The 461,373-nt window shown below is 45.6% G+C and carries 433 protein-coding genes, 2 tRNA genes, 1 other RNA gene, 10 pseudogenes, 1 CRISPR repeat array and 2 other annotated features (2 of these 449 only partly in view); of the genes and pseudogenes, 87 read left to right on the plus strand and 359 right to left on the minus strand.

The window, feature by feature from the left end; genetic code table 11:
- Positions 1-96 carry the final stretch of a LysR family transcriptional regulator gene (locus WA407_RS03650; protein ID WP_254329723.1) on the plus strand. 804 nt of this gene lie to the left of the window's left edge, so only the last 96 of its 900 coding nucleotides appear in the window; its start codon lies beyond the left edge, outside the window; its stop codon occupies positions 94-96.
- Positions 97-101: 5 nt separating this feature from the next.
- Here WA407_RS03650 and WA407_RS03655 read toward each other — a convergent pair whose 3' ends face one another.
- On the minus strand, positions 102-1,289 hold the full coding sequence (locus WA407_RS03655) for a GTP-binding protein (protein ID WP_336076813.1): 1,188 nt from the start codon (positions 1,287-1,289) through the stop codon (positions 102-104).
- Between the two features lie 134 nt (positions 1,290-1,423).
- On the opposite strand from WA407_RS03655, the pseudogene WA407_RS03660 reads away from it, so the two are divergent.
- Positions 1,424-1,843: pseudogene (locus WA407_RS03660) on the plus strand (multidrug resistance efflux transporter family protein); the annotation flags it as partial.
- Between the two features lie 419 nt (positions 1,844-2,262).
- Here the strand turns inward: WA407_RS03660 and mnhG are convergent.
- From mnhG to WA407_RS03695, 7 genes are read right to left on the minus strand one after another with little or no spacing between them, the layout of a single operon-like run.
- Entirely contained in the window at positions 2,263-2,631 is a 369-nt protein-coding gene (gene mnhG, locus WA407_RS03665) for a monovalent cation/H(+) antiporter subunit G (RefSeq protein WP_061830357.1), read from the minus strand.
- Positions 2,615-2,908, minus strand: coding sequence for a Na(+)/H(+) antiporter subunit F1 (locus WA407_RS03670; RefSeq protein ID WP_254329783.1), 294 nt, complete (start codon positions 2,906-2,908; stop codon positions 2,615-2,617). Before WA407_RS03670 ends, mnhG begins: the two co-directional genes overlap by 17 nt.
- Positions 2,908-3,384, minus strand: coding sequence for a Na+/H+ antiporter subunit E (locus tag WA407_RS03675; protein ID WP_061830356.1), 477 nt, complete (start codon positions 3,382-3,384; stop codon positions 2,908-2,910). Before WA407_RS03675 ends, WA407_RS03670 begins: the two co-directional genes overlap by 1 nt.
- A 6-nt stretch (positions 3,385-3,390) precedes the next feature.
- Positions 3,391-4,866, minus strand: coding sequence for a Na+/H+ antiporter subunit D (locus WA407_RS03680; RefSeq protein ID WP_336076814.1), 1,476 nt, complete (start codon positions 4,864-4,866; stop codon positions 3,391-3,393).
- Positions 4,863-5,198 (minus strand): Na(+)/H(+) antiporter subunit C, encoded by a 336-nt coding sequence (locus tag WA407_RS03685; protein ID WP_061830354.1) that lies wholly within the window; start codon positions 5,196-5,198, stop codon positions 4,863-4,865. Before WA407_RS03685 ends, WA407_RS03680 begins: the two co-directional genes overlap by 4 nt.
- 1 nt (position 5,199) lies before the next feature.
- Positions 5,200-8,058 carry a Na+/H+ antiporter subunit A gene (locus WA407_RS03690; RefSeq protein WP_336076815.1) on the minus strand — a complete coding sequence of 953 codons (2,859 nt, stop codon included), beginning with the start codon at positions 8,056-8,058 and terminating at the stop codon, positions 5,200-5,202.
- A 47-nt stretch (positions 8,059-8,105) separates the two neighbouring features.
- Complete coding sequence (locus WA407_RS03695) at positions 8,106-8,747, minus strand: universal stress protein (RefSeq protein ID WP_336076816.1); 642 nt, start codon at positions 8,745-8,747, stop codon at positions 8,106-8,108.
- Between the two features lie 189 nt (positions 8,748-8,936).
- On the opposite strand from WA407_RS03695, the gene WA407_RS03700 reads away from it, so the two are divergent.
- The gene (locus WA407_RS03700; protein ID WP_235308196.1) at positions 8,937-9,164 is read left to right on the plus strand and encodes a hypothetical protein; all 228 of its coding nucleotides are present in this window, start codon (positions 8,937-8,939) and stop codon (positions 9,162-9,164) included.
- Between the two features lie 178 nt (positions 9,165-9,342).
- Here the strand turns inward: WA407_RS03700 and WA407_RS03705 are convergent, their stop codons facing one another.
- The 7 genes from WA407_RS03705 to WA407_RS03735 all read right to left on the minus strand — a co-directional run bounded on the left by WA407_RS03705 (position 9,343) and on the right by WA407_RS03735 (position 19,444).
- On the minus strand, positions 9,343-10,317 hold the full coding sequence (locus tag WA407_RS03705; protein WP_254329718.1) for an aldo/keto reductase: 975 nt from the start codon (positions 10,315-10,317) through the stop codon (positions 9,343-9,345).
- Positions 10,318-10,715: 398 nt separating this feature from the next.
- Positions 10,716-13,391 carry a YhgE/Pip domain-containing protein gene (locus tag WA407_RS03710; RefSeq protein ID WP_336076817.1) on the minus strand — a complete coding sequence of 892 codons (2,676 nt, stop codon included), beginning with the start codon at positions 13,389-13,391 and terminating at the stop codon, positions 10,716-10,718.
- Between the two features lie 211 nt (positions 13,392-13,602).
- Positions 13,603-13,830, minus strand: a complete 228-nt coding sequence (locus WA407_RS03715; protein WP_336076818.1) for a hypothetical protein — start codon at positions 13,828-13,830, stop codon at positions 13,603-13,605.
- Between the two features lie 100 nt (positions 13,831-13,930).
- The gene (locus WA407_RS03720) at positions 13,931-14,482 is read right to left on the minus strand and encodes a DUF2062 domain-containing protein (protein ID WP_028542387.1); all 552 of its coding nucleotides are present in this window, start codon (positions 14,480-14,482) and stop codon (positions 13,931-13,933) included.
- 202 nt (positions 14,483-14,684) lie between these two features.
- A complete protein-coding gene (locus WA407_RS03725) occupies positions 14,685-17,126 on the minus strand; it encodes a glycogen/starch/alpha-glucan phosphorylase (RefSeq protein ID WP_336076819.1) in 2,442 nt (813 codons plus the stop codon).
- 45 nt (positions 17,127-17,171) lie between these two features.
- Entirely contained in the window at positions 17,172-18,275 is a 1,104-nt protein-coding gene (gene glgD / locus WA407_RS03730) for a glucose-1-phosphate adenylyltransferase subunit GlgD (protein WP_336076820.1), read from the minus strand.
- Between the two features lie 23 nt (positions 18,276-18,298).
- Positions 18,299-19,444, minus strand: coding sequence for a glucose-1-phosphate adenylyltransferase (locus WA407_RS03735; RefSeq protein WP_165175507.1), 1,146 nt, complete (start codon positions 19,442-19,444; stop codon positions 18,299-18,301).
- A gap of 257 nt (positions 19,445-19,701) precedes the next feature.
- Here WA407_RS03735 and WA407_RS03740 point away from each other — a divergent pair, with 257 nt between their 5' ends.
- Positions 19,702-19,839: a hypothetical protein gene (locus WA407_RS03740; RefSeq protein WP_023988334.1), complete on the plus strand. Its 138-nt coding sequence runs from the start codon at positions 19,702-19,704 to the stop codon at positions 19,837-19,839.
- A gap of 114 nt (positions 19,840-19,953) precedes the next feature.
- On the opposite strand, the gene WA407_RS03745 is transcribed toward WA407_RS03740, so the two are convergent.
- From WA407_RS03745 to WA407_RS03770, 6 genes are all read right to left on the minus strand, one after another.
- Positions 19,954-20,766 carry a DUF3891 family protein gene (locus WA407_RS03745; protein WP_235308192.1) on the minus strand — a complete coding sequence of 271 codons (813 nt, stop codon included), beginning with the start codon at positions 20,764-20,766 and terminating at the stop codon, positions 19,954-19,956.
- Between the two features lie 131 nt (positions 20,767-20,897).
- Positions 20,898-21,686, minus strand: a complete 789-nt coding sequence (locus WA407_RS03750; protein ID WP_336076821.1) for a response regulator transcription factor — start codon at positions 21,684-21,686, stop codon at positions 20,898-20,900.
- Positions 21,658-23,619: a sensor histidine kinase gene (locus WA407_RS03755; protein WP_336076822.1), complete on the minus strand. Its 1,962-nt coding sequence runs from the start codon at positions 23,617-23,619 to the stop codon at positions 21,658-21,660. The genes WA407_RS03750 and WA407_RS03755 overlap by 29 nt, the downstream gene beginning before the upstream one ends.
- Positions 23,620-23,665: 46 nt before the next feature.
- A complete protein-coding gene (locus tag WA407_RS03760; RefSeq protein ID WP_336076823.1) occupies positions 23,666-25,312 on the minus strand; it encodes an extracellular solute-binding protein in 1,647 nt (548 codons plus the stop codon).
- Positions 25,313-25,338: 26 nt separating this feature from the next.
- Positions 25,339-26,226 carry a carbohydrate ABC transporter permease gene (locus WA407_RS03765; RefSeq protein ID WP_254329708.1) on the minus strand — a complete coding sequence of 296 codons (888 nt, stop codon included), beginning with the start codon at positions 26,224-26,226 and terminating at the stop codon, positions 25,339-25,341.
- A 14-nt stretch (positions 26,227-26,240) separates the two neighbouring features.
- On the minus strand, positions 26,241-27,212 hold the full coding sequence (locus WA407_RS03770; protein ID WP_336076824.1) for an ABC transporter permease: 972 nt from the start codon (positions 27,210-27,212) through the stop codon (positions 26,241-26,243).
- A 254-nt stretch (positions 27,213-27,466) separates the two neighbouring features.
- On the opposite strand from WA407_RS03770, the gene WA407_RS03775 reads away from it, so the two are divergent.
- Positions 27,467-28,357: a hypothetical protein gene (locus WA407_RS03775; RefSeq protein ID WP_336076825.1), complete on the plus strand. Its 891-nt coding sequence runs from the start codon at positions 27,467-27,469 to the stop codon at positions 28,355-28,357.
- A 247-nt stretch (positions 28,358-28,604) separates the two neighbouring features.
- Here the strand turns inward: WA407_RS03775 and WA407_RS03780 are convergent, their stop codons facing one another.
- From WA407_RS03780 to WA407_RS03795, 4 genes are all read right to left on the minus strand, one after another.
- Positions 28,605-29,462, minus strand: a complete 858-nt coding sequence (locus tag WA407_RS03780) for a DNA-binding protein (protein ID WP_336076826.1) — start codon at positions 29,460-29,462, stop codon at positions 28,605-28,607.
- Positions 29,463-29,643: 181 nt separating this feature from the next.
- Positions 29,644-30,090 (minus strand): acetyltransferase, encoded by a 447-nt coding sequence (locus WA407_RS03785; RefSeq protein WP_336076827.1) that lies wholly within the window; start codon positions 30,088-30,090, stop codon positions 29,644-29,646.
- 127 nt (positions 30,091-30,217) lie between these two features.
- Positions 30,218-31,717, minus strand: a complete 1,500-nt coding sequence (locus WA407_RS03790; protein WP_336076828.1) for a UxaA family hydrolase — start codon at positions 31,715-31,717, stop codon at positions 30,218-30,220.
- A gap of 17 nt (positions 31,718-31,734) precedes the next feature.
- A complete protein-coding gene (locus tag WA407_RS03795; protein WP_336076829.1) occupies positions 31,735-33,228 on the minus strand; it encodes a tagaturonate reductase in 1,494 nt (497 codons plus the stop codon).
- Positions 33,229-33,542: 314 nt separating this feature from the next.
- On the opposite strand from WA407_RS03795, the gene poxB reads away from it, so the two are divergent.
- A complete protein-coding gene (gene poxB, locus WA407_RS03800; protein WP_336076830.1) occupies positions 33,543-35,267 on the plus strand; it encodes a ubiquinone-dependent pyruvate dehydrogenase in 1,725 nt (574 codons plus the stop codon).
- A 99-nt stretch (positions 35,268-35,366) separates the two neighbouring features.
- Here the strand turns inward: poxB and WA407_RS03805 are convergent, their stop codons facing one another.
- From WA407_RS03805 to uxaC, 3 genes are all read right to left on the minus strand, one after another.
- Positions 35,367-36,371, minus strand: a complete 1,005-nt coding sequence (locus WA407_RS03805; protein ID WP_069079639.1) for a LacI family DNA-binding transcriptional regulator — start codon at positions 36,369-36,371, stop codon at positions 35,367-35,369.
- Between the two features lie 87 nt (positions 36,372-36,458).
- Positions 36,459-37,859 (minus strand): MFS transporter, encoded by a 1,401-nt coding sequence (locus WA407_RS03810; protein WP_061830333.1) that lies wholly within the window; start codon positions 37,857-37,859, stop codon positions 36,459-36,461.
- A 271-nt stretch (positions 37,860-38,130) separates the two neighbouring features.
- Complete coding sequence (gene uxaC, locus WA407_RS03815) at positions 38,131-39,555, minus strand: glucuronate isomerase (protein WP_235308182.1); 1,425 nt, start codon at positions 39,553-39,555, stop codon at positions 38,131-38,133.
- Positions 39,556-40,073: 518 nt separating this feature from the next.
- On the opposite strand from uxaC, the gene alsS reads away from it, so the two are divergent.
- Together alsS and budA are read left to right on the plus strand one after the other, a co-directional pair.
- Complete coding sequence (gene alsS / locus WA407_RS03820; protein WP_336076831.1) at positions 40,074-41,777, plus strand: acetolactate synthase AlsS; 1,704 nt, start codon at positions 40,074-40,076, stop codon at positions 41,775-41,777.
- 162 nt (positions 41,778-41,939) lie between these two features.
- Positions 41,940-42,686: an acetolactate decarboxylase gene (gene budA, locus WA407_RS03825; RefSeq protein ID WP_025722973.1), complete on the plus strand. Its 747-nt coding sequence runs from the start codon at positions 41,940-41,942 to the stop codon at positions 42,684-42,686.
- 156 nt (positions 42,687-42,842) lie between these two features.
- On the opposite strand, the gene WA407_RS03830 is transcribed toward budA, so the two are convergent.
- The 6 genes from WA407_RS03830 to murI form a co-directional block, all read right to left on the minus strand.
- On the minus strand, positions 42,843-43,328 hold the full coding sequence (locus WA407_RS03830; protein WP_336076832.1) for a tetratricopeptide repeat protein: 486 nt from the start codon (positions 43,326-43,328) through the stop codon (positions 42,843-42,845).
- Between the two features lie 155 nt (positions 43,329-43,483).
- A complete protein-coding gene (locus tag WA407_RS03835; protein WP_069291765.1) occupies positions 43,484-44,464 on the minus strand; it encodes a S8 family peptidase in 981 nt (326 codons plus the stop codon).
- A gap of 201 nt (positions 44,465-44,665) precedes the next feature.
- Positions 44,666-46,060, minus strand: coding sequence for an MATE family efflux transporter (locus WA407_RS03840; protein ID WP_336076833.1), 1,395 nt, complete (start codon positions 46,058-46,060; stop codon positions 44,666-44,668).
- A gap of 59 nt (positions 46,061-46,119) precedes the next feature.
- A complete protein-coding gene (gene fosB, locus WA407_RS03845; protein ID WP_336076834.1) occupies positions 46,120-46,542 on the minus strand; it encodes a metallothiol transferase FosB in 423 nt (140 codons plus the stop codon).
- Between the two features lie 14 nt (positions 46,543-46,556).
- The gene (locus tag WA407_RS03850) at positions 46,557-47,405 is read right to left on the minus strand and encodes an aminoglycoside phosphotransferase family protein (RefSeq protein ID WP_069291763.1); all 849 of its coding nucleotides are present in this window, start codon (positions 47,403-47,405) and stop codon (positions 46,557-46,559) included.
- A 91-nt stretch (positions 47,406-47,496) separates the two neighbouring features.
- Positions 47,497-48,351 (minus strand): glutamate racemase, encoded by an 855-nt coding sequence (gene murI, locus WA407_RS03855; RefSeq protein ID WP_254326044.1) that lies wholly within the window; start codon positions 48,349-48,351, stop codon positions 47,497-47,499.
- Positions 48,352-48,591: 240 nt separating this feature from the next.
- Between murI and WA407_RS03860 the strand changes: the two genes are divergently transcribed.
- Complete coding sequence (locus WA407_RS03860) at positions 48,592-49,218, plus strand: FMN-dependent NADH-azoreductase (RefSeq protein ID WP_043882169.1); 627 nt, start codon at positions 48,592-48,594, stop codon at positions 49,216-49,218.
- Between the two features lie 143 nt (positions 49,219-49,361).
- On the opposite strand, the gene WA407_RS03865 is transcribed toward WA407_RS03860, so the two are convergent.
- From WA407_RS03865 to zwf, 10 genes are all read right to left on the minus strand, one after another.
- On the minus strand, positions 49,362-49,871 hold the full coding sequence (locus tag WA407_RS03865; protein WP_061830325.1) for a hypothetical protein: 510 nt from the start codon (positions 49,869-49,871) through the stop codon (positions 49,362-49,364).
- A gap of 173 nt (positions 49,872-50,044) precedes the next feature.
- Positions 50,045-50,200 (minus strand): hypothetical protein, encoded by a 156-nt coding sequence (locus WA407_RS03870; RefSeq protein ID WP_172828312.1) that lies wholly within the window; start codon positions 50,198-50,200, stop codon positions 50,045-50,047.
- A gap of 544 nt (positions 50,201-50,744) precedes the next feature.
- The gene (locus WA407_RS03875) at positions 50,745-51,311 is read right to left on the minus strand and encodes a VanZ family protein (RefSeq protein ID WP_250261553.1); all 567 of its coding nucleotides are present in this window, start codon (positions 51,309-51,311) and stop codon (positions 50,745-50,747) included.
- Between the two features lie 675 nt (positions 51,312-51,986).
- Positions 51,987-53,072 (minus strand): lactonase family protein, encoded by a 1,086-nt coding sequence (locus tag WA407_RS03880; protein WP_061830324.1) that lies wholly within the window; start codon positions 53,070-53,072, stop codon positions 51,987-51,989.
- Positions 53,073-53,141: 69 nt separating this feature from the next.
- The gene (locus tag WA407_RS03885) at positions 53,142-53,588 is read right to left on the minus strand and encodes an OsmC family protein (RefSeq protein ID WP_311082862.1); all 447 of its coding nucleotides are present in this window, start codon (positions 53,586-53,588) and stop codon (positions 53,142-53,144) included.
- Positions 53,589-53,643: 55 nt separating this feature from the next.
- Positions 53,644-54,852, minus strand: a complete 1,209-nt coding sequence (locus WA407_RS03890) for an MFS transporter (protein ID WP_336076835.1) — start codon at positions 54,850-54,852, stop codon at positions 53,644-53,646.
- A 233-nt stretch (positions 54,853-55,085) separates the two neighbouring features.
- Positions 55,086-55,211 (minus strand): hypothetical protein, encoded by a 126-nt coding sequence (locus WA407_RS03895; RefSeq protein WP_268819851.1) that lies wholly within the window; start codon positions 55,209-55,211, stop codon positions 55,086-55,088.
- 20 nt (positions 55,212-55,231) lie between these two features.
- Entirely contained in the window at positions 55,232-55,906 is a 675-nt protein-coding gene (locus WA407_RS03900; RefSeq protein ID WP_336076836.1) for an SOS response-associated peptidase, read from the minus strand.
- Positions 55,907-56,062: 156 nt separating this feature from the next.
- Entirely contained in the window at positions 56,063-56,956 is an 894-nt protein-coding gene (gene gnd / locus WA407_RS03905; protein WP_254329695.1) for a phosphogluconate dehydrogenase (NAD(+)-dependent, decarboxylating), read from the minus strand.
- A gap of 54 nt (positions 56,957-57,010) precedes the next feature.
- Positions 57,011-58,513 (minus strand): glucose-6-phosphate dehydrogenase, encoded by a 1,503-nt coding sequence (zwf, locus tag WA407_RS03910; RefSeq protein WP_336076837.1) that lies wholly within the window; start codon positions 58,511-58,513, stop codon positions 57,011-57,013.
- Between the two features lie 290 nt (positions 58,514-58,803).
- On the opposite strand from zwf, the gene WA407_RS03915 reads away from it, so the two are divergent.
- Entirely contained in the window at positions 58,804-59,124 is a 321-nt protein-coding gene (locus WA407_RS03915) for a winged helix-turn-helix transcriptional regulator (RefSeq protein WP_007430161.1), read from the plus strand.
- Between the two features lie 141 nt (positions 59,125-59,265).
- The gene (locus tag WA407_RS03920; RefSeq protein WP_336076839.1) at positions 59,266-59,595 is read left to right on the plus strand and encodes a hypothetical protein; all 330 of its coding nucleotides are present in this window, start codon (positions 59,266-59,268) and stop codon (positions 59,593-59,595) included.
- Between the two features lie 10 nt (positions 59,596-59,605).
- Here the strand turns inward: WA407_RS03920 and WA407_RS03925 are convergent, their stop codons facing one another.
- The 7 genes from WA407_RS03925 to WA407_RS03955 form a co-directional block, all read right to left on the minus strand.
- On the minus strand, positions 59,606-60,529 hold the full coding sequence (locus WA407_RS03925; RefSeq protein WP_336076840.1) for an NAD(P)/FAD-dependent oxidoreductase: 924 nt from the start codon (positions 60,527-60,529) through the stop codon (positions 59,606-59,608).
- 234 nt (positions 60,530-60,763) lie between these two features.
- Entirely contained in the window at positions 60,764-61,366 is a 603-nt protein-coding gene (locus WA407_RS03930) for a nitroreductase family protein (RefSeq protein ID WP_025722870.1), read from the minus strand.
- Between the two features lie 109 nt (positions 61,367-61,475).
- A complete protein-coding gene (locus tag WA407_RS03935) occupies positions 61,476-61,754 on the minus strand; it encodes a hypothetical protein (protein WP_254329693.1) in 279 nt (92 codons plus the stop codon).
- Positions 61,755-61,884: 130 nt separating this feature from the next.
- A complete protein-coding gene (locus WA407_RS03940) occupies positions 61,885-62,211 on the minus strand; it encodes a (2Fe-2S) ferredoxin domain-containing protein (RefSeq protein WP_061830316.1) in 327 nt (108 codons plus the stop codon).
- A 35-nt stretch (positions 62,212-62,246) separates the two neighbouring features.
- Positions 62,247-62,747: a metallophosphoesterase family protein gene (locus WA407_RS03945; protein ID WP_235308171.1), complete on the minus strand. Its 501-nt coding sequence runs from the start codon at positions 62,745-62,747 to the stop codon at positions 62,247-62,249.
- Between the two features lie 24 nt (positions 62,748-62,771).
- Positions 62,772-63,206 carry an Rrf2 family transcriptional regulator gene (locus WA407_RS03950; RefSeq protein WP_013310015.1) on the minus strand — a complete coding sequence of 145 codons (435 nt, stop codon included), beginning with the start codon at positions 63,204-63,206 and terminating at the stop codon, positions 62,772-62,774.
- A gap of 97 nt (positions 63,207-63,303) precedes the next feature.
- Positions 63,304-63,681 (minus strand): DivIVA domain-containing protein, encoded by a 378-nt coding sequence (locus WA407_RS03955; RefSeq protein ID WP_023988297.1) that lies wholly within the window; start codon positions 63,679-63,681, stop codon positions 63,304-63,306.
- 144 nt (positions 63,682-63,825) lie between these two features.
- Here WA407_RS03955 and WA407_RS03960 point away from each other — a divergent pair, with 144 nt between their 5' ends.
- Entirely contained in the window at positions 63,826-64,395 is a 570-nt protein-coding gene (locus tag WA407_RS03960; RefSeq protein ID WP_336076842.1) for a TraR/DksA C4-type zinc finger protein, read from the plus strand.
- A 93-nt stretch (positions 64,396-64,488) separates the two neighbouring features.
- Here the strand turns inward: WA407_RS03960 and WA407_RS03965 are convergent, their stop codons facing one another.
- The 6 genes from WA407_RS03965 to hrpB all read right to left on the minus strand — a co-directional run bounded on the left by WA407_RS03965 (position 64,489) and on the right by hrpB (position 71,618).
- Positions 64,489-65,493 carry a Gfo/Idh/MocA family protein gene (locus WA407_RS03965; protein ID WP_235308169.1) on the minus strand — a complete coding sequence of 335 codons (1,005 nt, stop codon included), beginning with the start codon at positions 65,491-65,493 and terminating at the stop codon, positions 64,489-64,491.
- A gap of 19 nt (positions 65,494-65,512) precedes the next feature.
- Complete coding sequence (locus tag WA407_RS03970; protein WP_013310011.1) at positions 65,513-65,875, minus strand: helix-turn-helix transcriptional regulator; 363 nt, start codon at positions 65,873-65,875, stop codon at positions 65,513-65,515.
- Positions 65,876-66,138: 263 nt separating this feature from the next.
- Positions 66,139-66,777: a CatB-related O-acetyltransferase gene (locus WA407_RS03975; RefSeq protein ID WP_235308168.1), complete on the minus strand. Its 639-nt coding sequence runs from the start codon at positions 66,775-66,777 to the stop codon at positions 66,139-66,141.
- Between the two features lie 163 nt (positions 66,778-66,940).
- Positions 66,941-68,113 carry an acyltransferase gene (locus WA407_RS03980; protein ID WP_235308167.1) on the minus strand — a complete coding sequence of 391 codons (1,173 nt, stop codon included), beginning with the start codon at positions 68,111-68,113 and terminating at the stop codon, positions 66,941-66,943.
- A 270-nt stretch (positions 68,114-68,383) separates the two neighbouring features.
- Complete coding sequence (locus WA407_RS03985) at positions 68,384-68,971, minus strand: general stress protein (protein WP_061830310.1); 588 nt, start codon at positions 68,969-68,971, stop codon at positions 68,384-68,386.
- Positions 68,972-69,089: 118 nt separating this feature from the next.
- Positions 69,090-71,618 (minus strand): ATP-dependent helicase HrpB, encoded by a 2,529-nt coding sequence (hrpB, locus tag WA407_RS03990; RefSeq protein ID WP_336076843.1) that lies wholly within the window; start codon positions 71,616-71,618, stop codon positions 69,090-69,092.
- A gap of 323 nt (positions 71,619-71,941) precedes the next feature.
- Here hrpB and gluQRS point away from each other — a divergent pair, with 323 nt between their 5' ends.
- Positions 71,942-72,937 carry a tRNA glutamyl-Q(34) synthetase GluQRS gene (gluQRS, locus tag WA407_RS03995; protein WP_336076844.1) on the plus strand — a complete coding sequence of 332 codons (996 nt, stop codon included), beginning with the start codon at positions 71,942-71,944 and terminating at the stop codon, positions 72,935-72,937.
- Positions 72,938-73,000: 63 nt separating this feature from the next.
- Here the strand turns inward: gluQRS and WA407_RS04000 are convergent, their stop codons facing one another.
- The 20 genes and pseudogenes from WA407_RS04000 to WA407_RS04095 form a co-directional block, all read right to left on the minus strand.
- Entirely contained in the window at positions 73,001-73,375 is a 375-nt protein-coding gene (locus WA407_RS04000) for a DnaJ family domain-containing protein (protein WP_069080479.1), read from the minus strand.
- A gap of 114 nt (positions 73,376-73,489) precedes the next feature.
- Entirely contained in the window at positions 73,490-73,684 is a 195-nt protein-coding gene (locus WA407_RS04005) for an XRE family transcriptional regulator (RefSeq protein ID WP_235308378.1), read from the minus strand.
- 108 nt (positions 73,685-73,792) lie between these two features.
- Positions 73,793-73,960: pseudogene (locus WA407_RS04010) on the minus strand (Spo0E family sporulation regulatory protein-aspartic acid phosphatase).
- A gap of 363 nt (positions 73,961-74,323) precedes the next feature.
- The gene (locus WA407_RS04015; protein ID WP_235308166.1) at positions 74,324-75,718 is read right to left on the minus strand and encodes a helix-turn-helix domain-containing protein; all 1,395 of its coding nucleotides are present in this window, start codon (positions 75,716-75,718) and stop codon (positions 74,324-74,326) included.
- A 337-nt stretch (positions 75,719-76,055) separates the two neighbouring features.
- Entirely contained in the window at positions 76,056-76,238 is a 183-nt protein-coding gene (locus WA407_RS04020; RefSeq protein ID WP_336076846.1) for a hypothetical protein, read from the minus strand.
- A gap of 840 nt (positions 76,239-77,078) precedes the next feature.
- A pseudogene (gene cas2, locus WA407_RS04025) lies at positions 77,079-77,368 on the minus strand (CRISPR-associated endonuclease Cas2).
- Positions 77,369-77,375: 7 nt separating this feature from the next.
- Positions 77,376-77,936: pseudogene (gene cas1 / locus WA407_RS04030) on the minus strand (CRISPR-associated endonuclease Cas1); the annotation flags it as partial.
- Between the two features lie 72 nt (positions 77,937-78,008).
- Positions 78,009-79,044: a CRISPR direct-repeat array (repeat unit 32 nt; unit sequence ATTTCAATCCACGCACTCATATAGAGTGCGAC).
- Between the two features lie 225 nt (positions 79,045-79,269).
- Positions 79,270-79,410 carry a LamG domain-containing protein gene (locus WA407_RS04035; RefSeq protein ID WP_235308164.1) on the minus strand — a complete coding sequence of 47 codons (141 nt, stop codon included), beginning with the start codon at positions 79,408-79,410 and terminating at the stop codon, positions 79,270-79,272.
- Between the two features lie 118 nt (positions 79,411-79,528).
- Positions 79,529-80,713 (minus strand): aminotransferase class I/II-fold pyridoxal phosphate-dependent enzyme, encoded by a 1,185-nt coding sequence (locus tag WA407_RS04040; RefSeq protein ID WP_336076847.1) that lies wholly within the window; start codon positions 80,711-80,713, stop codon positions 79,529-79,531.
- A gap of 1 nt (position 80,714) precedes the next feature.
- Positions 80,715-81,644, minus strand: a complete 930-nt coding sequence (locus WA407_RS04045) for a D-alanine--D-alanine ligase (protein ID WP_336076848.1) — start codon at positions 81,642-81,644, stop codon at positions 80,715-80,717.
- A 107-nt stretch (positions 81,645-81,751) separates the two neighbouring features.
- Positions 81,752-83,233: an aminotransferase-like domain-containing protein gene (locus WA407_RS04050; protein ID WP_336076849.1), complete on the minus strand. Its 1,482-nt coding sequence runs from the start codon at positions 83,231-83,233 to the stop codon at positions 81,752-81,754.
- A gap of 263 nt (positions 83,234-83,496) precedes the next feature.
- Entirely contained in the window at positions 83,497-84,306 is an 810-nt protein-coding gene (locus WA407_RS04055; RefSeq protein WP_235308163.1) for an SDR family oxidoreductase, read from the minus strand.
- Between the two features lie 263 nt (positions 84,307-84,569).
- Positions 84,570-85,406 (minus strand): hypothetical protein, encoded by an 837-nt coding sequence (locus WA407_RS04060; RefSeq protein ID WP_336076850.1) that lies wholly within the window; start codon positions 85,404-85,406, stop codon positions 84,570-84,572.
- A gap of 12 nt (positions 85,407-85,418) precedes the next feature.
- The gene (locus WA407_RS04065) at positions 85,419-86,171 is read right to left on the minus strand and encodes a vWA domain-containing protein (RefSeq protein WP_013309992.1); all 753 of its coding nucleotides are present in this window, start codon (positions 86,169-86,171) and stop codon (positions 85,419-85,421) included.
- 84 nt (positions 86,172-86,255) lie between these two features.
- Positions 86,256-88,301, minus strand: a complete 2,046-nt coding sequence (locus WA407_RS04070) for a hypothetical protein (protein ID WP_235308161.1) — start codon at positions 88,299-88,301, stop codon at positions 86,256-86,258.
- 201 nt (positions 88,302-88,502) lie between these two features.
- The gene (locus WA407_RS04075; RefSeq protein WP_013309990.1) at positions 88,503-88,778 is read right to left on the minus strand and encodes a WXG100 family type VII secretion target; all 276 of its coding nucleotides are present in this window, start codon (positions 88,776-88,778) and stop codon (positions 88,503-88,505) included.
- A gap of 249 nt (positions 88,779-89,027) precedes the next feature.
- A complete protein-coding gene (locus WA407_RS04080; RefSeq protein WP_061829458.1) occupies positions 89,028-89,564 on the minus strand; it encodes a WXG100 family type VII secretion target in 537 nt (178 codons plus the stop codon).
- Positions 89,565-89,569: 5 nt separating this feature from the next.
- The gene (locus WA407_RS04085; RefSeq protein ID WP_235308160.1) at positions 89,570-90,412 is read right to left on the minus strand and encodes a hypothetical protein; all 843 of its coding nucleotides are present in this window, start codon (positions 90,410-90,412) and stop codon (positions 89,570-89,572) included.
- Positions 90,413-90,428: 16 nt separating this feature from the next.
- Positions 90,429-94,424 carry a type VII secretion protein EssC gene (gene essC, locus WA407_RS04090; protein WP_235308159.1) on the minus strand — a complete coding sequence of 1,332 codons (3,996 nt, stop codon included), beginning with the start codon at positions 94,422-94,424 and terminating at the stop codon, positions 90,429-90,431.
- 67 nt (positions 94,425-94,491) lie between these two features.
- Positions 94,492-94,812: a hypothetical protein gene (locus tag WA407_RS04095; protein WP_023988263.1), complete on the minus strand. Its 321-nt coding sequence runs from the start codon at positions 94,810-94,812 to the stop codon at positions 94,492-94,494.
- 389 nt (positions 94,813-95,201) lie between these two features.
- Between WA407_RS04095 and WA407_RS04100 the strand changes: the two genes are divergently transcribed.
- The gene (locus WA407_RS04100) at positions 95,202-95,441 is read left to right on the plus strand and encodes a hypothetical protein (RefSeq protein WP_013370782.1); all 240 of its coding nucleotides are present in this window, start codon (positions 95,202-95,204) and stop codon (positions 95,439-95,441) included.
- Between the two features lie 128 nt (positions 95,442-95,569).
- On the opposite strand, the gene WA407_RS04105 is transcribed toward WA407_RS04100, so the two are convergent.
- Entirely contained in the window at positions 95,570-95,719 is a 150-nt protein-coding gene (locus WA407_RS04105) for a hypothetical protein (protein ID WP_023988262.1), read from the minus strand.
- A gap of 216 nt (positions 95,720-95,935) precedes the next feature.
- On the opposite strand from WA407_RS04105, the gene WA407_RS04110 reads away from it, so the two are divergent.
- On the plus strand, positions 95,936-96,955 hold the full coding sequence (locus tag WA407_RS04110) for a flagellar motor protein MotB (protein ID WP_336076851.1): 1,020 nt from the start codon (positions 95,936-95,938) through the stop codon (positions 96,953-96,955).
- Positions 96,956-97,072: 117 nt separating this feature from the next.
- On the opposite strand, the gene WA407_RS04115 is transcribed toward WA407_RS04110, so the two are convergent.
- The 3 genes from WA407_RS04115 to WA407_RS04125 all read right to left on the minus strand — a co-directional run bounded on the left by WA407_RS04115 (position 97,073) and on the right by WA407_RS04125 (position 99,669).
- Positions 97,073-97,411 carry a L,D-transpeptidase gene (locus tag WA407_RS04115; protein WP_235308157.1) on the minus strand — a complete coding sequence of 113 codons (339 nt, stop codon included), beginning with the start codon at positions 97,409-97,411 and terminating at the stop codon, positions 97,073-97,075.
- A gap of 82 nt (positions 97,412-97,493) precedes the next feature.
- Positions 97,494-98,591 carry a ribosome small subunit-dependent GTPase A gene (rsgA, locus tag WA407_RS04120; protein WP_336076852.1) on the minus strand — a complete coding sequence of 366 codons (1,098 nt, stop codon included), beginning with the start codon at positions 98,589-98,591 and terminating at the stop codon, positions 97,494-97,496.
- A gap of 481 nt (positions 98,592-99,072) precedes the next feature.
- A complete protein-coding gene (locus WA407_RS04125) occupies positions 99,073-99,669 on the minus strand; it encodes a DUF2087 domain-containing protein (RefSeq protein WP_235308155.1) in 597 nt (198 codons plus the stop codon).
- A 295-nt stretch (positions 99,670-99,964) separates the two neighbouring features.
- Here WA407_RS04125 and WA407_RS04130 point away from each other — a divergent pair, with 295 nt between their 5' ends.
- The 3 genes from WA407_RS04130 (at position 99,965) to WA407_RS04140 (ending at position 102,030) form a co-directional block, all read left to right on the plus strand.
- Positions 99,965-100,936 carry a YpdA family putative bacillithiol disulfide reductase gene (locus WA407_RS04130; protein WP_235308154.1) on the plus strand — a complete coding sequence of 324 codons (972 nt, stop codon included), beginning with the start codon at positions 99,965-99,967 and terminating at the stop codon, positions 100,934-100,936.
- A gap of 22 nt (positions 100,937-100,958) precedes the next feature.
- Positions 100,959-101,402 carry a DUF441 domain-containing protein gene (locus WA407_RS04135; RefSeq protein ID WP_029517055.1) on the plus strand — a complete coding sequence of 148 codons (444 nt, stop codon included), beginning with the start codon at positions 100,959-100,961 and terminating at the stop codon, positions 101,400-101,402.
- Between the two features lie 115 nt (positions 101,403-101,517).
- Complete coding sequence (locus WA407_RS04140; protein ID WP_023988256.1) at positions 101,518-102,030, plus strand: hypothetical protein; 513 nt, start codon at positions 101,518-101,520, stop codon at positions 102,028-102,030.
- Between the two features lie 128 nt (positions 102,031-102,158).
- On the opposite strand, the gene WA407_RS04145 is transcribed toward WA407_RS04140, so the two are convergent.
- On the minus strand, positions 102,159-102,461 hold the full coding sequence (locus WA407_RS04145; protein ID WP_061829410.1) for a HesB/YadR/YfhF family protein: 303 nt from the start codon (positions 102,459-102,461) through the stop codon (positions 102,159-102,161).
- A gap of 334 nt (positions 102,462-102,795) precedes the next feature.
- Positions 102,796-102,996, minus strand: a complete 201-nt coding sequence (locus tag WA407_RS04150) for a hypothetical protein (RefSeq protein ID WP_231109418.1) — start codon at positions 102,994-102,996, stop codon at positions 102,796-102,798.
- Positions 102,997-103,046: 50 nt separating this feature from the next.
- Here WA407_RS04150 and WA407_RS04155 point away from each other — a divergent pair, with 50 nt between their 5' ends.
- Both WA407_RS04155 and WA407_RS04160 read left to right on the plus strand, forming a co-directional pair.
- Entirely contained in the window at positions 103,047-104,804 is a 1,758-nt protein-coding gene (locus WA407_RS04155) for an ABC transporter ATP-binding protein (protein ID WP_336076855.1), read from the plus strand.
- A complete protein-coding gene (locus WA407_RS04160) occupies positions 104,804-106,888 on the plus strand; it encodes an ABC transporter ATP-binding protein (protein ID WP_336076856.1) in 2,085 nt (694 codons plus the stop codon). The genes WA407_RS04155 and WA407_RS04160 overlap by 1 nt, the downstream gene beginning before the upstream one ends.
- Before the next feature lie 123 nt (positions 106,889-107,011).
- Here WA407_RS04160 and WA407_RS04165 read toward each other — a convergent pair whose 3' ends face one another.
- The 3 genes from WA407_RS04165 to WA407_RS04175 form a co-directional block, all read right to left on the minus strand.
- Positions 107,012-107,980, minus strand: coding sequence for an S-layer homology domain-containing protein (locus tag WA407_RS04165; RefSeq protein ID WP_336076857.1), 969 nt, complete (start codon positions 107,978-107,980; stop codon positions 107,012-107,014).
- A gap of 260 nt (positions 107,981-108,240) precedes the next feature.
- Complete coding sequence (gene argS, locus WA407_RS04170) at positions 108,241-109,971, minus strand: arginine--tRNA ligase (protein WP_235308150.1); 1,731 nt, start codon at positions 109,969-109,971, stop codon at positions 108,241-108,243.
- Between the two features lie 59 nt (positions 109,972-110,030).
- Positions 110,031-110,289: a binding site (T-box leader), on the minus strand.
- 77 nt (positions 110,290-110,366) lie between these two features.
- Positions 110,367-110,696, minus strand: coding sequence for a four-helix bundle copper-binding protein (locus tag WA407_RS04175; protein WP_023988251.1), 330 nt, complete (start codon positions 110,694-110,696; stop codon positions 110,367-110,369).
- Positions 110,697-110,958: 262 nt separating this feature from the next.
- Here WA407_RS04175 and WA407_RS04180 point away from each other — a divergent pair, with 262 nt between their 5' ends.
- On the plus strand, positions 110,959-111,474 hold the full coding sequence (locus tag WA407_RS04180) for a MogA/MoaB family molybdenum cofactor biosynthesis protein (protein WP_039273566.1): 516 nt from the start codon (positions 110,959-110,961) through the stop codon (positions 111,472-111,474).
- A gap of 66 nt (positions 111,475-111,540) precedes the next feature.
- Here the strand turns inward: WA407_RS04180 and WA407_RS04185 are convergent, their stop codons facing one another.
- The 104 genes from WA407_RS04185 to WA407_RS04700 form a co-directional block, all read right to left on the minus strand.
- A complete protein-coding gene (locus WA407_RS04185; protein ID WP_023988249.1) occupies positions 111,541-113,004 on the minus strand; it encodes a nicotinate phosphoribosyltransferase in 1,464 nt (487 codons plus the stop codon).
- On the minus strand, positions 112,970-113,104 hold the full coding sequence (locus WA407_RS04190) for a hypothetical protein (RefSeq protein ID WP_268819850.1): 135 nt from the start codon (positions 113,102-113,104) through the stop codon (positions 112,970-112,972). Before WA407_RS04190 ends, WA407_RS04185 begins: the two co-directional genes overlap by 35 nt.
- Before the next feature lie 23 nt (positions 113,105-113,127).
- Positions 113,128-113,694, minus strand: coding sequence for a cysteine hydrolase family protein (locus tag WA407_RS04195; protein WP_235308149.1), 567 nt, complete (start codon positions 113,692-113,694; stop codon positions 113,128-113,130).
- A gap of 67 nt (positions 113,695-113,761) precedes the next feature.
- A complete protein-coding gene (locus tag WA407_RS04200; protein ID WP_023988247.1) occupies positions 113,762-114,550 on the minus strand; it encodes an NUDIX domain-containing protein in 789 nt (262 codons plus the stop codon).
- Between the two features lie 65 nt (positions 114,551-114,615).
- On the minus strand, positions 114,616-115,038 hold the full coding sequence (locus tag WA407_RS04205) for a PaaI family thioesterase (RefSeq protein WP_235308148.1): 423 nt from the start codon (positions 115,036-115,038) through the stop codon (positions 114,616-114,618).
- Positions 115,039-115,160: 122 nt separating this feature from the next.
- Entirely contained in the window at positions 115,161-115,613 is a 453-nt protein-coding gene (locus WA407_RS04210) for a RicAFT regulatory complex protein RicA family protein (protein WP_235308147.1), read from the minus strand.
- An 81-nt stretch (positions 115,614-115,694) separates the two neighbouring features.
- Positions 115,695-117,248: a tRNA (N6-isopentenyl adenosine(37)-C2)-methylthiotransferase MiaB gene (gene miaB / locus WA407_RS04215; RefSeq protein WP_013309963.1), complete on the minus strand. Its 1,554-nt coding sequence runs from the start codon at positions 117,246-117,248 to the stop codon at positions 115,695-115,697.
- 299 nt (positions 117,249-117,547) lie between these two features.
- Positions 117,548-118,120 carry a phosphate propanoyltransferase gene (pduL, locus tag WA407_RS04220; protein WP_013309962.1) on the minus strand — a complete coding sequence of 191 codons (573 nt, stop codon included), beginning with the start codon at positions 118,118-118,120 and terminating at the stop codon, positions 117,548-117,550.
- A gap of 143 nt (positions 118,121-118,263) precedes the next feature.
- Positions 118,264-119,352, minus strand: a complete 1,089-nt coding sequence (locus WA407_RS04225; protein WP_336076858.1) for a low temperature requirement protein A — start codon at positions 119,350-119,352, stop codon at positions 118,264-118,266.
- A 183-nt stretch (positions 119,353-119,535) separates the two neighbouring features.
- Complete coding sequence (locus WA407_RS04230) at positions 119,536-120,588, minus strand: dipeptidase (protein ID WP_235308145.1); 1,053 nt, start codon at positions 120,586-120,588, stop codon at positions 119,536-119,538.
- A 123-nt stretch (positions 120,589-120,711) separates the two neighbouring features.
- Positions 120,712-120,972 carry a stage V sporulation protein S gene (locus WA407_RS04235; RefSeq protein ID WP_007430104.1) on the minus strand — a complete coding sequence of 87 codons (261 nt, stop codon included), beginning with the start codon at positions 120,970-120,972 and terminating at the stop codon, positions 120,712-120,714.
- Between the two features lie 129 nt (positions 120,973-121,101).
- A complete protein-coding gene (locus WA407_RS04240; protein WP_336076990.1) occupies positions 121,102-121,896 on the minus strand; it encodes a TIGR00282 family metallophosphoesterase in 795 nt (264 codons plus the stop codon).
- Between the two features lie 76 nt (positions 121,897-121,972).
- Positions 121,973-123,517 (minus strand): ribonuclease Y, encoded by a 1,545-nt coding sequence (gene rny / locus WA407_RS04245; RefSeq protein WP_013309958.1) that lies wholly within the window; start codon positions 123,515-123,517, stop codon positions 121,973-121,975.
- Between the two features lie 374 nt (positions 123,518-123,891).
- A complete protein-coding gene (locus WA407_RS04250; RefSeq protein ID WP_061829419.1) occupies positions 123,892-124,641 on the minus strand; it encodes a regulatory protein RecX in 750 nt (249 codons plus the stop codon).
- A gap of 195 nt (positions 124,642-124,836) precedes the next feature.
- Complete coding sequence (recA, locus tag WA407_RS04255; protein ID WP_023988239.1) at positions 124,837-125,898, minus strand: recombinase RecA; 1,062 nt, start codon at positions 125,896-125,898, stop codon at positions 124,837-124,839.
- A gap of 242 nt (positions 125,899-126,140) precedes the next feature.
- Entirely contained in the window at positions 126,141-127,409 is a 1,269-nt protein-coding gene (locus WA407_RS04260; protein WP_069291741.1) for a competence/damage-inducible protein A, read from the minus strand.
- Between the two features lie 95 nt (positions 127,410-127,504).
- A complete protein-coding gene (gene pgsA, locus WA407_RS04265; protein WP_013309954.1) occupies positions 127,505-128,092 on the minus strand; it encodes a CDP-diacylglycerol--glycerol-3-phosphate 3-phosphatidyltransferase in 588 nt (195 codons plus the stop codon).
- A gap of 210 nt (positions 128,093-128,302) precedes the next feature.
- Positions 128,303-128,794 (minus strand): YajQ family cyclic di-GMP-binding protein, encoded by a 492-nt coding sequence (locus WA407_RS04270; RefSeq protein ID WP_013309953.1) that lies wholly within the window; start codon positions 128,792-128,794, stop codon positions 128,303-128,305.
- A 144-nt stretch (positions 128,795-128,938) separates the two neighbouring features.
- A complete protein-coding gene (locus tag WA407_RS04275; protein ID WP_023988236.1) occupies positions 128,939-129,103 on the minus strand; it encodes a hypothetical protein in 165 nt (54 codons plus the stop codon).
- 84 nt (positions 129,104-129,187) lie between these two features.
- Positions 129,188-130,252 (minus strand): helix-turn-helix domain-containing protein, encoded by a 1,065-nt coding sequence (locus tag WA407_RS04280; RefSeq protein ID WP_061829422.1) that lies wholly within the window; start codon positions 130,250-130,252, stop codon positions 129,188-129,190.
- A gap of 30 nt (positions 130,253-130,282) precedes the next feature.
- Complete coding sequence (locus tag WA407_RS04285; protein WP_013370747.1) at positions 130,283-131,056, minus strand: DUF3388 domain-containing protein; 774 nt, start codon at positions 131,054-131,056, stop codon at positions 130,283-130,285.
- A gap of 227 nt (positions 131,057-131,283) precedes the next feature.
- Positions 131,284-131,538 (minus strand): DUF3243 domain-containing protein, encoded by a 255-nt coding sequence (locus tag WA407_RS04290; protein WP_013309950.1) that lies wholly within the window; start codon positions 131,536-131,538, stop codon positions 131,284-131,286.
- Positions 131,539-131,638: 100 nt separating this feature from the next.
- Positions 131,639-132,406, minus strand: a complete 768-nt coding sequence (ymfI, locus tag WA407_RS04295; protein WP_061829423.1) for an elongation factor P 5-aminopentanone reductase — start codon at positions 132,404-132,406, stop codon at positions 131,639-131,641.
- Between the two features lie 20 nt (positions 132,407-132,426).
- Entirely contained in the window at positions 132,427-133,707 is a 1,281-nt protein-coding gene (gene yfmH / locus WA407_RS04300) for an EF-P 5-aminopentanol modification-associated protein YfmH (RefSeq protein ID WP_336076859.1), read from the minus strand.
- Positions 133,708-133,709: 2 nt separating this feature from the next.
- Positions 133,710-134,990, minus strand: coding sequence for an EF-P 5-aminopentanol modification-associated protein YfmF (gene yfmF, locus WA407_RS04305; protein ID WP_336076860.1), 1,281 nt, complete (start codon positions 134,988-134,990; stop codon positions 133,710-133,712).
- Positions 134,991-135,155: 165 nt separating this feature from the next.
- Entirely contained in the window at positions 135,156-136,007 is an 852-nt protein-coding gene (sleB, locus tag WA407_RS04310) for a spore cortex-lytic enzyme (protein ID WP_061829426.1), read from the minus strand.
- A gap of 225 nt (positions 136,008-136,232) precedes the next feature.
- A complete protein-coding gene (locus WA407_RS04315; RefSeq protein WP_336076861.1) occupies positions 136,233-138,911 on the minus strand; it encodes an FtsK/SpoIIIE family DNA translocase in 2,679 nt (892 codons plus the stop codon).
- 103 nt (positions 138,912-139,014) lie between these two features.
- Positions 139,015-139,227: a YlzJ-like family protein gene (locus WA407_RS04320; protein ID WP_061829428.1), complete on the minus strand. Its 213-nt coding sequence runs from the start codon at positions 139,225-139,227 to the stop codon at positions 139,015-139,017.
- On the minus strand, positions 139,224-140,072 hold the full coding sequence (locus tag WA407_RS04325; protein WP_336076862.1) for a ClpP family protease: 849 nt from the start codon (positions 140,070-140,072) through the stop codon (positions 139,224-139,226). Before WA407_RS04325 ends, WA407_RS04320 begins: the two co-directional genes overlap by 4 nt.
- Before the next feature lie 229 nt (positions 140,073-140,301).
- On the minus strand, positions 140,302-141,981 hold the full coding sequence (locus WA407_RS04330) for a ribonuclease J (protein WP_013309942.1): 1,680 nt from the start codon (positions 141,979-141,981) through the stop codon (positions 140,302-140,304).
- A gap of 349 nt (positions 141,982-142,330) precedes the next feature.
- The gene (dapA, locus tag WA407_RS04335) at positions 142,331-143,212 is read right to left on the minus strand and encodes a 4-hydroxy-tetrahydrodipicolinate synthase (protein ID WP_061829430.1); all 882 of its coding nucleotides are present in this window, start codon (positions 143,210-143,212) and stop codon (positions 142,331-142,333) included.
- Positions 143,213-143,251: 39 nt separating this feature from the next.
- Positions 143,252-144,469 carry an aspartate kinase gene (dapG, locus tag WA407_RS04340; RefSeq protein WP_013309940.1) on the minus strand — a complete coding sequence of 406 codons (1,218 nt, stop codon included), beginning with the start codon at positions 144,467-144,469 and terminating at the stop codon, positions 143,252-143,254.
- Positions 144,470-144,492: 23 nt separating this feature from the next.
- Complete coding sequence (locus WA407_RS04345; protein ID WP_165175626.1) at positions 144,493-145,530, minus strand: aspartate-semialdehyde dehydrogenase; 1,038 nt, start codon at positions 145,528-145,530, stop codon at positions 144,493-144,495.
- A 134-nt stretch (positions 145,531-145,664) separates the two neighbouring features.
- Positions 145,665-146,258: a dipicolinate synthase subunit B gene (locus tag WA407_RS04350; RefSeq protein WP_029517031.1), complete on the minus strand. Its 594-nt coding sequence runs from the start codon at positions 146,256-146,258 to the stop codon at positions 145,665-145,667.
- Positions 146,255-147,154: a dipicolinate synthase subunit DpsA gene (gene dpsA / locus WA407_RS04355; RefSeq protein ID WP_235308139.1), complete on the minus strand. Its 900-nt coding sequence runs from the start codon at positions 147,152-147,154 to the stop codon at positions 146,255-146,257. The genes WA407_RS04350 and dpsA overlap by 4 nt, the downstream gene beginning before the upstream one ends.
- Before the next feature lie 184 nt (positions 147,155-147,338).
- Positions 147,339-147,785, minus strand: a complete 447-nt coding sequence (gene dut, locus WA407_RS04360; RefSeq protein ID WP_013309936.1) for a dUTP diphosphatase — start codon at positions 147,783-147,785, stop codon at positions 147,339-147,341.
- On the minus strand, positions 147,763-149,028 hold the full coding sequence (locus tag WA407_RS04365; protein WP_061829434.1) for a M16 family metallopeptidase: 1,266 nt from the start codon (positions 149,026-149,028) through the stop codon (positions 147,763-147,765). The genes dut and WA407_RS04365 overlap by 23 nt, the downstream gene beginning before the upstream one ends.
- Before the next feature lie 66 nt (positions 149,029-149,094).
- A complete protein-coding gene (locus tag WA407_RS04370; protein ID WP_336076864.1) occupies positions 149,095-150,099 on the minus strand; it encodes a polysaccharide deacetylase family protein in 1,005 nt (334 codons plus the stop codon).
- A 230-nt stretch (positions 150,100-150,329) separates the two neighbouring features.
- A complete protein-coding gene (gene pnp / locus WA407_RS04375; protein ID WP_250261597.1) occupies positions 150,330-152,432 on the minus strand; it encodes a polyribonucleotide nucleotidyltransferase in 2,103 nt (700 codons plus the stop codon).
- A gap of 214 nt (positions 152,433-152,646) precedes the next feature.
- Entirely contained in the window at positions 152,647-152,916 is a 270-nt protein-coding gene (rpsO, locus tag WA407_RS04380; protein WP_007430074.1) for a 30S ribosomal protein S15, read from the minus strand.
- Between the two features lie 132 nt (positions 152,917-153,048).
- Positions 153,049-153,987, minus strand: a complete 939-nt coding sequence (locus WA407_RS04385; protein WP_235308138.1) for a bifunctional riboflavin kinase/FAD synthetase — start codon at positions 153,985-153,987, stop codon at positions 153,049-153,051.
- 58 nt (positions 153,988-154,045) lie between these two features.
- Complete coding sequence (truB, locus tag WA407_RS04390) at positions 154,046-154,981, minus strand: tRNA pseudouridine(55) synthase TruB (RefSeq protein ID WP_061829437.1); 936 nt, start codon at positions 154,979-154,981, stop codon at positions 154,046-154,048.
- A complete protein-coding gene (locus WA407_RS04395) occupies positions 154,978-155,955 on the minus strand; it encodes a DHH family phosphoesterase (RefSeq protein ID WP_336076865.1) in 978 nt (325 codons plus the stop codon). The genes truB and WA407_RS04395 overlap by 4 nt, the downstream gene beginning before the upstream one ends.
- A 51-nt stretch (positions 155,956-156,006) precedes the next feature.
- Complete coding sequence (gene rbfA, locus WA407_RS04400; RefSeq protein WP_010346342.1) at positions 156,007-156,357, minus strand: 30S ribosome-binding factor RbfA; 351 nt, start codon at positions 156,355-156,357, stop codon at positions 156,007-156,009.
- A gap of 20 nt (positions 156,358-156,377) precedes the next feature.
- Positions 156,378-158,933, minus strand: coding sequence for a translation initiation factor IF-2 (gene infB / locus WA407_RS04405; protein WP_061829439.1), 2,556 nt, complete (start codon positions 158,931-158,933; stop codon positions 156,378-156,380).
- Positions 158,926-159,249 (minus strand): L7Ae/L30e/S12e/Gadd45 family ribosomal protein, encoded by a 324-nt coding sequence (locus tag WA407_RS04410; protein WP_025720915.1) that lies wholly within the window; start codon positions 159,247-159,249, stop codon positions 158,926-158,928. The genes infB and WA407_RS04410 overlap by 8 nt, the downstream gene beginning before the upstream one ends.
- Positions 159,242-159,550 (minus strand): RNase P modulator RnpM, encoded by a 309-nt coding sequence (rnpM, locus tag WA407_RS04415; protein ID WP_007430067.1) that lies wholly within the window; start codon positions 159,548-159,550, stop codon positions 159,242-159,244. The genes WA407_RS04410 and rnpM overlap by 8 nt, the downstream gene beginning before the upstream one ends.
- A gap of 23 nt (positions 159,551-159,573) precedes the next feature.
- Positions 159,574-160,671 carry a transcription termination factor NusA gene (gene nusA / locus WA407_RS04420; protein WP_013309927.1) on the minus strand — a complete coding sequence of 366 codons (1,098 nt, stop codon included), beginning with the start codon at positions 160,669-160,671 and terminating at the stop codon, positions 159,574-159,576.
- 101 nt (positions 160,672-160,772) lie between these two features.
- On the minus strand, positions 160,773-161,234 hold the full coding sequence (gene rimP, locus WA407_RS04425; RefSeq protein ID WP_061829440.1) for a ribosome maturation factor RimP: 462 nt from the start codon (positions 161,232-161,234) through the stop codon (positions 160,773-160,775).
- 312 nt (positions 161,235-161,546) lie between these two features.
- Complete coding sequence (locus tag WA407_RS04430) at positions 161,547-165,863, minus strand: PolC-type DNA polymerase III (RefSeq protein ID WP_250244739.1); 4,317 nt, start codon at positions 165,861-165,863, stop codon at positions 161,547-161,549.
- 202 nt (positions 165,864-166,065) lie between these two features.
- Positions 166,066-167,514 carry a proline--tRNA ligase gene (gene proS, locus WA407_RS04435; protein WP_103047860.1) on the minus strand — a complete coding sequence of 483 codons (1,449 nt, stop codon included), beginning with the start codon at positions 167,512-167,514 and terminating at the stop codon, positions 166,066-166,068.
- Positions 167,515-167,565: 51 nt separating this feature from the next.
- Positions 167,566-168,837, minus strand: a complete 1,272-nt coding sequence (rseP, locus tag WA407_RS04440) for an RIP metalloprotease RseP (RefSeq protein WP_061829443.1) — start codon at positions 168,835-168,837, stop codon at positions 167,566-167,568.
- Positions 168,838-168,943: 106 nt separating this feature from the next.
- Positions 168,944-170,083 carry a 1-deoxy-D-xylulose-5-phosphate reductoisomerase gene (locus WA407_RS04445; RefSeq protein ID WP_235308137.1) on the minus strand — a complete coding sequence of 380 codons (1,140 nt, stop codon included), beginning with the start codon at positions 170,081-170,083 and terminating at the stop codon, positions 168,944-168,946.
- Between the two features lie 145 nt (positions 170,084-170,228).
- Positions 170,229-171,020 carry a phosphatidate cytidylyltransferase gene (locus WA407_RS04450; protein ID WP_235308136.1) on the minus strand — a complete coding sequence of 264 codons (792 nt, stop codon included), beginning with the start codon at positions 171,018-171,020 and terminating at the stop codon, positions 170,229-170,231.
- Between the two features lie 17 nt (positions 171,021-171,037).
- Positions 171,038-171,805, minus strand: a complete 768-nt coding sequence (locus WA407_RS04455; RefSeq protein ID WP_023988210.1) for an isoprenyl transferase — start codon at positions 171,803-171,805, stop codon at positions 171,038-171,040.
- 84 nt (positions 171,806-171,889) lie between these two features.
- Positions 171,890-172,444 carry a ribosome recycling factor gene (gene frr / locus WA407_RS04460; protein ID WP_235308135.1) on the minus strand — a complete coding sequence of 185 codons (555 nt, stop codon included), beginning with the start codon at positions 172,442-172,444 and terminating at the stop codon, positions 171,890-171,892.
- Positions 172,444-173,172: a UMP kinase gene (pyrH, locus tag WA407_RS04465; RefSeq protein WP_013309918.1), complete on the minus strand. Its 729-nt coding sequence runs from the start codon at positions 173,170-173,172 to the stop codon at positions 172,444-172,446. The genes frr and pyrH overlap by 1 nt, the downstream gene beginning before the upstream one ends.
- A 121-nt stretch (positions 173,173-173,293) precedes the next feature.
- Positions 173,294-173,944: a translation elongation factor Ts gene (tsf, locus tag WA407_RS04470; RefSeq protein ID WP_013309917.1), complete on the minus strand. Its 651-nt coding sequence runs from the start codon at positions 173,942-173,944 to the stop codon at positions 173,294-173,296.
- A gap of 131 nt (positions 173,945-174,075) precedes the next feature.
- Entirely contained in the window at positions 174,076-174,774 is a 699-nt protein-coding gene (gene rpsB / locus WA407_RS04475; RefSeq protein ID WP_013309916.1) for a 30S ribosomal protein S2, read from the minus strand.
- A gap of 253 nt (positions 174,775-175,027) precedes the next feature.
- Positions 175,028-175,675, minus strand: a complete 648-nt coding sequence (locus WA407_RS04480) for an endolytic transglycosylase MltG (RefSeq protein ID WP_235308134.1) — start codon at positions 175,673-175,675, stop codon at positions 175,028-175,030.
- A complete protein-coding gene (locus WA407_RS04485) occupies positions 175,672-176,304 on the minus strand; it encodes a hypothetical protein (RefSeq protein WP_235308133.1) in 633 nt (210 codons plus the stop codon). The genes WA407_RS04480 and WA407_RS04485 overlap by 4 nt, the downstream gene beginning before the upstream one ends.
- A 41-nt stretch (positions 176,305-176,345) precedes the next feature.
- Positions 176,346-176,666: a hypothetical protein gene (locus tag WA407_RS04490; protein WP_336076866.1), complete on the minus strand. Its 321-nt coding sequence runs from the start codon at positions 176,664-176,666 to the stop codon at positions 176,346-176,348.
- An 80-nt stretch (positions 176,667-176,746) separates the two neighbouring features.
- Positions 176,747-178,156, minus strand: coding sequence for a DUF342 domain-containing protein (locus WA407_RS04495; protein WP_235308131.1), 1,410 nt, complete (start codon positions 178,154-178,156; stop codon positions 176,747-176,749).
- Between the two features lie 44 nt (positions 178,157-178,200).
- Positions 178,201-178,989, minus strand: coding sequence for a FliA/WhiG family RNA polymerase sigma factor (locus WA407_RS04500; protein WP_016820968.1), 789 nt, complete (start codon positions 178,987-178,989; stop codon positions 178,201-178,203).
- 14 nt (positions 178,990-179,003) lie between these two features.
- Positions 179,004-179,417: a hypothetical protein gene (locus WA407_RS04505; RefSeq protein WP_336076867.1), complete on the minus strand. Its 414-nt coding sequence runs from the start codon at positions 179,415-179,417 to the stop codon at positions 179,004-179,006.
- Between the two features lie 2 nt (positions 179,418-179,419).
- Positions 179,420-179,917, minus strand: coding sequence for a chemotaxis protein CheD (locus WA407_RS04510; RefSeq protein ID WP_010346358.1), 498 nt, complete (start codon positions 179,915-179,917; stop codon positions 179,420-179,422).
- Positions 179,910-180,536: a chemotaxis protein CheC gene (locus WA407_RS04515; RefSeq protein WP_061829449.1), complete on the minus strand. Its 627-nt coding sequence runs from the start codon at positions 180,534-180,536 to the stop codon at positions 179,910-179,912. The genes WA407_RS04510 and WA407_RS04515 overlap by 8 nt, the downstream gene beginning before the upstream one ends.
- 3 nt (positions 180,537-180,539) lie before the next feature.
- Entirely contained in the window at positions 180,540-181,001 is a 462-nt protein-coding gene (locus WA407_RS04520; protein WP_235308130.1) for a chemotaxis protein CheW, read from the minus strand.
- Positions 181,002-181,063: 62 nt separating this feature from the next.
- Positions 181,064-183,160, minus strand: coding sequence for a chemotaxis protein CheA (locus tag WA407_RS04525; protein ID WP_235308129.1), 2,097 nt, complete (start codon positions 183,158-183,160; stop codon positions 181,064-181,066).
- 33 nt (positions 183,161-183,193) lie between these two features.
- A complete protein-coding gene (locus tag WA407_RS04530) occupies positions 183,194-184,738 on the minus strand; it encodes a chemotaxis protein CheB (protein ID WP_336076991.1) in 1,545 nt (514 codons plus the stop codon).
- 30 nt (positions 184,739-184,768) lie between these two features.
- Entirely contained in the window at positions 184,769-185,656 is an 888-nt protein-coding gene (locus tag WA407_RS04535) for a MinD/ParA family protein (protein ID WP_336076868.1), read from the minus strand.
- Positions 185,653-187,095: a flagellar biosynthesis protein FlhF gene (gene flhF, locus WA407_RS04540; protein WP_336076869.1), complete on the minus strand. Its 1,443-nt coding sequence runs from the start codon at positions 187,093-187,095 to the stop codon at positions 185,653-185,655. Before flhF ends, WA407_RS04535 begins: the two co-directional genes overlap by 4 nt.
- Positions 187,092-189,125: a flagellar biosynthesis protein FlhA gene (gene flhA / locus WA407_RS04545; RefSeq protein WP_235308127.1), complete on the minus strand. Its 2,034-nt coding sequence runs from the start codon at positions 189,123-189,125 to the stop codon at positions 187,092-187,094. Before flhA ends, flhF begins: the two co-directional genes overlap by 4 nt.
- A 23-nt stretch (positions 189,126-189,148) precedes the next feature.
- A complete protein-coding gene (gene flhB, locus WA407_RS04550; protein WP_235308126.1) occupies positions 189,149-190,261 on the minus strand; it encodes a flagellar biosynthesis protein FlhB in 1,113 nt (370 codons plus the stop codon).
- Positions 190,261-191,046, minus strand: a complete 786-nt coding sequence (gene fliR / locus WA407_RS04555; protein WP_061829455.1) for a flagellar biosynthetic protein FliR — start codon at positions 191,044-191,046, stop codon at positions 190,261-190,263. Before fliR ends, flhB begins: the two co-directional genes overlap by 1 nt.
- Positions 191,047-191,056: 10 nt before the next feature.
- Positions 191,057-191,326: a flagellar biosynthesis protein FliQ gene (gene fliQ / locus WA407_RS04560; protein WP_007430038.1), complete on the minus strand. Its 270-nt coding sequence runs from the start codon at positions 191,324-191,326 to the stop codon at positions 191,057-191,059.
- A 37-nt stretch (positions 191,327-191,363) separates the two neighbouring features.
- Positions 191,364-192,119, minus strand: coding sequence for a flagellar type III secretion system pore protein FliP (fliP, locus tag WA407_RS04565; RefSeq protein ID WP_061829456.1), 756 nt, complete (start codon positions 192,117-192,119; stop codon positions 191,364-191,366).
- Complete coding sequence (locus WA407_RS04570; RefSeq protein ID WP_336076870.1) at positions 192,116-192,649, minus strand: flagellar biosynthetic protein FliO; 534 nt, start codon at positions 192,647-192,649, stop codon at positions 192,116-192,118. Before WA407_RS04570 ends, fliP begins: the two co-directional genes overlap by 4 nt.
- Positions 192,650-192,661: 12 nt before the next feature.
- The gene (locus WA407_RS04575) at positions 192,662-193,027 is read right to left on the minus strand and encodes a response regulator (RefSeq protein WP_010346372.1); all 366 of its coding nucleotides are present in this window, start codon (positions 193,025-193,027) and stop codon (positions 192,662-192,664) included.
- Between the two features lie 29 nt (positions 193,028-193,056).
- Entirely contained in the window at positions 193,057-194,367 is a 1,311-nt protein-coding gene (gene fliY, locus WA407_RS04580) for a flagellar motor switch phosphatase FliY (RefSeq protein WP_069291729.1), read from the minus strand.
- Entirely contained in the window at positions 194,357-195,355 is a 999-nt protein-coding gene (fliM, locus tag WA407_RS04585) for a flagellar motor switch protein FliM (protein ID WP_235308125.1), read from the minus strand. The genes fliY and fliM overlap by 11 nt, the downstream gene beginning before the upstream one ends.
- A gap of 43 nt (positions 195,356-195,398) precedes the next feature.
- A complete protein-coding gene (locus WA407_RS04590) occupies positions 195,399-195,872 on the minus strand; it encodes a flagellar basal body-associated FliL family protein (protein WP_023988194.1) in 474 nt (157 codons plus the stop codon).
- Positions 195,869-196,093, minus strand: coding sequence for a flagellar FlbD family protein (locus tag WA407_RS04595; RefSeq protein WP_013309896.1), 225 nt, complete (start codon positions 196,091-196,093; stop codon positions 195,869-195,871). The genes WA407_RS04590 and WA407_RS04595 overlap by 4 nt, the downstream gene beginning before the upstream one ends.
- A gap of 60 nt (positions 196,094-196,153) precedes the next feature.
- Positions 196,154-196,963: a flagellar basal body rod protein FlgG gene (gene flgG, locus WA407_RS04600; RefSeq protein ID WP_235308124.1), complete on the minus strand. Its 810-nt coding sequence runs from the start codon at positions 196,961-196,963 to the stop codon at positions 196,154-196,156.
- A gap of 103 nt (positions 196,964-197,066) precedes the next feature.
- Positions 197,067-197,447, minus strand: a complete 381-nt coding sequence (locus tag WA407_RS04605) for a TIGR02530 family flagellar biosynthesis protein (RefSeq protein ID WP_336076872.1) — start codon at positions 197,445-197,447, stop codon at positions 197,067-197,069.
- A complete protein-coding gene (locus tag WA407_RS04610) occupies positions 197,444-197,977 on the minus strand; it encodes a flagellar hook capping FlgD N-terminal domain-containing protein (RefSeq protein WP_336076873.1) in 534 nt (177 codons plus the stop codon). Before WA407_RS04610 ends, WA407_RS04605 begins: the two co-directional genes overlap by 4 nt.
- Before the next feature lie 19 nt (positions 197,978-197,996).
- Entirely contained in the window at positions 197,997-199,454 is a 1,458-nt protein-coding gene (locus tag WA407_RS04615; protein ID WP_336076874.1) for a flagellar hook-length control protein FliK, read from the minus strand.
- Positions 199,455-199,480: 26 nt separating this feature from the next.
- Positions 199,481-200,464, minus strand: coding sequence for a magnesium transporter MgtE N-terminal domain-containing protein (locus tag WA407_RS04620; protein WP_069291726.1), 984 nt, complete (start codon positions 200,462-200,464; stop codon positions 199,481-199,483).
- Between the two features lie 47 nt (positions 200,465-200,511).
- Positions 200,512-200,955: a flagellar export protein FliJ gene (gene fliJ, locus WA407_RS04625; protein WP_013309890.1), complete on the minus strand. Its 444-nt coding sequence runs from the start codon at positions 200,953-200,955 to the stop codon at positions 200,512-200,514.
- 10 nt (positions 200,956-200,965) lie between these two features.
- Positions 200,966-202,285, minus strand: coding sequence for a flagellar protein export ATPase FliI (fliI, locus tag WA407_RS04630; protein WP_029516991.1), 1,320 nt, complete (start codon positions 202,283-202,285; stop codon positions 200,966-200,968).
- Positions 202,272-203,108, minus strand: a complete 837-nt coding sequence (locus WA407_RS04635) for a FliH/SctL family protein (protein ID WP_104495247.1) — start codon at positions 203,106-203,108, stop codon at positions 202,272-202,274. The genes fliI and WA407_RS04635 overlap by 14 nt, the downstream gene beginning before the upstream one ends.
- Positions 203,101-204,117 carry a flagellar motor switch protein FliG gene (fliG, locus tag WA407_RS04640; protein WP_235308121.1) on the minus strand — a complete coding sequence of 339 codons (1,017 nt, stop codon included), beginning with the start codon at positions 204,115-204,117 and terminating at the stop codon, positions 203,101-203,103. The genes WA407_RS04635 and fliG overlap by 8 nt, the downstream gene beginning before the upstream one ends.
- A gap of 11 nt (positions 204,118-204,128) precedes the next feature.
- Complete coding sequence (fliF, locus tag WA407_RS04645; protein WP_013309886.1) at positions 204,129-205,712, minus strand: flagellar basal-body MS-ring/collar protein FliF; 1,584 nt, start codon at positions 205,710-205,712, stop codon at positions 204,129-204,131.
- Between the two features lie 35 nt (positions 205,713-205,747).
- Positions 205,748-206,062 (minus strand): flagellar hook-basal body complex protein FliE, encoded by a 315-nt coding sequence (fliE, locus tag WA407_RS04650; RefSeq protein ID WP_061831861.1) that lies wholly within the window; start codon positions 206,060-206,062, stop codon positions 205,748-205,750.
- Between the two features lie 39 nt (positions 206,063-206,101).
- Positions 206,102-206,554 carry a flagellar basal body rod protein FlgC gene (gene flgC, locus WA407_RS04655; RefSeq protein ID WP_013309884.1) on the minus strand — a complete coding sequence of 151 codons (453 nt, stop codon included), beginning with the start codon at positions 206,552-206,554 and terminating at the stop codon, positions 206,102-206,104.
- Positions 206,555-206,560: 6 nt separating this feature from the next.
- A complete protein-coding gene (flgB, locus tag WA407_RS04660; RefSeq protein WP_336076875.1) occupies positions 206,561-206,968 on the minus strand; it encodes a flagellar basal body rod protein FlgB in 408 nt (135 codons plus the stop codon).
- A 408-nt stretch (positions 206,969-207,376) separates the two neighbouring features.
- On the minus strand, positions 207,377-208,777 hold the full coding sequence (hslU, locus tag WA407_RS04665) for an ATP-dependent protease ATPase subunit HslU (RefSeq protein ID WP_023988186.1): 1,401 nt from the start codon (positions 208,775-208,777) through the stop codon (positions 207,377-207,379).
- A gap of 36 nt (positions 208,778-208,813) precedes the next feature.
- Positions 208,814-209,356, minus strand: a complete 543-nt coding sequence (gene hslV / locus WA407_RS04670) for an ATP-dependent protease subunit HslV (protein WP_013309881.1) — start codon at positions 209,354-209,356, stop codon at positions 208,814-208,816.
- 26 nt (positions 209,357-209,382) lie between these two features.
- On the minus strand, positions 209,383-210,723 hold the full coding sequence (gene trmFO / locus WA407_RS04675) for an FADH(2)-oxidizing methylenetetrahydrofolate--tRNA-(uracil(54)-C(5))-methyltransferase TrmFO (protein ID WP_336076876.1): 1,341 nt from the start codon (positions 210,721-210,723) through the stop codon (positions 209,383-209,385).
- A 27-nt stretch (positions 210,724-210,750) separates the two neighbouring features.
- On the minus strand, positions 210,751-212,853 hold the full coding sequence (gene topA, locus WA407_RS04680; protein ID WP_336076877.1) for a type I DNA topoisomerase: 2,103 nt from the start codon (positions 212,851-212,853) through the stop codon (positions 210,751-210,753).
- Positions 212,854-213,138: 285 nt separating this feature from the next.
- The gene (gene dprA, locus WA407_RS04685) at positions 213,139-214,257 is read right to left on the minus strand and encodes a DNA-processing protein DprA (RefSeq protein ID WP_336076878.1); all 1,119 of its coding nucleotides are present in this window, start codon (positions 214,255-214,257) and stop codon (positions 213,139-213,141) included.
- Between the two features lie 227 nt (positions 214,258-214,484).
- Positions 214,485-215,414, minus strand: coding sequence for a succinate--CoA ligase subunit alpha (gene sucD / locus WA407_RS04690; RefSeq protein WP_336076879.1), 930 nt, complete (start codon positions 215,412-215,414; stop codon positions 214,485-214,487).
- 49 nt (positions 215,415-215,463) lie between these two features.
- The gene (gene sucC / locus WA407_RS04695; RefSeq protein WP_053325253.1) at positions 215,464-216,624 is read right to left on the minus strand and encodes an ADP-forming succinate--CoA ligase subunit beta; all 1,161 of its coding nucleotides are present in this window, start codon (positions 216,622-216,624) and stop codon (positions 215,464-215,466) included.
- A gap of 337 nt (positions 216,625-216,961) precedes the next feature.
- Positions 216,962-217,432: a MarR family winged helix-turn-helix transcriptional regulator gene (locus tag WA407_RS04700; RefSeq protein ID WP_069291720.1), complete on the minus strand. Its 471-nt coding sequence runs from the start codon at positions 217,430-217,432 to the stop codon at positions 216,962-216,964.
- 147 nt (positions 217,433-217,579) lie between these two features.
- On the opposite strand from WA407_RS04700, the gene WA407_RS04705 reads away from it, so the two are divergent.
- Positions 217,580-218,008, plus strand: coding sequence for an organic hydroperoxide resistance protein (locus WA407_RS04705; protein WP_069291719.1), 429 nt, complete (start codon positions 217,580-217,582; stop codon positions 218,006-218,008).
- Positions 218,009-218,377: 369 nt separating this feature from the next.
- On the opposite strand, the gene WA407_RS04710 is transcribed toward WA407_RS04705, so the two are convergent.
- The 28 genes from WA407_RS04710 to WA407_RS04845 all read right to left on the minus strand — a co-directional run bounded on the left by WA407_RS04710 (position 218,378) and on the right by WA407_RS04845 (position 244,612).
- A complete protein-coding gene (locus tag WA407_RS04710) occupies positions 218,378-219,997 on the minus strand; it encodes a YifB family Mg chelatase-like AAA ATPase (RefSeq protein ID WP_336076881.1) in 1,620 nt (539 codons plus the stop codon).
- A gap of 163 nt (positions 219,998-220,160) precedes the next feature.
- Positions 220,161-220,712, minus strand: coding sequence for a nitroreductase family protein (locus WA407_RS04715; protein ID WP_025723284.1), 552 nt, complete (start codon positions 220,710-220,712; stop codon positions 220,161-220,163).
- Between the two features lie 155 nt (positions 220,713-220,867).
- Positions 220,868-221,251: a YraN family protein gene (locus tag WA407_RS04720; protein WP_061831853.1), complete on the minus strand. Its 384-nt coding sequence runs from the start codon at positions 221,249-221,251 to the stop codon at positions 220,868-220,870.
- Positions 221,251-221,550, minus strand: a complete 300-nt coding sequence (locus WA407_RS04725; RefSeq protein WP_023988176.1) for an EscU/YscU/HrcU family type III secretion system export apparatus switch protein — start codon at positions 221,548-221,550, stop codon at positions 221,251-221,253. Before WA407_RS04725 ends, WA407_RS04720 begins: the two co-directional genes overlap by 1 nt.
- Positions 221,547-223,664: a DNA ligase gene (locus WA407_RS04730; protein ID WP_336076883.1), complete on the minus strand. Its 2,118-nt coding sequence runs from the start codon at positions 223,662-223,664 to the stop codon at positions 221,547-221,549. The genes WA407_RS04725 and WA407_RS04730 overlap by 4 nt, the downstream gene beginning before the upstream one ends.
- A gap of 90 nt (positions 223,665-223,754) precedes the next feature.
- Positions 223,755-224,402, minus strand: a complete 648-nt coding sequence (locus tag WA407_RS04735) for a ribonuclease HII (RefSeq protein WP_235308116.1) — start codon at positions 224,400-224,402, stop codon at positions 223,755-223,757.
- Positions 224,403-224,611: 209 nt separating this feature from the next.
- Complete coding sequence (gene ylqF / locus WA407_RS04740; protein ID WP_235308115.1) at positions 224,612-225,472, minus strand: ribosome biogenesis GTPase YlqF; 861 nt, start codon at positions 225,470-225,472, stop codon at positions 224,612-224,614.
- 86 nt (positions 225,473-225,558) lie between these two features.
- A complete protein-coding gene (lepB, locus tag WA407_RS04745; RefSeq protein WP_061832000.1) occupies positions 225,559-226,185 on the minus strand; it encodes a signal peptidase I in 627 nt (208 codons plus the stop codon).
- Positions 226,186-226,286: 101 nt separating this feature from the next.
- Positions 226,287-226,631 carry a 50S ribosomal protein L19 gene (gene rplS, locus WA407_RS04750; RefSeq protein WP_010346403.1) on the minus strand — a complete coding sequence of 115 codons (345 nt, stop codon included), beginning with the start codon at positions 226,629-226,631 and terminating at the stop codon, positions 226,287-226,289.
- A 224-nt stretch (positions 226,632-226,855) separates the two neighbouring features.
- Positions 226,856-227,674 (minus strand): tRNA (guanosine(37)-N1)-methyltransferase TrmD, encoded by an 819-nt coding sequence (gene trmD / locus WA407_RS04755; protein WP_061832001.1) that lies wholly within the window; start codon positions 227,672-227,674, stop codon positions 226,856-226,858.
- On the minus strand, positions 227,674-228,189 hold the full coding sequence (gene rimM / locus WA407_RS04760; protein WP_069291714.1) for a ribosome maturation factor RimM: 516 nt from the start codon (positions 228,187-228,189) through the stop codon (positions 227,674-227,676). The genes trmD and rimM overlap by 1 nt, the downstream gene beginning before the upstream one ends.
- Before the next feature lie 97 nt (positions 228,190-228,286).
- Complete coding sequence (locus tag WA407_RS04765; protein ID WP_013309863.1) at positions 228,287-228,517, minus strand: KH domain-containing protein; 231 nt, start codon at positions 228,515-228,517, stop codon at positions 228,287-228,289.
- A gap of 23 nt (positions 228,518-228,540) precedes the next feature.
- Complete coding sequence (gene rpsP, locus WA407_RS04770; protein ID WP_013309862.1) at positions 228,541-228,813, minus strand: 30S ribosomal protein S16; 273 nt, start codon at positions 228,811-228,813, stop codon at positions 228,541-228,543.
- Between the two features lie 67 nt (positions 228,814-228,880).
- Complete coding sequence (ffh, locus tag WA407_RS04775; protein WP_061832003.1) at positions 228,881-230,257, minus strand: signal recognition particle protein; 1,377 nt, start codon at positions 230,255-230,257, stop codon at positions 228,881-228,883.
- A gap of 51 nt (positions 230,258-230,308) precedes the next feature.
- Positions 230,309-230,677 (minus strand): putative DNA-binding protein, encoded by a 369-nt coding sequence (locus WA407_RS04780; protein ID WP_069291713.1) that lies wholly within the window; start codon positions 230,675-230,677, stop codon positions 230,309-230,311.
- Between the two features lie 166 nt (positions 230,678-230,843).
- On the minus strand, positions 230,844-231,494 hold the full coding sequence (trhA, locus tag WA407_RS04785) for a PAQR family membrane homeostasis protein TrhA (protein ID WP_013309859.1): 651 nt from the start codon (positions 231,492-231,494) through the stop codon (positions 230,844-230,846).
- 161 nt (positions 231,495-231,655) lie between these two features.
- A complete protein-coding gene (gene ftsY, locus WA407_RS04790) occupies positions 231,656-232,672 on the minus strand; it encodes a signal recognition particle-docking protein FtsY (RefSeq protein ID WP_336076884.1) in 1,017 nt (338 codons plus the stop codon).
- Positions 232,673-232,710: 38 nt separating this feature from the next.
- Positions 232,711-236,280, minus strand: a complete 3,570-nt coding sequence (smc, locus tag WA407_RS04795; protein ID WP_336076885.1) for a chromosome segregation protein SMC — start codon at positions 236,278-236,280, stop codon at positions 232,711-232,713.
- A 255-nt stretch (positions 236,281-236,535) separates the two neighbouring features.
- On the minus strand, positions 236,536-237,234 hold the full coding sequence (rnc, locus tag WA407_RS04800) for a ribonuclease III (protein ID WP_013309856.1): 699 nt from the start codon (positions 237,232-237,234) through the stop codon (positions 236,536-236,538).
- Between the two features lie 12 nt (positions 237,235-237,246).
- Positions 237,247-238,485: a beta-ketoacyl-ACP synthase II gene (fabF, locus tag WA407_RS04805; protein ID WP_061832008.1), complete on the minus strand. Its 1,239-nt coding sequence runs from the start codon at positions 238,483-238,485 to the stop codon at positions 237,247-237,249.
- Positions 238,486-238,713: 228 nt separating this feature from the next.
- The gene (locus tag WA407_RS04810) at positions 238,714-238,947 is read right to left on the minus strand and encodes an acyl carrier protein (protein ID WP_007429985.1); all 234 of its coding nucleotides are present in this window, start codon (positions 238,945-238,947) and stop codon (positions 238,714-238,716) included.
- 108 nt (positions 238,948-239,055) lie between these two features.
- A complete protein-coding gene (gene fabG, locus WA407_RS04815) occupies positions 239,056-239,805 on the minus strand; it encodes a 3-oxoacyl-[acyl-carrier-protein] reductase (protein WP_025721716.1) in 750 nt (249 codons plus the stop codon).
- Positions 239,806-239,855: 50 nt separating this feature from the next.
- Entirely contained in the window at positions 239,856-240,800 is a 945-nt protein-coding gene (gene fabD / locus WA407_RS04820) for an ACP S-malonyltransferase (protein ID WP_254327917.1), read from the minus strand.
- 81 nt (positions 240,801-240,881) lie between these two features.
- On the minus strand, positions 240,882-241,871 hold the full coding sequence (locus tag WA407_RS04825) for a beta-ketoacyl-ACP synthase III (RefSeq protein ID WP_069291709.1): 990 nt from the start codon (positions 241,869-241,871) through the stop codon (positions 240,882-240,884).
- Between the two features lie 8 nt (positions 241,872-241,879).
- The gene (plsX, locus tag WA407_RS04830; protein WP_061832012.1) at positions 241,880-242,872 is read right to left on the minus strand and encodes a phosphate acyltransferase PlsX; all 993 of its coding nucleotides are present in this window, start codon (positions 242,870-242,872) and stop codon (positions 241,880-241,882) included.
- Positions 242,856-243,452 carry a transcription factor FapR gene (fapR, locus tag WA407_RS04835; RefSeq protein ID WP_007429980.1) on the minus strand — a complete coding sequence of 199 codons (597 nt, stop codon included), beginning with the start codon at positions 243,450-243,452 and terminating at the stop codon, positions 242,856-242,858. The genes plsX and fapR overlap by 17 nt, the downstream gene beginning before the upstream one ends.
- Positions 243,453-243,732: 280 nt before the next feature.
- A complete protein-coding gene (gene rpmF, locus WA407_RS04840; protein ID WP_007429979.1) occupies positions 243,733-243,906 on the minus strand; it encodes a 50S ribosomal protein L32 in 174 nt (57 codons plus the stop codon).
- 187 nt (positions 243,907-244,093) lie between these two features.
- The gene (locus WA407_RS04845) at positions 244,094-244,612 is read right to left on the minus strand and encodes a YceD family protein (RefSeq protein WP_235308114.1); all 519 of its coding nucleotides are present in this window, start codon (positions 244,610-244,612) and stop codon (positions 244,094-244,096) included.
- A gap of 355 nt (positions 244,613-244,967) precedes the next feature.
- On the opposite strand from WA407_RS04845, the gene WA407_RS04850 reads away from it, so the two are divergent.
- Positions 244,968-246,203 (plus strand): nucleotidyltransferase, encoded by a 1,236-nt coding sequence (locus tag WA407_RS04850; RefSeq protein ID WP_235308113.1) that lies wholly within the window; start codon positions 244,968-244,970, stop codon positions 246,201-246,203.
- Here WA407_RS04850 and WA407_RS04855 read toward each other — a convergent pair.
- Positions 246,193-247,224, minus strand: a complete 1,032-nt coding sequence (locus WA407_RS04855) for a YlbL family protein (protein WP_336076888.1) — start codon at positions 247,222-247,224, stop codon at positions 246,193-246,195. The two genes, WA407_RS04850 and WA407_RS04855, sit on opposite strands and share 11 nt — an antisense overlap.
- A 199-nt stretch (positions 247,225-247,423) precedes the next feature.
- On the opposite strand from WA407_RS04855, the gene WA407_RS04860 reads away from it, so the two are divergent.
- Positions 247,424-248,707, plus strand: a complete 1,284-nt coding sequence (locus WA407_RS04860) for a nucleoside recognition protein (protein WP_336076889.1) — start codon at positions 247,424-247,426, stop codon at positions 248,705-248,707.
- Here the strand turns inward: WA407_RS04860 and coaD are convergent.
- The 8 genes and pseudogenes from coaD to WA407_RS04900 all read right to left on the minus strand — a co-directional run bounded on the left by coaD (position 248,670) and on the right by WA407_RS04900 (position 255,923).
- Positions 248,670-249,191: a pantetheine-phosphate adenylyltransferase gene (coaD, locus tag WA407_RS04865; protein ID WP_013309846.1), complete on the minus strand. Its 522-nt coding sequence runs from the start codon at positions 249,189-249,191 to the stop codon at positions 248,670-248,672. The two genes, WA407_RS04860 and coaD, sit on opposite strands and share 38 nt — an antisense overlap.
- On the minus strand, positions 249,184-249,825 hold the full coding sequence (gene rsmD, locus WA407_RS04870) for a 16S rRNA (guanine(966)-N(2))-methyltransferase RsmD (RefSeq protein ID WP_061831348.1): 642 nt from the start codon (positions 249,823-249,825) through the stop codon (positions 249,184-249,186). Before rsmD ends, coaD begins: the two co-directional genes overlap by 8 nt.
- A 504-nt stretch (positions 249,826-250,329) precedes the next feature.
- Positions 250,330-250,452 (minus strand): cyclic lactone autoinducer peptide, encoded by a 123-nt coding sequence (locus WA407_RS04875; protein ID WP_023988155.1) that lies wholly within the window; start codon positions 250,450-250,452, stop codon positions 250,330-250,332.
- Positions 250,453-250,457: 5 nt separating this feature from the next.
- Complete coding sequence (locus WA407_RS04880) at positions 250,458-250,973, minus strand: accessory gene regulator ArgB-like protein (protein WP_336076992.1); 516 nt, start codon at positions 250,971-250,973, stop codon at positions 250,458-250,460.
- On the minus strand, positions 250,966-251,598 hold the full coding sequence (locus WA407_RS04885; protein ID WP_061831346.1) for a hypothetical protein: 633 nt from the start codon (positions 251,596-251,598) through the stop codon (positions 250,966-250,968). Before WA407_RS04885 ends, WA407_RS04880 begins: the two co-directional genes overlap by 8 nt.
- Positions 251,599-251,769: 171 nt before the next feature.
- A pseudogene (locus WA407_RS04890) lies at positions 251,770-252,890 on the minus strand (acyltransferase family protein).
- Between the two features lie 179 nt (positions 252,891-253,069).
- Positions 253,070-254,887, minus strand: coding sequence for an APC family permease (locus tag WA407_RS04895; protein WP_061831344.1), 1,818 nt, complete (start codon positions 254,885-254,887; stop codon positions 253,070-253,072).
- 199 nt (positions 254,888-255,086) lie between these two features.
- Positions 255,087-255,923 (minus strand): helix-turn-helix domain-containing protein, encoded by an 837-nt coding sequence (locus WA407_RS04900; RefSeq protein WP_254327912.1) that lies wholly within the window; start codon positions 255,921-255,923, stop codon positions 255,087-255,089.
- Between the two features lie 138 nt (positions 255,924-256,061).
- Between WA407_RS04900 and WA407_RS04905 the strand changes: the two genes are divergently transcribed.
- The 3 genes from WA407_RS04905 (at position 256,062) to WA407_RS04915 (ending at position 260,231) form a co-directional block, all read left to right on the plus strand.
- Positions 256,062-258,089, plus strand: coding sequence for a beta-galactosidase (locus WA407_RS04905; protein ID WP_235308106.1), 2,028 nt, complete (start codon positions 256,062-256,064; stop codon positions 258,087-258,089).
- A 69-nt stretch (positions 258,090-258,158) separates the two neighbouring features.
- The gene (locus WA407_RS04910; protein WP_235308105.1) at positions 258,159-259,385 is read left to right on the plus strand and encodes an MFS transporter; all 1,227 of its coding nucleotides are present in this window, start codon (positions 258,159-258,161) and stop codon (positions 259,383-259,385) included.
- A 210-nt stretch (positions 259,386-259,595) separates the two neighbouring features.
- The gene (locus WA407_RS04915; protein WP_336076891.1) at positions 259,596-260,231 is read left to right on the plus strand and encodes a BclA C-terminal domain-containing protein; all 636 of its coding nucleotides are present in this window, start codon (positions 259,596-259,598) and stop codon (positions 260,229-260,231) included.
- Positions 260,232-260,304: 73 nt separating this feature from the next.
- Here the strand turns inward: WA407_RS04915 and WA407_RS04920 are convergent, their stop codons facing one another.
- The 5 genes from WA407_RS04920 to WA407_RS04940 form a co-directional block, all read right to left on the minus strand.
- Positions 260,305-261,135: a DegV family protein gene (locus WA407_RS04920; RefSeq protein WP_025718529.1), complete on the minus strand. Its 831-nt coding sequence runs from the start codon at positions 261,133-261,135 to the stop codon at positions 260,305-260,307.
- Positions 261,136-261,156: 21 nt separating this feature from the next.
- Complete coding sequence (locus WA407_RS04925; protein ID WP_235308103.1) at positions 261,157-261,594, minus strand: MarR family winged helix-turn-helix transcriptional regulator; 438 nt, start codon at positions 261,592-261,594, stop codon at positions 261,157-261,159.
- 422 nt (positions 261,595-262,016) lie between these two features.
- On the minus strand, positions 262,017-262,598 hold the full coding sequence (locus WA407_RS04930; protein ID WP_235308102.1) for an NAD(P)H-dependent oxidoreductase: 582 nt from the start codon (positions 262,596-262,598) through the stop codon (positions 262,017-262,019).
- 72 nt (positions 262,599-262,670) lie between these two features.
- Positions 262,671-263,093, minus strand: coding sequence for a MarR family winged helix-turn-helix transcriptional regulator (locus WA407_RS04935; RefSeq protein WP_235308101.1), 423 nt, complete (start codon positions 263,091-263,093; stop codon positions 262,671-262,673).
- A 294-nt stretch (positions 263,094-263,387) separates the two neighbouring features.
- Entirely contained in the window at positions 263,388-264,509 is a 1,122-nt protein-coding gene (locus WA407_RS04940; protein WP_336076893.1) for an NADH:flavin oxidoreductase, read from the minus strand.
- A 246-nt stretch (positions 264,510-264,755) separates the two neighbouring features.
- Here WA407_RS04940 and WA407_RS04945 point away from each other — a divergent pair, with 246 nt between their 5' ends.
- Complete coding sequence (locus tag WA407_RS04945) at positions 264,756-265,352, plus strand: TetR family transcriptional regulator (protein WP_336076894.1); 597 nt, start codon at positions 264,756-264,758, stop codon at positions 265,350-265,352.
- Positions 265,353-265,447: 95 nt separating this feature from the next.
- On the opposite strand, the gene WA407_RS04950 is transcribed toward WA407_RS04945, so the two are convergent.
- On the minus strand, positions 265,448-266,599 hold the full coding sequence (locus tag WA407_RS04950) for an iron-containing alcohol dehydrogenase (RefSeq protein ID WP_235308098.1): 1,152 nt from the start codon (positions 266,597-266,599) through the stop codon (positions 265,448-265,450).
- A gap of 251 nt (positions 266,600-266,850) precedes the next feature.
- Between WA407_RS04950 and WA407_RS04955 the strand changes: the two genes are divergently transcribed.
- The 7 genes from WA407_RS04955 (at position 266,851) to WA407_RS04985 (ending at position 275,708) form a co-directional block, all read left to right on the plus strand.
- A complete protein-coding gene (locus WA407_RS04955; RefSeq protein WP_235308097.1) occupies positions 266,851-267,885 on the plus strand; it encodes a C40 family peptidase in 1,035 nt (344 codons plus the stop codon).
- Positions 267,886-268,119: 234 nt separating this feature from the next.
- Entirely contained in the window at positions 268,120-268,650 is a 531-nt protein-coding gene (locus WA407_RS04960) for a GNAT family N-acetyltransferase (protein ID WP_235308096.1), read from the plus strand.
- Between the two features lie 243 nt (positions 268,651-268,893).
- A complete protein-coding gene (locus WA407_RS04965; RefSeq protein ID WP_025718556.1) occupies positions 268,894-269,265 on the plus strand; it encodes an iron chaperone in 372 nt (123 codons plus the stop codon).
- A 171-nt stretch (positions 269,266-269,436) separates the two neighbouring features.
- Positions 269,437-270,114 (plus strand): tetratricopeptide repeat protein, encoded by a 678-nt coding sequence (locus WA407_RS04970; RefSeq protein WP_235308095.1) that lies wholly within the window; start codon positions 269,437-269,439, stop codon positions 270,112-270,114.
- 226 nt (positions 270,115-270,340) lie between these two features.
- Positions 270,341-271,753, plus strand: a complete 1,413-nt coding sequence (locus WA407_RS04975; RefSeq protein WP_442952022.1) for an efflux RND transporter periplasmic adaptor subunit — start codon at positions 270,341-270,343, stop codon at positions 271,751-271,753.
- Positions 271,750-274,830, plus strand: a complete 3,081-nt coding sequence (locus WA407_RS04980; protein ID WP_336076895.1) for an efflux RND transporter permease subunit — start codon at positions 271,750-271,752, stop codon at positions 274,828-274,830. The genes WA407_RS04975 and WA407_RS04980 overlap by 4 nt, the downstream gene beginning before the upstream one ends.
- A complete protein-coding gene (locus WA407_RS04985) occupies positions 274,827-275,708 on the plus strand; it encodes a TetR/AcrR family transcriptional regulator (RefSeq protein WP_235308092.1) in 882 nt (293 codons plus the stop codon). The genes WA407_RS04980 and WA407_RS04985 overlap by 4 nt, the downstream gene beginning before the upstream one ends.
- 104 nt (positions 275,709-275,812) lie before the next feature.
- Here WA407_RS04985 and WA407_RS04990 read toward each other — a convergent pair whose 3' ends face one another.
- From WA407_RS04990 to WA407_RS05035, 10 genes are all read right to left on the minus strand, one after another.
- Entirely contained in the window at positions 275,813-276,451 is a 639-nt protein-coding gene (locus tag WA407_RS04990; protein WP_235308091.1) for a GDSL-type esterase/lipase family protein, read from the minus strand.
- A gap of 71 nt (positions 276,452-276,522) precedes the next feature.
- A complete protein-coding gene (locus WA407_RS04995; protein ID WP_069291686.1) occupies positions 276,523-276,945 on the minus strand; it encodes a GNAT family N-acetyltransferase in 423 nt (140 codons plus the stop codon).
- A gap of 43 nt (positions 276,946-276,988) precedes the next feature.
- Positions 276,989-277,543 carry a nucleotidyltransferase family protein gene (locus WA407_RS05000; RefSeq protein ID WP_061831324.1) on the minus strand — a complete coding sequence of 185 codons (555 nt, stop codon included), beginning with the start codon at positions 277,541-277,543 and terminating at the stop codon, positions 276,989-276,991.
- A 19-nt stretch (positions 277,544-277,562) separates the two neighbouring features.
- Complete coding sequence (locus tag WA407_RS05005) at positions 277,563-278,816, minus strand: MDR family MFS transporter (RefSeq protein ID WP_235308090.1); 1,254 nt, start codon at positions 278,814-278,816, stop codon at positions 277,563-277,565.
- A gap of 54 nt (positions 278,817-278,870) precedes the next feature.
- Positions 278,871-280,586: an ATP-binding protein gene (locus WA407_RS05010; RefSeq protein WP_235308089.1), complete on the minus strand. Its 1,716-nt coding sequence runs from the start codon at positions 280,584-280,586 to the stop codon at positions 278,871-278,873.
- A gap of 48 nt (positions 280,587-280,634) precedes the next feature.
- Positions 280,635-281,699 carry a cobalamin B12-binding domain-containing protein gene (locus WA407_RS05015; protein ID WP_235308088.1) on the minus strand — a complete coding sequence of 355 codons (1,065 nt, stop codon included), beginning with the start codon at positions 281,697-281,699 and terminating at the stop codon, positions 280,635-280,637.
- Positions 281,700-281,891: 192 nt separating this feature from the next.
- On the minus strand, positions 281,892-282,353 hold the full coding sequence (locus WA407_RS05020; RefSeq protein WP_013309820.1) for a MarR family winged helix-turn-helix transcriptional regulator: 462 nt from the start codon (positions 282,351-282,353) through the stop codon (positions 281,892-281,894).
- A 199-nt stretch (positions 282,354-282,552) separates the two neighbouring features.
- Positions 282,553-283,002: a VanZ family protein gene (locus WA407_RS05025; RefSeq protein ID WP_336076896.1), complete on the minus strand. Its 450-nt coding sequence runs from the start codon at positions 283,000-283,002 to the stop codon at positions 282,553-282,555.
- Positions 283,002-283,670 (minus strand): ribose-5-phosphate isomerase RpiA, encoded by a 669-nt coding sequence (rpiA, locus tag WA407_RS05030; RefSeq protein WP_235308087.1) that lies wholly within the window; start codon positions 283,668-283,670, stop codon positions 283,002-283,004. Before rpiA ends, WA407_RS05025 begins: the two co-directional genes overlap by 1 nt.
- 60 nt (positions 283,671-283,730) lie before the next feature.
- The gene (locus WA407_RS05035; protein ID WP_235308086.1) at positions 283,731-284,201 is read right to left on the minus strand and encodes a GNAT family N-acetyltransferase; all 471 of its coding nucleotides are present in this window, start codon (positions 284,199-284,201) and stop codon (positions 283,731-283,733) included.
- Between the two features lie 467 nt (positions 284,202-284,668).
- On the opposite strand from WA407_RS05035, the gene WA407_RS05040 reads away from it, so the two are divergent.
- The 3 genes from WA407_RS05040 (at position 284,669) to WA407_RS05050 (ending at position 291,391) form a co-directional block, all read left to right on the plus strand.
- Positions 284,669-286,438 (plus strand): methyl-accepting chemotaxis protein, encoded by a 1,770-nt coding sequence (locus WA407_RS05040; RefSeq protein WP_061831317.1) that lies wholly within the window; start codon positions 284,669-284,671, stop codon positions 286,436-286,438.
- Between the two features lie 139 nt (positions 286,439-286,577).
- Positions 286,578-290,273, plus strand: coding sequence for a non-ribosomal peptide synthetase family protein (locus WA407_RS05045; RefSeq protein WP_336076897.1), 3,696 nt, complete (start codon positions 286,578-286,580; stop codon positions 290,271-290,273).
- Between the two features lie 119 nt (positions 290,274-290,392).
- The gene (locus WA407_RS05050; protein ID WP_254327897.1) at positions 290,393-291,391 is read left to right on the plus strand and encodes a polysaccharide deacetylase family protein; all 999 of its coding nucleotides are present in this window, start codon (positions 290,393-290,395) and stop codon (positions 291,389-291,391) included.
- Positions 291,392-291,482: 91 nt separating this feature from the next.
- Here WA407_RS05050 and WA407_RS05055 read toward each other — a convergent pair whose 3' ends face one another.
- Positions 291,483-292,103 (minus strand): TraX family protein, encoded by a 621-nt coding sequence (locus WA407_RS05055; RefSeq protein ID WP_235308083.1) that lies wholly within the window; start codon positions 292,101-292,103, stop codon positions 291,483-291,485.
- Between the two features lie 23 nt (positions 292,104-292,126).
- Complete coding sequence (locus tag WA407_RS05060; RefSeq protein WP_336076898.1) at positions 292,127-292,804, minus strand: CBS domain-containing protein; 678 nt, start codon at positions 292,802-292,804, stop codon at positions 292,127-292,129.
- Between the two features lie 218 nt (positions 292,805-293,022).
- Here WA407_RS05060 and fsa point away from each other — a divergent pair, with 218 nt between their 5' ends.
- From fsa to WA407_RS05075, 3 genes are all read left to right on the plus strand, one after another.
- Positions 293,023-293,670, plus strand: a complete 648-nt coding sequence (gene fsa, locus WA407_RS05065) for a fructose-6-phosphate aldolase (protein WP_013309811.1) — start codon at positions 293,023-293,025, stop codon at positions 293,668-293,670.
- A gap of 202 nt (positions 293,671-293,872) precedes the next feature.
- Positions 293,873-294,328, plus strand: a complete 456-nt coding sequence (locus tag WA407_RS05070; RefSeq protein ID WP_336076899.1) for a MarR family winged helix-turn-helix transcriptional regulator — start codon at positions 293,873-293,875, stop codon at positions 294,326-294,328.
- A gap of 1 nt (position 294,329) precedes the next feature.
- Entirely contained in the window at positions 294,330-295,529 is a 1,200-nt protein-coding gene (locus tag WA407_RS05075; protein ID WP_336076900.1) for an MFS transporter, read from the plus strand.
- A gap of 91 nt (positions 295,530-295,620) precedes the next feature.
- Here the strand turns inward: WA407_RS05075 and WA407_RS05080 are convergent, their stop codons facing one another.
- Together WA407_RS05080 and WA407_RS05085 are read right to left on the minus strand one after the other, a co-directional pair.
- Complete coding sequence (locus WA407_RS05080; RefSeq protein WP_235308079.1) at positions 295,621-296,931, minus strand: MFS transporter; 1,311 nt, start codon at positions 296,929-296,931, stop codon at positions 295,621-295,623.
- A gap of 89 nt (positions 296,932-297,020) precedes the next feature.
- Entirely contained in the window at positions 297,021-298,739 is a 1,719-nt protein-coding gene (locus WA407_RS05085) for a methyl-accepting chemotaxis protein (RefSeq protein ID WP_336076901.1), read from the minus strand.
- A 271-nt stretch (positions 298,740-299,010) separates the two neighbouring features.
- Here WA407_RS05085 and WA407_RS05090 point away from each other — a divergent pair, with 271 nt between their 5' ends.
- Complete coding sequence (locus WA407_RS05090; RefSeq protein ID WP_336076902.1) at positions 299,011-299,955, plus strand: serine hydrolase domain-containing protein; 945 nt, start codon at positions 299,011-299,013, stop codon at positions 299,953-299,955.
- Positions 299,956-300,107: 152 nt separating this feature from the next.
- Here the strand turns inward: WA407_RS05090 and yicI are convergent, their stop codons facing one another.
- The gene (gene yicI / locus WA407_RS05095) at positions 300,108-302,432 is read right to left on the minus strand and encodes an alpha-xylosidase (RefSeq protein WP_336076903.1); all 2,325 of its coding nucleotides are present in this window, start codon (positions 302,430-302,432) and stop codon (positions 300,108-300,110) included.
- 180 nt (positions 302,433-302,612) lie between these two features.
- On the opposite strand from yicI, the gene WA407_RS05100 reads away from it, so the two are divergent.
- Entirely contained in the window at positions 302,613-303,533 is a 921-nt protein-coding gene (locus WA407_RS05100; protein ID WP_336076905.1) for an AraC family transcriptional regulator, read from the plus strand.
- A gap of 16 nt (positions 303,534-303,549) precedes the next feature.
- Here WA407_RS05100 and brnQ read toward each other — a convergent pair whose 3' ends face one another.
- The gene (brnQ, locus tag WA407_RS05105) at positions 303,550-304,908 is read right to left on the minus strand and encodes a branched-chain amino acid transport system II carrier protein (protein ID WP_336076906.1); all 1,359 of its coding nucleotides are present in this window, start codon (positions 304,906-304,908) and stop codon (positions 303,550-303,552) included.
- Positions 304,909-305,394: 486 nt separating this feature from the next.
- Here brnQ and WA407_RS05110 point away from each other — a divergent pair, with 486 nt between their 5' ends.
- Entirely contained in the window at positions 305,395-306,669 is a 1,275-nt protein-coding gene (locus WA407_RS05110; RefSeq protein ID WP_165175755.1) for an oligosaccharide MFS transporter, read from the plus strand.
- 94 nt (positions 306,670-306,763) lie between these two features.
- Here the strand turns inward: WA407_RS05110 and WA407_RS05115 are convergent, their stop codons facing one another.
- Together WA407_RS05115 and WA407_RS05120 are read right to left on the minus strand one after the other, a co-directional pair.
- Positions 306,764-308,467 (minus strand): methyl-accepting chemotaxis protein, encoded by a 1,704-nt coding sequence (locus tag WA407_RS05115; RefSeq protein ID WP_254327887.1) that lies wholly within the window; start codon positions 308,465-308,467, stop codon positions 306,764-306,766.
- Positions 308,468-308,500: 33 nt separating this feature from the next.
- Positions 308,501-309,772, minus strand: a complete 1,272-nt coding sequence (locus WA407_RS05120) for an ABC transporter substrate-binding protein (RefSeq protein WP_336076907.1) — start codon at positions 309,770-309,772, stop codon at positions 308,501-308,503.
- 244 nt (positions 309,773-310,016) lie between these two features.
- Here WA407_RS05120 and WA407_RS05125 point away from each other — a divergent pair, with 244 nt between their 5' ends.
- Positions 310,017-310,865, plus strand: coding sequence for a copper amine oxidase N-terminal domain-containing protein (locus WA407_RS05125; RefSeq protein ID WP_336076908.1), 849 nt, complete (start codon positions 310,017-310,019; stop codon positions 310,863-310,865).
- Positions 310,866-311,003: 138 nt separating this feature from the next.
- On the opposite strand, the gene WA407_RS05130 is transcribed toward WA407_RS05125, so the two are convergent.
- The 5 genes from WA407_RS05130 to WA407_RS05150 form a co-directional block, all read right to left on the minus strand.
- On the minus strand, positions 311,004-311,345 hold the full coding sequence (locus WA407_RS05130; RefSeq protein ID WP_336076909.1) for a darcynin family protein: 342 nt from the start codon (positions 311,343-311,345) through the stop codon (positions 311,004-311,006).
- Between the two features lie 83 nt (positions 311,346-311,428).
- Positions 311,429-312,010: a Crp/Fnr family transcriptional regulator gene (locus WA407_RS05135; RefSeq protein ID WP_336076910.1), complete on the minus strand. Its 582-nt coding sequence runs from the start codon at positions 312,008-312,010 to the stop codon at positions 311,429-311,431.
- Between the two features lie 125 nt (positions 312,011-312,135).
- Complete coding sequence (locus tag WA407_RS05140; RefSeq protein ID WP_336076911.1) at positions 312,136-313,977, minus strand: adenine deaminase; 1,842 nt, start codon at positions 313,975-313,977, stop codon at positions 312,136-312,138.
- A gap of 153 nt (positions 313,978-314,130) precedes the next feature.
- Positions 314,131-316,509, minus strand: coding sequence for an RNA polymerase recycling motor HelD (helD, locus tag WA407_RS05145; protein ID WP_336076912.1), 2,379 nt, complete (start codon positions 316,507-316,509; stop codon positions 314,131-314,133).
- A 354-nt stretch (positions 316,510-316,863) separates the two neighbouring features.
- Positions 316,864-317,895: an FUSC family protein gene (locus WA407_RS05150; RefSeq protein ID WP_172828310.1), complete on the minus strand. Its 1,032-nt coding sequence runs from the start codon at positions 317,893-317,895 to the stop codon at positions 316,864-316,866.
- 186 nt (positions 317,896-318,081) lie between these two features.
- On the opposite strand from WA407_RS05150, the gene WA407_RS05155 reads away from it, so the two are divergent.
- Complete coding sequence (locus WA407_RS05155) at positions 318,082-319,410, plus strand: MFS transporter (protein WP_442952023.1); 1,329 nt, start codon at positions 318,082-318,084, stop codon at positions 319,408-319,410.
- A gap of 93 nt (positions 319,411-319,503) precedes the next feature.
- On the plus strand, positions 319,504-320,673 hold the full coding sequence (locus tag WA407_RS05160) for a glycosyltransferase family 4 protein (protein ID WP_336076913.1): 1,170 nt from the start codon (positions 319,504-319,506) through the stop codon (positions 320,671-320,673).
- 56 nt (positions 320,674-320,729) lie between these two features.
- On the opposite strand, the gene WA407_RS05165 is transcribed toward WA407_RS05160, so the two are convergent.
- From WA407_RS05165 to WA407_RS05190, 6 genes and pseudogenes are all read right to left on the minus strand, one after another.
- A complete protein-coding gene (locus WA407_RS05165) occupies positions 320,730-321,362 on the minus strand; it encodes a DUF2238 domain-containing protein (protein WP_336076914.1) in 633 nt (210 codons plus the stop codon).
- 24 nt (positions 321,363-321,386) lie between these two features.
- Positions 321,387-321,590, minus strand: a complete 204-nt coding sequence (locus WA407_RS05170; RefSeq protein WP_254327879.1) for a YwbE family protein — start codon at positions 321,588-321,590, stop codon at positions 321,387-321,389.
- 64 nt (positions 321,591-321,654) lie between these two features.
- The gene (locus tag WA407_RS05175) at positions 321,655-322,395 is read right to left on the minus strand and encodes a DUF1361 domain-containing protein (protein WP_165175775.1); all 741 of its coding nucleotides are present in this window, start codon (positions 322,393-322,395) and stop codon (positions 321,655-321,657) included.
- 312 nt (positions 322,396-322,707) lie between these two features.
- Positions 322,708-323,046: pseudogene (locus WA407_RS05180) on the minus strand (sugar phosphate isomerase/epimerase); the annotation flags it as partial.
- 164 nt (positions 323,047-323,210) lie between these two features.
- Positions 323,211-325,763 (minus strand): beta-mannosidase, encoded by a 2,553-nt coding sequence (locus WA407_RS05185; RefSeq protein ID WP_336076915.1) that lies wholly within the window; start codon positions 325,761-325,763, stop codon positions 323,211-323,213.
- Between the two features lie 205 nt (positions 325,764-325,968).
- Positions 325,969-327,036, minus strand: a complete 1,068-nt coding sequence (locus WA407_RS05190; protein WP_254327877.1) for a LacI family DNA-binding transcriptional regulator — start codon at positions 327,034-327,036, stop codon at positions 325,969-325,971.
- A 280-nt stretch (positions 327,037-327,316) separates the two neighbouring features.
- Here WA407_RS05190 and WA407_RS05195 point away from each other — a divergent pair, with 280 nt between their 5' ends.
- Positions 327,317-329,008, plus strand: a complete 1,692-nt coding sequence (locus WA407_RS05195) for an ABC transporter substrate-binding protein (protein ID WP_336076916.1) — start codon at positions 327,317-327,319, stop codon at positions 329,006-329,008.
- A gap of 76 nt (positions 329,009-329,084) precedes the next feature.
- Here the strand turns inward: WA407_RS05195 and WA407_RS05200 are convergent, their stop codons facing one another.
- Genes WA407_RS05200 through WA407_RS05210 form a run of 3 tightly spaced genes read right to left on the minus strand, consistent with a single transcriptional unit; the run spans position 329,085 to position 331,294 of the window.
- The gene (locus WA407_RS05200) at positions 329,085-330,308 is read right to left on the minus strand and encodes an MFS transporter (protein ID WP_336076917.1); all 1,224 of its coding nucleotides are present in this window, start codon (positions 330,306-330,308) and stop codon (positions 329,085-329,087) included.
- 2 nt (positions 330,309-330,310) lie between these two features.
- A complete protein-coding gene (locus WA407_RS05205; protein WP_336076918.1) occupies positions 330,311-330,871 on the minus strand; it encodes a GNAT family N-acetyltransferase in 561 nt (186 codons plus the stop codon).
- 60 nt (positions 330,872-330,931) lie between these two features.
- Complete coding sequence (locus WA407_RS05210) at positions 330,932-331,294, minus strand: DUF2500 domain-containing protein (protein WP_336076919.1); 363 nt, start codon at positions 331,292-331,294, stop codon at positions 330,932-330,934.
- A 405-nt stretch (positions 331,295-331,699) separates the two neighbouring features.
- On the opposite strand from WA407_RS05210, the gene nrdI reads away from it, so the two are divergent.
- The 3 genes from nrdI to nrdF all read left to right on the plus strand — a co-directional run bounded on the left by nrdI (position 331,700) and on the right by nrdF (position 335,314).
- On the plus strand, positions 331,700-332,059 hold the full coding sequence (gene nrdI, locus WA407_RS05215) for a class Ib ribonucleoside-diphosphate reductase assembly flavoprotein NrdI (protein ID WP_016819181.1): 360 nt from the start codon (positions 331,700-331,702) through the stop codon (positions 332,057-332,059).
- Positions 332,046-334,130 (plus strand): class 1b ribonucleoside-diphosphate reductase subunit alpha, encoded by a 2,085-nt coding sequence (nrdE, locus tag WA407_RS05220; RefSeq protein WP_165175781.1) that lies wholly within the window; start codon positions 332,046-332,048, stop codon positions 334,128-334,130. Before nrdI ends, nrdE begins: the two co-directional genes overlap by 14 nt.
- Positions 334,131-334,348: 218 nt before the next feature.
- On the plus strand, positions 334,349-335,314 hold the full coding sequence (gene nrdF / locus WA407_RS05225; protein ID WP_029516760.1) for a class 1b ribonucleoside-diphosphate reductase subunit beta: 966 nt from the start codon (positions 334,349-334,351) through the stop codon (positions 335,312-335,314).
- 98 nt (positions 335,315-335,412) lie between these two features.
- On the opposite strand, the gene WA407_RS05230 is transcribed toward nrdF, so the two are convergent.
- The 11 genes from WA407_RS05230 to WA407_RS05280 form a co-directional block, all read right to left on the minus strand.
- Entirely contained in the window at positions 335,413-336,666 is a 1,254-nt protein-coding gene (locus WA407_RS05230; RefSeq protein ID WP_336076921.1) for an MFS transporter, read from the minus strand.
- 155 nt (positions 336,667-336,821) lie between these two features.
- Positions 336,822-337,295: a MarR family transcriptional regulator gene (locus WA407_RS05235; protein WP_235308061.1), complete on the minus strand. Its 474-nt coding sequence runs from the start codon at positions 337,293-337,295 to the stop codon at positions 336,822-336,824.
- A gap of 231 nt (positions 337,296-337,526) precedes the next feature.
- Positions 337,527-337,952, minus strand: coding sequence for a VOC family protein (locus WA407_RS05240; RefSeq protein ID WP_235308060.1), 426 nt, complete (start codon positions 337,950-337,952; stop codon positions 337,527-337,529).
- 91 nt (positions 337,953-338,043) lie between these two features.
- On the minus strand, positions 338,044-338,694 hold the full coding sequence (locus WA407_RS05245) for a hypothetical protein (RefSeq protein ID WP_235308059.1): 651 nt from the start codon (positions 338,692-338,694) through the stop codon (positions 338,044-338,046).
- A gap of 25 nt (positions 338,695-338,719) precedes the next feature.
- Positions 338,720-339,256, minus strand: a complete 537-nt coding sequence (locus WA407_RS05250) for a GrpB family protein (protein WP_336076922.1) — start codon at positions 339,254-339,256, stop codon at positions 338,720-338,722.
- A gap of 90 nt (positions 339,257-339,346) precedes the next feature.
- On the minus strand, positions 339,347-341,455 hold the full coding sequence (locus WA407_RS05255) for a class I SAM-dependent methyltransferase (RefSeq protein ID WP_235308058.1): 2,109 nt from the start codon (positions 341,453-341,455) through the stop codon (positions 339,347-339,349).
- Positions 341,456-341,812: 357 nt separating this feature from the next.
- Entirely contained in the window at positions 341,813-342,784 is a 972-nt protein-coding gene (locus tag WA407_RS05260) for a glycoside hydrolase family 43 protein (protein WP_235308057.1), read from the minus strand.
- Between the two features lie 41 nt (positions 342,785-342,825).
- Positions 342,826-344,211 carry an arabinan endo-1,5-alpha-L-arabinosidase gene (locus WA407_RS05265; RefSeq protein ID WP_336076994.1) on the minus strand — a complete coding sequence of 462 codons (1,386 nt, stop codon included), beginning with the start codon at positions 344,209-344,211 and terminating at the stop codon, positions 342,826-342,828.
- Positions 344,212-344,291: 80 nt separating this feature from the next.
- Positions 344,292-345,134 carry a carbohydrate ABC transporter permease gene (locus WA407_RS05270; RefSeq protein WP_025723511.1) on the minus strand — a complete coding sequence of 281 codons (843 nt, stop codon included), beginning with the start codon at positions 345,132-345,134 and terminating at the stop codon, positions 344,292-344,294.
- A 27-nt stretch (positions 345,135-345,161) separates the two neighbouring features.
- The gene (locus WA407_RS05275; protein WP_013309768.1) at positions 345,162-346,052 is read right to left on the minus strand and encodes a carbohydrate ABC transporter permease; all 891 of its coding nucleotides are present in this window, start codon (positions 346,050-346,052) and stop codon (positions 345,162-345,164) included.
- A gap of 93 nt (positions 346,053-346,145) precedes the next feature.
- A complete protein-coding gene (locus WA407_RS05280) occupies positions 346,146-347,489 on the minus strand; it encodes an ABC transporter substrate-binding protein (protein WP_235308056.1) in 1,344 nt (447 codons plus the stop codon).
- Positions 347,490-347,997: 508 nt separating this feature from the next.
- Between WA407_RS05280 and WA407_RS05285 the strand changes: the two genes are divergently transcribed.
- Entirely contained in the window at positions 347,998-348,927 is a 930-nt protein-coding gene (locus WA407_RS05285; RefSeq protein WP_235308055.1) for an ArsR/SmtB family transcription factor, read from the plus strand.
- Between the two features lie 56 nt (positions 348,928-348,983).
- Here WA407_RS05285 and WA407_RS05290 read toward each other — a convergent pair whose 3' ends face one another.
- Entirely contained in the window at positions 348,984-349,694 is a 711-nt protein-coding gene (locus WA407_RS05290) for a DUF1361 domain-containing protein (RefSeq protein ID WP_069291650.1), read from the minus strand.
- Between the two features lie 93 nt (positions 349,695-349,787).
- Positions 349,788-350,396, minus strand: a complete 609-nt coding sequence (locus WA407_RS05295) for a DUF1349 domain-containing protein (RefSeq protein WP_235308054.1) — start codon at positions 350,394-350,396, stop codon at positions 349,788-349,790.
- Between the two features lie 188 nt (positions 350,397-350,584).
- Positions 350,585-350,824, plus strand: a binding site (T-box leader).
- 42 nt (positions 350,825-350,866) lie between these two features.
- Here WA407_RS05295 and WA407_RS05300 point away from each other — a divergent pair.
- The gene (locus tag WA407_RS05300; protein ID WP_336076925.1) at positions 350,867-352,051 is read left to right on the plus strand and encodes an aminotransferase class I/II-fold pyridoxal phosphate-dependent enzyme; all 1,185 of its coding nucleotides are present in this window, start codon (positions 350,867-350,869) and stop codon (positions 352,049-352,051) included.
- Positions 352,052-352,226: 175 nt separating this feature from the next.
- Here the strand turns inward: WA407_RS05300 and WA407_RS05305 are convergent, their stop codons facing one another.
- From WA407_RS05305 to WA407_RS05325, 5 genes and pseudogenes are all read right to left on the minus strand, one after another.
- Complete coding sequence (locus WA407_RS05305; protein ID WP_235308052.1) at positions 352,227-352,787, minus strand: GrpB family protein; 561 nt, start codon at positions 352,785-352,787, stop codon at positions 352,227-352,229.
- Between the two features lie 35 nt (positions 352,788-352,822).
- The gene (locus tag WA407_RS05310; RefSeq protein WP_336076926.1) at positions 352,823-352,957 is read right to left on the minus strand and encodes a hypothetical protein; all 135 of its coding nucleotides are present in this window, start codon (positions 352,955-352,957) and stop codon (positions 352,823-352,825) included.
- Positions 352,958-352,978: 21 nt separating this feature from the next.
- Positions 352,979-353,074, minus strand: a pseudogene (locus tag WA407_RS05315) (macro domain-containing protein); the annotation flags it as partial.
- 36 nt (positions 353,075-353,110) lie between these two features.
- The gene (locus WA407_RS05320; protein ID WP_336076927.1) at positions 353,111-353,503 is read right to left on the minus strand and encodes a hypothetical protein; all 393 of its coding nucleotides are present in this window, start codon (positions 353,501-353,503) and stop codon (positions 353,111-353,113) included.
- A gap of 21 nt (positions 353,504-353,524) precedes the next feature.
- Positions 353,525-354,112 (minus strand): TetR/AcrR family transcriptional regulator, encoded by a 588-nt coding sequence (locus WA407_RS05325; RefSeq protein ID WP_235308050.1) that lies wholly within the window; start codon positions 354,110-354,112, stop codon positions 353,525-353,527.
- Between the two features lie 195 nt (positions 354,113-354,307).
- On the opposite strand from WA407_RS05325, the gene WA407_RS05330 reads away from it, so the two are divergent.
- The gene (locus tag WA407_RS05330; RefSeq protein WP_235308049.1) at positions 354,308-355,543 is read left to right on the plus strand and encodes an MFS transporter; all 1,236 of its coding nucleotides are present in this window, start codon (positions 354,308-354,310) and stop codon (positions 355,541-355,543) included.
- Positions 355,544-355,628: 85 nt separating this feature from the next.
- On the opposite strand, the gene WA407_RS05335 is transcribed toward WA407_RS05330, so the two are convergent.
- The 5 genes from WA407_RS05335 to fabF (WA407_RS05355) form a co-directional block, all read right to left on the minus strand.
- The gene (locus WA407_RS05335) at positions 355,629-356,369 is read right to left on the minus strand and encodes a zinc ribbon domain-containing protein (protein ID WP_336076928.1); all 741 of its coding nucleotides are present in this window, start codon (positions 356,367-356,369) and stop codon (positions 355,629-355,631) included.
- A 107-nt stretch (positions 356,370-356,476) separates the two neighbouring features.
- On the minus strand, positions 356,477-357,430 hold the full coding sequence (locus WA407_RS05340; RefSeq protein ID WP_235308370.1) for a helix-turn-helix transcriptional regulator: 954 nt from the start codon (positions 357,428-357,430) through the stop codon (positions 356,477-356,479).
- 20 nt (positions 357,431-357,450) lie between these two features.
- Positions 357,451-357,699, minus strand: a complete 249-nt coding sequence (locus WA407_RS05345) for a GNAT family N-acetyltransferase (RefSeq protein WP_336076995.1) — start codon at positions 357,697-357,699, stop codon at positions 357,451-357,453.
- A 12-nt stretch (positions 357,700-357,711) separates the two neighbouring features.
- Positions 357,712-357,957, minus strand: coding sequence for a histone acetyltransferase (locus tag WA407_RS05350; RefSeq protein WP_235308047.1), 246 nt, complete (start codon positions 357,955-357,957; stop codon positions 357,712-357,714).
- Positions 357,958-358,103: 146 nt separating this feature from the next.
- Positions 358,104-359,342, minus strand: coding sequence for a beta-ketoacyl-ACP synthase II (fabF, locus tag WA407_RS05355; protein WP_235308046.1), 1,239 nt, complete (start codon positions 359,340-359,342; stop codon positions 358,104-358,106).
- A 163-nt stretch (positions 359,343-359,505) separates the two neighbouring features.
- Here fabF (WA407_RS05355) and WA407_RS05360 point away from each other — a divergent pair, with 163 nt between their 5' ends.
- The 4 genes from WA407_RS05360 (at position 359,506) to WA407_RS05375 (ending at position 364,561) form a co-directional block, all read left to right on the plus strand.
- Positions 359,506-360,345: a helix-turn-helix transcriptional regulator gene (locus WA407_RS05360; RefSeq protein ID WP_103047982.1), complete on the plus strand. Its 840-nt coding sequence runs from the start codon at positions 359,506-359,508 to the stop codon at positions 360,343-360,345.
- A 135-nt stretch (positions 360,346-360,480) separates the two neighbouring features.
- Positions 360,481-362,295 carry a DEAD/DEAH box helicase gene (locus WA407_RS05365; RefSeq protein ID WP_069291644.1) on the plus strand — a complete coding sequence of 605 codons (1,815 nt, stop codon included), beginning with the start codon at positions 360,481-360,483 and terminating at the stop codon, positions 362,293-362,295.
- A gap of 1 nt (position 362,296) precedes the next feature.
- A complete protein-coding gene (locus tag WA407_RS05370; RefSeq protein WP_336076929.1) occupies positions 362,297-363,247 on the plus strand; it encodes a YqhG family protein in 951 nt (316 codons plus the stop codon).
- Positions 363,248-363,505: 258 nt separating this feature from the next.
- Positions 363,506-364,561, plus strand: a complete 1,056-nt coding sequence (locus tag WA407_RS05375) for a hypothetical protein (RefSeq protein WP_336076931.1) — start codon at positions 363,506-363,508, stop codon at positions 364,559-364,561.
- Between the two features lie 96 nt (positions 364,562-364,657).
- Here WA407_RS05375 and WA407_RS05380 read toward each other — a convergent pair whose 3' ends face one another.
- Positions 364,658-364,849: a YqzE family protein gene (locus WA407_RS05380; protein ID WP_322172119.1), complete on the minus strand. Its 192-nt coding sequence runs from the start codon at positions 364,847-364,849 to the stop codon at positions 364,658-364,660.
- Between the two features lie 290 nt (positions 364,850-365,139).
- Between WA407_RS05380 and WA407_RS05385 the strand changes: the two genes are divergently transcribed.
- Complete coding sequence (locus WA407_RS05385) at positions 365,140-365,901, plus strand: N-acetylmuramoyl-L-alanine amidase (RefSeq protein WP_336076932.1); 762 nt, start codon at positions 365,140-365,142, stop codon at positions 365,899-365,901.
- Here WA407_RS05385 and WA407_RS05390 read toward each other — a convergent pair.
- The 3 genes from WA407_RS05390 to WA407_RS05400 all read right to left on the minus strand — a co-directional run bounded on the left by WA407_RS05390 (position 365,876) and on the right by WA407_RS05400 (position 367,813).
- Positions 365,876-366,811 carry a divergent polysaccharide deacetylase family protein gene (locus tag WA407_RS05390; RefSeq protein WP_336076934.1) on the minus strand — a complete coding sequence of 312 codons (936 nt, stop codon included), beginning with the start codon at positions 366,809-366,811 and terminating at the stop codon, positions 365,876-365,878. The genes WA407_RS05385 and WA407_RS05390 overlap by 26 nt on opposite strands.
- A gap of 125 nt (positions 366,812-366,936) precedes the next feature.
- Positions 366,937-367,449 (minus strand): peptide-methionine (S)-S-oxide reductase MsrA, encoded by a 513-nt coding sequence (gene msrA, locus WA407_RS05395; protein ID WP_061828586.1) that lies wholly within the window; start codon positions 367,447-367,449, stop codon positions 366,937-366,939.
- Between the two features lie 279 nt (positions 367,450-367,728).
- A tRNA-Leu gene (locus WA407_RS05400) sits at positions 367,729-367,813 on the minus strand.
- A gap of 222 nt (positions 367,814-368,035) precedes the next feature.
- On the opposite strand from WA407_RS05400, the gene WA407_RS05405 reads away from it, so the two are divergent.
- On the plus strand, positions 368,036-368,572 hold the full coding sequence (locus WA407_RS05405; protein WP_336076935.1) for a hypothetical protein: 537 nt from the start codon (positions 368,036-368,038) through the stop codon (positions 368,570-368,572).
- Positions 368,573-368,714: 142 nt separating this feature from the next.
- Here WA407_RS05405 and WA407_RS05410 read toward each other — a convergent pair whose 3' ends face one another.
- From WA407_RS05410 to WA407_RS05430, 5 genes are all read right to left on the minus strand, one after another.
- The gene (locus WA407_RS05410; protein ID WP_013309744.1) at positions 368,715-369,044 is read right to left on the minus strand and encodes a carboxymuconolactone decarboxylase family protein; all 330 of its coding nucleotides are present in this window, start codon (positions 369,042-369,044) and stop codon (positions 368,715-368,717) included.
- A gap of 118 nt (positions 369,045-369,162) precedes the next feature.
- Positions 369,163-369,384: a hypothetical protein gene (locus WA407_RS05415; protein WP_061828588.1), complete on the minus strand. Its 222-nt coding sequence runs from the start codon at positions 369,382-369,384 to the stop codon at positions 369,163-369,165.
- A gap of 140 nt (positions 369,385-369,524) precedes the next feature.
- Complete coding sequence (locus tag WA407_RS05420; RefSeq protein WP_007429850.1) at positions 369,525-369,869, minus strand: hypothetical protein; 345 nt, start codon at positions 369,867-369,869, stop codon at positions 369,525-369,527.
- 101 nt (positions 369,870-369,970) lie between these two features.
- On the minus strand, positions 369,971-370,543 hold the full coding sequence (locus WA407_RS05425; protein ID WP_336076936.1) for a xanthine phosphoribosyltransferase: 573 nt from the start codon (positions 370,541-370,543) through the stop codon (positions 369,971-369,973).
- An 84-nt stretch (positions 370,544-370,627) separates the two neighbouring features.
- Complete coding sequence (locus tag WA407_RS05430) at positions 370,628-371,233, minus strand: DedA family protein (RefSeq protein WP_235308041.1); 606 nt, start codon at positions 371,231-371,233, stop codon at positions 370,628-370,630.
- Between the two features lie 140 nt (positions 371,234-371,373).
- Here WA407_RS05430 and WA407_RS05435 point away from each other — a divergent pair, with 140 nt between their 5' ends.
- Positions 371,374-372,480 carry a YkvI family membrane protein gene (locus WA407_RS05435; protein WP_028542811.1) on the plus strand — a complete coding sequence of 369 codons (1,107 nt, stop codon included), beginning with the start codon at positions 371,374-371,376 and terminating at the stop codon, positions 372,478-372,480.
- Here the strand turns inward: WA407_RS05435 and WA407_RS05440 are convergent.
- Positions 372,477-373,601: a glycosyltransferase family 4 protein gene (locus WA407_RS05440; RefSeq protein WP_235308040.1), complete on the minus strand. Its 1,125-nt coding sequence runs from the start codon at positions 373,599-373,601 to the stop codon at positions 372,477-372,479. The genes WA407_RS05435 and WA407_RS05440 overlap by 4 nt on opposite strands.
- Positions 373,602-373,808: 207 nt before the next feature.
- Between WA407_RS05440 and WA407_RS05445 the strand changes: the two genes are divergently transcribed.
- Complete coding sequence (locus WA407_RS05445) at positions 373,809-374,990, plus strand: GGDEF domain-containing protein (RefSeq protein WP_235308039.1); 1,182 nt, start codon at positions 373,809-373,811, stop codon at positions 374,988-374,990.
- A 124-nt stretch (positions 374,991-375,114) separates the two neighbouring features.
- Here the strand turns inward: WA407_RS05445 and WA407_RS05450 are convergent, their stop codons facing one another.
- Positions 375,115-375,897 (minus strand): pseudouridine synthase, encoded by a 783-nt coding sequence (locus tag WA407_RS05450; RefSeq protein WP_235308038.1) that lies wholly within the window; start codon positions 375,895-375,897, stop codon positions 375,115-375,117.
- Positions 375,894-377,558 carry an RsmB/NOP family class I SAM-dependent RNA methyltransferase gene (locus WA407_RS05455; RefSeq protein WP_336076996.1) on the minus strand — a complete coding sequence of 555 codons (1,665 nt, stop codon included), beginning with the start codon at positions 377,556-377,558 and terminating at the stop codon, positions 375,894-375,896. Before WA407_RS05455 ends, WA407_RS05450 begins: the two co-directional genes overlap by 4 nt.
- Before the next feature lie 163 nt (positions 377,559-377,721).
- Here WA407_RS05455 and WA407_RS05460 point away from each other — a divergent pair, with 163 nt between their 5' ends.
- Complete coding sequence (locus WA407_RS05460; RefSeq protein ID WP_013309735.1) at positions 377,722-378,249, plus strand: thioredoxin family protein; 528 nt, start codon at positions 377,722-377,724, stop codon at positions 378,247-378,249.
- Between the two features lie 84 nt (positions 378,250-378,333).
- On the opposite strand, the gene WA407_RS05465 is transcribed toward WA407_RS05460, so the two are convergent.
- The 3 genes from WA407_RS05465 to WA407_RS05475 are packed head-to-tail and all read right to left on the minus strand — an operon-like array spanning position 378,334 to position 380,845.
- Positions 378,334-378,903 carry a DUF309 domain-containing protein gene (locus tag WA407_RS05465; RefSeq protein WP_336076937.1) on the minus strand — a complete coding sequence of 190 codons (570 nt, stop codon included), beginning with the start codon at positions 378,901-378,903 and terminating at the stop codon, positions 378,334-378,336.
- Positions 378,904-379,716 (minus strand): GTP pyrophosphokinase, encoded by an 813-nt coding sequence (locus tag WA407_RS05470; protein WP_023988035.1) that lies wholly within the window; start codon positions 379,714-379,716, stop codon positions 378,904-378,906.
- A gap of 34 nt (positions 379,717-379,750) precedes the next feature.
- A complete protein-coding gene (locus WA407_RS05475) occupies positions 379,751-380,845 on the minus strand; it encodes a quinone-dependent dihydroorotate dehydrogenase (RefSeq protein WP_336076938.1) in 1,095 nt (364 codons plus the stop codon).
- A 218-nt stretch (positions 380,846-381,063) separates the two neighbouring features.
- On the opposite strand from WA407_RS05475, the gene WA407_RS05480 reads away from it, so the two are divergent.
- Positions 381,064-381,210, plus strand: a complete 147-nt coding sequence (locus WA407_RS05480; protein ID WP_023988033.1) for a hypothetical protein — start codon at positions 381,064-381,066, stop codon at positions 381,208-381,210.
- Positions 381,211-381,237: 27 nt separating this feature from the next.
- Here WA407_RS05480 and WA407_RS05485 read toward each other — a convergent pair whose 3' ends face one another.
- From WA407_RS05485 to WA407_RS05495, 3 genes are all read right to left on the minus strand, one after another.
- Positions 381,238-382,662, minus strand: coding sequence for a L,D-transpeptidase (locus tag WA407_RS05485; protein ID WP_235308036.1), 1,425 nt, complete (start codon positions 382,660-382,662; stop codon positions 381,238-381,240).
- A gap of 266 nt (positions 382,663-382,928) precedes the next feature.
- Complete coding sequence (locus tag WA407_RS05490) at positions 382,929-383,171, minus strand: ferredoxin (protein ID WP_013309730.1); 243 nt, start codon at positions 383,169-383,171, stop codon at positions 382,929-382,931.
- 160 nt (positions 383,172-383,331) lie between these two features.
- Complete coding sequence (locus tag WA407_RS05495) at positions 383,332-384,612, minus strand: DNA polymerase IV (protein ID WP_235308035.1); 1,281 nt, start codon at positions 384,610-384,612, stop codon at positions 383,332-383,334.
- Positions 384,613-384,906: 294 nt separating this feature from the next.
- Between WA407_RS05495 and cimA the strand changes: the two genes are divergently transcribed.
- Positions 384,907-386,523: a citramalate synthase gene (gene cimA, locus WA407_RS05500; protein ID WP_069291637.1), complete on the plus strand. Its 1,617-nt coding sequence runs from the start codon at positions 384,907-384,909 to the stop codon at positions 386,521-386,523.
- Between the two features lie 43 nt (positions 386,524-386,566).
- Here cimA and WA407_RS05505 read toward each other — a convergent pair whose 3' ends face one another.
- The 4 genes from WA407_RS05505 to WA407_RS05520 all read right to left on the minus strand — a co-directional run bounded on the left by WA407_RS05505 (position 386,567) and on the right by WA407_RS05520 (position 390,651).
- Positions 386,567-387,211, minus strand: coding sequence for a TlpA family protein disulfide reductase (locus WA407_RS05505; protein WP_336076940.1), 645 nt, complete (start codon positions 387,209-387,211; stop codon positions 386,567-386,569).
- Between the two features lie 171 nt (positions 387,212-387,382).
- Positions 387,383-388,120 (minus strand): exonuclease domain-containing protein, encoded by a 738-nt coding sequence (locus WA407_RS05510; protein ID WP_061828597.1) that lies wholly within the window; start codon positions 388,118-388,120, stop codon positions 387,383-387,385.
- Positions 388,117-389,199 carry a DUF294 nucleotidyltransferase-like domain-containing protein gene (locus WA407_RS05515; RefSeq protein ID WP_235308033.1) on the minus strand — a complete coding sequence of 361 codons (1,083 nt, stop codon included), beginning with the start codon at positions 389,197-389,199 and terminating at the stop codon, positions 388,117-388,119. Before WA407_RS05515 ends, WA407_RS05510 begins: the two co-directional genes overlap by 4 nt.
- Positions 389,200-389,247: 48 nt before the next feature.
- On the minus strand, positions 389,248-390,651 hold the full coding sequence (locus WA407_RS05520; protein ID WP_039270006.1) for an ammonium transporter: 1,404 nt from the start codon (positions 390,649-390,651) through the stop codon (positions 389,248-389,250).
- 294 nt (positions 390,652-390,945) lie between these two features.
- Between WA407_RS05520 and WA407_RS05525 the strand changes: the two genes are divergently transcribed.
- Positions 390,946-391,377: a MerR family transcriptional regulator gene (locus WA407_RS05525; protein WP_023988024.1), complete on the plus strand. Its 432-nt coding sequence runs from the start codon at positions 390,946-390,948 to the stop codon at positions 391,375-391,377.
- A gap of 39 nt (positions 391,378-391,416) precedes the next feature.
- The gene (locus WA407_RS05530) at positions 391,417-392,088 is read left to right on the plus strand and encodes a zinc metallopeptidase (protein WP_023988023.1); all 672 of its coding nucleotides are present in this window, start codon (positions 391,417-391,419) and stop codon (positions 392,086-392,088) included.
- Positions 392,089-392,178: 90 nt separating this feature from the next.
- On the opposite strand, the gene WA407_RS05535 is transcribed toward WA407_RS05530, so the two are convergent.
- Both WA407_RS05535 and WA407_RS05540 read right to left on the minus strand, forming a co-directional pair.
- Entirely contained in the window at positions 392,179-393,117 is a 939-nt protein-coding gene (locus WA407_RS05535; protein WP_235308032.1) for a LysR family transcriptional regulator, read from the minus strand.
- Between the two features lie 98 nt (positions 393,118-393,215).
- Positions 393,216-393,839 carry a rhomboid family intramembrane serine protease gene (locus tag WA407_RS05540; protein WP_061828599.1) on the minus strand — a complete coding sequence of 208 codons (624 nt, stop codon included), beginning with the start codon at positions 393,837-393,839 and terminating at the stop codon, positions 393,216-393,218.
- Between the two features lie 119 nt (positions 393,840-393,958).
- Here WA407_RS05540 and tpx point away from each other — a divergent pair, with 119 nt between their 5' ends.
- Positions 393,959-394,477 (plus strand): thiol peroxidase, encoded by a 519-nt coding sequence (gene tpx, locus WA407_RS05545; RefSeq protein WP_023988020.1) that lies wholly within the window; start codon positions 393,959-393,961, stop codon positions 394,475-394,477.
- Between the two features lie 91 nt (positions 394,478-394,568).
- On the opposite strand, the gene WA407_RS05550 is transcribed toward tpx, so the two are convergent.
- From WA407_RS05550 to WA407_RS05565, 4 genes are all read right to left on the minus strand, one after another.
- On the minus strand, positions 394,569-394,961 hold the full coding sequence (locus WA407_RS05550) for a DUF1499 domain-containing protein (RefSeq protein WP_103048007.1): 393 nt from the start codon (positions 394,959-394,961) through the stop codon (positions 394,569-394,571).
- Between the two features lie 211 nt (positions 394,962-395,172).
- A non-coding RNA gene (ssrS, locus tag WA407_RS05555) (6S RNA) lies at positions 395,173-395,367 on the minus strand.
- A 58-nt stretch (positions 395,368-395,425) separates the two neighbouring features.
- Positions 395,426-396,187 (minus strand): YesL family protein, encoded by a 762-nt coding sequence (locus WA407_RS05560; RefSeq protein WP_061828600.1) that lies wholly within the window; start codon positions 396,185-396,187, stop codon positions 395,426-395,428.
- A 222-nt stretch (positions 396,188-396,409) separates the two neighbouring features.
- Entirely contained in the window at positions 396,410-397,999 is a 1,590-nt protein-coding gene (locus tag WA407_RS05565; RefSeq protein ID WP_029516709.1) for a DEAD/DEAH box helicase, read from the minus strand.
- Positions 398,000-398,324: 325 nt separating this feature from the next.
- Here WA407_RS05565 and WA407_RS05570 point away from each other — a divergent pair, with 325 nt between their 5' ends.
- From WA407_RS05570 to WA407_RS05585, 4 genes are all read left to right on the plus strand, one after another.
- Positions 398,325-399,146 carry a YitT family protein gene (locus tag WA407_RS05570; protein ID WP_025722295.1) on the plus strand — a complete coding sequence of 274 codons (822 nt, stop codon included), beginning with the start codon at positions 398,325-398,327 and terminating at the stop codon, positions 399,144-399,146.
- 172 nt (positions 399,147-399,318) lie between these two features.
- The gene (locus WA407_RS05575; protein ID WP_080683009.1) at positions 399,319-399,507 is read left to right on the plus strand and encodes a hypothetical protein; all 189 of its coding nucleotides are present in this window, start codon (positions 399,319-399,321) and stop codon (positions 399,505-399,507) included.
- A 216-nt stretch (positions 399,508-399,723) separates the two neighbouring features.
- The gene (locus tag WA407_RS05580) at positions 399,724-400,902 is read left to right on the plus strand and encodes a putative glycoside hydrolase (protein ID WP_336076942.1); all 1,179 of its coding nucleotides are present in this window, start codon (positions 399,724-399,726) and stop codon (positions 400,900-400,902) included.
- 196 nt (positions 400,903-401,098) lie between these two features.
- The gene (locus WA407_RS05585) at positions 401,099-402,469 is read left to right on the plus strand and encodes an MATE family efflux transporter (protein WP_336076943.1); all 1,371 of its coding nucleotides are present in this window, start codon (positions 401,099-401,101) and stop codon (positions 402,467-402,469) included.
- Here WA407_RS05585 and WA407_RS05590 read toward each other — a convergent pair.
- The 5 genes from WA407_RS05590 to WA407_RS05610 form a co-directional block, all read right to left on the minus strand.
- Positions 402,466-402,675 (minus strand): DUF3906 family protein, encoded by a 210-nt coding sequence (locus WA407_RS05590; protein WP_013309710.1) that lies wholly within the window; start codon positions 402,673-402,675, stop codon positions 402,466-402,468. The two genes, WA407_RS05585 and WA407_RS05590, sit on opposite strands and share 4 nt — an antisense overlap.
- 117 nt (positions 402,676-402,792) lie before the next feature.
- Positions 402,793-403,764, minus strand: a complete 972-nt coding sequence (gene pfkA / locus WA407_RS05595) for a 6-phosphofructokinase (RefSeq protein WP_061828603.1) — start codon at positions 403,762-403,764, stop codon at positions 402,793-402,795.
- A gap of 23 nt (positions 403,765-403,787) precedes the next feature.
- Positions 403,788-404,867: a tetraprenyl-beta-curcumene synthase family protein gene (locus WA407_RS05600; protein WP_061828604.1), complete on the minus strand. Its 1,080-nt coding sequence runs from the start codon at positions 404,865-404,867 to the stop codon at positions 403,788-403,790.
- Positions 404,868-405,104: 237 nt separating this feature from the next.
- Positions 405,105-405,887, minus strand: a complete 783-nt coding sequence (locus tag WA407_RS05605; protein ID WP_336076944.1) for an MATE family efflux transporter — start codon at positions 405,885-405,887, stop codon at positions 405,105-405,107.
- Between the two features lie 207 nt (positions 405,888-406,094).
- Entirely contained in the window at positions 406,095-406,292 is a 198-nt protein-coding gene (locus WA407_RS05610; RefSeq protein WP_013309706.1) for a cold shock domain-containing protein, read from the minus strand.
- A 173-nt stretch (positions 406,293-406,465) separates the two neighbouring features.
- Between WA407_RS05610 and WA407_RS05615 the strand changes: the two genes are divergently transcribed.
- The 6 genes and pseudogenes from WA407_RS05615 (at position 406,466) to WA407_RS05640 (ending at position 411,392) form a co-directional block, all read left to right on the plus strand.
- Positions 406,466-406,699 carry a hypothetical protein gene (locus tag WA407_RS05615; RefSeq protein ID WP_013309704.1) on the plus strand — a complete coding sequence of 78 codons (234 nt, stop codon included), beginning with the start codon at positions 406,466-406,468 and terminating at the stop codon, positions 406,697-406,699.
- Positions 406,700-406,706: 7 nt separating this feature from the next.
- The gene (locus WA407_RS05620) at positions 406,707-406,895 is read left to right on the plus strand and encodes a hypothetical protein (protein ID WP_254327841.1); all 189 of its coding nucleotides are present in this window, start codon (positions 406,707-406,709) and stop codon (positions 406,893-406,895) included.
- 199 nt (positions 406,896-407,094) lie between these two features.
- Complete coding sequence (gene pepF, locus WA407_RS05625; protein ID WP_068940260.1) at positions 407,095-408,891, plus strand: oligoendopeptidase F; 1,797 nt, start codon at positions 407,095-407,097, stop codon at positions 408,889-408,891.
- 55 nt (positions 408,892-408,946) lie between these two features.
- A complete protein-coding gene (locus WA407_RS05630; protein WP_336076945.1) occupies positions 408,947-409,369 on the plus strand; it encodes a LapA family protein in 423 nt (140 codons plus the stop codon).
- Positions 409,370-409,382: 13 nt separating this feature from the next.
- Complete coding sequence (locus WA407_RS05635; protein ID WP_254327840.1) at positions 409,383-410,420, plus strand: M42 family metallopeptidase; 1,038 nt, start codon at positions 409,383-409,385, stop codon at positions 410,418-410,420.
- Between the two features lie 73 nt (positions 410,421-410,493).
- Positions 410,494-411,392: pseudogene (locus WA407_RS05640) on the plus strand (LysR substrate-binding domain-containing protein).
- A 19-nt stretch (positions 411,393-411,411) separates the two neighbouring features.
- Here the strand turns inward: WA407_RS05640 and WA407_RS05645 are convergent.
- From WA407_RS05645 to hemE, 10 genes are all read right to left on the minus strand, one after another.
- Positions 411,412-412,401: an aldo/keto reductase family protein gene (locus WA407_RS05645; protein WP_250261804.1), complete on the minus strand. Its 990-nt coding sequence runs from the start codon at positions 412,399-412,401 to the stop codon at positions 411,412-411,414.
- Positions 412,402-412,554: 153 nt separating this feature from the next.
- Positions 412,555-414,504 carry an ABC-F family ATP-binding cassette domain-containing protein gene (locus WA407_RS05650; protein WP_254327838.1) on the minus strand — a complete coding sequence of 650 codons (1,950 nt, stop codon included), beginning with the start codon at positions 414,502-414,504 and terminating at the stop codon, positions 412,555-412,557.
- Between the two features lie 121 nt (positions 414,505-414,625).
- The gene (locus tag WA407_RS05655; protein ID WP_336076946.1) at positions 414,626-415,204 is read right to left on the minus strand and encodes a TetR/AcrR family transcriptional regulator; all 579 of its coding nucleotides are present in this window, start codon (positions 415,202-415,204) and stop codon (positions 414,626-414,628) included.
- A gap of 82 nt (positions 415,205-415,286) precedes the next feature.
- On the minus strand, positions 415,287-416,093 hold the full coding sequence (locus WA407_RS05660; RefSeq protein WP_336076947.1) for a DUF92 domain-containing protein: 807 nt from the start codon (positions 416,091-416,093) through the stop codon (positions 415,287-415,289).
- A 210-nt stretch (positions 416,094-416,303) separates the two neighbouring features.
- A complete protein-coding gene (locus tag WA407_RS05665) occupies positions 416,304-416,927 on the minus strand; it encodes a fumarylacetoacetate hydrolase family protein (protein WP_235308366.1) in 624 nt (207 codons plus the stop codon).
- Between the two features lie 39 nt (positions 416,928-416,966).
- Positions 416,967-417,737 carry a glycerophosphodiester phosphodiesterase gene (locus WA407_RS05670; protein ID WP_235308021.1) on the minus strand — a complete coding sequence of 257 codons (771 nt, stop codon included), beginning with the start codon at positions 417,735-417,737 and terminating at the stop codon, positions 416,967-416,969.
- 82 nt (positions 417,738-417,819) lie between these two features.
- Complete coding sequence (locus tag WA407_RS05675; RefSeq protein WP_235308020.1) at positions 417,820-419,298, minus strand: CapA family protein; 1,479 nt, start codon at positions 419,296-419,298, stop codon at positions 417,820-417,822.
- Positions 419,299-419,435: 137 nt separating this feature from the next.
- The gene (gene hemY, locus WA407_RS05680; protein WP_336076948.1) at positions 419,436-420,881 is read right to left on the minus strand and encodes a protoporphyrinogen oxidase; all 1,446 of its coding nucleotides are present in this window, start codon (positions 420,879-420,881) and stop codon (positions 419,436-419,438) included.
- A 7-nt stretch (positions 420,882-420,888) separates the two neighbouring features.
- Positions 420,889-421,830 carry a ferrochelatase gene (gene hemH, locus WA407_RS05685; protein ID WP_254327832.1) on the minus strand — a complete coding sequence of 314 codons (942 nt, stop codon included), beginning with the start codon at positions 421,828-421,830 and terminating at the stop codon, positions 420,889-420,891.
- Between the two features lie 31 nt (positions 421,831-421,861).
- On the minus strand, positions 421,862-422,908 hold the full coding sequence (gene hemE, locus WA407_RS05690) for a uroporphyrinogen decarboxylase (protein WP_336076949.1): 1,047 nt from the start codon (positions 422,906-422,908) through the stop codon (positions 421,862-421,864).
- Positions 422,909-423,141: 233 nt separating this feature from the next.
- On the opposite strand from hemE, the gene WA407_RS05695 reads away from it, so the two are divergent.
- The gene (locus WA407_RS05695; protein ID WP_025722314.1) at positions 423,142-424,362 is read left to right on the plus strand and encodes an MFS transporter; all 1,221 of its coding nucleotides are present in this window, start codon (positions 423,142-423,144) and stop codon (positions 424,360-424,362) included.
- Positions 424,363-424,471: 109 nt separating this feature from the next.
- On the opposite strand, the gene WA407_RS05700 is transcribed toward WA407_RS05695, so the two are convergent.
- Positions 424,472-425,116: an O-methyltransferase gene (locus WA407_RS05700; protein ID WP_023987995.1), complete on the minus strand. Its 645-nt coding sequence runs from the start codon at positions 425,114-425,116 to the stop codon at positions 424,472-424,474.
- A gap of 157 nt (positions 425,117-425,273) precedes the next feature.
- Here WA407_RS05700 and WA407_RS05705 point away from each other — a divergent pair, with 157 nt between their 5' ends.
- Together WA407_RS05705 and WA407_RS05710 are read left to right on the plus strand one after the other, a co-directional pair.
- Positions 425,274-426,434, plus strand: coding sequence for a THUMP domain-containing class I SAM-dependent RNA methyltransferase (locus tag WA407_RS05705; RefSeq protein WP_023987994.1), 1,161 nt, complete (start codon positions 425,274-425,276; stop codon positions 426,432-426,434).
- 188 nt (positions 426,435-426,622) lie between these two features.
- Complete coding sequence (locus tag WA407_RS05710; RefSeq protein ID WP_235308017.1) at positions 426,623-428,605, plus strand: LTA synthase family protein; 1,983 nt, start codon at positions 426,623-426,625, stop codon at positions 428,603-428,605.
- Between the two features lie 192 nt (positions 428,606-428,797).
- Here WA407_RS05710 and WA407_RS05715 read toward each other — a convergent pair whose 3' ends face one another.
- The 16 genes from WA407_RS05715 to WA407_RS05790 form a co-directional block, all read right to left on the minus strand.
- On the minus strand, positions 428,798-429,067 hold the full coding sequence (locus tag WA407_RS05715) for a hypothetical protein (RefSeq protein ID WP_061828621.1): 270 nt from the start codon (positions 429,065-429,067) through the stop codon (positions 428,798-428,800).
- Positions 429,068-429,161: 94 nt separating this feature from the next.
- Positions 429,162-429,383: a DUF1450 domain-containing protein gene (locus tag WA407_RS05720; protein ID WP_007429791.1), complete on the minus strand. Its 222-nt coding sequence runs from the start codon at positions 429,381-429,383 to the stop codon at positions 429,162-429,164.
- A gap of 23 nt (positions 429,384-429,406) precedes the next feature.
- Positions 429,407-429,709: a heme biosynthesis protein HemY gene (locus WA407_RS05725; RefSeq protein ID WP_013309686.1), complete on the minus strand. Its 303-nt coding sequence runs from the start codon at positions 429,707-429,709 to the stop codon at positions 429,407-429,409.
- A gap of 261 nt (positions 429,710-429,970) precedes the next feature.
- The gene (locus WA407_RS05730) at positions 429,971-430,237 is read right to left on the minus strand and encodes a hypothetical protein (protein WP_165175868.1); all 267 of its coding nucleotides are present in this window, start codon (positions 430,235-430,237) and stop codon (positions 429,971-429,973) included.
- A gap of 136 nt (positions 430,238-430,373) precedes the next feature.
- A complete protein-coding gene (locus WA407_RS05735) occupies positions 430,374-431,594 on the minus strand; it encodes a M14 family zinc carboxypeptidase (RefSeq protein ID WP_235308016.1) in 1,221 nt (406 codons plus the stop codon).
- A 120-nt stretch (positions 431,595-431,714) separates the two neighbouring features.
- Positions 431,715-432,524, minus strand: coding sequence for a glutamate racemase (gene racE / locus WA407_RS05740; protein WP_023987989.1), 810 nt, complete (start codon positions 432,522-432,524; stop codon positions 431,715-431,717).
- A 208-nt stretch (positions 432,525-432,732) separates the two neighbouring features.
- On the minus strand, positions 432,733-433,056 hold the full coding sequence (locus WA407_RS05745; RefSeq protein WP_061828623.1) for a YtxH domain-containing protein: 324 nt from the start codon (positions 433,054-433,056) through the stop codon (positions 432,733-432,735).
- Between the two features lie 96 nt (positions 433,057-433,152).
- Entirely contained in the window at positions 433,153-433,800 is a 648-nt protein-coding gene (locus WA407_RS05750) for a helix-turn-helix transcriptional regulator (RefSeq protein ID WP_023987987.1), read from the minus strand.
- A gap of 8 nt (positions 433,801-433,808) precedes the next feature.
- Positions 433,809-434,249, minus strand: coding sequence for a DUF86 domain-containing protein (locus WA407_RS05755; RefSeq protein WP_023987986.1), 441 nt, complete (start codon positions 434,247-434,249; stop codon positions 433,809-433,811).
- A gap of 24 nt (positions 434,250-434,273) precedes the next feature.
- Positions 434,274-434,561 carry a Dabb family protein gene (locus WA407_RS05760; RefSeq protein WP_013309679.1) on the minus strand — a complete coding sequence of 96 codons (288 nt, stop codon included), beginning with the start codon at positions 434,559-434,561 and terminating at the stop codon, positions 434,274-434,276.
- An 81-nt stretch (positions 434,562-434,642) separates the two neighbouring features.
- Entirely contained in the window at positions 434,643-435,068 is a 426-nt protein-coding gene (locus tag WA407_RS05765; RefSeq protein WP_023987985.1) for a phage holin family protein, read from the minus strand.
- 207 nt (positions 435,069-435,275) lie between these two features.
- On the minus strand, positions 435,276-436,412 hold the full coding sequence (locus WA407_RS05770) for a polysaccharide deacetylase (protein ID WP_235308014.1): 1,137 nt from the start codon (positions 436,410-436,412) through the stop codon (positions 435,276-435,278).
- A 461-nt stretch (positions 436,413-436,873) separates the two neighbouring features.
- Positions 436,874-437,467, minus strand: a complete 594-nt coding sequence (locus WA407_RS05775) for a hypothetical protein (protein WP_235308013.1) — start codon at positions 437,465-437,467, stop codon at positions 436,874-436,876.
- 758 nt (positions 437,468-438,225) lie between these two features.
- Positions 438,226-438,876, minus strand: a complete 651-nt coding sequence (locus WA407_RS05780) for a hypothetical protein (protein ID WP_235308012.1) — start codon at positions 438,874-438,876, stop codon at positions 438,226-438,228.
- 113 nt (positions 438,877-438,989) lie between these two features.
- A complete protein-coding gene (locus tag WA407_RS05785) occupies positions 438,990-443,939 on the minus strand; it encodes an RHS repeat-associated core domain-containing protein (protein WP_336076950.1) in 4,950 nt (1,649 codons plus the stop codon).
- Positions 443,940-444,044: 105 nt separating this feature from the next.
- A complete protein-coding gene (locus WA407_RS05790; protein ID WP_336076951.1) occupies positions 444,045-447,287 on the minus strand; it encodes a hypothetical protein in 3,243 nt (1,080 codons plus the stop codon).
- A 297-nt stretch (positions 447,288-447,584) separates the two neighbouring features.
- Here WA407_RS05790 and WA407_RS05795 point away from each other — a divergent pair, with 297 nt between their 5' ends.
- Entirely contained in the window at positions 447,585-448,169 is a 585-nt protein-coding gene (locus WA407_RS05795) for a helix-turn-helix domain-containing protein (RefSeq protein ID WP_013370447.1), read from the plus strand.
- Between the two features lie 206 nt (positions 448,170-448,375).
- Here WA407_RS05795 and WA407_RS05800 read toward each other — a convergent pair.
- The 4 genes and pseudogenes from WA407_RS05800 to WA407_RS05815 form a co-directional block, all read right to left on the minus strand.
- A pseudogene (locus tag WA407_RS05800) lies at positions 448,376-449,675 on the minus strand (ribulokinase).
- 64 nt (positions 449,676-449,739) lie between these two features.
- A pseudogene (locus WA407_RS05805) lies at positions 449,740-449,920 on the minus strand (class II aldolase/adducin family protein); the annotation flags it as partial.
- A 348-nt stretch (positions 449,921-450,268) separates the two neighbouring features.
- Positions 450,269-451,375: a GntR family transcriptional regulator gene (locus WA407_RS05810; protein ID WP_061828631.1), complete on the minus strand. Its 1,107-nt coding sequence runs from the start codon at positions 451,373-451,375 to the stop codon at positions 450,269-450,271.
- A 198-nt stretch (positions 451,376-451,573) separates the two neighbouring features.
- Positions 451,574-452,725, minus strand: coding sequence for a sn-glycerol-1-phosphate dehydrogenase (locus tag WA407_RS05815; protein ID WP_336076952.1), 1,152 nt, complete (start codon positions 452,723-452,725; stop codon positions 451,574-451,576).
- Between the two features lie 168 nt (positions 452,726-452,893).
- Here WA407_RS05815 and WA407_RS05820 point away from each other — a divergent pair, with 168 nt between their 5' ends.
- Entirely contained in the window at positions 452,894-453,097 is a 204-nt protein-coding gene (locus WA407_RS05820; protein WP_061828633.1) for a hypothetical protein, read from the plus strand.
- 112 nt (positions 453,098-453,209) lie between these two features.
- On the opposite strand, the gene fabV is transcribed toward WA407_RS05820, so the two are convergent.
- Positions 453,210-454,391 (minus strand): enoyl-ACP reductase FabV, encoded by a 1,182-nt coding sequence (gene fabV, locus WA407_RS05825; RefSeq protein WP_336076953.1) that lies wholly within the window; start codon positions 454,389-454,391, stop codon positions 453,210-453,212.
- A gap of 168 nt (positions 454,392-454,559) precedes the next feature.
- On the minus strand, positions 454,560-454,916 hold the full coding sequence (locus tag WA407_RS05830; RefSeq protein WP_336076954.1) for a winged helix-turn-helix transcriptional regulator: 357 nt from the start codon (positions 454,914-454,916) through the stop codon (positions 454,560-454,562).
- Between the two features lie 199 nt (positions 454,917-455,115).
- Between WA407_RS05830 and WA407_RS05835 the strand changes: the two genes are divergently transcribed.
- Complete coding sequence (locus WA407_RS05835; RefSeq protein ID WP_235308005.1) at positions 455,116-455,646, plus strand: NAD(P)H-dependent oxidoreductase; 531 nt, start codon at positions 455,116-455,118, stop codon at positions 455,644-455,646.
- 93 nt (positions 455,647-455,739) lie between these two features.
- Here the strand turns inward: WA407_RS05835 and WA407_RS05840 are convergent.
- Positions 455,740-455,824 (minus strand) — tRNA-Leu (locus tag WA407_RS05840).
- A gap of 377 nt (positions 455,825-456,201) precedes the next feature.
- On the opposite strand from WA407_RS05840, the gene WA407_RS05845 reads away from it, so the two are divergent.
- Entirely contained in the window at positions 456,202-456,642 is a 441-nt protein-coding gene (locus WA407_RS05845; protein ID WP_235308004.1) for an N-acetyltransferase, read from the plus strand.
- Between the two features lie 14 nt (positions 456,643-456,656).
- Here WA407_RS05845 and WA407_RS05850 read toward each other — a convergent pair whose 3' ends face one another.
- Both WA407_RS05850 and WA407_RS05855 read right to left on the minus strand, forming a co-directional pair.
- On the minus strand, positions 456,657-457,175 hold the full coding sequence (locus WA407_RS05850) for a GNAT family N-acetyltransferase (protein WP_235308003.1): 519 nt from the start codon (positions 457,173-457,175) through the stop codon (positions 456,657-456,659).
- 73 nt (positions 457,176-457,248) lie between these two features.
- A complete protein-coding gene (locus WA407_RS05855) occupies positions 457,249-457,764 on the minus strand; it encodes a hypothetical protein (protein WP_235308364.1) in 516 nt (171 codons plus the stop codon).
- 300 nt (positions 457,765-458,064) lie between these two features.
- On the opposite strand from WA407_RS05855, the gene WA407_RS05860 reads away from it, so the two are divergent.
- Positions 458,065-458,577, plus strand: coding sequence for a hypothetical protein (locus WA407_RS05860; RefSeq protein ID WP_235308002.1), 513 nt, complete (start codon positions 458,065-458,067; stop codon positions 458,575-458,577).
- A 275-nt stretch (positions 458,578-458,852) separates the two neighbouring features.
- Positions 458,853-459,347: a hypothetical protein gene (locus tag WA407_RS05865; protein WP_235308001.1), complete on the plus strand. Its 495-nt coding sequence runs from the start codon at positions 458,853-458,855 to the stop codon at positions 459,345-459,347.
- Positions 459,348-459,549: 202 nt separating this feature from the next.
- Here the strand turns inward: WA407_RS05865 and nspC are convergent, their stop codons facing one another.
- The gene (gene nspC / locus WA407_RS05870; protein ID WP_013309650.1) at positions 459,550-460,689 is read right to left on the minus strand and encodes a carboxynorspermidine decarboxylase; all 1,140 of its coding nucleotides are present in this window, start codon (positions 460,687-460,689) and stop codon (positions 459,550-459,552) included.
- A gap of 8 nt (positions 460,690-460,697) precedes the next feature.
- On the minus strand, positions 460,698-461,373 hold the 3' portion of the coding sequence (locus WA407_RS05875) for a saccharopine dehydrogenase family protein (RefSeq protein ID WP_013309649.1). It continues 524 nt past the right edge of the window; the window shows 676 of its 1,200 coding nt (coding positions 525-1,200); its start codon lies off the right edge, out of view; the stop codon is at positions 460,698-460,700.

Below are 461,373 nucleotides of genomic sequence, written 5' to 3' on the forward strand. Positions count from 1 at the left end.
CATTCCCGTACTATCGGTATCGCTACCGCTTCCTTAAAAAATGTTTCTCCAGCCGCTAAAAAATGTATGGACTTTATTACTGAATGGATCAACTAGCTTCATCATGTCGGCCAAGGAAGCGGATTCTCAAAACTGGACCAATCCATATCCATTTCGTTATCGTTCAGTAGGCATTCATCTAGCTCTTCTTCCAAGTCCGGTCGATTCATTCCGATACCTATCATGACGATTTCGTTCATGCGGTCGCCCCATTGTTCATCCCAATGGTCCAGAGCCTCAGGATCGGCTGCCACGATCTCCTGCCGTTCTTCTTCAGATAACGCAGCAAGCCAGCTTCCCGCAGGGCCAAATTGAATAGATGGTCCTGCCTGGCTAATACTCGCTGCCCAATCCTGCGGGGTAGCAATCCAGGCCAAACCTTTGGCGCGAACGACCTCCTCCGGCCAGTAGCTCATAAATTCAGCCAATCTCGCAGGATGAAATGGCCTTCTACGGCGATATACAAAGGAATTGATCCCATATTCGTCTGTTTCCGGTGTATGGCTTTCAAGCTTCAGCTCCCGAATCCATCCAGCGGATTGACTAGCTTTGTCTAAATTGAACAGCCCTGTATTCAAAATGTCCGAAGGAGCGACCTTTCCCTTGGAAGTTCGAATGATTCGGGCTTCAGGCTGTAATCTCCGCAGCACACCCTCCAGCTTGTCTAGCTCCACAGGCTGAACCAGATCGCACTTATTTAAAATCAATACATCACAGGTTTCAATCTGGTCAATCAGCAAGTCCGAGATATCACGCGTGTCGTCTTCACCAGTAGCCTGCCTACGATCCAGTAGCGTTTCTCCTGATTCAAAATCATGCCAGAAACGGTTCGCATCAACAACGGTTACCATGCAATCCAGTTTTGCCAGCGAAGCCAAATCAATGCCAGTTCCTTCATCGGCGTACGTAAAGGTTTGAGCGATTGGCACGGGCTCACTGATACCTGTAGATTCGATTAAAATATAATCAAACTCGCCTTGTTCCGTCAGCTTCTTGACCTCCAGTAATAAATCTTCACGCAATGTGCAGCAAATACAACCATTAGACAACTGGACCAGTTTTTCTTCTGTTCTGGACAAGCCGCCCTCTTTTTTAACCAGCTCGGCATCTATATTCACTTCACTCATGTCATTGACGATAACTGCCACCTTCATTCCGTCCCGATTGTTTAATACATGATTCAAAATCGTTGTTTTTCCTGCACCCAAATATCCGCTCAACACGGTTACCGGTATTGGTTTCTTATTCATCGCTGGTACGCTCCCTTGAATATTAACTTTTCATTCTTTTAAATCGTAATAATTACTATTAACATTAACTTTCAGTAATATACAGCATCCCTTTTGCCTTGTCAACTGTGAAGAAACTCTTGAAATGAATAATCTATCCATTAGGTAATCGCAAAATGATGGAAGTCTGTGCGGGGCGGTTAGAAGCCTATCAGCGTGTGCACGGGATGACTTTAGCCAGTTTGCCCTTCTGGTTATTGCTTTCGTTATATGGAGTTTTCAGCGCGGGAATGCCAAGTAAGGATCAGACGATTCAGTCTGCTTTGGTAGCTGTGTTTTCAGGGGTGGTCGCTACGGTTTTATTTTTTAAAGCTACAAATCAGGTTCGTGGAAATATGCAAAAGCTGGTGACGGTAGAAGCGACACAATCTCTGGAAGTGCTTTTTGCATTAATGGGAGAATTAATCTTTCTGTCTATTCTAATTCCATCTCCTTTATCATGGATCTGTATGTTCATCGTCATCTTCGGCATGATTCTACACAGTTATGTTACAGATGCTAAAAGCTTTATGTAACTTCAGGCATTAAAAAAGACCGCAAAATAGATGCGGTCTTTTCAAATTTCTTGAATCGAACAATCTTACTTTTCTACATTTTTTTTGAATTCGCTTATAAAGTCTTTAGGATCTGATTCTACAGTATAAGGAAATACGCCTTGTTTCGTATGCAAATAAAGAACACCATGACCCTGCCCGATACTTTTAAACGATATATCATATACCTCATTGAGAGAAAACTCCCGGTACGCTGATACAATTTTAGTTGTATACAAGTGTAAAACTCGGCGATGAATGACTGTTTCCTGTTTTAACGGAGTTACGATCCTTTCCGCTTTGTAATACGGCTGGACTGAAATAATATTGTGCACATGATCCCTCCACATTTATTATCAATCCAGACGGATATGACGCAAATCCCGCACTATGGGTTGCTTTCATTTTGGTTGTTTTGAAGATGTATTTTGTTCCAATATCGGTGCCAGATCATCCTGAACACTGTTCCCCCATAAAGGGACTCCCGAACGGTAGGCAGCCCTTCCATTTAGATGTCCGGCTACGGGAGAAGTGATAAAGACAAACACAATGGCAAGCAGTAATTTGATGCTGACCACGTCTACATAAAACAAAAAATAAAGGAAGGCTCCTGTTAATACGCAAAGCACGCCAAGCGTTGCACTTTTGGTTGCGGCGTGAGAACGTAAATAAACATCTGGCAGCCGAATCAATCCAAACGCGCTCAATCCACAGAACAGAGCGCCGAATAAAACAAGGATCGCAATAAGCAACTCACCGATCAAGTTCATCCCCCCCAGTATCTATGACGGCGTCTCTTTCTATATATCTCGCCAACGCCGTTGTTCCTATAAACGTCAGGATTCCTATAACAAGAACAATCTCAATAAAATCCTGTGTCCTCAGCTGCATGCAGATCACAGCAATCATAGCTAGCAGATTTATACCTATCGTGTCCAGTGCGGCTACCCTATCTGGACGGGTCGGTCCTTTAATCAAACGGTACAAGCAACCTAATATGGCTAAGGAGAGAATAGCCAGTGATGCAGCCAAAAGTGCCGAAACTATCACTGTGTCACCTCCATGATCGCTTTTTCAAATGTCCCTCTAATTTGCTCAGAAAGCAGTGTCGCGTCCTGTATGTCCATGGCATGAATATACAGCATTTGACCTTCTTCGGATACTTCCAGAGTGAGCGTTCCTGGTGTTAGACAAATGAGGCACGATAAAATAGTGATCTCCCAATCTGACTTTAGGGCAGTCTCATAGACAAAAATGCCTGGGCGGATGGTCAGCTTCGGGCGGAGAATATGATGGATAACCGCAAAGCTGGAAACGATCAGCTCTCGCATAAACAGAAGTAGCAGCTTCAGGATGGCCCATATGCGCTTCAGGTAGAAAGGTTCTGGACGGAATTTACGCAAAACAAGCAATATGGCTATCCCTAGCAGAATGCCCATGGTGAACCGCGACCCTGACCAGTCGTTGTTAAGTAGCATCCACAGCAACGCAATCATCAGATTTAATAATATTTGAAAGACCATCTTCATCTACTCCTTTATTACAGCTTCGATGTATAGCGCGGGATGAGCCAGCACATCACCGGCTTGTGCAACATAGGAATAGACCCAATCCGCCCCGATGCCCATCAATATAACCAGGACGAGCAAACCGGCCGCCACAGCATTCACACTTTTTAGCCTTATCTTCGGCAGGTCGCCTTCGGGTTCATTCCCCCAAAATGCAAGCTTGAATACTTTGATCAGCGAATACAGCACAAGGAAGCTCGAGCCTAGCCCAATCAAGGATAATGTCAACATTCCGGCATCCAGTCCGCCCCGAGTGATCAACACTTTACCGGCAAACCCGCTAAGCGGTGGAATACCTACAAGTGCAAGGGCCAGTATAAAGAACATCCAGCCGATTAAGGGATAGCGTTTGATGAGGCCCCCCATATCTTTTAATTGGTCCGTTCCCGCTGCAGTGATAATGATGCCCCCAAGAATAAACATTAATCCTTTCGCCAACATATCGTGCAGCAAATAGAAAACCGCCCCATTCAATGCATCTGGTGTCGCTGCAGCCAGACCGAAGGCCACAAAACCTACACTGATAATGACGTTGTAATTAAAGATACGAGGAATATCGTTATAAGCTACCGCTCCCAGTCCTCCCAGAATCATCGTAGCCGCCGCCAGCCAGGCGATCCACGTATGCGTGAGTCCGGGATCATTCACAAAAATAAGAGTAAAGGTCCGAATGATTGCATACAGTCCCACTTTTGTCAGTAACGCACCGAACAAGGCCCTTATAGCAGACGGCGGCGCACTGTAAGAACCCGGCAGCCAGAAAAAGAGGAATAAACCCGCTTTCAATGCGAACACAATCAGGAATAGAACAGCGATCACATTGATTACGCCGCCCTGCCCCGCTTCAGCAACCCGCTGAGACAAATGAGCCATATTCAGGGTGCCTACAGCCGCATATAGATAAGCAACTGCCGCCACAAAAAGTGTGGAAGACACAATGTTAATGAGCAAATATTTGGACGTTTCCCGAAGTTGGAGCTTCGTTCCCCCCAGAGAAATCAAGGCATAGGAGGAAATCAACATAACCTCAAAGAAAACGAACAAATTGAACATATCTCCTGTAAGAAATGATCCATAGACACCTACAAGCAGGAAGTGAAAAAAGGTATAGTAATAAAAACGTTCCCGTTCTGCCCCAATACTGCGGAAGGAGTAGAGAAGAATACCCAAGCTTACCACTGAAGCGGTCAGCACAAGTAGAGCCGCAAACATGTCCCCCACGAACACAATGCCATACGGCGGCACCCATCCTCCCATTTGCAAAGTTTGTATACCCTCGCTATGAACGCGGTAAATCAGCACAAGAGCAATCATAATATTCAAAATGGCGCTAACTGTACTAATGAACCGCTGAAGCAGAATCTTCTCCTTCAGAAAAATCAATATAACGGCGGTACATAAGGGAATTAAAATCGGTAGTGCCAAGAGATTGCTCATTGTTCTTCCCCCTTGACACTGTCGATTTCATCGGTGCCCAACGTCTGGTATGAGCGGTAAGCAAGCACGAAGAAAAAGGCAGTGACTCCAAAACTGATAACGATAGAGGTCAGAATTAACGCCTGCGGTAAAGGGTCCACATAAGTTTCCGCTTTACCTCCTAATACTGGAGCAGCTCCTGTCTTTAGTCCGGCCATCGTCAGTAGCAGCAGATGGACGCCATGTGTTAACAAGGAAGTACCTAAAACAATACGCAAAAGACCCTTAGATAGAATCAGGTACACTCCAATTGTAAATAAAATACCGACTGCTACAGCCATAATCAGTTCCATTTCACTCATCCCCCCCTATGGTAAAAATAATACTCATGGTCACACCTACTACAGCCAGGTATACCCCCAGATCAAAGAGGACTGCTGTAGCCAGCTCGGTATCCCCCATAATAGGCAGATCAAAGTGGCCAAAGGCATGGCTGAGAAAAGGGGCTCCGAAAACAAACGAGCCAGCCGCAGTCAGAATTGCAATGAGCAGCCCCACCGCCGTGATCATGCGGTAATTCACCGGAAGGACTTTACGAACCGTGTCCATTCCGAAGGAGATCGCCATCAAAATAAGCGCAGCTGAAGTCATCAGCGCTCCGATGAAGCCACCTCCCGGATTATTGTGTCCGGCAAAGAACAAATACATTGAGAAGGTGAGAATCACAATTATGATAACCTTGGACAGGGTTCGCAGGATCACATCATTACTCTGGGACGGAAAGGCAATTCTTCCTCCCTTCTTATTTTTGTTGGCGGGTGAAATGCCGGGCTCCATTTTCAAGTTAATCAAGGCATAAATGCCGAGGGATGCAATAGCGAGAACCATAATTTCGAACAAAGTATCGAATCCCCGGAAGTCAACGAGAATGACATTGACTACGTTTTTCCCTCCGGCCAAGGAATAGCTTTCTTTAAGGAAAAACTCCGAAATGGGAGCGAATGGACTGCTGCCCATGGCTGCCAGCGCAATGAGTGTTATCGTAATTCCTACACCCACAGCGATAATCAAATTCGGCAATCTAAAGCTCGGACGCTCCTTCTCCTTCTTTAACTTTGGAAGATACTTAAAGCACAGAAGGAACAGAATGACGGATACTGTCTCCACGATCATTTGTGTTAACGCAAGATCCGGTGCGCGGAAGATAACAAACAGCAGGGTCACCATGTACCCGACTGCACCGGTGAACAAAATCGCGTTGACCCGCGACTTAGCAAAGGGTACGGCAAACGCTGCTAGAAGCATTACAACAACAATGACAGCCTCATAAAAGGTTAACGGAGCATAGTGGATCATACCCAGCGATATCCCTTGCGTCCCAAGCATCACACTTCCCAAGGCAATGACGAAAAAGCCAAATATATAAAGCAAATAGTGTCTGTTTGATCCCGTCATATAGAGATTTGTGAAGCGGTTCGATCCACGTTCCAGCACTTGAAGAGATCCATCATACATGAGATTAAGAAAATTGCTACCGTTCCATTCCCGATCCAGAATCCGCAGTCGGCTGTATCTTCTATAGAGAAGTGTCCCGGCAGCGATAACACCCAGTGTCATGAATATCTCAGGTGTCCAACCATGCCAGAAATGTATGGAGACACCAAAGGTTTCCACTGGCGACAATAGCTCGTTATAGATCGAGCCCATAGCCGGCTCAATCAGAGAATAAGACAAGAGATCAGGAAATAAGCCGAATACCACAGCGAGTGAAACCAGCAGGACTGGGGAAATCAACAGACCCAGCGGCGCTTCATGCGGTATTTTATCGAGCTTCTCCGGCTGAAGTTTACCGGTAAAAGTCTTAAATACCAGAATCATACTATAAACAAAAGTGAATACACTGGCAATCCATGCAATCACCGGAATTAGAATCATCCACGACTGTGTATTCAGAACATCCAACTCCCGAATATTTAACACAGCGGTAAAGAACATTTCTTTACTCAGAAAACCGCTGAATGGTGGTAACCCTGCCATGGAGAAAGCCCCCATCAACGCCACAGAAAAGGTGACTGGCATTAAGGACATTAAACCACCGAGCTTGCGCAGATCCCGAGTGTTCACCTCGTGGTCGACAATACCAACCACCATAAATAGAGAGCCTTTAAAGACGGCATGGTTGATCAGATGAAAGATGGCCGCCGCAGTAGCCGTCGTATAGAATAACGACTCCTCTGTACCAGAAAAAAAGGCAGAAGCCGATCCCAGCCCGAGCAAACACATAATCAGACCGAGCTGACTAATGGTGGAATAGGCAAGCAGAGCTTTAAGATCTGTTTGTTTAATCGCTTTAAACGATCCATAAAAAAGCGTGACCAGACCGGAAAGTGAGACCAACCAGAACCATTCGGACTGACCAGCGAATACGGGGCTAAGACGCGCCACAAGGTATAACCCCGCCTTAACCATTGTAGCTGAATGCAGATAAGCACTGACGGGTGTCGGTGCCTCCATGGCATCGGGCAGCCAGATATGAAAAGGAAATTGTGCGGACTTAGTAAATGCCCCCAGTAGAATCAGCAGCATCGCCGGAATAAACAACGGGGACTCGGTCAATAAGCCGACTTGGGCTATAATCTCCCGAATGCTGTACGTTCCACTCATTACGTAGAGCAGATTGAACCCCGCGAACATCGACAGCCCGCCAAAGACAGTGATTAGCATCGACTTCAGCGCGCCATAACGGGATCTTTCCCGCCGGTGCCAAAAGGCAATCAACAGGAATGACGTAATACTGGTTAACTCCCAGAATCCATATAGAACCATCAAATTGTCGGACAAAACGACACCAAGCATTGCTCCCATAAACATGAGCAAATAGATGTAGAAATGGCGAATCGCTTCCGTCCGCTTATTAAGATAATAAATGGAATACAAGATCACCAGCGCGCCCATTCCCGTAATCAGCAGAGCAAACAGCAGGCTGAGTCCATCCAGATACAACGTAATATTAATCCCAAGCGATGGCATCCAAGGTATAGTTGACATCGTATCATTTCCAGCCTGAATGTCCGATATCCTTGTCAGGAAATACAGGAAAAGAGCTGTGGGTAGGGGCAAGACTGTCCAACCTGTATGAAAGCGCGAAATGCCCTTGGTCAACGGGATTAGAACAGCCAGCAGAAATGGAATCAAAATTGCAGCATGCAACACAGTCGAGCACTCCCCCTATATAAACTTATTTTTTTGTATATGAACTTCTAGGAATGCGGCTTTATCCATTCACTTTGTAGAATTCTCAAATACTGGGCTTCGCCATTTCTAACGATTTTGAATAGACCGCTGTTGAAATCAGTATCCAGCTCACGGAAAAATATCCCTTTTATCGTATCTTCTCCACCAGGCTCTTCACTCAGTACATAACTTCCATCCTGCTTCACCAAATAAGCAGAAAATCCCTTCTCATGTGAGTGCTCTAAAAGCTCGGGATAACGCTGTACAGCCACAATATGAAGATCAATAGGACCCAGTTGTTCAATCAAATCGTTGACAAAATTACCACGGGTAATCTCTTGCCATAGCGTTTGACTGGACTGGCCGATGATGATTTGAGTAACCTTTTTTTCCCGGGCTGTCTCCACAATCACCTCAGCTGTCTTTTTCCCATTGCATTTACGAATCAGAAACGCTCCTCCAGCATTTTTAGTCTGCTCTTCCCATCCCGAGAGGTATTGTTCCTTGTTTTGGTTGTATTCATGATCTGTGGTTGCATCCACTGTAAGCACATATAAAGGAGCCCCGAGAAACCGGGACAACTCGCTGCCTCTTTGAATTAACCGCTGTCCGTGCGGACCATAATGGACACACACCATAATGCTCTCATTGTTCATCTCCGCCATCATTTTCTCTGCCTCCTGTTTCCAATTTACGAAAAAAACACAAAAAGAGCCCGCTGTTGGCAGGCTCCTCCGGGTAAACCAATATACAATTAGTTTTAATTATATAGTTTACCGGGGAGATTGTAAAGGTAAATCCTTTTGCGTATAGCACCTAGTATAAATGGAGAATCTTCATACAAAGGAGTGGTTAACATGTTGATGCGCAAAGTGATGATCTGCACCAGTCTCTTTAGCCTGTTGCTTGTCGTGGGTTGGAGACTTGAATATAATATCCATGCAAAAACAGTGAAGAGCAACCAAAAGTTATCAGCAAATGAAAGTTACAAATTCCGATCAGCCAATTTTGCTGAACCTGTTCTAATAAGCATTCCTTTTCTCCCCCGGGAGTATGTACGGATCGTACGAAAGATTAGCGAATAGTTGTTAGCTTTTCCAATTAGCTTTAATATGAGCCCTTGACATAGCCGTTTTACCAACCACGATTTAGGATGAGAGACTAGTACAAAAACAGCAGATCAAGGAGACTATTCCCGATCTGCTGCTTTTTGCCGATTATTTCTCACAAAGAATGATGCTTTATAACGAGTACGAAGTATGATTACCAAGCGTAGGCTTCTGGCGCAGGTTTTCCCGGACCGGGGAAAATCTCATTCAGCTTGGCAAGCACATCTTCGCTCAATTTGACCTCAGGTACCCGTAGAGCATCCTCTAACTGTTCTAAGGTCCGTGGTCCGATAATTGGAGCCGTTACGGCCGGATGGGACAGTACCCAAGCCAGTGCAATCACGTCTTCCTTTTCACCCAGCTCGCGGGACAATGCTGCAAATTGCTCCAGCTTCGCACGATTCTGCTCCACCTTTTCTTTGGCGCGTGCGCTGCGAGAACCAGTACCTGCTAACGCATTCCGTCCCAGCAGTCCGCCCGCCAGCGGGCTCCATGGAATCACACCCAGACCCAACTCCTGAGCTGCCGGTAACACTTCAAGCTCAGCGGAACGTTCGTTCAGGTTATACAAATGCTGCTCGGATACAAGCCCCAGAAAGCGTCGTGCCTTGGCTTCGGCCTGCGCCACCGCAATATGCCAGCCTGCAAAATTACTGGAACCGATATAATCAACCTGTCCCCGATCCACCACGGACTCGAATACGCCCCACAGTTCATCCCATGACACATTACGGTCAATGTGATGCATTTGATATAGCTCTACATGGTCGGTTTGAAGACGTTTCAGCGACGCGTCCAAATGACGGCGAATTTTGTAAGCAGACAAGCCTGATCCTGCATTGGGTCCGTCATGTTCATTTTTCATATCTCCGTATACCTTCGTTGCCAACACGACTTTCTCGCGTCTTCCGCTGCCCTGCTGGAACCAACGTCCGATAATTTCCTCTGTCCAACCTTTACGATCATGGCCATATACATTAGCTGTATCAAAAAAGTTAATGCCTGCATCCAGTGCGGCATCCATAATTTTAAACGCATCCTTTTCTTCGGTTTCCGGTCCGAAATTCATCGTGCCCAGACATAACCGACTAACCTTCAAGCCTGACTTTCCTAAGTATGAATACTCCATACTATCTCCCGCCTTTGCCTAAGGATTTTAAAATTCCGCAAAATGACATGCCAAAAAAGACCATACTCCGTTTATTCACCAGAACAAACCACATTGAAACACCTCAAAATCAATTTAAAGGGATAGCGCATGCAAAAAAGCCCCACGCACCGCCGAAGCAGCAAGCGCGAGGCCATCTCCCCTTATACTACCCGCCAAATATTAAAAGAAGTGACTTTACGGTGGTTACAGCGGAGCGGAGAATTTGAATCTGGAGAAGCGAAGCGTTCGCCTTTGCCACGGGATTCTTACCTTTTCATATCTATCTAATCCAAAGAATCCCGTGGCAACAGCGATCGTAAGATCAAATCCTTCGCGGAGCGGCTCACTTCAACCACCGTAACTCACTTTTTTTACAATCAAGGAATCAATTTCGTTTCTTTCGCTCGCTCGGCCATTTTTTTCGTATGCTTGCTGAGCGGCTTCTTAAACACCAATCCAAACAGGAAGCAAACACCGATAAATACAAACAGCATCACCACATCCCGTGTCACCGTTGAAGGCAACATCCCTCCTACTGTCTCTCGTAACAGACTAACCGCATAGGTGAATGGTACAAACGGATTCAGCGCCTGAAAGAACGGTGTACTCGTCGCAATCGGGAATGTCCCTCCTGAACTGGAGAATTGAAGCACCAGTAGGATGACTGCCAGTCCCTTGCCGATATTGCCGAACACAGAAACTAGTGTATAGGTCATCGCCGTAAACACCAGACTGATCAGCATAGAGGACAGTACAAAAGCTATTTTGGCATCCACATACGCCCCGAGCAGGAACAAGTCACCGAGAGATACGCTCAGCGCCTGAAAAATACCAATCGTGGAGAATGTCATAAGCCGTCCGAAATACACTTGGTAGCTTTTAAATTGTCCTTCCGGGTCATCCACATCTACCCTAAACATTGAGACCAGTAGCATCGCACCCACCCAAATCGACAATGTAGTGTAAAAAGGTGACATCGCCGAACCATAGTTGGGGATTGGGTATATCCGTTCCTGCTTCAACGATACCGGACTGCCGAGAAAATCACTTTCCTTTTTCACATCCCCCTTGAGCAATGCAATAGCGCGTCCGAGCGCATTTTCGCCCTTAAGCTTGCGAATTGTGTCTGCAGCCTGGCGTATGGAATCCTCGGCAGCTGGAAGATCGGTCCTTACAAAATTGGCTACTTGGTGTACCGCTTTTTCAGCTTCAGGAAATTTATTTTCAATTAAATCAGCCATTTTGACAAACTGTTGTTCCGCTTTGGGCAAATCATTACGCACAAAATCTGCTGCCTGATGAATTTTATTTTTAACCGCCGGCAAATCGTTATTTACGAAGTCTGCCGCTTTGTTCACAGCATTCGTAAACTCGCCCATACGTTCCTGAATCGTCGTCGCCGCTTCATGCAGTTTTTGACGGTATTGTGGCAGATCCTGCTGGAGCCGTGTTAGCTCTTGCTGACCGAATTCTGCTACAGCCTGTGCGTCATTCAATAGCTTTTCAATATTCGGTAGCTGCTCTTGAGCTGTAGTCAGCACATTGGCAGAATTGCGGGCAACGGATTTGATCTGATCCAGCGCCTTTTGAATGGCGGGTGCATACTCCGTATCATAATTGCCCAAAATGCTGTCAATTCCGCTACTGATTTCTCCTGCCAGGCGATCAGTGTCATCCAGCAGATTTTGCGCAGGCTTTTCGCCGCGCTGAATGGCATCCCCAATACTAGTTACTGTGCTATTCAGACGACGGAAACGATCCTCCACCCCGCTCACACGGGAAATAAGTGAATCCAGAGGTTGACTTGGCAAATATCCGTTCACACGGTTCAGCAATTGAGAAATATGATCCAGCACTCCCACGGCAGTTGTCAGCCTACCGCTGACACGTTTCACCGCAGCTTGTGCTGCTTTAGGATCAAAATCCACACCACGAATGATATCTGTAATCTGAGAAACTTCATTCGCGATTTGTTGTACCAGCTGTAAATCTTCTTTAACTACTGTACCAATCGAATCAAGCGCGCCCTCGTTTTTGTCCAAAAATTCAAGTAAACCGGTTGTAAAGTCCTTGCCTGTGTCCGCTATTTTCTGTACTTCTGGCAGTGCTTTCTGAGCAGCATTAATGACCTTAAGGGCCGTTTGCGTGTCCTCTAAAGCGGTAGCCAGTGCGCTTTCTACCTTGCTGAAATTTTGATCCAGTTCAACAATTCGATCACCGGCCTTTTGAATATCAGGTAGTCTTTTTTGGATATCCAAAATAACAGTGGCTACCTTGTCCAGCTCAGGCATGTTTTTGTCAATTTTGAGCACCAGGTCACCGGCACGGTTAATTTCAGGAATTTTCTCCTTCAATGCAATGATCTTTTGTCCCTGTGCCTTTATTTTCGGCAAATTTTGCTCCAGTTCCAATGCCTGTTTGCCCAACCTTTCGATATCCGGCAATCGATTATTCAGCTCCAACACCCGGTTCTCAATGTTACGAATCGTCGGGAGCTCCTCCTCCAACTTGACTCCGGCTTCCTTCAACTTCGTCAATACGGCCTGGCTGGCAGTTTCAATAAAGTTTTGGCTAATCTGGTTCGTCAGAGAGGTTGCCCCCGAAGATGTAATTTTCGGAGCTACTGCATTAATTTTTTCATTTACGGCGTAATCAATTTCCGGCTTTTGCGGATTTTCCGTCAGCACACTTGTAATTTTCTCTGAAAAATCTTTTGGGATCAGCAGGCTGGCATAATAATCACCATTCAACACACCTTTTCGTGCTTCCGCTTCATTGACAAAAGTCCAACCCAGCTTCTTGTTATTTTGAAGGTTATGCAAAACCTCATCGCCGATATTAATCTTTTTACCATTCACTTCTGCACCCTGATCTTGGCTGGTTACTGCAATTTTAATCCCAGATGTATTCGCATACGGATCCCACATCGCTTTCAAATTCACCCATGCATAGACGGAAGGCAAAAGAATGATGCCAATGACTAATAAAGTCCCGGTCGATACTTTGAATACATTTCTCCAGTCTGTTAAGTAGATTTGCCATATCTTCCGCAACTTCATCACTCCTCGTATGTACATTAACCTGTCGTCCATTGTTGTATGCACACGTATTGTAAACGATTCGAGCGAATGAAGCCAATCCTGTTACAAAATATGTAAAAACGTATGGCACTTATAGAGATCATACGCTTTTCAATAAAATCAATCTGCTTAATTTCGAACTCCATTCGCGAGCATAGCCATAGTACCGTTTACCGTCCAAGCGTCAAAAGAGGTGTCTGCACTTGTAAACTCTATCGTTTGTTTCCCCGCTAATTGTGTTCAGCACATCTGTTAAATGCTTAGTGGCGGTTGGGTCCAAGTTAACAGAAGTTTGTGCGTTTTGAGCTATGACAGCGGCGGGCTGCTGTGCCCTTGCAACTGGAACTGGAGCCGTTCCCAAAAGCATGGATATTGCCACAACTGTTGCAGTGACAGAGCTCCATTTATTCATGGGTCGATTCCTCCTGACATCTCAATTGGGATTTTTGTCCTAACTCAAAGAAGCCCCTCAAGCCTTATTTTTAGGCTCAAGGAGCTTCTCATTCACTACATTATCCATTCTTCAGCAGTCTGGCCGCCGAAAATGCTGCACCATGACGCAACTTCCGCTTTTCCAACCGTTTGTGCAGCGAACGATTATACAGAACCTGAATGACAAAATACGAGATAATGCCCAGCACCACACCGAAAATCGACATGCCGATCAGGATGTGCAAGCCTCCGTGGAGCAAGTCTCTGAATACAGACCAGTTGCCGTGAAACAGCTCCATAAAAGAATGCTCGTGGAGTCGTCCGCCCCTGACATGTACCGGATAATGAGATGGATAAATCCAAGCTCCCACTTGCTTGGCGAATGGCATCAGTACAATTGGTAAAAAGGTCAGCTTACCTACAACGTTACCCACAATGGCAGCAGGCAGCGAGCCACCAGAGAGACGAACAATCGGATAAAAAACAAGGTATACCAGAGAAGCCGTGGAAATCACGATCATCTCCAACGCAAAGCCAATGGCGAAGCCCAAAGAAATCTTTTTAACTCCACCAGGGGCGCGTAACAGCTTGATGAAATTCAGCCGAATCGCACGCCATATATTTTGAAACATATTATATTTCTTCTTCGATTTATGAGGTTTGAGCCTTTTCGGATTGAGCTTTATCAATAGGAGGACTCCTTCAACAGTACTATTCAAGTTCAGGAATGAGTCAATACAGCTCCCATCCTTACTTATGTCTATACTGTCATTATAACCCTCAGCGTTCGAAAAGCAATGTTATTCCGCCTGTTTCGCCGTTTTAGGACAGAATTCACTTGTTGACATCGTTTTGGAGAGGTACAATGTCCCAAATCTCAGCCGCGTACTGCTGAATCGTACAATCACTAGAAAATTTCCCGGAATGGGCCATATTCACAATAGCACGCCGAGTCCACTCCGAGGGATTCCGATACACTTGTTCAATGTGAACCTGTGTATCCACATAGGATGCGAAGTCCTTGAGCACAAAGTATTCATCATTATGATCAATCAGGGATTGATAAATGGCCTCAAATTCCCGTTCATGCCGAGTAAAAGGAGCATCGTTCACGAGTTGATCCAACACTTCACGCAGTCTTTCGTCACTGTTGGCTGTTTTGCGCGCCGAATACTGGCCGTCTCGGTAATATGCCTCAATTTGATCCACCTTTAATCCAAAAATGAACATGTTGGCATCGCTTACCATTTCATGCATTTCAACATTGGCTCCGTCCAATGTACCTATTGTGAGCGCACCGTTCATCATAAATTTCATGTTCCCTGTGCCTGAGGCTTCCTTGCCTGCCGTGGAAATCTGCTCACTGACATCCGCCGCAGGAATAATCAGCTCCGCTAGCGAGACCGAATAATTTTCAAGGAAAACGACTTTCAGCTTGTCCTTGACATCTACATCCCGATTGATCGTGTCCGCCACGTTGTTAATAAGCTTGATCGTCTGTTTGGCGAGAAAATAACCGGGGGCGGCTTTGGCTCCAAAAACAAACGTGCGTGGCGTCACATCCAGACCCGGATTACTTTTAAGCTGACTGTATAAATGCATCACATGCAAAATGTTGAGCAGCTGTCGCTTATAACCATGCAACCGTTTGACCTGTACATCAAAAATGGAGGACGTATCCAGCCGCACGCCCTGTTTTGCAAAAACATGCTCAGCGAGCCTGACTTTATTATTTCGCTTAATCGTCTGTATCCGTTCTTTGAACGACTCGTCCCCACTGTAACGAAGCAGGTCGATGAGCTCCCTTGGACGAGTCCTCCAACGTGTGCCGATGGTCTCATCGTACAAGCTTGCCAGCTCCGGGTTGGCATGTATTAGCCAGCGGCGATGGGCAATCCCGTTTGTTTTATTATTAAAACGGTCAGGGTACAGCTCGTGAAACGACTTCATCTCTCGTTCCTTTAATATTTGCGTATGCAGCGCAGCTACCCCATTAACGCTATAGCTGCCGACGATTGCCAAGTGAGCCATACGGATTTGTTCACCGTGAATAATCGCCATTTCACCAATTTTGATGTCCTGACCCGGGTAACGCTCCAGTAGCATAGCGCAATAACGTTTGTTTATTTCTTCAATGATCAAGAAAATACGAGGAAGTAGCTCCCGTACCATATTGACAGGCCATTGTTCCAGCGCCTCACTTAATATCGTATGATTTGTATATGAAACGGTTCGCGTCGTAATATCCCATGCATCGTCCCAGCCCAAGCCCTTCACGTCTATCAGAATACGCATCAGTTCCGGTATAACCAGCGTCGGATGTGTATCGTTAATGTGCAGTGCTATTTTATCGGGCAACTGGCTATAAGGTAAACGAAGCTTCTCGAACGTACGCAAAATACTTTGCAATCCGGCCGAGCACAGGAAATACTGCTGCTTCAAGCGAAGCAGCTTTCCCTCATAATTGGAGTCATCCGGATATAGAAATGCCGAGATGGATTCCACCGATCGATTGTAGTCGAGAAAGCGGTAATAACCGCCCTCGCCTCGAATCGGTCCTCGAACGGGATCAAGCGCTGATTCCGCACTCCAAATCCGCAGCGTATTCACCTGCGCATGACCATAGCCCACCAGCGGAATATCGTAAGGGACAGCCCAGACTGTTTCGGCATCCTGTGTCTCGAATACAAGACGTCCCTCCTGTTCACGGGTTTCCACTCTTCCCCAAAAATGAACCTCGACCTTTTTGTCAGGACGGCGTTCCTCCCAGACATTCCCTTTCTGTAGCCAGTAATCCGGCAGTTCAACCTGATTACCATCCACAATACGCTGTTCAAACAGACCATATTTATATCGGATGCCGCAGCCATGTCCTGCATAGCCAAGGGATGCCAGCGAGTCCATGAAGCAAGCCGCCAGACGGCCGAGACCACCATTACCTAGCCCCGCGTCCGCCTCCTGTTCTTCAATTTCCTCCAGATCCCAGCCCAGTTCACCCAATGCCTGCCGAACCATATCCAGTACGCCCAAATTCAGCAGATTACTGCCCAGTAGACGACCTATCAAAAATTCCAGTGAGAAATAATAAATCTGCTTCTCTTGTCCTTCTTTGTAGGCTTGGTTCGTTTCTGCCCAATTCTTGCCGACTTGTTCACGAATCATGCTACCCAAAACCTTATATACGTCTTCCGACTGAGCCTCCTGCATCGGTTTGCCCAGCCTTCCGACCAGTTGCTCTCGAAAAGCCTGCTTAAAAGCTTCTTTATTGCTGAACAAAGTTGTACCTCCTGTTATTTCCGTTTTAATGGCTAAGTATATCCTTTAAATTACGCTATTCTTGGCAATGACATAGGGAACTCTAATGTCTCCAATCAGAGTTCGATCTGGTGAAAGCTGTACATCTTTATCTAAAACCACATTCTCCACAACTGCCCCTTTACGGATGACACATTTTTGCATAATAATCGAGTTGCTTACCCGCGCGCCCTCCTCCACCTGCACTCCACGGAAAAGAATACTGTTCTCGACCTTGCCCCCAATGGTGCAGCCATTGGCAACAAGCGAATGATCCACCTCGGCGCTGTGCGTATAACGAGTCGGGGCTTCATACTTGATTTTGGTGTGCACCGGCTGATTCTGGAACAGTGCTTGATACTGCTGCTGATCCAGCAGCTTCATGCTATTTTTATAGTAGCTCTCGATAGAATTAATGACTGCATGATAACCTTCATAACGATACGCATAAATGCGCAGCCCACTTGGGTTTTTCTGGATGGCATCGCGAAAGAAATGATTATCCTGATGGGCTATGCAATGTTTCACCTGATCCAGATACAAGCCTTTGTCCATCACGAACATTTCCAGATAAATATTATGATGATCCTGCTCATGATGAATACCAGTCACCCGTCCGTTCTCATCAATCTCCAGTCGTGCACAAGGAGCATGCTCAGATTCGAGCTGGTCTATGGGTTTATATACGAGGGTAACATCTGCATTTTTCTCCCGATGATAACGGTATACATCCTCGATATCAACCTTATTGACATGCTGGGTTCCTGCGTGAACAAGGGTTTGCCCCGATGAGCGATGAAAAAAATCCAGATTGTTGTGCACATGCTGCAAATCTCCGCGTGATGCATCCGTCGGATCATTCCAGTCCGGTGGCAAAATAAACAACCCGCCCCGTCTGCGGTCTAAATCCCAAGGCCGACCTTCACCCAGATGATCCAGCAGCGAACGGTATTTGCGGCGGATAAACAGTGCAATATCATGCACCCCTGCATGCATCATGTTGGATAAGGTAAAATCAATGAGCCGATATCGACTGGCAAAGGGAACTGCGGCCCCGCACCGGAAATAGGTCAACTCCTTCAATTGATCCAGTTCGTGATCCAGGTTGATAACTCCAATGAGTCGGCTCATAGCAGACACCGTCCTTATCCGGGTTAAATTCGTGCATGAAGCTGGCTTTCCTGATCGAACAAAATAATCTCATCAGAACTATCTTCAGGTCCGATAAACGCGTTGTCTTCAATAACGATGTTCTCATTCACGATAGCCCGGTGGATACGTACATTGCGCCCAATTTTTACGTTCGGCATGATGACAGAATCGGTAATAACGCTCCCTTCACCTACTTCGACCCCATAAAATAGTACAGAATGCCTTACTTCTCCATCCACCATGCAGCCTTCATTTACAATACTGTTTTTGAGAATCGCCCGTTGGGTTATATACTGGGCCGGTTGATTGGGACTGCGGGTATAGATGCGCCAGGAAGGATCGTTCAGATCCAAAGGCGGATCCTGAACCAGAAGATCCATGTTGGACTCCCACAAGCTCTGAATGGTACCTACATCCTTCCAGTACCCGGCAAACGGGTACGCATACAGCGACCGGCCATGCTGAAGCAGTAATGGAATGATATCCTTGCCAAAATCATGTGAGGATTCAGAATCGCTTGCGCTTTCCAGTAAATAGCGACGTAACACCTCCCATTTGAACAAATAAATGCCCATGGAGGCCAATGTGCTTTTCGGCTGTTCAGGCTTCTCTTCAAAGTCGTATATTTTCAGATCATCATCGGCGTTCAGTATCCCAAATCGTTGGGCTTCCTGAATCGTGACATTGATGACAGAAATGGTGCAGTCTGCTTCCTTCTCCTTGTGATAGTGGAGCATTCGACTGTAGTCCATTTTATAAATGTGATCCCCTGACAGAATGAGTACATGCTCCGGGTCATACTGATCCAAGAAATGCAGGTTTCGATAAATTGCATCCGCCGTACCCCTGTACCAGTTGTTTCCATTTTCTTTCTCGTGCGGAGGTAAAACGAACACTCCTCCATCCAGGCGATCCAAATCCCAGTCGCTGCCTACGCCGATATAGGAATGAAGCACCAACGGCTCGTATTGGGTCAATACGCCTACGGTGTCTATACCAGAATGAGTGCAATTGCTGAGAGGGAAATCAATAATGCGGTAAGTCCCTCCAAAAAACACTGCCGGTTTGGCTAGTGTACGGGTAAGTCCTTTGAGTCTTTTGCCTTGTCCGCCGGCGAGCAGCATGGCAACCACTTCCTTCTTTCTCATAACAAAGACCTCCCTGTCATGTGCGTCTGAAGCAATTGTGGCGGGATATTTGATAATATCCATTAAACATGAAAAGACAGTCGTAATCGTTTCATTGGCGAAGGAACGGGTAAGATGTGATGGAGAAGGGTAAAATCATAGTTATGCGGAACGAGTGCAAGGAATCACTAAATCGTAAAATCCCGTTCATCTTTTCACATTTTGGATACTTTTAAAGTATTCGTGTATGACAACATGATCATAAGGAGGCGTTATTCATGAAGAATAAAAAATGGGTGGTAGCAGCATTGGGAATGGGTGTTACGTATCTGATGAAAAATAAAGGGGCACGCGATAAGGTATTGAATAAAGTACAGACCATTGTCAATCGTGCGAAAACATCTGCAAAATCGTAGAATGTTAAAGGTAGAAAAAGCGAGCCTCTCTGAATCATGGTTCAGGGAGGCTTTGCTCTGACTTTTTTTTGCGTCTACGAACAAAATATGGTTCGAGGCTGTATCCGTAGACGGTCAGGCATTCTCCTTATGTTCTTCTACTTCCATGATATGTTCAACGGTAAAGGTTCGATGCGTCCATTCGGAAGAACGGTAAGCCTCTAGGAGACCAAAGGTATGAATTTTCTCCTTGTCCACCTGCTTAAAGGTATGAGTAATCCCTACCTTACCCCTGAAAGGAAAAAAGGAAAGACCTACAGTCTGATCCGATAGCCACTCGGCCCAAACTCGCCCGCTTTCATGTCGAACAGCCGGGAAGCTTAAACCTTCAGCAAACCATTCATAATCTGCTGTAGGCGTACCCGGCTCTCGGCTGCATAAAAACAGACTCAATTCGTCGCAAAACAACATTCTCCGTACATCGGTCCGCACTTGATGGTCGAAGGTTACGCCACATGCCAGCTCCTGTTTGAGCCTCTGCCGACGCTGTTCCTCCGCCTCCTGATAAGCATGCGTAATCTGCTTGTCCTGAGCGTTTTGATGCTCGGTCCGTCCGACTAGCTCCTTGTACATCAAGCTACACAATAACGCCGCATACATACTTCCTTGTTCGACTTCATCAATCCCAAGACGATAGAAAACAAAACGTGGACTGAGCGGAAAATCAATAAATGTATAAGGTGCAGACACATGATCATTCCAGAAAGGAGCAGCGTCTAACTGTATCCAACCCCGATCATGCTCCCTTGCTGCATATACAAAATCCTGCTTATGACGTCTATTCTTGAAGGCACTCTCTTCCCATTGTGAAGCCAACTCACCCGAAATATGGGCATGGTCATGCTGCGTCGTCATGATATAAGCTTGGTCCGTTTCATAAATAACCATATGCTCTCCCCTTCCGTTCGGCGATTCGTGTGATTGTGTACAAACTCTCTGATCGAAGGCCATGGTTATGCTTACGTTTATTATATCAGGATAAGGGTAAAAAGGCAGGCAAGTTTTCCGCCTCTTTATATCTAATTACCCTTTTGATTCTGCACTCGAAACTGCTGTGGGGTCATCCCCTCCAGCTCACGAAACACTTTGTTAAAATGCTTTGCATTGTCAAAACCCACGTTAGCCGCAATTTCATAAATCTTGCCCCCTTGACACTTCAGCAGCTTTTTGGCTTCTGTAATGCGCAGCCTTTTTACATATTGAACAAAGCTAAGGCCTGTATAGGCTTTGAAAGCCTGACTAAAATACGTATAATTCAAGGATACTGAATTGGATACTACTGCCATATTTAAATCCTCGCTGTAATGAGCATGGATGTATTGGATAGCACGTGTCATGCTACCGTTTCTATCGGGGATGACACTCGCGCCAACCAGTCTATCTTTCTCTACGCTGACAACACTATCGTCTATGAGGTGGTTCCTCTCCTTCAATTCCTCATTCAAAACTGCCAGCGCACCAAACAGCTCCTCCCTTACAATCGGCTTGAGCAAATACTCCCGTGCCCCGCAGCGAATCGCTTCGCGCGCATACTGGAACTCGTCATATCCACTGAGAATGATCACCAAAGGTCTGCGTTCCGGCTCCAGCTCGCGAATATGCTGCATCAGCATAATGCCATCCATAACAGGCATACGGATATCCGTTATCACCAACTCGGGCAAAAACTGCTTCACATGCTGCCAGGCTTCCCTTCCGTCCTTGACCAGTACACATTCATAGAGACCGGAAAATTCCCGTTCGATCATAGCTTGAAGTCCCATTCGAATATTTTTTTCGTCATCCGCAATCAACAGCTTGGTCGGCATGGTCCGCCCCCCTCATCATGTAACGTCTAGGCAAAATTAGGGTCACTGTCGTCGATTGTCCGGGGATGCTGTCCAGTCTTATGCCATACTCTTCGCCATACTGCATACTTAAACGGCGGTGCACATTATACAAACCGATTCCCCCATTCATCTCAGGCTCGTGGGAATCCATATCCGTTCGCGCTAGACCAGCCATGATGGCGTTTCTTCTTTCTTCAGATATCCCCACTCCGTTATCCTGTATACGCAATTCTATGATATCCTGCTTAGAGTAGGCTTCAATCGTGATGCTGAATGAGCTTTGCAATGTACTCCAACCGTGCTTGATAGCATTTTCGACTACAGGCTGCAGCGACATTTTCAGCATCTCCAGTTCCATAAACGCCGACGATAGATGAATTTCCAATCCAATTTGGTTATCGTGGCGAATGTTCATGATGGCCACGTAATGCTGGATATGTCGGATTTCATCCCGCAACGCAACACATGACCCGGACCATTGGAGATTGTAACGCATCATCGACCCAAGGGAGGTAAGGGCATCCGACAGCGGATACTGCCGTTCTATCTCCGCCATCATTTTTAAATTTTCCAATGTATTATAGAGAAAATGGGAATCAATCTGATGCTTGAGCGCTAGCAGTTCAGCCTCCTGAGCAGCGGCCTGCTTGTGTACTGCCTCGGCAATGAGTCCGTTAATCCGACTTAGCAGACTGCGAAAATATAGAGCCAGCTCAGCCACTTCTCCCCGCCCATATACTGGAATTCTAAGCTGAAAGTCACCCTCCTGCTCTACTTTCTTCATGGATTCACGCAGTGTATGTAGCTGCTTGAGAATGAAGGCATGCAGGGTATAAGAAATGACGGACATAAACACAATCAGCATACTAATAATGAGCAGCATGGCATTGCGTTTCTGACGGAGATCACCCAGCGGACCGTCCAGCGCTACCACATTTAGCAAATAGGCGTCCAACCCTTCTATATAGCGATACATACCGAGATAAGGCTTATTCTCATAGGAAAAATCAAAAGCACCACCCGGTCCCTGAACCTGGGACTGAAACAGATGGTGCACATGGGACAGAGGGATGTAAATTGAATCTGATAGAGAGGAAGCTGTAGCTATATCGCTAGAAGACATTGGTTTGTCAGCGTTCCTTGCGCTGGAATCGCCGTCCAGAATGAACATTTGCCATGCACGATCACGTTGTGGGATTCCAAATACTCTAGGTGAAAATAGCTCCAGCCTCATGTTTGTTTCTACCAGACCTGCGTGTCTTCCTCCGGTAGACTGAATTTCACGCAGCAGTGCCATATACTGCACTGTCTCACTTTCCTGCCGGGATTGCCCCAGAAGTAAGCTTTTCGGCCCCTTGTACATTTCCCACCATATTTTCCCTTGTCGGAGTTGGGCCGTTTTCAGCCAGGAAGCCTTAGGCAATCGTGATTCTTTGAAAATCATCGGCCATATTTCATGCGTCTGGGGATTATTGGTATACAGTCGAATGTTCTCTACATTGGGATTACTGTACAGCAAGTGCTGTAAATTTGGAAACACATTCAAGTTGAATTGGACTAGCTCATCGCTGCTTATTTCACGTTCCTCGGTCAGATAACGAAGTACGTTGCGATCTGAGATCGCAAGCTGTGCGGTTCGCTCCATAATTTCCATATTGCTATGAATATGGGCCAGCTCTGTATCCAACACATACTGATTTTGTACGGTGATGTCGTGCATGGTATTCTCGTACAGTTGGTGAAAGGTATATAGCGAGAATAATACCACCGGGATTAAAATGACTCCGATATACGCAACAATAAGCTTAACTTGAAGGGAGCAACCGCCAAGCCGATCGGCCGTACCCTTCATCCACTGCCATATAGTACGGCGCAGCAGGCTCTTCATCTGTGAACGTGCACGGCCTGGCATGAAATCACATCCTTAGGGGTTCAATAGATTAAAGCATTAAATTAAATCATTTGGTGAACTGTTCAATTTTCTTAAGGTTTTCCTCATAGGCTTTTTGCTGATAGGCCATAACTTTGTCATATCCTGCTTTTCTGCGGTCTTCCAAAAAGCGAGCAAACAGCTGGTCGAATTCCTCATCTGAGGAAGCCAGCAGCAGCTTCGGCAATGTCTTACCCCATATTTTATCTATCTGGCCTGACGCAATGCCCTCTGCCGAAGTTCCGGTTGGTTTAATGTTGTCATATTGGGAGAATCCTTTCGTCTTGCCTTTCGTCCAATCCTCTGGCTGCTTATACGGCTCGACGCTGGGCGGCGCCCACTGCAAATTCATATTCGTATCCATCAGCATCCAGAAGGTGAAGGAGGCGCCATATTTTTTATCAAAAGCAGAACGATCCTTGTTCAGCAGCTCCTGTACCTCCGGCTTGAAGGCTGGCTTACCGTTAACCATGTCCCATAGCTTGCCCTGCTCCCCCAGATACAGGTCACGATTTCCTTCCTCGCTAATCAGATAAGTCAGAAATTCAATAGCTCGCTCCTTGTCCTTGACATCCTTCGAAATAAGCGTCACCGTCCAGCCGGAAATACCCGGCCCGGCCAGCGTCGGCGGGTCCAGCTTACTGTTCGAAGGTCCATCCACCGCGATATAGACGGAGTTCGGGTCCTTCGCATATAACAGTACCTGTTGAGTGGCAAAGTCAGAACGCTGATATAGCATGGCAAAATATCGGCCCTGTGCCACCTTTTCCTCCATTTGCGGACGTTTGTCGATAAATACGTCCTTGGCGATCAGGCCCTGCTCATTTGCTTGACGGAATGTTTTGAGCCAGCGAATATACTCTTCGTCCGAACGACGATCGTATAGCTTGCCGTCCTTTTCATGAGGAATGGCTAGGAAATTGAGTAAGTAGTCTTCAAAAGAATAATTTCCGTTATCTGTAAATTCGTGAAATCCTATCGGGATAAGAGGCTGACCGTTCACCTCCGGAAATTTCTCTTTCACTTTTTGAAGCGCTTTCAAAAATCCTTTTGGTGTCCTCATATCTGGTTTGCCGATCGCCTCGTACATATCCTTCCGAACCATAAACGTCTGGTTGGACACAAAATTTTGGCCGTATTTTTGATAATCCTGTGGCGAAGAAGAAGCGTTAGGATACCCGTATACATTCCCGTCCGTTTGGCGATACCAGGACATTTTCGCCGGATCAGCTATTTTAATCAGATACGGATCGTATTTCTCGGCCAGCTTGTTGAGCGGAAGCACCATCTTACCCTCGATCATTTTTTTGACCGCGTCCTCTCCCCAACCCAGCGTGACAAAATCAGGCAGCTTGCCGGAGGCCAGCATGGTATTGAGCTTTTCATTTTCATTCCCTGCGGGTACGATAAAATTGACGCTGACCCCAGTCTTTTGCGTAACATACTTTGAGGTCATATCCGTCCCCCACTTGTTCGGGAACCAGGAAAAGTTCAAATACCAGTCAAACGTAATCGGCTCCTTATCCGCCTTCCATCCTGGTACATCTGCCGTAGCCTTGGTCTTCTCGTCCTTCAATTCCGTGACAGTACCGCCTCCACCGGACGTACATGCCGCGAGCAAACCCACCAGCAGAACAGAGGCCAACAGCCCCTTCTGCCATTTGCGAATGTTCATCATAAATCTCCCCCTTGGATGATGTGCTATCCCTTGATCGAGCCGATCATCAGACCCTTGACGAAATATTTTTGCAGAAAAGGATATACCAGTACAATGGGCAGTGTCGTCACAACCATCGTCGCCAGCTTGATCGATTGCGAAGTGACGGACTGGGCAACGACCCCCGGTGCAGCAGCCATCATCTGATTAGAGCTGGATTGGGCAACAACCCGGTACAAATACGTTTGAATCGGCTGAAGATCCGTATTATTAATATAGATCATTCCAGTAAAATAATCGTTCCACTGGTATACCCCATGAAACAACGCAATCGTCGCTACTACCGGCATAGATACAGGAAGCACGATCCGGCAAAAGATACCGAAATCGTTCGCACCGTCTATTTTCGCCGCCTCTTCCAATGCATCCGGCAGTTCTCGGAAAAAAGCCATAAAAATAATAAGGTCAAAAAAGCTGAACATCGCAGGAATGATGTACACCCAAAAGTTGTCCAGCAGTCCGAGATCACGAATCAGCAAATACGTTGGAATCAATCCTCCACCAAAAAACAGGGTAATGGTGCCAATCAGCATATACAGCTTGCGACCGATCAGCTCCTTACGGGAATATGCATATGCAATCATAGCGGTAAAAAACACATGAACAATCGTGCCGATTAATGTCTTGGCAATAGTCACTCCCATCGCAGTCATAATACCGTTGTTGGCAAACACAGCCTGATAGCTGCCCAGACTGAAGACCCTCGGCCACCAGTAAATGCCGCCCCTCATTGCGTCTGCTCCTTCGTTAAAGGAGTTCACCAGCACATACCACACGGGATACAACGTCACAAAACAAATGATCAGCATGAAGACGTTGTTCACGAAATCGAATATCGCTTCGCCTGCTGTTCTGCGTTGCAATAGCTGCATGCAGCCGTCCTCCTTCAAAATAGGGATGTATTATTCACCCGCTTGGTCACCGAATTGGCAATTAGCAGCAAAATGAGAGCAAGAACCGATTTTAGCAAACCCACTGCGGTAGAATACGAGAAACGGCCCTGCTGAATGCCCACCTGATATACATAAATATCAACTACATTACTTGCACTTTCATTCAGCGAGTTACGCAGGACGAGAATTTGATCGAAGTTGGAGTTCAATATGCCGCTGACCGCCAAAATAAACAAAATGGATATTGTCCCCTTGAGAGCGGGAAGTGTGACGTACCACATTTTCTGAAAGCGTCCGGCCCCGTCAATGGTGGCCGCTTCGTACATGTCCGTAGATACCCCCGCCATTGCTGCCAAATAGATAATAGCTGACCATCCAAGCTCCTTCCAGATATCCGAGCTAACGACGATAGCCCAAAAATAGCTCGGCTCTGCCAAATAACTGATCGGCTGGTCAATCCACCCCCAGGATAGCAACAGTTGATTAATCATCCCGGTATCTGCCAGCCACGTCGTTAAGATCCCACCAAGAATGACCCAAGATAAAAAGTGAGGAAGGTACGAAATGGTCTGAATAGATTTTTTGAACCGAGTAGATCGTATTTCATTCAGGAAGAGAGCAAATACAATGGGCAACGGGAATCCGATCGCCAGCTTGAGCAGGCTAATGCCCAGTGTGTTTTTGACAATGTACCAAAAGTTATCATCCTCCAAAAAGGCCCGAAAATGCTCTAACCCCGCCCATGGTGCGCTTGATATGGTTCCAATGATGTCAAAATGTTTGAACGCAATTAAAATACCGTACATCGGAATGTAATGAAAAATAATCATCCAAACCACCCCAAGCAGCGCCATGGTCTGCAAATGTCTTTGTTGAACCCATTTGCGCGCTAGTGATGATGCCCCTCTACCCGATCGAACCGGCGGCTGTGGCTGTGGCTGCGGATTTTTCCATCCTGTACTCATACAGAAGACCTCCCTTCTCTTTAATGTAAGCACTTACATTTATTATTTTAGAGGCTTCTGCTTCGAATGAGTAGTACTGGATTTTTTGATTTTGGTATCTAAATTTCAGGTGGGGATCTAACTATACGCACAAGTTTTCTTCCATCCTTTGGATTTTTACATCTATTAATTTACGAAGAAGACTATCAGATGGTACGATAAGACTATATGTAATTCCAATCATTACCTATATACCTAGATCAGGAGGATTAAGAATGGAAGAATTGGTTCGTTCGATTCAGAAACAGGTTCGAATTAAAAAGGTTGCCTGCTGGGCGGGGCTCATCATGTTTGGCCTGTGTACTTTAGTTGGCATTGCAGCTCAGGAATGGCTTATGACGCTCTTGGCGCTCGCGATGACAATTTTATCCGTCTATGGATTAACCATGATGCGTGGTATGACAAAGTTTACTAAGGAGTATCAACCGGGAAAGGGCTACGGTTATTATCGTCGTACGGTACAACAAAAGCTGCGCTATCTAACTTGGGGACAGTGGTTAGTAGGCGGCCTTATTGTCCTGATGTTCTTTGTATTTAACGTCCGACTTAGCGCTTTTCTCATAGCTATTCTGGGTATCCTAACCATTCAGTTCAGTATCAAAAAACGAATTAAAAATCACCAGGAGCCCGATATCACTGAGCAGGATGAGTTTGTACGAATGGGGATTGTTTCTCCGCATGAGCAGACTATTGGGGTATATAAAGATTTTCTACACCTGAGCCATACGTTTCGGGGTAACCAAATTGTTATCGTTACAGACAAACGTCTGATTTCTGTATTTGTGGAGGAACAGGGGCGTGCGGTGAAAACGGAAATGCTGCTCTCGGGTATAAACAAAATACGCGCAATCGGTACGGGTTTTCAGGGTCAAGGTATATTGCTGTCTGTAAGTAACCGTGACCATAACGAGCTTCACATTCATATGGTCGGGAAAAGCATTTTCTTTTCTCCAGAGCAATTCATAGGCTCCTTGCTACGGACACTGGATGCAGTGTTAAAAAGCAGATCATACAGCACGGAAGAACCATTCCCGTGCTACCAACAGACAAGAATTTCATTGCACCCCTCAGAACAAGGTTTGCTGCATAAACCTACGACAGCTTAAATAATTTTGGGACATGTACCACGTTATATATATGCGTTATGATCGATCTTCATAATACGCCAAATAGCAAGTAAGCCCTGATCTTAATGAGCTTACTTGCTATTGGGTGTACTTCCACATCATATTTTCAAATGAACTGCCTACCTGCTAAAACAACTAATTCTCTACTTTACTTCTGCCTTCTTAATGATTAGCTCCATGATAGAATACCGTGATGAGGTCATGACTTGTAACAAACACTAGCAAGCTAAACAGACTGAGCGACAGAGGGCGTGAAATCAATTTTTTCATCCTTTAACACTCCTTTTAAAATAGTTATATATTGGTCTTGCTGTGTTGCTGTAGCTTGCGATCTGAAAATTTCAAATATAGCGGTACATTTCCTAAACTCATGCTCATGTTCCATACCCAGGGTATCGGACAGCATGAGAGATTGCAGGATATAGCCCAGCGCAACCGTAAACTGTTGTTGCTTGATATAATAAAGAGCCAGTTGATAGCAGAAGCGAAAATAATAAGATACATTCACGGGCTCTTCAAAATATTTAAAACCTTCAATTTGTTCGGCAAATGATTCAAGCACAGCCTCTAAAGGATAGTCATATCTCGACGCTCCCTCAACGATAGAAAGAAGCCCCGGCAACAGCTCTTCCGGATTATTACGAAGAAATTGCATGTATTCCTGCAACACTTCGGCATGGCCTGACAAAATATCAAGGGCATACAAATTAGCTCTGGCAGCATAGCGGTAATATTCAACCTCTGCTTCCCCATATTGATCGAGATCATTAAACCAGCCCAATTCTGCATATTTTTCGATGCAATCGCGAGCGGCCTCATACTTGCCCTGTTTTTGGAAGGCCATGCCTTTCATAAGATGACTGTAGCCGTAGTAGTAGACTAGCGGCCGTTTGGTATGTATGGGTTGTATAGGTTTCTTGCGCGCTTTGTAGAGCTGTAATTCCTGATACTTTTGGTTGACATGGCTATACAACCGGTCGCATAAAGCAATCATATTGGCACCATCCGCAAATGAAAAAGACAGCTTAATCATGTTAACAAGTGTGTCTAGATCTGTGATGTCGGAGTGAACAAGATCATCCACCGTTCCCGCCTCCTTATCCGACTTTTATATTCACCAAACAAAAGTAAGATCTAAATCCCAACTAAATATAACTTAATTACGTAGTTATTACGTAATTAAGTTATATCATAAATTCAAACATATGACAAGTGCATTATGATAATATATTCCAGTTTTTAAAATACCGATGTAAGTGGATCGTTCACTTGTTCATTTCCATGTGAAGCAAAGGAAATGCCCTACCTGATCCATCCAGTGCAGATCGCCCCGTGTGTACAAAGCCGTAATGTCTGTAGAAAGCATACGCTTTCTCGTTCTGCTCATTCACGTCCACTTTGAGATGCTTCCCTTTTATTTTTTCAGCATACTGGATGAGTCGGCTACCTATGCCCTGCCCATGCCGTTCAGGGTCCACAAACAGCATCTCTATTTTCAATCCGTCCAGCCCGATAAAACCTGTTGGTTCTTGACTTGTATTCCATTCCATCCAAACTTCAAGTTCTCTTAAAACACCATTGCGTACGATATGATGATAAAATTGAATGTCCTCTTCCGACAAAAATGTGTGTGTCCGGCGTACAGCCCGCTGCCAAATATCAACGAGTTGATCATGATTTTCTTCACGATAAGCAACAATTTCATTTTGCACTTGTACTTCCCCCTTCATTTAAAAATCGATATTGCATGTTTTGCAGTAAGTCTAACATGCTTATTTTGAAGCATACAAACACAAAAAAGGAAGCGGAATAATTCCGCCTCCCTTACATTACGGCCTTTTACAACGTAACACCGTTTTTAAAAATAGCGAGCTCCCTGAAATTGTTTTTCTCATTGTTCACCCAGGTTCCGCTGGCTACATCGACAATGTAATCGACAAAGTTGCGGAGCGCTTCTTCCATACTGACATCCTCCACCAGTGAACCAGCGTTATAGTCGATCCAATGAGGTTTAGCTTTATACAACGGCGAGTTGGTTGAGACCTTCATCGTCGGAACAAAGGAGCCAAACGGCGTACCGCGTCCGGTTGTGAAAATAACGAGCTGGCAGCCCGCCGCGGCGAGAGCTGAAGATGCCACTAGATCGTTGCCCGGTGCGCTGAGTAGGTTGAGTCCCTTGGTCTTAAGACGTTCCCCGTACTGAATGACATCAGTGACCGTGGAAGACCCGGATTTTTGCGTACAGCCCAGTGATTTATCCTCTAGTGTCGTGATGCCCCCTGCTTTATTGCCCGGCGACGGATTTTCGTATACTGGCTGCTTGTAATCCAGAAAATATTGTTTGAAATCGTTAATCAGATGTACGATCTTATTAAATACTTGCTCATCGGCAGCGCGCTCCATTAAAATCGTCTCCGCCCCGAACATTTCAGGTACTTCTGTCAATACCGTTGTTCCACCTTGCGCGGCCATATAATCCGACAATCGTCCGAGTAATGGGTTGGCAGTAATACCCGATAAGCCATCAGATCCACCGCATTTCAAACCGATGTTCAGCTCAGACAAAGGTACAGGTTCCCGTCGATCTTCTTGCACGGCCGCAAAAATTTCATGAAGCAGCCTTACCCCTTCCTCTACTTCATCCGACACATCCTGGGAAAGCAAAAACTTTACCCGCTCCGAATCATATTCCCCGATGGCTTCCTTAAATTCTTTCATCTCATTGTTCTCACAGCCCAAACCCAGTACAAGTACGCCACCTGCGTTCGCATGTTTCACAGCATCGATCAAAATCGTGCGCGTATGTGCGTGATCGTCACCCAACTGAGAACAACCATAGTTATGCTTAAGCACAAGTGCATTTTCAAAAGGTGAAATATCTCCTGCTTCCTGCTTGAAACGGTTTAAAATAAGTTCAGCAATCCCGTTCACACAGCCGACCGTCGGCACAATCCACAACTCATTGCGAATCCCCACACGACCGTCCTTTCGCCGAAAACCTTGAAACGTACGACTCTCCTGTTCATATAAATGAGGAGCTGGCTTAGGCTTATAAGTGTACTCCTCCACGCCTGTCAGGTTCGTCTTCGTATTATGCGTATGCACATGCTGTCCTGCCTGAATGGGCTGAATGGCATGACCGATGGGATATCCGTATTTCAGAACATGCCCACCTTCAGTTATATCCTGCAAGGCGATTTTATGCCCGCGTGCTACATCCTCGGCTAGCTCCACTCGTTGTTCTTTTTGTGCTCCCCACGCCAGTGTTTCTCCCTGCTTGTAATCACGCAAGGCGACAGCCACGTTATCTTTATCATGAATTTGAATGAATTCCAGCATTCCGGTCTCCTCCTTGCTTATGCTCTGGGCACGCTGTTCCCGGTTAGAGAATCGAGCGTCTCCTTCATTCCTCTGCTTGTAATTTCATACACATGCTGTGCCGTTTGTTCAGCCAGCCCTTCGATCTGGTTCAGGTCTTGACCCCACCATGTCTGCTGGCCAAGTACCAGCGCAGTCAATTGCTTCGCCCCGGCGAGAGTACCGTCATATCGACTCCACAGTTCACCAAACGTACCCAACACTTCAGCTTCGTCTGCCAACGCAATCGACTCACCATTTCTGTCTCCCCGATAAAATACGATCAGGGACGCCAGTGAAAATACGATTCTGACAGGCAGAGCCTTACGTTGTGCCACATACTGGAGCAAGGATGGCAAGTTCCGTGTCTTGAACTTGGACACCGAATTTAGTGCGATACTCATAACATAATGACTTACATATGGATTACGGAATCGTTCAATAACATCGTCGGCATATACATTCAATTCCGCTTCTGACGAGTCCAGCGTCGGAATAATTTCTTCTCGGATCAGCGACTGGATAAAGTTGCCCATAATCTCATGCTCGACCGCCTGCCCCACCGTGTCCAGGCCATATAAATAAGCTACAGGTGTAAGCGCCGTATGTGCTCCATTCAAAATGCGTACTTTCCGTGTACGGTAGGGTGCCATATCGTCGACAATCAGTACATTCAATCCGGCCAAATGAGCAGGTAATTCTTCTTTAAGCCATTGTGGCCCTTCAATAACCCATAAATGATACTGTTCGCCCACAACAACCAAATCGTCCTTGTAACCCAATTCTGCTTGAATTTCATGGATTCGGTCTTTGGGATAGCCAGGTACAATCCGATCGACCAAACTGTTGCAGAACGTATTCGATTCCTCCAACCATGCAATAAACTCGGCCCCAAGCTTCCATTGGTCTGCATATTTCAGTACGATTTCCTTGAGAGCGTCTCCATTACGGTCGATGAGCTCGCACGGAATGATCACCAGTCCCTTGCTCTGATCGCCCCCAAAAAATTGAAAGCGCTTGTACAGAAAGGCGGCCAATTTACCTGGAAAGCTCTTTTGCGGACGATCTTCCAATTGATCCTCTGGGGCATAAGCGATCCCCGCTTCCGTCGTGTTCGACACGACAAAACGCAGCTCCGGCTTTTGGGATAATGCTTCATACTCCACAAAGTCCGAACCGTACGGATTAATCCCACGAGTGACACACTCCACAACGGTATGCTCCTTCATGGCCTTCCCATCCTTAATCCCTTCAAGAATAACCGTATACAGGCCATCCTGCTCGTTAAGCTTCTCCACGAGGCCTCCTGGCTGCGGTTGTACAATCACAACTCCCGTATTCCATTCTGCTAGCTTATTCATTTTGTCAAATTGCCAGTCTACAAAAGCACGCAGGAAGTTCCCTTCCCCGAATTGCAGCACCCTCTCGGGAAGTGGTTCAGTAACGATAAAGCTTTTTCTGTTTAATTGGTCTAATTCATCTACTTGTTTCATCCGGAGTAACCTCCCACAATTACCATAATGATTTCATCGTTATTTTATCACAATGCACACGTTAACAAAATAGTTTTATCAACATTTTTAGTTTAAAAAAATAATAATGACAATAATATGAACACGTTAACATATACGTTTATATAAAAATCTGCAAGTATATCGTCCTTTTTCTGTTGTTTCGTACCTGATCTAAGACGGTTAAGGCTAACTATCACCCTATCCCGAAACCTTGTTCTTATATACATTTCAGGAGAATAGACGCAAGAAAGCGCGGGCAGGATAACACTACTTACTAGGCAGGAGGAACATCTATGAAGACAATCGCAGATACTATTGTACAAGTTTTGGTCAATGCAGGGGTCAAGCGGATTTATGGCATTGTTGGAGATTCTCTAAATAATATGGTTGATTCCATTCGCAGCAACGGTCAAATTGAATGGATTCATGTAAGGCACGAAGAAGTGGCTGCCTTTGCAGCCGGAGCGGATGCTGACCTTAGTGGCAGCATTGCTGTATGTGCTGGAAGCAGTGGTCCCGGAAATTTGCATCTGATTAATGGTTTATATGATTGCCACCGCAATCGGGTGCCTGTACTGGCTATTGCCGCTCATATTCCAAGCGACGAAATTGGAAGTGAATATTTTCAAGCTACGCATCCTGAGCATCTTTTCGGAGAATGCAGTCACTTCTGTGAGGTGATTACGACACCGCGTCAAATTCCCAGAACGGTGACCATGGCCATTCAACAGGCAATTTCACGTTCAGGTGTTTCCGTCATTGTTCTTCCCGGTGATGTAGCAGCTTTGGAGGCGGAAAAGGTACCCGTCCCTGAACATGTCTACCATCCCACTGCACCTGTAGTGCATCCGTCCGCTTCCGAAATTTCCCGACTGGCCGAATATTTGAATAAAGGCAAACGAATTACGTTACTATGCGGCGCTGGCTGTGCACAATCTCACGACTTGCTCATGCAGTTATGTGACAAGCTAAAGTCCCCCATGGTATCCGCTCTGCGAGGCAAGGAATATCTGGAGTATGACAACCCTTATTATGCTGGATTGACCGGACTGATCGGGTATTCTTCCGGGTACCATGCGATGATGGATTGTGACGTCCTGCTTATGCTCGGAACAGACTTCCCTTACAGACAATTTTACCCTGAAGATGCGATTGTCCTACAGGTAGATATAGAGCCAGCCCATCTCGGCAGACGTACTCCGTTGACGTATGGTTTGTGCGGGGATGTAAAAGCCACATTGGAAATGCTGCTACCGCATTTAACGTCAGAGCATGATTCCAAGCATCTAGTGAAAACCGTTTCCCACTATACCAAGGTACGCCAGGAGTTGGATGATCTTGCCGTCGGTAAACCAGGTCATACGCCGATCCATCCGCAATATCTCGCCAAGGTCATCAGTGACGCCGCGCAGGAAAATGCTATTTTCACTTGTGATGTCGGTACTCCCACTGTATGGGCGGCGCGTTATTTGCAGATGAACGGTCAGCGTCGGCTTCTCGGCTCGTTCAACCATGGCACGATGGCAAATGCCCTGCCGCAGGCGATCGGAGCGCAGGCCACTGAGCCTGACCGACAAGTGATTGCCCTCTCTGGCGATGGCGGACTCACGATGCTGATGGGCGACCTGCTCACCCTGAAGCAGCATCAGCTGCCTATTAAAGTCATTGTTTTCAATAATGGCGCTCTCGGTTTTGTCGAGCTGGAAATGAAAGCGGCCGGATTCCTGGAAAACGGCACTGAACTGGTGAATCCTGATTTTGGTGCTGTAGCGCAAGCCATGGGACTCAAGGGCATCCGGGTTGAAGATCCGACAATGCTGGAGGATGCCATTCAGCAAGCATTGGCTCATGATGGCCCTGTTGTGGTAGACGTGGTGGTGAACCGTCAAGAGCTATCCATGCCACCCAAAATTAATCTTAAACAAGCAGAAGGATTTACACTGTGGATGATGAAAGCGATGCTGAACGGACGCGGTGACGAGATTGTAGAACTAGCTAAAACCAATCTCTTTCGTTAAATACAGACGAAGCAGAGCACATTTCAACCTAAAAGAGGCAGAAACCATACATCTAGCATGGTTTCTGCCCCTTTGGCCTGCCTGTTAATCAAACGAGACTCAGCGTGGTCTGCCTGCCGTTGATTTCCGCTTCATGAGCGCGGTCTCCATAAATATAAGCTCACCCTCATTGGACGGTGACTGAATTCGTTCCAAAATGCAGGCGGCTCCGCGCTCGCTAATCTGCTCAATCGGTCTTTTGACCGTTGTTAACGGTGGAGTCGTATACATTGAGAACCCGATATCGTCAAAACCAATGACAGAGATATCCTCTGGTACCTTCAAGCCGTTTTCGAATACTGCATTCATTGCCCCAATAGCCATATCATCGTTAGAGCAAAATACCGCTGTCGGCGGCTCCTGCAAGGAAAGCAGTTGCTTCATTGCCTGGCTTCCGCTTTCAGTATCATAATGGCCTTGCACGATATATTCATGTCGAATCGGTTTACCACTATCAATCAACGCATTCATAAAACCCTCGCGGCGTTGCTGGGTAGACTTGAAGCCTTCTACCCCTTCAATGATCGCAATGCGTTCATGCCCACTCTCAACGAGAAAGGAAACCGCTTCATAGGACCCTTCCTTATCATTTGAAATCACATTTACAATCCCCGCCCCGGATACCTGCCGATTCAGTACAACAAGCGGAATGCCTTGACCGAGCACATGATAAATAAAAGGGTTGTCCGCCTCGCTCTGGCTCATCAGAATGATACCATCAAAACGCTTGCGGTGAATGGCCGAAAAATCGGCGTAATCGTCAATCCCTCGCACAAACAGATTGTAATCCACCCCGATGACATGATTAACTCCACGGATGGTATCCGCAAAAAAACTGGAGCTGGTGCCTTCTGAAATACTGGTGAAAAACAGGCCAATCGTATGCGAGCGCTGGAGAACCAGGCTTTTGGCATTAAAATTTGGAATGTAATTGAGTTGCTCTGCCAACTCCATAATTTTGCGTTTCGTATCTTCTTTAATCAGCGGGCTGTTATTGAGCGCCCGGGAGACGGTTGTATGGGAAACATTAGCCAATTTGGCAATGTCTTTAATGGTAGCTGCCATATACGTATCCTTTCCTTAGTGAGGCTCTAAAAAAATTATATACCCACCATACCACAGGAGCCGCCCGGAAAAGAAGACTTTCACAAATTATACGCGGTTATCCGCATGTCGACGTTGTAACTCTTGAACCATTTCTGCATGTCTGCTGTCAGTCAGCTTGTACATTTTACCGATGACCAGCATGGCCAAAGCCAGGGCAACAGCCGGATAGAGACAAAGCAATGCCTTGATCCCAAGCAGCGTTCCAGAGGACTGAACCACATTCGGAACATACCCGATGAGCGCTAGTCCAATACCCGATAGAAAACCAGACAAGGATTGAGCCAACTTACGTGAAAAGTTAAATAACGAGTAAGTAATCCCTTCCTTACGCTCCCCGGATGACCATTCGCCATAATCAATGATATCGGACACGAATGCCCAGGTCACCCCGTTAGGAATACTAATACCAATGAACGAAATACTGGCGAGGATTGTAAAAATATATACATTGGAAGGCATAAAAAAGTTAATGGAGTCGGCAATGACACTAACCAGCATCCCCAGTATGGCTGTTTTTCGTTTACCGAAGCGCCGTACCAGCTTGGGCAGGAATAACACACCCAGTAGCGACGAACCGATAATAATAAAATTCATATAAGCCATTAATTCTACATGCCCCAAGTTATATTCGGCAAAATAGATCAGTAGTGCGGACTTAATATTGTACGCGGATATGGTGAAAATCGTCATCAAAACGAGTACCAGCAAAGGCTTGTTATTCGTAAAGGTATGCACGATAACGCCTATAGATAGCTTCTCTTTTGGCCCGGACTGGCTAATAATACGTTCTTTCGTTCCTCGGTAACATATGATGAAAGCGATCACACCAATGAGTGACATAATTCCCATCACAACCGGATAGCCAACATGGTGGTTAGGAAACAGTAAAATTAGCGGCATGACAACGACACTGGTGACGAATAATGCGCCCAGAGATCCCGCCTGACGGAAAGATGACAATGAGGCACGCTGATGAGTATCCTGCGTAATAGCGGCACCCAGCGAGCCGTATGGAATGTTTACAATAGAGTAGCCAATTCCCCAGATCATATAGGACGCGTAAGCGTAAATGAGTTTTCCAGTGGGCGAAATATTCGGCGAAATAAAGGTAAGAATCGTAAGAATTGCAAGGATAACGCTTCCAACGATAAGAAAAGGTCTAAATTTTCCACGTGTACCGATATGTTTGCGATAATCAACAAAGGACCCGACAATGGGATCACAGACGGCGGCAAACAGCTTGCTGACCAGGAAAATGCCTGCGGCGGCTCCTGCAGAAACCCCAGCTACATCTGTAAAAAATTTCAGCAAATACAACTGCCCCAAATCAAACATGAATCCGTTTCCAAAGTCACCCATACCATACGAAATCTTTTCTTTCAGGCTAATATGCTCGCCTGTCTTGTTGTCAGTTTGGACGCTCTCCTGCACGATAGGCACTCCCATACCTACACACTCCTCTATATTTGTAATTATTTTCACATAATTAGTTCAGGATTTTGCAAAATTCGATTCCAGTCGCTCCGAAGTGCAAGATACAGACGAACTAAACCATTTCGATCTATATCTTGTTCATTGGAAGTCGCTTATGGGATTTTTGCAAAATCCTCAGTTGATAACTATTTTGTTTTCAATTGCTCTTACCGGGAGTTTTGAAACAAGCTCCTGGCAAGAGCTCTTTTTATGAAGTTAGTGAGTTCTCACCTAGGCAATAACTTCACTTACTATGAACAACCGTTGGGAAATTAAAATATTGCTCGGCGTTATTGTAGCAAATATTTTGTACCATTGCTCCGAGCAGCTCCAGATCCTCAGGCGCCTTACCCTCCTGAACCCACGTTCCGATTAAGTCACAAAGTATACGGCGGAAATATTCATGGCGTGTGTAGGATAGGAAGCTACGGGAATCCGTCAGCATACCAATAAAGCGGGACAGCACCCCGTAGTTAGCCAGCAACTTCATCTGCTCCTGCATACCTTCGATGTGGTCGTTATACCACCATGCCGTGCCAAACTGGATTTTCCCTACAGTTCCACCGGATTGGAAGCAGCCCGCGAGACTTGCCAGTACTGGATAATCAACCGAATTAAGCGAATACAAAATCGTTCTCGGTAATCCTCCTGCCAGCTCCTGTGCGTCCAGCAATGCCGCCAATGGACGGGCGATCGAGCCATCATTTACGGCATCGTACCCTGTATCCGGTCCCAAATGACTGAACATAGACGTGTTATTGTTACGCAGCGCGTGAATGTGGTATTGCATAGCCCAGCCATGTTCTGCATACTGTTTGCCAAGAAAAACCAAAACGTACGATTTATATTTCGCCTCCTCTAAAGGAGTCACATGGCCTTCCTCCAGCCCCTTGCTGAATATGGCTGCTGCTTCCTCCAGTGTCGTTTCTTCATAGACAACAGTATCGAGCGCATGATCAGATACCCGACCTCCGGCAGCATGGAAATGGCGCACCCGGCTTGCCAGCGCATTCAAAAACCCTTCCAGGCCAGAAACATCCAGTCCGCTGACTTCACCCAACCGAGCCACCCAAGGCTGGAAAGTTTCGCGATTAATTTCCAAAGCTTTGTCGGGGCGGAAGCTTGGCAGCACTGCCACTGGGAAATCGTTCAGTTTGCTGATTTGTTTGTGGTATTCGAGATGGTCCGTCGGATCATCCGTGGTGCACACCACTGTTACCTTCGAGTTCACAATCAGATCACGTGCGCCAAAGCCCTTTCCCTGCAGCTTTTGGTTTACCTTTTCCCAGATTACAGGTGCGCTCTGTTCATTCAGCAGCTCATAGACACCAAAAAAGCGTTGAAGCTCCAAATGCGTCCAATGGTACAGCGGATTGCCGATTAGTGTAGGTACGGTTTTGGCCCAAGCCAAAAACTTGTCATAATCCTCACCATCACCCGTAATCAGGCGTTCCTCAACCCCATTGGCCCGCATAAGTCTCCACTTGTAATGATCTCCGTACAACCAGGCTTCCGTAATATTTTTGAACTTTTTATTTTCATAAATTTCTTGTGGACTTAAATGGCAATGATAGTCAATAATCGGCATATCCTTGGCATACTGATGATATAAGGTTTCAGCCGTTGGATTGCTCAACAAAAAGTTTTCGTCTAAAAACGTTTTGGTCATTACTTTCTCATCCCTTCTATAATCGTGTTTCCTAGCAATTTGTTAACGTTAACAAAAACGTTCGAGATACTACTTGCCTTTTAACAATTACATTCCCCATAGCAGTAGGAAATCCATATGATTTGTACAGGACAATACAATTATAATATGATACCTGTACATCATGTCATACTGGTTTGCTTCACCTTAAATTTAATGTTTACGTTAACAACAATTACATTGTAACCGCTATCCTTTGTAGAGGAAAGTGATTTTTATCATGTGAGCGGATAAAAATGATCTGCCTCCATTTGGGACAGATCTGTTCTATATCTTCTCGGTGACCGACACCACAAGAAAATTCCACAATTTTAATTTTCCGTGATAGATCAAACTTTGAAAACGTTTTATATAGTTTTCTCTTTTTTTCTGAAAATTTCTTTCTTGAAAATACCAGTTATTGTATTATAATTGCAATATACATCCATTGATTTACATTAAAAGTATTTCATTAGTTATTTCACAGAGAAGAAGAAGAGGTGGTAGCATTGAGTACAAAAGTGCAAGCTGTTCAAACTAAAACTATATCCGATACAAAAGGAGCCGACCTTGTTGTCGATTGCTTGATCAAGCAAGGGGTTACCCATATTTTTGGCATTCCAGGTGCCAAGATCGATTCTGTTTTTGATGTTCTTCAAGATCGGGGGCCCGAATTGATCGTATGTCGTCATGAACAAAATGCCGCCTTTATGGCAGCGGCAGTCGGTCGATTAACCGGTAAACCGGGCGTATGTATTGTTACCTCAGGTCCAGGCGCATCTAACTTGGCGACAGGACTTGTCACCGCTAATGCGGAAAGTGATCCTGTCGTCGCCATTGCGGGTGCAGTCCCAAGATCCGAACGCTTGAAACGCACGCATCAATCCATGGATAACGCCGGACTATTCGAACCCATCACCAAATACAGTGTAGAAGTAGAACATCCTGATAATGTACCGGAAGCCATTGCTAATGCATTTCGAATTGCGACCTCAGCCCAGCCTGGAGCCACATTCGTCAGCCTGCCGCAGGACGTGTTGACTTCGTCATCTGAAGTAACAGTCATTGAGAAGGTTTCTCTTCCCCAACTCGGAACCGCACCCGCCGGACTCATCAAACAAGTCGCAGAGCAAATCAAAAAAGCCAAGCTGCCCGTACTTCTTCTCGGCATGAAAGCCAGCACGCCTGAAGCCACCGCAGCTGTCCGTGCTCTCATCCGAGATACAGATCTGCCTGTTGTCGAAACCTTCCAGGCCGCTGGAGCCATCTCCCGTGAACTAGAAGACCACTATTTTGGAAGAGTGGGTCTGTTCCACAATCAACCGGGTGATATGCTTCTTGGAGCCGCAGATTTGGTACTGACGATTGGCTATGATCCTATCGAATACGATCCAAAAAACTGGAACATTCCGGCAAACCGAACACTCATTCATCTGGATGACCATCAAGCCGATATTGATCATGATTATCAACCGGACTACGAGCTAATCGGAAATATAGCCCTGATTGTGGGTAGCCTTGCAGAAGAATTACCTACCTTAAAGCTACCTAAATCCTCCTGCGACCAATTGAATCGTCTGCGCCATGATCTAAACGAGCAAGCGGCTGTTCCCGCACACAAGCATGATTTTCTGATTCATCCATTGCAATTTATTCGTACACTGCGCAGCCTGATTGATGATAACGTCACAGTCACCTGTGATGTCGGTTCACACTATATTTGGATGGCACGATATTTCCGTTCGTATGAACCGCGGCGCCTTCTATTCAGCAACGGAATGCAGACGCTAGGCGTAGCGCTGCCTTGGGGGATTGCTGCCACACTCGTCAATCCCGGTCACAAAGTCGTTTCTATTTCTGGAGACGGAGGATTTCTTTTTTCATCCATGGAGCTCGAAACCGCCGTACGTCTTAACTCACCGTTGGTGCATATCGTATGGAGAGATGGTTCCTATGACATGGTCGCTTTTCAACAACAGATTAAATACGGAAGAACGTCTGGTGTAAAATTTGGAGATGTTGATGTAGTAAAATATGCTGAAAGCTTCGGCGCCACTGGATTACGCGTGCACTCTCCTGAAGAACTAGAAAGTGTATTACAGCAGGCACTTCATACCGACGGTCCTGTGGTCGTTGATATTCCGATTGATTATCAAGATAACATCCAGTTGGGACGTAAACTGCTGCCTAACCAATTAAACTAACCTTAACCATGCCTCAGTCGTGACGGCTTTATGACAATTATGGAGTATAACGTTTTTTTTATGATTTTTTTGAGTTATTCATGTTATTTACTGAAAGTTTACGTTTATTATTGAAAAAGAAAGAAAATAAATGCATACAATTATAAAAGGAAGTGTATTGCCATGACCGTTGCGCAATTGGAAACCAAGCAAGAAGCTGATCATGATATTTACCAAACATCCACTATGCTTGCTCTATTAGATGGTCTGTATGACGGAGTTGTTGCCTTTGAGGAGTTGCAAAAGCACGGGGATTTCGGAATTGGTACCTTTGATCAACTGAATGGCGAGATGATCGCGTTCGATGGTGAATTTTATCACTTGCTTCCAGACGGTACGGCCCATCGCGTAAAACCGGAAGAAACTACACCTTTTTCCACCGTCACCTTTTTCCAGGAAGATTTCACATATACTATTGACCGCCCTATGCATCGTGAAGAGCTGGAAGCTCTGCTGTTAACGTTGTTTCCAAGCCGTAATCTGTTCTATGCCTTCCGTATGGATGGCACTTTTCATGAAGTAAAGACACGGACAGTGCCTCACCAAGTTAAACCATACAAACCTTTTATCGAAGCGACCAAGTCACAGCCTACCTTCACTTTTAATGAGGCTTCCGGCGTGATTACAGGTTTTTGGACACCTGCCTATGCTCAAGGTATTGGGGTAGCCGGATTTCATCTGCATTTTATTAACGATGAACGCACTGGTGGCGGGCATGTCTTTGATTTTATCGTCGAAAAGTGTACCATCCGCATTTGTCAAAAATCCAATCTGCATCTGGTCCTGCCCGATACCCCGGATTACTTGAAGGCCAACCTGTCCAGAGAAAACCTGGAGAAAGAAATTGCCGTTACTGAAGGTGCGCAATAATCACAGTAATATAACTCATCAAGTTACGGACCCTATAGCTAAACAATAAACAGTAAAAGATCACAGTCAGGGAAGAGAATTACTGCTCTCTGACTGTGATCTTTTTATGTACGAGCATATATATACGTTACTGCTTATGCTCTCACTCCGGTTCACCTATTCCTCGATCTGATCCAGTTTATCTGCATAATATTGAATAGCACGTGAGTACTCCTGTGTAGATAAATCCGAGGTCGTCTCAGCCACCTCCATTAGCAGCTCCTGCATGGCTTTCCCGTATTCCCCCAGATTGTATAACACCATCGCGTAAAATACCCGAAACGGTCTGTAATCCGGAAATTCGTTCATTCCTGTGTCCAACCACGCTTTCGCCTTGGCGTAATCCCCCAATACACGATATGTACTGCTTAATCCCAGGATGGCTCCTTTCCTTGATTCTGCGGATAACGCCATACCTAGGCTTTTTTCATAATAGGCAACCGCTTCCCTCTCTAAGCCCAATGAATCATGTGTCCAAGCTGTCTGATACCACAATTCTGCATCATTTTGCTGCTGTTCTAATGCCTTTAAAAGAATCTTACGTGCTTTCTCTGCTTGCCCTGTTCGTCTAAGCTCTTCAGCTTGCGCCATGATATCGTTCATATTCATCCTCCACTTCTGACTCATGCCTATCTTTGAGGTATATGTTACCCGACATTTGAATGCAATGTAAATGGAGTTTTTCCTAAGATTTGAAATCCAAAAAAACGACCCTCCCTTTAGGAGAGCCGCTATATATCCGAAGCTGAAGTTACGGTTTATTTAACCTTCAATGATCCTACAGTTAGTATTCCCGCTACACGTTGTGCGTCGAAAATACGGGAGAGCTCCTCCACTGCCGTCAAGTACAGTAGACCGTTGCCCTCCAGCTTAGGAGAATTACCGAGTGGAATCGTGCGTTTGATGAGTTGTGCGTATAATTCCGGTTCGGTAAGATCACGCTCAAAGCTCGCATTCGCCAGCTGCTTAATCAACGCCAATGCACCTGCTACGTGCGGAGTAGCCATCGAAGTTCCGCTAAAGGTCGCATATTTGCCGCCCGGAACGGTGGACAAAATATCTTCTCCCGGTGCAACCAAATCCACCTCATTATTTGAATTACTGAATTCTGAGGCGTGCCTATCAAAGTTGATAGCACCTACGCTAATCACTTCATTATAGCAACCGGGGTAGCCGAGCTCGTCCGTTCTGTCGTCACCGTCTCCCTCATTTCCTGCTGCACAGATGACTAAGATTTGGCTAGCTACAGCCTTTTTTACTGCTTCATGAAGCTCTGGCACATCCTCAGGACCGCCAAGTGACATCGATATGATATCTGCCTTTTGCTCAATCGCATAATAGATGCCTTGAATAATCCAGTCATATTGACCGGAGCCCTGCTTGTTTAGAACTTTGATGATGAGCAGGTCTGCCTCTGGAGCAACACCCACGACACCATCCGCATTTTCTGCTGCCGCAATAGTTCCCGCCACATGCGTACCATGACCGTTGTAATCCTTGAAAATTTCCGGATTACCTTGATCATCATCCGTGAAATTCCGGCCGCCAATAATGCGCGCCTTCAAATCAGGATGGTCCGAATCACAGCCCGTGTCCAGCACCGCCACCTTCACGCCTCGGCCTCGAGTCTGGTTCCATACCGCAGGAGCCTGAATCAGCTCTACCCCTCGCGGTATTTCATTCACTTGTTGCTCCTGCTTGATCACTTGGTAAGGAATGATATGCACTTTACGTTCCATCCTATTCCCTCCTTCATGGATTCAATCGGAAACCATCCGTCTTTGAAACTTTGAAAAATTTGAAAACCTCTACTACGTTCGAGGTTACTATATTCTAGCAATTTTTGAAAAGTTTGAACATCCCCATTTTGCTTATTTTTGTAAAAAAAAGACATCCCCCAATTTGCTTGGAGAATGTCTGTTGTAGAATCTCTTTCAGCCTTAAACTGATTCCGCCTGAAGTTCAGCCTTAGATAACAGCGATTTGTGCTGCCATTTCCGACCCTTCCAGCGTAAATAGTGGAAAATGCCTCGTACCCACTCATCGCAGGCATGTGCAATCCACACACCCAGCACACCATATCCCATATGAATGCCCAGTACATATGCTAGCGGGATTTTAATCCCCCACATTGAAATAATGGCCATCATTAGCGGGAACTGAACATCTCCCGCTGCTCGCAAGGAGTTAATGACAACATGATTAAACACACGGCCCGGCTCCAGCAGTATACAGAACAGCAAAATCGCTGCCCCTAATTGAATGATCGCCGGCTCATCTGTAAAGATCGTCATCACTTCATATCGGAAAAAGGATACTACCACGATCACAGCAATCGTAATGACCAAAGACCATTTTAGGCTCCGTAAAAGTTGATGATAGGCTTTTTCCTTGTCTCCTGCTCCAATCAGGCGGGCAACAATAATTTCCGTCCCCTCACCTACAGCCATTCCAAATACCATAAAAAAGTATACAATTGTATTCGTATAAAAATGGGTTGCGATCGCTGTTGTACCCATAAAGCTGACAAACCGGGTCACCATCATTTGACTAAGTTGATAAGACAACCATTCCAGCCCGGCAGGAATACCAATCTTCAGGATGGCTACCAGCTTACTCCATTGAAGCTGTACATAATACCGGATGCGAATCGGCGCACTCACACGCTTGTACAACAGTAGAAAAATCCAGACACATGCTACAGCACGGCTAATAACCGTTGAAATCGCTGCACCCGCCACTCCCATCTGCGGCAGACCAAACCAGCCATAAATGAGCAGCGCATTCCCCACAATATGCAATATATTCATACCAATGCCCACGATCATCGTATCTTTAGTAAAACCATGCGATCGAATAACCGGACCTGCGGTTAGCATAAGCGCTTCCAGAAACAGCGAACCCCCTGCCAGCATCATATAAATCTCTGCATTTTCCTTGATCGTCGGGGTAATATGGTAAAAGGATAGCAAAAAATCCCGGCTCACAATAAACATCAAGCTCAGCGCCAGACCAAACACCAGATTAAAGGTTAGTGCCGAAGCTGTAACACGGCTTGCATCCACATGCTTTTGCGCCCCCAATAGCTGAGCAATGATCACACCTACACCAAGACCAAGCAGATTGAAAAGTATAATCGTAAATTCAATCAACTGTCTTGACACCCCCACAGCCGATACAACCTCATCAGAAACATGGCTTAGCATGAACGTATCCACGCTACCCATCAAAATGTGAAACAACATCTCTATAAAGATCGGCCAAGTGATTGCAAAAACCGTCATCGTTTTAACGACTTGCGCTTGCTTGGAACCGTTTTCCTGAGAAAGTGACATCCTTCCGTATTCCTCCTAAATGCGACCCAATTATTACTTAATAGCTACACGTCAATTAATCAATCATAAAAAGTCATATGCTTTTTATCTTTTTTATAATATTCCAAGCGGTCCTGCAATTGTCCTGTGTGGAATTCAAACTTATGTCCGTCTGGATCTGTAAAATAGACCGATCTTTTATCCTGTTCATTCCGCTCTCGTCCAGGCAAAATGGTAACATTAAAAGTTCTCAGCTTGTTGAGCATCCTCTCAAAATCAGCTTCCGCTATCGAAAATGCAATATGCGTATAAGAATGATGAATTTCATTTCTCGGGATATCCTCTTCCACATTGAGAGCCAACCACATTCCCAGACAGTCCAGATAAGCCAGCTTACGTCCTTTAACGAGCAGTTTTCCATCTAGTACATTCTGATAGAAATGTATAGACTTCTCCAAATCAGACACGGAAAAGCAAATATGATTCCACCCTTGTATGCTCATGTTCCCTATTCCTTTCAGCGTACCCTGTCTAGCCAGTAGGTCCACGCTTCTGTATATTTATCGAGGTCTTTAGGATGATGGCGAATGCAGGTAGCTATACGAAAGTATAACCCCAGTAACACTTCCCTGTTCAGCTCGTATTCCCCTGTCATCTCCGGCTCAAGCTTCTCTAAGGCAGGCAAAATAGTATCGACGGTCAGCCTATCCGGTGAAGAACAAAAGGCGTATATCAGATCATACAGAGGTTCTCCTACCACTGGATCAGGGTCAATAATACCCGTCAATGTGCCGTTTTCGGTAAACACAAAATTATGTACCCCACAGTCACCATGAAGCAAATATTTAATATTACGTTGCGGCAATCCAGCCACAAGGGTATGAACGAACCAATGATTCTCTCGGGGTAAAACGCCTTGTATGATCTTTCCAGATTCCTTCGTTCTGTGCAGCAGAAAATCTCTCCATTCCACAAACGGGTGATCCGGATAACCATAATGACGTTCCTCACCACAAGGCTTGTAGTGCGAGATCACCTCCGTTGCCAGACGAAGCAACAAATCGCTTTTGTTTCTTCCATGATACTGTGTGAACCCTGACCTGAACGTGTATACCAAATAACGGTGCAACGGATCTACATAAACCAAACGCGATAGTTTCTCAATCTGTACATAGGTATGTAAGAATTCTGCCTCGGCTTCTACGACAGCGGGATCATTTTGCTTAATCACGTATCGTGGCTTAGTTCCGTCCATGACAACTACCACTTTGCTCGAAGTTCCGCCAGTCAGCGGTTTGAGATTTCGCATATGGCTTTCAAGCACGCCCGTTTCGTGAAGCTCATTCAGGATCAGTTGAACATCCATCTCACGCCTCCCTCCATGCGTCTGATCCACAATGCGGCTGGCGATTTGGATATTTCATTTAGCTCCCATACGTTCGCCAGCCACTCTTCTTTTAAAAATAAATCTTTTCATGCTCCGCATAGATTTCAAGCGCCCGCTCCATCTTATGCACATAGGCCTCATCCTGACTAGAACATAGAAATGTAATGTGTCCCTCCTGCGATGGACCGGATTTTGGCGAAGGTTCCAGCAAATTACGCTCAGACAACACCTGTTTCAACCGCCTAACTGTTCCCTGGCTCCCGTCAATTAACTGAATATGAGAAGGTAGTAGTTCCCTTAGAATTTCCTTATAAAAAGGATAATGAGTACATCCCAATACCACCGTACCATATATGTCGAGATTGAACGAAGACAGCTCACGGTTAAAATATTCGAACATTTCTGCCCGGTCAAAATTCAACTGTTCGCAATAATGTACTAGCTCCGGCAGAGGTAGTGAGTCCACGCTCCCATGATCGTCAACTCTGGATACCAGCGCTGCATAACAGGATTGTTTCAACGTCAATGGTGTGGCTAACACCAGAACTCTTTTACCATTGGCTCGGTTCATCTCGACCGCTGGCTTCACAGCTGGCTCCATACCAATAATCGGAATAGGATATTCCTTTCTTAGCTCCGCAACTGCGATACTTGTAGCCGTATTGCAGGCAATGACCAATGCCTTAACATCTTCTTTAAGGATCGTTTCTACTGAAGCCTTGACATAACCAAGCACCTCTTGAGGAGTTTTCGTCCCGTAAGGCACATGAAGCGTATCCGCCATGTATACAAAATTTTCGTTTGGCAAACGTCTTAGTGCCTCGGACAATACTGTAATTCCACCCAATCCTGAATCAAAAAAACCTATCTTCAAGCTACTCACCTTTTTTCGTTCAACTATTGTGCCATATCTTACAGGCACCATGTTCATTTTCTTCTTCGCCTACTCAAACCATTCTCTTCATTAGACTTTACATTTAAATTTTACCGCAAAACTGATATTTTGCAAAAGAAACACGTAAAATTTACAGTGTAAAAAATAAAGTAGCTTTTCAAAGTAAATTTAATATAAAAGTGTTGACAGATATTATCTTTATATTGTAATATTACGTGGTAACTTACTAACTTAACTTACTTATTCAACTTACTTAGGGGGAAATAAATCATGTCTAAAGTATTATTTGTCAAAGCTAATGATCGTACAGCTGAAGAATCTGCAACAGTTAAATTGTATAACGCCTTCGTAGAAAGCTACAAGTCTTCCCACCCAACTGATGAAATCACTGAGCTGGACCTGTTCTCCGTCGAGCTTCCTTATTTGAACGCTAACATGATCAACGGCACGTTCAAATCCGCTAGAGGCATGGAGCTGAACGCAGAAGAAGCTCGCCTGGCAAACATCGCTAATGGCTACCTGGATCAATTTCTGGCAGCAGACAAAGTCGTATTTGCTTTCCCGCTCTGGAACATGACGATTCCAGCTGTACTGCATACGTACATTGACTACCTGAACCAAGCTGGTAAAACATTCAAATACACTGCTGAAGGTCCAGTTGGTCTCGTAACTGAAACTAAAGTAGCCCTGTTGAATGCAAGAGGCGGCGTTTATTCCGAAGGACCAGCTGCTGCAGCTGAAATGTCTTTGAACTACATGAACAACATCTTATCCTTCTTCGGAGTGAAAGACATCGTGAAAGTTGTTCTGGAAGGACATAACCAAGCTCCAGATCAAGCACAAGAAATCGTTGCTTCTGCCGTACAACGTGCAGTGGACACAGCAAAATCGTTCTAATCATATATTATGAAGAGAAGAGGATATCCGCGCCCTACATGGGCTGGATATCCTCTTTTTTGTTATAAAGTATAAAAAACACGTGCTCCCCTGATCTATAATCAAGTGAAAGCACGTGTTTGTGAAATGAGATTACTTCTATTTTAAGGAATGAATTGCTGCACGATTTTTACAACTTTACCCTCACGAAGCGTAACATGGTATGGAAATTGACTGAGGTCCAGAACGTCCTTTTTAGCAAAATCTTTCTCAAACTGTGCCAGAGGAATCGATTCATTCCATTGCACGTCTGTATCTTCTATGTTACCCGTGTGATCATAAATCTGCACCTCTACCGAAGCATCTGGTGCAACCTGATACACGTCATTTTGCACGGAATTATTTACGATGTAGTAGCCATCTGGAGCTCCATCCAATCCTGTATTTCCTTCATGCTCCAATAATGCTTTGTCAGCTGCCGCGCCTTCATACCATTCAATCGGGTCTGCCGACAAATAAATCTGTCCGTCACGAATCTCCATTTGGTTTATATATACGGTCTCCTGATTTTCAGCAGCTGCTACAGGCGTGTAGCCTTGCGCTGTTGCCCCTGCCGTCGTAATCAGCATCATCATTAAAGCCAATACGGTCCATTTCGAAGCTAGTTTCATCATGTCTGATCTCTCCTTGCCGTTTGGGTATGTACACGGTGTCTGTAAGCTTCATTACCCTTGTGTACTTATCATAAACGTTGCACGGTTAAAAAGTGTATCAGATACATAAAAAAGAAGTTACGATTTTTTAAGACTTGGTCTTAAAACTTGATAACATGTCTTATTTATCTTTGCTATCTTAATAACCCGACCTGACGTGCCTGTTCTTCGGTGAGAATAAACTCTTCATTTTGCCATACTTCGTCCTCTTTGGTTACAGCAAACATCCCCATGATCTCTGTCCATATTCCTTTGTCGACGGCTTCCTGTTGTGTAATGATAATTTTCATTTCGTTTCCTCCTCCTGTAAAATATGCGCAATCCAAGGCTGTCGATTTGTGTATCCCACTTCGCGTTCAGATGGTTTCTCCGATCGCTGTTGGAACCTGATTTTTTGAATTATATTTTAAATGGTTAAAATCAGGTTCCAAAGGCGAACGCTATCGCTTCTCCGAAATCCATCTGCCCGCTTCGTTACTCAGCTTATCTCTACCATTCTCATTTTGGGCCTCTAACACTTATATTGAATTTGCATTACGTATTGGAGATGCTCAGGGGGCTCTTGTCCCGTCCCGCTTATAACATATGTACCCTTTTCTTGCCAAGATTATTCGTATCTTATTTCATAATTTAAAGCTTATTATATCTGCATTGTCATGTCATGTTTTTCAATTCAAAGTGATTTTATTCTAACCTTTTTTTCATCTGTCTTGTTCTAGTTAAAGCCCGGCTAAAATGAAAAGAGACCCACATGAAGTGAGTCCCAACTTTCAAGCTTCTATTCATACCGTACCTTTTGTGTAGAGTATCATCTTGCATATGCAATAAAGATATTCAGAGGCGCAATCTGATCATAAATAATAAATATAATAAAAAAGGTAATCCTATTGCTGAAAGTATTGTGATTACAGTACGTACTTTTTTCTCAGCTCGTAATATAAACAATAAAAACTTATACCCTAAAATACCAACTAATCCACCCACACAATTTAAAATTATATCATCAATGTCTGATGCTCCAATGCCAAAAAGCCCCTGAATGATTTCAATAAATAAACTCACTATGAATATAAATAGCAGATTGGTTATTGCTCTTTTATCGTTTTTGAATAATGACAAATATGTGCCAAGAGGAATAAAGATAACTATATTGCCAACCACATTAGCAAAAGCGAAATTTTTTATAGTGCCAGAGTTGCTAAATATATATTCCTTTATACTATAAAAAGGAATGAGATTGATTGACCTATCTAAAGTCCTTTGACTATTTAACAAATCCAAAAGTGAAACTCTTGATAAGAAAAATAATTTAAATAAAAAAAGGATGTAACAAATGAAAACTCCATATAAAAAGACTGTTACAATTCTCTCTTGTTTATTCATAATTCTTCCATTTTTCATTTTTCCCGCCTATTCTCTGATGTTCAGTTTATAAATTCGTAACGGCTTTGACTATAGCCAACCTAATGTGTAAAACCATTCTAACAGCCCTGTAGATTAACCACTAAATGGTAGAACATGAGTCGTCAACTCGGTAAAATCGTTTGTACCCCTACAAACCAATCGAAAGGTGACGACACTCCATAAAAAAGTCTATCACGATTCTATCTCTCCTTCAATCCGTATTAACGTCTGAAGAAGTCGCGCTCGTTGTCCAAACGATTGGTTATGAGAATATATATAAAATATTATCGTATATTCATATATAATAAGACTTTTCTTAGAAACGACTGGGTAAAAAATAAAAACGGTCCGCAGATTAATCTACGAACCGTTTTCTAAAAATCCTCTATACTTAGTGAATCACTTGATACCATCACACATATACATAGTCCTTCATTTCTTTAGTCTGTATAAATAAAAGTGAAGAGTCGCCAAAAGCACTAAAGCAGCGGAGAGGACGGAATCGTTCTGAAGAAGCGGAGCGTTCGCCTTTGCCCCCGGATTTCTACCCTTGAACATACAAACAAGAAATCTGGGGGCAACAGCGATCGGAAGAATGATCCGTCCTCGTAGCGGTCACAAGCCGCATACCGTTACTTTGTCACTCTGCATGATATTAATGTAGAACGATTTTTACACGGAAAAGTAAAAAGGCTGTACGCATACTGGCTTGGATACGGTTACTTGTTGCCCGGTGTAGGTCAAGCGTCCACTTGCCTTGTCCACTTTGAACGTAACGATGTTGTTGGTGTCGCGGTTGGCCACAAGCATATGGTCACCATTTGGAGTCAAAGCAAAATGGCGTGGATGCTCTCCTTCAGCAGATACATGCTCGACTAGGCTCAGCTTGCCAGTTGCTCCGTCTACAGCGTATACGACAATGCTGTCATGCCCACGGTTGGAACCGTACAGATAAGCTCCATCCCCCGAAATCGCAATTTCAGCAGTTGTATTTTCACCTGTAAAGTCAGACGGTAATGTCGGTACGCTCTCAAGCTCAGTGAGCTTGCCAGCCTCTGCATCATATGCAAAAGAAGTAATGGAAGAATCCACTTCGTTAATGACAAAAGCAAATTTACCATTCGGGTGGAACGTCAAATGACGTGGACCTGCACCTGCATGGGTTTTCGTTTCACCATGAAACACCAGTTGTCCTTTGCTGTCATCAATAGTGTAAACGCGGATCAGATCCAGACCGAGATCTTGTACGAACAGGAAGCGGCCGTCCGGACTAAAGAAACTAGAATGTGGATGTGGACGATCCTGACGTTCAGGATGCGCTCCTTTGCCCTCATGCTGTTTAACATCCAGCAACTCACCGATACGTCCGTCCTCAGTCAGGGACACCAGTCCCACCATGCCACCGTGGTAGCTGACTACAATAAGGTAACGATCAGATGGATCACGCTGAATGTGGCAAGTTGTTGCACCCACGTTTTCCGCACGATTCAGCAATGTAAATGTTCCTTTAACTGGGTCAATTTCGAAAGCAGAGGCTTCGCCTACTTTCGCTCCTGCAGCAGAAGTCGTCTCTCCAATGGAATACAGCTTCCGATTTTTGACGTCAACATTCAGGAATGTAGGATTTTTCAAGCCGGAGAACTCATCCTGTAGTGTAAGTGCTCCTGTCTGTTCATTAAAAGTGTACGAATAAACTCCGTTACCTTCCAATTCGGCGTAAGAGCCTGCAAATACGAGCAATTTTTGTTGTGCTGTCATGGTTGTGTCCTCCTTGGATTAAAAAAATGATGGGCAATTGGAATGATTGCTCCTGTTACAAATATCGCTTTAAGAGGCGCGCTCCACCACGGGCTCTGTGGACAACGCCACATTTCCCGCTACGGCACGCGAGATCATGCATGAGGTTTCTGCCTGCTCTGCCAGTCGCAATGCTTGTTCGATCTGCGATTCTGTCGCATCGGCGGCCAATTGAACCTGCGGACGATGCACAATTCGGCGATATGTAAAAATATTATTCGTTACATCGACAATCCCTTCGGATTCCAGCGCCAGTGATGCCACCGGGAGACTCGCGCGCTCCATCATCGCCGCCAACGTAATCAAATAGCAGGTAGCAGCGGCACCGAGCAGCATTTCATCTGGATTGGTGCCCACACCAGGGCCTCCCATCTCAGCCGGGATCGAAATTGCAGTCCGCAACTGTCCAGCCTCAATATGGCCGTCGCTGTTGCGCCCCCCGTTCCAGTCTGCCTTGAGCAGAAAGGTATGCTCCATTTCAGGTCACTCCTCTCTCTTATATTATGAATCTTTACACAGGTGAATGTAAAGGTTAGTCAATCTCCTGATTTTTGGTTTCCGTACCCAGCAACCATACAGCCGCAGCTCCAATCAAGATAGCTACGAAGAAAATCACAAAGATAGATGGTAGCGCTACGCCCTGTCCTACGAGTATACCGACCGCAAAAGGCCCGATAACGCCTCCAATACGGCCAAACGCAGCCGCCATACCCACACCAGTTGAACGTACAGCTGTCGGGTACAATTCTGGAGTATAGGCGTACATGGCTCCCCATGCACCAAGATTAAAAAAGGACAAGCAGATACCAGCAGCCAACAGCATTCCCGCCGTTTCCGAGGTGCCAAACCAAATGGCGGACACTGCTGTAAGCAGCAAGTAGATGATCAGTACGAATTTGCGGCCTAGCTTTTCAATTAGATAAGCGGCGGTAAAGTAACCTGGTAGTTGCGCAAGCGTCATGATCAGCACATACTCAAAGCTTTTAACCAGTTCGAAACCTTTCATAAACATCATGCTCGGTAGCCACAGGAACATGCCGTAATATGAAAATACAACTGTGAACCATAAAATCCACAGCATCAGCGTAGACTTGCGATGGGGTCCCGACCAAATCAAAGCCAATCGTGCACGCAGCGGAAGTTTGATGCTTTGCTGCTTATAACGCGGTGAATCATCAATAGCTCTGCGCAGATAAAGAGCGTACAGCGCAGGTACTGCGCCGAGAATAAACGCCATTTGCCAACCATACTTTGGAATAACAAAATAAGCAATAAGAGCCGAAAGGATCCAGCCTGCCGCCCAGAAGCTTTCAAGCAGCACAACCGCTCTTCCTCGTTCTTTCACAGGCACTGATTCTGACACCAGCGTCGAAGCAACAGGCAATTCCCCACCCAAGCCTGCACCAGCAATAAAACGCAATACCAGCAGCATTCCGAGACCTGTCGCCAAAGCGGATAATCCACTGGCAATGGAAAAGATCAACAATGTCCACACTAATATGGCACGTCTGCCGTAACGATCAGCCAAAATTCCCGCCAAAGCGGCTCCGAACACCATTCCTATCGAATTCATTGCAGTTAGCAGTCCAATTTGCTCAGATCCCAGATGCCACTCCTTTGCCAACGCTGCGACTATAAATGAAAGCAGCCCCACATCCATAGCATCAAACAACCAGCTGAGCCCTGCGCTAAACAGCAATTTTCTTTTTTTGGCTGGTGGTAATGAAGTTAATTCACTCATGATTTGCTCTCCCTTAAAAATATATCGTATGTAGACGTATATTCAGGTGTCTTGTCACCTGTAGTCTAGCATCTATTGTACCGTAAGCTTCCTTAATCTGCGAGCTTTTTAACACAAAAAAAACGGAAGATTGCCTACGGCAATTCTCCCGCCTTCTGGAACCTGCCACTTACCGGTTTTGGACCAGACCGATGATCGTCACCATGAGCACCAGCAGCTGGATGAGTGTATCGTTACTCATTCCAATCGCCTCCATCCCATATGAGATACTCCTTCGGCCGTTTCCCCTCTCCCCGGATCATGACGCTTGTTCCCCAATACATACCTATGCAGGCGGCGGGAAGCTTATGATCAATCATGGATGAAAATCTCCATACGTTTAAGGTTTAATCCAGGACCACTGCAAATCCATTTCCTGAATGCATTCACGGTTATCATGTTCATCATTGGCCACCAGTGGGGTCACCGGATAGATGCTCATGTCTCCTTGCTCATACGTGCGTAGTAGAGGTAGCAGCTCATCTATGTCCTGTACAGACGGATTCAGCCATGAATCTATATGGTCAGCTTCCAAAATAGCCGGCATACGGGTATCGAATTCACGTATATCCGTATTGGCCTGAACTGTCATCATCGTACAGGTGCGTAAAGGCTCCTTACGACTATCCTGCCATACTTCATATAGCCCCGCGACCGCAAACATCTTCTGTTCCGGCAATACCACTCGTACAGCACACATGCGTTTACCCAATTTTCGCCAATAATAAAATCCATTGCATGGAATGATACAACGCCGGGTTTCCGCCATCTTGCGATAACTTGGATTTACCCGAACCGTATTCAAGTCTGCATTGACACAATCCTTGCCCCAGTAGGGAATAAATCCCCAGCGGAATTCATCAAGTACTCGTTCTCCATCCTGATGCAGCACAATTGGAACATGCTGGGTGGGACTCATGTTATAGCGTGTTTTGTAATAATACATCACCCGTTGTATACCAAAATGATCCCTAACCTCATCCAAATCAGCCGATAACGAAAACCTCTTGCACATTTGCTATTCATCCTTCCGCCTTTTTCACCTATTGTGCGGATATACAAGGAAAAATATGCATATGCAGGTTTTGCAAAAATCCAATAAACGACAAAACATATAGCAATATCCCCGCAGTTGTGAAGCTACGGGGATAGATACTAACTTATATTGTTATTACTTCTTTTCTACCGCGTGACCGCCAAATTCATTGCGCAACGCAGCAACCACTTTCCCGTTGAACGTGTCCGCATCAAGAGAACGATAGCGCATCAGCAGGGACAAGGCAATGACCGGAGTTGCGGCCTGAATGTCCAATGCTTCCTCAACCGTCCATTTTCCTTCACCAGAAGAGTGCATAACCCCACGAATTTCGTCCAGGTTTGCATCTTTGGAAAATGCACGTTCAGTCAAGCCCATCAGCCAAGAGCGAATAACAGAACCGTTGTTCCACACGCGCGCTACTTGTTCATAATCAAAGTCAAAGCTGCTTTTTTCTAGCACTTCAAATCCTTCACCGATGGAAGCCATCATGCCGTATTCCACACCGTTATGAACCATTTTCAGAAAATGTCCGCTTCCGGATTTACCTGCATACAGATATCCATTTTCCACTGCTGTGTCACGGAAAATAGGCTCAACAACCGCCCAAGCTTCCGGATCGCCACCGATCATGTAACAAGCGCCATTACGTGCGCCTTCCATCCCGCCTGAAGTTCCAGCATCCATGAAGCTGATACCATGTTCTTGAAGACGGGCATGACGAGCAATAGACTCTTTGTAATGAGAATTACCACCTTCAATAATGATGTCCCCTTTGGACAACATCGGTTGAAGCTGATCCAGCACAGAATCAACAATTTGGTGAGGAACCATAATCCATAATACTCTAGGGGATTGAGTTGCCTGTACAAGCTCTTCCAATGTAGAAGCACCTTTAGCTCCATAATCCTTCATTTCTTGAATTGCGGCCGCATTGACGTCGTAAGCGACAAGTTCATGCTTATGATCGATCAAATTTTTTCCGAGATTCAAGCCCATTTTTCCCAAACCAATTAATCCTACTTGCATAGTAAAGGCCTCCTGCCGTAGCAAACATATTTTGTATATACTTTCTTATTGGTGTTAAGAACGAACGACTGCTTTTTCAGTGCTTTCGGACTTTTCGTCCAGCCACCATGTAAAACCTTGTTCTTCCAACAATTGATCTGAAGCTTCTGGACCGTAAGAGCCTGCTGCATACGTATGCAGTGGAACCTCACCACGAGCAAAAGCTTCCAGTACAGGTTGAACCCACACCCATGAAAGCTCAACTTCGTTCCAATGAGCAAAAAAGGTGGAATCGCCGCGCAGCGCATCAAAGATGAGGCGCTCATAGGCTTCTGGTACATCCTTGGCCTCGGAATGATAATTCATCAGAACCGTTTCCAGTTGACCAGCGTTTAGCGGGTCTCTGCTATTTAGACGCAGCGTTACCTTTTCATCCGGGTTAACATGGATGATCAGCAAGTTCGGGTCAGTCGGTTGCCCTTGAGCGGCATAAGGATCTGTGCTGTCCTTTTTGAATTCCACAACGATACGAGTAGATTTTTCTTTCATACGTTTGCCGGTACGAATATAGAACGGCACACCCGACCATTGTTCGTTGTCAATCCATAGGCGAGCTGAAATGAAAGTATCATTTTGCGAATCAGGTCCGATATCCGGCTCTTCTTTATAGGAAGGAACTGCTTTTCCGTTGATCTCACCGTTGGTATATTGGCCTCTAACTACGTTGGAAGCAATATCGGAAGGATCAAGCGCACGAAGCGCGTCCATCACCTTGCTTTTTTCGTCACGTACCTGGTCAGCCGTGATATGTCCCGGCTTGTTCATCGCCGTCATCATCAACACCTGCAGCATGTGATTTTGTACCATATCACGAATAGCGCCGGAATGATCGTAGTATCCCGCTCGCTCCTCCACCCCTACAGTCTCGGAAGCGGTAATTTGCACATTGGCGATGTATTGATTGTTCCATATCCCTTGAAGCAATGGATTAGCAAATTTTAAGGCTTCCAAGTTTTGTACCATGGGTTTACCTAAGTAATGGTCAATACGATAAATCTCATCCTCAGCAAAGGTTCTGCTCAGGCGATCATTCAGCTCACGTGCGGATTCCAGATCGTGCCCAAATGGCTTTTCGATAATGAGCCGTTTCCAACCCTTTGTTTCAGCTAAACCACTTTCCCGAATATTGTGGGCAATCACATCAAAAAATTCCGGTGCCACCGATAAGTAAAACATGCGGTTCCCCGGAATTCCCAAGTCATTTTCACGTTGCTCAGCAAGCTGTAGCAGCTTTTTATAATCTTCCGGGTGGTTGACATTCAATGCGCTGTAACGGAAAGCACTTAAGAACTGATCCATCTGTGCACGGTCTTCATTCACGTGTCTGGAAAAATCCTTAATGGATTGCTCTACATTACTTTGAAATTGCTCGTCCGCCACTTCACGACGCCCCATCCCAATTACAGAAAAGGAAGCCGGAATTTTACCTTCTACAAACAAATTATACAAGGCAGGGTAAATTTTGCGTTTCGCCAAATCCCCTGTCGCTCCAAATAAGACAAATGTCATTGAATCCATGAATTATTCCTTCTTCCCATTATAAAGATGAGGTTATTAAAAGTTACCTGAGGAATTAACGTAACCCATAATACACCCAAAATAAGGGGCAAGTCAATCAAATTTTAGCGAAATCGTGAACATTCGATATATCCTGTAATGATAACGTTTTCTGTGGTATGATTGACGAAAGGAAAGAGAAAAAACTGTTAAATATGTCACAGTTGATACAAAGCGTTATAGTTACTATTGGTATACAGAGTTACTTTTAGTATACTGTTTAAAACAACAATGAAATTGAGGGGATTCAGATGAGCGACGACAGGCAGCCTAAGCTTTTGTGCGGTAAGGTGGAACAGTCCTTTCAGATCATCAGCAAAAAATGGACCGCTCTCATCATTCATACTTTGATGGAACATCCCAAACGATTTAGTGAAATTCACGTCTCCATACCTGATCTTAGCAAACGCATGCTGAACGAACGCATCAAGGAACTAGAGCTTTCCGGCCTGATCCTTCGCAATGTCATCACAGAGCGGCCTGTGCGTACTGAGTATTCGCTGACACGCAAGGGTAAAGAGCTAGGTGATGCATTGAATGGTGTGGAGAGCTGGGCCGAGAGATGGCTTTAACTGCTAACAGGAGGTCGCCACACATGGTCTCCTGTTATTGTGTTACCCCACGTGGATCATAATACAAACTATAGTACGAAAATAATGGGACAACCGTCAGCAGCTCATAATTTCAGAATGGGCCAAGGAAGGATGAGAACGATGGCATTTGGCATTACCCGCCAGGAGCTTATGGCCTGGAAAAGAAAGGTCAGTGGTGGTGAAATTGCTTTTCTGACACATTACTGGCTGGATGATCGCTTTCCAGGCATTACAACCGTTACCAAGGTAGGATGTTCTGATTTGGACAAGCTGCGCTTATGGTGCAACCAAAACGGATTAGACCCCCAATATATTCATCAGCGTCAGCCGTATCCGCATTTTGATCTCATCGGTAACAAACAAGCGGAAATTTTACGTAAGTATAGCATTAGCGATCAATTTAAACGCTTTGAACTTCAACTCCCAACGAGTACACGCCCATCGTTCTAAACCGCAGTTCTCAGTGCTGCGGTACTTTTGTTTTCATACCAGTTAATACCTTGTGTATCCAAATCGCTGACATAGCCCCTTCTCCCATCGCCACAGTTGCTTGCTCGGCATGAGCTCCTAAGTCCCCGGCTACCCATACATTTTCCACATTTGTCATTTTGCTGCGCGGATGAGTTTCAATATGCTTATTGTGCAGCAGATGTACACCCAGTTGCTCTGCCAGCTCTGAATGAACATGATTGCTGCCAAAAGCTAAAAAGCCTCGCTCTGCTCGAACCACTTGTCCATCAGCCAGCCGCACTCCTTCAAAACAGCCCGGTTCTCCGGTTATAATCTCAGAAATGGCTGCTTCCTTATAGCCAATTCCTTTTTCCCGCAGCTTCACAATCAGCTCGTCCGGCACCTCTGAACGCTCATGATTGACATAAACAAGTTGATCGGTGCGCGCTGATAAAATCAGTGCCATGGAAGCTCCTGCTTTGCCTGCTCCCATGACGACCGTGCTGCGATCCTGAACCTCATAACCGTCACAATCCGGGCACACATATACACTGTTGCCCAAGCAGGCTTGTAATCCATCCAGCTTTGGAAAACGGTCCGTTAGCCCTGTAGCTAACAACAGCGTCTTAGACGAATACACGGAGCCTTCCTCCACTTGAATGTCAAAAAGCTCATCCCTTTTGACAGCTTTTACCGCCTTCCCTTCAATAAACTCAGTACCTAGTTTCGTGGCTTCACTACGTCCAAGCCGTCGCAACTCTTCACCAGAAATTCCGTCAGGAAAGCCCAAAATATTATGATACTGGTGGCACAGCGTAGATCGACCATAGCCCGAATCTATTACTAGAACTCGATGACTGCTGTATCTCCCCAATTGAATCGCTCCTTGCAATCCGGCAATTCCCCCACCAACAATAATGCAATCATAGTTCATCACTTTTCCTCCTTTGAATCGCGTTATCCTAGACATCTGCATAAAACCGCAATAACACCAATGTAAACTTCTCATCCAATTTTAAACATAATATCACCCACTAACGGATGAATTAACCCCTGTGTCCGTACATATCAATAGCTTACATTCCTTAAAAATGGAATGACAAAAAGCACTGTGGATACCCACAGTGCTTTACCAGGCCGAACCTGAAACGTCAATCTATCGTGAAAATTATTTAAATGTTTTTACGCGTTCTTCAACAGGCTGGAATTCTTTTTCACCTGGTTGGAATGTCGGTTTACCAAATGGCATTTCAGCAATCAGTTTCCAATGCTCAGGAATGTTCCATTCGTTTTTCACTTTTTCATCAATCAATGGGTTGTAATGCTGAAGGGATGCCCCCAGTCCTTCTTGCTCCAGAGCCGTCCATACTACCAATTGCAGCATACCATTAGATTGGTTGGACCAGATTGGGAAATTGTCCGCATAGGCTTCAAATTGTTGTTGCAGACCAGCTACCACGTTATTGTCTTCAAAGAACAAGACTGTTCCGTATCCGCTGCGGAAACCGTTCATTTTCTCGGCAGTAGACTTGAATTGCTCCTCATTGCCTACAACCTCACGCAAAATATCTTCTGTAATATTCCATAGTTTATCATGATGCTCTCCGAGCAACACTACAGCACGTGAAGTTTGGGAGTTGAAAGAGGTAGGTGTGTACTTAACAGCTTCCTCTACAATCTCTTGAATCCGTTGGTCAGAAATAACCTGTTCTTTGCTAATACCATAATAGGAGCGTCTGTCTTTCAGAGCTGTGAAGAAGTCTTTAGCCATTTTTTTGTTACCTCCTGAGAAAAATTAATTACTTTTCGTAACTTAATATACATTACATATATCTTAAAGTCAAGAGATTTCTTTTTAAATATTACCAGTTAGTTGATGATTATACGCCACCATTATATTTTTTCTCACTGGAAGAGGTGTGCTTGGTTGCATCCTTGTCTCTCTCCTCCTGTCTTTCCATCTTCAAATCCTCTACAGGAATGGCGTCTACCGTCTGCTCGATCTCAAAACGGTCGAACAAGCTTTCCTGCTCTGTCGGATACTGCTCTGCATGATCTCGATTGATCGACTGTTTCTGATGTTGAGACTCCGTTGTTCCTTTCCCCGTCTGTCCTTTCTGCTGATTCTGATCGTGCAGGTTATCTTCAAATGGGGCCATTTTACTTCCCTCCCTATCGGATTGGTGTCCACAATATACTTTTACCTTTCACATCGGGGATTAAACGCAAAAAAGAGAAAATCTCTGCAAAGATTTTCTCTACTCATGTAGTTATAGATGGTTGATTGGATTATTCCGAGCTGGATTGACCTGTACACTCATGAAAAAGATGAGGTTCCAGCTTCTCTCCCGTTACGAGCTTCTGCACCAGTTGAGTCCCCGAGTCGGGGGTCATTTGACCATACCAGTCCCCTTGAGGATATACGATCACAACCGCAGCATCATGACAACGCCCATTACAGCGAGTTCTGGTCGTGTGAATATATGCTTCTGCATTTTGTTTACGAATTTCATCCCGAATTGCCTGTGTAACTTCTTCACCCTCATGTCGCATACATGTGCCTCCATTGCAGATCAACACATGATGCTTCATTGGTTCTAACTCAAAAATAGCCATAGCTTCCCCTTTAATCAACAGTTGTTGGTTTTAAATCAATGTTTATCTGGATAAAGAACAAGCTGTGCTTCCATCTGATCAGCTTCAATCGTCAGCACGATGAATGAATATTCGTCTTCGCCGCGTTTGTCCGTCGGAGACCCCGGATTAAGGACAAGCTGACCGTCAATCGTTTTGACCACCGGAATATGCGAATGTCCATAAATCAGGCAATCCAGCTTTTCTCCCTTAAACGTATTCAATGCGATATTTTCTGTCGTTCCTCGCCAGCCGTGACCGTGAACCATACCGATCCGCTTGCCTTGGGCTTCAACGATTCGTTGATAGCCTAAACGCTCCACGATGTCCATTCCATCATTGTTTCCGGCAATGCCTTGCACAGGCGCAAATTCAGCTAGACGTTCATATACGAACCAATCCGTCCAGTCTCCGGCATGGAGAATGAGGTCACTGCCTTTTAACTCCTGTACAAGCCGACTAGGCAGTGTTTTGCTTCTATAAGGCATATGAGTGTCTGAAAGTACGATGATTTTCATATCAATTTCTCCTTACCAGCGTCTTTACACAGATGAACTTTGTTGCCCTACGCGCTGCTGAAGTGCCTGCTCCAGATCTCGCAGCGTAACGGTCTCGAAAAATGCCTGTATTTTCTGCTCTGCCACGGTATATAAACCATCCAACAATGCGTCTATGTTCCTGCCTACCTCACAATTATGATTGCTATCGGTATGGATGGCGAACAACGGACCTTCATCCTTGGTCGCCTCATAGATCATTTTCAGATTGATGTTTGAACTGGACATGCTTAGACGAAAGCCGCGTGCTCCAGGCGACGAATCCACCAAACCCGCTTGCTTGAGTCGGCTCATAATCCTTCTCACAACTACCGGGTTTGTATTGATGCTGGAAGCAATAAGTGACGATGTCATTCGCTCCGGTGCCCCTTCAGCCAGAAGAAGCAGACAATGGATACTAACGGAAAAATGGGTACTCATGTTAACCACCTTTATGTGTGTGCCTCATTAAATGTTTGGTAAAATGCATGTTTCCATCATACCACAATAGAGGCAGCAACACAGTGCTTACTGCACCTTACTCCGGAAAATAGTCATTTTCAGGACGTACTCGCACTTTTAATTGGCGTACACTATATTCCAACTGCTTAACGATATCCTCCAGTTGACGACGGTCAAGTCCATTAAGGTCGGCGGCAGGCTTAGGTGCATTTTTCAAATCACGTATGGTTGCCTGCTGCTCCTGCCACTTGTCCATCAGGTCGGCTATATTCGCATAAAAGCGTTCGTAATCCTTGATCACTTCATCTAGAAAGGCATCCACCTCGTCCGGATCATAGCCGCGCATTTTATTCTTAAACTGTTTCTCATGAATGGAGAGCGCGTCCAGCTGAATGCCCAGTTGCTTAAACAACTGCTTTTGCTTATCCAGACGACGCTTCATATGTTCATCCATCGGTTATTCCCTCCTTAACACACTATTCTTTTTATATCACATTCTAGGCTGGGAATAAAAGTCTCTGCTGATTGCCCAGCCCTATGAACGGGTATAAAAGAGCATACGTGTCACTTATCCAGACCACGAAGGGGAGAGATGATCATGAACCACTTGAACGATTCGCAGCTTGCAGAGCTGAAACATATGTTGTTGGAGCAGAAAAAGGATTTAGAAAAGCATTTTGAACAAAACGGTCAGGAAAACGCTCCATTGGGAGAAACACTGACAGATTCTACAGGTGAGCTCTCGTCCTATGACAACCATCCCGCTGATATAGGGACAGAAACCTTTGAACGGTCCCGTGATCTGGCGATTAATGATTCGCTGCAAGACGAGCTGGAGCAGGTCAATGCAGCCCTTCAACAGATGAAGGATGGAACGTACGGGATATGTGTGGAGAGCGGTGAAGAAATTCCTTTTGAACGGTTGCAAGCCATTCCATATACAGCCTATACCGTCGAGCACACGCCAACTCGAGAATTATCGAATGACCGCCCGGTAGAGGAACAGGTCATGACTCCGCCACCCAAGGGTGCAGGTGAGATTCGCCAACGAAATGCAGGACGATTTGACGATGCGGGCGCATGGGATGCCGTAGAAAAATACGGTACATCGAACTCGCCTGCAACTGCCGCCAAGCGTGATGTCACCGATTATGATGAAAATATGTAATGCTATACGCTTATGTATTCGTTCATCTAAAAAAGCAGCTTGTCCTTTGGACAAGCTGCTTTTTTATGCCTTACGGGAATACGGTGATCCCGTTTATCCAATTTCTATCCGTTTCCGACTGCGAGCTGACTCAATACAAGCGTCGATCACCTTCATATTGCTCACCGCATCTTCTGGCTCATACGGCAACGGGACACCGTCAAGCACCGCTTTAGCAAAAGCATCCGCTTGCAGTTCAAAGGAATTAAAACCTTTCAGACGTTCCTCACGCGTAACCGAACCGACGTGGACGAAAATTTGCGGTACCACAGACGTTCTTTCCCAACCGAACATTTTGGGCATCGCAATCGTACCCTTGCTACCGAGAATTTCCATGTTGGAACGGTTGGCTGCCCACATGCCACAATCGAAAGTAAGGTTGACTCCACCCGGGAATTCCAGCAAGCCGGAAGCCATCATATCGACGTTGTCATGCTCCGGGGAAAATAAGGCATGTACCGTCACTGCCTCCGGCTCCCGGTCCAAATACATACGAGCGGCTGATATCGGATAGACGCCCACATCATATAGCGAGCCGCCGCCCATGTTTTTATTAAAGCGCACATTATCTGCCTGATCGGTATTGTTAAACGTAAACGTGCAATGGAGGCCGCGAATGTCACCAATTTCCCCACTATTGATAATTTCCTTAATTCTTCGATGTTTGGGATGATAGCGATACATAAAAGCCTCTGCAAAGATCACTCCTGCACGTTGACATGCTTCAATCATGCGGCTTGTCCCAGCCGAGCTAAGAGAAGATGGTTTTTCACACAAAACGTGCTTCCCAGCCTCCGCTGCCCGAATGGTCCACTCTTCATGCAGATGGTTTGGCAACGGAATGTACACCGCTCCGATTTCGGGATCAGCCAACAGTTCATCATAGCTTCCATAACTTTTTGGAATATCGAACTCCCGGGCGGCCTCAGCGGCTTTATCCGCATTACGACTAGCAATCCCAAGCACTTCTCCGCGTTCAGATTGCTGAATCGCAGGAATTACAGCGATTTGTGCGATCTCCGCAGTGCCTAAAATTCCCCATTTCAGCTTTCTACCCATCATTCTCATCCTTTCGTGGTTAGGAATAGTTGTCTTGTTCCGCTTTATGCAGCATACCTAAGCAACGGTCCAAATCAGCTTTGACCTGCTTCTTGTACAATCGTGCTTTCTCCTCCCCATCATCTGTAAAGTGATAGAGTACAATCTCCTGAAAATCCACGCGCGGGTCTGTTCCTTTCAATCGCTTGGTACGGTAAAAAACGCCTTCCTGTACCAGCTCATGCAGCGCCCGGTAAACCTCGCTCTGAGGCGGAACATATCCAAAGCCACTAAACTCATCCTTCATCGATTCGAGCATCTGATATCCATAACCGCGATGCCTCTCCACCATTGTGATCAGATAAATTTTGATAAAAGCCCGCTGGGATATCATAAACGCCATTTCACAGCCTCCTCCACACCTTATTCGTGCACCTTATCTTCCATTATAAACCACTCTGCGTCCATACACTATTTCCTTTGATGAGATAAGAGTTTATGAGAACTCTCCATCCCTTGTGACCTGTTTTAAGATGGTGAGAGATATAGAATGTGGCGATATAGAGTAGTGTGCGAAGCGCTGAGAAATGATTTTATTGTTCTTTCTATTATGAATTTTTCATATGTTGAAATAATGTAACTAAGCAAAAAAAATAAAGTTACACATTACGAAGACTGGATTAATTGTTTTAAGGCCTCCGTATCGTTACTTGTCAAAATAGGAATATATTCTGTTATTTTTTGGATGTCCCAGTCCCACCATTTCAGGGTTTGGAGCATAGCTATAGTTTCCTCATCAAACCGATAACGAATTAACTTCGCGGGGTTTCCTCCTACAATGGAATATGGCAGAACATCTTTAGTCACCACGGCATTTGACGCAATGATCGCGCCATCACCAATTTGAACTCCGGGCATAATGCTAGCATTGTAGCCAATCCAGACATCATTTCCAACCACAGTGTCCCCTTTGTAGCCCCCACTTAAATTGGGTACACCAACTTCCCAATCTCCGCCAAACGCTCCAAAAGGAAAAGTGGTAAACGCATTTGTATTATGATTAGCGCCATTCATAATAAATTTAGCTTTGGCTGCAATCGCGCAAAACTTACCAATCTTTAATTTGTCCCCTATAAAATCAAAATGGTAAAGGACATTTTTCTCAAAATCCAAAGGGTTATCATCATCGTCATAATAGGTATAATCCCCGATTTCGATATATGGATTAACCACTACATTGTTCAAAAAACACAGACTTCTAATATTTTTCATCGGAAAAACGCTTCTTGTATCTGGACCACTCATTTAGCGACCCTCCCCATATGGATGTGCCTTCACTTTACTGGTAAAGGAACATCCAGTCTATCAGCATGTATACTATTAAACAAATGTAGATAGAAAAGTATCCCTTGGCCTTATTTCTTGGCTTTGGGATACTCTTGTGAACATATGTGATTGGGTTATCAAATCAGGCTTGCTTTTGTAAGGCTGGCGGACCTCCAGTCGGGCGAGGACGAACCCGAAGCCCCACGATCCATTTACCCAGAGGCAAACGTGCCAGCAGCCATGTTCCAGCAACGGAAAAGATCATACATAGAACGAATGAAGCCAGCGTACGAAGAACGTGACTCCAGTCTGCAAACAACCTCTCGTCAAAATAATAGGTCACACGTAGCATAAAGGCATGCATGAGATACGCTCCATAGGACAACGTTCCGATGGCCGTCAGCATACTCGCCACACGTCCCCCCTTATGAGCAATCCACGTCGCTACCCGATAAGCTACAAAAATAGACGCAACGCAATATACAGCCATGACTGGACGCAGCAGAGACAAATAGTTAAAGGAAAGAACTGTACCTCGCGGCGTCTGGAACTGACCGATCATCTCATACAGTAAGTAGCCTGTAATCACGATAAACAACGGCCAGTATATCATCTGTGCTTTGGTTACCCAAGCATTCCAACGCTTGACGTTCATCCCGGCTGCCGCTCCTAGCACAAAATAAAAGAAAAAGTAGATCACATTCCGGTCAGCGTACTGGGTGAACCAAGAGGTAATGACCGGAAGCTGGAGCTTATCCATCACTTGGTATACGGGTCCAACGGCGAACATGAGCAAAATATATAGTACGCCGAATCCAGCCAATGCAGCGGGTCGCCATTTTGACGGCAGTAGCGCAGACAAACGGCGAACGGCATAACGAAACACCGGAAATAACACATAACATTGAATAATCATAACGATGTACCATAAATGATAGCTGCTTTTCCCGTTCAACAACTTCTGGAAAAAATCCAGCGGGTGAATATATCCACCACTTTGGGCAAGCTGATTTCCCAATTCGTATAAAAGAGACCATATGATATAAGGAACGATGATGTCCATGAATCTTTTACGTAAAAACGTTCCGTACTTTAAGGCTCCATCATAATTGTAAAATAACACCATTCCAGTGATAAATACAAACACAGGAACTGCAAATTTGGAACATAGCAGTAAAAGTGTCATCAATACCCCGTCCTGGATGCGCGCCCCCTGCGCAACCGCATAGTGTGCGACGGAATGCTGAAGAACAACGGCCGCAAAAGCCAGCCCTCTCAGCAAAGCGACTTCGGAAATTCTCTCTTTTTGACTCATGTCACTCTCCTGTTACATCTAGCAATTTATAAATCCAGGATTTTTGCAAAATCCTCAATCTATTATAACGACAATTCTGTAAAAATATATAGAAGGTTAAACGTGCCAACGGCATGCAAAGCATCGTTTATCTCAGGTTTATCAATGAGTAAAAATATGTAAAAGCAGCAGTCCTCCCTCTCAGGGAGACTGCTGCTGTAAAAACAACCTATATGCAAAGGAAATAGGAAAGCCTACTGTACATCACTTTCTTAACTAGCCGTAAGGTGTTTACAGGTTCCTTCTAGTATCTGTGTACACATCTGTACGCGGCGTGTCCGCCACCGTATCATCATACGTTCTGTAACGATCCGCATTCAGCGAACGGTTGGTGCGGAAAATATCATAAACATCCCTGTGATGGTCAGCGGAATCCACCAGCACTAAAATCTTGCCCTGATCGACGTATGTCTCGTATTGACGTGCATCATCCTCTGGAATGCCCAGCCCGACCAGTCCACCGACCAAGCCACCTGCTCCCGCTCCGACAGCTGCTCCGGTAAGAGTAGCCGCGATAGGTCCAGCGGCAAGGATAGGTCCGATACCCGGAATAGCCAAGGCCCCGATGCCTGCCAGCAAGCCAGCGACACCGCCTACAACTCCACCTGTAGCCGCACCTGTCGCTACACCCTCCGGTGCCTTCGTGCCTGTCTCTTCGCTAATCGCCCTTAGATCGTCACGGTCACGTGTGATCACAGAAATCTCACTGCTTGGAATTCCTTTGCTCTGCAATTGTCCAATCGCACGAGACGCTTCCTGTTCTGTATCAAAAACACCGACAATTTTCTTTTCGTTATAATCGTTTAAGTTATTAGCCATGATAGTTACCTCCCAAATATTTTAGTGTTGAGTGGTTCGTTTTTCATTACCCCACTATAATGACGTTTAAACGTTTTACAAAAATTCAAAAAGTCGATTAGCATAAAATAGCTTCTATTTAACGCTTTGGCTTTGCTCTATTGGTCGCCACAGCTTCCAGTGGATCATCCGGCCAATAATGCTTGGGATATCTGCCCTTTAGATCCTTTTTGACCTCAAAATAAGCCTCGCTCCAGAAGCTGGACAAGTCGGAAGTCACTTGGACAGGTCGCTGGGCAGGTGACAGTAAATGCAATACAATTGGCACACGTCCGCGTCCAATACGAGGCGTATCCCCCATACCGAACAACTCTTGTAGTCGTACGGCCAGCGCTGGTGCCTCAGGATTTGAATAATCGACAGGAATGCGGGAACCGCTGGGTACGCGGATATGCGTCGGCGCTTCCTGATCAAGCTGCTGCCGCTGTTCCCAATCCAGCCTGCCAAGCAGCAATGCAGCACTGTCAAGCCGTTGCAGATCGGATACATTTTTGGCTCCTAGAGCAAAAGGCAACAGCCACGATTCCAGTGAATCCAGCAATGCCGATTCCGTGCAGTCTGGCCAGTCCTCAGGCGCCGAGAAGTGCATAAAAATCAAACGCGCCTGCAACTGGAGGGTTTGCCGATTCCATGACAGCAGCTTCAGACCTCGTTCACGGACACCCTGCATCAAGGCGGCAGCAAACTCCTCTGCCGGAGGTCGCTCATAGGACGTTTCCTTTAAGACGAGTGAGCCCAGCCGCAGTATCTTGCGGGCTCTCACTGCTGAGGCGGAGCTATCCCAGTATACGTTAGCTTGTTCCAACAGCATTTCACTGCAATGCTCGACCAGCTCTTGCAGTTCAATTGGTGCCGCCAACTGAATAGCACCGTCTGCTCCCTCGTCGTCTACTTCAGCGGCGACGAGATAGGACGAACGCGACATCCACTCCACTTGTCGGAGTCGCGCCCCCCGACCGCCGCTAAGCAAAAAGCGGCCATCCCCCCGGCCCTGCGCGATCCGATCCGGATACGCAAAGACCAACAGCAGCCCGCAAGCCGCGGAGCCGTCAGGCTCGTCCTGCGCTGCGGTTGCTGTTGGCAGCGTGGCTAGCAGCTGCCGGCTCTCCTGCACGATACGGCGAATCACCGTATCGTCTGCTGCCCGCAGCAGGCTGTGCGTACTGCGGGCATGGGCCGCCTCGCGCAGGGCGTCCAGCCGCGGGCGCAAATCCGTCCCGCCATGAGCGCGGAACGGGTCACGCTCTTGCAGCAGCGCAGCCAGACGGCTGGCAGTTGGTGCCAGGCCGAGGGCCGCAGCACGCAACAGCATGTGCCCAAGGCGCGGGTGCGTGCCCAGGGCGGACACCTCGCGCCCATGCGCGGTAATGCCGCCTGTAGTGCCATCGGCTGCTTCATCCAGACAGCCGAGCTGGTGCAGCAAACCTGTGGCCTGGCGGTACGCGGCCTCAGGCGGGGCATCCAGCCAGGCCAGCTCGGCGGGCTCGCGCACGCCCCAGACCGCCAACTCCAGCGCGAGCGGGGCCAGATCCGCCGCGGCGATTTCCGGCCGGCTGGCATCGGGGAGCGCGGCTTGCTCCTGCGCGCTCCACAGCCGGTAGCATACGCCCGGCTGGAGGCGGCCCGCCCGTCCGCGCCGCTGATCGGCGGAGGCTTTGGACACCTTGACCGTGGTCAAACGGCTCATGCCGGTTCGCGCGGAAAATACCGATTCCCGCGACAGTCCGCTATCGATCACCACCGTGATTCCGGCGATGGTCAAGCTAGACTCGGCAATTGAAGTGGCCAATACCACTTTTCGACTGCCCGAAGCCGACGGGCGTATTGCCTCATCCTGCTGCTCCAGCTTCATGCTGCCGTACAGCGGAATGATCTTGACATGTGCTGGTAAATGCTTTGAAGCCAATTCTCGTTCCGTTCTGTGAATTTCTCTAGCCCCTGGTAAAAACACCAGCAGATCACCTTCATGAGCATGGAGTACCTTTTCTACCGTCTCAGCCGTAAAGGACTCTAATGAAGTTGACGAAGGTTTGGACATATGAAAGGTTTCTACCGGAAATACAGTGCCTGGACATTCCAGCAATGGCGCATCCCCTAATAATCTACATACAGGCTCTGCCTCCAGGGTGGCAGACATGATCAATATCTTCAAATCCGGTCGCAACAGCGCCTGGCTTTGCAGGGCAAGTGCCAATCCTAAATCTGCATGCAGGCTGCGTTCATGAAACTCATCAAAAATAATCAGCCCGACTCCCTCCAACGCCTGATCATGTTGTAGCATCCGGGTCAGTACGCCCTCCGTAACCACTTCAATCCGTGTGTTTGGCCCTACCTTTGTATCCATACGAACCCGGTAACCCACGGTCTTCCCGGTGGGCTCTCCGAGCGCTTTTGCCATTTGCGCTGCTGCTGCACGCGCTGCCAAACGCCTCGGCTCCAGCATAATCATCTTTTGCCCTGCCAGCCACGGCTCATGCAGTAGCTCCAGAGGTGTTACCGTCGTTTTCCCCGCTCCCGGCTGTGCAATCAGTACCACCGCCGAATGGGATTGCAGTGTATGTTTAAGCTCGGGGATCACTTGCATAATAGGCAGTTGTTTATCTGTCAATGAAATCTCTCCAATGATACGCTTGATGCGTAGAATCTAAGTTTTAATTCCTTTATTATTTTGAATTTTTCATTACCTGTAATTATCGAGCACTGAATAGAAAAGGTTAAGCTGCCCCTCTGGAACTTCTCTTCGGTCTGTCGTGCATAATTCTTCTAAATCTATTATACAGATATTTAAATTTCCCGTCTGGCCATCGCAGCTATGTAAGTTTTCTGTGTTAGCTCCTATACCTGTCGGGATGCACTCGCGGCAAGATCGTTTTATAATATAGTTGATATGGATTGCTGAAGGACGGAACACAGAATCGAGGTCACTTTCGTATGGAATTACAGGCCCAACCCATCAGAGGGCGATTTGCCCCAACACCATCGGGATGGATACACTTAGGAAACGCTCGTACTGCCTTATTATCCTGGCTGCACGTTCGTTCCCTGGGTGGAACCTATATTTTGCGCATGGAAGATATTGATATGACGCGAGCTCGCAGCCAGTTGGCGCAAGGGATTATGGAAGACTTGCGCTGGATCGGGCTGAATTGGGACGAAGGACCCGACGTAGGCGGTCCCTACGGCCCCTACACTCAAAGCCAACGGCTGGAACGCTACCAGTCTGCATTGGAGAAACTACAGAGGCCAGATTTACTGTATCCTTGTTTTTGCAGTCGGACCGACATTCTGGCCGCCGCCCATGCTCCACATGGACTGTCTGGTGAAGGGCCTGCGTATTCGGGGGCATGTCGTAACCTTAGCTCTCAAGATGTCGTAGCCAAAGCCCAGCATAAACTTCCTTCACTTCGCTTTAAAGTACCGCAACATCCAGATGCCGTTATTTCGTTTCATGATCAGGTAGCAGGTCATGTGGCCTTTGGTGCGGCTGAGGGGGGCGATTTTATCGTCAAACGAGCTGACGGCATGTTTTCCTATCAGCTGGCTGTCGTTGTCGATGATGCGGATATGTATATGACCGACGTACTACGCGGGTATGATCTTCTCGATTCAACGCCCCGTCAGCTATTGCTGTACCAAGCTTTGGGGTTGCAGCCGCCACATTTCGCACACGTCCCCCTTGTCCTAGGCCCTGATGGGCGAAGGCTGGCCAAACGACATGGTGGCGTAGCACTCCGAGCTATGCGCCGACAAGGGGTCACACCGGAAGCAGTCATTGGCTGGCTCGCCTATTTTTCCGGGCTGCTGGATTCACCTGAGCCTGTGAAGGCTGAGGATTTAATCGATGACTTTCATTTGGATAAGCTGCCCAAAGAACCTGTCATCCTGACGAAACAATGCCTCACAAGATTATCTGCACTGCAACGGTAATGAGGTAAAGCACGGAGATTAAAATGTACGGGCAGGGGCATCCGCCCTTTGCTCCTCTCGCTTCTATTCCTCCAATCGCTTACGCATAGCGGACTCATATTCATAAAATACAGACGACGTATTCAGCCCTCTTTCCTCCAGCAGCATACGGAGACGTAGTGATTTTTCAGTCAGCCTGCGACTGATCCGTTGTTGCTCTCCTGCCTCATGACAAGCGTGAAGCAAATCACGTAGCTGGACACATTCCTTTTGTAATTGAAGCTCTTCCGGTAAAATGCCTGCATTCTTCAACAGCTTGTACGACATCCGCAGCTCCTCTGGAACATGTGACAAATCCTCGATGACCAGTGGCTTGCCCGCTCCCGGTAAATGATCAAATTCACCTTTGGCCATCGCCTCGGCAATCTTCTGCTCTGCCATTCTGGAGAACATCCCCATCACTCCTTGTTTTAAGCTTCCTATGTACAATCTATATTAAAGAAACCTGGAGTCCTTTGCCACTGTAGCTTATATATCATTAGGATGCCCTGTTTCCATAAGGGAGAGAGGGGGTTATTCTTCGATCCCAAGCAATTGACATACTTGTACTCTATATTTTTTGGCCTTACGTGTTCCATGAATGAGATTGGACAAGCGGCTAGCAGGAATATGGTAGGTATCACAAAAAGTTCTCTGATCCATTTGAATTTCAACTAGATTTTGTTTGATTTTCCAGCCAAAAGGAGTTACAGGATTTCGTTTGTTCAACAACGTTATCACCTCTTCATAGTATAGATTTAGAATTTTGATTGGGGTTTGGAGATTGGAGATTGGATTTCACACTCTTCCTTTAGCAACATGTCATGAACTCATTTGTTAAGATTTCATTTTGTATATTTGGTATATATTCAATAGTTCATCCAGTTTCATGGATTGTTCAATCACTTTGGGATGTGTTAAAAATCCATATTTCTTCTGGACTTAGTACAGTCTTTTTCTGGCCCGTTCGACACGAAGTAAAGTCACACCTGGATTCATCAGCATGATTCCCCCTTCTGTGTCATATCCTAATACAAAACGTAAATTTTTGGATTTTTTGAAAATTTGCTCGACAAAAAAAGTGCTTCTGGAGCATTCCAGAGGCACTTTTTTGGCGTTTTATGTTTATTTAAAGTGCCACAGACTCCTACAAGATGAACTTAAGATTCAACTATTGCTTTGCTACGCAGCCCGATGTTGCTTCCCATCGTCACCGCCCCTGTATTTCATGAATAAAGTCAGATAGGGTTAAAATCCATGGCAAATGCGACCGCATCACTTGCACAGCAACATTCTGCCTTCTTCGTTTTCCATATACATTTTATTTTATTCGGCTTGGAATAAATACTGAGAAATGTTTAATAACTATTAATAATAAAATAATCTTTCTTTTCGCCCTTCTCTAACTAAACTTTCATACTTTGTACACAATCTAAAGTCTGCAAATTGTTTGAACTGCTCAAATAATCTTATACAGCTAATGAAAAAGGCTTCTTTGTTAATGACTAATGATTTAGATAAAACGTCTAGTAAGTATTTAAATCCATATGAGTAATTACCTTTATTTAAGTAGTATTTAGCCAGTTCATATTTAAAACGCGTTGATTGTTCTGGAACCACTTGATGAGTGTACATATCAGCAGATGGTTGCTGTTGGGTGATCGAATCTATCTCCGCTTCGAACTGCTTAAGTACTTCATCCACATCAACTTGAAATCGGTTAGCCGCCATCATAATATTCAATAGTTGAGTAACCATTTCTTTAGTGGTGTTTGATGATACACTAATATATTCAACATAATCCGGAAGCACACTTATATCTCCGGATAATAATTTATTAACGTAAGTATTACATAGCGCCCAATTTTGAAATAGTTTAATCCAATGCAGAGTATCCTCATCTGTCTCTTTGACCCAATCTAAATTAACGTAGGCGTATGTATATTGTAGAGCTTGTTGATAATCACCTTGGGCTTCACAGACACTTGCACACAATAAATCAGCATAGGTGATATACACAAACAATGGACGGCTCAGCCTCTTTTCAATTTCCGCAGACTTTCGCTTTTTCTGTTGATGCTCTAATGTATATTGGATTTCCGCTTTATCTCTCATTTTTCGAGCGGTCACATCAAGCCTGTCCCACAAGCGCAAAGATCGATACACATTCGCCAAATCTTTAAGCGCATCAAGCTGGTCTATTTCATCCAGACGTTCCACGAAGGGTTCAAAAAGCGTTGCTGCCTTGAGATTACGGCTCTGATCATCTCCAACTTGAATCGAGAATATACGATATTGACAGATGGCCAAGCGTTCAGAATGCTGATATTTCTCCACTTCTGCGACATTCTCATAGAGAGGCAGCGCAGCAGCATGTCGTCCCTGTTCAAATAATGCTTCTGCAACATCAAATAGCCTTGACGCATACAGCGGATTATCCATGATATGCCCAACCATTCGACGGATAGCATCCAGCTTGTCCAGCTCCGCACAACGATACAATAATGGCTCGATTCGCCTAAAATTCGGGGAAAGGTCAATGATGTAATTTTCTATGTATAGATTGTAAAAATAGCCTTCTGGCAAATCCATAGCCACAGTGATTCGGTCTAGCTGCTGTACGGAAACAGGACGATGCTGAGTAATCCAATTACTAAGCGTTCTTTGATGAACCCCTGAATATTCGGCAAATTGACTCAACGTCATATCATTTTGTTTTAGATAATCCTCAAACTCCGCTGAAATCGTAGGTGTATGCTTCAATTCATAACCACCCTTCACATAAAAATTCCATTATTTTAAAAATAATCCTCTATTCTTCTCCATAATTAACCATCTGTCAATATATTATGCAACTAATGTTTATAGCGAAAATTCAGCATAACTTACACATATTGAGACATGTTGAACGAGTGACTTCCTGAAATGATTGGATTGATCCAAGTAAAAGGTTTCACAGAGTTGACATGACTAATTCATTACCCCATGTGGATTCTCACCAGTAATAGTATAGAGGTGAGGTCCCATGCAGAAACTCTGTTGGACCTTTAAATTACATGAAAAATCCTCTGATGTTGATGCAATCAAGGGATACATAGGTTCATTTCTCTCGCTTTGATAATGTGAAGTTGATTATTTCTCCAGTCACCATTCCTGTCAAAATTGCATAGATTCCCATAGCGCTCATCTTATATCCCAAAGCGTAAAATAACCCTATACATATTGCGTAGCCCAACAAAATCGCTGCATAGCGCTTTAAAAACTTACTCATGGAAATTCTCATAAGCAGCAACTCCCACCTTAATTTATACTTCAACCATTGTAAATGTTAGTTAATTGTTGCATAAAAGTAAGGGGGAATTTGTCGAATAAGAAATCCGTTAAGAAGAAATTTGCACCTATTCACTGCTGGGCAGGCCACGAAACAAGCCTTCTTTTTCATACCATCCACGCACTCACATGGAGTGCGACTTTGTGCAAACACCACTAAAGGACAGATCGCAATAGGATTTCAATTCCACGCACTCATATGGAGTGCGACCAATTTTGAGGTGTACCCCTCAGTCATTTGGCGCAAATTTCAATCCACGCACTCACATGGAGTGCGACACCAATTTAGAAATGGCTCGGGAATATGACGAACTAATTTCAATCCACGCACTCACATGGAGTGCGACTCAAAGGAGGTACATATGGATCAAAAAGAGTATTTATTTCAATCCACGCACTCACATGGAGTGCGACGCCAAGTCGAGAGACAGCAGCAACACGATCGAAATTTCAATCCACGCACTCACATGGAGTGCGACAGCATTTCAGCAAGGCTAAGGGCGGCAAGCCAGTAATTTCAATCCACGCACTCACATGGAGTGCGACCAAACCAACCGCTTCAGCAGCCATCCGGATAGGGATTTCAATCCACGCACTCACATGGAGTGCGACAGCGAAAATGCAGTAATTGATACCCTAATGATATCAATTCTACACATTGTCGCAAAAATTGATGTCAAATAAGCTTGGATCAACTATTGACTTTTACGGTTAAATAGCAATTTTAATACTTTTCGACAAATTTCGAGGTGCGAAGGACCCGGGGTTTTTATGTGAGCTTCACATTCGCACCTTATAAAATCAGTGGGCTTTCCATATCGTAAGCTTCCTTAGCCCCTATTGCTCTACTTTCTTTTTATAGCTATCTCCAAAGTTGTAGAAACGCAGGCTGTCTTCTTTTTTGTCTATCAATTCTTCTAATTCATATTTTAAACGGCGGAACTGGGTCGAATCCAAAATGCACTCAAACACAGAATTTTACACCCTTTGTCCGTGGTCTACGCACCTTTTCACAACCTTTTCCAGTCTTTTTCTGCCTTCTCTATCTAATGTACTTACATCATACGTAATTAGTATTAACAAGATCAACCTACTTCCACAAAAATGGAGGGTACTCGTCCAGATCTCCACGAATATATCTAGCTAAGAGCAAAGCCTGTCAATAGGACACAAGCCCCCAAGACATTTTCTCATTCAAATAAGGATGAATCATTTTTTCCTGTTTCCGTTCTTGCCATGCCTTCAATACGATTTTCCTCGTATCATCGTCCATCATAGCAGCCTCGTTTTCTTTTTTGTAAAATCCTTTGCCATGAATCATTTTTTGTTAATAATGTAAGAACAAAACGGTCGGGATATACTCCTCTAAGCTCTTCCATCACATCCAGTGCCAAGGAGGCTCGCCCTGGACGATCTTCTATGCAGAAAACCTACATAAGCATAGACCGACAGCTTCTAGTGCGGATTTCATATCGTTGGACAACAGTGTATAGGCAAAAGATAATAGGTCATTCACGTTATCTAACGGCGGGCGCTTATGGCGTCCATGGAAATAAAAATCATCTTTTTGCTGCAAGATCAGATCATCCCACACGGAATTGTACTGAACTGCCGCCGTCCCCTCCAAACCGCGTAAAATCTCCAGCTCCTCACTTCACGGACCTCTTCATGATTTCGGATAAAGAGGCGCTCTCCACTCGTACGACCAAGTGGCGGCTGCTCCGTCATGATCCACGCACTCATATAGAGTGCGACTCTCTCTTATTTCTTTTCACGCAAGGAGGACAGGATTTCAATCCACGCACTCATATAGAGTGCGACTATACATATCATCTGATGATGGCTGTCCCTGAATATTTCAATCCACGCACTCATATAGAGTGCGACCTTGTTCACGTTGCGGAATAATTGGGCCTTGTCGATTTCAATCCACGCACTCATATAGAGTGCGACAAGACATACCGCGTACCCCTGTCACCGTCATCATAGATTTCAATCCACGCACTCATATAGAGTGCGACCTTACATTATCATAATTGCTCTTATTCTATTTAAGTGAGGTATTTCAATCCACGCACTCATATAGAGTGCGACGTGTTGAATTTAAAGAATCAACAGTAAGATCGGTAATTTCAATCCACGCACTCATATAGAGTGCGACTGAGCCTGTAACGTACGTTCGCGGAGATGCTGGAGATTTCAATCCGCGCACTCATATAGAGTGCGACGGGAAAGTACCATCATTCCGGCGTTTCTTCGCAAAATTTCAATCCACGCACTCATATAGAGTGCGACTAAAAACTCAGATTTGCCACAGATTGGTTCTCCAATTTCAATCCACGCACTCATATAGAGTGCGACATAATAAACATGAAAAAACATAAGGCGATTTTTGATTTCAATCCACGCACTCATATAGAGTGCGACCTTGTACAAACCTACGTTTGAGGTAGAAGATAAATTTCAATCCACGCACTCATATAGAGTGCGACCGGATGTTATAGAGTCTGTTGTCCGGCGAGAAGTAATTTCAATCCACGCACTCATATAGAGTGCGACCCCACATATCCATATAATAAACGTCCCTAGCAGATTTCAATCCACGCACTCATATAGAGTGCGACAAAGAGCCGCTGAAAATACAGCACAGAATGTTAAAATTTCAATCCACGCACTCATATAGAGTGCGACTTAATATCAGAAGGGAGGGAAAATGAATGGCAAAGAATTTCAATCCACGCACTCATATAGAGTGCGACAGCGAAAATGGGTCAAATGCCCCCTATTTAAGTAACATTCTAGCGTTATTTTGGCAAAAACGCATCTAATATTACCTCATCCTCTTGCGATCGTTTAAAATTTGTTCACATTCGATATAATTCGACAAAATCTGAGGTGCGAAACTCTCGGAGAATTCATGTGAGCTTCACATTCGCACCTGGACAGACTCGCTTTTTGGCTTAGCAACAAATTCCTGCCTGGACTTATTTCACCTCTGCCAGTTCTGCCACCTGTGAAGGAGGAAGCGCACAATCGAATATATTTAATTCATCGATAGCGCATTTAAAAGCAAGGTTCCACCAGTTAACTCCAAAGCTGAACGTTCTGGCTTCGGGTAAATACATCCGGAAATATCCACTATATTGATCAGAAAAATACCTTTATGTCTTCGAAAATCATAAAGGTATTTGTAAAATATTTTATGAAAACATTCGGCAAAAGTTGAGTTATTAACCCTGTTCATCATACCGGCTGCATTACCTGCATAAACCTTCCCATCCGTTCCAGCGCCTTCTCCAAATCGACGAGCGAGGCTGCATATGAGCAGCGAATAAAGCCCTCTCCGCCTGATCCGAATACATGTCCCGGTACAACCGCCACCTTCGCTTCCTTCAGCATACGAAGTGCAAACTGCTCAGATGACATGCCAGTAGAAGTAATTGAAGGGAAGGCATAGAAAGCCCCCTCAGGCTCATGACAAGCAAGCCCGATTGCATTCAAGCCGGCCACAAACAGCTTGCGACGTTCATTGTAGCTCGCCATCATCTCATCCTTGGCAGCCAAGCCATGGCGCAATGATTCCAGCGCGGCAATCTGTGCAATGGTGGGCGCACACATGGCTGTGTACTGGTGGATTTTCAGCATGCCGGCAATCAGCTCATGCGGACCGCACGCATAGCCTACCCGCCAGCCTGTCATCGCAAATGCTTTGGAAAAACCGCTGATGACAATCGTACGCTCCTTCATGCCCGGCAAAGAGGCGATACTGACATGCTTTGTCCCGTAAGTCAGTTCGGCATACACTTCATCGGAAATGACGACCAGATTATGTTTGATAATGAGCTCTGTAATCGGCAGCCAATCCTGCTCCGTCATAACTGTTCCAGTCGGATTACAGGGATAATTGATCATTAAAACCTTTGAATGAGGTGTAATTGCCGCTTGCAGCGCTTGCGGGGTCAGCTTGAATTGCTCCTCTGCCGTAGCCGCCACCTCTACAATTTTACCGCCATGCAGATGGGTAATGGGTTCATAGGCAATATAGCTTGGTGCCGGAATCAGCACCTCGTCACCCGGATCGATCACTGCTCGTAGCGCCAGGTCGACGGCTTCACTGCTCCCCACCGTCACGATCATTTCGTGCTTAGGATCATAGGAAAGCGCGAAGCTGCCGGAAAAATAAGCAGAGATCTCCTCCCGAAGCTCCATCAAGCCAGCATTCGAAGTATATTTCGTCTGCCCTTCACGCAATGCCTGAATGCAAGCTTCACGTACCTTTTCCGGTGTAACGAAATCAGGCTCTCCGACCCCAAGGGCGATTGTATCTCCTCCTGCTGCATTCAGATCAAAAAAAGCGCGAATTCCCGATGGCCGAATATCCCGTACACGCGAGGATACAAACCGCCCTGTCCCCTTTTCACTAAACATATTACGAAATCCCCCATTCCTTTTTCCGCTCATGGAGCGAGCTGGCAATAATATGGTCCAGCAGCTGTGTAAAAGTTATACCCGCAGCTGCCGCACTTTTCGGAAGCAGGCTGTTGGCGGTCATTCCCGGTAATGTGTTCACTTCCAGCACGTAAGGCCTATCCTGACACAAAATCATATCAACCCTTGCATAGACCTTGCATTGCAGCAGTCGGTAGCTGGCCAGTGCCGCCTCGCGCACACGCTGCTCAATAGCGGGAGGAAGCTCGATCACCTCCTCCTTAGCGCCATCGACCTCATATTTAGCTTTGTAGTCGAACCACTTCGAACGAGTGGAGCTAATACCAATAATCGGCAATACCTCGTCGTCTACGATCGAACAGGTAATCTCGGTTCCTTTATAATAGGGCTCAATCAAGATCGCTTGATCCAAGCTGCAAGCCTCCTGAACAGCCAGCAGCAGTTCCTTCTCATTCTGTACAAGCTGGATTCCGATGCTGGATCCCCCCGTATTCGGCTTCACAATAACCGGGTAGCCCAGACGCTCCACTACCTGCGGATCATAATCGTCCATCCCCTGCCAGCAAAAACCTGCAGGCGTATACACACCCGCGCCCTTCAGCAGCGTCTTGGACAACTGTTTATTCATGCATAAGCTGCTTGCCAGGACACCGCTACCTGTATACGGAATGCCCAGCGTCTCCAGCGCTCCCTGCACCGTGCCGTCCTCGCCATACTGACCATGTAGTGCCAGCAGCGCGATATCGATGCCTGCCTGCTGAACCTGCACGATTAAATCCGCTCGCTGCTCGATCACCATTGGAACCACTTCATAACGGCTGCGATCCAAATGATTGATCATCTCCTGACCTGTCTGCAGAGAAATCTCACGCTCAGAGGAAATACCGCCCATAATAACGCCAATTTTCATCATGACACCTCATTTTTCTTCAAAATTATTATGTGGCTACGGATGTTCATCCGATCGCTAGTGTTCTTCGAAACAATATTCCTTCTCTATAGCTCTTTTCTTAATCCTTATGCCTTAAGAAAGTTACGCGTCTGTTTACCGATTATTTGAATACCCCGTTCGATATTTTCATCTGTTACTCGTGAAAACCCAAGCCGCAATGTATTCGTCCCTTCGCCTTCTTGAATAAAAAACTTGTCTCCCGGTGTAAAAATGACACCCTGTTCTGTGCAAGCTTCTAGCAGCTGGCGTGTATTTACGCCTGTCGGGAAGGTAAGGAACAAATGCAAGCCCCCGTCACCAGACACCTGCGCCTCAGGAAGATGTGCTTCACAGCATGCCTTTGTCAGCTCATATTTGCGCTTATACTCTGTACGTGCTTTTTTTACATGTTTATCGAAATTTCCGTTAAGCATATATTGGTATAAAATCGATTGATCGATTGTTGAGGTATGAATGGTGCGCGCACGCTTAATGCTTTCCAGAGTGTCAATCAGTGCTCGGTCTCCAAGCACCCAGCCTACTCGCAAGCCAGGGAACAGCACCTTGGAGAAGCTGCCAATATAGATTACTCCGTTCCCTTGGCCTGCTGTCGCTATTAAGGGCGCAATATGCGCTCCCGAGTAACGCAGCTCCTCATTGAATCCATCCTCGATCACCGGAATCTGATGGCGCATCATTAATTTCATAACAGCGCGCTTTGCTGGCGACATGACGATGCCTGTCGGATTGTGATAGGAAGGAGTTAAATAAGCCAAATCGAAGTTATTGGTCTGCAGTACCTCCTCTAGCCGCTCCACATCAATACCGTCACACTCCATCGGAATGCCGGTAATCTCAAATCCTTGCAACTTCAAATTTTTGATCGCTGTGTGATGGGTCGGATTTTCACAAATTGCCGCTCCGCGGCGTGCAGAAGGGCGTAAAGCCGACAGCACAATGTCAAAGCCTTCTGTAAACCCACCTGTAATCAGCATATCCTTGCCAATTATATCCACGCCTTTGTTCTCCATATAATGCATCAGATAATCAATCAGCGGCTTGTAGCCCTTGGCATAGCCGTAGTTGAGCAGCACCTGCCCTTCGATTGCCATCCGATCCATAAAAGCTCGCCTTACATCCCCCAGATCAAACAGCTGCTCATCCGGAGCGATGCTTGTGAACGAGATAGTTCCCTTTTGGGCACGAATGCCCTGCTTCATCATATCCAGGTCAACAGCTGATATAGCATACTCGTTCATTCTTGCCTTCCAGTCGATCTCCCAGGTGGCAGAGCCGTCAGATCCTCCGTTATCTTTGGCCGACTGGCCCACCATGGCGGCCACATAACTACCCTTTCCGGGAATCGCATACGTAAATCCGTCATCCTCCAAGCCTTCATAGGCTGCAATGACTGTATTGCGGCTCACCTTAAGCAGAACGCTCATTTCTCGTGTGGAAGGCAGCTTCTGATCCGCCTGAAGCGCCCCTTTTATAATTAAACGATTGACGTATTCTTTTACTTGTATCGAGACCGGGCGGTCACTTACGAGCTTGAAATCCTGGAACATCCTTCATCGCCTCCCCCTATAATGATGGCATACAAGACGAGTGAAAAAAAAGAACCACCGCACTGGATTTTTCATCCTTCGGTGGTTCTTCCGTATTTTATCCCCTGTACGCCCTCATATTCTTGCCTCATTCCCCTGCATCATTGCCTCTCATCGCGCCCATTGCGAGCATTGTACATATCACCAAGCATCGTGAAGCTGATGAAAGTAATAGTCAACATATTTTTCATCCAGGCTGTCGATCAGCGTATGGACAGTATTTTCTAAAACAATAACGACTCTGCCCCATCAATGACAATTTGCGCGCCAGTAATGTGACGCGAGTAGTCTGAGGCCAAAAATGTCACCAAATCAGCTACCTGCTCGGGTTGACCCGGTCCATCAGCCAACGGTTGTCCTCCTTCGGGAAACTTGACGGGGATGGTAATTTGCTTTAACCCTTCCGATTTCTCCGTGGTTTCATCAATATTCGTCGAGATGGCACCCGGATAGATGACATTCACACGAATACGGAACTTAGCCAGCTCCAGCGCAGCCATTTTAGCAAAACCGGTTTGACCCGCCTTCGATGTGCTATAGGCTGACATCCCAAAGCTGGTAAAGCGCTGATTTCCATTAATGGAGCTGGTAATAATAATGCTGCCGCCACCGTTCTTTTTCAAATGTGGTATTGTATACTTCACCGTCAGGAAGGTACCATCCAGATTCGTGGACAATGTTTGCCGCCAATCCTCAATGCTCAGATCCTCAATCGGTCCGACGACCCCGTTAATCCCCGCATTGGCAAAAATGATATGCAGCCCGCCAAATAATTCAACCGCTTCCAGAACTGCTTTTTCCACACGCACCGGATCGGCAATGTCCACGTCAAAAGCCCGCGCTGATCCTTCACGTATAGCATTAATTTCTCTTTCTGTCTCCGAAATGCGCTCATTACTTACGTCAAAAAGAGCGACATTCGCTCCTTCTCTAGCCATCTGAATGGCCGTTGCCTTGCCAATCCCAGAACCAGCTCCCGTGATTAGAGCAGTTTTGCCTTCAAAGCGCGCGCCTCCTGCATATGTGTAGCTCATATGTATCGCTCCCTTTCTGTAATCTGTATAATCACAAGATTACCCAAAAGGATATACTTTATAATCACTATTTTTGCGCATTTTTTGCTATTCCTTTGCGATATTTAAGAAAAGAGCGAATATTACGCGTATTAGCGCCTCTTTCCTTATCTTCATCGTTACATTCTACAAATATCTTAAAGAATCGTTATGTTCTAAGTATTCATCAAAAAAGGACGTATACATCCATATCCATGGTTGTATAACGTCCTTTTCTTATTTATTTACCACTGCAACTCAATAAATGCAGCATCATCATCAAGTCCCCCGGTATGGGATGCATCCAGCAATACCTGTATCTGCTCATCAGGGATAGGCTCGCGAATGGGGTCTAAATCGGATAAACCGTCCGTATATACCTGTAATCTCATCGGCATATCCGTGGGTATGCTTCTTTCATACCAATGAGGCTTCCCTCCAATCGGCCCACGACTTGTAGACCAGCGCTCCGCTGTAGAGAAAGTATGATCGAACAGCTCGCTAATTTCTTCGGCACCGTTCCATAGTCGCAACCGTGAGTCTCCTTGCCAGGCAAGTCGGAGACGGCCACGACTACCACGCTTCGGCAGTTCGATTTTACCGCAAATATACATGGACTGGCTTCCCTGACGACGTTTATCTTCCAATACCGAACGCATTAAGCCTGATTCGTGATCCAAAGGCTGCCGACCCAGTTCCTCTGCCGCTGTACCTGCCAAACGTTCAAGGTACACTCTCAATTGATCAGCAGACAGATCTTGTCCCCGTTCCATCCAATCCAGTAAAGAAGAACCCAGATAGCGGGCTGCAAAATCTCCTCGGTAACTGAGCCCGACACCATCACACAAGACAAAACAACAGACGGATTTATGAATACGTACTGCGGCGAAATCCTGTCCGCTTTCCCCCATACTGGCAGATTCGGCAGACCTTCCATAGCCATAACGACACATAAAACGACTGTGATGAGATGATAAAGGCTGATCGCCTGTCTGAGAGCTTATGTAAGCAAATTGCTGAGTCAGCCTTGCATTCATTCCCTTTTTTTTGCTCGCCGGGAGCAGGGACAGCAGTGGATTCATGCTTTTACCTCCTTACCGTACAGGCGTTGCGGCCGACATTTGGAATCCAATGGACACCAGTTCCGCACAGGTTCCCGGCAGCATCATAATGGCTCCTTCACCTAACTGATAATCTGCCTCAAACAGCATTTCTCGATAGCTTTCAGGCAGTACAGAAGACATATCACGCAATTTCACAGCATGTTCATCCTGCAACGGCGTATTATGCGTCAGACCTTTCCAGCGACGGGGGTCCTGAATAGGCGTTTCCAGCAACCTGTCGGATAAAAATATATTTTCCACCAGTACATTACCGTCCGGTACACTCATGCTCATAATACGCTTCGCAATCGGTTCTGGATCATCGCCTGTAGAAACCCCATCTGTCATATGACAGACCAAAGGTGCAGGACAGTCCTGCATCCCTGGTAGTTCTGCCTGCAAAATACGTTCAGCTTGCAAGAAGGCTTTTGCTGAATCCGAGAATCGTTTGGGTGTCAAATCGGGCAACGAACCAATAGCTGCGATTTCATCAATTCCCTTGACACCATTCAGCAGGTCATACACGTCGTCACTATAAGCCAAAATCGCAATCCGATAACGCGCTGTCAGCCGATTTCCTTTGGTTGACCGAAAAACCATCTGCCGGATCGCCAACGATATAGCTTCATATACAACGTCAATACGCCGCCGCCCCTCCATCAGCATGTTCATCGACGCGCTGATGTCAATCAGGTAAATGATCAGGGCGGGAGTGCGTTGTGAAGCCTGTATTGTATAATTCATAGTTTGTACATGCTCCCCTCAGTTACCTTCTATCTCCATCTATTTTGTATCTATCATTCCGCCCATATATAAACATATGAAATATTAAATTTTAGGCAGTCTAAAATTCGTATCTCCTAAAAAGTTATAAATCGAGGAAGCTCGATATCCCACTTCACCTACCGAACGATAATAAGAAGGATTACTATCATATAGTGTTCTAAAACGCTTGGCAAAGCTCTTAGCCTTCGCAGCGCTTCCACCTTCCTGAGAGGCATACGCCTTGTTGTACAGGGAAATAAGCTGAAGAACGTTCTCCTTGTTTCGTGCATGCAAGGACTCTTTTTGCTTTTGTTCCGCCTCGGCTGCTGCCTTACGAGCTGCCTCTTCCTGGGCGGCACGAGCTTCCTGTTCTTTTTTCAAAGCCAAGTATTTTTCATACTTTGCCTGTTGATCATACGCTTTTTGCTTCGCCAACTTGGCAGCCGCCTGCTTGTTTTGTTCCTTTTGGGCGAGATAAGCTTCATATTTAACCTGTTGAGCGATAAGGGCTTGCTGTTTCTTCTGCTCCTCCTGTTGCTTTTGAGCAGCAAGTGCCTGTTGTTTGGTCTGCTGTTCCGCTTCCTGTCGTTGTTTCTCCGTCAGCAATTTTTGAGCCGCTTCCTGCTCGGCTGCCAGCTTTTCCTCGGCCGCCTTTGCAGCCTTCGCTGCCTCTTCCTGCTTGGCTGCCTCGATTTGCCGCTGATTGGACTGATCTGCAAGAATATTCACGGCTGGGATTCCAGCTGCCAATAGAACGACTGCGGCCGCAGTTGTCACGATAAATGCTTTGGATCGATACCAGGCTTTTGATTTTTCAGGTTGCTCTGGCGTCTTGGGATTCAACTGCTCCTCTAGCCCTGTGATCGCAGCCGACACCTCCACATGCAGAGGACTACCGTCTTCTACAAAATGATACAACGACCGGTATACTTCTAGCGCTGCAGCAGGTTTGTTTTGCTGCTCCAAATCACGTGCCTGTCGGAACAGCTTGTCCGTTACCCCACGCTCTCCCTGCTCCAGGGCAGCCTGATTTAGCAATGCAGCCTGTTCAGCTTTGAGCGGTGCAGGGGCTGACAAAGAGGGTGCAACTTCACTGGCAAGGCCGCCCACCGCTGCCGATTCTATTGTTTCTGTCGCAGCAGGCTCCGGTTCTATAGCCTCAACTGGAATTTCCTGCTCAGTAACCGCATTAAGTACAACCAGCCACTCGCCAAAAGTAGGGCAACTGCTTAAATCCTGACTATCCCAGGCACGGCTGAACAATTCTACCACTTTGCTGCCCCACCGGGATTCAAGTGATTTTCGTAAAATAAAATAACGTTCACAAGGCGTCTGCATTTCATGCTGATCAAAATAACTTTCGCCCCACGCTTTGTCCACTACTACACGGTCAGACCAGCCTAGCATTTCTCCTATAATAATTGCCCCTGCAAAACGGTCTGCATACGCACTCCATAACCCGCTGTGGACGGTACGATGGGCGGCATACCCTGGCGAACCTGCCAATAGAGCATCTGGACGATCCATTTTAGTACTATACATTTGTTCCACGTCCACCAATTCCACAGCTGACGTGCCTTGAGGCAGTTCCACTTCAGAAAAAAACGGAAGCATTACATTCGGCGCCGATAAATCACAATGCGCCAATCCTTTTTGCTCCATAGCTGAACCGATCCCTGCCAATGCTCTGGCTAAAGCCAGACTATCGGAAGCCTCAAGCTGACGCTGATCTGTGAGACAATCGAACCATGTCATACCGTGAACCCATGGCATCAGCACCGCATACAGCAAATCAGGCTGCTCGGCGATCAGACTTCCGTTTCTTTCTGGAGTGAGCACATCACGCTTGCATACCTGCAAACCGGGAATATCCCCGTATGCTTCCATATGCTCCGATTGATAAACCATAGCCGGGATGCGGAACTTCGGAAAAAACACCTTAAGGGCTTTGGCCTCATGCGGCGCTCCGTTTTTGGCATTTAGCTGGTATACAATTCCCTGTCGCCCTGCTTGAGCATAGGCTAAACCGGGTGCAGCGGGATGTCGCCCAACCACATAAGCTGTGCCGTTTATGATCAATTCGTCTCCCGGATTCGGTTGAAAAGACATGAAACATCCCTCTCCTTACATCATTCAGTATGCTAGTATTCCTCACCTTATTATATACATCTATGGATGGCAAGAAAACCGGGTATCCGAAGATCGCCCGGTTTTTCCTGAACATCCTGTGCCAAACCATGAGGAATGGCTCACATATTGCTTCTTTATAGAGTGGTGTATGATAAGTTGATCCCTATCAGGCAAGGCAACTTATTTCGTTTGGTCAACCGTACGGAATTTGTTAGCGATAGCTGTCAATTCTTGGCTGATGCTATTCAAAGTCGTTACGAAAGCTTGCATTTGTTTGCTAGCTTCCTGAAACTCTTGGAAGAAGCGTTGCTTAGTCATACCTTCCCATTGACCTTCCATACCTGAGATGGACTGTGTCAAACTGGAAACGATCTGCTGGCTTTGCTCACCACTTTGTTTAAATTGGTTAGCCACCTGATCAACCTGTTCTGGGGTAATTAAAATGCGTCCTGCCATTTTTTGCGTCCTCCTTGATGATAAATAATGTTTTTGTTTATCTGGTTCAAATTGTACTATGGCTATTTAATTCCCTACAAAAGGCAAAGGACCTAATTGTTATAATCCCACTTTTTAACTAGAAAACAGCACCTAACAGTATAATATTAACAAAACAACCACCTAATAAGTCCCATAAAGCCGGGAATTGCGAAACGAATTCAAGTAAATTTTGCAATCGATCCAGATTGTCCCGGAACGCGTTCCCAACTAAGCGACAGGCTGGTCTCTTGCTGTAGACGGATCAGTAAAATACCAATCCTGCGGACTGCTAGAAGACGCCTGCATCAGAATATCCTGGTGCAACGTTTCTATATCCGAAGACTGTACACCAGCAATGGCATGTACGACAGACTGCGGGTTCGAAATCAGACTGCCTCCTTCCGAAGCTTGCCCAGGCAGAATAGACGGTGATTGCTGATTCGACCAATCGAGCATCGTGACGGGTCGTCCCAATGGTTGGCTGGCAAATGACAGAATCGTTTGATAGTTGTGGTCAACAGACTGAAACTGCTCTGCCTTTCGGTTCAGTTGTGTACCTGATGTATGGAGGTAAGCATGGATCTGTTCTGACATCCGCTTGGCCTGCATCCAATGATTCAAGATCGCCTCGCGTGCAGATACATCCCAATCCAGCGATTGTAACGCCTGCTCCAAACCTGCTGTTAACTGTTGAATTTGCTCCGCCGCATGCTGTAGCTGCCCGCTAAGCCCCCGAAGCACATCCGGTTCAACTCGAATGCGCATATCCATCACCCTTCTTCTGTCACTTCTTCATTCACTGCCGACTGTTTCAACCAATTTAATAATAAATCCACAAACTGATCTCTTGAAGCCATAGCTGCAATCAGCCAGTCTCCGTTACCACTAGAGCTCATCCGAAATATCCAGTTCATTGCGGGACACAGGACAAAGGCTGCCCGTTGTGATTCCCACTCCCTACCGTTCCAGACCAGCAATTGCAATTCTCCCTCGGCTACACGGGAACTCAAAGACTGAGCCAGGCTTACAGACCCCTCTGCATCTCCGCTAGCCTCGGTCAGTTTACTGCTGATCAGAGATACACTTTCTCCTGCCGACTGCTCGTAAATTTTATTAAATGCCTGCTTGGAGAACATAAGTGCGGGGGATTCAGGCACAAGTCGATCTACCCAACCCATTTTATCAATCAATGTTTCGCAAGCCTTTTCCACATTACCCAGATCGTACAGTCGATACTCATCGGGTTCATCAGCGGATTTCGCGAGTTCCACTACACGTTCGTTCGTGCAATGGAGATAGCCTTCAAACTGCTTGCCTCCCCGCACATAGCGTATACGGCAAGCCCTGTTGGATAATCCCGCAATAGCGACTCTTGAAAAAACGGTAGGAGGCATTGCTAGCTCTTTGCCCTTATCTGCCCGCTTTAGATAACCCTTTTCCAAAAGAGTAGCTTTTACCTGCTCCCACTCTTCCGCCAACTCCTCTGCTAGATAGCCCTTAAACGGATCTTCCACCCCAAGCAGTCTGTCAGAACCCAATACGCCTGCTAGAAAAAACAGTTCCTTCGCCTTGAGGGTTATTAACTTCTGCTTGGAAGCTTGAAACGTTAACATTATGAGCCACCTCCCTTCAAACTACAACATGCCATCGGTCACGAATTTTCGTTATCCAATCCTCACAGCTCACTTGCTCTGAGAAGGGAATTGCCGCTTTTATCCTGGTAAATTTGCGCCGTACGTAGTATCCCTGCCCAGGTGGCAGGACTTTTAGGCCACCAGCAGCGGCGTTCGCCTCCGAATAAGGGATACGAAAGAACGATAGATCATTCGAATCTAGTGTTCCAAATAGCATACCACTTTGGCTTGCCTTGACATCATTAAACCAGTCCACACCAAAGGTAGGAAAATCAGATGGCACACCCGATAGCACGACATGCACATTGCGATCACGTCCCAACCGTACAATGGCGGAGAGCTGATCCTTTATCATAAAATCGTTCAGTTGCTTACTTAACATATCCGCATCATCAATGACCAGGAGCAATTCGGGATCATTCCCTTCCTTGTTCCGCTGTTGAACGATATCATACACTTTCTGTACCAGAGGCCCCATTTCTTCTTCGCTTTCGGCAGCAGCCTTAACATGAGGAAGATGCCGTAATCTAGATAGTCCTCCGCCTCCATAGCGTGTATCAATCGTATAGACTTCCAATTGATTAGGTGATGTGTAATAAGCGAGCGATATAATCCAACTCATTAGAAAAGAGGTTTTTCCACCCTCCATTGGACTACCCACGATAAAATTGGGCCCTTCTTTTAGATTCAGGAGAAAAGGCTCAAGATCGTCACTCTGTAGACCTACAGGTACCTCATAAGGAAGTGCGCCCGAGGGTCCAATTGTCCGATCCCACTGCTGAAGCAGTTCCGACAGTGGAATCCGCTCAGGTAATGGAAGAATGGCTGGTGCGTGCTTGCCTTTCCATTCCTGCGCAATGCCAGCGATATTGCGACGTAACCGTGCTGATCGTTCCGCCTCATCTTCACCTGGTGAAGGCAAAGCCGTTTGGAACTCCAGCGGAGGAACATGTCCTTTAACCAGGGCGCGGCCTGGAATTAACGGTCCTGGCGTTTTGGCTGGTCGTCCTACCGCATAATAATAGTCACTCGGGTCGGACATTTCAAAAGAAACAGCATTCGGTATGTTACTGCGGAATTTCTCAAACACATCGGTAATCCGGTTCGCCGTAATGATAAACGTGATACCTAGACTACCTCCTTCTCGCAAAAGAGATTCCAGCAGTTCATTTTCATCTGGATAAGCATTACGGAAATTAAGATATCCATCAATGACTATGACAATTTGCGGAATGTCCTCGACAGCAGAACGTCGATAAGAGCTTATTGTTTTGACACCAGCCTCGGAAAGCATTTCCTTGCGTACGGCCACCATCTTGAACAGATAACGGAACAATCGCTTGATCCGGTCATCTTCCTCAGCCATCATAACAGCTCCGATTTGGGGAAGTTCCCCAAAGTCGCGCATCGTTCGACCCATGTCAATGATATAACCATTCCAATGATTCGCAGTAAAACGCTGAGCCGTGGACATCAGCAACGTATGCAAAAAGGTCGTTTTACCCATGCCAGGCATACCGTACACAGCCCAATGACCATGATCCAGCGATGCATAAATCGGCTCCTGCCGCTGATTGGGCAAATCATCCACCAGACCCATAAGAGCCTTCAGCTCCAAAGATGATGATGTACTATCTATTTCGGTGCATGCAGGCAGATTTGTTAAATCCAGCAATTCAGGCAGCGGTGGAAGCCACGGTCCCTGAAGTCGTTCGATCCCTGCTTTAGCAGCCTCATTCGCAATATAATCAATAAATACTTGAAGTTGTTTAGGAGCTTCTTCACCTTTTAAGCCTGAGCTTGCCCGTTCTCCGCCCGTCAGTAGCGCTTCACGTTTCCCGTTCAGTCTCACTTCATGGACAGGTAGTGCAGAAGAAATATCGCTGTTGCCTATATACGGCGCACCGCTCCAAGCAAACTGCATCTCTTCAAACACCTCGTCGCTACCCACTTGAAAATATCCTCGTCCCGGCTTCGTAATCCACGCAGCATTCGGTATTTTCAACATGTCACGGCTATCACCTTCGCTTTGCACCCGTAAGCAGATGCGGAACCTGGAGTTACTCCAGATCTTATCATCCACGACACCTGCGGGCTTTTGCGTCGCCAAAATCAGATGGACACCTAATGTCCGCCCAATCGCGGCAATACTGATTAGCTCGTCCATGAACTCTGGCTGATCCCGCTTTAATTGTGCAAATTCATCAATAATAATAACCAGATGAGGCAGCGGTTGTTCCTGCCGCTGCCGGAGTAGTCTGTAATATTCATCAATATGCTGTAAATTGCCTGCATCGTTCAATATCTTCTGTCGACGAACCAGTTCTGCTTTAAGAGATATTTTGGCACGTTCAATCAAATTATTGTCCAAGTTCGTAATTGTACCCACCACATGCGGCAAGTTTACGAACGTGTTGGACATGCCTCCACCCTTGTAATCGATCAGCATAAAAGCCAGATCATGCGGATGAAACTCGGCAGCAAGCGAGGCTACGATGGATTGGATAACCTCACTCTTCCCTGAACCCGTTGTACCGGCGATCAAGCCATGGGGACCATGTCCTTGACGCTCTATCTTATCATGCAGGTTTATCATAATCTTCTTGCCGCCTGCTCGCACGCCCATCGGTACGGGTAAGGTATCAGGATGGCGGTTACGTCGCCACCGATCTGCCACGTCCAGTTCTTCTACACTCGCTACGCTCATCATATCAAACAGAGGCAGCACAGCGGGAATATCAGAAGCAGAGGAACGCTTCAAGCGAATAGGAGCCATGTATCGCGCCAATGCATCGGCTTCCTCTTTTGATAAACGATCCGGTTTAAAACTTTGCTGTTCAACCTCCGCCGATTCTGATTTGCGGGCATATACGCCCTGCTCTTTGGAAGCCTCCACAATCAGCTGACACTGCATCGGCAAAGCTTCTTTACGAGAAGCCAGCACAATCGTGCACGCATCAATGGCTCGGCCGTCCTCCAGTAACAACGGCAGCAGTGGTTCTTCCTCAATCAGCTGGGTGTCAGATAAAACAACGACATAACACGGGACTTCCATCCCTCTGCCCTGACGATCATTGCGATTATTTTTACGGCGGTTCAGTCTGGCAAACAGAAAATCAGCTAGTTGATGTGCACTGCTACTGCGGTCTGACATCATTCTCTGGATTCGGTCATCATCCCACACATGTGGGAGCCAGCGCATCCAAGTCCATTCACTTTCCTCTCGCTCGTCATAGAAGGAAGCAATTTTCACTTCATCTGGCGAGTGACGAACCGTCACTTGTGCCAAGATGACTCTTAACGCAGCAAGGGTATGTTCCCGTTCGCCGACCAATCCAACCACTTTAGATTGAAATAGCGGTAATGCAATGGAAGCGGCGTCTACCAGACGAAATTCTTCTTCCAGTTCATCCGCAGCTCCCAACAAAGGATCTCGATCATAACCGTCTGGGCGTGGAATTTGTAATTTAATATGGAAGGGAACTTGTCCAGTCCCAATACGCACCTGCAAAAAGTCCTCATCCTCAGGTGATCGTTCCCAGAGTGAACTGTTGCGGTTTTTGACAATTTGAGTACATATTTGCGGGTCACCGTGAATTTCATATAGTGTGCGAATTTGCTCCTCGCGTTTCATTTCAAGTTCTTCACGATGCTTTTGGAGCTGTTCCCGGTACATGCGGTCCCGTTCCTCAAGCTTACGCTTGTATTCCTTCTTATTATTTAGATAGACGAAAAAAGGAATCGTATAAGATGTAAGCATCATGACCACAGTAACCATCTGGAACATCAAATAGTTACTGTTGCCCATCTTACCTGTTTTGCTCATATATACGTAAAAGCCTATAGTCACCAACGTCATCATTAACGGAATAAGTATAGATATAATAGAAAAAGACGGCTTGCTCGGCTCAGCCGGAGGCCGTAAAATCTCCAGCTTCTCCTCTCGGAGCGCCGGCCTTAATCTCGGGGATCGCTGGTATAATGCATTCAAGACAAAAGTCCCCCTTTTCGCTTTCTATTTCATTTTACCAAGGTTTCATATAATTTCATGTGTGTATTTACCCATTTTTTTCACTTTGAAACAGAGAACGCCTTCCATACACAGGCGCTTCGTCCTGAGTTGTCGAAAAAGCGCGCTGAATACGCACAGTACAGCCTTCCCGCAAGCCTGATCCTGTGAGTAGCTGGTTATCCCCCACCCTGAACCAAAGCCCTTCCGGGAACTTTGCTTCCATAATATATTGCATGCCTTCCGCTGGAGGCTCGCCGAAAATGCGCACACCCAGCATCAACTTTAAATGTTCCACCGAGTATTCATCAGCTACCTCGATGTCAAACCACTCTGTTTCCTGTCGTCCTGAAAGCACGGTCAGGATCATCTGTCATCCCTCCCGATCCTTAATATATAGCAAAGTTCACGCAAAAAGCCTATTTCTACGGAAATATGGCTATCGTAACTGTAGCATCCGACTATTAGACTGTCAATTTGTTACAAAATACCCACTCCAAAAATAAAACAGCGACTTTAGTCATATTTTCTCAAGTTAGTAGAGCCATTAGCATCAATAATATGTATTTAATCGTTTTTAATATGGGGATATACGTCATTTTGTCGATTAGTTAGAACTAAATTCGATTGTTACCTAGATTGTTGTGAACACTTTGTAAATTTTTCAGACCTTTATGTTTTTATAAGGTGTTTTTAAGGTAATTTTAAGAAACGGGCACTACAATGAAGCCATGAAATAACTCAGGCGAGGTGATTTTTGTGAGAACATTAATTACATTTCAAAACAAACGTATTCCCGTATACTTCAATCAAGAAAATAAGCAACCGGTACAAAAAACATTAAAACTTCTAAGTAACACTTTGGAGAATAAAATCTCCAGCGGCAAGCGTGCCCTTCAAAAATGTCTTAACTCTTTGATCAGTATAGAGATTGTCGGTTGTGAAGCCATCTTGCATAGCGTAAGTGAAAATGATTCATTGGCATTGTCCCTCTATTAAGAGGGACTTTTTTTTGTCCACATTAGACACAAAAAAGAGAGGGGCATTTCAGCACCCTCTCCATATCAGCAGCTTTGAAACATGATACATGTGACTTACCGCAGCCTATGCATTTGATTAGACTCTATTTAAAGTATTCTGCGATAACCTTTTTTACCGCCTCGTTCCTTATTCTGCGCCTTCTCAATCCGTATTCTAAACAGTTCTAGTAAATTAGCGCGTGTATGCTCTTCCCGGCAGTTGTCCAGCTTTTTTAAGATAAAACGGTCAATGGACATATGACTCAGGCTCCTTTACAGCAAGCTGCCCCTGCTTTTCAAGGGGATGATCAGGCTATCCATTTTTAACCATTCTGTCTGTTGTTTAAACAGGTACGTTACTTATAGGATAAAGCAGACGGGATTACATACCCTTTAATTAGGGTAAATACATAAAGTTTCGAAAATTTTATCACGTTAAGCCTGGAAGCTATGGACAAGGAGCGAGCAAAAACCATGAGTAAACATATGATTACCAAAATAGGCTGGAACCTTTTATGTGCATTCTTAATCCTAACGATGCTGGCTGCATGCAGCAGGGAAAAAGCATCAACCCGGAGTATGGCCCAACATGAAGCTGAAGCACGTGCCTACACCGTAACGGGTAATCCCAACCAAGGCGCATCATCCCTTGATGAACGAGCTGCCAATCATACACCTGTCCATAAGCAAGGCAGCAGCTATGTCGAAATATCAGGTGGCGTTAGCATTGATAAAAATACCGTGAAGGTTACAGGACATTCCAACCTCCCGGCCGGAGCACGGATCAAAGGGAATCTTGCGGTCAAAAACTCCCTGTTAACTGGGTACACGGATGAGACAACCGTTCAAAAGGATGGAAGTTTTGTACTCCAGGTACAACGCCCCGGAATACAGGGCAGTATAGATCTGACTGTTCTGTTCCGTCCAGATGACCAAGACAATGAAATACGAAATCTGTATGGCAGCGGTGGCAACAAATTAGAAGGTCCTTATGTATATCAATACGAAGAAAACAAACAGCTTCTGCATGAAGTTCGGATTGGGGCTGAATTTGATCCTGAACAAGAACGCAATACCCCTTTAGTTAAGCCCGTCTGGAACAAACCTAAGGACTACGGTAGCCCTCAAGTGTGGATTAAGCCTGATGTGAAGCAAGAAGGTAACTATTATCATGTATATGCGCGCAGCAATTTGCTGGAAGGGTCGGACGTCAAACTCACGATTGATTTTCCGGGACGATGGCAGTTTGGCTACGATGATCAAACCAAAGTTATGCCTGACGGCTCCTTCAGCATGAGGGTCAAAAAGCCGAGCCTTGCCAACCACTACACCATAGTCATAAGTTTCGAACCGAACGAAGATATGTGGACCAACGCCAAACAGGCGTACGGTCCACAAGGGGAACGCCTTTCGGGACCCTTAGTCAAGTCCGCAGACGACAAAGAGGGCTCCAAACAGATTGAAGCCCGTATCCCTATCCAACCCAAATCGTAACTAAACGCAGCATCTAACTTAACGTTACGGCCGTTCACCATGAAATACGCTTCACAGATACAGCCTATGCGCGGTTTCCTCGTCTGAGTAGATACAGAATCTAGTGTCGTCTAGCCGCTACGGCTGTATCGTGACTGGCGTGCCTATACTTACCTTCTCCTGAAGCTCAAGCACATCCTTATTCTGCATTCGAATGCAGCCATGTGACACCATCTTGCCAATGGACCATGGCTCATTGGTACCATGAATGCCGTAATGCGGCTTGGACAGCCCCATCCAGAACACTCCGAAAGGGCCGCCAGGATTGGGCTGTTTGTTAATAATCGTAAATTGCCCATGCGGTGTCTGTGTAGCCAGCTTGCCAATACCGACTGGATAACTAAGAACAATCTGATCTCCATCTTTCAAATATAAACGACGATCCGATAAATCCACCACAATGCTGTAGTTCGGCATATATTCACCCCTTTATACCATATGCCGACTACAACTTAGATTTTCTTATATTTTTACATTTGATGCTTCACTGCAGTTCGGCTTACCACTCCACATCACGTCGCCAGCCGCTTCGCTGATCCCTACGACCCGGGGCTATGCTTGAACGGCTATCTTTCCTGCGTCGGTCTGCTTCCTTACGCGCCTGATATTCCAGTTCCCGCTGCATTTTTCGATAATTGTTCACTCTGGATTCCGACAATTCCCCTCTCTCTATAGCTTCCTCCACTGCACATCCAGCTTCGCCCTTATGCTTGCAATCTGCAAAACGGCACTGCTGCGCCGTTTCCATAATATCCGTGAAGGTATGAACGACACCCATGGAATCATCCCACAGATTAAGCTCGCGCATACCAGGTGTATCCAGCAGAACGGCTTGCTTTGCGATGGGAAAAAGCTGACGGTGAGTGGTTGTGTGCCTGCCCCGACTGTCTTCCTCCCTCACATCCTGTGTCAGTTGAACTACAGACCCGGAGAGCCAGTTTACTATCGTAGATTTTCCACTACCGGAAGAGCCTGTCAAAGCAACTGTACAGCCAGGTTGAAGAAACGCCTCCAGTTGCTCTCTGCCTTCGTTCTGCAAAGCAGAAATAACGATAACAGGTACACCAGGGGCAACTCCCTCCGCTTCAGCAACCCGTTGTTCGACATCTTCACAAAGATCACTTTTACTCAAAACGACAACCGGGTTTACCCCGCTGTTCCAAGCCATAATTAAATACCGTTCCAGTCTGCGCATATTAAAATCATGATTCAGCGCATTAACAAGGAACAACGTATCCACATTGGTAGCGATCAGCTGTTCCTTTGTCTCAAAGCCCGCAGCCTGTCTAGATATTCGACTTTTCCGCGGCAAGACGGCATGGATGACTGCATCTGACACTTCATCTGGCGTAGTGATTGCTAGCCAGTCCCCTACGGCAGGCATTTCCGCCGGATCGACCATAGCATGTCGTAGCTTACCTGAAGCCGCTCCCCAGCGTTCTCCATCCATTGTGATAAGCTTCACCTTTTGTCCATAATCGGCAATCAAGCGGGCAGGACGTACCTGTGTATTTCCTGCTCTTTCCTCATAGTTTTGCTTCCATTGGTCCCAAAAACCGTTCCAGTAATCAGACCAACCGTATTCATGTATACTCATTGTTTTCCTCCTGAAATCATCGTTTATTTTTGATCGTAGTGTTATTCGATAGGTGTACATTTTTTCTCCCCGCATGCAAACAACGCAAAAAATCCGCAGGGGTTTCCCTGCGGAGGGTATACGATTCAGGCCGATGTGATCCGTTCGTTCACTTAAGCAAGCGGTCTCTCACGGACCACTCCCCAGAATCAACAACTGGATAACAAGACGCCTAACCATAAAAAATCCGCAGGGAATCACTCCCTGCGGATTTCGTTGGTTCTACTGTCCAACCAACTGCTAAGCCAAGACTATAGATCTATACAGTCTTTAACCGTGCATCGTCCGTGCGGGAGACAAGTCATTCTGCTGCTGAACCCATCCATTCATGTTCGTACGCATATAACATCGCCTCCTCCTAAAATTTCCTTTATCATACAAGTCCATCAATTGTCTGTCAAGGCTGCTACGGAACTTTTTTGAAATCTTTGTCAAGTTTCGTTTAGCGTACCTGATCCCAGCGTGTCCACATCTCACGCGGGTTCAATTCGTACATTTCCCGTTCCCTATACATAAACTGATGCATAATCAGCTCACGCCGAATCGTTGCAAAATCCTCATGGTATTGCTTGATCCACTCGTTTAATTCACGTTCAGGATACTTACGGCCTGGCTCCAGCTTTTCTGCCAGCATCTGAAGTACAATCAATTTTTTCTTATACTGTGCAGGGATTTGGCGCAACTTGCCGTCCTTGGAAAAAAAATTGCGTAAGACCGACGCCTCCAGCGTTTCATTCAACTCTGACATCTCTTCCTCCCCCTCTCCTTTTTCGAAAATAAATTGCACCGTCGCCTCGGCATGCTGCCGGATCAGCTCTGGATTTAGTGTAAAATACACCGTGTTTTTATCACGTCGTTCCTTAATCAACCCAGCCTCACGGAGTTTGGAAGCATGATGTGTAACAGTCGGCTGTGATAAATTCAGCTTTTTCGCCAAAGCTTGCCCATGCATCTCCCCACGGGACAAAAGAAGTAATATCCGCATTCGCGTTGGATCAGCAAGTGCTTTATGATAATTGACCATTTTATCCAGTTGCATCGTTATTCCACCTCTTTTCACTAGTACATACTTGCTATGCAAGCGAATTCAATCATACAAAATAGATATATATCTAATTATATGTTTGCTAAAAGTGGCTGTCAATCTTCACTGTCCGTTATCTCTTTCTGAAAACGGCTGGATATTGTGTTCGCATTGCGGTAGGATTATTATTTGAAAACTTCTCACATACTGAGCTATTTGCTTCAATTCTGAGATCCGTTTTTAATCGTCAAAATAATGTTAACCCTACAAAATTGGCGGAATAAACCAATACAACTGGAGGTTCATCCAAATGCACGACGTAATCATTATCGGTGGCGGACCCTGCGGACTATCCGCTGCAATCGAATGCAGCCGCAGAGGTTTGCAAACTGTCATTATTGAAAAAAGCAACATCGTTCACTCCATTTTTCTGTATCCGACGAACATGCAGTTTTTTAGCACCGCCGAACTACTGGAAATCGGTGATGTTCCATTCAGCACCCCTAATGACAAACCTTTTCGTCATGAAGCACTGGCGTACTATCGTAAGGTAGCCACTCATTATAACTTGAACATTCAGCATTATGAGGAGGCCCAGTCCATTCATCGCCAGGAAGACGGTACATTTACCGTACATACCCTGAGCAAAGGAGAAATAACCAAAACGTATTCGTCACGTTATGTCGTAGTGGCTACAGGATATTTTGATCATCCGAACTATTTGGGCATTCCCGGGGAACAATTGGATAAAGTCACTCACTATTTCAGCGAAGCCCATCCCTATACAGGAACCCGGGTCGCAGTTATCGGTGGCAGTAACTCTGCGGTAGATGCTGCGATGGAATTGGTGCGGGTCGGAGCTACGATTGATATGGTATATCGTCGAAGTGAGTTGTCTCAATACATCAAGCCGTGGGTTCGTCCACTGTTTGACAGTATGGTACAAAAAGGGAAGATCACGCTGCACTTAGGCGCACGCATTACCGAAATCCATCCAGACCATGTCGTAGTCACTCCGCTGGACACTGAAGCATTCCGACTCGAAAATGATTTTGTACTGGCACTGACCGGATTTCACCCGGAGCGAAAACTGCTGGAGTCTGTCGGCGTTCACATGGCTGAGGATCTGGACAAACCAGAATTTAATCCTGCCACGATGGAAACGAACATCCCAGGTGTATATGTCGCCGGGGTCATCGCTTCAGGCAGCAATGCCAATGAAGTTTTTATTGAAACAGGCCGCTGGCACGGGCGACAAATCGCCGAACATATCCAAAGCTAAATAAACGAAGGAGAACATCTGTATGGATTACAGCTCACTTATCTTACTGGTATTGGCTGGTCTAGGGATTGTTAGTGGCAACTCTACCGTGACTATTGCCATGGTTGTATTACTGCTACTGCGGGTAACCAGCTTTCACACTGCTTTCCCCTGGCTTGAAAAGTATGGCCTGACGATCGGAATTATTATTTTGACGATCGGGGTCATGACCCCGCTAGCCAGCGGTAAAATCAGTATCAATCAGGTGATGGAGTCTTTCCTGCACTGGAAATCACTGCTCGCGATTGGTATCGGAATTCTGGTAGCCTATCTTGGCGGCCGCGGAGTAACTTTAATGTCTGGACAGCCCATTATTGTGACAGGTCTACTGATCGGGACCGTCATTGGCGTTGCCTTCTTTAAAGGAGTTCCTGTTGGACCTCTAATTGCTGCCGGATTGCTTTCCTTGTTAATTGGCCGCAGCTAAATTCGTACAACAAATATAGGAATACATGATAGCAATCTGCATGTCGGGCTGAATTCAGTCCCGCTTTGTGGTATACTCATATCGCATAATTTGGTAAATGCAGGAGGCTTGACCGATGTCTCGACAATTTGTAACGGAAGCTGTAATGGTGGCTATATACGGCCAACTACTTACATCTCCCGCCCCTGTGGAATATATAGTGCCTTACACATCACTGCTAGAACTATACGAATTCCAGGACAGCACAGAGCCGCTCATGGATAATCCTATGGACGATCAACATGTGAAGCGGAAGGTAAGCGAGTTGATCAGTTATTTTGAGGAACCGTTGAATCAGAAAAAAATTCGGCGTGCCCTTCAGATGCCTTGGGCCAAGAGCTTGCCTATTCTATTCGATGCCAATACATCACTCATCATCATTAATGCTGTTGATACAGCGCATTACGGAGAATATTTTGATCCAATTGAGACTGAACTGGTGTTGACAGCTCAGCGTGAATCATTACCCATTCTGACGGATCAATTGGACTGGATCCACCGCATTATCGAAGCTTCCGTACCTGTACATGTGTACGACATTGATGATTTTGATTTTGCACTCGATGGCCCGATACTTAACAACCCTTGACATACGACATACCCGCCTTGACCACAAAAAAGCGGCGGAGCATCATGTACAGGCTTATCTCCTGTAACACGATACTCCGCCGCTTTTCATGTCCAAACTATTTGCACGCTATGATTGACAGTGGAACACTAAGCTTGTTCATCCTCAACATAGGTGTAAATAATGTCATCATGTTCCTCCAAATACTTAACTTCCAGATGATGGCCCTTCAGATACCAGTAATCCTGGTCCTCCATATAAAACGTAATGCCAGCCGCTTCATGCTGTAATACGGGGTGCTGCGGCGGCTCTACGGCAATTCCCAGAGAAAAGCCTGGATGCAACCCACCGCCAGAGCTATAGCGAACAAAAAAACGGATCGAATCTCCACGATTCAAACTAAGCTCCTTAATGTACCACTGTGCCGCAGGTTCAGTTACCTGTATGCTCATACGTTATGCTCATCTCCTTGTACAATGACGTCTGCCAACTATATCATAGCATCTTTTAGAATGACCACCAACCGGTCTCAACCCAGCGAGCTTCTTGGACAAGTCATATACATTTTTTTGAAAAAGGTTTGACAATTCGCAAAAAAGGGTGTTAAGATTCAACCATACGAGATCCATTTTGAAATTTATTACCAATTTGAACGATTACTCATGTTAGAATGAACCCATTTTGAGGAAGAAAGGAGTGTTACCGGTGCTAAAATTTCCTATTGCATTTTACCCACATCTACAAACACAACAACTTCATACCGGAGCATCTCCCCTGTCGCATCCTTCAAAATTGGGCCATTCGCGTTGTATGGTTTAATACGAGTGGCTGCCTGCGTTTGAGCAGTTTTTCAGTGGTGAGTGTGCTGAAAATACCTGCGCGCCATATGATATTGAGATTTAAGGCATATCGTCTGCGGACGGTATGCCTTTTTTGCGCCTGTTGCCGGATCATATTTGTGGTAGCAAGCCGCTGTTGTTTCTTCAAAATGGTACACAACTCTCGAATGAACTTATCATGAAAGGATGGGATTCCTCTTGTTTTCGGTACTTAAAAATTTGAGCTGGTTTTTTAAAAGAGAACGAAGCCGATACTCCATTGGATTGTTTTTGCTGATAGCCGTTGGTGTGCTGGAGCTTGCTCCACCTCGGCTGCTTGGTAGTGCCATTGATGAAATTGTGCGTGGTTCAATTTCCTGGTCCTCACTTTGGCGTTATATTTTGTACATCATAGGCATTCTAGCCGTCATCTACTACATTACGTACATATGGATGCACAAGCTGTTTGGTGGTGCCAATCTGGTGGAACGCTTACTGCGCACACGTTTTATGAATCATCTGCTGCGAATGACCCCTCCATTTTTTGAACGCAATCGCACTGGGGATCTGATGGCTCGTGCCACGAACGACCTTCGCTCCGTAGCAAGTACAGCGGGCTTCGGTATGCTGACACTGACAGACTCTACGGTCTATCTGAGCGTGGTATTAGTTGCCATGGGCACTCTAATCAGTTGGAAGTTGACACTGGCAGCTATCCTGCCCCTACCTTTTATCGCACTGGCTATGAGCATTTACGGTAAAGCCGTTCACGAGCGTTACACACTGGCACAAGATGCATTTGGTGATATGAACGATCAGGTGTTGGAATCCGTGGCAGGTATCCGAGTCATTCGCGCCTATGTGCAAGAACGAATGGACGAAAAGCGTTTCGCTGATATTACCGACGATGTATTTCGTAAAAATCTGGCTGTCGCTCGGATGGATGCTCTCTTTGAACCAACAATTCGTTTATGTGTAGGACTTAGCTACGTCATTGGACTCGGGTATGGTATTTATCTGGTATTTCATAACGATATCACGCTAGGCGAACTGGTCTCCTTTAATATGTATCTAGGAATGATGATTTGGCCGATGTTTGCCATTGGAGAGCTGATTAACATTATGCAGCGCGGTAGCGCTTCCTTGGACCGGGTTAATGAAACTCTCGATGTCCAGCCAGATGTTCAAGATGCAGCTCAACCTGTTCCAGTGGATCGCCTCGAATCCATCAGGATGAAAGACGTTACCTTCCGTTACCCTATCTCTACTATTGACAATCTGTCACATGTGAGTCTGGAGCTCAAACGCGGAGAAACGCTAGGTGTCGTCGGTAGAACAGGCAGTGGGAAATCCACGCTGCTCAAACAGCTACTACATGAATATCCGACGGGTAGTGGTGATATTTTAATCTCCGGCATACGTCTAGAGGACATTGCAGTAGAACAACTACACAGCTGGATCGGCTACGTGCCGCAAGAGCAAATTTTGTTTTCCAAATCGGTGCGCGAGAACATTCAATTCGGAAAACCTCATGCAGATGACGACGACATTATGGAAGCTATCCGTACTGCTGCCTTCGACCAGGATTTAGGTACCCTGTCTGATGGGCTGGATACACTGGTCGGAGAAAAAGGTATCGCCCTGTCCGGCGGCCAGAAGCAGCGTGTTTCGCTGGCGCGCGCCTTTATCGGTGATCCGGATATTCTATTGCTCGACGATGCACTATCTGCAGTAGATGCCCGGACGGAAGCAAGGATTATTGACAATATCCGACGTAAGCGCTCGGGTAAAACAACCTTGATCTCCACCCACCGCCTTTCCGCTGTAGAACATGCAGACCGGATCGTCGTGCTGGAGCAAGGACGCATTATTGAGGAAGGGACCCACAGCGAGCTACTTCAGGCTGACGGATGGTACCGACAACAGTATGAACGGCAACAAGTGGAATCTGATCTGACCTCAGGGGAGGTATCCTAATGAAACCCAATATCGGCAAAAGGCTATTTCAGTACGCGCTGACGAGCAAAGCAGGCTTTATCGCCGCTCTCATCGCTTTGGCTATCGGAGTAGCCGCCGAGCTGGCTGGTCCCTTCATCGCTAAAACGATGATCGACGACCATATGCTCGCTATTGAAAAACCATTTTATGAAACGACTCGTGTGGACGGAACTGTAAGCTATGCTGGAACCCACTTTAAGCGTGAAGATCGCTTTGAGTCCGGGGAGACTAAAGGTCGCGAAGCGAGGATTTTACAAGTTGGGAAATCTTTCGTATTTGTCGATGGCTCGGTTCAAGTGGCTGACGGTAACCGCTCCTTTACGAACGGAACGCTGACTGTGACACGCGGCTCCGAAACCTTTCGCTATGAAGCTAAGGCTCTGACAGCTGATGAACTGTATAGCTTTTACAAACCGGAAATGCCCGGTATCTTTCAGCTGATTGGCTGGTATTGCTTCTTCCTGGTTATTTCCATTTTTGCTGAATTCGGCAAAACATACTGGCTGCAATCCTCGGCGAACAAGGTCATACAAAAGCTTCGGCTTGATCTCTACGCTCACATCCAGCGGCTGCCAGTTTACTTTTTTGATAACTTGCCTGCAGGCAAAGTCGTATCCCGTGTTACGAATGACACTGAGGCAGTCAAAGATTTGTTTGTGGCTGTGCTCTCCAATTTCACTTCAGGGATTGTAACGATGGCAGGAGTATATGTTGCACTCTTTTTGCTGGACTTCAGACTGGGTCTTATCTCTCTGTTTATTGTACCGTTACTGATCTCTTGGATTGTATTGTATCGCAAGGTCGCCACCCGCTATAATACGATCATTCGGTCCAGACTCAGTGAAATTAATGCGATTATCAATGAATCGATTCAAGGGATGTCCATTATTCGCGTGTTCCGCCACCAGAAACAAACGCAGCAAGAGTTTGAAGAACTGAATGATGACTATATGAAGCATCAGAATAAAATGCTGAATTTGAACGCTTTCACTTCGCACAATTTAGTCAACGTGTTGAGAAATCTCGCCTTTGCCGTCGTGTTGTGGTATTTCGGATCTGAGGCGCTCGGAACTACAGGTAGTGCTGTTTCACTAGGCGTATTGTATGCCTTCGTCGATGTGCTGGGTCGACTGTTCCAACCTATGACGGGTATGGTCAACCAACTCGCCGTACTGGATACTTCCATCGTATCCTCAGGACGCGTATTTGAGTTGATGGACGAAACTGGAGAGCCGGTGACGGACGGCACGATGCCGCGCTACAAAGGCCAGGTAGAGTTTAACGACGTTTCCTTTGCCTACAAAAAGGATGATGTACTTAAACATATTTCCTTTACAGCACAGCCCGGGCAAACAGTTGCCCTTGTCGGACATACCGGATCAGGCAAAAGTTCGATTATCAACCTGCTATTCCGGTTCTATGATCCGCAAAAAGGAACGATCACCATTGACGGAACGTCTGTCAAAGACATCCCTAAGCAATGGCTTCGCCATCATATGGGTATTGTTCTTCAAGATCCATATTTGTTTACAGGTACGGTAGCCTCTAATGTCAGTCTCGAAGACAGCCGAATCACGAGAGAACAGGTGAATAAAGCGCTGCATGACGTTGGAGCCGACAAATTGCTGGCCCATTTGCCGCAAGGATTCGATGAGCCTGTTATTGAAAAAGGCAGCACCTTATCAGCCGGGCAACGCCAGCTTATTTCCTTCGCTCGTGCACTAGCCTTTGATCCCGCAATTTTAATTCTGGATGAAGCTACTGCCAATATTGACACCGAAACGGAAGCGCTCATCCAATCCGCTCTTGAGGTGCTCAAGAAGGGACGTACGACCTTTATCATTGCTCACCGTTTGTCCACCATTCGCAGTGCGGACCAAATTTTGGTGCTGCATCGGGGTGAAATTGTTGAACGGGGTAGCCATGATGAACTTATGGCCCAAGGCGGGCGTTACTTCCAAATGTATCAGCTCCAGTCGGGAACAGTTGCAACAGAATCAGATCCAATCTCTGCTACGCCTCCTGCGCAAGATGACTTGCTTACTGGCAAAGTCAGCATTTAAAGCTTGAATAGCCCAATTGCTTAGGGCTAACGATGAACATTTGGCATGAAAAAACCAGCGAGCCTCTCCTACACATTGGAGGCTCGCTGGTTTATTTTTATATAGGACATATGGTTTGTAATTTTATTTAGCTACAGACGTGCCTGTTTCGGTGGGCGGAAGCACTGTTCCATCTACTGCTTTGAGCGTAACCTTATACTTGCTGTCTACCAACGTACTTGTGTGGGTATCCGTAATGACCTGAATATTCATTTCCCCTGGCTTTGGACTAGTCAGCTTGTAGTAAATTACTGCATTCGTATCATCTACGTAGTCGATGTGATCCACTTCAATGCCGTAACCTGGATTAGGTGCCTGCAGACGGGTGATTGTCACTTTGTTCTGCTGGTCATTTGTCTTCTCTATGCTCATACTAATATTATTTTGTTGAACCGGATCTACAGGCTCAGCCGGATTTTCAGGAGTAGCTTCAACCGTTTTATGACTTTGTACAAATTCGGATGCGTTATAAACCATTTCTGCTGCCTCCATCCGCGTTACTTTATGATCCGGGTTAAAGTTGCTCTGTTCGTCCAATTTTGCAATTTTGGTCAACAGCAGGAATTGAACTGCTGCGTTTGATTCCTGATCTAATTTTTTTCCATCCGCTACATTAATTAACATACGGACAGTTGGATATTCACCCGTTGCACTCACTGCTTTATACAGAATATTCGCAAATTGTTCTCTTGTCATACGGGTGCTTGGATCAATATCTGGTGACAAAGGGATTTGGTGTTGGGCCGCAATTCGATAGGACTGGGCATACCATGCGGAAGCCGGAATGTTTGCAAAGGAACCCGTTGTGAAATCAGGCATTACCTGAAGATCCATCGCACGAACAACCAAATGTACTCCTTGTGCATAGGTGAGCGTTTGATCCGGTGCAAATTTATCCTTGGTTATTCCTTGGATAATTCCTTTATCCTGAAGTGAGTTTACGATCTTCTCCTGTTCAGCTCCCTTTATATCACGAAAAGCAGAAGCCGACGTAGCCACAGCCAATGAGCAGACGACAAGCAGGGCAACTGCCACGCTTTTATTTTTTTTCATGAGATACACCTCCATGTTTACTTTGCTTCTATACTTACCGACGCAATAAAAACATCAAATGTTTCAAATATGCACAAATTGGTTGCAAAACAGTGCAACAGCTGCGTTTAGTGTAACCCATCTAACTCTTTTCTGCTCACTATCTTTATACATCCTCAAAAGTGCCTGGACAGATTACCTTTTACAGTGTCCCCTTGGAAGAACCGAATCTGGGTAGCGGTATCCCGCCGGCAAACCTCGTTCCCCTTTGTTCTCTTTGCTTACATCCGATTCGGTGCTTTCAGACCAAGAAGTTGCAGCGCGCATGCCAGAATATCCGCAGTTTGTTCCGCCAATTGAATACGCCAGCGTCCACCATCGACAATCCTTTCCTTGGCGTAAAAACGGTTGAACGCCTGGGCCGTATCCAGTGCAAATCTCGCAATAACCGAAGGCTCCAGTTGGCGAGCCGCACGTATCAGTTGTCCGTGATAACGATCCAACTGCTTAAGCAGCGCCCAACCTGCGTCACCAAACATTTCATCCGATATGTCATTCAAATCACGAGAATGGCTATCTTGGACAAGGGCGTTGTCGCTAGAATTAGTAGTAACATCAACATCGGCGCGAGCATGAGCTTTCTCCAGAAGGCTGCGTATGCGCGCATGAGTATACTGCACATAAGGCCCGGTCTCACCTTCAAAGGTCAGCGCCTCCTCCAACGAAAAATCCACTTCATTCAGCCGGTTGTTTTTTAAGTCACCAAAAATAATCGCTCCAATACCAACGTCCTCTGCTACTGCCCGTTGTTCCTGCAAATCGGGATTCTTCTGAGTAATGATGGCTTGAGCACGGGCTATAGCTTCATCCAGCACCTCTTCCAGTTTGACAACTTTTCCACGTCTTGTAGACATTTTCTTACCCGCAAACCGCATTAATCCAAACGGCACATGCTCACACTGCTCCGCCCATGCCTCTCCTGCATGTTTCAGCACCGCAAACACCTGCTGGAAATGCAGCTTCTGTTCCCCACCAACGACGTACAGAAGCCGATCAGCCTTCATCACTTCATGACGATAAATCGCTGTTGCCAGATCACGTGTCGGATAAATGGTAGTCCCATCCTTTTTTAGAATAAGACATGGCGGCAGTTCCTCGTCTTCCAGACGAACTACGAGCGCGCCATCACTTTCCTCCAGCAATCCCTTTGCTCTTAATTGAGCAACAACTGCCTGCATCTTATCATTGTAAAAACTTTCTCCCAGCACATGGTCAAATGTAATGTTCAGGCGCTGGTACATACGATCAAATTCACCCAGACTGACTTCAACAAAAAACTCCCATAGTTGTTGAGCCTCAGCATCCCCATGCTCCAAACGTCGGAACCACTCGCGGCCTTCATCTTCCAAAGTTGGATCATGCTCGGCCTCCTGATGAAAACGAACATATAGCTTCAGCGATTCACCAATCGGATCATGTTGTAGCTGCTCCTCATTTCCCCATCTTTTATAGGCCGCAATTTGCTTGCCAAACTGTGTTCCCCAATCTCCAAGATGATTCACACTAATTGGAACATATCCGGTTTCACCAAGAATACGATACAAGGCAGCACCAATAACAGTAGAGCGAAGATGACCAATACCAAACGGTTTGGCAATATTGGGCGAAGACATATCAATGACCACCCGCTGTCCGTGTCCGATATTGGGCCTGAGGAAATCAGCTTTACTCAATTCAGCAAGCATAAGCGGAATATGAACCGATCGATCCAATGTTATATTTACGTAGGCACCCGATGCTGAAGCAGTCAAACCTTCTTCATGGCTCACTAGCTCCGCTAATTCCATTGCAATGTGCTGCGGAGACTTTCGAAACTTTTTAGCCAGCACAAAACAGGGAAACGCTACATCTCCCCATTCAGGCTGCGGAGGCACCTCGAATAAAGATAAAATTTCTTTTTCCTCCAAGCCCGTATGGGCCAATATCGCTTGAGCAGCAACCCTCACTAACATGATCTCTCTCCTTCTTTTTATAGAATCTAACAAAAAAAGCTCCCGCCTCTTGATATAATTCAAGAGACGAGAACTTCAATATCCCCGCGGTACCACTCTTCGTAAATCGGTTGTGCAGCTAAAGCTAACTTACACAAATCGCGATTTCACTCCAATGACTAATAACGGTGTCTGCCGGGCTGATCTACTAGAAATTCTGCTCGTTGGATCAACCGTCTCCCGGGTGCGCTTCACATCGGACCTCATACCGGCTTCCACCTCTTCCGGCTCGCTGTAATGATACGGCTCCGCTGCTACTCTCCCGTTCCATGACGTTAATTCCAATTATTATACAAACCTATTCAGTAGAAAGCAATCTTTTATTTCCTCTTCAGGCACTAGTTCCATATATGTAATTACACTGCCACCAATTGGCGGCATGCCTGAACGCAACGACGGCAGGCTTCTGCACAATGTTTGCAATGATCATGGGAATGCTTGCTGCATTCAGCAGCACATACCTCACAGGCCTTGGCGCACAGCTCACAGATTTGCTCGGCAAAATCCGTTCCGCGCTGCAGCATTTGAGCAGCAAATCCGCATATTTCTGCACATTCCCTACTCACTCGAATACATTCACGCAGCATAGCTAAATCATATTCCTTCAAACTCGCTACGTAACATACATTGCAAGCGTTCATACATTCCAGGCAAGCATCCACGCATTGTTGGTATGAATGATTCATATTACATTACCTCCCAGTTGTTGACCCTGCTGTACTATTACCCGCTGATCCTTGAGTTTAATCATTTGATGTGCGCGCTTACAATAAAATAAAAACAAAACAATCCCGACTTATGTAAGGAAGTGTACTATATTCCAGTATGTAAGTGCAAGGATATTAATCACATGGATTTTTAGCCCTTGTTTCTGACTTGCATACACTCAGTCATTGCTCTATTGTAAAAAGTATATGTCTAACCATCGATCAAGGAGTGAACATTTTAATGAATATGTCTTCCGTAGAGGAGCATCGACAGGAATCCCCGCAACAGGTTAATTGCATGGTCGTGACTGTCTCGGACACACGTACCGTGGAAACAGATACCGGGGGACAATTGCTCATGGATCTACTAGAAACCAATGGCTATAAGGTTGTTCGATATGTCATCGTCAAGGATGACTACGAAGGTATTCAGCAGTTAGTATCCGAAGCAGCGGCACAGAATGACATCGAGGCTGTACTTTTGACAGGCGGTACCGGTATTTCTCCACGTGATACTACATATGAAGCCGTCTCCTCTCTACTGGATAAGGAACTACCTGGCTTTGGGGAAATCTTCCGTTATTTAAGCTTTGCTGAGGACATTGGTTCAGCAGCTATATTAAGCCGGGCTGTAGCTGGTACTGTGGGTCGGACAGCTGTATTTTCTATGCCTGGCTCACGGGGAGCCGTTCGTTTGGCAATGGAACGCATTATTGTCCCTGAGCTACGACATGTGATGAGAGAAATTTATAAATAAGCTCCTATTTCCTACATGCCGCGACACAAAAAGGCACCCCATACATTCATGAGGTGCCTCTTCCAACTATTCTTTTTCTTCAACTTCGGGCTGCATATAGCTGTCGATCAGCTTTTGCTTCAGCTCCCATACCTTCTCGCTCAGATTTACACGATAAATTTCAGGGTTCAGCTTCCGCAAATATTCTGGCCAAAACAGTTTCAACTGTGAAGTATGGTAAGCACGAATTTCATCCAGCTCAGGAAGCTCATATACCTTCTGTCCATTTATAAAAATAGGCTCAAGCATTGGCACGGCTTCATAATTTTCTACATACTTCTTCATATACGGATGTAAAGGGTTAAACAGCTTCAGGCGCTTACCATTACGCGGACGCTCTTCATCCGGGAAAGAAATATAATCGGCTACAGCTCTCCCTTTCTTCTTATCCACAATGCGATATACATCCTTCTTGCCTGGTGTGGATACTTTTTCTGGGTTACCTGAGATCTTAATCGTCGGCAACATTTCGCCATCCACTTCTCGTTCAACCAGCTTGTACACCCCACCGAGCGATGGTTGATCTGAAGCCGTAATAAGCTGTGTTCCTACACCCCATACATCAATACGTGCCCCTTGGGCTTTCAGGTTAAAAATCGTATTTTCGTCCAAATCATTGGAAGCTACAATTTGTACGTAATCCAAACCTTCAGCATCGAGCATTTCCCGCGCCTGAATGGATAGATAAGCCAAGTCACCGCTATCCAGACGGATTGCATTCATACGCTTGCCCTGACTCTCCAGCATTTTTGCTGTCCGAATCGCATGAGGAACACCGCTTTCCAGCGTGTCAAAGGTGTCTACCAGCAGTGTAACCTGGTCTGGCAAAACCTTCGCATATACGTCAAACGCCTCCTGCTCCGTCATAAAGGTCTGTACCCATGAATGGGCATGTGTCCCCTTCGTCGGGATTCCAAAGTGCTCGCCTGCCAGCATATTAGAAGTCGCGTCAAAACCTGCCACATAAGCTGCTCGTGCTCCCCAAATCGCCGCATCAGCTTCCTGCGCACGCCGTGTCCCAAATTCGAGCAGTGTATCGTCACTTGCCACCTGCTTGATGCGTGATGCCTTTGTCGCAATGAGTGTCTGATAGTTCATAAAATTCAACAATGCCGTCTCGACAAGCTGCGTTTCCATAATCGTTCCTTCAACACGTACCAGAGGCTCGTTCGGGAAAACAAGTGCCCCTTCTTTCATCGAATGGACCGTTCCACCAAACTTAAACTGGCGAAGCGCCTCCATGAACATGGGATCGTATTTCTCCTCCTGTTCAGACAGGTAGCGAATGTCCTCTTCTGTAAACCGCAAATTTGCAATATAATTCACAATGCGTTCCAGACCAGCGAACACGGCGTATCCATTACCAAAAGGAAGTTTACGGAAATACGCCTCGAACACAGCTTTACGCTGATGACTTCCGTTCACCCAATGGGCGTACATCATATTAATCTGATATTTATCTGTATGTAATGCGAGGCTCGTTGACTGCATCGTAATCATCCTCTCTGACTGTCCCCAGGTTTGTGGTGGCAGCGTACCGCCCCATCTGCCCAGATTCAGCAATATCCGGCTCCATTTTGTTATCGGACATTGGTGCACAATCGTTAAGTTATTTTACTTCTTCTGGCGTAAAACCGTATCCTCAGCCGACCGTACCGCGGCTCCAAGACTTCCTTCAAAATGACCCAAAGCCCAATCATGTCCAGCTTGATTAAAGCTCGCCACAGCGTCCTTGTATACGGTAATAGCAAAACCTTTGTTATAAGCATCTACAGCCGTATGCAGCACACATATATCTGTACACACACCAATCAGATGAACTTCCAGAATACCACGTTCACGCAGCCTGAGCTCCAGATCTGTGCCCGCAAAAGCACTATACCGTGTTTTATCCAACCAGTAGATAAGATCACTTTGTTGCTCATAGAGGCTACGAAGCTTGCCATACAAATGTCGTCCGTTGGTTCCACGTATATTATGTGGAGGAAACAGCTTGCTCTCCGGGTGATAAAGGTCGTTCTCCTCATGCAAATCCACAGCCATGACAACAAAGTTCCCTTGATCCACGTATGCCTGCGTAATTGCTGCGATCCGTTCATCCAACTCAATCGCAGGTTGTCCTACAGGCAAACTACCGTCCACAAAATCTTTCGTGTAATCAATAACAATTAGTGCCTGCATCGTACGGTCAGCTCCTTATCCTCAAAGTGAAATTGTACATTCTATGCGTAACCTATTACATTAGACGTTACGTGTAGATAGATAAACGCGGTACTCTGTCACTAAACCGGTACAACTGTGCAGGTCTTTGTGAATACTGGTTGGAACTGAGCGGTTTGCCGTTCTCATCACGCACCTCTTCCAGTATTCCCTGCCTGCTACGAGTCGATGTTATTTTGCGAATAAAGTTTGGCTCTTCGAAATCCGGTACGACACTCTGAATCACCTGATATAATTCACCCAGTGTAAAATGTAGCGGTAAAAACTGCTTGGCGATCGTCGTCTGAAGCATCTGCAACTGAATTTTGCGATAAGCATCTACTATGATATCCCGGTGATCGAATGCCAGCTCCAATTCCTCCAACGCTTCGCGGATCGTGAATAACCCGACCTCGGAAGCATCATCGGCCGCCTGACGCTGTTCCAACATCCATTCTTCTACCAGCGCAAAAAATGCATGTGATATGATCCACCCGCGCGGATCACGTCCCGGTCCACTATATACACCCAAATACTCCAGATGCCCGCCGTCCACACCCGTTTCCTCTAACAGCTCCCGCTTGGCAGCTCCATACATAGATTCATCTTCCTGACAAAACCCTCCAGGCAAAGCCCAACGTCCTGCAAACGGCCAACTGCGGCGCTTGATGAGCATCACTTTCAGCTCTCGAATAGGCAATGTCTTTGTTACCGTCTTGCGCTCCCGCTTCGTTAAGGTAAACATAACGATATCCGCTGGAGCTCCATCCGGGGTACGGTATTTCTTAATGTTGTAGGACGCCTTTTGCGCCTCTTCGTTTATACGATTGCTATCCATTGGCATCACCATATTATATCGTTTTGATAAATTCATTATGACATAATAAAAATTTTTGTCAAGTGTCAGGCCTTGCCTGAATCACTTGCTTGTGTACGTAATACTCGGAAGGTTGCTGTAGATGTAGAACCGAGTGTACCTTCACTATCTCTTACTTCCGCCTCAGTGGTTATAGTGCGACCTCCTTGATGAAGAATTCGCGCCCTAACCTCCAGTCGTCCTTGCCTCATGGCTGACAAGAAATGAACATTCAGGTTCGTTGTTACACATGGATCCATATTTCGTGAAGCCATACTGACCATCCCCATCGCCTGATCCATCAATGAAGTAAGTACACCCCCATGGACAATACCCATCACATTGGTATGCTCTTGTTTGGCCTCCAAAGCGATCTGTACCTCGTTTGCATCAGCTGCAATCAGCTCACACCCTAAATAATCCCAAAAAGTATTATTTTCTCCCTCTAGCATCTTACCCAACTTATCCATTCCCTTGCTTCCATCCCTTCGATGTTGTCCCATTTCTCTTGATGTCTTATAGACACATACGATAGTAAATTGCTTTCGAAAAAAAGGCGTGGAAGCTACGCCTCCACACCATAGATTTCATTCTAATCACTGCAATTCGACGAGGAAGTGCTTTTCCCCTCTTCTACGTTCACCTTCTCAGAAACGGTATCACGGATCGCCATGATTACCATTTGCAGTAGCTCATTAATTTCCACCTGACTCTGCTGAAACTCCGTGACAATTGGAATACCGTCAAGCTCTTCCTGTAGCTCCTGTAGCTCGGCCTCTATTTTGGCAATCATTTTTTGATTCTTCAAGGATTCAAATGCTACAATTTCCTTTTGCTTCTTTTTCATCGTTGCAATCAGTTGCTGGATGCGCCCATGATCCTGAATCTTTTCTTCTGCTTTCCGGAATACCTGCACTTCCTCACTGCTACCCAAAATACCTGCCAATTCTTTGGCTTTTGCCAATATCATTTCGCGATTGACCAAATGATCATGCTGGCGCGCCGCCGATTGAAGTTCTGTTTGTTGCAACCGCTCCTCTGTCATTGCCCATCGCTCCTTTTCTCACTTAGACGGCCTTGCACACAGCCCTTTACTCAGACCGCATGCAACCCGTTAGAAATTCTTTTATCCGTTAACCGCTACGGCCGTTTCAACCAGATCACCTTTGATGTAAAAGGTCATAGGTTCCGTAATTTTCACTTGAACAAAGGAACCAATCAGGTCCTTAGAACCCTCAAAATGTACAAGCTTATTGGAACGGGTCCGACCGGCAAGCACTTTGCTGTCATTTTTGCTCTCGCCTTCCACCAGCACTTCAACCACTTCGCCACGCAATCGACTATTAAAGCGAAGGCTGTTTTGGTTCACAGCAATGTTCAGACGCCGGAGACGCTCTTTTTTGACCGACATAGGCACATTATCTTCCATCGAAGCAGCTGGCGTACCTTCACGTGGTGAATAAATAAATGTGTAGGCAAAGTCATATCCTACCTCGCGCACCAGAGATAGAGTATCTTCAAACTGCTCGTCTGTTTCGCCAGGGAAACCTACGATGATATCTGTTGTCAGAGAAACATGCGGAACAGCTGCTTTTATCTTCGCGGCCAGTTCCAGAACACGCTCACGGGTATATTTTCGGTTCATTTTCTTCAATATATCCGTATTACCGGATTGAACAGGCAGATGGATATGCTCCACCAAATTGCCACCCTTACCAAGCACTTCAACCAAATGGTCATCAAAATCACGTGGATGTGATGTCGTAAAACGTACACGCGGGATATTGATTTTGCGCATATCATCCATCAGATCCCCGAATCTGTAATTCAAATCTTTCAAATCCTTGCCATAAGCGTTAACATTCTGCCCCAGTAAGGTAATTTCTTTAAAGCCTTGACGTGCCAAATCCCGTACCTCAGCGATTACATCCTCTGGACGACGGCTTCTTTCCTTACCACGTGTAAAGGGAACAATGCAATAGGTGCAAAATTTATCACAACCGTACATAATGTTCACCCAAGCCCGCATACCCTCACGCTTCTTCGGCAAGTTTTCGATAATGTCGCCTTCCTTAGACCACACTTCGACCACCATTTCTTTGCTAAAGAGTGCTTCCTTGACGAGCTGAGGCAGACGATGAATATTATGGGTACCAAAAATCATATCGACAAAACCGTGTTTTTGCATAATCCGGTTAACGACATTCTCTTCTTGTGACATGCAGCCACACACGCCAAGCAGCAGTCCTGGCTTTTCTGTTTTGAGATGCTTGAGGTGACCCAGCTCGCCAAACACTTTATCCTCCGCATTTTCACGGATAGCACAAGTGTTCAGTAAAATGATGTCTGCTTCCTTCCGATCCTCAGTTGCCTGGTAACCCATTTGCTCCAGCAAGCCTTTTATGGTTTCGGAATCATGCTCGTTCATTTGGCAACCAAATGTGTATACGATATAATGCTTCCCCTCACCGATATGCTTGAGCTCATCCGGGACTGCGTTATCATACAATACTTGTACGTCCTCTTTACCGCGTTGCTTTTCTTTTCTATGGTTCGGCTCCGCCATAATGTTGATTTCACGTCCGCGAATACGGATCTTTTTGCTATGCTCATCTTCAGAAATAATCTTCGCATCCGAGAAATCAAAATATTTGGAGTAATCTTTTGTTTTCTTTTCCATTCCTTAGTCACTCCTTACACCATCTATTTCACGAGCTAATTTGTAATTTTACTGTATTTTTAGGCATGGGTAAATTTATCTTAAGTTCTAAAAAACCTTTAAAAAAGGCATTACACTAAATTATAGCATGATTTATAGGCCATCGCCATAGATCAGCCGCAGATACCATGAAGTCAATGTGAACTCATGTTCTTTTTGTACATAAGTGAAGTATTTATGAATTATATAGTATGTAAAAAGCCCGATTCTTTTGCAAGAATCGGACTCTTTATGCCTTCCGGCATTTAAATACGTGTATATTAGTCTACGATTTCAGCGTTGTCACCGTTTTTCACACCGGCTCCGTTCGCTTCATCTGTATCAATGTGCATATCCAAAGCAAAAGAATCGGACACACGTGCAAGAACATTTTCAAATACAAGGCCACGTTCGCCGCCGACACGTACTTTCAGCAACTGCTTGTCCTTAATGTCCCATTTAGCTGCATCAGATGTATGGAAATGAATATGGCGGGCTGCTACAATCACGCCTTCTTGCAGTTCCACTTCACCAGCTGGTCCTTTTACCGTGATTCCTGGTGTACCATCAATGCTACCAGATTCGCGTACAGGTGCTTTTACACCAATAGCAAAGGAATCAGTGCGAGAGATTTCCAATTGGGAAGCGGGACGAGCAGGTCCCAAAATGCGAACCTTATCAAATTGGCCCTTAGAACCAATTACAGCTACCGTTTCATTTGCGGCAAATTGTCCTGGTTGGGACAAAGGTTTAAATTCAGTTAATTGATAGCCTGCTCCGAACAAAATTTCAATATGCTCTTGAGTCAGGTGAATATGACGGGCGGAAACGCCGACAGGTACGATTTTACTCATCGTGTGGTCACTCCTTTTTCTCTATACAATACTTTACACATCCATACTATTATACTCCTATTTTGCCAAGAAAGAAAAGGAGAGCGCATAAAGTTCCCTTTTTCGCCCCAATCAGCGTTAAATATCCTCCCTATAAAGTCGGATCAAACCGTCGTTTTAGCGAACAGGAGAAAGAAAAGCATGATTTCAGCTACGATGAGATGAGGGGGAACGACAATAAATATATTAAGGATAAACAGGACACAGAGTATTCCAGTCAAGAAAAAAATGACTCTGAGACGAGGTTTAAGATGACTTAATCTGTACTGATGAAATACCAGCAAAGCCGACAAAAAGTAAATAAAAACAGAAGCAAAGGTAAAGCAAAGCACAAAAATATAGTCTACTTGTCCCAAAAACAAGAGCTGAATCGAAGCAGCTAGCATGCTAAGCGAAAGATAAATAAACAAATGACCATAAATAATAGTCTGGCCTGCTGATTGTTTTGATTTATCTACGCGCTTCTCCATATTCTCAAAATATTGCCACCAGATTGCGATGACTAATACAAAAGCCAAAGCAGCAAATACAACAGAAGAAACCGTAAAATGATCGGATTGTAAAACAGAAAGCATACTTATCACAGATTCGCCAAGCAGAATTAAGGTGAACTGTGCAAAGCGTTCTAAAAGATGCTCCGTATGGATTGGCGTGATCACCAACTTTTTACGACCAATCAAAGGAACGAGGATATCAATAGCTATACCGGTATATAAAATCAAATATCGAACCCAAGAATCAAAGAAGAGGGAGAAACTAGAGATGACTATTCCAATCCAAAAATAGGTGCCAAAAAAACGAGCTGTTTCCTGTTTATGAGCCGTTTCTTTGGATGCCGAAAGTAAATATTGAACGACAGTTAAACCTCTTAACCCAATATAGCCAACAAAAAAAGATACATAATACGCATCAAAATCTATATTAAGGCTGGCGGTCATGATCAACACGAAAAACAATTGCAGGATCATAAAAATTCGATGCGTTATACTGTCTTGCCCAAAACGATTGTTGTAGACCGTTTGCCCCACCCAAGCCCACCATATTGGGATAAAAATCATAATAAACTTTTCCATATGTTCCCACGAAATACTACCATGCTCAACATGTAGTAAAACATGAGTGGCCTTAGAGACAGCAGCTACGAACAATAAGTCATAAAAGAGCTCAAGCCAAGTAACCTTCTTTATTAACATTGTGTAATGGAGCCCCCTCTGATATGGCGGTGCAGCATGGTGTCCCGTCAGTCTTGCTCCAACGTCTGCCGTATTTATGCTTATTTTAGCACCATGAAATTCTAAGATGCTCCAATTATTTCGTAATCGTTCTCACTTTGTCAAGGTATTCGCAGCCAATAATAACTCCTAGTAAATAGCTATTTAAGAAGACATTTTGGAAGGCAAATTCGTTTGCAGGTATTCCAGCGCATGTCCTCCCAGCCATCCCTTGACTAGCTCCTCAGGGTAATGCTTCAGCAGCAGTTCTGCAAAAACCGGGTATTTACCCGAGTGCTCCAGCCCTTGCACATGGTGCTCGATACCGTCAAAATCAGAGCCAAACATCAAATGCCTTTCCCCGCCTAATGAACAAATATGCTCAATGTGCGGTAGCAGATCGTCAGCGGTTACCGTACCCTGCTCTTTGAGAAACATCGTGACGAAGGTCAAACCAATCCGTCCGTTACGAGCGATCAGTGCACGAATCTGTTCATCCCGTAGATTACGAGGATGAGCACATCTCGCAAAGGCATTCGAATGCGAGGCGATGGGTGGTAGAGCAGCCTCCTCCAACACCTCCCAGAAGCCCTGTACGGACAAATGCGACACATCTAGCAGCAGTCCCAGGTCATTACAGCGATTGACCAAATCACGCCCCTTGCTAGTCAGCCCGCCTCCTCTATGTTCCATAATGCCGTCAGCCGCCCAATTCGCATAATTCCATGTCAGCCCAATCAATCGTATTCCCATGGCATAGCACAATTCTGCATAAAACGGGTTCCCTTCCAGCGCATCTACCCCCTCCAGTGAGAGCAAAGCCCAAGGTGCCCATGTATGATCCGTCCCCTTACCATCCACATACGTTAACTTTTCCGTGCGCTTCTCTTCTCCTACCTGTTTTACTTGCTCCATCTGATGCACCCACATTGCCAAGTCTTCCTTCCACAGCAATGGTCTCAACCCACCTGAGATAGAGGTAACATGCTGCCTGAACAGCTCAATTTGACGAACCACATGCTCAAATCTTGGCATGCCCAATACCTGTGAAATATATATAGCAAACGTTTGCAACCGCACGTTACCTTCTAGCATACGTTCTTTTGTGACATCAAGCGATGGATGACTGAAATCGATCTGCGCATCGAGCTGCATTTTACATAACACATCACAATGAAAGTCAACAACAGGCCAATTCACTTTTAGCTTATCATTCATGCATCTTACCTCCATTTATAGATTGAAGCACTACAAATTTATTTTAAAAAATCATAGTAACAGACTCACAATGCAAAAAAGCCCGTTTACAAATCGTAAACAGGCTCAGGCAACTTACATTTATTATCTTGGTTCTACAATCAATTTGATCGCAGTCCGATCTTCTCCATCAATAACAATGTCTGTAAAAGCAGGAATACAAATCAAATCCACTCCGCTTGGTGCGACAAATCCCCGGGCAATGGCTACCGCTTTAATGGCTTGGTTTAGTGCACCCGCTCCAATCGCCTGTAATTCTGCATTTCCGCGTTCACGCAGTACTCCAGCGAGTGCGCCTGCAACTGAATTGGGATTGGATTTTGCTGATACTTTTAATACATCCATAGTAAGTACCTCCCCTGGGAATGATGATGGTTTGATTCCACTATTAGATGTTATTCGAGGGTCAGCAAATAATTCCTGCTTTTTGGTGACAGTTTTCCTTATTCTTTCCTTAAGTAGCTCACAAAAAAGTTAATCCATCCGCCATTCATCTTCTTTAAGTCTGATTTTCTGAATTTTGCGGGCTTTTCCATCACTGTCATTCAGTTCTACGCTGATGGCATGAAAGTGCCATTTGCCCATGTCCACTTGAAAACGTACCGGAAGCTGGGTCTGGAATTTCTGTAACACAGCCTCTTTCTGCATCCCAAGCACTCCCTCATAAGGACCTACCATTCCCGCATCTGTCTGATACGCAGTTCCTTGTGGCAAAATCGTATCGTCGTTACTCTGTACATGTGTGTGCGTACCTACCACGATTGAAGCACGTCCATCCAAATGCCAACCCATAGCGATTTTTTCCGAGGTTGCTTCGGCGTGAAAATCAACTAGGATATGCTTATGTTTTTTCCGTAGTTCATCGACAATTTCATCTGCTGCACGGAATGGATCGTCAATAGCTGGCAAAAAGGTTCTACCTTGCAGATTAACAATAGCCAGCTCCTTACCTCCACCCTTTACAACGGTATAACCCCGGCCCGGTGTTCCTGGTGGAAAGTTAGCCGGGCGGATGATCCGTGGCTCATCATCTATAAAATCAAATATTTCCTTATTGTCCCAAGTATGATTTCCCATCGTAATCCCATGAACGCCCCAATCAAAAAATTCTCTGGCGATGGCTGGGGTAATTCCTCTTCCCGAAGCTGCATTTTCTCCGTTCACGATAATAACATGCGGGTTGTATTTTGATTTTAGCGAAGGGAGATTCTCCCTCAATGCCTTTCTGCCTACACTGCCGACGATGTCTCCAATAAATAATACGTTGATAGAAAGCCCTCCCTAGTCTGCCTTACATAATGAAAAGTGGCCCTACAAGCAGCGGCCACTTTTCATTGAAATGCTTTTATTTTGCGTATTCTACCGCACGGGTCTCGCGTATGACGGTAACCTTGATATGTCCCGGATAGTCCAGTTCATTCTCAATCGTTTTCGTAATATCGCGGGCCAGTCGGAATGCTTCCGCATCATCAATTTTCTCTGGCTGTACCATGACACGAACTTCGCGTCCGGCTTGAATCGCGTATGATTTTTCAACGCCTTCAAAAGATTCGGAGATGCGTTCCAGCTTCTCAAGACGACGGATGTACGTCTCTAGCGTTTCACGCCGCGCTCCCGGTCTTGCTGCTGACAGGGCATCTGCCGCCCCAACCAGCATGGCGATCACTGAAGTCGCTTCGCAGTCGCCGTGATGTGAAGCAATGCTGTTGATGACGACCGGGTGTTCCTTGTACTTCTTCGCCAGTTCCACGCCAATTTCAACGTGCGATCCTTCCACTTCGTGATCCAGCGCCTTCCCGATGTCATGCAGCAATCCTGCCCGTCTTGCCAGTACAACGTCTTCGCCCAGTTCCCCGGCCATCAGACCTGTCAAGTATGCAACTTCCATCGAGTGCTTCAATACGTTCTGTCCGTAACTCGTACGGAACTTGAGACGTCCCAAGATCTTGATCAAATCCGGATGCAAGCTATGCACGCCCACCTCAAAGGTGGCCTGCTCACCATACTCACGGATTCGTTCGTCCACCTCTTTACGGGATTTTTCCACCATCTCTTCAATACGAGCCGGATGTATCCGTCCGTCCGCTACGAGCTTTTCAAGCGCAGTACGCGCAATCTCTCTACGAATCGGATCAAATCCGGACAAAATAACAGCTTCCGGCGTATCATCAATAATGAGGTCGATTCCTGTAAGGGTTTCAAGTGCACGGATATTACGGCCTTCGCGCCCGATAATCCGGCCTTTCATTTCTTCGTTCGGCAATGTGACAACAGAAACCGTCGTTTCTGCTACATGATCTGCCGCACAGCGTTGGATGGCCAGTGTGATGATTTCACGAGACTTTTTGTCCGCTTCTTCTTTGGCCTGCTGTTCAATTTCTTTAATCATCTGAGCTGTTTCATGACGAACTTCCTGCTCTACGTTGGTCAGAATAATACTTCTTGCATCCTCCATCGTCAGATTGGAAATACGTTCCAACTCAGTTACCTGACTCTTGTAAATCAAATCAATTTGCTGCTGGGTTTCATCGATTCGTTTCTCTTTGTTGGCCACTTGTTCTTCTTTGCGTTCCAGCGATTCCAATTTTTTATCCAGCGATTCTTCTTTTTGCAGCAATCTTCGTTCCTGTCGTTGAATTTCATTGCGACGTTCACGAGTTTCTTTTTCAGCTTCGGCACGAATGCGGTGGATTTCATCTTTCGCTTCCAATACCGTTTCCTTCTTCAGCGCTTCTGCCTCTTTTTTCGCGTTCTCCACGATTTGCGCGGCAGCTTCTTCCGCACTGGAGATCTTAGCTTCTGCAATAGATTTGCGAATAAAATAACCAATCCCGAACCCAAAGAATAACGCGGCTACAGCAACGAGAACGAACCAGATCGCAGTCATCATACTGTTCACCTCCCCGTTGGTTCCTCCAAGGCATTCCTTGGGACTTTTTGCAATTGTCACATTTACTTTGATCGTCAAACTAAGACAACGACACAAGGTCGTTTCATTTCATATGCACATGCTTTCACATGTACAATTCCGCCTGGCATAGCGGCATCACTTGTTATTTGGCGATGAGAACTCACCCGTGGATTCCGCTTTTTTGGAAGGAAAAAGGGCGTTCCACAAGTATCGTTTCATATATATTTTATTATTTGACAAATGGCATTGTCAAGGGAATGCAAACATTAGTAGACTACCATACAGCTTTCCCTGTAATAACTAGCTCATCCTATCCGTTCATACTAGCCAAAGGTTCAGCAGCCGTTTAGCAACTATTCCTCCCACTGCAACAATTCCTCGTCATCTGAAGCAACGTCATGCTCGGCCGCAGTGAGATGATTGACCACTCGGCGTGTCATATCCCCCGAATATCCGCGTCTCATGAGAAAAGGGTAGGTTTTCCTTTTTTTCTCCATTATATCACCACGTATCTGATTCCATTTCTTACGTCCGACCGTCAAAGCGCTCTCCCACTCCTCATTATCGGTGATCTCACCTAACGCTTCGCCAATAGAGGCTTTAGAGATGCCCTTCTGACGAAGTTCTTGCCTAACCCACATCTTACCCTTACGTTGGCTAGTTATGCGCTGCCTTGCCCATTGGCGGGCGTATAAATCATCATCTACGAGTTGTTCCCTTTGCAGTCGAACCATTACTTCGTCAATAACAGACTGATCCAGTTCTTTTTGTAACAAACGTTGGGCAATTTCCTGACGTGTGCGAGGCTTTCGCCCCAAATAGCGAAGCGCAAGTACATAAGCCTGTTGCTTTTCATCTGCCAGAACGATATCTTCCAGTTCTTTTTTATCAAATGACGTTCCTTTGAACATATTGTACTTGATCATTACATCTTCTAATACAGACAGCGAATACGGACCAAAATGAATGATATACCTTCCACGTTTGCGTCCCTGTCCCTGCTCTACCCTAGTAATCATCAATTCCTCATGATCCGGAAAAAGAGAAATCCCTTGTTGCTTATTTGCTTCCGAAGTGTATTCATCTTCATCGTCCAACTGCAATATATTTCCCTCACTTTGAAATTCACGAAAGCAGCCTTTGAACACCTGCTACGCAAAGTTAGATTCCGCTGACAAAGCAGACTTTAGTTGATGCAAAAATGCCCTGCACAACTGTGCAGGGCATCAGAATCATGCTATTCAAACGGACGGTGCCATAACCCTGGCCCCAGTTCACAAACCAGGATTCACCAAGCTTTATTCAAGCTCCAACAATTCCTGTTCTTCCTTCGCTTGCTGTGCCAACTCTTCTTCTGTAGGCGGAGCAACCGTCGTAATCAAATTGCTGGCCACCCGAATTTTTTGTTCGATCGTACTAGCAATATTCGGATTTTCCTTCAAAAATTGTTTAGCATTCTCACGTCCCTGACCAAGGCGCTCACCTTCGTAGGAATACCAGGCTCCGCTCTTGTCGACAATGTCATGCTCCGTACCGATATCGATCAAGCTACCTTCTTTGGAAATACCCTCACCGTACATAATATCCACCTCAGCCTGACGGAAAGGAGGGGCAACTTTGTTCTTCACGACTTTAATACGTGTGCGGTTACCCACAATGTCGTTACCCATTTTCAAACTTTCAATACGACGAACATCCAAACGTACTGTAGAGTAAAACTTCAAGGCACGTCCACCTGGTGTTGTTTCAGGGTTACCGAACATAACACCTACTTTTTCACGTAGCTGGTTAATAAAAATAGCAATGGTTTTCGACTTATTAATGGCTCCAGAAAGCTTACGCAATGCCTGAGACATCAAACGTGCTTGAAGACCAACGTGGGAATCTCCCATTTCGCCTTCAATCTCTGCCTTGGGCACAAGTGCCGCTACGGAGTCAACAACTACAATGTCTACTGCTCCACTACGTACAAGGGCTTCGGCAATCTCAAGCGCCTGCTCTCCTGTATCTGGTTGCGATAGTAACAACTCATCAATATTGACACCCAGCTTGCTTGCATACGACGGATCAAGCGCATGCTCGGCGTCGATAAAGGCGGCTTGTCCGCCTGTTTTTTGCACCTCTGCGATAGCGTGAAGAGCTACTGTCGTTTTACCGGATGATTCCGGTCCGTATATTTCAATAACCCGGCCTCTTGGAAAGCCGCCCGTTCCTAACGCAATATCCAAAGCAATCGAACCACTGGGGATCGTTTCCACTTGCATATGGGTAGACTCACCCAACTTCATAATGGAACCTTTACCAAATTGCTTTTCTATTTGACGGAGCGCCATATCCAGCGCAGCACGACGATCTGACAATAAACTCACATCCTTCATTGTTTGTACTTTAATAATACCTTGTTTTGACACGCTTGCCAAGCATTTTTTCGAACATACATTCGTTTTTTTTATTCGCACAACTCTCTTCTATAATTACACCTGTCTCTTAAAACAAAAAAAGAACCGCTGGCAAAAGGCTTTGCAACGGTTCTTCCGATAAGATGATTATACCATGAATATCTATCTAAAACAACTCTACGAGTCACACTGTACATAGATGTTTAAGAGAGTTTCTCGTTCTCTACCAGCCTGCGCCACAATCTGTACAGGATTGCTTTAACTGATCGCAGTCGGATTGTTTCACGGTTGCCACTCAGTCTCAGTTCATGTACTTCCGTTTCCTTATCGCGTTCAGCAATGCCAATATATACTAGACCGACTGGCTTCCGTTCGGAATACCCAGGCCCAGCTACACCAGTAACTGAAAGTCCAAAATCGCTATCCATGATCATTCTCGCCTGCTCTGCAAGCACAAGGGCTACTTCCTTACTCACTGCGCCTGGCGCATGGTCCCCTTCCAAATAATCATAAGGCACGTTGAGTAACTTCATCTTCATTTCATTGGAATAGCACACGATGCCACCTTGAAACATAGCAGCACTGCCAGGTATAGAAGTAATCTGTTCCATCAGCATTCCACCTGTACAGCTTTCTGCCGCACTCACAGTGAGTTCGCGTTTGGCCATTAGATCTACGATAACCTTCTCCAGCGCAACATCCTCGCTTGCATACATATACTCCGAAAGACGCTGCTGAATTTCTACTTCCGTAGCTGTCAACTTAATTAATGCTTCACTTTCGCTGGCCGCCTTGGTGGATATACGGATCGTGACTTCCCCTTCCTTGGCATAAGGGGCAATCGTGGGATCTGTCTGGGATTGGATTAGATCTAACAAATGGGTTTCAAGAGCTGACTCACCGATCCCTGCAAATTTTAGCATTTTCGAATAAATTGGCATTTCCTCACCGCTCAATGCCTGCTGAAGCAACCAAGGTTTCGCCTGGTTTGCAAACATAGGTTTGAGTTCCTTAGGCGGTCCAGGCAAAACTACATAAAATTTACCGTCCTGTGCAATCGCGTCGCCCACAGCTAGCCCTGTCTCATTTTCAAGTGGAGTAGCACCTTCAATAGAAAGCGCCTGCCGGCGGTTATTCTCGGTCATTTCTACCCCACGGTTACGGAAAAATTGATCTAGCTTGTCCATTGCAAGACGATCTATGTGCAATTTCCGCCCCAATACAGCCGCTATCGCCTCTTTCGTCAAATCATCCTGAGTCGGCCCCAGACCGCCGGAAAACAAAATAATATCCGCACGCTTCTGAGCAATTCTTATCGCTTCCTGAAGCCGATTTATGTTATCGCCAACCACAGTCTGAAAATATACATCGATTCCAATTGTAGCCAGCTCTTGTGACAAATATTGAGCATTTGTATTCACTATTTGTCCGAGCAATAACTCTGTTCCTACTGCAATTATTTCAGCTTTCATCAATTCTTCCTCCTGTACTGCGAATATTATGGGAATTATATAAAGAAACAGCAATAAGTTTAGTCCCTATTGCTGTTTCCATAAAATTTATCCTGTTAAACTTTGGAGGAGCTCAGCAAATGGATATTTTTCACGAAATAATCAATACCCGAATAAATGGTGATCAACACTGCTGCCCATATCGCTATTAAATCAAACGGTATACCAAGAAAAACAAACGGGAAATTATTAATGAGCAGCGCTACAATAGCAACGATCTGGATGATCGTCTTTAATTTGCCCCAATTGCTTGCAGCAACCACAGACCCATCCAGTAAGGCAATCTGACGCAGCCCCGTAACCGCAAACTCACGGCTAACAATCACAACGACAATCCATGAATCAATTTTCCCCATTTCTACCAAGGAAACCAAAATAGCGGTTACCAAAAGCTTATCAGCAAGGGGGTCCAACAGCTTGCCCAAATTGGTGACCATATTATTTTTACGTGCCAAATATCCGTCAAGACCATCCGTGCTGGCTGCTACAAGGAAAATGATAGCCGCAATCAGCTGATTATACGGCAGCTTGAAAGCTCCGATCTCAATCGGCGGCGGATAAAAATCAAAGTCCACCAGCAAAGCCAGCATCATCACCGGGATAAGGCAAATCCGCGTTATTGTAATTCTGTTGGGTAAATTCACAACACACTCTCCCCTGATTATCGTACTTGCTTACAAATGGCAGTTTTCGGATTAAATTCAATCCTATGTAAATCGCTTTCGACGAGCGCTATACACCTGAATTGTCTGCATTTTCGTTACAAGTATAATATGGCGCAAAACGCATGTCAAAATAACCTGCCGCACATCAAGCAACGTTTTTTCCTACAAAATATATGAGGGAAAACGGCTTTATTTCATGTTTGTAAATTGAAGCTCCAATGGCAAATCAGCTTTACGTAGCAATTGAATGATCGCCTGTAAATCATCCCTGTTTTTTCCGGTCACTCGGATTTGATCACCTTGAATCTGACTTTTGACTTTTAGCTTGGAGTCCCGAATAAGAATATTAATTTTCTTGGCATTATCTTGATCAATTCCCTGCTTAAGCGAAAGACGCTGACGCACTGAACCTAGAGAAGCGGGTTCCAATTTGCCATACTCCACATTTTTAAGGGACAGACCTCGTTTGGCCATTTTAGATTGCAAAATATCAATCACCGCATTAAGCTTGTACTCGTCTTCCGATGCAATCGTAAGAGCTTCTTTCTCAAGCTTGAGGCTACTTTTGCTATCCTTGAAATCAAATCGTGTTTCAATTTCACGCTCCGTCTGATGAACCGCATTTGTTAACTCCTGCATATCCATTTTGGAGACGATATCAAATGAATTTTCTGAAGCCATCGTTTCACTTTCCTTTCCACAACAAAGTTCAATATCTAATTATAGGCTAGTCATTTACAAAAATCCAATAATCCGTTGACTAAAAAGGCGTTCTTGCCAGTTTTCCTGACAAAAACGCCTTTATTTTAATTACGGTCAAAATATCTAATTATGGCTTCGTGTTGGAGTTCGGAACATATCCAAAAGTCCAAGCACAATGTGAGCAAGACCAAAGCCCAGTATGCCATAGCCCCATGCATTCGGTGTCAGATAATAGCCCAGTAAACTGACAATGATACCGAGCCCAGTCACAATCCAGCTGACGGTCATAACGTATACACCTCACTTTGCGGAAAATGAAATGACTGCCTTTCCAGGAATTACAGTCATTAGTATTTCCTTGCACCAAGGCGTTTATTCACCATCAGTAGTTGTAGAATCTGTACCACTTTGTGTTGAATCCGTACTGCTACCTGTCGAAGAATCTGCAGGTGAACCCGTCACTCCTGCACTCGTTCCGGTCGTGGAAGCTTCTCCTTGCTGGATCAGTACACGAGTAGTCGATTTATTATCTGTTATCGGTTGACCTGCTACGGAAATATCTGTGGCAGAAGACCGTCCTGATTTGATATATAAACCTTCCGGACCAATATCGAAAGACATGGCATCTCCACTTTTAGTCATACCGTAGCTCAGCTTTTCTCCACGGGAATTTTGTCCCTTGTACACTTCAAGCCAGCTTTCACCCGTCGCTTTAATATCAACCTTGGCTGTGGCTCCCGTTGCACTGGATACTTTGAAAATCGTCGTCTTGCCTTGCTTGCCGTCCTGTGCCACAGTTACACCTTGTTGTGGCGTAGTCGTATCCGGCTGCTGTCCAGTATCTGGAGTAGTAGCACCCGTACTCCCCGTACCATCTGGCTGAGTTTGGCCGGTTTGCCCCGCATCAGGAGTCTGCCCACCTGCACCATTTGGAGCCGTCGTTTGACCATTGTTCGGCTGTGTCGTAGTGGTATCAGGAGTAGACGTGCTTGGCGTTGTACTTGGTGTTGTAATCGGCGTTGTGTTTTCTGCTGTTTTTGGAGTTGAATGGTTGTTGCTCACCCAATAAGCATAAATAACCCCAACAATGAGAACTAGAAAAAGCCACATTAACGCTGTAGGCAACCATTTAAGATTACCAATCGTGGCGGGACGGCTGGAGCGTTTCTGTGTAACAGGCTCCATCACTGCTTCCGGCTCAGGTTCAGGCACATTGCTTTGATGCCCTTCCAGAATCTCATCGGGGTTCAACCCGACCGTTTCAGCGTATGTTTTAATAAAAGCTCTGACATAAAAGCTTCCCGGCAGCACTTTGTAATCGCCCGTCTCAATGGCTTCCAGATAACGTTTGCGTATCTTCGTCATTTCCTGAACATCGTCAAGGCTCAATCCTTTTTGCAGCCGGGCCTCCTTTAATTGCTGACCCAGTTCTGACATGTCATCATCTCCTTGTGTAATTACGCTTATTTAAAGATCTTCTGTATAACTGGCTGTAAAGGTATCATAAATAATTTCCTCAGCCGGATTATTGCGAAGTTCAATAATGATATTGAAATCGTCAAAGCTGTATCCTGATTCACGTACAAATACATCAGGATGCTCAATCACTTTAGTACTTGGCATGCTCATGATTTCCTGAAGAAGGTGATAATGTCTTTCATTTGACCGAATTGTACTCACAATACCATCAATAATAAACACATTGTTTGGGTTCATTTCTTCTTCAGAAAGCTGACTGCGCACCGTCTGTCGTAGTAACGTTGAAGATACAAAAGTCCAACGCTTCATTGCGCATACACTACTGGCAATAATGGATTCCGTTTTGCCCACACGCGGCATCCCGCGAAGACCGATCACCTGATTGCCGTCCCTCTTTAATACTTCACCCAAAAAATCGACCAGCAACCCAAGCTCATCGCGTGTAAAGCGAAATGTTTTACGATCATCTGAATCCCGATCGATGTAACGACCGTGTCTTACTGCCAATATATCAACCAGTCTCGGAGCACGTAAGGCCGTGACTGTAATGTTGCTCGCTTTTTTTAACGTGTCTCCGAGAATGCGTATTTTCTCGTCATCATCCGTTTCAAGCAACATCCCCCGTCTTTCCCCTTCAACACCGTTGATTGTCAGTATATTAACCCCCAGAATACCAAGCATGGAAGCAATGTCTCCCAGCAGTCCGGGTCGATTTTTATGTATCTTGTACTCCATGTACCACTGTTTCGTTTCTTCCGTCACGTTAGCACCTCATTCACATTCAAACCGTCAACAACTCCAAATCAAAGCATTATTGTATCATAAAATAACATCTTTCGACAAAACCAATTATTGAAATTCGATAGGTTACATTGTGTTGTAAGCCTCAATCACGTTTATGATATATAAATTACAATGGAATTACAAGAACAGCTCTGTAACCATTACAGAAAAGCCCCCAAAAGGGAGCTTTTCATGTTGGTTCCTACTTATGCGTTGCTCTTAGCCAATTTAACCATTAGCCGGGCGATGGTGTGACGCTCGTCCTCATCGGCAACTCCCCACAGTTCTTTCAGTGCGCGGTTGGAGTGGTTCGCTGGGTCGACCTTCTCATCCAGAAAATCACCAATTTCATAAGCAAGCTCTGAAATGGTATCTTGGCTGATTCCCAGCTTCTCCGCTTGCTCTACACGCTGACCAAGGAACTTTTTCCAAACATCAAAATTCTGAACAACTGTTGACATACTTAAATCCTCCTTAGATGATTCAGATTTAAAATCAACAGTTATAATATGCTCTTCTCAAACGCTTACTATACTGGTGGATTCCTCCAAGCGCTATCCCTTAAGTCACCCATCCTCCATTAGGACTTATGACCTGGCCATTAATATAACCTGACTCAGGAAGCGCAAGAAAATAAACCAGGGACGATATTTCATCAGGTCGAGCCAACCGTCCGGCAGGAATTTCTTCTTCCAAACTGGTAATTTCGCCTTTATCCAAATGATCCAGCATCGACGTATCCACTGCACCTGGAGCTACAGCATTCACTGTCACCCCGGAAGGTGCTACCTCTTGAGCCAACGCTTTAGTGAAAGCGTTAATGCCTCCCTTGGTGGTGGAATACAACACCTCGCACGATGCGCCACATATCCCCCACACGGAGGAAACATTCACAATGCGGCCATAGCGTTGGGAAATCATATGTGGCATAAAAACCTGCGTGCACAGAAAGGTTCCCTTAACATTGACGGCCATCACTTCGTCCCATTCCTCTTCCGAAACATCTGTCAACAGCCCATAATGAGATAATCCGGCGTTGTTCACAAGAATATCCGGCTTCATCCCGTGATTATCCAGCTTTTCCCGCATGCGTTCGATCTGCTCCTTGCTCCGCAGATCCGCTGACACGGTCATTACCTTGCCTGAATAAGCCATGCAACGACGGGCAACTTCATTTGCTTTTTCATGTGACTTCATGTAGTGAATGACAACATTCATCCCTACAGCTGCAAAACGCTCAGCAATAGCCGCACCAATTCCGCCACTCGCTCCTGTAATCAGCACGGTTGTATCGCCAATTGCTTTTAATTCTCCGCCCTCGGTGGTCATTGTTTCCCTCTCCCTGGACATTACGGACTCACCACTAGTGATATTGCGAGTTGATCCCACTGGATATGGTCTTTTAGACGGCGATTTACATCCTCAAGCCTGATACTTTCATAAATAGGGAGCAGTTGGAAAAAATCGCTGCCCCGGAAGCGATGTCTTGTAAATTCATGTGCAATATTTTCTGGTGAATTGAGTGTACGCAGATAACCACCGATTTTCTTTTTGCGTGCCCGTTCAAAATGTTCTGCTGCAAAGCCCTGCTTCTGAATGGACTCCACCTCTTCACGTATTCTCGCCAACAGCCGATCCGGGTCTTTGGTATCCCCGCCGATTGCAGAGAATGCATATTGCTGCGTACTATTGTACTCATGACCAAAACTGTCCGAAATCAGATCCTCATCGTAGAGCTTTTGATATAGTTGTGTACTGGAACCAAACAGGAGATCAAGCATCAGCTTGGTTTCCAGATCATGACGAAGTAATTCTTCACCCGTTAGGCCTACTTCAGCCTCCTTGAATCCAAACAGTAGCTTTGGCAGAGAAACGGCCAGCTTCACCTCACGACGTGGTTCTGCAACTGTAGTGGGTTCATCGTCGAAAATCCGCTCAATCTCTCCCTGCGACTTATAGTCCTTTTTGGCCTGATTGTTACGTACCAGCTCTATTACTTCAGCTGGATCCACTCCGCCCACTACAAAAAGAATCATATTGCTTGGGTGGTAGAAAGCTTCATAGCAACTGTACAGCGTTTCTTTTGTAATCGTACTGATGGATTGAACAGTACCTGCGATATCAATATGCACCGGATGAACCTTGTACAACGCCTCGATCAGACCAAAGTAACTCCGCCAATCAGAGTTATCTTCATACATATTAATTTCCTGGCCAATAATGCCTTTTTCCTTTTCTACATTTTCATCTGTAAAGTAAGGATGCTGCACAAAATTGACCAGCGTGGTCAAATTTTCTTGAATACGCTCGGTTGCCGAAAACAGATATACTGTTTGATCAAAGCTGGTAAATGCGTTCGCCGATGCCCCATTAGAGGAGAAGGTAGCAAAAATATCGCCTTCAGGCTCTTCAAACATTTTATGCTCCAAAAAATGGGCTATGCCATCCGGCACCTTTACGGGCTGTTGACCTTCTACGCGGAAATGATTATCAACTGAGCCGTATTTAGTTGCAAATGTGGCGTATGTCTTCTGAAAACCCGGTTTGGGCAACACATAAACGTGTAAACCGTTATCCATTACTTCATAGTACAGCGTTTCCTGCAAATGCTCATAAGGTATATGCTTCACCGCTATTCCCCCTTCTGGTCTCTCAAGAAATAAATAGTGTCCAGTCGGAACGTCCGGGCGGCATCCTGAACATCCTGCACCTTGACTGCCTCCACCTGACTCAGCAGCTCATCTACTGTCCGTTCTTTACCGGAAAGCTGTCTGTTAAAATCATAGGCGATCATTTCAAAAGCGGAATCCTGCATCTCCTTTAGCAAGTTGCGAATCATCGCCTGCGTTTGGGTCATTTCCAGCTCAGTAATCGCTCCGTTTTGCGTATCTTCCAGTTGCATGCGGATAATAGTAACCGCTTTTTCATAATTAGGAATTTCAATACCAGATTGAATCGTACCAATACCTTTATGCCCGTCATACCGTGATGAAGCGTAATACGCCAAACTTTCCTTCTCCCTCACATTAACGAACAGCTTTGAATGCGGATACCCGCCCAGAATGCCATTGTACATCAGAGCGGAAGCATAGCGATCGTCTCCATACGTAATAGGGGTGCGCAACCCCATGTTGAGCTTGCCCTGGTTCACATCAAGACGCTCTACAACGGTTTGAACATCACGCTCTACCGACTTGGGCTGTTCAGGAACATACCCTGTTTCCGCTGAACGGTTCAATTGAAAATAGCGATCAACAAACTTCTCAACTTCTTCTAGCGTCGTATCTCCCACAACGTATAAATCCATGCTGGCATGATTCAGCCATTCTCCATAAGCCTTATACAAGCTCTGTGCATCTATACTGTCCAGATCAGATCGTTGACCAAGAGGGTGCAAACGATAAGGCTCATCCTTGCACATTTCCTCCATACAGCGCTCACCAGCATAACGTATTTTATCGTTAACTATAGATTCCAGCTTCTTACGCACATTTTCTCGTTCCTGCTGGACGTATCCCGTTTGAAATGCACCATTTTCCAATGCAGGCTTCGTTAGTACTTCTCCGAGAAAAGAAAACGAACGATCCAGTAAACTATCTGGACTATTTACAAAGCTGTCATTAATCGTATCCATGCGAAATTGCACGATCTGATAATCTCCACGTTTATACACATCGAAACCGAAACCCGCGCCATACAATTGCTCTAACTGTTCTCTGAATTGTGTAGTCTGCGGATACGATTCTGTACCCCGTCGCAGAACGAAAGGTGCCAGCCCCACTCGAGTTACGGTGTCCTCCCGTAGCGGAGTGCCTACATACAATGATATAGCAAACGTCTTAAAGCGCTTGGTCGGCAGTACATGAATCCTCAGTTGTCTGCGTGTGCCACGCTCGAAACCTGTTTTGTTCAAGTCCAAAACTCCTTTGTGACGTCAATTTGCGTCTAGCCTTTGATTAGCAAAGCATTAGCTGCTGTGAATCTTCCTCCTGTAAAGAGGTAAAGTGTACCAATCTTTATTCTAACCATGCAAAAGCCAAGAAGCAACCGGAGACAAGCTCCCGGCTGCTTCGGAGTTTTACATGCAAAAAATATGTTCCCCGATGGTTTTCACCTGCGGACGGGACCAAATCCATTTAGAGGTGGCTGTTTTTGGGTTAAAATAATAGAGACATCCTCCGCTTGGATCCCAGCCGTTCAGGGCTTGGCGTACCGCCTTTTGTGCATTCTCATTCGGTGTGAGCCAGATTTGACCGTCTGCTACTGCTGTGAAAGCTCCTGGTTGAAAAATCACTCCAGATGGTGAGTTGGGAAAGCTAGGTGACTTGACCCTGTTCAAAATAACAGCCGCGACGGCAACTTGTCCTTCAAACGGCTCGCCGCGGGATTCACCGTAGACCGCGTTGGCCATAATTTTAAGATCGTTTTCAGATAGTCCCATGGTGTTGGCCGATCCCATCGTTTCATCATTTTGATCCGCTTTATCGTTATTGTCTGCTGTCTGTCCCTGAGCGGAACCTTGATTGTTACGATGCATAGGAGTTTCCGTTGGCTTCCAGTTAGGAGTAGCATTCACCAGCTTTAATTTCGTCTTTGCTCCGACCACTCCATCAGGACGGATGCCAAATTCCTTTTGAAAACCCTTAACAGCTTTTAGTGTACTGCTGCCAAAATGGCTGTCCACTTTCCCGCCAAAAAAGCCCAGCAACTTCAAACGTGATTGCAACTCATATACATCCTGACCGTAAGATCCAAAATCAACCGCTCCCGAGCTGAATGTCGGCTGAGAAGGTTGCGCCGCTTGTACTTTCTGCTGTGTGCTCAGCGGCTCTGCTTGCTGCTGTGCAGAGTCACTTTTAAAAAGTCCTGTGTACGTAATAGCCGAGGCTGCGAGGATACCCGTGCAAATCCAGACCATTGTCTTTTTCATATGCTGCGCTCTACCTTTCTTTTGTGGGATTAACAGGATGGCTACGTTTATTATGACAAGGTCCGCTTAAAGCTATTCACCCTTTTAATCTTCTTTCAGCAGGTAGTCGCCACACCTCAAAAAACATCACAAAAAAACGCTGTTTGTGCACTCGGAGTTGTCATATTAGAACAACCACCATGCGAACAAACAGCGTTTTAATGTAGTGCTGGATAGAGATCATGCTTAGGAACTTACTTTATTTTGCTGATATTGCTCCATTGAGATAAGGACCTCACGGGGCTTGCTGCCCTCATAAGGGCCGATGACTCCGCGAGCTTCCATGGAGTCAATCAGTCGAGCAGCACGTGTATAACCGATCCGCATACGGCGCTGAAGGAGCGAAACGGAAGCTTGTTTAGCCTCTAAAATGATGTTGACCGCCTGATCGTACAGCTCATCCTGCATTTCATCTGCATCAGCCGATACCTCTTCCACCTCCGGCACTAGCGTTTCATCATACTGCGCCTCACCCTGTTCACGTACGTAGCTAACAATATTTTCGACTTCTTGATCGCTCATGAATGCTCCCTGAACGCGGACTGGTTTGGAAGCCCCCATTGGCATGAACAGCATATCACCACGTCCGAGTAGCTTCTCGGCTCCACCCATGTCCAATATGGTACGGGAGTCTACCTGCGAGGAAACGCCGAAGGCAATACGTGAAGGAATATTGGCTTTAATCACCCCGGTAATTACATCAACCGAAGGTCTTTGCGTTGCAATGATAAGGTGGATGCCTGCTGCACGCGCCATTTGGGCAAGTCGTGCAATCGCATCCTCCACATCTCCCGCAGCTACCATCATTAAATCTGCCAACTCGTCCACAATAACGACGATGTAAGGCAGAAATGCATCCGGGTTATCTTTCATCAGATTATTATATCCCTCAATATTACGGGTTCCTGATTTGGAAAATAACTCATATCTTTTTTCCATTTCAACTACAATTTTCTTCAATGCAAGTGAGGCTCGCTTTGGATCAGTCACGACCGGAGCCAACAAATGCGGGATTCCGTTGTACACGTTCAACTCCACCATTTTAGGATCGACCATCAAAAATTTGACCTCATCCGGCTTTGCTTTGTACAAAATACTCGTAATGATCCCATTGATACACACTGATTTACCCGAACCAGTTGCCCCAGCTACAAGCAGATGGGGCATCTTGGCCAAATTACCGACAATCGTCTGTCCTGCGATATCACGTCCGAATGCAATAGATAAATTGGAAGCTGACTCCTGGAAAACGGTTGTCTCCATTACCTCACGCATCGTTACAATGGAAACTTCATTATTCGGAACCTCAATTCCGATAGCAGATTTTCCAGGAATCGGAGCCTCCATACGGATATCTTTGGCAGCAAGCGCAAGCGCAATGTCATCCGTCAGACTCACAATGCGGCTGACCTTTACTCCAATGTCCGGCTGAATTTCATAACGCGTTACGGCAGGGCCACGGACAACCTCCAGCACCTTGGCCCGCACACCGAAGCTTTCCAGCGTTGCCTCCAGCTTGCGTGCCGTTTGCATGTAATCCTTTTGTCCCATACCTTTGCCTGCGTTTTGTGGTTTAGCAAGTAAACGAAATGATGGGAGCTTGTACGGTTTAGGCGGCGGCGGAGCCGGAATAGCTGTATGGTTACCTTCAGCCTCTTCGCCTGCCCCCCCAGTTGCAATCGTCTGAGCTTGTCCCTGAGCACCTTCTAATGTCCCCTGGATCGCTGTCGAATCATCCATATCCGTATTTGCATTGGCATCCACAAAGTCATCATCCAGGGATTCATCAATAATGGAAGTTGTCTGCTCTGCTCCTGTCAGGGACTCTCCAAATTCAGCTTCCGGTCTTCTTTCCTCATGCTTTACTTGTTCGAAGAAATCCCTAATAATCGGCGACCTTTTTACCAGAGTTGCAGCTTCCTGCTCAACGTGTTCGACTACGTCAGACATCTCTTCACTCTGGTTGCCGTTTCTCCACTGGGCCTGCGCGTCCTCAGCTTCATATGGAAGATCATGATCATCCTCATCCGTATGGACGGAATGCTCATCCTTGTCCGCTTTACCTGAATTTTTGAGGCCAAACAACTGAAAGAAAATCGGCTGTTTGCGTGCAGGAGGCTGCATTTCGTCAAAGTCATCATCCATGTCTTCCTCATAGGCAGGAATGGGCTCAGACTTGATTTTTCTATTTCCACTGCCTTTGCTTGATGCTGAAAGCGGAGTAGCTTTACCAGTCCATTTTTTGCGCACGCTTCCCCCGGCAGTCAGCAGCTTGGTCTTTACAATCCGTACCAAATCCACATAGGACAGTTGGGTCATCAGCATGAAACAAATGACGAACATAACAATCATGATCAGTTTAGCTCCTGTGAGACCAAACAGCCATAACAGAACAGTAAGCTGCAATGCGCCTACGTAACCCCCGCTGATATCCTTGTTCAGCATTGAGGTATGGCCCTGCTGGTCAGGCGACAGCAACTGCTCACGCATATCTATATGTATCTGGGTCATCACTCCGCCCGGCTGAAGCGAGTTGATCGGTCCCAAACGCTGCTCCATAGATGAAATAGAACTCATAAGTGTAAAGGCAAATACTAACAGGAGCAAACCCGTTTTACGGGAGTTCCACTGGTTCGGCCACTTGCGGTGAATCATCACCATCAGACCATAATAAATGCCAATCAGAGGGATAACAAAATAGAATTTCCCCAGTACGAGCCCAAACATCTTGGATAGCGACCGACCAACCGCCGCTTCACCCGACAACGCAATGACCGCTAATGTAATCAGCACAATGCCGTAAATTTCAAATTTTAGAACTCCGCCAAATGCGGCTTTCTTTTTTCTTTTTCTTCTTCTGGACATACAAGGTCACCCCCCAGAAGAATATTATACCACGTCACCCGGTATCCGCACATATGTTCTTTTTCAACAGTAAACGACCTATTTCTATACTACTCGACACCTTCTACGACCACTCGATGACTTGACCTGGTCCATAACGCGGATTCAGGTAGGCTTCCAACGGACAGTCCAACAACCGTACAATGATCCCCCGACGACTTTCAAGCGGCTGTACTTGCATAAGTAGACCGTCTACCCGAACTTCTGCAAACTCCTCAGCCTCTTTCCACATCCCTTGCCATACCATTTCCATTGGCATTACAGTATATAGTGTCATTGTGGTAGCTCCCCACTAGGCTCCCCTGACAGTGTCTCTGTAGGAGTTCCTGTGGCACTAGGAGAAAAAGGAGCATACGGAGCCTGTTGTTGAATCCCAGCGATCCCGTTTTGCTGACGCCGCGTTTCAATGATGGTGTTCAGCTGTTTTAAAGCCTCTCCGATGCCTCCAACCGCGTCCATCAATCCATACTTCACTGCATCGGCTCCCCCAACCGCTGTACCAATATCGCGGTTTAACTCACCGGTTTTAAACATCAGTTCCTTAAACTGCTCTTCTGTAATACGAGAATGAGAAACGACGAAGCGTACAACACGTTCCTGCATTTTTTCCATGTATTCAAAAGTTTGTGGTACTCCAATGACCAGACCGTTCATACGAATGGGATGAATGGTCATCGTCGCACTCTCCGCAATGTAGGAATAAGTGGAAGACACAGCAATCGGCACACCGATGCTATGCCCCCCACCTATGACAATGGTCACCGTTGGTTTACTCATCGATGCGATCATTTCAGCAATAGCTAGTCCTGCCTCTACATCACCACCAACTGTATTCAGCAAAATCATTAATCCTTCGATACGAGGATTTTGTTCTGCCGCTACCAACTGGGGAATAATGTGCTCATATTTTGTCGTTTTGTTTTGAGGCGGCAAAATGAGATGCCCTTCAATTTGACCGATAATCGTCATGCAAAAAATATTGGACTCGCCTCCAGGCATGGAGGTTTGACCCAGTTGCTGCAAAACCTCCATAGCAGGTAAAGCGGGTCTTTGCCCAATTTCTGGTTGATCTGGCGCTTCACTTTCCTCATTGCCAGATGTTAGATTGCTGTATTGTTCCATATGGGTGATCTTCCTTTCGCTTTACGCATCTATATGACCCGTATTCACCCTATAGTATGGGATAGAAATGGAATATTTTATACCCACCCCCATGCCTTTCCTTGTCCCAGGAAATCAAAAAAGCCTCTCCTCCCGCGGAAACCGTCCAATATTTCCTGCGGGAAGAGAGGCGACTGTGTGCCTGTGACTTAAGTTTTTAATTCAGGTTTTTGAACAAATTTCAATTGAATCACACTTCCATTATAATTGGCAGGATCATCGGTCTCCGACGAGTTTGCTCATACAAGAAGCGACCTAGTGCATCCTTGACATTTGTCTTGAGGGAAGCCCATTCATTTACATTTTCACTCATGAGCTTATGCAGTGTACTTGAGACAATACGATTCGCTTCATCCAGCAAACCTTCCGATTCACGGACATATACGAAACCTCGGGAAATGATATCTGGTCCCGATTTAATCGTTCCGTCTTGCTTGCTCAGCGTAACAACAACCACCAAAATACCGTCCTGTGACAGCAATTTGCGGTCGCGCAATACGATATTTCCTACATCCCCTACGCCTAGTCCATCGATCAGTACGTTACCTGCTGTAACTTTACCAGCTCTGCGTGCTCCACCATTCTGAATTTCAATGACTTCACCGATATCCGTGATAAAGATATTTTCAGGCTCAATACCTACGCCTTCAGCAAGAAGAGCGTGACGACGTTGCATTCTAAACTCACCATGAATTGGCAAGAAGAACTTTGGTTTCATCAGATTCAGCATCAGCTTGAGTTCTTCCTGGCTTCCATGTCCAGAAACGTGGATACCTGGATTAGCTGCGCTGTAATATACATTGGCACCCAGACGGAACAGCTCATCAATTGTGCGTCCAACGTATTTTTCATTACCTGGTACTGGAGTAGCTGCGATGATGACTGAATCTCCTGGAAGAATGTCAACCTTTCGATGTGTGGAACGAGCCATTCTTGTCAAAGCTGACATCGGTTCACCCTGACTGCCTGTGCAGAGAATAACTACACGATCCGCTGACATTTTGCCAACTTCTTCAGGCTCAATCAGCATTCCATCTGGAATTTCCAAATAGCCCAAGTCTGAAGCAATACCTACGACATTAACCATGCTTCGACCAATAACTGTTACTTTACGTCCCGTTGCTTCAGCAGCATTAATTACCTGTTGAATACGATGTACGTTAGAAGCAAAAGTAGCTACGACCACACGCTGTCTCGACTTGCGGAAAATGTCTTCCAGGACAATACCAACGCTCTTTTCCGAAGGTGTAAAGCCCGGTTTTTCGGCATTCGTACTGTCTGACAAAAGAGCCAGTACGCCACGTGTGCCAATTTCAGCCATACGCTGCAAATCTGCATATTGTCCGTTCACCGGAGTATGGTCAAATTTGAAGTCACCTGTATGAACAACAGCGCCTTCAGGAGTATCAATACATACACCTACAGAATCTGGAATACTATGGTTGGTTCTGAAGAATGTTGCTTTCAGTGTGGAACCCAGCTTGATTTCAGAATCAGCATTGATCAAAATACGTTTGGTTTCACCAAGCAGATTCGCTTCCTTCAGCTTGTTTTCCACCAATCCCAGCGTCAATTTGGTACCATATACTGGTACATTCAAATGTTTCAACACGTAAGGCAAACCGCCGATATGGTCCTCGTGACCATGAGTCAGCACAATGCCTCTTACTTTGTCGCGGTTCTCTGTAAGGTAGGAAATATCAGGAATAACGATATCAATGCCCAGCATGTCCTCTTCCGGGAATTTCAAACCGGAATCCACCACGACAATGTCATTGCCGTATTGAACGACATACATATTTTTCCCGATTTCACCGACGCCGCCCAAAGCGAAAATCATCAATTTATCGTTGTTTGTTTTTTTAGACAAATGAATCTAAACCTCCTATGGTAGTTGGACGTCGTACCTTGATTTGTTTATTTAATTTTCAAAAAAATACCGCACCCAGTCACTTGACCCCATTATACATGATTAAAATACGAAAAAACAAGTCATCCTGTTCGTTACGCTAGGTTTCCCATTGCCGTCTGAAACCATTAGTATCTGTCATTTTGTCTACATACATGGTTAAAAGCACAGCAAAAAGGGCGTCCTATAAGAACGCCCTTCACGCTGGGAACCTTGTCAGACAATAAACCCTATCGGTTTTGTACCTACCGACTGCCCTTAACAAGGATACTCCTTAGTATTAATTAACATCTTACATTCCTATTTCTCTTTAGCGGGTAAATAATTTTTTAATAAATTCCGCTTCATCCTCAGTTGGAGGAATGAGCGGCAACCGAACCGAACCTACCTTAACCCCCCGTAATTCCAATGCATATTTTACTGCCACCGGATTAGGCAGAGGATGAGGACAGCCAAACAAACCCTTGAAAATCGGGAACAACTGCTGATGCAACTTTGCTGCCTCCTGCGAGTGTCCTCCTACAAGTGAATCGATCATCTGCTTCATTTCAGCACCTACCACATGACTCGCTACGCTGATAATACCATAAGCACCTACAGCCATAGCAGGCAACCCAGAAGCATCATCCCCGGAATAAACCAGAAAACCTTCTGGCGCTGCCGCTGCAATCTGTGTGACCTGCGCAAGTGATGCACATTCTTTAGTTCCCACAATATTCGGAATTTGTGCAAGGCGCAGTGTTGTTTCAGCTGTTAGACTCGCTCCAGTACGACTTGGAACATTATACAGTATAGCTGGGAGGGATGTGGAGTTCGCAATACTTTCGAAATGCTGATACATCCCTTCCTGATTCGGTTTATTATAATATGGCACTACCAGTAGAACACCATCTGCTCCTGCCTGCTCCGCGGCACGGGTTAGATGAATGGAGTGACGCGTATTGTTGCTTCCAGTCCCGGCAATAATTTTACATCGTCCAGCTGCTTTTTCTACAACAAATGCAAACAACTTGATTTTTTCATCATCGCTCAGGGTAGGAGACTCCCCTGTTGTTCCAGATACAACAAGTGACTCTGAGTGCTGTTCTTCTATTAAGTAATCAATCAACGAGGACAATGCAGTCCAGTCAATCTCTCCTTGCTTATCAAAAGGTGTCACCATTGCGGTAATCAATCTGCCGAAGTTCACCATGCTGCCTCCTTTTTGCAAGTCCGAGCACGGACAATGCGCCTATTGATGGAGTTCAAATTTATTATGCAATGCGCGTACAGCCTGCACCATATCTTCTTTTTTAACAAGTACCCAGATCGTCGTGTTGGAATCTGCGGATTGAAGGATCTGTACGTCTGATTCTGCCAATGCCTCCACAATCGTCGCCATAATGCCTGGTACCCCGTTGATACCACCGCCAATGACAGAAACTTTAGCACACCCGGCCAGTATCTTAGGTTCTAGACCCAAACCGTTCAATACTTCAACCGCTTTGCTTCCATCATGATCGAACACAGTATAAACTGCCCCCGATGGCGTTACGTTAATAAAGTCAACGCTAATTCCATGTTCAGCCATAGATTTGAATACTTGCAATTGCAAGTGCTCCAAACCCGGCTTTAATTCAACATTAATCTGAGTGACATTGCCGACATACGCAATACCGGTCACGAAACGGTCTACGATGTCTGCCTGCACGTCTTTGAAGCCTTCCGGGTGGGTAACTAACGTACCTTCTCCTTCGGAGAAGGTAGAGCGAACACGGACCGGGATATTAGCCTGCATGGCGATTTCAACAGCACGAGGATGGATAACCTTTGCTCCCTGATGAGCCATATTACAAATCTCCGTATAGCTAACATGTGTGAGTGGCTTTGCGTTTTCCACAATGCGCGGATCGGCAGTCAATATACCATTCACATCCGTATAAATATCAACCATATCCGCATGTAGAGCAGCACCCAGAGCAGTAGCTGACGTATCGCTGCCTCCCCGACCCAAGGTAGTCATATCACCGTCTGCTGTTTGTCCCTGAAAACCTGTCACAATGACAACTCTACCTTGGTTCAACTCTTCAACAACACGGTCTGGCTTTATATCCAAAATACGAGCATTGCCGTATTGATCATCCGTAATAAAGCCCGCCTGTGCCCCAGTTAGCACCGTAGCAGGAATACCTTCCTTCTCCATCAGGCTGCATAATGTAGCAGCAGAAATGATTTCACCACAGCACAGCAGTAAATCCCGTTCGCGCTTCGGAAGACTGTCGCCGTTAGACGCCGCCCAATCCAGCAGCGTGTCGGTGGCATAAGGCTCTCCTTTTCTCCCCATGGCCGACACAACCACAACCAATTGAAGATTTTGTTCCAACTCCCGCTTCACATGTGCCAGCACAAGTTGACGTGCTTCAGGTGTGGACAGCGAGGTTCCCCCAAATTTTTGCACCAAAATACCCATTATTCTTCCCCCATATCGGAACGTTACTCCGCGTTTGCAGCAATAATTTCCGCGATTTGCACCGCGTTCCATGCTGCTCCTTTGAGCAGGTTGTCGGATACGACCCACAAATTCAATCCACGGCTATTGCCCAAATCACGGCGTACACGCCCCACAAATACGTCAGGTTTTCCTGCAGCATCAGATGCCAGTGGATAAAGCTGAGCAGCAGGATCGTCCACCAGCGTTACTCCCGGTGCCGAAGCCAGCAGATTGCGAATTTCTTCTAAATCATAATCTTTTTTAAGTTCTACATATACAGATTCCGAGTGACCATATACAACAGGAATACGCACACACGTTGCTGTTACGTCCACAGATTCGTCACCCAGTATTTTTTTCGTTTCACGTACCATTTTCATTTCTTCCAGTGTATAACCATTGTCCTGGAATTTATCGATTTGCGGGATAGCATTGAAAGCAATCTGATGCTTTACTGGCAACGAGCCTACTGGCAACAGATCAGGCTGAACTTCATCTCCGTTCAGAATCGCTGCGCTTTGACGATTCAATTCATCAATAGCTCGGCTTCCAGCGCCGGAAACGGCCTGGTATGTGGATACAATGATACGAGAAATGCCATACTGATCATATAATGGTTTCAAAGCAGCTACCATCTGAATGGTGGAGCAGTTCGGGTTCGCAATAATTCCTTGATGCTCGGCAATTTTGTCGCTGTTCACCTCAGGCACTACAAGAGGAGCTGTCGGATCCATTCGGAATGCGTTGGTGTTGTCAATGCAAACTGCCCCATGACGAACAGCATGCGGCGCCAATTCCTTACTTACGTCTCCACCTGCACTAAACAAAGCAATGTCGATTCCTTCAAAGCTGTCGGGGGTAGCAATCTCTACTGGAATTTGCTGACCTTTAAAGCTAATTAACGTGCCGGCAGAACGAGGCGAAGAAAGAAATTTGATTTTGTCCACAGGAAAATCCCGTTTTTCCAGCAGATTTACGATCTGTTCTCCTACAGCGCCTGTCGCTCCAACGACAGCTACATTAAACTTTCTATTGCTCATCTGGTGTATCTCCCCTTCTCGACTAAAAAACCATTTTTTATTCTGAAAGCATCCACCGCCAACAAGAAATTAGACCCGATACAATATCGAATCATCTTCTAGGCGAGGGATGCTCAGCAGTTAACTATAATACTTCATGGGGTCTTGCGTTCCACAATCATCGGCTGAAGCTGTTTGCCCTGCAATGCTTCATAAGCAGCCTCCGGAATCAACTCCATGTTAGCTACAAGCGAGTTCGGCTTTTTAACTGGATTGTCCTGTCCGAACGGCACAAAAAAGATATTTTTGGCTACGAGTAATTTGGCGATATTGGCAGCATTTAGACCCAGTCCATCATTAGTAGATATAGCTAAAAGAAGTGGACGACCGTTGCGCAATTGCGCCTTGGCAGCCATCAAAACTGGACTGTCTGTCATTGCATTCGCTAACTTACTCATCGAATTCCCCGTCAAAGGTGCAATCACCAGCACATCGAGTATTTGGGAGGGACCCAGTGGCTCAGCCTCCACAATTGTAGAAATGATATCATTCCCTGTTATATCTTTCAACTGTTTTTGCCAACTTTGCGAAGTACCAAAGCGCGTATCCGTTGTTAGTACTGTATTGGATATAATAGGAACGACCTTCGCACCCTCATCAACAAAGCGCTGTATAACAGGCATTACCTCTTCAAATGTGCAATGTGAGCCTGTAATTGCATAACCTACTGTTTTCCCTTGCCAACTCATTGTGCATCCCCCCGATCAGGATTATCTTCCATTAACAACTGCACCAGCGTATTCGCTATAATGGCGCCAGCAGTTTTGGGAGCAACAATACCGGGAAGACCAGGGGCAAGCATAGCCTTGATTCCACGCTTTTCCGCATAACGGAAATCACATCCGCCTGGTGCGGAAGCAAGATCTATAATCACGGTGCTCAATGGCAATTTAGACAGGATTTGCGCTGTGATAATCATAGAGGGTATCGTATTAAAAATCAAGTCAACTCCCTTTGTCTCATGCGCCAAATCCCTTGTCATAAAAGGCCTCCAACCCATTTCCACGGCTCTTGCTGCATCCTCTGCCCGCCGTACTCCAACCTTCACTCTGGCTCCCAACCCCTGTAGTGCCCTTGCCATGGTAAATCCAGTCCGTCCCATGCCTAGAACCATACAATCTGCACCGTGAATCGTAAAATCAGTATGCTGAATGGCCATCATCAGTGCGCCTTCGGCCGTAGGTATAGAGTTGTATATGGCCACATCATCTCTCTCCAGCAGCTCTACCAGCTTTAACTCATGTCTGGTACAAATCTCTTTTAAGTACGTCCGCGCCATCCCTGTATATACAACGCAATGCGGTGGAAGAGCAGCAGCATGTTCATTCAGAAACTGGAGCTTCTGTGCTCCGAAAAGTGCATTTACGTTGCCTTCCTCATCGCATCCCACCACCGGCAAAATCAGTGCGTCTGACGATTCCAGCAGCTTGACAGACATTGGTTCTAGTGTCACTCCTTTGAGTGGTACTTCAAGCTTGTCAAAACCGACCACACTGACGGTAGCATCCATGTCCACACATTTGCGGATTACCTCAAGCTGCCTCGCATCGCCACCCAAAACAACGACGCGTATTCCTGTTAGCATCCGGATCACTCCTTTCCGAGACACGATATGCTTTTAGTCTATGCGAGTGCCCGGAGAGGGGTGAAAAAACACAAAAAAAAGCCGCCCCTTAATGAGGCGACCTTTATATGCATACTTACTCTTAAGCAAGTAAATTTGAAGCTTTTACAAAATAGACATTCTTACATTGCAAACCAACCATAGCTCAGCGTCCTGTATGGCCAAAGCCTCCAGCACCACGCACTGTTTCAGATAATTGGTCTACTTGTTTCAGCTCTACCTCAGGTACAACCTGAAATACCATTTGTGCAATTCGCTCATTGCGCGTAATCGTGAACGATTCTTCGCCCAAATTAATAAGAAGTACCTTGATCTCCCCACGATAATCCGCATCAATCGTTCCCGGTGTATTGAGACAAGTAATACCATGCTTAAGAGCCAGTCCACTTCGCGGACGGATTTGTGCCTCCAATCCCGCTGGCATAGCTATTGCAAATCCAGTTGGAACGAGGCAACGTTTGCCGGGTTCCAGTACCAGATTTTCCTGTACTGCTGCATACAAGTCAAACCCTGATGCAAGCTCTGACATTTTGCGGGGGAGCTCAATATCTTCATTGCCCGCAAGTCTGTTAATTTCCACGTAAGTTAACAAAATAGTCCCTCCTCATATCCTTTACCGCTGAATCACTCGCTCCCACCATCGACAGGGCAAACGGCTCCGAGAACATCCGATCCAGCACTTTGTTCACATCATTTGCCGTCACTTGCTCGATATGTTCGATCATTTGATCCAGCGTATAATGCTGACCGAGCATTAATTCATTTTTTCCAAGCCGATTCATCCGGCTACCTGTACTTTCAAGGCTTAAAATCAAACTTCCTTTTAATTGTTCCTTACCTTTACGAAGCTCATTAGCGTCCAAACCGTTGACAGCCACATCTCGTAAAAGCTCCAGCGTCAAATCCAGCACGTCCTTTGTTTGCTTAGGAGCCGTACCTGCATAGATCGTGAACAACCCACTGTCCGCATGGGAGCTATGATAGGAATAAACCGAATAAGCCAGTCCACGCTTTTCCCGAATTTCTTGAAACAAACGTGAACTCATGCCGCCGCCGATCGCGTTATTCAGCAAAACCATAGCATACTGGAGCTCGTCACCCGCTGCAAATCCAGGCAGGGATAAACAAATATGATTTTGCTCCGTTGCTTTCTCATGATACAACAGCTCACCGTTAAACACAGGTACTGTCAGCGGCGAAACGGTTCCATGATTATCAAAATGTCCAAAATGTCGCTCCAACAATTCTACCAAGCGATCGTCAACATTACCAGCCACACTGATAACTGTATTGTCGATTGTATAATGCTCCTTCATATAATGACTGAGGTGTGAGCTATCCATAGCAAGCAGGTGATCTTCGGTTCCGAGAATCGGATAAGCCAGTGGATGTTCACCATAGGCCGCGCGAGATACAAGATCGTGCACCATATCATCCGGTGTATCCTCATACATGGAGATTTCCTCCAAAATCACATTCTTCTCTTTTGCCAATTCTTCCTGATCTAGTTTGGAATTAAAGAACATATCAGACAGCACATCAACTGCGATCGGTAGATGCTCATCCAATACTTTGGCATAATAGCATGTATATTCCTTCGAAGTGAAAGCATTAACATTTCCTCCGATGGCATCGAATTGCTCAGCGATTTCCTTAGCGTTAAAACGCTCTGTTCCTTTGAAAAGCATGTGTTCGATAAAATGAGAAATACCGCTATTGTCCGGCGTTTCATTCCGGGAGCCAGTTTTAACCCAGATACCGAAAGAAACTGAACGTACGGTTGGAATTTTTTCAATGACCACTCTTAGGCCGTTTTTAAGTTGAATTCTTTCCACGATTGGCCCTCCTAAACTGAATTGCATACTTAGCCATAATGTTCAATCCTAACAGAAAAAAGACGTTCACTCAACCGGAGCAGGTAGTTGCCGATCAGGGGAAAGTGTCTGACTGACAGTTCCGAGCACAAGTCCCTTACTACGAATAGCATGAATCATGCCTTTGAGAGCAGCCGATGAGGAATCTGTTGGGTGCATCAATATCAGGGAGCCTGATTCAACCTTACTACTGATTTTGTTAATCACCGATTCCGGTGACGGATGTCTCCAATCTACAGTGTCCAATGTCCACAACACTGTTTTGAGCCCAAGTTCTGCTGCTATATCCACCGTTTGCTGATTAAAATCACCCGATGGAGGGGCAAACCAGTTATTTTTGATACTCAAAGTTTCTCGAAGAAGCACTTGAGTCTTTTCAATTTCTTGTGTGGCTCTGGCCCGACTCAGACGGCTCATATTCGGATGAGAGTATGCATGGTTCGAAAGCTCATGCCCTCTTTTTTGAATCTCCTTGGCGAGATCAGGATTTTTTTTCAACCAACTTCCATCAAGAAAAAATGTAGCCTTGACCTTTTCCTGATCCAGCGTGTTCAGTATCGGCAGGATAAATTCATTCCCCCATGCTACATTGATCATGAAAGATACCATCGGCTTTTCGGGATTCCCCCTGTAAATTGGAACATTACCAAGCTGATTTAAATGTATTTTAGGTGCCAATTGTCGATATACATATTGAATGGGTCGATCCGGAGATGCAATCGCTTTGCGATAGGTAGCATCCAAATCCACCTCCAGTCCGTTATAGCCTGGAATAGCCTTCCATACCCTGTCGATCTTGGCATCAACTGGTTCCCGCCGCTGACGTGCTGCTTCTGTTCTTAGTCGCTGCATAAGCGCATTGTCGGGCAAAGCTGCTATCGCCATCGTGGTTACAGCTTCTGGCTCTTTAACCCCTGTAACGTCTCCATTGCGTAATTGACTAGCGTAGTCACGAACCCCACTAAACTGCCCGATTACAAGTGTGATGGCTAAACTGGCTACCACCCACACTGCTCGTTTTGCCCTACTCATAATTCCTTCATCCCCCCGCCCGTTTGTCCACATTGTATGCGGCGAGGACAAGAACTATGACGTAGCAAGCTCTAGAAGCTCACTTGGGTGCAGCTTGTGCATATGTATGAAAAAAGAGCCAGAAACGTAGCTCTGCCTCTTTCCAAAAGCTTAAACAATGCTATTCAAATCCCTTGTACTGTTAATACGAAAAGCTACTCCTGCCTTTCTAGTCTGCAACATGCAGATACCTAGGATTTTGCAGGTGCTTCTGCAGTCAGAACAGCCTTACGGGACAGATTGACACGACCTTGTTGATCAATTTCGGTTACTTTCACCGTAATTGTATCCCCAATAGCAATTACATCTTCAACTTTGGCTACACGCTCAGTAGACAGTTGAGAAATATGAACCAGACCATCTTTGCCCGGTAAAATTTCAACAAATGCACCGAATTTCTCAATCCGTTTTACTGTACCGATGTAAATCTCACCGACCACGACTTCCTTTACGATACCCTCAATAATGGAACGTGCTTTTTCATTCATCTCTTGATTTGTGGAAGCGATGAACACACGACCATCTTGTTCAATATCGATTTTCACGCCGGTTTCTTCGATGATTTTGTTGATGATTTTACCACCAGCCCCAATAACATCACGGATTTTGTCCGGGTTAATGTGCATCGTCATAATTTTTGGAGCATACGGAGACAACTGCTCACGCGGCTTCTGGATCGCTTCCATCATTTTGCTAAGAATGAACAAACGTCCTTCTTTAGCTTGCTTGAGCGCATCCTGTAAAATCTGGCGGTCAATACCGTTAATTTTAATATCCATTTGAATGGCAGTTACGCCTTCCGCGGTACCAGCAACTTTAAAGTCCATATCGCCCAGGTGGTCTTCCATACCTTGGATATCAGTCAATACGGAAACATGGTCTCCATCCTTGATCAATCCCATGGCTACACCTGCAACCGGAGCTTTAATCGGTACACCTGCATCCATCATAGCCAGTGTACTTGCACATATACTAGCTTGTGAAGTCGAACCATTCGATTCCAGTACCTCGGAAACCAGACGGATGGTGTATGGAAATTCAGTTTCGGAAGGAATTACTTTGGAAAGCGCACGCTCACCAAGAGCACCATGTCCGATTTCACGACGACCTGGCGCACGCAAAGGACGAGCCTCACCTACGCTGAATGGCGGGAAATTGTAATGATGCATGAAGCGTTTTGTTTCTTCCAGATCAATACCGTCCAAAATTTGTACATCACCCAATGCACCAAGTGTACAAATGCTAAGTGCTTGCGTTTGACCGCGTGTAAATAAGCCCGAACCATGAGTACGCGGCAAAATGCTAGTGTCGCTTTCAATCGGACGAATTTCGTCAAGCTTACGACCATCAGGACGCACTTTATCATGCGTGATCAGACGACGTACTTCTTCCTTAACGATATCATAGAGAACTTCGCTCACGTCACTCAAAAGCTCAGGTGTCTCTATGTATTGTGCTTCAAAATGAGCAACTGTCTCTTCGTTGACTGCATCAATTGCCTCTTGACGGGCATGTTTTTCTGCAATTTTAACAGCTTGCATTAAACGTTCAGCTGCATAAGCACGTACTTCACTGTTCACTTTTTCATCAACAGCATGCAGTTTAACCTGCATTTTCTCTTTACCTGCTACTTGCACCAATTGTTCAATAACTGCCACAATGTTCTTAATCTCATCATGACCGAACATAATAGCTTCCAGCATAACTTCCTCTGGAATCTCATTGCCTTCGGCTTCTACCATCATGATGGCATCTTTCGTTCCGGCTACAACCAGGTACAGATCGCTTGCATTCTGCTGTGCAATATCCGGGTTAATCACAAATTGCCCGTCTACACGTCCTACAGCGACTCCCCCGATTGGCCCATTAAAAGGCACATCCGAAATGCTAAGTGCTGCCGAGGTTCCGATCATTGCTGCAATTTCAGGTTCGCAATCCTGATCGACACTCATAACCAGATTCAACACCTGTACATCATTCCGGAAACCTTCCGGGAACAATGGGCGAATTGGACGGTCTGTCAAACGGCTGGACAAAATCGCTTTTTGACTCGGACGTCCTTCACGTTTAATAAATCCGCCAGGAATTTTCCCCACAGCATACAATCTTTCCTCATAGTTTACGGTCAGTGGAAAAAAGTCCAAATCTTTCGGTTCACGGGAAGCGGTCACGGTACAAAGCACAACTGTTTCTCCGTAGCTCACTTTAACTGCCGCATTGGCTTGTTTCGCAAGACGTCCTGTTTCCAACACCAGCTTTCTTCCGCCGAGCTGCATTTCTACGCGTTGCTCCATGGTATCCCTCCATTTCATTTCATTGTAAAAGTTCTATACATATCCAGTATTTCCTGCGCAGGTCTTATTCATAAGAAGCTAGCAGACAAATCAGGATATGTAATTCAAAAAAAGATTCCTCATTTCAAAAAAGAACCCGGCTGCTGTCCGCCGTCGCCTTAGCAGGGACAAGCGGTGAACAACCAGGCTTCTTTTCTCATTACATGTCTGAAAATTAACGACGCAGTCCGAGACGCTCGATCAACGCACTGTAACGTTTAACATCAGTCTTCTTCAGGTAAGCCAAAAGTTTACGACGCTGACCGACCATTTTCAACAACCCGCGGCGGGAGTGATGGTCTTTCTTGTGCGAACGAAAGTGACTTTGCAAGTTGACGATGTTTTCAGTAAGGATAGCGATTTGTACCTCTGGTGATCCTGTATCGGATTCATGAGTTTTGTACTCCTCGATCAATTGCTGTTTACGCTCTTGAGTCAATGCCATCCTGTTCACCTCCTTCATTATAATCGCCATTAGCCTCGTAGCCGCCGGTGAAAGCGGACAACCAAGCTAAGGTTCATCGTTGTTTACACAACATAAGTCAGTATAACACAGCGCCTGTCTTATGTAAATAAATTAGCCTAATAGCTTTTTAGCCGTTTGTGCGTCATTGCCAATTTGGTTGATCAGCTCATCCACCGAAGAGAATTTGCGTTCAGGGCGGATGTAGTGGTGAAGCTCCACAAGCACAGACTCTCCATAAATTTGCTGATTAAAATCAAATAAATGTACCTCAAACGACGGATTCAGCACACCTTCATGAAAAGTAGGCTTAACCCCTACATTCATTACACCGTTTATCCAACGATCGCTTACAAGCGCCCGTACAGCGTACACACCCTTAATCGGAATAACGTAAGTGTCATCCAGTTTGAGATTAGCGGTCGGAAAACCGATCGTACGTCCGCGCTTCTCTCCATCCATTACAGTACCCTGGATACGATAAGGACGTCCCAACCAGCGAGAGGCATGTGCTAGATCCCCGGTCTGTAGAGCACGGCGAATGCCAGAGCTGCTCACCTTGTCCCCATCCAGTTCGAACGGTGGTACGGTGTGCACCGACATCAGCTCTCCTCCCAGCTTTCGAAGTGTATCCTCATGCCCGGCTCCCCGGTGGCCAAACCGAAAATCAAAGCCTACTACCGCTGTTCGAATGTGCAATGGAAGCAGCACGTCGCTCATAAACGCCTCAGGGCTGACCTTGGAAAATTCTTCGTTAAAACTCAAAATATAAAGTACGTCCACACCCATATCAGCCAGAATAGTCTGCTTGTCCGCAAGCGGTGTTAAATAACCTTCATAATCGCCTTTTTTCATGACTTCCTTCGGGTGAGGATGAAATGTCATGACAGATACCGGCACCTGCTGTTCACGAGCCAGCGCAACGGCCTTACGTATCACGCTTGCGTGTCCCAGATGAAGACCATCAAACTGACCGATCGCCGTGACCTGTGGACGTCCCCATTGCTGCAAAAGCTCATCACTCAATGGATAAGATAACGATACGGTAATCATTATTAATTCACCTGCATTTCACATCATTTGACTAACTTCGTCAAAATTATAGCACAATTCAAGGTAAAAAAACTTTAATGGGAGCGATCGCGTCTGATTCATCCCGACCATATATACCTAAAAACGTTTTATCCTCTTTATACAAACGGAAGGGCTGATTGTCCGTCACAGGTGGTGAAATCATATTCAGCGATAGGCGTTGGCCTTGCAGAGCCGCAGTTACCTTGGCTTCAGCCACTATATGCTCAGGCATATAGTCAATCGCCTGATCTGTTGTAATAAGTCGCTCTCCAAGACTGCCATCCGCAACGAAACGCTCTATTTCTTCGAAAGTCAGACAACGTTCCGCAGGAATTCCCGCAGACATGGTTCGCTCCAGCTTGACCATCGTGGAAGGATATCCTAATTCACGGCCAATATCAACACATAGTGTACGGATATAAGTACCTTTGGAGCATAAGGCACGAAAAGAAATATCCACATACGCCCCCGTCTCCGCGAATCCCGTCATTTCCAACTCGTAAATACTCACTTCACGACTTTTGCGCTCCACGGTTTTGCCTTCTCGAGCCAGTTCATATAGACGTTTGCCGTCCACTTTTAGCGCGGAGTACATTGGAGGTACTTGGGAAATCGTACCAACAAAACGCTTCAGAACCGCTTTGACTTCCACTTCCGTCACCTCTACGGGACGTTCACTCTCTTCCGTGATTTTCCCAGTCAGGTCTTCGGTATCCGTGGCAATTCCTAATCGCAGTGTAGCCCGATATTCCTTGGGCCGCTCCTGCATGTATTCCACCACACGGGTAGCACGTCCCAGACACAAGGGCAAAACACCGGTTACCTGCGGATCAAGTGTTCCAGTGTGTCCGATTCGCTTCATACCTAATAAACGGCGAGCCTTGGCCACCACATCATGAGAGGTAAATCCAGCAGGTTTATAGACAGGTAGAATGCCTTCCCATGTTGCCTGTTCCTTCTTTATCGGGTTCATAGCTCAGATTTCACCCGCCCTACAACTGTCTCAATGATATCTCCCAGCTTACCCTCTAGCCGGCAGCCAGCTGCACGTACATGTCCACCGCCACCAAATGATTGAGCCAGCGCAGCTACATCAACATTCCCTGCCGATCTCAAGCTGGCCTTGACCGCTTGATCATTAATAACCTTAAAGAAAATGCCTACTTCAACTCCACGAATATTTCTTGGATAATTCACAATGCCTTCCAAGTCCTCATTTACAGCCCCACAATCCGTCATGTCGTCAGGGGTTACAACGACCCAAGCGACTTTCCCATCCTCCGACATCGTGAGCGTTTGCAATGCTTTTGTTAGCACCTTCATTTGTGAAAAGGTCATTTCCTCGAGCAATTTCTCGGATAAAGATGGACCATCTACACCGTAAGCAAGTAGCTGTGACACAGTAGACATCACTTTCGGTGAAGTGTTGGAGTAACGGAAACCTCCTGTATCCGTTAGCAACCCTGTATATAAAGCCGTTGCTATTTCGACATCCCAGGTTACTGCAAACTCTTTCAGTAGGTCAAAAAGAATTTCTGCTGTTGCCGCAGCATCCGGCTTAATCACATTAACTGTACCATAAGCATCATTCGTTGGATGATGATCAATATTCAGGATAATGGCATCTTCCGAAAAAAACTGCTCTGTCAAACCAACACGACGGTAATCCGCACAATCTACACAAATGATCCGGTTGTATTTCCGTTCTGGCGGTTGCTGGCTCATATCCATAATCTCATCGGCATGCCATAAAAAATCCATACGTTTGGGAATAGGCCCCTCATTCAGCATGGTAAATTTCTTCCCCAGACATGAGAGAAGCCAGCCCACCGTTACGGTGGAGCTGACTGCGTCTCCGTCCGGCTGTACATGCGATACGATCAGGTAATCATCATGCTCCAGAATAAATTCCTTCGCTTGTTGAAGCGCCTGTTCATAGGTATGCATTGCCTTCTCCTTTACATTCAGTTCATGGTTCCTTCAGACAAACTAAAAGTTTTATTTTTCATCCTTGTCGATATCACTCAGCAGTTTTTCAATTCGACTGCCGTAAGCAATAGATTCGTCAATTTTGAAAATCAACTCAGGAATATGGCGCAGCCGTATCCGTTTGCCGAGTTCAGAACGAAGATAACCGTTCGCTTTGTCCAATGCTTTCAGGGAAGAATTTTTTTGTTCTTCATCCCCGAGCACGCTCAAGTATATTTTCGCTTGGGACAAATCATTTGTAAGATCGACACCCGTTACGGTGATAAAACCGATGCGGGGGTCTTTTAATTCAGTTTGTATGAGTTGGCTTAGCTCCTTCTTGATCTGCTCGCCAACCCGACCTGTACGTATTTTAGCCATGGATGCTCACCTCTCTGCCGTTAGCGCTCCACTGTTTCCATGACGAACGCTTCAATAATGTCGAGTTCCTTAACATCATTATAGCCATCAAGGGTAATACCACATTCGTAACCTTGGGCAACTTCTTTTGCGTCGTCCTTAAAGCGTTTCAGTGAGTCGATTTTACCTTCAAAAATGACGATGCCATCACGAATCAGACGTGCTTCTGCTGAACGGGTAATTTTACCGGATGTCACCATACAACCAGCGATCGTACCGACTTTAGTAACTTTGAATACGTTACGTACTTCAGCATGCCCAATCACATTTTCTTTATATTCAGGATCCAGCATGCCCTTCATGGCTTGCTCTATTTCTTCAATGACATTGTAAATGACACGGTGTAGACGAATGTCCACTTTTTCAGCTTCCGCTGTAGATTTCGCCTGGTTATCCGGACGAACATTAAAACCAATGACAATAGCATTGGAAGCTGCTGCCAAAATAATATCAGATTCGGTGATTGCTCCTGCACCACTGTGAAGAATTTTAACGCGCACACCTTCGACTTCAATCTTGTTCAAGGAACCTTTCAACGCCTCGACGGAACCTTGTACGTCACCTTTAATAATGACGTTCAGATCCTTCATTTCGCCATCCTTGATGTGTTGGAACAGGTCATCCAGTGTTACACGGGTATTACTGCCCAGGTCAGATTGGCGTTGCGTGATCGCACGTCTGTCAGCAATAGCACGAGCTTTGCGCTCATCCTCAAACACCATGAATGGATCGCCAGCAAGTGGAACTTCTGTCAAACCAGTAATTTCAACTGGAGTGGAAGGACCCGCTTCCTTAAGACGACGACCTTTATCGTTGACCATAGCACGCACACGTCCGAAGCAGTTACCCGCTACGAAAGCATCGCCGACTTTCAGTGTACCGTTCTGAACGAGGATACGGGCTACAGAACCGCGGCCTTTATCCAGTTCTGCCTCGATGATGGTACCACGTGCCCGTTTGTTCGGGTTCGCTTTGTACTCATTCACTTCAGCTACGAGCAGAATCATTTCGAGCAGGTCTTCCAGACCCATTCTTTGTTTCGCGGAAACGTTGACGAAAATCGTATCGCCGCCCCACTCTTCAGGTACCAATTCATATTCAGTGAGTTCTTGCTTCACTTTATCCGGGTTGGCATCCGGTTTGTCGATCTTGTTCACAGCTACGATAATTGGCAGACCTGCTGCCTTCGCATGGTTAATAGCTTCGACCGTCTGTGGCATAACACCGTCGTCAGCTGCAACCACGATAATCGTCATATCTGTCACTTGAGCACCACGTGCACGCATAGCGGTAAAGGCTTCGTGACCCGGTGTATCCAGGAAAGTGATTTTTTTGCTATTAATTTCAACTTGGTATGCACCAATATGCTGTGTAATACCGCCAGCTTCGCCACCGGTTACATTAGTCGAGCGAATGGCATCCAGCAAAGTTGTTTTACCATGATCGACGTGACCCATAATCGTTACAACTGGTGGACGTGTTCTCAGATCTGCAGGATCATCATTCTCTTCCACGGTTTCAAAACGATCTTCTTCGACCGGAATTTTCACTTCTACCTCGACGCCAAAGTCTCCGGCAAGCAAGAGGATGGTATCCATATCCAGTTCCTGGTTAATGGTCGCCATCGTTCCGAGCATAATCAGCTTTTTGATGACTTCTGACGCATCCTTATGAAGAAGCTTGGCTGTTTCGCCTACGGTCATCTCACCACGCACAATAATTTTCTTAGGCGTGTTGTCGATTTTCTCGCGACGTTCCTGTTGTTGACCTTTACCACGATTGTTAAATTTCCCGCCACGATTACTGCCACCGCGATTATTGCCTCCACGACCACCGTTACCACCGCGTCCGCCGCCTTGACGGTTATCGTCAAAACGTCCTTGACCGGAACGGTTACCACCGTTGTTGGAGTTACTGCCTGTACGGTTGCCACCACTACGGTTCGCATTGTTGCTACCTGTAGAGGATGATGTTCTTACAGCCGTACCACCCTGACTACTTCCCTGAGGGCGTGAGTTAGTGCTTTGGTTACCTTGAGGACGCGAACCTGTGTTGCCACTAGGACGCTGTTGTCCTCCCTGTTGTTGACCATTACTGCGGTTTTGTGTACTTTGCTGACCAGTGGGTCTGCTAGTACTTTGTTGACTGCGGTTTTGACCGCCCTGCTGACTGCTTTGCGCTTTTGGAGCGCTGCTTCGGTTACTGTTTTGGTTGTTGTTTGTCCTATTCATACTTACCTGCTTTTCCTGTTGATTTTTGGTTTGCTCAGTTGAATGATTACTATTCTGGCTTGAACCGGCCTGATTCGAGCTTACTTGCGCCGTACCTGCTCCGCCTTGCTTGGCCGCAGCATTGGATTTAATATTCTTAAAAAAACTTTCCACTTTACCTACGGCATCATGTTCCATGACGCTCATATGGTTGTTCACGGGAATATCCAGCCGTTTAAGAATGGTGATAATTTCTTTGCTGCTCATGTTCAACGATTTGGCGTATTCGTATACCCGCACTTTGTCTTTGCTTTCTTGTTTACTCAATATACTCCACCTCCGACATTATCCCCGCATGTTTCTTGATCAATTTCGCGAATCCTTGATCCGTCACAGCCAGCACAACCCGTTCAGGTTTGCCGATACTGCTTCCCAAGCTTTCCCGGTCAAATCCTATCAATAAGGGGATTTTGTACGTCCCGCATTTGTCGCGGAATTTCTTTTGAGTATTCATTGAAGCATCTTTCGCAAGAATGACCAGCTTGGCTTCTGAAGACCTGATCGCTTTAAAAACGATCTCATCACCTGTTAGCAGCTTGCCAGCTCTCATGGCAAGACCCAATCCAGACAGCGCCTTATTCATCCTGCACGCTGCCTTGTGCCGCCAGGAATTCTTCCTCGACGGCAGCAAAATCACGACTTAGCTGCTCATAAATATCAGGATGAACCGAGTGCTTCAATGCTCGATCCAGTGCCTTGCTCTTTTGAGCCAGCTTGAAGCAGGCGGCTTTGCCGCACAAGTAAGCGCCGCGTCCCGACTTTTTGCCAGTCAAGTCAATCAACACTTCGTCTTCAGGGGTTTTGACGACACGGATCAACTGCTTCTTTGGCATCATTTCATGACAGGCCACACATTTGCGCAAAGGTATCTTTCTCTGTTTCATGCATTAACCCCCCTACACTCCGCTTAATCTACAGAAACGGAATCCTGATGCATTTCATCGGTGGATGTTCTCGGTCTGCCGAGTTCTTCCTCCGCCTGTGTTTCACTCTTAATATCAATTTTCCAGCCCGTAAGCTTAGCAGCAAGACGAGCATTTTGCCCTTTGATACCAATAGCAAGAGAAAGCTGATAATCAGGCACAATAACACGCGCCATTTTCTCTTCTTCAAATACTTGCACTTCGAGCACCTTGGATGGGCTCAGCGCATTAGCCACGTATTCATCAACATTATCGGAATAACGTACAATGTCGATTTTTTCGCCACGCAGCTCATTTACAATGGTCTGTACACGTGTTCCTCTAGGACCCACACAAGAGCCAACCGGGTCAACCTCGGCGTTACGGGAATGAACCGCGATTTTAGAACGGAAGCCTGCTTCACGCGCTACGGAACGAATCTCTACAACACCATCAAAAATTTCAGGCACTTCGAGTTCGAACAAACGCTTAAGCAGACCCGGATGTGATCGGGACAGCATAATTTGCGGTCCTTTGGTTGTGTTTTCTACTTTGGTAATATAAGCCTTGATTCGATCCAGATGGCTAAATTTCTCATTAGGCATCAATTCACCTAACGGGAGAACCGCTTCCACCTTACCAAGATCAATATAAATGTTACGCGGGTCTTGACGCTGTACAGTTCCTGTTACAATATCTTCTTCCTTGTCCACAAACTTGTTGTAGATCAGTCCCCGTTCCGCTTCGCGGATACGCTGGGTCACGACTTGCTTCGCAGTTTGTGCAGCAATCCGTCCAAAATCACGTGGTGTGACTTCGATTTCAGCGATATCTTCCAACTGAAAATGCGGGTTAATCTCACGGGCCGCAGGTAACGAAATCTCGGTGCGAGGATCCAATACCTCCTCAACGATCAGCTTGCGGGCATATACCTTAATGACTCCCGAGTTGCGGTTCATATCAACACGCACGTTTTGTGCGGTGTTGAAATTCCGTTTGTAACTGGAAATCAAGGCTGCTTCAATGGCCTCAAACAGCACATCCTTGCTGATCCCCTTTTCTCTTTCCAACTCGTTCATTGCTTCAATAAAATCCATACTCATGGATTACTGCTCCCCCTTTCAAATGATGCACCTGCGTACTGGTCGGCACACGAGGCAAAAAAACATGTAGTACATGTCAAACAGCAACAGTCAAATCTGAATTAAAATATGATCGCGAGCCTTGCACCAGCTACCTTGTCATAAGGTATGGCATGCTTCTTTTGTCCGCTTTGAACGGTAAGTTCCCCGTCTTCAAAAGAAAGCAAACGACCTTCGAATTCCTTCAGGCCGTTGATCGGCTCGTATGTAGTAACGAATACGTTTTTGCCTACCGCTTTAGTAACGTCCTCCGCTTTTTTCAGCGGTCTTTCGGCGCCTGGTGAAGACACTTCCAGAAAATATGCTGTAGAAACAGGGTCATTTTCATCCAACTTTTGACCCAGATATTCACTGATCATACTGCAGTCGTCCAGATCAATTCCTCCGTCTTTGTCCACAAAAACGCGAAGAAACCAATTGCTGCCCTCTTTGACATACTCGACATCGACCAGTTCAAAACCATGCTCATCGAGGAAAGGTTGGGCCATTTCTTCTACTACTGATTTGATCTTTGGTGTGCTCAAAGATTATAACCTCCAAAAGTGAACTTTCCTGTGGTGAAAAAAAGACGCCCTATTACCATGGACAATGCTTCTCCATCACCGGCTTTTTCATTTTCATTTGATGTAATGTTCATTTCGGGCTCACTGCAAATAAACCGGCGTACCGGTTTCTTGCCCAAAAATAACCTTTTCACGTTGTAACTGTATATCAAACAGTAAAGAGTGGGTTTCCCCACTCTTTTAGCAACGGTTTTATCTCCATGATTACCAAAAAAATTATAACATAACCATAGTTATGTGACAAGTGCCAGAGCTTGACTACTGTGGTTCGGATTAAAACAGAGACAGCTGATTACTCTCTGGCAAACCCCGAAAGCAACCCATCTGGGACAGCATTTCGACAATGGTTTTACTAGCTTTCGATTTTTGTTGAAAATCCTCGACAGACAAAAATTCACCATGTTCACGGGAGGCTGCGATGTTACGTGCTGCATTGTCTCCAATTCCCTGAAGAGCTCCGAATGGCGGAATAAGTGAATCTCCATCCACCTTGAAGCGTGTAGCTTCAGAACGGTACAAATCAATGGATTTAAAACTAAACCCGCGAGCTGTCATTTCCAGAGCCATTTCCAGGATCGGAAGCATCCCTTTTTCTTTGGGCGGTGCCTGAAAGCCGAGTTGCTCGATTTCGACAATCTTCCGTGCGATTGCATCATATCCCTGACAGCACAGCTCAATATCAAAATCGGCTGCACGTACTGAAAAGTAAGTCGCATAATATTCAATCGGATGATACAGCTTAAAGTACGCTGTGCGCACTGCTGAAATAACGTAGGCTGCAGCATGCGCCTTCGGAAACATGTACTGGATTTTCAGACAGGAATCAATGTACCACTGTGGCACCTTGCATTTTTTCATTTCCTCAATCCATTCAGCACTAAGCCCCTTACCTTTACGTACGCTCTCCGTAATTTTAAAGGCCAGACCTGCGTCCATCCCTGCCTTGTAAATCAAAAATAGCATGATGTCATCACGGCAACCAATTACAGTCTTGATGTTACAGGTATTATTTTTAATCAGTTCTTGTGCGTTCCCCAACCACACGCCCGTGCCGTGAGACAGTCCGGATATTTGCAGTAAGTCAGCAAAAGAACTCGGCTGCGACTCTACTAGCATTTGGCGTACAAACTTCGTCCCCATTTCTGGTACACCATAGGTAGCTACAGGTGTGCGGATTTGCTGGGGTGTTACACCGAGCGCCTCCGTGGAGTTGAACATGCTCATCACCTTAGGATCATTCATTGGAATGGTCGTAGGATCGACACCAGTCAAATCCTGAAGCATCCTCATCATAGTCGGATCATCATGACCCAGAATATCGAGTTTGAGTAGATTCGCATCAAAAGCATGATAATCAAAATGCGTTGTTTTCCATTCCGAGCTTGTATCATCGGCGGGGTACTGTACCGGCGTAATATCCTCGACCTCAATATAATCGGGAACAACGACAATTCCGCCTGGATGTTGCCCGGTACTGCGTTTGACCCCTGTACAACCCGAAGCCAGCCTGTTCAGCTCAGCCCCACGCCATTTTTTATGATGCGCCTCTTCATATTTCTTTGCAAAGCCAAAGGCTGTTTTCTCGGCAACTGTACCGATGGTTCCAGCACGGAATACACTTTTCTCACCAAACAGTACTTTCGTATAGTTATGTGCGACAGGTTGATATTCGCCAGAGAAGTTCAAATCAATATCGGGAACTTTATCTCCCTTAAACCCAAGAAACGTTTCAAACGGAATATCCTGTCCCTCACCCTTCAGTTTTCCACCGCATTTGGGACAGTTTTTGTCCGGCAAGTCAAATCCGCTCGGCACACTACCGTCCAAAATCCATTCGCTATGTCTGCATTCAGGATTACCGCAAATATAATGTGCAGGCAGTGGATTAACCTCCGAAATACCGAGAAAGGTAGCGACCACAGAAGATCCAACAGAACCCCGTGAACCTACCAGATATCCATCCTTATTAGACTTTTTAACCAAACGCTCGGAAATGAGATAGTTGGCAGAGAAACCATATTTAATAATCGGCTCTAGTTCTTTTTCAAGACGGGCTACAACCACTTCGGGCAATTCCTCACCATAGATGGATTTAGCTGTCTCGTAGCAAGTGTTGCGGATTTCCTCGTCCGCGCCATCCAGCAAAGGTGTAAACAGCTTGTCAGGGAACAGCTCCAGCTCCTCAAATCGATCCGCCAACTCACTGGTATTCTTCACAACGACTTCATAGGCTTTCTCCTCGCCCAAAAACTCGAATTCTGCCAGCATTTCGTCTGTGGTACGTAAATGCGCATCTGGCTTACGAATATCTTTTAGCGGGCTAAATCCCGTAATGCCGTGTATCGTAATATCACGGTACAACTTATCGCGAGTTTCCAAATAGTGAACATTGCCTGTGGCAATTACGGGTTTATCAAGTCGCCGTCCAATTTCGCATACTTTGCGTATTGCCGTTTTCAGAGCATCGGGCCCGCTTACCAGTTGTTTTTCTACTAAATGCATATACATCGTCAAAGGTTGAATCTCCAGCACATCATAAAACTGTGCAATTTCCTCGGCCTCTTCCTCGGACTTGTTTAACACAGCCTCGAAGAACTCTCCTTTTTCGCAACCAGAAATAATAAGCAATCCGTCTCTCATTTCTGACAATTTGGATTTAGGAATACAAGGCACACGCTTGAAATATTCGGTATGAGACATCGAAACCAGCTTGTACAGATTTTTTTTACCAATCGGATTGAGGGCATAAATACAGCAGTGAAAAGGACGAACGGTCGATAAATCCTTACCCACATAATCATTCAGACGATCGAGCATTTTTAAACCCTTAATTTGTTCCGCATCATTCAGCAAGCCATTCAGCACTTCAGTCAGTGCGACTGTATCGTCAATGGCTCGGTGATGACTTTCTAGCGCCACTTTATATTTGGTCGTCAGCGTATTCAGACGGTGGTTTTTCATTGTTGGAAACAGTAAACGAGCCAGTTCTAGCGTATCCAGTACCGGATTGGTCATTTCAGGCAAACCCATATTTCGAAGGGTCGCCTGGATAAAGCCGACATCAAATCGCGCATTATGGGCAACCAATACAGCATCGCCAGCAAAAGCTACAAACTCCTTCATAACAGGTTCTACATCCGGCGCGTCCTTGACCATTTCATCGTTAATGTTGGTCAGTTGCTGGATATTGTATGGTATGCGCTCATGCGGATTAACAAAGGTAGCATAACGATCAACTTCTTTGCCATCATGCATTTTTACAGCCGCAATCTCAATGATTTTATTCTGTGTAACCGATAAACCGGTGGTTTCAATATCAAAAACGACATAAGTCGCTGTTTTCAAATTTAATGGTTGTGCCTGCATTACAACCTCAACGGCATCATTAACCACGTTGGCCTCAACACCGTAGATCATTTTAATGCCGTTTTTCTTTGCAGCCTTAGCTGCATCAGGGTAGCACTGCACACCGCCATGATCAGTGACCGCAATCGCCTTGTGCCCCCATTTGGCAGCTGTTTTGACGTATTGATCAATCGAGGCAACAGCATCCATAGCACTCATCTTTGTGTGGAGATGGAACTCAACCCGTTTTTCCTCTGCATTATCCTTACGTGTGGGTGGAGCCTGTACTTCAACTAGATCGGAAGGAATCATAACCAGCTCGGGAATTTGCATAAAACGATCATATTCAACTCGCCCCCGCACTTTAACCCATTTCCCGTTAGCCAACAAACTGAGGATCTTCAGATCTTCTTTAGTTTTAGCAAACATTTTCATTTGCAGGGAATCACTAAAGTCGGTCAAATAATACGTAAACAACGTACTGCCATTGCGCAATTCTTTACTATCCAAACCGAAGATTGTTCCTTGTAAGGTGACTTTTTTCTCTTCGTCCTGAATATCTTGCATCGGAACAGCTGGTTCTTTGATGTCATAACCAAATTGAAGCCGTACGTCTCCTTCTTCTTCATCCAAAGGCGGCATTTCGGATTCCATACTTTCCATCATCTGCTGAATAACTTCGCGTTCTTCCTGCATCTTCTTTTCTTGGAATTGCTGTAATGCCTCCTGGTTACTTTCACCCACTTGGACTTTAATGCGCATAGAGAGTCCGAAATATTTATCGTAAAATTTGATGATAGCTTGATCTATCTGTTTTTTACGCGCCAGTTCCAATGACATACTGTCGCTCATCGTCAGCAATAATAGACCGTCTTCCCACTCATGCACAGCCCGATTCATCCAACCGTTAACAGATGGGATCTCACGATGCACCCACTCCAGAAAAAGTTTCCAGTATTCACTAATAATATCACCAGGCTGAATCTGCTCACTATACTGAAAACGGAACGTAATTTTTGCGATGTGATTCATTTTTTCCTGTACTTGAATACAGAACGTACGATACACCTGAGCGGGGACCAGTGTCTCCTTGGCAATGGTGATATTCCAATCCTTATTGGTACGGCTAATCTCCACTTGATCAATCCAACCGTCCAAAAAATAAGGTTCAACCACTCCAGCCGGCATCCCAACTTGCTTCATCAGCAGTTCCAGCCGCTTTCTCTTTTCTTCAGCTCCGCCCATGGCTCTCCCCCCAATTTTAAATCTACCATTCTGAAAACATGAAAAGCTTCTGCGTCAAAAACATCTCCGACCGCAAAAGCTTTTCGTAGCCCTCTTCAATCCTTCTCACAACGACATAGATCCTTCGGAACATTGTCCCGTAATAGCTACGATGTCAGCAAAAAGAATGAAGTGAGTATAGTGATATTGCCCTACATCTATATTAGTACGCTCGTGCAAACACTACTGTATGCTTGGCAGGTTTGCCACAACACAAACATGTGGACTTTTGCTCGGTTGTTTTAAACGGTATGTTACGGCTTGTAGCACCTGTTACTTCTTTAACTTTGTCTTCACATTCTTCAGATCCGCACCAGCCTGCCAAAGTAAAGCCGCGTTTTTCTTCCATGAGAGTCTTCATTTCATCCAGCGTATCGACGGAATAGAAGTTTTCTTCCATGAAATTTTTCGCACGATCAAACATCTCCTGCTGTACCTGTGCGAGCATCGCGTGTACTTCCTCAACCAGATTATCCTGCTGCACGATTTTTTTCTCACCGCTGATGCGGGATACGAGCACACAGACACCGTTTTCCATATCACGAGGTCCGATTTCCAGACGAACCGGCACACCGCGCATTTCATATTCATTAAATTTCCAGCCTGGACTTACATCGCTGCGGTCATCCATTTTAACACGCACTCCCGCTTGTTTCAACTCAGCAAATAGTTCATCTGCACGAGCGATAACGGCATCACGCTTCTTAGGTGGTCCAATTGGAACCATAATAACCTGCGTAGGCGCAACTTTAGGAGGCAATGCCAGACCACGGTCATCTCCATGGACCATAATCAGTGCACCGATCAAACGTGTACTTGTTCCCCATGAAGTCGTATGCGCGAATTCCAAGTTGTTTTCACGACTCAAATATTTAATGTCAAATGCAACGGCAAAATTAGTTCCCATATAGTGGGAGGTCCCAGCTTGTACCGCCCGTCCATCCTTCATCATCGCTTCCAGTGAAAATGTATCCTTCGCACCTGCAAACTTTTCAGAAGGTGTTTTCTGTCCAGTAATAACTGGAATAGCCAGAACTTCCTCAATAACCTCACGGTATACTTCCAGCATTTTCATCGTTTCTTCACGTGCTTCTTCTTCTGTTTCATGGGCCGTGTGACCTTCTTGCCACAAAAATTCACTTGTGCGCAAGAAAGGCAGCGTGCGTTTTTCCCAACGCACTACGTTAGCCCATTGGTTAATAAGCACAGGCAGATCACGATAGGATTGAATCCATTTGGAGTACATATGACCAATCATCGTTTCCGAAGTCGGACGAATAGCAAGACGCTCTTCCAGCTTTTCCCCGCCAGCCTCGGTTACCCAAGGCAGTTCAGGATTAAACCCTTCAACATGCTCTTTTTCCTTTTGAAAAAAGCTTTCTGGAATGAACATTGGAAAATAGGCATTACGGTGCCCTGTTTCTCTGAAGCGCACGTCCATGGCTTCCTTGATATGCTCCCAGATTTCAAAACCATCGGGGCGGAATACAATACATCCGCGAACAGGGGAATAATCCATCAGTTCTGCTTTTTTAATAACATCAATATACCATCGGGAAAAATCTTCGCTCTGCGGCGTAATTTCCTCGACAAACTGTTTATCGTTCGACATAGAAATGCATGTCCTCCCATACAGACCGTTTTTATATAAGTCCGTCTCTAATTAACCATTAATTAAGCGTAAAATATCGTTATACGTGACCGCAATCATAAGCAGGAATAGCATAGCAAAACCAACGAAATGGACCATTCCTTCCCTGCTCGGATCGACGGGACGCCCTCTTACCGCCTCCACACCAAGGAAAACAAGTCTGCTTCCATCCAGCGCCGGAATAGGCAATAAATTAAATATCCCCAGATAAAGACTCATTATAGCAGTCCAATACGTCAACTGCTCAATCCCCTGCTTGGCAATTTGCCCCGTCACTTCAAAAGTACGTACCGGTCCTCCCAGGTCATTGATAGAAAAACGTTGAATAAGCTGGCTAAATCCTTGAAAAATAATATCGGTCGTTCTGACCATGGATTGCCCGGCAAATTTGAACGTTTCACCCACACCTGCTTGGCGTTTTGGAAGTTCAGGCACAATGCCCACCTTGCCACCCTTTTGTCCTTCCATTGCACGAGGTGTAATAGTAAGATCAAAGGTCTTATTATCACGGCGAACCGTCCACTTCATTGGCTTGTCTTGAGAATCCGCAATCAGTTTGATCATGTTTTCAACATTCGCACCAATGGCTATTCCATTCACCGATTCGATGATATCTCCCTTATGCAAATCAGCTTCAGCAGCAGGCATACCTGCTGTAATTTCACTAATTTGGACATACGTCGGGTTGTCCACTTGTATGCCGACCATCTGAATATGCAGACCAAACAAAATAAAGGCAAGAATAAAATTCATCAGTGGTCCAGCAAAAATAGCCATCGCACGCTGTCCTACTGTTTTACTCCCATACTGCCGATCCTTGGGTGCAATCTGAATGGATTGACCTTTGGTTACCATCATCGCTTGCGGGTGTACAGTGTATTGCTGATCTTCGCCATCTACATCCAATTTTAAAGTTAACGACTGTTCCAGATCAATATCCAACACTTCGCCACGCACCACATTCTTGCGATTATCCAGTTGATCCAGATAGATGGTTTTCACGACGTCATCCGTTACGCGTACAGCAATCGTTTGTCCGGTCTCAATTTCATTGACCTCCGGATCCTCTCCCGCCATGCGGGCAAAGCCACCGAACGGCAACAAACGCAACGTAAATCGCGTCTCGTTTCTTTTATAAGAAAACAGTTTCGGACCGAAACCGATCGCAAACTCCCGTACCAGAATCCCGGCGCGCTTGGCAAAATAATAATGCCCCCATTCATGCACTGTCACTATGACGAAAAACATGAGCACCGTCATCAACACTATTTGAATCGTTTCCAATCGTTTCTGTTCCCCTTTCAATGAGATCGAGTTTGTCTTCCTAGATTATCATTATTCTCCGATCCCGCACAAGAGAATCACATTTCGTTTCTAACCCAACATTAGCCTACAATTCTGCAGCTATGCTACGAGTCTCTCCGTCACATGCTTCAATCGCAGACAGATCAGGATTAGCCACATTGACATGCCGCTCCAGCACACGTTCAATAATAGCTTCAATATGCAGAAAAGAAATTTCTCCACGCAGGAAACGGGCAACAGCAATCTCATTAGCTGCATTAAATGCGGTCGGTGCTGTACCACCCATTTTACCACATTCGAAGGCAAGCCTTAAACAAGGAAAACGATTATAATCCATTTCCTTAAAATGGAGTCTGCCCACTTCAGCCAGTGACAACGGCTTCGCCGGGGACTTTATACGCTCAGGATAAGTCAATGCATATTGAATGGGTACTCTCATGTCCGGATTCCCAAGTTGAGCAACAATGCTTGTATCCTGAAACTCAACATAGGAATGAATAATGCTTTCCGGATGAAGCAACACATGAATCTGCTCATAATCAAGTCCGAATAGCCAATGCGCCTCAATGACTTCCAGCCCCTTGTTTACCATCGTTGCTGAATCAATTGTAATTTTGGCCCCCATTGACCAATTGGGATGCTTGAGTGCATCTTCCACTGTAACTTCACGCAACTGTTCTCTTGTCAAATCTCGAAAAGAACCCCCTGATGCTGTGAGAGTAATATGTGCCACATCTTTCATACGCTCACCATTCAAGCATTGGAAAATAGCTGAATGCTCACTGTCAATCGGCAGCAACGGCACTCCTTTCGCCCGAGCCCGCGCTGTGACCAGATGACCAGCAGTAACCAGTGTTTCCTTATTGGCCAAACCGATCTGTTTTCCAGCCTCAATTGCGGCCAGCGTGGAGTGCAATCCGACACTGCCCATTACAGCCGTCACAACCATATCCGCCTCTGTGTTCGCAGCAAGCTCAACGAGTCCTTCATTTCCCCAATGCAGTTCCATTCCAGAAGGCAGTAAAGGACGAATTTCATCCGCCAACTGCCGAGTACCCACAGACACTTTTTTGGGTTTATAAAGATGAGCCTGCTCAGCAAGTAACTTTATATTAGAACCACCTGCTAAAGCCTCAACAGTAAACTGATCCGGGTGCATGGACACTACATCCAGCGTTTGAGTTCCAATAGATCCGGTTGAACCAAGTACCGTAATTCTTTTCATGATGCACCTTCCTATCCTGAAAATCACTTTTATCCAGGAGCTCATTGATTGTTATTCAGGCAGCTATGCTACTGGTTCCAACCTTCTAGTAGCGCAAAGTGAGCAGCATAGAGATTAGCCTGAGCATAAACTGTAATCAATAGACTCATGGAAGCAGCATCAGCATATGTACAAATGGAAAAACGACAATCCAGCTGTCGCAGCGGTCTAGTATACCACCGTGCCCTGGCAGCAGATTACCGGAATCTTTAATGCCGTACACTCGTTTGTATGCAGATTGTACCAAATCGCCCAGTTGTCCCACAACTGCACATGACAAACCGATGCCGATGGCTTTGCCCCATGGCAGCAGTCCACCCGATAATCCAGCGAATACAAGAGCTATAACCAACGCTAAAACGATGCCGCCAATGGATCCTTCAACCGTTTTGTTCGGACTGATCGCAGGCCATAATTTCGTCTTCCCTGCCATTTTGCCTACAAAATATGCCCCTGCATCACTTGCCCAAATACAAGCCAATAATAAGAATGTCCATAACAGTCCATGTTCCATATGACGTGATTCCGCAATATACGAAAATCCAAACCCTATATAAACGGTACCAAGAAATAATATAGCTACCGTTTGAATCGGGATTTTATTTTTTGTTCCTACCGTGATGATCATAAAAGCTATCATTACCAGCCAAAGCATACTGGCAAAGGGTAAGGGTGAGTGAAAACCAAAAGGTTCATACGGGAATACAAAAGCTAATATGCTTACGTATCCAAGTATTGCTGTACCTCCAAAAGGAGATACCTGCGTCATTCGTGCGAACTCATAAAATCCGATTAGGGCCATCGCCAATATAAGCAAATGGTAGGCCAAGCCGCCCCACAGGACCATCGCCAAAAAGAATATGCCTGCCAGAATACCGGTAATTAATCTCTGTCTCAACGGCTTTCATCCTCCATTTACTTCAGCCCGCCATACCGCCGTGTTCTTTGCTGATATTCGATCACTGCTTCGTATAAGTGTTCTTTCTTAAACTCAGGCCAATAAATATCAGTAAACCACAACTCACTGTAGGCAAGCTGCCAGAGCATAAAATTACTAAGTCTAAGCTCACCGCTTGTTCGAATCAGTAAATCAGGGTCTGGCATACCACTAGAAAGCAACGTATTACCGATCAGCTCAGATGTTATATCTTCTGTTTTAAGCTTCCCATCCGCAATTTGACGGCCCAATGTTTGCATGCATTCTGTGATTTCCAATCGACTTCCATAATTTAATGCAAAATTAAGAACAAGTCCGGTATTATTTTCAGTTCGTCGAGTCGCTTCAGTCAGCGCCTCAACGGTATGGGAAGGTAAATGTTCCTTATTGCCCATCATACGCACTTGCACATTTTTTTCAATCAGCTCATCTAGCTCAATAGCCAGAAATTCTTGCGGTAAGCGCATTAGAAAATCAACTTCGTCCTTTGGACGCGTCCAATTTTCAGTTGAAAATGCAAACAAAGTCAAATACTTAATACCCAGTTCATCCGCTGCAATTGCTGTGCGTTTCACTGCCTTCATTCCATTTTGGTGCCCTACAATCCGCGGCATTCCAATCCGTTTGGCCCATCTGCCGTTCCCATCCATGATGACAGCAACATGCTGCGGAATATTGTCTTTTGAAATGGCCGGTGTTTGCTGTTTTTGTTCCCCGTTCCACCAAGACCGAACCCGTTTGATCATTCCAGTTCCTCCAGCATTCTCTGAAAATGTGCCTCAGGCTTGAAAAGAGACAAACCCCACCGTAAGGGAGGGGCTGCCAATCTTTTAAACTTCCATAATTTCTTTTTCTTTTGCAGCTAAAACTTTATCCACTTCAGCGATAAACTTGTCAGTTGTTTTCTGGATATCTTCCTGGTGTTTACGAGATTCGTCCTCGGAAATATCACTTTTCTCCAATTTTTTGATGTCATCATTGGCATCACGACGAATGTTACGAATAGCGATCTTCGCTTCTTCACCGTTCTTCTTCGTCAACTTCACCAAGTCAGTTCTGCGTTCCTCCGTCAAAGCAGGAATGCTCAGACGAATGGTGTTACCATCATTCGAAGGTGTCAAACCTAAATCGGATTTTTGTATAGCGCGCTCGATATCGGCCAAGGAAGATTTGTCCCAAGGCTGAATCATCAAGGTCCGGGTGTCAGGTGTATTGATATTCGCCAGCTGGTTGACTGGAGTCATTGCACCATAATACTCTACCTGTACACGGTCCAGTAAAGCTGGTGTCGCTCGTCCTGCACGCAAAGATGCAAGATCACGTTGCAATGCTTGGATTGCTTTTTGCATGCGTTCCTCAGCACTCTTTTTCACAGATTGTGGCATTAATTTACACTCCCTTTGACGATCGTGCCAATTTTCTCACCCAGCACGACACGTTTAATGTTACCTTGCTCTGTAATAGCAAAGACAATCAACGGAATATTGTTATCCATGCACAACGAGGATGCGGTAGAATCCATGACACCGAGATTTTTGTTGAGCACATCCAAATACGTAAGCTGCTCATATTTCTCGGCTGTGCTATCTTTAAACGGATCAGCAGAATATACGCCATCCACTTTATTTTTAGCCATCAGAATTACTTCCGCTTCAATTTCAGCAGCACGTAGTGCAGCAGTAGTATCAGTCGAGAAGAACGGATTACCTGTACCTGCTGCAAAAATAACAACCCGACCTTTTTCCAAATGACGGATAGCTCTACGGCGGATATAAGGTTCAGCAATCTGTTGCATCGCAATAGATGTTTGTACACGAGTAGGTACTTCAATCTGTTCCAAAGCATCTTGTAAGGCCAGTGAGTTCATCACTGTTGCCAGCATACCCATGTAATCTGCCGTGGCCCGATCAATTCCGTTGGCACTTCCAGCAATACCACGCCAGATGTTACCGCCACCACACACGATAGCAACTTCTACTCCCAGTTCTACCACGTCTTTGACTTGTTCGGCAATGGACGCAATCGTATCCGCATCAATACCGTAACCGTTAGGACCTGACAGCGATTCACCACTAACTTTCAGGACAACACGCTTAAACACAGGTTTTTCCAAATGATCACCCTCCAATATCATTTATACTTTATGTAACAGGATAGGTGTCCTGTTGCAAGAAAAGGAACACTGATGTGTTCCATTTCCGTTTTTTCCATATGCAATTACCGTTCGTTGGTAATTATTGTTTCACTTGAGACATAACTTCTTCGTAGAAGTTGTCTTCTTTTTTCTCCAGACCTTCACCCAGTTCAAAACGAACAAAGCGACGCAGGGAGATGTTTTCGCCAATTGTACTGATTTTTTCGTTGATAAGCGTGGAGATTGTTTTGTCTGGATCCTTGATGAAAGATTGCTCCAACAAGCAGAACTCCTCATAGAACTTACCAATGCGGCCTTCAACCATTTTTTCAACGATTTTCTCTGGTTTACCTTCGTTCAGAGCTTGTGCTTTCAGGATTTCTTTTTCTTTTTCGATCTCTTCCTGTGGCACTTCTTCACGGCGAACATAACGAGGGTTCGATGCAGCGATATGCATTGCAATGTCGCGTACAAAATCTCTGAACTGGTCTGTTTTAGCTACGAAGTCTGTTTCGCAGTTTACTTCTACCAGTACGCCGATACGGCCGCCAGCATGGATGTAGGATTCAACAACACCTTCAGTAGCAATACGACCTGCTTTGTTGGCTGCAGCTGCAAGTCCTTTTTCGCGCAGAACTTCAACCGCTTTTGTCAAATCACCGTTTGCTTCTTCAAGCGCTTTTTTACAATCCAGCATTCCTGCGCCTGTTTTTTCACGAAGCTCTTTTACTGCGCTAGCATTAACTGCCATATTATTTCCCTCCAAATTTGATTTTCAGTGGTATACCGTGCTTTATTCCTTAAAAAAAGGGTAGTGAGAGGTTATACACCTGCCAACCACCCTTTTCATTTAATTCATATAGGTATTTCCTAATGGAAATATTATGCTGTAGTTTCTTCGCCTTGGTTTGCTTCCATAACTGCATCAGCCATTTTACCTGTCAGCAATTTAACAGCGCGGATTGCGTCGTCATTACCTGGGATAACATAGTCGATTTCGTCTGGATCGCAGTTTGTATCAACGATACCTACGATTGGGATACCCAATTTGCGAGCTTCAGCAACCGCGATACGTTCTTTGCGTGGATCAATGATGAACAGAGCACTCGGAAGGCCCTTCATGTTTTTGATACCGCCCAAGAATTTTTCAAGACGATCTTTTTCTTTGCGAAGAATAATAACTTCTTTTTTAGGAAGAACTGCGAATGTACCATCTTCTTCCCAAGCTTCCAGTTGTTTCAAACGGTCAATACGTTTTTGAATCGTTTGGAAGTTAGTCAGCGTACCACCCAACCAACGTTGGTTAATGTAGAATTGACCAGCGCGTGCTGCTTCTTCTTTAACGGAATCTTGTGCTTGTTTCTTCGTGCCTACGAACAGAATTGTACCATTCTCAGCTGCAATGCTTTTTACGAAGTTGTAAGCTTCCTCAACCTTTTTCACTGTCTTTTGCAAGTCAATGATGTAAATACCGTTTCTTTCAGTGAAGATATAACGATCCATTTTCGGGTTCCAGCGACGTGTTTGGTGACCAAAGTGAACCCCAGCTTCCAAAAGCTGTTTCATGGAGATTACTGCCATCTTCACGCACCTCCTAAGTTTGGTTTTTTGTGTGTCCTCCGCCGACATCATTTTTCATAAAGACTTTCCATTGGAAAGCACCCTCTATAAAATTAACCGACGTGCGTTTTTAACACCGTCAATTAATATACCATAACACTTGCATCGTTGCAACCAACTTTTCGACAATAGGTGGAACAACGCAAAATGTGACGTTTTACGCCTCTTATCGAACTTGTCAGCATGAATAAAAGCCGTCCACTTCCCGGTCTGGTCAGTTGGACGGCTTTTTCGTAATTTTAGTAATAATAGAACTGAAATCCTCACCTTTAGCAAACTGATAGGTACCCGTACGAATTTTGGTATTGATTTTTTGGGCCTTAGCTGCTGCCTCAAATGCACTAGCATCCGACACAACCCCTGCCCGTTGCAATCCTGATGCCACACTTCTCAAATTGCTTCCCGATGCAATGCTATACTGCACTTGTGGGGTGGCAGGCTGCTTGGGGATGTTGGGAGTCGTTGTAGTGCCAGACCTTTGAGTTTGCGGCTTATTCGGACTTTGTGGAACCGATGCGCTGGTCGAAGGTTTAGAAGCCGCCGAGGATGTGCTATTTGCAGGTACCTTTGGTGTTGACGGCGTTTGAGCTGGTTTAGCCTTTTCGGGTGCAGCCGGAGTTTTGTTGCCTTCCTTGATCACCTTATTACGCCATTCCTCTTCTGTCATTTTCGGATCAGAACTGTCACTGATCTGAAGATTTAATTCGGCTGCTGCCTTTTCTAGTTGCTCTCGCGTCATGTTTTTCGGGTCTGTGGAAGATTGCTGTGATTGTCCCTGACCGATCATTGCCAGTTGCAACAGCAATGCCCCCGTTATAAGGCCCGTACCCATGCCTAGCATAAATGAACGGTTTTTGATCACGTTACATCCTCCCGCTTCGCGAGTTGCAATATGAGCTGTACTTCCCCCCGCTGGATGCCTGATTGCTTGGCTATATAATCCAACGACTTGCCTTGCTCATGCAGCGCAAACAACTCTTTATAACGATCACGGATGGACTCTACTTCCTGCTCAGTTTCAGCGTCTTGCAATACTGTCTGCTCCTCCATAGTTACGAGAGGAGCTTCTGAATCAGGATAGCCTTCCTGTACAGACACTCCGGGTTGCGGACTTTGAAATTGACCGTAAGCAACCGCTGCCTGATGAGAAGTTACTGTATGTTGTATTTCCTTAGATACAGGCTCGGTTTGCATAGAAACAGTAGCAAACATAGCCTGGCGCTCAAGCTCCACGATACGGTTCCGAAGCTCAGCTACTTGTTCCTGTAATGCCGCCTGTTTAACTGTATGCTCCTGCTTCATACCAGATACGAGCTCAATCAGCTCGTCATTGTCGTTTTCAATATCGGCCATATACTGCTCCAATGTGGCCTCGACCTTTTGAACGACGGCCTCTTCTGTTCCCCGGCCTGGCTGACGCTTAGGCAGAAGCCAGGCGTAGACAACAGCTGCAGCGCCCAGCAGAACAATATAAATCCATGGTTGATCCACTGCCCATCGTCTCCTTTAATAACGCTTCTCCACCTGTCGGATCAGAGCGAAAAATCAATATGGTGTCCCTTGTACGGATGCTCTGCCGGATGCTCCTTAGCCACCTCAGTCTCATCTGATTGGGAACAGCTCTGCTGGGAAGAATCTCTGCTCTGTCCTCCCGTTTGCCGCTCACCGACGAATGTTTCTGCAGACTGATCTATGGCACTGCTTCGCTGACGCATGTTCTCTGTCTCCAGCGCGGCCTTTTGTCCAAGCAATGCTTGATCATTCATCGGCCGCTGCTGGGACTCACTTTGGTATTTTCCTGCTTCACTGGTGCGAGGTACGGCAATTTGCAATTCAACAGCCTTCAAGCTCATTGGACCACACCCTTTCCGATTGGGCATCCGTATCTGTCTTTCAAGGAATACAAATGTTGAATGATTAACAGTGTGCTGAATTACACGTAGGAGGACATGCTGATGTCTCCCTCATGATAATAAAACGCTATTCTTTCCACTGAATCTTTAATAAATTTTGTATATCTGCCGATAACTATTTTAGAGCCACCGTAAATCACATTTTTCACTTCTACCCGTGCCCGGCTCGTATCCTCTAATGTTCGTTCAATTTCAAGCATTCTGGACTTGGTTTCCAAAAGCTCCTGTTCATTAGATTTTTTAGTAGATGTCAGCTTGATTCGCATAGCCATTCTTTCAGGTGCAAGCTGTCCGGCGGCGGCAAGTTGATCCAATATGGTAAGGGCCTTATTCGTTTTATCCTGGCTGTCTGTCTGCTGCTTCAAACGTGCGCGGAGTTCTGTTAGTTCATCGCGCAGTTCAGGAAGCACACCCACTTCGATAACAGTAGCTGTGGACATTGTATTACCGATGGTACGAGCTACTACCTTTTTACCAGCTTGTACACTGCCACCTACGATAAGCCCTTTGGTCCCCTGGCAGAGTACATTTACACTCGCTTTAATCTGGGAATGCATGATGCTCTGGGATACAAGTATATCGCCTCCCGCAATCACGTTACCATCTTGTATGAATGAGCATTTGACATTTTGTGCAGCCTTCACGAACCCCTTATGGTATCCGATAATGCCGCCACTGATTTCCACTGAACCTTCCGCCTCAATTTCAGCGCCTTCCACACCACCGATGACACGAATGTCGCCAGCCGCCCGAACGCGAAACCCTGTCAAGACATTCCCACGAATGACGACGGTTCCAACAAAATCAATATTACCGACACTATAATCGACGTCCCCGTTCACTTCATATACGGGGAACACATTAAGTTTGCCCTTTTCAGTCGTAGTCACCAGTCCGTCAATAGCCGCATACATGGCAACACCTTCCGGATGGATCACTACATTTTTTCCAACTTTAAAACGCGCCTCTCTACCTGGAAGAAAAGGAATTTCCTCTCCGGTTACAGCAATCCCCGGTACACCCGGCAGAGGATCAACTCGTTCGGCAATCAATTGTCCACGTTTTACATTTCTTAAACGAGTTAGTTCTTTATAATCCACCCGTCCATCTACGGTTTCAAGTGGCTTATGTGCATCTTCGCCAGTCACAATATCAGCCAGATTAATTTTTCCGTCTTTGCCATGGACCGGCTGCTTTCCCTGAGCAATCAGTAATTTTCCGAAGAAATGATCTTCCGGATTTGCCGCAAATACACGAATCGCATCGGTCATTAAACCGTAGGATATTTTTTGGTTGCTTAGAAAACGCTCTAATTCTTCCACAGAACAGGCAAAACCTTCTTCACGTTTGGCAAACTCCAAGTAGGCTGTTTGTTTGTCAGGTGAGACAACCACTTTTAAATACTGGTCCAAAGCATATTGCTTCTCCACAAGGGTGCTCCTTCCGTCTAACTGTTACTGTAACCTCCCGTACGTTAATCTTTACGCATTAGCAAATCCCGTTGTTTGTCCAATGTCGCTCTTAGACGTAATATTGCTTTGGAATGCAACTGTGAAATTCGCGATGGAGATAGCGACATGACCTCAGCGATTTCGCTGAGTGACAAATCCTCGTAATACAATAAAGAAACAACGATACGTTCTTTTTCAGTCAATTTATCAATGCCTTGTGCAAGGGCATCACGAAGTGTAAATTCATTGACCTTATGATCCGGATTTTTCGCCTTCTCGTCCACCAAAAGGGAAAGCCGTGTTTCCGATTCCTCTTCACGGATGGGGTCCTCCAGTGAGACAATCGACATAACAGCGACTTCCTGGATCATACTTTGAAACTCTTTTTCAGAAACGTCCAAATAATGGCTCATCTCTTCGTCGCTTACCGTGCGTAAATATCTTTGTTCCAAATGCTGGTAGGCATCCTCGATTTTTTTTGCTTTTTCCCTAACTGAACGAGGAACCCAATCCCCTTGACGAAGACCATCCAAAATCGCTCCGCGAACACGCCAAGAAGCATAAGTCTCAAACTGCAAACCACGCTCATAGTCAAATTTCTCTAAAGCGTCAATCAAACCCATAACGCCGTTACTCGCCAGATCATCCTTGGATACATTTTTGGGCAAGCCTACTGCAAGGCGGCCCGACACATATTCCACAATATGGAGATACTTTTCAATTAACTGTTTCTTTGCTTCCTTGTCACCGTGTTCTTTCCATTGCTCCCATAGTTCGGAATGGTTTAAATGAGCGGCTTTACGCTCGTTCATCGGCTTCACCCTCCTTATTTGTCTGTCAGGTGACGAACGGCCTTGGCCAATTCTTCAGGGTCCTTGTTGGAAACCAGCTTAGGTGGGTTTAAAGGCGCGAAACCCTTGTTCCCTTCGTCCGTCTGCTCTGGTTTCGGTTTCAGCAATTCATTCAGGTTTTCATTCTCGTCTGGTGTCGTCAGGTCCAGATTCCCCCCTACGCCATCTACCTGAGAGCTTGCCCGGCTTTGGGCATTCCCCAGATCTGGCCGCGCTACAACACCTAGTGTCCAGCGCAGCACAAATGCAAGTAGGAACCAAAAAACGAAGGCGATCAAGCCACGAATTAAGCTCGTGGTCAGCAGATTGCTGCCAACGGACAACACAAAAGTCAGAATAAATCCGACTACTCCAGACCAAAGATTAATGCGTAAGCTGCCAAATAACATGTTTATAATTCCTTTACACCTTTTTGTACGCTTCGAATATTCAAAACGCCAGTTTCAGAGTCCAACTCAATCGTTCGTCCATAATTGCCGCCTGTGTCCTCCGCAATCAAGGGAATACCGAGATCTACGAGCATTTCTTTGCATGATTCTACATTGCGTGGACCAATGCGCATGGTATCTCCACTACCGGCAAAGGCGAACATCTGCGCTCCCCCTGCCATTTTGGCAATCAGTCTGCGTCGTTCAGCACCCAATTTCAGCATCCGCTCAAATAACTCGGGCAGCGCCGTATCGGCGTATTTAGCAATATTCAGTTGCCCTTCACGTGCAATATCCGAGGATGGTAGCATCACATGTGCCATACCTGCCAGTTTCAAGTGAGGATCGTAGAGAGTCAATCCGACGCAAGAACCAAGTCCTGTCGTGCGAATCGAGTTCGGGTTACTGGTAACATTTAAGTCAGCCATACCGACTTTAATGATGCTTTTATCCTCAATCATCGTTCATCGGGACTCCTAACGACCTAAAGATTTTCCCGAACGATTCTGGATCAGGAATCAGGAAAAATTGACCCTCTATCTGATTCTGCCCTTCCAGAAACGATGTGTCAATCAATAATGCAGCATCTCCCATCTGCCCAAACTGCAACAGTCCATAGCTGAGAATTGCTCCTGCCATGTCCAACGCCAGCGCAGGGACTGTTGGATACATAGATAAACGCGTAAAGTCTGCCAGCGAAGACAAGTATGAGCCTGCTAAAATGTTTCCGATCTCCGACAGGGCTGAGTGCTCCATTTCGTTAAAACTGTCCTCGTCATCTGAAGGAATATTCGCCAAACGGGAAAGTAAGCCTTTTGCCGCCTGAGGCTGCAATATGAAGAATAGATTCCCGGGGGCTTCCCCTTCTACCCTAAAAAATATGGCGACAACAAGTTGCTCATAGCCGCCGACTTTCTCGGCAATTTCCTCAAAGGGCAGCATTTGTACTTTGGGCACACCCATATCGACCGGTTTATTGAGAAGCCGGGAGAGCGCTGTAGCAGCGTTCCCCGAGCCAATGTTGCCGACTTCTTTCAACACATCCAACTTGAAGTCTTCAAGATTTCCAAGATTTTCCATATGTTAATCCTCTAAGCCTTCCAGTTGGTTCATCTCGCTACGATTCAGGACTTCGGACAAGTTCAGCATAATCAACAAGCGCTCTTCACCAATCTTAGCAACTCCGCGAAGGTATTTAGCCTTAACTCCACCAATCACTTCCGGTGGTGTCTCGATATTGTCAGAATTCAGGTCAATAACATCATTCGCTGAGTCAACAATAAAGCCGACTTGCATTTCACCCACTGCAACGATAATGATGCGAGTTTGATCGGTATATTCAGCTTCAGGTAATCCAAACCGGCCACGAAGATCAATAACCGGAATGACTACGCCTCTCATGTTGAATACGCCTTTAACAAAATCGTAGGTTCTTGGAACCCGTGTAATCGGCACCATGCGTTCAATAGATTGGACTTTTTCTACTTCAACACCGTATTCCTCTTCACCAAGCTTAAATACGATAACTTTAATTTCTTCTCCCATGTCTAAAAACCCTCCTTATTGATGTCAGCAACTTCACATTTCTTTCATTTTTGATGAAGACATTATTTAATGAAAACATTCGGGTCGATGATCAAAGCAACCTGACCGTCACCCAGAATCGTGGCGCCTGAAATTCCTTGGATGTTTGGAAGGTATTTGCCCAGATTTTTAAGGACAATTTCACTTTGTCCCAAAAAGTCCTGTACGGAAAGAGCTGCCAGACGGTCTCCCTTGCGGATGACCACGACCTCTGTCTCTTCTTCTTCATCTTCATTGAAGTCCGGTACCTCGAACAGCTGACTCAAGGAGATGAGCGGGATATGAGAATCGCGGAAAGCAATCATTTTATTGCCATGTACTGAACGAATTTGTGTTCGCTTGACGATCGCAGTCTCCACAATGGAGGACAATGGAATCGCATATTTTTCAGAACCGATCTGTATCATCATGGCTGCAATAATGGATAGGGTCAGCGGCAATTGCACAGAGAAATTAGTGCCTTGGCCCAGTGTAGAGTGAACCGTAACATTACCACCCAAAGCGGTGATTTTGGATTTAACAACGTCCAAACCGACACCACGTCCTGATACGTCTGAAATGACTGCAGCTGTACTGAAGCCCGGAGCAAACAATACCTGATAGGCTTCCTCGTCGGTCATGACCGCTGCTTGCTCTGCCGTCAAAATCCCTTTAGAAATAGCACTGTTTAGTACCTTATCGCGATTAATACCATTTCCGTCATCTTCAATCTCGATGAATACGTTATTTCCGCTATGGAAAGCACGCAAGTGAACCGTTCCTGTCTCAGGTTTACCAGCTGCAATCCGGTCGGCTACCGACTCAATGCCATGATCCACGGAGTTCCGAAGCAAATGCACCAGAGGATCGCCAATTTCGTCGATAACAGTGCGGTCCATTTCAGTCTCTGCTCCAGTAATAACCAAATCAAGTTTTTTATCCAGCGATTTGGCCAGATCGCGCACCATACGCGGGAAACGATTGAAAACAGTATCTACTGGTACCATCCGCAATTTAAGAACGACGTTTTGCAAATCGCTGCTCACACGACTCATGTGCTCTACCGTTTCTGTCAGTGCTGGATTGGAAGCTTCACTTGCCAACTGCTCTAACCGCACACGGTCAATGAGCAACTCGCTAAATAAGTTCATAAGTACATCCAGGCGTTCAATATCTACGCGAATCGTACGGTTATGCGTAGGCGCAGCTGCCTTAGCTGCTGGTGCTTTACCTGCTGCTGGCTTAGCCACAGAGGCCGCAGCTGGAGACTGCGGCTGGGATGGAGCAGGTGGTTGCACGGCAACAGGTGCTTCCTGCACCGCAGCAGCCTCAGCCAGTCCAGCAGTAACTTCGCTCATTTGTTTAAGCGATTCCTGATCTAGTTGTACCACTGAGACAGTGTCAATTTCAGAGATACCCGCGATTTCCTTTTCCAGCTCCCCAACTTCTTTCTGCGTTATGTAATATAACGAGAAGCTTTGCTCGAATTTCTCCTGCTCAATATCCTGTACCGACGGATAGGCCTTGACGATTTCACCTGAGTTTTCCAGCGTGTTGAACACCATAAAGGCACGTGCCGCTTTCAACTGGCTCTCTGAGCTGATTGTTACCTGTATATAGTGAACACGATGTCCTTCAGAAATAGATTGCTCCAGTACAGAATACTGGAACTGATCCAAGACAAGCCCAGCACGATCGTTTTTGTCCACTTTTTTAGATGGAGACTCCTCAGTGGCAGCATTTGTGCCGGACTTTTGGAAATCCCCACTCACGATGGATTGTAGTGAAGATACAATAGAGGAGACATCCGCTTTTCCGTCGCCTCCCTCTGTAATGTGCTGCACCATGGACTCCAAAGCATCCAATCCTTTAAATAAGGTATCGAATATAAATTCATGCATCGCCAGCTTGTTGTTACGTACCAGATCAAGAACGTTTTCCATTTGGTGAGTTAGCGATGCTAGGTCTTCAAATCCCATCGTAGCAGCCATTCCTTTGAGGGTATGGGCAGAACGGAAAATCACCTGAACGATGCCTAGATCGGTTGGATTGCTTTCCAGTTGAAGCATTTTTTCGTTAAGAGATTGCAGATGATCATTCGACTCATCAATAAACATGTTTAAATATTGGTTCATGTCCATTGTGAGACACCTCCTCCATGAGTTACACTCCGATTATTTCACAACTTGTACAAGCTTGGGGGCGATCTCCTGCATTGGCAGAAGGTGACGCACACATTTTAACTCTACTGCTGAGCGGGGCATTCCGTACACTACACAAGTTTCCTCATTTTCAGCAAATGTGGATTGTACCCCAGCATCATAAAGCTTTTTCATCATTTTGGCCCCATCGCTCCCCATTCCAGTGAGCAATACTAGATGCCGCTCCAACGAGGTTAACGAGAGCAACGATTCAAACATCGTATCTACGGAAGGACGGTGACCATTGCGAGCTTCCTCCATCTTCAGTGACACAGTGTATTTACCACCGGCTCCTGGCACAATTCTTAGTTGATATCCCCCTGGGGCAATGTAGGCCGTTCCAGTCTCCAGCGTCATTCCCTGCTCAGCCTCCACAACTCGGAGTGGACTTAACGTGTTCAAGCGTTGTGCCAGCGAACGAGTGAAGTTTGGCGGCATATGCTGAACGATAACGATTGGAGCAGGAAAATCACCAGGAATGCGTTCCAACAGCGTCTTAAGCGCCCGCGGACCGCCCGTAGAACATCCCACCGCCACCAGTTTGCGAAAGCTGGACGTATGCACACCTTTTTTAAGAGAAAATCCTTTAGGTGCGGCAGGAACTGTAGGTGCCGTTACTGGAGGCGTAGCAGCCGCTGGAATAGGAGTAGCTGATGAACTCACCGTCTTACGGGGCTCCGGCTTAACCAGCCCTGCTTTATCCTTACCATACAGCGATTTGTCAGCGGCCGTATTAGAACTGTTTAGTTTCCCTGGTGTTCGTCCCATCCCCTTGGACAGGTCTTCCTTCTTCTGAACAGTAGGTGCTTGGACTGACTTGCTTGGCTGAGCAGCTGGCTGTTCTATGCGCCCCGCCGTAACAGATGTTCCAGACTGTTGTCGTTTCGTTTCCTGCTTGGCTGCTGCCGGGACGGACTTGCCAGCATCACGCTTCGGCTGAGTTGATACAGCAGGTGAAGGAGCAAGCGGAACAACCGGAGGCTTGTCTGTCGAAGCTTGACTGCCTGCTCGTTTCTCAGTCACCGCCTGTCCTGTAGTCTTTTCCTGTGGCGTTTTTTTCGCTTGTTCCAATGCAGCTTTGCGCTCATTAGCTTCCTTGCGCTCCAGGCGGCTCCGCACTGCTTGCATAGCAGTGTGCATCTGTTCCAGCAACGCCTTGCTCACTTGCTCGATATCTTGCGCATGAGCAATGGAAGGCTTTCTTATAAAATCGAAAGCTCCTGCCTCCAGAGCCATGATGGTCTCCTTCATGCCTTGTTCATTAATGCCTGACAGCATAATAACAGGTAGCGGATGGGCTGCCATAATCAATGGCAATGCTTCAAGACCATTCATTTCAGGCATCTCGACATCCATGGTGACCAAATCGGGCTGCAATTCCTTCACTTTCTCTACAGCCTCTTTGCCATTGGCGGCTGTACCTACGATGTTGAACGACTCATCCCTTACAATTAAATCTGTAATAATTTTGCGCATAAAGGCCGAATCATCTACAACCAGCACCCGGTAAGCACACATGTTAAACACCTCTGTTTCCTCTCATCAAAATCAATGTACAGAACGTCGCAACCATTTTTGCATAAACCCTTTAATTCCATTCAATGCACCTGATTGCGGAATCTGTGGCATTGCTGCAAAACGGTGTGCCAGATTCAATATATCTCTTGAAGCCGCACATCCCGGAAAAGCAACCATAAAAGGTATTTGCCTTTTGACTGCTTGCATGACATGAGTATCATCACTGATATGCCCAAGCAACGGGATTTCGATCTCCAAAAAACGTCTCGCAACCAGTGCGATCTTATCGGCAACTTGACGGGCCTCATTATCGTTATCGGCACGATTGACTATAATTTTGAATACCGTATTCTTTTGCAACCCGCTGACGACTTTAATTAGCGCATACGCATCTGTTAAGGACGTCGGTTCCGGCGTGGTTACGACCAGGCATTCGTCAGCTGAAGTGATGAATTTAAGGTTTTCTTTAGATAAACCTGCACCTGTATCAAATAGAATGTAATCCATATCTGCCGCCATTTTTTCTACTTCTTCGGCAAAATAATTCAGATCGTCATCCGATAACGCAAACAATTCGCTCAAGCCCGATCCTCCAGCAATATAAGGCAAACCACCTATACCCGTTTGAATAATTTCATCAATTGATTTCTCTCGTTTTAACAGGTGAAGAAGATTGTATTGTGAATTGGCCCCCATTAATACATCAATATTGGCCATACCGATATCAGCATCAAACACAAGTACCTTTCGACCAAGGGATTGCAGAGCCAGAGCAAAATTCAGCGTAAAATTGGATTTGCCCACCCCGCCTTTACCGCTGGTGATCGTTATAATTTTGGCTTGACGATTACGTGGGGGCAATCGATATTTATCCAAGGAAGAAGCCATTTGTCTAAGTGATTGGGCTTGGTCACTCATATGGAATCTCCGTTAGCTCCTGATGATGCTTTGGGTCCAAGCAGCATGCTTGTCACCATTTCTGTATCGGGATGAAGCAGGTCGTCAGGAACATTTTGTCCATTGGTAATATAGGCCAGTTGCATCGGAAATTGATGCAAAAGATTAAACATTCCACCGCAGCTACCTGTCTCGTCCATCTTAGTAAATACAACCTTACCAAGACCAAACTTACTGAAATGTCCAGTTATATTGAGCATATCTTTGCTTTTGGATGTCAGGCTGAGTACCAGATACGTCTCACTTTCATTAATAGGCGAAAGCAGACTTTGCAGTTCCGAAACAAGTAATTCATTACGATAATTTCGTCCTGCGGTATCCATGAGGATCAGGTCACAATGTTCCAGACGTTGAATGGCTCTGTGGACGTCACCGGGAGACTGCACAACTTCAAGCGGTACATTCAAAATCGTAGCATATGTACGCAGTTGCTCGACGGCTGAAATCCGGTACGTGTCAGAAGTAATAAATCCAACTTTGCGATGATGCTTAAACAACTGCTCTGCTGCTAACTTGGCAATGGTTGTCGTTTTCCCTACTCCGGTAGGACCTGCCACATACACAATTTTGGTATCTTTGGAGATCCCTTTGTCCAGTCTTGTCTGAATAAAACTGGCCACTTCCTCACGAAAGGCTTGTTCCCAATCAAAAGTTTCAGGCGCAAAAGGATGCTCACTCCGGCGCACATATACCTGTTCGAGCCAATATTCCAGTAAATCGCGTTCTACTTCCTGCTCCAGCACATGCTCACAAATCTCTTGCAGCGGCTCCGGCCAAGTACTTTCCAATGAAGAATTTCGGGAAAACCGAGTCATCATAGCCTTCATTTCCCGCAATTCATTAAGCAGAGCCTGATTTCCCTCTGCTCCGCTCTTCTCTGGAACACTTACTTCAATGGGCTGTTTAAACAGTTCACTGGATGATTTCATGTTCGAAAGCAATGCTTCATGATCAAGTACTTGAGACATAGTCTCCAGATTATTAGCAGGCCTAGATAACAAATGCTCAGTTCCTGAAGCTGCCTGTTCTGCATCACTCGTTAATTCAGCTTGTTCTTCTTTGGAACCACCCGTCATCTGCGTTACCCGCCGATAAGCTTCTGGAGCAGCTTGTCTGGGAACCACAGGCATAAATGATTTTTCTGGCTGTTCAGGAGCATTCATTGAAGATGAAGCCGCCTGGGTAGGCTCTTGTGAAGATGGTCCAAACCGTCGTGGCTTTTGAGGTTGCTTCTCCTCTACCGCAGCTACCACTTCGATTTTCTTTTTACTGAACATTCCCATGAAACCGCCGACCTTCATTTCCTTTGTACTTAAAATGACGGCGTCTGTTCCTAAGTCACCCCTGATTTGCAGCATAGCTTCTGGCATGGTATCCACTACATATCGTTTCACTCTCATAAGTTCACCACCCCGACACTTTGAATTTCAACGTTCGGCTCCAGCTCACTGTACGACAGCACCGGGACATCCTGCATAGTCCGCTCCATCACTTGCCGCAAATACATCCGAATTGTCGGCGACGTTAACACAATAGGCTGCTGTCCAGATTGAATGAGACGGTTGATTTGCTCCATCATCCTTTGATACACCGTTTGCGTAGACACCGGATCAAGAGCCAAATAGCTACCTTGCTCCGACTGTTGCACGCTTTCAGCAATTTTCTTCTCCAATCCTGGTCCCACTGTAATAACGCGTAACGTCTCCCCTTGTTGGGCAAATTGCTGCGTAATCTGTCGGGACAACGCCTGACGGACATATTCAGTCAGCACGTCGGGATCTTTTGTATAAGTACCGTAGTCAGCTAGCGTTTCGAAAATAGTCACCATATCGCGAATGGAGATTTTTTCTTTCAACAGCTTGGCTAACACTTTTTGTACATCCCCAATCGCAAGCACAGAAGGAATAAGATCGTCCACCAGCACTGGATAATTCTCTTTGAGATTGTCGACCAGCGACCGTGTTTCCTGTCTGCCAAGCAACTCATGAGCATGTTTCTTGATCGTCTCCGTAAGATGAGTAGCTACAACTGAAGGTGGATCAACTACGGTATAACCCGATAGTTCCGCAACATCCTTGGTGTTCTCATCAATCCAGAGCGCGGGCAATCCGAAGGCCGGTTCTGTCGTTTCAATCCCTGAAATAGAATCGTCATCGTATCCCGGACTCATAGCCAGGTAATGATTTAACAGAAGCTCCCCGCCGCCCACGGTATTACCTTTAATTTTAATGACATATTCGTTAGGCTTGAGCTGAATGTTATCCCGAATACGAATGACCGGCACAACCAAACCCAGCTCCAAAGCACATTGACGACGGATCATAATAATCCGATCCAATAAATCCCCGCCCTGCTGTGTATCCGCCAACGGAATTAACCCGTATCCAAATTCAAATTCAATTGGATCTACCTGAAGCAGATTAATGACACTTTCTGGACTACGGACTTCTTCAATTTGTTGCTCCTCTTCCAGCTGTTCATCAGCTATCTGCTTGCGTTCCATATTGCCCTGCATTCTTCGAGCCGCGAAAAACAGCAGAATCGCCAGTGGAAGAGTTGTAATGATATGAATAGGCGTGAAGAGACCCAATAATGCAATTGTGGCAGCCACAATGTAGATCAGTTTTGGATAAGAAAAGAGCTGTCCAGTTAAATCCTCTGCCAAGTTGCCATCCGATGTAGCCCGCGTAACAATCAAGCCTGACGCCGTGGATATGAGCAGTGCGGGAATCTGGCTGACCAGTCCGTCACCGATGGTGAGTACAGAATACGTCGACAGCGCCTCTTGAAATCCTTTTCCCTGAACGGCCATACCGATAATAAAGCCGCCAACCAAGTTAATGATCAAAATGATAATACTAGCAATGGCATCACCTTTAACGAATTTACTCGCACCATCCATCGCTCCGTAAAAATCCGCTTCCCGTTCGATTTTACTGCGTCGTTCACGGGCTTGCTGCTCATTGATCAAACCTGCATTCAGATCAGCATCAATACTCATTTGTTTACCCGGCATCGCATCCAATGTAAACCGTGCGCCTACCTCAGCAACCCGCTCAGATCCCTTGGTGATAACAATGAACTGTACGACCACGAGAATGAGAAAGACAACAAAACCGACGGCAATTTGCCCTCCTGCAATCCAACTACCAAACGTAGCAACTACTTCCCCTGCATGTCCCTCACCTAAAATAAGTTTGGTTGTAGAGATATTAAGTGCCAAACGAAACAACGTTGTAATGAGCAGCAATGAAGGGAAAATAGAAAACTGTAAAGCTTCCTTCGTATTCATAGAAACGAGTAGAATCATCAAAGCAATAGAAATATTAATGACGAGTAGGATATCCAGCAGCCATGATGGGATCGGGAGAATCATCATAAGAACGATACCGATGACGCCTGCAAGGACAGTTATTTCTTTTATTTTCACGGGTCTCTAGCCCTCCGATCCCTTTATTTCACTTTACCTTTTAATTTATATACATACGCCAGCACTTCGGCAACGGCCTGGAACAGATCAGCTGGTATCGCATCTCCGATTTCGGCTCTTTGAAACAGCGCCCGCGCCAGCGGCTTGTTTTCCATCGTTATTACGCCGTTTTGCTTGGCAATTTCTTTAATTCGGAGCGCAACGTAATCTTGCCCTTTCGCAATAATCTGCGGCGCTTCCATCTCCGAACCGTCATATTTCAAAGCCACAGCAAAGTGCGTAGGGTTGGTGATGATGACATCTGCATTAGGAACCTCCTGCATCATACGCTGCATAGCCATACGGCGCTGACGCTCGCGAATTTTCCCTTTGATCAGCGGGTCACCCTCCATTTTCTTGTATTCATCCTTGATGTCCTGTTTGGACATTCTCAGGTTTTTCTCATGCTCGTAACGTTGATACATATAATCCAACACCGCTAAAACGAACAGCACCACACCAATTTTGAGTCCCAGTTCCATTGTTAATGAAGCTGTAAAGCTCAACATCTGATCACCGGACATTTCAGCCAGTTTAGGTAGGTCAGCTTTTGTTTTCCAGAGTACGCTGTACACCAGATAACCAATTACGGTCATTTTTAAAACAGATTTCAGGAATTCAACTAATGATCTCATGGAAAAAATGTTTTTGAATCCTTTAATCGGGTCAAGCTTGCTAAACTTGGGCGTAATCCCCTCTCCAACTAATAAAAAACCGATCTGCATGTAATTCGCTGCTATCCCGATGACAATAGCCCCAATAAAAATAGGCGCAAGCATAATCAAGATTTGCACGCCGTACTCACCCATCATCAGCAGCGTTGTGTTCGGCGTTACCTCCATAGAGAGCCGATTCACAAAAATATCTCGAAATAGTCGAACTGCATGGTCCTTAAAATACCCGCCGAAAATCATGAGGCAAAAAAACGTAACCAGCAGGACACCAGCGGCGGGCAACTCCATGCTTTTGGCAACCTGCCCTTTTTGTCTTGCATCCTGTTTCTTTTTGGGTGTAGCTTTTTCCGTTTTTTCCCCTGAGAACAACTGCAGGTTCATAGCATATTTAAATGACAAACTACGTTCCTCCAGACCAGACATTAAGGACGATTACCCATAATATCCAACAAATTGCGCATGGATTCGAACATCACCGAAAACAATTTCTCGAATATAAAAGCAAAACTTGGCATGAGAAGCAGTAACATGAACAGTCCCACAAAAATTTTAAGCGGTACGCCAATAACAAAAATATTAAACTGGGGAGCCGTTTTAGCAAGAAATCCGAGTCCCACATCCGTTAAAAAGGTAGCCACTACAATGGGAGCAGCAATTTGAAAGGCAAGCATAAATGATTCCGCAAAAGAACGTACCAGGAATTCAGTTACACTGCCACCATACAGCTTTACAAAAAAATCATTTGTCAGCGGTACCCAATCATAGCTGTATAAGATAGCATTTAGCAGATGATGATGCCCGTTTATGCTCAAAAAAAGCAATACAGCTATAGCAAACTTGAAATTCCCTGTTAAAGGCGATGAAGCTCCTGTCATTGGGTCAAGCACATTAGCCATCCCGAAGCCCACCTGAAGATCAATAAAGGAGCCTGCGGTTTGGATCGCTGTCATAAACAGATATGCGGTAAAGCCCAGCAACAACCCAATCAGCACCTCACGAGCAACTAACAAGACATACGCCGCATCTGCCGGTACCTGTTGATGTGTACCGTAGGTTAGATACACGACCAAAGCTAGAAATCCTGAAATTCCAACTTTAAAGATATTAGGTACCCCACGGGTTGAAAAAATAGGCGCTACTACAAAAAATGAGGTAATCCGACAAAAAATCAGCAAAAAAACAGGGAAACTCTGTAACAATATGTTCATAACATTCAGCCTAACCTATATATTTGTACAAATTGTCCAGAATGTTATACGTAAAGTCCACTAATGTGGTCAATATCCAGGGCCCGAACAAAAGCAATGCCAGCAATACGGCGACAATCTTCGGAACAAAGGCCAGTGTTTGCTCCTGAATTTGGGTTGTCGCCTGAAAAATGCTGATAATCAAACCCACGACTAGCCCCAAAATCAGCATCGGAGCACTCACCTTGAGTACAATGTACACCGCTTGCCCAGCCAAGGAAATAATAAACTCCGAAGTCATTGCCGTCCTCCTTGATTGCTGTCCTTGCATGAAATATTCATGTGTTAAAACTCAGAAGCAATGATTTGACAACCAAATACCAACCATCTACGAGTACAAAGAGCAGTATTTTAAAAGGAAGTGAAATCATTACAGGTGGTAGCATCATCATCCCCATAGCCATGAGTGTACTCGCTACTACAATGTCAATAACTAAAAACGGTATAAAAACCATAAAGCCCATCTGAAATGCCGTTTTCAATTCACTGATTGCATAAGCCGGAACCATCACCGTTAGTGGAATATCCTGATAATTCTTTGGTTTTTCCATCTTGGTGTATTTCATAAAGAGTAGTAGATCCTTCTCACGTGTATGAGAGAACATAAAGGTCTTGATCGGTACCGATGCCTTATCCAGCGCCTGAGACTGTGTTATATCCCCCTTGAGATACGGCTGAAGTGCAGTTTCATTCATAGCTGAGAACGTCGGTGCCATAATGAATAAAGTGAGAAACAAAGCCAGTCCGACAAGCACCTGATTAGGCGGCATCTGCTGGGTTCCCAGCGAAGTTCGCACAAAGCCAAGCACAATCACAATTCGCGTAAAACTTGTCATAAGTACAAGCAACGCAGGCGCTACACTAATGACAGTAATAAGTAAAATAATAGACAGCGAGGTGGCACCGGGCTGTCCTTTGTCCGAATTGCCGACTTGAATATCAATGTTCGGAATCGGTTCCGCAGAGGCCGCCGTCACCGAAATGAAGCTGAACAAGACAAGCAGCAAACATGCAAGTATAATCTTTTTTCTCATGAATCTCCCGACCGATCTGTAGTATTCTCCTCATTGCGCAGCTTTTCAAGTTTATCCTTGCGCTTCGGCATTTGCCGAAGCTTGGATTCAAACATCTCATGAAAAGATGTCTCCTCTTCAGGCTGCTGCTGTGCCGCGTTGTTCCGGCGAAGCTTATCCGCAATTTTAGCGAATAGCGGGGCAATCGGGCCGCGCTGCAGAGAAGCTTCCTGCTCCAGTGCGGCCAAAATTTGCTCCACTTCTTCAGGATCGGATACTTTGTCAACAAGCCGGATATCTTCTCCCACACCAATGAGGTACACACTGCTACCAACTTCAACAAGCTGAAGGGATTTATTGGGACCAAGTCCCACGCCTCCCAGTATGCGAACGGAGCGGTTGCTGAACCAGCTCTGATTTCTTTTACTCAAAAACCGTATCAAGTACACGATCAGTACGATGATAAAGATTAGCACGAAAAGGACCCAGGCAATGTTGCCTATATTGCTGGATGTACTCAATGCGTCAGAGGCACCCTGTTGTGTATCCATACTGGGTGCGCCTTACACACCCAGTGTTTTGTTGATGGCTTCGATAACCCGATCCGATTGGAAAGGCTTAACGATAAAATCTTTTGCGCCAGCTTGAATGGCATCAATAACCATTGCTTGCTGACCCATCGCGGAACACATGATAACCTTAGCGTTCGCGTCAATTTGTTTGATTTCCTTCAGAGCGGCAATGCCGTCCATTTCAGGCATCGTGATATCCATCGTAATCAGGTCCGGACGAAGCTCCTTGAATTTTTCAATGGCCTGTGATCCGTCCTGGGCCTCTCCTACTACTTCAAATCCATTTTTGGACAGGATGTCCCGAATCATCATTCTCATAAATGCAGCATCGTCCACGATCAAAATACGGTTTGCCATCTGAAATAAATCCTCCCTAAATTATGCTTTTATTGTAATTTTTGAATACGGTCCCATTGGCTTACAATATCTGTTACACGCACGCCAAAGTTCTCGTCGATTACGACAACCTCGCCCTTGGCAATCAGTTTGTTGTTAACCAAAATGTCCACCGGCTCCCCGGCAAGCTTGTCCAGTTCAATAATTGAACCTTGTGAGAGCTCCAGAATATCTTTAATTTGCTTTTGGGTCCTTCCTAATTCTACGGTGACTCTAAGGGGAATGTCCATCAATAAATTTAAATTGTTTTCATCCACTTGCGCAAATGCACCGGACTGCAAGTTAGAAAATTGTACAGGTTGTACATTTACATTACGTCCCGGTACTGCACCGTAGTGATGAGGCGTTCCGTAAGGAGCTTGCGGCGGTACGCCAGCTGGCATTCCATAACCCGGTGTTCCATAGCCTGGAGCGCCCTGCTGCCCATATCCCGGGTCTTGAGGATACATTGGCGGTTGTTGCCCATAGCCTGCGTCTTGCGGCGCCTGCGCGGCTGCAGGTGGCTGTTGATAGGCTGGTGCAGGCGGTTGCTGCGGAACGCTGGCTTGTTGCGGCGCTTCGGGAGCAGCTGTTGCAGCTACCTGCTGTGCGGACGCTTGCGGTTGTTCTTCATCCTCTCCGCCATTCATTAGGATGCTCACCATTTTTTTGGCGAAATTAACAGGCAACAGTTGCATCAGCGTAGAATCAATAAGATCCCCGATCAATAACCGGAAGGATACTGTAATGAGCGTTTCTTCATCCGGCAGACTAGATACTCCATCACCGTGCATAGGATCCAAAATATCAATACCCGGTGGAGAGATATTAACAAAACGATTAAACATGGTAGACATAGAGGTCGCCGACGATCCCATCATCTGGTTCATCGCTTCCTGCACGGCACTGATGTGAATTTCATTCAATTCTTCATCCGCTGGGTTACCTTCACCACCAAGCATTAAGTCCGCTATCACCTGTGCATCACGCTTTTTGATTACGAGTGAGTTAATACCCTCGAATCCATCTACATAATTTACATGTACAGCTACGTGTGGCTTTGGAAATGCAGTTTCAAATTCAGAACGGGTAATAATTGAAACTTTAGGTGTCGTAATATCCACCTTTTGACCGAGCAGTGTGGAAAGAGCCGTAGCTGCGCTGCCGAACGTTATATTACCGATTTCCCCGAGAGCATCCTGCTCCAGAGGAGTCAGAAAATCGTCAACGGTCTTGTTGGCGGGAGTAGAATCCGTCCCCGCTTCAGACTGTTTCAGCAAGGCATCGATTTCCTCCTGGGACAAATAGTCTTTACTCGTCAATTTCTTCAACTCCTTCGTTGACAATTTCATCAATTTGTACGGCAACACGATCTCTTACCATGCCGGGACTTCCCATAAACTTCAATTTATCGCCCACCCGGATGGATAGTCCTTCTTTGACAGGCTTGTTCAATGAAATGACATCCCCTACCGAAAGACCCAGAAACTCGGCTACATTTATCCGGGATTCACCCAACTCCGCAATAATAGGGAGCTCTGCTTTGGTGACCCGTAATCTCAAGGCGTCGATCTCTTCGGGCGCCCTTGATTTCTTTTCGGATGTAAACCACTGGTGCGTGGACAGTCTGGCCATAATGGGTTCCAATACCACGTGCGGGATACAGAGGTTAATCATCCCTGTGGTATCACCAATTTTGGTACTAAGCGAAATCAGAGCAATCGTTTCATTGGGCGAAACAATCTGCATAAACTGCGGATTCGTTTCCATCGCCTCTAGGCGCGGTTCAATGTCCAGTACCGTTTTCCAAGCCTCTTGCAGGCTATCAAAGGTACGGCTGAAAATTCGCTCCATGATCGTCGTCTCGATTTCGGTCAACGCAGTAACCTTTGACGGTGCCGAACCTGTTCCTCCGAGAAGCCTGTCCAACATGGCATAAGCAACGTTCGGGTGAACCTCAAGCACCATACGGCCTTCCAGCGGTTCAGCTTCAAAAATGTTTAGAATGGTCATTTTCGGAATGGAGCGAATGAATTCATCATAAGGAAGCTGCTCCACCTGAACGACATTAATTTGGACAAAAGTACGAAGCTGCGCTGAAAAATATGTGGTCAGATACCGCGCAAAGTTCTCGTGTATCCGCGTCAGACTCCGTATATGATCCTTGGAAAACCTAAGCGCTCTTTTAAAATCATAAGCGCGAACTTTCTTTTGGGTATCTTCCTTTTTAAGTTCTTCCGCATCCATTTCACCGGACGAAAGAGCTGCTAAAAGGGCATCAATTTCCCCTTGTGACAGTACATCCACCAATGTTATTCACCCCCTTACGTGTTCCTGACAAGTTCACCTGGAATCAAATGGCTGCCAGCAAAAAGTCTGTAATTTTGGCGTTCCCCAGGTGACCTTCAGGGAGCGACTTGTTGATGAGATCCGTCAGCTTGTCACTGAACTGGTCCCGGCCTTTAGCCGTTCTGAGCTCATCAGGTTTGGTGTCTGCAAGCAATTGAATAACGATGGGCTTAATACTGATGTCTTTAATTTTTTCAAAAGATTCTTTTGCTTTGGCATCGTTCAATTGAAAAGATAGGTTCATCTGGACAATATAATCTGCGTCTGCCAAATTCGTTTTGATACCGGTAATTTCAGAGCTCACTTCCACCAATTCATCTGCTGACAATCTTGGAAGTTGTTCTGCTTGAGCAGCTTGCGCATTCGGTATGACTTCCGACTTCTTCCCGCTAAGCGCTGGTATAAGTACAAAGGCCGCGCCTGCAATCAAAGTAATCGCGAGTAAAATTGTAATGAGCCATGGCAGCATCTTCTTCATTCGTCTTCCTCCATTTGTTGCACTTTTATCGTGGCGGCATGCATGCCGATTTCACGGCTGTAACCCTTGATCAAGGAGACGACATCTGCCGCTTTTTCCAATACAATCAACCGTTTCCCCGTCACCAAAGTGACGTATGTATCCGGTGTTTCCTCCACAGTCTCAATGAGCAGCGCATTAAGCCACATAGGCGAGCCGTTCAGCCGCGTTAACGGGATCATCGTAACACCAACCTCCTGATAGGTGCGGAGGAGCCTCTACTCCTCCGCGTTTAAATGAGATTATCGTTTCAAGTTTACAACTTCCTGAAGAACTTCATCCGAGGTCGTAATGATACGCGAGTTCGCTTGGAATCCGCGCTGAGCTACGATCATTTCGGTAAATTCGCCTGTCAGATCAACGTTGGACATTTCCAGCTGACCTGAGATAATAGCTCCCAGACCATCTGCGTTAGCAGTACCGATTTCCAATTCCTCTAGGTTAGAGTTAACTGTGGTACGGTATAAACTTCCCCCAATCTTCTCCAGACCTTCTGTATTCGCCACTCTAGCCACACCAATTTGAAGAGCATTATCAGTTGTACCATCTTGCAATTGCTGCACAATTGTACCGTCCTGTGAGATAGAGAAAGATGCGACATCTTCTGAAAGTGTAATTGGAGTTCCTCCTGTATCCACTACGAAAAACCCATCGGAAGTAACCAGATTTCGGTTCGCATCTACGTGAAAATCACCCGCACGAGTCAGATAAGGAACTTCCTGTGCATCATTCATTTTGACCAGGAAAAATCCGTCACCGTTAATACGTAAATCCGTTGGGTTGTTCGTAGTCATTGCACTACCTGGAAGGTGCAGTGTATCAATTGAGCTGACCGACACTCCCAAACCTACCTGCTTGGCATTTTGCCCGGCAGTTGTTGTTCCGTCTGGTGCACTTGCGCCTGAACTCGTTTGACTCAAGATATCCTTGAACATCACTCGGCTGGACTTGAAGCCTGTAGTATTTACGTTTGCAATGTTGTTACCGATAACGTCCAGCTTCGTTTGAAAGCCCTTCATGCCCGATACACCTGAATACATTGATCTCAACATTGAGTATAAATCCTCCTCTGATTGGTTGCTTAGTTGACCGCATCAGTCGATCCGCGGCTTTTTCATGGCTTTCCTATTCGGGCCAGCCACTTCGTATACATTTTTATGAAATAATTACAGCACTATCTATCTGCGTAAATACGTTATCCTCCATGGATTTCTTATCCATCGCGGTAACAACTGTTCGATTAGGTACACTTACAATCAAAGCCATATCCTGCATTAAAATCAATGATTCTTTGGCGCCTTTGGCAGCTGCTTTATCCACAGCAGAGTTGATTTTCGCCATTTGGTCACTTCTCAACTCTATTCCCCGTTGCTCCAAGCGCTTGGCTGCATGGTTGCTCAGCTTGAGCACCTGATCCTGCAACACCTGATCGAACGGTCTGGCATCCTTCGATACCGAATTTACTCGGTTTTGTGAGATTGCTGCCGGGGGCACGTTGGCGGGAAAAAGGCGTCCGACCGTTATCCTGTCATTCATGAGTTCTCACCGCTTCCAGTAGAGGAAGAAGATGAAGTATCCGATGTATCTGTAGCGGGAGTCGTTGTGTTAGCCTGGCTCACTGATGTTACATCTTTTAATGCCACCTCAGCCGCTCCCATTTTGGCATACTGCACACCGTCACGAATAACGATGGAATCCACGATTCCACTTTTCACTGTACCCGCACCTGTTTCACCTGTAATGGAGTCTTTTTTACCTGCCTCAATCCAGCTGACTTCTTTTCCTATCAATCCGGAAGCTGTACCTAAAGACTGTCCCAATGCATTCAGCTGCGTAGAAATGTTCATCAGTTGTTCCACCGAGGAAAACTGGGCCATTTGAGCGATAAATTCCTTATCCTCCATAGGCTGCATCGGATCCTGATTTTGTAGCTGGGTGATCAAAATTTTCAAAAACTGATCTTTACCCATCGTTTTAGTATCCTTGGCACTTGCTGTTTTGACATTATTCACATTGTAATTCGGCCAGACGTTACTGGTGGATACATTGTTGTCTGTAGTCGTCATTGTGTTCTCACCTCCATCATTACGCTTGTGCTGTAAAGGAGCCTGTCCGATTCATATCATCTGCGCGTTGTTCAGCTGTCCAGTTACGAAGCTCTTCTGCCATTTCAGCTACCTTCAAGGCATCCTCGCTCTCTTCTCTACCTCGAGCTTTGGAACGTTGATTGGATTGCTGCTGCTGATTAGCTCCAGATCCGCGTCCATCCTGATACATATGGGAGGAAAGCGACTCATTGTGCGTTACTTCTACCTTATCTACCTGGATACCTTGGCTCTGGAGACTCGAACGCAGCTGCGACATTTGCTGTTCCAGCAAATCCTTCGCTCCGCTATGCTCAGTCATGAACTGGGCAACCAGATGACCATTTTGCATTGTCAGCTTAACTTCCAGCTGGCCCAGATGATCTGGACGAAGCATGATAGTCGCTTCCGTCAAACCAGTGTGTTTTACAATGTCAAGTTTCTGCACTACAAATTCGGTCATCTCCTTGGCAAATTGCCGTACATGTACGACTGGTTGAGCCGGAGCCGAAGGTGTTGTTCCTTGCGTTTGTACCGAAAGCTGTCCCGCAGTCGTGATCACTGGAGTCTGATTGTCAGTTGCTGTCGAATCCGCTTGCTCAGTTGCATCTACGAATGCACTCGCTTCATCCGTTACAGTCGTCTTAACTGCAGACTGAACGAGAATATTAGTTGATGAACGTTGCCCTTCTGAACCTTGTTGATTAGTTTCGCCCTGACTTGCTTGCTGCTGAGAAGCAACAACCTGTTTGTCTGTAGTCGCTGTAGCTACAGTCTGAGTACCATTTGCTCGATTTGCAGAAGGCTGAACTGCTTGTGAATCCCCACCATCAGCAAGTTCCACAGCTTTCATTACACCATTCCACTGCTCATCGGAAATAGCTCCCGTACCTGCCGTTGCACTTTGGAGCGATTGTAGTAACTGTGCCACCTGGGACTTTTGGTCTCCAGAAGCCTGCTCTGCTACATTGGCAAGTTGTGACAAAGCGTCCTGTAATGCAAATCGAAGAGTAGCCGGGTTGGCTGCCAAAGCTGTTAAGCCTGTCGCCTCTGTCGTTTCTCCACCGTTTAACTGTTGATTTGTTCCGTCGCCTTGTAAAAACTGTTGTACTTGCTGAATCCACGCTTGCAGAGTTGCAAGCAGAGCAGGATCAGCAGCTACTTGATCATCCAGCTTTTCAAGATTTTGCAGCAAAGGAGCCAGTGTTTCGGTCAGCGGCTCGGTTGGAGCTTCCGTGGATTCTCCAGTTGCAATAAGCGGAAGTACCATAACTAATGGAGAACCGTTCGCATCTGTGCCTGCTGATCCCGTTTGCCCGCCTGTCATCATTTGCGTAAGTGTTTGATTAAAAGCACCCGTGGTTGCTCCAGCAGCTGTCGCTGTAGTCGTTGTTGAGGCCGTTGTACTGCTAGCTGTCTGACTGGAGCCGAGCGATACACTTTGAGAAATAAGGGTCATTTATTTTTCACCTCCCTTCATTTAAATTACTTACTGCCCATCAGTTTGTTCAAAATTTTTGCGGTCTGAGCCGCATCCTTGGCAGACATATTTTGTAGTAAAGAACCACGTGTCGAATCATCTACTGTATTTAATATGTTTAATGCCTTGTCTGGACTGATTTTGTAAGTTTGTAAAATAAGTTCGGCACCGCTCTTCTTGTCCATGGAAGCAAATGTGCTACTGATTTGAGTGCTTTGCAAACTCTTACTCGTTGTTCCAGCTGTGGTACCTTGATCCTTTTTCAGACGAGACTGCAAGGCAGCAACTGACAAATCCGTAGATGGCGTTACGTTTTTCAGAGCCATAGTAATATCGGCTGCTTTTTTAGCGTCCATCTTTTGCAAAATCTTTGCACTGTTGGCAGGGTCCATGTAGCTTAACAGCTGCACAGTCTCTTCCGTGGTCAGATTCTCCATAATCGGTGCCGCTTTACTTGCTGTCATCCCTTCATACATGCTAGCAAGATCTCTGGCCTGTTTTACATAAGGATCTTCATTTGTTGTTCCACCTGTAGTTTGCGTACCGGCCTGTCCCGGCTGACTGGCCTGTGACTGCTGCTCCTGTTGCGTTTGCAGCGTATTGACCTGATTCTGCAGTTCAGTAACCTTTTTATCTTGTGTCGTCTTAGCAGCGGTAGCCTTTTTAAGCTCTTCCGTCTGCTTGGCTAAATCTGCCTTTAACTGCTCTATAGTTGCTTCAGAACTTTCAGACTGAGCCTTCTGATCTGCCTCTTTCGTCTGAGTAGCCTTATCTTTCGGTTCAGGTATCCAATTTTTAACAACTGGTATTTTGTTCCCTAACGAAATCATTTCGCTTCTGAAGTCCATATTGAACAATGTAAGCAGGACCCCGACCAGAACGATTGTGAACACAATCGGAATCAGGAAAAACATAAACCGTTCAAATCCCCCGCCTGATTCTTTTCCTAAATCCATATCCAGTTCATTTTCTGCTAACTTCTGTGCCATCGTCTTCCTCCTCAGGCAGCTGATATGCGTATCCTATGACTTTCCGCTTACCGGGCTTTCATGGCAAATCGCACGGAAGCCATTTCATCCAGCTCGTTCTGCTCGCGCAGGAGCATTTCCTGTTGGAATTTCACGTTGGCCTTCTCTCTCGCTTTCAGCCAAACCTGTTCATCCAGCATTTTATCGGTCAAAACGGTTTGTTTGCTTTGCACATTTTGCTGCGCATATTGAACATCCCTATGCTTGCGTGTAATACATTGGTCCAGATGATTAACATAAGCCTGTAATTCCTGAATGGTAGAGAGTGGCGCGCAATCCTCGGCAGCCTTTTGAATGGCTGATATGACCCGATTCCTTTCGCCTACAAGCTGTGTTAATGTCTGCTCCTCAGCCTGCAATTGTCCGACAGCACTGGAAAGCAACCATTCGGCCTGTGACTTTTCGTTGGTTTTCAAGTCTACAACTTTCTGAAAGGAATACTGAAATCTCATCGTTCAACCTTCATCTCCTCGTAAATTCAGAAATCAAACGCTCCCTTACCTCGTCCAGCTCAGCCTTTTCATCTGTTCTTTGTCTTGTAAAATCCCATATATCCCGTATGCGCTCCATGGATTCGTCAATTTCTGCATTTGAACCCTGCTGATAGGCCCCGATATTAATCAGGTCCTCCGAATCTTTGTAAATGGCCATCAAGCGCTTAATGTTCTCGGCAGCGTCTATCTGATCTCGTGGTGCGATATCCTTCATAACCCGGCTAATACTCGCTAACACATCAATTGCGGGAAAATGTCCTTTGTTCGCAATCCCACGATTCAAGACAATATGTCCATCCAAAATCCCGCGCACCGCATCCGCGATGGGCTCATTCATGTCGTCCCCATCGACCAGCACCGTATAAAAGGCGGTTATGGAGCCAGTAGGACCTGTCCCTGCACGTTCCAGAAGCTTAGGTAGACTAGCAAACACGGAAGGAGTATACCCTCTCATTGCTGGTGGTTCCCCTACGGCTAGGCCGACTTCACGTTGGGCCATCGCATACCGGGTAACTGAATCCATCATCAGCATGACATTCAATCCGCGATCCCGAAAATATTCCGCGATGGTCGTTGCAATAAGTGCACCCTTAATACGGATTAACGCAGGTTGGTCGGAAGTTGCCACAATGACCACGGAACGTTCTAGTCCCTCCGGACCTAAATCGCGTTCAATAAAGTCCAGCACTTCACGTCCACGTTCCCCGATCAAGGCAATTACATTCACATCGGCTTCCGTATTACGAGCAATCATTCCCATCAAGGTACTTTTACCTACACCCGAACCTGCAAAAATACCAACCCGTTGTCCTTTACCGATAGTAAGCAACCCGTCGATAGCGCGCACCCCGATACTGATTGGTTCCTGCACACGCGGACGATTCAGCGGATTGGACGGAATATTGAAGGTTGAATATCTCGCCATTCGCGAGGGGATCAATGAGCCATCCAGAGGCTGACCCAAGCCGTCCAGCACTTTGCCTAACAGCTCTGACCCGACCTGCACATTCAACGGCTTCCCTGTTCCTACAACATCACAACCGGGACCAATGGACTGCAGTTCTCCAAGTGGCATCAGAAGCACTTTATTGTCCCTGAAGCCTACAACCTCTGCTTGCAACGGCTTTGCCGTTTTACCCGGATAAATGTAACAAACATCCCCGATACTGGCGTCTGGACCTTCCGATTCAACCATCAGGCCGATAACCTGCGTAACCTTGCCATTTACCCGGACCGGGTCCAACTGGCGCAAATGATCCATGTAGCGCTGCGTATTAAGCCCCTTCATGTCTTCGCTCCTCATTCTCATGTGCCAGACGCAGTAGTTCCTTTTTGATCTCAGCTAATTGCGTATCAATCCGCGCATCCACGCTCCCAAAAGAAGAACGGATAACACAACCGCGATCTTTCACGGTACCATCAGGAATAATTTGCAGTTCTGCCTGCGAATCGACAGTTAATGACAATTCTTCTCGTGCACCTTGCACAAATGCGAAATGCTGAGGCGACACACACAATGTAATGGTTCCTTTTTCCCGCTTACGAGCCAAATTTTTACGAATTAATTCAATCGTGTAGTCCGGTTCAAGGCTAAGCTGTTTCTCAATGACCTTCTCAGCAATAGCACTACTCAGTTCGACCAGGAAAGGCTCCGCTTCCTGAATTAGTTGTTCCTTAATCTCATAGGCCTGACGCAGAATATCCTGTGCTTCTTCCATCATCTGCTCCGATTTCGTTTGGAGCTCGGCCTCAGCCAGCTTTTGGCCTTCTTCATATCCTTGCTGAAACCCATCAGCTTTTAACGACTGAGTCAACTGATCGTCATGCTCGCGTCGCTCCTGCCACCAGGCTTCAATCTGCTGCTGTGCCTCCTGAAGCATCCGTTCCGCTTCTTCAGCTGCCTCGCGAACCTGACGTTCAGCAAAATCCTTGGCATCATTCAGCATTTCATCGCGCAGCCGTTCAGCCTCGTGATCTCGCTGAGGCTCCGGCTCCGTATATTCAGTTGTGATTTCTTCATCCGTCGTTTCTGGCGCATACGTATGTGCCACATCAATTGTTTTCAAAGCCTCTACAGGAACATATTGGAAAGATTTAATCAAGTTAGACAATGATGTCATCTCCTCCGCCGCGTGCGATTATAATCTCACCAGCCTCTTCCAATCTGCGGATCGTCGATACGATACGTGTCTGTGCTTCTTCCACATCACGCAACCGCACCGGTCCCATGTACTCCATTTCCTCTTTGAATGTTTCTGCCATACGTTTCGACATATTTCGGAAAATCACATCGCGTACTTCTTCACTGGACACTTTAAGCGCCAATTGCAAATCTGCATTGTCGATATCGCGGATAATGCGCTGAATGGAACGGTTGTCCACATTGACGATATCCTCGAACACGAACATTCTTTTCTTGATCTCCTCAGCCAGTTCTGGATCCTGAATTTCAAGCGAGTCGAGAATCGTACGTTCGGTTCCGCGGTCTACGCCATTCAAAATCTGAACAATGGACTCGATACCACCTGCATTCGTATAATCCTGCGTCGCGGTTGCAGACAGCTTTTGCTCCAACACTCGTTCCACCTGGGAAATAACTTCCGGAGATGTACTGTCCATAACAGCGACACGCCGGGCCACATCTGCCTGTTTTTCCTGTGGCAGAGACGACAGAATTGTAGCCGCCTGCTCAAATTGCAAGTACGAAAGCACGAGAGCAATCGTTTGCGGATTCTCATTCTGTATAAAATTCAATATCTGGTTTGGATCAGCCTTGCGGGCAAAATCGAAGGGTCTTACCTGTAACGTCGCTGTTAGACGGTTAATGACCTCAACTGCTTTTTGCGATCCGAGTGCTTTCTCCAATATTTCTTTAGCGTAATTAATACCGCCTTGGGAAATGTACTCCTGAGCCAAACAAATTTGATGAAACTCGGCCATGATGGAGTCCTTCTCAATGGCATCGACCTTCCGCACATTGGCAATTTCCAATGTAAGTTGCTCGATCTCCTCATCACGCAAATGCTTGAATATTTGAGCAGATACCTCTGGTCCCATTGTGATCAGAAGTATAGCTGCTTTCTGTCTTCCCGTTAAACCTTGACTGCTTGCCTTTGCCAATGAACTCACCTCTATTCGTCAGCCAGCCATGTACGAAGCAGATTGACGAATTCGTCGGGTTTCTTTTTCGCCAGACTTTCAAGCTGTTTACGCACTTGACTTTCATTTGTCACACTTTCCATGGTAATAGACGGGAACTCCGTCGGCGTTGGCATGAGTTGCAATTCTTCATCCAACTCTTCTTCCTGCTTACGACGACCGCGTACGATGAGGAAGATTACACCCGCCAGCAGTGCCAGAACAGCAGCTCCGATGCCCCATAGCCAAGGGTTGGAAGCTGAGAAGAATGTATTCGTGCTCGCAGGTGCTGGAACAGCTTGTGAAAACACTGAAACCTTCTTAGCCAAATCAGCGTCTGTAATAGTAGTACCAGAATTCGCCAACGATGCTCTTACAATATTAACCAAAATGTTTTGAATTGCTGTCTGAGTTGCAGTATCCAACGTTTGCTGACCTGTTGGTGGTTCAACTGCAACATTAATGGTTAAATCTTTTACAGTGTACGGACTTTGGATAATATCCCTTGCAATTCGGTTAACTTCGTAGTTAATCGTACTTGAGCTCTTATCTGAGCTGGTATTGCCGGAATTAGCTCCTCCCGGGTAGCCCGGAACATCCTGTGTTCCTGTTCCTGCAACTCCTCCGGTTTGTCCACTACTGCCCGTATAGCTTTCCTGAATTTGTTGGGCGCTAATTTCAATACCCTTCATTTTCGTTTGATCAACAGGTGTGACCATTTGTTCTTTTGATGTTACTTTGTCGAAATTTAGCTGGGACATAACCAGCACGTTCACCTTGTCGTCTCCAACAATTTTCGACAAAAATTGTTGGACATTATTCCTTACATCGCTCTCAAACTTCTTCTGTAGAGCCATGTTTTCCTGAACACCACTAGTGAGTCCACCTTGGCCGCCCTTGGCCGTTGGAATCAACTCATATTCCTTATTGGTGATCGTAATGTTTTCCACTGGCAGATTCGGCACGGCCGTTTTTACCAGATTAAAGTATCCATCGATCGCTTGCTGATTTGGAGTAAAGCCGGGCTCGAATTCCATTTGAATCGAAGCGGAGGCTTTGTCCTTTTCTTCAAGTCCGGCAAAAATGTTTTCCTTTGGCATATTAATGACAGCTTTGGAGCTTTGGACACCATCCATCCGTTCCAACAATTGCTGTATTTCGCCGTTCAATGCATTATTGTACTTCACATTGAACTCGTTCTCCGTCATACCAATCGCAGAGGAGGATTGGTCAAAAGCGCTCATGCCGATTGAACCCTTCTGAATCAGGCCTTGAGACCCAACATCTACCTTCGCCTTATCCGCATTAGCAGTTGGGACTGAGATTTGTGTCCCACCAGCATTAAGTTGGTACGGTATACCCGCAGAATCGAGATATTTAATGACTCCAGCAGCATCGTTAGCATTTAAATCTCGGAAAGCCACTTCATACTCGGTTTTGGTAAACTGCATCGTTAGCACTACAACGGCGATAATGATGAATGCTAATGTCGAAACAAGTAATATCTTCTGTTTTTTGCTGAAATTATTCCAATACCCGGAAATCTTATCCCGATATTGGGCGATTCTCTCGTTCACTCCGTCACCCCATCCGAAACTTTGCTAAACCCTCTTTACATCTGTGTACGCATGATCTCCTGATAGGCTTCGATCGCTTTGTTTCGGACCTGTGTAGTAAGCTGCAGGGAAAGCAGCGCTTGTTGGGAAGTGATCATGACCTGATCTACATCAACTTTGCCTGCCATGAATTGGTCGGACATCTGGTGCGTAGCGGCTTCCTGCTGCCCTACTTCATTGAGAGCATCCTTTAGGAAGGAACCAAAATCCTTCAAGGATTCGGAAGGCGTCGCTTTCGTCAACTCATTGTTAGGCGATTGAATCTGCTGTATTGCCGGTGTCTGTACATTAAACATGGCGTTCTGAATCATGTTTTACTCTCCCTATTAAGTAGTTAGTAGTCCTAGAACTTAGCGACCGATTTCAAGCGCTTTGGAAACCATAGCCTTTGATGCATTCAGAGCTGTTACATTGGCTTCGTATGAGCGTGTTGCGGAAATCATGTCGACCATTTCTTTCATAATGTCTACATTAGGCATATATACATAGCCATCTTTATCAGCGTCCGGGTGACCCGGATTGTACACAGGCTTTAAAGGTGACTGATCTTCCTGAATTTGCGAAACCTTAACGCCAGCAGCGCTTGTGCTACTTCCTTCCATTTGAGCCTTCAAAACATCGGCAAAGCCAGATTGGTTCGGCTCCAAAACAACCGTTTTTCTCCGATATGGAACTGCTTGTCCATTCTCTACTTTCGCCCGAGTTGTCTCTGCGTTGGCAATGTTGCTAGATATAACGTCCATCCGCAACCGTTGGGCCGTAAGAGCAGATGCACTAATATCAAAGCCGTTGTTAATCTTCACCTAGTCCTATCTCCCTTCTACCGCTGTTCTCATCATCTTGATGCGCTCATTAATTTCTTGGATGTAGGTATTATATCTTAGTTGATTTTCAGCCATAAGACTCATTTCTCTGTCGATATCTACGTTGTTCATATTGTTATTCATGACTGAGTGCCCATCTTTGGTGACCGTGGCATCTGGAATGGAGTTCACAGGTCCTATTTGAAAATGTCTTGAATTGGTTACTTTTCCACGTAGTGGTGTGACTTCCCCGTCCATTTGCTGCTGAAGCAGTTCTTCAAATGAAACCTCCGAACGCTTAAAATACGGGGTATCCGCATTGGAAATATTGTCAGCCATCACACGTTGTCTCGTATTTGCCGCCTGTACACCTGCCTGAAGCTTTTGAAAGCTCATATCACCCAGCAGATTCATTTAGCTCCTCCCTCCCAGCGTCTACTCCAAAGTAAGATTCAATAAAACAAGATTTTTCACTTTTTTTCGACAATAAAATTTCATAATTACACATTTCTTTTAGGTCTTAAGTAGAAAATAATAACTTTCTGTCATATATTCTAAGTTTCGTAGAGTTGGGACCTAATTACAATAAGAAAAAAGCCCTATCTTTTTTAAAAAAGAGGGCTTTAGATGCATAAAATGTTAAATTTTTCAGGTTTATTTCAAGAAAATGAATGTTTTCTTAGCACTTTACACCTGTAAAAGATTATACGTCCTACTTTTGGAATAGACAGAAAAATCATCAACTTGACCATTATCTAGGTCTAAACGACGGTGCAAGATAGTGTTATTCTGGACCTCACACCCTATTTTTAGAAACCCTATTCATAAAATATACTGACTAAGGTCCCTGTTTTGGGCAATATCTCCCAGCTTCTCACGTACATATTCCGGAGTAATGATCATACGATCCAATGTAAGCTCTGGTGCTTCAAACGACAGATCCTCCAGCAGCTTTTCTAGAATGGTATGCAAACGACGTGCACCAATATTTTCGGTGTTGCGATTTACAGACTCAGCAATGCTGGCAATCTCACGGATCGCTTCCGCAGAAAATTCGACTTCAATCTCCTCAGTACGGAGTAGATCAGTGTATTGCTTGGTCAGCGCATTTTTAGGCTCCGTCAGTATCGACACAAACTCATCCAAAGTCAGGCTACTTAATTCCACACGGATTGGAAAACGGCCCTGAAGCTCAGGGATCAGGTCAGATGGTTTTGCAACATGAAAAGCTCCTGCCGCAATAAACAGAATGTAATCTGTTCTTACCGGACCGTATTTGGTCATGATGGTAGATCCTTCGACAATAGGTAAAATGTCGCGCTGGACGCCTTCTCTCGACACATCGGGGCCGCTACCCTTACCCTGGCTGGCAATCTTATCTATTTCATCAATAAAAATAATACCGGATTGCTCAGCACGCTTCACAGACTCCTGAATCACATCATCCATATCGATCAATTTGGCGGCCTCATCTTGAATCAACACCTTGCGAGCTTCCTTGACTGGTAGCTTGCGCTTTTTCGTCCGCTTGGGCAGAAAACTTCCGAACATCTCCTGCATATTCATACCCATTTGTTCATTCCCTTGCCCAGCAAACATATCGAGCATATTGGGGGCAGTATCCTCCACATCAATCTCTATGACATCATCCTCAAGCTTACCAGACAATAGATCGAATTTAACCTTACGGCGCTTTTCTGCCAAAGATCCATCCTGTTGTGGTGGTTCTTCTTCTACTGAAGTTCCCGTGTTATTGCCAAACAGCATTTCAAAGGGATTACGTTGCGATTTGTTTGACTTTTCTGCAGGTACAAGGATGCTGACAATCCGTTCATTTGCCATGTCTTCCGCTTTGTCCTTCACATTCTCTGTTCGTTCCGTTTTAACGATGCGAATAGAGGTTTCCATCAGATCACGCACCATGGATTCCACATCACGACCGACGTAACCCACTTCTGTAAATTTGGTCGCCTCTACCTTGACAAAAGGAGCTCCCACGAGCCGTGCAAGTCTACGTGCAATTTCAGTTTTACCCACACCTGTCGGTCCGATCATCAAAATATTTTTAGGCACAATTTCATCCCGGATATCATCCGGCAGCTTACTACGCCGATAACGGTTGCGCAAGGCAACAGCAACAGATTTTTTAGCTTCCTTTTGTCCGACAATATACTTATCCAGCTCGGATACCACTTGTCTGGGCGTCAACGATTGATTATTCATTTTGCACTCCTCCACCCTTGAATACTCAGAGCCGATTTACAGTTCTTCCACGATAATCTGATTGTTTGTATACACACATATTTCCGAAGCAACCTCTAGCGCTTCCCGTGCCATGTCCTTTGCTTCCATGCCAGACCCATGGCGTTTGAAAGCACGGGCAGCCGCCAATGCAAAATTACCACCTGAGCCAATCGCAAGCACATCATCATCCGGCTCTATAATTTCGCCGCCTCCAGAAATGAGCAACATTCCGGATGAGTCCATCACAATCATGAGCGCTTCCAGCTTGCGCAGGATACGATCCTGACGCCAGTCCTTGGCAAGTTCCACGGCTGCTCTTTGAAGATTTCCGTGGTGTTCCTCCAGCTTATTTTCAAACTTTTCAAATAACGTGATAGCATCGGCCACTGAACCCGCAAATCCTGCAACGACCTGACCTCGATACAATCTGCGCACTTTTTTAGCCGTCTGCTTCATGACAACACTGTTGCCGAACGTTACCTGTCCATCACCCGCAATAGCTCCTTTGCCATTGTGGCGTACAGCGCAGATGGTGGTAGCATGAAAGGACATATCCATAACGCGCTCCTCCTTTTCCTTCATCCTTATGCCTGTACTTCAGCTGACATAACTCCCGTTTCGTTGATATAACCCCGCAAACTTTCCAACGCGCGATTAGCGAGAGCTTCATTTTTTTCCTTTTTGTTACGAATCCGTTTCTCCAACTTTGGAAGCAAACCAAAGTTTGCATTCATCGGTTGAAAATGCTTAAAATCAGCGGTCGTAATATACCGTGCCATGCTACCTAATGTCGTTTCCGCAGGAAATACAAACATTTCCTGCCCACGCGCTGCTCGTGCCGCATTCATCCCGGCCAGCAGACCAGAAGCCGCTGACTCCACATATCCCTCTACACCGGTCATTTGTCCGGCGAAGAATAGATTACTTCTTCCCTTAAACTGATAAGTTGGATGAAGTTGCTGCGGAGAATTAATAAAGGTATTGCGATGCATCACACCGTAACGTACAAACTCTGCCTCTTCAAGACCCGGAATCATTGAAAATACACGCTTTTGTTCCCCCCATTTGAGGTGAGTCTGGAAACCAACCAGATTATACAGCGTTCCTGCGGCGTTGTCCTGGCGAAGCTGAACAACTGCGTGGGGGAGTTCACCTGTATGTGGATTTACGAGACCCACGGGTTTCATCGGTCCGAACAATGCCGTTTGTTTCCCACGTTGCATCATCACTTCGATGGGCATACAGCCTTCGAAATAAATTTCTTTTTCGAATTCCTTGACTTGCGCTACCTCAGCCGTAACCAGAGCCTCATAAAAAGCATCAAATTCCGCTTCGTTCATCGGACAATTCAAGTACGCTGCTTCTCCCTTATCATAACGGGAAGCCAGATAAACCTTGTTCATGTCGATAGAGTCCTTTTCTACAATCGGGGCTGCCGCATCGTAAAAATAGAAATACTCCTCTCCCATCAGTGATTTAATCTGTTCCGACAAAGCCGGAGAAGTTAAAGGCCCCGTCGCAATGACCACAATACCGTCCTGTGGGATTTCCTGAAGCTCTTCATTAACAACCTCGATCAAAGGATGTTGATGAAGCGTCTCAGTAATATGACCGGAAAATCCGTCACGGTCCACTGCCAATGCACCGCCAGCCGGAACAGCATGACGATCTGCTGCACTAAGAATCAAGGAGTTTAGTATTCTCATCTCTTCCTTCAGTACGCCTACTGCATTCGTTAGGCCGTTTGCTCGCAAGGAATTACTGCATACCAATTCGGCAAATTTATCTGTATGATGTGCTGGTGTTTTTACGACCGGCCGCATTTCATATAACTTGACTGGCACTCCACGGCTTGCAATTTGCCAGGCAGCTTCGCTGCCCGCCAAACCTGCTCCGATGACCGTTACCTTTTGTAGTTCACTCACGTTTAAATCCCCCTGCTATTGTTGTTCTTAAGAAGTCTCTACGCTCTCATCGCTCTCTTCCAGCATTTCGCTGTGATCGCAGACCGTACAGTTGAGCTTCGTCCCTTGTTTTGTACGTTTTTCGACCATTAGGCTACTGCAACTTGGGCAAGGCTTAATGGACGGTTTATCCCAGGAAACAAAATCACATTCCGGGTAGCGGTCACATCCATAGAAGATACGTCCCTTTTTACTCCGTCGTTCGACGACATGGCCCTCACCGCATGAAGGACAATTAATCCCGATATCCTTAACAATTGGCTTTGTGTTACGGCAATCTGGAAAAGCAGAACAGGCCAGGAATTTACCAAATCGGCCAAGCTTATACACCATTTGGCTGCCACACTTATCACAAATGACATCGGATACTTCATCTTTTATTTCAATTTCTTTCATTTCTTCTTCAGCCACTTCAAGTCGCTTCTCGAATGACTCGTAAAAGTCACTCAACACCTTGACCCAATTACCTTCGCCTTCTTCGACGTGGTCAAGATCACCTTCCATATTAGCTGTAAACTCCACATTCAGTATCTCTGGAAAGAACTCCTCCATCTGTTCGATGACCAATTCGCCCAGCTCTGTAGGGAAAAATTTCTTTTCTTCAATAGCAACGTACCCACGTTTCTGAATGGTTTCCAGCGTTGGTGCATACGTACTTGGACGTCCTATACCCAGTTCTTCCAGCGTCTTCACCAGTCGCGCTTCCGTATAACGGGGAGGCGGTTGTGTAAAATGCTGCTTCGGCTCAACCGCTTCTTTTTTTAATTTATCGCCTGGTTGAAGTGGTGGCAGCAGTTTATCTTCTTCGGTTTTACCGTCGTCATTTCCCTCTACATACACTTTCATGAAACCTGGAAAACGAACCTTAGAACCTGCTGCCCGGAATATCGTCTCACCCGCTTCAATATCTACGGACAAAGTATCCATAATAGCAGATGCCATCTGGCTGGCCATGAAACGTTCCCATATCAATTTGTACAAACGGAACTGATCCCGACTCATAAACGGCTTAACTGTTTCCGGATCGCGTAACGCAGAGGTTGGGCGAATCGCTTCATGCGCATCCTGGGCGTTGGCCGCTTTTTTTGAATATTGACGAGGAGTTTCAGGTACAAAAGCTTCGCCATATTTTTGAATAATTAATTCTTTCGCTTCCTCTTGAGCTGAAGCGGCGATCCGTGTGGAATCCGTACGCATATACGTAATCAGACCCACGGTCCCTTCTTTTCCTAAATCCACACCCTCATATAGCTGCTGAGCTACAGACATCGTTTTAGATGCACGGAAGTTGAGCTTCCGAGCCGCCTCCTGCTGCAAGGAACTTGTTGTGAATGGAGGAGAAGGATTGCGTAAACGCTCTTTCTCTTTCACTTCGCGCACCTTGTAAGACGATTTTCCGATAGCTTCCAACACTTCTTGTACATCCGCTTCGCTGGAGAGCTCTTTCTTTTCACCGCGCAGCTTATGAAATTTCGCTTCAAAGGTGCTGTCTTTAATAGCTAGTTTAGCTGTAATCGTCCAGTATTCTTCCGGTACAAACTCACTAATTTCGTTTTCCCGGTCCAAAATAATTTTCACCGCAACCGACTGCACCCGCCCAGCGGATAGACCCTTTTTTACCTTTTTCCAGAGCAACGGGCTGATTTTGTAGCCAACAAGTCGATCCAGTATCCGTCGTGCCTGCTGAGCATTGACCAAATCCATATTGATTTTACGGGGTGTTTTAAAAGCATCTTTGACAGCCTGCTTCGTAATTTCATTAAATACAACACGGCAATCTGCTGTATCGTCCAGTTCCAGCGCATGTGCCAGATGCCAGGCAATAGCCTCACCTTCGCGATCCGGGTCAGCCGCCAGATATACTTTTTTTACTTTTTTTCGGGCATCCTTTAATTCTTTTAGAATTGAGCCTTTACCTCGAATGGTAATGTATTTGGGATTAAAATCATTTTCGACCTCTACGCCGATCTGACTCTTCGGTAAATCCCTGATATGACCCATGGAAGCCTTGACGATATATTTGCTGCCTAAGTATTTGCCGATCGTCTTCGCCTTGGAAGGCGATTCCACGATGACGAGTGAATCCGCCATAGGCTCTTCCTCCTCTCAATTACACACATGAATATGATAGACTTCCTGAAATGTGGTGAGTTATGACGCGGAGAGCGCTTCACAGATTGGTCATTTTTCCAGATCGCTGTACTTGCTCAGAAAGATTCCATCTGCTCCGCTGCTGCGAGTCATAATGTCAACACATTTCAGGAAGTGGGGAAGGAGTAGGAGTCCGCGACGCGGATGAATGCCATACTGCCCTCCACCTGATGTTTAAAATTGAATTTGTGCATTTACTAACTAAGGACTTTGCAAAAACAACTACTAAATAAGCTTGTATTTTGTGCCCGCTAGCTGGGCGATCCTTTTTTTTATGATTAACGATAACAGAACTGCGTGTAAAAGTCCAAAATCCCATGCCGTAGCATCAAGCAGTTCATCCAGTGTCATGGTTCCCTGTTCGAGCAACAGTATGACACGGTTTTCCTCAGAAGTCTCACTTTCTGGCACTTTGGAGACCTGCTTCAGATTAAGACTCTGCTCTCTATTGTATGAAGAAACCTCCCTTGTACGCAAATCTGCTTCATACTCCTCAATAATATCCGAAGCTTCAGTGACTGTTTTAGCTCCTTGCTTAATCAAGCTCAGCGTGCCTCTACTCTTCGGTGACGTAATGGGTCCGGGAACAGCAAACACATCTCGATTTGCCTCTAACGCAGCATCAGCTGTAATCAAGGAGCCGCTTCTTGCATCTGCTTCGACGACGAGCGTTCCCTTCGTTAGGCCAGCTATAATCCGATTACGTTGTGGAAACATTCCCGGATGTGACCTCGTGCCTGGAGGATACTCCGATACGATCAATCCTTTGCTAGCCATCTCTGCAAATAAAGACGCATTTTGGGGAGGATAAATTTGATCAATCGCTGTTCCCAGTACACCAATCGTGTTTCCTCCCCGGCGCAGGGCTGTTTCGTGACAAATACTGTCAATTCCTCTCGCCAATCCGCTAACTACTGTAATCCCTGCATAACATAATCCCTCTGTTAGTATCTCCGCTGCTCTACGTCCATAAGCGGTGGGAACGCGAGTTCCTACCATGGCTACAGAACATGTATGCAAAAGTGATTTATCCCCTTTTGTATACATTACCCAAGGTGGGTCAACTGTTTCCTTCATTAATAGGGGATAATCCTCGTCCACATAAGTTACCGTCCCAATATCACCGGATAGAACTCGCTGATATCGCTCATGCACCCATTCTTCATCGTAACACTGAGCCGCAATTCGTGCCTGAGCAGGGCTTAACCCTATCTCCATCCACTTTTGTTCGCTAAAATGCAGTAGCTCATGCAATCGATAGTCACTCGACCAAATACGCTGAATTGTTTTTCTTCCGATTCCCTCTAACTCATGCAAGCCTAACAAAAGCCATCTTTCTTCCAAACTATGGTTCCCCCATTCACGGAAGAGTGAACCCTCCCTTATTTTGTGGCACAATGAATCATTTTGCAAGCGTTTCCCTGACAAGTCTGTCTTAACGCAAAAAAAGCAACCTTTTCATCCCCTGTTTCAGAAGATAAAAAGGTTGCTTACCTTTCTTTCATTATACACTAGCCTGCGGCAAATTTCGATGCAGTTTTATGGCCTGTATATTAATGAAGAAACACGATTTAATGTGTCGTACACAATTTCAAAATACCACGTGCTTCCAGCACACTTACCAGTGTCGAGCCCATTTCGGAAGGAGTCGGTGCCACCTTGATCCCGCAGGCTTCAAGCGTGGCAATTTTCTCTTTGGCCGTTCCTTTTCCACCAGAAATAATGGCGCCTGCATGCCCCATCCGTTTGCCAGGAGGCGCGGTCACACCGCCGATAAAACCAACTACTGGCTTCGTCATATTGTCCCTGATCCACTCAGCAGCCTCTTCCTCGGCTGTACCCCCAATTTCTCCGATCATAATGACAGCGTGAGTGTTGGGGTCCTCATTGAAACGTTGCAAAATGTCAATGAATTCTGAACCTTTAACGGGGTCACCGCCAATACCAACCGCGGAAGATTGTCCTATACCTCGGGTCGTTAACTGATGCACTGCTTCATAGGTCAAAGTACCACTACGTGACACAACACCTACATGACCTGGTAGATGAATGTAACCTGGCATAATACCGATTTTACATTCTCCTGGCGTAATAACGCCTGGGCAGTTAGGGCCAATCAGAACGGTCTTTTTACCTTCCATAAAACGTTTGACCCTGATCATATCAAGCACCGGAATGCCCTCCGTGATACAAATCACGAGATCTAGTTCCGCATCTACAGCCTCCAAAATGGAATCTGCTGCAAAAGCCGGTGGCACGTAAATCACGCTCGCTGTTGCGCCAGTAGCTTCCTTGGCTTCGCTTACGGTGTTAAACACTGGCAATTTGACCTGTTGTCCGTTCTCCAGCGTAATTTCTACCTCGGTGCCCCCCTTACCTGGAGAGGTGCCACCTACCATTTGTGTACCATAATCAAGTGCACCCTTGGCATGAAACAACGCCGTTTTTCCCGTAATCCCCTGTGTAATCACCTTTGTATGCTTATCGACCAAAATACTCACGATCTTCACATCCCCTATCGTTTATTCGGCATATCGGAATGCAAACAGGCTATTGAACAAGTTCGACGATTTTTTGGGCGCCATCCGCCATGGAATCCGCTGCTACGATATTCAAACCGGATTCCGCTAAAATCTGTTTGCCGAGCTCAACATTTGTCCCTTCAAGACGGACAACAAGCGGACGAGTCAGCCCCAACTGTTTGGCAGCCTCCACGACGCCGTTCGCAATGATGTCACACTGCATAATTCCGCCGAAAATGTTCACGAAAATACCTTCTACCTTCGGATCGGACAAAATGATTTTGAACGCTTCGGTTACCTTTTCCGTCGTCGCACCGCCCCCTACGTCCAGGAAGTTGGCCGGATCGCCACCGTAATATTTGATAATATCCATGGTTGCCATCGCCAAGCCCGCACCATTGACCATACAGCCAATATTTCCGTCCAGAGCGATATAGCTTAGATCATATTTAGATGCCTCAATTTCCTTCTCGTCCTCTTCATCCAAATCACGCAATTCCAAAATATCCTTGTGACGGAACAACGCATTAGAATCAAAATTCAGTTTGGCATCCAACGCCAGTACATTCCCATCACCCGTAACGACTAAGGGATTGATTTCTGCAATCGAACAGTCCTTGTCCACAAAAGCTTCGTATAGCGCCAGCATAAACTTGACCGCTTTGTTTACCAGTTCATTTGGAATATTAATGTCATACGCCAACTTACGGGCCTGATACACCTGAAGCCCAATCGCTGGATCAACAACCGCTTTAAAAATCTTCTCCGGAGTGGCTGCAGCCACCTCTTCGATTTCCGTACCACCTTCTTCTGAGGCCATCATTACGATACGTCCAGTCGCACGATCTACGACAACGCCGACGTAATATTCTTTACGAATATCGCAGCCTTCCTCAACCAAAAGGCGTTTGACCTCTTTACCTTCAGGTCCAGTCTGATGCGTCACCAGCACCTTACCCAAAATTTCAGAAGCAAAAGTCCGCACCTCATCCAAACCTTTGGCAACTTTCACGCCACCCGCTTTACCGCGTCCACCAGCATGAATTTGTGCTTTCACCACCGTAACAGCGCTTCCAAGCGATTCTGCCGCCGCAACGGCTTCCTCCACCGTATAGGCAACCTTACCGTTCGGTACAGCCACTCCGTACTGCTTCAATACTTCTTTACCCTGATATTCATGGATATTCATTCTGGAATCCTCCTATCAACATGACTGCAACAAGGGCGGTTCACAAGGAAATCTATACTAAACCTACATCATTGTAACATGTTTTTAAAACGCTTTCCTTATAATTTAGCCTCATGAATTACAGTATTTTGATATCATTATCATTCCCAAAATCGAATGTTTGGATATTATTGGATATTTCTCTTAATACAAATTCACACAAAAAAAGCACCTCTACAACATGGGATTACCTAATCCACATTAAGAGGCACTTTAATTCTTCAAGCATTATTAGGTATTTTTTCTTTCAGCTGAGAACACTCATGCCATAAGATTCGCAAGAGCAACTGAAAACACCTTATGATTTTTCAATTTGCACATTAGCTTGATGAACACGATCGAGCAGATCATTGAACTGGAGCAGAAGCGACCCAAATTGATCATGAGTCATACTTGTTTTTTCCTGGATGCATCCTGGTACGGACAGAGCTTTTTCCCGTAATGCGCTTCCCTCTGTCGTCAAAGAAATCAGCACCTTACGCTCATCCTGAGTGGAACGCTTTCGATCGATAAGCCCGGCGTTCTGCAATCTCTTCAATAGCGGAGTTAGTGTGCCGGAGTCCAAATATAGTGCCTCACCCAATTCCTTCACTGTACACTCTTCACGCTCCCAGAGCACGATAAGTACCAAATATTGCGAGTACGTCACACCGAGCTTTTCCAGATAAGGCTGGTATAGCTTCGTAATCTCTCTGGAGCATGCATATATGGCAAAGCATAACTGATTATCAAGTTTCAACGCTGTACCTTCATTAGGATTGTCTTCCATGCTGTCTGATCACCTACTTTCGTCATTATTTTAGCACATTATATAATAAAATACATGCTAATTGCACAAAATACTTTACAAACAATAATTATTTTGATAAATTAAATTGTGTAAAATATAATTTGAGCGAGAGGCAGTGATTGGATTATGATGACCATTCAACAAAAAATGTATGAAACAACAGTAAAAGCGGTTGGTGGACGTAACGGTTATATCGAGTCTTCTTCCCCTGAACTCCGTTTAGATATCGATACCCCAAAAGAAATGGGCGGCGCAGGCGGTGCAGGTACGAATCCAGAGCAATTGTTCGCAGCAGGCTATTCCGCTTGCTTTGACAGTGCCTTAAATATGGTTGCTCGCATGCAACGTATTAAGCATGAAGGTACTGAAGTAACAGCTACGGTCCATTTCGGCAAAGTGGAAGACGGCGGCTTCGGAATCGGAGTAAGTCTCGACGTACTGGTAAAAGGCGTCGATCATGAAACTGCAGTAAAACTGGTGGAAGGCGCACATGAACAATGTCCATACTCCCGCGCTACCCGCGGTAATATTGAAGTGAAACTGAACGTTTTGTAACTTAGATTTTCTTTAGCACATGTAGGGGACGTCTTCATCTCTCTTCATGGATTCAATAGTTTCGTTAGAATGAATTTCACAACAAGCCCCTCAACCGTTTTTGTCGAGGGGCTATTATCCTTTCAGCTATCCCTTCGTTAAAGACTGTTTGTTTTTTTTCCATCAAGTAACATGGGAGATGATGTATAAACGTATATACAAAATTGATATACTCATAGTATAATCACTATTGTCATAATCTTATTTTTCTTCTCCAGATCTTTATTGTCTGGAGCTTTTTTTGTCCTTTTTCCATTTTCTATTGTACATACGCTTTGGAAAACTCTTTCATAAAAATGATCGTGTTATAGCTACTATTTTATCGCCTTTTTAACTTTCGGGAAAACTGGCATTTGCTCTATCCATATGGCGGTATTGAATAGCTTCAGCCACATGTGAAGTCAAAATTTTCTCTGAGTCATGTAAGTCTGCAATGGTACGCGAAAGCTTGAGAATTCGATCATACGCGCGCATGCTTAAACCGAGTGCGTCCATTGTCTGGTCAAGCAACTCTGCTGCATTTTTTTCTAATACGGCATATTTACGCAGCATTTGACCAGACAGCTCACTATTCCATGAAAAGGGAAGCTTGCTGTATCTGTGGATTTGTATCGCTTGAGCAGCCAGCACCTGCCTTCGCATTTCAGCGGACGACAATGATTCTTTTTCCTCCCGCCAATCCTTCGGCTGCGATACTTCAAGCTGAAGATCAATCCGATCCAGCAGTGGACCAGAAATACGTGAACGGTAGCGGGCTACTGCTGCAGGTGAACAGGTACAGCGCTGATGTTCCGTGTCATTACCGAAAAAACCACAGTGACATGGATTTAAGGAGGCGGCAAGTAAAAAATGCGCTGGATACTTAAAAACTGCACGTGAACGACTGATCGTAACATTGTGATCTTCCAAAGGCTGGCGCAGCACTTCTAGCACATGACGGCTAAATTCAGGCAACTCATCCAGAAATAAAATCCCCCGATGCGCAAGACTGATTTCTCCTGGTTTGGGTATACCTCCCCCGCCCACCAAACCAGCAGCAGAGATCGTATGATGAGGCGAACGGAAGGGACGAATATTCATCAGATGGGGCGATGACTCCTTCCACTTCCCGGCAGCGCTGTATACTTTGGTGACTTCAAGCGCCTCCTTTTCAGTCAAAGGCGGAAGGATAGATGGCAATCTGCGGATGAGCATCGTTTTTCCAGCCCCCGGCGGTCCCATAAGCAAGATATTATGCATTCCGGCTGCAGCGATAACTAACGCACGTTTGGCGTGCAGCTGGCCCAGTACATCGCTGTAATCCTCCATATTGCTAGTTATCTCTTTTTCCTCACACAGCGGGATATGCTCTGCTTGAGGTAAATGGGCATAGGACTGGATCATGACCTGTTTACTAGCAGTACAATTCTGATTTGTCGCTTGGCTATCAACAGTCCCCTGTGCATGATCTTCAATCGGGATAAGATCTGCTAGATGACGTATAGCGTAAATACGTATACCCGTGATCAGACGAGCCTCGTTGGCGTTTTCCTTGGGGAGCAGCACGGAATGGAATCCTTCTCGCTTGGCCAAATCAACCATGGACAGCACCCCATTCACAGGACGAATGCTGCCATCCAGCGCCAGCTCGCCAATAAACAGCGTCCGTTCTCCCACTGGTAAAACGACCTGTTCACTGGTTGTCAGCAACCCTAAAGCGATAGCAAGGTCAAAAGATGAACCTTCCTTACGCAAATCAGCAGGAGCTAAATTAATCGTGACACGCTGGGACGGATATTTAAAGCCGCAGTTTTTGATTGCTGCTCTGACACGCTCCACTGCCTCTCGAATCGCCGAATCCGGCAATCCTATAATCGCTGTCTGAGGCAAGCCATTGGACAAATCAATCTCAACTTCAATCAGAACGCCATCTATTCCATACAAACAAGCCCCGTGTAATTTTCCATACATATCAAAAAGCACCTCTCCTCATATTGGAATGCTCCCTCTCGGGAATCATTGCATATATGAAAAAAGGTGCTTCCAAATTTTCATTCTTTGCAAATGTGATGTTCGAAATTTTAGCTTCGGACCATGCTTTCAAAATTCTTGACTAAGTTTATCTGACGACAGATTATTTGTCAAACAAGGTCAGCTTATCGGCTGCCGGAGTACGTGGTCTTGATTCTGGGATAACGTCAGGATAGCCTGCATATATCATTCCTATTACCTTCTCACCCGGTTGAATTCCCAAGTGCTCACGGAACTTAGGCGAATACAAAAATGGCTTTGTCACCCAAAACGTTCCGATTCCTTTGCTCCATGCGGCAAGCATAAAGTTTTGTACAAGCGCGCTGACCGCTGCAAAATCCTCATCCCAAACCGCTTGACGCGGGTCTTCTTCCAATACTACTAAAAGCTGGATCGGGTTGTGCAAAATGCCGCTCTCAAACTTGTTGTCCTTACCAATATCGGCTGCAATTGCTTTTGCAAGCTTTTTCCGTCCTTCACCAGCAAACAACAGAAAACGCCACGGTTCACGCATTTTATGATTAGGAGCCCACACAGCGACGTCCAGCAGTTCTTTGATCGTATCTACCGGAATGGAGTCGGATTTAAATCGTTTAATCGTCCGGCGTTCCTGAATTACATCTATGACATGTTCACTAAAGGTATGCTTTGTCACGTAAATCCTCCTTCACAGGTACAACTTCTAGATATTCATTTTAAGATGAAAATGATAACTATTCTCAATAAAATATACCTGTAGCTTTCATTCCTGTCAACCTGCACATATGAATTCAGTCCCGCACTCTTACCTTTGAATAAGCTCTTACTCGTTTAAAATGCGCCTATTAAATGGTCCGTAACAACTGCCTTTTCGTCAGTTAATTGTACAGAAATCATGTCAAAGCGGATTGGAGCTTCTCCAATCCCGTTCATGTGCAAATATACAGCGGCTGTTTGGCGAACTTGGGCTATTTTACGCGCAGTAACTGATTCTGCTGGCGTTCCATACTTGGAGCTACTTCGACTACGTACCTCAATAAACACGAGTGTATGCTCCTGCTTGGCAATCAGATCTATTTCACCACTGCGGCATCGCCAATTACGCTCTATGATACGGTAACCCAAGTTTTCTAAAAACAAAGCCGCTGCCTCTTCGCCCATCGCTCCTTTGGCTTTCCGTTGATCCTTGCCTCCAGCCTTCATTTCATTCGACATCACCAGTCATCCCTTGATGCAAGCCTATCCATTTGATATATATAGGTAAGCACCTCTGCCACCAACTGATAGAGCTCAGCAGGAATTTGTTCGTCCAAATCGAGTTTGGATAGTACTTCAACCAGCGCGGCATCCTCCTGTACTGGAACACCATGTTCTTTAGCTTTTTCTAAAATGCTATCCGCAATACGGCCGCTCCCTTTGGCAACGACAATCGGTGCTTCGCTCTCACCAGGCGTATATTTAAGGGCGACCGCCTTCTTTATGGAAGGAGAAGGAGGTTCCAACGGCTCTTTCATATTTTAAGATCGACTCCTTTATACGGCTGAGGCACATAGCTTTGTACTTCAGAAGAGGCGAGACTGTTCTGTTCAGTCCTTATGGGCATAGGCTCGGTACGAAGCGATAGAAGTTGGTATCCTAGTGACTCCAACGCTGTGTGAATGGACTCACGCCCACTGGATAACAACGAAGCCGCCCATTCATGATCATTATGGAGCTTAACACTTACAATCCGATCTACAACCTGGACATCTACCAGGGTCGCTCCAAGTCCCTTCATGTCCAAATCAAACCAAAGACGACAGTTGGAGGCGTCCAGCTCTCCACGTTTGCCGCGGCGGGACTGAATCTGGATCGTAGCTGTTTCACGACCATCCGGTCCAACGAACGGTATAAACATGTGTACTTGGGCAAAAGGCGCCGTTCGGTCTGTGTTGAGCAGCAACTGCTGACCTGTCAGGTGCTGTACAACCTGCTGAGCCGCCTCTTTCAAAGCAGGCGGCAGATCGTCACTGCTCATCAGCTGGAGCAGCGCCCCTTTTACGGTGGCTGCGTCTGCTGACACCGTGTCCCCAGCCGCAGCCGCTAATCCCGGCAGCGGCTGCGGCGTTCCCTCTGGCGGCTCCATACGTGCCGCCGCCCCTTGCGCGACCTGTGTAGTCGCGCGGTGTACTTGCTGCTCGTGCTCTGCACCGAGCAGCTTCAGTACGCGGCCCACCCACGGGTCCTCCGTGGGGCTGAGCTGCGGGCTGGACGCCGCAGGCTGCGATGCAGCGGCGTCTGCGGCCCGCGAGGCGCTAGCCATTGGCTGCGCCACTTCCGTTGCGGGCTGCTCCGGCGCAGCCGTGCTCAGTGGGGGCGGCACCGCCGCGCGTAGCTCTTGCAGCAACGTGCGCAGCCGCTGGAGCGTCACCTCTGGCGCAGCAGTGTTACCTGCTGTGGATTGCGGCACAGGGGCACCAGCCTGCTGTGCCGTGGGACGGTCAGCCATGGCCGCGGTTAAGGCTGTCTTTGCCCCCACAGGTTCTGCCGTGGCAGCCGCTGGAGCGCCATCCGCATCCTTAAGTTGTGTGCTTGACGCAGTAGCTTGCTGTGACTGTGACTGCTCCACTCTAGTGCGAGAACCCTTTAATGCATCAGCACCCGATTCTTGAGCATTTACGCTAGCTTCCGATGCCACTGTCGCTCCGCGTCCATTGACTGTCTCCGCTTCTCCTGGAGCAGTCCCTTTGGCTGCAGATGTAGCCCCCGTTGCAGTATCTGAATCTGTTGCCAAAGCACTCGCTTCACTCACTGCAGCAGCAAGGTTGGCTGCTTGAGTCCCTTTTAACAATTCCTTACCGCCTGTGGTTTGTCCAGCTTCTGCCTGCTTTACAGCGGTAGAAGCATCCTTGGACAATATAGGAGCTTGGCCTTCCTGTCCATCTACAACCACCCCGGAAGAAGCACCTGTTGGACTAGCAGACATTCGATCAGCGCTCTTTATAGCTGTTGATTCCCCCACTGAACGGTCAGTGGGTATTCCCTGTCCTGGCTGCTTTAATACCGCTTCAAGCTCTTGCTCCAGCGAAGACAACAGATCATTTAAAGGAGGCCCAAACATCGCTTGACGCAATCCGTTTATGCTTTCTGCCGTCAATGGAAGTCCCCGCTGAAAGGCAACTGCCGCCGCCTGCACAAACGTTCCCAATTGTACATTGCCGTTTTGCTTCGCCATAGCTTCTCGCAAAGACGCAGCATTTTCCGATGTCAACGGCACACCGTTCTTTTGCATTGCCTGTATAAGCTCCCTGTTCTGAGCTGTATCCGGCAGTCCCACCGATTCCAATACATCTGTCAGCGCTACGGTTTGCTGTGGTGTATTAGTCACATCGTTCAGAGGCTTAAGCACCGTCATTCCGCTGGGGGAAGCCGGTTGAACCTGAAACGTTGTAGTCTGTCCAGGTTGAAGAGGGGTCTCCAGCTTTGCCCTGACCTGAGAACCTTGTATTTGCAACACAGCCTCGCTGCCGTCCTCAGACACCTTTAGCACGACTCCTCGTACAACCTGACCTGGCTGCATATCAAGTTTTTTAGCCTCTCCAGCCTTCACATCTCCAAGTAATCCACGAAATACAGATCCGATGTTCATATCGCCCCTCCTCTCACTCTCCCCCATTCAAAGGGGCTTATGGTATTAGTTATGCTTTATATCGGCATTATCCCGATTCATAATAAGTAACTACAGATCAAACAGCGTCGGTTGCTCCGTCAACAAATTGCCCAGAAAGCTGCGTCTATGCATCTTTGTAGGTCCTAGCGCCAAAATTTGTTCCCTGTGTAACTTGGTAGCGTAACCTTTATGTATACCGATCCCATATTCCGGATACTTCGCATCCCATTCACCTTTGCACAGCCGATCACGGGTTACCTTGGCGATGATAGAGGCCGCCGCAATAGACTGACTGTTGGCATCTCCTTTAATAATAGAGAGTTGAGGAATAGACACATCTACCTTTTCTGCATCCACCAGTAAATAATCAGGAGACACATGTAAAGCCTCAATAGCCTGCTTCATAGCCAAACGGGCTGCTTGCTTAATATTGATATCATCAATTGTCTGCGCGTCTACATAGCCAACTCCTACAGCAATGGCCTTCTCCATAATTAGCTCGTAGTATGCTTCTCTCTTCTTGTCCGTCAATTTTTTGGAATCATCCACACCTTCCAGTAACTCACCCACTGGTAAAATGACTGCTGCGGCCACAACATCACCAAACAGGCATCCACGACCTACCTCGTCAATACCTGCAATCCGCTCACAAGACTGCTCCCAGCATTTTTTTTCATAATGTAGCATGTCCTTCACTACATTCTTTTTATCTTCCATATTCAATACCTGCCCATCTATATGTAGTTTAACGCGTCATTCATGCCGTAGCTCTAGCGATTGAATTCAGCTTACCACAGACCTTCATCGTCCAAAACCCTTTTCTAACTGCCTTCAAATACCAAAAAAACCTTCCTCCTCTCCGGAGAGATGGGGAAGGTTCTTCCTTGCCACAAAATGCTATGTTCTCTATCGGTGTACCAGTAGAATCAGTAAGGAGCTTCCAAACTGAACCGTCCCAGCTTCCCTGCACGCAGCTCACGCAAAATGATTTTTGACGCCTTTTCGAGATCCACACGTCCGCCGCTAACAATACAGCCACGTTTACGTCCGATCGCTTCCATGACGTTGACAATTTCATCAGGATTTTCTGTATCTTCAGGACGTTCGGTGAGCTCAAAGCGCTCTGCCAGTGCGTCCCAATAGTACTGAACCAAATATTTAGTCGCAAAAAAGGCAATATCCTCGACATTCAGAATTTCTTCCTTGATCGCACCTGTAACTGCCAGACGATAGCCTACATTCTGATCCTCAAATTTAGGCCATAGAATCCCTGGTGTATCCAGCAATTCAATTTCTCCAATCTTGATCCACTGCTGTGCCTTCGTTACCCCTGGACGGTCACCCGTAGCTGCAATATTACGTCCCGCCATTCGGTTGATCAGTGTCGATTTGCCGACATTCGGAATACCAACAATCAACCCACGCATAGGACGCGGATTCATTCCCTTCCTAATCTGCCGATCTATCTTTTCCTTAAGCAGCAGCTTGGCCTGAATTGGAATTTCTTTTAGTCCCGTCCCAGTTGTGGCATCCACCGGAATGGCCACATGCCCCTGCTCCTTAAAATAGGCAATCCATTGCTGTGATACTACCGGGTCCGCCAAATCTGCTTTATTCAAAATAATCATTCGCGGCTTGCCTTGCAAAATATCATCAATCATTGGATTTCGGCTAGAGAGCGGCAATCGAGCATCAATCAGCTCAATGACCAAATCAATTAACTTTAATTTTGCTTCAATTTGGCGGCGCGCTCTGGTCATATGACCAGGAAACCATTGAATCGTCACCGTCATCACCCCATTGATCGTAACTCCTACTTTTACCCTTAGGCTCTTAGTTAGGATTACGGCAGCTATGCTGCTTATTAGTTATTCTAGTGGTTAATCCACTGCATATCTTTCGCCGGCCAGAAAATAACGTCAGCCCGACCTACAACTTCCTTCAAATCAATATATCCAATCATCCGACTGTCTGTACTATTGGAACGATTATCTCCCATTACAAAAATATGCCCCGCCGGAACTTTTCCATCCTTAAATTTCTCATTTGGAAAATTTGTAAACTTGTTGTAAAGTTCACCATTTTGGTGCGCTTCTTCTAAAGGAGCTTTCAAGTAAGATTCCTGAATCGGCTTACCATTTACTGTAATCGTGTCACCTTCTACCTTGACCGTATCTCCTTCAACAGCAATGACGCGTTTGATAAAGTCTCTTCCTTCCTCCGGCACATGAAACACGATCACTTCCCCTGGTTTAGGGGCACGGAAATCATACAAAATCTCATTTACAATGACGCGTTCTCCGGTATGAAAGTTAGGCTGCATCGACGGGCCATCCACAATAAACGGCTTAAAGAGAAGCCAGCGGATTAAAAAGACAAGCACTAACGCAATAATGATGGCCTTGAGCCACTCAAAAATCTCATTTTTTGGTTTACGCTTGGGCGTACCATCCTGTTCAGTTGGCTGCTGTACAGCTCCTTGTCCTACTTCTTGCTCCATAGCTCACTGTCCTCTCTTTACGGTCAATAATCCACAGTTCCCTATGTACGTAGAAAAAACGAAAGGAGCTTGTAACCAAGCCCCTTTCGTTATTCGTTGTATTAACGACGAATTTCTTTAATTCTCGCTGCTTTACCGCGCAGTTCACGAAGATAATAAAGCTTCGCACGACGCACTTTACCACGGCGAGCCACGTCGATTTTATCGATTTTCGGGGAATGAAGCGGGAAAGTTCTTTCCACACCTACACCGTAAGAAATTTTACGAACTGTAAAAGTCTCACTGATTCCACCACCACGGCGTTTAATGACAACACCTTCAAACAACTGGATACGCTCACGAGTTCCCTCAATAACTTTCACGTGCACTTTCAAAGTGTCACCAGGACGAAAGTTAGGCAAATCTTTACGCAGTTGTTCTTCAGTGATCGCTTGGACGATATTCATCTATGACTCCCTCCTTCCGTACAGGTGTTCATGCTTCTTCTGGAAACACAACCGTTTCCTTCATCATCCACAGAGGACCACCGTATTACACACAACAGATGTATTGTATCATGGAGGATACCGCATTGCAACAACAAAAAGGGATTTGACCAAACATTATTTAATTGACTCCATTATAAAACAGGTCACTCCCTGCTTTCAAATCCACTCATGCCTAAGACGCTTTATTGCTTATCGCCCAAACAGTCAGATTTGCGCTGCTCCTCAACCCACACGCGCTCCTTGCCTGTCAGTTCAACCTGTTCCAACAGGTCTGGTCGGCGTTCCATCGTGCGACGTAACGCCTCTTGGCGTCTCCAAGAATCAATATTGACGTGATGCCCTGACAGGAGTACATCAGGAACTTTCCAGCCCCGAAACTCCGCAGGCCGGGTATAATGGGGGTACTCCAGCAACCCGGTACTAAACGAGTCCGTTACCGCACTCGTTTCGTTCCCCAGCACTCCTGGTAGCAACCGTGTCACACTGTCAATGACGGCCATGGCTGGAAGCTCACCACCAGTCAACACATAGTCTCCGATAGAAAGCTCATCCGTCACCAAATGCTCTCGAATACGCTCATCATAACCCTCATAATGCCCACATATAAAAATAAGATGGTCCTCTTTGGCCAGCTCTTCCGCTTTCTTTTGCGTAAAAGTCTCGCCTTGTGGACACATCAAAATGATACGCGGAGATTTTATGTCTGTGTTACGTTCTATCCCTTCATGTTGAATAACTTCGTCGGCAGTTTCTAATGTTGATTCCTCTGATTTATCCAACAGCGCTTCCACGGCAGCAAAAATAGGGTCAGGCTTCAAAACCATGCCGCCCCCACCGCCATAGGGCGTATCATCCACTTGTCCATGCTTATTGCCGGCATACTGACGAAAATTAACCGCTTGCAGTGATACAATTCCCTTATCCCTTGCTTTTCCCAGAATGCTTGCATTAAATACTCCGTCAAACATCTCTGGAAACAGGGTCAGCACATCTACCCGCATTACAGCAGACCTTCCATTAACCGTACCGTAACCCGTTTTTCGCGCACGTTTACATCCAAAATAACATCCTCTATATACGGCAATAGCAGTTCCTTGCCTTTAGGCATTTTGACTACCCATACATCATTGGCTCCCGGAGTCAAAATTTCTTTGACCACGCCGAGCTCATTTCCGTCTTCGGTCACCACTTCCATGCCGACTACTTCATGAAAATAGAATTCATTTTCTTCCAATTCGCCTAACCGCTCAGCAGATACCTTCAACAAAGTACCTTTATATTTTTCAACTTCATTGATATTGTGATATTCCTTAAATTTAGCGACAACCATATTTTTTTGAAAACGCGCTGTTTCAATAGTTACGGGAATCGGGGCTTTACCTTCAGCCGGGACAATCAAAAGTTCACTACCTTTAGCAAAGCGATCCTCTGGGAAATCTGTCGTCGTTAATATTTTAAGCTCCCCACGGATTCCATGGGTGTTCACAATTTTTCCGACATTAAACAATTGTTGCATCATGTTCCTCCTGCTTGTTATCGGTCCCGCTCCATATCATCTTCATCATGTACGAAAAAGGGTTAGGACATACATCCTAACCCACTTTCGTATATCTTTAAGATATGATGTCTACGGTAACCCGTTTATCCATCTTAACGGCTGCTGATGCAACCACAGTGCGAAGCGCCTTGGCGATACGACCCTGCTTACCAATGATTTTGCCTACATCCTCAGGATGCACACTAAGCTCATATACAACAAGCCGATCCTTCTCCAAGGTCTTCACGGTCACATCTTCCGGATGATCGACTAAAGCCTTAGCAATGATTATCACTAATTCTTCCATGGTTGACCCTCCGTATCAGCACCTTATTTCTGTAGTTTAGACTCATGAAACTTTTTCATTACGCCCGCTTTGCTAAGCAAGTTACGGACTGTGTCGGATGCTTGTGCACCATCTTGCAACCATTTCAGCGCTTTATCTTCATCAATTTTTACAACCGCTGGTACTGTGATTGGGTTGTAGTAACCGATTTCTTCGATAAAACGACCGTCACGCGGGGAACGAGAATCAGATACCACGACGCGATAGAAAGGAGCTTTATGTGCACCCATACGTTTCAGACGAATACGAACTGCCACGAAAATTCACCTCCTTCAAAAAGTAGACTGTATATTGTTATCCCATAATTCCAAGGGCCTATTGGCCTTAGCGGAAAGGAAACTTCATACCTTTACCCATACTCTTCAACTGCTTCATAGCCTTGTTTTTTCCACCCTTAGGTCCCATCATATCTGAGAACTGCTTCATCATACGACGCATTTCGTCAAATTGCTTTATCAGACGATTTACCTCAGCCAGTGATGTTCCACTGCCTACAGAAATACGTTTGCGTCGGCTATGATTAATCATGTCTGGGTTTTGCTTTTCCTGTGTGGTCATAGAATGAACGATAGCCTCAATCCGGCCCATCTGTTTGTCATCCACTTTGATATCTTTCATTTGCTTCATGTTGCCCATACCGGGAATCATATCAAGAATCTGGTCGATTGGGCCAAGCTTCTTAACTTGATCCATTTGCTCCAGAAAATCTTCAAAAGTAAACTCGGCATTACGCATTTTCCGTTCCATTTCCTTCGCCTTATCGGCGTCGATATTGGACTGCGCTTTTTCAATCAGGGACAACATATCACCCATGCCTAAAATCCGTGAAGCCATCCGTTCAGGATGAAACGGCTCCATCGCATCCAGCTTTTCACCCAATGTAGCAAACTTGATTGGGCATCCCGTCACAGCCTTGACCGATAAAGCTGCACCACCGCGAGTGTCACCATCCAGCTTCGTCAATACAACTCCCGTTAACTCCAAGCTATTATTAAAGTGCTCCGCCACGTTAACCGCGTCCTGCCCCGTCATGCTATCTACAACCAGTAGAACTTCATCCGGGTTGACGTTGGTATGAATCTGGCGCAACTCTTCCATGAGCTCTTCATCAACATGAAGACGACCAGCAGTATCTATAATAACGTAGTCATTACCATTATCCTTAGCATGCTGCAAACCCTGTTTTGCAATTTCTACCGGGCTTGTCTGATCTCCCAGTGTAAATACAGGAGTATTAATCTGCTCCCCAAGAACCTGAAGCTGCTTGATCGCGGCTGGTCTATAAATATCACCAGCTACAAGCAATGGACGATGATTTTGCTTTTGCAGCAATTTCGCCAGTTTACCAGACGTCGTCGTCTTACCTGCGCCCTGGAGACCCACCATCATAATGACCGTAGGCGGTTTGTTTGCTTTGGCAAGCTTGGCCTGACTGCCACCCATCAACTCGGTCAGTTCTTTGTTCACGATGTCGATGATGACCATGCCTGGCGTAAAGCTGTCCATCACTTCCTTACCAACGGATTTCTCCTTTACCTTGGCAATAAAGTCCTTTACAACCTTGAAGTTAACGTCCGCCTCAAGCAAAGCTAATCGTACTTCACGCATCGCCTGAGCTACATCATCCTCAGACACTTTTCCTTTACCGCGCAGTTTACTGAATACATTTTGCAAGCGAGTCGATAATCCTTCAAATGCCATACTTTCGCACCTCCTTGTCTACCAGGGTTGTTTGTTCTTAATCTATATGTCCTACAGTTCCTGCAGGCGATTTACAATTTGATGAACATGTTGCAGAATGCCTTCATCGGACTCACCGATTTTACCGAATGCCTCATACAACGTCTTATTTAATTCTTCGAGATCTTGGATTCTACGCTCATACTTGCTTAGCAAACCAAGCTTTTCCTCGTACATTTCCAATACCTGTTCAGCACGTTTAATATGTTCATATACTGCCTGACGGCTAATTTGAAATTCCGATGCGATTTCCCCTAAAGAAAAATCATCATGGAAGTAATATTTTAAAAACATCTGTTGCTTCTCTGTAAGCAGAGGTTCATAGAAGTCAAACAGTCGGTTAATCCGGTTTGTCTTTTCCAGCCGATTCTCCTGACTCATCTTGTATACCTCCATCGTCAAGGAAAAACACTTTACAGTTCTTTTCAACGTTCCTTATGATACATAAAAGAAAAGAAGATGTCAAGCGTTATCCCTTGTCATACAAAAAAAAGCCGATCCACTGCCCTCAAACGGAAGTACGGATCGGCTTTTTGCCCACTGTTACTTAAACCCTTACTGGAGTAAGATACAGCAGAACAGCCAGAAAATGAAGTATACTACCTGCTAAAACAAACAGATGCCAGATCGCATGGTGATATGGAAATGCCCGCCACACATAGAAAATCGTGCCCAACGTATACATAAGACCACCTACGAACAATAACGTCATCCCTCCGGCGGGAACAGTCGCAACCAGAGGATTCCAGGCAATGGTGATGAGCCAGCCCATCACAATGTAAAACACGGTAGACATAAACAGGAAGCGCTTGGTGAAGAACGCCTTGAACAACACACCAAACAGTGCAATCCCCCAAATCACTCCAAACAGTGTCCATCCCAGAGTACCTCGCAGTGCAACGAGCATAAACGGGGTGTAGCTACCTGCAATGAACAGGTAAATGCAGGAATGATCGAATATTTCGAACAAATCCTTCATTTTCCCTTCACGCAGGCTATGAAGCAACGTTGAATTGGTGTACAACAGCAACATCGTAATCCCGTAAATCGTAAAACTGACGACATGCCAAGTGGTTCCTTTCAAGCTAGCAAAAACAATGAGTAACACAAGCGCTGCCACGCTTAAAACGGCTCCAATTCCATGTGTAATGGCGTTGGCTACTTCTTCCCGTCGGGAGTAGGTATAGGTGTTTGCCATCGGTTTTTCACCCGGCTTCCTTATTTATATTTACATACAACATACATTACATATACGGCATCGACAGACCTCTTGCTTTCATTATACATCTGGGCGAACTTGAACAGCAACAGGATGGCTACTTAGTCCCAAACGTAGCATGAAAGCCTACTTTAAACGTATCAGTTCTGTTCTTCCACGTCTGCAGCAGTTGCTTCGACGGTCTCTTCCTGAATCAACCCCGCAAACAACGCATGAACGAATTGCTCGGAATCAAACGGTTGAAGATCATTCACTTTTTCACCTAAGCCCACCAGCTTAACAGGCAAATTCAGCTCCTGACGGATGGCCACAACAATCCCGCCCTTCGCTGTACCATCCAACTTCGTTAGTACCAGCCCGGTTACACCGCTTTTCTCACCAAACAGCTTGGCTTGGTTAAGTGCATTTTGTCCAGTCGTCGCATCAAGTACCAACAACACTTCATGAGGAGCATCTGGAATTTCGCGTTGGATCACGCGGAAAATTTTGTTCAGTTCCTCCATCAGATTGCTTTTATTCTGAAGACGTCCAGCGGTATCACACAACAAAACATCCACTTGACGCTGCTTGGCAGCCTGTACGGCATCAAACATAACCGCAGCCGGATCGGAACCGGATTGCTGCTTAATAACCTCTACACCTGCCCGTTCGCCCCAGACCTCCAACTGTTCAATCGCACCCGCCCGGAACGTGTCTCCGGCAGCCAACAAAACTTTTTTGCCCTCTTGTTTAAAACGGTGAGCTAACTTGCCAATGGTTGTCGTTTTGCCGACGCCATTGACTCCCACGAATAGAATGACTGTAATCCCGTCAGCGCTCATTTTGAGCTGACTATTGTCATTCCCCCGCAGCAACTCGGACAGCTTTTCCGACAATACAGGCTGTAATTCCGATGCGTCCTCAATTTTGCGCTTTTTCACTTCTTCTCGCAGGTCTTCAATGAGGTTCATAACCGTGTTGACGCCTACGTCCGCTCCGATCAGAATTTCTTCCAGTTCCTCATAAAATTCCTCATCAATCTTTTTACGGCGAATCATCAAGTCCGTTACTTTTTCAACAAAACCTTTACGTGTTTTTTCCAAACCATCTTTGAACTGTTTTGTGACAGATTCAGTTTTGTTTGCAATGCTTTCCTTCAATTTCCTAAAGAAACTCATGGATTCCCTCCGTTGGTCTGAAAGTATGTTATTTAATGTCAGGCAATCTCAGCTTCATCGTTGTCTAGCTTGACAGATACGAGTTTGGAAACCCCGCCTTCCTCCATCGTAACCCCGTAAAGCACATCAGATTCTTCCATTGTGCCCTTACGGTGTGTGACTACAATGAACTGTGTCTGCTCCGAGAATTCCCGTAAATACTGGGCAAAACGCACCACGTTTGCTTCGTCCAATGCAGCCTCTACTTCATCGAGTACACAGAATGGAACAGGTTTAACGTGTAAAATGGCAAATAGTAACGCCATCGCTGTTAACGCGCGCTCACCGCCCGACAGCAGCTGCAAGTTTTGCAGTTTTTTGCCCGGTGGCTGAGCTACGATGTCAATTCCCGTCTCCAATAAGCGTTCCGGGTCAAGCAGCACGAGATCAGCACGTCCGCCTCCGAACAGCTTGGAGAATACCGTTCCAAATTCGCGCCGAATAGCATCGAACGTAGCCTTAAAGCGCTTGGACATTTCTTCATCCATTTCACGAATAACCTGATAAAGTGTTGTCTTGGCCTCCACCAAATCAGACTTTTGCTCATCAAGAAACGTATAACGCTCATGCACACGCTGGTATTCTTCAATGGCGCCCAGATTCACCTCACCCAACGCGGAAATACCCCGTTTGAGCCTCTCTACCTCGCTCTGCGTACCTTCAATATCTTCGGGTATAGGGTAACGCTGCTTGGCTAACTCATAGCTGAGTTCATAATCATCACTTAATTTTTTCAGAACGTTTTCCAGTTCCACATCAAGCCGATTTACTCCAATTTCCGTTTGACGAAGCAACTCCTCCACTGACTTGAGCTGAATTCGCTGTTCTTTCGTGTCGTTCTCAGCCACTTCAAGCTTTTTAGACAAGCTGCTGCGTGCAGCCCGTTTGAATTCCAATTGCTGTGCGGCTTCTTCCTTTTTCAAACGGTATTGATTGAGATTTTCAATCTGTTTCACGGTCTCCTGCTCATTGGTCAGCAAATCTGCTTCGATGGAAGCAAGCAAGGTTTTGTTTTGTCTCGAATCCTTACCAAGAGTATCATAATCCCCACGCAATCTGCGCAGCTGCTCTTCCAAAGAAAAGCGCTCTTGGTCCAGCTTTCCTTCTCTTACCTTGAGATTCGTGAGCTCTCCCTGCAGCTGCTCTTTGGCAGACTCGTTGGCTTTACGGGCAAATTCAGCAGCATGAATGGCCTGATGCGTTTTCTTTTCTTCTTCCTCCAACGTAGCCAACTTTACCAACGCTTCTTCACGGGAAGTTTCCAGCTCTTTGATTTCCTGATCAAAGCCCTTTTTCTCCTGACCAGACGCAGCGACCTGCTCCAGAACATGACGAAGTTCATGCTCCAGTTGCTTGAGTTCCATTGCCATCTGCTGCTCTTCACCGCGCTTCACATCGCCGCCCTGGCGCAACTCGTCCAGACGGGTCTGTGTCTCCTCCAACTGGCGTTTGGTATCTATTGCACTCTGGCGCAACCTTGCAATTTGCTGCTCCGTATCTACAATGTCTTGATCCAACTGATCCAGCTGGCGTTTGCGTCCAAGCAGATTAGCATTTTTCTTGAACTGGCTTCCCCCAGTCATGGAACCCCCTGCATTGACAACATCGCCTTCCAAAGTGACAACGCGGTATCTATATTGGCAACGGGCCGCAATACGGTTTGCATCTTCCAACGTACGGGCAATGACCACATTCCCCAAGAGACTGCCTACAATTCCGGCATATCGATCATCATACTGAACAAGATCTGCACCGATTCCGACAAAGCCTTCGGCTCCTTCTGCAATTTGGCGTTCTCCTGCACCGATTTGACGCGGACGAATAACATCCATAGGCAAAAATGTCGCTCTGCCCAGTTGACGTTGCTTTAGAAAACTGATCGCCTGTCTGGATACGGATTCATTTTCCATCACGATATGCTGAACTGAAGCACCCAAAGCGGTTTCCATCGCCTGCTCTAAATGCTCGGGCACCCGAATCAGTTCCGCTACCGCTCCATGCACGCCGTGCAAAGTTTCTTTTCGTGCAGCCTTCAATACCTCTTTAACTCCAAGCATGAAGCCGTCAAAGTCATCCTGCATTTCCTTCATTGTATCTCGCCGTGAAATTTGAGCCTCACGTTTTTGTTCCCATTTACGAACCGTACCCTGGTTTTCTTCCAGTAGTTTTTGCAGGGCCTGGTACTTTTCACTTCCCTGAATATAGCCACTACGCAAACTACTGATTTCCTGCCCCAGCTTCTGAACCGCAGCTTCCAATCCCTTTTTGCGCTGTTCAAGTTGTACTTTCTGGGCTTCCCATTTGCCGGATTCGTCACTTACGCGAGTCACACGCCGTTCTAATGCTTCCTTCTGCTGGTCTGTATAACGAATTTCGTTACGCGCCTGCGCCATCTGATTCATCAGCTCCAGCAGACCACCCTTTAGGCTTTCTTCCTGCTCCTGGCTGATTCCGCCTGTAACACCAATCAGTTTGGCCTCTTCGTCAGACAGCCGCGCACGCAACTCGTCAAGCTCTACATTCAGTGCAGACAGTTTTTCGTTCAGCTGATCCAGTTCACTCCTGCGCTCGGAATGCCGTGATTCGCTTGTGCTAAGTGATAAGATCAATTGTTCCCGATTAGCCTCCAGATTGCGTGTGCGCTCTTTGAGCAATTCGCCGTAGCCTTCACTTTTCTCCGTCGCTTCACTGTATTGCAGCAAATCCCTTTGCAACTGCTCTACCTGCTCTTCCAGCTGGCGCAATTCGTTGCGGTCGCTTTCCAGCATCGCATCATGGCGGGACACCACCGTAGACAACTGAAGCTGCTCCTGCTGCAACAGAGCTAGTTTGGAAGTCGCATCGCTCCACGAAGTATGAATTTGTTCAATTTGATGGACGTACATTGAAATTTCTTTTGATTTCAATTCACCGCGCAGCTCTTTAAAATGAATCGCTTTTTCAGACTGCTCCTTAAGCGGTCCAATCTGATCCTCCAGTTCACTAACCAAATCGTGAATACGCAGCAAATTTTGCTCCGTTTCATCCAGCTTGCGAACCGCATCTTTTTTACGCGATTTATATTTTACGATACCCGAAGCTTCCTCAAAAATACCTCGACGATCCTCAGATCGGGTACTCAGAATTTCTTCAATGCGTCCCTGCCCAATAATTGAATAAGCTTCTTTACCAATGCCTGTATCCATAAACAGCTCTGTAATATCTCGGAGTCTGCATGATTGCCGATTAATGAAATATTCACTATCCCCACTTCGATGTACACGTCGCGTTACCGTGACCTCACCAAAATCCAGAGGCAACGCCTGATCTTCATTATCCAACGTAAGCGATACTTCACCGTAATTAACAGCCTTACGAGCATCACTACCCGCAAAAATAATGTCCTCCATTTTGCCGCCACGCAGTGATTTGGCACTCTGTTCGCCCAGCACCCAACGAATTCCGTCGGAAATATTACTTTTTCCGCTTCCGTTGGGTCCGACGACTGCCGTAATGCCGCGGACAAATTCCATTTCCGTTTTATCTGCAAACGATTTGAAGCCCGCCAGCTCAATGCGCTTTAAAAACATGCTCAATCTCACCTCTAACATTTCAAATATGCTTGTACAACACCGTATACCTGATTGATATGAATTATCCCTATTGTAGCATAAACTAGCTTGTATAAAGCACAGTACCGACACTCACATTACACCAGCAAAGCCACGAAAAAAGAGCAAAACGCAGTCCATTCGCCATTACGGGCCGGGACTCCCCGCGGACTGCCCTTTGCTCTTACTTTGTGCCCCTGCTTGCGTAACCCGTCCGGGCTGCTCAGGTACCGTTTACGATTCTGCCAGCTTCAAACGGTTTAAAGCTACTGCCGCCGCTTGCTGCTCAGCTTCTTTTTTGGAGCGTCCCGTACCTGCCCCTAGCCGTTCGCTGTCCATATATACCTCGGCTACAAACTCGCGCTCATGGGCTGGTCCGCGCTCCTCTACAATCTTGTATTCAAGCATCCCCATGTTATGATGCTGCGTCAGTTCCTGAAGCTCTGTTTTGAAATCACTCATCTGAAGCTTTCCGTTTAATACAATTTGAGGAAAAATATAACGTTCCAGAAACGACCGGACGGCCTCCAGACCCTGATCCAAATAAAGCGCACCTACGAACGCTTCGAATACATCAGCCAACAGAGCCGGACGAGTACGCCCACCTGTCAACTCTTCACCTTTTCCAAGCAGTACATATTGCCCGAACTCCAGCCCGACAGCAAATTTCACCAGCGAAGGCTCACAGACAATAGCTGCACGCAACTTGGTGAGTTCGCCTTCGGGTCGGTTAGGGTACTGATTGTACAATTGCTCGGACACCGTCAGTTCCAGAACAGCGTCACCTAAAAATTCAAGACGCTCATTGTCTGCATGCTGACTGAACCGATGTTCGTTTACGTAGGAAGCGTGCGTAAAGGCCTGCTTCAGAAGCTGCCGATTGTTGAATTGAATATGAAGTTTCTGCTGTAATTGCTTCAAGTCTCCACTCAACGAACTGACCCCTTATGCTTCATATTTTTTTAGAATAACCGTAGCATTGTGACCGCCAAAACCAAAGGAATTGGACATAACCACATTCAGTTCCGCTTTTCTCGGCTTATTAGGTACATAATCAAGATCGCATGCCGGGTCTTGATTATCCAAATTAATCGTTGGCGGAATCGTCTGATGCTGAAGAGCGAGACCACAGATCACGGCTTCAACGCCGCCCGCTGCACCCAATAAATGCCCTGTCATCGACTTGGTTGAGCTGATCGCTACCTTATAGGCATGCTCTCCAAGCGTTTTCTTAACTGCTTCCGTTTCGGATTTATCACCGACTGGTGTAGATGTACCATGTGCATTGATATAATCAATCTCTTCAGGATTCAATCCAGCATCACGGATCGCCATTCTAATGCAGCGTGCCGCTCCCTCTGGATCAGGCTCCGTCATATGATGGGCATCGCCAGAAAGACCGTAGCCAATCACTTCACCGTAAATACGCGCACCACGCTTCAAAGCATGATCCAACGATTCCAGAATAAGAACACCAGAGCCTTCGCCCATAACAAACCCGTCTCTTTCGGTATCAAAAGGACGACTTGCCTTTTGAGGCTCGTCATTACGCGTGGACATCGCTCGCATGGAACAAAATCCAGCCATACCAATCGGACGAATAGTGGCCTCAGCTCCTCCGCAAATCATGGCGTCTGCGTCACCGCGCTGAATCATGCGGAAGGAATCGCCAATAGCATGACTGCCCGTGGCACATGCCGTAACTGGTGATGTATTAGGGCCTTTAGCACCGAGTGAAATCGATACTTGACCGGAACCCATATTAGCAATCATCATCGGAATGAAGAAAGGGCTTACGCGTTTAGGTCCTTTTTCAATCAGTGCGTTGTGCTGATCTTCCCAAGTTCCCAATCCGCCAATACCGGAACCGACAGATACACCAACACGCTCAGCGTCCGCATTTTCTCCGATTACAAGTCCGCTGTCCTCAAGCGCCAACTTACTAGCAGCAACCGCAAACTGCACAAAGCGGTCCATTTTACGCGCATCCTTACGTTCAATATAATCCTCTGGATTAAAATCTTTAATGGAAGCGGCTATTTTTGTAGTGTACTCACTTGTATCGAAAGCTTCGATTTCACTGACGCCGGATTTTCCAGCCATCAGATTATCCCATAGTGTGTTCAAATCCTGTCCCAGCGAAGTGATTACACCCATTCCTGTTATGACAACACGTTGTTTCAAAGATAATCACCTCTATGTCTACTGCATATTGTATTTTAAGACCGCACACTCTTGTGCGTAAAAATAATATAGAATCAACTAAAGTTAGTAATGCCGCATACTTCTCAGCCTTTGACTAAGTGAAGCTGAGCCAAACTCAAAAACACGCGGCAATTCCGTCTTTAGTTCAATCTGTATAATTAGGAGAAAGTCCCGCCTGTAACAGAACGGGACTTTTGATGACATGAATTAGGTATGAGATTGTATGTACTTCACAACTTCACCTACAGTTGTAATTTTCTCTGCATCTTCATCAGAGATTTCCATATCAAACTCATCTTCCAATTCCATTACCAATTCAACTACATCGAGAGAATCAGCGCCTAAATCATCTTTAAAAGATGCTTCAAGTGTAACTTCGGCTTCGTCGGCTCCCAAACGGTCAACGACAATGCGTTTTACGCGCTCCAATACATCGGACATCCGGCTCACCTCCTCTTAGGTATTATACGAAAATTACAATTAAAATGCCATAGAAGAGAGTTTTCATTGACAACTCTTCATCGGGGCATGCGGATTGGCAACATGCTACTACATATACATGCCGCCATCCACATGCAAAGTCTGGCCCGTCATATATGAGGAAGCATCCGAGGCCAAGAACAGCACCACGTCAGCAATTTCCTCAGGCCGTCCAAGACGGGCCAGCGGTATACCGCTAAGCATATTGTCACGCAAATCATCAGCCAGTACCTGTGTCATCTCAGTATCGATGAATCCAGGAGCCACACAGTTCACTGTAATACCTCTCGACGCAAGCTCCCGAGCAGAGGATTTGGTAAGACCAATTACCCCTGCTTTAGCAGCAACGTAGTTGGCTTGTCCTGCGTTGCCAAGTACACCGACCACGGAGGAGATATTGATAATTCGGCCAGAACGCTGCTTCATCATTGGACGTGTTGCCGCCTTAAGACAATTAAACACACCCTTCAGATTCGTTTCGATCACCTGATCGAATTCCTCTTCCTTCATGCGCATGATTAAATTATCTCTTGTTATGCCGGCATTATTCACCAGGATGTCAATCTTGCCCCAAGCGCCAATCACATCCTTGATCAACTGATCTGCTTCGTCAGCGCGACCGACATTAGCCTGAACTGTAATAGCCTCTACACCTTTGGCACGAATCTGCTCTGCTACCTCAGTCGCAGCCGCTTCACTACCAGCATAGTTTACTGCCACATTAGCGCCTGCTTCAGCCAGCGCCAGCGCGATACTACGGCCAATTCCGCGCGACGCTCCCGTAACGAGCGCCGTTTTTCCACTCAATGGCTTAGACATCATAGTCCCCCCTTGCAAGTATATAACCCGTTAAGGCAATGATTATACTTTTAACGGGCCTCCAAGGCTTCCGTTACAGAAGCAAACGACTCCAGGCTACTTATATTATACAGCTTAACCGTTTTGTCGATTTTTTTAACCAGTCCAGTCAAAACACTTCCCGGTCCAAACTCAACAAAGGTGTCAACACCTTGTTCTAGTAGCCATGTTACACTGTCTTCCCACAGTACCGGAGAATAGACCTGATCCACCAACAGTTGGCGGATTTCGCTCCCCTCACGTACAGGTTTAGCTGTTACATTGGCAACAACTGGAATCTGAGCTTTGGAGAAATTTACAGCCCCCAACTTGCCGGAGAGCTTGGTCGCTGCTTCCTTCATCAATGACGAGTGGAAAGGACCGCTAACCTCCAGAGTAATAGCGCGCTTGCCTCCTGCTTCCTTCACACGTTCAGCGACAGCAGCTACGCCCTCCTTCGTACCAGATACAACAATTTGTCCGGGACAATTGATGTTGGCTAGTTCGACCAGTTGACCAGACTCCGTAATATCACGGCACAATGCTGCCAATGCTTCACGATCAGCTCCCAACACAGCAGCCATCCCGCCTTGCCCATCAGGAATGGCCTGCTCCATGAACTCGCCACGTGTACGAACGATCTCAACCGCATCCTCAAATGCGAGGACACCGGAAGCGACTAGCGCGCTGTATTCTCCTAGACTGTGTCCAGCCACATAATCGGGATGAACGCCCATTTTTTCCTTGAACGCTTCATACAACGCAATGCTCGCCGTTAACAGTGCAGGCTGCGTATTGGATGTTTGCTTCAAAGCTGTGTCCGGCCCTTCAAAAATCAGTGCGCTTAGTGCGAACCCTAACCGTTCGTCCGCTTGGCGAAATACTTCTGTTGCAGCTGGAACTGCTTCATAAGCATCTTTAGCCATACCTACAGCTTGTGAACCCTGACCGGGAAATATAAATGCCGTTTTGCCCATCGTGTATGCACCTCTCTGTATCCAATGCTTGTCCTGTAAAACACTACACAAATTCAATATTATATCGAAAATTCCAACTAATTACCAGACAAGAACCGACGCTCCCCAGGTCAAGCCACCGCCAAAGCCCACCATTAATACACGGTCGCCTTCCTTCATGCGGCCTTCCTCAGCTGCTTCCACAAGAGCGAGAGGGATTGATGCTGCAGATGTATTCGCATATTTATGAACATTAACAACTACCTTTTCCTCTGGTAAATCCAGACGTTGCATCGCCGATTGGATGATGCGAATATTGGCTTGATGCGGAACGAACAGATCAATATCATCTTTGGACAGCCCTGCTTTTTCCAACACATCAACCGTTGCCGTTCCCATAACACGAACCGCGAACTTGAACACTTCGCGTCCGTTCATGTAAATATAGTGCTGTTTATTTTCCAGTGTGTCTGCACTCGCAGGCAAACGCGAGCCTCCGGCTTCCAACTTGAGTAAGCTGCCTCCGGCACCTTCAGCCCCGAGATCAAAGGATTGGAATCCTCTACCTTCAGGCACTTCGCCAATCACTACAGCTCCTGCACCATCTCCGAATAGAACACAGGTATTGCGGTCGGTATAATCTGTAATCCGAGAAAGACAGTCTGCCCCAATGATTAATGCATTATTATAAATACCTGTCTTAATGAAGCTCGTTGCCGTAGCCAGTCCGTATACAAAACCCGAGCATGCCGCAGACAAATCGAAAGCTGCTGCGCCTTTGGCTCCCAATTTGTCCTGAAGAATGCAGGCAGTTGACGGAAACGCCATATCCGGTGTAACCGTAGCTACAATAATTAAATCCAGATCCTGTGCCGTCATACCCGCGGACTCCAACGCCTTAATTGCTGCTTCATAAGCTAAATCAGATGTAGCCTGTTCTGGAGCCGCAATATGGCGCTCCTGAATCCCTGTACGACTGACAATCCATTCATCACTCGTTTCTACGATTGCTTCCAAATCTTTATTGGTCAGAATTTTCTCAGGTACGTATTTCCCTGTTCCGATAACACCAACCGGCCGTAATTTATTCATATCGTCACTCACTTCCTGCTGATTTCCTTGGATATACTTTCTACCAACCGGTTTTGCAAGGCCGTACGAGCCTGCCTTACCGCGTTTTTGACGGCAACGCCGTCAGACGAACCGTGACTTTTCAGGACGAGTCCACTCAAACCCAGCAAAGGAGCCCCGCCATGCTCTTTGTAATCCAATTTACCTTTCAGACTGCGAAGCTCAGGCATAATCAAGGCTGCTGCAAGCTTGGTCTTCAAGGATTTGGTGAATTGCTCTTTTAAGAGAGAAAATATGGCTCCGGCTGTACCCTCCAGTGATTTTAGCATGATATTTCCAGCAAATCCATCACACACCAGTACATCGCAATTTCCGGTTAACACATCTCTCGATTCAACATTACCCACAAAATTGACAGGTAACTGCTCAATAAGTGGAAATGCCAACTTCGTCAGTTCATTGCCCTTCCCAGCTTCAGTCCCCACATTCAGCAGACCCACCCTTGGAGAAGTCACACCGTGAACTTTCTGACGATACAAGCTCCCCATCAGTGCATACTGGGCAAGATGCTCAGGCTTGGCATCCATATTGGCTCCTAAGTCAAGCGCCAGAATACCCTGATCATCAATCGTTGGTATCATCGGCGCGAGAGCCGGACGTTCAATGCCTTCCATTCTTCCAACCACCAGCAACCCTGTGGTCATTAGCGCGCCTGTATTACCTGCGGATATCATGGCATCCGCTTCGCCTTCTCTGACCATTCGACCAGCCACGACCATCGAAGCATCCTTTTTACGGCGCACTGCCTTTACAGGCTCGTCCTGTGCATCTATCGTTTCGGATGCATGGCGAATGCTGAGGTTCGTCGGCAACGCCCTACCGTTCAGAACCGATTCAATTCGTTCCCGGTCACCAACCAGCGTAATGTCCGTATCCTTCCATTCCGCCGCCGCAGATAGCGCGCCCTCTACTGTCGCCTCAGGAGCATTATCTCCCCCCATGGCATCAATGGCGATCCGCATGCTGACTTCCTCCTTCGCTATACTCTTCCTCCGTGGAGCGATAAATGACAAAGTTGCCTTGGAACACCATTTCTTCTCCTACGTAGGCAAAGACTTCCACTTTAGCCTTCCCTTTTTGTTCTGGATTGGAACGTACATATGCCTTGGCAATGCACTTCTCACCTAAATGAACCGGGCGGACAAAGCGTATATCCGCTGACGCGGTCAATGCTATCTCATCATTAATCACAGCAACGGCCAATGAATTGGCCTGGGCAAATACATAATGCCCCCGCGCAATGCCAGTACGCGAAAAAATATGTTCCTCTTTAATTTCAAAAATCGAAATACCGCTTCGATCCAACTGTAGATCAACGATATCCCCGATCACTTCATGCAAAGGCAAGGAACGAACCTGGTCGTAGGAGCGCTCAGCCATCAGCTTTAGCCGTTCCCGCAATTCCGGGATTCCCAGCTCCATCCGGTCCAGCCGAATAGTCTGAATACTTACCTTCAGCTGTCTTGTCAATTCCTGATCCGTTACGAACGGATTATCATCAATTAATTGAGTCAGCCGCTGCTGTCTCTGTCTCTTCGGCAAACGTTCGATGTCAATGAGGCCTCCTTTCTCTACAATAAACTGTCGTTCAGACGACAGTTTGGGTTACTTTACTTCACTTTCTAACGGCGGACTTCAAGCCGATTTGTCTTCTTGTATGTATAAAGGAACCCCTTCGGCCCTTCTTTCTTAGAACCTGGTACTAAAACAGTATATAGCATGCTGACGTAAAAAGGAAGCATGCAGACAAAAAAAGTAGCGCCTCACTGAAGTGAAGCGCTACTCTTTCTGCGAAGATTCCAAAGAATCCGCTTATCGGACATTATTGAGAGATGATCTCTCTAGCTTTGTACGTTCCGCAAACTTTGCACACATGGTGAGCAAGTTTCAATTCGCCGCATTCGGAGCATTTCACCATACCTGGTACTGCCAGTTTAAAGTGAGTACGACGTTTGTCGCGACGAGTTTTGGATGTTCTCCGTTGAGGTACTGCCATTCTTCCCACCTCCTTAACCAGATCAACCCCGCATAACGGGTATGACTTCTTATCTCATTCAAGACTGAAAGTAAATGCTAGAAGCAATTATCTTACAGCCGGTGAATCAAGCCTGCAACATCCACGCATCGGTTCAGTAACTCTCCGGCACAAGCGGATGATGATTTTTCAGAATTGAACTCAATTCTCATTTAAAAAAATCCTTAAGCCCTGCCAGACGCGGATCAATCTTTTCCGTATTGCCATCGCTACTGTCATCGGAGCCAATACTCCAGTTTTGTCCGGTCTTTGGTGCGATTCCCTGACAATCCTCACTGCACAAAGGCGCAAACGGCACATGCAGTACAAACAGTTCTTCACAATACGGTGCAATGTCGAAGGAGTCCTCCGTCACTGCGATAAAATCGCCATCTTCATCCTCCTCTTCAACACTCGAAGAGGCTTGCTTGAACCGTTCACGGAATTCAATCTTTAAATCCTCGTGCATCGGGCTTAAACAGCGTGAGCACAGCATGTCCAGACCTGCGGTCAACGTGCCTTCCACGCTCATCAAACCTTGACCCAGACTAACGGCGACCAAGTCGGTCTCCAGCGGGGAAACGGCCGTAACATCAGCACGATCATCCACCAATTCACTCACATTAAGAGATTCACGGATAGGAAAAGGACCGTCACTTGTTGCTACTTTGCGAAAAAATAGTTGCATCACTATCACTCCAAACAAACAAAAATTATTATACCGACTGATCGAGTCGTTTGTCAACACCTTTCACTTTACACCACTCACAAATCCACCGGTTTTCCAATGGTTCGACAAGTTTTATGCAGAAGCAAAAATGCATTGTGCTAAACATGTACTGATGAGTATTCGTACCCCCGCCACTCTTCGTGTACAATAATGCGAGTATAAAGCTTTTTCGTCCAGGTCTCAATGGTCTTGTTCATGCCGACGATGAAAAATCAGTATAGCTGCCCTGAAAACAATCATTGACGGGTACTTAACCATTATTATCAAAAGAGTTACCCAATAAGCTACTTTAAGAAAGGAGCCGACTACAGTCTTGAAAACACTCGGTATGATTGTAGAGTACAATCCCCTGCATAACGGACATATCCATCACTGGGAGGAATCTCTTCGCATCACTGGTGCACAACGCACAGTGGCTGTGATGAGTGGTCCTTTCCTTCAGCGGGGTGAACCCGCGATTACAGACAAATGGTCCCGCACCGAAATGGCACTCGCCATGGGTGTGGACCTAGTTCTGGAGCTGCCTGTGGCCTATGCCGTCCAGCCCGCAGAATGGTTTGCCCGCGGAGCGGTCGCCCTGCTCCATGCGACGGGCATCGTCGACGCGCTCTGCTTCGGCAGCGAGAGCGGAGACATCGCCCCGCTGCGCGCGCTGGCTCGCGTGCTGGCGGCAGAGCCGGCCGAGCTCAAGGCCGGCATCGCGCAGCGCCTAAGCAGCGGCACGAGCTATCCCGCTGCCTACGCGGGAGCCGCAGCCGCGCTCGCGGCCGAAGGAGCGGACGGCGCTGCGCTCGCTGCCCTCATGCAGCAGCCCAACAATACGTTGGGGCTGCATTATTTGATTGCGCTGGAACGGCTGGGCAGCACAATCAAGCCCTTCACGGTAACCCGCACGGGATCGGGCTACCACGAAGCCGTGGCCCCTGCGGACGGAATCATCGCCAGCGCCACGGCCATCCGCCGTCTGCTGCTGGACGGCGGGCCGGAGGCCGCGTCGCCGTACATACCTGCGGCGACACTGGAGATTTTGCGGCGCGAGTGGCAAGCTGAACGCGCGCCGCTGCACTGGGAAACGTTCAGCCAGCCGTTGCTGAACGCCCTAATCACACGTAGCCCGCAGCAGCTGGCGGAGCTGCACGAGGTCACAGAAGGGCTGGAGCATCGTCTGCGGCAATCACTGTACACGCTGCCCCAGCCTTCTGTGGAGGCCCTGCTCACCGCGATCAAGACAAGGCGGTATACTCGTACGAAGCTTCAGCGGATGTGTGCACATATTTTGCTGAATCATGCCAAAGCCGATATGACTCCGGCTGAGCTGGCGAAAGGTCCGGGCTATATCCGCGTGCTCGGCTTTAACAGGGCTGGACGCGAGCTGCTGGCACGTATGAAGCAGACAGCCACCCTTCCGGTATGGGTCAAGCTTTCTGCCGGATCACATCCCCACCTGGACTGGGATACAGCCGCAGCCGCCATACACGCAGCCGGGATGCCACGTCCCGCCATCCGCGGCATGTATGCTGATTACTTGCGACCGCCCATTATGGTTTGATGGGCAGCTTTTCCATATAATTCAGCGCATCGTCAAGCCTGCGAACCGAAACAAGCTTCATCCGGCTTCCCATTTGCTCAGCTTTGGCCTTGGCCTCTTTATAATTATCCGCAGGGACGAAAAACAATTCCGCACCCTGACGGTCAGCAGCAACTATTTTATACTTTGCACCACCAATCGCTCCAACCTGACCGTCCTTATCAATAGTACCCGTACCGGCTACACGATATCCCTTACTCAGATCACCTGGTGTCAGTTGGTTATAGATTTCCATGGTAAACATCAAACCTGCCGAAGGACCGCCAACATCCGTAGATGTAAAATGAATCGTTTTACGTTCGTCCTTCGGCTCTACCTTCTGTACCGTGGCAATACTGACGCCAAATCCAGAACGTTGCTTACCCGTCTCACTGTCCGTGATGGTCGTTAAGGGAGCTTGCACGGTCAGCAACTTTCCATCGCGCTTTAGCTTCACTTTAGCCATTTTTCCCGATTTTTCATCCTCTAAAGCCTTCCGAATGGAACGATTATCGGTCACCCGCACGCCGTTCAGCTCCAATATTTCATCTCCAGGCTCAAACACGCTGTTCGATCCCGGGACCTTAAATACATACACATAATCCGGCACAATGCGATAGGGAACATGGGCACGGGTGTAGGCAGCCTCCATCGCGGAAGATTGGGAATCCCCCATATACCATACCTGCTCTGCCGCATATTCGTCTTCACTTCTTCCATGCAGACGATCCTCTTTGCGCTGGATCTCCGAATTGCGGTCCAGCTTGGACAGGCCCAACATAATAACATTGGCATAACGCGCCGATACCGTCGTCATCATAAAGGTCCCCCGTTCGATGCTGTCACCCTCCCGGACTTTAACCATCGGTTTGATCTCGTTAGCCCCACCTGGTCCATAGATCAGATAAGGGGTTGGCATATAGACCAGCACATAGACCATTGCAGCCAGCATTAAGACATAACCGGTTGAAAAAAAAACTCTTTTCCGGTTTAATCGTTTCATTGCTTCTCCCCCTCTTGCAGCCTAACTTCTCCTATCTTATCCAAGTGCCTCTGCGCCACCTGTTCTCAAGCCTTCCGAAAAAGCATACATTGTTTACGACAACGTATACGAACAACCTATCCCAAGACAACGAACGTGAATAAACACTGGAGACAGCATCCCACTCTCCTTAGTATATTTATGAGAGGTGAATTCTTTGATGCAAAAGGAAGCCCATTCCGCTCCTTATTGGACAACCATACTACTTGGCCTCGGAGCCATTTTGCTTGTACTGGCTGTTGTCGCCTCACCAGAAGAAGTATTTCAAGCCTCTACTCAAGGCCTTAAGCTATGGTGGAGTATTATTTTCCCAGCCATGCTGCCTTTTTTGATGCTGTCCGAAATGCTCATCGCCTTTGGTCTAGTACATGGACTAGGTATCCTGCTGGAGCCGTTTATGCGATCCTGGTTTCGTCTACCCGGGCGAAGCGGCTGGGTGTTGGCCCTCGGCCTGACCGCGGGATTCCCAGCTGCAGCGGAAGCGGTGCGCCAATGGGCACAACAGGAGGATATGACTGCGTTTCAGCTTCGACGTCTAACCTCTATCGCTCATTTCTGCAATCCGATTACCATCCTGCTCGTCATCGGGACAGGGCTACTGCACAATGCTACCGCAGGCGTGATGTTACTTGCAGTCCACTGGATTTCCGGGCTGCTGGCAGGCTGGATCACCGCAAGACTACCTGTATCGTCCAAAGAATTGCAAAAACGGGAAACGCCAGCTGCCCTACGGCGCACCTCAGTTTCCCGTACTTCTCCCTCCCTGATCCGATCCGCATGGGAAGCTACCCGCTCTGCCAGAGAACGGGACGGCCGCAGTTTCGGAAAACTGTTGGGCGAAACCGTATCCCATGCTGTACAGACGCTGATGGTGACAGGTGGATTCATTATTTTCTTTTCCGTACTGATTCGACTGCTGTCCATATACACAGGCCAAGGATCGCTTTCTTTCATATGGCCTGCCTGGATGGAAATCCATTTGGGTTCCTATGAAATCAGCCGTCTGCCCTACGATCTCCGTACACAAGCAGCCCTGATCAGTGCTGTGTTGGGCTGGGGCGGCCTGTGCGGCTGGCTTCAGATTACCGCCGTCACCAGACCTTCCGACAAGGGCATCACCTTCACCTTGTCACGAGTGCTCCATGGGATCATTGCTTTTGGACTTACCTTAGCGACATGGGTCCCGCTTAACCGCTTCGTCAGCAATACAACTCCCGCTTATGTCAGTCGCAGTTCTGTGTCTTCTTTTGTGGAAAGCGTAAATGAATCCGCCACGCATCCTGCCATGACCGGAGCCAGCGGCTTACTAACACAAATAGAAGGAACATCTATGTACCCCTGGCAACTAACCGTACTGTCCATTGCGCTACTGGGTACAATTATAGTTACCCTGCTGGCCTTTTCCTTTATGACTTCATGGTGGAGCCGCCGCGATTCGCGTTGACCTTCGCACGCAGCGCGTCTTCCACCTCGGGTGCCACCAGATCTACAACCTTGCCATCAAAATGCGCAATTTCCTTCACCATACTGGAACTCAGATATGAATAAGCCGGATTGGTCATCATAAAGATCGTTTCCGCATCCGGGTTCAGCTTATGATTTGTAGAGGCTAATTGCAGCTCATATTCAAAATCAGTCACCGACCGGATTCCTCTGACAATAACCTGGGCCCCTTTTTGACGTACATAATTAGCTGTCAGATCACGGAAGCTGTCCACTTCAACGTTCGGGATATCGCGAGTTACCGTTCGCAGCAGCTCCATTCGTTCCTCAAGTGAAAACAGCGGGTTTTTACTAATATTGTTAAGAACCGCGACAATCAATAGATCAAACTGTCTGGCTGCTCTTTGAATAATATCCTGGTGCCCCATCGTCACGGGATCAAAGGTTCCCGGATATACGGCAATACGTGGTTTGTGCTCAATCATGATGGTCCTCCCCGTCTGATTCGCTGATGCCGAATTTGACCACTCCGGCTTCCGTATGTTCTACGACATCCGACAAAGCATCGGCTGCAAAATGATAAATAGATAACGCCGTTTCACCATAGACTGCTTTTCTGACCTGTTCGAACGGTCCGAAGCTTTCCGGATATTCATGTCCCGATTCATACTCCAGCACAATGATTGCATCTGAACGAAGCAAGTTCAACTCAGCCATACGGCTCATTAATTCATCTCCGTGTTTGAGACGATAGGGTGGATCGAGAAAAACAGCATCAAAAAGAGCTCCACGTTTTGCCAGCACCTTGAGTGCTCGTCCGGCATCATTGCGGAACACTTCAGCCTGTCCTTCCAGCCCAGTTTTTCGTAAATTTTCTTTAATGACATCAATGCTTTTGGATTCCATATCAATAAAAACAGCCTTGTCCATTCCCCGGCTAAGCGCCTCTATACCCAGGCCACCACTACCAGCAAACAGATCAAGTGCGACTCCCCCATCAAAATAAGGACCTATCATGCTAAATAGCGCTTCCTTGACCTTATCCGTGGTCGGCCGCGTCCCTGTGCCGGGAACTGCCTTTAACGGCCTTCCTTTGGCACTACCCGATACCACTCTCACGCTGAAACTCACCTATTTTCTATATGTGTTCATAACCATATAAGATTATGACGCTATCGTACCACATGCACCGTCGTTTGAAAAACTTAGGATGAGGCAGGTATAAAAAACCATTCCCTGGGCATCCTTAGGATATCGGCATTCAACCAATGTCGTAGACAACCGCGGAGAAGACTTACGTTTCCCCATAAGCTCTTCGTCCGGTTTCTCCTCTCCCATTCGGGCGCTCTTTAATGGAGCGCCTGATTTTTTTTACATAAAAAGAAGCTGCTTAATAGCAGCTCCAGGCTGTCGAGAAACCCCCTGTTTTTTTGCAGGGGGTTTAAAACTGTCTTAGTGGTCTAAAAACTAGGGTCCTCAGATCGTTTTAAATCGATTTTTGTTTTAAAAGATGCGTCTCCCCATATAAAAATAGAAGTGTCGAAAAGTCCTCTAGACTTTCTCGACACTCTGAAGCTGCTTAATAGCAGCTCTATGTATCATTTTTCTATTTCGGCATTTTGTTTATTTCAGAAGTTCCTCGGGTGTATCCCCTTGATAAACATACACATAACTCGCCACTGATACAGCAAATGTTGCAAACATAGACAACGATGTGGCTAATCCATATACCATTTTCCTCATCATTCCACTCACCTCCTTCCTCGGATCAATGTTAGACTTTGGACCAAAAAAGCAACAGCCACTACAGAGGAACCGATTACAAAATTAGTACATACAAGCAAGGAGGATAACAGTCGCAAGAGGGGATAAAAACGTACTGGAATGCGCGACTGCTTTTCAATTCTGGACGGGGCAAAACATAAAACGAGAATGAGAGCTATTCCGGTAAACAGGTTTGTCCACCAACTATTTAAGGCAATGCAGGATATGTAAGTAAAAGCTGCTGAGGTCACCAACACACATGCCATGCCCGTTTTCAAATGAATGCCTCCTGATATTTGGCGCAGTAGGGCGAAAGCGACAAGAATCGATACAGCTTCTACCATCCGTCCCGTGAAGATTGAGGCGAATAGTGTTAACACGATGATCATGGACGCATTCAGAATGAGAGCAAGTGCGTATTTAAGTACTGCGACAGAGGCTGGATGATCAGGCACAGTACGTTTAATCTGGTTAGCAAGTTTGAAAGCCATCGCTTCAATCATCCCGGTATTCCTTTCCGATTGCATAATAGATGAAAAATCCCGAAACCAGTGCAAAAAATATCATACTTAACCATACCTCGTTATAGTAGAGCACAATAGAAGTTGAAATGAGGGACAGGATAATCAGTGTGATGACAATGCCATATTCCTCTTTGAACTTAAGCTTCTTGAAATTAGGGGAAAAGCCGATCCCTTTTCGATACAACATCAATGAAATAAGCAGACCTACTGCCGCGCTTACCACTTGTAGCAGATAGCCCTTCAAGGACCCATCCTGCAGCTCAGAAACCGGAAGGTTGCCGAACATAACTTTTAAGAATACCGACTGAACAACGGCATATGCAAAATAACCTGTAACCGTCATAATACCGGACCACACAATCGGAATCTTCACGACCGTAGCGAGTAAAAAAATAAAAAGTAGCATATTTACGACAGGCACCAAATACGAAAGGGAAAACTCCTCTCGGAGCATATAACTTTGCATATTCATAATCAGGTTAACAAAAATGGCCTGCCAAAGATAAGGGGTCATTTTAACTTTAAAAATACTCAAAATCAGCGCAAAAACAGCTACTCCCTCAAGCGTGGAGAAAAGCAAAAAGCCGATTGGCTTCAAAAGCATGCGTGCATCTCCTTTACAATTCCAACCAACCTCATCGGTGTATTCAAAAACTTGGATGTACATCGAATATAAAGGGCTAAGAGCTACTTTTCAAGAGGTCTTTTCAATTATTTCATAGATTTATTCAAGCACTTCAACCAAATGTTATCGGATGCTGCTTCAAGTTGTAGCTTAGGCAACACTTTCTTTGACCGAATCTCCCTGCTTGCGCACAGGCTTCATACGTGATATAAGCTTTTTCCCCCAACGGATGCCGGGCTGTTCAATCCACGAGTAGGTAAACCAAGATAGTCCGATGGTGACTAGCAACGTCATGATAAACATAAGTGTGAGGCTGACTAGGGGAGCAAAAGGTATTTTAACCTGTACGATTAGTTCCAGAGCCAGCATATGCGTCAAATACATGCTGTAGCTAAGGCGGCCGATCCATGACCATAACCGATTAAGCAGCCATATTGGCTGCCAGTGATACAAAGCATACGCTCCCAGTAGCAACCCGAAACCTATGAGATAATCGGTCATGCCTCCAAAAAATGCAAATAGCACAGAAACAAGTAACATACCTCCACTGACTCGGTCTATACTTTTCCAATGCCGCTCGTCTTTCCAAATGAAAAACAACAATATACCTAGCCCAAAGACAGGCAATTGATTCGGAAACCATAAATACAGATAGTGACCCCATAAAGAGTGATTACTAATCCATGGATATTGAGCAAATACCGTATTTAGCCCAAAGCTTACCACAAGCGCCATCACAACAAACCAGGTCGCATGGCGGACTGATCGGATCAGCTTAAATAATAGGGGGATAAACAGATATAAAACATACATTCCACCGCAATGGACCATTCTACACCAATAATGCTGTTGATCCAGTACGGATTCAGACCATTCAAAAACAGGACATGAGCAGCGATATTGGCGGCAGTGACTCCCTCCTGATCTCCAAGCCAAAATCTTGGACCTGTCCCGTTCACAACCAAATAGATTCCTAACATCACGTAATACAAAGGAGCAATCCGAAAAAAACGACGCAACAGGTAAGCTGAAATTCTTTCCCTCTTGTCACCCGAACGTTTGCTCAAGGACAGAAATAGTGTAAAAGCGCTGGCCATATAAAATAAAGCGACTCCTTTAGCTCCTATACTCAAGCCTTTTTGCAACCATCCGTTTAATCCGTCTACATGCTGGCTGACATGCACAAGTAAAACTCCAATAATAGCCAGCGCTCTCAGCGTATCTACAAATTGCAGCTTGTCATCTCCCATTTTCCCCGTGGCTTCGGGCATCGTATCCCTCCATAACAGTCTCAAATGATACATTTCGTATCTATAATACACAAAATGTATCACCAAAGTAAATATCTCCGTTATGCAAAAAAACACCCTCCGACCGCAAAGAAATGCGGCCAAAAGATGTTCATTTTGGTCATGCTATATTCAGCTGTACCCTACAATTGGCAGTGACTTTATTTGTTTAAATGAAAAGGAACGGTCGTTACGATCACGTCTTTATAATTAATCAAATAAGCTCTCATCAGTAAGCTGGTCTGATTGTGTAGAATATTTTCCCACCAGTGCTTGGTGATGAATTGTGGAATGAGAACAGTGATATGGTCCTCGTCTGCTTTTTTCCACTCTACTGTATCGATGAACTTGCGAAGCGGATTAATAATGCTGCGATAACGGGATTTCAGTACCACCAAACGTATACCGACATCCCACTCTTCCCATTTCTGTTCCATTTTGCGAATCGCTTCATCATCTACACCCACATATACGGCAACCACATTGTCCGACAAGGTTTTGGCATAGCTGATCGTATTCATAACGACTCGCGTAATACCTGCCACCGGAATAATAATCGTATTGCCTTTCACCATAGGTTTATCCTTGGTAATATCAATGCGCAGTTGTTCAGCCGTATTTTTGTAATGCCTATTGATCTTCATAAAGAAATACAGAACCAAAGGCAGGAAGATAAAGATTACCCACACCTGGCTAAACTTGGTGAAGATAAAGATAAGCGTAATCGACAGCGTGGTCAGCATCCCAACCGTATTAATAGCAAGTTTAACGATCCAGCCTGGCGGTTTGAGCTTGATCCAGCGAATCATCATACCAAGCTGTGAAAGGGTAAACGGAATAAATACCCCTACCGCATAAAGCGGAATCAGATTTTCTGTGTTACCGCCAAATACGATGACCAGCAATGCCGAGAAGATACTCAGAAACAGGATACCATTAGAGTATCCGAGCCGATCTCCACGGACCATGAACATGTGCGGCATGTATTTGTCCTTCGCCAGCATAAAAGCAAGCAACGGAAAGGCCGAATAGGCTGTATTCGCCGCCAAAAACAAGATGAGCGCCGTTACGCCTTGAATGATGTAATACATCACACCGCGCCCGAAAGTGGCGTTCGCAATTTGCGAGATGACCGTTTCATGCGGATTAGGACGAACACCGTACCAATAAGCCAGCAAACTAATTCCGATAAACATACACCCGAGAATCAAACCCATCATCATTAGTGTAGTTGCTGCATTTTTGGCAGCAGGCTTGCGGAAGTTCGGAATGGCATTCGAGACAGCTTCTACCCCAGTTAACGCCGAGCAACCCGAGCTGAACGCCTTCAGTAACAGGAACAGACTGACGTTGGATACCGTAGCTCCAAATTGCGGTGCTGCAGCATGAGCTCCCCCTGCCACGTAATGAATGATACCGCTTATAATCAAAACAAAAATGGCAACAACAAATAAGTAAATCGGTACAGCCAGCACCGAGGCAGATTCTGTCACCCCGCGCAAGTTCATAATAGTCAAAAAGATAATCATAATCAGAGCAATGGCGATCCGATGATCATGTAACGATGGGAACGCCGATGTAATGGCATCTGTACCTGCTGATGAGCTAACTGCTACCGTCAGAATATAATCGACCAGCAGAGATCCGCCTGCAATCAGACTCGGACTTTTCCCCAAATTGTCCTGTGCAACAATGTATGCTCCCCCGCCACCAGGATAGGAAAATATGGTCTGTCTATAGGACAGGATCAGAATGATCAGCAATCCCAATACCGCAATGGATATAGGAATGGAATACCATAGGGCAGCGAAGCCGGCTGTAATTAAAACCAGCAGAATTTGCTCCGTTCCGTAAGCTACAGAGGACAAGGCATCTGAGGACAGAATGGCCAGTGCCTTGAGCTTATTCAGTTTCTCATCTTCAAGGGCCGTCGACTTTCGCGGACGACCGATTAATAATCTTTTGACTTTACTCAGCATTTCGTTGACTCCTTCTTTGGATGAGGGTTTTGCAAAAGAACTATGGATCTTATGTTTATTTTTATTATGTCACCTGAACATCAGATTGATGAAACAAATGAACTATTATTTTATACTCCCTCATCCTGAAAAAAACAATAAGGAATGCTCCCTAAAATGAGCATTCCCGAGTAAGAAAGAGTATTTCGATAAAATACCCTTATGTATACAGTAATTTGAACCTTTCAGGCGTAATTCCCTCAGCTCGGCGAAAAGTTGCCACAAAATGACTGGCATCTCGGAATCCTACTCGCTCCGAAATCTCCTTTACTGTTAATTGCGGATATTCCGTCATCATTTCCTTGGCCTTCCGCAGCCGAATTACAATCAGATAAGCATAAGAAGTCACACCAAACGCTTGCTTAAATAATGTATTTAAATGACGGGAGCTGACATTCATCATAACTGCCATATCACCTAGGCCCACATCTGGACTGGCATAATTTTGCTCCATAAAGGCTAGTACAGGGGTTAAACGTTCAACATTATGGGATAGGGAAGGCATCGAGCTATGTTGTCCATGTTTACGCAATAGAGTCAGAAAACGATACATATTGGCCGAAGCATCTAATCCAGACAAATCACGTTCACTAACCATGGAATGGAGCATAGTTTCCCCAAAGCTGTGTAGCTCGCTATCCGGGTCCCAATGATACCCACGCGTATGCTTCAATCCCAGTGCAGTCAATACAGCAGCGGCGATGGGGCCGTCAAATGTAATGTATAACGTTCGCCATACCTTGGTCGCCCGTCTGTATGCATGGGATTCCCCGGGCAGCAGCAGAACCCCGGACTGCTCTCCCAGACGGAAACTCCCCCCTTTAAATGAAAACATCCCTTCACCAGACACCGTCTGAATCCAGTGAAAGCACGGATAACCCTCTGGACGGGACACATCTTCCTGCCTGCTGTTAAATCCGATACTTTCAATAAAAAGGGGTAAAGAATGCTCGCGCGTAGTCAGGAAAAATCTTAAATGATGGGGAGTTAAAATCATAAAAAGCACCTCCGGCGTATGCGGGTATGTATTTCACATGTAGATCCATATTGTTATATATACGTTCATTTTATTATATTTAAAAGCAGTTATTTGTATTATAAGATAGGATTATTCTTATATACAGAGGTGATTGGCATGATAAGCAGTAAACTTCCTAAAGTATTTTACGGTGGAGATTATAATCCTGAGCAATGGGATGAGGCCACGCATCAGGAAGATTTGCGGATGTTCAGGCAGGCAGGGATTGATATCGCCACGGTCAACGTATTCTCATGGGCCAAAATTCAATCCGACGAAATCACATATTATTTTGAATGGCTGGATCAATTGATTGACAGTCTTTATGAAAGCGATATCTTCGTTTGTTTAGCTACTAGCACGGCAGCGCATCCAGCCTGGATGGCTACGCGTTATCCCGACATTCTGCGGGTCGATGCTGACGGGCGTAAGCGGAAATTCGGCGGACGCCACAACTCTTGTCCGAATAGCCCAACTTACCGAAAATATGCGGAGCAGATGGCTGACCGACTTGCAGAACGATACAAAAACCATCCTGCGATCCTCGTGTGGCACGTGTCCAATGAGTACGGAGGGGATTGCTATTGTGATAACTGTGCGGCCGCATTTCGGGTGTGGCTCAAGCAAAAATACGGATCACTGGAAGAACTAAACCGGGTGTGGAATACTTCCTTCTGGGGTCACACCTTCTATGATTGGGATGAAATTGTACCACCAAATAATCTGAGCGAGCATTGGGGAGAAAATCACTCGACCTTTCAGGGCATATCCCTCGATTATGCACGCTTTAATTCAGACAGTATGCTTGATTGTTATCTGCTGGAGTATAACGCGATTAAAAAACATGTTCCCGATGCCGTGATAACGACCAATCTGATGGGCTTTTTTAAACAACTGGACTATTTTAAATGGGCTAAGCACATGGATATTGTATCTTGGGACAGCTATCCCGGGGCCAATACTCCGATAAGCTATACGGCGATGGCGCACGATCTGATGCGCGGCTTGAAGGATGGGAAACCCTTTATGCTGATGGAGCAAACACCGAGCCAGCAGAACTGGCAGGCGTATAATTCGCTTAAACGGCCTGGCGTTATGCGGTTATGGAGTTATCAGGCAGTCGCGCATGGCGCGGACACGGTCATGTTCTTCCAGCTTCGCCGCTCGATCGGCGCCTGTGAGAAATTCCACGGGGCCGTCATTGAACATGCCGGGCATGAGAACACACGTGTATTTCGCGAGGTGGCACAGCTTGGCAGTGAGCTTGGCGCATTAGGCAACACGCTACTTGACGCGACCGTTAATGCCAAAGTAGCCATTTTATTCGATTGGGATAATTGGTGGGCTTTGGAAAAATCAAGCGGCCCTTCTGTCGCCTTGAAATATGTGGATCAGGTGCATAAGTATTATGCTCCCCTCTTCCGGCGGAATGTACAGGTAGACCTGGTTTCTGTTGATGCAGATTTCCAGAAATATGATCTCATTATCGCGCCTGTACTCTACATGGTCAAGCCGGGTACCGCCGAGAAGCTGGAACAATTCACAGAGCATGGTGGCACCTTCGTAACGACCTTTTTCAGTGGCATTGTAAATGAAAATGATCTGGTCACAACCGGAGGATATCCTGGTAAACTGCGTAACTTGCTTGGGATCTGGGTGGAAGAAATAGACGCGCTTCTGCCGGAATCACACAATCGCATTGTATTGAAAGAAAAGGTGGGCGTATTACAAGGTGAATATAAATGCGGTCTGCTCTGCGACTTGTTGCATAGCGAAGGCGCTGAAGTGCTAGCCGAATACGGCGATGATTTCTATCAGGGCATGCCAGTGCTGACACGCAATCGTTTCGGTCAAGGTGAGGCATGGTACGTTGCTTCAGATCCTGAAGAGACTTTCCTTGATGGCCTGCTGGGCTACATTTGTGAGCAAAAAGGGATTCCATCCCTGCTGCGCGCTCCTGCGGGTGTAGAAGCCACTGTACGGATCAAAGATGGAAAATCGTATCTATTCGTTCTGAATCATAACGCCCAGACGCAGCAATATCATCTGGATGATCAGAAAGGGAATGAGCTGATCAGCGGTAAATATCTGGAAGGAGATATTTCTATTGAAGGCTACGGCTTTCAAGTACTGGAGCTATCATAATCACTCAGATTTGAATCATGCAGTTCAGTTTGTTGCATGATTCAAATCTAGGTATCAAAGGAGTTCATCATGAAACGACTGCTATGGATCGGCAGCTTGTCTTATTTTTTAATCGGCCTGGCACACGTGGTTGTAGGCTCCCTAATGCCTGTGTTGTTAGAGCATTACGGTAGAAACTATACGGACGGCGGAAGCCTAATCTTCGCTCAATTTTCCGGTTTTCTGGCTGGAGTCCTGCTGTCGCCGTGGCTTGCCCGGCGTTTCGGCAAACGCCGAAGTCTAGTATTCGCCCTGCTCCTGCTGTGCGCGGCTGAAGTGCTGTACTCATTGCTGCTGCCTTGGGGTTGGCTATATGCCGTCGGGGCAGCAGCCGGGTTTGGCTTCGGCATGGTAGAAACACTTATTGGCACTATTATTATCAGCGGTATTACTCAAGGAACGGGCGCGGCGATGAGCCGTCTGGAAGTCTTTTTTGGGATCGGCGCTTTGGCTATGCCCGCTATCGCCAGCCAGCTCATTGCTCTCGGTTGGTGGCGATTGGCCTTTCCCATCATTTCCATGTTTGCAGCCGTGACCGTCATAGCTTGGCTGCGTGGGTCATTCGGCACGCTGGACGCTGTATTAGACCAACAGGAACACCGAGGTGACAACCATGCGCGTTCCACCAACTCACCCAAATCCCCCACGGTGGAGGCTTCTAAAGGTAGCCCTATAGGCAATTGGAAGCTACTTGCACTATTTATCGTCTTTTTCTTTATCTATGTAGGAACAGAGATGAGCCTGGCTAATTTCCTGCCCTCCATGTTCATCGAACGTTTGGGTCTCACACAAGCCGAAGCAGCACTTAGTGTCACCTGCTTCTGGTTAGCAATGGCTACCGGCCGGTTATTCACAGGCTACATCGCCGATCGATACGGCTACGGTGTCTTTGTCGCCCTGAGCTCGCTGGCAGCGACCTTGCTGCTATGCGTGTTCCCGCTGATCAAAGGCACTGCCGGCGCCTTTATCCTTATTGTACTGCTGGGGCTGGGCATGTCCGGGATCTTCTCCATCGCACTTGTTTTTGCCAGCAAAATGATGCCAGGCACCGAAGAATCCACCACCAGCCTGCTTATAGGTGCAGGTGGAGTTGGAGGAGCTCTGCTGCCTTTATGGCTCGGAAATAGCATGGATCGTGGTGGAGCAGTCTCATCGGCGTGGTTGCTGGCAGGCTTCGCCTGCATCCTGTGTCTGCTTGGGGGCATCTTGTACGCCCTATATGTGCGCAAAAAGCGGCTTCAAACCGCTTCATCATGATACACGTCTCTACTGGCGCCTTTGTCTGTTCCTTGGTTATCATCCAAGTGCACATTCAAAGGTGCTTTTTTACATACTAGACGAATGTACCTTGTACAGTAGCCTGTTTTTAGTCAAAATAGATCGTTTCCTATGGATCACAGGACAGATATCCATGCCTCCTCTAGATGAATGGAGTAGTATACAACAAACCATATGGAGGTGTTTGTATTGGGTCATGCTGAATTAAAACGAAAAAAAGGCCGTAAAAAAAATGTTTTTGTCCGTGCCTGGTTTGATAAGTTAGAAAAAAAGTTTGAGGAGAAGCCCCCAAAGAGAAAAGGCCGCTCGAAACGGAAAGGGTTTGGAAAAGATATCATCGTCAAAAAACAACTTGTAAGTGTGAATATTAATCATGGCGCTTTAGGGCCTGAAGGGGATTCTGGAACCATAGGTGATTTAGCGCAGTTCGGTTATATTTATAATGTGAAGCCCCAAGTTGTTCCGATTGAAGGGGATGTCATTTTGGATACAAACGGTATACTTACACCTGGAATTGCTCATGTTCCAGGAACTACACAGATTGCTGTATCCGATGCTGGAAAATATGAAGTTCACTTTTCGGTGTCCGGTGTGGAACCTAACCAATTCGCCCTCTTTATTAATGGCGCACTGGCTGAGGGAACTGTATACGGCTCAGGAGCCGGGACACAACAGAACACAGGGCAAGCCATCCTCGCTCTGGCATGCGGTGACGTCCTTACTTTGCGAAACCATAGCTCTACTACTGCTGTTACCCTGCAAACACAAGCCGGAGGAACTCAAGCCAGCATAAACGCTTCTGTCCTCATTAGAAAATTGGGATAGGCTTGAACTCCCGCAAAGTCTCCGTGTACTAAAAAGGGTTTATCCATACAGCGAGGATAAACCCTGAATATTTTTAAAAGGCCATAATGATCCCTTTGTCATTGGCGTACATTGAACTAATCCCTCTGGTGGACACAATATGAATATCTTTAAATTGATAGCGTTTCTTCAGCGCATTCATTAATTTTTCCGCCAGCCCAGGATTATTGCAGTGAGTAATGACGATGCTTTCTCCTTCGGTAGCCCGGCCACTTTTTTCAATAGTATCTGCCAGCTTTTCGATAATTTGATTCTGACCGCGTGCTTGAGTAAAAAATGCGATATTCCCGTCACCATCCGAGCCTAAAATAGGCCTGATATGCAAGAGTGAAAGTATCTTTCCAGTGATTTTATTCATTCGTCCGTTCTTAACCAAATTATCCAGATTTTCTAAAACAAAGTAGGTTTTCATCTTGCTTATAAAGCTCTCCAAGGAAGAAATAATTTCGCTTTTATGATATCCCTCGTCAATCAACTTGCGTAGTTTTAGAGCTAACAAGAGCTGTCCAGCCGAAGCGCTTTTCGAATCAAACACATGAACATCCGCCCCTTCTTCTTCCGCCATATCTTTTCCTACCAATGCACTGGAATACGAACTGGACAGGTTGCTGGATAATGTAATGGCAAAAGAAGTATGCGCACCTTGAAAGGCTTCCTTATACAGCATAGGTGACGGTGATGCGGATCCAATTTTGGTTGTACAGGCTTTCATTTCTTCCATAAACTGAGGCAAGTCCAATGTGTCATCATCTACAAAGCATTTATCTCCCAGCGTCATATTCAACGGAATCGTAGTAACTTGCATCTCTTCTCTAAGCTCTCTCGTTAAATCACAGCAGCTATCCGCTATTATTTTATATCTCACCCGGTACACCCTCACATTATGTTATTTTTCAATAGAACGCGCATTCATAATACTCAAAGAAAGCTCAATTAACCGTATAAATTCCTTCACATTCTTCTCACCCAAACCTACTACAAGCGCTTCAAAATAACCTTCAATTCTCTCTTGCTTCTGTTTGATCAAGGATTCACCATCTACTGTGAGCCTTACACACATTCGTCGTCTGTCATGCTCAGACATTTCCATAGTCACATAGCCTTTTTTCCTTAATCCCGTAAGCGCTGCCGTAATTCTTGATCTGGATACATGCAGATGATCGCTGAGCAAGGAAGGATTAATTTCATCATCTCGATGCTGAACTAAATATTGAAGCACATGGTTTTCCCCCTGAACAAGCTCCGTCAGGCTACTGAATAATTCCATGCCATAAATCCGGTTAACGGATTCTCTCAATTCGTCCCTTAGTTCATAATCTTTCATAGTGAACCTCCGCAACACACATAATACATACAGTTAACTATTAATACTATGTACTATAATGAATTGCCCACGATAATAACAATGAAATATTTGTGAATTTTAATACAAGGGTTAATGAGCTCAGCGTCGAATAAGAAAAAATACGCTTGATCACCTCTTGCCAGTTTACGGTAAAGGAGTTGTTTATATAACATGAAACGGTTTACTCTTCACCAAAACCGTCGAAAGATCATAGAGTCATGCTTCAACACACCCTTGAATTTCCAGTTATATCTGCCCCAAGATGCTATTACAAATTCAAAGATCTATGAACCGGGATGTTGAAGATATATAAGCACTATAAGAAAAGGCCAACCACTAAATACGGGTTGACCTCATCATTTAAAGAATGTCTTACGTTTCTAAGAGAACATAAACTGACTTTACAGCACCGTTTTAACCGTATCTTGGACTTGCTTCAGCAGTCCTTTATAGCCATCTTCATCAAGGTAACCAATACTTCCAAGCAGTAAGTGACCGACGGATTCAATTCCAACGAAATCAAAAATTCCCGTATCTGATGTGATCTTCAATCCTGCGGTCATACCGATTTCATCGTAGATCGCGTTGGGAGTGCCATGTGTATTTACGATAAAACCTTTTTTACCTCTAAGCAGCTTATTAATCCCTTCTGCACCAGCCGTATATGCAAAGCCGTATGCAAATACACGGTCAACGTAACCTTTCAGGATAGCCGGAAGACCTGTCCACCAGATGGGAGAAATAAAAGTAATCGTATCCGATTGTGAGATGTATTCCTGCTCGACTTTGATATCAGCTGGGGTTTGCCCTGCTCTCATAGCGGCAGTATCCTCAGGTTTTAATACAGGTTGAAAATCAAGGGCATATAGATCGCGTACAACGACTTCGTCACCTTTTTCTTTCAAGGTATTTACAACCGTTTCGAGTATCGCATGATTAAAGCTTTCTGCGTTAGAGTGAGCATAGATGATAAGATGTTTCATTTTAATAACCTCCCGATGTTTTATTGTTATTTTGATATTAATATAGATATCTATACATTTACTTAAAAAAATTTATAATCTGTTTTTGACATGCTCCAGCAAATATTCCAGCTGTTCTTTTTCTTCATCTTTAAGACCACCATAGATCGTTTCTTGTAATCTGTTGGAGATCATCTCAAATATAGGCTCTATCTCTCTTCCCTTATCGGTCAGAAATATCAGGGTAACTCGACTATCCTCCCTTTCTTTTTTTCTTTCGACATATCCCAACTTCACTAGCTTGTCGATCAAAACAGTGACAGTGGGTTGCTGCCGAGAAATTTTTTGCGTCAATTCCTTAATGGAAAGCCCATCCTTTTGATAAAGGAACATTAGAATTCCACCATGAGTAGGAACAATCCCTTCAATTCCATTCGCTTCAAGCTCAGACACAATCAATTTATTGATCAAGTCTCTAATGGTTCCTATCAGTGCAGCTGCATTATTTTTTAACATACAAGCATTATTACATAGACATATATATATATCAAGTATTGGTGTCAGTCTGATCTGGTTTTAGTATATGAATGATTTCAAAGAACTAGGATTAAGTCTGTTATAATGAAATCTAAATTACCCAAGAAAAGAAAACTTTAAAGCAAATATGACTTAATCTAAAATGGTTCATGATGGACTACTATCGCAGACGCATAAAAAAGCCAAAATACCAAAGTTCCTTACCTCACTTTGAGTATTTTGGCTTACAGTGTTTATTTATGAAATGAAGTGGTGTTCAAAGTATGATATGTTTTAGTTGAGCGTTTGAAGTACCTCAGGTGTAAAGGTTTGAAGATCATGAATTCGGCCTTCACGTATTTTCGTAGCCCAAGTAGGATCTCCCAGAAGCGCACGCCCAACAGCTACCAAGTCAAATTCATTGTTGTCCAGCCGTTCCAGAAGTTCATTAATATCTTGGTGCCCTGCCCCTTTCCCTTCCGTATAACTTACAAAATCCTCATCCAGACCTACAGAACCAACCGTAATCGTGGTTTTTCCAGTCAGCTTCTTCACCCATCCGGCAAAGCTCAAATCGGAGCCTTCAAATTCAGGTACCCAAAAGCGACGTGTCGAGCAATGGAAGATGTCCACGCCCGCTTGTACTAACACATTCAGTAGCTGCCCCAGTTTATCCGGTGTATCGAACGGCTTTGCGTTGTAATCATTCATTTTCCATTGGGATAGACGCATGGCAATAGGGTAGTCAGGGCCAACCTCAGCACGAATAGCTTCCACAAGCTCAATGGCGAATTGTGCACGTTTTATGATATCGCCACCATAGCGATCCGTACGTTGGTTCGTTCTCTCCCAAAAGAATTGATCAACCAGATAACCGTGTGCTCCGTGAATTTCAACGCCGTCAAAGCCCAGTCGTTTTGCATTCGCCGCTGCATCGACATAGGCGCCAATGACCTTGGCGATTTCTTCTTCTGTCATCGGCTCGGTCACTTTATTACCATCCAGATCCAGCCCCGATGGACCAATCGATAGTGCTTCCGGATTCGGCTGAGATCCCAAAGGACGAGCCATTCCCATATGCCAAAGCTGTGGGAAAATTTTACTACCAGCTTCATGAACCTGTCTGACCACTTCAGCCCAACCGTTTAAAGCCGCTTCCCCATAAAAATTAGGTATCCTCGGCTCACTTGTTCCAGCCGGATGGTCAATCACTGCGCCTTCAGTAATAATAAGACCTACATTATTCTCTGCGCGACGGCGATAATAAGCGGCTACATCCGGTCCTGGCACACCATTGGGTGAAAAAGCGCGGCCCATTGCCGGCATTACAATACGAGACTGTAAGGTCAGATTATGAATGGTATAAGGTTGAAATAAAGCTTCTGTTGAATGGACATTTTGCGGTTGATTACTCAAGGCTTGTACCTCCTCATTTTCTTTTATCGTTTTAAAAGGATTATATAGAAGGCTCGTGCATCATCAAACGGGGTGCAAGTAAAATGTTAGCAATGTTTAATTTATCATTCAACCGACAAAATGTTCTTTCTGTTGCTTAACCAAAAGGGTTATGAAATTGTTGTATATCTAAATTCACTTGTTGATAAAACAACACATGTTTATAATGGGGAAATCATTTGATTTACCTGAAAGGAGTGTCTTGAGATGCCTGGTGTAACTTCACCCAACCCAAATGATCCGCGCGTCATTCGAACACGTAGATTAATTCTCGACGCATTCGTTGACCAATTAAATAAGAAAGACTTCTACACGATTACGATCAATGACATTACCCAAAAAGCCACCATTAACCGTGCCACGTTCTATGCACATTTTCAAGATAAATATGCACTGCTTGAAACCCTTTTGTCAGACGCATTTTTGGAGTATGTTATCAAAAGGATTGATGCTGAGGCACGTTTGTCGGAGGAGACCATTCAGAAACTTATTCTTTCGTTATGTGACTATCACGACTCAAGTAACCAATGCGTTCATAAATATAATTCAGTGGCACCGATCCTGGAAGAACATATTAAGAATCAATTAGAGCACTTCATACTTCAACTCATAACAAGAGAAGCCAATAATACAGACCAAAGAACGTTAGAACTTGCCGCGAACATATTAAGCTGGTCCATTTATGGTGTTACCTTTCGTTGGAATGCGGAAGGAAAAAAAGAGTCTCCTATAGCTTTAGCCGAAAGAGCTGTGCCATTAATCTTCAATGGGGTTGTCTTATCTCTAGTCTCACAAATCTCTTAGTAGAAAATGCAAATAAAAAGGGCCGTTCCTAGTATTCTTCGATCATTTCCTGGGACAGCCCTTAAAGTATTTAGTAAAATAATTGTACCTTTTATTTAAAGAATTTTCTTAAACATCTCGATAACTTGTTCTTTGCTAGGTATGAACGGATTGCCCGGAGCGCAAGCATCCTTCATTGAGTTCTCGGCAAGCAGTTCCAAATCCACTTCATTTACACCCAGTTCAGAAAGTTTGGAAGGAATCCCAACTTCCTTCGACAGGTCTTTGATTCTTTGGATTACATAGTCTGCGCATTCCTTATCCGTTTTCCCCTTATCTTCAAAACCGATGACCTTAGCGATGGCACGAAATTTCTCTGGTACATGCTTGGCGTTCTCCTCCTCCACAATTGGCAGCAGCATGGCATTGCAAACACCATGAGGCAAATCGTATACGCCGCCAAGCTGATGCGCCATTGCATGAACGTAACCCAATCCAGCATTATTAAATGCAAGTCCTCCCAAGAAAATAGCGTATACCATTTGCTCTCGTGCTTCTATATCATGACCGTTGCTTACCGTACGAGCCAAATGATTAAAAATAATCTCTACTGCTGCCAACGCAGTCGCATCCGTTACAGGATAGGAGCCTGGCGTAACCAAAGCTTCAATAGCGTGAGTCAAAGCATCTAGTCCTGTAGCTGCCGTTAATGCGGCGGGTTTATCTACCATCAGTTCAGGGTCGTTGACCGAAATCGTAGCTACACTATTCTTATCCACCATAACCATCTTGACCTTGCGCTCTTCGTCCGTAATGACATAATTAATCGTGATTTCAGCCGATGTTCCTGCTGTGGTATTAATAGCCACAATAGGAAGCGATTTATGCGTGGATTTATGAACGCCCTCATACTCGGTTATATGTCCCCCATTGGTAGCAATAATGCCGATTCCCTTAGCCGTATCCTGTGGTGATCCTCCGCCAATCGAAATTAAAAAGTCACATCCGTTTTCTTGCAGAAACTGAACACCATCATGTACATTTTTACAGGTCGGATTTGGTTTTACTTCATCGTATACCGCATAGTTCAATCCAATATCATCCAGCAAAGATGTAACCTTGCCTGCAATGCCATTCTTCATCAAAAATTTATCCGTAACGACTAGAGCTTTGTTTAAATTCAGTTCTTTTATATACGGCCCAACTTCATGTAAACACCCTGTTCCCATAAGATTGATAGATGGTACAAAAAATACATGTGCACTCATAAAAAATCGGCCTCCTAAGAATTCACTTCTTAATGCCTCGCTAAATAGGGAATCAATCTATAAAGTGAAATATTTCACACATATAATTTTATCTTTACTTTGTTTTGATGTCAATAATAAAACACAGATATTATTTTGTTTTATGTTTGTTTGTTTTGTTTTATTAAATGAACCCAATATTTAGTACACAACTAATCGGATGCAGTCTCGTACAACTTAGATGAACATATTCACAATGAGGTGATAACAGCATGACAATCAACAAGAAAGTATTGCTAGCTCTGCTAGCGGTATCACTGCTCCAGGCAAACCCGTCGTATGCAAAGTCGGTACGGACGACTCCGGTGACAATCGTTTATGTAGATGACCGCCCGCTTCAGCTTGCCGTCCAGCCGCTGCTGCTAGACGGGACAACGCTCATCCCCATGCGCCAGTTGTTTGAGGCGCAAGGAGCCAGGCTTTCCTGGGATGGATCCGGCAAAACCGTAACGGCAACCAAAAACGACACGGTGCTGACCTATCGCATCGGGGAACTCGCTGCCACCTTAAACGGCGATACGCTGTCCCTGAATGTTCCAGGACGGATTGTTGAGGGCAACACGATGATTCCACTGCGTTTTGTAAGCGAAGCACTTGGGAGCACAGTAAAGTGGGAGGCCTTGACCCGGACCATCCGAATTGCCTCCAGGGACGATTTTTTCACAACGGTTCTTTTCGGGGTCAACCTGCGCAGCAAACCGGATTCATCGATAGCTTCCTCTTCCCTACGGCTTATTCCAGCCGACGAAAAGGTTCATGTCATTCGCGAGGTCAATGCTCTCTGGCTGGAAGTGCGCACTAAAGACAACCTGACCGGATACATATCGGCTAAACCCAAATACAGCGATTATACCAGCCCATCCCTGGTGGAACGACAAGGAGATGAACTGATCGCCTACGGAGAGAAATTCCTTGGTACTCCTTATGAATTCGGAGCAGCAAGCGGCCAGACATCGACCTTTGATTGTTCTTCATTTGTGGAGGAAGTGTTCCGGCATACGCTCTCTATCGACCTCCCCCGTGTCTCTTACGATCAGGCTAAAAAAGGCCGGAAGGTCGGGCTGAACGAGCTGCGCAAAGGCGATCTGCTGTTCTTCAGCGCACGCGGCCTGGAGATCGGCCATGTGGCGATCTATGCAGGGAACAACACATTGCTGCATACCTTCTCCAAAGAACGCGGCGTTCATTTTGACACGTTTGATGATAAATGGCAGAAACGTTTCGTCACAGCGTGCAGGCTGTTTTAGGACGAATCAGATAGCCAATAACAGGAGGATTCCAGTACCACATTCAATATCTTCTGATTGCCTTTTGCCGGACGCCTCCCTTGCGGTTTGCGTTCAGGCGGCAAAAGGTCTAGGTTCATTGTTAAATGGAGGTCTCACGTTTAAAGGCTACGAACGCATAAAAGATTGGATTGAGATGTTAATCGTTTTAAAATACTAAGTAGAGTCTGTTGATTATAGACAGGAGGAATCGTTATGCAATTTGAGACAAATCGGCTCATCATTCGTGATATTGGCAGATCCGATTGGGAAAGTATACATACCTACACGTCATTGCCTGAAGTTACTAGATATACGGCCTGGGGACCAAATACAGAAGAAGATACAAAGGCATATATAGAACAAGTTCTAGCTTCACAGCAGGAACAGCCACGACAAGACTATGAACTAGCCGTTTGTCTGAAAGACAATGGAACCCTGATCGGCGGTGTTGGTATTCATGTCAAAGATACTAATGCAGAAATGGGTTACGTTTTGAATCCAGATTATCAAGGGAAGGGTTATGTAGCAGAGGCAGCACGAGCGTTACTAGACTTTGGATTTAGCACACTTGCTGTCCACCGTATTTATGCAACATGTCGTCCAGAAAACAAGGCTTCTGAGAAGGTTATGCAACAGATCGGAATGCAACGTGAAGGTTTGATGCGTGAACACTGGTACTACAAAGGCAAGTTTCATGATTCATATTTGTACTCTATTCTTGCTGAGGAATATAACAGGCCATAAAAGGTATTTTTTTATATCTAAATATATTTTTATATTTTTTCAACAGACAATTACTCCTTAAGAAACATGTTGCTGCGATAAAATGATAGTTAAACCATTTTGACTATTTAGTTTGAAAATATATATAGTTGGAAATAGGTGTTGTTAAGAATCTGTCTGAGCCATTCTGTGAGGAGTTTTAACGACAAATAGGTTTGAGGGACTTTTCTGAACGATATAATTTTTAATTAAGGAGGGAACAACATGGAAGCTTTTGCAGAATATTTAGCGCATATTGATAACCCCCAACATCGGGCTCGAACGCAAGAGGTTTTGGCTTGGGTAACCAAGAAGTTTCCAAATTTAATGGCAAAAATTGCGTGGAGTCAGCCTATGTTTACGGATCACGGCACATTTATTATTGGCTTTAGCGTAGCCAAACATCATTTGGCCGTTGCCCCTGAAAAGGCAGGGATTAATCATTTTTCTGAGTTAATTGTGCAGGCTGGCTATGATCACACCAAGCAGTTGGTACGTATCCAGTGGGATAGTCCAGTTGATTTCTCATTACTTGAGAAAATGATCGAGTTTAATATTTTGGATAAGGCAGACTGTTCAACCTTTTGGCGGGAATAAAAAAAGGTTCCTTTTCTCGTAAAACTATACATCGAGCATCACAAATAAGTATGTTTCTTCTCGCCCCTCTACCATCCTTCCAAATCTCATCATGCTAATGACCCTTAAAGTAACACTATGCTATAATGTGGAAAGTATGGATTGTTACATGCACAGGAGGATTGGAGCAAAATGATTGGGAAATTTTTAATTTTCTCTCTACTATGGAGTTTGCTCGGCAACCCGTTTTTGGCAATGCTCGTACTCCTAATCGTGATCTATATATTGGATCGCAGCTTTGTCGGTGTATTGCCCAGCATCAGCAAACCATGGAAAAGAAGACGCAATGCCGCTCGATTGCGCCAACAGATTACGCTAAACGCCAACGATGTGGCTGCCAAGTTCGATTTGGCTCGTATCTGGATCGAAAGCAAGAAATATCCTCAGGCTTTGGAGCTGTTATTGGAAATTCAATCCCGTTATGAAGAATCAGCAGACTATTGGAACGCACGGGGAACGGCTGAAGTACACACAAACCATCTGGAGGATGGAGAACAGGATTTACTGAAAGCACTGGATATTAACCCGCGGGTGCAATACGGTGAGCCTTATTTGCATTTAGCCGCTGCTTTCAAAGAACGCGACGTAAATAAGTCACTTCATTATCTGCAGCAATTTCAGGAAATTCAGTTTTCCTCCAGTGAGAGCTATTATCTGACAGGCCTGATGTACCGTATGCTGGGACGCAAGGATGAAGCCACTGTAGCCTTTAACCAGTCCATTGCCGTCTATCGCTCTCTGCCCAAATACCGTAAACGAAGTGAGCGCAAGTGGGCTGTACGCAGCTTATTCCGTAAATTAGTCGGCTAAACAGCTATATTTATTTTCTTAACGACCTTTCTCTTCTTTTGAGAAAGGTCGTTTTTACGTTTGTCTACCATGTACTTCCACGGACCTGAATCTGCTCCCTTTCGCATCCTGAATTTGGGACATTTTTTTGTAATCAGTTGTTGACATGCCACAAATCAGGTCATATAATCCGCTTATGAACTAATTAGTTTATAAATAAACTTCAAAGTACAAAAAGACAGAAAGGATGATCATCTTGTTAAAACCCAGTCTCTACATATCTGCTATATTCATTCTTCTGTTCACCTCAGCTTGCTCATCTACAGGATCGAGTAATAATGAAGCAGCAGAACAACAAAAGCAAAAGGTGGAAGCGATGGTTGTTAAAAAAGAACCGCTGTCTGCTTCTTTTGACCTTTCAGGCACACTACAGCCCTATGAGGATACCTCCGTATCTTTTGAGTTATCCGGACTGATTCGCGACACAGTAGTCAATGTGGGAGACTCCGTATCCCAGGGGCAGATCTTGACGATGCTTGATTCATCCAGCTACCAGCTACAACTGGAGCAGGCTAGTACAGCTATTCTTGAAGCACAGGCAGGTATCAAAAATGCTACAGCTGCCATTTCAAGTGCAGATGCCTCCATTCAATCCGCCGACGCGCAAAAGGCAGCAGCTCAAGCTGGAGTTAACAAAGTGAACAAGGGTGCCCGTGAGCAGGAAAGGGCACAGGTCCGTACCAAAGTGCAAAGAGCACAGTCCGCTTTGACTAAAGCACAGGCTACCGCTGAACGCACCAAGCTTTTATATGATCAGGGAGCTGCAACCAAAAACGATTATGAAAATGCGCAGCTCGCTTTGACCAATGCCACCAAGGACCTGGAGGATACACAAGAAGCCCTCTCCTTAATCCAGGAGGGGGCAACATTGGAAGATCGGCAATCGGCAGAATCCAGCCTACAGCAAGCCCAAGCTGGGAAAGAAGCTGCTATCGCTGCGAAGGAACAGGCTGGAGCCTCCCGAGATAACTCAACTGCGGCATATCAGCAAGCGGTCATTGCCAAAAAGCAAGCCGAACTTTCCCTCTCCAAGACAGCTTTAAAAGCCCCCATTTCCGGCGTTATTCTGGAGAAAAAAGCAACGGTGGGACAATTGGCGAGCGCTGGACAGCCGGTATATCGTATCGGACAAATCGATAAGCTCAAGGTGCTGCTCCCTGTTCCCGATCATGAAATCACGAACTGGAAGCAAGGTCAGACAGTCCAGCTTCAACTGTACGATGAGAACAGAGAAGGAACGGTCAGTAAAATTTATCCGGCCACCAACACCAATACGGGCAGTATCAACGTGGAAGTGATTGTTCCTAACACCCAGCATGATTGGGCTCCGGGACAAGTCATAAAGGCAGGCCGCCAACTGACTCAGAGTGAGCAAATTTTGCTCCCAGCCAAAGCTGTCATTAATAACGGTACAGATACTTTTGTCTATAAAGTGGTGAACAACAAAGCGGTCAAGACGGTCGTGAATGTCGGTCAGATGTCCAACAATAAGCTTGAAATTACCAAGGGGCTGAATGTCGGGGATCGTATCGTTACCACCGGAGTAAACCTGATCTACGATGGGCTGCTCGTTCAGATCATGGGGGGAACGAGCAAATGATTGCATATTTTATCAAAAAGAAAAAACTGACCCTCTTTATTTTTATCATGGCGATTGTTGCCGGGCTATATAGTGTCTCTCAACTTCCCCGGCAGGAAACGCCGGATATTATCAAGAAAACCGCTGTGGTCACGACCCTCTACCCTGGAGCTACCCCCCAAAAGGTAGAACAAACGGTCACGAAGCCTCTGGAACAAAAAATGAAAGAAATCAATCATATTAAAAAGATTTCTTCTACATCCGAAAATGGACTTTCGACGATTATCATTGAGACAGAAGGCAACGCCAATGCCGCAGAAGTCTGGGATACATTACGCAAAAAAATGAACGATGCCCAATCTTTTCTGCCCACAGATGCTCAAAAGCCTGTCGTTAACGATGATTTGAATAAAGTATTTATCCATTCCTACGCCATCACGGGGGACTCTGTGGAGCAATTGTATCAACTAAATGATATGGTGATATCATGGAAGGATCAATTAAAAACCATTCCCGGTGTATCGGAAGTAACAATCAAGGGATTACCGGATCAAGAGGTTCAGATTCAGATTGATGCTCAAAAGCTCCAACAGTACCATATCAGTTGGGAACAGCTCATGAGTGCAGTGCAGAAGGAAAATGAGCAATATCCGATAGGCAATCTGGATTACAATGAACGTACCTATCGCTTGAATGTAAAGCAATCCAAGGATGCTCAGGATTTGAGTAAAGTCATTATTTCCAGAACAGACAGCGGTGCTCCTGTGTATCTCAGTGATGTGGGCACCGTATTGCTTACACATAACACCAGCAGCTATATGGCCTTTTTTAACGGTAAACCAGCTATTACGCTGACGATTAACGGTAATACCGGCTCTGACGTAGACACGATTTATAGCAAAGTAAATATAGAAATGCAGTTGTTAAAACCAGATCTGCCTAATACGTTTCAACTGAATACGTTATTTTCACAGACCGAGCGGATTGATCATATTTTTCATGGCTTGACCCGTGAATTGCTGTTTGCCATTGCGGCGGTTGTGATCGTATGTACATTGGGCTTGAATCTGATTACATCCTCTTTTGTGGCACTGGCTATTCCTATTTCAATCGCCATAGGTCTCATTATTCTCCCTATGCTCGGAATAACATTGAATCAGGTTACGGTCATTGGCTTAATTATTGTAATGGGGATTCTAGTCGATGATGCTGTGGTGGTTAATGATAATATTGAACGCAGAATGATGACCTTGGGCGAGAGTCCCAAGATAGCAGCATTAAATGGAACGAAAGAAGTTTCCATTTCCATTTTGACCGCAACCCTGGCAACTGTAGCCTCCTTTGCCCCGCTGTTCTTTTTATCAGGCGATGCAGGCTCCCTTATCAAACCACTACCGTTTGCTGTTATCTTTACGTTATTGGCTTCCATGCTTATGTCCTTTACCGTCATCCCAATCTTTAGAGAATGGTATGGACAACGAAATCAAAAAACGCCCAACTCCACCATGAAGCCGTCGGGACTGCTGGGAAAACAAATTGATGCTCTTCGTAACGTATATACCAGCAAGCTGATTCCGAGAGTCATTAAGCAACCTGGATTATATGCTGCATTAGGATTATTGATCAGTACCACGCTGTACGGCATACTTGCTCTGATTCCGATCGACCTGTTCCCCAGAACCAACGATCCGGAATTAAGCATTAATGTGCGTATGCCTACAGGTACTTCTATAGAAGAAACCAAGCGGGTCACCGAGGATATTGCCAAATGGGTGAAGCAGCAACCTCATGTGGAGACGATCAGTTATGCGGCTGGCGGCGACGCTCCCCGGTTGTTTCAAGATATGACCGCTGACGCCAAAACAGGCACAACCGTGGGTCAAATTGCTATTATTGGGGAAGAAGGTGCATTTGATCCCGATGAAATGGCAGACAAATGGCCCTCCATCTTAAAGGATCGTTATCCGGGTCAATCTATTTCCTTGAAAATAGCCAAAGTAGGGGTGCCTCTCGGTAAGCCGATCTCCATTCGGATTTTAGGCAATGATGTAGATCAGTTGCGTTCGTTGTCACAGCAGTTAAAAGAAGGCATTATGGCTACCAGAGGAACACAGGACATACAAGATAATATGGAAAATGAAGGATATACGTTAGATTTCCAAATCAACAAACAAGCGATGGATCAATATCAGGTAAGCAATAATGATCTGACACGTACACTCTTGTTAATGGGTAATGGCGTGAGCTTTAGCCGATTTGATACGGGGAAAGATTTGATCAATATTAAGCTGAAGCTAAGCCAAACCGATCAAAATCCTGAAATTTTGTTTCAGCAATTGAATGTGACCAATGCCAATGGTATTCAAATCCCTTTATCTCAATTGGCTGAGTTGAAACCATCCTTTGCAACACAAAAAATTAACCATTATAATTTAAAACGTTCGATTACTGTTGAAGCTGAAGTTCACGGGCGTACAGCTTCCGAAGTCATGAAGGATGTCAAGCTTAAATTGCAGGATATTAAATTTCCTCCAGGCTACACTTGGGAAATTGGGGGCGAGATTTCAGGACAAGATGACATTTTATCAGAAATAGGATGGTTATATGTTGTCGTCATACTATTAATCTTCATGCTGATCTTTTTGCAATTTTATTCTTTCTCGACTCCACTCATCATATTGACTACCGTGTATATGGCAGCAGCAGGCGGATTTCTTGGCTTGTTCATTCTAAATACGCCGGTTAGTTTTATGGGCGTGTTGGGCTTAATGACCTTGGCAGGTATTGTCGTACGTAACGGCATTGTGCTGATTGAGTTTATTGAGGATGCAAGACGTGAAGGGATCGAACTGAAGGAGGCTGTTGTTGCAGCGACCAAAGCGCGTTTCCGCCCCATATTGCTTACTTCACTGACAGCCATTGTCGGTCTGATTCCGATTGCGCTTATTGGGGAACTTATGTTTAGACCTCTGGCGTATACCATTATGTTTGGATTGATGTACTCGACCATTCTTACGATGTTTGTGGTTCCGTCCCTGTATATGGTTATTGCCCGCTGGAAATTAAAGAGACAGAGCAAAAAATTGGGGGTACAATGAAAAAAATAACGAGTGAAGATATTATCTATGCCGCCCTTTCCCTGTTTTCTGAAAAAGGGTACGATGCCACCTCGGTGGATGAAATTGCCCGCGAAAGCGGGATGGTGAAGGCTTCCTTTTATAAATACTTTCAAAGTAAAGAAGAGTTGCTGCTGGGGACAATCGTCCTGATTGAAAAGCTTCTTGATGCAGATATTAAAGAACTTTATTTGAAGCACCAGCTACCTTCCCGTGAAAAGTTGAGACAACTGTATTTGATTGCGCTGGGCCGGATTTATAAGAATAAAGTTCATTTGCTGGTATACTCCGTCCCTTTAATCGGTTCTAAGGAAGAAAAAATCGCACAAGCCATTGATCGTGTTGAACTTTATTTGTCTAACGTGATGGTTGATTTCTTAATTGATGCTTATGGACAATCCATAAAAAACTATGCGTATGATATTGAGTTTGTCGTCAAAAGCATGATTGTCAATTCCCTCCGATTGAGCGATTCAGAGCTGTCCTGGACGGAGCAGCAAACACTGGCTGAATTTATGCTCAGCATTACGGATATGCTGGCACAAGGAATGCTGAGCCCTGATGTTCAACATCAAATCATGTGGGGCCGCGATTCCGTATTCCATGAAGATTCTGATCAAATCTGGACCAAGGGAAAACAAATCTCCTATGCACTGCAACGTATGGATACGGTTCTGAAACAAACTAAATTAAATGAAGCTCCCCGGAATGAATATGTGCAAATCCTAAGCAGATTAAAGGGTGAACTCTCGGAAGAAAACGTGGAAATAGCTCACGTGAAAGCCCTCCTTCTATTTTTGGGTCAGCTGCCCGAGTTACTGGAAGACTGCACCAAGCTGAAGGCTATATTGGAAGTTTAGCACGCCGAAATGCAGAAAAAGAGGTTCATGATGGTCAGTTGCTACTGCCATCATGAACCTCTTTCTTTAATATACTTTGTCCGATCCAAAGCATCCTCTCACGCTCACCGTAACGGCGCATAACCAAGCCGATTCAGCTCTTCCGCAATCACGCGATAACCACGACTGTTCGGATGCACCCGATCTAACGAAAGCAGTGCCCGTTCATAGCCCTCAAATGCGGGATAAATGTTCGCCACCCGGTAATTTGGTCCGCCCAATGTATAGAGAAACGAGTTATACTGGCGCACATATACTCCCGCCTCCCTCACCCCTGGAAAAGGATTATATAATCCCACCATTCGGATGATAAATGGCTCACGCTGACCGGACTTTATCTGATACAGGGCATGTACAATTTGGCGCACATGTTCTTTTGTGTGATTCAACGCTTGCGGAATGGAAGAACCCGACAAGCCGGAACCTCCAGCAAGGGCGCTGATGTATGGGCGCAGATCATTTCCGCCGATCGTTACGGTTATAAGTTCAGCCCGGCTGAGCGCCGACCGAAAAAGCGGATTGTTGCGGACCATTGACAGCAACTCCTGCGATGTCAGCCCATTGATTCCCAGATTCTCGTAACTGACTGGCGTACGGAGATGTCTTTCTGTCATTCGCCGATAGATAGGTACAAATCCGCCGCTCAGCAACGTCCCTGCACCTGTTGTTAAAGAATCTCCAATCGCTGTGTAATGGTACGCCAATGAAACTCACCTCCCTCTTTCTACATAACATATCTTATGTAGAAAAAGGGACGCGGGACCCGGAGATTCGCTTATTCTTCGTCTATTTCATATACACAATGGAATTGCCCACCCTCTGGCAAATCCTCTGATCCATAGACGGCAAAGCCCACGTTGCGGAAGAAATCTGCCCCCTCCGCATCCGTGTCCACAGTAAGCCGTTTCGGATTACGCTCCTGAATGAGCGTAAGCAGCATACCTCTGGCATATCCTCTATGACGGTTTTCAGGCAACACGGCCAGATGACGAATTACGGTTGTCCCATCCTCCTGCTCCTCAAAGCCGACAATACCTACAATAAGTCCTTCATCTTCTACACCGAACAGCTTCCAGTCATCCGAGGCTTGATAGGTACGTAAAGCTGCTTCTCCGCGTTCAGGGTGATCCAGCACAGCGTAGGTTAACAGCTCCAGAACCTCCTCACGATCTGAATCTGTTTTTATATTTTTAAACATTGTTTGTCGTCTCTCCTTAATATCCTGAAATTAGGATTACACTCTAATTCTCCATAATAAGCAACGGCCAGTTATCAAGCCATTGCTTCTCAAATACACGCTGACGAAAAGCCGTTGTGTGACGAAACAAAGGGCTTTGCCGTACCCGCATATCCAGTAAATCTTCCAATCCATGCGGACAAATGACCTCTATTTGATCCTTGTCATTCATTCTAACCGCCACAGCCGTTGCCGTCTCTGGCCAGCGGCTCATCGCATCCTCTACCGAGGAATACGGAGCCTCACCGTTGCGAATATGCATCCGAGCCTGATTTTTGACAGACCAGTTACGTCCAGCCTGCTTACGGTTCAAGGACAATTCTAGATACTCATCTCGTTCCTCTAGCGTATTTTTCGGGTCAAAATAAATAACATCAATATCGTTTAAAGGTGTAGCAGTTGTATAGCCATGGAGCTTGTCCCAAACCCGGTTACGTACATAGCCTGCGGCAATACATCCTTGTGGCAACTTCAGCTCTCGCACATAGCGCAAGTCTTGCAGTACCTGCGGATCATTCATATATTGTATGATTCGTAGCGCATTTTCTTCCGACTTCATCCTGCACTCAACTCCCTTTTTATGATGACAGTTGCTGCACCGATTTTCCTCCCTGAGCCGCGATCCGTGCTGTACGCTGCACCAGACGGCGGCGTGCGACCAGAAGGAATGGAATACCAATCACAACCGACAGGGCAACCGGAACAAAAACGGCAAGCGGCGCCGTTTGACCATAGATATCCAGCAACCAGCCACCAAATAAAGGAGCCAGCACGCTTCCCAAATTATTAAAGCCGATTGTACCGAAGTAGGTCCCTTTATATTGAGCATCTGCAATTTGGTCAATCAATACGTCCAGCATCGTGAACAATAACACTTCACCAACCGTAAACAGCACCATATCCAGTATAAACATCCAGCCTGAGTTTAGCATACCGCACAGCAACAGGCTGACCGCAATACATATATTCCCTGCAATCAAGGAATTCACCGGGGAAAATCGGCTTGCCAGTCGCACCAGCGGATATTGAAATGCCAATACACAAACCGCGTTGACCGTCAGCATGTATGTAAACCATCGGGTTCCTTCTGCGAAGGATAAGGACAAGAATTGAGGCATTGTGGAATTGGAATGCGCATAGCCCATCACACAAAATACCGTTCCCAGCAAAATTGGCATAAACACCGGGTCACGGCTGGCTGTACGGAATGCCTCACCCATTCGCAGTGGAGCCTCTCCCGCTGTTGTACCTATATGCAGATCCGATGCATACCGGGCAAATTGGATCAACAACAGTACCCCGTACAATGCGTACACACCAGCAGCTACCATAAACGGCGTACCCGTGGATGCAGATCCTAGCATTAAACCAAGCAACGGCCCTGCCACCACCCCAACATTAATGGCCGCATATCTCATATTGTAGATAAGCAGTCTTTTCTCCTTCAGGGTTACATCTGATAACAGCGCCCGTGAGGTTGGCTCGAACAAGGATCTGCACAGGCCATTCAGAGCATTAATGACAAAAAAGGCCCAGGCCGCTTCCGCCAACGCAAAAGCAACGAATACAAGCGCCCAGCTCGCAATGGACACCAGCATCACCTTACGCCGTCCGATTCGATCTGAAATATATCCACCGTAAAAACTGGCAAAAATGCCGACCAACGAGCTGACCGATACGATCACCCCCGTATGAAAGGGGGACACCCCTAAACGGGTGGTAAGGTAAATAGACAAAAACGGGATACTCATGGATGTCGCCATCCGCCCAAAAATAGTACCGACAATAATCGTCCAGGCCAGCGGGTGAATAGAACGCAACTGTTCTTTCATATATGTCTCTTACGTCCTCCTTCCGTATGCAAGTCTAACAAGGGGGAAACCTGGCTAGCACTGGTGAATATAACGTTCCAGTTCTGAACACGTTGCTTGATAGACAGATTGGAGCGCAGACAACTTCGCTTTCGCATTCTCGAGTCGGTTCTCCCGTGCAAGCTGTTCAATATCGGACAGCAACGAGGACAAACGTCCGACACCCAGACTCACGCTGCCTGATTTCAACTCATGAGCAGCCTCTACTACTTTTGTAACTTCGCCCGCAGCAGCCAGTTCATTTAACTTATTGATTTTGGCAGGTGTATCACTCGTATACATTTCGACCAATGACTCCAGTAGTCCCGTGCTGCCATCCTCGTCCAGCAGCATAATTTCACGTATAACTTCCTCATCCAAAATCGGCTCGGTTTCCGGCTTTGGAAGCCATTTTACAAGCTTTTCAGAGAGCTTTTCAATCGTTACTGGCTTCATCAAGTAATCGTTCACTCCAACCTCCTGGCTCCGTGCCTGATCCTCCTCGGATACATTTCCGGTCAAAGAAATGATCGGTACAGGGGGTTGCTGGTTTTCTGCTTCCCGCTGGCGGATCGCTTTTGCCGCATCATGACCATTCAGCAGAGGCATATGATGATCCATTAGAATACAAGCGTAGGATCGTTCGGAGGCCGCTCTTACAGCAGCTTGTCCATCCTCAGCAAAATCAATATGCTGGAATCCCAGGTGGTTAAGCTGTAATTGCACCACCTGCCGATTCACCCGATTATCCTCAGCTACCAAAATAGTTTGAGAATGACTATGCTCACGCAGCAACTCGCTAAATGCCTTCAAATCACCATTTTCATGCTTCTCCATTTCGTCTGCTTGCTCCGATCCTTTCATGAGGGGAATTTCAAACCAGAACGTAGAGCCTTGGCCTTCTTTACTGACGACCCCAATTTTTCCCTGCATGAGTTCCACAAATGAACTGCATATCCATAGCCCTAAACCCGTTCCTCCATATTGGGAGGCGCTGCCTTCACCGGCTTGTACATAAGGCTGAAACAGCTTATTCTGATCCTCCGGTGAAATACCAATACCCGAATCCTGCACCTCAAACCGAACACGTTGGGAATCTTTTGTTTCCTCCACCAATTTTGTTCGAATGATGAGCAATCCTTCACTGGTAAATTTATTCGCATTGTTCAACAGATTGAGCAAGATCTGCATGATCCTTGCCGAATCTCCCTCCAAATGCTCTGCCACACCGGAATCGGTCTCTATACTCAAACGGTTACCCATCTGATAGATTTGTGGCTCCAACAACTGAGCAACGTGGCTCATAATCGCCTGAACTCTGACGTTTCCGATCTCCAGTTCCATCTGTCCTGCTTCCACTTTAGATATATCGAGCAGATTATTAATCATGTTCAACAACAGAGAGGCTGACTCACGTATGACATCGATGGCCTGCCGTTGATCTGGGGAAAGTTTGGATGAACCTAACATTTCAATCATTCCAAGTATTCCGTTCATTGGCGTTCTAAATTCATGACTAACCACAGCCAGAAAAGTGCTCTTTAGGTCATTAGCCCGTACCGCTTCTTCCTTCGTCCGTGTTAATTCCGCATTGCTTTTGGCAAGTTGACGCTGCAGATTGACCAGCTCGTTGTTCATTGATGAAAATTCATTCAGCAACTTTTCTTCCTCGGCCTTGCTTTTCACAATCTCATCCGTTAATTGTTCGACCGTTTTCCGCAGGACAGCCATTTCTGCTGTCGGTTCCTTCATATTAAAAGGCCCCCTTTACAAAATGACTACAGGTTCACATAACTAACCTTATTTCCTGAGCGAAAGTAAGTCCCCTGCAACCTCCAGCGCTTCCTCTGCACCTGGTGCGTATCCGTCCGCCCCTACTTCCTGCCACAAGTGGGAATCGAGATTAAAAGGCAAGCCTCCGACCATAATTTTCACATGGCTAGTCGTTGGGTCTTGCCGAATGAGAGCAATCAACTCTTTCACTAGATGGACATGGTAAGCCATGGTAGCTGAGATAGCCACCACATCCGCCTCGTAACTCACAATGGCCTGAAGCAGACTCCGATTAGGTACATTGGCGCCTAAATAATACGTATCCCAACCATCCATTTCAAATATATCAGCCAGCATACGCAGACCAATTTCATGCTGCTCGCTGCCTACACACGCCGCCACGAGGCAGCGTTCCTTATTTCCATTTCCCATCCATTGGGGGTACAGGCTGGAAATAATAAATTGAGTCACAGCAGTGCAAAAATGCTCTTGACCAACGGTGATTTTGCCTTCATGCCATAGACGACCTATTTCATATTGCGAAATTTGAAAAATATATTTATACGTATGTTGAATAGAGATACCCTCATCCAGCAAACGGACGATCCAATCCAAAGCCTGTCTGCGATTACCTGAGAGTAAATGTTCCAAATATTGAGCCACGTCAGCAGCATAGGGATTATCATCTGTAATAAAAGAGGCATACTCCTCTTTCTTCCCTATTTGCTGTATCCCCAAATCCAGATGCTCCAGCACCATAGCTTTATCTGTATGATCGAAGTGCTCTACCAACGTCTCCTGGATTAATCTGAAATTGATGCTCAAGTCTTCTTGGGTTATGCCGAAACCCTCCAGAAGCTTTTTTAACCAAGAAACATACTGTGTAAATAAAATAGGGCTGTTCATGATTACACTTTCAGCTAAATAGTTCAAACTATATATAGAATCCTGTTTTGTCTTTATTTTACCGTTATCCCCAAAACGCTGCAAAAGATCGGGCTGTAATTCGTATTGCTTATGGGTAACTAATTCAGCCAAAGCTCCTGCTTGCATCAATAGCGATTCACCTGCGGTATATTGCTGTATACTCATGTACAGCTCCTTCCCCGACAAGGTTTTGTATTCGAAACAGGTACTAGGAATTTGTTCCGGACGTGACTATTAGATAATTATACCTGATTTACGCCTCTACATTAACCCTACTCCCCCAAAATACGACAAAAAAATAAAATACCGAGAAGTCGGTATTTTATCTAAAGCAGATTTAACCTGCACACGCACAATTTATGATCCGTTACTCTTCTGTCCCTCAGCCGTGAGTCCAAGCTTTTTTAACAGATGAATAGCCTGCTCCTTCTCTTCCACAGATAAGCCATCTACGGTCTCCATAATGACACGATGATGCTGCGGGAATATTTGCTCAAAGAAATGGCGTCCATCATCAGTCAATTCTGCATAAATCACACGCCGATCATCTTGTGATGCACGACGGGTAAGCAAGTTTTTTTTCTGAAGTTTATCTACCACGTACGTAATATTCCCACTAGAGATTAGTACCTTTTCTCCAATCTTCTGCAAAGGCTGTGGTCCCCGATAATACAGCAGATCAAGCACTCCAAATTCTGTTGTATTTAAACCATGACTATGAATGTCCCGATTCGTACGGGACGTGACCGAATTATAAGCACGAGCCAGAACAACGAACAAATTAAGCGCTAAGTCCTGATCATCTGGTTTTACAGACATATTAACAGCCTCCGTTACTCATATCTTTATTCCAAGATATCTTAATTGTGCACTTTTGTCAAGTTTAAGCGTTCCTTCCCCTGCTCCTACGGCCTATAAATGGAGGAATTACCGTCTATTATGTGAAGGTTACAGTTCATTATGTAAAAAAAGCCCGCTCTCAGTCAGTCTTAATGCACTGATCCAGAGAGCAGGACGATTATGTTGTAATCCCTAACTTCTTACGTAAAAACATGTAGGCAACACGGCCGCATAATACTCCCAGAACGTTCAATATGATGTCATCTACATCCATTGTACCTGCGCCCAGCAGCATTTGGGACACCTCTAGAATGACCAGTGCGATCACTATCGTTAACAACAGACTGCCTATACTTCGCATGGACACCCAAATGATAGGCACAAGAATACCGAAGGGAATGAATACGCCAATATTGCCGAGCAAATTAACACCCCATACCCGAAAAGGAAACGACTCCATTGCCCGCCAGTATTGCCTGATCGTATCAAACGGAACAATATTATACGAATACGGGGGTCCTGGCCGTAATGTACGACCAAAACCGAGAAACATCCAATATAATAGAAGCCCTGTATATAAAATCAATAACATCAACGCCACATGATGAAGCAGGCGGGTCCTAAACATTACTTGTTACGGACGTCGATCTGTCCATTGGCCCGTGCGATAATAACTTGGTCCGCCATATTAATGAACAGTCCGTTATCGACTACACCCGGAATTTGATTCAAGCGGCTTTCCAACTCCTGCGGATTCTCAATCGTACCATAGCGACAATCAGCAATATAATTACCGTTATCCGTAAGGAAGCGCTCGCCGTCTTTCATACGCCACTCCGCTTTACAGCCCGTCTGCCGCAAAGCCTCCAACGTCCATTCACTGGCAAAGGGTACGACCTCAACGGGTAAAGGAAATGCACCCAGTACCTTCACATCCTTGGACTCATCGACAATAATAATTAATCGGTCGCTATTGCTTTCCACAATTTTCTCTCTCAGTAAGGCTCCGCCTCCACCTTTCACCAGCACCAGCTGCTCGTTCACCTCGTCTGCACCGTCGATGGTAACGTCAAGCCTTCCAATCTGATCAAACGGAATGATGGGAATTCCCAGCTCCCTGGCCTGATCCTCCGAAGCTTGGGATGTAGCTACAGCCTGTATATGTAATCCTTGCGCTACACGCTCACCAATTTTTTGAATAGCCCAAAAGGCTGTCGAGCCTGTACCAAGTCCTACTTTCATGCCGTCCTGAATCGCCTCAACTGCTTTTTCGGCTGCTTTTTGCTTCAAATTCATTATCATCTCTCCCGCTATATAGGCTAGTATTGATCATCATCCATTTTATAAGAGAACGCTTTATAATAACAGAGACAGCTTTTTACCATAACACAGGCTGTTTTCATCGTGTTCATACTCCCCAAATCGTTCAATAGGTTCGTATCCCCGCTTGGTATAGAGAGCAATCGCTTCAGGTTGAGCCGCTCCGGTCTCCAGTTTAATCCTTACAACTCCCCGTTTGCTGGCTTCCTCTTCCAAAAAAGATAATAGGCTCACCGCAATTCCTTGTCTGCGATAAGAGGAATCGACATAAAATCTTTTGAGCTCCATTTCTTCCGCATCTATAGGCCTAAGCCCTCCACAAGCCACCGGTTTTTCGTCCACATACACAACAGCGAAAACCATTTCTTTAACTTTCGGATTGGTAAAATCGACCAAGTAAATTTCGTCGGCAGGATACCTTTCCAGCAAGTCCTCATCCAGCCTTTGAATCAACTCATGCAAATCCTCGTGATGACTCTCAACCTTTAAAATCGTAAGCTTGGACATTCTTCTTATCCCTCTTCTCTTTGCATAGATATAAGGACTCATTTCGCAAACAATTTACAAAAACCGCGATAAATCAAGCATTTCCAACGTTAAATATGAAAAATGTCCCAAATTGATAAGTGCATTTGACTCTATTATAAAGTATGATGGTTTCTGTTGAATAGTTGCTTATGGACTGTAATGAAGTCGAATTTCAAGTAGAAGTATAAATTGGAATATACTGAATCACAGACAGCGTTTACCTATTAAAAATTAATTTTTTATTGTGTAAGGTATTCATTTCAAGGGCTTTTCGTACGACATATATATAGGGATATCATACTTGTCTGCAAAAGGACTTAAGACCTATTACATAAAATTCAAGGGTCTATTATCTCGATTATTATGTTTGTAAGGGGAACTTGATTATCTCATTCGATAAGCGGTTCAACACCATATACAAAAATACAACCAGGGAGTGGAACATTTTGAAAAAGTGGAGTAGCTTATCATTCTTCACCAAAAACTTATTATTATCCTTCTTCAACATCGTATTGATTGGGCTAGTCCTTATTGTGTCTAGCTATTTGATCCAACGTACGATTTTGATAGACCAATTGCATGGGCAAGTGGAAAAAATCACATTGAAGTGGGCCCAGGGCATTAATTCCGATGAAGTAACCCAAGCGGTTCAAGAGAAAAACTATGATGGACCCGTTCAAACCAAACTCCGCACGTACCTAGATAACATCATGGCGACCAATCCGAATATCTCTCATGCCTATATATTCGGGACGGAGCTCGAAAATGGCAATCTAACTTCTATTGTGGCGATGCCAACGGATCTCAGAGAAGCATTTGAAAAAGATAAGCTGCTCGTTGGCTCTATGTACGAGCAACCCAATGTCGTGGCAGTCGGCGTAACCGGTATGCTGGACAGTGGCAAACCAACATTTACCAGCTTCTACGATGATTCTTTTGGTACATGGACGACTTTGATGACTCCGATTAAAGATTCAAGTGGCAAAATCTTTGCATATTTTGCAGTCGATGCAGATGCTGGCGCCGTACCTGCCGGCTTAACCAAGCTGCTCATTAGCGGCGCTACCATTTTAGTGATTTTCCTACTAATCTGCCTGGCGCTTCAATATTGGGTTGTGAAGCGCACGCTGTCCCCGATTAAGCAACTGATGTACGGTATCAGTGAAGTAAGCAGAGGAAATCTGGATGTTCAAATTCATGCAGGTCATGATGATTTGGGGCTCGTAAATCAGAATTTCAACGATATGGTAAGTCATATTAACAGCATTATGACCAAAGTGAAGCAGACAACTGATGAAGTTAATGAATCTGCCAAGGAACTACTCGCAATCTGCGAACAAAACGGAATCAACTCCAACATCATCAATCAAAACATCAGTGAAATTACGGAGAATATCCGTTCGCAGGAAAAAGCAACAGGCGATAGTGCACGTGCCATGGCTGAAATGGCTTCGGTAATTCAAAATATTGCCACGAGTTCTTCCAATGTTGCGGAAGAAGCCAATTCGGTAGAAAAACGTTCTAACGAAGGCAATGAGATTGTAAGCAAGGTATCATCTCAAATGCACTTGATTACCGATACAGTCACCAATACTTCCCGTATCATCAAGTTGCTGGACAGTCGTTCGCAGGAAATTGGCAATATCATCAGTACCATTTCAGGCATCTCCAGTCAAACCAACCTGCTCGCTTTGAACGCTTCTATTGAAGCTGCGCGCGTTGGTGAAGAAGGTAAAGGCTTTGCCGTTGTTGCCAGTGAAGTACGTAAGCTGGCAGAACAATCTGCGGATGCAACCAAACAAATCACGTCCCTGATTGAAGAAATTCAAAGTGAAATCGGACAAGCTGTGAAGTCGATGGAGCAAGGAAACGTTGAAGTTCAAAACGGAATCGTCGTTGCCGGACAAGCAGGCGTGCTGTTCAATGATATTCTTCAAGCAACTAAAAATGTAGCATGGCAAATCCAAGAAGTTTCCAGCGCTACTGAGCAAATATCTGCGGGTACACAGGAAATGACCGCGACAGCAGACGATCTTTCTTCCACTGTAACCAAAACAGCCAATAACAGTGTTCACATTGTGCAAACGGTGGAGGAGCAAAAAGCTTCTTTGGATTCGATCATTGATTCATCCCATAAATTGACGTCCATGTCTGAAGAGCTTCAAGAAATTACATCTTATTTCAAAATTGCAGACACCAACCGTACCAAATCATAATAACCATTTATCCGCTCCAACATTTATAAGTAAATCATTCGGTAATGCCTCCCTCCTGTTCATGCATTTGAAGGGATCGGAGGCATTTACTGAGTTTACCATTTATATTAAGACATCATACATTCAGGAGGTTAGCGTAATGGCTTCATTACTACAAAACAGCACACAGACAACCCCATCCCCATTCCTAGTTCCCTTGGATTGTGCACGTATACAACGCACGCATACATCCTCTACTTATCAAGTAGAGTTAGAAGCGTCCATCTCGGAACAATTAAATCAGCAAAAAACTGCGGAAGACAAACAAGCGTTGCTCCTATCAGCATATACTGCATGGGTATATCGCCTATCCGCAGAAGAAGAAGTTTCTTTTTCTACATTTGTGCCACAAACCGGTCTGCTTACAGCTTCGCTGACAGTTGAAAAGGAAACGACTTTTCATGAACTAGCAGACTTATTTCAGGAGATGCTCCGTGAGCCTAATGCATACCTTGCAGAACCACAAGCCGATACTTCATTTTCGGCAAATCTGCCTACGGACAGCGGAGTAGAATCCCGTATTATGGACTGGGCTGTTAGTGAACACAATGGCACTTATCAAATACAGATCCGATATGATCAATCACTCTTGCTGGAAACAACGGTTGTCCGATACGCAGAATACTTTGAAACTCTTTTGCGCGGCGCGCTAACCAACAGCCATGCACTTGTGAACTCCATTGATATATTATCAGATGCAGATCGAGCTGCTCACGAAGCTTTAAATAATACAGTCGTGAAATATCCTGAGCATCAAACTATTCATGGAATGTTTGAGGAGGCTGCTTCACAATACCCTGATCGTCCGGCTATTGCTTCCCACACTGGAGAGTACACGTACCGTGAGTTGAACGAACGTGCTAACCAAGTCGCACGTGTCTTGTTATCTAAAGGTCTTACCAAAGGTGAATTCGTGACTATCTTCATGGAACGAAGCTTGGAGACCGTTATTTCCCTTCTGGGTATCCTGAAAGCCGGGGGAGTGTATGTGCCTGTTGATCCCGCCCACCCCGCCGACCGGAGCAGCTACATTGTCGAAGACACGCGTTCTCCTTTTGTCTTAACAACTTCCGCACTCATGGAACAAGCGACTGAACTGTGCGGTTCCATTGAGACGGTAAAAGAAATTTTAGCAATTAACGGACCACTGGCAGGCTATGCTGCAAGCAATCCAAACGTTAATGTAAGTCCGGATGATCTAGCTTATGTCATCTATACATCCGGCTCTACAGGCAAACCGAAAGGTGCCCTGATCGCTCACCGCGGTGTCGTTAACCTAGGAGCTGTCGTGCAACGCGATTGCGACATTACACCTCAGGATGTATTGACCCAATTTGCAACCTACAGCTTCGATGCATCCGTTTGGGATACAATTGGAGCCTTGTTTTACGGTGCAAAATTGTACTTGCTGTCTGCCGAAGAACGTGTATCTGTTGAAGAATTCGCTGAAGCCATTGCACGTACAGGCACGACGATTATTACCATTTTGCCGACCGTATTCTTTAATCAGCTATCTACGTACTTGTCAGACGAAGGTTATCGCAAACTCGCTAAGGTACGGATCGTTACCGTGGCAGGCGAAGCGCTGTACGGCTCACAAGTTCGAGCGTTCCAAAGCAAATTCGGTACAGATACCGACATCGTAAACGTATACGGACCGACCGAATGCACCGTAGCGACGACGACCCATCGAGTCCGTGGTGCCGTGCCTGAGCATGTCGTCAATATTCCGATCGGCAAGCCGATTTACAATTACAAAGTGTATATCGTTAACGATGATAACAAGCTTTGCCCTGTCAATATTCCGGGCGAAGTATGCATTGCTACGCCTGCGTTGGCCCATGGCTATCTCCATCAGCCAGAACGTACAGCCCAATCGTTCGTGGACAATCCTTTTGTTCCGGGTGAAAAAATGTACCGCTCGGGTGATATCGCCAAGCTGCTGCCAGACGGTACGATTGAATACGTAAGCCGCAAGGATTCACAGCTCAAAATTCGGGGGAATCGGATTGAAATTGGAGAAATTGAAGACCATTTTTCCAAACATCCAGGTGTTCAGGACGTCGCTGTAGTAGCCGTCAAAGATCACACAGATCAGAACATGTTAGTTGGCTATTTTACCACTTCGGATGGACAATCCATTCCACAAGACGTTATTCAGTCTTATATTGGGGGCAAGCTGCCTTCTTATTTTGTACCAAGCCATGTCGTTCATCTAGAAGCCATGCCAATTTCACCAACTGGCAAGATCGATCGCAAAAAGCTGGCCCTGCGACCACTTCCCGAAGCGTCTGATCTTTCATTTGGCGGGGAACCTCTCCGAGAAGGAACCGAAACACTCATTGCCGAAGCATGGACTCAAGTGCTTGGTAAAAATAACATTGGCGCTACCGATGATTTCTTCCTGATCGGGGGCGATTCGCTTCGTGTCATTCATGTGCTGGCTATTCTAAAACCGCGCTATGGCGCGTTGCGCATCGGAGATTTTTTCCGCTACAAAACCGTTCGCGAGCTTGCTGAATATGTGGAACAATTAGGTACGGAACAAACGCCACAACGCAAGCCACTCGCGATTTCTCAAGAAAAAATGGACTTGAATGAGCATCCTATTGAGTTGTCTGGTGCTTCTGACTTAGCTGAAGTCCGCGACTTGCGCGTGATTTTGTTGACCGGTGCTACAGGCTATCTGGGCTCGCACATTCTGTATGACCTACTTCAACGGACAGAAGCCAAAGTATACGCGATGGTACGCCCTTCTCAGGACGGTCCATCCGGTATCGAGCGTATTCAGTCCGTATTGACGGGATATTTTGGACAAGATATCTCCAGCTTGATCGAAGGACGGGTAAAAGCTGTCTATGGGGATCTGGAGCAAGCTGATCTGGGTCTCTCTTCCGTCGACCGCCATATGCTGGAGCACCAAATCGACGGCATCATTCACAGCGCCGCTGACGTTCGCCATTTTGGTGATTCGGTAGCCTTCGATCGCACGAATGTAACCGGAACACTGGAACTGCTGAAAATCGCTCAAGCCAAGCCAGGAGTATCCTTCCATCATGTCTCTACTATGGGAATACCGGAGGATCTTGCTAACGAAGGAAAATGGGAGTCGGTATTGGAGCTTTCTGCCTTCCCAGAAGAACTGAACGTGGACAACCTGTACACGAACAGTAAACTCTCGGCGGAGAAGCTGTTGTTCCAAGCAGCTCAAGCGGGTACGCCTGTCTCGATCTATCGCGCAGGCAATTTGACAGCCCATTCGGCCAACGGACGCTTCCAGCGAAATATCGACAGCAATGCTTATTATCGTATGATGAAGGCGATGCTGCTGCTGGGCAAAGCGCCACAAGCCGATTGGCATACGGACTTCACACCGATTGATTACGCCAGCCGTGCTATCGTAGAGCTGTCCGTTCATCAAAAAAGCGCAAACCGCATTTTCCATATCTGCAATCCGAACCCACTGCCATATGATGAACTGATCGCTATGGTAAACCAACTCGGTTACGCAGTAGAAACTCTGCCTTTTGACGATTACAGCGCTTGGCTGCTGAATCCGTCTTCCGGCATTCAGGAGGATGCCCTTCACCTTGCTATGGGACAACTGGAAGGTGACGGAGCCAAGGATTCAGCTTACCGTTACGGATGCTCTGTAACCGCAGCTCTGCTGGAACAAGCTGGCGTTCAATGCCCGGTAACCGACCTTAACTTTATTCGGAACATGATCCAGCATGCCGTCGAGATCGGTTACTTCCCGACCTCTTCATCGGTATCTGTAAAAGCAACACAGAGGTAACAAAGTTGTGATATTTCCCCCGCATGTTTTCGGTATGATAGACTAGATTTTGCTAGTTTCATATTTAGTATAAACCTCTATACTTTCAGAATTTTTTTGCATGCGGGGGATGTCATTCAATGAAACACACTTTTTTTAAAAGAACGTTGCTAATCATAAGTTTGTTGGCTATTTTAGGGATTTTGGTGTATGAAGCACGTAGCATATACCACACCCCTACAGTTAAAGGGACTCATCGTACACGTACAGCTCATGCAGATCGACTGGTACGCCATTTATTCTCACTGACGCCTACACCAGATAAAGTATATTACCAAAACAAAGTAATTGTCCTGATGTATCATGAGGTGACCAAGACTCCACCTGATCCCGGCGCTCTCAAGCTTAGTAATTTAACGAGGCAGTTGGACGAAATGAAAGCTAACGGCTTCCACTGGATCACGATGAAAGAGTATACGGACTTTATTTTACATAAAGCCAAGGTTCCTGATAATGCAGTACTTATGACATTCGACGACGGATATGAGTCCTTTTATACGGACACTTTTCCTGTGTTGAAAAAGTACCAGGTACCGGCAACCAATTTTCTTATCACGTCCACGATCAGCAATCCCAAACATATTGGAATTCCTAAGCTGACATGGGATCAAATTCATCAGATGCATGCCGAGGGTATTGATTTTTACAACCATACCAATGACCAGCATGCTTACGGATACTCCAACACAGCGCGCACCAAACAAAAGCCACTTCTGATGGGTCCGGTGTATTCGAAAAAGCTGGGGCGAATGGAAACCGAGAATGAATTCAAACAGCGGGTTTATACCGACTTGGGCATGGCTGACAAGAAGCTGTTTAAGCATCTACACAATGATCAGAATGTACTTGCCTTCCCTTATGGTGGGTATACCAAGGAGACGCTGGAAGTTTGCCGTTCCTTGGGAATTGACGTTACGTTCACGGTGAAACGGGGGATTAACTCGCCCGGGCAAACAAACGGCTATCGCGTCAATGCAGGTGGAATACATAATATTCCAGAAGTGTTGGTGCAATACATGAAGGAAGGTGCTCCCCTTCGCCCACTTCCTTTTGCCCAAGGTCCCAACAAGGTATCCTAAACGTTGGCTAGCTTAATAAAGGAAAACAAAAGAACCTTTAAAACCATTTATGTTGTGGTTTTAAAGGTTCTTTTGCTGTATAAGATATAGATTAGGGCCAGATACGAATTGCCGCGATAACAGCCAGATGTACCGGGTAAAAGCTACGCCACAACCAGCGCGGTACCTTATTATAAAATCCGCTTTCTCCAGTTGCAAAACATACGATCAGAATGCTGGACAGCAGACTAAAGTGTTGGAGATTCGCGTGATGCACTATATCATACACTACGTTCAAAATAAAATGGGCTGCAATCATCATATATGAACGGGTGTATCGATAAATGAGAACCAACAGCAGTCCATAGGCTCCGTAATCCATCTGGCTGAGCTCCATAACCAGAGCTGAAAGGACGTACAGAACCATTACAGCCGTCCAGTGCTTCAAGCGGGATGCAGCAGCCAGCGCGAACAATGAGGCCAATAGCGTCCAGATTACGTTCGGTCTAAGCACATCAAACGCTAGCATATAGGGAACTTGAGATATCAGAGCCAGTCCGAGTAGACGGAGCATATAGCTCCGTATGTCTCGGGTATGAGTATATCCCAAATACAGCGCGTACGCGTAGATTGGAAAAGCAAGCCTGCCGGCAATTCTCCAAGCTGGATCCGTCGGAAAAAACACAAGTCCGACATGGTCAATCAGCATCGTCAGCATGGCCAACCAGTACATACAAGGCCCCCTTATTCAATGTTTTACGTTTTTTCTTCTGTCAAGCTCAGAATGGCATTCATGATATCCGTTTTCGTAACCCGTCCTACCAACCCCCGAATTGGAGTTGAGGAGCTACATTGCTCGTCCAAAACTGGAAGACAATTGACCTGATGCCGAATCAGTCTCAATATCGCTTCCAGTAAAGTGTCTTCTGGAGCAAGCGTCGTCATTTGGGCCCGGCGCGTCATGGCCATGGTCACCGGGACGGTGTGAAGATCGGTATGCCCCAGCATGACCTTCAGCAAATCCTTGCGGGTAACAATCCCAATGAACTCCTGCTCCTCCCCTGTGACCATCAGCGTGCCTGTATTTTGCTGAAACAACATCAGCACCGCATCATAGGCGGTCGTGTCACCGGAAATCAAAATCGGATCGCTAAGTATATCTGCCACAGTCAGCTTTTTGAGCATGTTGCCGATATGACTATCATATTTAGGATAACGTCCTGGCAGGTAGCCTACCTTCGGCTTGGCATCCACCAGCCCGAGCATAACGAGCAGAGCAAGGTCAGAACGGAGAGTCGGACGCGTCAGTCCCAGTGTTTCAGCAATTTTATCCCCCGTAACAGGTGCCAGACGCCGGACAATTTCAACAATTTCCCGCTGTCTTTCAGACAGTTGAATAGTGATTACCTCCTTATGGAGTGGGGTAGTATACATTATAGACGAGCATGGATCGGTAAATTTCAGCTTCTTCCGACAATTCATCAAATTTTAATCATACACAGCTTGTTTTCGAATTTAAAATGTGTCACAATTAAGAATGTAATACATACTAATTATAAGTTTAACGTGTGCAATATGCTACATTTAAATGAACTATTGTACATCGCATGTGATATGTATTATGTATTATATAAACCTGAGGAGGAAATCAAATGAAATTTTTCTTGGATACTGGTAACATTGAAGAAATCAAACGTATTGAACGTTTGGGTCTGGTTGATGGTGTAACAACGAACCCTTCACTGATCGCTAAAGAAGGTCGAGTGTTCAAGGAAGTCATTCAGGAGATTTGCAGTATCGTTGAAGGTCCCGTAAGTGCTGAGGTTATTGGTCTGAAGGCTGAAGATATGCTCAAAGAAGCTTATGATATCGCCAAGTGGGCACCCAACGTGGTTATCAAGCTTCCGATGACCGAAGACGGCTTGTACGCTTGTAACGAGCTGACCAAGAACGGAATCAAAACGAATGTAACACTGATTTTCTCCGCGGCTCAAGGTTTGATGGCAGCCAAAGCTGGCGCTACTTTTATCAGCCCGTTCGTAGGACGTCTGGATGATATTGCTGTTGATGGTATGAAGCTGATTCGTGAGCTGAGACAAATTTTGGACATTCATGGTCTGAAATCCGAAATCATCGCTGCATCCATCCGTAATATTAAGCATGTAGAAGATGCTGCTCTGTCTGGTGCACATATTGCCACCATTCCAGGTTCCTTGCTCCCTTCTCTGTGGAAACACCCGCTGACAGACAGCGGTATCGAACGCTTCCTGAAGGACTGGGAAACTGTACCTAAAGCTTAATTTTCCAGTCATGGCAAAACGATACTATATCAACCCAAACAGCCCGTATTTTACGGGCTGTTTTTTTTGTTTTGCTTTAGTGATGGCAGAACCCAAAAGCTGAACAACTTTCTTTGACAAAATAACTTGTTGTTCATATAATTGTTATAACAACTAATTAATTTCGAAGTAATTTATGTACGGGAAACAGAAAGGAGTATCTATGAATAACTTGCCTTCCGAGTGTTCCATTGGGATGTTACTCGGGATTACTCACCGCAAAATGAGTCAGCAGCTCTTGCAGCGCCTCAAACCTTATGATATATCCCCAGAACAATGGTCGGTTCTGTACCAAATCTATCAGGCTGAGGGTTTAAATCAGAAAGAAATTGCAGCTAAGGCCGTGAAGGACCAGCCTACCACGACTCGAATTATTGATTTGTTGGACAAGAAGGGCTGGGTACGGCGTGTCAATAGCCCACAGGATCGTCGGGCCTATTTGCTTCATTTGACTGAAGCAGGCCGACAGCTTGTGGAGGAGACTCTTCCTGTCGAACGTGATGCCAATCACGATTTTGTAAAAGGAATTTCCTCGGCCGATCTGAAGCAATTCCGCCAGACTCTTTTACAAATTCACGCCAACATGACCGAATCAGAGAAACAAGGAGAGAACGATTAATATGCAACAAGGCAAGCAACCTCTTTGGACCAAGGAATTTATCGTTCTTACGGTTTCCAATTTATTTTTATTCCTGGAATTACAGATGATCCTATCTTCCATTCCTTCTTATGTGAAAAATACATTCCACGCTAGTTCCGTTCAGGTGAGTCTCGTTACCACCTTATTCGCTTTAAGTGCGATTGCAGCACGACTCTTTTCAGCCCGTATGCTGGAAAAAGGACACCGCAGTACCCTGATCTTCGTGGGCCTACTGTTTGCATTGGCAGGAACGCTGGGGTACAGTGTTTCACCTACGATTACAGTGCTTCTGCTCATGCGGATGTTATTTGGGATCGGCTTCGGTATGAGTAGTACAGCCTTTCCAACGATGGCCTCTGATGTCATCCCGCCCAAACGTCTCGGTGAAGGAATGGGTTTCTTTAGTCTGTCCACCAGTCTAGCGATGTCGATTGGGCCAACCATCGGCATTTCGATGCTGCAATACGGGAGTTTCAACCTGCTTGCCTATACGACAGCAGCTGTAATTGTTGTGATATTCCCGTTGGCTTACTGGCTGATTCGTACACTACCTAAGGGGCACATCGAACCACCTATGGTTCCTTTGGAAGAAGGGCGAAAACCGGCATTTAACCGTAAATTGTGGATTCCCGCCTTGTTGAACATGCTGATGTCTATCACATATGGTGGGTTACTCGGCTTTATGGCGCTTTACGGGGATGAAGCAAATCTGGCGCACCCTGCCTACTTTTTCCTGTTTAATGCAGTATCCGTGCTGATCGTGCGTCCCTTCTCGGGCCGTATTTATGACAAAAAGGGGGCAAAAGCACTGCTCATCCCCGGCTCCCTGTTTTTAATTGGCGGTCTGATCCTGCTATCCTACGCGCACAGTGATGTCTTCATGTATATGTCTGCTCTTTGCTACGGTATCGGGTTTGGTGTCATGCAGCCGACCCTGCAAACTTGGATGATTCAGGTCGTGTCTCCTAAACAGAGGGGTATGGCAAACGGAATGTTTCTCAATTCCCTCGATTTTGGGGTTGCAGCCGGAGCGCTTATACTTGGCATTATCGCCAAAGCAAGTGATTATGCGTGGATGTACCGCCTCTCCTCGCTGTTTATTGTACTGTTCTTACTGATCTATGTCATACAAATCGTCGCAAGCCGTAAGCCTAAGACACATGCCCCTCTAGAAGGGTAAGTCTATGATATACAAATGAATATTAGTTTATACTTGCTCAGTTTTCAAAAACACCCGTTGCCATAATTTCATGGACAACGGGTGTTATTTCTTATTTCACAGGAGCTTTGCGTCTTAGCTTGGGAGAAAGAGGCTTTTCTCGGGACACATCGGTTAGCCCCTTATCCACATTCATAGGGTCAGTGGATTTGTCATCTGTGGGTTCATCCTGCTTGGGTCTGACCGCAAACAGCATCAGCATAGCTGCAATGCCTCCCACTGCGGCCATCACGCCAAAAAGCAGACCATGTCCACTGCGACCCAGCAGCAGTGAAACAACCGGAGGGCCTAACGATACCCCGACAAAGCGCATGCTGCTATACAACGAAGTAATGGTTCCGCGCTCCTCTTTTTCAATTCCCTTCGTAATGAGGGAATCCAAACAAGGAAGTGCGAGGCCAATCCCGCCGCCCCCTAACGTAAACAATCCGATCACCGCATAAATATTTTGGAAAAATCCGAGAATGGCAAAGCTGATCGTCAATACGGCCAAACCACTGAAACCGATCCACTTCATGCGCTTTTTGTGCTTGCCGATGATCTTGCCTCCTACATAAGAGCACAGACAGAGGGAAATCAGCGGAATGGCTAACACAAAACCTTTCCATACTCCATGGAGGTTGTAACGACTTTCCAGTATGTCAGATAAGTAAAACAGGACGCCAAAAATGACAAACATACAAATACCGCCCATAGCAAAAATAGCATAGAGCCAGCGTCCTTTTTCGGCAAGCACCTGCTTCACATTACCCACAAACTCTCGAAACATAATCGGTTGCTTCTTACGCTTAGGCACATGGATCAGCCAAAGCACTAAAATAAGCGAAATCAGACAGAGCCCCGGAATCACCGCCAATGGCAAAAACCATAGAACAGCTCCTAACGCGGCACCGAGTATCGGACTTAACACTTTACCAAATGTGTTGTAGGTCTCAACTACCCCTAGGTTTTTGCTGGCCTCATCCTCGTTTTCGTACAGATCACCCACAAGTGGAATGACTATAGGAAAAGCCCCTGCCGCTCCCGCACCCTGAAGTAGACGGCCTGCAATAATGGTCCAGTAAGCTGCCAAGTCGTGAAGCAGCCATGCTCCCACAGCAGAAATCCCCCCTCCAATCACAGTCAGAATCAGACAGGGAACAATCACCGCCTTACGGCCAAATCGGTCGGAAAGATAGCCCGCAATCGGTATCAGTAAAATGGCCACCACCGCATATACTGTAATCAACATGCTAATCTGAAAAGAGCTTACATGTAGCTTACGTCCGATTTCCGGTAAGACTGGAATCAGCATGGAATTACCCAGCGTCATCATCAGCGGGATGGAACCTAACGCAAGCAGATTCCCTTTATTTTGTTGCATCCCGTTACCACCTTTGCAAAGTAATAACACAGCTGTTCTGATTCGTTCAACAGATGTTATTGTGTTTACATTGGTGGCAATTTATGCGGCTACACTTTAAATCCACCGACCCTTGCATTCAGAAGTTGCGACATATCCGCCAGTGTATGAATGGAAGACGCAATTTCCTCCATGGAAGCCAGTTGCTCTTCAGCCGCCGCACTGACACTCTGGGTTCCCCCTGCCGACTGCTCTGCTACTTCACGAATACGTTCTACTGCTTCCACCATTCGCTCGGATCCGCCGGACATTTGTTCTACAGACCGATTTACACTATGAATCTGTTCGCTGACCTGTTGAATGGAACTCCCAATCTGACGAAACGCGGTTTCTGCGGATTGCATGACCTTTACTCCAGACTGCACTTCAACCGTACCTGTCTGCATACTGGAAGCGACATTTCCAACATGCTCCTGAATATTTTGCACAAATTGTGTAATTTCTGCTGCTGAAACGGATACCTGCTCGGCCAATCTTCTTACCTCAGAGGCTACAACAGCAAATCCTTTCCCCTGCTCTCCGGCTCTTGCCGCTTCAATCGACGCGTTGAGCGCTAGCATTCCTGTCTGTTTGGCTATTCCGGTAATGACAGCTCCAATCATGCCAATCTGTTCGGCCTGTTCACTAAGTGAACGCACAGCACGTGCAGAGCTGTCTACACTTTCGCTTACCTTTTCCATCTGACGCATAGCCTGACCTATAGATTGTTCTCCTGCTTCTGCATCTTTAGCGGCTGTATCAGATAACTCGTACACCTGCTGGCTCGTAGCTGCAATATGCTCCAGTTCGTGGGCTAGCTCTTTCACGGTATCTGTAGTTTGTGTAATATCATCGACCTGATGCTCCATACCAGCCGCTAGCTCTTCCATTACACCGGAAGTATGACGATTGGCCTGATTCATTTCCTCTGTACTTACGCTAACCCGCTCTGCGGTTACGGTTAATGTACGCGCCGTATCTTGAGCATCCACTATAATACTGCGGAATCCCTCAATAAGCTTGTTGTAGGAGCTTGCAATCATACCGATTTCGTCTTTGGACGTAATATCCAGTCGGCTACGCAAATCTCCCCCACCTTCAGACATTTCCAACAACTGCTCATTCATATGGTGTAATGGACGAATGGAACGAATCAGCACGATGGATTGAAAAATACTGTAAATGATAACTAGAAGTCCTACAACACTCGTAATCAAGGATGTATTCGTCATCGTTTGGTGCGCTTGCTGTACTTTCACCGTCACCATATCCTCTTGAGCTTTGACAAAGGCTACTACCTTGGTATCAAGTTGCTTGCGCAACACCCGTTCGTTTTCAAAATCATCGAGCAAATCAGAAAATGGCGGGAAAGCATCATCTCTTGTACTCTGATACCCCGCTGTAGTCAGTAAGCGATGAACTTGATTCATATAGGTATTAATTCCCGTCTTGAGATCAGTCATCTTTTTCTTAGAATCCTCATTACCTGTACTAAGCAGAGCTTCTGTCTCCTGTAGCAACTTTGCAACTTCACTCTGCTTGTTTCCGATCTCTCGCCCGTACTGTTCGTCACGAGTTAGCAAATATGCCCGCTCATCATTAGATATACCGTTTAACAAAAATTGAAGAGACTTCGAGTTATACGCAATAGCCTCTTCACGATTCATAATGTCCTTGTACTCATTCTCACTATGTACGCTTAAAATGTAATTGGTCAGCAGCATGGCTGCAATCACACTCGGAATCAGTATCGCGCTAAGAATCATTTTGGCCTTAATGGTTAAATTCATGAATCGGTCCCCCAGTTATTTCTGAATAAAATGTCCAACTTACTATATATCGTTTTATTTGACTGTTTTTTTGAATGAAACAGAAAAAGTGTATAGATTTTTAAATATATTTGTGTCTATTCAGTGAACATATATATTTTTTTTAATATCAAAAAACAAAAAAATTCAAAATTAGGTAAATGAACTGTTTTCAGTTTGTACCCTTCGAATTTCAGACTATTTAAATGATATACTATGTATTGGTATGCCATAAGCCTCAAGGAGGATCTGCATGAAAAGTCTGGAACTCAATCCACTTATTCACGTGCTTAACGAGTTGGAAACCCGCAGCTGCCTTATTGAGCAGCAGGGTAACATGATCATGAATTATTATCGTGAACCTCAAATTGCTAACGAACTCTATAAAATAAATTCCTGTACTAAAAGCGTGATTTCTGCATTAGTTAGTATCGCTATGGACCAGCAACGGGGACCGAAACCGGAGACGCCGATCCTCGAATTCTTTCCCCAGTTGGCCACAGATAGTGATTCTCGAAAGCGTGATATGACGATTGAACATCTGCTGACGATGTCTGCAGGCTTTAACTGGACGGAATTTGGCGGGCAAAATTCTTTTCCTACCATGAGCAAAACGTCAGACTGGGTGCAATTTGTGCTTTCACAGCCATTATCGGATGTGCCAGGGACGCGAATGGAATACAGTTCTGGCTGTTCTCAACTTTTGGCCACCATACTACGTAATGTTTCTGGACAAACAGTTGCTGAATTTGCCGAGCAGCAATTATTCCAACCGCTCGGTATCGAAAGCTACCGTTGGGAGACCGATCCTCAGGGCACGCATACGGGTGGATTCGGACTGCATCTCAGGCCGATGGACATGCTCAAATTCGGGCGGCTTTATCTGAACGAAGGAGGCTGGGAAGGACTGCAGATCATCCAAACAGAGACAGTTCGATATTCAACCCGTCCGTTTCTTCCTGCTGCCAAACCACAAAAGGCATTTTACGGCTGGCACTGGTGGACTTCTTCCTTTTCAGATGAAACAGAGACAGGAACTGAAAGGGACTATTTTTACGCTCTCGGCTTCGGTGGGCAATACATTGTTGTCGTCCCGTCGTATGACATGGTTGTTGTCGTTACCGCTGATAAATTCAAAAAGAAACGGGCTTCTGTGGATATTTTCCGGCAGTATATTGTACCGCTGCTACTCCAGTAGAATGGATAAGGAATAGATACCGAGCTAAAAGTTGCAACTGGCTCTAGCAAAAATCTGCATCAAAAAGGGCCTGCCTGTTGGATCAGGCAAGCCCTTTTTTTGCATATAATCGCTACATTATGACATACTTCATCCACTTTCTAGAGCCTTATCTAGCCCAAGTGAATCGTAAGCTCTTGCTGTCCGCTGGAAGCTGGTGTAATGATTACACCCTGTTCTCCCGACTGGCTGCTGCCTTCCTCCACTTGAACAGCCTCGTGGATACCGCGCAGAACTATCGACCATGGTTTAACAGCACCTTCTGCCTTCACCGTAATAACAGAATCCTTGCGGCTGGCAGTAACCGTTAGCTCTTCTTCACCTGACGTATTCACGATAACCGTTCGAGCTTGTTGCCCCTCTGCAAGCTCAAACAAATGAAGTGCCACTTGATCTGCATAATCATAATCCGGACGACTGTCCTCATGACCAATTGTTAACAGTGTGTTCGGCTTCACGAGCACAGGCAAGGTTGCAAAATCATGATGCTCGTTAACCCAACGACCACCTGACACTCTCTCATTCGTAAGTAAATTCGTCCACTGACCCTCTGGTACATAATACTGTACACTGCCTTCTTTATTAAAGATCGGAGCTACCAAAATGGAATCTCCTAGCATGTATTGTCGATCGAGCGTTGCACAGGTTGGGTCCTGCGGGAATTCCAACACCATAGCCCGCATCATCGGCAGTCCCTTCACCGAGGATTCCACAGCAGAAGCATACAGGTGTGGCATCAGCGAGCATTTGAGTTTGGTAAAGCTGCGTACCACGTCGACTGACTCTTCGTCAAACAGCCAAGGAACACGGTACGACACGTTTCCGTGTAGTCGGCTATGGGAGGATAAAAGTCCAAACTGCACCCACCGTTTGTATAAGTCCGGCGCAGCCGTTAGTTCAAAGCCGCTAATATCATGGCTCCAAAAGCCAAACCCACTCAAGCCAAGTGATAATCCGCCCCGCAATGATTCTGCCATCGACTCATACGTCGACGAGCAGTCTCCGCCCCAGTGAACTGGGAACTGTTGCCCCCCGGCCGTAGCAGAACGTGCAAATAACGCTGCTTCATTTTTACCCAGCTTTTCCTCCAGCACTTCAAACACTGCCTTGTTATACAAATGCGTATAATAATTATGCATTTTCATTGGGTCAGAGCCATCATGATAAACTACATGTGTTGGAATACGCTCACCAAAGTCGGTTTTGAAACAGTCCACGCCCTGATCGATCAGCACCTTCAGCTTATCCTGGTACCATGCGACAGCAGCCGGATTCGTGAAGTCAACCAGCCCCATCCCTGCCTGCCACAGGTCCCATTGCCAAACGCTGCCATCAGCTGTTTTGACCAAGTAGCCATTCTCCATGCCTTCATCGAACAAAATGGACTTTTCTGCAATATACGGGTTGATCCATGCGCAGATTTTGAGGCCCTTAGCCTTCAATCTCCGTAGCATGCCTTCTGGATCTGGGAACATATCTTGATCCCACTGGAAATCACACCATTGGTATTCCTTCATCCAGAAGCAGTCAAAATGGAATACCGAGAGTGGTAGATCCCGCTCAGCCATCCCGTCCACAAAATGGTTCACGGTCGCTTCATCATAATCTGTTGTGAACGAAGTGGTCAGCCACAAACCAAAGGTCCAGGCTGGTGGTAATGCAGGCTTACCCGTCAGTTTGGTGTAATTGTCCAGTACCTCTTTAGGGTTAGCTCCACCAATAATAAAATACTCTAACGATTCGCCGGAGACGCTAAACTGAACCTTTGATACATTTTCCGATGCAATCTCATAGGATACCTTTTCCGGATGGTTGACGAACACACCATACCCTTTATTCGAAAGATAAAATGGAATGTTTTTATAGGCCTGCTCACTGCTAGTCCCGCCATCTTCATTCCAGATATCGACCACTTGGCCATTTTTTACGAACGGGGTGAAACGCTCTCCGAGTCCGTATACGTACTCACCGATGCCCAGCTCCAGCTGTTCTCGGAAAAAAGGCTGATCCTGCGGGTCTGTAATATAGCCTGGTCCCCGATGTCCGCTGCCTGTGACTTTACGATCCTCGACATAAAAGCCTACATCCCAGCTCTTCCCACGACCGACTCGCACACTCAGATCGCCGCTTTTCAGTACCGCTGCGTCCTCATCCACTGTAATATCTACCTCTGTTGGCAAGGTGTGAATTTCAAAATTCGGCCCCTGATGCACCCGTCCCTTATGGTGGTTCAGACGCACCTGAATGACATTCGGCATAGGCGAGCTGTAGGTCGCTTTCAGCAACGCTCCGTTCAGTGTATCTCCTTTGTGCTCGATCCGGTGGGTCGCTGCATATACCGTCATGGAAGCATCGTCCGTCACAATATCACGGATATCAGCAGGATTTTGTATTTCATAGCCCTTGCGAACCATCCAATAGCCATCAGTAAATTTCATCTGTTACTTCCTCCGCTTCAATCTTTATTTCTTGATCCCAAATCGCTTGTTGGATTTTTTCGAAATCCTTACTATAATAATATTGATTTATGTAAGGGTTTACTTCGTTTATTTTGACGTATTGTATCAATATTTTGATGTTTTCTATATAAATCAGTTTGCAGAAGAGGAGTCGTTGAAATGCAAAGGGAAATGTTGCGGGAAAACCGCATTCACGGCAATCCCATGTACCCAGTCAGCGTATATCCGAGCGTAGAGCAGTTGAACGGAAATAGTATACTGGAGTCTCATTGGCATGAAGAGATGGAGTTTATCGTAGTGGAGCAGGGAAGCGCCATTTTTCAGACGGATATGGTCTATACGGAGGTGAACCAAGGTGAAGCTCTTTTTGTCAACAGCGGCGAGCTTCACGCCGGTTATTTACAAAAAAGCCCTCGCTGCATATTTTCTGCGGTGGTGTTTCATCCAGACATGCTGCACAGCCGCACGCAGGATACGGTACAGACGCAGTTTATTGACCCATTTATCAGTAAAAAGCTTGTCCCTCCCCCTCACATTCGAGGCGTGCAGCCCTGGGAGCAAGAGGTGCTGGTTGCGTTGCGACACATTATCACCAGCCATGAGCAGAATGCGTCTGCCCGTGAATTGGCGACCAAGGCGCAGCTCTATAGCATAATTGCCTGCCTGTTTCCACACATGACCCCTGCTAACGGAGAGGATGTGATTATGGCGGGTCAACGCAACAAAGTTGAACGGATCAAAAAAGCGCTGGCGTATATCAACAGTCATGCTCATGAACCTATACGTTTACGGGAGATCGCAGATGAGATTGGAATGAGTGAGGGGCATTTTTGCCGTTTTTTTAAGCAGATGGTTCAGAAAAGCCCGGTAGAATATATCAACTATCATCGGATTCAGAAGGCTTGCAGGTTGCTGGAGCAAAGTGACCGCAAAGTGGTTGATATTGCGCTGGATGTTGGTTTTGACAATTTAAGCTATTTTATTGCGACCTTTAAAAAATGGAACGGCCTGACCCCTTCGCAGTACCGTAAGCAGCACGAAGCAGATCAGGCGCTTGCTGTCCCTTATATAACAGACTAATATGCCATAGGGTAAATCATTTATTCTTTTTGGGCCTCAAAAGTACTAAAATTATTTTTCTTCCTCTTAATTTAGTAAATATGTAGCCAGCTACACCTCCTAAAACAGAGGGAATTAACCACCCTAACCCTACATTATATAATGGAAGAAGATGAGTGAAAAAGTCATTAATTACATTAATTTTTATTCCAGCAGCATTCAAGCCATCAAATAAACTAACGATAAAGGTTAATATCAAACTGCCTTGATATACTTCTGGCTTTCCTTTAAATACGGGATGTAAAAAAGTTAAAAATATAAGAGAAATAGCAATAGGATATATTGCCATTAATACTGGCGTTGAAACCTTAATAAGCTGTGTTAAACCTATGTTGGCTACAAGAGCACTAAATATAGATAACATGAGAGCAACTCTTTTATAAGAGATTTTTGGAAATAATCCATGAAAAAAGGAAGAACAGGAAGTGATAAGCCCCACACTTGTCGTTAAACACGCTACTGTAATCATTAAGCCTAATAGAATAGAACCATAAGATCCAAAATAATAGGAGGAAACCTTAGCTAACACCTCAGCGCCATTTCCCAAAACACCCAATTTTTCAACGCTAGAAGCTCCCATGTATGAAAGAGACGTATAGATAAAAGCTAAGAGTATAACCGCAATTGCTATCGCTTTGGCACAAATGATCATCAACTCTTTTTTTGTAGTGACTCCTCTATCCTTAATTGCATTCACAATGATAATTCCAAAAATAAAGGCTACAAGAGCGTCCAATGTTAAATAACCCTCTTGAAAGCCTTTGAAAAAGACATTCGATGTATAACCTTCCGCAGGTTCTTGGAATTTTCCTATTGGGTGAATAATAGCTACAATCACAAGTAATCCAATGAATGTCAATTTAATGGGTGTTAGGAACTTTCCGATAACATCAATAATTTTTGTAGGATTAAGCGATAACAAGCATGCAACTCCAAAAAAAAGAATAGTAAATACAACAAGTGCGACAGGATGATCTGCATTGTTAGAAAAAAAAGGCTTTACTCCAATTTCAAATGACACACTACCGGTTCTAGGAATTGCATATAAAGGCCCGATGGCCAGATAAAGAATTGTTGTAAAGACAAGGCCGAATACAGGATGTACACGACTCGCTAAAGTTTGCAAATTGCTTTTGCCCGAAAAAACAAAGGCTGTGACGGCTAGTAATGGTAAGCCAACTCCGGTAACCAAGAAACCCGCATTGGCTACCCATACATTCTTTCCAGCCATTTGCCCAAGCATAGGTGGAAAGATTAGATTCCCTGCACCAAAAAATAAGGCAAATAGCATTGAGCCTATAATGATAATAAAGGACGAAGAAACACTTTTCGACATAATAAATCCTCCAACTACGAACTCACAACATTTTGTTTTATTCGTTTTCTTTTTAATTTATAAAATATATGTTAATAGAGCCTAGTGATAACCCGTGCCTTTAGGATGAGCGGGTTTCGTCTTAACTCATCGTTACACAATACTCTATATACGATCAGTATTTCAAGTAACTTTGTACTTGCAGAATGAAATTAGTGAGCTTAATGAACTATAAGAGAATTTTACACTTAGGACTTATTTCTTACAAGATGTAGATATAGTACTATTCTTCTTCAACATATTTAAAATAGTTTGAGCTCCCATTTAATCCATATCAGGATCTGCTGTTTTATGCGAATTCTCAACTGATTGAAATAAGCACAGGAAATCTTGGGAAAATGCCCTATGGAAGCGAGTGAATAATCCTTACAATTAATAGTACAGACAATACATATTGACGTTGGCAACACATTGAGCGGCTACAATTTGAAGGGGTGCTTAAACATGATGATGAATTTGGCAAAACGCAACTATTGGTCTCTGAGTATTTTTAACTTCGCTTATCTGTTTACATGGTCTGCCGCCATGTCTTTTTTTGTCATTTGGCTGGGACAAAGCCTGGGAATTTCAGAAACCTACACGGGATTTCTATATGCGGCTAACTCAATCGTGGCCTTGATTATGCAACCCCTGTTCGGTTACTTATCCGACAAGCTGGGTCTGAGAAAACATCTGCTGTACATACTCTTTACAATTCTTTTGCTCGTCGGACCCTTTTTTATCTATGTGTACGGTCCATTACTTCAAACGCAGTTCGTCATTGGTGCCATTGTTGGTGCGCTATTTATCGGCCTGGTATTTAATGCAGGTAACGGGGTCGTCGATTCGTATATGGACAAAGTTTCGCGTAAATATGGCTTTGAATACGGGCGGGTTCGTATGTGGGGTTCACTTGGGTGGGCGGCGGCTACTTTTGTTGCAGGACGGGTCATCAATATCAATGTAAATCTGACCTTCTGGATTGCCTCGGTATCTGCCGTTGTTGCCATGATCTGCATCTTCCTGACCAAAGTCGAAATGTCCGGACAGGAGCAGCAGAAAACAGAGTCGTTGAAGCTAATCGATGTGCTGCATCTCGTACGTACCAAAAAGTTCTGGTTTCTTATGCTATTCATGGTTGGCGTGACCCAAATCTATGAGGTATATGACCAACAGTTTGCCACATACTTCGTATCACAGTTCAGTTCCAAAGCGGAAGGAAATCAATTCCTCGGCGATTTGAGCGCTGTGCAGGTTTTCCTAGAATTTGTGTTCCTTTTCGTTACCCCTTGGTTTGTGAACAAAACGACCGCCAAATGGGCATTAATTATTGCCGGGTCGATCATGTCTTTGCGTATTATCGGCTCTTCGTTGCCATTCGGTTCCATATGGGTAGCTGCAATGAAGATGATTCACTCCCTGGAGAAACCGCTTATTCTGGTTGCCATCTTCAAATACATTACCGTTAACTTTGACCAGCGCTTGTCCTCCACCATGTACCTGCTGTATTTATTTATGGGCTCCCTGGTGGTTTCCATTTTCTCGCCCATTGTGGGACATATGTATGAAGTATTGAATTTCCCGATAACTTATGTAATTCTAGGTTCCATTGCAGGCCTGTTCACCATCATATCCTGCTTTACACTGACAGCAGACAAGAAGAATGGGGAGCGGTATCTGGAGGAACGTCGTAAACAGGATCTGAAAAGAGCAGCCAAAAAAGCTGAAGCCGTTCATTCGTAATCTAATGGTTTGAGCTTAACAAAACAGCGGCAGTCTAAGACTTTTTTTCTCGTCCAACGCTGCCGCTCTTAACTCCACTTGATTTGAAGCTTATTTAAATCTTGAATACCGACACCGTTTGATTCATCTCTTCCGCTCTCTTGGCAAGCATGTTAGCACCTGCAGACACTTCCTGCATGGATGCGGTAGTTTCCTCGACTACGCTTGCGACTGTTTGAGTAGAATCTGCAGCACGTTCGGAGATTTCAGCAATTTTCTTCATCGATTCAACCATAGAAACGGTTCCTTCATTTACGGATCTTGCTTCTAAAGCCGCCGTGTCCACCTCACTACCCACTTCTTCAACGGCACCCACAATCTCAGAAAAAACGTTACCTACACCTTCGACAAGCATCATGCCTTCATTCAGAGATTGAACACCTTCATTCATTGAAACCACAACTTCATCTGTTCTTAAGGTGATTTCGTTGACCAGCGAAGAAATTTTGCCCGTTGCTTCACTTGCTTGTGCCGATAAATTGCGTACTTCATAAGCGACAACCGCAAATCCTTTTCCCTGCTCTCCCGCTCTTGCAGCTTCTATACTCGCATTTAGTGAAAGCAAGTTGGTTCGGGCTGCTATATCACTGATCATAGCTGTGATCTGTTTAATCTCCGCCGACTTTTCGCCTAGAATATTTACCACTTCAGCGGATTGAGTTACCTTGGTATGCACATCTCTTATTTGGAAGACAGTCGAAGACATTTGGGTTTTCCCGTTGTTTGCTTTTTCTTGTGCTTGGGTTGTGAGATTAGCCACATGAACAAAGCGATTGGTTATGTTGTCTACACTTTTAGAAACGTCTACCGTGTAATTCAGCGTTTCAGCTATATCTGCAAGCTGTGTCTGAGATCCCTCTGCGACTTGTGTGGCACTTATAGCTATCTGCTCGGTAGCGATGCTTGTCTGTTCCGCACTGGCCGTTAACTGTTCAGCCGTAGAGGCAACCAGTAAGGAATTATCCACAACTTCCTTTAAAAGGTTGCGCAGTGAATCGCACATTTCATTAAAATCGGATGCCAGTTCCCCGACCTCATCTTTTGACCGGACTCTAAGGGGCTCCACTTGCAGGTCCCCCCTCGTTACCAGCTTTATCTGTTCCGCAATCTTTAATATGGGCTTAGTGAACGATTGAGCCAGTAAAAAAGAACCGATAATTCCTAGGATCGTACATATGATAGTCAGAGAAATCATCAAAATTCTACCTGAATGGTAAGATTGACTCGATTGATTAGCGGCATCAGTAGCGTACTGCTCATTAAGTAACTTCAGTTTATTTACATTGTCTAATGCTGCCTTATAAATAGAAGAATTTCCATGAATGATCATGTAGGCCATCACTTTGTCGTTTTCTTCCATAGCAGCGGAAACCACCTTTAGATGGCGAAGATACATTGCCCACTGACCATAAAAATTGGTGAACAGTTCTTTTTCCTCTACTGTCGAGGCTAAACTTTGATATTCATTTACACTCTTATCCATTGAAGCTGTAGCTTTGGTTAATTCTTCTTGATAAGTGCTGCGAACAGCCGCATCCTCTTCAAGTATCAATCGAACGGTGAGTCTATCAATTTCTGTAATCTGCTTATCCATACCTTGAAGAAGAATAACCGCGGGTAAAGACCTGTTATTTACCTTATCAGAAGCCTCACCCATTTCCGACATCTTAATGACGCCTATAACACTTGAAAGGGACAGTACGATAACCAGTATGAGCGCTGCACTAATTATTTTTTTCTTTAACGTTAATTTAAACATCTTTATCTTCCTCCCGTAACTGGTCTCGTATCATCACTGCTGAGCTTTCCAGTATATGCGTATTTGGCGCAACAGCTCAGCCTTATCTATCTTTCCACTGAGGTAGCTTTGGATAGATGCTCCTGTGATGGCCGCATGATCAGGTGGAAGGGTTGCCATAAACGGCAGTGTCTTTCCGGTCGAGATATACGACTTGATCGATCGTCCCAAAGGATCGGCAGGCTCTAAATCAATATTTTTGAACGCAGGTACCGTATTAGCCTTGTTTACCAGAAAATCTTGTCCGGACTTGTCGTATACCAGCCAGTTCAGAAACTTCTTTGCTTCCTCTTGCTCCTGAGGTGTGGTAGCTGTGGAGTCAATGAAAATATACTTTGTTACACCGACTGTAATTTTAGCATTGTTAGGGTCATCCGTATTATCGCTTAACGGAAGAGGCAAAAAACCGTATTCCTCATTTGCTGTATCATTGCTCTTTATCCCAGCCCAAGCCCAGTTTCCCATAAACCAAAGCCCCACTTTTCCCTCTCCTAATGCTTTGGCTCCATCGTCATACGTGCTGTCCAAAGGCGAATTCTTATTGATGCTGTTATCCTTGAGCAAGTCTAAAGTTTGTACCCATCCAGACATTACATTATTTTGGGACATGTCTATGTTATCCTGCATACCCTTAACAAACTCCGGAAACCCCCCAGGTTGAACAGAATAAGACAGAGCTAAAAGATGAGAGCCGAGAGACCAGTCCATTGGTGAAAGCATGACCGGTGCTACTCCCGTCTTCTGAATCTTAGCCATTAATGAGTTCAGGTTGCTTCTACTTTTCACCGAAGAAGGATCAAAAGAACCCCCTGTTGCCTTGTCCAATACTTTCTTGTTATAGATTAATCCGTAGCCTTCCACTGCAAATGGGAATCCCAGCACAGCATCGTTTTTCTTAACTGCATCAAGTCCATTTTCTATCGTATCGGCTACCCACTTCTCTTTACTTAAATCAACGGCTTTATCCAGGAATGTCTGCGTGTCGCCCGGGTCAAGCATCGACATCGTTGCTGGACTTCCTGAGCCGTACATCGACATCAGCTTTTGATATGCAGACGACCCCTCAGGAGCGGTTATAATCTCTAAAGATACTTCAGGGTGCTCTTGATTGTATTGTTTTGCTACTTCTTCTAATTGGGTTTTGATTTCTGATTTGGAATTCAAAAGTGTAATCTTGGTCGTCTGCTGTGATACTGGTGAAGCTGAACAACCTATAAACATCATTAAACATACTAGAGAAATCGCAACTTTTAGCTGTTTTCTCATTAACTTTCCCCCTAAGGATTTACTTTGATAAATTTTATGAATAATATTCAATGTTATCGACATAATTCTCCAGGAAGATTAGTAATTTTTAGTTGGTAAATATCGGAAGGTAATTAAATAGTACAAACTGGTTGTTACGTTAAGTTAACGGACAGGACAGCGCAACGTTTTTTTATCCAGTTGCGTCTTCATATGGGGGAAAGTTACTGCGCAACAAATTTAACCGAAAAAGGAGTAATCATTTATGAAAAAAGCATTCTTTGCGGCTTTTCTTGCAATTTTTTTATTTATTTCATCGTCCACTACTTATGCAGCACAAAATCAGATCAAAGTTGACGGTGTGACTATTACATCCGATGTGAAGCCCGAAATGAAGAATAAACGCGCCATGGTACCTCTACGTGTTATGAGCGAAAGTTTGGGGGCTAGTGTCGAATGGTCCGATTCCGAGGTTATTCTCGCTAAAAGCGAGATGAAAGTAAAATTAGCAGTAAACAGAAGCATAGCGGAGAAAAATGGTAAAAAGATGCTGCTTGATGTAAAACCATATACGAAAAATAATCGCATATATGTTCCACTTCGTTTTATTGCAGAGGCGTTTGGCTGCAATGTTAATTACAGCAACTTTGCAGTGACTGTTGATACTAAACCATTGTTCATAAACGGTGTACAAGTAAAAGCACTTCAACAGGAATACCATATGTTTATGGGCGGGGTAGTTCAGCAAGTTCATGGCAATGCATATAATGAAACCATTTATAATATTTTCGCAAAAAACATAGGTGAAAAGGTCGAAGCACCTGCAAACTACTCTTGGAGCTTCACTATTGACACACCTGGATCTTATTATAAAAATGCACAATATGATTTTTTAGGCCAAAAAGGGAAAAGCTTAGTTCGTTTTGATATTTATTCTTTAATTAGTCCTGTTCCATCTGAACTTTCAACAGAATATCCAGAGATTTTGATTCATGACGTATCGAAAGATGAGTGGTATTTGTTTAACGATACCGCAAGAAAATCCATTAATCAGTTAATGGATACCGCTGAGAAGAACGGTTTTCTGAAGATTATAAGTAACACAGTTGTATAATGTGATTTTTCTTATTACACTTTTTCGTCTCCAAAAGATAAAAGGCGAATTCCCAGCTGAACATAAACAGCACAGGAATTCGTCTTTTTAATCGTATATAGGATGAACTCTTCATTTTACATAGAAATCGGAATGACGTTATTTTCCCATCTGTAGCATTTCTGACTCATAGGACTGAAAAGCATTTTCCATACCCATCACTACATCTTTAATCTTCATGTATCCTTTGGTATACGGCTCCGAATCGCGAATTTCTTCCCACATATAGTGATATTGCTTCATGTCCTCCGTTTCGCATACGACGAAATCAGTGTAGTCCTTTCCAGGCAGTGCTTCTGCATCAAAAAAACGAATCTGAACATGTTCGCTATATTTTTGAATGGTAGCCTGCAAGGCCCCCGCATGTTTTCGACGTTCCTCCCGAGGTAGAGCCAGCCAGGAAGGGTAGAACTCCAATAATACAATCATCATATAACGCATATGCCTTATCTCCTTTTTTGGTGAAGCTTGAATGATTTATCGTTATTGTACGCTGATTGTCTACAACGTCGCATTAACATAGGTTAATGCGGATCACTACGCAGCAAACGACTAAGTGATACGGGGGAGACGCCTATGTACGAAGCTATATGATATTGGGCAACTCGTTTGTCCAATCCGGGGTATTTGAGAAGAAAAGCATGATAACGCTCCTTAGCGGAAAGATACAATAATTCGCGCTCCCGTTCCTCTTTTCGAATATAAAGTCTTTCTACACTTTTACGGACGAATCTTTCCCACATATGGCTTGTATCCATAAGCTCCTTCAACACGTGATATGGAATTTCAATGACAATCGAATCTTCCATGGCCTCAATCGAAAAAGTGGATAGTTTTCCTTGGATCATAGCCCCATAAGAGGTTACGTAATCATCTTCTGGCGAAAAACCAACATTATATTCTCTGCCATCTGCTAATGTATAAAATAAACGAAATAATCCCTCTGAACAAAAATAGGCATGTTTCACAGGCTCACCCGTTTCAATGAGAACCGTTCCCTGCTGAATATGCTTCACACAGGTTTGCTCTACAAACCTGTTCCAATCCTGCTCTATAATCGAGGCATGATGAGCCATTTTTTCTAATGAACGATAATAGGGATGCATCTGCTCACTGCTCCTTGACTTTTATAAAGGAATCGAGGATATTTTTTTGACTTCGTGTATGAAAAACAGGGGTTATCCCTCAGGTCTGGGCAGACCTGTAGGACAACCCCCAGCGACGTGTTCTATCAGACTTCCGCAGCATCCTCTTCCACAAAAAGAGATACCTTGCGGATGCCATCCGCTCCGATCACGACAAGCCCCTGATCCGACAGACGAATTTCAGGGATAACGACCAGTGCGAGCAGTGACAGTGTCATCAGCGCGTTGTTCAGCATGCAGCCGGATTGCTGAAGCGCCCGGCTGATACTTTCGGACTGCGCGGCTACCTCTGCAAACGGAGCTGGGGACATCAGCCCGGCGATAGGCAGCGGGAAGCGCGTCTCACCCGAGGCGGATACGACCACCACGCCGCCACGCAGGGCAACAGCCTGCTTCGCCGCCTGGGTCATGAGCTCGTCATCATTACCAATGACGAGCAGGTTGTGGCTATCATGCGCGACGGTCATGGCAATCGCAGCCGGCTCGGTGAAGCCGACACCTGTCACAAGTGCCACCGTGTGACTGCCACTGGCATGATGGCGCTCGAAAACGGCTATTTTGCACAAATCCTGTGCAGGATCTGCCGTGACTTCTCCATTACGGACCGGAACGGTCATTCGCACTTCCTTCGTGTCCACGTGGTTTTCCGTAACACGAATCACCCGTACAGGTACATTCCCCTCCTGTACTGGAGCCGTAATGCGAAAATCTGCAGCACTCAGCTCTCGTCCCAGATGGACCGTGTCCATCACTTCCGCAGGATAAACGAAGCCGTCCCAATCGGCGACCATTTGACCGTGCTCGGCCACCAGCTGGCCCGCTGCGATGGTAGCCGTCACATTCACTTCGGCCAATCGGCCATCAAGCAAAATAATGTCGGCAATCGCACCCGGAATGATCGATCCGATGTCCCGTGCCACGCCGAAGCGCTCTGCCGTATTCAGCGTGGCCATCTGAAACGCGGTTACGGGCTTGACGCCCTGTGCAATGGCATGACGCACGACGAAGTCCATCTGCCCTTCATGGAGCAAGGATTCTGCGCTGCGGTCATCCGTTACCAGCATCATGCGGCGCGTGTCGAGACCCATTTCCGTGCTGGCTCGGATCGTCTCGGCCACATCATGCCATGCGGAGCCTTGCCGCATCTTGGCATACATGCCGAGCCGGATACGCTCGGCTACATCCTCGGGCGTGACACACTCGTGGTCGCCCGTAATTCCCGCGGCTGCATAGACCGGCAGCCGCCAATCATCGGAGGCCCATGTAAAATGGCCATCCGCCACCTTGCCCGCGCGCAGCGTGGCCTGAATTTCCCCGATCATCACATCGTCTCCATAGACGACACCAGGGAAATTCATGACTTCGCCCAGCCCGATCATATCCGGGCCCCAGCTTAACGCCTCTGCGACTTCCGCCGGGCCGAAGGAGGCACCCGTCGTTTCCAGCTCCGGACCTGTGGACGGGACGCAAGAAGCCACCTGCATGTAAGCAGCCAGCGGTGTCGTACGTGCTTCGTCCAGCATCAGACGAAGCCCTTTTAGACCCAGTACATTGGAAATTTCATGCGGGTCAAAAAAACCACCCGTCACTCCCAGCGGCAGTACAGCCTTAGCGAACTCCGTTACGGTCAGCTGCGTGCTTTCGATGTGACAATGTCCATCCAGTAACCCCGGTGCCATATAGCGGCCTTCCGCTTCAATGATTATGGTGTCTTCTCCAATCGTATGACTGACGTCCCTACCGACGTAAGTGATACGAGAACCTTGCACAGCAATAGACATGCCCGGCAGCAACTCGCCCGATACCACATTGACCAGTGTTCCTCCGCGGATCACCAGCGATGCCTTGCGCTCTCCTCTAGCTGTAGCTACCAACTCGGGTACACAGTCCGCCAGCGACGGGCGTTGAAATACACTCTTCATGTCCATTACGTTTGTAACCTCCGTTTATGCTTCTTACCTGTTTTGCTTATTTGCTTATGTTACTGGAATACGCTCCATAATGCCAGCCAGCTCTACATCTATTCAGGCATCACATGGGTTTCTAAGGCATTTGTCCCCGGCTGATTGCCAATGTCCTCTCTATAGAACACGATCACTTTCTTCCACTTTGAGGGTATACGTATCCGAATCCCGTAAACTCACGAATGGCGTAATCTCCCCTATGCTATAAATATGCAGCAGATGCATCGCTCGCGTACAGGCGGTGTAGAACAGCTTACGCTCACTCTCACGCTGGTATTGTTTCGCTGATCCGTCATAAATCAGAACCGCATCGAATTCCACGCCTTTTGCCAGGTAGGCCGGAATGATATGAATCCCCTTTTCAAAAGCAGGAGTTGTTTTCTTAATTAGTTTTGGCTTCACTGACAGCTGTCCTTCCAGCGCTTCGTAGGCTGCCGCGCTTTCGTCAGCATTTTTACAGATCACTGCGATGGATTCATAGCCTTCTGCCAACAATTCTGTGACATTCCCAACTATCAATTGATGCAACTTTTCAAGCGAACGCACCTCGGTTACAAGAGGCTTCTCACCTTTACGGTTAAACGGTACAATGTGCTCTCCCCCAGCGACCATCCCCCGGGTAAATTCCACAATCTCCTGTGTTGAGCGATAGCTGCGTGTCAGGGAAATCATCTCGGTCTGATCTGCACCATACAAGTCATACAATGGCTCTGCATCCTGAAGCACCGAGGCATGGGCATAGATCGCCTGATTAAAATCACCCAGTGCCGTCATTTTAGCCTGTGGAAATAAACGCTTGAAGAACGCCAGCTGGAATGGGGAATAGTCCTGTGCCTCATCAATAAACACGTGACGGATGTTGCTATTGGAACGAAAGCCCAGCATCAGCTCACGCAAATATAAAAAGGGTGTCACATCCTCATACGCTAACTCCCCAGCCCGAATTCGTTCCAGAGTTTGTCGACTAATTTCACCCCAGCTGACGGGCAGCTCTGCATGATTCGCCAGTTGGCTCAACAATGCCTCATTCATAAACAGCTCGCTGTAGAGCCGGGTCGTATCTACGAAGCGAAGCGCCTTAATCCATTTGCGCAGGGGCTTTAAGCGGCCACTGACCACCATACGCGCCAATATTTCTCTTTCACGCGTAAAATCGTCGAAGGTATCGCCCTTATTCTTGGATTTACGGCGCATGCGGTTATAGGCACGCTGATAATCCTCCGGCTCCATCAGATCCATTTGTTGATCCACCCATGGGGCGGAGCATTCTTCCTTACCAAAGCGGGCCAGCTCTTTGAGCATCCAATCCCGTAGCAGTTCCAATCGATTCGCCAGCCGAACCGTAGAGTCGAATTCATAAAACTTGCGTGCCATTTGCTCTACTGAAACCACCTCACGTCCCTGAAAACGGATGGGTTTAAAACGCATTCCCTCCTGTTCCAAATACGTCTTGTAGCTTGTAATCACATGTAAGAACGTCTTGGACGACTTAAAGCGGATACCCTCCATCCTAGCTTCATACCCAGGCTGTAACGATGCTGAAAGCACATATTCCAGCTGTTCAAATGGATCTTCTAACTGAAACTCCCGGCCCAAACGCCGCTCCAAATATTCCTGAAACGTGGCCTGAAGCATATTTTCCTCACCTAATTCAGGCAATACTGTCGATACATAACTGTTAAACATCGGGTTAGGCGAAAATAGCACGACCTGATCCGCTCGTAAGCGATCCCGGTACTTATACAGCAAATACGCTACTCTCTGAAGCGCAGCAGAGGTTTTGCCGCTTCCTGCCGCCCCCTGAACAATGAGCATCCGGCTTCGATCATCACGGATGATGCGATTCTGCTCCCTTTGGATGGTAGCGACAATACTTTTCATTTGAGCATCCGAGCTGCGGCTCAATACTGCTTGAAGAAGTTCGTCTCCAATCGTCACCCCTGTATCGAACATAAAACGGATCTGTCCATCACGAATCGAGAATTGGCGCTTAAGCGTGAGTTCCCCTTCCATCTCCCCGGCCGGGGTCTTATATGAGGCAGGCCCCGGCATGTTATCGTAATAAAGATTGGAAATAGGCGCGCGCCAGTCGTAGATCAGAAATTCCTCATCTTGATTATCCAGCAGGGAGGCAATCCCCAGATAAACACGTTCCGCAGTCTGTCCTTCCTCAGCAAAATCAATTCGTGCAAAATACGGTGAATCAAGCAACTTTTTCAAACGACCTAACGCCTCTGTGGAATGCTTGTGTCTTCGTTCCCGCTCAGACAAAATCTCAGACTGCTGACGCAAACTGGTGGACGTCTCGCCCACATCGTCCGCCTCACTGAAATTGATCGTTACCTCATCCCAGAAGTCTTTACGCATATCGACGACATCTCCGCGCACAGAACCAACCTCTGTCTCTAGCTTCCGAATACGCCCGCTAATCACTGCGGTCACATCTTCTACTCTTCGTTGTTCTTCATTCCATTGCTGTTCAGTAGTCACTGGCATCGCTCCTGTTCCGTTTCCTCCTGCTCATGCAGGGCTCCCTTGCGTACAAACTATGCTCTATTATGGACCCGGGCATACTCGCGGCATCCCCCTGATCCGGGAAAATTGACTAATCCTTTGAAGCATGCTATAATGTAACAAGAAGTGTAATTAACAACTTATGCATATGGTTTCACCATTAAACAGAGCATCCTCTATTGTAGCAAGTTCAGTCCCTGTTCGCAACCAGCGGGCTTTTTTTGTGTGTTCTGGCAACCATCTATTAACCTGTTCTTACATACTTGAATTCATTACATAAAAAAGCGACCGTCCATCTGATTGATGAATGCGGTCGCTTTTCTTTAGGAAATTCGCCTATCTGCTCTCTTCTACAGGATGAATATGATCGGCCAGTCTGCTCAACCTCTCCAGCTGATGACCATAATCGTACATCGCCGCAGCGACGATGGACAGCCGCAGCATTCCTTCCTGACAATGGTCAAAACGTGTAATCGCATGCTTCATAAATTCACCGTTGGCTTGCTGAAACAATTCACTTTCGTCCTCATTCGGCTTTAGCTTATCTTCGAATTTCAGTAGAGCATGCTCGTGAAAACGAATCAGCAGCTCCAGATGACTGTCAAAAAAAGCATCCGTTCCCTTTGGCCGTAAAGACTGGAAATAGTGTCTTTCCACTGCATCCAGTACCTCATATCCTTTGTGCAAACTTCCGAGCATTTGTTTGTATACTACCATTTGTCTCGTTTGACTAAACTTGGAGCGCTTGAGCTTCTTCTGCTCTTCCTCGAACAAATGATATTTGTCCGACAGCGATTTAATGGCTCCCTCCAGATTTCCTTTTTCCTCTTTGAAGACAGACTCCTTAATCTCATCGGAAATGGCAGTACGCAGCAGCAAGGACATGCTGTTAAATACATTTTGAATCTGATTAATAAACTGCCTTTTCGGTTTCGGGGGAAAAACACTAACATTGATGACAAAAGCAGACACAATCCCAATCAAAGTGAGCGCAAAGCGGGTCACCGCAAATTTCCAGTCCCCTGAGGCTTCCATTACAGAAACAACGGTCACGAGTGTCAATCCAACCGTATCAGCCATATTTATTTTCAGACATATCATAAGTACCAATACACATACCAGTCCAACTGCAATCGGCTCATTCGAAAATACCATTCCGCCCAGCAACGCCATGATTGCACCGAGTGTGCTTGTTTGGAGTTGATCCAGAAAATAACGCCACGACCTATATATCGACGGTTGCATGGCAAAAATAGCGGCTATCGCTGCCCCCACAGGCGAATGGGTGTTCAAAAGCGTGCTCAGAAAAAGGGCGAGCGTCACTGCGATTCCCGTTTTTAACACCCGTGCTCCAAAAGCCAAAGCCATCCCTCCTGCTTACCTTTCAAATTTATTCATACCGAATTACTATAATGAAAATTCAATGTAAAGTCCATGCTTTATTATTACCCAAAACAATCGGAGATCAGGAATATTTATGAAATGTACAGTTCCTGCTAGAATACATATCAACAGTATTAACTTATTTGCAACACGTCACAGGAGGAACTCATCGTGCCATGGATTAGCAAAATGTTAGAAGAGCCCCGAAAGTGGCCGCGTAATATCCGATTGTTTTTTATGGCCAATCTGTTGTACCAGATGGGCACGGGAATGTTTTCTGTACTGTATAACCTGTATATCCAAGGGCTTGGCTTTGATGATGATATGAACGGCCGGGTGGTCAGCATGCAGGCGCTGGCGACGGCGTTGCTGTTCATTCCGGTCGGATTTTTGGGGGATCGGACGAGCCGCAAAAATATGCTGGTCATCGGCGCATTATTCAGCGGCCTGGCCTTTCTCGCCCGCACCTTTACAGATTCCAGCGGAAGCATGTTGGTATTTGCCGTAATCTCAGGTGTATTCGCCGCCTTTATTCAGGTGCTGGCTGTGCCTTTTTTAGCGGAAAGCATAAGTAAAGCCCAACGCTTAAAAATATTCAGCTATTACTCAGCTCTTGTACTGGCAGCCCAGGTTCTGGGTAGCTTCGGGGGTGGCGTACTCGCAGATGGGCTACAGACGTGGGGAATCACACCGCTATCCAGTCTGCGGGTTGCTCTGTTCCTTGGAGGAATGGCAACATTGACTGCTTTTATTCCTCTATTGTTCATCACAAAAACTACGGCAACCGTAGAAGCACCAGCTCCTGCCGAATCTTCACCTCAAACAGAAACAGAACAAGTACATACACCGCACAGTACATCCGATATCCCTGCCTTGGAGACGCCTGCTGCTGCTTCTGATCGCCGGGTTATTGGACAATTTGTTCTTGCCCAGTTTTTTCTTGGGTTAGGTTCAGGTCTGGTCATCCCGTATCTTAATTTGTATTTTACGAACCGCTTCTCCGTATCGCTCAGCGCAATGAGTTTACTGATTGCACTCGGCCAGCTTATGACCATCCTCTCCATGTTGATCGGGCCTACCCTCGGCAGCCGGATTGGACTGGTCAGAGCTGTAGTTGGCTTCCAACTGCTTTCGCTACCCTTCCTTCTCATTACAGGCTTTACGAACGTGCTATGGATCGCTTCCATCAGCTTTCTATTCAGGCAAGCGCTAATGAATGCAGCCAATCCGCTGCAAACCGCCATTCTCGTCGAACGTGTGTCAGATAAAAATCGCGGCATTGCCAACTCCATTCTCCAAACGACCTGGATGCTAGGCACCGCAGGTATGGGACCTGTACAAGCCTATTTGGTTACAACATATGGAAACTACTGGGGCTATGCCATCACATTTAGCATGACAGGTATTTTCTATATTTTGTCCTCCCTCGTCTATTACAGAATGTTCCGAGAAAAGCGCCCGTCCGCGGGCCAGCTTTTACAAAACCCGGCAAGCCCGTAAACAAAATCATGACACAATAAAAGCCGGAGCCTCCAAGCGGACTCCCCTGGAACGTCATAGGATAAATGAGAATGGCGGAGGAGGAATGAAGGCATGCTTCGAGTTGCATTATTTACGGACACGTATACGCCTGACGTGAATGGCGCTGCTCTGACCCTGGAACGATGGATTGGCTATCTGGAGACACATGGAGTATCTACGCTCGTCTTCGCACCGGAGGCAGACCATCATCTGCCCTCTGGGCCGGGTGTAGAGCGATTTCGGAGTATTCCCTTTTTATTGTACCGGGAATGCAGACTTGCGATCCCCAACGCCAAACAGATCAACGAGCGTCTGTCAGCCTTTTCCCCGCATCTGATTCATGTCGCTACTCCATTTAACCTTGGCCTGTATGGAACAAGCTACGCAGCCAAACACCATATTCCACTCGTCGCCTCATATCACACCCATTTTGATAAATACCTCGAATATTACAAGCTTCGCTGGCTTGAACCTGCGTTATGGAAATACATGCTCTGGTTTCACAGACATTGCGAAAGGGTATATGTCCCTTCTCAATCAACCATGGAATTGTTGCGCAATAAAGGAATGGGACAGCTCGAAATCTGGAGTAGAGGCATTGATACTGACCGATTCCAACCAAAGGTGGACCGTAATGCAGTTTGGAAGAAATGGGGCGTTCATGCAGATGCATTTGTTATTTTGTATGTAGGCAGGCTTGCACCGGAAAAGGGGATAGACACATTACTGGATTCCTATCTCCAGTTACCCGATGACGTCCGCGCAGCCTCTGTGCTGGTCATTGCAGGAGATGGTCCATTGTATAAGGTCAAAACTGCAGCGGATCTAGGGGTGCCGGAGCATGCAGTTCACTGGCTTGGTTTTGTGAAAGGGCCGGAATTAGCTGAACTCTACGCCGCAGCCGACGTATTTCTCTTCCCTTCCACCACGGAAACCTTCGGCAATGTTGTACTGGAGGCTATGGCGAGCGGTACACCTGTGGTCGGTGCCAATGAAGGCGGGGTAAAAGATAATCTAATCCATGGAAATACAGGGCTATTGTGTCCTGCTGGGGACTCCGCTGCCTTTGCCAAAGCTGTACAGCTGTTGTACGAGGATGCCTCACTTCGTGATGCTATGTCCAGAGCGGGTAGAGCCTACAGTCTGGAGCAGACATGGGACCGTATTTTTGAAAGGCTACTGGCCAGCTACATGGACGCAGCAACCCTACACCTCGACAGCCGTCCCATGACGCGAATGTAGCCTTCAAAAACAGGCAATTTCAGATAGCATGATAGTGGCGGGTTAAATAAATTCTGCTAATACCTTAATTGCTTCAGCAGCTTGTTATGTACCCCACTCAACAAAATCACTGCGGTCAAGGCGCCGATGAACGCAAGAAGCATATCCCATTGAGTATCCCATACATCTCCCTGTGTGCCTAAAAAGGCTTCTGCTGCCGTTCCGGTTGCCTTGGCTACAGCAAACTCAATCAGCTCATACACAGCGCTGATCGCAAGACACACACTAACCGTGAGGAAAGTAAGCCAGCTCCCGCTTCCCAAGGCCGTTTTACGCAACAGCACTTCTCTGACAATGAGTGCAGGTACAAAACCTTGTACAAAATGCCCAAGTCGATCATAATAATTGCGCTCCAGTCCGAACATATCCCGAATCCAGTTGAACAGTGGCATTTCGGCATAGGTATAATGTCCACCGACAATCAGGATCAATGCGTGCAGCCAGATTAGGGTGTATACCAGATTGGTAAACCGAAATCTACGGTACAAAGCCGCCAGCAGCACAGCTCCCAAAACTGCCGGGAGAACTTCCAGTACCCATGTAAAGTAATCCGCCGGGCGAATTAAAGACCAAATGAGGGCAAGCACCAGCAATACAAGTAAAACAAGCGGGTAGCGATCATTTTTAGACCATGCCGTTGCCTGATTCATCTTCATTCCTCCTCAGCCAAAGCTCTATCCTTCGTTCGTTACGATATGTTTGACACGCCCAACCTGTCCGTCTGTCAAACGCACTTTGATTCCATGCGGATGACGCGGGGAATTGGTCAAAATATCTTTCACCGTTCCTCGCGTCAACTTACCAGTAGACTGATCCTTTTTAAGCACAATATCCACCTGAAGACCAGCGCGGATATCGGATCGATTCTGTCCGTTCATTATAGCTATTCCTCCTTTGATTTTACATTTTTTGATGATATTCAGCCACTCAGCTGCAATCAAATCACCAGCGACGCCATTCGTCCTGGCGGTTGTTCCCCATCCAGACTACGCACATCGTGGATACATAGCTGACGAGCAAAATGACGAATAGCATCCCACTAAACTCCACAAAATGAGTACGTTGCAAGGAGTCTGCCCATATGGAAGATACCTGTGCATACAGTTGAGAGGGCGCAGAAACAATATCCCATGTGTTCCCTCGAAAGAAACGGCCAATGTAAATACCCAAGCTGCTCAACAAGAGTACCGCCAGCATAAACAGCCAACTAACAAGCCCACCACGTGCACGTTGTACCAACTGTCGTACGGATTCGAGCGATACAAAACCCATTGTCAGGCCAAGTACGGCTACCAGCAGCATTCCCAGTACATGATTCCAAAAGTACGGATTGCCCCAGAAACGTTGCTCCCCGAGAAATGGATATCTGGCGAATACATGCAGCAAATCTGTGATCAAGTAGGGTGTATTGGGATAAAAGAAAAGCCATGCCGCCCCCATAACCCAGAGTAAAAATGTCCTCGTTCCCCGCCTCCACGAGCTGTACATTACATCAAGCAGTAACGTCAACAGCATAGGAATCCAGGCCAACATCATATTCCACCAAATAAAAAGATAAGGGCGGCCCCCTGAGGGCAGTCGCACGTTAATGATCCACAATGTACTGATTACGGAGCATAAGGCCAGTGCTAAGAAAACATAGAGTTTTAGTGGATAATTTAACGATCTTAAACGGGCATACATATGTGTCTTTCCCTCCTTGTAACCGTCCTGCCTTCCTGACGTTCCAATTTACACCTGTTCTGGACAGTGTACACCACAATGGCTTCAAGCTCAATGGAAGCGCTCTACCTCTGCATCAATGAACACAAAAAAGCATCTGTTCTCCGGGAATGGACTTCATCCCTGAAAAATAGATGCTTACTGTGTTTTAAACTTCACTCACAGGTAAAGGCGTAGCTCCGGTAGTTTTAATATTCGGGCAGCATGAATTAGCGTAATATCGCTAACGGCTTATAAATTTCGTCACTAACCCCGTCCATTCGCCATCCGGCGTCCGGAATGCACAATTACCGCATTTGCTCCATAATGATGCGCATATTCCACAGATTGCACCAGCAGCTCTATCACACGTTGTCGCTTGCTTTCATCGTCAAACCCGAGCAGAACGGAATTCGTGCCGTAATCCGGATCTGGTGTATGAGGAAATGTATTGTGCACACTCGATATGCCATTGTTCCCCGCTCAATCATAGGTTCAAACGTCGTTAGCATTTCCCGGGTAATGTTATAGTTCAGCTCCACCCTGCTAAAGCCCAACTGACGGATTTCCTCTACAAGTTCTCGGCCGACCGTATGCTTTTTTTATATTCCAACAGTTAGAGGCTAAATAGATAGATTGATTTCTTACAAATGATCTGTTATCACTTAACTCCCAAGTTCTCTTTTGTTATGTATATTAACATTATGAAGACGCTCTACATATCATAAAACAAATTTATATTATAAAAAAAAGCTTATCCATCATCTACTTAAAGACGGATAAGCTTTTACTGTTGTCTAACCTTGTATCCAATTGACCAGCGAATGTACTGTCAATGTACCCGGCGCAGCTGTCACAAATGCTGATGAACCGTTGCGCATGGCCAAAAATTCCACTGTCTTCGGAATACCAGGAGCCAGATCCAGATGGTTGTCGCTGAAAATACCTTCCTGCTCTGCCGATAACCACACGTGTCTAGCAAGTACATCCGAACACAGCATGAATCTGCTGCCCCCGCTTCCCTGAATCTCTGTCACTTCAATTTTTGCCTGGGGTAAATCCATCTCTTTCGTGTCTGCAAAATAAATTTCACCAGAGGCCACCTGTTCACCATTCTGCGTTAGACGCGCGACCAGCATATGCTCCGCACGGTTCAGGCCACTCAGCCATTTGTCGATAGGCAGTATATGTACAATTCCTGCACCGCCTGCTGGTTGCTTTACCTTAACGTTCTCTTCATGAATTGCCTGGCTGCTACGAATATGCAAAAGAGTCAGCCGCAGCGTACCTGATATCGGCTCTAGTGTATCGTTGACCAGATGCAGGGCCTTATTCCCCTGTTCTGTATCTGTTGCACTCAACAGCACATCAGCAAAGCCGCGCTTAGCCGTATATTGGAGCGCCTTCCAACGACCAAAATAGTCCATACTCGACCAGGAGGCAACGGGCCAGCAGTCATTCATTTGCCAGTATAATGTTCCCATGCAATAGGGCTTGTGACGACGATGCGCCTCTATAGCTGCTTTCATTGCTTCTGCCTGTAAAATTTGGCTCATGTGAAGAAAACATGTAAAATCCTTTGGCTCTCGCATGTATCGCTCCATATATTCTTTAATCAGACGATTGCCCGCATCGTTCTTCTGATGTGCCAGCATCACCTCAGATTCCAGCTCCAAATCCTTCTCTTCCGCATAAGTACGAACAGACTTGTATTCAGGAAAGGACTGAAAACCATATTCACTCATAAAACGACCCACATGTACATGATAATTCTCAAACGGCTCAGACGCGTGCCATACACCCCAATAATGAATATCACCTACAGTTGAAGACCGATGGGCATGCTGGTTCCGATCTCTGGTCAGGTCAATCAGCGGGGAGGAGGGCCAATAGGCTGTCTGCGCAGACCAGGTGTGTACCGCCTCCGGTAGAATCCGATGAAAGAGTGTTTCATAATCATTCCATAGGCGTTCCCGTTGCTCAGGTGTGTAGTCCTTTTTCCAGCCCCAGCCTCCATTCTCTTCATAATGCGCCCATGCAGAATCGATCTCATTGTTGCCGCACCATAAGGCAATGCAGGGATGATGACGCAGCCGCTTAATATTGTCCTCGGCTTCCTGTGCCACATTGTCTATAAAATCCTCATCCCCCGGGTACATACTGCAGGCGAACATAAAATCTTGCCACACGAGCAAACCGTATTCATCACAAAGCTCATAAAATATGTCTTGTTCATAAATACCGCCACCCCACACCCGCAGCATATTCATATTCGAGGCGGCTGCACTGGCAATTTCATACCGATATCGTTCCATCGTAACTTCAGTGACAAAGCTGTCATTCGGAATATGGTTAGCCCCTTTTGCAAATACAGGAATTCCGTTCAGCTCAAAATAAAAGCTCTCTCCTGCTGCATCCCGTTCACGTACAAGACGGATGGAACGCAGTCCCGTTTTTACTGATTTTTCCGCGATTACAGCTCCTTGTTCTTGCTCCACCAATTCGGCCACAAACGTATATAAATGCGGCTCCCCCAGTCCACGGCACCACCACAGCTTCGGCTTCTTCATCTCCAGCTCCAGCTCGACCGTCTGCTTCCCCTTCAGCAGCCGTACCGGCTTGGACCACACCTTCCCGTCAGCGGAAATACGCAACTCGGCATCTCTAATCTCATCTGCATTTTCGATCTCTACCACTGCCATGAGTTTAGCCCCTACCGAATTCACCTCGTCCTGTCGAATAAACAAGTCTCTCACGATTAGACCGGACCACGCCTCGATCCGGACCTCTCTCCAGATACCGCTCGTCACAAGCCTCGGTCCCCAGTCCCAACCATAGTGGTAGGGAGCCTTACGTGCGAAAACGCTTACCTTTTTGTCGGACAAACCACCGATCTCGGACTGATCATTGGGGGCAGGGAGTCCATAATCTAAGTTTTCCAGCTTGGGTACATCTTCAGCAATCGGAGAACGAAAACTGATTTCCAGCCGATTTTCCCCTTGCTGAACAATTGCCTTCACATCCTGTCTCCATACCCGAAACATATTATTGGCTGACAAGACATATTGGCCATTCACTTTTACATTCGCGTATGTGTCCAGACCTTCCAACACCAACTCTACACATTGACATTGAAGCTGATCTGCATTTATCTCAAAATGGGCTTCATATATCCAATCCTGCTTATCAATCCACTGTACCTCCATCTCGTTCATACCAATAAACGGATCAGGAATTTTGCCATGTCGTAAAAGATCAGTATGCACACAACCCGGCACTTTCGCGCTGAGCCACTCATCACTTTGTGCTTCCCTAAACCTCCAGCCATCCAACCCTATCACATTAACCATCGTTACAAGCCTCCTATAAGCACGATTGGGAACATCTGGATTCGTCAGTAACATAACAAAAATAACATTAAGCTAACAAAATAGTCAATTGTTTTTTAGAACAAATGACAAAATACAAAATAAAAGTCGCCCTCTGCCCCTAAACAGGCTAAAAGCGACCTCCTTCGTCTTCACGGTGTATGGTGTCATAACACGTATCTGGACATTAACTATATGTGATTGTGCTGATGGGACGCTCACGGTCATCATTTTCCCGACGGATCCGGGGTGCATGAACTTCCCGTACGAATAGCTCAGCATGTAGCAACTTTTTCTCGACAGGCGAGTTCGGGTTCGTTATGCGCCATAACAACTGGTCCACTGCACGCATTCCCAGCAATTCCTTATCCACTCTCACCGTGGCATAAATCGGCATTTGTTCATTCGTATCGTCAAACCCGGTCACTCCGCAACGCCTCGGAACGTCAATCCCCTTTTCTTTCAGCACATCCACGACTTGCGCAGCAGTCACATCATTAGCACATACAAAAACCTCAGGCAGTTCGTCCTCGGACAACTTTTCCATTTCCTCAGCAAGCGCTTGCGCTCCCCTGTGAAGAAGAGCTTTAATCTGCCGCAATTCTACTCCGCTCATTTCCAGTGTGGAACGATATGCTTCCCAGCGTTCGTAGAAACTGTGAGCGTCATCAATATGACCCACAAACTGAAAGCGGGTATAGCCCCTACACAGCAAGTCCTTCATTAATTCACTCATGCATGTGCGATTATCTGTAAACACCGTATCACTTAAAAATGCAGAATCCCAATGATCTACCATGACGACCGGAATACCCATCCGATAAATGTTCAGCAACAATGAAGTTGAAATCGTCCCTACCGTGATAATCCCTTTAATCGACTCTGGATTCAGTAAAGAAAACATATCTTCAGTCGAGGGCTCCGTTAACGTGATCATATCCATACCCTTACGGTTCAGACGCTCGGAAATCCCTTCAAATACAGGCCCCCAGTATCTGGATTCCCTGTTCTGGTACCTAATATTCGGAAATAACACTAGCACGGTACCCGACCATTCTCTGGTATCTGTGTCCCGAGGCTCTACCCCTGTCATTTTGGGATGACTGCGAAAATAGCCCATCTGGGCGGCAAGCTTGACCAGAACCGCCCTTGTCTCTTCACTTACACCGGGTTTGCCTGACAGTGCACGCGAAACAGCGAACTTTGAAACACCCGCCGCATCCGCAATTTCTTGCAACGTTACTTTTCCACGCATCTTCTCACCCAACCCTATTCGGAATCTTTTTCTACCTTAATCTTTCTAATACACGGGTGTACCTATAAACTGGTACCATCGTAGCATACTTTGTTTTAGATCATCAAATGATAGATTTGTACAAATCCACACCCTCCACCAAAATATGTTTGCTTAATAAAAAAACAAACCGCATAACAAGCAATTATAAATTACTTGACGTGAGGTTCTTTATTTCCTACAATTTACTATTGAAAGCACTTACATTGTGTAAATCATACTTATTAAGGGGGATTTGCAAATGTTCAAGAACAGGTCGGTACGACAGAGTTCCATTCTACTCCTGTCTTTGCTGCTGCTCGTTACAACGGGCTGCGCGAATGGAACAGACGGTAAGGCAGAAAAGGAAGATCCTAATGACACCAGTCCCATTACTCTTACTTTCTTTGGCGGTGATTCTAGCTCTAACTGGAACAACATGAAGGATGCTGTCGGGCAGGAAATTATCAAGAAAACGGGTGTTACGCTAAATGCCGAACATGCTGTCAATGGTCGAGGCGAGGAAAAATTTGCTTTAATGGCAGCAAGCGGAGAGTATCCAGATCTCGTGTACCCCAAATCAGACATTGGCAAGTTGGTCGATGCCGGAGCACTCATTGACTTAACCGACCTCATTGACAAATACGGCCCTAACATTAAAAAAGTGTATGGAGACTATTTTAATCGTATTAAATATAGTAGTGAAGATCCAGCCATCTATACGATCCCGACCAATTTGGGTGTGGATCACATCGCGTTTGATGCACAAGCCGGCTTCGAAATTCAGCATCAGGCACTTAAGAAGCTCGGATACCCTAAAATCCGCACCGTTCAAGATTTTGAAAAAGCACTTAAAGATTATGTCGCCAAATACCCTACCACCAATGGCCAGCGAACCATCCCCCTATCACTTGATGCCGAAGACTGGAAAATTCAAATTACAGTGACTAACCCGGCTGTTACTGCTACAGGTGGACCCGACGATGGCGAATATTATATTGATCCTAAAACACACAAAGCCATTCTTCACTACAAGCGCCCAGAAGAACGCGAATATTTCCGTTGGTTGAACCATATGTACAATGAAGGACTGTTGGATAAGGATACTTTTGTGCAAAAAAGTGATCAGTACAAGTCCAAAATCGCCGCAGGCCGTGTCATCGGACTCATTGATCAGGAATGGAACTATCAAGATGCCGAAAATGCGCTCAAGGCAGCAGGTAAGGATGAATTCACTTACGCCCATTTTCCAGTCACTTTAAATGAGAAATACGAGGACCATTCCCTCCAGCCCATTGGCTTCGATACTGCATCCGGGATCGGAATTACAACCTCATGCGAAAATCCGGTGCGAGCTATCAAGTTTCTGGATTTTCTGGCCTCCGACGAAGGACAAATTTTACGTAATTGGGGAATTGAAGGCCAGCATTACAACGTAGAGAACGGCAAACGAGTCATTCCGGCGGATGTGCAACAACGTAAAAACACTGATAACGCTTCTTTTAGCAGAGAGTCAGGAATCGGTTTGTACTGGATATGGGGGCCTCATTATGGCGATAGCGTGAAGGACCCTTCTGGCAACTATTACACAACCAATTATCCAGAGATGATTACCGAAAATTATAGTCAAGCCGAAAAAGAGTCCCTTCAGGCATACAAAGCCCAGACGTGGAAAGACCTGTTTCCGAACGAAAAGGATTTTCCGGTAAAAGAGTGGGGTGCTGCCTACAACATGCCTGTTCCGACCGATACGAATTACAATGTTATTTATCAAAAGTCGCAGGACATTGTACGCAAACGGATTCCTGAAGCTGTACTCGCCAAGCCAGATCAGTTCGACGCTGTGTATGACCGCATGCTCCAAGAGCTGGATCAGGCAGGTGTGCCAAAGGCTGAAGAAATCTATACTGGCCTAATCCAAAATCGGCTGAAACTGTGGTACGGTGAAAAATAAGGTTTGCTTGCTTTTTAATGAAATATTATAGGGCTGACAGACCATGCTGTTCAGCCCTTCTACATTAACTTTTACATTAAATATTCTGTTTGGTTTCTTTCTCTTTCCAATAATTAACATTTCCTGAAACACGATGGACGTAAAACAATAAAATGATTGGAATCAACGCAATCCCGCCACACATCACCCAAGATATTTGAATCGGCGTTTGATCGGAAGACAAATCCGTAAAATTTCGACTGATGATCCCTGTCACGATTAAACCTACGCACATGCCTAATTGTGAAATCGCAGAATCCAGAGATAGTAATGTGGAACGATACTCATTCGTGATTCTTTTGTTGAGAAAAATTTGTTTGGCAACCGGGTACATCCCGCGCCCAATCTCATAGATTAAAAAGGTAAGCAATACAGGATAAAATGTGTTGAACGCCCCGGCTAAAATGAGCCAGACCCCTATCATGCCGCAAGCATACACGAGTATATGTACATCACTGTATCGTGCGCCTAGCTTTCGAACTAGATAACTTCCCAAAGTCATACATAGTGAATACCCTGCCTTGATAAACCCCATAATCCAAATTCCTTGTTCGGAAAGGCCAACCAGACGTGGCTGTTGAAATGTATTCCCCGCTGAGTTCGAAAAGCTGATAAATAAACCAATCATAAACACAATCCAGATAGACTTATCTTCAAAACCGATACGGACACTTTCTCCGATAATCGTTTTAATGCGAGTAGTAGACGTCTTTCGATGAGCAACATTCTCCTCATCCATATAAAAGGAGCATAGAAAAATGCATACAATAATAGATAAAATGCTAGCCGCCCATGGAAGTGAATAGTTAAAAGTTGCGAGGAAGGCCCCCAACAGACCACAAATAAATCCCGAAATGTACTGTATACTGTTAGAGGTTGTAAAAAGAACTTCCATGGGCTTATCACTGTTTTCCACAACCCAGGATTCTAACGAACCTGATTGTAAACATATAGCCAGACCCCCAAAGACTTGCGCAAACACAAGTACCCCGATATGATGTGTCCAAACGAACAACACACTGTAGACTAGAAAACAACAAAGTCCCAAAATAACGGAGATTTTTCTTCCATACTTATCTGCAATCGCCCCTGTGGGTATCTCAAACAAAAAAATACTTACAAAAAATACAACCAGTAAGAAGTTCGCACTTTGCAGAGAAAGTCCTTTAGCTAATAGAAATAGGATGAGCGTAGTCCCCGTGATTTCACTCATAAAAAATTGAAGAAAGCTGACGGAGTAAAATAGCTTATGAGGTTGCACTTTCAGGATTCCGTCGCTTGCTCTGCAGCCTCATATTCACTTCGCAAAATCCCCATCTGAATAATGTCATAGTATTGCCCTTCCCTGAATAGCTTTTCCCGCAGCCGCCCTTCTTCCTTGAAGCCGCAGGCCAGATAGCAACGGTGTGCACGTTCATTGAACGCATAGACCTCCAACTCCAGCCGATGCAGGTTCAGCGTATGAAATGCGAATTTTTGTAGCAACCGGATCGCTTCCCGTCCGTAACCTTTGCCCAGATCACCGTCACGCCCGATCACAACACCAAGGGTGGCGTGCCGATTCACCCAGTTGATTTTGAATAAATCCAGTTGTCCGATATAGTCCAGTGTGTCTTTATGCGCAATGACAAAACCTTTGATATCGGGGTTGCCGTCAATCATCATTTTTACAAAGGATTCGCTATTCACCTGTGAATGCGGGTAGATAAACACGTCGCTTAAACCACGTGTGATTTCCGGGTCATTGACCCATTTTCGGATATCTGGTATATCTTCTTGACGGTATTCTCTCAATACAATTCGTTTTCCAATGATATGCGGCATCGTAATCTTCCCTCCAAATTATGTATTTGTTTTGGCAATACTAACTCCCCGCCAACACCTTTATGCTTCCATTACTCTTACAAACTCCAGAAAACGTGTACCTTTATAATGAAGCTCCCCACGATCCCCGATCACAATCATACCAAAATCCGTATCCTTCACCTCCAGCTCCATACGCTCACCCCCGTCAAACTCAAAGGTGATATAATAATATGTCGAAGCTGAAAAATCGCCTGATCCCCCACGCACTCTCGTCCGTTTATCCACAACCTTACATGAACGTTGTACCCGTTCGGCTGCTTGATTGGACAGGCCTGCTCCTATCGTTTTGACAATTCCCATAATGATTACAAAAGCAATGAGTCCAAATACGATAAAAAAGATCATATTAAACGATTGAAATTCCATAAAATCACTTCCCATTCACTTCATCCTTTCTACAGTAAAATGTAAATTTTCCATTCTATTGCCCATTGACAAATGGTACATCTTCACCCTCAAAAACTCCAATACTTTTTTAACATACTTACGAAAAAAAAGTTCTTTCGCTCTTTTCCGCACCCCGCTTGGACTTATACCCGATCTGGGTCCTCTGATCCCCTCTAGACCGATTGACAAAACTATATATAGATATAAAATAGAAAATGTACTCTAAATATAGTGTAAAAAACGTATTTATGCCCGATATCTTGAAGATACAGGTATGAAAATACATGTAAATATAGAGTCAAAATCTTAAATGGCGCAGCCAGCAAGGGATTCCATCTATAATAGATCCCAGGCAATGCGTTTTCTTTTTTCGTTAATTGTTTAAGGAGGTTGCATACCATGCTGATTGCATATGATTCGAAGACCGGCAATGTAAAAAGATTTATAAACAAGCTCAAGCTTCCAGCGGTTCAGATTGAGGAGCAAATGACTATAGAAGAACCTTACGTACTTATTACATATACAACTGGGTTTGGGCAGATACCTGAGAGGGTATCTTCCTTTTTGAAAAAGAATGCTCAAAACCTTGTTGGTGTAGCTGCAAGCGGCAACCGTAACTGGGGTGAGAAATTTGCCAAAAGTGCGGATTTGATTGCCGATCATTATAATGTCCCCGTGATTAGTAAATTTGAATTATCTGGAACGTTCGGAGATGTAGAGCGTTTTAAACAGGAGGTGAGCCGAGTTGCGGCATATTGAATTGAACAACATGTTGATGAAACGCGATACAGACGGCTTTTTCCAATTGGAAAAAGACCAAGAGGCTGTAGCAGAGTTTATGAAGGAAGTTCAGGAACGGAGTTTGAAGTTTGCTGACACAGCCGCTCAAGTGCTGTATATGATTGAGAATGATTATTACGAAAATTTCTATAACAGCTACACGGCTGACGAAATTAATGATATTTTCCATATCACTCATAGCTATAATTTTAAATTTCCTTCCTATATGGCAGCATCCAAGTTTTACACCGACTATGCAATGAAGAGTAACGACCGGAAAGTCTATCTGGAACATTACCCTGACCGGGTTGCTGCTGTCGCGCTGCATTTAGGACGCGGTAACGCCGATACGGCACGCCTGTTGTCCCGCTCGATGATGGAGCAACGCCTCCAGCCAGCTACACCAACCTTCCTGAATGCAGGCAAAAGCCGCCGTGGGGAATTGGTATCCTGCTTCCTGCTCGAAATGGACGACTCCCTGAACTCAATCAACTATGTGCTGAACACCTGCATGCAGTTGTCCAAAATCGGGGGCGGTGTTGCGGTCAACCTGTCGAAACTGCGGGCACGCGGCGAAGCGATTAAAGGCGTAGAAGGCGCAGCAAAAGGCATTATGCCTGTGCTGAAGCTGATGGAAGACGGCTTCTCCTATGCGGATCAAATGGGGCAACGTAAAGGCTCTGGGGCAGCCTATTACAACATTTTCGGATGGGACGTGCTTGAGTTCCTGGATAGCAAAAAGATCAATGCTGACGAAAGAGTACGTCTCAAGACACTTTCTATTGGATTGCTGGTGCCAAACCGCTTTTACAAGCTGGCTCAAGATAACGAACCGCTGCATGTATTTGCTCCTTACAGTGTGTTCAAAACCTATGGAACGCATCTGGACGACATGGATTTGGATGAAATGTACGACACGTTACTCGCTGACGATCGGGTGAAGAAAAAAATAGCGATGAGCGCACGTGACATGCTGACGAAAATTGCCATGATTCAGTTGGAGTCTGGTTATCCATATATCATGAACAAAAGTAACGCGAACCAGGCACATGCTCTTAAAAACGTGGGTCAAGTCAAGATGTCGAACCTATGCACGGAAATCTTCCAGTTGCAGGAAACTTCCGAAATTACAGATTACGGCCAACAGGATACCATCCGCCGGGACGTGAGCTGTAATCTAGCTTCTCTGAACATTGTAAATGTGATGGAACATGGCAAAATCCGCGAATCCGTTCACGAGGGTATGATTGCTCTCACCTCGGTCAGCGATATGACCCAAGTCGCTAATGCACCGGGTGTTGCGAAAGCAAACCGTGAAATGCACTCCGTCGGACTGGGTGTTATGAATCTGCACGGCTATCTTGCCAAGAACAAAATTGCGTATGAAAGCAATGAAGCAAAGGACTTTGTCCGTACCTTCTTCATGACGATGAACTATCATTCCATCGAAAAAAGTATGGAAATCGCTAAAGCAGCTGGACAAAGCTTTTATGGATTTGAGGAATCGGATTATGCGACAGGCGTATATTTTGACCGATACCTGAACACAGATTATCGTCCAACAACTGCACGTGTACAAGAGTTGTTCAAAGACATCTATGTTCCGACTTCAGCGGACTGGGACAAATTAAAAGCAGATGTGATGAAAAATGGTCTGTACCACGCCTATCGTATGGCGATTGCGCCGACTGCTAGCATTTCGTACATTCAAAATGCAACATCCAGCGTCATGCCGATTGTTGAGCAGATTGAAACCCGTACCTATGCCAATTCGACGACCTACTATCCAATGCCTTATTTGCAAAAGGATAACGTGTTCTTCTATAAATCTGCTTATCAAATGGACCAGTTCAAAGTGCTTGATCTGATTGCAGAAATCCAGCCGCACGTGGACCAAGGAATTTCGACCGTGCTTCATGTGAACAGTGACGTGACTACGCGTCAGTTAGCACGTTGCTATCTGTACGCTGCACACAAAGGACTTAAATCGTTATACTACACACGCACCAAAAAGCTGTCTGTGGAAGAATGCCTCACCTGCTCCATCTAAAGCATAAAGGGTAACAAGCTGTAGTATAAAAATTAGATTTTGAATAGATATAGATGCTTTGCATTAGAAGCTGTATCCAGCGTGTGGTTCAGACCTTTACGGGACTGGACAGACCCTCGCGGATACAGCTTCCGTATGTCAAGCATACGATGATTCGCCTGCACTATTTCAATGTGTGTTTTCAGGGAATCTCGCAAGCTGAAGGGAGAATGCTAACAATGACAGGTATACAAGCTGTAAACTGGAATCGCTCGGACGATGATTTTACACTGATGTTCTGGAACCAGAACATTATGCAATTTTGGACGGATGATGAAATCCCGTTGTCTGACGATAAAATGTCCTGGGTAACCCTCAGTGATATCGAAAAAGAAGCCTACATGAAGGTGCTGGGCGGCTTGACGCTACTGGATACCATTCAAGGCGGCGTGGGTATGCCGCAAATTATGGAGCATGTGGACGGACTACAGCGCAAAGCCGTACTAAGCTTTATGGCGATGATGGAACAAATTCATGCCAAGTCATACAGTAGCATCTTTACAACGCTAGCTTCCACGGAAGAAATTGACGGTGTATTCCGCTGGGTGGAAGAAAATCCCCATCTCCAAACCAAGGCAGAAACCATTCGTCAGTATTATATGAATATCCACACACCGAAAGACCTGTATCTCGCGATGGCAGCGTCGGTGCTGTTAGAAAGCTATTTATTTTATAGCGGCTTCTTCTACCCTCTTTATCTGGCGGGCCAGGGCAAGTTGACATGCAGTGGAGAAATTATCGATTTGATCCTACGGGACGAAAGTATTCACGGTGTGTACGTAGGTGTACTGGCACAGGAGATTTATGCAGAATTGGATGAGGAAGAACAACGTGATCTTTACCAGACGCTGGTAGGCTTGTTGCGCTACTTGCACAATAACGAGGAACAATACACCGAGCAAATTTACACTCCTATTGGACTCGTAGACGATGTGAAAGTCTTTTTGCGCTACAACGCCAACAAGGCCATGATGAACTTGGGCTTTGATCCACTGTTTGAAGAAGAAGAAGTTAATCCCATTGTATTCAACGGCATCAGCACCCACACTAAGCAGCATGATTTCTTTTCTAAAAAAGGAAACGGCTATGTGCGGGCGATGAATGTAGAGCCGCTGACAGATGATGATTTTAATTTTGGCGTATAAGTACAAATACGTGAAATTAATTTAGCAAGGTGATACTATGAAGAGCCATCCGCATGCGGATGGCTCAGACTGTAAACAAAGTAGATAATTTACATATTTTAGGATTTTGCAAAATCCTCATTTACTTGCGTTCGCTTATATAAAACTGGTATTGCCGCTGCTATAAGGATTATACCCATAAAAGCGGGTGCGGCATGACCAAGTGATACATAGATTTGACCTCCAATGATAGGCCCCATCATTCTTGCTAAAGCCTGAATAGATTGACTACCTCCTTGAATCCTTCCTTGTTCATTAGAATTGACAGACTTGGAGAGCATCCCATTAAATGAAGGCCCAAAGATCGAATCACCAAAACCAAATATAAACATTCCAGCGATAAAAAGAGGATAGAATGAGAACAAAGCAGATAGCGCAATAAGACTATAGCCTATAATCTCCGAAACCATTCCAAGAATGGCTATCTGTTTATCACTAAGTTTTCTCAAAAGCTTTGGCATGATGAAACCTTGAGAGATAATGTCTTGGACACCCATAATTGAGAACATAAGTCCGATTAGTGCAGGCTTCCAACTAAAAGTATCCATTGTAAATTGTGAAAAAACGGCCTGTAAAGATCCGTTGGGTATCCAAAGTAAGAACGCCGAGATAAGTAGCCTGTTTAAGTTTTTCATGGAAAAAAGCAGGTTTGCAAGCTGTATGAATGGATTAAGTCTTACAAAAGTAATTTCTTTCAGTCTATGTTTCTTGTCAAGGCTCTCAGGCATAAAAAAGAATCCATATATAACATTCACTAAAGTTATAATTGCTCCAAAATACATGGGTACAGAATAACCAAACTTGGCAAGTAATCCGCCTACAGTTGGGCCAATGACGGTGCCTACACCTACAACCGCACTCACCCATCCAAAGTATTTAGTTCTCTGTTCTGTAGGAATGATGTCTGCAAAATAGGCGAAGATCGTGCTTATGCTCCCACCTGTTATACCCTCTATTATGCGTCCCGCAAATAGTACCCATGGAGCTCCTCCTATGCCAAAAACCAAGTAACCGATTGCGGAACCCAAAAGACATACTAAGAGCAATGGACGACGGCCATATTTGTCACTCAGAGCTCCAAGCACGGGGGCCGCAAAAAACACGCAGAAGGCATAAACAGAAGTCAGCAGCGTGACAACGATAGCTTGTTCTCCCGGATTGCTTATATAAGGCTGTACTAAGAAAGGGACAACAGGTGCTATGATACTGAAGCCTATTCCGCAAAGAAACACAGAGATAAGACCGAATATTAAAGCGTGTTTATCTACGGTTTGTTCTGTGTTCTGTTCATTGTGTGATCTAAATTTGAACATTAAATTCTCCCCTCAAAGGCTATGTTTTTATTTCCTTGGAAGCAAAAACATCGTATCACAATTTTGCTTCCTCGGCAACAAAATAATAGCAAAAAAAAGGCAGCCTGTTCTCAATAGAGCCCGGCTGCCTGTGATTTGATTTTCATTATTCAGATTTATTCCGACTTAATATCTATACCCTGTTTCTTTATTTCCGCATCCAAATGCCTATTATACTTTTCCACGAAGCTAAGCATACTATCAAATTGTTCCTCGGTTACCTGTTCAAACACGGCTTTATCTCGCTCTTGAAACTCTTTATGCAAGTCCTCATGGATTTTATAGATTACTTTCCCTTGCTCCGTAAGCCGAAAATAGATTTCTTTCTTGTTATCCGGCTTCTGGTAGCTTTCGATAATGCCTTTTTTTATGAGCTTCTTAGTTATTTTACTTATGGCACCGCTAGTCATATAAAGGGACTCCGCAAGTTTTGTCACGTTGGAATCTACATTTCTTTCAATGTATTCGATGCAATGGACTTCAGAAGACTTATAACCCTTAAGACTGTCTTCCATCTTATCCTTATTAAGCCACACCATCTTGTTATATAAGTCCCTGAACCCCATCATGACCTGTTCTTCTTTGTTCATGGCCTGTCCTCCCACCCGTTGGTGCATTAACAACATAATATAATATATTTTTGTTTCTATTTCAACAAGCGTCTAAGCATTCAGTAAATAAACCTAATCTACTAAACGGCAAGCAGGGTAAAAAAGATATCACTCCCCATGCTGTATGTATATTTATTCTTCAGACGAGGACATACACGCAAAAAAACGGCCAGATCGCTAAAGTAGCGGAATCGAGCCGTTTTCCATTTCTTAAGACCGAGCCTCTGTGAACATTTGAAAGGTGACACCAAACTTGTCTGTTACATTCCCATAAGCTGGACTAAAATGGGTTTCCTGCAAAGGCATTCCCACCTGTCCTCCTTGCTGTAGAGCATCAAACATTTTTTGAGCTTGCTCCACACTATCGGTTGTAATACAGATGCTCACCTGATTCCCACTGCTAAACGGTGATCCGGGAAAGGTATCAGAAAACATGAGCTCTGTCTCACCCACTTTAAGGGTAGCATGTCCCACACGTTCCTTGACCTCTGCGGGAATGGGAAAATCGGGGTTTTCCGGCATTTCCCCAAAGGTTTGAATAAAAAGCAGTTGAGCATCCAATGCCTCTTTATAAAATTCGATTGCTTCTTTTGCATTTCCATCCATCGTGATGTAAGGAATCAAACGTTTGGACATCTTCAACACAGCTCCTTTAATTCGAGGTGATTAACCCAGCATTTCTCCTGTATTATATACAAAACTTGTCAAGAAAAACAAATCTGTATTCTTAGCTTTCATGCACTTGAACGCCAAGCTGCTTTAGCTCCTTTATCGCTTCCGTAACGTTACGCTGTGGATGAAGCGCAGAGATCATCTGGGCAGTGATCGGAACGCCGTTGAAAATCTGGCTTACCACCCCTAGAGAAATCGGCAACTCATAGTAACTTTCAGCCCAATCCTGATATTCCTCCGGTGTAACTATAATTTTCCCCAGCAAAAAGGATGAGCCATCGTCATATCCCTCAGGAAAGTTCGCGTTGCCCATACGCCACTCCTCATCTCCCGCTTCCCTCCACATACAAAAGGTAACGTCCTCTTTCTCCAACGCTTCATCTTCCAAAAGCTCCATCATATCATCAGGCACACCGTCGTACATGCCCGGCCAGACCTCATATTCGTCTCTCGCATGAGGACTTACAGGGGATTCGTGGTCAAAACCCTTCAACAGCACACCTCCACACGTCCATAGCATATGAATCGTATCTCCAGCGCCGTTGTTCACCTCACCTAGGCACACATCACCAGACCATTCAGACTGCATACGATACGTGCGTAACCAATCTTCTGGAGACAATATAATGTCCAGCGCTGACAGTAGCAGCATTCTGTCTTTTAAGCCATTCGGCGTTACCTGTGCATCAAGCATCATATTCTTCATCATACCTCCACCTTGTCCATGCGTACTAAAATTCCATTTGTCTCTGCTTTTGTCCAAGCTTTGCTTGTTCAACTATCTGCCGAATGAAAGGTCCCTTGGCTTCGGTATACGCTGCACGGTCATGTTTGAATTGATGCGCCAAATCTTTTTTTAAAGTCTCATACGCTCGCAGGCTCTCAGGATGCGCTTTCAAGTAATTTCTGAACAATAAATGGCTTTCCCAATGTTCTCCTTTATACTTGTAAATATGCAAATGATGAGTCCCAGCTCCCCATTCTCCACGGCGAAAGAAAGCTCGCTCTGGAAAATCAGGCTTATGTACATATTCATATTCAATACCTAGTAAACGCTGTCGCTGTTCGGATTGAATAATAGCCAAATCTTCTACTCCAACCATAATGTCGATAATAGCCTTGGCTCCCAGACCAGGAACGGATGTACTGCCAATATGCTCTACGCCGACACATACATCTCTGAGAGCCTCTACAATTTTCCTTTTCTCTCGCATATACTCTTCAGCCCACTGCGGGTCATACCCGGATATTTCCACCTGCGAGGACATACATGAACACACCTCCACTAGCTTTCTAAAAAATGCCTTCTAATCGTGCTTGGCACAAATCAGAAGGCATTCTCTTGTTCAAATTAAAAATCATTTAGCAATTCCAGCCCTATCATTCGGCTTCTCAATCACGATCAGACAGGTGCTGTCTGGCAAAGGAACCCGCTGGCCCTGCTCATCCATGAACTCAACACGACTGGACAGCGCTTCGGCATAGCCCTCCTGCAAATAGTGGCGACTCACCCGGATAATCGCTTGTGAACCAAGTGTGTTACGAATACATTCTTCATACTGTGACGGAGTAAAATAACCAAACTGCTCCTGCACTTCATGCACATAGGCTTCCGCTCCCCATGTATAGGTATATAGGAATTCCATTGCATCATTTACCGGCAAAACAGCCTCATGCTCACCTATACGCTCTATTTCTATGGGACGACCCGCAAAATCCTGCGCATACCGCATCAGCCATTCCATTCCGTCCGGCTCCAAAAATCGAATGCGTCTACGCTGCTCTACGGGTTCGGTCATAATACCGTCTCGAATGATAATGCGTCCGCCGGGTGCAAGTACACGATAAGCGCTTTGCAAAGCAGCTTCCACTGTTTGTGAGTTGAACCTTTTTCCATCTCGTTCGATGTAGGAATACAGCTCGTGAAGAATCGAAGAGAAAATAACCGTGTCCATGCTTTCTGTTTCCACAAATTCTTCCAGTCGGAGCGCATCACCTTTGATGACATCCCAACGACGGTGCTCCAATTGCTTTTTACGTTTAAGAGCCTCAATCACATTCACAGAAATATCAAGACCCAACGGCTTCGAGTCCGGTCTTTCCTGCTCGATCAGGTCCAGCAGTACGCCCCCGCCAGGTCCGATATCCAGTATGCGGGTTCCAGTCATATAATCCAAAATGACCCTTTTGTAATCTACCGTCTGGTTCATATCTGTAAGATACGTTTCCTCATTGTGAAAGCGATCATAAGCATCACGCCGTAACCCAAACAGATCGAACAGCAGCAGGACTGCTTTGTCATACAGAGGTGTTTTTTCTGCCTCAATACAAAAATCGATTAGTTTTTCAGCAGCTGATGAAAATACAAAATTAAAAAATACAGTACTTGGCAGCTCCTCTTTATGCTCTACAGTTACATTCAAATGAGGATTATGCTTCCGTTTTCCTTTTGAGATATCCTGCCAGGACAGTGCGTTTAAATATTTTTCTATCATTCGTTTTTTATATACGTTAATTTTCTTGACACCACGATAGTCATAATACATCGTATTCATGAGCGATTCGAAACTGATATGGCGAACGGTTGCAGGCTGTTCCTGCCCTGTGCCATCCCTCAATGTGAGTAAAAATACCTTTACCAGTTCTTGAAGTGAAAAATCCTGCAAAGCTGATTCTACATACCAAAGTGTCCGATTCTCCAACGGAGCCAGAGCCTTCTCTACATTCAAGTCCCGCTCTAGTTCTGTGTAAGCCTGCTCGAACGGCTCCCCTTCATGAATGGAAACCGACCGTAATCTTTCCAGTCGCTCCTTTACACTCCAGACTACAGGTGCGTTATCCCATGCAATCCAACCGATTAGCTCCTCCACTTCCCCGCGTACTTGGTCCCATAATGCAGGTTCTACCCCGGCGATAATACACTCATTCAGAGCCCGTAAAACAAGCTCCAGTTCCTCAGGGCTCAGCCAGCCCTTACGAGTAATTTCAAGCAGCAGTCGATTTTCCGCAAAAGGAATTTCTCCCCGTATATATTGCCCAATCAATCCATGCGTCTCAATCAGAATTCGGGTCATGCTATTGCGCGGGTAAGCAGGGGACTCCGCTTGGGCCTGTCTGACATACAGTTGAGAGGAGCCGATATTATGTACAAATAAATTAATGCCCTCATGCTGCCAACGTAGCCGTTCGCGGACTGTGCCTCCTTTGGCTGTCTCAGACCATACCAAAACATCCTCCAGTAGCTCTTTAACCCAGAATGACAATGGAAGTCCGTCCAAAATAAGCAACGTACGCTCCACGTAATCCAGTACAGGATTGGCATCCTTTAACTCACCTATGGATCGAATGCGTTCCAGATTAACAATACGCTCCTCAGCCGAAACAAGCAGCTTTAACCAAGTCGGTGTATCCCAGGCCAGATCACTTTCTTTCCTGTAATTAGCAATGGCTTTTAACGATTGCAGCATTTTTCTCACCTCGTGTAATTCGGATTCGGTATGCACAGGAGACTTTGGATAGGATATTTGGATAAAACCTTGTATATAGTACACTTTACCATACATTTGTAGCTTCCATCTCGTGGAAAATATTAAACATTTGTATCAATTAATCGCTTGACATATTCTAGGCTTCACATAACCTGATTTAAAGTTCCCATAGTTTCCGAGACGTCTCTCCCTCCCAAAAGCAAAAAGATACCTTCCAGCCTAAGGCCGAAGATATCTCATTGATATTGTTAGACGCAGCAAAATCATTTCTCTGCGATGTTTTATAAAGTTATAGCGTCGCTATGTGACGCGTCAATCGTCTAGCATATATTCTGCTTAGTTATTAACGGAGACGCCATCTGGCACTGGAATACCAAAATTAGGTGTTCCATCTTCCTTCCAGTTGAACGGCTGAACACGTGTATGACGATTCGGGTCATACAGCGGGTCGCCTGTAATTTCCTTGTAATTCCGGGCGTGATATACGATTACATCGCTACCGTCAGCAGCAACCGTAAAACTGTTATGACCTGGCCCGAATTGTCCTGTTTCCTCATTGGTGCAGAATACCGGCTCAGGTGATTTCGTCCATGATTTCGGATCAAGTAAATCCGCATTCTCATCTGCTGTCAACAGACCCATGCAATAATTGTGGTCTGTGGCGCTAGCTGAATAACTGATAAAGATCCGCCCGTTCCGTTTCAGAACCGCTGCTCCTTCATTCACCTTAAAACCGATGATTTCCCAATCATATTCAGGAGTGGAGATCATGACCTGCTCACCGCGCAGCGTCCATGGATTGCTCATTTCAGAAATATACAGATTGGAATTACCGACGATGTCAGGGTCCTTCTGAGCCCACACATAATACAAAACCCCATTATGCTGGAAGGTTGTCGCATCGAGAGCGAACGTCTCCCAACGGGTTTTGATCTGTCCTTTTTCCACCCATTTCCCTTCCAAAGGATTAGCTGATTCATTTTCCAGCACGAACATTCGGTGGTCGAACAGGCCTTCCTTCGTTTCCGTTGTACGAGCTGCTGCAAAATAAATGTACCATTTGTCGTTAATATAATGAATTTCCGGTGCCCAAATGTTCGCACTTAACGGGCCCGTTTCATATTTGTGCCACACTGCGACAGGCTCTGCTGTACTCAAGCCTTGAATAGTACTTGCTCGTCGAACCTCAATGCGGTCATACTCTGGCACAGATCCGGTGAAATAATAGTATCCGTCACTATGCTTGTAAATCCAAGGGTCTGCCCGTTGCTCAATGACCGGATTATTAATGGGTACAGATTGATTCATGGTTATTCTCTCCTCTATGTGTAGTATGTAGTTCAAACAAATTAATCGCTGATACGTTTTCCCCAAATGGAAATTCCTTTTTCATTCATACCCGTGAAAATTAAAGTATGGCGACCAAGCTCCCAATCCCATGAAGGAAGCAATAACAATTCTTCCTTTGTTCCTCCGGATGTATTGCTCCAATCCATTGTTAGAGTACGCTTGCCATCAAAACTCCAGTGACCTTCAAGAGAACCGCTGGTTGCCCGCCCTCCATCTTCCAGACGGAGCGGTTCAGCTTCCACCTGGCCGTCTACTTCCTGCCTTATCACGATGCGCTCCCAGTTGCCGGATAATAGCCTTTTGGGTATATCCTGCTCCTTTTCGCCCGCATAGCGCTCCGGAGAGACGACCGGCCAGCCCTCTGCCGTCCACAATATTTTGCGTACATGCAGGTACGGCCAGCTCTTGTCCGTTTCTCCCCGCGCATGATGTACAATATAATAATCCGCACCGTCCTTCAGCACAGAATTATGACCTGGTGCAACCCAGCCTTCTCCTTCGCTGAAACGATAACCGCCTAGTACCTTGGTCCCAACCTCATATTGAGGCAAATAACTGGTATCCGCCATGTCATGTCCATTCATATCTACGTACGGACCTGTGATGAAATCCGAGCGGGCTACGCGAACATTGTAGTCCTCAAACAAAGAATCATACGAGACGAACAAGTAGTATTTACGGAACATTGGATTGTACACAATGTAAGGCCCTTCTACAGCACCGTCCTCAGTTGCCCGATCTCTGGCAGCGATATTTTTACCATAGCCAGATTCTTTGAGCTTTCCAGTCTGGGGATCAAGCGGTGTAATATAGATACCGCCGAAAAAAGAGCCGTATACCATCCATGGATTTCCCTCTGCATCCAGCACCGGATTGGCATCAATCGCATTCAGCTTGTCATGCTCTCCTGTTTTAACGACCAGCCCCTCATCCTTCCAAGGGCCTTCCGGGGAGCTGGATGTCTGCAATCCAATCGCAGACCGTGTGCTGCCAAAGGTAGAAGCGGAGTAATACATCCGATAGGTATCACCCACCTTGATGATGTCCGGTGCCCACAGATTGGTTGCCGATGACCACGCCTCTGCTTCCTTTGGAATGCCGGGGAGTGCATACTGAACCCAGTTCCAGTGAATCAGATCAGTCGATTTGCGTACCATGACACCAGGTCTCAATTCTCCACCTGTCTTTACATCCGTTGAGTAGACATAAAAGCCTTGATCTGTTTTGATAATCGCCGGGTCATGTGCATTGTTAATGGTCCAGCACTGTTCATCATTAATCGTACTCTGATCATACAAGTGATCGGGAGGCGGAGCCTGCGGATACACAGGGTCCGGAGTGTTATCCCCACAGCCGGATAGACCCAGCATGAGCAGCATCACCATAACTGTTATTCTCCTCCTTCCTTTATCCATTACATATTGTGACTGCCTTACAACATTCATCCGTCCCCTCCAAGTGTCAATTAACCTTTGACACCCGAAATGGCAACCGATTCAATAATTTGTTTCTGGAAGATCAAGAATATAATCAGTACAGGTAACAAGGCTATAATCGATGCTGCCATAATAAGCGGATAGTCCGTCTGAATGGCGTAAGTCGCATTAAAATTCGCGATAACCAGCTGCAATGTCTGCGTTTCTGGTGAGTTCAAGTAAATAATCGGTGCCAAATAATCGTTCCAAATCCCCATGAACCATAAAATAAGCTGTGCCGCAACTGCCGGCTTAATGAGCGGGAACGTAATCGACGAATAGAGTCGGAAATAAGAACTTCCGTCAATTTTCGCAGCTTCGATAATGGCATCCGGTACGCTAAGCAAGTACTGCCGTAGGAAAAAGATCATAACTACATTTCCGAACAAACCTGGAACGATCAGAGGCAGAAGTGTATCGACCCAGCCAAGTTTGGAAAACATCATAAACTGTGGAATCATAACCGTTGGGTATGGAATCATCATAGATGCGATGAGTGCCAAAAACAGTTTGTTTTTATGAGGGAATCTCAGCTTTGCAAATGCAAAAGCGGCCACACTGGATGTGAAGGTACCTACAACGGTAACACTTACAGCCACAATCACGCTGTTCTTGATCCCGCTTAACAAAGGTCCTGCTTCCCAAATTTCCTTATACTTGCCAAACTGGAACACCTCTGGTATCCATACTGGTGGAAGAGCAAAGACATCCTGCTTTTCTTTCACCGAAGTGGACAGCATCCAAAGCAGCGGCGCGATCATCACAATCGCTCCAATCGCTAGTACAATAAAGATAATGATATTGGTAACTTTCGTTTTTTGACTATGGGACATAATCAGACTCACTCCTTTCCGCGAAAATCAATCCCCATCAAAGGACGATTTTTCATTCATTTTAAATTGAATCAAAGTTACGATAAAAATGAAGATGCCGAGAATCATAGCCATCGCGGAGGCATATCCCATTTGCAGGTTTTTAAATGCCTTATCCCAAATATAAAAGACGATTGAGGCGGATGAGTATTCCGGACCCCCTGTAGGTGTCATAATGTTCATTTCAGTAAAGATTTGCGAACCACCAATGATATTAGTTACCACCAGGAAGAAGGTTACTGGTTTCACCATTGGCCATGTAATATTACGGAACATCTGGAATCCGCTAGCCCCATCTAGCTCTGCTGCTTCATAATAAGAGCGAGATACGCTTTGCAGGGCTGCCAAATATAGCAGCATCGTATATCCGAGACCCTTCCAGACAGTCATGAGAATCAAGGCCGGTTTGACCGTATCTTTATCCATCAGCCAGTTAGGACCCTTAATACCGAATATTTCGAGGAATTGGTTCACCAAACCATAGTCTCCGTTGTATGCCCAGTTCCACATAATAGAAACGGCAGCCAACGAAGAAATAACCGGGATATAGTAAATCACACGAAATGTTGTCGTACCTGGAATCTTGCGATTCAAACCTAGTGCCAGCAGTAAAGCTAGTACAAGACCGATCGGAATACCCAGCATTAAGAAAAGAGTATTGTACATCGATTTATAAAAGAGCTCATCGCTAAATAAATCTTTAAAATTGTCGAGGCCAATAAAGTTCATTTGTCCCAATCCGTCCCAGTCTGTAAAAGAGCCGTATAACGAATAGACAAACGGGAATAACGTAAAGATTAGCAGACCGAGAATAGGTGGAAGAATAAATAAGTATCCATATACCTTCTCTTTGCGGTAGAGATTAGATTTGGTTATCACAGGGCTCACCTCTGTTTCTAATTTGGAATGAAGATGATGTTAGCAGCATGATATTTAGCCACTAACATCATCCCTTTTTCCTCTATTTACGCATTATTTCTGTGATTTTTTCTCTTGCTCCACCGCTTTATCTAGCAGTTTCTGCATCTTCGGTTGTTCTTGTTTCACATAATCTGCCGCCGTAATTTTACCATCCAACACAGGTTGAATATCTGTGAAGAAAATATCGTACCATTCTGCATTATACGTATAGTTGCCTGGTAATGAGCGTCCATAGTCATTCACGATATCAATAAACTCTTGTTTATTGTTAGGCTTGGTTTTCGTATCTTTGGACCATTCATCAGCCATGTCCAACAGATTTGGAATTTGTACCTTGGCATCTACGAGCTGCTTCATTCCTTCTTTAGAAGTTGTCAGATAGTTAACCAGTTCAACAGCTTCATCCGGGTATTTTGTTTTAGAGGAAACGCCGATACCCAGAGAACCAATCCATGTTGCCGATTTGCCAGTCGATCCGGCTGGGAACGGCAGCAAATCATATTCAAATGGCAGTTTTTCAAATGTACTCATATCCCAAGGACCTACCGGGAAGAATGCCATTTCGCCCTTCATCCAACGTTGGTATGTGTCCAATGTTTGTGATTGTTCAATCCCAGGTGTGATTTTATATTTGTTTTGCATGTCAGCAAAGTACTGAAGCGCTTCTGCAAATTTCGGATCATCAACCGTTACTTTCGTTTTGCTCTCATCCAGCCAATCCGCCCCATTACTCCATACAAAGGCTTGCAATGCCCACTGAACGTTAAAACCTGTACCGTATTGATCCGGCTTGCCGTCACCATTTGTATCTTTGGTTAACTCTTGGTTGACCTTGATGAACTCATCCCATGTATACGGTTTGTCTTTATCAGGCAATGGAACGCCCGCTTTTTCGAACATCGTTTTGTTGTAGCCAAGTGCGAATGGACCCAAGTCCTTCGGCATACCGTAAATATCTCCTTGACCGGCCATTTTGCCGTCATAGCGATACAAATCTATACCGTATTTCCATATGTTATCCAGTTTAATATCCTTGTTCTTCTCAATGTAAGGAGTGAGATTCTTCAACACCCCACTGTTTACATAAGCTTTCACATCTCCAGGGGCAAAATAAAAGATATCTGGGAGGTTGTTTCCTGTAATCGCAGCTCTAAGCTTTGTAGCATATTGATCTGCTGCCGTCACGACCATTTTAACCTTTACGCCAGGATGTTCCTCTTCAAATTTCTTGATTACTTCCTTATAAGCCTTTTGTTCATCTGTTCCACCACGGAACATGAATGTCAGTTCCTTACTTCCATCACCACTGGAACTTCCCCCACTACAACCAGCCAGTGCAGCCACCATTAACAACAGAACAACCATTGTTATTGCAAAACCTTTTTTCTTTATCAACGCGACCCCTCCTAAATTTAAATGAAACCGCATACAATCGGTGCTAAAATAATTTCATACCACTCGGCCTAATCTTTAACTGTGCGGTACACAACCCGTTGTTGATTGCCGCTGTGATTATCATCCCTCTCATGTACCGTATAATTAACATTTTTCTTTATCAATAATGAATTCGTTTACAAACAAAATATAGCATGCCTTTCCTCGGTTCGTCAATGTATTTTTCAATCTTTTTAAATAGTTATAAAACATAGGTTAGAATACCATGGAAAGCGAAATTAAATCGTATTTAAGTTTATTTACATCAAAAAAACTATAAATAAATCTTAAATACGATTTATTTATGAAGTAATCCCTAATTTGGAGTTCAATTCGCTCCCCTCTTGGTTTAGTAAAAAAAATTTACAAAAAAGCAGTTTACTTCTTTTTGATTTTATTTTAACATAAATCAAAGTAAATATATAAGCGCTTACATTACAATTTTTATAGATAAGGATGGTCTATAGCTATGATTTATATTAAGAACTTAATGTCAGGGTTAGATATCTTTAAAGCACTAGGTTCAGAAATCCGCATTCAAATTCTCGAGTTACTTGCTTACCAGGGACAAAGTATGAATGACATTGCCAATAAACTTAATTTGAGTAACGGTACAATTACAATGCATATTCGAAAATTGGAAGAATGCGGTCTTGTGGAGATCAATACCGTGAGTGGCAAGCACGGTACCCGAAAAATGTGTTATTTGAACAAGGATAAGCTGATGGTAGATTTGCGCAGCAGAGAACAAAAAAATGTGTATGAGGTTGAGATTCGCGTAGGCCATTACAGTAACTATCAAGCGTTCCCCACTTGTGGATTGGTGACCCGAGACAGCATTATCGGCGATTTTGATGATCCACGCTATTTTGCAGATCCCGGGCGGCTGGAGTCGGAAATGATCTGGATGGCCGAAGGCTTTTTGGAATACCGCATCCCCAACTATTTGAAAGCGAATCAATCCTTTAAAGAAATTCAATTCTCCGCAGAACTAGGCTCAGAAGCACCCTGCTATTGTGAGGAATATCCCTCCGACATTTGTTTTCACATTAACGGTATTTCTATTGGGCACTGGACCAGCGCCGGAGATTTTGGAGAAGTGCCGGGGGTTCTCAATCCAGATTGGTGGCCACCGCATTTAAATCAATATGGTATGCTCAAATTAATTCGCATCAATCAGCAAGGCAGCTTCATTGACGGGTGCCGCATTTCCGAAGTCACAATTGACGATATTAACCTTAACTATAAAAGCGACATTACACTCCGCTTATCCGTAACCGATCAATCGGAAAACAAAGGTGGGCTTACTATTTTCGGCAAAAGATTTGGGAATTTCAGTCAGGATCTGCTTGTGCGTGTGCTTTATGATGTGCACGGAGAGGACAACGCCAACTCCTGACACGCCACATGTAAAAATAGGCCGAAGCCTGTATTCATTGAATACATGTCCTCGGCCTAAATATCCTGATCCTCACTTAAAGAGATATAGATCAATAAATAAAAAATGACTGCTATCCCAAACACCAACCAGCAAAAGGACAGCAAATGAAGCCTTGGTACTGCATGTACTCCCCATCTCCAAATATCCGTAAGGAGCACCAGTGGCTGCAATAATATGTCCCAGCTATTCCAGCGGGCAAATCTACCAATATATACGCCTATGCTGGCCAGCCACAACAACACAAAAACTACAGCCCATGCAAGCCCACCTGAACAAATCCTCCTCAGCATATGGTGGATCACCAATACACAAAGGGATGTAAGAAAAAGTCCAAGCCCTGCTGCTGAAAAAGACGTAAATAAGATTAACCAAAATTGTGTGTTCAACCAAAAACGTGTATCAGGATTCACATCGTAAAAACGAAACGCATGAAGTAACTCAGTCACCAAATAAAGAGCATTCGGCAGAAAAAACAACCATACAATTGAGGAGAAAAATAAAAGAATACTTCTCACTTTTGTACTTCGCAGTCGGGATAAAGCCATCATTCCCAGAGTGATAAAGACCGGAACCCAGGCCAGGAATATATCCCAATACAGAAATTGATACATCCTCGTTCCACTTGTGGACTGTAAATACATAATGAGTCCGAAACAGCCCAACGTAGCTACAAGCAGCACTCCCAACAAACTGGGCAGCTTGTAACCCTTCCTTCTTAACAGCAAGTTTCCATCTACCTCCTGCCTGAGCATGCGTATATACGTCTTTTTAAGCCCTATTTTTTAGCGCTTTCATACTTAGAGAGGGCCTTTGTCTATTTACTCCACGTTTCGTATGTCCTCGGATACATGGGTTGTTATCGTCAAGGCATCAAAGGTAACAGCACAGCCCTCCCCCACCGGAGATTGAGCAACAACTCCGACTTTGAGCTGGTTAGGAACATTCATACCAAAATATCTCGCCAGCTTCCAATGCTGACCGTCTGATGAATAATGAAATGCAAAGCAATTTCCAGCTCGTGCCACTCGTAAATACGGATTGGACACGTCCATCGCCCCAGAGACACAATCATCGGATGTATCCCGAGTGACCACACTAAGAATAGATGGAGTGCTTTCAAAATATTCAAAACACAGCTTAGCCCAGTGGGTATCATCCGCCATCATCATCAAGCATCCTGAATCATAAGGCTGCTTCATATCAACACGAACCCTCGTCCATATTGTAAAATCACCTTGAAGCGTTGTATGCAAAAAGGGTGCGGACGATTTTACCGCTGCGCCAGACGGATCTCTAAAGAAATCCGCCTGTGAAGGTGCAGAAATTTGCAAAGACTTGGAATCATCGAATCCCCATACAGCCGGCTCATTCATCCAACTCCAATCCGCCGGCAAAACTTTACCGCTAAAGCGTTCAAATACGTTCATATGGATACCATTCCTCTCTGGCAATATAGTCATATAACACATTGAAATCTGGGGCACAATCCCCTTGATACCACTATATACGTTATTTTCCAGTCGTCAATAATGATGATCTGTCTTTAAGGTTTATAAAAAAAGACTTGCCATCCTGAAATGTTGTGCTTATAATTACACCTAACTTGATACGGTAACAAATTTCAATGACGAGAACGAGTAAGCTATACAGCGGATTTGCAGAGAGTTGGGGCAGGTGAAAGCCAACATTCCGAGGGTAGCCGAACGCCATCTCTGAGAAGCGGGCTGAACCTGAAGTAAGCTCTGCCGCCTTTCCAGCGTTAACCGGAACACGTATTGATGGATACGTGAACAGAGTGTCATTTCGTATGGAATGAAACTAGGGTGGTAACACGGGTATAAAACTCGTCCCTTTACAGGGGCGGGTTTTTTTGTTTTTCAAAAAGGAGGAAATCATCATGACAAATGTATCGACAGCAGTATCTATAACCGATTTTTTGACTCCAGCTGTACGGGAAATGCCACCTTCAGGCATCCGTAAGTTTTTTGAATATAGTACAGGCAGAAAAGATATTGTATCGCTTGGTGTCGGTGAACCTGACTTTGTAACCCCTCAACATGTCAGAAAGGCCTGTATCACAGCACTGGAAAATGGTAAAACATCATACACACCGAATGCTGGACTTCCCGAGCTTCGTGAGGAGATTGCCGGGTATCTGGAGAGCAGCTTCAGCACATCCTACAACCCGACAGATGAAATCATGGTAACCATTGGAAGCAGTGAAGCACTGGATTTGGCACTACGCGCCCTGATCACCACACACGATGAAATACTTATTCCGGCTCCATGTTATATTTCGTATTCGCCCATCACGTTTCTGAACGGAGGACATACCGTAACGGTTGAAACCTCTGCGGATCAGCAGTTCAAGCTAACAGCTGAGGCACTCCAAGCCAAGCTGACTCCACGTTCCAAAGTGCTTATTCTCTGTTATCCGAATAATCCGACTGGTGGGGTGATGACCTATGAGGATTGGTTGCCGATTGCCCGCCTGGTTGAGGAGCATAATCTTGTCGTTATATCAGACGAAATATATGCTGAACTGACCTATGGACAGAAGCATGTAAGCTTCGCTTCTCTGCCGGGAATGAAAGAGCGTACCCTGCTCATTAGCGGCTTTTCCAAAGCATTTGCGATGACAGGCTGGAGGGTCGGCTATGTGTGTGGCCCAAGAGAGTTGATTTCAGCTATGCTGAAGATTCATCAATATACCGCCATGTGCGCTCCTATTATCGGGCAAATTGCCGCTATTGAATCCCTCCGTAACGGGCTGGAGGAAAAAGATCGTATGATGGAATCTTACAATCTGCGTAGAAAATGGTTCGTTGAAGGCCTATGTCAGACAGGACTGCCATGTCACGAACCAAACGGTGCCTTCTATGCTTTTCCTTCCATTATGCACACAGGGTTAAGTTCAGAGCAGTTTGCCAAGCGGTTGCTGGAAGAAGAAGGAGTCATTACTGTACCCGGTTCCGCATTTGGCCCAGGCGGCGAGGGCTTTATCCGCTGCTCGTACGCGTCATCGCGAGAACAGCTGGAAATGGCTTTGGAACGCATCAGCGCATTCTTGAAACGTCTATAAATACGATTTTCCTATCACGAAATGAACATGAGTACTGGATGAACACTATTGTAGTAGCTTCTGAATAAGCTTTTTCTGGTGTGCTGGCAAGCCTTCCGGCCATTCCCCTACACGGCAATAACAAATGTCGGAGATTTCGGCGCTTGGTCGGAAAGTACCCGGGAGTCCGGACATTCTAATCTTTAGGATGTCCGATATTCAGAACATTTTGCACAAAATCAGTCTTGGCCTCCGTGTACGCTTCACGATCATGCTGATTTTCCATCGCCAGCCGCCTTTTTAATACATCATATTGCTGAATCAGCTCAGGCTGTTCACGAAGTCGGTTCCGAAACAACAGCTGCCGATCCCAATGCTCATCAGATTTCAGTATGAGATGCAGATGTCCCTTTCTTTGATCCTGTTCCACTTTAACCAAAAATCTTCTCCATTCCCGACCGTCCAATTCAGGCGGAACATAGTTCCAGCCTGCTGGTTGTAAAGCAGACACGATCTGTTCCAGTTGATCCCAAGATTCTAATTTTGCCATTATGTCAATAATGGGCTTAGCAGAAAGATTGGGAATTGCCGTGCTTCCTATATGTTCGATTTCCGTCACCTTAAACGGCAGTAATAACTCCCGCAATTGATAAATGATCTTTAAGCCCTGTTCTGACCAGGCAGGATCAGGATTCACTATTTTTACAGGCTCCGTAGCCCACACCGGCCAATGTTCCTGGTTTTGCTCCTCATGCATTCATGATCCCCCCTAATTTCTACTCATGTATTCTCTCATTCAACTGTATCTTTTTGAATATCGTTAACACCATCTTGTAACTTACGGCTGTATAACTGAGCATTTTCCGCATCAAAACAAACAAAAACAATCTCATTCAAAGCCGCATGTTCACGTACAAAACGTGTCACTTCCTGTATAGCAATATCCGCCACCTTTTCTTTCGGGAAACGGTAGATGCCTGTGCTGATATTCGGAAAGACAATGCTTCGTGCATTCAGTTTTAAAGCTAATTGGAGTGCATGTATCCATTGATCCGCCTCCTCTTCTAAAAATCAACTCGTTTATATAGTCATCTTATAGTCTCTACAGGCAATTTCTACTATATCGTCATAGGTTTTCAGCATATAGTGCTTTAGATTTTTCCCCCGCGCGCTTGCTATTGTAGCTAATAATGGCGTATCTGTAAGCTCATCAAAGCTGCTGCCCTGCGTATATTCCCGTTCAGACATGTGCAAAGCGACGTCTAATTCAATCATGTTGAAGTAGTAGACTTCTGTAAATATCAGTTCATAGGGCACAAAATCATCTGCTGCTTCCGTTGCCAGCCCCCCATTAATTTCTCCCTTTAAAACCAGCTCCTTCTTCGGATAATTCATATGCACATGGTCCAAATAGACCGCATCACGTCCATACAATTCTCCAATTGAAGTTTGAACGGCCTTTATCTGTGGCATCCAGTGTTCTCCCTTCCTAAGTTATTTTCCATCTAGCAACATGAGTGCAGTCGCAACCGCATGATCCACAAAAGAACGCTCTGGGCGTGACTTCATCATCACGGTAATCCCGATTAACAAAGAGACCATCGTATGGGCCAGAGCTCGTGCGTCCATGCTAGCCTCCAGCTCTCCTGATCTTATACCACGCTCGAGAGTTTCCTGAAAGACGGCAGAAAGATACATCTGATGTTCTCTGGTTAAAATCTCAAATTTCTCATCATGAGGGGCTAATTCTACCATCGTATTAATACAAAAGCATCCTCTATTAGGCCCATCCTCGTACTCTTCTGCCACGACTTCTCCAAAAAAATTGTAAAACGCTTCTTTTACAGAAGAATTGCTTTGTAGTCTAGAGCGTACATAAGCAGCGTGGGATTGCGTATATTTGCGCAGCGCAGCTTCGAATAATTGCTTCTTGTCTCCAAAGGCAGCGTAAATGCTAGGGCGCTGAATTCCCATTTTGGAGGTTAAATCACTTAATGATGTAGCCTCGAATCCCTTTTCCCAAAAAATTCGCATCGCTGCATCCAACGCTTGATCTTCATCAAATTCCCGTGGTCGAACCATAAGCAGCTCCTTCTTTTCATATCGTTCAGTATATTAAGATTGTATGATCACGATAAGAAACTGTCAAATATGTACATGATGAACTCTTGACATTTCATATATACACGAGTTATATTGACCTAAATTCATTACATACCAATCGGTATATTATACTCAACGGTATGTAAATTACAGAAAGCGACGTGGTATGTGAAAATGAAGACGTCAGAAGAAAAAGCGATACGCCTCCCTCATCAAACGGTAGCAAATGCTGCCGAAACAGCCCCCATTCCCTCCCTATCCCGATCTGTGGCACTCTTGTTTGCCATAGCCTGCGGGCTGGCTGTCGCTAACATTTACTATGCACAGCCATTGCTGGATGCGCTGGCAAACGAATTTGGCATTACGCACTCATCGGTAGGCATGGTCATTACTATCACGCAAATTTGTTATGCGTTGGGATTATTGCTGCTCGTCCCGCTTGGCGATCTTTTGAATCGACGGCGACTGATTACAGGGCAAATGCTGCTATCCGTGCTGGCACTAATTGTGGTTAGCTTTGCTCCTACCCGTACAATACTGCTTATAGGAATGGCAATGGTTGGTCTGCTGGCTGTAGTCACTCAAACACTCGTGGCTTTCGCCTCTACCTTGGCTAATCCGACTGAACGTGGGCGTATCGTAGGTCTGGTGACCAGTGGAGTCGTTATCGGCATTCTGCTGGCACGAACCGTGGCCGGTGTATTAACTGATCTGGCAGGCTGGCGTTCAGTTTACCTTGTTTCTGCTATACTTACGCTGTTTATGGCTGGAACTCTGTTGCGGGTGTTGCCAAAGAACGAACCCACAAGTGCGACACTTTCCTATCCGCAGCTGCTCCGATCGGTTATCGTGCTATTCTTGCAAGAACGAATTCTGCGTATTCGTGCTGTCCTTGCATTGCTCATTTTTACGGCGTTCAGCATATTGTGGACTTCGCTTGTGTTACCTCTCAGTGCACCCCCATTGTCTCTTTCACATACTGCTATCGGGGCCTTTGGACTGGCTGGAGTCGCCGGGGCATTAGCAGCAGCACGAGCAGGGCGTCTTGCCGATCAGGGCTTGGGACAACGGACGACGGGTATCGCACTAGTTGTGTTGCTGCTGTCCTGGTTACCTATCCGCTACACCGAGCATTCTCTGTTCGCTTTAGTTCTTGGCGTCATTCTTTTGGACTTGGCGGTACAGGCTGTACATGTCACCAACCAAAGCTTGATTTTCAATGTGCGCCCTGAGGCACGGAGCCGACTTACTGCAGGCTACATGATATTTTATTCCATTGGTAGCGCCACCGGTGCCATTGCTTCCACTCATATGTACATCTATGCCGGATGGAACGGGGTGTGTCTATTAGGAGCTGGTGTCAGTGCTCTGGCTCTCATCTTTTGGGCTTTAACTCGACGTTCAACTTGATGGGGAGACTGCTATTGATTGAATCAGAAAAAACCGCCGGGTCCACGACAATGACCGGCGGTTCTCTTCTGTCATGACAAAATCATCACTTGATTGCAATATAAATCAAAACAGGTTCATCAGGACTGCCATACACTTCAAAATCACCTGTGTATGTCCGCTCCCCTTGTCCCGTGGCAGCCCACTGCCAGATCGTCTGCCATACACGGAAGATAGAAGAGGGTTCCTGAGTTGCCTGAAAAATGGCGTAGCGTGCAGCCGGAATGACAAGTTCCTGAAGGTCATCAGGAGTCTGGAAATCCTTATCCGCTTCCTTTCCGATAAAAAACGTATACTCGCCCAAAGCTCCATTTTCATAGTCAGTATAGTAACCATAGACAGAAGCATGTCCTGCTTTTTCCTTTATCCGACCAGGCACGTCCTCACTCCAAAAACGTTCCCACATGTTTGGAATGATCCCGTGAGATGTTTGTTCCTTCTGATTATTTGTACGTGCTTTCAACCCAATTAAATGGATTTCACCTCGGTACTCCTCCCGAATGGGTCCATCAAGTTGAAGCTCTGTATCCTCTGGGGACCGCCATCGTTTTAAATACGGTAGGTAATTGCGCAGCATCGAAGTCGCTTCTTCTGCCTGCATCCCTTCCTCTACTAGGATAGGCACACACTGCTGAATCATTCCCTCCATAGTCAATTCAGGCTGTACAAATTCGCCTTCCTTGTAACAATACTTGCAATACTCATCCGTTTTATGATGTTGTGCATCCGTTCCATATTGGTCCTCATGCTCTAGCGGCATCCCGCAACTTTGACAAGCTTTATCCATCCTCGTAAATCCCCTTTCGCTAACTGATATTAGGTATGCCACCAGTATAACGAAACAAACCTGACAACTATGGGTCAGGTTTGTTTTACTTTAATCTAAGATTTCCTTTATGATTCCCGAACTTCTTCATAATTAGATGCAATACGCAGCGCCATCTTATGAATCTTGTCCCGCAAATGGGCTGGTTCTTTGACAACCACATCCGGTCCCAAGCTTAAAATAAATCCGTACGCCCATGCATCCTCGGGGAACGGGACCGAAACCGTATAGATCCCTTCCTCCTGCTCGGTCAATGCTTCTACACCAAACCAGTCCTCCGCCAAATGCCTTGAGTTACGGTTAAATTGCAGCGTAAATGGTTGTACAGCTCTGGATACCTCCATCCGCTCCTCATTCCACGGCAGCACTTCATAAGAAAGATCCCTGCGAGCAAAAACGGTCTTTGTAACCACAGGGTCACTCATGCGCGAAAGTTTGAATAGACGAAACTGCTCCCTATCGGGACAATATGCATATACAAACCATTGTTGTCCTTTCAGAACGAGCGTATGCGGTTCAACATTCCGTTCTGTTATGGCTCCCCCCGCATTTCGATAGGTAAAGGCGACAGTACGTGCTTGGCTCATTGCTTCTTTCACCTTTATCAATTTACCTTCCTGCGCAGCCCGATTTCCCCATCCCGAATGATCGACGATAAACTGTGTGGTATGGACACTAAATTGCTCTTTCCCAGATTCCGGTATAATACTTTCAAATTTATGAAGTAACCGCGACACATTCGGGCCGCCCAGCGACGAGGACAAACTCTGCAAACCCATCACGATATCCTTTATATCATGATCCGTCAGCATACTGCGATCCAGGCGGTATCCTTCCATAAGACCGATTCCCCCGTTGGCTCCCTGATAAGTGACCACCGGAATACCTGCCATACTAATCGCTTCAATATCTCTATAGATCGTCCGGATCGAAACCTCATATAAATCAGCCAGTTCCTTCGCTTGTATTCTATTTTTCTTTAGCAGCAAAATGACGATAGAAAGCAATCGGTCAATTTTCATTTTTTCAAAACCTTTCGTCATTAATAAAAATAAGCCATGAACTCCTCATCATATCCCTGACCGTGATATTCCAAAGCATTCTTTTCTATACCATAGGTTTCAAATCCCAATTTCTTATACAGCTCAACAGCAGCTTGATTGGTAGTCACCACACTCAGGTTGATTTGCTTCAAACCTTCCACTTTTCTACCTTGGCTGATCACTTCCAATAAAAGTTTTTTAGCGATCCCCTGGCCTCGATAGGTCGATGGTACATAAACTCCCCAAATTGCTCCCTTATGCTACGTCTTTATTTTCTGCTCTCTTCTAAACCCGGTCATGCCAACCAGCTGATGATCCTTTGTAAATGCACCAAGTATGTAATGATCTCGTTTATTTTGTATCTGCTTCACCACATCAGATAGCGGAACTAGTGCGGCTTCCTCATAGGAGGTTCCAAAAGCTTCGGGGTTCATTTGTAGGGCTTCCAGTCTCAAATTCCAATAAGCCTCAGCGTCTGCTGGTTGTATGTTCCTGATTAAAACCATGGCTTCCCGTCCCTCCAAATGTTTTCCTTCATCTTACTCTATCTCTTATCTAAAATGAATCTGTTATTCTTCGATTAAAATAACCTCAGGTGCTCTATCCAGCCGGATAGAATGCCTGAGGTTTGGTTTCAATAACTCCTTACATATTATGACTCGTAGCGCTTCAGCACAATGACCGCATTATGACCACCGAAGCCGAAAGAATTAGATAGCCCAATATTTAGTGGAGCCTTGCGCGCTTCGTGAGGCACATAATCCAGATCGCAAACCGGGTCCGGATTGTCCAGATGCATCGTTGGTGGAATGATGCCTTCCCGTAGGCTTTGCACAAGCGCAATCGCTTCGACCCCGCCCGCAGCTCCCAGCATATGACCCAGCATGGACTTATTCGCAGTAACCGGAATCTGATAGGCATAATCACCAAACAGCTTATGGATTGCAAGGGTCTCAGCGGCATCCCCGACAGACGTACTCGTTGCGTGGGCGCTAATCACGTCCACTTCTTCAGGGGAGATGTGGGCCGAATGAAGGGCTGCTTTCATCGCCAAGTAAGCTCCGGTTCCTTCGGGATGCGGTGCAACCATGTGATAAGCATCCGAACTGGCTCCATAACCGATGACCTCACCATAGATTTCCGCACCACGGCGGATAGCGTGTTCCAGTGACTCCAGTACCAGAATACCTGCACCTTCGCTCATGACAAAGCCGTCTCGATCCTGATCAAAAGGTCGACTTGCTATAGAAGGCTCCTCGTTACGTGTGGACAAGGCAGTCGCATTAGCGAAGCTTGCCAAGGCCAATCTAGTCACCGCCGCTTCAGCTCCACCAGCAAAAATAACATCCGCATCTCCTGTTCGAATCGTCCGAAATGCCTCTCCGATTGCTGTATTCCCAATAGAGCAAGCCGTCACGGGTGAAAGCGTAGGTCCCATCGCTCCAAACGCGATACTAATTTGAGCAGCAGCCATATTCGAGATCATCATGGGTACCAGCGTCGGGCTAACTCTACCCGGTCCACGTTGTAGCAGAACATCTACATTGTCCACCAACGTATCCAAACCGCCGACTCCCGATCCCACATAGACACCTACACGCTCCAAATCGGTGTGATCCAGTTCCAGACCGGAATCCTTAAGCGCTTGTTCTGCCGCATATAATGCAAACTGAGTAAACCGATCCATTCGTCTAGCATCTTTACGTCCCCATTGCTTTTCTGCATCAAAATCCTGTACCAGTCCAGCAATTTGTGCTTTCAAATCGGACACATCGAATGTATCAATTTTACGTATACCTGAATTGCCTTCCAGCAAATTCTTCCACAACGTGTCCACTTCATTACCTAGTGGGGAAACGACACCCATACCTGTTATCACTACTCTTTGCATAAGCTATTCATTCCTCCTGCTCGGTGAGTTACTTATAATCCTCATTTTACCCTTGTCTTATCCTATTACAAGTGTTTGTTTATCCTGGTATAATGAACACTACTATAGTAAACGCCTTATTTGCTCACTTCGGATATACCCATTGAATGGAGAGAAAATACCTATGAAAACGGAAGCACGTCTGGAAGCACTATCTGTTTTTCTAAAAACAAAAAGGGCCCGCCTACACCCACATATGGTCGGTCTCCCCCAAGGATCACGTCGCAGAACACCAGGCTTGCGCAGAGAAGAAGTCGCTCAGCTGGCAGGTGTCAGTACGACCTGGTATACCTGGCTGGAGCAAGGACGAGATATTAAGGTGTCCGCCTCTGTGTTGGATGCTATTGCTGCCGCATTGCAGTTGAACACAGACGAGCGCAAATATTTGTATGATTTGGCGATCGAGGCCGGGTCTCACAGCCTTCCTGTTCCTGCAGAGCAGGCCGTTATTTCCCCCTCTCTGCAAAAGATCGTACAAGAGCTACACTACTGCCCTGCTATTATTTCAGATCGGCGTTGTCATATTGTCGGCTGGAACGCCGCTGCTGCTCATGTTTTTATGGATTTTGCCGAGCTACCACATGAGCAACGCAATATGATTGAACTGCTATTCACCAAAAAGGAGTTTAAAAGTCTAGCCGTGAATTGGGAACACTTTGTAAAGGGGTTCCTTGCAATTTTCCGCGCTTATTACGGACAATACGTAACAGACCCCTGGTATGCACAATTTATACAAAATATGAGTCAGACCTACCCAGAGTTTAACGAGCTTTGGAATCAGAGTGAAGTAAGCTCCGCGCCGGAGGTGCTCATTGAATTTCGTCATGCCAAGGCTGGCAAAATGCTATTTGACCTGACTTCTCTTCAGGTACAGGGCAGTGTTGATCTCCGTTGCAGCATCTACACCCCTAATGCGCAGACCTCTACGGAAAGTAAACTCCAAAAGTTAATGGAAGGCAGCTAAAGGATTTCATCCCTCCTGTTATGAAGATATCTTTTTCCGTCCATACTACATCTACGATCTGTGCTAAATAGATGCCACATATGTGACAGAACCAAGAGCTTCAACTGTGCTACTACCAGGAGGGAGGGAATCATCATGAAAGCCAAATCGACAAGTTCCCCGCACATACCTAATCAAGCGCCACTGCCTGTTCCGGTGCAATTTGATCGAAGCTGGCAGGATGAGCTGGACCAGCGGCTGCGCAAAGGTGGCCCTTGGGGAGATTGGAATCTGTATCAGCTGGCCATTGAGGCTGAAAAAGTCAAACTGGTGCCGAGCTTTGATGAGCTTCAATGTCTACAGCATTTGCAAGACCTCACTCCACTACCCCATCAGCTGGATACCGCTCGAAAGGTACTGTTTCAAATGTCCGGACGTGCCATTCTTGCCGATGAAGTCGGCCTAGGCAAAACAATCGAAGCTGGTATGATCCTAAAGGAATATCTGGTTCGCGGGCTGGCTTCCAAAGTGCTTATTCTTGTACCCGCATCTCTGGTCCTACAATGGGTGCGTGAGCTGAACAGCAAATTCGGTATTCCCGCTGTCGCCCAGAAAAAAGCGTATTCTTGGTCTTCCGAGGTCGTCGTGGCCTCTATGGATACCGCCAAGCGGGAGCCCCATAGTAACATCCTACTAGATACCGATTATGACCTGCTCATTATAGACGAGGCTCATAAGCTGAAAAATAAAAAGACATCCAACTACCAGTTCATTATGAAGCTGCGCAAAAAATATTGTTTGCTCCTGACAGCAACACCTGTACAAAACGATCTGTCTGAGCTGTTTAACCTGATTACACTGCTCAAGCCTGGTCAATTGGGAAGACATGGCGATTTTTCAGCCAACTTTGTTGTAGATAAACGTCTGCCCAAAAATGAAGATCAGCTCAAGGATGAGCTATCTAAAGTCATGATCCGCAATCGTCGCGGAGAAGGCCCGGTTCAATTCACCAAACGAAATGTTTCCAACATTCACTTGGAACTTTCGCCGGAAGAGCAAGCGCTGTACGATGGGGTGACTTCTTTTGTCAAAGAGCAATACCAGGCGAATGGCGGAAATTTAAGTAGCATGCTGTCTCTCGTCACCCTTCAACGGGAAGTGTGCAGCAGCCGGGACGCTGTGTTCGTGACGCTGGTCAATTTGTCTAAAAAAATGGCCCCAGACTCTCCCCTACGCGATCGTGTCTGGGATTTGGTTGCACATATTAAAGCGATCAAGGCCAATTCCAAAGCAGAAAAAGCGCTCGAGCTTATCCGTCAGATGAACGAAAAAGTGATCATTTTTACAGAATACCGGGCCACACAGGAGTATTTGCTGAATTATTTCCGTGACCGTGGCCTATCTGCTGTTCCTTACCGAGGCGGTATGAACCGTGGACGCAAGGATTGGATGATGGATCTGTTCCGTGGGCGCATTCAGGTCATGATTGCCACCGAAGCGGGTGGTGAAGGCATTAACCTGCAATTTTGTCACCATATGATTAACTTCGATTTACCGTGGAATCCCATGCGCGTGGAGCAGCGGATCGGACGGGTACATCGGCTTGGACAGACGCATGATGTTAATATTTTCAACTTGTCCACAACCGGAACGATTGAGGAGCATATCCTGCATCTGCTGCATGAAAAGATAAATATGTTTGAGATGGTCATTGGCGGATTGGACGTTATTCTTGAGAAGTTTGAGAAAAAAGAATCTATTGAAAAAAGTCTGTATAAGATCATGCTCGAATCCAGTAGCGATGATGAAATTCGCAAAAAAATGCAAAAGCTGGGCCACTCGCTGGATTCCATCAAGCAGGAAATGGAACAACTGCGCACAGACCAGCCAAACACCGAGGATTTATTAGGCCTAGCAGGCAATACGGTTCCTCCGGGCAAAGCTCGACGCAGTGTGAAGGGAGGTCGCTAGTTTGACCATGAATGCACAGCAAGTCCAGCGTTTTGTACACACCTATCTGGAAGCTACCGGATGCAGTGTCATTGAGAGGTCGCCTCATCATGTAACCGTCAAGCTTTCTCCAGAAGCGGATAAAGCCTTAACAAACCGCCCCTACTATTGGGGATACGTAGAGCGTACTGGCGTTCCAGCGCAGACGATGTCCTTCACTTTCATCTTTGATGGGGAAGCCTATCGCACAGAACAGGAACGTTTAGCGGATCATACGCCACCAACTCCAGCATCAGGCAACGCAGCACAGGATCAGGTCATGGGACGTTATTTCGGTCATGTACCAACATTACCACAATTGGGACCTGGACGTATTTTGCAGGAGGAGCTTCGATATGGAAGCCGTCGGCTGCATCAAATTTTTGAAGCCGCACGAGATGGAGGGAAATATGTTTATTTGTTTGAACAGCCTGATGCCCGTCAGCTGTCTGCTCGCTCTCCCGTAGTCTATGAAGCTTGGCTCAGCATCTGCTATAAGATTGAATTCGCCTGCGATTTGAAGCGTGAGGAACTTCAGTGGCTAGGTATTTCGCTTAAAAGCGGCACCATTGTAACCGATTTTGGCGCCATGCTCGAAACTCGGCAGCTCAGCCCGCTGCTGGCGGGTAATATGCATGTGCAGCCTGCCGAGTTATCTGTCCCTGAAGCTTCTAGCTCGCTTGAAAGCTATCTCACCGAACAGCTCCGTCAGCAAGATTATGATTGGGCTGAGCAGGCGAAGGAACGATTGCGCGAGGAATTGGAGGTTATTGACCACTACTATGATGATCTAATCAATGAGCAGAAAGAGGAAGAGGATAAAAAAGAAGCCTTATCAGAGCAGCATCAAGCCCGCCGTAAAGAAATGGTATGGCAGTATGAGCCCAAGGTACTCGTATCCGCCATTAACTGCGGGATATTTCATCTGCGGTAACCGATATCTCTTGCTCCTTCGCAGGAGAGTTGCAGAGGTATCGTCAGCTTGTAACATCTTGCTTCAGCCTACACCAGTTTCCGCTGCTGTAACCACAAGTTTGGTTAAACATGTCTCCTATGTATCGACAGCAAAAAGCGAACCTGGATACGACATTTGCGCCGACAAGGTGCAGCAGTCTTTTTATCGGACAGGCTGTATGCTGTATAAAAAGAATGCCTCCGTCGGGCAATCAAGCCGACAGAAAGGTGGATTTCATTGAAGAAGAATCATTCCGGGCACTATAGCATAGGTATGATCGCAGCTGTTCTGATCGGCCTGTCCGCAGTCTGTCCGTTCGCTTCCATTGATGCGGCTCCCTCAGTCGCACAAGGCAACAATTTAAACTTGGTGTCTCTCTACAACGAAAGCTCGCGGGTTGCTCCATTGAACTCCACGAGTCCTGCTACTCCTTCCCCGGGTGACGTTTCAGCAAGTTTTCCTACTGAGGAGCAAGGCGTGCCCGCAGACGTAAAACAGACTGCAGACAACATGGTACAATCCCTATCGTCGCAGCCCCCTTTTGTCTCGTGGAAAGATGCTGAGCTTAGCTATCATCCGCTCGGACCTGGAACCCATAGTTGGCTTGTTCAAGTAAACCGTGCAGGAGAATACATCGGCTACCTGATTATCGGATCAGACTCAAACGGCGCATATCAACTCAACGAATACGGGAATGGTCCAGGCGGGCCTTATAGTATGGATGTACTTCGTCAATCCTTAGTGTCGCTCACAGATACTGATCTTTCATCTATCGACAAGCTGCAAATCACACCCATGTATGAGGAACCGCTACTAGCCTACTGGCTGGTGCGTTCCTCTACAGGCAGCGAAATATGTATTGATGCTGTAACTGGCGATCCGTTACCTGTAGAAGTGGCAGATGGGAGTTGGAAACATAAGCTCCAAAACAACGTATTCTCTTCATCTGTACCCTTTTTGAAAACACAGGCGCAAGCAGTTACGGTCTCGTCTGCTCCTTTCGATCCCTATGACGATCTGGGTTGGCTTCAACCCAAGCAAAAACTTTCTGTCCGTAACACAGCCCAATTTATGGATACACTGAGTATTTCACCACGTATTATATTTTCTGCCACAGGTATCAATTTTGCCTTTGGAGGTCCCTTATCCATTAGTGGGTATCAGTCCTGGATATCCCCAGATCATCCGTCCCAACCCAATTTATATGCGTTAACCTACCATCATGGACTTTCCCGATTTGTACCACTAAAACAGTTATTGTCAGCTGGCGAATTTTATCGTTTGGACTCCTAGTTATTAAGAAACACGAAAAGATCGGAATGATCCCTACAACATAAAAAGAGACCTCAAATGGCATACCCTATGCCTCTTGTGGTCTCTTTGGCGAGTTTAATGTCGCTCCCTTCGCCCTCTGCGTGTGGATTTCATCCACATTTTCAGAGCGAGAGGCAACATGCCAAACCATTTGGTCCCCCACGGCTCTCTGGCTTGTTTTTGACTGCGCCGAACATCACGCGGCGTTTCCATATAGCGAACAATCCGCTGCGTAATATACGTCACCAGTTCGTCACTCTTCGCCATCCTCCATGACCTCCTCCAATCTGCGCCTATTGTTTCCAATTACGTTGCTTGGAAATATCGGATTCACACGTTAGGTGCAGATAAAACTAGCTTGCTCATTTTCCAAAAGGTCTAACCCCTGTGGGAATAACTATGCATGGTTTCCCTTAAATGGAACATACTATCTTCAACATAACAGTTACCCCAAGGCTAATTGCCATATTTGAAGGCAGCTACGCTGCTTTAGGTTTGATGCCTGTTATGCATGGTTTTTCAGTAAATAATCAATTCGTCCACTGGGGGAATAGAATGTGAGGAAAAAAAAGTTAAACAAAATATGGCTGACATGCTTGGGGTTCAGTCTATGCATCCTTTGCAGTGCTGTATTCGCCCCATTTACCTATATAGCTGCTAAGCCCGACGAGAAAAGTAACGAACCGAATAAGTATATAGATAGTCCATCCAACGTACATTCGTCCTATCACGCTTTTGCTAAGCCCGTTGTCCTGATTGATGTAGGCCATGGCGGTGTGGATGGTGGAACAAGTCACAAAGGAATTTTGGAAAAAGATATCAATCTTGCCATTGCTCAAAAGCTGTACTTGATTTTACGCTCTCAGGGATATCCTGCTGTCCTGAATCGGGACAAGGACTACGCACTGAGTGACGACAACCGTTGGCTGCAGTCCAAATCCCGGCACCTTAAAGACCTCGCCCAACGTAAAAGCCTAACAGAACAACTGCCCACCGCTTTGGTTGTAAGCCTGCATGTCAATTGGAGCAAACGTACCGAAAAACGGGGACCCATTGTACTGTATCAGGATGAAGGCAGCAGCTATCTGTTAGCTGAACGGATTCAGCATTCATTAAACCGCTTATTTTGCATGAATAGAAAAACAGTGTACGGAAAACCCTTTTATCTTTTGAATAAAATCCGGCAACCCGCTGTAATTGTGGAAACCGGGTTTATCAGTAACGAACAGGACAGAGCTATGCTTTCCGAGGATCGTGGTCAAAAAAGCATTGCCGAAGCTATTGCCGCAGGTATTATTGCGCATCTGACGGCATGGTAGTGTTGATGGCTGGGTCTCCCGTCCATCCCCATACAGCTCGTACCAAATCGCTAATACCCACAAATTTGGCGTGCTCCTTTAGCTTGGGAACCGACGAATGAAGAGCGGAGGATGTGTACATACCAGACACGCCGACGTGCCCAATCGTTACGCAGGTGTTGTGCTTATCCAGCCATTCAACCACTTTTGTAAGTTGCCGATTCACATGGGGAAGGTTATGGACATCATCCAGAAAAACATCATTTCGTACTGGTGGCATTCCCTTTTTAGCGGCAAGCTCAGGGATCACTGACCGATAATTAGTACGGCTATCGACAAAAAATAGTCCATGCTCCTTACAAACATCAAGAACAATGGACATAATGCGCTTATCCGAAGTGACCTTGGAACCCATGTGGTTGTTCACCCCTATCGCAAAAGGAACATCCTTAATGGCTGCTGTCACCTTCGCATGTACTTCTTCATCCGTCATATTAGCCTTAATTGCCCCAGGCCCAAGCCATTCGGGCTTCCCACGCTTTGGCTCCATTGGAAGATGGACGATGACATCATGACCGCGCTTATGCGCTTCCATAGCGTCCTGCTTGGTTGTAGGCAGGAAGGGCATCACAGCAACGGTAATCTTAACGGGTAAATTTAAAATTTGCTCAGTTCCTTTCATATGGTTTCCCAGATCGTCAATAATGACAGCAACCATCTTTTGCGGATCGTCCTGTTTGTCTATTGCTTCTGCAACACCAGTACTACAGACCATGAATAACATGCATACCGAAATACAGAGTACTACGGTTCTTCGCATTTTGGAGCTTGAATGGAATACAGGTACATAAGCTGGCTCTTTCCGAGCGCGAGATTCCTTTAAAGCCTTTTTTATTATATTTCTCATGTGCAGCTTCCGTCGTGTACTCATTGCAGGTCAGCCTCCTTCTCTGTCCCTTCATTGTGTGAGTAACGTCGTCTAAATATGTATAAGGCAGATCCATGGAATAATCCCTGATCTGCCTTATCGTGCGTAGAAACGTATAATAAAGCCGCTTACCAGTTCTTATCAATAAATTCATCACGACCTGATTGGGCCCGATCTTCCTTATAGTGCTTCACGTTTTTCTTGTGGTAATCCTGATGATAATCCTCTGCAGGATAAAAAATCGAAGCAGGAAGAATCTCCGTTACAATTGGCTTATCAAAGCGTCCACTTTGTGCCAACTGCTCCTTGGACTGTTGTGCAAGCTCACGTTGCTGCTCTGTATGATAAAAAATTGCGGGTTTATACTGTGTACCCCGGTCCTGAAATTGACCTTCCCCGTCGGTAGGATCTGTTTGCGGCCAATATAATTCGAGCAGCTTTTCATAAGGAAACAGCTCAGGTTCAAAAGTAATCTGCACCACCTCGTAGTGACCTGTAGTTCCTGTTTTAACCTGCTCGTAGGTCGGATCGGCAATCGTCCCTCCAGTGTATCCTGACACAATGCCATGAATGCCCGGCTGTTCTTCAAACGGAGTCACCATACACCAGAAGCATCCACCTGCAAAAGTCGCTTTCTCCATCTTACATCCAACCTTTCAATAACTTCATCATAAAGTGCGTTATTTTCTATCATATCTTAAAAGATAACCTTATAAAAGAATTGTTTATGAACTTGAGGAATTCGCAAAAATTCCACCTAAAAGAAATCAAGTAATTTGTCAGAATCCTTTATGGAAATCCATAGTTTTCGGGAAGACAAGAAACGTGTTCAGCTTAAACTATGAGCAAATCCCCAGAAATATAAGAAAAAGGCCTCTAAAACTGCTACGAGAGCAATTTTATAGACCTTTTCTAATAGATGCGGTCGAGAGGACTCGAACCTCCACGGGGGGTTAGCCCACACGGACCTGAACCGTGCGCGTCTGCCAATTCCGCCACGACCGCATATAAGTTGTCGTTTATCCTCGAAAGATCAATCTTTCTTAGCGACAAGATAGATCATACCATGCTCATATCGAGATGTCAAACCTTTTATGTTTGTTAATTTCCTCTTGATAAAAAAGGAATAATAAACTAAAATAAGAACATAAGTTCTTGGGAACGAAGGTTCCTTTTCTTCATTCGGTTATGAATTATCATCACATTTTCCTAAGGCGGTGAATGGTAATGATCTCTTTAGATACTACTCAGCATGAATGGTCTCTTGTGAAAAGTTATCTGCTCCTTACCTTTATTCAAAAAGTATTTGAGCGGGACAGCCTAATTCTTGAAGAAAGCGGTATGCTGAAAACCCCTGATCTTTATGTCGAAATGGTTAACGTAGGTGTAGATCGTACCGGGATCCTGCTGTCTGAAATAAAACATGAATTTAATAAATATCACATTCAAGTTCTGGACATACAACAAAACCACTCCGGCGTTCACGCCACCTATATAAGTAAAGGCAATAAAGAGCAGTTCAGTATGGCAATGCCAGCATTCCGCAAAGAAATGTATGAGCGGATGCGAGCATATCTCGGGCTCTCAACCTCTATGCCCCATACAGCTGCCCTTCCTTTACTAGAGAAACATCGCCCCGAATTACCAAACAATTCAACATCCAAACCTCTACGCAACGTTGAACGAAGTTTGGTTACATCCTCTTTGGCTTATAAGCGTAAAACGTCTCGCCCTGCTGCTTTTGCCGCAAGCAGAAGAGCATAATCCCCGCACAACCAACACGCAAAAGAAAAAAGCTTCCGCAGACACCAACTGTGCTCGGAAGCTCCTTTCCATATTCATCATATATCCAAATCGATCTATAACCGCTATGACGAAGTATAAGCTCATCAATTAATGATTCGCCTTATTGCAACGCCTTCTGTACACGCGTTACCCCTTGGCTTAGAGCATGTCCTCCACCTACTGCTGCGGCTACAGCAATGGTCTCCATAATTTCCTGATCACTGGCTCCTTTGGACCGCGCCTCGTCCACGTGATAAAACGTGCATACTTCATTGTTGGCAAATAAGCCAATGCCTAGCGCAATCAGTTGCTTGGTTTTCTCATCTAGACTGCCGGCTTGAAAGCACTCTCCGGTAAAGCGATGATATGCATGAACTACCTCGGGCAACTGATCTTCCAAATGGCTGATTTGATCCTTGTATGCATGTACTTTTTCGTCCATAACCGTCATTGACACAGCACGTCCTCTCTGTTGAATTTTCCTTCATTACTGTGTCCGATTTAGAGTTTCTGTATGCCTAATGAATCACCCAGTTATTTTTATCCAACACCCATTTGAGAACCCATTCCTAATCCAGATCTATCGGATTGTGACGCGGCTCGCTGAACGACTGGTATGTATAGCTGCGATCCAATTTGACCACACGTCGATTCTGGCGACGAATAAGCACCTGTTCCTCATCCCATGCCAGTACAATGCCCACAACATCGTTGGACTCCAATCCATCGCGTACGACACGCACCTTTTCACCGGAGAGTCGATAAGCATCCAATTCTTCGTCCATAATCATCCTTGTCCCCTCCTTATTCACTTTTTTAACATAACGATCATGGTTCTATATACATGAAAAAAGTTTAAAAAGAGACCTAAACGAATCATTTAGGTCTCTTCTCTCTTACTACTTATATGGATTGCCAACAGAGCGACAAATTATCCCGACTGATTCACACTGTGATCATGTTCTTTTGTATCATTCTTCTCATACCAGAAGTCCAGCACTTGTGCAGACAACACTCGCTGATCTACATACTCCACTTGGTGAGCAGTAAATTCTTCTTTCCAAGAGAAGGACAATTCTTCGCATAGGTTAACCAACGTCAACAACTCAGACCAGGCCACATAGCGTTTATACCAAAAAAACTGAGGATGTTCAATCATATAGGGATACAAATCGTCGAATTCCGTATGCTTACAATCCAAGGCACGCTCAAAGTGTACTTTAGCCGCTGCCAGTTTTTCCAGAAAAAACTGTTCGGTCAATTGTTCTTTCCCCATGTTGCTGCCTCCTCTCCAAAACCTTATCTATATTATAAGCGAAATTGAAGCTCATGCAAAGGTTATTATTAGAAATAAGGATCAGGAGTTTTGAATTGTTACTATTCAGCAAACTCAATCTTGCCGTCAGCTAACGACGAAATTTTGACCAATGACTCTACACGAATACCCTGCTCACGGATGGTTCTCGCTCCGGCCTGAAAGCTTTTTTCCACCGCGACACCAAATCCAACCAACTCCGCTCCGGAGCGTTGAATGATTTTAACCATACCTCGCGCCGCATCACCATTAGCAATAATATCATCAATGAACAGAACACGGTCATATTTGTGAATAAATTGACGAGACAGCATAATATCCGTAACAATACCTTTAGTAAACGAAGGTACGCGTTCACACAGCGCATCTGGATCAGCTAATAGGGTCTTTTTACGACGAGCAAATACCAACGGTACACCCAATTCCAATGCTGTCGCAAACCCGATGGCAATGCCTGAGGACTCCACGGTTACTACTCTGGTAATCTTCTCTTCTCGGAAACGTGCTGCGAACTCTCGTCCCATTGCCATTGTCAGTTCTGGATCAACCTGGTGATTAAGCAAACCATCCAGCTTCAGCACCTGATCTGATGCAATCACGCCTTCATTTAAAATTCGTTTCTTTAATACTTCCATTACATGACCTCCCACGGCAATCCTATGCGGTAAAAGTACCATACTTCACCCGCCGCTTTCAAGCTATAGCTGCTTTCCATGCGGTCATGTGACATTTTTTTTACGCTTGTTCCAGAACCATGCGGTGATTCCTCCCGCAACGATTAAAAGAATAACGACAAGCCCTACCTGATGCGTCACCTTCTCCATTAGCTTCGCCACCTGCTCCCAATGCATGCCCACCGCATGTCCAATCCCCAAAAATGTACCGCACCACAGCAAAGCTCCTGCTGATGCATAACTGATATAGCGGAAAACGCCTAAACGGGTTGTACCTGCCAGATATGAGGATACATGTCTCAAGCCGGGGACAAAATATCCGAACAGGATTCCCCAGGTACCATAGCGCCCAAACCAATTTTCAGAAGAGGCAATCCTAGAAGGCGTAAGCCTCACCCATTTTCCGTACCGATGCAAAAGTGGTTTGCCCAACAGACGCCCCAATGTGTAGCTAAGCATCATACCCGTCATACTACCGAAAAATGTGACTGCCAGTGCAGCAATGAAGTTGTAGTGCCCTTGAGACACGAGCCCGCCGAAGGCGATCATTAGCACTTCGTCGGGTATCGGCATACCCGCTACTCCAAGTGCAAGCAAGCCGAACATTGCCAAATATCCGTATTCAAGTATCCATGCAAGGATTTGACCCATAAATTACGCTCCCGTCAAGCTATTCATTAATTCACTTTAATTATTTTCAGTCTCATCCAGTCATGTCCTATTTCAGTTGAACATAGTTTGTATTATATGCTCGCTGCAGCGTTATTCAAGCAGGCAAGGAGGGACTGGGGATGAAACGTAATATTCATGTTTTTCAAATTGCTTTTACATACATCGGTACAATCGTCGGTGCCGGATTTGCTACCGGACAAGAAATTCTGCAATTTTTTACGCAGTATGGTCGTTGGGCTACACTCACTATTATGCTATCCACAATCATATTTGTATGGTTGGGTACGAAAATGATGCTGATCGCTCATGATATTTCAGCCAAATCCTACGAGGACCTGAACAAACATCTTTTTGGTGCCAATGCCGGGAAATGGATTAGCTGGTTCACACTCATCGTGTTGATTGGCGTAAACAGCGTCATGCTGGCAGGAGCCGGCTCTGTTTTTGTAGAGCACCTTCACCTGCATTACCAAACCGGACTGCTTATTACACTGATTGGTACTTATTTGCTGCTAAGTAAAGGCATTAAGGCCATCTTGCACATGAACACCGTGGTTGTCCCTCTGATGATCATCATGTCTCTTCTGCTCGTTCACAGCACGCTCTCCATGCCCAATCCTCAGAGTTTTATTACGAATACGACAGATCACAGTACATTTCGAACCTTGCTCTCTCCACTGCTGTACACGTCCTTCAACCTAACTATGGCCCAAGCCGTACTTGTACCACTTGGCAGTCAAACCTTTTCCCGAAGAACCATCCGCTGGGGCGGAGTTTTGGGCGGAGTTGGTGTCGGGTTTATGCTGATGGCTGCACACTTTGCCATGTCAGCACATATGCCGGGTATTCAGCAATTTGAAATCCCTATGGGAAGCATTGCTTACCGTCTGGGTGCCTTTGTCGAAATCATATACATTCTACTCATTTTCATGGAAATCTTCAGTACCTTTGTAGCCGACATTTATGGAGTCAGTCTGCAAATTCGTCAACATGTCCAAATTTCGCCCAAGCTCATCACACTATTCATTATGCTCACCTGTTTTTTAATCAGTCAGTTCGGCTTCAGTTCACTGTTATCTGTCCTTTATCCTATTTTCGGAATGCTCAGTCTGATGTGGGTTAGCAAACTGATCATAGCAGGACGCAGGAGACCTTTCCGTTCCTCACGTCCTCGCTCCAGCTTTCGGCATTCCGATTCCAAACCAGGTGGTACTCGTCATGGTTAATGTGGGAATTTCAAATACATTTTCTTCAACTCGTTAACCGCCCGACTTAAAGAATAGCTTGATTTAGCTTTATCGCAGGCAGATCTAGCCAGCTCATAACGATAGGCAGGGTCAGCAATGACCTTCTCTAATGCGTCTGCCAGTGCCCTCGGATTGTCGGGTGGCACGAGCAGACCATTTACCCCATCTTCAATCTGCTCCGGTATTCCTCCCACTTCTGTACCTACCAATGCCAGACAACTTAACGCTGCTTCCGCAAATACCGAACCAAAGGCCTCCGCCCGAGAAGGCAAGACAAATACATCAAAGAAAGGCATAAACTCTTCTGGATGAAGGGTATATCCATAAAAAATCGTCTCATGGTATATATCGAGCTGTCGCGCCATCTCTTCCAGCTCAGGGCGAACCGGGCCGTCTCCAATAATATGAAGCACAAAATCCAGGTTTCTTTTTTTAAGTTCAGCACAGGCCCGCAATAAAATATCCAGTCCTTTCGCCGGAACAAGGCGACAAACGGTTATGAGCTGTGTCACTTCATTTTCGTGCGGAATGGGTTTGAAGCGCTTCTCATCATATCCATTCGGAATGACTGCGATGTCTTGCGGATTCTGAACGTAAGGAGTTAAGTAATGCTGAAAAGAATGAGATACCGCTATCAGGCGATCCGCCTTCTGCTCCATTTCCCCATACAGTGACACCAAGAATTGGTGTTCAGGCCCGTTCTCCTCTATTTTCCCGTTTAGAATTAACTCCTTCTCATAGGAAGAGTGAATCGTCTGTACGAGCGGAATGTCAGGAAAAACAGTTTTCATGGCGATTCCCGCAATCGGATGATGGGCATGAATGAGGTCATAGGGCTTCTGAATACGAAGCCGGGTCCACCACAAATAGTCACGGTACGTCTGAATATATTTTTGAACGATTGGATATTGTTCATATCTCGTCCAGTCAAAGGTATCAAAAGTTACTTCGTCCCTACCCTTGTTACGAATCCGTTTAGGGATTGAAAATAGCTCCATTTCCCAACGGGGGGATGTAAATCGCTCTTGCAGATATGGAATCATGGATGAAACGCCTCCCGGTTGCTCGGGTGGGAAAAAGAGAGCCTGTAGCAATTTCATGACGTGCTTCCCCTTTCAAGCAATTAAACTGCCCGGATCACAGATTGTATGTATAGGTTTCCGGATTTTCTGAAAGATGATATATTGAGAATAAATGTTAGTCACAAAAGAAAATTATAACATTTTAAATAGGATAAATCCTGTCTATTGTATCGGAACGATATCAACCGTTCAATAGATTGACTATTTTGGCAAATGGAGTCGGTGATGTTGACGTTGTTGTCCTTATCGGGAACCTTGGGTTTCCCATCTCTGGCCGGGGCTGTAAGTGCAGCCTGCGGTTTGTATATTATACTCATGATGGCACTGATGTGCGTGATCATATATAGCAGACAACGAAAAAAAGCCTATATCCTTTTTTCGGTTGCCGCTATTATTATTATGACATATGAAGCCATGAATCTCTATTCAGCAGGTGGAGGCAAGATGCAACTCCAAGGAATCGTGTGGAAAAATGTGCTGGAGGCGTCTGCCTTCGTGCTCATCAATGCCGCCGTATTTCAACTCTACCGGAAGCTGAAACGCTTGCAGACATGGACCTTGCTGCTGCTGGGTGCGTTATTGATATTGCCGGTTATTGCCTGGACTGCAGGTTTGTTGCCCGCTTGGATCAGCGCAGCGAAACTGGTTGGGTTCACTCTGTTTTATCGAGTACTGGTACTTATACTGAGCCTTGTGTTCATCACCCCACGAATCGGACAGCCAAAGAAGTATGTAGCGGGCTTATTCATGTATTTGCTCTGGCTTGGCTATTTGTGGCTGCGAAATGACATCCCTGAAGAAGCTGGAAGATCAAACACAGTCCTATATATGTCATTTTTACCATTGCTGTACTACACTACGTTATTCCTCATCCTGTTTGAACGGATTGTGGAACTGCTCCAAAGGATTTACCGTTCTTCCATCACCGATGGCCTGACTGGGCTATATAACCGTAAATATTTTTCGGGACGACTACGGCGATATATGGATCAAGGAATCCGCGTGTCGGTCATTTTTTGCGATATTGACAATTTCAAAAAGTTGAATGATACGCAGGGCCATGCTCGTGCGGATGAAGTACTCAAACAGGTGGCACAGATTATGGAGGATGAACTGGATGAAATCGGACTGACCGGGCGATACGGTGGCGAGGAACTGGTCGCAATGGTTGTGGATCGACGTGCCAAGGTTGGACATGTCGCAGAACGTATCCGCCAGCGGGTCGCGGAAGAAAGCATTGTCACCATCAGTGTCGGACACAGTACAGTGAAGAAGGAAATGAACCCGGATGAACTGGTCAAGCAGGCCGATCAAGCGATGTACATATCCAAAACGACAGGTAAAAACAAGGTTACAGCTTATACAGCAGCCGAAGTGAAAAAGAGTCGGGCAGCACGCGCACAATAATTCGTAAACTGCGATTCAGTGTTGAACGTTGAGTTTGAATAATTCTCTGCTGGTTGTCTATATCATAAAATGACGCACAGGAATCTCATAAGAGCCTGTGCGTCATTTATATTTAATCTGCTCATCAAACTTCTGACGTTGCAGATGCTATATCCCGGCCGATCCATGCCAGTTCTTCACTAGTCAGCTCTCGATAGCTGCCCAGTGGAAGCTGTTCATCCAGCTTTAATGGCCCCATAGCTATTCTTTTTAAATAGGTCACCTTTTTACCAACCGCTTCGAACATACGCTTCACTTGATGAAACTTCCCCTCATGGATTACAAGCGAAATATAGGAAATGAATTCTCCATCTGCCTGGTGCGGATGTTCATGGCGAAGAATGGTCAACTGTGCAGGAAGGGTAACATACCCATCATCCAGTTCCACTCCTGCTGTAAATTGATGAATATCCTCCTCCGTGACATGACCCAATACGGCAGCCTCATATGTTTTAGGGACATGCCGCCGTGGAGAAAGTAGTTCGTGCGCTAGCTTACCATCGTTGGTCAACAACAATAGCCCTTCTGTATCTTTGTCTAAGCGTCCAACTGGAAAAGGCTCAAAGTGTCGTTCCTCCGCGCTCAGCAAATCCAGCACCGTCCGCTCCCTTGTATCTTCGGTTGCAGATATAACGCCCGGTGGCTTGTGCAGCATGATGTAAATATACTCCCGAAAAACAACACGTTCCCCGTTCACTTCAATCTGATCCTGGTATGGATGAACCTGTAAGCCGCTATCCTTGGTGATCCTCCCGTTTACCGTGATCATCCCTTGCTTCACCTGTCGCTTGATATCACTACGGGAGCCATATCCCATATGGGTCAAAACTTTATCCAAACGTTGCGTTTGTCTCCCTTTTCCACTCATACCGATGTCCACCTCCAACCTGTAGGGTATTCATTTTTGAGCATGCCGTCCTGCCATTTGCCCCACCCAGCCGAATAACCATCAATGCACACGAGAGTATAGCCTTTGGGCTGGACTTCGTTCCGCAGTGCCATTCTCTCAACGGGGATGGACAAGGTCTCCCCTTTTAAATACCGGATGGCCTCAGCATCTGAACTGGAGAGATTAATGCTTCTAGCCGCCTCTGAAGGGCGTAATGCCACCGCCAGCGGGTGTGAGGGCACAAAGCGACCATTCTTGTCGGTACCCATAAACCAGCCTGGTCGCACCACCTTAAGGCCGTCCAAACGATGTGATGCCAATGGCGACTGATAAATACGATCTCCATAGACCACCGTATAGCCTGTAAAGGACACCTCCAGCTGATCCTTCACAAATTGGTGATAGGACTCCAACACATCTTGTGGGGAGCGTGCAGCGGATTTTACATTCTCTTTGCCAGAACGAGACTTATTGCCACCCAAGCCGCGCGCGGACTTTCCTTTACCGGACTTCCCGTCCATTCCTTTTCCACTTCGTTTAGGCTCACCAGTCGCATGTCTTCCTTGACCGCTTGGCGTCAGTGCTTCCTTGACGGACAAAAACTGCTTCTTCCGTGGATACGCTGCATCTATGTTCAATGCCCTGTCATTCTTGCCCTCAAATGGAGTCAAATCCCCGGATTCAGTGTGATCTTCAGTCCCAGTGACACGACCACCTTGGTGTTGCAACACAGCGATAAAATGGCCTTCACCCTCTACGAGATGCGGCCAAAGGCGTGCTGTTCCCCGCAGTTCGGGGTGTGATGCCGAGACCTCTTCACTCATCCATTCCGGGTGGCCTGGTGCAAAACCTGCTTCCGATGGAACAGGGACTACGTCAAAATCGGGATGAGCCTCCAGAAATTCTGCGATCATTCCTTCATTTTCTTCTGGCGCAAAGGTGCAAGTCGAATAGACAATTCTCCCTCCTGTGCTCAGCATCGAGGCCGCTACACGCAAAATGTCCCGTTGCATGACTACACATTTATCCACCGAATGCGTTTCCCATTGTTTTGCCATATCCTCATCTTTGCGGAACATACCTTCTCCCGAGCAAGGTGCGTCAATTAGTATCTTGTCAAAAAAATGAGAAAAGGCATCGGCGATTCGATCCGGGCTTTCATTCAGTACCACGGCATTACGCACACCGTACAATTCCACATTTTTAGCCAACGCTTTGGTTCGGTCCGCGCTAATATCATTGGTCACCAATACGCCGCTTCCTTGTAGTTTGGCAGCTATTTGGGTCGATTTCCCGCCCGGTGCGGCGCACAAGTCCAATACAGCTTCATCTTGAGCTACATTGAGCAGTTCAACCGGAGACATTGCACTCGGTTCCTGTATATAGTACAGTCCCGCATGGTAGTAAGGATGTAACCCCGGCTTCGTACCGTGAGGAATGTAAAAACCCGTGGCACACCATGGAATCGGCCGCAGTTCGAACGGAGAACGTTCCTTAAAGTCCTCCACCGGAATTTTTAACGTATTGACGCGAATCCCGGCATGGGGCGTGTGGTCATAGGCGGTCATAAATGCTTCAAATTCGTCGCCGAGCAGTTGCTCCATGCGCTTTACAAATGCTGTGGGGAGCTGTACACCCATAATCGTAATCATCCTGTCCTTTTAAAATAAATTTTATTGTACCATATTCAACCTGTTATCCTGCAATATCGGTGTGATTTACAAACTTTCACTACAATCTGTAATGTTGTATAATAATGAGATTCATAGCTACATATTTTGAATTTTGATAGGAGAGATTGCATTGAACGCACAAAAATCCAACAAAAAAAAGCTTATACCTGTCATCGGCTTTTTTGTTGTGCTGGTCATTTTGCTTGGAGTACTGCTCGCTTTAAATTCAGGCACTAAAAACAAGCTGTATGGCGTTTCCACAGCCTCGTTAAATCCTGCTACTCAAGAGCTGCTAAATGACCCGAACTATCAGCAAATTATTAAGCCGGAAGATCTACAGAGTAAAATTGACAAAAAGGAAAACTTCTTCGTCTATCATTTCGCGTCCGACTGTGTGCATTGCCGCGCCACTACCCCTAAGCTCTTGCCTTTGAGCAAGCAGGAGAACATTACGATGCACGAATTTAATCTGCGTGAGTATGAGGATGGCTGGGACAAGTATAAGATTGAGTATACCCCTACGCTCATTTATTACGAAAAAGGCGTGGAAAAGGAACGTATGGTAGGCGGGTTGAAGGAAAGTCCTTCGGACAATGGGTATACACTCGACGATTTCAAAGCCTTCTTTGAGAAATATAAAAAGAACGTAACCTCCTAGTCAAACGTTCACACACCTGAAACGATAAAGCAGCCCGATCCTTATGAAACGGATCGGGCTGCTGGCTTATCATGCGCTTCAAACTCAAGGCGCATCCTTCGTTTCCGCCGAGACAGAGCCTGAGCCTCCAGCTGCCTGTCTTCGCCTAATTGAAGCTGCCAGCGCCTGCTGACGCTGCTCATGCTTTTCCCCACGCCGAGGACCTCTCTGCTGCGGGATGTTGACTGGAATGGACGACGATGCCTTCTCCACGGCCCGGCACAGCCCGGGCTCGACGATTTCTATCGTCAAATCCCGATAAATCGGCGGTTGGTGCTGAAGCTCTTCCGTGCCGGTCATAACTGCTTCAGCAAGCTGACGGGCGCAAACGCGCGCCTCGTCCACCAGCTTCGTCATATTAATGCCAAGCGCCTGCGAAGGAGCATGCTCCAGCCTGTGGACCGCACTATTCAGCATCATATGTCCACCACGATAGTTACCATTCCGGAAATGATACAGTCCTACAGCAACTTGAAGCAAACCTTTATATACAGGGTCACGGTCCAGCTTAAGCCACAGCTCTTCCAGTACCTCATGACATTCAAAGTAATCCCGATCCCGATTGAAGTATACCAAATAAGTCACGTACAGCGGTTCGTAGGAAAGGTTTTCCATTTAATACTCATCCCTGTCTTCTTCCTTGGTAGAGGCTTCTAGCATCTCTTTGACCTCATCGTGAAGCAGCTTGATTCCTTCCATGTCGTGCCGTTCCCACAGTTCATTAAATCTGCGCTGCGCATCAATCGTTTCACTGATCTTATGGTAGAAATACAGCCGGTGCATACCTGTTAGCACTTTAGAAACGATATTGGCTTCATCCTCGAACTTTTTCTGCGCTTCCAATATTTCAAGACGCATAGAAGACATCTCATTATCCAATACAAAGGCTGCCTCAGCTGCCTTTTTCAATCGTGTGCGCATATTATCAGGCAAGCTTTCACGATACTTATAGCTAAGAGAATGCTCTATGGTTGCCCAAAAATTCATAGCCAAAGTACGGATTTGAATTTCTGCTAGCACAATTTTCAGCCCCACTGCTGTTTGAACCGGATACTCCACAATCATATGAAAGCTGCGATAGCCGCTGTCTTTATAATTGGTGATATAGTCCTTTTCATACAGTACGGTCAAATCCTTACGTCTTCTGATATATTCGGCCACCCGCCGAATATCCTCTACAAATTGGCACATAATGCGAATGCCTGCAATATCCTCGATTCCCGTCTCCAGCTGATCAGAAGGAACCTGTAATCTCTTTGCCTTATCGAGGATGCTTGATATTTTTTTAACCCGTCCGGTTACGAATTCGATAGGAGCGTATTCCTCGCGCTTTTTCAGCTCCGCACGCATTGTTTTGAACTTGACCTTAAGCTCTTCCACCGCCTGATCGTATGGCAGTAAAAATGTTCCCCAGTCTCTTCCGTCCATCCCCGTACCTCCTGTCTCTTCCGACAACACTTTTTTATCTGTGATCTGCACCAACAGCCTCGGTAATGTGTCTAAAGCCGTCCTTTCGAAGCAGCTCACGCAGGCCAGCATGTATAGCCCTATTTACTTCCGGCCCTTCGTAGATCAATGCTGTATAAATTTCAATCAGGCTTGCGCCTGCTTTAATTTTGTCATAGGCATCACGACTCGTGAAGATGCCGCCTGATCCGATAATAGGCAGCTTACCTTCCGTCTGGCGGTACACCCGTCCGATGACCTCTGTGGAACGGTCACGCAGCGGCTTACCACTCAGCCCTCCTGTTTCACTCGCATTTCGGTGTGTCAGACCAGCTCTGGATATTGTTGTATTGGTCGCAATAATGCCGTCTACTCCACTGGCAGCAATCGCATCTGTCATATATTCCAATTCTTCATCCGATACATCTGGCGCAATTTTAACCAGTACAGACTTGGCATTGCCATACTTTTTCGCCTGAACTCCCATCTCTGCCCGAACCGCTTCCAATAGCGACTTCAGTTCATTACCATGCTGGAGCTTTCTTAAATCCGGCGTATTCGGCGAGCTAATATTCACTACAAAGAAGTCCGCATACGGATACAGTGCGGAAATACACTTTTCATAGTCTTTATGAGCATCCTCATTGGGCGTGATTTTATTTTTGCCGATATTAACTGCGACCGGAACAGGTCGATGTTTGAGTGCAGCTAGACGTTTGGCCATGCTCTCAGCACCCAGATTGTTAAAGCCCATCCGATTGACTAACGCCTCATCGGGAGGTAGTCGGAACAACCGGGGCCGATCATTGCCGGGCTGTCCCACAGGTGTCACCGTTCCCACTTCCATAAATCCAAACCCGATGGAAGAAAAACCAGTAACCGCTTCTGCATTTTTATCCAGTCCTGCAGCCAGTCCAATCAGGTTGGGAAAATGAATACCAAACAGATCAACGGCAAGATCCTCCGTTTCCTTGACTCCGTACATCCCTCGCAGTGTCGCTGCTCCACCAGGGAATGAGCCCGCATGTTTTAAGCCGTCAATGACTACATGATGGGCCGTCTCTGGACTCATTTTAAAAAAAACAGGTTTCGCAATCCTTCGATACAACACGATTCATCCACTCCGTTCTATGCCCTTGCACAATCCTAAAAAAACATCTCTACAAAATAGTTTAGCTTTTTCCATACCAAAAAGAAAGTAATTTGCGAGGTGTAGCTCCAGAACAATTCAGTTGTCATGGAGATGTCATTGAAAATGTATAATCAAACCATTTACAATGGACATAGTAAGACAAGACCTTAGCCCGTTAGAAAAGAGGGATTGCTGATATGAAGACCAAGCGCAAGCCGCCCAGTCTGCAAAAGAAAAAGGATGAGGTGAACAAGAAAGCGATTGTATGGACCGCCGTCAGCTTTGTTCTCCTCATCATTGTGATTATTCTGGTCATTGTTTTAGCACAAGCAGGAAATCGTTAAACACCAAGTAGCAATAGCATCAAAACGTTAATTTAGCCAGTGATAGGTTTTGCGGGGATTCGTCTGGTCATGCTGCGGCTCACTTGTAAATCGAGAACCAGGCACAAGCACTTGATCAGGCAATCCCCCGTTACCAATAACTACCTCCGTACCCGAAGGTACGAGTGCAAACAATTCCTCCACATCCTCTTTACCCATTCGGACGCAACCCAACGACTCATTTTTGCCAATGCTGTCCGGCTCGTTCGTGCCATGAATGGCATAATTCGTTGCAGACAGTTGCATTCCACGGCTGCCAAACTCACCGTTGGATTTGCCGTTCGGATTTACTACTTTATCGGTAATCACAAACTTCCCTTCTGGTGTTCTTTCTCCGCCCAAACCGATAGGATAATTTCGAATAAGTACATTGCCACTTACCAGGGCAAGCCTGTGCTTGGATTTGTCCACCACAATTCGCAGCGGTTGCCCCAGAAAAGGTCGTCCGTGCAATGACGATGCCAGTAATGGACTGCTTTCGGCCGACGAGTCAGCGTCTAAATCTACTGCCTTCCCTGTTCCCTGTCCTGGTGAAGCAAGTAAATTACGCATAGGTGTAAAAGCCTTCTTCATCCCGTCTGTCGTACCGTACATCGTATTAGCGGGAAAGTCTCGAGTCAGTTCATCAAGACTCTGGGGAAGACGTTGATGCTGTGAGCGAAAAGCACGCATGGAGCTATTCAATACAGCTAATTCCTCCTGTCCAGCAGCCCATTTTAGACCTGCTTTGCGAAGATTTTCACTGTCTGATGGCTTGCAAGCACACGCAGCGGCGTCGTAAGACTGAACAGCTAATCCACCGTTTCCTTTGTTCTGTACACTAAGTAATGGCTTCATACCCTCTCTCCAGAGCAGCCATGAGCCCCCTTGCTCCATACCCAACACTGTAGTCTTGGACGGCAGTCGGCTAGTCTTAGCCAACAAATCAGTAAGCCCCGTTCCAGCTCCACTCCCTTTTCGGGCTTGAGCCGTAAACACACCACCAACCACACCGATCTGGGCCATCTCCTTCGGATCAGCAGTGGCCACTTTCGTAACTTCAATATTATCAATTGCTACCTGCTCAGTTCCAGAGGGATCAGATGCATTTTCATTTGAAGGTCTCGGTGAATTGGCTGAAGGAACCCATATGAGCAGTAGTACCATTAACGCAGTTAACAGGTGGCGTGTTCGAGCCGTCCTTCGCTCCTTCTCCTTCGACATTTGAACCAGTTTATCCTGATATTCCATCCATACGTCTGCCGGAATCTGTTTATGCTCGAAGGCTTCGAACACTTCTCCTGCGCGATTAAAGCAATAATTTGCTTTGCCCTCTTGACCGCTGCTCTCATACTCTTTGCCGAGTAAATACCAGGCCATTTTATTATCAGGGTGTTTTTTTACATACGATTTAAGATGAGGCGAATGGTTCATCGGATCCTCCTGATCGTGTAATCTTGCATACTTCCTATTATGTATATCGGCAAAAATAGACTCGATGGACAGCACATAAAAAAACGTCTATCGACGTACTCTCACGGAAGCCAGACCGCGCTTGGCAGAAGTCTTTCTTGCGATTATAGGATAGTTCAGCTCCGCTGAACCATTCTATAATCTAAAAAAACAGCACCAACAGCTTACTTTCACCGTTATACGGCGAAGGGAGCTGTCAGTGCTGTGCCTATCGAAGAAGCCTACGCTTAACCTTCTTTATTGAACGGCTCGTCTGCTACTTTGATGGAATCTGTAGGGCAACCGTCACAAGCATCCTGCATATCATCAAACAAATCTTCTGAGATCGCCTTGATGCCTTGGTTTGCATCCCCTTCAAAGATCACTTCTGCCAAACCTTCATCATCATAATCATAAATGTCTGGTGCTGTAGCGCCACACGCTCCGCAAGCAATGCATGTATCTTTTTCTACCCAAGTGTATTTAGCCATAACTTTTCTCTTCCTCCTATACAGTCAAACAAACCAGCTTTTGCATTCTATTCACATATTAATACAAACCCAATATTATTACAAATTATTTTCCTTTATCCTTCATACAAAAAACACTTATAACGTAGCTTGTGATGCTTGCAATAATCTACCCAAAAGTTCACTCCGGAGTTGGTAGATTGTCTTTTTGCAGCGAAGTTCCGCGCAACTTGGAGTTGCGAAGAAGTACCGAAGGATCATCTCCCAGCATCCCAGCGGTCAAAATTGCATTTTCACCAAACTTATCGCGCAGTGCATCCATCGTCTTCAATAAGCTTTCCTTCTTAGGCTGATCCTGGTATTCAAATAGATCCATTTGAACGGCCGCTTCCTCCTTTGGAATGAGCTGCTGTAGCGTTATCCCCAGCAAGCGCACTGGCTTATCCTCTCCCCAATGGCGACGATACAAAGAACAAGCTTCCTTATATATGTCCTCTGCACTTTCCGTAGGAGTACTCCTGACCTGAGAACGCGTAAAGGTCTTCATATCCGGCGTCCGAATCGTCAGTTGTATACCTCCTGCCAGCATACCGTGTCGTCGAAGCCGCCGGGCTACCTGATCACTAATGTTAAGAAGTACCCGTTGGGCTTCTTCCAGCTTTACCACATCCATAGGCAGGGTAGTCGTGTGACCAATGGACTTGTTTGGCTCCCGTTCAGTGCTGACTGGAGAATGGTTAATCCCATTAGCGGCCAATTTTAACCACGAACCCGTCACACCAAATACGCCAACCAGCATATGCTCATCAGCCTTAGCTAGTTGTCCAATGGTGCGAATGTTCATTTGTAGAAGCTTATCTGCCGTTTTGCGGCCCACACCAAACAATTGACCACAAGGAAGGTTCCATAAAATGTTGGGTACATCACGCAAACGTAGAATAGATATCCCGCGTGGTTTTTTCAGATCAGAGGCCATTTTGGCCAGCAACTTGTTGGGAGCAACTCCAATTGAACAGGGCAGACCCAGTTCGTCCTCTACTCTGCGCTGGATTTCCTCAGCAATTTCCATAGGTGTTCCAAACTGTTTGGAGCCAGAAATATCCAGATAGCACTCATCGATTGAAGTTGCTTCCAGCATAGGCGTATATGAATAGGCAATACTCATAAATGCTTTGGAATAACGACGATACAAGTGAAAATCAGGCTGTATTACGATGAGCTGCGGACAGATCCGACGAGCCTGCTGAACGACCATCCCTGTTGAAATGCCCAATCGTCGAGCTTCATAAGAGCAGGTTACAATTACACCTTTGCGCAGCTCACTACTGCCTGCCACCGCGGTAGGCAGTCCCTTATATTTCTCCGGCTCCTCCGCTGCATGAACGGAACAATAAAATGCATTCATATCCACATGCAGAATAACTCGTCCACCAGCCGGATAATAAGCACTGACATCTTTCATGCTCAACCCTTCTTTTTAACTGTAAATTCACCCGTCATTGCGGGAATATGTGTTTTGATTTTATACTTGAAATACCCTTAAATGCTATTTCTATTTTACATAAAAAATAAAGGTTTTGCGGCTAAAAATGATAATTATATATTACAATTGAAGTCATAAGTTGATATAATCGACTAACATACGAACACGACAAACTAACGCTTTCCTGTTTTTAAGCGTTAAACAACTAAATTAATGTGCTTAAAAAAAGCAGAGCATCACCAATCTGAGCAATCCGCAAAGGAGGAGTCCCTCATGTCCACCGCTATTTCTATCTTTGACACAACGCTGCGAGACGGCACTCAAGGAGAAGGAATTAGCTTGTCTGCTGATGACAAATTGAAAATCGCCAAAAAACTCGATGATCTCGGTGTTCATTATATTGAAGGCGGGATTCCCGGAAGCAACAGCAAGGATATCGAATTTTTCAAACGGGTACAAGAGCTAGGCCTTCAGGCAAAGATTGTCGCCTTCGGCAGCACGCGCCGCAAAGATAGCATCGCAGCACAGGATGTCAATCTACAACGAATTCTGGAATCCGGCGCTCAGGCTGCTACACTTGTGGGTAAATCATGGGATTTTCATGTACACACCGCCCTACAGACGACACTGGAGGAAAATCTGTCTATGATTTACGACTCCATCGCCTTTTTAAAGCAAGGGGGCATGGAGGTTATTTTTGATGCCGAACATTTTTTTGACGGATATAAAAACAATCCCGAGTATGCAATGGCCGTTATGAAAAAAGCAGAAGAAGCAGGCGCGGATTGGCTCGTGATGTGCGATACAAACGGCGGTACCCTACCGCATGAGATTCAGGAAATTGTCACTATGCTGCAAAGCCAGATAACGAGGTCGCAGTTGGGTATTCATACACACAATGACTGCGAATTGGCAGTAGCGAACTCTCTAAGTGCTGTACAAGCAGGCGCAAGGCAGGTTCAGGGTACCATCAACGGCTACGGTGAACGGTGTGGTAACGCTAACCTGTGCTCCGTCATTCCTAATTTGCAGCTCAAGCTGGGCTACGACTGTCTAGATACTGAGAAGTTAAATCAACTCCACAATACAGCCCGCTTTGTGAGCGAAGTCGCCAACGTCAATATGCCTGTGAACCAGCCTTATGTAGGCAATGCAGCTTTTGCCCATAAGGGGGGCATTCACGTGTCAGCCATTCTGCGCGACTCGCGAACTTATGAGCACATCGCTCCTGAACTCGTGGGGAACAAGCAACGGGTCTTGGTCTCCGAACTGGCCGGGCAAAGCAACGTGGTATCCAAAGCACAAGAGCTGGGCATCACCCTTGACCCATCTAGTGATGAGGCACGTGGCGTAATTAGCCGCATCAAGGAACTGGAGCATCAGGGGTACCAGTTTGAAGGCGCGGATGCTTCGTTGGAACTGCTCATTCGTGAAGCAGGTGGTGAAGTGAAGGAAATGTTCTCTTTTGAATCCTTCAAAGTGCTGGTAGAGAAAACTGCCGGCCGCCCGGTCGTATCCGAGGCATTTTTGAAACTGAATGTCGCAGGGACGAGTGTCTATACCGCAGCTGAAGGCAACGGTCCTGTCAACGCGCTCGATAACGCACTCCGCAAGGCTCTTTCTCAATATTTCCCTGCCTTGCGGGACATGCATTTGGCTGACTACAAGGTACGTGTGCTTGACGAAAAGGATGCCACTGCCGCCAAGGTACGTGTGCTCATTGAGTCTAAAAATTACGAGGACGTCTGGAGTAACGTAGGTGTATCTGAAAATGTAATCGAAGCCAGCTGGGAAGCTCTCTTGGACAGCTTCCGTTACGCATTATTGGAAGCACCGACTCCAAAAAACGATCAGGCAGAGCTTACTCATCATGGATTAGTTAATCACTAATCAGGTGCTCGCACGAGCTTATAAGGTGTCTTTGGGGTCTAGTCTACTCGGCTCCCAAAGACACCTTCTTTTTTTCAAGAGTTTCTATTTTGCGTTCCAACTCCTGCTCACTGAGCATGCCGATTATGATTTCGCGGACCTGTCCATGATGATCAACCATTACATGGGTTGGAAAAGCTATCCCTCCAAATCGTTCAAACAATGCTCCTTGCTCATCAAGTAAAATGGGAAATTTGAGATCCAAAGAGTGGGAAAACTTTTGTACATCCTCCAATCGATCATAGCGAGTTACATTGATACCATACACATCCACATCATCTTTGTACTTACTATACAACTCATTCAGCATAGGCGCTTCTAATCGGCACGGATCGCACCACGAAGCCCAGAAGCTAATAACCAAAGCTTTATTGCGCGTGGCCCCTACATCGTAGGTCTTGCCGTTTAACCCCTTTAAAATCATAGAAGGAAGCCGTTGACCAGGCTTTATCTTTTTCATTACCTCTACCGCATCTGTTTCATCCTCTACCTCTTTCTCAGCTTTAAGTCTTTCTCTACCGTATTCCTCTTTTAATGGTTCATTTTCCATGGACAGGTTTGCTGCATAAATTGTGTTTTCAATAACTCCCCACGAAGCCCCAACCACAACCAACATAACCATCGCTCTGATGAAAAGAAATCTTTTCACAGTCTTATCACCTGTCTTTCGTCTAAATGACCCTTACCTTCTCCATAGGATGCCCATACTGTTCCCACCTCTAACCTTCTAAATCTGAACAGGACGCCAAAAAACAGCAAACCCACGAAATCGCGAACTTGCTGTTTTTATGTGTATATGAATGCTATGCCTTGTACTGAATCAGGCATGACTTAAATGCGCGTAGACATCTGCCAAATTGGTCACATTACGCTTCAGCATTTCCTGAACATACGCAACCCACAGCTTAGCCGTCATTTTCGCATCCTCTAACGCATGGTGCCGCCCTTCAATCGGAATGGATTGGTAGGTCAACAATTCATCCAAACTGTAGGTTTGATGTTGCTGTGGCTCAAGCCATTTGGCAAGCATCATCGTATCCAGAACACGGTGAGTCAATTGAACTTTAGATGTTTTCCATAACGCAGCATTCAAAAAGGCCTTGTCATGAGCGCTAGCATGTGCCACAAGTACTCGCCCACCTACAAAGGACATAAAGTCGTGCAATCCGTTCATAAGCGGTGGAGCTTCATCCGTCATTTCCCGGGTAATCCCAGTTAGCTCGGTAATATGCTCAGGAATCACAGTCCGTGGATTAACAAGCGTATAAAACTGCTCTTTTTCCATAATCATGTCCCCGACAACCCGAATCGCCCCGAACGATAAAATCTCATCTCCATGCTGTGCTGAAAATCCCGTTGTCTCCAGATCAAAAACTACCGTCTCCAAACGATCCAGCGGGGTCCGCAATACTTCAGAGCGCCGTTGCTCCCGGGTTAAGGAGCGAATAAAAGCCATCTGCTGAGCCGTAGGAGCCCCCATTACAGATGCGATCGCAGACGGCACTCCTCCTCTGCGGAGAGCGCTCCAGAAGCCACTTCCCTGCGCTGGTTCCTTCATGACCTTCTCCCTTCCATAAATCGCAACTGCCTTTGCAACGCACGATGCAGCCGTCGTACTGTCGAAAGCGCCTCGCGCAACTCATGCCAGCCTTTACTTTGTTTCAGCGGCTTTACAGCCAGGTAGCCATTGCTGACCAGCAATCCATCATTCTTCTTCACCGGAGTAGCCATTCGAAGCTGAAGCGCGATCCGAAAGGCTCGCTCGCAAGCATCGAGTAAAGGCAACGGCGCCGCTTCCAATGATGCGAGACGACTGAGCCTTTTGAGGGTGGAGGTTTCCTCTACACCATGTTGCAACGCCAAAAAACGGACTGCGTTCACCAGCGGAATGTACAACCCGTATTTCACATCAAAATCGCCCGCATGCTCACCGAAGCGCTCGGTAACAATCTGACCTAAAATATTAAGTGTCGCTTTATGCCTCACCGTGTTCCGAAGTACCGCTGAGGGTAAATCAGGATGTTTTCGGAACAACTCATAAAAACTTCGTTTCCAGTTTACAGATAATTGCTCATCTCCAGCGATATGCCTCATATCAGACGAGATAATCAGATAACGGATCGGCTCCCAAGCAAAATCGTCCGACCATTTCGTTAGCTGTTCTTGCCATCCAGACAATGTTTGGCGCCACAACGGCTCCGAGCACATTACTTTCCCCTCACATTTGGGATATCCCAAATACTCTAACATCGCAGACACTCTGCGACCAAACTCACTAAAATACAATTCTTTATTAACAGATATTGTGTTACTGATAATCATACCGTTATCCTGGTCACTCCACAGCGTCGATTCCGAGCGCCCCATGCTTCCGAAGGCTATAAATGCATAAGGGACGGGAGGAGGGCCGAAGCCATCCTCAACCATCCCTTTTTCACACATTTGTACAGCTCTGGCCGCGATGCGGTCATGCATTTCATTCGCCGTTCGTAACCAGTCTGATAACGGAGCGGAGGCTTGGGAAGCCAGCAGCCATTTTTGAGAGTCGACCCTGGCCTGCCTTAGCGATTCAGGCGTATCTGCTTGATCCATCGCTTCAGCGGAACTCACCCAAGAGGCCATATTTTGCAGTTCCATACTTCCATCTCCTCCGCTCATCCATACTGGTTCTTTAAATTTTACATATTAGTTCACAATTCCAGAACGCTTTTCAGCCTCGGCAACCAACTTCATTTGCTCAGGATAGCCGTACGTACCGTGTTCACTGATATCCAGTCCCATCGTTTCTTCCTCTTCCGTAACGCGGATACCCATAATCGCTTTCATCGCACCCAGAATAATGAAGGAAATGACGAACACGAAAGCCAAGGTGCCAATCAGTCCAAGCAGCTGTACTCCTAATTGGGTAAATCCACCACCATAGAACAGACCCGCTTGACCTACACCTGTTATTTTTACAAGCTCAGGAGTAGCGAAGAACCCTGTGGACACTGCGCCCCACATCCCTGCAACACCATGCACGGAGAAAGCATATACCGGGTCATCCACTCTTGCACGCTCGAACCATTGCGCTGTGAAGAAAGTGACGATCCCTGCAACTGCACCAATGACCAGTGCCGCCCAAGGGGCTACAAAGGCACAAGAACCAGTAATAGCAACCAAAGCCGCCAGCACACCGTTTAGCATAGCAGGAATATCTGCTTTTCCATATACCATCCAGGATACGAGCAAAGCGAAAACCCCACCTGCCGCAGCAGCAATATTGGTAGTCAAGGCCACATATCCAAAGAATCCGTCGTTCATAGCCGATACAGCACTACCTGGGTTAAACCCAAACCAACCAAACCAGAGAATAATAACACCCAAGATAGAGTACACCTGATTATGACCAGGGATAATGTTCGGCTTGCCATCTTTATTGAACTTGCCCAGACGCGGTTTGAGCAGCAGTGTAGCGACGAGTGCCGCCGTAGCGCCTGTCAAATGGACTACCGTCGAACCGGCATAATCCTGCATGCCTAACTTACCAAGCCATCCGCCGCCCCACACCCAGTGAGCTACAACCGGATAGATCACGATAGAGAACAAAATACCGAAGATAATGTATACACTTAATTTTGCACGCTCTGCCATTCCCCCACATGCGATAGAAAGTGATACCGCAGCGAAAGCAAAGTGGAACAAAAACATAATTGTAATCGGAACATCCAGACCTGAAAGAGCATCAAACGATGCAGCAGCATTCGTACCACTCATGAAGAAACCCGTCAGTCCCATAAATCCGTTGCCGCCATCATTACCAAATCCGAATCCAAATCCAAGTGCCCAGAAGGACAAAGCCGCAACACCTGTGGTGAGAATCGTTTTACCAGCGACATGGCCTGCATTCTTCATTCGTGTCGAGCCTGCCTCCAGCAATGCAAATCCCGCTTGCATAAAAAATACAAGTATAAATGCCAAGAACGTAAAGGCCGTGTTTAGCCCGGCTTGAAGTTGAATATTTGTCGGACCGTCAGCAGCAAACGCACCTACCGGAAAAGCTAATACTGTCAGCATGGCCAATAATACAACTAACCACTTTTTTCTCATGAAGCCCACTCCCTCGAATGTTAAGTTTCTTTACATTTCGTGAAATTCTTATTGTCATTATAATCAGAATACATGAAAGTTGACAAGATTTTTTTTATTATGTTAAAAAAATATGGTCCCAAACACATCATGTCACATTTACTAACTATAAAAGTAGCTTGTTTCTGTCCAAAAAAAGCATGACGTTTGACTGTATGGTTGGAAATCATGTAAAATATTCTTTATATACACTCCGTTTGCAAATGCTAATATTGAAGGTTGAACGAAGAGCGCGAGGTGAAGACAGATGGGGATATGAAGCTGTATCGAATTGGTGAGCTAGCCAAGGCGGCTGGTGTCAGCGAACGAACTATTGATTATTACACAAAGCTTGGTTTGATCACACCTGAAGAACGATCATTGAAAAATTATCGGCTTTATAATGATGAAACCTTAAACAGGCTTGAACGTATTAACCAAATGAAACAAGAGAAGTATAGCCTTGAGGAAATCAGACAGACACTGATTAAATGGAACTCGGTCGCGGGGGAAGAGCACGTCACTGACAAACTAACGAGTCTAGAGATGCACATGCAGCGTCTAGAACGTGAAGTCAATGAACTACAGCCTCTTTTGGGGCAGCTCAAGCCCGTTCAAGCGCGCAAGTTGCTTACTGGTCTACTACCACAAAGCGCCGCTTGTATCGAAGCTCTGAAGTATCTGCTGGAGCATAGTTCTATGATGTAGATGCCCAGGCTATGATGAACAATAATGGAGGGTTGCTTTATGATGGGTATGTATATATTGATTATTCTTGCGTTCGGATTATCCTTATGGGCGCAATTCCGTGTAAAAGGTACTTTTAATAAATGGTCTGATGTCCCAAATGAAAATGGGTTGACCGGTTATGATGCAGCTCGGCATATGCTGGATCGCAATGGTTTGCATGATGTGCCTATTGAACCAGTACCTGGTGCGTTATCTGACCATTATGATCCAATGCAAAGAGTCGTGCGGCTATCCGAGCCCGTTTATTATGAAAAATCGATTTCTGCAGTTGCCGTAGCTTGTCACGAGGTCGGTCATGCCATTCAGCATAAAGAGCATTATCCCATGCTAGCACTCCGTCATCGGATCTTTCCGATCGTAAACTTCGCTTCCGGGATTGCACCGTTTCTGCTGATTGCCGGTTTCTTATTCAGCTACACGAACCTGATTGGCTTGGGTATTATCTTTTTCTCGGCTACTGTTGCCTTTCAATTAATTACATTACCGGTTGAATTTAATGCTTCCAACCGCGCCCGGGAAATTATGGTTTCCGAAGGGTTTATCCGTAGTGATGAAGAACGGGGTATCGCCAAAGTATTAAATGCTGCTGCATTAACTTATGTGGCTGCAGCTCTCGTTTCCTTGCTGGAACTAATTCGCTTAATCGGTATCTTTAACAGCCGGGATTAATTGCTTGTGTCGCAAAAAAGGTTGTTCCTCCACCAAGTTAACGGTAGAGGAACAACCTTTTTTTCTTTATCTAAAACTAACAAGCTATACTCACTGCCCTAAATCTGCTTTTGCATTTCCATTCGGAGTAGCAACACTACCTTTAAGACCAAAATATTGCAACAAAAAAGTCCGGAATGACTTTGCAACTAATGGTAGCTTGTCATCTTTGCGATGAATCAAGCCTATAGTTCGCGTGACCTCTGGATCAACAATTGACACTCTTGCAGGTTGAAGCGGGTTGGTCTGAAACAACGCCATTTCAGGCAAAAGACTGACTCCCATACCAGCCGCAACTAATCCGCGAATCGTATCTGTCTCTTCACCTTCAAAAGCAATATCTGGCGTAAATCCTGCCTCCAGACAAGCCTGCCAGACAATCGGGCGTAACGAATATCCATCTCTGAACAGAATGAATTTTTCTCCTTTAAGCTGACTCAGCGTGATGTGTTTGGCCGTGGCTAAAGGATGATTGGGCGGGAGAACAGCAAACAACTCCTCGGTCAACACCACATCCCCCTCTACATGATCATGACGATCCGGAAAAGGAGATACAAAAGCCAAATCCACCTCACCCGCTAACACATCACGAATTAAACTCGGGTACATCCCCTGTTTAAATCTGAATTTAACATTGGGATACCGCTTTCGGAATTCAGCCACCACCGTAGGAATAAGATGAATCCCCAAACTGTGCGGAAAACCGATGCGGATTTCGCCCCCCTCAGGGTCCAAAAACTCATGAACCTCCAAAACAGCTCGCTCTAGATCTTTTATAATTGTCTCAACCCGTTTGCAAAATAACTGTCCCACTGGCGTTAGCTGCAAATTGCGACCCTTTTGCATAAAAAGATTAACTCCCAGCTCCTCTTCAAGCTGATGAATTTGCCGACTTACCGCAGATTGCGCCACATGTAGCTCCTCGGCTGCCTGAGTGACATGTTCTTTTTGCGCTACCTTCATGAAGTACTGCAACTGTCGTAATTCCACTCCGATATTCGCTCCAATCTGTTTTTCAACATCCGGAAGAAGACGTCAATCGAACATCATCCTCTTTCTTACCCTGCTAACTTACGGTAAAACTGTCTTTAGTGACGTTTGCGTTGGCCAGTCAATCTGATCATTAATCCATAAAGGAAAAACCCACTGAGTAATCCCCCGAAGTGAGCCGTCCAGTTAATGTTCGCTACAGCGAAAGAAAACAGGATGCCAAATCCAAGCAGCGTGTACAGCGTTTTGCGCGAGGCGTCATCCATCAGTGACCGCTGGAACAGGGCAACGTATAGGAATGCTCCATAGATGCCATAAATCGCTCCTGAGGCTCCTACAGAGACTGTCGTTTCCGCCATCATGTTGTAATGCGCGATGGACAGTATGTTCCCTACAATGCCCGTGACCAGATACAATAACACATAGCGGAAGGACCCCAGCAAACGCTCCAGCGGAGGAGCGAATACGAGTATGGCGAAGGAATTGAACAGAAGATGATCAAACCCTGCATGTAAAAACATGGCTGATACATATCGCCACAGCTGATCAGTGAATGGCGCTTCATTAATCAAAGCTCCATATCGGATCAGCGTCAAACTATTTTCCGATCCACCCTGTACGGTGAGTACAATAAACATCACAATATTAATGAGCAAAATCAGACAGGTCACTGGGTAAAACCGCAAATAACTTTTCCAGTTCTCATAACGTAAAAAAATCAAGGCAATCCTTCCTTCATGGGTGTCTCCACCTTATTCAAATTGGACAATGTCTTTTATAAAAGATTATAATAGATTTCGGCAACGATAACCAATGCTAAAAACCAAGGAGGCTATTACATATGGCACAAGAACGTACAGGAGCTGCTACTTTTAAAGGCAATCCTTTGACACTCTTAGGTCCTGAACTGAAGGTTGGAGACCAGGCACCTGATTTCAAATTACAGAAAAACCTGCTAGAAGCAGCTACGCTCCAAGACTTTGCGGGCAAAGTCAAATTGATCAGTGTTGTTCCTTCTTTGGATACAGGCGTGTGTGACGCACAGACTCGACGTTTTAACCAAGAAGCTGATTCCCTTGGGGATCAAGTCGTGGTGCTAACTGTCAGCGTCGATCTGCCTTTCGCTCAAGCTCGTTGGTGCGGTGCTGCCGGTATCGACCGCGTATTGACACTGTCCGACTATAAGGATCATTCCTTCGGCGAAGCTTATGGTGTGTTCATCAAGGAATTCCATTTGGATCATAGAGCTATTTTTGTAATTGATCAAAATGATAAAATCGCTTACGTAGAATACTTGAGCGAAATGTCCGAACATCCTGACTATGACCAAGCGATTGCAGCAGTGAAAAAACTCGTCTAAATCAGACTGAATATTAAAAAAGCGAGTGAAGGGTTGCCTTCCTCGCTTTTTTTGACGTTTATCTGCCACATCACTGCTCACACATCTACAATTACTGCACGACCTTATGAGCGGACAGCTTCTTGTCAATCACAGCGAACAGTTGCAAAATGATGCGGTAATTCGCGCCCAAGTCCCCTAGCGATCCCCGTGAAGCAGAATAAATATCTACCGCACTCCGAACTGGCGAGACGGACAATATGGAAACGGTAATGTCGATGGTTCTACCGAACGCCGTTCGCTTCTCTAACGTAATCTCACCTACGGATGCTACCTCATGGAGTACCTTGTAGCCAGGAATTTTTTTCAAAATAGATGATACTTCTTCCCAAGCCTTGTCTCTCGATAAGTTATAATAGCGTGTCTTCATTTGGGGGTCCTTGACCCGGTCGCTTGTACCTTCTTGGCTGCGCACAATCCCTACCAGAGTCCTCTTCAACGACAAGACATTTCCTCCTTCACGATAATCGTTGCCGAAATGCAGCACATCGGTTTTTTTGCTGCAAGCGCTTTATAAAAACGTTAAACAACAAAAAGTTAACCGACCATACCTGTGGTATGCGACCTTAGTACCTCATGTCTTAGTTTAACATTGTTGCATACAAAAAACACCCTGTTTCTGCACGAAGCATGAACAGAGTGTATTCGTTATCTTTGGAGTACCCGCCGATGCCGTCCGACCATAGCGTCTTCTGAACCTGCTTTAGCAGGTGGGTGACCGCAGAATAAACTTTTGAAGTCCCCTTGTCAGGTATTGACAGGGCTTTTCAGCTATTCATCCGTATAGATCTCCCTAGACATTGTCATTGGTTCAAAACAACAAATGATCGTAACGTGCATCGCAGGATGTGACCTTATTATAGCGCTTCTCACTCAGAAAGTAAATGCTAGGAGAAATATGTTTTATTTTTAGGGGTTATCACTTTTTTTGTCTTCAATGCTTGCCGTATCTTCATCTTTCTGCTTCATCTTTTCCATTTGATCCTGCATTTTGAGGAACGTTCCGTAAAAATTAAAGAAAGCGAACCAGGCAACCACGCTGCCAATGAAGAATAGGAAAAGCACAGGATATTTGACTCCGATAAATATAACAACAGCGCTGCCGAGCAGGGTGGAAAATACTCGGAATGGTCGAATCAGTGTCAGCAACACCGCATTTTTAATAATTTGTCCGGTAGACATATGATAATGAGCCACCATCGAAAAGAAGTTAAACATAGACACAAGCAAAATAATGATAAGAATAAGCATAATTACGCCGACGATTTGCAAGTTGCTGAGTTGTGTCATATATACGGTATAATCCACATACATGATAACAAATAGCAACGTATAAAAAATACCCCCGATCAAACTTTGCTTATAATTCTCTTTATACCCTTTAAAAAAGGTACGAAACACGCCTGTATCGGTATCTCCCATTACCCATTTGCGAACCACTGTGAACATAGCCGATGTGGCTGGAAATAAAGTAAGCGGTGCCAAAATAGCCATCGCCCAATTCATTTGTAAAGACTCATTAGCCAAATTCTGATTCATTACAAGTAGTTTCAGTATGAGGCAGAACACAAAAGGCGACGAACATAACACCCATAACAAATTTGTAGCCGCCAGTCGGGTAATCCACTCGGTCAGGCGGTAAATACCACCCATAGCTCCTTTAAACTCCAATGTCAGTCTCTCCCTCCGCAAGCCTTGGCAGTTCCAAGACTCATGTTGCTATGCCTATAAATTCCGGCTCTTGACTATATCATACCGTATTTCAGCCCTAATACGCCAGTGAAATCAATACGTGATCCATTAAAGCAGATCTCTAAAAGGTTCATACCTACTGATTAATCATAACAAAAAAGCCGAAGCTTCATCTGCTTCGACTTTTCATTATTTCATTTCTTATTCGGAAGAGGAATCTTCACGTCTTGCAGGGCGACGAGTTTCTCCATTGCTACTCGGGCGTGGTTTGCGATCTCCACTATAGCGGCTTCCGGAATCACGGTTGTAGCCACCGCCTTCTTTACCACGGTTGTAACCGCCATATCCACCTTTGCTTCCACTACCGCCGCTACCGCCAGAACGGTTGGAATTGTAACCACCGTTGCTGCGACCGCTATAGTTAGAAGGCTTGCGACCGCCAGAACGCACGTCTGGTTTACGACGTTTTGCACGGATTGGATCTTCTGGAGTCAGTTCAATCGATGCTTCTCTCTTCTCACCAGTCATCAGCTTCAGAGCTGCAGAGAGAAGTTGTACAGAATCATATTGCTCCAGCATTTGAATAGCCAAACCTTTATACTCGTTCAGCTCACCGCTTTCTACAGCCTCTAGGAGACGTTCAGCAATGATACGTTGTTTACCTTCCAGAGCTTCAGCCAACGTTGGAAGCGGCTTGCGTGGAATGCGGTGACGAGTTACACGTTCGATAAAGTGCAAATGGTCAATTTCACGAGGCGTTACGAAAGACCAAGCTTCCCCTTCTTTACCTGCACGTCCAGTACGTCCAATACGGTGAACATAACTTTCTGGATCTTGCGGAAGGTCAAAGTTCACAACGTGAGTTACGCCGGAAACGTCCAAACCACGGGCAGCTACGTCAGTCGCTACGAGCACGTCGATGCTTCCGTCACGGAATTTACGCATTACAGCATCACGTTGGTTTTGAGACAAATCACCGTGTAAACCGTCTGCGGAATATCCGCGTTTTTGCAGAGCTTCAGCCAGCTCGTCTACCCGACGCTTGGTACGACCAAATACGATAGCAAGTTCTGGGGATTCCATGTCGATCAAACGGCTCAATGCTTCGAATTTTTGACGCTCAGGAACTTCGATATAGGCCTGATCAATCAGTGGAGCACTAACTTGTTTAGGAATAACTGAAACATGCTCAGGATTTTTGAGGAATTGCTCAGCCAATCTTTTAATATTAGGAGGCATTGTAGCCGAGAAAAGCATCGTTTGACGCTCGTCTGGAACTTGCTTCAGAATGGATTGAATATCTTCCATGAAGCCCATATCCAACATTTCATCTGCTTCATCCAAAACAACTGTGTTTACATCTTCCAGCTTGATGGTTTTGCGATTAATATGGTCAAGCAAGCGTCCTGGCGTACCAATAATAATTTGAGGTTTCTTTTTCAAAGCACGAATCTGGCGTACGATATCTTGTCCACCATAGATTGGCAAAGTACGAAGACCTTTGAAACGGGAAAGTTTTTCGATTTCTTCAGCTACCTGGATAGCAAGCTCACGTGTTGGTGCCATGATCAGGGCTCTGATTTTTTCGTCGCTTCTAGAAATTTTGTTAATCAGCGGAATACCAAACGCAGCGGTTTTACCAGTACCTGTTTGGGCTTGGCCAATCATGTCTCTGCCTTGCAGTGCAATCGGGATGGATTGGGATTGAATTGGTGTTGCTTCTTCAAAGCCCAGTTCTGTAATCGCCTGAATTACTTTCGGTTCAAGATCAAATTCTGCAAATGTCGTCAAATTTATTCAAACTCCTTCATAATGGTGGATGTGGTGGACAATCCACAATGTTGTCTGTATTCTTAAGTAGCGATATTATTGTATAAGTTTTCCCCAATACAGTGACAGTTTATTTAGACCTATAACTGTATCTTTCTGTAATGAATTTGGGGAACCTATCCGATACATCTTAAACGAATTTATCCTTTTTAAAACAGTTTAAATTTTAAGTGTTTCTCTGGACATAGGTCCCTACTCAAGAATATCCACATCGCATTATAGCACAGAACAATTCATGAATACCAGCAAGTTGCTTCCCGTATAATTTAAATGAGGTGAAAATAAGTTGTTAAAAATAGTGTTAAACTGCTTAACTGTCATTCTTGGAGCCGCTGCCATTGCATGCGGTTTTAATCTGTTTCTCGTGCCACACCACTTGCTGAGCGGGGGAGTAGCCGGTCTTTCCATGTTAATCGGCTACTTCACAAAATTTGATATCAGCGCGATGTATTTTATTATCAATATTCCGATGCTTATTGCAGGCTGGTTTATTTTAGGCAAGCGTTTTATTAGCCTGAGCATTTTATCCGTTGTCGTTACAACGTGGATTTTGGCTTGGGTGCCGGTGCAATCTGTCGTGTCGGACCCCCTGCTAGCCTCCGTTTTTGGTGGGGTGATGATCGGCGTTGGAGCAGGAATTTCCTTTCGGGTAGGGGGTTCTACGGGCGGTTTTGACATTATCGGTTCCATCGTCACTCGTTATCGTGACTTCCCCGTAGGAACTGTACTTGTTGGCATGAATGGACTGGTTATTCTTGCAGCAGGATATTTGAACGATGATTGGAATATTGCACTTGCGTCGATGCTATCTATTTTTGTGACTGGCAAGGTATTGGATCAAATCTATGTCAGTCACACGAAGATTACCGTCTACATTATTACAGAACACACCGACAAGCTACTGGAGCGGATGTTAACCACACCACGCGGTGTTAGCAAAATAAAAATTGAAGGCGCATTTTCACATACCGAAAAGGACATGCTGATGACTGTCACGACACGCTACGAGCTAGTTGAATTAAAACGGATCATTAAAGAAGTGGATCCTTCAGCTTTTGTCAATATTGTGGAAACGGTTGGGGTGATGGGTTCATTTCGCCGAAGATAAGCACAAACCCAAGTGTCAAAATACAGTTTCTGTGGTACACTATATGTGCGCTGTTCCCATAGTATATAAAGACCAGCTTTACCTGCTATTTCACAGGCACTTTGCTTTTCCGAATCGTATTGAATGATTCTTTTGGAATGATTCCGAGCAGGAAAGGGTGATTTTTGTGGAAATGGAAACGGTAAAACTGTCCGACATTGTCTTAAGATGGTACCCAGAAATGCTCCCTTCTCTCAAAAAGGATGAGCTGAACTCGATGATTGTGCTTCGGGACGGGATGGCCATACTCAAGCCAACGGATGCGCTAGAAATTATTCAGTACAGTATTTGCGAGCATCAAGACAATAATTATCTTCAATAAATTTCTTTACCAAGTGCCGCTTCTTCCGGTTACATCTACAACCGCGAAGAGAGCGGCATTATTTATGCATTTTTATGGATTCAATGAACACAGGTTGGGTTAATCATGTAAGACTGTGCCTGATGATTCCAGTACTGGTTACAAGCGTGTTGTTTTTCGATACATAACTTTACGTATAATCAGGTAAGCGACATACATAAGGGAGAGAGTTAGGAAATGAATATGATTTGGGCAATTATGCTATTGGCGATGGGGATAGGCGGAAACGGCGATCAGTCAGCCAACGCTCCAAATATAAAAGATACGGTGACAACAACAATTGGTAGCGCCATGATCCAGGCTCAGCACAATAATATGAAGGTGGATGCCTCCAATCCCCCAGTTAAAATTGACCCACAACCGACGACTCCTGCTATCAAGGGCATCTATGTCACGGCTTATAGCGCAGGCGGTTCGCGTATGACTCAGCTGCTTGAACTGCTTGACAAGACAGAGCTCAATTCCATGGTTATTGATATTAAAGACGATGCAGGTTACATCACTTATCCAACGACCAATCCCGAGTTGCTCAAATTGGGCAAGCCGCAAAAATTCATTCGGGATATTTCCGGTTTGATGGACCGATTGAAAAAGCATAATGTTTACCCGATTGCTCGTATTGTCGTATTTAAAGATACGGTACTGGCTAACAAAAATCCCGAGATGTCTTTCCGTAACCCTGACGGCTCTGTCTGGAAAAACGGCAAAGGAGACGGGTTCGTCAATCCCTATAATAAAGAAGTATGGGATTATAATATCGCCATCGCTAAGGAAGCAGCCAAACTTGGTTTTAAGGAAATTCAATTTGACTATGTACGTTTCCCCGAAGGCTTTGAGAAAAGAGCAGACAAGCTGAAATATACCAAATCAGATCAATCCCGCTCGGATGCAGTCGCTGAATTTGTACAATATGCCCGTAAAGAGCTTGCTCCATTAGGTGTACGAGTATCGGTAGATATTTTCGGATATGCCGCATCCGTTCCTGCTGCGGAGGGGATCGGACAGGATTTCACTAAAATCTCCGAAAATGTGGATGTCATTTCGCCCATGGTTTATCCAAGTCACTACACCACAGGCTGGTTCGGTGTAAAAGACCCCGATAAGAATCCATACCAGACGATTAAAGGCTCCATGGCCGATACACACAAAAAGCTCGATCCGACGGGCAAGCTAAAGCCAATTATTCGTCCTTGGATCCAGGATTTTACCGCAAGTTGGTTGGGGAGCGGACATTATGCTAAGTATGGAAAAACTCAAGTAGAGGACCAAATTCGAGCGCTTAAGGATATGAAAGTGGATGAATATCTACTTTGGAATGCCACAAACCGCTATACTAGCGGAGTAACATACAAATAATTTATCTCTCCGGACTTTTTATTATTTTATATAAAATTTAGAAATTATATAATCATTTCGAAGGCTGTCCCGTTGTTTGGCGAACGGGTGCAGTCTTTTTTATTACTGTTCAAATGTATCGGTATCCCTTACAATAAATACTTACATGTTATGATACATACGAATAATCAATCCCTAGTAAATGAGGAAAATAAAAATGCAATTGACTCTAACAACGGGACAGAAATGGAAGCAACTTTTCTACATTTTGCTCCCTATCCTGATTACCCAGCTTGCACTATCTGCCATGACTTTTTTTGATACGAATATGTCGGGACACTTTTCCCCTGCCGATCTGGCTGGAGTAGCCATTGGAGTAAGCCTATGGGTTCCTGTACAAACAGGCCTTAACGGAATACTTATGGCTATCACGCCCATTGTATCTCAATTGGTAGGAGCACAGCGCAAAGATAAAGTCTCCTACTATGTCATTCAAGCACTTTGGCTCTCTCTCGCCCTGTCTATGGTCGTTTTGATTGCTGGCATCATTTTGGTCAAGCCTATTTTGAACGGTATGAATTTGGAATTGAGAGTTCATAATGTGGCCCTATACTACCTTTGTGCGATGGCTTTCGGGATTGTTCCTCTATTTGCCTACACTGTGCTCCGAAGCTTTATGGATGCATTGGGACAAACCCGCTTTACGATGTTCATCACGCTCATGTCATTACCCATCAATGTATTGTTAAACTATCTTCTTATTTACGGAAACTGGGGTTTTCCGCGTCTGGGGGGTGTAGGCTCCGGAGTGGCAACGGCAACCACCTACTGGATCATCATGCTGGTCGCCGGTATCACTACGCATCGTGGAAAAATATTTGCCGAATACCGAATCTTCAGCAAAATATACGGGATTGCCGCTGGTGCTTTGAAAGAGCTCATCAAGATTGGCGTACCGATTGGATTTGCTATATTTTTTGAGACTGCCGTCTTTTCAGCAGTCACTCTCTTCATGAGTAGCTATAATACAGCTACCATAGCCGCACATCAGGCCGCCATGAACTTTGCATCTACGCTGTATATGATTCCACTCAGCATTTGCATGGCACTTACGATTCTAGTTGGCTATGAAACAGGGGCTGCTCGTCCGCGGGATGCCAAAGCTTATAGTGTAATGGGGATTAGCAGCGCAGTAGGTCTATCACTGATTACAGCTATTGTACTGCTTATCTGGGGTGAACAAGTCGCTCGACTTTACTCCACCGATCCGCAGGTCATTCAATTGGCACAGCATTTTCTAATCTATGCGATTTTCTTTCAGATATCTGATGCTGTCGCTACACCTACACAAGGAGCGCTACGCGGGTATAAAGACGTCAATCCAGCCTTTTTGCTCACATTCCTCTCCTATTGGGTCATTGGGCTTCCTGTAGGATATATACTGGCACGCTGGACTTCATTGGGACCCTACGGCTACTGGATCGGTTTGATAACAGGATTGGCAGTAGGCGCTATTTTACTTCTTTGGCGTCTGGTGAGAGTACAACGTCGTTTCGCCCAAAAAAAACAACACGCAGAGGCTATTTAGCCTTTGCGTGTCTCGATTACATATGCTGCGCCTAAAGTTATTCGTTTTTTCTCCACAATAGCCACTTCATTCAGCTTGGGAGGATATAGAAAGTGTCTCTCCACATGTTGTTCAATCTCTTCAAATGCCTGTTCTTCATTTTCAGCAGCGAGAATGACGGTCAGCGCTCCTTCCGAACTGTCCACTTCGATTTTGAATAGGTACATATATGACTACCTCCTGATAGGACTCAAAGCTAAAAAAATAGCGGATGACTCGGGTCATCCGCATAATTTTGATCATTTCCAATATCAGAGCCGATCTATTTTACATAAAGGCTCTTATTATTGGGACAAACGCAAGGCCAGCTCATAAAGCTCCATATTGAAATCTTTTTTGGTATTTACAACCTTGTCAATATCTGTAGCTACCAACTTACCGTCGATCATTCCGCAAGCCTTGTCAGATATGCCCTCGATCAATTGGCGAACAGCAAAGTCACCCAAACGGCTCGCCAGGTTGCGGTCAAACGCTGTTGGTGTGCCTCCACGTTGGATGTGTCCAAGCACTGTAACACGAGGCTCATAATCCGGACAGTTTTCTTGGATAACTTGTGCTACTGTTTCGCCTTTGCCTACACCCTCAGCAACGATAATGATACTGTGGCGTTTACCATGCTTAAAGTTTTGTTTCATCCGGTCGGATACTTCGTTCAGGTCAAATTCTACCTCAGGCACCAAAATCGTTTCTGCGCCAGAAGCCAGACCCGCATGCAGAGCAATATCACCACAATGACGTCCCATAACTTCCACGATAGAAGAACGTTCATGGGATGACATCGTATCACGCAGCTTGTTGATTGCGTCCACTACGATACTAACCGCCGTATCAAAACCAATAGTGTAGTCCGTGAAGGAAATGTCGTTGTCAATCGTACCCGGAAGACACATCGTTTTAATGCCTTGCTTGGTCAGTTTGTTAGCTCCTTGGTAGGAACCGTCGCCACCAATCACGACTACGCCGTCAATTCCACGGTTACGCAAAATTTGAGCGCCTTTTTTCTGCCCTTCTTCAGTCGTAAATTCCAGGCATCTTGCAGATTGAAGTACAGTTCCCCCACGTTGGATGATATCTCCGACGCTTCTCAGATCCATTGGAAAAATATCGTCGTTCAAAAGGCCTTGATAACCACGTTGAATCCCGAATACTTCCAGTCCAAAATACAATCCGCTACGTACGACGGCGCGAACTGCCGCGTTCATCCCTTGTGAATCTCCACCACTTGTTAATACTGCAATTTTCTTAACTGCTGTCATGATTTATGACCTCCTCAAAATAATCATATAAGCCTTCTTATCCATCGACTGTTTAATAAGAAAAACAAACGCATGAGCGGACTATTTTTCATTAAACGTCTCGAAACAGCGCGAACGTCCTGCTGCTCGCTAACTTTAGGGTCGGATAAATATAAAGCCAGCAATCCCTCGATAATCATCCGGTGAAAGGAGCTGGCAGGGACATCTGCAATATCAGCCCGCGCCCGATTCACAACGTAGGCGATCCGGTCTAGCACCATGTCGGTATCTTCATAATAATTGCAAAAGTTAAGATCTCCGCCCTTCCGGTCTTCGTCTTGATCGATTAGATAATCTAGCAAAATATGAAGACTGCACACATGTGGAAAATACGATGCATGTATTGAGGCAGCCCCTGCATCTGTCAGATGCTGGTCGCTGGCAGCAAGAAACAGCATAAAGACCCCCAGAGTTGAACCGGTAGCCGCAGCAAACTCATTCCAGCGCAACTCTGGTGTACGGTCTTTATGAAGCGACCACCAATCCAAAAGCGCTTGTTCCCGCAGCTCGGGTTTAATATGCTTGTATACTTGCAAATCCGTGTATAATCGCGCCAAATCCTGAACGTAAGGCATGGCCGCCTCATAGCCCGGAAGCCTGCTTACACAAGACTGACAGGTTGTCACCAGCCTGGTCAAATAACCGCCATCCTCCTGCTCACGACGCAACTCATAATAATTCACTGGCCTAGCCGTCGGATTAACCGCATCCAGCATAGCCTGATGCAGTAGCCTGAAATCATCCGGGTCCATGGACGTACTGCGATCACACAGGTTGTCCAGATAATCACTAATGGTCTGATACGCTACGATCAGCGGAATTAGCGTCTGCCGGGCAGACATATTGGCAGCGGCATAAACCGCTCCACCCACGCAGTGAAATGTCTTATCCGCTATGCTCGCAAGCGCCTGGCTTCGCAGCTCAGGGTCCGGAATTTGTTCGGCCTTGCTCTTCCAGTTACTCAATTCTAGTTTCGTTTCAGGGAGAATGTGCTTGTACATTCGGCTCATTAGACCTATGGGGCCTCTCGGTACTTGATAACGTCCTTGCTCAACATAACTCAAATGACGGTGCCTCCACATTGTTGTCTACGTAATTATACCTATCCAAACCATATCCATTATAATATGATCGTCCTTTTAGCACAAATGAACAACCTCACTTTTTTCTTTAAAATTCAAGAATATGAGCTATTCTTACAAAAAGAATTTTATACCTGTAATGTTTTATTAGTCAAAAATAGGAGTTACACAAAATCTATCCTTATAAGACTTTAATCGCAAATAGTATAAATGGCCTACCTATCCCTTGTCCTCTGCGGGCTTCATGGCTTGGATTCCCTCTCCCATGCTTGCCTGCTTCCATTTCCCGAAAGCATAATAGAAAATGACTGCTACGGCAGAAATAGCAAAACCAACAGGAAAGCTCCACCATACAGCATCTAGACCATACTCATTGACAAATACATAGGCCAAAGGTATACGAATACCCCATAATGAAATAATGGTAATTAAAAGCGGTATCATGACGGAACCCGTTGATCGAACAACACCTGTAATGACATTGGTAACACCGAATATAACAAAAGACCACAAGGTGATCATATTAATCCGCATGCCCAATTCCAATGCGCCCCCCGTAGATGGAAGGAACATGAGTAAGGCCTGACGGTTAAACACGTAAATTAATACCACAGCTCCACCAGTCAACACAAAATTATACACAATCCCAATCCAGGTTGTCATGCGCACTCGATCCCAACGTCCGGCTCCGATATTTTGAGCGGCAAAGGAAGATACAGCTGCACCTAACGCCATTGCTGGCATCTGCACATAGCTCGACAAATTATTGGCTGCTGTATAAGCTGCTGCTGCCACTATCCCGTAGCCGTTTATAATATTTCCGTTGGAAGCGGCAGTCAATGCGGCTTCTCCCAGAAACTTCCCCACCCAGATCGAATTGATCGTTCCATTCAGGGATTGCAGAATGTTTCCGAACAGCATCGGCAAAGAGAACATAAACAGCGTTTTGGCAATAGGACCTTCAATCAGGGAAGGCTTACGACTAGCCTCTGCTGCACTCATTTTCTCAACTCCTTCAATTTGAAATGTATTCTGCCTAGTTTTATTACGTATAATACCCTATTCCTGCTCAATCTTCTCGTATCATAAACGTATTTACGCAAAAAAGCGCAGTCCCTAAATTAAAGGAACTGCGCTCTCAATTCATAGTTTAACCGTAATATATAAGACATCCGTAGAAACGGAACCATTCTTACAATTCAGTTACACTTACAGTTTGATTACGTTAGCTGCTTGGGGTCCACGGTTACCTTCAGTAATTTCGAATTCAACCGCTTGACCTTCTTCCAAAGTTTTAAAGCCGTCGCCTTGGATTGCGGAGAAATGTACGAATACGTCCTCGCCACCATCCATTTGAATGAAGCCATAACCTTTTTCTGCGTTAAACCATTTAACTGTACCTTTCAAGTGAACAACCTCCTAAAAATACCGCCATCTATGGCGAATATCCATATTATACTTCATGCTTTTTCACAATGCAATTGATGTTTTTCCGGGTTTTTCGGGCTGGAATGATTTGCTTTTGCGGCGGAAACTGCGGTATCATGAACCAAAACATCTATAAAATCGGAGACATGCATATGATGAAAAAACACGAAATATACAAAAAAGACAATTGGAACATGATGACTGTCGAGGTGCAGGGCCGTTACATCGTTCTACGGGAAATATCCGATGATTGGGGCGAGGAAGCCCACACGTTTTTAAGCCGTCCGGCACTAATGCATTGGGCTCAAAATCGGTTTCCCAAGCAGTCCTTTCAAGATAATGAGGAAGAGTGGCAGCGGATCATGAACGCTTTCAAACAGGTCTAGCCTATTCATGGTGTCCAACAGCTATCTCATCTTCATTATTCTGGCCTTCACGCTGGGCGGAGTGCTGATCATGAAGCGTGATACGATACCGACTCCTCTCAAAAAGTGGATGGCCCTCACTGCTGTAATCATGGTTTGCCTTGCCTTTTATCTCATTGTATACAGCTCATTAAATATAGGTTCCAACCCACAGTAAGGAAAATTATACTTTCGGGCGTAAGAGGTCATACTATGGCATAACAAGCCATGGTATAAGGAGGATCTGCCGTTACATGCATCCTGTAAAACCTCTTGCCCTGCTGCTTACGGTAAGCGTGGCGGTTTCTTCGTTTTGGCATCCGTCCCTTACTGCCGCAGCTCTACCCCACATTACGTTCGATCAGAGGAGGCTCTCCATGAGTGAAATTGTAAAACGCGCTGATGCGCCAGTGGAAAATACATGGAAACTGGAAGATTTGTTTCCCAACCGCAAAGCATGGGATCAAGAATACGAAGAAGTCAAACAACTAGCCAAAAAGGCTGAACAATTCCAAGGCAAGCTCAATTCAGCAGAGTCGATTGGCAGCTGCTTTAAATTGGAAGATGAATTGTCGCTTAAAACCGAGCGTGTATATGTGTACGCACATCTGCATCATGATGAGGATACAGCTGAACCTACATACCAGGGTCTTTCGCAAAAAGCCAAAAAATTAGGCGTTGAGGTTAGCGAGTCTCTTTCTTTCGTGACGCCTGAAATTTTGGCATTGCCGGATCATCAGCTCGATGCCTTCATTGAAGATCCAAAGCTTGCAGATTATCGGTTTACACTTCAAGAAATGAAGCGGGAAAAGGCACATATTCTGGGCAAGACAGAAGAAGCGTTGCTCGCTCAGGTTGGCAATCTGGCTCAAGCCCCGCAAACGATTTTTGGCATGCTCAACAATGCCGATCTGAAGTTTCCAAAAATTAAGGATGAAAACGGCAAAGAGGTTGAGCTGACTCATGGCAGCTATATTCAATTCCTCGAAAGTCCGCACCGCGAAGTTCGCGAACGTGCTTTTAAAGCGGTATATGACACATATGCCAAAAATAAAAATACAATTGCTTCTACACTAAGTGCCAATGTAAACAAAAATATTTTTTATTCTCGTGTTCGCAAATACCCTTCTGTACTGGAAATGTCACTGTACGGTGACAATATTCCGAAGGAAGTGTATACGAATCTCATTGATACCATTCATGAAAGCTTGCCCCTGCTCCATCGCTACATCAAGCTGCGTAAAAAGTTGTTAGGTGTGGATGAGCTCCATATGTATGATTTGTTCGCTCCACTTGTGGACGAATACAAGATGGACATTACGTATGAAGACGCCAAAAAGCAAACAAAGGAAGGTCTTAAGCCACTGGGCGCGGACTATCTGGCTTCGTTGCAAAAAGGCTATGATGAGCGCTGGATTGATGTATACGAAAACGAAAACAAACGTACTGGTGCATACAGTTGGGGAGCTTATGGTACTCACCCATATGTGCTGCTGAACCATAAAGATAACCTGAACAGCATGTTCACACTTGCTCATGAAATGGGGCATGCATTGCATTCGTACTATTCAGACAACGCATTGAAGTATAGAGATGCACAGTACACAATTTTCCTCGCTGAAGTGGCATCCACAACCAATGAAGCGTTGCTAATGGACTACCTGCTGAACAAATCAACCGATCCGAAAGAGAAAATGTACCTTCTCACCTACTATGCAGATCAATTCCGCACAACGGTATTCCGTCAAACCATGTTTGCGGAATTTGAGAAAATTGTACATGAACGCGCTGAACAGGGAGAATCGCTTACACCGCAGCTTTTATCAGAGATTTACTATGATCTGAATGTGAAATATCACGGGCCTGGTATGAAGGTAGACAAAGACATTGAAATGGAATGGGCACGGATCCCTCATTTTTATAACAGTTTTTACGTCTACAAGTATGCTACTGGCTTCTCGGCAGCAACCAGTTTCTCGAAACAGATTCTGGAAGAAGGCCAGCCAGCCGTTGACCGTTACTTAGGCTTCTTGAAGAGCGGTGGCAGTGATTATTCAATCAATATTTTGAAAAAAGCTGGCGTTGACATGTCCTCTCCGCAGCCGATCCGGGAAGCGATGAGCGTATTCGAAGAAGTCATTACAGAAATGGAAAAGCTAACTGAAGGAAAGTAAACCGTGCGCACTTAAAATCCAGCATTGAAATGATGCACGGATAAATCCCTTGTCCATGGCGGGCAAGGGATTTTATAATGTAACGGGAGGAGGTGGCATTTTGAAAACACAATGGTCTTTGATCGCAGCTCTTGTTATTGCTTTGTTAACAGCTGTATTTGCTGTTATTAATGTGAATTCGGTTCAAGTGAACCTTCTATTCAGTATGGTTAGCATTCCTTTGATTTTGCTTATTCTTGGTTGCACTCTTCTAGGTGGACTTATTGTCGGTTCTTTCGGTATTTTCCGCCAATATAGGCTTCAGAGAGAGATTAAACGTCTGACTACTCAGCTTCATACACTACAAGAAGAGCACACATCCACGTTGAAAGCAAACGCGGATGTGACCTATGACACGACTGGTTCTTCCAGCACAGGGTCTACATTCGACCAAGATATAGAGCAACCGTCCTCTAACCCTGATCGGTTGTCCAAATGAGGAGGAGCAACAAATGACGATTCAATTAAATGAAGATTATATGATGAACTTTTTAAATCAGCTACTGAACACACCCAGTCCCAGTGGGTATACACACCATGTGATGGAGCTTATTCGTAAAGAAGCGGAAAGCCTCGGGGTGCAAATCGAATGGAATGCAAAAGGCGGTGCCATCTTGACTCTGAAAGGTCAGGAAACGGACCATACGGTGGCGCTGAGCGCACATGTGGATACATTGGGCGCAATGGTGCGTTCCATTACAGCACAAGGCACCCTACGTCTGACATCCGTCGGCGGCTTCATGATGAACAGCATTGAGAACGAATACTGCCTTATTCATACCCGAAGCGGACAAACGTATACAGGCACTATTCTGTCCAGCCATCCATCCGTGCACGTCTATGATGATGCACGGAGCTTTGAGCGCAAAGAGAGCCATATGGAGGTACGGATTGACGAGCTAGTCGGGTCAAAAGAAGACGTACTTCAGCTCGGTATTACGGTGGGCGATTTTATTTCGTTCGATGCGCGTCCAGTCGTAACACCCAGTGGATTTATCAAGTCACGCCATCTGGATGATAAAGCTAGTGTAGCTGCACTGTTTGGTTTACTGGAATCTGCTGTACATGGAAACTGGAAGCCTCGACATACCGTTAAATTGCTCATTTCTAACTATGAGGAAGTGGGGCACGGAGCGGCTTACATACCCGAAGGAATCAGTGAGATGATAGCTGTCGACATGGGCTGTATGGGTGAAGATCTGAGCTGCAAGGAAACGGATGTTTCTATCTGTGCCAAGGATTCCTCCGGACCTTATGACTATACTATGACGACCCGTCTGATTGAGCTGGCCAAAGAGCTGAATATTCCGTATGCGGTAGATATTTATCCGCACTACGGTTCAGACGCTTCAGCTGCACTTAGAGCCGGTAATAACATCCGTGCTGCGTTGATCGGCCCTGGCGTACACGCCTCCCATGCCATGGAGCGCACGCACAAGCAGGCCGTGGTGAACACTGCACGTCTGCTTGCAGCTTACGTGACCGTTTAATTCGAACGATAAAAACCGACCTGTTCCCTTGGAGAATAGGTCGGTGAAGGCTTAGCGAAAGGAAATCACAGCTATGGATCTGAAAAAACTACGTTACTTTATCGCAGTAGCGGAAGAACTGCATTTTAACCGTGCTGCGAAAAAACTGAATATTACCCAACCTCCCTTGAGCCAACAAATTCAAAGCCTTGAAGAAGAACTTGGCGTGAAGCTTTTGGAACGAACCAAGAGGCAAGTTCGACTTACGTCAGCAGGAGCGATATTTTTAGAAGAATCCAGAAACGTGGTTGCACAATTGGAAAGATCCATCAAGATCACACAGCTTGCAAGTCAGGGGAAATTCGGACAATTATCCATCGCTTTTGTAGATTCAGCCTCTGGTAGTCTGATGGTTAATGCCTTGAAGAAATTCCGAGAGCGTTTTCCAGATGTGAAGCTTACGTTATTTGAAATGACATCTGTCCAACAACTGAAAGCTATACACGATGGCAAAGTTCATGTAGGCTTCCTGCGCTGTGCAGATCCATCTATACATATCAATTCTCGTCTTTACACCAATGAATCACTCATGGCCGTTCTTCCTCAAACACATCCGTTAGCCCACCATTCAACCTTGTCTTTACGTTCTTTAGCGGACGAATTTTTTATCCTGTCTCCGCCTCATATGGGAGCTTCTTTTCATAACCTCATACTGGACTTTTGCGGACAACACGGATTTCAGCCTCAAATCGTACAGGAAGCCGTTCAAATGTATACGATCGTTAACTGGTAGCGGCAGGTATAGGTATCTCCATTGTCCCCTCTTCCGTTTCTGTCTTTCAACGCAGTGATGTCGTATTTCGTTCCTTTCAAGAAGAGTCTCCGTCCATCCCACTTTATGCTGCATGGAAAACAGGTACACACGAAACTGTTCTGACTCATTTTCTGGAAGTGGTTGAAGAAACAGCTTGTAACGAAGAGTTAGACATGTAAATCTCCTTGATCGTATATCTTAACCTGTTTTTCTCGGATCACGTTCAACAATACCATTTAAAATGCTATCCAATTGTCTCATGACCTGCTCATCTAAACGGACACCCGCCGCTTTTACGTTCTCTTTAACCTGCTCGGGCTTGGAAGCACCGATAATAGCTGAGGACACTTGCGGGTTTTGTAAAACCCATGCGACTGCAAGCTGGGGTAGCGTCAGTCCGCATTCTTCTGCAATCGGCTGAATTTTCTTTACTGCCAAAAGGACTTCTTTACGTAACCATTGTCCAGCCAAACGTTCGAAAAATGGTGACCCTGCTGTCGTAGAAGCTCTTGATCCCTCGGGTAACGGCTTGTCTGCTGCATATTTACCAGAAAGAATACCTTGTGCCAGAGGTGACCAAACCACCTGCCCAATCCCTTCCTGCTCACAAGCGGGAATCACTTCAGCTTCAATGACACGCCACAGCATGGAATATTGGGGCTGACTTGCCACGAAAGGGACCTTTAATTCCTTAGCCAGAGCGGCTCCTTGCTTTATCTGCTCTGCTGTCCACTCGCTTACTCCTACATACAAAACCTTCCCTTGCCGCACCAAGTCGGATAAGGCCAAAAAAGTTTCTTCAAGCGATACGGTTGGATCAAAACGGTGTGCATAATATACATCAATATAATCCGTTTGCAGGCGTCGAAGAGAAGCATGACAGGCCTCCATGATATGTTTGCGAGACAGCCCTTTATCATTCTGTCCGGTACCTGTGGGATGAAAAACCTTAGTACATAATTCAATACTTTCACGGCGTATTCCCTTTAAAGAATGACCTAAAACCGTTTCCGCCATGGTATCCGAATACACATCAGCAGTATCAAACGTGGTAATCCCTGAGTCTAGTGCAGCGTTTACACAGGCTTGCGCTATAGTATCATCCACTTGAGCACCGTGGGTGATCCAGTTTCCCAATGCGATCTCACTTACCATTAATCCACTTTTTCCAAGTTTACGATATTCCATTTTCAATTCCTCCCTCCCATATGCAATCCATTATACCCACCGTAATTTAATATTAAAAATATATAATTCACGCACTTTTAATATGAAAAACATATTAATAATTCGATAAAAAAAGCAAGCCTCCACTCTGAATGGTGACTTGCTTCTGTATTATTAAGATTTACTTTGTTCAATCTGCTCGGCCAGCTCATTCAGGTAGGTCCAGCGTTCCATTTGATGCTCCAGATGCTGTTCGGCCTTCACTTGCTCAGCCATGAGCTCCTGTAGTCGTGCTGAATCACTGAAAGACTCTTCCATCTGTCGCTGAATGTCGGCCAACTTCTGTTCGGCTTGTTCAATCAGCTCATCAATTTGCTCATATTCCCGCTGTTCCTTAAAGGTGAATTTAAGCTTGGTTTTACTTGTCTCCTTGACTGAATCAGAAGGACCCGCAGACTTAGGCACGGAAGAGCGATTCGAGGAAGCCGTACTCGTAGAGACAGACGTATTCACAGAAGATTGAGCATTTTTACTGATCCATTCTGCATACTCGCTATAGTCCCCTACATGTACTCGTACCTGTCCATCCCCTTCAAACGCCAGTATTTTGTCCACTGTCCGATCCAGGAAATAGCGATCATGAGAAACAATAAAAACCACACCTGGGAATTCATCCAGATAATCTTCCAAAACGGAAAGGGTCTGAATATCCAGATCATTTGTTGGTTCATCCAGCAACAACACATTCGGTGCCGACATCAGAACACGAAGCAGATACAAGCGCCGTTTTTCGCCTCCAGACAGCCTGGAAATAACCGTCCATTGCGCGCTTGGTGCGAACAGGAAACGTTCCAGCATTTGTGCAGCTGTAATCGTCGAACCGTCTGCTGTACGAATCACTTCGGCTTCTTCCTTAATATATTCAATGACACGTAATGATTCGTTCATTTCCTGATGTTCCTGAGTAAAATAGCCAAGCTTCACCGTCGGTCCCAGCACAACGTTGCCGGAATCCGGTTCTATATGCTGCGCAATCATTTGGAGCAGAGTGGATTTCCCACTACCGTTAGGACCTAGGATACCAACACGATCACCAGGAACCGCAATGTAGCTCAAATCCTGTATCAGCTTACGAGAATCTACCGATTTGGACAGATGCTCGATCTCCAAGATCTTTTTACCCAGACGTGTGGAGGCGACGGACATATCTACAGATCCAGAACGAGCTTCCGGTTGCTGATCCCTAAGCTGCTCATATCGGTCAATACGCGCTTTCTGCTTGGTGGAACGAGCCTTTGCTCCACGGCGAATCCATGCCAGCTCATTACGCAACAAGTTCTTCCTTTTTTGTTCCGTAGACGCTTCCCGCTCCTCGCGTTCTGCCTTCAGCTCCAGAAAACGGGTATAGTTAGCCTCATAACGGAAAAGGCGACCATGATCCAGCTCCAACATGACATTTGCAACTCTATCCAGAAAATAGCGATCATGCGTGATCATTAACAACGCACCACGTCTTTTTTGCAAATACTGCTCCAACCATTCAACAGACTCATTATCAATATGGTTTGTAGGCTCGTCCAGAATAAGCAGCTCGCAGGGTTGGATCAAAGCCGCTGCCAAAGCCACCCGCTTACGCTGCCCGCCGGATAGAACGCCCATACGAGACTCAAACTGGGTGATCCCCAGTCGGGTAAGTATATTTTTGGCCTCACTCTCTAGCTGCCATGCCTGGAACGTATCCATTTGCTGACTTGCTCGCAATAGACGGTTTTGAAGCTCCTCGCTACCCGGGTTTAACTCCAACAACTCCATGGTTTCCGTGTATTCACGGACCGCTTTCATCTCAGGCTGGTTGCCATGAAAAATATGCTGGAGTACCTTCATTTCGGGATCAAACTCCGGATTTTGTGCCAGATACTGAATTCGCACATCGTTGTTCACTGCAATATTGCCATCATCTGGCGGCTCTAATCCGGAAATTACCCGTAAAAACGTTGATTTACCGGTGCCATTTACACCGACAACTCCTATTTTGTCACGTTCATCCATACCAAAGGAAGCATCCTCAAACAACATTTTCTCGCCATAGCTTTTCGTTATATGTTCAACGGTCATAATATTCATACGGATTCCCTACTCTTCCCCAATTTTGTGATGCATCCTGTTTATTTTAACACAGACACAGCCAATGATTAAAAAAACCGTTACCTGAACGAAGTCAGTACGGTTTTTTAGCAACTAGATGTCAGGATTTTTGTAACCCGGCTTTACAGCCATGCATAAATAAGTTCGCCACTAATTCAGCCGTCTGATCCACGTCACATTCGCGGAAATCTTGATTCAATAAAATATCCATTTTTAGGCGTTCCAATATACCAATGAATGCCTTCGCATGAAACTCGGACTGCTGTACACCCTCTGACGACAGTTTATTGTTGACCAAATCAGTATAGTCCTGAATAAATCCCCGCATAAACTCCATTAGATCGGGGTCACTGTTGGGGGTCATAAAAAATAATTTAGTATGCTGCTTGCGCTTGAAATAGTAGTGCAGATGCAAATTCGCCATCCGCAGCAGTCCTTCTCCCAAAGTACGATTAATTAATGCACCTTGCATTTCGGCTAGGTATTGCTCGCAATCTCTACGTGTGACTGCTGTAAATAGCTGCTCTTTGCTTTTAAAGTACAAGTATACTGTGCCTTTGGCGACTCCCGCTTGTTCTGCAATCTCGGAAATTTTGCTTTCATAAAAGCCTTTGGTGCCAAAGACGGTGTAAGCTGCGTCCAAAATAGCTTCATATTTATCTCCGTGGATATCGCCCATCTTAGTACCTCCTTATACAAGGATTGAAACATGGTCAATTCTTATAACAGTTAATTCCTTGTAACGATCTCCAGCCCTGTGTTCAGAGTATTAAAAAAATACCTGCAAGAGCGACCAATCCTCCGAAAATAGAACTAATGCTATTCACCCGATCATTGCTCATCCAACGCCAGCCTCGTACATAGACCGTCGTTTGTCCACAATGTGAGTCTACTTCTACTTCTCGTCCGCAAACCGTGCAGGAACGCATCATTTGCACTGTAGCACCTAGATAGGAATCAGCAAAGGCCCCGGCGCTACCGGATATACCTCCAACCAGTGCCCACAGCCATAACGGCAAGCTCGGCGTTCCTATGACGTGTCCAAAGCCCCATGCACCTATGCCGATCAGTACACCCCCAGCCAAGGCCGCAGCCGTTCCCAATACAGAGACTCCTCCTGAGGTTCCGGGTGCCAGCACCTTCCCGTTAAGCACCGAACGGGGTGGCCTACGACTCAGGCTGCCAAATTCCGTTGCCCACGTATCGGATGTGACCGTAGCCATGACACCGACAAAAGCCAGCTGCCACGTAACATGGGGCCATATCGCATAACCCAGGCATAACAGCATACCTAATCCACCATTGGCCCATACTTGGCCTGCATCCCGGTTTCCGGTTTTGGCATACGATTTTTCCAGTTCAGCCTTGCGCTCCTTTTTGAACCTCGACAGAAGGGTCGACGTGATAAAGAACAAGAGCAATGTGCCGAACCAGAACAGGTTACCCGCCCCATAATATACAGTTCCCATCAGTACAGCCGCGGCAAAGCCAGATAAGGTTAAGGATTTTTTATAAAATGCAGCTCCGGCCACCACAGCAGCACAAAGCAATCCGATGATCCAGTCCATGATATACCCCCGCTTTTGAAATGAATCTCCGTTTTTCTTTTTTCGTTCTGTATACTATTGTACAACGCTCTACGCTTATATAAAAGCCGTGTCCCATGCTTTGGCACAGGACACGGCCTTCACAATGCTTATCTACGGGAATCTCTCTTTACTCCCCAACCACCAAGAACTTCCCTTTTTTAATCCTCTTCATGGATGCCATTCACAAATTTATGCGATGGTGAAGCTTCCCTGACGATCACTTCCCCAGAAAAGCTCAAAGCGGTCCCCACTTGCTGCAGGCCCTACTCCTGCTGGAGTACCTGTGAAAATAATATCTCCCTCGCCCAGTCCATAATGAGTCGCTATATATTCAACGATATGCTGGATAGAAAAAATCATATCCTTAACATGTCCACGCTGCACTTCCTGTCCATTTTTGAGCAAGGAAAAATCCTGCTGCTCCAGCATGTCCAATTTTTCTAAAGGCAGGAATGGTGTCACGGGAGCAGACGATTTGAAGCCTTTGGCGGCGGTCCATGGATGGCCTTTTTTCTTGAGCACACTTTGTACATCACGCAGGGTAAAATCAATGCCGAACGCAAATGCGTTCAGACATGTATCTGCGGACATGCCTGGTTCGTATTTACGTCCTACAGCCACAACCAGCTCAGTCTCAAAATGAATATCTCCTTGCCCCTGAGGAAGCTCCAGCGTGGCGCCATCCAGCGGCACGACTGCATGAGACGGCTTCAAAAATATCATCGGTTCTGCGGGAACCTCATTACCCAGCTCCTCCGCATGCAGCTTATAATTGCGTCCGACACAGTAAACATTACGAATATCCACGTTCATCACGATCCGTCACCCTTCCCGCGTATGTAGTTCAATTGATTAACGAATAAGTTTACGTATATAGTGCCACATCCGGTGCTTGGAAAGCAAAAAAACCTGCTCCCAGCGATCCGGCCAATTAGTGCAAATCATCAATTCAGGATGCAATGAGGACAATCTTCGCATTATACGGCGGTCATCCACCGTCCACGCCATAACAGTAATACCGCGTCCGGTGAGATCTTTCATCAGGTTTCGATCCAAACGCGGATAGCCCATGGATAAAAAAGTGCATTGTAGTTGCTCCAGTTGCATTGCCAAATCATCTGGGCGCGCATCGATAATCAATCCGGTACGGATCTCAGGAGACAGCTCCTTAGCCCGGCGTAGTGCGGCACGCTCAAAAGAAGTTAATACCACCTCTCCCTGCATCCCTCTCACCACAATTTCACGGAGTACGGCTTTCTCCAGTCCTGGATACATGTCACCAGCGGTTTTAAGCTCAATATTGAGCGATACGCGGCCACGACATAAATCCAGTACCTGTGCGAGGGAGGGGATCATTTCTCCACGGTATTCTGCACTTTTCCAGCTACCAGCATCAAGTTGTTGCAATGCCTTCCAGTCCGAATCCTTTACTCTCCCTGTACCATTCGTCGTTCGCTCCAGCGTAAAATCATGAATTACCACCGGAACACCGTCCTTTGACAGCTGTACATCCAGCTCAATCCAGTGTACAAATGGTTGCTCCAACGCAAGCCGAAAGGCTGCCATCGTGTTCTCGGGAGCAATCCCCGAAAAACCGCGGTGAGCCACGCACAAATGATTCATCTTGTTATGACCTCCATCCACAAAGGAGTCCCTCATACGATCGTTCCGTCAATTCCCATATAAAAAATTTCTTTTCGAACTTCTATTGAGCGCTTGCTGTACCATCCGTCCCTATCGAGACATTTCCCGGTGACAGTGCCGCCACTCTTTGCAAAATTTTGCTGGCCTCCGTATCCTTCAATGGGATTGGTTGACCTAGCTCCGCCCGGTAAGGGGTCAGCTTCATTTCGCAAGCCCCTTTTCGGGTACAGGTTGCCTGAAATATCGCTGTATCCCAAGTGGCTGGCACCGTTGATTTAGAAAAAATAAAATTGCCTGTGCTGTATGCGATCCATTTACCTTTATATTGCTCCATCCCTTGAAGCACATGTGGATGACCGCCAATGACAAGATCAGCTCCAGCATCAATAAAAGCGTGCGATAACTCGGTTTGATGGGGCTCAAGTACAGTAGCGCGCTCCTTCCCCCAATGGGCAATGACAATCACCAGATCGGCCTGCATTCGTGCCTCACGGATGGACTTTACGATAGCGGTCGAATCATAGGCTCCTGCTACACCGGGCAGTTTGGCGCCCGCATTCCAGTTGGCTTCAGGCATGACACGTGTAGTCCCCAACAACGCAATTTTGATCCCTTTACGTTCAAAATAATGCGGCGCATACGCTTCTTTGGCATTACGTCCGGCTCCAGCATGGGCAATACCTTTTTCATCCAGATATTTCAGTGTATCCAGTAATCCGCCTGTGCCCTGATCCAAAATGTGATTGTTGGCCAAATTGACTGCGTCTATCCCTGCCGCAGCCAACGCAGTTAACGCCTTGGGCGAAGATTTATACACATACGTTTTATTTAACGCACCCACACCATTCGTTGTCACGGGCGTTTCCAGATTGGCCATCGTCAGATCGTCTTTATGAAACAAGTTTCCGAGATATTGATACGGAAAATCAAACCCATTCTGCTCCAATCGCTGTTCAACTTTACCGGAAAATTGCACATCCCCTACAAAGTGAAGCGTGACTGTCGGAGAATCTGCATCGTCTGTTTTTGATTTTTTTACATCCTCCGTTCCTCCCTTATCTGCGGATGGATTACCGTCATATACATCCTTGGACATATCGTTCCCTGCCTGCCCGTCTTTCCCTGAGGATAATTTTGCTCCTGAAGAGCTGCCTTCGGGAGCATTTGTGTCAGACGTTGTCGCGGGACGATGGCTTGTGTCTGAAACAGCAGATTGCTTTGTTTCATCGTCAGCAAATTGCTTATCTGCATGTGGGCCTTCGTCCAGCTGTTTATTTGACAAGGCTGTATCACTTTCACTGACCGAGGGAGTAGACCTCTCTTCACTAGCAGATTCCGTTTGGATTTTCTTCTCCGTTTGCGAATACCCGGCATTTTCCCCAAGAGAGCCGCTGTTGTCGTGTTCAAATATGTAATAATAACCGAAAAGACCTACGATCATAAGCAGTAGGACCAGATTCGTAAAGATCCAAGCCTTGCCTATTTTTGGTTTTCTTGCTTTCTTGCGACCTTCATTTCGCTGTGATCTGGGAGGGTACATTCTTCACTCCTTCTATGCTATTGCATTTGCATAACTTCTTTATTAGCTGGCGAATTTTACACCTTCTCCATTGTATATCAAATTTCAATATAAATAGAACCCCTCGCCTGGATCGCGAAGGGTTCATCATCGAACATTTACACCTGTACCTTAACCGCTTCCTGCTGTGCAGTTTTGACGGCATGGGAGGCCCATTCCTTAGCCTGACGGATGCAGTCCGGTAAACCAATCGCATCATAGCCAGCGCCCAAAACATATACTCCCGGCATGGCAGTGCGTAACTCTTCCCGCAAATCAGCTATAGCCTGCGGGTGCCCTACCGGATATTGAGGCATGGAATTGCGAAGACGTGTAATTTCCGTGAACAGCGGAGTTGCTGTAACTCCCATCATCTCTTTCAAATCCTTACGTACCAGTGCAATCAGCTCATCATCCGGTAACTCTACAGTGTCTTCAGCTCCTGCTCGCCCTACATAACAGCGCAACAGCACCTTATCGTCCGGGCTAGTATGTAGCCACTTGGCAGACGTCCATGTACAAGCGGTCACGCTGCGTCCTTCTTTGCGAGGAACCAGAAAACCAGAACCGTCAAAGACGTTCTCAATATCTGTTTTATCAAAGGCCATGACCACGTTTGCTACGGAGACGTAATTAACGGCTTCCAGTGCAGCCACATTGACATGATCTCGCAATAGCGGTGCAGCAGCAAAGTTGGGAGTCGTTACAAAAATATCATCCGCCTCCAGCGTCTCTCCATTGTCCAGCATAACGCGATATGGGCTGTCTTCACTTTCTGTGGTCTTTGTGAATTCGGTAACAGCAATCCCGGTGCGTAAATCACAGTCATACAAATCATTCAGCAACGCATGCACCAAACTTTGCAAGCCTTGACGGAAGGTCAAAAAGGCGCTTTTTTTCGTCCCCGTATGTGTTTCAGCTGGTTTTCGACCTGTCATCATCCCGTGAATGAGGCTTCCGTATTGCTGCTCTACCTCAGCAAATTGTGGGAAGGTCGCTTGCAAACTTAGCGTCTTCATGTTGGCAGCATAAATCCCTGCCAACAGTGGCTCGGTTACATTCTCTAGCACTTCTTTGCCCAGTCGGCGTTCAATAAAATCACCCAACGCCTCATCTCCCGGTACACGGCGAGGCGGAAGGACAAAATCCATCATAGCCCGCATTTTCCCGCCTAAAGAGATCAATCCGCTGCGCAAAAAGGGTTTTAGCTCCGTTGGAATCCCCAGCACCAGGCCAGGAGGCATCGGATGAAGCTGTCCTTCATGCAAAATGTATGTCTTTTTAGCCTCAGGATTTGTGCTCACTAGCTCATGATCCAGCTCCAGCTCTTTTGCTAGGTCTATCATGGCCGTTTTACGGGCCAGAAAGGAATCTGGCCCCTTTTCAATTACAAAACCATCTTTATGCAGCGTTTCAATTTTCCCGCCCAGCACGGAAGCTTTCTCCACCAGCGTGATTTGAGGTGTGTAGCCAGCTTCTTTGTACATTTTTCGTGTATAAAAAGCAGTGCTAAGCCCGGTCAAGCCTCCGCCTACAATCACAATATTACGTAACTTTTGCTCCATTATGTCCTCATCCCTTTTTCCATTGGTCTATGATGACATCACTAAGCGTCTCCATATACAGTGGATCACTATTGAGTGAATCAATACGCTGAAAACGCATATCCAATTCCTTCGCCAACGCCTGTGCTTCAATATCCAGGTCGTATAACACCTCTAAGTGATCAGAAACAAAGCCAACTGGCGCAGCCAGCACATACTCCACTTGCTCCTCATTAAGGCTGTGCATGGTATCCAAAATGTCTGGCCCCAACCATGGCTCGGCTGTACGACCAGCGCTTTGCCACGTAAACTGCCAGTTGGTAATTCCCGCTTTGTCCGCAACAGCCTGCGAAGTCGCCATTAATTGCTCCACATAAGGATCACCCATAGCCAAAATCCGTTCAGGCAAGCTGTGCGCACTAAACAGAACACGAACCTCATCCCGCTTGGCTCCAGCTTCTTCAAAAAGCGCCAGTTTGGCGTTCACACGCTCAGTCAGCGTCTTAATCAACTTAGGATGAAGATAATAGCTCTCCACAAATGATATGGCCAGATCCAGTTCCTGTGCCTTAGCCTGCGCGCGCTTAATATAAGTGCCTACACTCATAACAGAATAATGCGGAGCCAGCACGACACCTACCGCTGCACGGATGCCATCTTGCACCATGGCTTCCACCCCGTCCTCAATAAACGGTTTGGCATGTTTGAGTCCCTGATAACAGACAAATTCAATGTCCGGGTTGCGATTTTCACGATTTAAGGTTTCCTGCAAGTTTTGAACCTGCCGATCCGTATTCTGACGCAGCGGAAACACACCGCCCACAATAGCTTCATAACGATCCTTTAATTCCTTTAATTGCTCCGGCGAAGGAGCATTACCACGACGAATATGTGTATAATAGGCTTCCACCTGATCCAGACTCTCCGGCGTCCCGTAGGACATGACCAGTACACCCACTTTGGTTTTCATTAGTAGACCACCTCTTAACATTTCTAATGTATTAATTTTTTGGCAAAACCGAACGGGAATACTCATGCACATAATTCGTAAGCTCTCTTAGCTTATCTAGCGAGGCTTCAGGAAATAAACCGTGACCGAGATTGAAAATGTAACCCGGCTCCAATATGCCTTCATCTACAATGGTTTTCGCATACTGCTTGATAACATCGATTGGCGCAGTAAGCACATAAGGATCCAGATTTCCCTGTACACCAAAACCGTTGCCCAAGCGACGACGTCCTTCAGGTATACTTACCCGCCAGTCCAGTCCAATCACATCGGCTTTTAACCCATTCAAGTGTGGAAGCAATTCACCAGAGCTTACGCCCGGGAAATAAATTTTAGGTACATCCAGATCAGATAATTCATGGAGAATACGTGTGATAGTCGGCAGCACAAAAGTTTGAAAATCATAAGGCGAGAGCGCACCTACCCAGCTATCAAACAATTGGAAAGCCTTACCGCCATTAGCGATATGAGCTCGCACGTATGTAATAACCATGTCCCCTAGCTTATCCATCAGGCGATGCCACAACTCAGGCTCTCCATACATCATGGCTTTAGTGCGAATATATCCTTTAGAGGGCCTTCCTTCTATTAAATAGCTTGCAATGGTAAAAGGCGCTCCAGCGAACGTAATCAATGGCACGTTCAGTTCACGGTCCAAAATACGAATCGTTTCCAAAATATGACCCAAATCGCGTTCCACATCAATCGGACGCAACTTGTCTACGTCTGCAGCTGACCGGATCGGATTATCAATAACCGGACCAATATTTTTGACAATATCAAAATCAACCCCTAGCGAGGCTACCGGATTCATAATATCAGAATATAAAATTGCAGCGTCTACCCCAAGCTTGCGCACGGGCATTAAAGTCACTTCTGCGGCCAGCTCGGGCTGGCGGCATATTTCAAGCAACGTGTATTTTTCTTTAATTTTGCGATACTCAGGGTCATACCTTCCGGCCTGCCGCATGTACCATACGGGAATATGATCCACAGCTTGCTTGCGGCAAGCGCGGATAAAAGTATCATTGTAGGTCATGACTTCAGCCTCCAGTTCGAATCATAAATACTATATTTTATTATGCCCTTTTTCAAGAGTCGTAACAACCGCAGCTCTCGAACAAACCATGACAAACCCATGACATTTGGATAAAGTTTCAATGAAGTGTGCTATACTAGAGAAATGGCTTTTTTAAAGCTCGGGAGAAGTTATGCTTTGATAAGTAGGATTTACAACAGGATGAGAATGGGCAGAAAGGAAGTGAAAGCACATTGAAAACGTGGGAGACATGGAAAATCAATCTCATTGTGCTTTGGTTCGGTCAGTTTCTGGTCAATGCGGGTATTACGATGATTACTCCGTTCCTCGCCCTGTATCTGGCTCAGGACCTTCATGTGAAGGGAGAGCACGATATTGGTCTATGGGCCGGAGTTATTTTTGCCGCTAACTTTTTGACCTCATTTATGTTCCAGCCTTTGTGGGGGAAGCTGGCTGACCGATATGGACGTAAAGTCATGCTGCTTCGCTCAGGCTTTGGTATGGCTTTGGTCATCGGATGTATGGGTTTGGTCACCCACCCGTGGCAACTGCTGGCGCTTCGCCTGCTGAACGGTACGATTTCAGGTTTCAATCCGGCATCGATTTCCTTAGTGTCGGGTACCACTCCCAAAGAGCGAACCGGATTCGCTATGGGAATTATGCAATCCGGTCAGATGGCTGGCACGATTCTCGGCCCTCTGCTAGGCGGATTTTTGGCTGACTGGGTCGGATTCAGACCGATCTTTTATATTACAGGCACTCTAATTTTTATAGCCTCGCTTATCGCAATGTTTTTGGTTAAAGAAAATTTCAGCAAAACGGAAGCTGCACGCATACCACAAATTTCGGTTCTTGCCGGATTAAAGGAGTTAAGCCATACGCCCCAGCTTCCGGCTTTGTTCACCGTAACGTTTTTGCTCCAGTTTGCCATGATCAGTACGGTGTCTCTGCTGCCGTTGTATGTGCAAAAGCTGTATGGATCGGCAGAAGGAATTGCGCTGATTGCCGGGTTTGTTACGGCTATTACAGGTGTATCCAATATGGTTGCTGCACCGCTCCTTGGAAGACTGAGTGACAAGATAGGAGCACACAAGATCTTGACCATTGCACTGCTTGGAACGGCGGTTATGCTTATTCCGCAGGCTTTTGTCAATGAAGTATGGCAACTTGTCATTATCCGTTTTTTCATGGGTGTATTTATGGGCGGTCTGCTACCAAGCGTAAATGCGCTGATTCGTACGTATACACCGGAAGGAATGGAAAGCCGTTCTTTCGGCTTTAATACGAGTTCACTGGCGCTGGGGAATATGCTGGGTGCTGTCATTGGCGGGGTGCTATCCGGGTTTATCGGCATCGAAGGACTGTTTATCATGTCAGGTGTCCTGTTAATCGTTAACATATTCTGGGTACGCATGAAGCTCTTTGATCGTAAGGCTACACCTGATTTCAGGTAAGATAATCTTAGGGTAAGACAAGCCTGCCTTAACAGACAAGAACCTCCTTGTTCACGCTGCTGTGGACAAGGAGGTTCTTTTTTACATAGCTATACATATGGAATGAACGCTATTTAACTCGAGCTAGCGCCAATCCATCGTAAGCTGGCAAAAGCGTGCTGACCAGCCGCGGATCTGTTGCTATCGTCTCGTTAAACCGTCTCACGGCTTGGACGGCAGGGCCGTTCTTATCCGTATTCAGCGTCCGTCCGCGAAGGAAACAGTTGTCTCCCGCAATAATGGCACCCGGATTCGCCAGAGCAATCGCATATTCCAGATACACCGGGTAATTTTCCTTATCTGCATCTATGAAGAAAAAATCGAAAGTTCTTCCCTCTTCCTGAAGTTCCTTTAAGCTGTCCGCTGCGGGTCCGATACGGTATTCGACACGGTCACCGTAGCCGTTGTTTTCCATATGTCGATGTGCCAGCGCTGCGTACGCTTCTTTCAGCTCCAGTGACACAATGCGACCCTTTTCTCCCAGCCCACGGGCCAGACATAATCCGCTGTAGCCGCCTAATGCGCCGATTTCCAGTACATGCTGTGCGCCAGATACTTCAATTAGAAAGGTCAACAGTTTTCCGTAAGGATGGGCAACGGATACTTCCGGCATACCTTCTTTAACGATAGCCTCCCTGATACTGCGCAGTGCTTCATCCTCTTGTACCAGCTGGTCTACATATTGTTCAGGCGTCATATTTGGTGTAATTTCCACGGTTCATCTCTCCTTCTTGCTTAATCATAACGCAGGTTGGACGTGGTGTCCTTCGTAAATTTTTCAGCTTAATGATTTGTCTCTTCGAGTACAATGACCTATACTATAGGGATTGAACCAAGCTTACATGATTATGGGGACGGAGTGAATACGTTTAATGACTCAACTGCAACTAATTGCAACTGCGCCAATGGGACTTGAAGCCGTCGTGGCCCGGGAACTCAGAGAACTCGGGTACGAAGATCTGACCGTTGAAAATGGCCGCGTCGTTTTTACCGGAGATTATATGGATATATGCCGGTGTAACCTGTGGCTTCGCACATCAGACCGCGTGCTTATAAAAATGGGTGAATTTGCTGCAACTACCTTCGACGAGCTGTTCGAGGGTACCAAAGCATTGCCTTGGCAGGATTGGATTCCTGTAGATGGTGAATTTCCCGTAGAGGGACGTTCGCACAAATCACAGCTTAGTAGCGTACCAGCCAGTCAGGGAATCGTCAAGAAGGCGATTGTAGAGAAGCTCAAGGAAACCTACCACACAGATTGGTTTGCTGAAGATGGCCCTCGTTACGTCATTGAGGTCATTCTATTGAATGATCGTGCGTTGCTGACACTTGATACGACCGGTCCAGGACTGCACAAACGCGGCTACCGTAAGCTCGTTACAGAGGCGCCTCTCAAAGAAACGATGGCTTCTGCTCTTATTCAGCTTAGTCGCTGGAGCCCTGACCGACCATTCTATGACCCATGCTGCGGTTCCGGTACTTTGTTGGTCGAAGCTGCCATGCAAGCCTGGAACATTGCGCCAGGCCTGAGACGTACCTTTAACTCGGAAGACTGGCCTGTCATTGGCAGAGAATTATGGGATCAGGCTCGCGACGAGGCGATGGATTTGACCCGCGATGACATTCCTTTTGAAATTGCAGGTAGCGATATCGACCCAAATGCCATACAAGTTGCTGAGGCAGCTGTAAAAGCAGCAGGCTTTGCTAAAGACATCCCTCTTAAGGTGATGCCTGTAACTAAAGTCAGACTCGAAGGACAATATGGTGTGATGATTACAAACCCACCTTATGGCGAGAGACTGAGCGAGCAATCCGAGGTGGAAAAGCTGATCCGTTCACTCGCACGCACGGCAGCCGAAATGAAGACTTGGTCCTTCTTTGCCATCAGCTCCACCAAGCAATTTGAGCATTATTGGGGTCGTAAAGCAGACAAACGCCGGAAGTTGTTTAACGGCCGGATCGAATGCCAATACTATCAGTATCTAGGCCCTCTGCCTCCGCGCCGCAAAGATACTTCGCCGTTGCAGCCTTAAATATGATGAAGCCTAGGCCAGGAAACGAACTCTCTGTTCGTTGTTCTGGCCTGATTTGTGCTGTATTTTCTTTACTTAATCATTGAAATGCGCGAGATGAGCGCTATAATAATTAAAGGCATTTCGGTTTTAACATTACGTTAATATGTAGTTTATACTAGCCGAACATTTCTGCCAGAGGGGGTAAAGTGTTGCTTATTCGCACGTCCAGTGCAAGTCGCACTGGTAACACGTTCAGCAGAATGCTGCTGTCTCAATATTTTGGATTAGGTCTGTTTTTTGTACTTATGATCGGCAAGCTCGTACTGATTCACTATAACTTGCATGCCCAAAATATTGACATGAATCCGCTGGATTATGTCATCGCTATTGGTTCGCTTTTACTTGTGAGCTTCTGGACCTTATGGCTGCCACGTCGCGGACGTTTGATTGCTCTTGTGGTGCTCGATATGTTGCTCACCGCGCTCATTTATTCCGACATGGTTTATTATCGTTATTTCCAGGATTTCATTACGATTCCCGTCTTACTTCAAGCCGGACAAGTTGATTCTCTAGGCGGAAGTATCGCATCCCTTATGTACTGGTGGGACATTTTCTTTTTTGCAGACTGGATTCTATTCATTCCGTATGTCATATTTGTGGCTTCCTTACGACGTCGACTTACAACGAATGATACTTATTTAGAAGCATCCCGAAGCTCGTTCACAAAGAGATTTCTGCTTCGCTTCTCCAAAGGAGCATTGGCCTTCCTGATTGGCTATGTATTAACATTTGGGCCGATCAAATATTATACCTCCACATGGGCAACTGGCATATTTGTCGGCAACTGGTGGTCGATGGCCTTGTACAACGTAACCGGATTGGTCGGATTTCATGGATATGACATCTACCGCTATGGTCAGGATCACCTTGGTCCCCAGCCTACATTGGCTCAAGCAGAATCCGATAAAGATAAGGAATGGTTTAATCAGCACCAGAAGTTGCTTCAGGTTAAAAATGATCTATCTGGCAAGTATAAGGGCAAAAACGTGATGGTCATTCAGGCTGAAGCGTTCATGAACTTTTTTATCGGCAAACAGATCAACGGTCAAGCGATTACGCCTAATTTTGACAAACTGACGAAGGAAAGCATGTATTTCAACAATTATTTTCACCAGACTGCGCAGGGCCGTACTTCGGACGCGGACTTCTCTACACATGCTTCGCTGCATCCGCTCCCTACAGGCTCCGTATTTATCCGTTATGCGGACCATAAATTCGATACGTTACCTTCCATTTTGAAGGATACTGGGTATAGTCCCAATGCGTTTCACGTGTACGACAGCAGCTTCTGGAACCGTTACACCATGTATAAGGCAATGAACTATGACAAGTTCTACAGTAAAAAAGATTTTAAAATAGATGAGCCACTGGGTTGGTCCCTGGGGGATAAATCCTTTTTCCATCAAACGCTCAATGATCTCACCACCGAAGTTAAGCAGCCGTTCTACGCCTATATGGTCGGTATCTCGAGCCATCATCCGTACAACCTGTCACCTGACGCGGTAGATTTAGATGTTGGCGAGTTTGAAGGTACCATGTTCGGAGACTATCTGAAATCTGTCCATTATGTAGATGAAGCACTGGGTGAATTGGTAGATCAGATGAAGAAAGACGGATTGTGGGATGATACGATCCTGATGTTTTATGGGGATCATGACAATTCTATTAAAGACAAAGCACTGTATGAGAAGTTTTTAGACAAGCCACTTACGGATCTCGACATGCAGAAAATCATGAATCAGGTACCATTGCTTGTGCATCTTCCGGATGGAAGCCAGGCAGGCACGTATACGGAACCGGCAGGTCAGTTGGATCTGACTCCTTCCGTCATGCACCTACTTGGGATTTCAACAAAACCATATCATTTTATGGGAAACGATCTGTTTAGCGGGAAGCCTCGTATGGTTGTGCTGCGTACTGGTGCTTTCACCGATGGACGAGTGTACTACATTCCATCGGAGGACGGTACATTCTCCAAAGGGACCTGTTACAACCTGAATACAGGCCAGCCTACAGATGTAAACGCCTGCGGACCGGGCTATACCGAAGCCCTCAATCGATTGAACATATCCGATCAGGTTATCACATACGATCTTATTCGCGAATGGGAACCACAAACAAAGAAGTAACTCCTTCTGTATCTAATAGACTTTCTGTGGGAGGTTGCTGACATAACATCCTCCCCGAACTCTTTTAAGGATGCCGATCGCATAACCGCCCTGCATATAACAAAAAAGCACGATCCATCAGCTTGTACGCTGTGGATCGTGCTTTTTTATATGGATCGTGACTCGACTGCGCTCGTAACCATTCACAAATGCTTAGGAACGCAACGTTTTTTTAGCCTGTTCAAGCCGTTGTACCTCTTCACCAAGCATGTCCTCCGCAACTTCTACTGCATCGTCACCAAGGCTATCCTTCGCCTGCTGTATGGCATGTTCCGCATGAGTACGAGATTGCTCCGCCTGTTCAATCAGTTGCTCAGCCGGATGTGACAATGCTTGAGAGACGGCATTGTGCAGCCTGTCCACCGAGTTTTGTGTTTGAGCCTCAACGCTGTGATTGTCGAGATTGGAATCATATTGGGCCATGAGTCACACCTCCTTCTGGGCAGTGTTCTACATCCATTAGCATGGATCAGAAGAAGGGGAACTATTCAAAAATTGCAAATGCTGCGTACTGGAACTATTTGATAAAGCGCGCAGCCTTCTCCAATACTTCATCCTCTGTGGCCGCACTCACATAACGTCCGTTCACATACACAAACGCCCGTTTCCCACAAGGACCGCAATACGATTTGCAGCCGATTTTGATCTCGGCATCTGGTGCCATCTTTTGCAACTTGGGCAAGATCGTTTTCAAGCGGATATGATTGCATTCATCACATACGCGAATATCATTGGCCATCTGTCATCCCTCCGAGCTCCGGCTTAGTGGTCGCCGTGATTACCTTGGGAAGGGTTAGTAATGACAAATCCTTCTTCGGGAAAGTACAAGTAATCAATTTTTACACCATCCAGCAGCGGCTGGCCGTTTTCCAAAATGACGTCAATGCCTTTATCTGTAGATACAACAGTATCTGTTTCTTTAGGCGTGTCCAAATCCAGCCCGTAATGAGCATGATCTCCATGAGCATGAGTAATAACAACGCGCAGGCTCTTCCCTTGGTTCTCTTCCTTATCCAGTTCAAGTTTCAATACTTTAGCTGCGTTACGAGTAATTTTGCAGTTCATCAAACTTCATCTCCTTCATATTCATAAAATGTAATGTGGTTCATTGGATACATATCCACACCACACAACCTAGCGGGTAAAATCAACAACTCAAATAATTAGCCTCCATCCCAGAGGGAAAGAGGTACTACGGCGGCACAGCTGCGCCTGAAACATCATTATGAGCCAATAGATCACAATTATGTTCAGCATAGCAAAAGGCAATATTCCTATTGTAAAGAAAATCGTGAAAAATCGCAATCACGAAATTCATAAGCTTATCTACCGAACACGTACACGCTGTTTTTCAAGCACATCTGGATATTTTCGTTCGGCACGGGTGACAAACCAATTCATAAGCAATAGCGTCACACCAATATCGTCGATGGGCATAAACGGCATGACATCAGGTAATACCCAATAGAGCAACACAGGCACCGCAAAGAGTAATTTTTCTCCCAGCGGAATCCTTGATGAAGTAATCAATCGGGGCATACGACGAAATACATGTGACCATTGACGGAGAGATAGTAGTCTTTTCCACTTCATAGGTTGTTCACTCCATTTCCAATGCTCCTAAGTAAATATACCCCATTGAAGGGACATGTAAAGAGGAACACTTATAAAAAACGTGTTCCTCCTAATACGCGCAAATGATTCGATACGTTTCAGTAGGCCGAATTTTTTACCATGACAGCACTGTTGCCATTAACATGCCCACTTCTGCTGCAATATCATCGTAATCACGCATGGGCAGCGGATTTACACCTAGACCGACTTCAACGGTAAACCCTGGTTTACCAAATCGCTGTATAAACCAATCCTTGTACCCTGCATCGCTACCACCCAGTTTTACTGCCCGGTACCCTGTTGCGGCAGCTAGCCGTAAGGCCCAATCTCGGCTCTCCTTAGGCTCTAGATCCCGGTAATTCCAATAGATCTCCTGTCCCTGACTGTGTATGGATAACACCATGTCGAACTGTTCGCGCTCCGTCAGATCGGCAAGCGCCTTGGACTCTGGTTCAGACAAAGGTGCAGGTCCTGCATAGTCTCGTCGAGACGGACCTGTTTTACCGCGTCTGCGTACCTCTTCTTCCCAATATGCCGGAAATTGATCGTTGAGGTCAACACCACGAATATTGGCCTTCCAACCGCGATAATCAGCACGTCCTTCATTCCACTTTTCGAGGTCATGATACAACGGATGAGTTGGGAGTACACCTTGTTGCACCAGTTCTACCCCATCCGGGTTGACCATCGGGACCACCCATAAGGATGTATGCTCCAGCAGATCCCGCGGAGAACCTCCATACACCCATTGAGAGGTCCCTGCATGTTCTTCAGTCCTATCGATCCCTTGTGCATATTGCTCTATAAAACGCAGCAAACAAGGCGTCGTCAGCCATTCATTAGCATGAACAGAAGCATTGGCATGAATTTTACGCGTTCCCTGCCCAATACGTACATAAGGAATATCCTTCCCCATGACACTGGTGCCAATGCTGCCAACTTCAATAAATGGATATCTGTGGGCCAAGGCCGCTAGGTCTTCCTTTAAATCTTCATATCCATACTCTCCACGTAATCGTACAATCTGATCCTGATGGTCTTCAGGAATAACAATTGTTTTTCCTTCCGTAAAATCATGCTCCGCAAGTCCTAGATTGGCTAGCCGTAACTCATCAAGCTCCACACCAAACTGCTTGGCAATCTGTCTTGCATACTCACCAGGCTGAATAACGTATTTACGATCCGTAGACGGACGAATATATAACACTTGACCACTAATCAGATAGGGTTGCGTGGCGGCCCACGGATTATCTACGATCAAAGTATCCGCCGATAGTTTAAAAGCCGAGGCGACCCGGTGCAATGTATCTCCTTTTTGAACGATATATTCCCTCATCTTACTACGCCCCTTCCATCTGCCTTACTGCATGTTATGCAGACGCGGCGTGTCTTGATGTAGCGAAAAGCAAAACAACCGACTTCATTTGTCCAATGACAAAAAAAGTCGGTTGTCTCGTTAATCCAAATTGGTGACTTGCCAGACGACAGGCGTTTGGCGAATTTGCTCCCCGAGCCACTGTGCGGCAATGCGCTGGAACAATTCAGGATCGCCGGAACAAAAAAGCTGATGTACCGGCGTTTCGTCCCCAGCTTCCAACTTGCCTTTGTTATACAAAATGGTGCTCGTCTCACGCGCCGTTTCATCTGCCGAGCTAATGAGCTTTACTGCAGGTCCCATGACTTCTTGAATCGTTTCCTTCAAAAAAGGATAATGCGTACAACCAAGAATCAGACAATCAATCGGATACGTTTGAATAGGTCTCAATGTCTCCTCCACAACCTGCGATGTCGTCTTGGAGCGGAATAACCCTTGTTCCACTAATGGAACAAGCGCAGGACAAGCATGGCTCACCACGTCTACATAAGGAGACAATTGCTTGAGCGCAGCTGTATACGCTCCGCTTCGAATCGTACCGACAGTCCCAATCACTCCGACATGCCCGGTAGCAGTCGCGCTGATCGCAGCACGAGCCCCGGGGTGAATGACTCCAATCACCGGAATGGATACCTTTTGGCTTATATAGTCCAATGCCGCGGCAGTAGCCGTGTTACAAGCAATAATAATGACTTTCGGATCAAATTGGATCAGAAAATCAACCATTTGCTCTGTAAATTTTTTAACCTCTTCCGATGGTCGGGGGCCATACGGAGTGCGCGCAGTGTCTCCAAAATAAATGATTTTTTCCCGCGGAAGCTGACGCATGACTTCTTTTACAACCGTCAAACCTCCTACACCGGAATCCAATATTGCAATCGCTTGCTGCACGTACACACCGCTTCCTTTTTTGTTCAAATATGAGTTGTTTCATCTCGGAAAGCTATCCGTTGCTACATACCTTATGTCGTATTCGTGTAAAAGGTACCCCAAAAGATTACCCTAAAACGAGGAAGTGATCAATAAAAAGGCTCCACCCCAACGGGAGAAGCCACGAATTCAAACTGTATTCAGTGTTTCACCTACGTTTTACAAACCGTTACAGAGCATCTTTTTCCGTATCTTCTTGAACAGTCGCTGATGAAATACTAACTTCAGGAACAATTTCACCCTTTTTACGCCATTGCCCGATTTCATGAATGACGGCTGAGGCTGTCTCCTTAATTTTGTCAGTATACTCAATTGAGGTGTCCGAAATTTTCCCCGCTAGCTCCTGTCCCTTATCACTTACGTTGCGCGCCTGATCTGTAATATTCTGACGCAGCTCACGACCTGACTTAGGGGCAAATAACAAAGCAGCAACCGAACCAACAATGCTGCCTGCCAACGCGCCTCGGATAAAACTTTTGCAGTTCTCCTTCATCATCATCTCTCCCTTGTGCCCGGGCGAATGCCCATCTGTTAGTGCATTATAAGCATGGAGAGCTTGTCATGATACAGAAAACAAGCCTGAAAAGTTTTACTTTTTTTTAGAGCGGATACGATACAGGCAACAGCGGCCCCCATCCGCTAAACAATCCTCACGAACAACCTCGGCATCAAGCAGCTCCTCAAACATTTGCTGCTCGCATTCACAAGCCTTGCGGTAACGGCCTGCAATTTGAGAGATAGGACAATTGTATTCCACAATAGAGTAGCTACCATCCTCTTCCTCACGCCACTCTGCCATATATCCGGAAGCATTTTGGATGCCCGAAAGCTTTTCCACACGTGAAGCCAGTGTAGTCTCCCCCTCCATGTGAGGGGCGTAGCGCTTCATCATTTTACGTTTTCTACCATCAAACAGCGAGTAAACAGCTTCCATTCCCTGTTCTTCATCCAGCTCCTCTAACAGTTCCAGTAACAGATGATCATAATTACGAGGAAACTGCTCGCTTCCCTGCTCGCTCAGACTGTATAAAAACGTCGGGCGTCCCATCGCCTGTCTCACGATCGTAGCCACGATCAGACCATCCTGCTCCATCAATTTGAGATGCCTGCGCACTCCCATTTCGGTAATGCCCAATTGAGCTGCCAAGCTTCCGACGCCCACAGGTCCCTGGGTTTTCAATAATGTCATGATCATGCGCCTAGTGGGCATTTCGGGTACGATATACTTATCCGTCACTTTTGCCTTTACACTCCCTCGGGCTGGGGACCCAATTCCTTATTTAAATAATCATGCACGTTAGATGCAAAAAGCTCCAGCAACCCAGGCAGCTTTGGTGTAAGCGGGTGAAGGCTTGTCCGGTCCCAATGAAAGTACTCCTGTACTAGAGGTTTACGTAAGCCTACCAGCTCTACTAGCGAATGAAATACGGTATCATCCAGTACACCTTCCTCATGAATGATACCGATAATATCCTCATAGCTACTGGCGTCACGCATAATAAATCCGTCGATGATATAGCTTCCTACGTCCGTTACCGTCTCAATCGCCAGATGAAGGCAGCGCTCCTGCACTAGTCCCTGCAACAGATCGCCGTTCCAGGCAGCAGAAGTCTGGCGAAGTCCGGCGACAATGTCGGGAACAGCCCCTAGTCGAAGCTCAATTTGTTCCCGGTTGACATAATACAAGGTCCTGCACCTCCAGTAATCGCTTTAGATTTCATAATCAACTGCGATAGATACATCCTTCACTTCATTCATGTGTACAATAATTTCCTGATGCACAGGGTGTACCTGATACGTTTGCAAATCCTCTAGTGTTTCGACAACAGCGGTAAGGGAAATATCATAAGAACGTTCCGAACGAATCACATCCGTACCTACTTCGAGTGACAGCAGCTCTTTGATTTTGCCGTTCATACTGCGCAAAATGGATGCTGTGTGCTCAATGCTTTCAGGGGAGCGGTCTTTCAATTTGAACAAAACAATATGTTTAATCATGCGTATAAGCTCCTTATCTTAAAAATGTTCTCTTGAAAATTTTATCATAACGCCCCACATACGGAAAGAAACTTTGTAATTCTAGCGATCTTTTCCGCCATTTTTACCATCAGACTCCTTGTCCTTTAATAGGGCAAAAAAATTCTTGAGCTTCGGTGGGAGCGGCAGACCCATTCGTGAACAGTTTTCCGTAATAGAGATTAATTCATTGGATAAATAAAAATACGTCGTCGCCCCTTTCATGATTTCGGTACCCATCAGGAGATCCACGTGATGCGCCAAAGAAATCACCATTAGCATTAAAGCCTTTCTCGCCAGCCCCCAAAAGCCGGCTTTACTGCTCAAACCTTGCCCAGTCTTAATTGCTGCGGCGACTCCAGTCACATAATCAACAGCCATTGCAACCGTGAATAGCACCATTAGCTGATTCCAACCGCCAAAGGCAAACGTAATAAGGGCTCCTGCGGTAGCGCAAATCATACTAAACATACTCGGATTAATATTCATACCTCTCCTCCTCTCGGGGCGGTTACTGTAATATATGCAGCGACATGGTAACCCGTAAAGTCATATGACCTGTGCATAGACATGAATTCATAGATTCATATAAAGCGTGCTGCAAACTTCACAACTCCGAGCAAATACAACAAAAAGACACCTTCAAAACCACTATATAAATGGTTGAAAAGGTGTCTTTTCTTTCATGCTATTCAATTAACGATGATCATTCCAAAAATTAAGCGGAGTCATGTTATCATTTAACGGCTCGAACGAATAGCCTTCTTTCTGCAAAGCAGCCATGATTTGTGGAAGCACCTTGATCGTAGATGGCTTATCATGCATAAGAACGACTGGTGTTCTGCCTTGCTTTTTCAATCTCTTAATATCACTTAGGACAGTCTGTACAAAATGCTCTGGATTTTTAGTATAACGCCAATCATTGGAATCAATGTTCCAGTCCCAAATATGATAGCCTGCGCCCGTCAGTTGATCGCGGTATGCTTTCTTCAAATATGGTTTGCTGCCATAAGGTGTACGAATCAAAGAAGTGCGTTTTCCTGTAGCCTTAAATAAAATTTCGTTATCCTGATTCATCTCTGCTAATGCTGCTGCAGGAGATGCATAGATTTTCTTCACCTGATGCGTCATCCCATGCAAGCCCAAACCGTGACCCGCCTCTACCATTCTTTTCATCACTGCGCTATGTTGACGAATTTCAGGTCCCAGCATGAAGAACGTAGCCTTCGCATTATATTTGTCCAAGATATCCAGCAACTGCGACGTATGCGCCGTAGGACCATCATCGAAGCTCAAATAAATCGTACGGCTGGATGATGAGGCAGTTCCCTTGTTGCCAGTATTGCTGGCTTTGTCCGGTTTGACAGCTGCATACTGTTTAATTTCTGTTGCGAATGTATTCAAAAACTGAGCATCAGACAAACTAGCATTTGCGTTCTGAATTCGATACAGATTACTTGTTGGAAGCGTAATAGTGAAGCCAAACGCATCGGTCAAAGTGCGAATGGGCACCATTGTACGATCTCCACGCTCGAACACATCCCCCTTGTTCAAATCCAGCGTAAAGCTGCGATTATGTCCAGTCAGTACCAATGTATTTCCGTTGGCCGAAGTAGAAATCCCCATCTTTTGCCCTAATGTAACGATAGGAACATACAACTTATCATTTTTCATTACGGGCTGAATGGTATTCGAATCTAGCAACACATCATTGACCCCCAGCAAAGGAGCCTTCGCTTGTGCACTCGCCGTATTCGTATGTATACCTAGCAAACCCAAACAACAGATTACCATCAAGCATACAGCCATCCATTTTGCATTTAAAAGCTTCATTCATTACACCATCCTGTGCTGTATTTTATAATGTGCGGGAGCTATCTCTAGCTTGTCTATGAAGTTATACAGACATGACGATATAGACATGGCAATATAGACATTCACTCAACATATAGAACATAAACGCGTATGAACCGACTGAACCTGACGTCTTTTCGTTCCCCCTATATATATTAATAGATTACCAGACTATAGTAGGTAAATATAGTAAAACAATTCGAAAACAATCTCGCAATCCATCTTACCAAATAAGTAACAAAGTTGTGAATAAATCGACTGTGTTTAGAAGGATAAAAATGAAATGGATTGTATGCCTTCTCCTGTAAAGAAGCTATATCCTCCAAATGTCATAGTTATGTTACTAGATTTATAGAATTATTATACGGGGACGCAAAAAAAGCACCTGAAATCACCATAAGGAATTTCAAGTGCTTTATAATTTTGTTTTAAGTTACTCGTTATTTGGCTTCAGGAAAATTATCCTTGATTGGTGGGGTAGAGTCCCAGCTTATCAGTTTAATATGGTACTTATCAAGTAATTCATTTGAATTGGAAAATTGAGTGTTAATAGTCCTTCCATCATTTTCAAAAACCCTTCCATCTTTTTTAATGATAATGCCTTCTTGTTCAATAAATATAGAGTCAGCAACGGTTTGCTGATACTCGTCGGTGCTATCCAAATCACCCATATAGTACTCTGCAATCCCTGGATAATAGGATATTTCTATTCTGCTATTGACTTCTAGCACCGGTAGTAATCTATCTCCACCGGCTAATCTTTCCTTCCACTTACGATATTTGCCGCGAGCTTCATTTGAACCAATGCCATCATATTCGCATATTAAAGTATCTTGAATAACCTCTCGTTGCCCGTTAATTTCATATTCCAAACGAAATGGAAATTTCCCATATGTGATTTCAGGGTGTGAAGGATTAGGTTCTAATTGATTCCCTATGAATATTAGAAGCCAAGGTAAAGCAATGAACAATATGATTGCAAATATCAACAACAACGGAATGCTTAGATATAACAATATTTTTTTCACTTTCATTTATACCTCTTCTCCTTCAAAGCATTTATTACGGAGTCCATTTTATGGTTTCTGACCATTTGCCAAGCCTTGTATGCTTTAGAGTGCGTAAGTGCTTATCACTAAAAACCATATTTACCTAATGAAGGTACTGCAGGATTAAATGCAATGGAATTTTTTTTATTTGCAACTGCATTTGCAGAATCATCATGGCATCTGAGTAACCACTGTTTGTGGGATATCATTCCCGCTCTCCTCTCCATAGGCTAGTGTCTTTGTTAACCAGTGCATATCCCATCACCGAAAGGAAATGTCCACTAAGATCAATAAACCTCAAAGGGTTACTATTCACATACGCATACTAGTTCAAGCTTTAGGATTGCTAATACTCCGTCAGCATAATGTAGCACGTTCTGAAAGTTCTCTTAGGCCGTCTCTGTACCTCCCCAAGATATCGTAGCTGTGGCTATTCAGTTCCTTGCCCAAACTATCATTCTAGCCTAGCAAATCACCGAGACCGTTGAGCTGATAATATAGCAATTGCCCGCTTGCCTTTTCTTGACCACAAATAACCGGACCCGACACTTCGGTTGCCGTTTTGATCGTAGACGTAGATCCTATTCTTTGTCCTGTAGGTTAAGTAACTAACCCGGGTAGTAAGCAGTTGATATTTTCATTTGTATTAAGGTTATTTAGTGATTTATTAATAATTCAGAACTAATAATGAAAAAAGACCACAATACGAAACTATCTCGTATTGTGGTTAAATAATTCAAATCCTACTTCAATACCTGTGCTGTTCCAGCTTCTACATCAATTAAAAAAACTCTCGGATCCATACCATACCTACCGTTGTTATGTTCATCCAATGTAGACAGCTCGTATTGATTCGGTACTTTTGTCGGTTTTAAAACACCCCAATCCCAGCCCTCGCTACCTCCAGTAGAGTAGATATCCCTTTCTGCTCTTATAACGATAGGGATGTTCACTTCTACTCCTGTTGATACATTTTTCAAATGTAATTGCTCCCGACTATTTCTTTGAAAAGGATTGATTAGATCAATACGATACTCGTATTTATGATCTGATGTTAATCGCACAGGATCACTTCTAACATCATCATATAACCATCCTCGTGTAGGAGTCCCATCAACCAAATAATAAGAACAAAATAATAAAGATGCCATCAATATCGCTGATACTAAATATTTCACACCATTAAATGGTGGCCATCCTTGCCATATATACGTTAATGATATTAATACGATAATAATAGACGGGACTCCAAATATGACTAATGTAGCAGTTGCCAAGATATCATGCCCACGTTGAAAGCCCCCTGTTGAACCTAAAATAAACCATATGAACGCCGCTATATTTATAACAATAGGAATCATCCATATTATTTTAAACCAAATAGGCATTTTCATTTCCTTCCCTCCAGTCTCGCTAAAATGTCACTAATATTTAAAAAATTTACATTTAAACGCTTTTAACAAAATATTTATCCCAAAATACATAATAAGCAAATTGTTTTTAGTAATTAGTACCTGTTCTGATTCTTTTTATAACTTTCATATCTGGCTTTAGAAAAGTTGTGCCATAACACTCGTGGTTTTACGTATTTATCCAAAATATTAGGATTATTGTGCATTACAGAATGAGCTTCGATTCGATGGTTAGAATAATACGACGACAATTTAACTTTAACATTCTCAGCGCCACTGAATGTGCGCATTGCTTGCCCCAAAGCGTAAATACTACCTCCAAGTTCTTTTTGTACAAGATCATAATCATTGTATACATTAATGTGTTGTCCTACATCTGTTTTCAGCCTATATCCTCGTACTGGTGTTGCAATAGTAACAAGCGTTTCCACATGCATCCCACGTTTAGCCAAAATATTTATTGCCATTATAGAAACATTTCCTCCATGACTATGTCCCATAATTCTTATAGGTTCTTTCGGATGGTCTTTGTGCCAATTATAAATTTTAATTGCTATACGTTCTGCCCCCTCAACTCGTGCACCATTTCTATTTTTCCCGCTCCATTCCACAGTCTCGATCTGCTCATGGAAAAGTTCTTTTTCAATATACACCTTACTATCGTCCCATGTAGATGAATCAGCCCAAGTACCGTGAATTAGCCAAACTTTATGTCCACTTGGATCAATATACTTTAACGGATTATTATTTGCATACGCATACCAGTTCAAGCTCTGCGGCTCGTTTCTCTCGCCCTGATACGTATCTTCACCCATAAAACGCGCTGTGCCTGGATCGTACCAGCGAGCCCGTAGGTACTGGAGCCCGGTCGTGTCATCCCAATACTCGCCAGCATAACGCAGCACGTTCGGAACGGTCTCTTTGACCTTCTCTGGGCCGCCCCAGATATCGTAGCTGTAGCTATTCAGTTCCTTGCCCGAACTATCACTTAGGCCTATCACATCACCATGACCGTTGAGCTGATAATATTGCAACTGCCCGCTTGACTTGTCCTGTCTGGCCCACAGTTGACCGGACAAGTCATATACGTAGGCGTGGGTGATCTTCGCTGTTCCACCTTCAACCTTGGCTTCTGCAATCAGCTTCGCTTCTTCGTCGTAGTAGTACCGAGTCGTTTTACCATCCTCCGTACGCTCGTACAGTAGACCGTCTCCATTGTAGCTGTATCTGACCTCTTTGCCTTCACCGCTCACATGGGTCAGACGACTGACGGAATCATAGTCATAACTGGCGTTTGTCATACCAAACACTTTGCCGCTGCCTTCGGTGCTTCGGTTTCCATTCGGATCGTAGCTGTAGGTCTTATTCTTCTCACCTGCGGCTTCGCTGGCGATTCGGCTGGACGGATCATATCCAAATTGATCCGTGGTTCCGTTTTGTGTACGTCCGATGATGTTTTTATTCCCATCCCGCTCATAACCAAATTGGTGCAGCGCCGTACCGTCTTGTTCTACCGTAACCCCGGACAAATCCAGTCCGTTGTAGCTGAATCGCGTACTCAATCCTCTGCTTGAAGACTGACTTTTCAGCAACCCATTCGGAGCATACTCAAATGTCATATGATCCAATGATCCGCCCGCAGCAGCACTCGCTTCTCCCAAGCTTTGCACATTTGCTATACCAGCCCCGGCGCTAATGTCCATTTGAGTAACTTGGCCCACACTGTCCAGCTTGGATTGAACGTGCATAGACGTGCCTGCTGCGTCTGTTAGCACATAGCCTGTACGAGACTGCTTATTGTACTCGTAGGTTATTTGTGTGCCATCCGGGTACTTCAGCCCGGTCAACGACCGATCTGCTGGATCATAGGCATACGAGGTCGTTCCCTGCCCATCTGTCATGCTGGTTCGGCGTCCCGCAAGGTCATAGGTATAATTGGTTTTAAAATCCGGTCCCGCCGCTTCGGTAACCAGCCCGTACGAGTTATATTGAAAGGTAATCGCTTGCGATTTTCCTGTCAGCATACGGGTGATGGTTCCATCCGTATCATAAATATTGAGCGTTGTTCCTCCGCTTGATTTTTCCAGTAACATACGTCTGCCCAGCTCATCATAGGAATACATATTCTTTTGCCCATCAGGATACTGAACGGTCTTCAAATTTCCGGCCAGATCATACATATAGCTGGTCTTTTGTCCAGATGGATCTGTGACGGAGGTCATTTGTCCCAGTGCATCGTAATCATAGGTCATACGTTGGCCGTTACCGTCTGTACGGCTAGTGACCATATCCGCATAATTATAAGCTAACGATTCCAGCGGCTGAAATGATCCATTTTTAGCTTCTTGTGTGGAAGTCACACGACCTAAAGCATCTGATACTTCACGCACACGATAACCGGACGCATCCGTCTGAGTAACAGTACGATCCACTGCATTATAAGTCACGGTGTCTGTTGTGCCATCCGCATAGGTCGTCTTCACGGGTCGTCCAAAGGCATCATAGGCATAGCGAGTGGTTGCTTGTTCAGCATCCGTGCTTTCTACCATATCTCCATGATCATCATAACCATATCCGTAAATCGCATCACCCACCTGCTGCTGGAGTATCTGTCCGAATGGATTATACATTCTTTCAGCACTTACTCCATCTGGTCCGGTGACGGTGACATCGTTCGTATCATCCTTATACACCACAACCGTCTGAGTTCCATTCGGATAAGTAACCTTCGTTACACGTCCCAAAGCGTCATATACGTAGGACTCTGTTTTGCGCTTGGCATCGGTTTGGGACTTGATTTCTCCAGTCGGATAGTAATCATACGCATACTCAACACCTTTAGGCAAAAGCTGTCTTGTTGGGAGCTGAGAACCATAGGGAGATTTATAATCAATAGAAACATCCGTATAGTTTCTGTCATCAATAAGAACTTTCTGACCACTTACATTCCCTTTTACATTGTAAAAAGTATAGGTATGTGATAAAAGCTTTCCTTGCTCTGTACCTTCATAGTTTTTCAGTTCATACAATGTACCCTCTGCTTTATAAGTTCGAACTGTCGTTCCAGTTTTTCCTTCACTTATTTTAGTAACCGTCTGGGTAGGTTGAACCCAGAAAAAAGGCTCACTAGAGGTTTTATACGTATGAACAGTCTCCAATCCGGTACTTTGGGATACTTTTAGTGGAAGACCATATTCATTGTAGCCATAGGAGGTGGTTACAGGTTCTGACGAAGAACCTCCCTCCGTATACGACTCTTGCATTTGCACAGGCAAATTCCAGTCCATGGCATCATTATATGTGTAATTTATATGATAGCCGGTAGAATCACCCTCTTGATCATAGCGGTTAAGAACAAGCTTGTCTGGTGTGTTATCTCCTCTAAAGACTTTACCAAAATGGAAGGTTTCTGTTGTACGCGTCCCTTTGGCAACCACCGTCCACTCAGCATTTTTGCCATAACTGGCTAGATCTTCTCCGGAATACGCGAAATCAATTTTATTTAAAAAACGATCGCCGGCAGTTGTACTGTACATATCAGCGCGTGAAGCCACCTTGAACACGCCTTGTGTACCGTACACGCCTATCTGCTTGTTATAGGCTTCATAGCGAATGTCTGTGATCGATGAAGTAGGTCGTACAATTCGTGTAAGCAACGCGGTTTCATTGGGCTTTAGGGCTCCAGTCTTTCCTTCACCATCTATGACCACATTAAAAGGAGCATCCATGAATGTATACGCATAGCTTGTGCTTCGGGAAAGAGAATCCAATACTTCTGACAGCACCTTGCTGCTTCCCTCACTACTTTGTCGATAGGTATACTGATGGTCCGTGCCTTGCTCTTTAACAACAAGCTGTCCAGCATTGTAAGTGAAATCAAGCTCTTTGCCATCATTGTTTCGAATCGAACGAATAAGCTTTGCTCCACCAGAACTTGTATAATCAAATTCCACTCGATTCTTATACGCATCCTGGATCAAAATCAAATAACCGTCCTGATCGAGATAATAGTTGTTTCCATTCAGTACTGCTATTTTGTATGCACTGCTTACTCCCTGCACACTTGCGCTTTGATCTGTTCCGATCTTCAGGTCTTTATATGCATATCCTTCAAGCTTCAAATCATCTCGCAGTTCATAGGAGCCTATTCCCGGAATATATAAATACCGTTTACCATCCTGTTTCTGCATATGAGGAAGATCCCATTTCCAGCCTCTCCCCAGACCAGAAGCTGCTTCTTCCTCGCGGATCGCACTTGTGTTTGTATACAACCCTTCATTTTGCTGCACACCAAGCTGGTTACTTGCCAATGAACTGTTATACACACGAGTCAGTGCAAAGGGCAATGATCCCGGCAGTACCAAATCCGTATTTTGAACAACGAGCTGTCCTGAAGCGGTGGACACACTGTTGTCACCATAATCCATTCCATAACGCGACGTATCATCACTCAACCTGCTTTGTGCAATCGCCACCTGATCAAAAGGAGCATACACATCTGTTGTAGCAGATACCTGCAATAAACTTTGTTTAAGTAAATCCTGCCCGATCAGTCCGTTTTCTCCTAGAGTCGGAGCATATACGGAATCATTTACTCGGGGTATAGATGGGATATCCATCTCAGTCGTGTTTGGAGCCGGCTCTTTACCCTCTTCCTTATCTAGTGGATGTTGAGTTGCCTTTTCATCCTGGGTGGTCTGAGCGGGCTTTTCGCCCTCCTTCAGCGCAGACGACTCATCGGATGGTTCCACCTTTGTATTTGTGCTCAATGTCAGTCCATTCTGCTGTACCCACAAGCTTGGACTTTGTTCTGGTAATGAATTTTCTCCACCATCTTTTTGCCATGCTTTATAAATATCATACAGAGTATAGCCTTTGGATAACTGTGCATTGACCCACGCCTGATCCTTACCTGTTTGCTCTGCAAGCCAAGCTCTGGTAATAATCTGCGGAGTAGAAGACGTAGAAGACTGAGAAGTTGCTGCCTCTCCACGACCTTCTTCTCCATATGCCCATGTGCTCCATGGACCCAGCAACATTGCCATACATAGTAGACTACAAATATAACGTTTAAACACTCGCTCACCCCTATTTAATAATGCCTGTACATCTAACTATCTGTTATGTTTTTTCGAAGCAAAGACATCCTTTTAATCTGTAAAAGGAAATACCTTCTTCGTCCGTCTAATGACGTTTCCGTTTAAGTCATAATCCAGTTGAATTTGATCACCGGTGAACAAAATAACTTTATTCAGTCGGTTCCCTTTTCCATATTCATATGAAGTATCCTTACCGAGCGCCATATGTGCTGCCTTAATTACGGTTTGTAATGCGCCGCTATTGGTTTCTGTCAGCTTCACATAAACCGTTTGGCCTGCCTTCATCTCATACTCTAAGACCGTGTAATCCCAACCATATATTTGTGCTTGCTCTGTTGAAGAGACAAGCTGGTTACTAAAATCAGGGTCCGTAAACAAGGTTACAATTGGCTGTTGCGCAGCAAAGTTTGATTTCTCCTTCACCGCAAAACGGTAAATTCCGTCTTCTTTGGGTGTAAAACGATATTTTCCTTGCTGACCTGCCGTAAAGTCAGCTTCCTTTTCTATGAGTTCAATGAGCTCGTCCAGCTTGCTGTCATCGTTATTTTTTACAGCAAATACACGATAAGGTGCTCCAAAGTTAACAGCAGGAGTAGTTGCTGCTACGGCGAGATGAATATTTCCGTTAGCCGGCACTTGCTGTTGAGTGTCTGTCGCCTCTTTATGTTCTCTAATCACTTTTCCAACACGATCTGCAACAGTGAACTGATATGTTCCACCCGTTGCTTTCGCATTCGTCAAAACAGGTGCTTCCTGGCTCCCGCGATTGATCCATACTTCCTGCTTGCCGCCAGACAAAGACGTTTTTAATAATGCTGGTTCTGTGCTTGGATCTGCTTTAATGTCATTGTTGAAATGAATGGTTACAGCTTGCGGCGAAGTGACGGTTACAACAAGCGTACCTCCTGCTCCAAGTGAGATTTCAGGTAATGAAACACTCATACCTGCTCTATCCACCTTGGAATTCACACCGCTATCTTCTCCATACATGGCATAGTCATAGAGACGGCTTGTGTCTGAAGCATCTGTGGTTAATGAGGAAGCCTGTGAGCCAATATTATGGAATACATAGCTTTCTCCCTGCTTGATGGTAACCTGATTGCCTGTTGGCACCTCGGCAGCCTCAACATCGAATATTCCTAATACAGCTCCATAAGTCACTGGCACATCCGAAACCGTCGTTACAATGGCATATCCACCAGCCTGTACCAACGGCAATTGAGTCGTATCACTGGCCTGACTGTACACCGTACCGTCTGCCTTGTAATTGATGTAATTCCACTTCATACCGCTGACTGAAATGACATCCAGAGCCTTGTCCAAAGTGCTTACATTGATAAATTTCCGGCTTTCACCGCGTTTCAATGTAATTCGATGGAAGGCTGCCTGTGCGTTAAGCATAGCCTCTACCTTACTGCTGTAACTAAAGGTGATTGGCCGATCGGATACATTGGTGACAATGGCTTCACCGCCTGCAACAATCTCTGGGTCCACTGTATTGTTGAAATGATCTGATGTCAGTAAACGAAGCCCTCGATAGCTTGCCGAATCAAAGCGTGCACTTCCACTACTTTTGTCATGCCGCAATGAATTCGATTTGCTATCATGATTGCGGAAAATGTACGAATCTCCTGGCTCCAGCGTCGTTTGCCCGATACCATTATCATCTTCGCTGGCCTTAAAGCTCCGATAGATACCACCAAACGTGATTGGCGTGTCACTGGTTACCGTCACACTGGCCTTTTTACCTGCACCAACCAAAAAGGTTGAGTTCCCGGTATTGCGCCTGGATTGCTCTGTACCATCTGCTTTGTACAGAACCACATCATATTTTCCTTTAACGGTTTTGGCTGTGCTGTGCAGATTCCTCAAATGATCACTAATATTGGTAAAAGCATAACTTTCACCTTTCGAAAGTGTTACCCGCAAGAAAGCAGGATGGCTACTCGTTTCCCAGGAAAAATCATCTGTATAGTCAAAGATAATAGGACTCGGACCGATCACAGTCACAATGGCATATCCCGAAGACGGGATCATGGGACCAGACTGGCTGTTAAAACCAGAGGAATTTACCGTTCCATCCGGCTTGTAAATCGCATAGTCGAACAAGCTTCCTACCTTTTTTGAGTTATTGTAGATCGGATTCATTAGCGTACCATTATTGTGGAAAATGTAGCTCTTGCCCACCTCAAGCTCCACACGACTGATTGCATCACCACCCACAGGACGAGCAATAAAATTGCGATATGGAGCCCCGTATGTAACCGGATTTGCAGTGACCTGGGTAATTACCGCGTATCTGTCCACAGCAATCTGCGGCTTCGCCGTAGTGCCACTGCCGCGTGAAGCCTCTGTTCCGTTTGCCAAATAAACAACATAGTCAAGTTTATCTTTAGATGTACCGTCACTTTCCACCGTATCCAATCGGGTTCCCACATTGATAAATTGGTAGCTTTCCCCCTGATTTAGGGTAACCCGCGCATAAGCTGGCTCGCCGGTGCTTTCTATACTGTATTTGCCGTATGGAAATCCGAAGGTCACCGCATTGGCAGTGGAACCTGTAATAATTAGTTCCTCGCCATCACCCAAAGAGGGATGAGCAATGCTATTAAGATCAGATGCGGATAAAGTTCCGTCCGCCTTGTATTTTGCGTAATCAAAACGGCGATTGTCTGCATTTGACCCATCATGCTGAATCGAACGGGCAGTCCATCCTTCATTCACAATCCGATAGCTTTCATTTTTAGAGACCGTAACTCGCTCTAGTGCCGGGTCCTCCGATGTACTGTAGGTGAAGACGTCCGTTACTTTTACGGTTAATGCTGCTGTTCCTGTATTCGTAATAAACGCTGTGCCTCCCCCAGGAACACCAATGGGGCTAATGCCATAGTCCATATGGACAGTGCTGATGTCTCCGTCCTCTTTGTAACTTACACTATCGTACAAAATGCCTTTTGATTGAGAAGCGTTGCTATATATGGACTTACTGATCGTATCTGTATTCTCGAATTCATAGGTTTCCCCAGGTTCGATAATGATTGACGTATACTCCACCGTTGCCGCCAAGCTCATCATGAGTGCATTATAAACGCTGTTTGTTACAGAAGTTGGCGGATCAAAAGAAACTGTTTCATTAGTGATCTCCTGTTCCTTCTGTACCAAATCTGCTTGGTCCAGTCGCATTCCGTCCTTTACATCTTGTTTTTCCGCTCCTGCCACACTAGGCAAGCACAGCATAGTGTTCGTTGCCAAAAGTGCCGTCAGAAACCATACCATTACCTTTTTACAAATCATCTAACTGTATAACCTCCCTTTCTCTCGTCAAAAAAATTGCATGTTGGGCTGCAAAAACCCACTTTTCTCTCTGTACATCCTTACAATCATAAGAGAAGAACATATTACCTCCATTTCCATAAAAAGTGTCACAATTTAATATATCGGCACCTTAAACTTCCATTTTTATAGGCCAAATGGACCTTATTTTCCATAAACCGGTTAAGCCCATGGGATTAAAAGAAAATCAGGAGAGGAGTCACTTGCAAAGCCCCCTTCGGGTATAGTAGTATGTGGTTAAAAAAAATCGGAGGGTATATGCCTAAACAACAAGATAAACATTCCATTCAGGCGTGGTCTCTGATCAATCGCAAATATTTGGGAAAAGGCGTGCGTGTCAAACGTTTTCGTAAACCAACACGCTGTCAAGTGCGCAATCGCGTTTTGCTTGCCGTTTTGATGGCTAATGACATTAAACTGTCCCAACTTGCCGAGGAGCTTTCCATTTCCTCCCGTAGTGTCAGTGCGTGGGTATATGAAGGTCGCATTCCCGGCAACACTAATCTGGAAAAGACGTGTAATACACTTGGTTATCCGCACCATATTCTATTTAATGAAGAGGTTGTCCGGCGTTCACCACTCATCTGTCAACCATCGCCGTCCCGTTTTATGAAACGGACTGTGACTCGTTCTCCGGTTAAAAATCGGATCTTGGCGGGTCTGTGCATGGTACATGATATTTCGGTGACCGATGTGAGTCATTGGATTGGCGTTCACCCCGGTACATTTCGGAAATGGTTGCATCAGGGTACCGTTCCTTCGCAAACCTTCCAGGATCAGGCGGAACAGTTTTTCCGTATTCCAAAATCCATTTTGTTTGCTGATGCCATGCTGAAAAAGTAAAAATGTCCGTAAACCGAAACGATTGTAATTTTCATGAAAGTCTTTGAAAGGAACGCATTACCATCTTTCATCCACTGAGACTTTCACATCATGTAATTCACAGAATATAAAATGCAAAAAAAAGCACAGTCTGCCGATTCCTCGGTGTACTGTGCTTTTTAGATAACAGAGTTTTAAATACTTCTTGCTTATATTTTGTCAGTTTCTTAAAAATGAATGCTTGCCGTTTCAGTTGAACGTCTGGCTTCTTCCTTGATGGTCTTTAGCTTTTTCATCACCGGGTTGCCTCCACGTCCAAAGTAGTCGTGAAGACGGCTGTATTCCTCGTACAGCTTATCATACACGGCCGCGTTCTCAGGGATTGGCATAAAGCTCTCGTCCCGTACACGAGCCATATGACGCGCTGCTTCGACGATATCGTCGTACCCTCCAGCTTCAGCTCCCGCAGCCACTGCCTCCTACCGCCGATTGTCCAGCCTCATACCCGTAATAGCCCGGAATAATTCCGTTCTCTACAACGCCACACATACCCTCTACTTCTTTTTCTTCCTCACCGAGGAGCATATGGCAAATGGAAGTTCCCATTGCCATCACTAGCTTGCCTGGTGTGACGACGCCTACTGCCGGAACAGCCGCATGTGCATCCACATTGCCTACCGCTACTGCCGTTCCCGAATTCAGTCCGAGTTTTGCAGCCATATCCTCTGTTAATCCACCCGCACGGGCACCCAAATCATAAATCTCACCGCGCAGCTTTGTATCCGTTAAATTTTCTAAACGCGGATCGAGCGCTTTGAAAAATTCACGATCCGGATAACCCTCGCGATGATGGTAAATAGACTTGTAGCCAGCTGTACACTGATTCCGTTTCAGTTCCCCACTAAGCTGGGAAATTACCCAGTCGGTCGCTTCTACAAAGCGGTCTGTTTGATTATAAATGTCCGGTGCCTCGTTCAGAATTTGCCAAATTTTTGCGATCATCCATTCGGAAGAAATTTTCCCTCCATAGCGGGGCAGAAAGGCCTCTCCTCGCTGCGAGGCAATGGCATTTAAACGGTCCGCTTCATCCTGTGCTGCATAATGCTTCCACAGCTTCACCCAACTATGCGGGTTATCTTTCAGGTTCTCGTCAAAGCACAACGGTTGTCCTTGCGCGTCGATCGGCAGCATCGTGCATGCTGTAAAATCAATTCCGATCCCGATGATATCGTCTTGAGAAATGCCAGTCTCCTTCATAACGGCAGGTATAGAAATAGTCAGCACTTCAATATAATCAGCCGGATGTTCCAGTGCCCAATCCATTTCCAATTTGCGTCCGCTACCAGGCAGCACTTCATCCATAACTCCATGACGGTAAGGTGTTACATGTGTAGCAATTTCAGCTCCGTCAGACAGGTCAACAATGACCGCACGGCCGGACTCCGTTCCATAATCGACACCAATTGTATACTTGCTCATTTGTGTGCCTCCTCCTTTTTCGTTTGACCATAATATGCGTTCGCCCATGCTTGCGCAGAAAATGCTTACCCAGCAGCACCAGATCCACTAAGGTGAATTCTGGATTCCGAACGAAAGAACGGTACAGTGCCAGATGATGTGTAGGCGTATCTGACGAAGGCCGAAGGTCAACCTCGACAATATCGTCTTGTAGAATCAGTACAACCAGTTGCTCCGCTTTCAGTTCTTCATAGGCCACGCCTTGGAAGAGCCAAATTGCCCTCCCATACTTCCTTTTTCAATTGTTCTAATATGTATAAGACACACCTTTTACTATCATTTCTGAAATCTGCAATGGAGGAGGTGACTGAAACTAACTTCAAATGGAAAATTACAGGAAGGTCTTAACGACCCTTTATCCTGGTTCCGCTTTCATTATATGATTGTACGTACAACTTAGCTAGTCTTTTTTTATGTATTTTCTCGATAGATTTATGTACTCATTTTCAGAAAAAATATAACAAAAACAGCCTATTTCTGCAATCCAGAAAACAGACTGTTCGGTATGACGAGAAACATGCCATCAAATATTAAGCGTTAAAGCTGTATACTTACTAACTTGTCCTTACATATTAAGAAATAAAACCGACTGATCTTCCAGCCTAGTGTTCTCCAGGCATGACCTGGACAGGCCCAGTAGATTCACGAACGATGAGCTCAGGAGGTAGAATTAACTGACGATCTTCTTCATGGTACCCCTTCTCTTCAATCATCGACAGCATGGTATCGGCAGCACGTAACCCCAACTCTTCCTTTGGATGCCGAATTGTCGTTAGCTTGATTTCCGTTGCTGTCGCCAAAAATGAATCATCAAACCCAACCAACGATAGATCATTGGGAATGTTCAGGCCCACCGAACGTACAATATCTAGGAGTCGAACAGCCAGCTCATCATTGTAGGTCACCCATCCAGTAGGACGCTCTCCCGCCTCCATCGCCAATAGCCTCGACGCACGTTGTAGCGGAATCTCATTTTTTTCTTCTGTCCGGTAAGTCGTTACTGCGTTCGGGTGTAGTGTCACACCATATTTGCGGTGAGCGGCCACAAATCCCTTCATACGAAGAATCCCCTGCATATCATCGGTTTTGAAAAATCCGGCCAAGCGTCGGTGCCCCAGCTTAATCAGATGCTCTGCCGCCAAAAAACCACCCTTTTCATCATCTACTCGCAGACATGGCGCATCCATTTCCTCATAACGCGCATTGATCATCAAATAAGGGATTTGGCGATTTTCCACGGTTAAATAATAGTTCAGATTGGGATTACGCTCTCCACTTTTGGTCGGTTCGATAATAATTCCGCTCAGCGGTTGACTCAACAGCATTTCCAGGCACTGACTTTCTTGCTCAGGGTCATTACCTGTGCTTGACAGCAGCATCTTATAGCCCTGACGACTCAATTTGGATTCGATTCCCTGTACAATGGATGGGAAAATATAATCCGATATATAGGTTGTAATGACTCCAATCGTCTTTGGATCTTCGGGCTGCTTGCTGTCCCGTGTCGCGACAAAGGTTCCCTTGCCCTGCATCCGAAACAGCCAGCCTTCCTGCACCAGCTCACCCAGCGCCTGACGCACCGTTTGCCGACTAACGGCAAATTGTTCAGACATTTCATGCTCAGATGGAAGCTGGCTTTGTGGTTCCAGTTTGGATGAATGAATCCAGGACAAAATTTCCTGTTTAACTTGTATATATTTAGGCGCCATAATTTCCTCCGTACTTGCAATATCGTGTACCTGTTCATATTCCACGATTATAGCATACCGTTCATTTGTACATACAAATGTTACAGGAACAGGATATCGTCGTATTGCTGCCGGAGGTGTAAACCCATTCGCTTATCCCTTCCTTGCCACACATGAGTGGCTGAATATCTAAAGGACAATTTGTGTAGAGGTTGCACATTACGAACGAAGCAATTGATGTTCATTCATATACTTAAGTCCAGTATAGCGATCACGCAAGGTATGAGCCGTGCGCAATGCACGAGCGAGCTGTTCCTCCGTAACCCCCAGCTCGGCAATGGTAGATGGGCCTCCGACCTGAGCCAGCCATGCACGCATCTGCTCCGACGTAGGCAATTCCAGATACACCTTAAATGCCTCTACATCCTGACTGGCTGCTAAATCCCTGTACAGGTCAGACAGCAATGCGGATGCTACGCCTACTTTGGCACCATGCAAAACTTGCTTGCGTCCCTCTGCAATAAAATCCATTTCAATTCGGTGGGAAATATGGTGCTCTCCCCCTGACGCTGGACGAGAATGATCTATCATCAGCATCGAAATACCGGATGCAATCAGCGCATTCATCAATACCTCGACCCCAGCCTTGCTACCTGCCGCAATCTCATCGACATGTTCTATACAGGCACGCAAAGCCTCCTCGGTAATGCGATTAGCCACAGGTGAATACGGCTCGTTTCCCAAATCTCTGGAAACATGCCAGTCCGCTAGTGAGGTGAACTTACCGAGCATATCGCCAAAACCGGCCGCAGTCATCGTTTGTGGCGCATTTGCCAGCACGGACAAATCAGCAAAGATCGCCTCTGGCGGAACTGCTTGGAATGTCTGCTTGCTGCCATCCACAATTAGTGGTGCGCCTGCGGAGGTAAAACCATCCACCGAAGCAGCCGTCGGTACTGACAAGAACGGACGATTCATTTTATAACATACGAAGCGAACCAGATCATGAATCGTGCCAGAGCCTACAGCAAGTACAGCCTGACTCTTATCCGCCACACCCAGCAGCACTTTCATAATGTAGGTTTCATCAGCAATCACATCCCCTACAGCATTCGGAGGTAAGAGAACTACATCAACTGTCAAACCTGCCTCACGAATCAGCTCAGCCACTTTTGTTCCAGCCGCCACCGAAGTATACTCATCTTCTACCAGAGTTACATGACGATAAACCTGTTGATTCAGATAAGGGGCAACAGAGTCCAGTGCTCCATCCCGTACCTCAATAAACAATTCAACCTTTCGGTGAGGATGATCAGCGTTACTAGCCTGCGCCTCTTCGTTCCACAGCTTGATCTGTTCATTCATATTCATTTCATCAGCCTCCTGAAAAAGGAATAATTTGCACAAGAATGCTCCATAATGATTAATAGATTCCGTTTGAAAACGATTACTATTTAATTGTACGCACAAGTATGTGTCCAAGTCCAGCGAAAAAGTACAAGTTGCTTTTTAATTTACACATTCGAAAGGAACATGTTTATGAAATTTGGAACGGATATTGCCTGCGCACTTGGGTTATTGGCAGGTACAACGTTTGGCAGTGGTATTGCTTTTTTGTTCGGCTGGCAAGCTTATCGGGCCCTGACTTCTGTTGCAGTCTTTGGCGTTGTGGGGATTGTCATTACCATTGCCGTTTTTCGCTTGCTGCACCGTAAGTCACTTTCCACGTCTAATTCTCGATAAATACTGCCGGTGAAACGAGTGCAACTTGTTTTTTTGCCAATATACATAAAAAACGGGTCTCTTAAGCAATTGTATCGCTTGAGAGTACCCGTTTTTGTTTTACAAATATCACTTATGAAAGTGTATCAACCTCTGGATTAACGTCTAATTCATAATCAATTTCATCAAACCCGAATCCAAATAATTGGAGGAAATCCAGACGGTATTGTTCGAGATCACCCAATTCAGATACGTTTTCTGTAGTGATTTCGGACCAAGCTGCTTTGACAGCCTGCTGCACATCGTCTCTCATTTCCCAGTTATCCAGCCGAATGCGTCCTTCTTCATCCGTTTCCACAGTGGACCCACTGTATAGCGTCTCGAACAGACGTTGTGCCTGCTCAATACATCCCTCGTGCAGTCCCTTTTCCTTCATGACCTTAAACAGCAAAGAAATATACAAAGGTACGACTGGAATAGCCGAACTGGATTGTGTAACCAAAGCTTTATTCACAGAAACGTAAGCTTTTCCATGATAACGCTCCAGTTGCTTTGTTAAAGTATGTGCTGTAGCTTCCAAATCATTTTTAGCTTGGCCAATGGTTCCTTTACGATAGATAGCCTCCGTAATTTCGGGACCAATATACGAGTAAGCCAGTGTGGTTACCCCTTCAGCCAGCAGATCAGCTTCTTCCAACGCTTTTAGCCACAAGGACCAATCTTCGCCACCCATTACCGTGATGGTGTTCTCAATTTCCTCCTGCGTAGCCGGTTCTAGCGTAATTTCTGATACGACACCTGTATTCGTATTCACTGTTTTATTAGAAAAAGACTGTCCGATAGGCTTGAGAACGGAATTAAAGGTCTCACCCGTATCGGGATGTGTCCGTCGCGGTGAAGCGACACTATATACAATCAGGTCTACCTTGCCCAGCTTTTCCTTTACCAGCTTCAACGTCTTCTGCTTAATTTCATGAGAAAAAGCATCTCCATTAATGCTTTCCGCTATGTAGCCAGCTGCTCTGGCCGCTCTTTCAAAGGCTACCGTATTATACCAGCCTGCTGAAGCCGTGCGCCCCTCTGATGCGGGGCGTTCATAGGATACCCCTATGGTGTCCGCTCCCAGACCGAAGCTCGCAGCAATACGAGAAGCCAGCCCGTATCCAGTAGATGCTCCGATCACAAGTACCTTTTTAGCTCCTTGTATTGATGTGCTGTCTTTGATGTAGTTGATCTGACGGTTAACATGAGCCGCGCATCCTGCAGGATGTGCAGTCGTACATATGAAACCACGGATTTTCGGTTTAATAATCATTGCAAGGGTCCCCCTACTTTAGCATTCATTTAATATGGATGGAATGGTTGTCCAGTCATAACTATATAGCAAATCAGCTTGCGGCTCAACACATAACATAACACTTGAAGACAGCCGAAGAAAACTACCGTAAACACCATAGTCTGCAACGCTTTTTTACTCCACTATTCATTTTGAATCATTTTCTAACAACATCACATCTTCTCCTTGCTGTTGTCTTATTATGATATTAGCTCTCCCCCAAGAACACATTAAGTCAATAATTTCATTTGCTGAAATTCCATATTCCGTTATATAATACTCCACTTTTGGAGGCATTTGATTATACACATGTCTACCTATGATACCATCCTTTTCAAGTTCGCGAAGTTGCTGTATAAGAACCTTTTGAGAAATGCCTGAAATACTACGCTGTACTTCACTTGTCCTTTTTCTACCAGACATTAATAAACATATGATTAATGATTTCCATTTACCTCCGATGATCTCAAGTGTTGCTTCTATGCCTAAATTATATTGTTTCATAGTACCACCTCTTTAACGCTAAAAATAACAAAGTTTATCTAATTAATTCTATAATCGCATATCTTCACTTTAAGTCCAATGCATACTTTCAAGTAACTATCTTACTTTATTGTGTGTATTTACTTTTTTTGAAGCATACAGAATAATAATAGAGCATCTACAAAGGCACAAATATGTTACGTAAGAAAGGTGATTTATGATGAAAACTCTTGTGATTTTAGCTCATCCCAATATCGAAGATTCTAGAGTAAATAACAGATGGAAACGAGAATTACTTCAATATACCAATGAAATTACAATTCATGAGATTTATAAAAAGTATCCAAACTGGAGCATTGATGTTTTGAAAGAACAACAGCTACTTGAAGCATACGATAATGTCATATTTCAATTCCCTTTGTATTGGTATAGTTACCCTCCTTTATTAAAAAAGTGGTTCGATGATGTTTTTACCCATGGATGGGCTTATGGTTCAAAGGGTGATAAGTTAAAAGGAAAGAAGCTAGGGATAGCCATGTCCATTGGCGATAAAAAAGAAAATTACTTACCTACTGGTTCCGTTTCTTTTACTGTAGATGAAGTTATAGCACCTTTTAAGGCAAGCGCAGTGCATGTTGGCGCCATAACATTACCCTATTTCGCTGTCTTCGGAGCCTCGTTTCAAGCAAGCGACGAAGACATTGATCAGAGTGCAAAAGACTATATTAAATATATATTTCAGTATAAATAAAATAGTTATAATGGTACGCGCATCTTAACCATATAAAAACAGGCTCTTGGTGGCATCCAGCCAATCCAAGAACCTGTAAATGTTAGGCTATGATGCGGTCGAGAGGACTCGAACCTCCACGGGGGGTTAGCCCACACGGACCTGAACCGTGCGCGTCTGCCAATTCCGCCACGACCGCATATTATGTATTCACACCGATGTTTTTCAATCACGGTAATTTAGATTATATCTTCCATAGAACATAAAATCAAGCTATTTTTATATTATATTTTCTATGAATCATTTCCGTAAATATTAGAAAATCACTGGATATCACAAACCAGATATGGTAAAATGGGTCCATCAGGAAAGGAGGTGCGTCAACATCAATAATCACATGTTGAGCGTATCCCTTACCCGGTCCGTTATTCTCTAATTTACAGAGTTGACGGAGGCGCGGGATACAGATCAAAGCTTTAAATAAGCGCCACGGGTAGAAAGACCGTCCTCGGACGGTCTTTTTTATTTCAGCATCATCTATAAGATTACATACTGCACTGTGAAAGAGGAGATACGATGTCGATTAGACCCGCAAATGTGGAAGAGCTCAACGAGTTGGCAGCCATCTGGCTAGATGCTTCCATAGAAGCCCATCATTTTATTGCTCCGCAGTATTGGGCATCACAAGTTACCGAGATGGAAAACAGGTACCTTCCTCTCGCTCAAAACTACGTTATCATACAAGATGATCATAGCATTGGCGGCTTCGTTTCCATGTTGGATGGATACTTAGCAGCTCTGTTTATACGTGTTGATTCTCAAAGAAAAGGCTATGGCCAGTTACTACTAGATTGGGTGAAGAAGCAACATAATGAGATTCAATTAAAGGTATACCAGTCGAACACGAAAGCATTTAACTTCTATACTAAAAATGGATTTACCATTCAAGCGGAATCTGTTGATGCCGAAACTGACGAGAAAGAATTTGTAATGGTATGGACAAAACATGAACGATAATGAAGCACCATTAGCTATACAATCTTTTTATTTAACCCATAGACCTCGGTATATAAGATTTCTTTAAACGGAGCAAAATCCTGTTCAGCCAGCGCACCTGGATAGCTCATTATTTGAAGCCGCAGATCAGCCTGTCCTTCTCTTAAAGGAGGCTGTACATAGTCAAAATGGTTCAGATGAAATCCCAAACGTTCATAAAAACCAATTCTTCTCCGAGTCCACTCATCCACTGGTGGCTCAACCTCCAGTACTACTTGTTTATCGGGCTGTGAAATAAACTTGCTCATAAGCTCTTTACCTAACCCACCACCTCGTATAGCCGAATCTACGGCAATATGCTCTACAAACCGAAAATCTGTAAACTCCCATCCCGCCAAAAAAGCAATTGTTTGCCCTTGTTCGTTCTTTTCAGTCATGATGCGATAGCTCGGATGCTTCAATAAAGCCTTTTGAGACTCAAACGACCTGCACTCTGATTCTGGAAAAGAAGCCTCCATGATCGCATATATTTCAGAAAAATCGTGTTCATTCATCTTATATCCCTAGCTCCTTTACCCCTAAATCCCCCAAATCGTAGGCTGTATTCCTTAAGAGAAAGAGGAATGTTCAGACCATGTTTAATTCCATAAGCGTCAGCAATATGTGTTCCAACAGCTCTGGAATGTCTTCCATCTGATCTTCGTTAATTTGTCTGGAAAATCGGAGTTCAATCCTATTTTGGTATGTAGATGTCTTCTCTCCGTAAATCTGACTAAGCGTTTGTACCGGTCGAAGATCGGGCTTCCAAATTTCGGTCAGTATATTTTCAATCCGGCTGCATTGTGACTCAATTTCACGAATTTCCATGTAAAAACTCAGCAACAAGACACATCCCGGAATTTGATCTTTGATTTCCAAAATTTCCGCAGCCAAGTTGTTTAAATCTGCCTTCAGTTGAATCTCTGCTGTCACACTCGGGTGTTCTCTCAGTCTGAATTGGACAGCAAATTCACGTGACATCACAGACATTTCCAATCTGTCGATTCGCTGCGTAATGTCAATACGTGAATCTAGATTATCCAGATCGTATACTGTATTTTCCATGGCCACTTTTAAATTATCAAAAACCGTCGGATCGAACATATATTTTTCACCTCCAATTATGGAGTATAACATAGCTTGTGTTACTCCTAAAATAGGATGCCCCTTTTCACGACAGCATATTAAGACGGGATTTTATAGTATACAGTAAGTTGGCTAACTCTTAATTGAAGTTTAGTGAATAAATTTGTAAAAACGCATAATTGTGACAAAAAAATATATATTTTTGTTTATAGTTCCATTTTTATTCCATTTTATTGGGATTCAATATATAATAATGGATGAGACTGGCTATATATATTCGTTTAAATCCCAAAATATAAGAAGGGAAGAGATTATTAAATGAAAAAGGCAGTTTTTTCTACACTAGGTCTTGCACTTCTATTAAGCACATCCACCGCCGTTGCATCTGCTCAAGAAGCAGCACCCGCATTACAAAAGGAATCTATCCAGCCTTCTAATTCATGGTATACCGACGTAGAGCCTAATAACTGGTTTGATCAAGCCACTGGAATAACAGTAGGAGGTGGCATCGATATCTATGGGAACTTTGGAAAATTCATTTCTGAAGGCAATATAGGTTATGACTTTGCTGATTATTATAAGTTTACAGCTCCTCAGTCTGGATTTTATGAATTTAACATTCAAGGGGAAATATATCCTAATTCATGGATGATGCTTAGTGTGGCTGACAGCAATGGAAGCATCAAAAGAAGTGCAGAAGATCGTCAATACCGTTTAGGTTTAAATCTTAAAGCCGGACAAGATTACTACTTGTTAGTAGAGGTAGCCAATCCTGAGGTTGGTCAATTGTTCGACTATAGAGTTACTTCCACGATTAAACAAATCAATTAGTAAAGTTGAAGCATAACAAAAAACGCGATCCTTTTTACTGGGTCCACGTTTTTACATCTTTGAACCCCTATTATCTTACGGCAAATATAGCTATATCGTCGTAGAAGAACTGACGATTTTACGTTCATATCTTCTTCGTCTTATGGCTCGTTTGTACCTTCTACTTATTTTGTGTATATCCTTTTCTATTGAATGATATATATAAATAATTCAGAAAAAATTACTCATATATTCATTTAAGAATATAACCCCTAAAAAGAGAGGTGTTTTATTTCATGAAAAAGACATTGTTAGCTTCATTAGGCCTGACACTTATGCTAAGTACTTCTGCCAGTGTCGCTTTAGCCGAAGAAGCAAATACAACAAAAGACTTAACTCCTGCCTCTGTACTTGAATATCATGAGCAGGAACCAAATGATAGTTTTGAACAGGCTAACTACTATTTTATAGGTGATGCTGTTATCGGAAGACTTGGTGCAGAGGGAGTGCCTGGAGTCTGGGAAGCCTACGATGTATATAAAATCAAGGCTTTTGAATCACAAAAAGCTCATTTTACAATTCAGGGAGACAGATATTCAGATTCCTGGTTGCAAATGACTGTTTACGATAATACTGGTAGTAAAATGAAACGTTCAAGAGATGGTCAATATTCTTTAGATGTAGAACTTGAAAAAGGTAAAGAATACTACCTAGCCGTCGAGGTTTTTCCAGGACTTCAACCTGGAGGACATATATTTGACTATAAAGTCTCTTCTGAAGCTGTAAGGTAGACTAATTAAATTTATGTAACTTTTCAAGTAGTGAATCATTATTTAATACCCGTTGTCGTATTGGATACATGCAACAGGCACATATAAAAACTAAAAAATCCCTAACTACACCAAAAAGCCTCGCTCCTATCTCAAGGGGCGAGGCTTTTGTAATATCAGTCATTCAATTCGGTGTACTCAGTTACTTCACACTCTCTATGTCTTACGACAAACGCGAGCTAAAGTCCTCGTAGGAGAACTGACGGATTACCTTAATGCCTTCTTCGTCGTTGTAGCTGGCGATGGCTGGCAGGTTGACTCCGTTGAACATATGGTTTTTGACCATCGTATAATGAGCCATATCGCAGAACACAAGCTTGTCTCCCGGCTTCAATGGCTCTTTAAAGGAATAGTCACCAATCACATCTCCAGCCAAGCACGTAAGTCCACCAAGTCTGTAGGTGTAAGCATACTCGCCAGGCTTGCCTGCATCAATGATATTTGGGCGATATGGCATAGCCAGCACGTCAGGCATATGACATTCAGCCGAAGTATCCAGAATGGCAATATCCATTCCGTTTTTCATCGTATCCAATACGGTTGCCACCAGATATCCAGTATTCAAAGCAATAGCTTCGCCTGGCTCCAGATAAACCTGCACACCATATTTATCCTGAAAATATTGAATACAGCGTACCAGCGTGTCCAGATCATAGTCTTCTCTGGTAATATGGTGACCGCCGCCGAAATTGAGCCATTTCATGTTCTTAATGTATGGTCCGAATTTCTCATCCACGACTTTAATGGTGCGCTCTAGCGTATCTGAATTCTGTTCACACATCGTATGAAAATGAATACCGTCCACGCCATCCAGATCCTCAGGTCTAAAGTTAGCCAGGGTCACACCCATTCTGGAGTTGTTGTAGCAAGGATCATACAGCGGCGTTTCGATTTCCGAATATTCCGGATTAACCCGAATGCCGATGTCGATTTTTTTGGAAGTTACGCCTTGCACTCTGCTTTTGTAGCGTTTCAGTTGATCAAAGGAGTTGAAAACAATATGGTCAACATACTCCAATAGCTCATCAAATTCACTGTCAACATAAGCAGGCGCGTATACGTGAACCTCTTTGTCCATTTTTTCGCGACCAAGTCGTGCTTCGAACAACGAACTGGAGGTTACGCCTTTTAAGTATTTGCCAACCAGAGGAAAGGTCGAAAACATCGAAAATCCCTTAAGAGCGAGCAAAATACTGCAGCCTGTCCGCTCTTGAACGGAATTTAAAACCTCAAGGTTTTTGACAAGAAGTCTTTCGTCAACAAGATAACAAGGTGATGGAAGTCCTGTAATATCAATATTCATCGCAGACCTCAATCAAGCAACGTTGGCGTAAAGTTCTCTTGCCATGGCAATCCGTGTTTATTTAGTGCTTCCATAAATGGATCTGGATCAAATTCCTCAACGTTGTAAACGCCTGGTTTTTTCCAGATACCTTTGATGATAAGCATTGCGCCGATCATGGCAGGAACACCAGTTGTGTAAGAAATGGCTTGGGAGCCAACCTCTGCATAACATTCCTCATGATCACAAACATTGTATACATAATACGTTTTTGGTTTTCCATCTTTCACGCCTTGGATGATGCAACCAATGTTCGTTTTGCCTTTTGTTCTTGGTCCCAGAGAAGCCGGGTCTGGCAAAATAGCTTTTAGGAATTGCAGTGGAATGATTTGTTGTCCTTCGTAATCAATAGGCTCGATCGAAGTCATGCCTACGTTTTGAAGTACATTCAAATGATTCAGATAATTGTCCGAGAACGTCATCCAGAAGCGGATTTTTTTCACGCCTTTAATATTCACTGCAAGAGATTCCAGTTCTTCATGGTACAAAAGATATATATTTTTCGGTCCAATTTCAGGAAGGTCGTATACCTTTTTCTCAGATAGTGGCTCAGTTTCAATCCATTCTCCGTTTTCAAAGTAACGGCCCTTCGCCGTAATTTCACGAATATTGATTTCCGGATTAAAATTAGTTGCAAAAGGATAT

It is taken from the genome of Paenibacillus sp. 203, assembly GCF_037027525.1.
GTDB lineage: Bacteria > Bacillota > Bacilli > Paenibacillales > Paenibacillaceae > Paenibacillus > Paenibacillus polymyxa_B.

Coding starts and splice junctions, on each gene's coding strand:
- WA407_RS03655 (WP_336076813.1), bottom strand. CDS start 1,289: ATGAATAAGAAACCAATACCGGTAACCGTGTTGAGCGGATATTTGGGT.
- mnhG (WP_061830357.1), bottom strand. CDS start 2,631: ATGAACTTGATCGGTGAGTTGCTTATTGCGATCCTTGTTTTATTCGGC.
- WA407_RS03675 (WP_061830356.1), bottom strand. CDS start 3,384: ATGGTCTTTCAAATATTATTAAATCTGATGATTGCGTTGCTGTGGATG.
- WA407_RS03680 (WP_336076814.1), bottom strand. CDS start 4,866: ATGAGCAATCTCTTGGCACTACCGATTTTAATTCCCTTATGTACCGCC.
- WA407_RS03685 (WP_061830354.1), bottom strand. CDS start 5,198: ATGGAACTGATTATGGCTGTAGCAGTCGGTATTTTATTTACAATTGGA.
- WA407_RS03695 (WP_336076816.1), bottom strand. CDS start 8,747: ATGATGGCGGAGATGAACAATGAGAGCATTATGGTGTGTGTCCATTAT.
- WA407_RS03700 (WP_235308196.1), top strand. CDS start 8,937: ATGTTGATGCGCAAAGTGATGATCTGCACCAGTCTCTTTAGCCTGTTG.
- WA407_RS03705 (WP_254329718.1), bottom strand. CDS start 10,317: ATGGAGTATTCATACTTAGGAAAGTCAGGCTTGAAGGTTAGTCGGTTA.
- WA407_RS03715 (WP_336076818.1), bottom strand. CDS start 13,830: ATGAATAAATGGAGCTCTGTCACTGCAACAGTTGTGGCAATATCCATG.
- WA407_RS03720 (WP_028542387.1), bottom strand. CDS start 14,482: ATGTTTCAAAATATATGGCGTGCGATTCGGCTGAATTTCATCAAGCTG.
- glgD (WP_336076820.1), bottom strand. CDS start 18,275: ATGAGCCGACTCATTGGAGTTATCAACCTGGATCACGAACTGGATCAA.
- WA407_RS03735 (WP_165175507.1), bottom strand. CDS start 19,444: ATGAGAAAGAAGGAAGTGGTTGCCATGCTGCTCGCCGGCGGACAAGGC.
- WA407_RS03740 (WP_023988334.1), top strand. CDS start 19,702: ATGAAGAATAAAAAATGGGTGGTAGCAGCATTGGGAATGGGTGTTACG.
- WA407_RS03745 (WP_235308192.1), bottom strand. CDS start 20,766: ATGGTTATTTATGAAACGGACCAAGCTTATATCATGACGACGCAGCAT.
- WA407_RS03750 (WP_336076821.1), bottom strand. CDS start 21,686: ATGCCGACCAAGCTGTTGATTGCGGATGACGAAAAAAATATTCGAATG.
- WA407_RS03755 (WP_336076822.1), bottom strand. CDS start 23,619: ATGCCAGGCCGTGCACGTTCACAGATGAAGAGCCTGCTGCGCCGTACT.
- WA407_RS03760 (WP_336076823.1), bottom strand. CDS start 25,312: ATGAACATTCGCAAATGGCAGAAGGGGCTGTTGGCCTCTGTTCTGCTG.
- WA407_RS03765 (WP_254329708.1), bottom strand. CDS start 26,226: ATGCAGCTATTGCAACGCAGAACAGCAGGCGAAGCGATATTCGATTTC.
- WA407_RS03770 (WP_336076824.1), bottom strand. CDS start 27,212: ATGAGTACAGGATGGAAAAATCCGCAGCCACAGCCACAGCCGCCGGTT.
- WA407_RS03775 (WP_336076825.1), top strand. CDS start 27,467: ATGGAAGAATTGGTTCGTTCGATTCAGAAACAGGTTCGAATTAAAAAG.
- WA407_RS03790 (WP_336076828.1), bottom strand. CDS start 31,717: ATGCTGGAATTCATTCAAATTCATGATAAAGATAACGTGGCTGTCGCC.
- WA407_RS03795 (WP_336076829.1), bottom strand. CDS start 33,228: ATGAAACAAGTAGATGAATTAGACCAATTAAACAGAAAAAGCTTTATC.
- poxB (WP_336076830.1), top strand. CDS start 33,543: ATGAAGACAATCGCAGATACTATTGTACAAGTTTTGGTCAATGCAGGG.
- WA407_RS03805 (WP_069079639.1), bottom strand. CDS start 36,371: ATGGCAGCTACCATTAAAGACATTGCCAAATTGGCTAATGTTTCCCAT.
- WA407_RS03810 (WP_061830333.1), bottom strand. CDS start 37,859: ATGGGAGTGCCTATCGTGCAGGAGAGCGTCCAAACTGACAACAAGACA.
- uxaC (WP_235308182.1), bottom strand. CDS start 39,555: ATGACCAAAACGTTTTTAGACGAAAACTTTTTGTTGAGCAATCCAACG.
- budA (WP_025722973.1), top strand. CDS start 41,940: ATGACCGTTGCGCAATTGGAAACCAAGCAAGAAGCTGATCATGATATT.
- WA407_RS03830 (WP_336076832.1), bottom strand. CDS start 43,328: ATGAACGATATCATGGCGCAAGCTGAAGAGCTTAGACGAACAGGGCAA.
- WA407_RS03835 (WP_069291765.1), bottom strand. CDS start 44,464: ATGGAACGTAAAGTGCATATCATTCCTTACCAAGTGATCAAGCAGGAG.
- WA407_RS03840 (WP_336076833.1), bottom strand. CDS start 46,060: ATGTCACTTTCTCAGGAAAACGGTTCCAAGCAAGCGCAAGTCGTTAAA.
- fosB (WP_336076834.1), bottom strand. CDS start 46,542: ATGAGCATACAAGGGTGGAATCATATTTGCTTTTCCGTGTCTGATTTG.
- WA407_RS03850 (WP_069291763.1), bottom strand. CDS start 47,405: ATGGATGTTCAACTGATCCTGAATGAGCTTCACGAAACGGGCGTGCTT.
- murI (WP_254326044.1), bottom strand. CDS start 48,351: ATGGTGCCTGTAAGATATGGCACAATAGTTGAACGAAAAAAGGTGAGT.
- WA407_RS03860 (WP_043882169.1), top strand. CDS start 48,592: ATGTCTAAAGTATTATTTGTCAAAGCTAATGATCGTACAGCTGAAGAA.
- WA407_RS03865 (WP_061830325.1), bottom strand. CDS start 49,871: ATGATGAAACTAGCTTCGAAATGGACCGTATTGGCTTTAATGATGATG.
- WA407_RS03870 (WP_172828312.1), bottom strand. CDS start 50,200: ATGAAAATTATCATTACACAACAGGAAGCCGTCGACAAAGGAATATGG.
- WA407_RS03875 (WP_250261553.1), bottom strand. CDS start 51,311: ATGAAAAATGGAAGAATTATGAATAAACAAGAGAGAATTGTAACAGTC.
- WA407_RS03880 (WP_061830324.1), bottom strand. CDS start 53,072: ATGACAGCACAACAAAAATTGCTCGTATTTGCAGGCTCTTACGCCGAA.
- WA407_RS03885 (WP_311082862.1), bottom strand. CDS start 53,588: ATGGAGCATACCTTTCTGCTCAAGGCAGACTGGAACGGGGGGCGCAAC.
- WA407_RS03890 (WP_336076835.1), bottom strand. CDS start 54,852: ATGAGTGAATTAACTTCATTACCACCAGCCAAAAAAAGAAAATTGCTG.
- WA407_RS03895 (WP_268819851.1), bottom strand. CDS start 55,211: ATGATTGATCATAAGCTTCCCGCCGCCTGCATAGGTATGTATTGGGGA.
- WA407_RS03900 (WP_336076836.1), bottom strand. CDS start 55,906: ATGTGCAAGAGGTTTTCGTTATCGGCTGATTTGGATGAGGTTAGGGAT.
- gnd (WP_254329695.1), bottom strand. CDS start 56,956: ATGCAAGTAGGATTAATTGGTTTGGGAAAAATGGGCTTGAATCTCGGA.
- zwf (WP_336076837.1), bottom strand. CDS start 58,513: ATGGATTCAATGACATTTGTCTTATTTGGAGCGACAGGGGATTTGGCG.
- WA407_RS03915 (WP_007430161.1), top strand. CDS start 58,804: ATGAGCGACGACAGGCAGCCTAAGCTTTTGTGCGGTAAGGTGGAACAG.
- WA407_RS03920 (WP_336076839.1), top strand. CDS start 59,266: ATGGCATTTGGCATTACCCGCCAGGAGCTTATGGCCTGGAAAAGAAAG.
- WA407_RS03925 (WP_336076840.1), bottom strand. CDS start 60,529: ATGAACTATGATTGCATTATTGTTGGTGGGGGAATTGCCGGATTGCAA.
- WA407_RS03930 (WP_025722870.1), bottom strand. CDS start 61,366: ATGGCTAAAGACTTCTTCACAGCTCTGAAAGACAGACGCTCCTATTAT.
- WA407_RS03935 (WP_254329693.1), bottom strand. CDS start 61,754: ATGGCCCCATTTGAAGATAACCTGCACGATCAGAATCAGCAGAAAGGA.
- WA407_RS03940 (WP_061830316.1), bottom strand. CDS start 62,211: ATGGCTATTTTTGAGTTAGAACCAATGAAGCATCATGTGTTGATCTGC.
- WA407_RS03945 (WP_235308171.1), bottom strand. CDS start 62,747: ATGAAAATCATCGTACTTTCAGACACTCATATGCCTTATAGAAGCAAA.
- WA407_RS03950 (WP_013310015.1), bottom strand. CDS start 63,206: ATGAGTACCCATTTTTCCGTTAGTATCCATTGTCTGCTTCTTCTGGCT.
- WA407_RS03955 (WP_023988297.1), bottom strand. CDS start 63,681: ATGGATGAACATATGAAGCGTCGTCTGGATAAGCAAAAGCAGTTGTTT.
- WA407_RS03960 (WP_336076842.1), top strand. CDS start 63,826: ATGAACCACTTGAACGATTCGCAGCTTGCAGAGCTGAAACATATGTTG.
- WA407_RS03965 (WP_235308169.1), bottom strand. CDS start 65,493: ATGGGTAGAAAGCTGAAATGGGGAATTTTAGGCACTGCGGAGATCGCA.
- WA407_RS03970 (WP_013310011.1), bottom strand. CDS start 65,875: ATGGCGTTTATGATATCCCAGCGGGCTTTTATCAAAATTTATCTGATC.
- WA407_RS03975 (WP_235308168.1), bottom strand. CDS start 66,777: ATGAGTGGTCCAGATACAAGAAGCGTTTTTCCGATGAAAAATATTAGA.
- WA407_RS03980 (WP_235308167.1), bottom strand. CDS start 68,113: ATGAGTCAAAAAGAGAGAATTTCCGAAGTCGCTTTGCTGAGAGGGCTG.
- WA407_RS03985 (WP_061830310.1), bottom strand. CDS start 68,971: ATGGCTAATAACTTAAACGATTATAACGAAAAGAAAATTGTCGGTGTT.
- gluQRS (WP_336076844.1), top strand. CDS start 71,942: ATGGAATTACAGGCCCAACCCATCAGAGGGCGATTTGCCCCAACACCA.
- WA407_RS04000 (WP_069080479.1), bottom strand. CDS start 73,375: ATGGGGATGTTCTCCAGAATGGCAGAGCAGAAGATTGCCGAGGCGATG.
- WA407_RS04020 (WP_336076846.1), bottom strand. CDS start 76,238: ATGAGAATTTCCATGAGTAAGTTTTTAAAGCGCTATGCAGCGATTTTG.
- WA407_RS04035 (WP_235308164.1), bottom strand. CDS start 79,410: ATGTATTTACCCGAAGCCAGAACGTTCAGCTTTGGAGTTAACTGGTGG.
- WA407_RS04040 (WP_336076847.1), bottom strand. CDS start 80,713: ATGTTTAGTGAAAAGGGGACAGGGCGGTTTGTATCCTCGCGTGTACGG.
- WA407_RS04045 (WP_336076848.1), bottom strand. CDS start 81,644: ATGAAAATTGGCGTTATTATGGGCGGTATTTCCTCTGAGCGTGAGATT.
- WA407_RS04050 (WP_336076849.1), bottom strand. CDS start 83,233: ATGTTCCAGGATTTCAAGCTCGTAAGTGACCGCCCGGTCTCGATACAA.
- WA407_RS04055 (WP_235308163.1), bottom strand. CDS start 84,306: ATGAGCTACACATATGCAGGAGGCGCGCGCTTTGAAGGCAAAACTGCT.
- WA407_RS04060 (WP_336076850.1), bottom strand. CDS start 85,406: ATGAATCCACTGCTGTCCCTGCTCCCGGCGAGCAAAAAAAAGGGAATG.
- WA407_RS04065 (WP_013309992.1), bottom strand. CDS start 86,171: ATGAATTATACAATACAGGCTTCACAACGCACTCCCGCCCTGATCATT.
- WA407_RS04070 (WP_235308161.1), bottom strand. CDS start 88,301: ATGTCTTTTCAACCGAATCCGGGAGACGAATTGATCATAAACGGCACA.
- WA407_RS04075 (WP_013309990.1), bottom strand. CDS start 88,778: ATGGCAGGACGCATTTTAATTACCCCAGAACAGGTTGATCAGGTGGCT.
- WA407_RS04080 (WP_061829458.1), bottom strand. CDS start 89,564: ATGCGCATTCGAGTTGAACCGGATGTGCTTCGGGGGCTTAGCGGGCAG.
- WA407_RS04085 (WP_235308160.1), bottom strand. CDS start 90,412: ATGTTAACGTTTCAAGCTTCCAAGCAGAAGTTAATAACCCTCAAGGCG.
- WA407_RS04095 (WP_023988263.1), bottom strand. CDS start 94,812: ATGATCCTGACCGTGCTTTCAGGACGACAGGAAACAGAGTGGTTTGAC.
- WA407_RS04105 (WP_023988262.1), bottom strand. CDS start 95,719: ATGTCCATTGACCGTTTTATCTTAAAAAAGCTGGACAACTGCCGGGAA.
- WA407_RS04110 (WP_336076851.1), top strand. CDS start 95,936: ATGAGTAAACATATGATTACCAAAATAGGCTGGAACCTTTTATGTGCA.
- WA407_RS04115 (WP_235308157.1), bottom strand. CDS start 97,411: ATGCCGAACTACAGCATTGTGGTGGATTTATCGGATCGTCGTTTATAT.
- rsgA (WP_336076852.1), bottom strand. CDS start 98,591: ATGAGTATACATGAATACGGTTGGTCTGATTACTGGAACGGTTTTTGG.
- WA407_RS04125 (WP_235308155.1), bottom strand. CDS start 99,669: ATGCAACTGGATAAAATGGTCAATTATCATAAAGCACTTGCTGATCCA.
- WA407_RS04130 (WP_235308154.1), top strand. CDS start 99,965: ATGCACGACGTAATCATTATCGGTGGCGGACCCTGCGGACTATCCGCT.
- WA407_RS04135 (WP_029517055.1), top strand. CDS start 100,959: ATGGATTACAGCTCACTTATCTTACTGGTATTGGCTGGTCTAGGGATT.
- WA407_RS04140 (WP_023988256.1), top strand. CDS start 101,518: ATGTCTCGACAATTTGTAACGGAAGCTGTAATGGTGGCTATATACGGC.
- WA407_RS04145 (WP_061829410.1), bottom strand. CDS start 102,461: ATGAGCATACAGGTAACTGAACCTGCGGCACAGTGGTACATTAAGGAG.
- WA407_RS04160 (WP_336076856.1), top strand. CDS start 104,804: ATGAAACCCAATATCGGCAAAAGGCTATTTCAGTACGCGCTGACGAGC.
- WA407_RS04165 (WP_336076857.1), bottom strand. CDS start 107,980: ATGAAAAAAAATAAAAGCGTGGCAGTTGCCCTGCTTGTCGTCTGCTCA.
- argS (WP_235308150.1), bottom strand. CDS start 109,971: ATGTTAGTGAGGGTTGCTGCTCAAGCGATATTGGCCCATACGGGCTTG.
- WA407_RS04175 (WP_023988251.1), bottom strand. CDS start 110,696: ATGAATCATTCATACCAACAATGCGTGGATGCTTGCCTGGAATGTATG.
- WA407_RS04180 (WP_039273566.1), top strand. CDS start 110,959: ATGAATATGTCTTCCGTAGAGGAGCATCGACAGGAATCCCCGCAACAG.
- WA407_RS04185 (WP_023988249.1), bottom strand. CDS start 113,004: ATGCAGTCAACGAGCCTCGCATTACATACAGATAAATATCAGATTAAT.
- WA407_RS04190 (WP_268819850.1), bottom strand. CDS start 113,104: ATGTCCGATAACAAAATGGAGCCGGATATTGCTGAATCTGGGCAGATG.
- WA407_RS04195 (WP_235308149.1), bottom strand. CDS start 113,694: ATGCAGGCACTAATTGTTATTGATTACACGAAAGATTTTGTGGACGGT.
- WA407_RS04200 (WP_023988247.1), bottom strand. CDS start 114,550: ATGGATAGCAATCGTATAAACGAAGAGGCGCAAAAGGCGTCCTACAAC.
- WA407_RS04205 (WP_235308148.1), bottom strand. CDS start 115,038: ATGGATAAGTTGGGTAAGATGCTAGAGGGAGAAAATAATACTTTTTGG.
- WA407_RS04210 (WP_235308147.1), bottom strand. CDS start 115,613: ATGACAGAGGAGCGGTTGCAACAAACAGAACTTCAATCGGCGGCGCGC.
- miaB (WP_013309963.1), bottom strand. CDS start 117,248: ATGGAAAAGAAAACAAAAGATTACTCCAAATATTTTGATTTCTCGGAT.
- pduL (WP_013309962.1), bottom strand. CDS start 118,120: ATGAGTAAAATCGTACCTGTCGGCGTTTCCGCCCGTCATATTCACCTG.
- WA407_RS04225 (WP_336076858.1), bottom strand. CDS start 119,352: ATGTTAATAAAGAAGGTTACTTGGCTTGAGCTCTTTTATGACTTATTG.
- WA407_RS04230 (WP_235308145.1), bottom strand. CDS start 120,588: ATGAATGATAAGCTAAAAGTGAATTGGCCTGTTGTTGACTTTCATTGT.
- WA407_RS04235 (WP_007430104.1), bottom strand. CDS start 120,972: ATGGATGTATTAAAAGTATCAGCAAAATCCAATCCCAATTCAGTTGCA.
- rny (WP_013309958.1), bottom strand. CDS start 123,517: ATGATGACTGCGATCTGGTTCGTTCTCGTTGCTGTAGCCGCGTTATTC.
- WA407_RS04260 (WP_069291741.1), bottom strand. CDS start 127,409: ATGAAAGCTGAAATAATTGCAGTAGGAACAGAGTTATTGCTCGGACAA.
- WA407_RS04270 (WP_013309953.1), bottom strand. CDS start 128,794: ATGGCTTCAGAAAATTCATTTGATATCGTCTCCAAAATGGATATGCAG.
- WA407_RS04275 (WP_023988236.1), bottom strand. CDS start 129,103: ATGACCGTCAGCTGGATTGTGACTGGGCTCGGTATCATTGTCAGTTTA.
- WA407_RS04280 (WP_061829422.1), bottom strand. CDS start 130,252: ATGTCAGAACTGGGTCAGCAATTAAAGGAGGCCCGGCTGCAAAAAGGA.
- WA407_RS04290 (WP_013309950.1), bottom strand. CDS start 131,538: ATGTCAACAGTTGTTCAGAATTTTGATGTTTGGAAAAAGTTCCTTGGT.
- ymfI (WP_061829423.1), bottom strand. CDS start 132,406: ATGACCACCGAGGGCGGAGAATTAAAAGCAATTGGCGATACAACCGTG.
- sleB (WP_061829426.1), bottom strand. CDS start 136,007: ATGAAAAAGACAATGGTCTGGATTTGCACGGGTATCCTCGCAGCCTCG.
- WA407_RS04315 (WP_336076861.1), bottom strand. CDS start 138,911: ATGTCCAGAAGAAGAAAAAGAAAAAAGAAAGCCGCATTTGGCGGAGTT.
- WA407_RS04320 (WP_061829428.1), bottom strand. CDS start 139,227: ATGACACTATATACTGTAATGCCAATGGAAATGGTATGGCAAGGGATG.
- WA407_RS04325 (WP_336076862.1), bottom strand. CDS start 140,072: ATGGAACAATACAGCAATCTAACATCTGGCAATGAGGAAAGTGAAGCG.
- dapA (WP_061829430.1), bottom strand. CDS start 143,212: ATGGTGAACTTCGGCAGATTGATTACCGCAATGGTGACACCTTTTGAT.
- dapG (WP_013309940.1), bottom strand. CDS start 144,469: ATGGGTATTTTGGTGCAAAAATTTGGGGGAACCTCGCTGTCCACACCT.
- WA407_RS04345 (WP_165175626.1), bottom strand. CDS start 145,530: ATGAGCAATAGAAAGTTTAATGTAGCTGTCGTTGGAGCGACAGGCGCT.
- WA407_RS04350 (WP_029517031.1), bottom strand. CDS start 146,258: ATGAGTTGGCAAGGGAAAACAGTAGGTTATGCAATTACAGGCTCACAT.
- dpsA (WP_235308139.1), bottom strand. CDS start 147,154: ATGCTAACAGGAATACGCGTCGTTGTTTTGGGTGGCGATGCGAGGCAG.
- WA407_RS04370 (WP_336076864.1), bottom strand. CDS start 150,099: ATGAGTAGGGCAAAACGAGCAGTGTGGGTGGTAGCCAGTTTAGCCATC.
- pnp (WP_250261597.1), bottom strand. CDS start 152,432: ATGGAGCAACGCGTAGAAATGCAGCTCGGCGGAAGAAAGCTGGTGTTG.
- rpsO (WP_007430074.1), bottom strand. CDS start 152,916: ATGGCATTGACTCAAGAGCGTAAACAGCAATTGATCGAGGAGTACAAA.
- WA407_RS04385 (WP_235308138.1), bottom strand. CDS start 153,987: ATGATTACCGTATCGTTATCTTATCCATTGAGTGATGAGCTTTTGCAG.
- truB (WP_061829437.1), bottom strand. CDS start 154,981: ATGAACCCGATAAAGAAGGAACAGGCAACATGGGAAGGCATTCTACCT.
- WA407_RS04395 (WP_336076865.1), bottom strand. CDS start 155,955: ATGCATACCTATGAACAGGCGCTTCAACAAGCGAAGGAATTTATTCTG.
- rbfA (WP_010346342.1), bottom strand. CDS start 156,357: ATGGCTAAAATACGTACAGGTCGGGTTGGCGAGCAGATCAAGAAGGAG.
- WA407_RS04410 (WP_025720915.1), bottom strand. CDS start 159,249: ATGAATAAGGCGCTGTCTGGATTGGGTCTTGCCATGAGAGCTGGCAAG.
- rnpM (WP_007430067.1), bottom strand. CDS start 159,550: ATGAAACAGAGAAAGATACCTTTGCGCAAATGTGTGGCCTGTCATGAA.
- nusA (WP_013309927.1), bottom strand. CDS start 160,671: ATGAGTATGGATTTTATTGAAGCAATGAACGAGTTGGAAAGAGAAAAG.
- WA407_RS04430 (WP_250244739.1), bottom strand. CDS start 165,863: ATGGGCGGAGCTGAAGAAAAGAGAAAGCGGCTGGAACTGCTGATGAAG.
- proS (WP_103047860.1), bottom strand. CDS start 167,514: ATGTCGAACGATAAACAGTTTGTCGAGGAAATTACGCCGCAGAGCGAA.
- WA407_RS04445 (WP_235308137.1), bottom strand. CDS start 170,083: ATGAAAAGAATTACGGTACTTGGTTCAACCGGATCTATTGGAACTCAA.
- WA407_RS04455 (WP_023988210.1), bottom strand. CDS start 171,805: ATGATCAAACGGGTTCGGTCTTGGTGGAACGGGGAACAAAAACAGCAA.
- frr (WP_235308135.1), bottom strand. CDS start 172,444: ATGCCACAATCTGTGAAAAAGAGTGCTGAGGAACGCATGCAAAAAGCA.
- tsf (WP_013309917.1), bottom strand. CDS start 173,944: ATGGCAGTTAATGCTAGCGCAGTAAAAGAGCTTCGTGAAAAAACAGGC.
- rpsB (WP_013309916.1), bottom strand. CDS start 174,774: ATGGCAGTAATCTCCATGAAACAGCTTTTGGAAGCTGGGGTTCACTTT.
- WA407_RS04490 (WP_336076866.1), bottom strand. CDS start 176,666: ATGAGCTTGAAGGCTGTTGAATTGCAAATTGCCGTACCTCGCACCAGT.
- WA407_RS04500 (WP_016820968.1), bottom strand. CDS start 178,989: ATGAACGAGCGTAAAGCCGCTCATTTAAACCATTCCGAACTATGGGAG.
- WA407_RS04505 (WP_336076867.1), bottom strand. CDS start 179,417: ATGTTATTTGGCAGCTTACGCATTAATCTTTGGTCTGGAGTAGTCGGA.
- WA407_RS04510 (WP_010346358.1), bottom strand. CDS start 179,917: ATGATTGAGGATAAAAGCATCATTAAAGTCGGTATGGCTGACTTAAAT.
- WA407_RS04515 (WP_061829449.1), bottom strand. CDS start 180,536: ATGGAAAATCTTGGAAATCTTGAAGACTTCAAGTTGGATGTGTTGAAA.
- WA407_RS04520 (WP_235308130.1), bottom strand. CDS start 181,001: ATGGGAGAAGAAATTAAAGTTATCGTATTTAAGCTTGGTGAAGAGGAA.
- WA407_RS04525 (WP_235308129.1), bottom strand. CDS start 183,160: ATGGACATGAACCAATATTTAAACATGTTTATTGATGAGTCGAATGAT.
- WA407_RS04530 (WP_336076991.1), bottom strand. CDS start 184,738: ATGTGTGCTTACCGGGTGCTGGTTGTAGATGATTCGGCCTTTATGCGC.
- WA407_RS04535 (WP_336076868.1), bottom strand. CDS start 185,656: ATGAGTGACCAAGCCCAATCACTTAGACAAATGGCTTCTTCCTTGGAT.
- flhF (WP_336076869.1), bottom strand. CDS start 187,095: ATGAGAGTGAAACGATATGTAGTGGATACCATGCCAGAAGCTATGCTG.
- flhB (WP_235308126.1), bottom strand. CDS start 190,261: ATGTCTGGTCTGGAGGAACGTAGTTTGTCATTTAAATATGCTATGAAC.
- fliR (WP_061829455.1), bottom strand. CDS start 191,046: ATGAACATATTGTTACAGAGTTTCCCTGTTTTTTTGCTGATTTTTTGT.
- fliQ (WP_007430038.1), bottom strand. CDS start 191,326: ATGACTTCGGAGTTTATTATTTCCTTGGCTGGGCAAGCGGTGTACATT.
- fliP (WP_061829456.1), bottom strand. CDS start 192,119: ATGAGAAAAAAGATTATACTTGCATGTTTGCTGCTTGTCTTGTTCAGC.
- WA407_RS04570 (WP_336076870.1), bottom strand. CDS start 192,649: ATGGATACACAACAGGGTGCCTCTGACGCATTGAGTACATCCAGCAAT.
- WA407_RS04575 (WP_010346372.1), bottom strand. CDS start 193,027: ATGGCAAACCGTATTTTGATCGTGGACGATGCTGCATTTATGAGAATG.
- WA407_RS04590 (WP_023988194.1), bottom strand. CDS start 195,872: ATGAAGAAGATGCTGCCATGGCTCATTACAATTTTACTCGCGATTACT.
- WA407_RS04595 (WP_013309896.1), bottom strand. CDS start 196,093: ATGATCCCGTTAACGCGGCTGAACGGCTCGCCTATGTGGCTTAATGCG.
- flgG (WP_235308124.1), bottom strand. CDS start 196,963: ATGTTGAGATCAATGTATTCAGGTGTATCGGGCATGAAGGGCTTTCAA.
- WA407_RS04605 (WP_336076872.1), bottom strand. CDS start 197,447: ATGAATGACAGGATAACGGTCGGACGCCTTTTTCCCGCCAACGTGCCC.
- WA407_RS04610 (WP_336076873.1), bottom strand. CDS start 197,977: ATGACGACTACAGACAACAATGTATCCACCAGTAACGTCTGGCCGAAT.
- WA407_RS04615 (WP_336076874.1), bottom strand. CDS start 199,454: ATGACCCTTATTTCTCAAAGTGTATCGCTCGGCTCCAGTCAGACAGCT.
- WA407_RS04620 (WP_069291726.1), bottom strand. CDS start 200,464: ATGGCACAGAAGTTAGCAGAAAATGAACTGGATATGGATTTAGGAAAA.
- fliJ (WP_013309890.1), bottom strand. CDS start 200,955: ATGAGATTTCAGTATTCCTTTCAGAAAGTTGTAGACTTGAAAACCAAC.
- fliI (WP_029516991.1), bottom strand. CDS start 202,285: ATGAAGGGGCTTAATACGCAGCGCTACATGGATCATTTGCGCCAGTTG.
- fliE (WP_061831861.1), bottom strand. CDS start 206,062: ATGATTCAGAACGCCATGTTTAATGTACAGACACCGGCAATACAGCAG.
- flgB (WP_336076875.1), bottom strand. CDS start 206,968: ATGAATCTGCTGGGTGATATGAGCTTTCAAAAGCTTCAGGCAGGTGTA.
- hslU (WP_023988186.1), bottom strand. CDS start 208,777: ATGAATAATCAATCGTTGACGCCCAGACAAGTGGTATCCGAGCTGGAT.
- hslV (WP_013309881.1), bottom strand. CDS start 209,356: ATGGATATGTCCTTTCATGCTACCACCATCTGCGCTGTACGCCACAAT.
- topA (WP_336076877.1), bottom strand. CDS start 212,853: ATGGCGGATTCACTCGTCATCGTGGAATCGCCTTCCAAGGCGAAGACG.
- sucC (WP_053325253.1), bottom strand. CDS start 216,624: ATGAATATCCATGAATATCAGGGTAAAGAAGTATTGAAGCAGTACGGA.
- WA407_RS04700 (WP_069291720.1), bottom strand. CDS start 217,432: ATGGAAGACAATCCTAATGAAGGTACAGCGTTGAAACTTGATAATCAG.
- WA407_RS04705 (WP_069291719.1), top strand. CDS start 217,580: ATGATGACCATTCAACAAAAAATGTATGAAACAACAGTAAAAGCGGTT.
- WA407_RS04710 (WP_336076881.1), bottom strand. CDS start 219,997: ATGTATGGAAAATTACACGGGGCTTGTTTGTATGGAATAGATGGCGTT.
- WA407_RS04720 (WP_061831853.1), bottom strand. CDS start 221,251: ATGTCGAATGAAATGAAGGCTGGAGGCAAGGATCAACGGAAAGCCAAA.
- WA407_RS04725 (WP_023988176.1), bottom strand. CDS start 221,550: ATGAAAGAGCCGTTGGAACCTCCTTCTCCTTCCATAAAGAAGGCGGTC.
- WA407_RS04730 (WP_336076883.1), bottom strand. CDS start 223,664: ATGAACATCGGATCTGTATTTCGTGGATTACTTGGAGATGTGAAGGCT.
- WA407_RS04735 (WP_235308116.1), bottom strand. CDS start 224,402: ATGGAAGATAAAAAGAATGTAGTGAAGGACATGCTACATTATGAAAAA.
- lepB (WP_061832000.1), bottom strand. CDS start 226,185: ATGGAGCAAGAAGTAGGACAAGGAGCTGTACAGCAGCCAACTGAACAG.
- rplS (WP_010346403.1), bottom strand. CDS start 226,631: ATGAATATCGTCCAAGCGATCACTGAAGAACAACTGCGTAAAGATTTG.
- trmD (WP_061832001.1), bottom strand. CDS start 227,674: ATGCGGGTAGATGTGCTGACCCTGTTTCCAGAGATGTTTGACGGAGTA.
- rimM (WP_069291714.1), bottom strand. CDS start 228,189: ATGCAACAATTGTTTAATGTCGGAAAAATTGTGAACACCCATGGAATC.
- WA407_RS04765 (WP_013309863.1), bottom strand. CDS start 228,517: ATGGAAGAATTAGTGATAATCATTGCTAAGGCTTTAGTCGATCATCCG.
- ffh (WP_061832003.1), bottom strand. CDS start 230,257: ATGGCATTTGAAGGATTATCGACTCGCTTGCAAAATGTATTCAGTAAA.
- WA407_RS04780 (WP_069291713.1), bottom strand. CDS start 230,677: ATGAGTCAGGAGAATCGGCTGGAAAAGACAAACCGGATTAACCGACTG.
- trhA (WP_013309859.1), bottom strand. CDS start 231,494: ATGGCAAACACCTATACCTACTCCCGACGGGAAGAAGTAGCCAACGCC.
- ftsY (WP_336076884.1), bottom strand. CDS start 232,672: ATGAGTTTCTTTAGGAAATTGAAGGAAAGCATTGCAAACAAAACTGAA.
- smc (WP_336076885.1), bottom strand. CDS start 236,280: ATGTTTTTAAAGCGCATTGAGCTGGCGGGCTTCAAATCGTTTGCAGAT.
- WA407_RS04810 (WP_007429985.1), bottom strand. CDS start 238,947: ATGTCCGATGTATTGGAGCGCGTAAAACGCATTGTCGTTGACCGTTTG.
- fabG (WP_025721716.1), bottom strand. CDS start 239,805: ATGTCTAAGCCATTGAGTGGAAAAACGGCGCTCGTTACGGGAGCGTCG.
- fabD (WP_254327917.1), bottom strand. CDS start 240,800: ATGGGCAAAACGGCATTTATATTTCCCGGTCAGGGTTCACAAGCTGTA.
- WA407_RS04825 (WP_069291709.1), bottom strand. CDS start 241,871: ATGAATAAATTACGGCCGGTTGGTGTTATCGGAACAGGGAAATACGTA.
- plsX (WP_061832012.1), bottom strand. CDS start 242,872: ATGCGGATCGCCATTGATGCCATGGGGGGAGATAATGCTCCTGAGGCG.
- rpmF (WP_007429979.1), bottom strand. CDS start 243,906: ATGGCAGTACCTCAACGGAGAACATCCAAAACTCGTCGCGACAAACGT.
- WA407_RS04845 (WP_235308114.1), bottom strand. CDS start 244,612: ATGCAACTATTTTTTCGCAAAGTAGCAACAAGTGACGGTCCTTTTCCT.
- WA407_RS04855 (WP_336076888.1), bottom strand. CDS start 247,224: ATGAAACGATTAAACCGGAAAAGAGTTTTTTTTTCAACCGGTTATGTC.
- WA407_RS04860 (WP_336076889.1), top strand. CDS start 247,424: ATGCAAAAGGAAGCCCATTCCGCTCCTTATTGGACAACCATACTACTT.
- coaD (WP_013309846.1), bottom strand. CDS start 249,191: ATGATTGAGCACAAACCACGTATTGCCGTATATCCGGGAACCTTTGAT.
- WA407_RS04875 (WP_023988155.1), bottom strand. CDS start 250,452: ATGATGAGGAAAATGGTATATGGATTAGCCACATCGTTGTCTATGTTT.
- WA407_RS04880 (WP_336076992.1), bottom strand. CDS start 250,973: ATGATTGAAGCGATGGCTTTCAAACTTGCTAACCAGATTAAACGTACT.
- WA407_RS04885 (WP_061831346.1), bottom strand. CDS start 251,598: ATGCTTTTGAAGCCAATCGGCTTTTTGCTTTTCTCCACGCTTGAGGGA.
- WA407_RS04895 (WP_061831344.1), bottom strand. CDS start 254,887: ATGCTGAGTAAAGTCAAAAGATTATTAATCGGTCGTCCGCGAAAGTCG.
- WA407_RS04900 (WP_254327912.1), bottom strand. CDS start 255,923: ATGATTTTAACTCCCCATCATTTAAGATTTTTCCTGACTACGCGCGAG.
- WA407_RS04905 (WP_235308106.1), top strand. CDS start 256,062: ATGATAAGCAGTAAACTTCCTAAAGTATTTTACGGTGGAGATTATAAT.
- WA407_RS04910 (WP_235308105.1), top strand. CDS start 258,159: ATGAAACGACTGCTATGGATCGGCAGCTTGTCTTATTTTTTAATCGGC.
- WA407_RS04925 (WP_235308103.1), bottom strand. CDS start 261,594: ATGAAAGATTATGAACTAAGGGACGAATTGAGAGAATCCGTTAACCGG.
- WA407_RS04930 (WP_235308102.1), bottom strand. CDS start 262,598: ATGAAACATCTTATCATCTATGCTCACTCTAACGCAGAAAGCTTTAAT.
- WA407_RS04935 (WP_235308101.1), bottom strand. CDS start 263,093: ATGTTAAAAAATAATGCAGCTGCACTGATAGGAACCATTAGAGACTTG.
- WA407_RS04945 (WP_336076894.1), top strand. CDS start 264,756: ATGCCTGGTGTAACTTCACCCAACCCAAATGATCCGCGCGTCATTCGA.
- WA407_RS04950 (WP_235308098.1), bottom strand. CDS start 266,599: ATGAGTGCACATGTATTTTTTGTACCATCTATCAATCTTATGGGAACA.
- WA407_RS04955 (WP_235308097.1), top strand. CDS start 266,851: ATGACAATCAACAAGAAAGTATTGCTAGCTCTGCTAGCGGTATCACTG.
- WA407_RS04960 (WP_235308096.1), top strand. CDS start 268,120: ATGCAATTTGAGACAAATCGGCTCATCATTCGTGATATTGGCAGATCC.
- WA407_RS04965 (WP_025718556.1), top strand. CDS start 268,894: ATGGAAGCTTTTGCAGAATATTTAGCGCATATTGATAACCCCCAACAT.
- WA407_RS04970 (WP_235308095.1), top strand. CDS start 269,437: ATGATTGGGAAATTTTTAATTTTCTCTCTACTATGGAGTTTGCTCGGC.
- WA407_RS04975 (WP_442952022.1), top strand. CDS start 270,341: ATGATCATCTTGTTAAAACCCAGTCTCTACATATCTGCTATATTCATT.
- WA407_RS04980 (WP_336076895.1), top strand. CDS start 271,750: ATGATTGCATATTTTATCAAAAAGAAAAAACTGACCCTCTTTATTTTT.
- WA407_RS04985 (WP_235308092.1), top strand. CDS start 274,827: ATGAAAAAAATAACGAGTGAAGATATTATCTATGCCGCCCTTTCCCTG.
- WA407_RS04995 (WP_069291686.1), bottom strand. CDS start 276,945: ATGTTTAAAAATATAAAAACAGATTCAGATCGTGAGGAGGTTCTGGAG.
- WA407_RS05000 (WP_061831324.1), bottom strand. CDS start 277,543: ATGAAGTCGGAAGAAAATGCGCTACGAATCATACAATATATGAATGAT.
- WA407_RS05005 (WP_235308090.1), bottom strand. CDS start 278,816: ATGAAAGAACAGTTGCGTTCTATTCACCCGCTGGCCTGGACGATTATT.
- WA407_RS05010 (WP_235308089.1), bottom strand. CDS start 280,586: ATGAAGGAACCGACAGCAGAAATGGCTGTCCTGCGGAAAACGGTCGAA.
- WA407_RS05015 (WP_235308088.1), bottom strand. CDS start 281,699: ATGAGTATACAGCAATATACCGCAGGTGAATCGCTATTGATGCAAGCA.
- WA407_RS05020 (WP_013309820.1), bottom strand. CDS start 282,353: ATGTCTGTAAAACCAGATGATCAGGACTTAGCGCTTAATTTGTTCGTT.
- WA407_RS05025 (WP_336076896.1), bottom strand. CDS start 283,002: ATGTTTAGGACCCGCCTGCTTCATCATGTGGCGTTGATGTTATTGATT.
- rpiA (WP_235308087.1), bottom strand. CDS start 283,670: ATGAATTTGAAGCAAAAAGCAGCCGAAAAAGCAGTTGAGGCGATTCAG.
- WA407_RS05035 (WP_235308086.1), bottom strand. CDS start 284,201: ATGTCCAAGCTTACGATTTTAAAGGTTGAGAGTCATCACGAGGATTTG.
- WA407_RS05045 (WP_336076897.1), top strand. CDS start 286,578: ATGGCTTCATTACTACAAAACAGCACACAGACAACCCCATCCCCATTC.
- WA407_RS05050 (WP_254327897.1), top strand. CDS start 290,393: ATGAAACACACTTTTTTTAAAAGAACGTTGCTAATCATAAGTTTGTTG.
- WA407_RS05055 (WP_235308083.1), bottom strand. CDS start 292,103: ATGTACTGGTTGGCCATGCTGACGATGCTGATTGACCATGTCGGACTT.
- WA407_RS05060 (WP_336076898.1), bottom strand. CDS start 292,804: ATGTATACTACCCCACTCCATAAGGAGGTAATCACTATTCAACTGTCT.
- fsa (WP_013309811.1), top strand. CDS start 293,023: ATGAAATTTTTCTTGGATACTGGTAACATTGAAGAAATCAAACGTATT.
- WA407_RS05070 (WP_336076899.1), top strand. CDS start 293,873: ATGAATAACTTGCCTTCCGAGTGTTCCATTGGGATGTTACTCGGGATT.
- WA407_RS05075 (WP_336076900.1), top strand. CDS start 294,330: ATGCAACAAGGCAAGCAACCTCTTTGGACCAAGGAATTTATCGTTCTT.
- WA407_RS05080 (WP_235308079.1), bottom strand. CDS start 296,931: ATGCAACAAAATAAAGGGAATCTGCTTGCGTTAGGTTCCATCCCGCTG.
- WA407_RS05085 (WP_336076901.1), bottom strand. CDS start 298,739: ATGAATTTAACCATTAAGGCCAAAATGATTCTTAGCGCGATACTGATT.
- WA407_RS05090 (WP_336076902.1), top strand. CDS start 299,011: ATGAAAAGTCTGGAACTCAATCCACTTATTCACGTGCTTAACGAGTTG.
- yicI (WP_336076903.1), bottom strand. CDS start 302,432: ATGAAATTTACTGATGGCTATTGGATGGTTCGCAAGGGCTATGAAATA.
- WA407_RS05100 (WP_336076905.1), top strand. CDS start 302,613: ATGCAAAGGGAAATGTTGCGGGAAAACCGCATTCACGGCAATCCCATG.
- brnQ (WP_336076906.1), bottom strand. CDS start 304,908: ATGTCGAAAAGTGTTTCTTCGTCCTTTATTATCATTATAGGCTCAATG.
- WA407_RS05110 (WP_165175755.1), top strand. CDS start 305,395: ATGATGAATTTGGCAAAACGCAACTATTGGTCTCTGAGTATTTTTAAC.
- WA407_RS05115 (WP_254327887.1), bottom strand. CDS start 308,467: ATGTTTAAATTAACGTTAAAGAAAAAAATAATTAGTGCAGCGCTCATA.
- WA407_RS05120 (WP_336076907.1), bottom strand. CDS start 309,772: ATGAGAAAACAGCTAAAAGTTGCGATTTCTCTAGTATGTTTAATGATG.
- WA407_RS05125 (WP_336076908.1), top strand. CDS start 310,017: ATGAAAAAAGCATTCTTTGCGGCTTTTCTTGCAATTTTTTTATTTATT.
- WA407_RS05130 (WP_336076909.1), bottom strand. CDS start 311,345: ATGCGTTATATGATGATTGTATTATTGGAGTTCTACCCTTCCTGGCTG.
- WA407_RS05135 (WP_336076910.1), bottom strand. CDS start 312,010: ATGCATCCCTATTATCGTTCATTAGAAAAAATGGCTCATCATGCCTCG.
- WA407_RS05140 (WP_336076911.1), bottom strand. CDS start 313,977: ATGGACATGAAGAGTGTATTTCAACGCCCGTCGCTGGCGGACTGTGTA.
- helD (WP_336076912.1), bottom strand. CDS start 316,509: ATGCCAGTGACTACTGAACAGCAATGGAATGAAGAACAACGAAGAGTA.
- WA407_RS05150 (WP_172828310.1), bottom strand. CDS start 317,895: ATGGCTTTGGCTTTTGGAGCACGGGTGTTAAAAACGGGAATCGCAGTG.
- WA407_RS05160 (WP_336076913.1), top strand. CDS start 319,504: ATGCTTCGAGTTGCATTATTTACGGACACGTATACGCCTGACGTGAAT.
- WA407_RS05165 (WP_336076914.1), bottom strand. CDS start 321,362: ATGAATCAGGCAACGGCATGGTCTAAAAATGATCGCTACCCGCTTGTT.
- WA407_RS05170 (WP_254327879.1), bottom strand. CDS start 321,590: ATGAACGGACAGAATCGATCCGATATCCGCGCTGGTCTTCAGGTGGAT.
- WA407_RS05175 (WP_165175775.1), bottom strand. CDS start 322,395: ATGTATGCCCGTTTAAGATCGTTAAATTATCCACTAAAACTCTATGTT.
- WA407_RS05185 (WP_336076915.1), bottom strand. CDS start 325,763: ATGGTTAATGTGATAGGGTTGGATGGCTGGAGGTTTAGGGAAGCACAA.
- WA407_RS05190 (WP_254327877.1), bottom strand. CDS start 327,036: ATGCGTGGAAAAGTAACGTTGCAAGAAATTGCGGATGCGGCGGGTGTT.
- WA407_RS05195 (WP_336076916.1), top strand. CDS start 327,317: ATGTTCAAGAACAGGTCGGTACGACAGAGTTCCATTCTACTCCTGTCT.
- WA407_RS05205 (WP_336076918.1), bottom strand. CDS start 330,871: ATGCCGCATATCATTGGAAAACGAATTGTATTGAGAGAATACCGTCAA.
- WA407_RS05210 (WP_336076919.1), bottom strand. CDS start 331,294: ATGGGAAGTGATTTTATGGAATTTCAATCGTTTAATATGATCTTTTTT.
- nrdI (WP_016819181.1), top strand. CDS start 331,700: ATGCTGATTGCATATGATTCGAAGACCGGCAATGTAAAAAGATTTATA.
- nrdF (WP_029516760.1), top strand. CDS start 334,349: ATGACAGGTATACAAGCTGTAAACTGGAATCGCTCGGACGATGATTTT.
- WA407_RS05230 (WP_336076921.1), bottom strand. CDS start 336,666: ATGTTCAAATTTAGATCACACAATGAACAGAACACAGAACAAACCGTA.
- WA407_RS05235 (WP_235308061.1), bottom strand. CDS start 337,295: ATGAACAAAGAAGAACAGGTCATGATGGGGTTCAGGGACTTATATAAC.
- WA407_RS05240 (WP_235308060.1), bottom strand. CDS start 337,952: ATGTCCAAACGTTTGATTCCTTACATCACGATGGATGGAAATGCAAAA.
- WA407_RS05245 (WP_235308059.1), bottom strand. CDS start 338,694: ATGAAGAATATGATGCTTGATGCACAGGTAACGCCGAATGGCTTAAAA.
- WA407_RS05250 (WP_336076922.1), bottom strand. CDS start 339,256: ATGTCCTCGCAGGTGGAAATATCCGGGTATGACCCGCAGTGGGCTGAA.
- WA407_RS05255 (WP_235308058.1), bottom strand. CDS start 341,455: ATGCTGCAATCGTTAAAAGCCATTGCTAATTACAGGAAAGAAAGTGAT.
- WA407_RS05260 (WP_235308057.1), bottom strand. CDS start 342,784: ATGAATCAATCTGTACCCATTAATAATCCGGTCATTGAGCAACGGGCA.
- WA407_RS05265 (WP_336076994.1), bottom strand. CDS start 344,211: ATGGTGATGCTGCTCATGCTGGGTCTATCCGGCTGTGGGGATAACACT.
- WA407_RS05270 (WP_025723511.1), bottom strand. CDS start 345,134: ATGTCCCATAGTCAAAAAACGAAAGTTACCAATATCATTATCTTTATT.
- WA407_RS05285 (WP_235308055.1), top strand. CDS start 347,998: ATGATTTATATTAAGAACTTAATGTCAGGGTTAGATATCTTTAAAGCA.
- WA407_RS05295 (WP_235308054.1), bottom strand. CDS start 350,396: ATGAACGTATTTGAACGCTTTAGCGGTAAAGTTTTGCCGGCGGATTGG.
- WA407_RS05300 (WP_336076925.1), top strand. CDS start 350,867: ATGACAAATGTATCGACAGCAGTATCTATAACCGATTTTTTGACTCCA.
- WA407_RS05305 (WP_235308052.1), bottom strand. CDS start 352,787: ATGCATGAGGAGCAAAACCAGGAACATTGGCCGGTGTGGGCTACGGAG.
- WA407_RS05320 (WP_336076927.1), bottom strand. CDS start 353,503: ATGCCACAGATAAAGGCCGTTCAAACTTCAATTGGAGAATTGTATGGA.
- WA407_RS05325 (WP_235308050.1), bottom strand. CDS start 354,112: ATGGTTCGACCACGGGAATTTGATGAAGATCAAGCGTTGGATGCAGCG.
- WA407_RS05330 (WP_235308049.1), top strand. CDS start 354,308: ATGAAGACGTCAGAAGAAAAAGCGATACGCCTCCCTCATCAAACGGTA.
- WA407_RS05335 (WP_336076928.1), bottom strand. CDS start 356,369: ATGGATAAAGCTTGTCAAAGTTGCGGGATGCCGCTAGAGCATGAGGAC.
- WA407_RS05340 (WP_235308370.1), bottom strand. CDS start 357,430: ATGAAAATTGACCGATTGCTTTCTATCGTCATTTTGCTGCTAAAGAAA.
- WA407_RS05350 (WP_235308047.1), bottom strand. CDS start 357,957: ATGGTTTTAATCAGGAACATACAACCAGCAGACGCTGAGGCTTATTGG.
- fabF (WP_235308046.1), bottom strand. CDS start 359,342: ATGCAAAGAGTAGTGATAACAGGTATGGGTGTCGTTTCCCCACTAGGT.
- WA407_RS05360 (WP_103047982.1), top strand. CDS start 359,506: ATGAAAACGGAAGCACGTCTGGAAGCACTATCTGTTTTTCTAAAAACA.
- WA407_RS05365 (WP_069291644.1), top strand. CDS start 360,481: ATGAAAGCCAAATCGACAAGTTCCCCGCACATACCTAATCAAGCGCCA.
- WA407_RS05380 (WP_322172119.1), bottom strand. CDS start 364,849: ATGGCGAAGAGTGACGAACTGGTGACGTATATTACGCAGCGGATTGTT.
- WA407_RS05390 (WP_336076934.1), bottom strand. CDS start 366,811: ATGAGTACACGACGGAAGCTGCACATGAGAAATATAATAAAAAAGGCT.
- msrA (WP_061828586.1), bottom strand. CDS start 367,449: ATGGAGAAAGCGACTTTTGCAGGTGGATGCTTCTGGTGTATGGTGACT.
- WA407_RS05405 (WP_336076935.1), top strand. CDS start 368,036: ATGATCTCTTTAGATACTACTCAGCATGAATGGTCTCTTGTGAAAAGT.
- WA407_RS05410 (WP_013309744.1), bottom strand. CDS start 369,044: ATGACGGTTATGGACGAAAAAGTACATGCATACAAGGATCAAATCAGC.
- WA407_RS05415 (WP_061828588.1), bottom strand. CDS start 369,384: ATGATTATGGACGAAGAATTGGATGCTTATCGACTCTCCGGTGAAAAG.
- WA407_RS05420 (WP_007429850.1), bottom strand. CDS start 369,869: ATGGGGAAAGAACAATTGACCGAACAGTTTTTTCTGGAAAAACTGGCA.
- WA407_RS05425 (WP_336076936.1), bottom strand. CDS start 370,543: ATGGAAGTATTAAAGAAACGAATTTTAAATGAAGGCGTGATTGCATCA.
- WA407_RS05430 (WP_235308041.1), bottom strand. CDS start 371,233: ATGGGTCAAATCCTTGCATGGATACTTGAATACGGATATTTGGCAATG.
- WA407_RS05435 (WP_028542811.1), top strand. CDS start 371,374: ATGAAACGTAATATTCATGTTTTTCAAATTGCTTTTACATACATCGGT.
- WA407_RS05440 (WP_235308040.1), bottom strand. CDS start 373,601: ATGAAATTGCTACAGGCTCTCTTTTTCCCACCCGAGCAACCGGGAGGC.
- WA407_RS05445 (WP_235308039.1), top strand. CDS start 373,809: ATGTTGACGTTGTTGTCCTTATCGGGAACCTTGGGTTTCCCATCTCTG.
- WA407_RS05450 (WP_235308038.1), bottom strand. CDS start 375,897: ATGAGTGGAAAAGGGAGACAAACGCAACGTTTGGATAAAGTTTTGACC.
- WA407_RS05455 (WP_336076996.1), bottom strand. CDS start 377,558: ATGGGTGTACAGCTCCCCACAGCATTTGTAAAGCGCATGGAGCAACTG.
- WA407_RS05465 (WP_336076937.1), bottom strand. CDS start 378,903: ATGGAAAACCTTTCCTACGAACCGCTGTACGTGACTTATTTGGTATAC.
- WA407_RS05470 (WP_023988035.1), bottom strand. CDS start 379,716: ATGGACGGAAGAGACTGGGGAACATTTTTACTGCCATACGATCAGGCG.
- WA407_RS05480 (WP_023988033.1), top strand. CDS start 381,064: ATGAAGACCAAGCGCAAGCCGCCCAGTCTGCAAAAGAAAAAGGATGAG.
- WA407_RS05485 (WP_235308036.1), bottom strand. CDS start 382,662: ATGAACCATTCGCCTCATCTTAAATCGTATGTAAAAAAACACCCTGAT.
- WA407_RS05490 (WP_013309730.1), bottom strand. CDS start 383,171: ATGGCTAAATACACTTGGGTAGAAAAAGATACATGCATTGCTTGCGGA.
- WA407_RS05495 (WP_235308035.1), bottom strand. CDS start 384,612: ATGAAAGATGTCAGTGCTTATTATCCGGCTGGTGGACGAGTTATTCTG.
- cimA (WP_069291637.1), top strand. CDS start 384,907: ATGTCCACCGCTATTTCTATCTTTGACACAACGCTGCGAGACGGCACT.
- WA407_RS05510 (WP_061828597.1), bottom strand. CDS start 388,120: ATGAAGGAACCAGCGCAGGGAAGTGGCTTCTGGAGCGCTCTCCGCAGA.
- WA407_RS05515 (WP_235308033.1), bottom strand. CDS start 389,199: ATGGAACTGCAAAATATGGCCTCTTGGGTGAGTTCCGCTGAAGCGATG.
- WA407_RS05520 (WP_039270006.1), bottom strand. CDS start 390,651: ATGAGAAAAAAGTGGTTAGTTGTATTATTGGCCATGCTGACAGTATTA.
- WA407_RS05525 (WP_023988024.1), top strand. CDS start 390,946: ATGAAGCTGTATCGAATTGGTGAGCTAGCCAAGGCGGCTGGTGTCAGC.
- WA407_RS05530 (WP_023988023.1), top strand. CDS start 391,417: ATGATGGGTATGTATATATTGATTATTCTTGCGTTCGGATTATCCTTA.
- tpx (WP_023988020.1), top strand. CDS start 393,959: ATGGCACAAGAACGTACAGGAGCTGCTACTTTTAAAGGCAATCCTTTG.
- WA407_RS05575 (WP_080683009.1), top strand. CDS start 399,319: ATGGAAACGGTAAAACTGTCCGACATTGTCTTAAGATGGTACCCAGAA.
- WA407_RS05580 (WP_336076942.1), top strand. CDS start 399,724: ATGAATATGATTTGGGCAATTATGCTATTGGCGATGGGGATAGGCGGA.
- WA407_RS05585 (WP_336076943.1), top strand. CDS start 401,099: ATGCAATTGACTCTAACAACGGGACAGAAATGGAAGCAACTTTTCTAC.
- WA407_RS05590 (WP_013309710.1), bottom strand. CDS start 402,675: ATGTACCTATTCAAAATCGAAGTGGACAGTTCGGAAGGAGCGCTGACC.
- pfkA (WP_061828603.1), bottom strand. CDS start 403,764: ATGACAGCAGTTAAGAAAATTGCAGTATTAACAAGTGGTGGAGATTCA.
- WA407_RS05605 (WP_336076944.1), bottom strand. CDS start 405,887: ATGAGTGCAGCAGAGGCTAGTCGTAAGCCTTCCCTGATTGAAGGTCCT.
- WA407_RS05615 (WP_013309704.1), top strand. CDS start 406,466: ATGATGAAAAAACACGAAATATACAAAAAAGACAATTGGAACATGATG.
- WA407_RS05620 (WP_254327841.1), top strand. CDS start 406,707: ATGGTGTCCAACAGCTATCTCATCTTCATTATTCTGGCCTTCACGCTG.
- pepF (WP_068940260.1), top strand. CDS start 407,095: ATGAGTGAAATTGTAAAACGCGCTGATGCGCCAGTGGAAAATACATGG.
- WA407_RS05630 (WP_336076945.1), top strand. CDS start 408,947: ATGGCGGGCAAGGGATTTTATAATGTAACGGGAGGAGGTGGCATTTTG.
- WA407_RS05635 (WP_254327840.1), top strand. CDS start 409,383: ATGACGATTCAATTAAATGAAGATTATATGATGAACTTTTTAAATCAG.
- WA407_RS05645 (WP_250261804.1), bottom strand. CDS start 412,401: ATGGAATATCGTAAACTTGGAAAAAGTGGATTAATGGTAAGTGAGATC.
- WA407_RS05650 (WP_254327838.1), bottom strand. CDS start 414,504: ATGAATATTATGACCGTTGAACATATAACGAAAAGCTATGGCGAGAAA.
- WA407_RS05655 (WP_336076946.1), bottom strand. CDS start 415,204: ATGGGCGATATCCACGGAGATAAATATGAAGCTATTTTGGACGCAGCT.
- WA407_RS05660 (WP_336076947.1), bottom strand. CDS start 416,093: ATGGACTGGATCATCGGATTGCTTTGTGCTGCTGTGGTGGCCGGAGCT.
- WA407_RS05665 (WP_235308366.1), bottom strand. CDS start 416,927: ATGAACGTGGATATTCGTAATGTTTACTGTGTCGGACGCAATTATAAG.
- WA407_RS05670 (WP_235308021.1), bottom strand. CDS start 417,737: ATGAATCATTTGTGCGTGGCTCACCGCGGTTTTTCGGGGATTGCTCCC.
- WA407_RS05675 (WP_235308020.1), bottom strand. CDS start 419,298: ATGTACCCTCCCAGATCACAGCGAAATGAAGGTCGCAAGAAAGCAAGA.
- hemY (WP_336076948.1), bottom strand. CDS start 420,881: ATGGAGCAAAAGTTACGTAATATTGTGATTGTAGGCGGAGGCTTGACC.
- hemH (WP_254327832.1), bottom strand. CDS start 421,830: ATGAAAACCAAAGTGGGTGTACTGGTCATGTCCTACGGGACGCCGGAG.
- hemE (WP_336076949.1), bottom strand. CDS start 422,908: ATGACCTACAATGATACTTTTATCCGCGCTTGCCGCAAGCAAGCTGTG.
- WA407_RS05705 (WP_023987994.1), top strand. CDS start 425,274: ATGACTCAACTGCAACTAATTGCAACTGCGCCAATGGGACTTGAAGCC.
- WA407_RS05715 (WP_061828621.1), bottom strand. CDS start 429,067: ATGGCCCAATATGATTCCAATCTCGACAATCACAGCGTTGAGGCTCAA.
- WA407_RS05720 (WP_007429791.1), bottom strand. CDS start 429,383: ATGGCCAATGATATTCGCGTATGTGATGAATGCAATCATATCCGCTTG.
- WA407_RS05725 (WP_013309686.1), bottom strand. CDS start 429,709: ATGAACTGCAAAATTACTCGTAACGCAGCTAAAGTATTGAAACTTGAA.
- WA407_RS05730 (WP_165175868.1), bottom strand. CDS start 430,237: ATGAAGTGGAAAAGACTACTATCTCTCCGTCAATGGTCACATGTATTT.
- WA407_RS05735 (WP_235308016.1), bottom strand. CDS start 431,594: ATGAGGGAATATATCGTTCAAAAAGGAGATACATTGCACCGGGTCGCC.
- WA407_RS05745 (WP_061828623.1), bottom strand. CDS start 433,056: ATGAAGGAGAACTGCAAAAGTTTTATCCGAGGCGCGTTGGCAGGCAGC.
- WA407_RS05760 (WP_013309679.1), bottom strand. CDS start 434,561: ATGATTAAACATATTGTTTTGTTCAAATTGAAAGACCGCTCCCCTGAA.
- WA407_RS05765 (WP_023987985.1), bottom strand. CDS start 435,068: ATGAATATTAATCCGAGTATGTTTAGTATGATTTGCGCTACCGCAGGA.
- WA407_RS05770 (WP_235308014.1), bottom strand. CDS start 436,412: ATGAAGCTTTTAAATGCAAAATGGATGGCTGTATGCTTGATGGTAATC.
- WA407_RS05775 (WP_235308013.1), bottom strand. CDS start 437,467: ATGAAAGTGAAAAAAATATTGTTATATCTAAGCATTCCGTTGTTGTTG.
- WA407_RS05780 (WP_235308012.1), bottom strand. CDS start 438,876: ATGAAAATGCCTATTTGGTTTAAAATAATATGGATGATTCCTATTGTT.
- WA407_RS05785 (WP_336076950.1), bottom strand. CDS start 443,939: ATGGCAATGTTGCTGGGTCCATGGAGCACATGGGCATATGGAGAAGAA.
- WA407_RS05790 (WP_336076951.1), bottom strand. CDS start 447,287: ATGATTTGTAAAAAGGTAATGGTATGGTTTCTGACGGCACTTTTGGCA.
- WA407_RS05795 (WP_013370447.1), top strand. CDS start 447,585: ATGCCTAAACAACAAGATAAACATTCCATTCAGGCGTGGTCTCTGATC.
- WA407_RS05810 (WP_061828631.1), bottom strand. CDS start 451,375: ATGGCGCCTAAATATATACAAGTTAAACAGGAAATTTTGTCCTGGATT.
- WA407_RS05815 (WP_336076952.1), bottom strand. CDS start 452,725: ATGAATATGAATGAACAGATCAAGCTGTGGAACGAAGAGGCGCAGGCT.
- WA407_RS05820 (WP_061828633.1), top strand. CDS start 452,894: ATGAAATTTGGAACGGATATTGCCTGCGCACTTGGGTTATTGGCAGGT.
- fabV (WP_336076953.1), bottom strand. CDS start 454,391: ATGATTATTAAACCGAAAATCCGTGGTTTCATATGTACGACTGCACAT.
- WA407_RS05830 (WP_336076954.1), bottom strand. CDS start 454,916: ATGAAACAATATAATTTAGGCATAGAAGCAACACTTGAGATCATCGGA.
- WA407_RS05835 (WP_235308005.1), top strand. CDS start 455,116: ATGAAAACTCTTGTGATTTTAGCTCATCCCAATATCGAAGATTCTAGA.
- WA407_RS05845 (WP_235308004.1), top strand. CDS start 456,202: ATGTCGATTAGACCCGCAAATGTGGAAGAGCTCAACGAGTTGGCAGCC.
- WA407_RS05850 (WP_235308003.1), bottom strand. CDS start 457,175: ATGAATGAACACGATTTTTCTGAAATATATGCGATCATGGAGGCTTCT.
- WA407_RS05855 (WP_235308364.1), bottom strand. CDS start 457,764: ATGTTCGATCCGACGGTTTTTGATAATTTAAAAGTGGCCATGGAAAAT.
- WA407_RS05860 (WP_235308002.1), top strand. CDS start 458,065: ATGAAAAAGGCAGTTTTTTCTACACTAGGTCTTGCACTTCTATTAAGC.
- WA407_RS05865 (WP_235308001.1), top strand. CDS start 458,853: ATGAAAAAGACATTGTTAGCTTCATTAGGCCTGACACTTATGCTAAGT.
- nspC (WP_013309650.1), bottom strand. CDS start 460,689: ATGAATATTGATATTACAGGACTTCCATCACCTTGTTATCTTGTTGAC.